Below are 353268 nucleotides of genomic sequence, written 5' to 3' on the forward strand. Positions count from 1 at the left end.
GTAGCGCAATTGCATCAATTTCTGGAAGCCATAGTCTAGGTCAAACCAAAACATGGAATCTTGATGCTTCACAAATAGCTGGTGGTGGTTTCATAACCCTTATGGTAAAACATAGTACAGGTAATGATGTAGCTTTTGCTTCAGATGAAACAAATCTAGCACCAGAACTTATTATTACAACAGTAAGTTCTCAACTAAGGAGATTTAATTTGCTCAGTGTAACACCAAATCCCGCAAGTACTTCGACCACCTTAAGGTTCGAAGAACCAGTGGAATTAAGAATGATTCAAGTTTTTGATGTTATGGGTAGATTAATAACAACCTACGATGGTGTAAATGTATCAAATGGCGGAGCCTATGTGCTAGATATAAACTCGATTTCAGCAGGTACATATTTTATTCGTTCTTATGATAATGACGGCTTTTCATATCAAAAACAGATGGTTATAGAGAAATAGAACTTATGAAAAAAATAAAAGTGCCTTTTGAATTAATTTTTAAAGGGTACTTCCGTTACAAAAGAATCGAGTTTATAGTTGACAAAATACTAAGTCGTAAACCTATTAATCTGCTATGATTATCTCTAATAGACCTATTTGGTAAGGGGTGTTTATGGTAACATCCAAAGGTTTTATCAAATCCATAAATCTCATCTTATCAATACTGCCTACATTGATAAGTATTTGAATGAAGATTATATTGTTTTAGAGGATAATTCTAAGCGACCTGTATCTCGTGTTAGGCGTGCTGCATTTTTAGATAGTTTGAAATGAATGTTGAATTTAAAGGTAATATTATAAATTAAATATAAAATACTGATAATCAAATATTTAAATTTATTTTCCAATACAGAAATTAGAAAAGATATTCCCCAAAAGATCATCTGTAGAAACAGAACCTGTAATCTCGCCCAAATGATAAAGCGCTTCGCGAATATCTATAGCCATAAGGTCACTGGATAATTCTATATCCATCCCTTCTTTCACACGTTGTATTGACTCCAAGGCTTTTAGCAAGGCATCATAATGACGGTTATTGGTTATAATGGTGTCATTTTTCCCTAAGGCTCCCGCACTGGAAAGTGTTAAGAGCGTGTTTTTGAGTTCTTCGATACCTTGCCCTGTTTTGGCTGAAATTAATTGTAGTCTGGAATACCTATTTTGTAGCGTTGCTATGCGTTGCTGATTGACTTCATCTACCTTATTCGCTATCAATAAAATATTCTTGTCCTGATACTTTTCTTGTAGGGTCTTGATTTCGGCTTCTTTGTCGTTTGAGGCCTCGAACAGATAAATAACGAGTTGTGCCTGTTCAATTTTTTCAAAGGCCCTAGCAATTCCTATTTGTTCTACTTTATCGCTGGTTTCTCGCAGACCTGCCGTGTCTATAAATCTAAAATTAACACCTCCGATGGCTATTTGGTCTTCTATTGTATCTCTCGTGGTGCCGGGAATATCGCTCACAATGGCACGTTCTTCATTTAGAATAGCATTTAGTAAAGTGGATTTTCCTACATTGGGTTCGCCTACTATGGCAATAGGAATGCCATTTTTGATTACATTACCAAGAGCAAAGGAATCTATAAGGTCCTTAAGAACTTTAGTGATTTTTTGTAATAGTTGATTGAATTGCGTCCTGTCCGCAAATTCTACATCTTCCCCCGAAAAGTCGAGTTCTAACTCTATCAAAGAAGCAAAATTTAATAATTCTTGCCTAAGTTCATTAATTGTAGAGCTGAACCCACCGCGCATCTGCTGCATAGCTATTTGGTGAGCCGCCTCACTATCGCTTGCGATAAGATCTGCCACGGCTTCGGCCTGACTCAAATCCATTTTACCGTTTAAAAAAGCACGCATCGTAAATTCTCCTGCTGCTGCCATGCGACATCCTTGTCTTAAAAATAATTGAATAATTTGCTGCTGGATATAGGATGAACCGTGACAGGAAATTTCTATAACATCCTCACCGGTGTAGGAACGAGGATTTTTAAAAATGGAGACCAAGACCTCATCCAATAGGGTCTCGCCATCAACAATATGGCCTAAATGTATGGTGTGACTTTTTTGTTCTTTTAGTGTTTTAGTAGTAACGGGTTTAAAATGTTCGGAAACTAAGGTAATAGCCTTAGCTCCTGAAATTCTAATAACGGCAATGGCACCAGCACCTGAAGCTGTGGCCAAAGCAATAATAGTGTCGTTTTGAATCATGTGACAAAAGTAAATAATATTACCTTAGAAATGTCTTTGTTCCTTATGCCTACATCTTGTTATTTATGTACAAAAATTAAATACGATGGTTCGCTTAAATCAGAAAATAAAATAGGCACGAAATAGCTAAAATTGGCATTCGTTGCCTTACGTGTATTTGCAATAGCGACGAGTTTCTATGGTCAAACAACAGCATCTAGTCAAGGTTCTGTTTCTGTTGTGATTATCGAAAAGAAAAAAAAGAAATGAAGGACAAGGGTGATGCAGTAAATAAACAGCTTAAAAAAAAGAAAAAGGAAGCTAAAGGAAAGCTATCAAAGAGAAATTAAAAAGGAATATCGCCATTATGTTTAAAGACATTGCTAAGGATAAAAATCAGATAGAAAAGTTAGCGGCAAAATGGAACAGGCTAAGGGCTAGTTGACTCCTGTGGTCATCGGTAAAACCAATCGTAAACTTGGTAAATTGAATGTAAAGATTGTAAAGAGCCAAGAGAAGTTAGAAGAACTATTACAGGAATAATACGAGCTTTTGAACCATTGGTAGTGTAACATTTCCCTTTTTTTTAGACACATAAGTAGGTATTCATCTAAAAATCAATCGAAAAATGGAAATTATTAATCAAAACAGTGTTCTTAGAGAAGACCAAAGTGTATTGGTCATCGCACATTTAACTCAGTATTTGAATTATATTACAGGTATTGGAGGTTTATTAGTGCCTTTGGCACTTTGGCTTACTATGAAGGATACCGTAATAGGTATGGACGAACACGGTAAGTCTATTATCAATTTTCAGTTAAGTCTTATTTTGTACGTGATTATTGGTATTCCGGCTATCCTTTTATTCGGATTAGGAATTATCCTGCTGGTGTTTACCGGTATCCTCTCCCTAATTATGCCGCTGATAAACGCGGTTAGGGCAAGTAATGGAGAATCACCGAGTTATTTTGGAACGATACGATTTATATCCTAAAAAAAGCTATCAAGGTTAAAGGGAGCAAAACTTTGCTCTCTTTAACTTATATCAATTGGTTGTACTATCCCGTTATCCATTTAACATTACCGGCATAACAAGCATGGTTACGCTCTCTCCTTCATCTAGACCATCGATAGGCGTAAGGATACCTGCTCTATTGGGTAGGCTCATTTCCAGGGAAACTTCATCAGCTCCTAAATTATTAAGCATTTCTGTTAAAAATCGGGAGTTGAATCCTATTTGCATGTCATCACCTTGGTAAGCACAAGTTAAACGCTCTTCCGCTTTGTTTGAATAGTCTATATCCTCTGCAGAAATATTTAGTTCTGCACCTGCTATTTTTAAGCGAATCTGATGGGTTGTTTTATTTGAAAATATAGACACCCGACGCACGGAGCTCAAAAATTGATTTCGAGCTATTGATAGTTTATTAGGATTTTCCTTTGGAATTACTGCTTCGTAATTTGGGTATTTTCCATCGATTAACCTACATATCAATTCGGTATCGTCAAAGGTGAATTTTGCGTTACTCTCGTTATATTCTATAAGAACGTCAGATTCGCTTCCGGCCAATATACCTTTTAATAAGGTGAGCGGCTTTTTTGGCATAATGAACTCTGCAACTTCGGATGCACTAACATCTTCTCTTCTGTACTTCACCAATTTATGTGCGTCCGTTGCGACAAAGGTTAGATGCTCTGGGGAAAACTGAAAGAATACACCACTCATTACAGGCCTTAGGTCATCATTTCCTGCAGCGAAAATTGTCTTGGTGATTGCAGTAGCTAAAATGTCTCCCAAAAGTGAAGTGGAGCTAGGACTTGCCAACTCAACCGCCTTTGGAAATTCTGCACCGTCTGCATATGCCAGGGCATATTTTCCATGATTGCTGCTGATTTCAATCGTATTGTTGTCCGCAACCATAAATGTCAGGGGCTGCTCTGGAAAGGTTTTTAAGGTTTCCAACAATAAGCGAGCAGGAACGGCAATGATTCCTTCATTATCCGAATCTACATTAAGTACAGAACTCATTGTTGTTTCCAGATCAGACGCAGAAACGGTTAATTTATCCTTTTTAAGATCGAAAAGGAAATTATCCAAAATGGGTAGGGTGTTGCTATTATTGATGACTCCACCTAAAATCTGAAGTTGTTTTAACAAATACGTGCTAGATACTATAAATTTCATCTTTGTCTACTTTGAATTATATCTTTAAAATGTCTTCCTTAAAATAGTTTTAAGGTTCCAGTTTTGGGGGAATCCTCTGAAACAAAGATATTTGAATTGTAGTTTTATAGGAAACAAACTTATTAACAGCGATATTAAGCTGTGTTATGCACCCAAGCACCGCAATACCAACTTAATCTGATTTATTATTTCTATACGCCAAGTAGTTATCAACTATTTGATAGGCGATAATCCTATTAAAGTAAGGCAGGTCTATACAGATTTCGAATTTGATATTATTAAACTGCTTAGCGTCAAATGGCACCAGCAACTCAGTGATTAAGCAAAATCAATACTAATGCTGTCTCGGTACTCCAGACCTAACAATGTAGCGGCACCGCCAACCGTATTTAAGTTGCTTTTGTAAATAGCAAGCTCTATATATCCCGAGGAATTAAATAGGGCTAGCAAGTCGCCATCACCTTTGCGTTTGTTTTTTTCTAATTTAAAATCGATGATATCGCTGTAGCTATTATGAATTTGGGTTAGCTTTTGGTTTCGGGCCTGTAATATAAATGGCATTCCTTTTCGATGACCATCAAATAGATTTTTTCGAATATTGGTTACTACGTTACCATAGTTATCGATATAAATAACGCTTCCTATTATTTTTTTTCCATCGTCTGAAACCCTTGGTAAAAACTCTCGTAGGAGCTTTAGATTGGTAAAAGGTTTGCCCACCACCTCTAGAGTACCTCCACGAGCGATATGGCAGGCTACCTGAACAAATACGCTCATCACTGGAAAAGAGCCTTGAATACGGTCCGGAATATTTATCTGCACTACCTTCTCCGGACTTAATTCTGACGTAATCAGGCCTATGACTCCAGTATTAGCACTCACAAAGTAATGTCCGTCTACTAAAACCGCAATATGTTGATTTTCTGGAGTTGCTTCAGAATCTACACCAACAATATGTATGGTGCCACTAGGGAAATTATGATAGGAATTTTGAAGGATATACGCACACTCCTGAATGTTGAAAGGTGCAATACCGTGTGAAATATCAATAATGTTTGCATCTGGAAGCTCGGTATAGATAGAGCCCTTTAGCACCCCAACAAAATGGTCTTTAATTCCGAAATCGGTTGTTAAGGTAATAATCGCCATGCCACAATGTTGATATGTTTTTGCTTTGGCAAACTTAATTTTTACTTAAATTTGAGTAACAAAATTAAACAAAAAAACAGCCAGGCGAAATTAATCTTTGCTTAGTTGACATCTTACTAAAAATGACTATTTGAACGAGCTAATATTAGAACTTACCGAGATAAGTCCACGGGATTTTTTTGGACAGCAAAATGAACACATAGACCTCTTGAAAAAGTATTTTCCAAAGTTGAAAATAGTGGCTAGAGGCAACAAGATAAAGGTTTACGGAGACGAAGTACTTCTGGAAGAATTTGAAAAGCGTTTTGAAATGCTTGTTCAATATTTCGTAAAGTATAACAAGCTAGATGAAAATAGTATTGAGCGTGTTCTCATAGACGATGAAGATACATCAAAGAACCAAGCTTCTGCAAAGAGCGGTGAGACTTTGGTGCATGGAGTCAGTGGCAGACTAATAAAAGCCCAGACCGAAAATCAAAGACGTTTGGTTGATGCCTCAAAAAAGAACGATATGGTTTTTGCTATTGGCCCAGCGGGTACTGGTAAAACGTATACGGGAGTAGCCTTGGCTGTAAAAGCACTTAAAGAAAAGCAAGTGCGTAAAATCATCCTAACACGGCCTGCGGTAGAAGCAGGGGAGAATTTAGGATTTTTACCAGGTGATCTCAAGGAAAAGCTAGATCCTTATATGCAGCCGTTATATGATGCGTTACGGGATATGATTAGTCCTGAAAAACTGACGCATTACATAGAAACAGGGATTATAGAGGTGGCTCCCATGGCGTTTATGCGCGGGAGAACGCTTGACAATGCTTTTGTGATTTTGGACGAAGCTCAAAATACCACCCACGCACAGATGAAAATGTTCCTGACCCGTATGGGCAAGCATGCTAAATTTTTGATCACGGGAGATCCAGGACAGATAGATTTGCCACGCAGAACTATCTCGGGCTTAAAAGAAGCTTTGTTGGTTTTACAAAACGTACCGGGCATAGAAATAATTTACTTGGATGATAAAGATGTTATTAGGCACAAATTGGTGAAAGAAGTAATCGCTGCCTACAAGACTATTGAGCACCATAACTAGGGATTATAATTTTTTTGGGGAATACGCTATTCCTTTTGTTTAAAATGTACAAGGACCAATGAATACTATAATAGACACTAATTTTGATTTCCCTGGGCAGCAAAGTTTGTACAAGGGAAAAGTACGCGAAGTCTATGCGCTAGAAAATGATATTTTGATAATGATAGCTACTGATAGGCTTTCTGCCTTTGATGTAGTTATGCCAAAGGGAATACCGTTTAAAGGGCAAATTTTAAACCAGATTGCGACAAAAATGATGGCGGATACGGCGGATATCGTTCCAAATTGGTTAACAGCAGCTCCCGATCCAAATGTGGCAATAGGCCATGCTTGTGAGCCTTTTAAGGTTGAAATGGTCATTAGAGGGTACATGTCCGGTCATGCGGCACGTGAATATAAGGCTGGAAAAAGAATGCTTTGTGGTGTACCCATGCCAGAAGGAATGAAGGAGAACGATAAGTTTCCGAATCCCATAATCACTCCTGCCACTAAAGCTGAAATGGGGAATCATGACGAAGATATTTCAAAAGCAGATATCCTTAAACGCGGTATTGTTTCCAATGAGGACTATGAAGTGTTGGAAAATTATACCTGTGCACTTTTTAAAAGAGGAAGTGAAATTGCTGCTGTTAGAGGATTGATTTTAGTGGATACCAAATATGAATTTGGTAAAACGAAAGAGGGAAAAATCGTATTGATAGATGAAATACATACTCCAGATTCTTCCCGCTATTTTTATGCCGATGGCTACGAGGAGCGTCAGGAAAAAGGAGTCGTTCAGAAGCAGTTGTCCAAAGAGTTTGTAAGGCAATGGCTAATTAACAACGGTTTTCAAGGATTAGAAGGACAAACTGTTCCAGCAATGACAGATGAATATATAGTTTCCGTTTCCGATAGATATATAGAACTCTACGAGAAGATTACTGGTGAAAAATTTGTAAAAGGGGATACCAAGCATATACAAGAGCGTATTGAAAAAAACGTATTGGAATTCTTGAAGTAATTTAAGCTGAATTTGTTAGTTTTAGGTAATTAAAATTGGTCTTTTATGCCAACCATGTCTAGTCATGGATTATGGATTTTCACCATTATCAGAACTTACAAAGATATTTTGTTTTCCGACCATAACCCCCTTACCAATCAATACTTTTTTAAGGTCTTTGAGACTCGCCTTTAATAAGGCGATTAGATTTACTTTGGACTAAAGTTGTGAAGTACTCTGCATATTCGGAAAACGAATACAAAAGATTAAAGTGTCGTAAAAATCTTTACTAAAATATGCGTTTTAGCTCCTAAACTTAAGTAGGTTTTACTTCATAATTGGAAAAAACTCACGCAACTTATGTATTTAATGGTTATCTAATTAATAAAACTACAGAGCTCATTAAAAATATACGTTTGCCTTTTAGTATTTGGTTTCTTGCTTATATCATGTGATGATGAGGCTATCACTGCCGATAAAGGTGCGCTGAATAGTACTGATTAAAGTTCTGACGGTGCAGATAGTTTTTCTTCGGAATCTGGGAGTTCCACATCTCCAAGTGGTAATGGCGGTGAAGCAGGATTTGTGACGGCTGTAGAATGAAACGATTTGGATAACTGTACTTTTTGGAGGGACTTGTTAAAAACAGAAGAGTTTACAAACAAAGCAGACTACAAGAATTTTTATACTCTGAACAGGATTTCAGTTTTAGTAAAGGGGGGAGACTTGGATACCTATAAACGATACGTCTGTAAGATTGGAGAAGGATGGAGTGGTGGTATGGGAAGCTAAGCCAGATAATTTTGGAACAACATAATTATTTGTTGGAATACGTTAAGCTGTGTTTGCGCTATCCATGGAATAATATACCTTAGTTGTAGATGATAAAATGATGTCTACACCGGTAAAAATGTTCAATTAAGGCATCAACGAATATGTTTTAGGTGCTGTTGGTTCAGCTGGCACGAAAGTAGAATTGGCTTTTATTGTAGCTACAACAGGCTCCATGTTTGCCGCGTTAGAATTCTTAAAGAAAGAGTTGTTGAGTGTGATTTCAAAAGTAGCGCAGCAAGTTCCGAGTCTTGATATCATGACATCTAGCGTATTCCATAGAGATACCGAAGACGATTATATAGTTAAATACTCTGGATTCACAATGAATACGTGAACGACTCTGGAGTTTATAAAAGCGCACAGCGCTGATGGAGGAGGTGATTTTCCAGAAGGGTTCATACCGCTTTGAATATGGTCTTGAGCGAATTGCAATGGTCAAAAACAGCAAAAGGAAGGATAGCCTTCCTTACGTTGGATGTGCCACCGTACAACAATACGTATATTAAAGGGGAGCTACAAGAAGCAATTGTAGCCGCTGCTAAAAGAGATATAAAAATTATCCCGATTACGGCAAGTGGCATCGATATCGAAACAGACTATCTCATGCGCTCTTTTTTTATTATCACCAACGGCACCTTCGTTTTCATTACCAACGACAGTGGTATCGAAAACGAACATTTGGAAGCAAGCGTAGGGGCGTATCAAATAGATAAATTGAATTACCTCTTAGTCCGTTTGATTAGCAAATATTCTGAATAGGTTGTTTTAAGAGTGCACTAGCAATCACTTAAGTATACCCCAACGGCAAGACCACCCTCTGAGGTTTCCTTGTATTTAGAACTCATGTCTTTTGCTGTTTCCCACATGGTCTGTACAACCTTGTCGAAGGGCACTTTAGCTTCTTTTGGATCGGAACCTAAAGCAAGCTCTGCTGCGTGTATTGCCTTTATGGCGCCCATGGAATTCCGTTCTATACAGGGAATCTGAACCAAACCACCTATTGGATCACACGTAAGGCCTAAATGATGTTCCATAGCTATTTCCGCTGCCATCAATACTTGTTCTGGTGTTCCGCCAAGTAGCTCTGTCAAAGCACCTGCCGCCATTGCCGAGGAAACACCTATTTCTGCTTGGCACCCGCCCATAGCGGCTGAAATGGTGGCTCCTTTTTTAAAAAGGCTCCCTATCTCTCCGGCTACCAAAAGAAATTGTTTGATATGCTCCATAGTGCCACCGTGGTTCTCGATTACCATATAATACATCAATACAGATGGTATCACTCCAGCACTTCCATTTGTAGGTGCCGTAACCACACGGCCTAGGGCGGCGTTGACCTCGTTTACACTTAAAGCAAAACAGCTCACCCATTGCAGGATTTGCCGGAACTTTACTTCGGTCTGTCTGATGGTCATCAGCCATTCCTCAGGATTTTCATAGGATAGATTACCCTTTAAACCTTTATGAATGTCATAGGCTCTTCTTTTTACATTGAGTCCGCCTGGTAGCTTTCCTTCTGTGTGGCAGCCGGTATACATGCATTCCAACATGGTATCCCAAATGCGTTTTATTTCTTTGTCTATTTCCGAATCGGTTCTAAGGGAGCGTTCGTTTTCTAGTACTATTTCCGATATTTTTTTTTCTTCTTGTTCGCAAAACGCCAACAACTCCGTTCCTTTTTGAACCGGAAATGGAAAGGCATTAAAGGCGTCCTTTTTTTTCTTTGCATTTTTACGCTCTTCCACCACCACAAATCCGCCACCAATGGAATAGTAGGTCTTTGATTTTTTAATTCCCGATGTCAACTGGGCTTCAAATTTTAAGCCGTTGGCATGAAAAGGAAGAAATTTTCTATGGAAAATGATATTTACATCCGGGTCGAAAATAATTTTTTTCTCATTCCCTAATTTTAGGGTTTGATTATCCTTAACATATTGCACCAACGGATGAATATCCTCAATAGGGGTATATTCAGGGTCTGCTCCAGACAGACCTAGCATAACGGCATAATCCGTGGCATGGCCCTTACCTGTGAGAGATAAAGAACCGTACATGTTTACGGTAACAGATGTTATTTGGTCAAACAGTCCGTTTCGCTTTAATTCGGCCAGCCATCTTTCGGCCGCGCGCCAAGGTCCTAAGGTATGCGAGCTAGAAGGCCCAACCCCTATTTTTAGCATATCAAAAATACTGATACATTCTATTTGTAACATAATGGTTAAAAATTGTTACGCTAATGTACAGAGAAGTTTAATGGTTTATGACTTATATAGTTGGATAATACGAAAATAAACTCGCTTCTAATCGAAGGATTCCAAAGCAAATATTTTACTTGACTTAGTTTAAAGAATACGGTTCGAATTGAAGGTCAAATGTGTTTTTCTTATTGATGTAAAAAGCTACTGTAAATAACTATTTACGCTTGTTCTCTGCTTAATTGTCAAACTCAATGAACAAAGGCTTCAAAACAAATAATCTGTTGCGGCAGGAAAAAGCCCTAAACGTGCTTCCTCCTTTTTGGAAAACAGCTTTAAAACAATGGTGATAGCGATTCTTCCGTCTTGTGCTTTATTTTTTTCTTCTAGGGTACACACGTAAATGAAATCGATGTATTAAATCCTGTGGTTACCTAAAAATAACAAGGGCCTTGGTCTATGCCTGAAGATTCGATGGTGGTAGTTATTTTACGATAGTGTCGAAGGTTTCCCGTTCGCTATTTTAATTGGATTTTAGGTTTTACAACTTAGTATTGTTTTGGGAAATATCATCAGCTGTACAAGAAATAAACAAGAGTAGCCTCTGAAGTAGTGATGTAAATTGCTTCATAGCTGTGTGATGGTTTGAATTAAACGCTTCCCGATGTTATAAAGATTTATTTTTTAAAAATAGTTGCGTCGGGTTTTTATGGAAATCTAATTCCAATTCAGAATGATGTTTTACTAAGCTTACCTGTAATATGTCATAAAAAGTAAGTAAAACCTGCCAATTTTATTGGCTTTATACCCAGGAATTTTAATATGATGGTTTGAGTATGGAAGTAATGGGCTAAAGAGGAATCAAAAATGACATCCTGTCAGGTTGCTATCCCTTGGCATATTGTTTGCCAATTGATTAACGGTTTATAGAAATAAGCACTAATATTAAAAATACATACAATGAGTAAGATTATAGGTATAGATTTGGGTACTACAAACTCCTGTGTTTCAGTAATGGAAGGTAACGAGCCTGTAGTAATCCCTAATTCAGAAGGAAAAAGAACGACACCTTCGGTAATTGCTTTCGTAGAAGGTGGTGAGATAAAGGTAGGAGACCCGGCTAAAAGACAAGCCGTTACTAATCCGGTAAATACTATCTATTCTATTAAGCGATTCATGGGAAACAAGTTTTCTGAGTCTAGCACAGAGGCGAAGCGAGTACCCTACAAAGTAGTTAAAGGAGATAATAATACGCCAAGAGTAGATATCAACGGACGCATGTATTCTCCACAGGAATTATCGGCTATGATTCTTCAAAAAATGAAGAAAACCGCGGAGGACTATTTGGGGCAGGAAGTAACGAGAGCGGTTATTACCGTACCTGCCTATTTTAACGATGCCCAAAGACAAGCTACCAAGGAAGCTGGCGAAATTGCAGGACTCACCGTAGAACGTATTATTAACGAACCAACTGCCGCTTCTTTGGCATATGGAATGGATAAAAAAGATACGGATCAAAAAATTGTTGTTTTTGATTTTGGTGGTGGTACACATGATGTTTCCATTTTGGAATTAGGTGATGGCGTTTTTGAGGTGTTATCTACCGATGGGGATACGCACTTAGGTGGTGATGATGTAGATCAAAAAATTATTGATTGGTTGGCAGATGAGTTCAAAAAGGACGAAAGCATTGACTTACGTGATGATGCTATGGCATTACAGCGTTTGAGAGAAGCTGCTGAAAAGGCGAAGATAGAATTATCCTCTTCTGCTCAGACAGAAATTAATCTTCCTTATGTAACAGCAACATCTTCTGGGCCAAAGCACTTGGTACGCACCTTAACATTGGCTAAGTTTAATCAGCTAATTGACGATTTAGTAAAAAGAACTATAGCACCTTGCCAGACGGCATTGAAAGCTGCCGGATTATCTAAAAGTGATATCGATGAAATTATTCTAGTAGGTGGTTCTACAAGGATCCCAGCAGTACAAGAGGCTGTAGAGAAATTCTTTGGTAAGAAACCTTCAAAAGGCGTGAATCCGGATGAGGTTGTTGCCGTAGGTGCTGCCATACAAGGTGGTGTTTTAACAGGTGACGTTAAGGATGTATTGTTATTGGATGTAACCCCGTTATCTCTAGGGATTGAGACTATGGGAAGTGTGATGACAAAATTAATAGAGTCTAATACTACAATACCTACTAAAAAGTCTCAAGTATTCTCAACGGCTGCAGATAACCAGCCTTCTGTTGAGATTCATGTATTGCAAGGTGAGCGCCCTATGGCAAACGACAATAAGTCTATTGGACGTTTTCATTTAGACGGTATTCCACCATCAAAAAGAGGTACCCCTCAAATTGAAGTAACCTTTGATATTGATGCAAACGGAATCATTAAAGTTTCTGCAACGGACAAAGCAACGAACAAGACCCAAGATATTCGTATCGAAGCTTCTTCAGGATTGACCGAGGAAGAAATTAAGAAAATGAAGGCAGAAGCGGAAGCAAACGCAGAATCTGACAAGAAAGCGAAGGAAACAGCAGATAAGTTAAATGAAGCGGATGGCATGATTTTCCAGACCGAAAAGCAATTGGAAGAGTTTGGTGATAAATTATCGGATGATAAGAAAAAGCCTATCGAAGATGCTTTAACGGAGTTAAAAACGGCATACGAATCTAAAGATTTAGCCCTTATAACGCCAGCATTGGATAAAATTAACGAAGCTTGGAAAGTAGCTTCCGAAGAAATGTACAAAGCACAGGCAGACGCGCAAAAAGATGGTGGTGCTCCGCAAGGAGAACCTACGGCAGATGCAGCAGCTCCTGAGGGTGACACCGTTGAAGACGTAGACTTCGAAGAAGTTAAGTAGTATTCTTCATAATTTAAGTAGAAAAAAGGGCCGGATTTATCTGGCCCTTTTTTAGTTTGGCACATATTTTGTTTTTGATTATTACAATAAAAAGTACCTTTGTTACTATGCTTGACCAATGTTCTCGTTTTCTCCTACTAGTACTTATGAGTAATGCTTGGCACGCACATGCTCAAGAAATTGAATTATTTACATTACAAGATTTTGATTTAAACAATAATGTAAAGACCTGTTTGGTTAGTACCAGTTATGGTAAGGAAGAATTTGATTTTGATACCTTGGGGCGTTTGACCAAGGTAATTACCCGATTTAACGATACGGACTATGATTTGGTTTCCTATGTCTATAAAGACGGCGAGCTTATCGAAAAAAGGTCGGAATCCTATCGAGACAATACGTTTGACCCTAGTACTTCAATAGCACACGTTTACGAATTAGATACACTTGAACATAGGAAAGTAACGGAAAAAATAGTTTCTTATGAGAATGAATTTTTAGAGCAATATAGTTACGAGTACGATGCTAATGGGGATTTAGTTAAAATGACTCGTATCAATGATGAGGGCATAGATGAGACTTTGGTAGAATATATAAAGTATAAAGGGGAATACACTATTACCTATTTAATTAATGACGTTCCGCTAAAATCGATTCGGACATCAACACTCAAAAAAAAGAACGGGACTGTTCAAGAAGTGGTCTTAGTTAAGGAATTTTTACGAGGAGAAGTCAACAAAGCATTTGAAGAGGTTTTTGATACTTCAGGAAAACTAGTTGCAAAACAAGAATTTGAATATAAGGAGGCGGAGAAGACTTTTGCGCCTACAACGCGCACCACGTATAGCTATAACGAAAATGATCTGTTGGTAGAAGAAGTGGCAAAAGGAATAACTACTACGAGGAAAAAGACCTACATATATCAATATGATAATAAAGAAGACGGGAACTGGGTTAAGCAGATTATAGCACCAGAGAATTCTTACGTTACAAGGAAAATCACGTATTACGAGGTAGAAGTTAAAGAGAAGTAAGAGGGTGGTCGTTGGTTGTTATTTTGTTAAAGAGGGCAGTACTGTAGCCTGTATTAACTGTCTAAAAATTTGTCCTTTTAAGTTCTGGCCATTCTTCTCTAAGGATACCATAACAGCAAGAGTTTCTTCTGAATCCATTTTTTACGATATTGTTTTTTTTGAGAATTCCCTCAAGGCTAGCCCCTAGTTTTTCAACGGCCTTTCTTGATGCAATATTTCTTTCATCAATACGAAATTCTACCTTCTCGAACAATATTGTTTCAAAAGCGTACGTGAGCATTAATAATTTCATTTGATGGTTAAAACCTATTCCTCGTACTGTTGGGGAAATCCAGGTCCAACCAATATGTAGTACCTTATTACCGTTATCTATGTTCCCGAATCTGGTGCAGCCTACTACTTCGTTATTTATTTGATTGTAAATAACAAAAGGAATAGATTTTTGAAGAGCAGCCTCCTCTAAAGCCACGTGTATGTAGCTTTTTAATTTTTCAATCGTGGAAACATCACTGGGACCATAGGTGTGTAAATCTAGGTGTTGTGCAATGGGCCAAAGTACCTTCCAGTGAACACCTTGTAATGGTATCAGTTTGACCTTTGTATTTTCTAATATGGTACTCATAGCTATCAAGCTAAGGAGTTAATAATATTTTTTTTCACTTCGTGTCCGCCTTTAAATCGTATTACTTTTGCTGTTCCTTTAAATAGGTGTTTTGCTTTCTCTTCTTCCTCTAGTAAGCGTTCAGGCGTAAGATAAGCATCGTTGGTTCCTATAATTACTGAAACTTCTGTTTTATTCGTGATTAAATACTCAAAATTTTCGGGAGCAAGCTCCTTGGGTAAGCCGCCTGCATAGAGAATAAGTTTGTTGCAGTTTAATCTCTTTTGAGCTAACCATCGGGTCGCTATAGAAACCCCTTGGGAAAATCCAAAAATAATAAGGTTGCAGTGCTTTGGAATTGCTTCTGCATGAAGAACAGCATCAATATATTGAATTACATTTCCAGTTTCTTGACTTGTTTCCTCTTTGGTGAGCCAACTAGCACCCACATGCCGGTAGGTGTCGTTTAAATAATATTTAGATGGGGCTTGTGGTGCAATAATGTAGTTCTCGTCGGTATTCAGTTCGTTAAAATATTTTAAAAAATAGCGACTTAAATACCCAATACCATGAAATACAACCCAAACGTTTATAGTCCTAGAATTTAAGCTATTCAAGGTATTATACGTATTCTGGGTGGTGTAGGTTACTGCTTTTGTTTTGCTCTTCATTCGTGTTTAATTATAGTTGAAATCTAAAACTTAAATATAAGCTGAAGTAATGTTTAAGTTCAAAAATGGTATTCTATCTCTATACTACCTAATACAAATTACCCACCTTAATCCACATATAATTTAGATTCATAAGCATGTTGCTCTACTATTCCTTAATTTTACAAAAAAAAGATGAACGATCATAAAGAAAAGATCCTAAACATTTGTAACGCATCTTCCAAGAACACCTTAATGGAGACCTTAGAGATTGAATATGTGGATGTAGGTGCGGACTTTTTAGTGGGAAGAATGCCTGTTAACCCAAGGGTACATCAACCCGACGGTGTACTACATGGAGGCGCTATGGTAGCTCTTGCAGAAAGTGTAGGGAGTGCTGCTTCCTATATTTTTCTTGATGCTCAGCAATTCATAGTTCGAGGCATTGAGATATCCGCTAATCATGTTAAAAGTATCGTATCTGGTTACGTATTTGCAAAAGCAACCTTTATCCACAAGGGTAGGACTACGCAATTGTGGGATATTAAAATTACCAACGAAGCAGACCAGTTGATATCGGTATGCAAATTAACGACCATTGCATTACCAAGAGAATAATATGAGTGCCGAACTACTCGCCAGAGCCAAAAAGCATTTGGAAAAGGAGCTTCCCTTTGTTTTGTATAGTAAGCCAAGGGAGTTGATTTTAAATGCAATTTTTCAGGCTGATGATACCATACATAAGGTTACGGACTACACGGAACAAGGTTTTGTATTCGCTCCATTTTTAAATGATGAAAAGCCTATTCTCCTTAAAAGTGAAGATGTTTGTCAAGCGACGCTAGAACTGACATCACATAAAACTGCACATGTATATCAGGATACACCAGGCGATACTAATGAAGAAGCTCGTTATAGTGCCTTAGTAGAAAAAGCGATTTTAGAAATACGTGCGGGAAATTATAAAAAAATAGTACTCTCTAGAAATTTTAAAGCTCCGTTTTCGAAACCTATTTTCACTACGTTTCAAGAGCTCTTGAGCGCATATTCCAATGCCTTTTGCTACCTCTGGTATCATCCCAAAGTGGGTATGTGGTTAGGCGCTACGCCAGAAATTCTAATAAAGACAAGCGGCTTAAATTTTACGACTATGTCCTTGGCTGGCACACAGAATCAAACAGTAGGAGAGGCGTTCCCAAAATGGAAAACAAAGGAAATAACGGAGCAACAATTGGTTACAGATTATATTGCTGAGGTCCTTAAAACTAGGGCAAAGGAAGTCGACGTTGGTAATGTAGAAACTATAAAGGCTGGACATCTTTGGCATTTAAGGTCTAAAATAACAGGTAAATTTGCCCAAGGAATGTTAAAGGATTTAGTAACAGCATTACACCCTACACCTGCGGTTTGTGGTTTGCCTTTAGCAGATGTCAAACGTTTTATTCAGGAAAATGAGAAGTACCAACGTGCCTATTATTCAGGATTTTTGGGTGAACTGAACTACAAGGAAGAAAGAACAAGAAATAAGAATCGAAGAAACCAAGAAAATAGTGCATATAGATCGGTTGTGAGGACTTCGGAGCTTTTTGTAAACCTTAGGTGTATGCAAAAGGTAGGCGATTCGGTTATCATTTATATAGGCGGTGGAATTACAGCAGATTCTGACCCCAAAAAAGAATGGCAGGAAACCGAGAGCAAAGCGCAGACAATGTTGCGTTTACTTGCTACTTAAGGAAACAACTATTGGTTAAGTAAGCTGCAGGTTGTATTTTTGTACCGCATGAAATATTCGTCAATTCCATTAGCACAAACCGTAGTAGCCCAATGTAAACTAAACGGTATTACCAATATTATAATTTCTCCAGGTTCTAGAAATGCCCCGTTGACAATTTCCTTTTCGGAGGATTCTTTTTTCACCTGTTATAGTATTGTAGATGAACGTTGCGCTGCCTTTTTTGCCCTTGGTATAGCTCAGAACCTTAGGAAGCCTGTTGCAGTAATTTGCACATCAGGCAGTGCGTTATTGAATTATTATCCGGCGGTAGCTGAAGCGTTTTATAGCGAAATTCCACTAGTTGTTATTTCGGCTGATAGGCCATCTTATAAGATTGATGTTGGCGATGGGCAAACCATTCGCCAGGATAATGTATTTGATAGGCACATAGGGTATGCTGCCAACCTAAGACAAGATGTCTCGCATGCGACGGATAGAATTTTAAGATATACCCCAGATGGGTTCCAAGGTAGAAATGTACACAAACTACAAGAAGAAATTCAAGAATTCAATAATGAAGAACTCAATCGTTCGTTGCAGACAGCTCTGGAGTTTTCACTTCCGATTCATATAAACGTTCCGTTTGAGGAACCTTTGTATGATTTTGTAAAGGAAGCAACAGTGCATTCAAACAGCTCCATTTTCCTTAAAAAAAAAGACAAGGCCATTTCATTGAATAAGTTCAAAGAAATATGGCAAAGTGCCACACGGAAGATGGTGTTGGTTGGTGTGAATGAGCCTGACTGGGTAGAACAAGCCCTACTGGATAACTTAGCAAACGACCCTTCGGTTTTGGTATTAACGGAAACCACCTCAAACCTGCATCATTCTAATTTTTTTAATAGTATTGACACCTTAATTGCACCAATAGAGCTCTCCGAGAATAAAGCCGAGCTTTTTAAGGCCTTACAACCAGACGTGTTGCTTACGTTTGGTGGACTAATTGTTTCTAAGAAAATAAAGGCATTTTTACGTCAGTACGCCCCAAAACACCATTGGCATATTGGCGAGAAAAGAGCGAACGATACTTTTTTTTGTTTGGATACCCATCTGAAAACTTCAATCAATAGCGTTATTAGAGCATTTTATAAACCACATACGGGGTTAGAAAGCACTTATTTCGCCTATTGGAATGCGGTTAAAACAAAATACCTAGAGAAGGAGGTTTCCTATTTAAAACAGATTCCATTTTCAGATTTTTCCGTTTTTAAAACTACGCTTACAAGTATTCCAGAAAAGTATCAATTGCAGTTGGCCAATAGTTCTACAATACGCTATGCACAATTGTTCCATATAAAAGAGTCGGTTCACGTATTTTGTAACAGGGGCACAAGTGGGATAGATGGTAGTACTTCGACAGCTATAGGAGCATCCCAACACGAAAAAAATCCAACACTTTTGATTACTGGCGACCTGAGCTTCTTTTACGACAGTAATGCCCTTTGGAACGATTACATTAGGTCTGATTTTAGGATTATCCTCATCAATAATAACGGAGGAGGAATTTTTAGAATATTACCTGGGAAAGAGGATTCGGAAAATTTCGAGCGTTTTTTTGAAACCAAACATGAGCTAAATGCGTTTGCACTTTGCCAGATGTTTGGATTAGGATATCAAAAGGTTAATGATGCGAGCTCCTTAGAAGAGCAATTGTCTACATTTTACGAGGTATCCGACAAGCCAAAACTACTTGAGATTCAAACCCCTAGATTATTAAATGATAAAATTTTGATGAATTACTTTCATTTTATATCTTAGAGTCATATAATCCATTAATTAAAGACACTAAAGATTATGAGTAAACGTGATGATTTAATCGAAAAGTACGCAGCGGACATTAAGGATAAGTTCGGGGAAAGCGCTGACATGGAATTACTTACCAAAGTTGCTATTGGTTTAGGCCCTTCAATTTACAACTTGGATGCTTCTAAAGTTTCCGGTGGTGATGAAAAAGAATTAGAAACGGTAAAGAATAATTACCTTGTCAAAAAATTAGGTCTGGCTGATTCTCCAGCACTTATGGATGCGGTTAAAAGCGTATTGGATACCTATGGTTCTTCTAACAAGAACAAACATAGAGTGGTAGTTTACTATATGCTATGTAAGCATTTTAAAAAAGCTTCTATATACTAGTACATTATGTTTTAATAGTAAAAAAGCCGTTTCAAAAGAAACGGTTTTTTTTGGTTTAATCGATAGAATTCCCCTGCGTTCTGCTTCGGTGGTCAAGATAAAAATTTGAAAACCTGAGTTTTCATCAAACTAAAAAAAGGTTTTTTTCGCTTGATACCTCCATAGCTCTGCCTCGAGGTAATTCATTTTCTTATGGTTCAGTGTTGTGATACGAAAAGGGTTTAGTAAAGAACTTGAGCCTGAATAAAGTGGTCTTGCGGAATATAAAATGTAATTTTGTAAAATGATTGAGTTAGGTAAAAAAAATAGTTTAGAAATCCTTAGGGATACCAGTGTAGGACTTTTTTTAGGTGACGATGAAGGTAACGATGTTCTTTTGCCTAATAAATATGTTCCGGAAGGTTATGAAATAGGAAAGACTATTGAGGTGTTCTGTTATTTGGATTATGATGAAAGGCCTGTGGCTACAACACTAGAACCCTACATTATGTTAGGTGAATTCAGATTGTTGCAAGTAGCTGAAATAAATGAATTTGGTGCGTTTATGCAATGGGGACTAGAGAAACATCTTTTGGTACCCTTTAGAGAGCAGCGAGATAAAATGAAAGAAGGGCAATGGTATGTGGTGCATTGTTATTTAGACAGCCGCAGCGGAAGACTAGTTGCCTCTAATAAATTAGATAAATTTTTGAGCAACGAGAGTTTGCAGTTTAGGGAATGGGACGAAGTAGACTTGGTAGTCACAAGGCAAACCGATTTAGGTTGGGAGGTAATCGTAAATGAAAAACACAAAGGTTTGGTGTATTTTAATGAGGTATTCAAAACAATTAATATTGGCGATGTTCTGCCAGGTTGTGTAAAAACCATCAGAAAGGATAATAAAATAGACATTTCCTTACAACCTTTAGGGAGCAGGGTTTTGGAACCGGCAGCAAATAAGATTTATAATGTAATTAAGGAGCAAGGTGGCTTTTTAGGGTTACACGATAAATCAGGTCCTGAAGAAATAAGGGATATCATGCAGATGAGCAAGAAAACGTTTAAGAAAGGTTTGGGGACACTTTATAAGGCAAGAAAAATAAAGTTGGAAGATGATGGGATACGTTTAGCAGAAGATTAATATGTTGAATTATAAAATTCTTAATCGCTTGTATTTCAGTTTTATGACTAACAAATCATTCCCTTTTTGTTGGTGTACTACGCTCTTATGTTTATTTTTGCATATATACAGTAGAATTTAAAATATACTTTGAAATTTTACTTACATTTAACAAGTTTAGTTTTTAAATATTTCATAGATGCCGTTTATAGAGGAAAGCGATTTATTAGAACTCCACAAAGACATTGATAAGGCACAAATTATCAACGAACGTTTATTGGACCAGATAAAGTTCAAGAACAAGGAGCTTAAGACAAGTAAAATACAGCGGAATATTTTTGCAGGTATAACTACTTTCTTTTTAATCGGTGGCTTGGCATTTGGTTCTTTGGCAGCAGGTTGGAGTATGTCTAACAGCTATGAAAGGCAAAATAACAATCTATTGGTTTCCATCGATAGTCTGGATGCCATAAAGACTCGGATTGATAATTTAAAGGTTCAGAACGCCGAACTAAGTTTGGTAAAGGAATTTTATTTGGCCAAGGAGTTTTTAGAAAAGGAGAAGATTTATTCTGTACAGGTAAAGTCTTTTGTTGATAACAACATTACTTTGGCTTCCGAAGCCCTAACTAATACCTTGTTTGTAAAAACAAATCCTTTTTATTCCTACTCCTTAGGTAATTTTGAAACATTGGCTGAAGCGCAATCTTTCAGAAAGCAATTGGTCGATTTAGGTTTTGATGATGCATTTGTAGCTTCTTACAAAGAAGGAAAACGAATTCAAATAGAGAATCCTTACTAGTGACAGTCCTAAAAGTTTGGATAAATGCTGCCAGACCAAGAACACTTCCCTTATCCGTTTCAGGAATCCTTGTGGGTACTGCTATTGCAAGTATATATGGGGAAATAAATCATACGATTTTTTTTCTAGCAATCTTGACTACTATTGGTTTTCAAGTAACTTCTAATTTTGCCAATGATTATGGTGACGGTGTTAAGGGTACTGACAATGATAGTAGAATTGGCCCTAAAAGAGCTTTACAGAGCGGTTTATTGACTCGTAAGGCGTTAAAAAATGGCATAGTGCTTTCCTCCTTTATTAGCATGGTTCTTGTGGTTGGCTTATTATACGCTGCGTTCGGTAGCGACAATCTATTTTTATCTCTTTTGTTTTTGTTGTTGGGAGGGATAAGTATTTGGGCAGCAATCAAATACACTGTTGGGGAAACGGCTTATGGATACAGAGGTTTAGGTGATATTTTTGTATTTGTATTCTTTGGTTTGGTAGGTGTTTTAGGAAGTATGTTTCTATACATAAAAAGCATCCCATTGATTTCTTTACTTCCTGCAATAGGTATAGGTTTGTTGAGTGTTGGGGTCCTAAATTTAAATAACCTTAGGGATTTTGAATCAGATAAATTATCAGGTAAGAATACGGTGGTTGTGAAAATAGGTTTTGAAAGGGGTAAAAGGTACCACGCGGTGCTATTGATTTTGTCGTTTCTTTCTGTGTCCGGATTTATTTTTTCTGATTTTGTGAACTATATTCAATTGGTATGTCTTGTAGCTTTTGTTCCAATTTTTATTCATTTAGGATTTGTTATGAAAACTAAGAGTCCACAAGCACTAGATCCGGAACTTAAAAAGTTAGCTTTGAGTACATTTCTATTGGCAATCCTGTTTTACTTTAGTTATATTTATTTTTTGTAATTTTGAGTATAAACCATCTAAACCATAAATAACTTTGGAACAAGCTATTAAAATACTCATAGTTGAGGATAACGTCATTATCGCAGATGACATGCAGTCGATGTTGGAGGAGATTGGTTATGAAATAGTGGATAACGTTATCGTTTACGAACAAGCGGTAGAGGTATTGAAATCAAAGCAAGTAGATTTAGTTTTGATAGACATTATTTTAGCTTCTGATAAAACTGGGATAGATTTAGGTAAGCATATTCGAGAGAATTATGACATACCTTTTATATTTGTTACTTCAAACTCCGACAGGGCTACTGTTGAAAATGCTAAGACCGTAAAGCCTAACGGTTATCTAGTGAAACCTTTTGAACAGCAGGACTTATACACTTCTATAGAAATTGCATTGTCAAATTTTATTTACGGAAAACAAGATCTTAAGGATGCCAATACCGAGAATGGTGAATCGAACGATAATGTAGCAATGTCAAATTCTATTTTAAAGGATTCTATTTTTGTCAAAAAACAGCATCTTTACTACAGAATTCAGTTTGGTGACATTCATTTTATAAAGGCTGATAATGTATATTTAGAGGTAAATACTGCTGATAAGAAATTTTTGGTGAGGTCCCCTTTAAAAGACTATTTAGAAAAGCTACCCAAGAATAAATTCTATAGGGCGCATAAGTCGTATATTGTTAACGTAGATCATATTGATGCGATAAATTCAAAAGATATTATGATCAATAATAACCTTATTCCTATTTCCAAGGACTTTAAGGAATTTATTATATCCGCAATGAATTCTTAAATCCTTTGTAAAACTCTTTTGTCAAATATAAGAGGACGCCGATTCTAAATTATAATGTTGCTTTACTGTTTTAAGCTTCATGAGGTATGATTTACTTCTATAAATGGCTGAAACACGCTGTGTTAAAACAACAATAATGCTTATTTACACAACATTTTAAGAACTCTCGCCGGAGTATGCTATATTTTTATTTTGGCCGTATAACCTAATAGCGACTTGGCTAAATAAAAGGTTTTTAATATGTTTAAAATACTGATTATTAATGTTTTAGTCTTTTTTAGCGGGCGCATTAAAGGTGCTTTAAGTAGACTGTCGTAACAAGTGCTGCTCTTAGCGCATGTTTGAGGTGTTTTAAAAAGCGTAGTTCATTGTTTGTTTAAGGATTTGATCACAACAAAAAACTAGCAAAATCAAGTAATATCCTTATGTTTGAAGCAGGGTAGTACATCATATGAAAACATTTATTTATTTGAGGACAACAGCATTTATATTTGCTCTTATTTTTGTTTGTGCTTTGCACGCTCAAGACATCGTTTCTCAAGAACATGATTTTTTTAAGGAGTTCAAAGAACTACAGGGAGGTAAGGAGCGCTCTAAATTCTTCTTTGAAACCCAAAACAGGTACACTAATAATTCTGCTTATGATTGGCTAGATTCTGTTAATGTATATCTTAATACTTCAAAAAAAACCAACGATTCCATAGCCGTTATTGACTATCAACTTATTCAGTCCCAGATATATTATGATTTAGGGGACTATGAAAAAAGCTTAGCAATCACTAAAAGTTTATATGATGAGCTTAATCTTTTTGAGTTAGAAATTAAAACCATCATTCTAGAATTGATGGATACCAATTATTCCAAACTTGAACTTTATGAAAGACAGTTTGAAATCCGTAGTATGAAACGAGAATTGGGACTTACGGAGAATATCATGTTTTATGATATTTATTCCAATTTAGGACAATATCGTAAAGCTATGAAGGATTATATAGCGGAACAAAAAAGTTTAATTGAAGAGGGTGATTTTTATGCTAAAGCAAACTATAATTACAATGTAGGCAACTACCTTAGATTGGATAAGTCAGTCCCTACCGCCTTATCTTATTTTAAAAAGGCAAACGCTTTCATGGATGTTTACTTCAATGATATTTTATCAGATAGAACGGAACAAGAACTAGTAGCTGCCCACGTATTAAAAGGAAAAATTTTAGGAAATATTGGTAAATGTCATGTGTTAGACAAGGATTATAAAAAAGCCATTTCTTTTTTAGAAGAGAGTGTGGAGACCATAAATAAATACAACAAAGGCAAATTTTCTTCAGATTTAATTGAAAATTCTTTGGAGTTGGCGCAGTGCTACCTACAGTTAAATGATTTTGCAAAGGCTACTGACTATTTAAGTGAAATAGATACACCCAGAAAAGCAGCTAATATTCTAAAAAAAAATAGGCTTTATGCTGCATATTATGATAGAACCGGTGACTATAAGTCATCTTCTACTTACTTAAAATTAAACGTAAGAATAAGAGATTCAATAGAGGATAATGACTCTAAAATTATAAATCAACAACTCACTTCTGTACTGAATCAAAATTTGGAAAATTCCAGAAATATGCTGGAAAAACAGAAGTTGGCCTTGGAGAAATCTAGAATAGATATTATTGAAAAGGATAAGAGTATTAGTCTTGTTTTTATTTCATTGGTATTTACGCTACTTGGTTTTGCAGGCTTGGTATATGCATATCTAAAAAGTATAAAAAACCAAAGGCTTATCGCCGAGCAAAAGCATATTATCGAAAATGCGCTCGTAGAGAAAGATTCCTTACTTAAGGAGATACATCACCGTGTAAAAAATAATTTACAGATGGTCTCTAGTCTATTGAGTTTACAGACTAAAAATACGCGAAGTAAAGCAGCTATAGAGGCTTTGGAGGAAGGAAAGAGTAGGGTTAAGGCAATGGCATTAATTCATCAGAAGCTATACCAGAACGATGATTTGTCGGTTATAGAAATGCAAGGCTATATCGAAAGCCTTATCAATAGTGTGCAATCCGTATATAAAAAGGGGGGGCACAATATCAACATTACTATTGATGCAGAAGGGGTGGAGTTGGATATAGATCGTGCAATTCCGTTTGGATTAATTTTGAACGAGCTGGTTTCGAATTCTTTTAAATATGCATTTCCAAATGATGAGAATAACGGAAAAATATATATCCATATAAGAAAGCCTTCTGGTCAGGAAGGATTCTTTGAGTATACCGATAATGGTGTAGGATTACCGGAGGATACTGAAGAAAGGGCAAATTCTTCCATGGGCATACGTTTAATGAATAGGTTAGCAAATCAGTTGCAGACCAACTTAAATACCGATAGAACGGCCAATGGTGTTCGTTTTTGGTTTAATTTTAAATAAGGTTTATCGAACGACACTTTTTAATACTACGTTATGAAGCACCTTAGGAAAGAAACGTTTTAGGTAAACGGCGAACGTTTCTTTACCCCCTATATATACTTCAAACTTTTTCTTTTCTATTGCACGAATAATCTTTTTTGCACATGCAGCAACGGGCAAGCCTTTGGCTGTTGCCTCATCTTGTTTTTCTTGGGCGCTTCCGTCTGCGGTCAAAGCATTTTTGGCTACATCTGTTTGAATAAATCCCGGGCAGATAAGCGTAACGTCTACACCATCTTTTTCATGCTCCATACGTAACACATCAAAGAAGCCATGTAAGGCATGTTTTGCTCCACAATAACCGGAACGATAAGGTGATCCAAACTTCCCCATTAAACTGGTTATGGTAACAAATTGTCCTTGTTTGTTTTTTATAAAATGTGGAAGTAATGAATTGGTTAACTGAATTGTTCCCAGATAGTTAACATCTATCATCTTCTTAAATACTTGAAATTTTGTTTCAGCGATGAGAGAACGTTGGCTAATGCCTCCGTTATTGATTAAAATATCAATTTTACCGAACTTTGATATTGCTTTTTCGGTGATGTCTGGAAGTGCATCAAAATGGGAGAGATCTAGTGGCAGAACGACTACGTTTTCAGGAATATTACAATTGGATTTTACGCGTTCTAGCGCGTCCTCTCTTCGTGAAGATAATAAGAGTCGGTTTCCGTTTTTGCAAAGTTCGTAGGCCAAGGCCTCACCTATGCCTGAGGAGGCTCCTGTAATCCAAATAACTTTTTCTCCGATACTGCTCATAAATTTCTTTTAAACACTGAAAATATACTTAAATTTATATGTTTCTATGAAAGCAAGGTATAAAAAGTATGATTTAAATTTTAAGCGCCCCAGCGGCACTTCGCGTGGGGTTTTACGAACCAAGGAAACCTGGTTTTTGATTTTAGAGGAAGATGGACGTTTTGGAATTGGGGAGTGTGGACTTTTTAGAGGTCTAAGCCACGATGATGTGTCGGGTTACGAGGAGCAGCTTAACTGGTTGGTAGCCAATATTAACACTGATAAAAAAGCCTTGTTAACTGCTTTAAATCAATATCCGAGTATCCAGTTCGGATTAGAACAAGCAGCACTATCCCTTACATCGGAAAATCCATTTGAGCTTTTCCCTTCAGACTTTACGAAATCAGAACGTCCTACTGAAATAAATGGACTCATTTGGATGGGAGAACCGGGATATATGCACGAACAGATACAGCAAAAAATCGAAGAAGGTTTCCGTTGTATAAAAATGAAGATAGGTGCTATCGATTTTGATGCCGAGGTTAATTTATTAGAGTCTATCCGAAAGAAATTTGATAAAGATAAAATAGAACTCCGGGTAGATGCCAACGGTGCATTTTCACCTGACGCAGCATTAGGTAAACTAAAGCTACTGTCGCAATTGGATTTACATTCCATTGAACAGCCTATTAAACAAGGTCAGCAGGAGTATATGAAAACCTTATGTGAGAATACACCTTTGGCTATTGCTTTAGATGAAGAGCTCATTGGGGTAACTGATTTCACCGAGAAGGAAGAACTATTGAAAAGGATAAACCCACAGTATATTATTTTAAAACCCAGTTTGGTAGGCGGCTTCCAGGGCAGCGAGGAGTGGATAGCTATAGCGAAGAAGTATAATATAGGATGGTGGGTAACTAGTGCCTTGGAAAGTAATGTTGGGCTTAACGCTATTGCGCAATGGACAGCTACTTTGAATAATCCCTTACCCCAAGGTTTGGGAACAGGGGGGTTATTCACGAATAATTTTGATAGTCCGTTAACCGTGTCTAATGGAGGTATTTATTACGATAAGAACGCCTTATGGCAAGAACATTTAATTGAGGATTTATGTATTTAGAACAGGCGTATAAAGGATTGAGTGAAGGTTGGCGCTATTTAGTGGGTATAATTATCGTGTTTTTTGGCTGGCAGATAGTTGGGGCAATACCTCTTGTGACGGCATTGATAGCAAAAACAGGGTCATTGTCTATTTTGTTGACTGCAAATGAGGATATGGGTATACTATCTAGGGCTTTGGGTTCTAGCCTCTTTTTATTTTATATGTTGGTGATGTTTGCGATAGGGTTGCTATTCCTTTTTCTCTTTGTAAAATTTGCACACGAACAAACCATAACATCGCTTACCACCTCCAGAAAAAAAATAGATTGGTCTCGAGTTTTGTTTGCTTTTGTGCTATGGGCAGTTATAACGGTTCTTTTTATCTTTTTAGAAATATATTTATCTCCAGAGGATTACGAGTATAATTTTAATTTGGGTCCCTTTTTGATTCTAGCAGTAGTAGCGATACTTCTGATTCCAATACAGACCAGTATGGAGGAGTATTTTATTAGGGGCTATATGATGCAGGGTTTAGGTGTTACAGTCAAAAATAGATGGTTTCCTTTAGTGTTCACTTCCTTGTTATTCGGCTTAATGCATATTGCCAATCCAGAGGTTGAAAAAATAGGCTACGGAATTTTGATTTATTATATAGGTACAGGATTCTTTTTAGGTATCATTACCCTTATGGACGAAGGTTTGGAGTTGGCATTGGGCTTCCATGCCGCTAACAACCTAACTGCGGCTTTATTGGTCACAGCAGATTGGACTGCCTTCCAGACCAATTCCGTCTATCGGGATATTTCCGATCCTGTCCTAGGGTGGGATGTTTTAATTCCAATTTTTGTGGTCTTCCCCATACTTCTGTTTATTTTTTCTCAAATGTATAGGTGGAAAGATTGGAAAGAAAAACTCACAGGCAAGGTACTATCCAAAGAGGAGTTCAATGCAAAAAAATTAGAATAATTGAAGGAGAGAACCATACATCCGGAATTCCGATTGAACGGAGTCTCTTGCAATGCTGCGACCCTGCAGGAGTACGCGTATTGTTTTATAAAGGAGGGAGCGCCGTATGAAAAGCATATCGGAGATTTTCTTTTGGATTGGTTGTCGACATCACTTACGATAACGGTACAAACATCTGGTTCTACGGGAACACCAAAGCAGCTTGTTATCAAAAAGGAGCATATGGTCAATTCTGCTCTTGCAACAGGGATGTTTTTTGAATTAGAGCAAGGAAACACAGTACTATATTGCCTGTCTACGGAATTTATTGCTGGTAAAATGATGCTTGTTCGTGCCCTAATTTTAGGTTTGGATATAATTTGTGTAGCACCAGTATCAAACCCTTTGGAGGCTACTAACGCAAAATTTGATTTTGCCGCTATGGTACCGCTGCAACTAATAAATTCAATAGATAAAATACACCATATTAAAACGCTACTTGTTGGAGGAGCACCCTTTTTAGATGATTTAAAGGAATTGGTGCAAAATAAACCGACCAACATCTACGAAACCTATGGCATGACGGAGACGATAACCCACATTGCCTTAAAGCGTATAAATCATCTTAAAAATGTAGAAACTGACCAAGAGAGCAATGCCTTCAAAGTGCTACCAGAGGTAAGCATAACGATGGATAACCGCGATTGCTTAGTAATTAGCGCACCCAATATAAGCGATGCCGAAGTGGTAACCAACGACGTGGTACGTATGATTTCTGAAACGGAATTTGAGTGGTTGGGCCGTTATGATAACGTAATCAATTCGGGAGGTATAAAATTATTTCCTGAACGTATCGAAGCTAAATTGACTAAAATGGTAGCGCATCGATTTTTTGTGGCGGGACTACCAGATGAAAAATTAGGGCAAAAGTTAGTGCTCTTTGTTGAAGGAAAATCGGATATCGGAAATAGCTTGGAAACAATATCAGGTGCCACATTCCTCGATAAATTTGAAATTCCTAAGGACGTTATTTTCGTTCCGAATTTTAAGGAGACTAAAAACGGAAAAATCAACCGGAGGACTACCTTGCAAAGTGTTATAGGATAAGGGGGTTGAGTTGCTACAACTACTTTTATCGAGGCACTATGAATCAGATGAATTTTCGATATAGAAATCCGATAGTATCTTATCTAGCGAACACAATATTTTTGTATTTTCATGGCATAAATAAAATCGTCATGAAATACGTTTTACGCTTTTCTCTTATACTGCTGACAATCAGTCTTAATGCTCAACAAATACTACCCGAGCAAGATAGGGCTAGGGTAGTAGATGAAATATTGGGCGACCGTTTCAATAAGCTGTTACCCGAATTAATGGATACCGCCGGAATAGATATGTGGGTTCTTATTTCTAGGGAATACAACGAAGATCCTGTGTTGAAAACGATGTTGCCTGCTACCTGGTTAAGCGCCAGAAGACGGACTATTCTTCTATTCTATAGGGACAAAGCAAAAAATACGATTGAGAAATTAGCCGTGGCGCGTTACAATGTTGGAAATAATATAATTTCAGCATGGGATAAGGAAAAAGAACCAAATCAATGGAAACGCTTAATGCAGCTAATAGAAGAACGTAACCCAAATACCATAGGGCTTAATTTTTCAAAAGACCACAATATAGCAGACGGCTTGGATAAAACTGATTATGATGAGTTTATGGCTAACCTTCCAAAAAAAATGCATTCAAAAGTAGTCTCAGCCGAGCAATTGGCCGTGCGGTGGATAGAGACCCGAACAGAACGCGAAATGGTTATTTTTGATCAGTTAGTAGATATCACCCATGATATTATAGCTGAGGCATTTTCTGAAAAAGTAATTACACCGGGGGTTACTAGAACAACCGATGTGGTGTGGTGGATGCGCCAAAAAGTGACGGATATGGGATTAGAGACTTGGTTTCACCCTACCGTAGATGTGCAACGCACGAGCAATAAAAACGATGCAAATTTTTACTCTTTTGCTAGTAAGCCAGATGAGATGGTAATTATGCCGGGAGATTTATTACACTGCGATTTTGGGATTACGTATCTTAGATTAAATACAGATTGCCAAGAGTTGGCCTATGTTTTAAAGCCCGAGGAGATCAGCGCCCCAGATTTTCTTGTGAACGGATTAAAGGATGGTAATAGGGTGCAAGATTTCTTAACGACGAATATGATAAAGGGACGAACGGGAAATGAAATTTTAGCAAAAGCCTTATCCGAGTCGAAAGCAGCGGGATTAAGACCTTCTATTTATACACATCCATTAGGCGCTTATGGTCACTCTGCAGGTACAACAATTGGGATGTGGGATTCCCAAGAGGGTGTTATGAAAGATGATGGCGAGAACTATCCGTTAAATCCGAATACCGTGTATGCGATTGAATTGAATACTACCATTACAATTCCGGAATGGAAAAAGGACATCCGTATTATGTTAGAAGAGGCCGGATTTTATGGTAAGGAAGGCTTTAGGTACGTAAATGGAAGACAAACAGAATTGTTGTTGGTGCCAAGGGTAAAGGGGCACCAAGGGAATTGATGGTTTTTCAGAATGGAAGCTCCTCATACATCTTGAAATTATATTCCATGTAGGAAGGGAGTTAATGTAAGTCTTTAAGCTTGTAAAAGCACCTCCTTTTGCTAAAGAGAGATGTTTTTACCTGTTCCATGTTTAACTTATGCTCGATATTTAAAATCTACATACCATTTTTAACTACTTCTTGGTACAATATTTGTTACAAGTTTATATTATTATATTACTTTATATCTTCGATTGCAAGAATGAAATAAGTACCTGCTAGTATGCTGCATCTATTTTATTTATTAGATTAAATTTTGAAGTGTTAAACCATCCGATTTACAATCTTAGGACGATACGAAAAGTGTTACGTATCCGTAGAATAGGCTTGTGGATACATCATTAATAGTAAAGCTATTATTATAGCACTATTTATGGTTAATTAAGTGTTAAGAAAAGAAAATTTGTTCATATAATAGTGTATATTTAAGATAAGATGATAACATTAAAACCTTCAGCTATGAAAAAAAATATGTTTCTTTTAGTTTGCGCAATTGTCAGTTCTGTTTTTGTTTGGGGACAGGATGAGCGTATGATTTCTGGTACCGTTTCAGACGGTAATAGTCCTATTTCCAATGTGCAAATCGCTGTTCTAGAAAATGGAGAATCCGTTTTTTCTAATACCGATGGTAAATATACTATAGTCGCAGATACAGGAGATGTATTAACCTACACCTACATGGGCATGAAGACCATAACCATTCGTGTAGAGGATGTGACACGAATCTTGAATCCTATAATGATTCTTGATGTGAACGAATTGGACGAAGTTGTTGTTGAAAGCAGTAAACGACTCTCGCAAAAAAATATAGAGGAGCAATACACCGTTCGAGAAAATATAATCAAAACGGCCTACGGGTATATAGATGCGGAGCGATCATCAGGACGGATAGGGTTTATACAAGAAGACGATATTACTTTTGCAGCAGGAAATATCCTGAATTTAATCGCAACAGGAAGGTTACAGGGTGTACAAATTATAGATGGCGGTGTTTTCATCAGAGGAATTTCCTCCATCGAAAATCGCAGACCGGCTGTTTTTGATGTAGATGGACAAATATTTACACAAATTCCTATGTGGGTAGATTTAGGAAATATCAAGCGCATAGCAGTATTAAATAATTTGGCTATGACTACTCAGTATGGTACAATTGCTTCCGGAGGCGTTATCGTAATCAATACCTTAGCTGGGAATATAGCGAAAAAAGGAATTGTAGACCAAGCCAAACTGCGAAATAATTTCTATAAGGATGATGCCCTAGATAGTGAAGGAAGAAAAAATAATTGGCCCGCTTATAAGAAACAACTCTATGCCAGTACTTCTGTTGAAACTGCTCAAATTACATTTAAAGAACTTGCTGTCACGCACTCCAACTCCCCTTATTTCTTGTTGGACGCCCAAGCTTATTTTACGGAAGAGTGGGACAGGGCAGACCTAGGGGAAGAGATCATTGCAAATCACTTTACACCCTACACGGAAAACTCAGTATTGTTAAAGGCACTTTCCTATCAATACCAAGAACAAGGTCAGTACGAAAAGGCTAACGCTACCTATAAAGAGGTATTCTTGCTTCGCCCAAATTATGCACAGAGCTATCTAGATATGGCCCGGAGCTACCGAGAAATTGGTAGTACCATTAAATCGGCATCATTACATGCCAGGTACGGCTATTTACAGGAGCAAGGCTTTATGGAAATAGATACGGCAGGTCTTGGCTCCATCATGGATCGAGAGTTTAATAACTTACTTGCGCTGGAGAAAGATGCCGTTGTTGAAAAAGGGAAGCGAAATAAGTTGTTCGTGGCTAAGGAAGATTTTGAAGGGACAAGGGTTGTATTTGAATGGAACGACGGTGAGGCTGAATTCGAGTTACAGTTTGTGAATCCTGGAAAGCAGTACCATACTTGGAAACACAGTCTGGCGGATAACGCCGCGCTAATTGCTCGTGAGAAAAATTTTGGCTACAACACCATGGAACAACTAATAGATGGTTCTTTGCCCGGCAATTGGAGGGTAAACGTAACCTATCTTGGCAATAAGAGCTTAACGCCTTCCTATTTAAAAGCTACAGTGTACCATAATTACGGTACCCGTGCACAGCGCAAAGAGGTGAAGGTCTTTAAGATGAGCCTTAAAAATGTAAATCAGGAGCTGTTAACGCTTCGCAGTGCCATGGGCGTAGCCTCCAAGTAGTATACACATGTGTTAATTATTATTTTAAATGAATTTATGAATTAGAAAAAAATAAGGATATGGCAAAGAAAATTCTAACATTGATGCTGAGCTTTTTAGTAATGGGCCTAGCGATGGGGCAGGAGGAACGAACCATTAGCGGAAAGGTCTCCGATGGCAATAGGCCCATGGAGAACGTTACTGTTGAAATTTTGAATACAAATGCGGTGACCACCACGGATAAAGATGGGTTTTATCGTTTAGCCATAGCCACTGATGACGAACTGCAATTTTCCTATATGGGTATGAAGACCATGACCATACGGATAGAAGATGTTACGCGTATTTTAAATCCCGTTATGGTTCCTGAAGTAAACATACTGGACGAGGTTGTGGTGACCAAAAGTAGGCGTAAATCGCAGAAGGATTTAGAATTTGAATATCAAGTAGACCAAAATATTATTAGAACCGCCTTTGGTTACATACACGCCCAAAGTTCTTCCGGTACTGTTCGTGTTTTGAATGAAAGTAATATAATACCCGTTACACCCTGTGTACTAGACCTTTTACGTACACGTTTTCCTGGGCTTGCCGTATCAGGAGACTGTTTCGGCGGAGGTATGGTTACGAATAGGGGTACTTCTACACTTTTTGGCAGGAACTTAGTGGCTTGGGATGTAGATGGCATGATTTTGTCCAACCCTCCTATTTGGCTAGATGTAAATAATATACAGCGAATTGCAGTACTCTCTTCTTTAGTTACAGGAGTTAGATATGGCACATTGGGGTCAGGAGGTATCGTGGTAATCAATACCAAATCTGGAAACTCTTTTCGTGATGAGGTTGTAGACCGTGCTCGGCTGCGCAATAACTTCTACAAGGACGATTCTTTAGAAGATACCGATATTCGAAACAATTGGCCGGCTTATAAAACAGAACTCTATGCCAGCACTTCGCTAGAGAATGCCAACCAGAATTTCGAAAAGCTGGTGGAGAAATACACTAATTCTCCTTATTTCCTTTTGGATACACAGGCTTATTTTACGAAAGAGTGGGAGAGACCTGATCTTGGAGAAGAGATTATTGCAAATTATTTCGGTTTATATGATGAGAATCCTGTATTGCTAAAGGCGCTTGCTTATCAGTACCAAGAGCAAGGTCAATATGAAAAGGCTAACGCCACTTATAAAGAGGTATTCGTGCTCCGCCCAAGTTATGCACAGAGCTATCTAGATATGGCCCGGAGCTACCGAGAAATTGGCAGTACCATTAAATCGGCATCACTACATGCCAGGTACGGCTATTTACAGGAGCAAGGCTTTATGGAACTGGATACGGCAGGTCTTGGCTCCATTATGAATCGAGAGTTTAATAACTTACTTGCGTTGGAGAAAGATGCCGTTGTTGAAAAAGGAAATCGAAACAAGCTTTATGTGGCTAAGGAAGATTTTGAAGGGACAAGGGTCGTATTTGAATGGAACGATGGGGAGGCAGAATTTGAGCTGCAATTTGTAAACCCTGGCAAGCAGTATCATATCTGGAGACACAGTTGGGAGGATAATGCAGATATGATTACTCGCGAGAAGAACTTTGGCTATAACACTATGGAAGAATTCATAGACGGGTCCTTGCCCGGCATTTGGCAGGTAAACGTTACTTATTTAGGCAACAAGAGCATAACCCCTAGCTATCTAAAAGCTACAGTCTACCATAATTACGGTACCCGTGCCCAACGGAAAGAGGTAAAGGTTTTTAAAATGAGCCTTAAAAATGCGAACCAGGAGCTATTTAAAATAGCAAGTACTACTGCAATAGTTTCTAAATAGTTACTATGAATAAATTCCTTACTTGTATATTATTTTTTGGTTGTTATGCCTCGTTTGCGCAAATAGACTATCACGGGCAAATTTTAGATGCCAAAACCCAAGAGCCACTGCCCTATGTGAATATTGGTATCGTAGGTAAAGGCGTAGGTACGGTGACGGATGAAGAAGGGCTCTTTTCTTTAGTAATCGATACCTCTAAGTTTGAAGGGACAGATGTAATTCAAATATCCTCTTTAGGCTACGAAACCGTAGAGATTTCGGTGGGCCAACTTAGTACAAAAGGCGAAGAGTTTCCGAAAATTTTAATGCGTCCCTCAGATATTGTACTTGATGGAGTAGTACTCTCTAGTGATGCTTTAGTTCCCATTTCAGAATTTTTGGGCTATCGTAATTATGGGGAACAAAATTATGGCTATTGGAATAAAAACATAGCCTTGGGCGGAGAACTGTCAACTAAAATTAAAGCACGTCAAGGTCGAAGACAGCTGAATAGCTTAGAATTTGAGGTTTGGGAAAACCCATCTGATAGTGTCTTAATTCGTGTCAATATATATGATACTGGGGGTTCCCTTGGCAGGCCAGGTTTGAATTTAAATTCAAGTCAAAACAATATACTTTACACTTTACCTACGGGTAGAAACATCATTACTGTCGATTTGAATCCTTATGACCTTTATGTAGCAAATGATTTCTTCGTTTCTTTAGAATTACTTAATGTGTATGGTGATGAGAAATTAGGCTTGGTCCTTGCGGCTTCCGGTAGTGAAGGCGCTTCTTTCAGAAAATATGCGAGCCTAAGTGAATGGGAATTTCTGAGTGACCTTCACATGGCCTACTATTTGGAAACATCACCTTACGTTACACAGAAAAAAGCGAATAGATATGAGGCTAAGGTAGAGCGGGTACGTGCTAAGAAAGAAATACTTTCTGGTTTTGCTATTTTCCGTGGTAAAATGATATCCGATGTTACGGTGTATAACGAACGCACCAAAGAGACGGTGCAGACCGATGAAACTGGAAGATACATCATAGAAGCGGAGCGGAGGGACATCCTTTTGTTTTCTAAAAAAGGGTACAAAAAAATGTTTTTAGAAGTCCAAGATGAGAAATTTGCAAATGCTATTATGAGACTGAAAACTTCTGTTAGATAGTATGGGTACTACACTTGTAATACCCCCATATTAAAAGGTTTCTCTATCGGCGCGTGGTCTGCAGCTTCAATACCCATAGCTATCCATTTACGCGTATCCAATGGATCTATGACGCCGTCTGTCCATAACCTAGCAGCTGCATAGTAAGGAGAAACCTGATTGTCGTAACGCTGCTTTATTTTATCAAACAGTTCTTTTTCTTTTTCTTCTGTAATCGTTTCTCCTCGTTTTTTTAAGGAAGCTGTTTCTATTTGGAGTAAAACTTTTGCAGCGGAGTTTCCGCTCATAACTGCGAGTTCTGCGCTTGGCCACGCTACAATCAGTCTAGGGTCATAGGCCTTTCCACACATGGCATAATTACCCGCGCCGTAACTGTTACCAATAATGACGGTAAATTTAGGCACAACGGAGTTGCTTACCGCATTTACCATTTTGGCCCCATCTTTAATAATACCACCATGCTCACTTTTACTGCCCACCATGAATCCGGTCACATCCTGTAGAAACACCAATGGAATTTTTTTCTGATTGCAATTGGCAATAAAACGGGTAGCCTTGTCGGCTGAATCCGAATAAATAACCCCACCGAACTGCATTTCTCCTTTTTTTGTTTTGACTACTTTACGCTGATTTGCTACAATACCCACGGCCCAACCATCTATACGCGCATAACCGGTAAGGATACTTTGTCCGTAACCATCTTTATAGGCTTCAAATTCTGAATTGTCTACAAGTCTATTGATGATTTCCATCATGTCATATTGCGCTGTTCTAGCCCCTGGTAATATGCCGTAAATATCGTCAGGGTTTTGTTTTGGTTTTTCTGGCGTAGCCCGATTATAGCCTGCTTTGGTATAGTCGCCTATCTTATCCATAATGTTTTTGATGGTATCCAAAGCAGCGGCATCATCCTCGGCTTTATAATCGGTTACCCCGCTAATTTCACAGTGTGTGGTAGCACCACCAAGGGTTTCATTATCTATGCTCTCGCCAATCGCTGCTTTTACCAAGTAGCTACCTGCCAGAAAAATACTTCCTGTTTTATCAACAATGAGTGCTTCATCGCTCATGATGGGCAAATACGCACCACCAGCAACGCAACTACCCATAACAGCAGAAATTTGTGTAATGCCCATACTGCTCATCATGGCGTTGTTTCGAAAAATACGCCCAAAATGTTCTTTATCTGGAAATATTTCGTCTTGCATCGGTAAATATACCCCTGCACTATCTACCAAGTAGATAATCGGTAGGCGGTTCTCCATGGCAATTTCCTGTGCTCTCAAGTTCTTTTTGGCAGTGATGGGAAACCAAGCGCCTGCTTTTACCGTAGCATCATTGGCTACGACCAAGCACTGTTTTCCAGAAACATAACCCATTTTTATAACAACACCACCAGCTGGGCATCCGCCGTGTTCGGCATACATGTCATCCCCAACAAACGCGCCAATTTCTATACGTTCCGCTTTTGAATCCAAGAGATAGTCAATGCGTTCTCGTGCGGTCATTTTTCCCTTGGCATGTTGCTTTTCAATCTTAGCTTTTCCACCGCCCAGGGCCACCTTTGCCATCCTTTTACGTAGCTCTGAAAGCATTAATTTATTAGCATCCTCGTTTTGGTTGAACTTGATATCCATTACGTTACTTTCGATTTATCCCCTAAAGATAAGGAGTAAAATTGAGTACATTTGAATAAACCTAAATAGAAACAGGATTATGATTAGATGGGGAATAGTTGGGGCCGGTAATATTGCACACTCCTTTGCAAAGGACCTTGCATTGGTAGCTGATAATCGTTTATGCGCGGTTGCATCACGGAGTTTGAACAAGGCTTCTGAATTTGCTCAAACGTATGGTGCTGAGCATGCTTTTGGGAGCTATGAGGAATTGTTTAAAAGTGATGTGTTAGATGTAGTATATATCGCAACGCCGCACACTTCCCATGCCGATTTAAGCATAAGAGCCATGGATCATAATAAGCATGTACTATGTGAAAAACCTATGGGTATAAATAGTGCTGAGGTAAAATTGATGTTGGATAAAGCAAGTGAGAAAAAGGTCTTTTTAATGGAAGCCTTGTGGACTAGATTCAACCCCACAATAAAAAAAGTAAAGCAACTCATAGCTGATGGAGAGATTGGAACCGTTGCCTATCTAAAGGCCGATTTTGCTTTTTATGGATTGGATAGGGACGAGAGCGGACGTGTGTTGAATCCGCATTTAGCTGGAGGTTCCGTGTTGGATATTGGTATCTATCCTATGTTTCTTTCCTATCTGTTATTGGGAATGCCCAAAAAAATTACCGCACAAGCACAATTTTATAAAACAGGCGTAGAATCTCAAACTGCAATGATTTTTGAATATGAAAATGCCCAAGCCCTTCTTTTTAGCGGATTGGCATCCAATTCAGAAATGAAAGCTGAAATAGCGGGTAGTTCAGGAACTTTATTTATAAATCCAAGATGGCATGAAGCCTCTTCTTATGTGTTGGAAAAAGAGGGTAACTCTGAGCTTTTTACCTTAGAGAAAATAGGAAAAGGGTATACCTATGAAATAACCGAAGTGGCAAATTGTATAAACACAGGGCGGCTGGAGAGTACCTTATGGAGTCATCAAAATACTAGAGATTTATGTACGCTTTTGGATACCGTTCGAGAGAAGGCTGGGATTCGTTTTCCTTTTGAATTATAAAACCTTATAAAATATAGCTGGAATTTTTTATAAATTCCCGATATTTGAAGTTACCTCTAATCAAAACTAGAGAATATGGGAATGAATAAGAATACGGTACTGGCTTGGGCCACATTTATCATGATTTGTGTTGGCTGTGCCCTTATAGCGCTCGGTGCTTTTAGGTATGACGATGTTGCTGGTTGGGGTTTCGCTTCTGTTGGCATCGGTTTTTTTGCTATTGCTTGGGTTTTTAATGCACTTAAAGGGAGGGTGTGAACTATGTTTCAGATTGTTCCAGTATCAAACCTGTAACAATAGAACGTTGAAATCGTTGATTTCTGCTGATTTATTTTCAATAAAAAGTTTAGTACGAATACTATCTTCATTAAACAATTAAAACATGTCCGACGATAAAAAAGTCATTTTCTCCATGTCAGGAGTCACCAAGACATTCAAGACGGCTAATACGCCGGTTCTTAAAAATATATACCTCAGTTTTTTCTATGGTGCCAAAATTGGGATTCTAGGACTTAACGGTTCTGGTAAATCTACCCTGCTAAAGATAATTGCAGGAGTCGATAAAAATTTTCAGGGTGATGTTGTCTTTTCTCCTGGCTATAACGTTGGTTATTTGGAACAAGAGCCCCAATTAGACCCCGATAAAACCGTGTTAGAGGTGGTTAAAGAAGGGGTAGCTGAAACCGTTGCGATTTTAGACGAGTATAATAAAATCAACGATATGTTTGGTCTTCCCGAGGTATACGAGGATGCGGATAAGATGCAAAAGCTAATGGATAAGCAAGCTGTGCTTCAAGATAAGATTGATGCCTCTAACGCTTGGGAATTAGACACGAAACTAGAGATAGCCATGGATGCGCTTCGAACGCCAGAGTCCGATAAAAAAATTGGGATATTATCTGGTGGAGAAAAAAGGAGGGTAGCGCTGTGTAGATTATTGTTGCAAGAGCCAGAGATTTTATTATTGGACGAGCCTACCAACCACTTGGACGCCGAATCGGTGCACTGGTTGGAGCATCATTTAGCACAGTATAAAGGAACGGTGATAGCCGTAACGCATGATAGATATTTCTTGGATAATGTAGCCGGATGGATTTTGGAACTGGACAGGGGAGAAGGTATTCCTTGGAAAGGAAATTACTCCAGTTGGTTAGATCAGAAATCTAAACGTATGGCCCAAGAAAGCAAAACAGCGTCTAAAAGACAAAAAACCTTAGAACGTGAGTTGGATTGGGTGCGTCAAGGCGCTAAGGGCAGGCAGACCAAACAAAAGGCTCGTTTGAAGAACTACGATAAGTTGATGAGCCAAGACCAAAAGCAGCTGGACGAAAAGTTGGAAATATATATTCCTAACGGTCCGCGTTTGGGTACTAATGTTATAGAAGCAAAGGGGGTAAGCAAAGCTTTTGGCGATAAATTACTTTATGAAGATTTGAACTTTACCTTACCACAAGCCGGAATCGTTGGTGTAATTGGACCTAACGGTGCTGGTAAAACAACTATTTTTAGAATGGTAATGGGCGAGGAAGCTCCTGACAAGGGAGAGTTTATTGTTGGTGATACAGCCAAAATCGCTTACGTAGATCAAAGTCATTCCAATATAGATGCTGAAAAAACAATTTGGCAGAATTTCAGCGATGAGCAAGAAATGGTAATGATGGGTGGACGTCAAGTAAACTCTAGAGCCTATTTGAGTCGATTTAACTTCACGGGTAGTGAACAGAATAAAAAGGTGAACATGCTTTCTGGTGGGGAACGAAACCGGTTGCACTTGGCCATGACCTTAAAAGAGGAAGGCAACGTATTACTGCTAGATGAGCCTACCAACGATTTGGATGTAAATACCTTACGTGCATTAGAAGAAGGTTTGGAGAATTTTGCCGGTTGCGGTGTTGTTATTTCCCACGATAGATGGTTCTTAGATAGGGTCTGTACTCATATTTTAGCATTTGAAGGCGATTCGCAAGTCTATTTCTTTGAAGGTTCTTTCTCTGATTATGAAGAGAATAGGAAAAAACGACTTGGGGCTGATATTATGCCAAAACGTATTAAATACAAAAAGTTGATTCGGTAGTCGTTTTAACCCATACAATGCACTGTGATGCTGCCTCGGCGAACGTCTATTTGAGGCCAAGAAAACGTACGAAGTATCTGGGGTAGCGTATTTAATAATGCTGACTACTACCTATCGACTATTGTCGGGGTCGATTGTTTTTTCGGTACTGTTTAATCAATTGTCGCTTAAAGTCTTCTTCCGAACGAAGCAAAAGCAGTGTTTTTTTAGCGGACAGCACTTTTTTTATTTCTTTCAAATAGGAAAGGTTTAGCTTTTCTTCTTCTATTTTAAAATCTGTAAGTTGCTCCAATACCTTTATTGCTTGGGCTTCGGATAACTCCATGGCATCCTGCATTTTACTTCGTATTTGAGAGCGCTCTTTTTGGCGTAGGGACTGTCGCTTTTCCTCAAATTTATTATACACAGGCCAAAATTGCTGTGCTTCTTTGCTGGTCAATGCCAGCTGTTCGGTTATAAAGGCCACTTGTAAGGATTTTATTTTTTCCCTGTTCCCCCTTTGGCCGTAACCAACAGCGGTGCAAAGTATAACGAGTATAATAATCACTTTATTCATTTTCTTCTAAATTTAGTTTTTCAAAATCGTCTGTACGTTCATTGAGGTAGTCCACAATGTCTTCCTCGCTGAGTTCCGAACTTAAAAAATTAGTTATTTTCAAGTCCTCAATTGGCATTACTTCTGCTATTTCTAAAGAGGTGAGTCCAACATCGTTATGGTCAAAATAGTTTTCTATATCCGTATTGGCTATAGCATCCCAAGAAGGAATTTCTTGCCCTGTGTTCCAATTTAGACCTAAAACTAAAAGAACTAATGCAGCAATAGAAGCGGCTACCAAATAATAGGTTTTGTAGGGGTTTAATGGAACCACCTTAGTTTCCTTGTATTCTAATTTTTTCTGAATATTGGAATGCAAGTCTTCAAGGTAGCTTTCCGGCAATATAAAGCCATCTTCCTTGGGGACTTTTAGATTTTCTTCGCCCAGCCGCTTAGATAGGGTATCCGAGAACGTATCGAAATAGCTATCGGGTGTTTTAAAGGGATTATTTTTATCTGATGCTTTCATTCGTATACGCTGATAGTAAATTTTCTAAACTGTTTAATCTTCTTTTAAGTGTGCTTCTATTTTTTTCACTGCGAGATGGTAAGAGGCTTTTAAGCCTCCTACACTAGTTCCTAATATTTCTGATATTTCATCGTACTTTAATTCCTCAAAATATTTCATATTAAAAACTAGTTTCTGTTTTTCTGGTAAGGTGGCAATTGCTTTTTGTAACTGTAATTGAATTTCGTCACCTTCAAAATAAACGTCGGCCTGTAAATTTTTAACCAGTCGTTCTTGGTACTCCATATCGTTCAATCCCAACTTTCTTGACTTTTGTTTTAGAAAACTGAGTGATTCGTTTGTGGCAATGCGGTACATCCAAGAAAATAGTTTGCTCTCGCCTTTAAATCCGTCAATGTTACGGTATACTTTTATGAAGGTATTTTGCAATACATCATCTGTATCATTATGATGCAGTACAATCCTTCGAATATGCCAATACAAGTTCTTTTTGTAGGTGTTTACGAGGACCTCAAACGCTTGTGATTGTTTATCCTTATGCTGTAAATCTGCTATTAGTGCTTTTTCGGAAACCAAATATGCTGCCTTTACGAACTTGGACTACTAAATTACAAAAAGGTTTAATGGGATAAGACTTTTATGTAGTCGCTAGCGCTAAGCGTTCTCGCTTTTAGGGCTAGTGGGCTAATGACTGCATGTCTACCAACCTTTTGTAGCTGCCATTCTTTGCCAAAAGTTCGGTGTGGGAACCTTGTTCCACGATTTCGCCTTTCTGAAGTACGACAATAGTATCTGCGTTTTTAATGGTAGACAAACGGTGCGCTATTACGATAGAGGTTCGGTTTTTCATCATTTTTTCTAATGCATCCTGCACCAAGCGCTCGCTCTCTGTATCCAGAGCGGAAGTGGCCTCGTCTAAAATCATAATTGGCGGATTTTTAAGTACAGCACGCGCAATAGATAAGCGCTGTTTTTGACCTCCACTTAGCTTGTTGCCGCTATCGCCAATATTGGTATCATAGCCTTTGGGAAGTTCCATGATAAAATCATGGGCATTCGCTATTTTGGCCGCTTCGGTAATTTCGGTTAAACTAGCACCTTCTTTTCCTAGGCCGATATTATTCTGTACCGAATCATTGAACAGAATAGAATCTTGTGTTACAAGACCCAACATGCCCCTAAGTGATTTTTTGGATAGTTCTTTTATATTGATGTTATCTATTTTGATGTTTCCCTCGTTTACATCATAAAAACGAGTCACTAAATTGGCAATGGTACTCTTTCCACTACCAGATTGACCTACTAAAGCTACCGTTCCCCCCTTTGGAACAGTAAGGTTAAAATCTTTTAGAATATATTCATCTTCATATTTGAAGGAAATGTTTTCCAAGGTTATGTTATTTTCAAAGGCTAATTTTTTAATCGGATTTCTAATTTCTGCAATTAGATTTTTAGTTTCGAGTATTTCCAATACGCGTTCTGCAGCTGCATTTCCCTTTTTAACGCCGTAGGATGCCTTACTGATGGCTTTTGCCGGAGTTAGTATGTTGTAGGCCAGTCCCATATATGCGATAAAAGAAGAGGGGTCTAAGGTTTCATCGACCAAGACCATTTTCCCACCAAACCATAGTAAAACGCCTATGACCAATATGCCTAAAAATTCTCCTGTTGGAGAGGCAAGGTTTTGGCGATTCAATAAGGTATTGCTAAAATTAAAAAATCGTTTTGTAGAGGCGCTAAAGGTTTGGTAAAATCGCGATTCTGAATTAAAAGCTTTAATGACTCTCAGTCCGCTTAGCGTTTCTTCAATAACTGATAAAAATTCACCCTGTTCGCGCTGTACATCGTCTGATTTCTTTTTTAAGGATTTACCAATTCTAGAAATAATCATTCCCGCAACAGGAATAAAAATAAACACGAATAGGGTCAACTTACCACTGATGCCAAACATAATTAATATAGTGAACAGGATAGTAAGTGGTTCACGTACAATCAGCTCTAAAATAGAAAGGAATGAATGTTGTATCTCTAAAACATCAGATGATATTCTAGCGATAACATCTCCTTTTCTTTTTTCTGAATAGTATGAAATAGGTAGTTCCGTAATCTTACGGTACATACTGTTTCTAATGTCCTTTAATACGCCATTTCGTAAAAACGTAATAAAATACATGGCCAAATAGTTGGACAAGTTCTTTAACAAGAATAAAACTAAAATTAGACCTATAACAAGGACCAGTGCTTTCATTTTGTCTTGGCCCGCGTATTGTGTGACATGAAAACCTAAGTAATCTATAAAGTAATCTTTTACGGTGCTAATTCCTTCAAAAACAGGGACTTTTGTTACGGGTTCAGATTTTTCAAAAAGTACATTAAGCATAGGAATCAGAGCGGCAAAAGACAGCGCACTAAACAGCGCATAAAGCACGTTAAAAAAAATGTTTAGATATCCGTACCGCTTGTAAGGCTTCGCAAATCGAAGAATCTTCTTAAAATAATCCATTTACCCTAAATTAAGCTCGCTAAGGATGCTTTGCACTTTAGTATCTAATGCTGCATTTACTTTTTTGTAATCCGCAGCGGTGTCCAAGTTGGTGTTGGTGCTGATATAAAATTTTACCTTGGGTTCAGTTCCACTAGGTCTAGCTGCTATACGGGTACCGTCTTCGGTTTCGTAAATCAACACATTAGATTTTGGAATATCGATTTCTTTTTCTTCTCCTGTGAGTACATTTTTAGCAGTAGCAGTGTTATAATCTTCTATCCATTTAACCTTTGATCCGGCAACAGATACTACTGGATTTTCCTTGAAATCTTTCAGCATTTGCTTGATTTCTTCCGCACCGCTGATTCCTTTTTTCGTTATAGAAACCAGATGTTCCTTATAAAAACCATAATCCACATAACAGTCGATTAAATCCTTGTAAAACGAACTGCCGTTTGCTTTTGCTTGGGAGGCAATCTCACAAGCAAGTAGGGTGGAGGTCACGGCATCCTTGTCTCGCACAAAATCACCAACCATATACCCAAAACTTTCTTCTCCTCCGCCTATAAAATCGGACTCAGGGAAATCCTTTATCATTTTACCGATCCATTTAAATCCTGTTAGCGCTGTTTTAAATCCGACACCGTAGGCCTTCGCCATGGATTCCATCATTGGCGTAGAGACAATGGTAGTGGCAATAAATTCATTGCCATTAAACCCTTTTTGTTTTCTTTTTTCTAGAAGAAACTTCGTCATCAGTACCATGGCTTGGTTTCCGTTTACGATTTCCATCTTTCCGTCCAAGTTACGCACTGCAATACCTAGTCTGTCACTATCAGGGTCAGTTCCCACGACCATATCAGCTCCAATTTCTTCTGCTTTTTTAACGGCCATGGATAGTGCTTCTGATTCCTCTGGATTAGGTGATTTAACCGTTGGGAAATTTCCGTCTGGTTCCGCCTGTTCTGCGATAACGGTTACATTCTCATATCCTGAGCGTTTCAATACTTCAGGGATGGCTGTTATGGATGTTCCGTGTAAGGAAGTGAATACAATCTTAAAATCATCTTTGCCTTCGGCATTGAAATTTCCATTGGCTACAGAAGCTTCAATAAAAGCTTCATCTACTTCTTTGTCTATAATCTCGATGAGACTTTCATCTGCTTTGAATTTGATATCTTCAAAGGGTAATGCGTTAATTTCAGCAATTATTTTTTCATCTTGCGGTGGTACTATTTGCCCGCCATCTGTCCAATAAACCTTGTAGCCATTGTATTCTGGAGGATTGTGTGAAGCTGTAAGCACAATGCCTGCATGGCAATTTAGATATCGTACGGCAAAGGATAGGGCAGGAGTGGTTCGCAATTCCGAGAAGAGAAATACCTTAATTCCGTTAGCAGAAAATACTTCAGCTACTGTTCTTGCCAGCGTATCGCTGTTATGGCGACAATCAAAAGCGATAACCACCTTTATTTTTTCGCCTACATATACTTTATTCAGGTAATTGCTGAGTCCTTGGGTGCTTTTCCCAAGAGTATATTTATTGATTCTATTAGTTCCAAAACCCATAACGCCACGCATTCCTCCAGTACCAAATTCCATTTGTTTATAAAAACGGTCTTTAAGCTCGTCTGTATCTGTATCAATCAAATGCTGAATCTCTTTTTTTACGGCTGGGTCAAAAAAATCGGTCATCCAGCTTTTGGCGGTATCAAGGAAATTATCCATGTAATTTATGTTTTATTTATATTTTAAATTTACGAAGAAATATAATTTTAGGGGTGTTTAAAGTGCAATCTTGTCTGAAATAACATACCTTTTTTCTGTCTTTTTAGAGCGTATCATTAGTTCTCCTAAAAAGCCTGCCAAAAATAATTGAGTTCCAATGACCATAGATGTCAGTGCGATATAGAACTGCGGTCTATTGGTAATCAACCTTCCAAATGGATTGATAAAAAGTTTGTTTACGCCTAAATACATGGCAAAACTAAAACCGATGATAAACATAAGCACGCCAAGTGCGCCAAACAAGTGCATAGGCCTTTTTCCAAATTTGGTAACAAACCAGATGGTTATTAAATCCAAAAACCCGTTGATAAACCGCTCCATACCAAATTTTGTTCTTCCGTATTTTCTAGACTGGTGTTTTACCACTTTTTCTCCTATCTTATAGAAACCAGCATTTTTAGCCAGAACAGGAATGTAGCGATGCATCTCTCCAGATACTTCTATGGTCTTGATGACCGATTTTTTGTAGGCTTTAAGACCACAATTAAAATCGTGCAGTTGAACTCCAGATGTTTTACGCGCTGCCCAATTGAACAGTTTAGAAGGTAAATTTTTTAAAAGGATGGAGTCGTATCGTTTTTTCTTCCAACCTGAAATAAGGTCGTAGCCTTCTGTGTGAATTAATTCATAGAGTTCTGGTATTTCTTCTGGATTGTCCTGTAAATCGGCATCCATAGTGATGATAACATCGCCCTTAGCAGCTTTGAAACCAGCGTGAAGTGCTTGGGATTTTCCAAAATTTCTTGAAAACTGGATTCCTTTTACATTTGGGTTTTCTTTGGATAGTTTGGTTATTAATTCCCAAGAGGTATCGGTACTACCGTCGTCCACAAATAAAATCTCATAAGAAAAATGCTTGGATTGCATCACAGATACAATCCAAGCATGAAGCTCTTGGAGCGATTCTTCTTCATTAAGTAAAGGAATTACGATGGTTAGTTGCATTGGTAATGTCAATATTTCCCCTCAAAAGTACAAACTTAGTCTAGAACTTCTTGTTTTTTTAAAACCAAAGCAGGAATAAGAGAAAGTAAAAAGCCTAATACCACGCTGATGATAAGACCAAATAGTATCTGCATAGAAGTAGTCTGGAATTTTTTACCCATTTCCATTTGTTTATCGATTTGATCTACTGTCAATGCGGTAGTTTCCATAAGTTGGTCACGCTGGTATACCATTGCCTTGCTCATCATTTCTGGATCAATTACATTCGCCATAATTTGGTTGAAGACAATACCAATAATTCCGCCAATCAGACATACACCCACACCAATTTTAAGGCCTTGACCGAAAGACATAAAACCGTTGTTCTCTTTTTTAAACTGAATCATTGCAAATATCAAAGCTGCCAATGACAGTCCCAAACTAATAAGCATTACAGATGCACCTCCTTGGTAATGCATATCCATAGAATAAAGCATATATGCATAAATAACACTTACTCCCCCTAAAATAAGGCCATAAGTCAGTGCAAATTTTCCTGTTTTTGGTTGATTTTCTTCCATTTTTTGCGTTTTAAAGGTTGATTTAACGTATTAGTAGCGATAGGATGCTAATTGTTACAAGATAGGGTTTAAATTATTTTAATTAAATTTAGTATTAATAAATTGCGGATTTATAGAAAATAACTAAATTTGCCAACTTAAAATAAGTTCCCGTCGGAATGGGGGCGAAAAACGTTTAGTACCATGCAAAAAGGAATACACCCAGAAAATTATAGATTAGTTGCCTTCAAAGATATGTCCAACGAGGAAGTATTTTTAACGAAGTCAACTGCTGACGCTAAGGAAACATTAGAAGTAGATGGGGTTGAGTATCCATTAGTAAAATTGGAAATCTCAAGAACTTCTCACCCGTTCTATACAGGGAAATCTAAATTATTGGATACAGCAGGTCGTATTGATAAGTTTAAGAATAAGTACAAGAAGTTTGCTAAGCCAGCGCCGGAGGCAACGGAAGAGGTAAAAGAAGAAGAAGGAAAGTAAAATTCTTCTTATAAACGATATAGAACGCCCTTGATATTTTAATCATGGGCGTTCTTTGTTTTAACCAAAATTTCACCCCATTGACAAAAAAAATAGAATAGTGTATTTCGATTACTTAATTTTATAAAAATTCAATGTTTTATGAATTATGTCCTCTTCGATGGTCCTGAAAGGGAAAATTTGTTGCCCTTTACCTTTACAAGACCTGTTGGTGAAATTAGATTGGGGATACTCAGTATCCGAGAAAAATGGGAAGCCTATTTAAAAGCTTCTATTTCCTATGCAACACAAGACTATTTATCAGTAAAGTACCCGTTAACGACTGACCTCGAAAACATATTTATTAATGGCTCATTTCTGCCTGACACAGCACTTATTTTTGCGCTTGATTCATTGGAGCTAAATCAAGTACTGGTCTATAAGGAGCGATTGGTTGGGTATAGGTCTAAACATATTCAAAAAGAATCTGTTTTTGATGATTTTGAGCAAATAGTATTAAGCCATAGCCCATTAGAGATAGAATTCACCTGGGATATTTTTTCTAAAAACGGGGAGGCCTTGGAGGCCGATTTTGAATTTTTGACCAAGGGTAGAAAAAGTCAGCCAATATCCAAGACCAACAACCTTATTCATCCAGAACGTATTTTCTTGGAAGAAGGGGCCAAAGTAGAATACAGCATACTTAATGCCACCGACGGCCCAATTTATATTGGTAAAAATGCTGAAATCTGGGAAGGTAGCCTCATCCGTGGCGGACTCGCATTATGTGACTATGCGGTTATAAAAATGGGAGGAAAGCTGTATGGTCCAACGACAATTGGGCCGCATTCCAAAGTATGCGGCGAAGTAAGTAATTCGGTTATTTTTGGATATTCCAGTAAAGGTCATGAAGGTTATTTGGGAAATGCGGTATTAGGTGAGTGGTGTAATATTGGTGCAGACTCTAATAATTCCAATCTTAAGAATAATTATGCAAGGGTGCGCTTGTGGAACTATGCTACTGAAAAATTTGAGCAAACTGGACTTCAGTTTTGTGGACTTATGATGGGTGATCATAGCAAAACAGCCATTAATACGATGTTGAATACGGGTACCGTAGTAGGCGTAAATGTAAATGTATATACCCCAGGTTTTCCAAGAAATTTTATACCAAGTTTTAGTTGGGGTGGGGCTTCAGGTTTTTCTACCTATATGCCAGAAAAAGCTTATGAAGCTGCAGCGGTAATGATGGCAAGAAGAGGGGTGGTGTTTGATGAAGTTGAGGCAAATATTTTGAACCATGTTTTCGAAATAACTAAAAAGTGGCGAAAATATTGATAGCGTGTAATAGTTATAGTTTAGCGCTAATAGTAGCGAGGTTAAGCAAGTATGACATAGTCAAAAATTAAAGAAATAAAGTAAATATATCGTTCTTTAATCCTAAACTTGCCCTGCCAATTTCGTATTTCTAAGGTCTAGAATTGTCTTCGACGTTCATTCAAATATGTATCTTTGCGAGCCTGTATTTAAAACATCATGAGAAAGAAAGTAGCATTTTACACATTGGGCTGCAAGCTCAATTTTTCTGAAACCTCTACCATTGCCAGGGGATTTGTAAACGAAGGTTTTGATCGTGTAGATTTTTCGGAGTCAGCGGACATGTATGTTATTAATACCTGTTCTGTAACGGACAATGCGGATAAGAAATTTAAAACGGTAGTTAAACAAGCGCAAAAGGGTAATCCCCATGCATTTATAGCGGCAGTGGGTTGTTATGCGCAATTAAAGCCAGAAGAATTAGCTGCTGTTAATGGCGTAGATTTAGTTTTGGGTGCGACAGAAAAATTTAAGATTAGGGATTACATAAATGATCTTTCCAAAAATGATTTTGGCGAAGTACATTCCTGTGAAATTGAAGATGCCGACTTCTATGTGGGGAGTTATGCCATAGGCGATAGAACTCGTGCCTTTTTAAAGGTGCAGGACGGTTGCGATTATAAATGCACCTATTGTACGATTCCCTTGGCTAGGGGCATTTCTAGGAGCGATGCGTTGGAAAATGTATTAAAAAATGCTGCTGAAATCTCTGAACAAGGCATAAAAGAAATTGTTCTTACTGGGGTGAATATTGGCGATTATGGTAAAGGAGAGTTTGGAAACAAAAAACACGAGCATACCTTTTTAGATTTAATAAAGGCCTTGGATGCGGTTGCTGGTATTCATAGACTTCGCATATCTTCCATAGAGCCAAACTTGTTAAAAAATGAAACGATAGATTTTGTAGCGCAAAGCAATTCCTTTGTGCCACATTTTCACATTCCGCTCCAAAGTGGCAGCGATGCACTGCTAAAGTTAATGAAAAGGAGGTACATGACGGCTTTATATACAGAGCGGGTAGCACGCATAAGAGCTGTAATGCCTAGCTGTTGTATAGGTGTGGATGTTATTGTTGGATTTCCTGGGGAGACGGAGGAGCACTTTTTGGAAACATATCATTATTTAAATGAGTTAGCTATATCTTACCTGCATGTGTTTACCTATTCCGAACGTGATAATACGGAGGCTGCTGAAATGGGAGGCGCAGTTCCAAAACAGGTGCGAAACAAAAGAAGTAAAATGCTTAGAGGTCTATCTGTTAAAAAACGAAGGGCTTTTTATGAAAGTCAGATTGGAGAAACCTTAAGTGTCCTTTTTGAAGGGGAGAACAAGGAAGGGTACATTCACGGCTTTACAGAAAACTATGTCAAGGTGCGAGCTCCTTGGAACCCAGAGCTTATAAATACCATACATAAGATTACCTTAACCGGTATAGCTGACGATGGTTTGGTTACCATGGATTTTTCTACTGTTTTGAACGCAGAAATAAAGGCATAAAAAAACCTCTCAATTGAGAGGTTTTTTTATTAAATTCTGATACCTACTGGTAGCATTTCTTTGTACTGTCTGTTTCTACGAAGGAAACCCGCAATTTGAGGACTCGTGGGCACCACTCTTAAGTTGTTTTCCTGTAAGTGATGAAGCACAGCTTTAATAAAACTTTCATTAAAGCCTTCTTGAGTTATTTCTTCCGGGACTACAATTTTGGTTAAAAAAACCTTTCTTTCTTGAGAAGAATATTCGATTTTAGCCAAATGGCCATCAAAACTTGTCTCAAACTGGCGCAAGAAAGTATTGTCCTTAATTAGTACATCGTTCATATAGTTGATTTTAGTAGTGGTTCAAGACAAAAAAATTACGATGCTCTCAAATCGTAATCGTTAAAATAAATAGCATGTATTGATGTAAATCCTAAAAATTTGAATTATAATCTAACTCAATGTATAAAATTACTAATAAAATAGCTAATTTCCTAGTTTTTATAGCGTTTCATTACTATGTCTGTATCTAAAATTCATGTTTACTTTATGCCAGGAATGGCGGCCAACAGTTCTATTTTCGAAAACATTAGCTTGCCAATAGACCAGTTTGAAGTCCATTTTTTAGATTGGACTTTACCTACGAAGGATATGGACATAGCTGCATATGCAAAACAGCTCATAGGATTAATTCACCATAAAAATCCAGTTTTACTAGGGGTTTCTTTAGGCGGCATCGTAGTCCAGGAAATAGCGAAAATTATTCCTACACGAAAAGTAATTATTGTTTCGAGCGTTAAAAGCAAAAATGAACTTCCTAAGAGAATGTTATTTGCACGCTATACGAATATCCATAAAGTACTCCCAACTAGTTTGGTGAACAATGTAGAACTTTTGGCTAAATATGCTTTCGGCGAAACGGTTACTAAACGATTAGCACTTTACGAGAAGTACTTGTCCATTAGGGATAAGCATTATATTGATTGGTGTATTCATGAGCTAGTGAATTGGCAGCAAACAGAACCAAGCACGAGTTTGGTTCATATACAAGGGGATAAAGATGCTGTTTTTCCAATTGCGAATATTACCGACTGTATGAAGGTGAAAAATGGCACGCACACTATGATTATCCACAGGGCAAAATGGTTTAACGAACACCTACCTGCAATTATTTTGGATTAAGGCAGTTCTATTAATACCTTTGATTACAACTAATTTAATATGTATGAAAATTCTAAAAAATATTCTTATGCTTTTGGGCGTACTTTTGGTGGCTGGTTCGTTAATTTTTGCTGTAAATTCTGATGGAATTAATGGTACGGTAAATACTGCCATAGCGAACGACAGTATCGAAAAAAATGTAGCGAACGAGTATCATATTTCTTCCATAGATATACCGGAAGACTTAAATTTCGCCGGAGAATCAGTTCCGCAACAAGATCCGGAGATTATGGAGCGTGTAGATAGGGAGTTTTTAGTGAATACCTATTGGCAGTCAAATGCACTGTTGCTTATGAAGAGAGCACATAAATATTTCCCGGTGATAGAACCAATCTTAGCTAAAAATGGAATCCCTGATGATTTTAAATATTTGGCCGTTGCTGAAAGTGGCTTGACTAATGTGGTTTCTCCTGCCGGAGCTACAGGTTTTTGGCAGATTATGCGTGAAACAGGAAGAGAATATGGTCTGGAAGTCAATTCAAATGTAGACGAGCGTTATCACTTGGAAAAATCTACTGAGGTAGCCTGCAAGTATTTAAATAGATGGAAAAAGAAATATGGTACTTGGACGCTGACCGCTGCTGCATACAATGCAGGTCCAGGAGGAATAAACAAATACATGAGAACTCAGCAAGTAGATGATTATTATGACCTTTTGTTGGGGCAGGAGACTGGTAGGTATGTTTTTAGAATCATGGCTATTAAGGAAATCCTTTCCAATCCGGAGAAATATGGTTTCCATTTAGAAAAGGACGATATGTACAATGCAGTTCCTTCTTTTACCGTAGAGGTCGATAAACCGATAGCCAGTTTTGCCAATTTTTCTAAGAAATATGAAATAAACTATAAAATATTAAAAAGGCATAACCCTTGGCTAAGAGAGCCTCATTTAAATAATAATTCTAGAAGAGAATATACTATTGAGATTCCTAACAAAGGATATTACAGGGAGTCTAAATAAGCGCATAATTTTCGTAGCGCTTGGAAAGTAGTTGTTATGCTGTTTCTAAATTGGTAGTTTGAAAATAAAATCCCTTATGCTAAGGTGTTTAACGTAGCCTACGGGATTTTCCTTGCTTGGTATGATGAGCGCTATTCTTACCAATTGAATATTGCTAATTGCTTACAGCTGTTGTGAGTTTGTAGTTTAAAGCTTTTTCATTTGTTGTTGCATCATGCGTATCTGTTCAGTTAGCATGTTGTTCTTGTCTAATTTTTTAGCTTCCTTTAGTAACATGGTAGCTTCTCTTTTACGCCTTTTTTGCATAGCGATACCCGCTAAGCTAAGCTTTGCCATTGCTACATCATAATCCATTGTTAAGCCAAGTTTCAGCGCTTTCTTGAAATATTTTTCAGCTTGGGTCAAGTTTGTCTGTGAAAATATAATCCCGTGAAGATAGTTGTAGTATCCTTGCTGTTTTGGTGTCAAGGCACCTTCGGGGTTTTTGATTTTTCTTAACCAGTTTTGCGTGCCGGCCAGGTCTTGCTTTCGCATCCGTAGAAACGCTAACAAAATAATTTCATTCCTAAAATAAAGAAAGATAAAAATAGAAGAGAGTAGTAGTAAAAATATACCATTCCCTATTTCCCCTTCTACAAACTGATAAACAGCGTAGGCAATGATTGATCCCGCAATAACTAGTTTAATGTTTTTATTGAACATGAATATGTGCTTTGATACTATTGTTTTACTTATATTTTATCTAATTTTAGTGTATGCTGTTTAATAATAACAGAAAAAACATAAAAATTAAAGTAGCGCAAAATTAGGGAAAACCTAGGTTTTGTGTTGTAAAGAATTCTAAAAATATTTTTTTTGATAAGGCTTGTTAAAGAAAAAAGTCTTTGTATCTTTGCGCCCAGTTTACAGGTACTTCTGTAAAATATTAAACAATAGAAAAGGTTTTAAGAGATGCCCGGACAAAAAAGAACATACCAGCCCTCAAAGAGGAAGAGAAAAAATAAACATGGGTTCAGAGAGCGTATGTCTTCTGTTAATGGAAGAAAAGTTATTGCGAGAAGAAGAGCAAAAGGAAGAAAGAAGTTGACTGTTTCCTCAGAGCCAAGACATAAGAAATAAATGATTTTATTTTTTTAAAAATATATAAGGTGTTACTTTTTTAAAAGTAGCACTTTTTTTTTGCCCTTATCGGACTGAAAGTTATAACTTTCAGCAATTTAATTTATTCAAAATAGTAAACAAGAACATGCCGAAAAGAAAAGATTTAAACTCGATTTTAATTATTGGTTCTGGTCCTATTGTTATAGGCCAGGCTTGTGAATTTGATTATGCTGGATCACAGTCTTTGCGGTCTTTACGTGAAGACGGGATAGAAACTATTTTAATCAATAGTAATCCAGCAACGATTATGACCGACCCCTCCATGGCAGATCATATTTACCTAAAGCCGTTAAATACAAAATCGATTATAGAAATTTTAAAGGCACATCCGCAGATTGACGCGGTTTTACCTACTATGGGTGGTCAAACTGCTTTGAACTTATGTATTGAAGCTGATGAAAAAGGGATTTGGAAAGATTTTGATGTAGAGTTGATTGGTGTTGATATTGATGCAATTAATATCACAGAAGATCGTGAGAAGTTTCGTAAATTAATGCTTGAAATTGGCGTAGGCATGGCTCCACAAGCAACGGCTACCTCTTTTTTGAAAGGAAAGGAAATTGCGCAAGAATTTGGGTTTCCACTAGTGATTAGAGCTTCTTACACGCTAGGTGGAGCTGGAGCTTCTATTGTTTATGATCCAAAAGATTTCGATGAACTTTTAAGTATAGGATTAGAAATTTCTCCTATTCATGAAGTCATGATTGATAAGGCCATGATGGGCTGGAAGGAATATGAATTAGAGTTATTACGTGATTGTAATGATAATGTGGTGATTATTTGTGCCATAGAAAATATGGATCCCATGGGAATCCATACCGGGGATTCCATTACCGTAGCACCCGCTATGACTTTGTCTGATAAAACCTATCAGAAAATGCGCAATATGGCGATACATATGATGCGTAGTATTGGGGATTTTGAAGGTGGGTGTAATGTGCAGTTTGCTGTTAGTCCAGATGAAAAAGAAGATATTATTGCCATTGAGATAAACCCAAGGGTTTCTAGGTCCTCAGCATTAGCGTCTAAAGCCACTGGTTATCCTATCGCAAAAATAGCTACAAAATTAGCTATTGGTTATTCTTTGGACGAGTTACAGAACCAGATCACAAAATCTACTTCGGCACTTTTTGAACCTACTTTAGATTATGTTATCGTAAAAATTCCACGATGGAATTTTGATAAGTTTGAAGGTTCTGATAGAACCTTAGGTCTTCAAATGAAATCTGTTGGAGAAGTCATGGGAATAGGCCGTTCTTTTCAGGAAGCCTTACACAAGGCAACACAATCCTTGGAAATTAGCAGAAATGGCTTAGGTGCAGATGGCAAAGGATATAGGGATTATGACCAAATCATTAGTAAATTAACGATTCCAAGCTGGGATAGGGTCTTTGTTATTTATGATGCGATACAAATGGGTATTCCATTGAGTAGAATTCATGAAATTACTAAGATAGATATTTGGTTCTTAAAGCAATATGAAGAGCTATATCAACTTGAAAAAGAGATTTCAAAATACACCATCGCTAGTCTTTCTAAGGAACTATTATTAGAAGCCAAGCAAAAAGGTTTTGCTGATAGGCAAATTGCCCATATGTTAGATTGTTATGAGAGCGAAGTATATAACAAACGTACAGAACTGAATATTAATAGGGTTTACAAATTAGTGGATACCTGTGCGGCTGAGTTTAAGGCAATGACCCCTTATTATTATTCTACTTTTGAAGCAGAAATAGAAAAACCAGATGGTACCCGCTATGTAGAGAACGATAGTATCGTTTCTGATAAGAAAAAGATTGTAGTCTTAGGTTCTGGTCCTAATAGAATAGGGCAGGGGATAGAGTTTGACTATTGCTGTGTACATGGTGTTTTGGCAGCTGCAGAATGTGGTTACGAAACTATAATGATTAATTGCAATCCAGAAACTGTTTCTACAGATTTTGATACCGCTGATAAGTTGTACTTTGAGCCTGTGTTCTGGGAACATATTTATGATATTATCCGTCATGAAAAACCAGAAGGCGTTATTGTACAATTAGGTGGACAGACCGCTTTGAAATTGGCAGAAAAGCTTTCGAAATACGGTATTAAGATTATCGGAACTAGTTTCGAATCTTTGGATTTGGCAGAGGATAGAGGAAATTTTTCAGAACTATTGCTAGAGAATAATATCCCTTTTCCAGAATTTGGCATAGCAGAAACTGCTGAAGAAGCACTAGTACTTTCGGATAAGCTAGATTTTCCGCTATTAGTCCGGCCTTCATATGTATTGGGTGGACAAGGAATGAAAATTGTTATCAATAAGGAAGAGTTGGAGGAGCATGTGGTAGATTTGCTTCATAAAATTCCAAATAATAAACTCTTATTAGATCATTATCTAGATGGAGCAATTGAAGCAGAAGCAGATGCTATTTGTGACGGTAAAGATGTTTATATCATAGGAATTATGGAACATATAGAGCCATGCGGAATTCACTCTGGTGACTCTAATGCTACTTTACCTCCTTTCAATTTGGGCGAGTTTGTAATGCAGCAAATAAAAGATCACACAAAGAAGATTGCACTAGCACTCAATACTGTTGGTCTCATCAATATTCAATTCGCCATAAAGGATGATATGGTATATATTATAGAAGCGAATCCAAGAGCTTCACGTACGGTTCCCTTTATTGCCAAAGCCTATAAAGAACCGTATGTAAACTATGCAACCAAGGTAATGCTAGGGGAGAAGAAAGTGAAGGATTTTAATTTCAATCCGCAGTTAGAAGGTTTTGCCATTAAGCAGCCAGTTTTCTCTTTTAATAAATTTCCAAATGTAAATAAAAATTTAGGTCCAGAGATGAAGAGTACAGGTGAAAGTATACTTTTTATTGATAGCTTAAAGGATGATGACTTTTATAACCTTTATGCCCGTAGGAAGATGTATTTGAGTAAATAAGGTACAGCATAAATATTCGTAAATCCTCAATAGTCTGATGCTAAATCTGTACTATTGAGGATTTAGTATTTTTAACACGGACCTAATTTGATTATTATATTGGATTTTAAAATAAATGTTTACAACCTATTAATTTTAGCCTCCGTATTCATTGGTGTCACCTTTAGTTTGTTGCTGCTGTTTTCAAAACGTATCAACAAAAAAGCAAATCGATTTTTAGGATTGGCAGCTTTGGTTATCGTATTATGGAATATTTGGGTATTGAGCCACGATTTGGACTTTTTTAGATATGCTCCGAGATTTTTTCTAGTTCCTTTAAATTTTTCTCTTGCCTTAGGCCCATTACTATATTTCTATACCAAAAGTATTTCTGATATCAGTTTTACTTTTTCCAAAAACAATTGGTTTCATTTTATTCCAGTTTTATTTGAATGTTTGGTACATGTCATCATTTCTTTTGAAGCACTCGATAGAAGTATATTAGCGACTTCCACTAGTGCTTTTTTTAATTTGATTCCACTTATTCAATTACTAGCAATATGTTCGGTTATTCTGTATAGTAGGTTCGCCTTAAAAGAAATAAAAAAGTATCATATTTGGTTACAGGATAACTATAGTAATAGTTCAGAGTATAGTCTAGGCTGGCTTTATCGGTTACTATTTATTTTTGTGGTATTATGGTTTTTATGGATTCCTTATACCTTGGTCGACTATTTTATGTTCAACTTCCAACTGGGTATTCCTGATTATTATCCCATATACCTTCTCATGTCTGTCATAACTATATGGATTAGTGTCGAAGCCTATTTAAAACCCGAGGTAGTTTTGCTAGAACCAAAAACTCAGCCGGAAATGGACAAACAAGCTCCGACGGAAGATGTTATACAAAAGGCTAGTTGGCTTATAGCGCAAATGGAAAGTAACCAGTATTATTTGAATCCAGAACTAACTTTGGCTTCTTTAGCCATCAGTTTAAATATTCATCCGAATAGATTGTCAAAAATCATAAATGAAGGTATTAGAAAAAGTTTTTCAGATTTTATAAATGAGTATCGTACGAAAGCTATAGTAGCACGCTTGAATAATCCAAAATATGATCATATTACATTTTTGGGTATTTCCTTTGAATGTGGTTTTAACTCGAAAACGACTTTCAATAGGGTATTTAAAGAAGTAATGGGTGTAACGCCATTTGAATATAAAAAATCGCTCTCGTAGTACCCTAATCCACTATTTGACCAAGAAATTAGTGCCATATTATAGTTTGGCACGTTTGGTATCGCTTGCTTATATAGGTTTGTCTAATAATAATTCATCAATCAAAACACACTCCTATGAAAATCAACTTTAAACCTTACCTGGTATTGTTCTTTGTTTTAATTGCTTCTTGCAAAAATGAAGCTAAACTTTGGTCGCAGCAGTCCAATAAAATTGCTGCAATTCAATTTTCGACGCAAAATTTTTTCGATAAAGAAGCAGCGCTTACTTATGTTTCGAATCTGCATATAACGGAAGATGAAAATTTAAATATTCTATTTGATTTGGAAGAACCTCTTTTGAAGAGTCTACAAAATTTAGAACCGGAATGGTCTCAAGAGGAACTTTTAGAAAAAGGGAATTTTCAGTTTGAAATTTATGTAGATGATAATTTGGCTTATACTCAAAATTTGCAGTCAGGAGCGGGGACTGTCGCGTCTAAAACAAAACAATTAAGTTATCGTATTCCATTGATGCATCCAGAACGTATAGATTATTGGGGCTGGTATTTATGGCTTCGATTTATGAAGATGGCAGGCGGACAAGATAAGTTGTTTGCAGGGGAGCATCAATTAAAAATTAAAATAAGACCTTATCTAAAGTCATCCCACCTAAAAGTAGGATCAATTTTGGCAGAAGGTGAGATTCGCGTTTCTGTTTCAGAAATACCAGTACATCAAAATGAAATTGTTGTTCAGCCAATTAAGCCAAATAGTGGCTGGACAGCATCTAAATCAAATTACGACAGCACTAAAATTGAGGATCTAAATAAGAAAATTGCTCAGAGTAGATTTGAGGCAATCACCAGTATCGTAGTAATTAAGGAAGGAGAGTTGCTTTTAGAGGAATATTTTAATGATGCAAATCGTGATTCACTACACAATACACGTTCGGTAGGAAAATCATTTGCCTCTACCATGATGGGGATTGCAATTAATGAGGGCTATATTGAAAATGAAAACCTAAGCTTAACTGATTACTATGATCTTAAATCTTTTGATAATTATTCGGAATCAAAAACTAAAGTAACTTTAAAGTCCCTACTAACTATGAGTTCAGGCTTTGTCGGGGATGATGATGATTATGATTCCCCAGGAAATGAGGAAAACATGTACCCTACAGAAGATTGGGTGAAATTCACTTTAGACCTTCCTATGGATTCTAAAAAGGAAATAGGTAAGGATTATGACTACTTTACCGCGGGAGTAGTAGTTCTTGGGGATGTAATTCACAAATCCGTTCCTAAGGGATTGGTTGCTTATAGCGATGAGAAACTTTTTGCACCTTTAGGGATTGAAAAATACAAGTGGCAGTATACGCCAACAAATGTAGGTAATACCGCTGGTGGATTACAATTACGTTCTTTAGATTATGCCAAATTTGGCCAGCTCTATAAAAACAAGGGTACATGGAAAAACCAACAATTAATTCCTGAAGAATGGGTTGAAAAGAGTCTTTCAAAACTAGTTGCGCAACCTTATAACGAATCAAGTTTTTACGGTTATTTGTTTTGGAATCGAATATATACGGTTAACGGAAAGGATTACGAAGTTTCATTTTGTACGGGCTATGGAGGTAATAAAATTTTTATTTTCAAGGATATCCCTTTTGTAATTGTAATTACTGCCCAAGCATTCGGTTTGCCTTATGCCCATGCGCAAGTAGATACGATGATGGTAGAGTATATTTTACCTGCTATTTTAGAAATGGATTAAATGAAGTTTACAAAAGAGACTGAACTTTAACCCTAACACATACTTTTGTTTTTGGAATACTACTTGTCGTTTCAAAAATAATAGGGCTTTTATTTTGCCCTAAGGATTTTATAGAGGACTGATTTTAAGGACTTAAATAATTTTATTGATGATGTTTACCTTGCTTTGGTAGTAACTAAAAACGCAGAGGATCGAACCAAAGTAGTTTGTTAAAATCTTATTTTTTTAGTTACACAATGGCAGTAAGTAAAACGTTTAATTAAACCAAACAGCATATCGTTTTCGTCTCAACTCTAAAGCGAGTTTCTCTTCCATTTGTAAGGCTTCGGCTCTTGTTGCTAACGGTAAGATATGGTTGTAAAGACTACCACGAAGATAGAGTCCATGTTTTTCCACAATAGTTGCAGAAAGCTTATGCCCCTTTTTGTTAATATATCCTGTTTTATGTTGCTTAAATCGTTCTGCAGGAGTTTTACTGGTCATGCCTACATATAAACATTCCAATACGCCATTAAACTGTGGGTTAGCCTCTCTGAACCTTCTATTTTCGGTATAGACACGTTTGCTAAGTTCTATGACATAAACGTGGTATCGGTTTTTAGGCATGGTTATTTTATTTTTTTTGAGAGCTTAGAGAAGTCAACTGTTTATTAATATAATGGTCGTTCAATCATTTTCGTGTATAGAATACGAACATTGCTAATAGGTTTATCCAAACTATCTGTTTGTGCAGCTGCGATACGATCAACGACATCCATTCCTTTGACCACCTCACCAAAGACGACATAATTTTGATTTAAATGGGGAGCACCGCCATTAGTTTTGTACCTGTTACGATGGGCTTCCGGATAGGTATAGGGTGTTGTATTAGAAGCAATTAATTTCGTGAAGGAGTCTAACTTTGATTTCATCTCTTTAAAGGCAAGTTCCAATACTTTTGCTAGTAGTTTGTCTTCCTCGTTTTCTGAGAAATTAAGACTGTCCTTTTGAAGTACTAAGTCGCTGTATGTTTCAAAGTAGGTTTTATATTTTGGGTTGTTGATTAGGGTATTATATGCTAGCTTATTATTGATTCTTTTTTCTGCTATGACTAAGGAACTGTCAGTATATACTCTTCCTTGAATGATGGTAAATTGAGTGCCGCTAGATTTCTGCTTTGGGTTAGAATCATTGCCCATTCTGGCGGCATTTATGGCGCCGCGTTTATGAAAAAGATTGGCGTCTATTTCAGCAGGTAAGGTGTATGGTGTTTCGGGAACTATTGATGGGGTAGCTCTCGTTTCAGAATTGCCAGTCTGCACAAGAGAATTTTCGATAACCCGATGAAAGGCAATACTATCATAAAAACCTTGCTTCACCAGTTTTATGAAATTATTACGATGCCTTGGGGTTTTGTCTGATAATCGGAACACGATTTCTCCTAGTTCCGTAGTTAGGGAGACATCTTTGGAGAGGTCACTTTTAATGACCCCTTTCTCTACTTCGGTATCACAGGCAGAAAATAGGACTACTATAAAAAAAACGATTCTTGACACGCGTTTTTTCATAGTTGCTTTAAAGGTGTGTATGGGTAATCCCAAAGGGTATCTATTCTATTTCGATATGATAATAAACGTCGATTATCCTAATTATTTAAGCTGAAAAGATAATTAATTCCATTAGCTATTGCAAGTCTTGACTACTTCCGCTAGCTGTCCTAACATTTATATTTCTGAAAACTAGCACTAGATTTTTTGAATTGCTATTTCAAAGGTTCGAAGGCAACCATGTATGTTTTAGTGACTTGGGCAGATAAGAATATAGTTGACGCAGCATACGTTTCTACTAGTGATAAAAGCTTCTTGATAGCTGCTGAAACAGACTTTTTGAATTATAGCTTTAAATCGGAAGCTTTTCAATAAAGGTATGATAGGCTTTACAGCGTCTTTGACCAAGCCACGAAACCTAATGTTATACTATTGTAAATACTAAAAAAAATAATCTCGGTAGATATGAATATAGGGATTGAAGCTGTTAAGAATAGATCCCCAAGTTTATACTGAACTAGGTTTTGTGTAAACTTTGGGGTCTACTCTATAAACTGTTCTAAATATTCTTAGCCAACCAATCGCCAACTTCGCTAGTTTTGTATGCTTTTTCGCCTTCGGAAAGGTCTTCTGTTACAATGTTCTCAGCCAATGATTTATTGACTACATCACGAATAGCTTGCGCTTCTTCGGTCAAATCCATATCCTCAAAAAGCATAGCGGCAGATAATACGGTCGCTAACGGATTCGCAATATCCTTACCAGCAGCTTGCGGGTAAGACCCATGTATTGGTTCGTAGAGCGATACTTTGTTTCCTACGGAGGAGGAAGGCATTAACCCCATAGAGCCAGAAATTACGGAAGCTTCATCCGTTAAAATATCGCCGAATAGGTTTGCAGTTATGATAACGTCGTATCCTTTTGGCCATTGAATTAATCGCATGGCTACCGCATCGATAAATTCATAGGTAACCTCCACGTCTGGATAATCCTTTTCCATGCGTTGGACCGTTTCGCGCCATAATCTGGAAGACTCCAAAACATTAGCTTTATCTACACAGCATAGTTTTTTAGAGCGTTTTAACGCCATTTCAAAACCTTTTTTAGCCAAACGCTCTATTTCAAAACGTTGGTAGGTCATGGTGTCAAAAGCAGTTTCTCCGTCGTCTTTTCTGCCACGTTCGCCAAAATAAACACCGCCAGTAAGTTCGCGTAGAATAATAAGGTCTGTACCTTCTATACGATCTCTTTTTAAGGGTGATTTGTCAATCAAGGATGGAAAGGTAAACGTAGGGCGTACGTTTGCAAAAAGACCAAGCTTCTGTCTCATTTTCAATAAACCCTGTTCGGGTCGTACTTTGGCAGAAGGGTCATTGTCAAATCGCGGATGGCCAATAGCACCAAAAAGGACAGCATCTGCATTGGCACAGATTTCATGGGTTTCGTCTGGGTATGGTTCACCAACAGCATCTATCGCTGCCGCTCCAGTCAAGGCAGGCTGCCAGGTAATAGTGTGGTTGTATTTAGTAGCAACGACATCGCATACTTTAACTGCTTGGGCTATTACTTCCGGGCCAATTCCATCTCCGGCCAAAAGGGCTATGTTTAGTTTCATGAATGTTAGTATTTTATTTTCATTCCCGCCAAAGCAGGAAACTATTTAATTTTAATTTAGTGAGATGCCTCAGGCTTATCGCTTTGGCTTTATTATTTTTTTAGTATTATATTCTTTTTTGTGCAGCGCGTATGGCTTTAAGTGAAACGTACCTCTCGCTTTTTAAATCATATTCAACATTTTCTCAGTAGCCTTTATAGCCGATACGGTCTGGTCGGAATCCAACCCTCTTGAAGTGAACTCTTTTCCGCTGTGTTCCCAAGTAATCACTGTTTCGCAAAGGGCATCTGAGGTACTTCCAGGCGGGATACGGACCGCGTAATCTACTAATTTTGGTAAAGCTATTTTTTTTGTTACATATACCTTTTTTAATGCATTCATAAACGCATCATACTGTCCATCTCCTTGTGCATTGGTCTCAAAGAATTCGCCATCAATTTCCATAGATAGGGTAGTGGAGGGCATCAATCCTTTTGCATGTGTTAATACATAGGACTTCACAAATACTTTTTGATGATGGGTGTCTGAATCTAATACATCAGAAATGATAAACGGTAAGTCGTCCTTGGTTACTCGTTCCTTTTTATCACCTAGTTCAATAATACGTTGTGTTACCTTTTTTAGCTCTTCGTTATTAAGGGTTAAGCCTAATTCCTGTAAATTCTTTTGGATATTTGCTTTTCCTGACATTTTTCCCAGTGCGTACTTGCGCTTTCTATCAAAGCGTTCGGGCATTAAATCACTAAAATATAAGTTATTTTTACTGTCTCCATCCGCATGTATGCCTGCGGTCTGGGTAAATACGTTATCGCCTACAATAGGTTTGTTCGCGGGAATAGTAAGTCCTGTGAATGCTGATACCAATTTGCTGACTTTAAATAATGATGTTTCGTCAACACTGATTTCTACCTCGGGCAGAAAATCTTTAATCACAGCTACGGCGCTTGCCATGGGTGCATTTCCTGCACGTTCTCCCATTCCATTTACCGTAAGATGCAAACCATGACAGCCTGCTTTTACTGCTTCCATAACGTTGGCAACACCTAGGTCATAGTCATTGTGAGCATGGAAATCAAAATGCTGTTCTGGGTAACGCGCTGTAATTTGAGCGATATAGTCGTATGTTTCGGTATGTGTTAGTACACCCAATGTATCTGGTAAGAGAATTCGCTTGATAGGTTGGGTAGCTAAAAAATCCAAGAATTGGAACACGTATTCCTTAGAGTTACGCATGCCGTTACTCCAATCTTCTAAATACACATTTGTAATGATACCTAGTTTTTCGGCCTCTTTAAGCACGGCTGCTATTTCAGAAAAATGTTTTTTGGGCGTTTTTTTAAGCTGATGTTGCAAATGATTCAATGATCCTTTTGTCAACAGGTTTTGGGATTTAGCTCCTGCTTTTTCCATCCATTGTAAAGAAATACCCCCATCTACAAAAGTTAAGACTTCAATCCTGTCCAAATATCCTTTCGCTTTGGCCCACTCGGTAATCTGTTGTGCCGCCTGCAATTCGCCATCCGAAACCCGTGCCGAAGCTACTTCAATACGATCTACTTTCAATTCATCCAACAACAGTTTGGCCAGCGTAAGTTTCTCGGAGGCGGAAAAGGATACACCTGAGGTCTGCTCCCCATCCCTTAGGGTGGTATCCATTATTTCCAGATGTCTTTTTTTCATTTATGCAATCCTAATAATTTGGGAGATTGTTTGTGGCACTGGTTGTTTCGGTAAATCCTAAATATCATATTGAGCATAGTCGAGATAGTTGTAACACGCAACTTTTAAGCAATTCCATTAAATTGAGGGTGATAGGTAATTTAAAAGGGTCTTGTTTTTGCAAACTCTTGAATGTCTTTTTTAATGTTTAATAGGTAATCGATATCATCGAAACCATTAGTCATATTGTTCTTTTTATAGTCGTTGATATCAAAAGATTCGCTTTCGCCGGTGGCTAGTAAAGTAATTTTTTGCTCGGGTAGATTCACTTTTAATTCTATTTTTGGGTCCTTTTCCAAAACATCAAAGATTTTCTGTAGAAAATCTGCACTGACTTGAACGGGTAATACCCCAATATTTAAACAGTTACCTCTAAAAATATCAGCAAAAAAACTGGAGACCACCACGCGAAACCCGTAGTCGTAGACAGCCCAAGCCGCATGTTCACGAGAGGAGCCAGAACCAAAGTTATGACCGCCTACTAGTATCTTCCCGTTATATTTTGAGTCATTTAGTATAAAATCAGCCTTTGGTGTATTGTCTTGATTGTACCGCCAGTCACGAAATAAGTTATCACCAAAGCCCATGCGTTCAGTTGCTTTAAGAAACCGTGCGGGTATAATTTGGTCGGTATCCACGTTTTCTATGGGTAGTGGAACCGCTGTTGATGTAAGTGTGCTGAATTTATCGTATGCCATGAATAGATGTTAGATGTTAGACTTTAGATTGGTATAATTGTAATTTATGCTAAAGTTTATTCTTAGTTCGTAAAGAAAATATTCTTTTTAAAAATCATATTACACTACGCCATTTCCTTTTGCATTAGCTCCCTTGGATCCGTTACTTTCCCAGTAACAGCCGCTGCGGCTGCGACTAAAGGACTAGCTAAAAGTGTTCTGGAACCTGGCCCTTGTCTCCCTTCAAAATTTCTATTTGATGTGCTGACCGCCAGTTTTCCAGGAGGTACTTTATCATCGTTCATGGCTAAACATGCAGAACAACCGGGCTCACGAAGCTCAAAACCAGCTTCGTTAATGATAGCCAAAATTCCTTCTTCCTTAATGGCTTTTTCTACTTTATGTGATCCAGGAACTAACCAAACAGTGACATTATCTGCTTTTTTTCTTCCCTTTACAATAGATGCGAAAGCTCTGAAATCTTCAATTCTACCATTGGTACAGCTTCCCAAGAATACGAAATCAATAGGTTTCCCAATCATGGAATCACCTTCACCGAACTTCATGTATTGTAAGGATTTTTTGTAGGTCGATGCACCACCTTGCACCATATCCGATGTTGGAATATCTTTTGAGATACCCATCCCCATTCCTGGGTTGGTACCGTAGGTAATCATGGGTTCAATTAGTGAGCCATCAAACGTTAATTCTTTATCAAAAATGGCACCTGGTTCCGTATATAAAGTTTGCCAATACTCCATGGCTTTATCCCAAGCTGCTCCTTTAGGTGTGAATTCACGGTCTTTAATGTAATGGAACGTAGTTTCATCTGGCGCAATCATGCCGCCTCTTGCTCCCATTTCTATACTCAAATTACACACGGTCATACGACCTTCCATGGTCATGCTTTTAAACACATCACCTGCGTATTCCACAAAATACCCCGTAGCTCCTGAGGTGGTTAACTGTGAAATTATAAATAAAGCAACATCCTTTGAGGTCACCCCAAATTGTAATTCTCCTGTTACATTAATACGCATGCGCTTTGCCTTGGGTTGCATGATACATTCAGTAGCCAAAACCATCTCCACTTCAGACGTTCCAATACCAAAGGCAATAGCACCAAAGGCACCATGGGTAGAGGTATGCGAATCGCCACAAACAATAGTAGCGCCAGGAACCGTAATGCCATATTCCGGACCTACAACATGTACGATGCCGTTTTTTTCATGACCAAGTCCCCAGTACGAAATACCATGCTCATTAGCATTTTCTTCTAACATTTTTAATTGGTTGGCCGACAATGGATCAGCAACCGGCAGATGCTGATTGGTAGTTGGTGTATTATGATCGGCAGTTGCAAACGTTTTTTCAGGATGCAGTACCCCAATCCCCCTATTTTTTAAACCCAAAAAAGCAACAGGGCTTGTTACTTCGTGTACCATATGTCTGTCTATAAACAGGACATCAGGGCCATTTTCGATTTGATGGACTACATGCGAATCCCAAACTTTATCAAATAGTGTCTTTTTTGCACTCATACGTTTCATTCTATGCAATCAAAGCTAATGAAACTAGGTGTTTTGTAGAAATTGCAGTAGTTGAAATTACGACGTTCAACCAAAAAGTTACCCGTTTAGTTTTAGCTGATGTAGTTCCAAATGTTTTTATATTTTACTAATTGCGCGTAGCTATGCCTAATGACGATATTATTAGGTTTTTCCAAAGATGAATCATCTTTTAGTAGCCGTAACGCATAATAGCGAGCTGTTTTTAGAATATCATTATCCTTTACAATGTCCGCTATTTTTAAGTTGAGAATACCACTTTGTTGTGTGCCCATGATATCTCCAGGACCACGAAGTTTTAAGTCTACCTCCGCAATTTCAAAACCATCGTTAGTACGCACCATAGTTTCTAAACGGGTCTTGGATTCTGTCGATAGCTTATGGCTGGTCATTAATATACAGAAACTTTGATCTGCACCACGTCCTACACGACCTCGCAATTGGTGTAGTTGCGAAAGGCCAAAACGTTCAGCACTTTCAATTATCATTACGGAGGCATTGGGAACGTTCACACCTACTTCAATAACAGTCGTAGCAACCATAATCTGGGTTTCTCCTTTTACAAAACGTTGCATTTCAAAATCCTTATCGGCTGGTTTCATTTGGCCGTGTACTATAGAAATCTGAAATTCTGGTAGTGGAAAATCCCTAGCGATACTTTCATAGCCATCCATAAGGTCTTTATAGTCTAATGCTTCCGATTCTTGTATTAACGGGTATACCACATAGATTTGCCTGCCTTTTTCAATTTCGTCTCGTATGAACCGGAATACTTTGAGCCGGTTAGAATCAAAACGGTGTACTGTTTTTATGGGTTTCCGACCCGGAGGAAGTTCATCAATGACCGATATATCTAAATCACCATAAAGGCTCATAGCCAAAGTTCTAGGAATGGGTGTTGCAGTCATCACCAGAATATGGGGTGGATATTCATTTTTGTGCCACAGTTTGGAACGTTGTGCTACACCAAATCGGTGTTGTTCGTCTATGATGGCCAGGCCTAAATTTTTAAATTTCACTTTATCCTCTAAGAGTGCATGCGTGCCTATTAAAATCTGCAGTTCTCCATTTTCTAACTGTTCATGGATGGGTTTTCGAGCCGACTTTTTAACGGAACCTGTCAATAGCGCGCAAGTTACTCCAGTGCCTTTCAGTAATTCCGAAATACCTTGGTAATGCTGATTGGCAAGGATTTCGGTCGGTGCCATCAAACACGCTTGAAAATCATTGTCTATGGCCAGTAACATGGTCATCACCGCCACAATTGTTTTTCCTGAGCCTACGTCTCCTTGCAATAGGCGGTTCATCTGCGCATTACTACCCAAATCTGAACGTATTTCTTTTGTAACCCGTTTTTGCGCATTGGTGAGTTTAAAAGGGAGTTTGTTCGCGTAGAAATCTTTAAAAAGTTCACCCACTTTATCAAAAGGGAATCCCTTAATTTTTTGTTTGTGAAGCATGTTCTTCGCTATAAGCTGCATTTGTAGGTAAAAAAGTTCCTCGAATTTTAAACGAAACTGCGCCTTTGCTAGTAACTCCTGACTCTTGGGGAAATGGATGTTAAAAAGTGCATCGCTTCTAGAAATAAGCTTTAGCTCATGTAAAAGACTATCAGATAAGGTCTCTGAAAACCTGCCCTTGGTCTCTAAGAACAACTGCTGCATTAATTTACTAATGACTCGATTCGTAATCCCTTTATTGCTCAGTTTTTCTGTAGAAGGGTACACGGGTTGCATATGTACTTTTACCCCTTGCTCGTGTTCCGATAGGAGTTCCATTTCCGGATGCGGCATGGAAAAGGTATTATTGAATACATTGCACTTTCCGAAGATGACATAGGGAATGTTCAATTTTAAATTTTCACGAATCCATTTTTGCCCTCTAAACCAAACGAGCTCCATTTCTCCAGTATCGTCTTGAAAACGAGCCACCAAACGGGTACCCTTTTTCTGCTCAACAGTTTTTATATGAACGAGTTTACCAATAATCTGTACATCTGCATTACTTTTTTGAAGTTGGCCTATCTTATAGTATTGTGTTTTATCAATATACCTATGAGGAAATAGGTTCAGTAAATCTTGGTATGCATGAATACCGAGCTCCGATTGTAGACTATCTGCCCTGTTGGGACCAACGCCTTTAAGGTATGCAATAGGGGTTTGAAGCAATGTGGGATTCATATCACGAATTTAGAACTTAAGACATTGAACTGCAATAAACGAAAAGCCTAAATTTGGTATTAGAATTATATTTCTTGGCACATGCTTAAATATGCTATCGTTTTTTTATTCATTTACTGCGCCGGATTTGCCCAACACCAGGATAAAGTCGACTTCATTAAGGCAAGTGTCCTAATAAAGCCTTTGCCTTTTCAAAAGGCAATCGAAGGGGAGGTTAAATACGACTTTATAGTATTGGCTGAGTTGGATTCTGTCTTTTTGGATGCAAAGAATATGGATTTTAATACCGTAAAACTTAACCATAGAAAAGTAAAGTTCAGTAACGATAATAAGCAGCTAGTCATCCGAAAGAAGTTTAAAAAGGGGGAGGCTTATTCCTTGCGGCTAGGGTATTCCTGTATTCCGAAACAAACCGTCTACTTTATGGGATGGGATGATACAGTTGATGGAAATGAACAAATATGGACGCAAGGCCAAGGGAAGTATACCAGTTATTGGTTGCCGAGCTTTGATGATATGGAGGAGAAAGTGGAGTTTGATTTACACATACAAACGCATAAATCAAACAGGGTAATTGCAAATGGAATGTCGGTTAATAGCACAAATAAAACAGTCTCAAGTCCTATCTTCTCATTTGATATGCAAAAGCCCATGAGTAGTTACCTTTTGGCTTTTGCTATAGGAAAATATAACAAGGAGAAATTAGTTTCTAATAGCGGTATACCCATAGAAAATTATTATTACCCTAAGGATAGTTTAAGAGTAGAACCCACGTATAGATACACCAAGAAAATTTTTGATTTTTTGGAAACTGAAATAGGTTTTCCTTATCCTTGGCAAAATTATAAACAGGTGCCTGTACACGATTTTTTGTATGCTGGAATGGAAAATACAAGTGCAACGATTTTTTCCGATGGATTTATGATAGATTCTACCGCTTTTGTAGATAAGAACTATGTGAATGTAAATGCCCACGAATTGGCGCACCAGTGGTTTGGGAACTTAGTGACAGAAAAGAATGGCAACCATCATTGGTTGCATGAAGGTTTTGCTACCTATTACGCGTATTTGACAGAAAGGAAAATCTTTGGAACAGACCATTTTTATTGGAAACTATACACCACAGCGCAACAACTCCAAGATCTTTCAGATAGCGGAGAAGGGGAGTCTTTGCTTAATCCTAAAGCCAGTAGCCTTACCTTTTATGAAAAGGGAGCATGGGCATTGGTTATGCTTCGAGATTTTGTTGGCGATATCTCATTTAGAAAAGGAATACATCAGTATTTGAAGACCTATCAATTCAAAAATGCTACGGTAGCTCAATTTTTTCAAGAGATTGAAGATGCTAGTGGTGTCGATTTATCAGGATTTAAAACCCAGTGGTTAGAATCTACGGTGTTTCCTATCATAGAAGCAAAAGAACTTTTAAAAAAACAGTCACCTTCTTTAGCCTTATTATTTAAAATGGAAGGCCGTTTTGAAGCCTTGCAAGGCGATGACTTGGAGTATGAAAGGTATTGGAATACCTCAAATTCTATTTATTTTAAACAGCATCTATTAGAGAATTACCACCGTATGTTACCAACAACCCTTATTCAGAAAGCCTTTGCGTCGGAGATCATTCTTATAAGGCAGTCCCTTGCTATGTCCCTGTTGGGTTTGTCAAGTCCGGACACTTTAAATAAAGAAATAAAATATAATTTTGAGTCACTTTTAACCGACAAGAGTTATGTTACCCAAGAAGTAGTTTTAGTCAAATTATGGAGTACTTTTTCAACAGATAGAAATGGTTATCTCGACCAGTTAAAAGGTGTTGAAGGCTTACCCAATAAGAACGTTCGGTTGCTATGGCTGACATTGGCCTTGGTTACTCCAGAGTATAATGTTGGTCAAAAAAATAATTTTTTAAAAGAACTTTCAGATTATACGAACGAACAATACCATCCTGAAATTCGGCAGCGGGCTTTTCAATATCTAACCGATATAAACGCATTGAACGATGATGTACTAAAACAATTGGTGCATGCTACTGATCACCATTCTTGGCAATTTCGAAACTTTGCTAGACGCTTGTTAGACGACTTAGTAAAAGAGGAACCTTTTAAATCACAATTACAACGAATAGCTAAAGAACTAAATTATGATGATTTGCGTTATCTTAACACGAAACTTAATTTAGAATGAGAGCATTGGTCATTTCCGGTGGCGGCAGTAAGGGAGCATTTGCGGGTGGTGTAGCCGAATTTTTGATTCAAAATTCGGGTAAGAAATACGATATGTTCGTAGGTACGTCGACTGGTAGTTTGCTTATTTCCCATTTGGCCTTGGGTAAGTTGGAAAAAATAAAAGAAATTTATTCTAATGTAAATCAGGACACGATTTTTAATAATTGCCCTTTTATAATTAAGAAAAAGTATGGGGTAGATGAGATTTCAATAAATCATTGGAACGTATTAAAAAATTTTATAGCTGGTAAGCAAACCTTTGGGGAGAGTGAAAACCTCCGTAAAATGATTAAAGAAAGTGTTACACTTGAAGAGTTTAATGAACTTAAAAACAGTAAAACTGATGTAGTGGTTACCGTATCTAATTTATCTTTAAATCAAGTAGAATACAAATCTGTTAACGAATGTACGTATGACGAGTTCTGTGATTGGATATGGATTTCGTCCAACTATGTACCGTTTATGAGTTTGGCTCGGGTAAACGGATGTGAATATGCCGATGGAGGTCTTGGAAGCATCGTTCCTATCGAAGAAGCGATAAGAAGAGGCGCTACCGAAGTAGATGTTGTCGTACTACATACCGAAGTGAATTATATGAATCGCATGCCTTCTAGAAATCCGTTTGAGCTTTTGACTACCATGTTGAGCTTTATTCTAGATCGAATAGAAAATCAGAATATTAGGATAGGAAAATTGGTTGCTAATCAAAATGATGCGATAATAAATCTTTACTATACGCCTACCATTTTAACCACAAATTCCTTGATATTCGATAAGGCTAAAATGACACGTTGGTGGCAGCGTGGCTATCTATACGCTAAAAATAAAAATGAGGAAACAAATCCTATTGCGCCTAATGAGCACGAGTAAAAATTAGTGGGGAGGCAGGAAGATGGCAGTTTTTAGAACGTGGGAAAAGGTAAGAACTATGTAACGTTAGAACAATGTATCCTTTTGCTCAAATTCTAAAAAACCAATAAAAGCTAAACCTTCCTATTATTTTTGATATTGAGTTTGTAATTTAACTTGGCACTTAAATATGTCTTCCTACCAAAGAGCTCCAATTTCCTTCTTCACGTAAGACAAAGCAGTAGTGGATGGAGATGTTTTTTCCATAGTTTCCGTCAGAATGTCCTCTCGTAATTTATCTGCTGTTTCTGTTTCACTCATGGCCGCTTTTCGTATCATCTGTATGGTAGCACTTTTGGCTGCTTTTATAATGTTCCAACATTCATCGGTCATATAAATCTGTTGCGAAAGATTATGATCAAACTCGGTCTCTATATTTTTAATAAGTAAATGCTCGTAGTCAGATTTGTTTTCAGATATGGGCCCAACCCGAACAACAAGACTGGGAATTGCAATACGTTCTAAAAAGAGAGCCATACGCTCATATGCTTGCATTCTTGCAGGCATCGCATCTTTTTGGGAATCTTTGTGCAATAGAAACCGACGCCTACCTTCCTCATTTTTGGTGTGAAGCCTAAAGAAATAGAAAGCTATTAAACCAGTTACGATAGATGGGAATGTATAAGCGAAAAGTTGAAAAATTTGGTCTGAGCTCATCTGTTAACTTTTAACGTTGTTAATTATATCAAACATTAGAACGACCAATTTCATCAATTATTATATGGCTTAATCGATGAAATGCAGAAAATATAAGAGCATTTATAATAATAGTTCAGCACTAGAATTCCCTTTGGCTATTTTGTGGGCATAATAGCTAAATAATCAAGCCTCATAAAAGATCTATTAATTCCCAACCGATGGGCAAAACAAATAAGTTTATCACGCCTGATGGCGTTAAAGAACTCTTAGTGCTAATAGCTTAATTGTTTAGCATAGGACGTTATTATGTTCTTGACGCCAACCCTATGGAAGATGGACTGCATCTCTTTTGCTGTGTTCGGGCGTTTATTTTAACGTGCCATTATACGTGTTTTATAACTGTTTTTTTTTGTTGTCTAAAATAACGTATATCACTAAACTAGCTCAAAAAAGTATTTTTGTTTATAGTCTAAAGGGATGAAAATTAATTGGGAAAGGTAATTTAAACAAATACTATGGAGTTATAATTGTACGATAAGCCATTAAATTATATTGAAAAAGCACAAAAACAGGTTATATTTAAATGAACATTTTAAATGTTAAGGTTATGAGGTTGATTTTATTTTTTATTGGTTTGGTATTTGTTTTTGGCTGTAAACAAGAGGTCCAAAAACAACCTTCACAAAATAATTTTGAGGATTTTATTGAAGATTTTAGTGCTTCAGAAATAGGAATAGCAAGAGATAAAAGTTTAAGTAACAAAGCTTTTATGGAAGAATTGGCATATACAAGAAAAACATTGGACGAACTTTTACAAATAGATACTGCACAACTTTCTTTTGAACAAGCTATAGATTGGCGCTTTGCGCGAAGTATTTTAAAAGGTAAAGAATTGAGACAGGCTAACCATCAATCCTGGAAAAAGGATCCAAGAGAATATATGCTGTTTAGAAGTCTCGGTAATATAATTGAAAGACCTGGTAAGGTTGATGAAAAAATAGAGGAGCTTAAAGAACGTTTGCAAATACTTCCCTTACAACTGGAAAATGGTAAAAATCAAATTGAATTCTATATCCCTAGATTTCAAGAGCTTTCCTTGTTCATGGCTCAGAATGCCACTGGCCTTTTCAATACTTCTTTGCCTGAATTTGCAACAACGACTAATGGGGAAGCAGAATTAATCCTTTTGATTAATGATGCGCAAAAGGCACTGGAGGACTTTGTGTTATATCTGACGAAAGAACTTCCTAAGAAGCCTTTAACGGGGTTTGAAATGGGTGAAGAAACGTATAATCAAATGCTAGAACAAGAACTTTTACTTGATTACACTACTGAAACCCTTTGGCAATTTGGCAGGGCTAAATTTGAAGCTACCTTGACTGAGTTGGAAATTTTGGCAAAGGAAATAGATTCTTCGAAGAGTTGGCAGGAACTGGCTCTGGAAATTAAAAATGACTATCCGAAGCCGCATGAGATGATTGAAGCCCACCAATTATGGGTGGACAGTTCCAAAGCGCATATTTTGAACCATAAACTTATTCCCATTCCGTGGGAAGAACGGGTACAAGTGGTTCCAAGAGCGGAATACTTGAGAAAAACTTCTTATTATGGTAATTTTTCTAGGGCAAAAGCAAAAGATGAGCTAGGTATTTTGACAGCACAATGGATGATAAACCCTTATGAAGATTGGTGGGATGAAAAAACGAAACAAGAATATTTGGTAGAGCATGATTGGGGGGTTATCATTGTTACCGCACCTCATGAATCTTATGGTGGGCACCATGTCCAGGGCTTATATCAGATGCATAACCCAAGAAAGATTCGCCGAGAGAACGGGCTTTCTTTGTTCAGTGAAGGTTGGGGACTATATAACGAGCAGCTCATGGCAGAAACTGGTTTTTTTCCTAATAAAAGAATTCATTTGCGACAGTTACAATTACGACTTTGGCGTAATGCAAGGGTCATCTATGATGTAGGAATGCATTCTGGTCGTATGACCTATGAGGAAGCTGTTGCGCTGATGACTGACAAAGTTGGCTTTTTAAGATGGGCCGCTCAATTAGAAATTGATTCTGCGGCAAAAAGTCCAGGTTATTTTATAGGATACTATTTAGGTATGTCCGAAATTTTAAGGATAAGGGACCTTTATAAACAGAAGATGGGAGCGCGGTTTACCCTGGGCGATTTTCATGAAAAACTTCTGAAAACAGGGAATATGCCACCAAGTCTAATGGAAGAGTCACTAATGTCTAATTTAGATACCGGTACTTAAGTATATATGTTTCTAATTCTTTGCATCCTTCTTAGCTTGCTCAAAAAAAGCTTTATAATCTGGATGAATACGGATTTGGATTGCTTCCTTAAAACCGCCATCTTGCCCATGTACGTATATACGACTACCATCCACAGCATAGGTAGCAATTAGTTCGTTTGAAACCATTGCTGCTTGGTTAAGCGCTATATTCAATTCTCCAGTGATGTTCATTCCAATTACCGTAATTGCTGCTTTGGGGTTAGCGTTTAATAGTTCACCTACTTTTTGCAATAGCTCTTTAGACGGCTCCAATAAGGTGGTGCCGAGTCCGTCAGCAAAGAAAAAATCTAACTTTTCAGAAATAACAACTACCCCTTCACTCACTTGTACCTTTGCATTTTCCCCTAATGTTTTTTTCGCGTTCGTTAACACTACAAGTGCCGTAGAATCCGCACTTGCAAAGCCTCCGATAATACTTTTCAACTGAGCCTCCTTACGTCCAATGGTTGCCAGGGTTTTATTGATGTTTTCCGTGTTTTGGCTAGAAAGTGTAGCAAAACTATTTAGGTTTTTCATCAATGTAGCGTTAGCATCCTGTAATTCGGTTACTTGGGTTTGTAATTCATCAGCTCTTAAAAGTCCAATTTTCTCGCCTCGTTTTGCATCCGAAATAACACCCTTCACAGAATCTAATTGAAATTTCAATTCCTGATTCTGTGAAATGAGTTCACTTTTTTTTTGTGCCTGTAGGCTAAAACAGCCTAAAACTATTGCTGCAGAAAGCAATACTAATCTCCTCATAAAATATATGCGTTAATTATTATATCTTGTTGTTTTCCTTCTTTAATTGACTAACCCCTTGGTTTGGTTTCTAATCGTGGAGTTTTGTCGCTATCCAAATAATCTAAGCTCATCTCGGTCAATGCACGCACGCCCAATAATAAATCGCTATCGTCTATTTTAAAGTCGGGCGTGTGATGTGGAAAAGATTCTGTGTTACCTGGGGTCATTCCACCTAAAAAGAAGAAAAAACCTGGAGCTTCGCGCTGGAAATAAGAAAAATCTTCGGCACCGGTAATAGCTTTTTGGGTATTTAAATTGCCTTCTCCGGCAACACGTCTCATTGTGGGGAGCATTTGCTCAACAAGCTCCGGATTGTTGTAGGTAATATCTGTTGCTTCCTTAATTTCACAGGTAGCCTCACCGCCATACGCCTTTGCAATGGTAGTTACCATTTCTATCATTCGCTTGTTCAGCTTATCCTTCATATCATAATCCAAAGTTCTGATGGTCCCGATCATTTCGGCATCCTCTGGTATTATGTTAGAACGTACACCACTTCTTATTTTACCAACGGTTATTACCGCTGCTTCGTTGGTCAGTTCCGTTTCCCGACTTATAATGGTCTGTAGGCCATCAATAATCTTTGCACTGATTAAAATGGGATCTACGCCTGCCCAAGGACGAGAACCGTGACTTTGCTTTCCTTTTACTTTTATAGTAAAGCTCTGTGCAGCTGCCATAGTACCGCCAGACTTATATCGTATAGTTCCTACCGGCGTTTGTGAATTAATGTGTAGGCCAAAAATAGCATCCACTTTAGGGTTTTGCATCACGCCTTCTTTTACCATGAGTAATGCGCCGCCTTCTTCGCCTGGTGGTGGACCTTCTTCCGCAGGTTGAAAAATAAACTTTACTGTTCCTTTTATCTTATTCTTGTTTTTCGACATCACTTCTGCAACACCCATTAAAATCGCAGTATGGGTATCGTGTCCACAGGCATGCATTACACCTACTTTTTCCCCCATATACTCAGAAGTTATGGTTGACTTAAATGGTAAATCATTGCGTTCGGTAACGGGAAGCGCATCTATGTCTGCGCGCAGGGCAACAACTTTACCAGGTAGGTCACCTTTTAGAAGACCTACAACACCTGTATGTGCTACACCGGTCTTAACTTCAATTCCTAAGGATTTAAGGTGTTTTGCAATTTTTTCTGCCGTTTTAAATTCACGGTTACCTAATTCGGGGTTTTGATGAATGTCTCGTCGCCATTCAATTACTTTTTCTTCGATAGCCTTATAATCGCTATCTAAATTTGGTCCTTGAGCGCTTAATATAGTCGCAAAAACTAGTATCCCTAAAAATCCTAAGTGTTTCATAGTATCGTTTTAAAATTTTATCAGCCTGTAATTATCGTCCTGTAATTGTATTAATGCTGTAATGGCAGAAAGTGAAATTTGAACTCCATCCACAAGATCTTCTTTTGGAAATCCCCTAGAGGCGGAAGACTGTCCGCAGAAAATAACTTTTGCTCCTGCTTGTATTAAATCTTCTAATAATTTTTCATTTGGGTTGTTAACACCATATTTAAGGGCATATGCTTTGGAATGTGTCAAATCTTTTGATGCTTTGTTATGAATTACCAAGGCTACCTTCAGCTGTTCTAATGGAACACCGCTCTGTGCGTGCATGTTCAAAAAGCGAGCTGCGGTCTCTATGTTAGCATTTAGTTGCGCTGGGTCTTCTGGAGAACTCATGATGTCAAAAACTGCTTTATAAGTTTTAGTAATATCAGTCTTAAAATCAGGCTGGGTGATATTCCAAACCTCTCCATACGCTGTTATTATAGGTCCGCTCTTCTTCTCCTGTGCTATAATACCGATAGAAAAACTTAGTCCTATTAGCAAGAAAAAGTAATGTCTCAATCTAATTTTCATTATATTCAAATAGAATCAAGAGCTAAATATATTCAAATTGGAAGGAATAATCACGTATTGTTTATAAATCTAAAAAACAAGATTTCTAGTATCCCTATATAATGGCTAAATTTACACTCTAAAACAAAGATTAAATTGAGTACTTTTTTAGATGTATTGAATGAGGCGCAACGGGAGCCAGTGCTTCACAAAGATGGTCCGCTAATGGTGATAGCTGGAGCAGGTTCTGGAAAGACAAGGGTGCTTACGTACCGGATTGCATATTTAATGGAGCAAAACGTGGATGCGTTTAATATTTTAGCACTGACCTTTACCAATAAGGCCGCTCGTGAAATGAAAAAACGTATCTCTGAAATGGTGGGTGCTTCCGAAGCCAAAAATCTATGGATGGGTACTTTCCATTCCGTTTTTGCCAAGCTCCTTCGCTTTGATGGCGATAAACTTGGTTTCCCTAGTAATTTTACAATCTACGATACTCAAGATTCTCAAAGATTGATATCCAGTATAATTAAAGAAATGGGACTGGACAAGGATATTTATAAATACAAGAAAATACAGAATAGAATATCTTCCTTTAAAAATAGTCTAATCACGGTAAAGGCCTATTTTAATAATCCCGAATTGATGGAAGACGATGCTATGGCCAAAAGGCCTAGAGTCGGGGATATTTATCAAAATTATGTAGACCGTTGCTTTAAGGCTGGCGCCATGGATTTTGATGATTTGTTGCTGCGAACCAATGAGTTATTGACACGCTTTCCGGATGTGCTCATGAAGTACCAGGACCGGTTCCGCTATATTTTAGTAGATGAGTACCAAGATACCAACCATTCGCAATATCTCATTGTAAAAGCATTGGCAGATAGGTTCCAAAATATTTGTGTGGTAGGTGATGATGCCCAGAGTATCTATTCCTTCAGGGGTGCTAACATTAGTAATATCCTTAATTTTCAACGCGATTATGAGAATGTTGGTATGTACCGTTTGGAGCAGAATTACCGTTCTACAAAAAACATAGTAAACGCTGCTAATTCGATAATTGCTAAGAACAAGGATCAATTGGAAAAAGTCGTCTGGACAGCCAATGACGATGGAGCTCCTATTAAGATACATCGCAGCATCACAGATGCTGAAGAGGGTAGGTTTGTAGCCCAGTCCATTTGGGACCATAAAATGAACTTACAAATGCATAATGGCGAATTTGCTGTTTTGTACCGCACCAATTCCCAATCGCGGGCCATAGAGGATGGTTTGCGTAAACGTGATATTCCGTACCGCATTTATGGCGGACTCTCTTTTTATCAGCGAAAGGAAATTAAGGACGTGCTATCATATTTGCGACTGGTTATCAATCCAAAGGACGAAGAAGCACTAAAACGTGTGATTAATTTCCCCGCTAGAGGTATTGGTCAAACTACGGTAGATAGATTGGTTGTAGCGGCTAATCATTATGGACGATCCATGTTTGAGGTCATGGACAATATTTCTAAAATAGACCTAAAAATTAATAGTGGTACAAAAAGAAAGTTAGAAGATTTTGTAACGATGATTAAAAGCTTTCAGATAATGAATGAAGGTGCAAACGCTTTTGAACTCTCCGAACATGTTGCAAAAAAGACTGGATTATTACTAGAATTTAAAAAAGATGGCACCCCAGAAGGTATTGCCAAAATGGAAAATATAGAAGGCCTATTAAACGGAATTAAGGATTTTGTGGAAGGGCAGGTAGAAGTTGTAGACGCGACAGGAAGTATTAGTGAATTTTTAGAGGATGTAGCCCTTGCTACGGATTTGGATAATGATACGGGAGATGATGATCGCGTGGCGCTAATGACCATACACTTAGCGAAAGGACTTGAGTTTCCCTACGTTTATATTGTAGGGATGGAGGAGGATTTGTTTCCATCCGGAATGAGTATGAACACCAGAAGTGAACTAGAAGAAGAGCGACGATTATTTTATGTGGCCTTAACGCGTGCAGAAAAGCAGGCCTATCTTACCTACACTCAAAACCGGTACCGATGGGGAAAACTAATTGACGCGGAACCCAGCAGGTTTTTGGAGGAAATAGATGAGAAATATGTGGAGAACTTAACCCCTGTAGATGGTGGTTATCGTTATAAATCGTTGATTGATGCAGATATTTTTGGGGAGGTTGACAAAAGTACCTTACGTCAAAACAAACCGGTAAAAGGAATACCGCCTAGTATAGGCCAACCCAATACCAACCAGCTTAAAAAATTACGTAAAATAAAACCAGAATTGTCGAAGCCTGTTGGTAATACGAATCAGATAGATCCCAATCTAGTAGAAGGTTCGGTAATTAATCATAATCGTTTTGGTAGAGGACAGGTCTTAAAAATCGAAGGCATGGGTAACGATCGAAAGGCAGAAATTAAATTTGATCAAGGGGATGTAAAGAAATTATTACTCCGTTTTGCAAAGTTGGAGGTGGTTTCCTAGGTAGTAAAGTCTGTCGTCTACTACCAAATACGCTTAGCAGTCTTATCTTTAAGGAATAAGGTTTTAGTAACAACGTAGAAAATTCCTTTTTTGTTTAGGATTAAGTTAAACATTTGTTTTTACTATCTTGAATTTGAAAAATATAGAACTTGGCAGAATTCATTAAAATATACGAAGAGAATCCCAACCCTAAAGAAATAAATAAGGTAGTGCAAATATTGCGCAAGGGAGGGCTTATTATTTATCCGACAGATACCGTTTACGGTTTGGGCTGTGACATCACCAATACAAAAGCTTTGGAGAAAATTGCCCGTATAAAAGGAATTAAATTGGCTAAGGCCAATTGGTCCTTTATCTGTCCGGACCTGAGTAATCTTTCTGATTATGTCCGCCAAATAGACACGGCGACGTTTAAAATTTTAAAAAGGGCTTTACCTGGACCCTACACCTTTATTCTGCCCGGTAATAATAATTTACCTAAAGATTTTAAGAAGAAAAAAACTGTTGGTATCCGTGTGCCGGATAATTCCATAGCTAGAGCACTCGTAACCGCTTTGGGAAACCCTATCGTGTCGACTTCTATCCGAGATGACGATGATGTTTTGGAATATACGACCGATCCTGAACTTATATTTGAGAAATGGGAAAATTTGGTTGATGTTGTTATAGATGGTGGCTATGGTGACAATGTTGGGTCTACAATTATCGATTTGTCTGGAGGTTATCCTGAGGTTATTAGAGAAGGAAAGGGTAGTTTAGATATTATCTAGCTAGTAGGCAATTGTTTTTTTATGCTTTAATAGATATTGGATTATGCTCCGCTATTAAACTGATGTATCGGTCATGCAAACAACTGTGTTTAAATTATAAATTTAAAGTTTCAAATGTTCGATTAAGGGCATAAAAAAAGAGTGCTTGATATTTCAAGCACTCTTTTTTACTATTTACTAGAGTCTACTAAGCTTAGGTACTAGTTATTGATTGCAGGATCTTTCATTCCTTCTTCAATCATGCTGTAGAACTGATCTATTTTTGGAAGTACTACAATACGTGTTCTTCTGTTTCTAGATTTTTCTGTAGCAGACACAGGAATAAATTCTGCTCTACCTGCCGCCGTCATACGCTTAGGGTCTACATTAAAGTCGTTTTGTAAAATTCGAACTACAGATGTTGCACGTTTAACGCTCAAATCCCAGTTGTCCAATAACGCACCATTCTTTCTGAAAGGTACATCATCGGTATGACCTTCTACCATAAATTCAAAATCTGGCTTGTTGTTTACAACCTTAGCTACTTTGCCTAATACTTCTTTAGCCCTTTTGGTTATGTTATAACTTCCGCTGCTAAATAATAATTTGTCAGAAATAGAAACGAAAACAACTCCTTTTTCTACGCTGATTTCGATATCCTCATCATCTAAATTACCTAGAACACCTTTTAAGCTCTGTACCAAAGAAAGGTTTACAGAATCTCTGCGGGTGATAGCGTTATTTAACTTACGAATCGTTAAATCCTTTTCTTGTAGGCTCTCTAAAGATTTTTCCAAGTTTTCAGCACCTTTTGTTGTTAAGGTCGTAAGGTTGCCCATGTTGTTAATTAATTCCTGATTGTTAGCTTTCAAGAATGAGTTTTGGTCTTCTAAAGTCTGTAGTCTTGCTGTAGCAGTTGCTTTATCTTCTAAACAGCCGTTTAATTTAACCGTTGCAGAATTTAATAAATCCTGTGTTTCCTGTTGTTTTGCCTCAAGGTTTGCAAATTTCTTCTGCGATACACAGGAAGATAATAAAAGCGTTACACCAAGACATCCTAGAATGATTTTTCTCATAATTGTGATCTATATTAATTGTTTGTTATTTACTGCATTTTCGCAATCAGCGTTATCAAATTTATATAATTTGTAATGTGTTAAATCGTAAGACTAGTTAATCTTTTACTAAAATGTTAAATTCCTTAATACCATTTACGAAGTAAGACCATACTATGGACTTCGTTGTATGATATTTTAGTATAAAATTAGCTTTTTCCCGTTTCTTCAGCATTTTCGGAAATTGTCTATAAAAACTAAGGTGCGCCCTTAAAATAGCGATACAATGTTTAAGGCGGAATTGAAAAATAAATCGCAACGCGGCAATACCATCTAAGAGCAGCCTCGCAAAGATAATGATAACTGCTTTTCTTATGGGAAGATTCTTTATTATTGAAAAGAGGGAGTTTCTAAAGTTTAAATATGTTTTTTTAGGGTTCATATTACTCAGTGTTGAACCGCCTAGGTGATATACTTTAGAAGCTCCTACATAGTATATCTTGTGTCCTTTATTTTTTGCTCGCCAGCAAAAATCTACCTCTTCTTGGTGAGCAAAGTAATCTGTATCAAACCCGCCTAAAGACTCAAAGACAGCACGCTTTACGAACATGCAGGCACCAGTTGCCCAAAATATTTCTTTGGTATCGTTGTATTGACCCGTATCCTTCTCTAAATGTTGAAAAATTCTACCCCTACAAAAAGGATATCCTAATTGATCAATGAAGCCTCCCGCAGCTCCTGCATATTCAAAATGGTCTTGCTTTAATAAATCTAATATTTTAGGTTGTAAAACACTAGCCTCAGGCAGCTTTTCAAAAGCTTCCATAATGGGGTCTAACCAACGTGCTGTAACTTCTACATCTGAATTCAATAAACAAAAAACATCAGCGTCTACATGTCTTAAGGCCTCATTGTACCCTTGTGCAAAGCCGCCGTTAGCGCTATTTTGAATGATCTTTACAGAGGGGTAGTTTTCTTTTAAAAATGTTATAGAGCTGTCTGTAGAAGCATTATCTGCCACATACAATTCAGCATTGGAAGAATTTTCGATAACCGAGGGCAAGAAACGCTTTAAAAGCACTTCTCCGTTCCAGTTGAGTATGACTATGGCTAACTTCAAAACGATGACAAATTAACGGCTAAATTCAGGAATCTCCTGCAAAAACTCATATTTTTCCTGTTTTTTCAGCATCTGGCAATAAAAATGCTGTAATCCGTTGGTGACCATTAGAAAAGTAGCATCCAAGTTCAAGTTATATGTAGCAATCTGGTCAAAGGTGTTTTGCGTAATTTTTACGTCAGGTGCTTTGCACTCTACCAAAACATGAATACTTCCATCGGTATGGAAAATTACTATATCATAGCGTTTTTTTAAGCCATTCAGCTCAATCTGTTTTTCAACATTAATGTGACTTAGTGGATATTTTCTATCAAACACAAGATAGTTTAATACATGCTGTCTTACCCATTCTTCTGGTGTGAGCGAAACGAATTTTTTCCTGACTAGGTCAAAGATAAAGGGCTTATTTTGTTTATTTTTGAGCCTGAAGTTATAGCCGGGAAATTGTAACGATTGCATAAGGTAAATTTCATTATTTTTTTTCGAATGGACGAAGCATTACAAATTGTTAGCGATATACGTAAAGGTATATTAAAACCTATCTATTTTCTATATGGAGAGGAGCCTTATTATATAGATAAGATTTCTGACTATATTGCTAGTAAAGTATTAACGGAAGAGGAAAAGGGTTTTAACCAAATGGTACTCTATGGGAAAGATGTAACGATTGATGATATTGTAGGGAATGCCAAACGCTACCCTATGATGTCTGAAAAACAAGTGGTTATTGTAAAGGAAGCACAGCACCTTTCCAGAACGATAGAAAGTCTTGTATCTTACGCCAAGAATCCTCAAGTGACTACGGTTTTGGTTATTTGTTATAAATACAAGAAGTTAGATAAGCGTAAACCCTTGTATAAAGCGATTAAGAAAGACGGGGTAGTTTTTGAAAGTCCTGTTTTGAGGGATTATAAAATACCCGCGTGGATTCAAAACGCTGGAAAGAATGCAGGGTTCTCTATTCCTCAGAAGTCTGCAATGCTTTTAGCAGAACATTTGGGTACCGATTTGGGGAGAATAGTAAGTGAACTGAACAAACTAAAGTTAATGTTACCTCAGGGTATCGAAATCACCCCATCGCATATAGAGGAACATATAGGTATTAGTAAAGATTATAATAATTTTGAGCTAAAGAAAGCTATTGGAGAGCGGAATGTCTTGAAGGCCACTAAAATAGTCACGTATTTTGCCCAAAATCCTAAGGACAATCCTTTTGTGCTTACAATTACCTTACTGAATATGTTTTTTACGCAGTTACTACAATACCATGGTTTAAAAGACCATACTCCAAAAAATGTTGCTACTACGCTAAGAATCAACCCCTACTTTGTGGACGAAATACAAACGGCTGCTAAAAATTTTCCTATGCGAAAGGTAAGCCAAGTCATATCTCATTTACGTGAAATGGATTTGAAAGGAAAGGGTGTAGGTTCTACTAACATGAATCAAGCAGATTTGTTAAAAGAACTAATAGTAAAGATTTTCTGATTCTATTTCCTGTCTATACTATATTTTCCAGGACCAAGTAATACAATTGTAGCGAACCCAACGAGGTACAACAGGGATTTTTCCTTTGATTCAAAAGCATCTGCTGCATGAACTATAAAAGCCGCTACCAACATGGTTATCACTGTTGGGATACTTGCCAAGCGTGTTTTGTATCCTATAATTATCAGTATAGGGCATATGAACTCACCAATAACGGTTAGAAATAGGGACGGAGCTGTACCCATACCAATAGGGTCAGCAAATTCAAAGTCGCCTGAAATTAGTTTCTGAAATTTTGGAAGTCCGTGCGTAAGCATCATAGCGGACATTGAAATCCTGAAGAAGGCAAGTCCAATTGCTGTTAGGGGGGAAGTTGTCATGTTATGGTTTAGATATTCTGTTTAAAATTATCATTTTTTATTGTGTTATCAAGACTTATTTTAAGTTGATTTAAAAGTTCTGAGCTATTTTCTAGAGTAAAACACAAAGGAGGTTTAATTTTCAGCACATTGTTGTAAGGGCCATCTGTACTTACCAATATAAATTTCTTACGTAAATCATTTTTTATGGTTTGTGCCAATAGTGTATTAGGGCTGCCATCATTTTGGATTAATTCTACACCTAAAAATAGCCCACTTCCTCTTACGTCCCCAATTTCTTTATATTCATGTTGTATCGTAGTAATTCCGTTTTTAAGGAAGGAGCCAACTTCTAAGGCGTGCGCTTGTAACTGATCTGCTTCAATTACGTCTAAAACTGCTTCCCCTATGGCACATGATACGGGGTTGCCTCCAAAAGAGCTGAAGAATTCCATTCCGTTGTCAAAACTTTCCGCTACATCGCTAGTGGTCACTACGGCACCAATTGGGTGACCATTCCCCATAGGTTTGCCAAGAATAACCATATCTGGTACTACATCGTACATTTCATAGCCCCAAAAATGGGAACCTAAGCGCCCGAAACCTACCTGTACTTCGTCACTGATACAAACTCCGCCTTGAGCCCTTATTTTTGGGTAGACATCTTTTAAATAATTGATTGCCAACGGAACCTGACCGCCACAGCCCACAATTGGTTCTGCAATAAAGGCTGCTATATTTCCATATTCTGCTGTAATCTGTTTATTAGTGATATCAGAATAGTGTATACTGGCTTCGGATTCCGATTTAAAACCTGAACCATATACTTTGGGCATAGGGGTTTGTAAAATATGCTCTACTTTCCCATTTCCGCCCTTGTGGTTATATTTGTAATGACTAATATCTATTCCGTTTTGGGTATTGCCATGGTAACCGTGTTCCAGTACCATGACCTTATTTTTCTTAGTATGGGTTTTGGCTATTCTTATGGCCAAGTCACTAGCGGCACTGCCTGAGTTTACAAAAAACACCTTGTTCAGATGTGCTGGGAATTTGGAGAGTAGCTTATCTGAATATGAGAGTAGTTCTTCGTAAACATAGCGGGTATTGGTATTCAGTTTTGCCATAGTCCGTTGTCCGGATTCTACCACATGGGGATGGCAATGGCCTACTTGCATGATATTGTTATAGGCATCTAGTATCGTATTCCCATCCGTGTCGTACATAAACTGGAAGGCTGAGCGGGACATTTGAATGGGATTTGTATAGCTTAAAGACAAGGCACTGCTTATCGTTTTATCTCTTCTTTTTAGCTGATGTTCCAAGGTTTGCTTTTTGCTCTCGGTAAAACCGCAGGCCTTTCTAAAACAATCTTCGGCTAGGATAGGATTTATCCTAAGCCATGTTCTCAACAAATTCCACGCGGGTTGTTCGCTTAGGGTAATATAGTCGGAATCTGGTTTCTGTTTTTTGGTATGTGCCGAGTTACATACGCTTGTACAGAGCCTGGCAGCTACGAGGTAGTATAAAGCGTTAAGTTCCTTTTCTTGTAACGGAAGTATATTATTATAAGCTGCTATTACGGTTTCTGCAACTGCTAGGGGTTGTTCTTCAGCCATCATTACATAGGTAAGCCCTATGGCAAGTTCATTAATTAACCAAGAATTACACATGTCGCCAAAATCTATAATTCCAGTAACTTTCCCATTAGTTGCAAGTATATTCCAATCGTTGGCGTCGTTGTGAATGATACTTTTGCGGAGTTTATGTTGAATAGGGGTTATATGTTCATTAAACTGTAAGAAAAAATAACGCACCAGATTACGGTCCTTCGCATCGGTTATATCATTTAAGAATCTACGATTATCGGTAAAATGCTTCAAATCCCACTGGGTTTCTTTGGCCTTAATTACGGCATCATAATGTCCAAGTAGTATTTTATCAATATTTCCTAAGGCGGTACCGAACGAGACTAGTAAAACTTCGTCTTTTAAAATCTCCGCTAAAAATTCTCCTTCTATAAAAGGTAGGAGTCTATAAATAAAACCATCAACTATGGTAATTGGATGTTCTTCTATATTATGAATACTTTCTGGAAAGTTTAACTGTTCGATTTCGTTTAACTTATGGGCAACCTGGTCTTCAGCCTTCAGTATGGCTATGGTTTCTTCCGAGAAGTTATATTTTTTTAAAACGAAGGTGTCGGAGTCAGCTTTTACCTTAAAATTGATACTCTCATATCCTTCCAATGTTTCAAAGGAGCAATTTGTTAATCCGTAATACTGTTCCAGAATCACATTCATACTATACCAATCGTTTAACACAAAGCTAGTTTAAGAAAATGAAATAGGGCAGTGAATGGTTTACTTTAGAATGAATTATTATGGAGCATTAGATATTGTAGTAGTATTAGTAGTGGATATGTAAGAGAATGCAAACTTGAATATACCCTATAATAAGGAGTACTGTATTACTAAGCAGCTTAGGTGAATGGTCTATACAGCACCCGCTACGAATCTCCAAATGAAGCTCTTTGTACGCTAATTTTTAAAGATCGAAATACGCTATTTACCTTCAATTAATCCAACGATACACTATCTCAATTTTGGATAATCCTGAGGATTTGCCTCGTGAAGTATACTGTAGACTTTTTCAAAAATATCCTCTGCATTTGGTTTAGAAAAGTAGTCACCATCTGTACCGTAAGCCGCTCTGTGCGCTTGAGCCGTCAATGTTTGTGGTGCACTATCCAAATACCTGTACCCTTGTTGCTTTTCTACGATTTCATTTAAGATATAGGCAGAGCATCCTCCAGGAACATCTTCGTCTATAACCAAAAGTCGATTTGTTTTTTGAACACTTTTAACCACATCCTGTTTGATATCAAAAGGGAGCAATGTCTGAGCATCTATAATTTCTGCATCTATTCCAACTTCCAGTAGCTCCTTTGCTACTTGTTCCACTATCCTCAGGGTAGAACCATAAGAAACTAGCGTAATATCCGTACCTTCTTTAATAGTTTCTACAACACCAATTGGAGTGCAAAATTCACCTAAATTCGTAGGTTTGGGTTCCTTTAATCGGTAGCCATTAAGGCTTTCGATAACCAATGCAGGTTCGTCACTTTTCATTAAGGTATTATAAAAACCTGCTGCTTGGGTCATGTTTCTTGGAGCCAATATGTACATACCACGAAGTAGATGTATTAAGCCACCCATTTCAGAACCGGAATGCCATATTCCTTCCAATCTATGCCCACGAGTTCTTACAATCAAAGGTGCTTTTTGCTTTCCTTTGGTACGATATAAAAGCGTAGCTAAATCATCTGTTAGAGAAGACATGGCATAAAAGATATAATCTAGATACTGGATTTCGGCAATAGGCCGTAATCCCCTTAATGCCATTCCGATACCCTGACCTATAATCGTAGTTTCACGAATGCCGGTATCTGCAATTCTAGTACTTCCATACTTTTCCTGTAACCCCTCTAATCCTTGATTTACATCTCCAATAACACCGGTATCTTCTCCAAAAACCAAGGCATTAGGGTACTTATTGAAAAGGTGGTCAAAATTATCCCGTAAAATAACCCTTCCATCAACTTTTTCTGCGCTGCTATCATATCGGGGGGCGATTGGACTGATATTGGTAGCCCTATTCTCATTTGGACTGTATAGGTGTGAACTAAAGTCTGGCTGCGATTTAGTCAAAAAGTTCTGTACCCAGTCTACTAAGGCCTGTCTTTCTGCCGAGGATTCTCCCAAAAGATACCGAAGTGATTTTCTAGATGCGACGGCCAAATCTTTTAGTATAGGTTCTTCAACTGCAATAAGATCGTTCTTTAGCTTCGTTAGAAAATTCTTGTTCGGACTTTTAGACGCAGCTAAATGTATGAGCTGCACAAGGCTCTTTTTGGCCGCAACGTTTTCTTGTAAAAATTCTGACCACGCCTCTTTTTTAGCTTCACGAACGGTTCTCTTTACCTGTTTCTCCATTTCAGCCAGTTCGGAAGTAGTGGCAATACCGGATTCTAAAATCCATTCTTTAAACCGCTTATTACAATCATTATCACGCTCCCATTCCAACCGCTTATCGTCTTTATAGCGTTCGTGAGAACCGGAAGTGGAGTGTCCTTGAGGTTGGGTTAATTCGGTTACATGAATGATTACAGGTACATGTTCCTGTCTGGCGATATCAGAGGCGTTTTCGTAGGCGTGCATCAAGGCTGTATAGTCCCAACCTTGCACTTTAAATATTTCATACCCTTTCTGCTCTTCGTCGCGTTGAAAACCTGATAGTACTTTAGAGATATCTTCTTTTGTAGTGTGGTGTTTTGCATGTACTGAAATTCCGTATTCATCGTCCCAAATACTCACTACCATGGGTACTTGTAATACACCGCCTGCGTTTATAGTCTCCCAGAACATACCTTCGCTGGTACTTGCATTTCCTATGGTTCCCCATGCTACTTCATTTCCGGCATCGGAAAACTTTGAGCTGTCCATTCCTTTTTCCTCCCGATATACTTTCGAGGCTTGTGCCAACCCTAATAACCTAGGCATTTGGCCAGCGGTACAGGATATATCGGAGCTACTATTTTTTTGTTGTGTCAAATCTTTCCATGTGCCGTCTGGGTTTAGGCTGTATGTAAGAAAGTGACCTCCCATTTGACGGCCACCGCTCATAGGCTCTTTCTCCATGTCGGTAGTAGCATATAAGCCATGGAAAAAATCCTTTGGTTTTAATAACCCTAGTGCCATCATAAAGGTTTGGTCTCGATAGTAACCACTTCTAAAATCTCCGTTCTTAAAGGCTCTGGCCATGGCTAATTGCGGAAGTTCTTTACCATCACCAAAAATTCCAAATTTAGCTTTACCGGTAAGCACTTCTTTTCTACCCATAATACTACATGACCTGCTTATAAAAGCTATTTCATAGTCTTGAAGTATTTGCGCCTTAAAATCTTCAAAGGAAATATCATTGCTAGTTTTGGAAGAGACATTCATAGGCTATATCGTATTGTTGCAAAAATACTCAAACAAAAGCGTTTTAGCAATGGTAGAACGGCAATATTCCTTGATATATTACTAGTTTTACCAACAAATAATTATGTATTTGTTAATTATGGATTGATAATAAGGGTTTTTTTTGCGAATTTAGAACCTAAAACCAGGATCTAGTAAATAACCCTGTAAGTGTTCTTGGACTTACCGTAATGATAAAACGGATTTTCTCTCCATAGTTTTGCTGGCTCACTTCCCAGCCATTGTTGGAGTGTAAAGGAAAATAAAGTTCAAAGAAATCGGTTACTAGATTTAAACGAATACCACTATCGTAGACGAATTTTGCTCTGGAACTGTTATTTTTTACCAAACCGGCATCGCCGTAAAGTTCGACCCATCGCCAAAGATTAAAACTTGTGTTAATGGTTGTCATCCAATTATCAGAAAAACGATATTCCTCGTCCAAAAAAGATTTAAAGCCACCTTCTGCAATAATAAGCTGTTGGCTGTAGATTCCCGAATCTTCCGATTGCCCTAAATAACTATAGTCGAAAAGATAATTCGTTGGTCTATCTAAAGCAAAATTAAAGAAATTCGTATCGGTATTGTTACTTAGGAATTTACCTGCAAAAAAGCGTAGGTTAAATTGTCTATTGTTTTCAAAGAGTTTCCGATACTCATATTCAAAGGCTACTTTACTAAAGTTACCGGCCAATTGAAAGTCTACGGACCATGAGTTATAATCAATGATGCCATTATGTCTATTTAGGTATCTGGCATTAAATATACTGTAGTCTGGATTTTCCGAGTCGTTTGCTAAATCTTGAATACTTTCATCAAAATCCCTAAGGATATTTACATACCTAAATGTTAAGAACTCTCGCTTATCAGATCTTAGGTCATCTGGTCTCCAACCAAAACTTAAAGAAGGTGTTACAGAGGTAGCGCGAGAATTTATATTAAAATGTGAGGTAGAGGCCGATAAACTATAATTAGAAACGTACAGTCCCGTTTTATTCAAGTATTTACGATAATTGAACTTTCCATACCCTACAAAAGCTTTCTCCCTAAAAGAATAGGAAGGAGCAAAATCATAAACAAAGGGGCGTTCTAAAAAGGTTTTATTGTAAAGTCGCATTCCTGGGGTCCATCCATCATATATATTAAAATTTAGCACAGGTACATAGAACACTTGATTGTAATTAGGATTCTCGGTGTCCTTAAAAAAAGTAAAATGTAGTTTCTTATTACTGGACAAAAATCCTCCTAAAGATTTCCAGTTGTCCCGTTGATTAAACTCTGGTATTTTTTGGTCGTAGTTAAGTACTAATTTATCTTCATCGTTATTAGGTATGGTAAATGTTTCTAACGTTTTTATATCCTTGAACCAGTAGTTAGAAATAACCGAATCATTTTTTAGCCCGAACATTGAGATTGGTACATTGGTGCCTTCCTTATTTTTAATACTGACTTGTAGAGAATCTCCTAGTTTTTCAACTTTTTTAATTTTGAAATCGATTCGGCTGTCGGTGGCTATATAATCCTTAAAAAACCAATTGATATCCTTGGTTGTTGCTCTTTTTAAAATAGACTCAAAATCAAGAACTTTTACTTTGTTTAGTTGATAATATTTGAAGAATGTTTTGAGGCTTTGATCAACTTTACCTTTCCCTATATAATTTCCAAGGTAGGCTAGCCCTAAGCCTGCTTTATATTTATTGGCTATTTGCTGATTGAATTTGATAAGAGAATCATTACGTATGGTTAAGGCTTGATCTCTATTACTCCGAGCCATAAGGTTATACAGGAAGGCATATTGCTCATTGAATCCCATCTTAGCCAAATTAAAGCTACGCAGTCCCCAAATACGTGATAAATTCCCAAATAATTTTTGCTTAGGATAGAATTCGTCAACATAAGCAATCATCAGATAATTGGCAATGGCACTATTCAACCATTGCTCACTTCTTGGGTCTAAAAACAGTGTTTCTTTGAGCATACTGTTCAAAGTTGTTTTCAAAAACTTCATTTCAAACTGAAACTGCTGCTCGTAAGGCCTTACAAAGGAGGGTAATAGATTTAGCCCATATAAAGGGTCTTTGTTGTAATCTAGTTGGCTAACCAATAATTTTTTATGAGGAAAATCCCCCAAATTCTTGTGGATAAAATCGGCAATTCTATTGATACTTATTCCTTGTTCTATAGGGCTATATTGTGGTGCGGATATATCTGTTTCTATGGTTAAAGAAGGTGTCACGTGTGTCGTAAAGTCGTTTGTTGTCCTTATAATCAGTTCTGCACTTTTTTGTTTTTCGGCAGTCAACTGTACCGATTGCCCATTAGGGAATTTGGATTCTGACTGTTTGTTTATGTTCGAAGTGATATACAGGCTATCTGGATATTTAAAATCGATAGTTGTTTTGGTCATATTGGTATACAAGTCTTCCAAGTCTTTATTGGAGTATAAACGCCATTTACCGTCATATACTGCTGGAGTTAGATACCAATCCTTTAAATAATAATTCCCCTTGTTGTCATACCCGTATGTGGTGAATTCATCTGAAGGTAACTTCACTTGATAGGTGATGAAAATTTTGGTAGTAGTTTCCGGTGTTAAAGGTTCGTTTAATTTGACCTGTATAATATCTTTTACTGAAGCTCGTTCCCATTGCAGACCATTATAATCAGCATCTACAACACTGATAATGGAGGTGAATCCCCGTTCACTATCTTTTGCCAAATGCAGACTTTTCTTAAACTCTTGTGCAAAACGTTTTGCAAGTCCGGTGTTCTTTTTAGAGTAGGCGTTAGCCCAATCGTTAAAGTAGAGTACCCCTAAATTATAACGCGAATCGTTGTAATAGGTAAACTCCTGTTTAATATCTAGTATCTTAGTATACTCGTTTAAACTAACTGAAAGTTTTGTTTCGTATTGTGCAATAACGCATGTGCTTCCAACTAAAAATAGAAGCAAGCAAAGCGTTTTAGTAAAGGAGGGAAACGTTCTCAAAGGATATATTAAAAGTTAGGACTCAAGGTATGCCCTTTATAAAACAAATCAATTATATCTATGACTTCCTCAGGGGTGTCCACAATTTGTATGAGGTTCAAATCATCAGGACTAATGTTCCCTTCTTTCAACATAATGTTCTTGATCCAATCTAAAAGGCCTGTCCAGAAATCACTACCCACAAGAATTATTGGAAATTTTCCAATTTTATTTGTCTGTATTAGCGTAATCGCTTCGAAAAGCTCATCTAGGGTGCCAAAACCACCAGGCATAACCACAAAGCCTTGGGAATACTTCACGAACATGACTTTTCTCACGAAAAAATAATCAAAATCCAAACTTTTATCCGCGTCTATATACGGATTGTCATGCTGTTCGAAGGGTAGGTCTATATTTAGTCCTACGGAGGTGCCACCTGCTAAATTTGCTCCTTTATTACCCGCCTCCATAATTCCGGGTCCACCGCCAGTGATAACTCCGTAACCAGCTTCGGCAATACTTTTAGATATCTCCACGGCTAGTTTATAGTATTTGCCTTCTTCTTTGGTACGTGCTGATCCGAATACGGATATACACGGCCCTATTTTGCTCATCTTTTCAAAACCGTTGACAAACTCGCCCATAATTTTAAAAAGAGCCCATGAATCGTTGGTCTTAATTTCGTTCCAACCTTTATGATGTTTTTCTGATCTCATAGTTTACTACTAATGATTGCACGTTAATTTAAGTATCTTAATTTCTTTTAAGGCTACTTGATATTCATTTCTTTTTTCAAAAAGGCTGCCGTATAACTTTTTTTGTCCTTGCAGATTTCTTCTGGTGTTCCTTTGGCTACCAATTGGCCACCGGAACGGCCACCTTCGTAGCCTATATCGATTACATAATCTGCCAGTTTTATAACATCCAGATTATGTTCAATAACTAAAACTGTATTTCCTTTGTCCGCCAATGTATTCAAAACTTCCATTAACACTCTAATGTCTTCAAAATGAAGTCCCGTTGTTGGCTCATCCAAGATATAGAACGTATTACCCGTATCCCGTTTAGATAGTTCAGTAGCTAGTTTTATACGTTGTGCTTCGCCACCCGATAATGTGGTAGACTGCTGACCCAAAGAAATATAACCCAACCCAACATCTTGTATGGTCTTTAACTTACGATGTATTTTAGGAATAAGTTCAAAAAACGACACTGCTTCGTCAATGGTCATCTCCAAAACGTCTGCAATCGACTTTCCTTTATAGCGAATTTCTAGGGTTTCCCTATTAAAACGTTTTCCGTTGCAGGTTTCGCATTCCACATAAACATCTGGTAGGAAGTTCATTTCTATCACCCGTAAACCGCCTCCTTGGCAGGTTTCACACCGCCCACCATTTACATTAAAACTAAAACGCCCTGGTTTGTAACCACGAATGGCCGCCTCTGGTGTTTTGGTAAATAAGGAACGAACCTCACTAAATAGGCCCGTATAGGTTGCCGGATTGGAACGTGGTGTTCTCCCAATGGGAGACTGGTTAATCTCAATGACTTTATCTATATGTTCTAGCCCGGTAATCTTTTTATAGGGCATTGGTTTTTTAACGCCATTAAAATAATAGGCATTCATGATAGGGTAGAGGGTTTCATTGATCAAGGTAGATTTTCCACTACCGGAAACTCCGGTCACACCAATCATTTTCCCTAACGGAAATTCAACCTTTACGTTCTTTAAATTATTTCCCGTACACCCAGAAAGCACTATTTTCTTTCCATTACCCTTTCTTCGAGTTTGTGGAATCGCTATTTCCTTTACTCCTGTAATATAATCTGCCGTTAAGGTATGGTGGTTTTTAAGTTCCTCTGGTGTACCTTGAGAAATAATCTCTCCGCCATGCTTGCCTGCTTTTGGGCCAATATCTATCACATGATCTGCACACATAATCATATCACGGTCGTGCTCTACTACAATAACGGAATTCCCTAAGTCTCGTAAGGATTCTAGTGATTTGATTAGTCTTGCATTATCTCGTTGGTGTAGGCCAATACTCGGTTCATCTAAAATATAGAGGACGCCTACAAGCTGACTCCCAATCTGTGTTGCCAAACGTATCCGTTGCGCTTCGCCACCAGAGAGCGATTTTGAGCTTCTGTTCAAGGAAAGGTAGTCTAGACCAACATCTAATAGAAATTGAATTCTAGTGCGTATTTCCTTTATAATCTCTCCTGCAATTTTTAATTGATTGCCTTCTAGCTTTTGTTCGAGGGCTGCAAAAAATTCTGCAAGTTCAGAAACATCCAAATGGGCTACTTCTGCAATATTCTTGTCGTCTATTTTAAAATTAAGCGATTCTTTACGCAAACGGGCGCCGTCGCAAGTAGGACACGTAATCTTGTCCATATATTCTTTTGCCCATCTTTTTATGGAGGTAGTTGCAGCGGTCTCAAACTGACTTTTTATGAAATTAGAAATCCCCTCATAATCAATTTTATAGGTGCGTTTTACGCCTAGGCTCTTGGAGTCGACCTCAAAATTTTCATTGCCGCCTCTTAATAGCACCGCAATCGCTTCTTTCGGAATTTTTTCAATGGCATCTGTCAGTTCAAAATTATAACGCTGTGCAATGGTCTCTATTTGCTTAAAGGCCCATGATTTCTTGTATTCTCCCAAAGGTGCAATCCCTCCCGCTTTAATGGAAAGTTTTTTGTTGGGAAATATCTTTAAGTCGTTTACTTCGTATACATGACCTAAGCCACTGCAATAGGGACACATTCCCTTTGGAGAGTTAAAAGAAAAGGTATTAGGTTCCGGAACAGGGTAGGAGATACCTGTGGTTGGGCACATGAGATCCCGACTGAAATATCTAGGTTCTAATGTTCCTTCCTCCAAAATCATCAACACATTATCACCGCTGTACATAGCGGTATTGATAGTCTCTGAAATACGCTTGTGCAGGTCTTCAGTTTCTACAACCTTCAAACGATCAATAACGATTTCTATGTCGTGGATTTTGTAGCGGTCCACTTTCATGCCCTTTACAATATCCTTGACCTCACCATCTACACGAACTTTTACAAAGCCCTGCTTGGCAATTTGCTCAAAAAGCTCTCTATAATGCCCTTTTCTAGATTTTATGATAGGTGCTAGCACATTTATTTTCTTGCCGCGATAAGATGCTATGATCAGTTTTTTTATCTGCTCATCGGTATAGCTTACCATTTTTTCGCCCGTATTGTAGCTGTGCGCGTCTCCGGCACGGGCAAAAAGTAAGCGTAGGAAATCGTAGATTTCGGTGATGGTGCCAACGGTAGATCGTGGCGATTTGGAAGTCGTCTTTTGTTCAATGGCGATTACTGGCGATAAACCATCAATTTTATCCACATCTGGGCGTTCCAAACCTCCTAAAAACTGCCTGGCATAGGCCGAGAAGGTTTCAATATACCGCCGTTGTCCCTCGGCATAGATAGTATCAAACGCCAAAGACGATTTTCCACTACCGGATAAACCAGTAATAACTACCAGTTTTTCCCTAGGGATAGTAACATCAATATTCTTTAGGTTGTGCACGCGAGCGCCCTTTACCTCTATATTTTCTTCGTAAGTAGTCATGTGTTCATAGCAAGGTGCAAAAGTACACTAATGCGACCTAACTACGAACTGTAGGAGCCTTGTGTTTTTGGTTCTCGCTTATATGGGTTAGCGAAATATACTTTTGAGGAACTGGGGTGCTAGCGTAGTAGATTTTTGAGTGATGTTTATGAGTATCGTTATCGGTTTGTGGATAAAACTTAGCGTGTAAAAAAATGCTAGCTATTCGGATTAAGACTTATTTGAATTTTTATAGTATGTTGTTAACTTTTCAATTTCAAAAGCTAAATTTAAAAATTTGGAAATCTTTATAAGCAACATAAACCTACGAAAAAGCCTTTACTAGCTACTTTTTATTACCATTACTTTTATCTGGTATAAAAAACGATTCAAAAGATTTTAATTTGTCTGGTTCTAATATTTTCATGGAGCCTTCTATTGTTCTTATTGCTTTTCGTGCATGATGTTCCATAATAAAATCTTTCTAAGAAATAGGTTTTGTCATATCGATATCAACAACGTTCATTTCTTTAACCCTATGATGTGTTAAATCATTTCTCAAATTAATGAACCATTTTAAATTTTGAAATTCTTCCTTTTCCGATTCTAATTCTTACTTATTGTTTAGCCTAGGGATTAAAGTAAATTTTGAAATAAGACTTAGTTTGTCTAGATGTATTTAAAAAAAACGTCTTGAAGAATTCATAATTCCATATTCATTAATATAGGCTTCGAGAGCCATTGTGCAGAAAACTACAGTAATCATCGCTTCGTTATGGACTGATTCAGCATATTTAATTAATTGATGATGATCAATGTTTTTTTTTAATTCATTATTCCTTTTGGTAACAAACGATTCAACCATACCATAAGCTTTTTTTACAATCTCTACGTAGCGGGAAGTGTTAGAGAATTTTATTTTTTGCGAATCGCTCATTATAATTTCGTAATTTAATTAATGCTACAAAGAGATAGTTAACCTTCGAATTTTAATTATCGGATAATACCAAAATTGGTGAATCCTAATATAAAAATAGATTCCTTAGGACGTGGGTTTTCCATAAGTTCTCAACAAGTACTGTGTATCAAAATAGGCTTTTGTCTTTTAATATGGTATGCGTGTTGTTACCCGCAAAGCTCAAACGCCTGTTTCGCAATTTCTAATTCCTCATTGGTAGGAATAACCAAGACTTTCACCTTAGCAGTCACATCGTTTATTTCCCTCAGCACGGAAGCTCTAAGCTCGTTTTTAGCATGATTTAGTGTAATTCCAAAAAAGTCCATATCTGCACAGACTAATTTTCTAAGGACGCTGGAATTCTCGCCAACGCCTGCGGTAAAGACTACAGCATCCAAACCGTTCATAGCAGCCGTGTACGCACCTATGTATTTTTTAATGCGGTAGGCGTTCATTTCCAAGGCAAGCTGGCAAGCCGTGTCCCCATTTTCTGCGGCTGTTTGAATATCCCTAAGGTCGCTAAAACCAGTGAGTCCTAGCATCCCACTTTTTTTGGTCAGTAGGGTGTTTACATCCTGCAAAGCATACCCTAGTGTATGAACCAAATGAAAAATAACAGCGTGGTCAATATCCCCGCTACGGGAACCCATGATAAGTCCGTTTCCGGGAGCGAAACCCAAACTATGGTCTACACTTTTACCGTTTACGATGGCAGTGATGCTACACCCGTTCCCGAGATGTATGCTTAGTATTTTTGATGCTGGTTTATTGAGATAGGCAATCGCTTTTTCTGAAACGTATTTATGACTGGTGCCATGAAACCCGTAGACCTGTATGCCGTGTTTGTCATACAAGTCATAAGGAATGGCATATTTACGCGCTTTTAACGGCATGGTCTGGTGGAAGGCCGTATCAAACACCGCAATTTGTTTGGCTTCTGGAAAGAGCTGTTCCGCGATGCTAATACCTTCTAAATTATGCGGATTATGCAAGGGAGCCAAGGTGGCGTATTCCTGAATTTCTTTTTTAACCGCTTCCGTAACCAGTACGGTGGCCGAAAACGAATCTCCTCCGTGTACGACGCGGTGGCCTACCACATCAATTTCAGAACTATTTTTCAGGACTCCTTTTTCAGCATCTAATAATACATCAGCTATTTTCTTGAGACCGACTTTATGAGTTTTAATACTACCTTCTTCTTCTATAGTGCCTTTGTCCGACTTGAATTTAAAGACAGCTTCATCTGAACCTATACGTTCTACCAGGCCGGAACAAGTGATGGTTTCCAAGGGCATTCGTATGAGTTGAAATTTGATGGAGGAGCTTCCGGCATTTATGATAAGGATGTTCATATTGGTTATTAGATTACTTTGTTAATGTGTTTTTGTTCTTCCGAGGCAAGCGCAATCCTGGGTACTTATGTCAGTTCGAGTAGTTTATTTTTCGATTTTTTAATGGAAAACAAACGGTATCGAGAACCTTTGGGACTTGAAAGCTTCTCGATACAACTTTTGCTTCTGAAAAGGTAGTAAAACCCATTCGAAGTGACACTTTGTCCACGCAGCAAACTCCATTGTTTCTCAAATTTTAGCAGAACGCTTCTAAATGATACAAATAAAACTGAAGCAATTATAAAGCTAAAGGTGGGAAGAGTTAACATAGCAAGGTCATTTATACGCTATGCTTTACAAGCCTTCCGCCTGTATAGCTGTTATGACCACTGTATTAAATATATCATCTACAGTGCAACCACGACTCAAGTCGTTTACCGGTTTATTAAGTCCCTGTAACATAGGGCCAATCGCCAATGCGCCGGTTTCTCGTTGCACTGCTTTGTAGGTGTTATTTCCGGTATTTAAATCAGGGAAAATAAACACGGTGGCTTTTCCGGCCACTTCGGAATCGGGTAGTTTGCTCATACCCACTTTTATATCTACCGCAGCATCGTACTGTATGGGGCCTTCTATTTTAAGGTCGGGTCGTTTTTGTTTTACAATTTCCGTGGCTTTTCGTACGCGGTCTACATCTTCGCCCATACCAGATGCGCCAGAAGAGTAGGAGAGCATGGCAATCCGTGGTTCTATACCAAAGGCAGAACTGGTATTCGCAGATGAAATAGCGATTTCGGCTAATTGTTCTGCATTTGGATTGGGGTTAATGGCACAATCGCCAAAAACGGTTACCCGATCGGGAAGACACATGAAAAATACAGATGATACCAAGGACACCTCAGGCCTTGTTTTTACAAATTGTAAAGCGGGAAGTATGGTATGCTGTGTCGTATGTATGGCACCTGAAACCATTCCGTCTGCATGACCTTTATAAACCATCATGGTTCCAAAATAGGAGACATCTGTCATTAAATCTTCAGCCATGGTAAGATCTACGTTCTTGTGTTTTCGAAGCTCGAATAGGGTAGTGGCATAGTCTTTAAAATAAGATGATTCTGCTGGGTCTATGATTTGGATTTTTTCTAAATCCAAAGCGATATCCAATGTTGTGAGTTTCCCTACTATTTGTGCCTTGTTCCCCAATAGGGTAAGTTCCACGGCGTTGGCATCGATTAATTGCTTTGCTGCTTTCAAGATGCGTTCGTCTATCCCTTCAGGAAGGACAATATGCTTTTTATTTTTCTTGGCGCGTTTCAATAAATTATACTGGAACATCCTTGGTGTAATACCAGTTGCCTTAAAGGTAATCAAGTGTTCTGCCAAGTTTTCGGTAGGTATATAGGTTTCAAAGTCACTAATTGCGGTCTGAATCTTTTCGGTATTTTCCGCATACATCTGAGATTTTATAGCACCAATACGGTTGGCCATGCCAAAGGTGCCTCCTTCCACAGAAATGATGGGAACAATATCCGTTAGCCCCTCTATAAGTTTACGAATAGATTCTTCTGGCGTAATACCGCCTGTGAGCACAATACCCGAGATGGATGGATAATTGGCCGAAATATTAGCCTGTAAGGCTCCTAAAATAATATCGGCCCGATCGCCTGGAGTAATTACAAGACCGTTTTCCTTTAAATGGTCCAGGTAGTTTCGCAGTTGCATCGCACCCACGCTAAAACCATCTACTCTATTATTGATATAATTGTGGCCAAACAAAATTTTACCGCCCAAGGTTTCCGTAATTTCTTTTACAGAAGGATTTCCCAAGATGGGATTTAAGGGAATAGCCGCGACCATAACATTTTCAGGAAGTTGTTTTTTGAGTTGTTCTGTAATGAGGCTCAAGTTTTCCTGCTGTACCTTGTTGGCTATGGCAGCCAATACCTGTACCCCTTTATCATCAAAGGAGTCATAAGCAATTTGTAGATTTCCTACCAGGCCTTCCAGCGTCTTGTCTACTCCGCTCGCTAAAATAATGGCAGGGATACCTAAGTTTTTTGCGATGATGATATTGATGTCAAATTCGATAATCGCTCCCTCACCAGTAAAATTAGTTCCTTCTACCAGCACAAAATCGGATTGTTCCTCTATAGCCTTATATTTTTCGATGATTTTACTGATGATTTCGTCTTCCTCGTCATCATTTTTCATGCGTATGACCTGACTTCGTGTAAAGGCATAAGCGTCTTCAAAAGGAATATCTAAGTTGAAAAAGTTGGTAATTGTATTGATATGATTATCAATTGTACCAAGTTCAAAATCATCGATAATCGGTTTGAAATAGCCCACTTTTGCGGCTTTGCCCAAAAGTAGGTGCATCAGTCCAAGTGATATGATAGATTTTCCACTATTAGGTTCGGTAGTAGCGATGTAAACAGCTTTGCTCATAGGGTGATTTTGATGCTACAAATTTAGGGGTTAAATCTGTAAAACGGAATGCCATACCTTGTTTATCCGTAGTTCCGAAAACTAGAGTATACTTGGGTAATAGCTAGCAAAAAGTAGAAGACTTATATCCATCTGTTTTTTGAAAAATATTCTCAAAGAATGTACACCACAAAAAACCCTAAATAGCTTCCTAAAGCAGTACCTAAAGTCCCAACTAAAATAGCAGGCAAGATTAGGTCTTTACGGTCAAATGTTTCTGCAAGTGCAATGGCAGTAGCACCGCCGCCAATATTAGCTTGACTTACGATAGCTATCATTTCCCAATCGCGATAGAGTAAACCACCAATAATAATTACGAAAACACCATGAAAGAAAACCGCTACACCTGTAAATAAAAGTAGGGTAACACCGACTTCTTTTAGTTCGGCAACGGCACTTAGTTCACAATATGCACCAATTACGGCTAAAAAAATAAAAACCAAGTACATTCCTAAATTATGGCTCCCTTTTAAGTTTGCAACAAATTTGGTTTGCGCCAGTAAAATCCCAAGGGTTGATAGAATAAGTATGGATGGGATTTGTGGTAGCAGGCTTGAAATACTTTCGGAAACAAAATAGGCGGTAACCCCTAAAAAAAGCAACCATATCAATGAAATGAAATCAATATGTTCATCTTCAATATTCGTCTTGTTCTGTGTATTGGGGGTTGATTTTAAATTCGTTTTATCCTTCCAAAAGCTTCTTAAAAACACGGGTAAGGCCAAAGTAGATAAAATCCATAATGTGGTCACCACATTATCTACTGCAATCGTTCCTGCATATAAAATCCCTTTTTCTTGAAAGCCATATTCCAAAGCCACGGCATTAAAATTGACACTACCGCCTGTATACGTTCCTGTTAGCATACCGGCAATTATTTTTCCATCTTCTCCTAACACTCGCTCTGGGGATACCAAAAACCAGGAAAGGAGTATGCCTAGGGTGGTTGCGAAGGAACCTATTAAAAACAAACCAATCATAGGTAATCCCGCTTGTTTAATAGACCTTAAGTTAACATTTAATAATAAATAAAAAATAGAGATTGGGGCGACATATGTGAAAATCGTACTGTATAGTTCAATACTGTTCGATGCCGAAGGAATTAGTTTTAGGTTCGCTAGAACTGCCGTGAAAAGAATAACCAATAACGCCGCTCCAAATTGTTTCCCGAATTTAGTTTTACCCGCATACACGGCTAAGATGACCATAAGGCATAATAGTGCTAAAACGTAAACTGGGTTGGTGATACCGTCCATTTATTTATAGGCTTTCGACAAACTTTAAAAATACGTTCTTGTGCAACTCAAGGTCCATATTAGGCGAAAGTGATACACGAACAATATAATCTTTGTCCCCTTCTTTTGTAGTTCCCTGTGTAGAGGTTGCGGGTATGGTCCAATAGCAACCCTGTAACTGCCCGTAGCTTACACAGAACTTACTTTCGCTAGGTATTTCGGTAATCATTAGATTGATTAATTTTAGATTTAAGGCTCTCTTGTAGGCCTCTTTTTCTTCGGAAGTATTCCCTTTTGTAGGCAGATCTAATGAAAATACGGAGGGTGTAAACCCGTCGGCTGCTAATGCGGTTGAAACAAAATTAATTTTCGCGGTTGGTAAGCTCTTTTGGATATAGTTTACAAATTCACGAGTATTTGTATAAGCATCGGTAATTCGTTGATTCATTGTAGGCAGTTGGGTTGCCAATATTTCATATTGGAGATCTGTAGCTTCGTTGTCGCAAAGTTTGAGGTGCAATGCTATGTTGCCCATCAACCCTTCCGTTTTTTTATTAGCCACACAGTAGCCAGCAGTGCATAGTCCGCCACTTGGAAATTTTGATCCGCTCGCGTATGAAATGGCCCTAACCGTAGAGAGGATTTCACCTTCACCCAAAAAGTACACGTTAGGACAAAATGTCTGATCTAAAATAAAAACAGGATCAATAGCAATTTCTCCCGTTGGGGTTTTACGTACTTTGTTTAAAGCGGCCTTTAATTTTGCCAAATCTGGTACTTCAACTCTGGGGTTGGTTGGAATTTCGGCGATGATGTACGGTACCGCGTCTTCCCTAGCAATTTTCGTTAACACGGTGTCGATGCTTTGCACCATATCATTATCACCATCTACTGGTAAATCTACCACTTCTACGTTGTCTATGCATGCAGCAACGCGCCGTGCTTGGTCGTTTGTGCCGCCATAGCAATTTGGAGGAACAATAAATTTGACCGCTTTTCCTTTATGATTTTCAAGCGCATGGTGAACGAGACCCATCATAATCGCATATTGAACAGATAGTCCGCTAGAACCGACTATAGGCGTTGTAGTTGTCCCGGTAATGGTAGAAATTGAAGCTAAAACGCTTGTTTTGTTCGCCTTAATAGTGCTTTCTTGATTATGAAAAGAAGATTGCTCTATGACCGACTTTAAGCCAGCAAGGCAATTGGCTGGCGTCATTGCAATCGTCTCTCTTCTTCTTACATGCTGAATTTCTGAGATATAAGATTTATTTTGTTCTCCATTGGCTATTAAAACGCTTCCTAAATGCGCATAAGCATTGATGAAAAAGTCAATATTTGGGTTGAGGTCAATAGTGCCAATTTTATCTTGTTGTGCTATAAAAATGGTGCTACCGTTAAACGGAGAAATGGCTGCTACGTTTTCCACTTTCTTTAGCTCAAATTGATACCCATATATGCTTCTTAAAAGATTTACATCTAACATTTCTGGTAACTCGCCTGTATAGATGATTTGGGTGTTTTTAGTAGCTAAAAGATTTTTTCTTAAGACGGCCAATACAGGAATTGTCTGTGATGAAAAACTGATTATAGTTTCTGGTTTTAACTGATGTGCCTGAGCGATTACCCATTCTAGTATGCAGGATAATGGATGTCCTAAGCGAATATAATCATATGCAGTAGGGAGTTTCTGGAGTGCAGATATAGCTGAATTATTCGTATTAAATAAGCTTTCAAACTCCTTTAAGAAGTCACTTTTAGCTAATGCCTCATCATAAATATCCAGTCGATGGGTAGTTAGGCGTAACCAGTCAGCTGGCATATGTTCTAACACATCTTTACTATAATTCAGTACATTATTTTTTTTATAAATATCTGGTCGATGGGTAGTTAGGCGTAACCAGTCAGCTGGCATATGTTCTAACACATCTTTACTATAATTCAGTACATTATTTTCTTTCATAGGAGGAAACTTTCATAAAAAGGTAAGCTACATTAATTAGATTTATTTTGAAAGTGTTACACGCTGTTTTGTTCGTTTATGGCACACCAAAAACTGTAAGGAGTAGGATACTATTCCTGTATACACTAGTACACAAGCCTATGGTAGCCGTTTATCGCTATAACAAAGAGCGAGTGCTGTTATTGAATACATTTGGTCTTAGATTTATTATTCAATCGTAATGGTACCCAAATGCGTTGGAATAATTACGTTGGTCTCTGGCGAAAGTCGTTTTACATCTTCTGCGAAGGGCCTTAGTTTTTGGTTAACCCCACTTTGTTGGCTAAATCCGTAAGGCAGGCGAAAGTTGTCCCAATGCGTGGGAATAATAATTTTAGGATAATTGGTAACCTTTAAAAGACGTTCGTTGTATTGGTATAGGCCCAGTTGTGAGCGGTTTACCCCAGCCAAAAGTATATCTGGTTCTTGCCCTACCAACTCCCGTTCTACAAAGTTCATCGATGCCATGGTCAAAATAGTGTGATTGGCAAAACGGGCCAAAAACATAAGCGAATTACCTTCGATAAACTCCGATACTTTGAGTGGTGTGTTTGGTGTTTCGGTATAGGTTCTGGAGTCGATATAATGTTTGTCGTTCAAAGCAGAATGTATGGATGGTATTACTTGAACAGAAAAATTTTCGAACTGATAGTCTTCTCCGCCCTGTACTGGATACAATTGTTCCTCAGGGATGCCATAGCCACGGAGTATATTGCGCGTGGTTTCTGTGCCAATGACCTTAGCACCTGTTTTTTTAGCGATATAAGGCACATCTGCCAAATGATCAAAATGGGAATGATGTACTAGGATAAAATCTGCTTTGGTAATCAAACTATCAATAAGCAAGGTATCTGAAACGAAAATATCAGATCGTAAAACCGTTTCTCGGGTATCATCGGAACTTACTCCAGGGCCTGTACCTAATTTTGCTCTAGTAATATAAGGGTCTACTAATACGGTTATATCTCCATCGGTTATTTCCCAACCTGCCGTGCCAAAATATTTCAATTTTACGGGGTTGTTTTGTGCGTTCATTGCTAGGCCAGTTAACATAACGAAAAGGACTACAAAGTTGAAAAGGCCCCTCGTGTTCTGCATTGATTGTTTTGTAAGTGTTTTCATAATAGGTTGGTTTAGCCAGGTTAGTCTTATTTTTATTGTCAATTAAAATAGTAGCGATTGAACTTGTCGGAATTAGCGTCTGGGATATTGGGAAGACCATTTGTTATTTAAATCTACTCTGTTAATCATATCTTTTTTAAAAGATACGTTATCTAATTGATGCTCTAGCCGCGTTGTTTCATTCTCTGTATTTAAATATATAAAATATAAGACTCACAGAATTTTCACATCTTTTCTGTACACAAGGTCTTTTGGAATTTAGGCTCTTTTAATTGAAGGAATCGTTTTTAGATAGTATTTGTACTGTAAAGTGACAATATAAAACAAAGCGCAGCGTAGTTTTACCGCTCCTTATTTTACACTTTTCGATGGGTTTCGAATTGCTATTTCAATCTTTTATTTCTTTTTTAACAGATGAATCTTTTTCAGGCATAACGTTACCCAAAGCATCTAACTCAACAATTTCATAACCCAATTCAATTAATTGAGCTATGTTGCTAGCCTTATCTCCAACAACAAGAATATTCATATTCTGAATTTGAAGGTGTTTATCAGCCAGACTATTTATTTCTTTTTTTGTGATAGAATTGATAATCTGACCTTGTACATCTACAAAGTTTTTGTCCAAATTGTAATGTACAATCCTACCTAGGAAGTTTGCTTTTTGACGCGGAGTTTCATAGCTACGAGCATCACGCTGACCAATTGAATTTCGCATAAACGTCAATTCGTCATCGGTTATTCCACCATTCTTGTAATTGGTGATTTCCTTCATAAATTCTGAAACGGCTCCTGCAGTAGCTTCTCCTTTTACTCCTGCACTAGCAGTATAGGGTCCAGGATTATCATTAGAATTAAAGTATGAACCAGCACCATAGGTCCAGCCCTTGTCTTCTCTTAAATTTAAATTGATTCTACTGTTAAAAGCACCACCTAAAGCATAATTCATCAAATTAGATTTGAAGTAATTTCCCGTAACATCATAGGGCATATCGGTTATATATCCGATACGGATTTCGGATTGTGGGGCACCTGCTTTATCAATTAAATAAATTTTGGTTTTATCCTGTTCACGTACTGCCGGCATACTAGGAATTTTAGCAGCTTTATTCTCCCATAAATTTAAAAAACTTAAAGAAGGCATGATTTCTTTTTTTGAAATATCACCAACGACAACCAATTCTGATAATTCTGGCGCATAGTATTTATCGTAAAACCTTTGAACATCTTCCAGGGTAATACTAATAACTGATTCTTCTATACCACTTGATGGTACAGCATAGATATGGTCGTCACCGTACAATAATCTTTGGTATACATTCGAAGCAATAGCTGAAGGGTCTTTAATTAAAGATTTCAAATTTTCTAATTGTTGCTTTTTTACACGATTAAAATCTTCCTCAGAAAATTTACGACGGTAGAGCTTTTCTTTAACTATTTCCATCGTTCTAGCCAGGCTCTTTTTTAAAGAATTTATACTGATGGTAGTTTTAGTATTATTAGCAGATATATTAATACTGCTCCCAATTTTTCTCAGCTCTTCTTGAATCTGTTCTGAAGTATAATTCTCCGTAGACTCTGTCATCATCGAAGCTGTTAACACTGCTAAACCAGACTTGTCTGGTGTATAGATGTCCATTCTATGGCCTCCGTTTATATTTAATTGTAGAGCTACTACAGGGATTTCATTGGTTTCGGTACCAATAATTTTCATCCCGTTATTCAATTTTTCTGACCAGAATTCTGGCACTTGTACTAAAGGTGATGCTCCTGGTTTCGGTTGAATACTTCGATCAAAAGTATCGCCTATCGGTCGCGTATATGATAATTTACTATAATCAGTAGTTAAGAACGGGTTGTTCCCACTGGTAATTGGTTTAAAGTTGTTTTCTTTGGCAGGCTTTGTTTTATCGTCAGGCAAAATACTTAAAACCACAGAAGGTTTTCCTTTGATGTACTTTGTATAAACTCTTAAAACATCTTCTTTGGTAATATTTTGATAGCGCTCCAAATCAGCACCAACACTGTTAGGGTCACCCAAAAAAGTTTCATAGCTCGCTAATTGCGATACTTTACCACTTACACTGGCAAGACCATTAATAAAATTGGATTCCATGCTGATTTTGAATTTATCAACGTCATCTTGAGTAACACCTGTTTTTTCGAATTCCTCCAATACTTGGTTTATTTCATTTTCAACATCAGCTAAAACTGCACCAGGAAAAGGAAAAATATTTATGGTGAAAGCTCCTGCTAGTTCACTACATGGATTTGAACTTGATGCCTGGACTGCTTTCTTCGTCAATACAAATTTCTTGTATAAGAAGGAGCCTTTGCCTGTTCCTAAAATATCTGCAAGGCAATCCAATGGAGCCTCGTCTGGATGATGACGTCCAATAGTTGGGAAGCTTAAAAATAGCGCAGGAAATCTAACATTCTTATCTACATAAGAAACATACCTATTTTCATCCAAAACAACTGGATCTAAACGCATTGGTTGCACATCTGGCCCCGCTGGGATAACGCCAAAATATTTTTCAGTCAATTTAATAACTTCCTGTGGGTCAACATCACCTCCTATAGTAAGGGTTGCGTTATTAGGCCCATACCATCGCATAAAAAATTTCTTTAGGTCTTCAACTTTAACCCTATCAAGGTCTTTCAGTTTTCCAATTGTCAACCATGAGTACGGATGCCCATACGGATAAAGTGTCTCGGCCATTAACTCACTGCGGGGACCATAAGGGCGGTTGTCATAGTTTTGTCCCTTTTCGTTTTTTACTGTTTCTCTTTGTATTTCAAATTTTTCTTGTGTTACAGAATCTAGAAAAAAGCCCATACGATCTGCCTCCATCCAAAGCATTAACTCTAGTTGATTACTTGGTGCGGTTTCATAATAATTGGTTCTATCGGTACTCGTAGAGCCATTAAGTGTTCCACCTGCATCCGAGATGAGTTTAAAATGCTCCTCGTCGGCTACATTCTCAGAGCCTTGAAACATCATGTGTTCAAAAAAATGTGCAAATCCAGATTTCTGAACTTCTTCTCGTGCAGATCCAACATGATACGTTATATCAACGTGCACCAGAGGATCAGAATGATCTTCATGGATGATTAATTTAAGTCCGTTAGCTAATTGGTATTTTTCGTAGGGAATAATAACTTCGCTATCGGTATTTGTTACTTTTTCAATTAATTTAGTTTGAGACCACCCGAAGGTCGCGATAAACATAATAAAAAGGATGAGAATACTTTTTGATTTCATGAAAGAGTATTTATGTAATATTGAGTTTTAACATTTGTTTTAGTAAACATAAGTCGACAACTTTTTTATGCAAGGCTTAAGATTCACTTTTTTGAATAGTCATAATTATCGCTAAGCGCGCTCCATTGTACCTATTAATAAGTAGTTTGGCGGAGCATTACAAAAGGATAAAATTATGCTACTTATCAAATATAATCAAACTCCTTATCAAAGCACAGGCCTCGTTTTGTTTTTAATTGTTGCTAGCCAACGTTTTTCTTTAGTCCGACCATTCTAATTCTCTTGCAATCGGCATACTATTTCCCTTTAATCAAACATGTTTTCTTTACATTTTTCTGGACTTTGGTTTTCATATTTTTCAACGTTTTTGATATCCATGTTTAAAAGAAAATTTCCGCGAACGTCGAAAGCCAATCCTCGATTCCTGATTGTTCGTTGGGAGGTTCTGTTGACCGGTTATTGTGTTCCGCCGATAAAACTTTAAATGCCAAGGATTCCAACTCGCTAGTATATTCGCCGATGGAAGGTAAATACCATAAATTCAGTTTAGACAACTACATGTATTCACTGTCAAGCAATTCGATTCTCAATTGTTTGAAATAATTTCTCCAATGGCATAGTTCAAATACACTCCTGTATTAACTTCTGAACGTAAATTTTGTCTAATATTTTTAAAGAATATTATCTTTGATCATCATGTTCGTTGAGGCTTTTCATCGGAGGTATTGTTGTTTGCCGTTTTTTCTTCTTCGATTTCAGGTTGCTTTAAAACTTCAAATTGGAAAATATCATTTCTTGAATAATGTCCAATAACATCAAAATCCAACTTACTCGATTTAATTTCTTCTAAATCTATTTCTGTAACTAAGGCACCTGTTTCATCAAATAAAGGTCCAGCTATTAGTTTGCCTAAAGGAGAAACAATGACACTTCCTCCACGGCACATGTTTTCTGGTTCATCTTGCACTAAAGATTGATATTTATCAGGATACATTGATTTTGTAAAAAACTGGTTACAGCCTAAAACAAAACATCGACCTTCCAAAGCAATATGCTGCATCGTAGCAGTCCACTCTTCTCTTGAATCTGCTGTTGGAGCTATATAAATCTCAATTCCTTTTTTGTACATAGCCATTCTCGCTAAAGGCATATAATTTTCCCAACAAATAAGTCCTCCAAGCTTTCCTATTTTAGTTTGATACGTGACTAAAGATTTACCATCAGCTTCACTCCAAATAATTCTTTCCGAACCCGTCGGTTTAATTTTTCTATGTACACCTAATAGACCATCTGTGGGAGAAATATACAGCATGGAACAATATAAACTCCCATGTGTATTTTCCTTTTCAGTAACTCCAATTACCATGTAGACATCTTGTGATTTTGAGAGCTTTTCAAGCCTTTGTAAATCTTCACTTTTTATATCTATGCTGTTTTTGTAATATTCTAAATACAGATTCCTTCCTTCATTTGTCCTGCTTCCAATTGTAGCACCAAAAGAAAACCCTCTTGGATAACCTGGAATAAATGATTCAGGAAAAACAATTAATTTACAATCTTGTTTTGCGTATTTCTTGGTAAGTTGTTCCACTTTATCTATCGTTTTTTCCTTATCGAAGAAAATAGGGCTATCCTGAATTAAGCATACTTTTAATTTCATTTATTTGCTATTTTTTTAAATGGCAGGCAAGGTTTATATGCATGAGCCGCTGCTTTTTTTGGCATGAAACATTAAAGGCACAAAACGTCTCAAGAAATTTAAGTAAAATTTTCCTAAAGAAAACTGACTCTACAATGTATTATGTATGGTATTACCTGACGTTTATTTTATTTCTGAAAATTGAATATTCTGAATTCGATATGTTTGCCAAGTATGATAGTCATAATGCCACCATTCATATTCATAAACTGTAAAACCATTATTCTCCATTTCACTTTTAAGTAAACTTCTAAACTTACGTTGTTCTGCTGTTAAGCCTTTATAATTTATATCAGAGCCGTTCAATCATTTCATCGTATTGTCCTGTCATTTGAACTTCTTTGCCAGATTCAAGTTCATATAAATTAAGTCAATTGCATAACCTTCATTACGCCTTGAGCCTTCTTTTGGGTTGGCCACAAATTTTTTATTTTTGAAGTATAATATATCCCAAAATAATTTAGTAGCACTCCAAGGGCGATTTCCATCAAAAATAAGTAGACCATACATACCCTAAAAGTTTTAACTCTTCATTTACTTTTTCTATAGCTTCGGCTGTGGGTCTTTTCAAAAATGCTCTTGCTTCTTTATAAACTGATTGTTCTAAAATATTGTTGTTTGTCGCATACCTAATATCCAAATGGATGGTTGAATCTAATTTTAACAACTTTACTAAATCCGACGTTTTAAAATCCCCTTTTTCATAAGGTGGTTTTGGTGCACAACTAGTTGGTAGTGAAAGGTATATCAAAAAAAAAGTCGAAAAGAGGCAACTCAATTTTTTGAAATTTAGAAAGTTATTTATTATTTACGTATAAGCTGCGGTAAGTTTTTAGAATAACAAAGCGTAAAATTCTATTTAATATTAAATGCTATTTCCAAGTAATCTATTATTTTTTTAGTACCATTTTTAAGCGAATCAACGCATGGTAACCCAATTTTTTGAGAAAGATTATCAAGGTACTTTTTACGCTCTTCTGGGGTAAGTTGTGCTGTATTCACACTCACTCCTACACATCTAATTTCTTTATTTGTCAGTTTTCCTATCTGTATAGTTCGCTCTATTAGTTCACGTATCGTGGGCAAAGGAAAATTATCCCATCCCATCATATGCTTTCTATTAGCTTCGTGACAAACAACAAAAGCATCAGGTTGCGAACCTACCAATAGCCCCATGCTTACGGCTCCATAACCAGGGTGAAAAATACTCCCTTGACCTTCAATAATATCCCAATGTCCAGGATTATTGTCAGGTGATAAAAGTTCAGCTGCGCCTGAAATAAAATCTGCAACTACAGAATCAATAGGAATTCCTTTTCCAGCTATCATAATCCCTGTTTGACCACTAGCTCTAAAATCAACGTTCATTCCTCTTCCTTTCATATCTTTTTCCAACGCCAATGCTGTGTATTTTTTTCCTGACGAGCAATCAGTCCCTACAGTAAGAAGTCTCCGTCCTGTACGTTTCTTTCCATTGCCAACTGGGATTTGTTCTGGTGGATTGCGCACATCTACTAAACGTGCCCCAGATTGTTCAGCTGCTTCTCTTAGGCGAGGTATCTCTTTTAAACGGGTATGAACGCCTGCAACAATATCAATACCTTTTAGCAATGCTTCAACTAAGGTATCTATCCAGATATCAGGAATACCCCCACCTATGGCAGCAGTACCAATAATTAAAGATTTGACATTAGCCTCAGTTGCTTCTTTAATTGTCATTGGTGGTAAGCCGAGATCAACAGTGCCTCCTTCAACATTCATTTGCCCTTTACAAAGTGAACGACGCCATTCTACTATTCCAAAACCTGTTTTTGCAAAACCATCTATAGTTTCGTCTCCTATAAAAATTAAATAAGGCGCTTTAAGTTCTATTGTTTTCATTTTTTTTCACCCTTAAATTGTCACTTTACTATCTTGTTCTAAGTCACTTTCATTAAAGGCGGCACCATGACCAATAGCATCTGGCAGATGCAGCAGGCCTCCAATCTTTTCATCAAAAGATACCCCACCAATTACAGGGTCATTCTTAAAGTGGTAGCAAGAATCTAAATCAATAAAACTAATATTGGGTCGTGCCATTGCCAAATGTGCAGCAGCTGACAAACCTAACCTGCTTTCTGCAAAACAACCAATCATACATTTCATTCCTGCAGCTTCTGCAATTGCATTAATTTTAAGTCCTATGTAAATACCTCCTGATTTACCAAGCTTGATATTAAGGTAATCGACAGCTCCCATTTTTGCCAGCTTCAATGCATCTCTATGATCAAACACGCTTTCATCGGCGCATATTGGTAAGTTAACTTTTTTCCTTAAACGAGCAAGACCCTCATAATCCCAGACTGCAATAGGTTGCTCTGCATATTGTAAATTTAATTCTTCCATCGCGTTTATATTGGCTACTGCTGTAGGATAATCCCAACCTTGGTTACTATCCATTTTTAGAGCCATATTAGGTCCTATAAGCTCTCGTACCGCCCTTACATGAGGTACATCATCCAAACCTGGGCGTCCTACCTTTAATTTAATGGCATTAAATCCAGCTTCAATTATACTTTTTGCTTGCGCTACCGTTTCTTCAACAGTACCCTTAATACCTATGGTCAAATCTGTTCTAAGCTCCCTTTGTTCTCCTCCAAGAAACTGGTATAAAGGCATATTAGCAGCTTTGGCTGCAATATCATAAAGTGCCATGTCAAAAGCCGAGCGAACCGATGGATCGCCAATTGTCACGCTATTGATCTCTTGCATTCTAGATGCTATAGCGAGTGCATTCTTGCCTTTAATTAATCTCGCAATAGTTTGCGCAGTAACATAGTTAGTGTCTTGACTATCTCCTGTAATCACTGCGCAAGGGCTGGCTTCTCCCCATCCAACAATACCAGTATCAGTAGTAATTTTTATTGCTAAATTATTAGCTGTATCTAAAACCCCGAGTAGTATCCGAATAGGTTGCGTTATTTCAACATTCATTTTAAATATGTCAATTTTAAGGATACTTATTTTCATCATTTATTCAGTTTTTTATTAGAATTAATAAGCGAAATCCAAATTATTAATATGAATTTTACTATTTATCATTACAGGTAGCGTCTAGATTATGGTCAACAGCTCAGACAATGAAACATGCTGTTTTTGTCTGCATACGTGTCCAACGTATCTTGTTTTGTAATTATTTCATTTTTTTAATTGCTAAATCCTACAGACTTTACCACCTCATAAAAATACACAAACCTTTTGTTTAAGCCCGAGACCTTCATTCTTCATAAGTTCTGTTATCTTTTTGTCATTTTTTATTCGATTTCACGCTCCAACAGTTTGATTGTCTTTTGTATTTTATCTTTAAGCGTTTGCCCTTCTAAATTGTAAACTCGAGAAAATGTAAATATGAATGTTACCAGGCTTTCAAGACGTGGGGCATTTAAATATATTAAATATTTATTTCTTTAGTGCTTTTTCCTATAGTCAGGGTTTTATATTTTCTTACTATGTCTAAAAAACCCATTTTAAGCTCTTATGCTTTCCAAAACAAATAGTTTACGTTGCGTATTATTCCAACTTTTTTTATACTAGGAATGAGTTCAGAAATATAGTAGGCATGTTGTATTTACTTAGACTAGCTATAGGCGTTAAAATCCTAAATCTAATGAGAAAGTAACTGCTTTAGGTTATGGTTTCTAATCAATTTGATAGTTTCTAAATTAACCAAATCAGTTTTGATAGGGTCAAAAGTTGGGTTCATTAAAAAGTGGCAAATATCACTGAAAGAGAGGGACTTGACCATTGGATATATCTTTTGAATTAATATCCAAAACGGTAAGACTTTCTGAAATTAATTTACGGCTCATTTTAGTCTTATTTTACAACTGAAGTAGGTTCGCTTTATAGTCCGTTTTTAGTTGTTTAAGTATTACTTGTTCTTCTTTAATACTTTTATTCTCTTCATTACGTTTATTACTGGTTAAAGCGAACAAAACACCTAGGACCATCAGTCCTACTTCTCCAATTGCATACATCAGATATTTGCTAAATTTATTTTCAGTCCGTATTTTTTGACGAACTCTTCTAAAGAATTTTATCATTGCTTAGCGGTTTGTCATGATGTTCATTAAGGCAGCGATTGTTATGATTAGTGCGGGGCGGAAATAAGACGGGTTTTCAGGAGCGCACTTAGCACAATCTTAAAAGCTCTTTTTTAATTGTTTGCTAATAAGCAAAATCCATAAGATTTTGTAGACAACAGAAATATTCACAGAACTTAACTCAAATCCAAAAGCCATATTAATCATAAGCTTAGTTGGCCCATGCCTTTATGCGCCTAGCTTAATTTTAAAATACTTTGTCCGTTTAATTAGATGAAATTGATAGAAGTTGATTTCATAAAACTTTATTTTTCTGTAAAGTCCAGTTGATGATTGCATTATAGGTAGGGTATCCAATAGCATTCTTTGATACTTTAGTTGCTTTCCTACCTCAATGGATTTTTCCAACATTAGTTTTCGAATACAAAATCCGCGTGCCTCCTATTTTAAGTACATTCTTTAATGGACTAATTAACTCTTTTAATTCCCTAATTCCAAAATATCCTTATTCCAAATTTTTATTTTGATGAGCTATAAAAATTGCTCTTGAATACGGACTTTCTATATTTTTAATTTCTTTATTGCTATTTTGAAATTCTAAGGCAACCCTCAATTTGAGATATGTATTCTTTGAATAATTGCATAGCAGCTTTATAGTCTTTTCTGATTTTGCTGCTATCAATTCCACCATAGCAATCAAATATTTTTTATCTGATGCCTACAACGCTCAGTATTAAATGTGTTTAAATATATTTTATATTGTGTTACACTCCGTTTTTATTTCTCAATATCTTCATCACTATTTTTAGCTATATTACTTTTTATTTGTTTTGAGAATCTAAGTAAATTAAAGGGTAAACAAGAACGAATAGTAACGTGATTTTGATTGTTTGATTAATGATTGGTACTACCAACAAAAGTTTAATTTGTTACAATCGAAGTTGTATAGAACGCCTAGTATAACAATAGCCAGGGTTTAAAACTCACTTATTTTTCAGTTTAGCACTGAGACAAATTTATAATTTTCTTTAAACTGTCAAATTGTCAATTTGACGGACTTTGTTAGTGTGCACTAACTTTCGGTTTGACATTTGACCCTTATTATTCTTATACTTCTTTGTTACCTGCTGGTTTTTGAAGCCACTAAGTTAGATGGCGATTTTCTATTTCAATGATGTGTTTTTATCACTTATTGTTTTATTTTTTATAGGATGTCCTCTCTTAAATTTGGAAACAACTGATGCAAAACTATCTGGGGCAAAAAGAGCTATAAAATGTGGTGCATCTGTGACCTTTATAAAAGTTACAAGATTATTTTTTGATAGTTGCTCAAAATTACGAATGGCACCAGAAATATGAGTTTTAGGGTCTAAGGTTCCGTGTATAATTAAAGTTGGCGGCATATTCTCAGGTGTTTTTCCAAAATATATATCTCGTTTATAAGTAGGCATTGAGTTCTCGGCTATTAAATTTGGTAGCGGACTTGCAAATAATAGATTTTCTGATTCTGTGATAACCTCACTCTTTTTCATCTCTGGTCTTAAATTGTTTTCAGAAGATGTAATTACTTGGGTCAGTGGTATAGAGCTCGATGATGATGTGTATTTCGCTCCATAATCACTGTAAAATTCTGTGATTTTTTTGATTGCATCGTTTAGGGGTATATAGTTTTCTATAGATAAAGCCTTTATGATTTCTGGTATTTTGTTACGCACTTTTGGAAAATCCAGCATCATTCCAAAAAGAATAGACAAATCTTGCTTTGGTAAATTTTTAGCAAAATCTGGATTGGTTTTAGATTGCTGAATGATGTTTTGCAATTGAGAAACTAAAGAGACAGCATCATTAGATTCTAATTTGTCAAAACGTGCTAATACAGAATGTCCAATATTATCAGTAACAATTGATCTATGACTTAAATCATAATCATCATCATCTTGTAATGGAACAAGTGAATCTAATATTACACCATCTAGTTTTGTTGAATTTAATTGAAGTAGCCGCAGTACTAATTGTGTTCCATAGGATACACCGTAGATATAACGTTTCCCTTCTCCACTAAAATTATTGATTAACAAATTAAGGTCTTTTGCTGCATTCGTAATAGAGAATGCCTGCACGTAAGTTTGATTACTGTACATTTGATTATAACAAGACCCCCATTCATTATTAGCTAGTGAAATCCCATCTGGAGAGTCCATCGCTTCTTCTTTAGGACATACTTTACTTGAAAGTCCGGTTCCTCTATGATCTGGAACTAAAATATCTAAATGAGGAAATAGTTTTGAAAATTGAGCTATTAAGGGATATAAACTTGCTCCAGATTCTCCTGGACCTCCTGGAATTAACCAAATAGATCCTTGCCTTTCTTTTACAGATGGAAATTTCCTAACGAACAAATCAATAGTTTCATTGTTGTTGGGGTCATAATTTAGCGGTGCTTTTATTATGGAACAAAGTGAGTATTTAAATTCATTAAAATCAGCGCAATCAGTACATTGTGAAAACTGGGCTTTTACAGTTATTGTAAATAATAAAAGTATTACCAGTATTTTAGTTTTGTTTTTTAACATTTTAGATTGGATTTAATAGGTTTATTGATTTTTACATTAAGTTTATTTTTTTACAGCTTGCAGGTAACAAAGGTGTAATGAACATTTGGTCATTATACCTTCTAATAGGATGTTGTTTATATATAAAACTGCAGAAATTACTGTTAGGGCTGTTTTTAGGGATATAATTTTCATATTTATACAACTCGTTATTTAATCCGTTAGCTTTCTCAGTATCCATTCTAAGGGTCCAGAGTTGTAATATTTTTTCCAAATAACTGCAAATACAATACATAGTAAACTAAATACGATTGCATAACCAACTGAAAATTCAATTGAATAATCTCCTATTTTAGAAGGGTTTATTACTTCAATAATTCCCATTCCAACAATAACGTGTGCTACGTAAAAGGTCAATGCTAATTGGCCCATTTTGTTTAAGGCATCAATGATAAAACTACTTTCAAATTTTTTTGCAATTCGTATACATGCTGAAATTAGTGCAAAAGAAATCGAAATACCATTGATCATATACATAGGTAGAGGCGGCATTGGGTTTGTTCCCAAAATCTCAGTTAGTTCCAAAGCAGCCTCTTGGTTTCCTTCTGATAATAGTAAGATGGACACATAGGACACAACTTGAATAGAAATAAAAATGATGGAACTTATCCAGAATATTTTTTTCACGAATTTGTCGTTGTGTAAATCCTGTTTTCCGAACCAATAACCAAAGAGCATAAATGCAGTCCACGGCATTACTGGATGAAAACCATTAAAGAAAAGATTTCTCATAAAACCTTTAAATGTCCAAAAATCTTGATAGTCTAAGGTGTCAAAATCCCAACCGGTCTCGTAATTCAAAAATGTTATTATAATTGGATATGCTATAATTATGGAGATACCTGAAATTAAGATTGTTCTTTCTTTACACGTTAATAGTACCATTATGATTACCATATAAATACCATAAAAATGTAGAATATCTGCTGGCCAAATTGTGATGTATGAAATACCAACAAAGAATAGAAATACGGCTCTTTTCATAATTCTAATCCGAACATTTTTTAATTTGGCTTGATCGTCATTTTTAATGGCAGAATTTGTCATTAAAGCAAGACCAACACCAGCTAAAACTACGAAAGTAGCGGCAGCTTTTCCATCAAAAATACTAGCGAACGATTTTACCCAAGATTGTCCATTTTCGCCAAATATAACTTTGAAATTGACGATAATCATTCCGATAACTGCCAATGCTCGTGCTACATCTATTCCTATTATTCTTTGTTTCATTAGGTTTTTTTAGTTTCAAAAAATAGTAATCTATTATCCCACATTATTCGATTATTCTTTGAAATAATCTGGTCTCCATGATAAATTTCCAAAGATTATCTTAAATCGATCTTTCCACGATTTACACTTTTTTAGATCTTTTCGTATGCTTTTAAATTCTATGAAATTAATTAACATTGGGTTGTTGGTATTTATATCTTTGGTTAACCCATAAATAACTTTTTCCTCTTCCTTTTGATAGGTTCCAAATACTCGATCCCAAATAATCAAAAATCCACCATAATTTTTATCTAGGTATTTTTTATTTGATCCGTGATGTACACGATGTACCGACGGTGTATTAAAAATTTTGTCTAGCCAACCTAGTTTTCCAATACGTTCTGTATGTATCCATGTTTGAAATTGCGCGACTAGGATAAGTCCTACTATAGCTTGAAAAGGACTAAAACCTATGAGTATCATTGGAATTAAAAAAGCCCATTCTATCAAGCCCTCCAAAATGCTCAGTCTAAATGAAATACTTAAATTATAATCTTTAGAAGAATGATGCACACTATGCAAAGCCCATAAAATTCTTTGTTCGTGCTCTATTCTATGCATCCAATAATACGTTAGGTCTGCAGCAAAAAATGCGAGTACCCAAGTCAGTAAGTTTAGAGGTATAGAGAGTGGAGTAAGCAAATGAAATGGCATTAAACAAATAACGCCAATGGAACCGACAACTGTTTTTTCTAGAACCTGATTCATTATAAAAATTAAAAAATTAGCACCTGTATCTTTCCATCTTCTTTTTTTTGCGGTAATTAAATCTGTTACTGTTTCAATCAAAATTAGGCTAATATTGAAAATAAAAAAATAAGTAATGAAGGTCATTATTTGAGATCCTTCAAATAAGGATATTAATCTTGTGAAACTCATTTTATAAATATTTTAATTTTAGTTGTGCAATTATGGCTTGCGCGTTCCGAAATAAAATGCACTTAAAAATTAATTCCTAATTCCAATACAAATCCAATATTTCTATTGATTACTTTAGACGTCTGCCATTGTTGAAAGAGACCAGCTCCAATTACAATTCCAAAATCTTTCCAAGGAATTATTTTCACTCCTTGGTTCGTACGAAGACCTATTAAAAAATTAGTAGATTTTTTGTCTTCTAAATCTCTTAATACTTCCATTCCGATAGGTACATTTAGACCAATATCGAGATAAACACCAGGTGTTATTTTGAGATAGCCATTGAATCCTAAACCTAAGGCATACGAATCAGCAGAACTATACCCACGCTCTTGTACTACATTTGATTTAGCTCTAGATTGACCATACCCTATTACAAAAGGAATAATAAGGTCTTTTTCATTATCTGAAAATCCAGTATAGGAAACGTTCCAACCCTCATTATATTTATCCGTCATTCTTTTAAATGTTAGCATATTGAACCACTTCCCTAAAGGAACATAGGTTTCAAAAGTGGATGCTTCCGTAGTGGAACTCGCATTATCTAGTATTCCATCTTTTGTCAAAATATTGGTAGTATTTGCTTTTTGTGCATTGATGAAGCTCCGTAAGCAATATTCTAATACCGCTCGGATTCTTTGTTCGTGGGTTTCGTAGATTTCCGTTAAATTAGAAACTGGAAAAACCTGATCTTCATAATGAACTACGTTATAAAGTTCTTCTCCGTTTGCTGCATAGAAATACAGTTCAATATAAACCCTTGCTGTTCTCTTATCGATACTTGTTTGTGCTTCTTCAATTTTTAAATTATTAATCCTTAAAGTAATCGGAACTCTGTCACCTGTTTTAGGCAGAGCAGCATCCATAAAGTATTTGATTGTTGTTGCAGTACCATTCTCAAAACGTAGTTTTACTTTCTGATTAGAATTATCTTCTATAACACCAAGGTGTAGCTCTTGACGATCATCTATTACGTTGTCTACATAAAAATTCTGATTCTTAATCTCGAATGGAACTTTTTTTAAATCTATAGTTGTCTGTGAAAAACAGATAGCACAACTAAAAAACACAGCTAAAATATTTATTATTTTTTTCATCATCATTTATTTATTAAATAGGTTTATTGTACTGTACTTCGACGTCACTAATTTCACTAATATCATACTTGAGTATTAAGGATTTCTTTGAAATTGAGATGATATAGGCTTTTATATTTTTACCATTTTTATCGCTCATTACAACATAAGCACCGTTTGTATTTAGGGTGTAAGTTCCTTCTTCTTCTTTACCTTCTGATTTTGAAATAAAAGTCATGTCTTCCTTAAAAAAGATGTAATCTCCTTTTTCATTTTTGTTGGGCGGATACTCCTTACTTTCGATTTTATAGGTATCTAAATACCATGTATCGAATAGCATATTTGTCATGTCTTCCTGTCCAAATATATTGCTACTGACAGCGATTATTAATAGGCTTGTTATGCTTACTGTCTTAATACTATTCTTTAATTCCTTATAATTTTTTATCATTTTCATTGTAACCTGTTTTAGTAATTTTTGATTTGCTTATTAATCCCATTAACATTGATATAGGGCCTTTTGTAAACCTCAGGCTCCATAACATAGAGAAGATTATAGAAACGATACAGAAATCTATGGCATACAGAAAAGCAACCTCTGTACTTAAGTTGTTTTTACCAAAAAGCAGGTATACACCTAATATGCCCACAACAACATGTAGTATGTAGTGCGTAAATACCATTTGACCCGTTTTCGCTAGAATTGATAATCCGTCTCTAGTATTCATTTTTTCAGTAATCCAGACGCATAGTAGGATTATTGTAAAAGACCAGCTTATACCTGAAATCATAAATAGTGGCATCGGTGGGAATGATTCTGTTCCCCAGATAGCCAGTATATCTTCGGCCGGCATATTAGTATAGTGCAGAGCGATGTAACCAAGCCTAAAGGAACTCATCTGAACCAAGAAAAATATGGTTATGGATAATAATAGGATTAGGTTTCTGTTATTTTTATTTGTTATATTTTGTCTTCCGAGCCATATACCTGCTAGTACGAAAGCGACCCAAGGCACCACAGGATAAAAACTATTCACTAGTAAATTCTGGAGAAAACCATTGAAGGTCCAAAAACTATTGTACTGTTTAATGTTCCAATTCCAGCCAGTTCCCAAGTCCACATAACTCAGAATAAGTGGATAAACAGCGATTAAAATAACTACGAGTATCCATAGACTTTTCGAACGTATTGAAATCAATAAGGCACCGATAGAAATAAAAAAACCGTAATAATGTAGAATATCAGTAGGCCATAAAGGCAGGTACATCAATCCCAACACAAATAAAAACGCGCCCTGTTTTAGTACTATTCTTTGTTTTTCCCATAACTTTATTTTATCGTAATAAAATAAATTTGTCTTGACCAACAAGGAAATTCCAACACCAGCCAATACAATAAAAAGAGCGGCTCCTTTGCCTTGCAACTGATCTAACACCTTGGACAATAACCCATCATCATTTAGCCTTGCCAGACCCAAATCAAAGTTGACGATGACCATAATGAATAAGGCCAAAGCACTGGCAACATCATACCCTTGGATTCGTTGTTTACTTTCGAACATATAATACAGGTATTTTGGTGTTAGATTTAAGGAGTGTAATTATCGGCTTAGAGGCCGCTCAAGTATTGCGTTTTGACTTTGTTAGCCTAACTTTTAAAAGTTGTAAGAAAGTGCCAATTGGAAGGTTCTATTTTTAATTTTCCCGGGAGTTTTAGTAATATCTAACACACCATAAGAATAGCGTAACCCTATTTCTACATTGTCGACAAGGCGATACCCCAGACCCAAGACTGCACCAAAATCCATTTTTTGATAATCCAATGTAGATGGGTTATTGTCTTTTTTGCTTAAAAGAAGTCCAACATAAGGACCTGCCTCAATACTTATTTTCTCAACTGGATAAAATTTTACAAGTGCAGGGAGAAGGTTTACATAGTTTAACTTTACCGTTTCAAAGCTTCCTTTTTTCTTAGCTCCCTGAACGGAAAACATAGCTTCCGAACGAATCGATACTTTTTCAGTAAATCTGTATTCCGCAAAAATTCCGGCTAAGGGACTTATTTTACGCTTTCCGTCGGCATTGTTTAGATTCGAGAGATTCACCCCAGCTTTAATCCCGAATTCTAAATTGGAGCTGTCATTTGACTGTGCACTGCTTGTAAAGGTTCCGACCAATATTAATGATAATATCAGAGTAGTAGTTTTTAATGCAATCATAATTTTTCTTTTTTAAATTATTATAAATGATTTATATTTATGGGACAAATGTATTTTGGGATGGGCATTTAAGCGCTCTTCCCTATAATACCAAACAAAAAAAAGTGTCTTCATTTATCGGGAAGACACTTTTTTTAACTGTTATAAATTGGTAATCAGATGTTTACGCTAATCATCAGCGTTGTGAAGTTTTTTAAATTCGGTGGGAGTCATTTGTGTATTTTTTTTGAACGCCGTATAGAAAGCAGCTTTACTGTTAAAGCCTACATCTAAAGAAATTGAATAAATTGTATCGGGCCTAAGTTCAAGAAGCTTCGTTTTCGCAACTTCAATTCTATATTGATTGATATAATCAGGAAAGCTCATTTGGGTATTTTCATTTATGGCTTGTGATATATGATGTACAGAATTATTGAGTTTGTCTGCGAGGGTGTTTAGCTTAATATCGAAATCAAGAAACAGCTGTTCTTTTCTAACGCTTTCTTCAATTTGTTTGAACAGATTAAAAGAGTCAGAAAGGGATGACTTTGCATACTTTTTCTTTGTTGCTTGCGGTAAATCATCAAAAGAACCTGTAAAAGCAAAAACAGGTAAATACATAATCGAATATGCGAAAATAAAGAAGAAAATGGATAACAAAAACGTTTCAATCTTCATATAGAATTCAAGGGCCTCAATACTATCAGTGTTTAGAACCGTATTGAACCCACTTGCGAATTGTAACACAATAAATAACAGTATCAATATTTTGATCCACTGATAATTTAGCTGTTCTGATCTATCTAAAACTAGAAAAAGCGGTGCTCTTTGCAGTTTTATATACCCCAAGACCAATAAAAGAATGTTTATGATAGTGGATACAAGATATTCTAATTCTATCCAAAACCAAACACCATAGTCACCAGCAGATGCAATTATTTCGTTAACAGTGTCATACTCCAATATAGGTAGAAAAAGAGACCAACGGATAAGGGTATATACTATTAATAGTAAAACCCACTTTTTAAGATTAACCGCTGTTTTTGTAAATAATGCAATAAAATAGTAGAATAGGGGACCAATAACATGGTATAATAGGTAAGAACCACCCGAATAAAGACTGTTTATATCAAGTTTGAGCGATAAATAATAATCGAATGACGTATAGGCATATAAAAATACCAATGCACTCAATACCAGCCTTATTTTTTTATCATTGCCCAGGCCTGATTTTCTTGATAGTATGAAAATACCCAAGAGTAGTCCGAGTATTGAACTAAGTATAGGAGAAACATCCAATAAATTCATTGAAACACATTTATTCTGGTGTAAAAATACAGTTGTTTTAGTTACTAATAATAAAAGTGGTTTTAAATGGATAATAATTACAATTTTTTGATAAAAAAGGTGATTCAATCCTTTTAGATGTTTAGCCTGTTGTGAAGATTTGTCAGTCAGTAAACTATCATTTAGTTTAAATAGATGGCCGTGTTAAGAAATCGCTTTTGGATTGGACTTGTAACAAAAAAATGAAAAATTAGACAAGAGTTATGCTGCTACATTTTGATTATACATTTCTAGTTCAAATTCTTTAATAGTTTTATACCCCAAAGTGGAGTGTATTCTTCGTCTCTTATACCATGTTTCGATTCATTGAAAAACAGATAGCTCTGCTTCAGATTTAAGGCTGTAATTGTGTTTATATACCCTTTCTACTTTCAAACTATTAAAGAATGATTTAGCTTCAGTATTATCCCAACAGGTACCTTTTCTGCTCCTACTTTGTTTTACCAATCCATTATCGCTTTTTAGACTATTGGTAAATTTATAACTAGCATATGGAGATGCTCTATCTGAGTTAAAAATAAATTGTTCTGTAATTACATTAGATTTTATAGCCATATGCCATGCAGCAATAATGGTATCCTGTGTTGTTACATTATCGCTCATAGACCAGCCAACGACTTTTCTACTGAACAAATCAATAATAACAGTTAAAAACATCCAACCCTGTTTGGTTTGCATATAGGTGATCTCCGATACCAAGACCTGGTTGTCCCCAAAAACCTTAAAGTCCTGGTTAAGGCTATTGGATGCTATGGGGTAGTTGTGTTTGCTGTTTGTAGTAATCTTGAATTTACGTTTCCTTCTAGAAAACAGATTATTGACCCTCATTATCCTAACTACCCTGGGTCTTGAGACACGAGGACCTCTTTTTAACAATTCCGCTTTAACTCTAGGAGCGCCATAACCTCCAAAGCTACCTTCGAAAATATCACGGATAGCCGTGGTTATGACCTCTTTCGGATGGACCCCGTCCTAACTAATTGTAACACCCACTTTTACTTATCTTGAACATTTTGCACATCTTCTGAAGCTGGAAATTTAAATTTATGGGGTTTTACAAACCTATATTTCTCCAGTCTCCCTAGGAGAAGATGGTTTTTACATTTTTTTGGATGTCGCGCTCTAATTCGGCATTCCTTACCCTTTTCTTCCACTCGGCTATTTTACGTTGCTCATCTGTAAGTTAGGATTCCCCTCGCCAGAAAAACTGTTCTAGTCATATGTTCCCGATTCCCTTCGCCAAAGGCTCAATACGGATGTTGGTGCACCCAGCTCTTTACATATTTCTAGAACTTAACTAGATGCGTAAGCAAGTTCTACATCATTTTACTTAAAAGCTACGGTGTACTTTCTTTTTTCTCTCGATGTTTTATAAATATAATTTAAATAGTCAAGATGCTCTTAACTTTATGTCTGGTTAAATAATAGTACGTCCATTTTTTTACGTAACTATTTCAAGAGACGCTAATAAGACAATACACTATTAATCCATTTGTCGACACTTAAATGCATATCGTATGTAGAAAACCTATTATTCAAAAGACTTAATACTTGATTTTTAAAAAATAAATTAATTTCATATTAACTAAAATAATTTTAGAAATTTTGAAAAAAAAATTAAATATTTTATTGATTGAAGATAATGCTATAGAAGTAATAAAAATGGAAAGAACCATTTTATCATTAAAATTAAATCATAAAATAACCGCAGTTAAATCTGCAGATGAAGCGTTTATAATTTTAGAACAAAAAGAGTATTTTCCAGATATTATTTTATTGGATTTAAACATGCCAAAAATTAGTGGGATAGAATTTTTATCAGCCTTTAAAAGCAACGATGATTTAAGACATATTCCAATAGTCATTTTAACAACATCAGATTTTCAAAAAGATAGAGAAGAATGCTATAGGATTGGTATTGCTGGCTATATTTTAAAGCCTTTAAAATATAAAGATTATGTTAAAAAAATAGATGTAGTTTTATCTTATTGGTGTATAAATGAATTATAAAATATTAAGATTTAAAGGCATAGTATTGAATAAGTTCTTAAATTAAGTTGAATAAAAATAGAGTTTAGAATATAGGTGCCTAGGGCATTTAGCAACAGACAAAGGTTATATTAAAGTAATTGCCTTTATTGTGGGGCAAACGTACCTAGAAGCATATAAATTTATTCTAACACAGAATTACTGACCTTTATTATTGAATAAAAATAGGGGGTTTATTCGTTTTAAATCAATTGGAGCCGTGCATCATTTTGGACTTGGATTAATAAATAAAATGCTTGAGCAGTTTAAAATAACGCAGTAATTATTTTTGAAAAAAAATAAAAAAAGGGGTTCAGTAGTAAAATTCATGATTAAACAACATTAATGAACCAAGATAAAATAGACCTACTACAAAGAAATTTAAAAAGAGAAAAAGCAGCAAGAATAGCGGCTGAAAAAATAGCGGAAAATAAACATAATGATTTATACCTTTCAGAGGAACTTAAAAAAACAAATTTAGCGCTAGAGAATCTTTTAGAGCAAAAATCTTCTCAATTAGAAGGAGTTTTCGAAAATATTAATGATGGTTACATTCTAATAGATATGTTCGGCAATATTGTAAAAATGAATGACATTGCCACTGACTTTTTTGGATATAATATTGAAAAAGAAAAATGTAATGTTTCTAATTTAATATATCCCGAAGATTTAGAATATGGAATTAGGTCATTTAATATTTTAAAGGAAAAAGGTGTATTCACTAATTATAGGACAAGAATATTAAGTAAAGATAAACGAGTAAAGTGGGTTCAAATTAACGGAAACGTAATTGTTGACAAGGAAAATAAGCCCACCGGAGCACAAGGAATTATTAGAGATATCACCTCTGAAAAAAAAGCGGAAGATTTATTGATTGAATCAGAAAACAGGTTGTCATCTGTTATTAAAAATTTAGAAAGTGCCGTATTGCTAGAAGATGAAAATAGAAAAATAATCCTAGTAAATAATAAATTTTGTGAGCTGTTCAATATACCTATTTCGCCAAATTTATTAAAAGGAGAAGACTGTTCTTCTGCTGCAAATGATAGTAAAAGCCTATTCAAACACCCAGAAGAATTTACCTCTAGAGTGACAAGCATCTTAGAAATAAAACAACAAGTTTTAGGAGATGAATTAAGTATGGTCGATGGAAAAATCTTAGAACGAGACTTTATTCCTATTTTAAAAGGAGAGCAATACAAAGGGAATCTCTGGACTTATAAAGATATAACATTAAGAAAAAAATACAGAGAGAGTCTAGAAGTCCAAAAAGAAAATTATAGCAATATTATTGCGAATATGAATCTTGGATTAGTAGAGTTAAATACGTATGATGAGATTTTATTTGTCAATCAAAGTTTTCTTCAAATGTCTGGTTACTCCCAAAAAGAACTTTTAGGTAAAAAAGCTAAAGAAGTATTTGAACCGGTATACGATGCTGATTCTACCAAAACAGAAAAGGATAAACTGAATAAAAGTGAATCTAACTCCTACGAATTTAAAATAAAAAATAAGTCTGGTGCTATTAGAAATTTGTTAGTGAGTGGCGCACCTAACTATAATATTAAAGGAAATTCTATTGGTTTTATTGAAATTTATTTAGATGTTACAGAGGCCAGAAAAAATGCGCAATTAATCCAAGAAAAAAAGGAAGAGTTAGATACTATTGTAAATAATTCTTCAATAGGTATAGCTTTAACTCGGCATGGTCGGATTATAAGAACCAACGCTGCACTTCAATATATGCTTGGATTTTCTGAGACAGAATTAAATACATTTGCAATAAGGGATTTATCCTTTGCCGAAGATTCTCACTCTTTTAAACTATATATAGAACAGATTACTGCAAACGAAATTGATAATTTTACTTTCACAAAAAGGTATAAAAAGAAAGACGGTTCTGTTATTTGGACAAAGACTAATGTGAATGTTGTAAGGGATAAAGATGGAAATATAAAGCACCAAGTAACGTTCATTGAAGATATTACCTCAAATAGAGAAAAAACCCTTATAATCGATTTAATAAATAATCTTACCAAATCAATATTAGGTAAAACAGATATTGTTGAGATTGCCTGGGAAATTGTAAATAATATTGCAGCGTATTTAGACAGTGACGATTGCGTTATTTATTTGGTAGATCACGAAAAAGAAACTACAGAACAGATAGCAGTTTATGGGTCTAAATTAAATGATGACAATACAATTATTAATAAGTTGTTTATTCAAAAAGGAACTGGAATTGTCGGTAGTGTTGCAAAATCGGGGAAATCCGAACTCATAAACGACACGTCTAAAGACGACCGTTACGTAAAGGATGATGAAAGGCGTTTTTCTGAAATAACAGTGCCTATTGTGAGTAACGGTATCGTAATTGGAATTATTGATTCTGAGCATAAGGACAAAAATCATTACACAGAGGAGCATATTAAAACATTAGAGAGTATTGCCAGCTTAGCCGCTATAAAATTAAGAACTGCAATAAGCATAAGGGAACATAAAAAAGTGGAACATCGGAATCAACAGTTACTTGTGAAATTGGAAAAAAGTAATAATGAATTAAATGAATATGCCCATATAGTCTCTCATGATTTAAAATCTCCTTTAAGAAGTATTGATGCATTGGTTTCTTGGATTAAAATGGATAACGAAGGTTTATTTGATGAATCTACGCTTCAGAATTTTGATTTAATTGAAGACACTTTAGAAAAGATGGAACAATTAATTTCAGATATTCTTTTTTATTCTAGTATCGATGGGACTGCTTCAGAAAAACGAGATGTAAATTTAAATATTGTTTTAGAAAACGTACAAAAAATTATTTTTATTCCAGAAAACATAACAGTTCGAGTACTTAATAAATTACCTTCAGTAAGAGGTGATAAAATTAAATTCCAACAACTTTTTCAAAATTTAATTAGTAATGCTATTAAATTTAATGATAAGAAAAAAGGCATTGTTCAAATAGACGTTTTAGAAAATAAATCATTTTATCAATTTTCAGTAAAAGACAATGGAATTGGAATTGAAAAAGTTTATGTGGATAAAATTTTTAAACTTTTCCATTCATTAAAAGCAAATAAAGAATCATCAGGTATTGGGCTTTCCATTGTAAAAAAAATAGTTTATTTATATCAAGGTGAAATTTGGATAGAATCTAAACCAAAAATAGGAACAACTTTTTATTTTACATTAAAAAAATAGTCATGGAAAAGCCTAACTTAGAATATGTAGAAGAGCTGGCAAGCGGAGATGAATCTATAAGGGAAAGGCTTATAAATGTTATAAAAAACGAGTTTATTGAAGAAAAAGAAGAGTATTATAAAAGTTTAAAAAATAAGGACTATAAAAAAATAGCAGAGAATGTTCATTGCCTTAAACATAAAATTAGTATATTAAGCTTAGATAAAAGTTATAAAATAGCTAACGAATTTGAACATAATCTAAGAAAACTTAATTTAGATAAAGTTGAAGATTTTGAAAAAATTTTAGTAGTTATTTCATATTATTTGAAAACTATTTAAATTTTATGAAATGTATTATTGTAGATGATGAACAAATGGCAAGAGTTATTATTAGAACTCTTTGTGATAAAATAAAGTCTATAAAAGTTGTTGATGAATTTTCAAACGCAATGCAAGCAATCAAGTTTTTGAATGCAAACGAGATAGACCTTATTTTTTTGGATATTCATATGCCAGATTTTAATGGATTGGACCTTATTAAAACAATTAAGAATCCACCAAAAATAATTTTAACAACTTCAGATTCAGAATTTGCTTTAGAAGCATTTGAGTATGGTTTTATCATAGATTATTTACTGAAACCTGTTGGTTTTTTAAGATTCCAAAAAGCGATACTAAAAGCCCAAATACATGCAAGTACTTCAAGTGATATTAAATTAGGTTTGGAAATAGAAAATGATTTTTATGTTAATATTGATAGGCGTCTTGTAAAAATAGATTTGGCAGGTATTTACCTCGTAAAAGCAGAACGCGATTATATTGAAATAAAAACTGAAACCGGAAATTATAGGGTTCATTCTACACTAAAAAAAATAGAAGAGAAATTACCAGATTCTTTATTCTTAAAAATCCACAGATCTTTTATCATTAATATTAAAAAAATTATTGATATCGAAGATAATAGCGTCTTGATAAAGAAAGATGTTATTCCTGTAAGTAGATCAAAACGTCCAGAATTAATGAAGCGTTTAGATTTACTTTAACAGTTCGTCTAAACATATCTTACCTTTAGTCTACCGTTAAAGGTGGTAAAGACGAATATTAATAATTTCATTTATTTTACCAAGTATATTTATGATATAAAATTTATATCATGAAAAAACTACTGTTTATTTTTTTATCCACCGCAATGATTTCTTTTCAGGCTGAAAGTTATAAATTTAATTCTACTGTTTATGAATATGAAGAGGATACCTCTGGATTTTTAGTAAATCCGTTTAACTTAAAAAGTAATAGTTCATCATTAATTGATATTGATTTTGGTACCGTAGCTGATTTTATGTTATTTACTGGTGTTGGCGCAGTCGCCAATACAGGGATTTCTACAATTACAGGTAATGTTGGTTCAAATGCTGGAGCAATAGCTGGTTTTGGAGCGCCTTCAGTTTTAAACGGTGTTATAGAGAATTCGAATTCAGTTACTGCACAAGCCTATGCGGATTTAGAAGTTGCTTGTCTTCAACTTCAAAGTTTAACAGCAACAATAACTGATCATAGTGGAATTTTTGGTAGTGTAGATGGGGAGACTATTTACCCTGGCGTTTACGGTATTGCAGCTGCTGTTGCAATTACAGGAACGCTTACTTTAGATGCTCAGGGAGATCCTGACGCTATGTTTATCTTTAAAATTACTGGAGCACTTAATTCAGTTGCTGGAGCTACAGTTCTTCTAGCAAACGAGGCTTCGTCAGCTAATGTTTTTTGGATTGCTGTTGGTGCTGTTGGTTTGGGGGCAAACACAACAATGATTGGTACGGCAATAGCTTATCCAGGGGCAGTTTCATTAGGGGCAGGCGGTGCTATAGAAGGAAGGTTGTACGCAACTGTTGGCGCTATAGCAACAAATTCCTTCGAAGCTACAATTCCAGTAGCTGTGCCAACGTATAATTATTTGGGTGAATATACTTCGAATGGTACTCCGCTTTATTTAGAAGATCCAAAAGATATTGTTTCACAAGTAACTCAAGAAGCTATAAGTAATTCACTTCCAGATAATTATCCTGTTCCAGACTATAACCCACAGTATATTACTTCTGGCTATGATACAGATGTTAAAATTGAAGGAAATACAGACCTATGGGTAACATTTATAAATGAGGGAGTTGAATTTAAAAATGTTTTAGGGTTTTATACCTATGATTTAAATAACCAATCGGCTACAGCGCCAACAAAAGATGAAATAACAATTATTTTCCCAAACGTTTCTGAGTTGGGTAGTGGAGGTGGATTGGAAGTCGGAGACAAAGTTAAAATTGGAACTTTTGAAGCAGGAACAGGAATCGGTTGGGTACTACTTGCAGATGCTTGGAGTTCAGCTGATGGTGCTATTGGTGATGGGTTATGGAATTTGTATTCAAATCCAGATTATAATCCAGAAAGTGATGCGACTTTAAGATATCATAATGTGTTGCTAGAAGATTCAGTCAATGAAAGAATTATTTTAGGTTTTGAAGATATTAAAAGAGACGATATTTCTTGCGATAACGATTTTAATGACGCTATTTTTTATGTAACTGCAAGTGCTTATGAAGGAATAAGCACAAATAATTTTGCAGATATAAGTAATTCTTACGGAATAACATCAGGTAATGAAGCTGGGTTAGAAAGTACTGGTTCTCTAGCCAACCTAATTGCGAAAAGAAATTTTAATAGAAAAAAAGAAGGGAATACGTTTAACACTTTAGAAACACAACAAAAATTTACAAAAAACCTCTCCAAAAAAATAAATCAAATATCCTTAATCAATTATTTGCCAGAAACTGGTATGAATGGAACAGAAATAGCTAAAGTTTCTAGTCCAGATGACTTATTAGAAATAACCAATGCAGATGAAGTTTTTTCAGTTGATTATTATCAGGGATCCACCAGAGTCTCGGCAGTTTTTGCTACTGCTACAACTAATTCAATTTATGACCACTCTAAAGTGATTTGTGATAGATTAAATGGATCTAGCTTAGAAGATGTAAGAACTGTTGTTACAAGAGGTCATCAAATAATTAGTTCAAAAATACTGCGTGCTACAGGTGAAATAGAATATACCTTAACCTTCTCAATAAAATTAAATAATATAGCAAATGAATTATTTAGTTTTTGGAATATAGATCAATATCCTATAGGTAATTATCAAAATTTCCAAATATGGGGAGGTTCTTTTTCGCATGTGTTTTCAATAGCAAACTATATTTTAGATAAGCATACAATAGAAAACAGCCTAAAAAGTACTGCTGTAGAAAATGTTACACCAAATGTGTTTGTGAAGTCAGGGGCATACTCAAATGGATTTATTAATTTAAATATTATTAACAAAACAAAAGAAACTTCTGTAAATTTTTATGGAAGTATAGCAGAAACTGAAGTCTCTAGTCGTCATGCTATTAATAGAACATATCCATTACTGGGTAATTATAATGATGTGCTATCTATAGATACTAGCGTTCTTTTCGATATTGGTTTCTCTTTACAAGCAAATAATAACGCTCAAAAAGATGCATTGTATTTAGCCGATGGACCTTGGGGATTAGATTATCTAGATGATTACGCAACTATTAATTTCTTTGATGTTACCACATCTAATATAAACTATTCAGATGAAAATTATGAGGTAGATAGAAACCCGAGCATTTCTGGAGAAATAAAAAGAAATATCAATTTATTTAGACATATTTTGCCAGGAAATCAGACATTAAGTGTTATAAATTATAGTTTTATCAATTTTTTAATTACCAATACTGAGCCAGTAGAACTTATTATTATGCAGGAAGAAGACAGAATTTGGGAAAATAGAATACGTTATGTGATTCCTGTAAATATGACTGAAAAAGACTTTGATATTTCTTTTGCAGATTTTGTGGATGGACATGGTAATTCTGTTGAGATAACTAACATTAAAACAGTTGTGTTTTCAATCATAGGCGATGACGCTAACGATACCCCTTTTAATATGGCTATCAATAACCTCTCATTTAATACGCAAGGTGTTATGGGCCTTAGCGATGTTTCTGTTGAAAATAAAAGTAGGCTAATAAATTATCCTAATCCATTTGAAAGTACGACTACAATTAGACTAATAGAAACATCAAAAAATATTACTATTCAAGTTTATGACTTATTAGGAAGAGTCGTAGATACCCAAAAAATAAGTACAGATAGGGCATCAAAAAGTGTTTGGTATACTACTCCAAAGGTAACAAGCGGAATATATAAATATCGTTTAAAAGACGCTAATAACAAAGTATTTGAGGGCACCTTCCTGATTAAGTAATCATTATTTTCTAATGGCAGTACCCTATAAAGTGTGTGAGTCAAAAAATAACAAGGGCATGGTTCTACTATTTTTTTTGATTTTAAATATTCGGCCATTATGGAGAAAGAAGATTTTTTTAACCATCAGTTTTTAAATCAATTTTAGGCTTTTGATGAACTATCTGTTTTTTTAAAAAATTCAAAAACGAGGTGTTGAGGAGGTACTTTAAAGATAACTTGATGATTATTAGAAGTACAAAATAGAACAAATAGTAACACTTATAAAACGGTCATTCTGACCTCCTTTCATATTTAGGTACCGGTCATAACTAGAGAACCCGAGTAATTTTCATTCATTTCGATATACTCGTTGGGGGACATGTCCCCCAACGAGCTGTGCGGTTTAAAGTTGTTGTAAGCCTCTCTCTAAATATCGAACTTTTCCTGTACATCTTCCAAAGAGAAGAACCAGTTCGCATTGAGATATTCAACTCTGAACCAATCGTTAAAGCTTTCTATAAACGGATTATCAGTAGGCTTTCCAGGTCTTGCGAAGTCAAGTTCGTCATTGTTCTCATAGGCTCATTTATCCAATACTTTACTGATAAACTCGCTTCCATTATCCACTACAGTTAAGGCCCTGAACCGATTGCCGTTATAGTGCTGGTTACAGACAAAATCCATGCCCCAACACTCATGTAAGCTAGAGGCATTGCCCTCAACAGGTTGCCTATGTGCGGCGGTGGTTACGTTTTCGACCCTTGCGCTGAAGGTTCAGCCCCTCCTCGCAATAGCCCCTGTACATGCGTTTGTGGTTGTCTATAAACCCCTCTCTTTTTAAAAGGATATGGATTACGCCAAAAACCATTGCGCACCCTTACAGAGGTTATCTCGCTCATTCGCATGCGCAACACTTCATCGCTACGCCCCTTGGCCTTGTAATAGAAAACACTCTTATGCAGCAATACGAGCTTGCAGCAACGCCGGATGGAGCTATTGTACTCCATCTTGATGTTATCGACCATCCCATTTTTTCGGGACGGCCTCAGAACTTTTTTTTCAGCACGACCTAAAGGAGCTGCTTGTCAAGGCTAAGGTCGGCGACCAGCTTCTTGAGCTGCGAGTGCTCATCCTCTAGGTTCTTTAACCTGCGTAGTTCAGCGATTCCAAGACCCCCATATTTCTTCTTCCAATTGTAAAAGGTGGCCTCACTAATACCCATCTTCCGGCAGACCTCTTGGATACGGGTGCCGGTCTCTACCTGTTTGAATGCAAATACAATCTGCGATTCCGAATACTTTGATTGTTTTATAAGCAAATAGTTGTTTAACGTTAAACATTTATTCGCCCATAATTCTTTGCTTTTAAACTGTCCGGTTTAATGGGAGGAGTTCATATAGCGCTAGCCCTACATTACAAAAAGAAGACATACCAAAATAGGAAAAGTGCCGCCAAATTAAATTTATAACACGAAAAAAATGTCTTCATAATAAATATCTCTAAACTGTTTTATAGATGGGGCGTAGCATAGATGTCAATGAGATACTGTTGCTTAATTTTAAATTGGTTTTTTATAAAAAAAAGAGTCAGACTGTAAAAAAGGATATCCCCTGTTATTTTTACTTAAATACTTGACTATAAACGTTTTAAATATTTTTTTTGAAGAATGGTTTACGTAAAAGATACCATTTAAAACGTAGACCAATTTCTGTAAAAGTAAAACCTGCAGCAGTGGTAGAAGCTATATTACTTTGTATTCCATAGAGGTTCAGCAAACTTCTTTCAGAGAATTTATATCCTAATTTTGCTTGTATTCGATAAGTGCTCTGCTTTTTTTCTTCTTCAATAAATTGATAACCAGTAGCAACTGTTAAATCATAGAATAATTGTTTGCCTTTAGAAATCGATTCATCCTTTATAATATTAAAGAATATTTCTACAGCATTAAATTTACTTGGACTGAAGTAAATTGTTGGGACTTGATTTTTAAAATATATATTTTGATAATTAATACCGGCTTTTAAGGCCGGTTTTTCTAAAAGAGTGTAATACAAAGAAGTAAATAGTAAGTTCCGTGTATTATTATCACTCTGTCTAGTGTAATAATATTGAGTAAACCAACCTAATTTAAAGTTGGTGTTAAGACTATAATTTAATAAAAAGTTATTCTGAACAATTTCTCTGTTTAACAACTCTGCATTGAAGTTCTCAACTCCTCTCTTATAACCTAATTCTAAATTTTGAAGTTTAAAAGGTTTTAAAAAGATGGAAGCATCAACTAATAACTGATTGAAATTTGTTGTTTCTGCCTTAGAAGATGTAACGCCTAAGCTGCCTTTTAATATAATATTGTTAATTAATTGATAGGAGGCACCCGCTAAAATGTTGTTAGAAGTAGCTTTAATAGCACTAATACTATTAGTCGTAGTTCTATAATTATAACTCCCTAATACTTTAAGTTTTGTAGAAAAAGAGAATTCTGAAGTCGCTGTATAAGAATAGGCTTCATTATTACCATTATCAAAAGATGAGGAAGCTTTAGTGTCTACAAATGGAATAAAATTTTTATTTAAGTTTTTTATAAAATAAACTGCATCTTTTTGGTTTTTGTAAAACTTTAATGTGTTTTCGGCGCACGTATATGCATCTTCATAATACCCTAGTGCTTTTAAGGCATTTGCTTTCCCTAAATTACCATCAAAAGACGCACTATCTTTTTGTAATATTAAATTATAATCTGTGACACTTTTTTCAAACTCGCTTTTATAAATATTTAGAGTTGCTCTTAAGGATAACATCCAATTTTTAGAATCTTTATTGTCAGAAAACAGATTATTTATTTTTTTTTGAGCTATGCTATATTTCTTATTCCAAATTAAGGCCTGTATGTATCTTTCTATAGTTTGATTTTTTATAGTTGAATCAGTTCTCTTACTTAAAAGAATAATTGCTTCTTTACTAGTATTTAAAGCTTCTATATCTTTACCATCTAAATGATAAATTAAAGAGGTGCCATTTAAATACGTTAATTTATTATCAGGATTTTCTCCAATAACCTCATAAGTTTGTTTTGCTTTATCTATCTTATTTGAAACTAAGTATAGGTTAGCTAAATTTATTAAAGTTTCTGTATCATTTTTAAAATCTTCTAAATTTTCTTGTAATATTCTATCTGCTGTAACGTACTCTTGAGCGTTAACCTTTTCATTTGCTAAGCCTAAACGTATATATTTTTTAGAAATTAAGGCATTTTTGTTTCTTGGTATAAGAACCAGCGCTTGATTAACATAAACGATAGCATCATCATATTTTTTTAGATTAGATAACGAATTTGCATAACCTAAGAGAGCAGGAAAACTTTTATCATTTTCTTTTATTAATTTTTGATAATACGCTTCTGCTGGTAGATAATTTTTATTCCAAAGTAAAGCTTCTGCATAATTTAGTTTTACTTCAAAATCTTTAGGGAAATCATTTAAAAGGTTTGTAAATAGGGTTAAAGCTTTATTAGAATCCCCATTTAAACCAATAGCCCTTCCGTAACAAAGTCTTGCAGTTTTATTACTGGGGTATGACTTTAAAACAGTTTTAAAAAAATTTTCTGCTTGTTTGTATTTGCTGGTTTCTAAAAACATAAAACCTTCTTTCATATTTTGAGAATACATAAAAGCAGTGATAAAAAAGAATACTAAAATCGCTAAGTGTTTGATTTTCATACTCTACAATTTAAGTAATAATATTCAATCATTCGACTTCACAAAATGGTCTTTCATCGACAATAGCCTTGTTTTCGAGAGTTATAAGGAGATATTTGTGTCAGTATTAATAATTAAAAACATAAAATTTTCTGCTTAAGAATCTTAAAACAATATGTAATATTTTGTTTAAGTGGAAATATAAACACCACAACACCTGACTCTTTTATTATGTATTTTGAACACATTTTTTAACCATTCAAAAAGTAATAATAGCCATAGAAAATGTAGATGAAATCGATAAAGAGGGTTTGGAAGCAATAATTGTATTTAGGAAAGTTGCTTTATTAAAACATAAAACGTTTTCTGTTATAGGTTCTAGTTGTATATGAATTTGTAATTATTTCTGGTAATCTTTAATAGTTAAATTGGGTATTGATACTATAGCATGATAACGATTTAAAAATGATAAAACATAAAATATCACCAGAACGAATCTTTATGATAAGTGCTTTATTGGTAAACGCAGGAAACTATTTTTACAATGTATTACTAGGTAGAGTTTTAGGGCCAGAGAAGTTTGCAGATGCTGCTATTATGATTACATTTTTACTAGTGCTTTCCTTTATAGCCATGACCTTTCAATTAGTTACAGCAAAATTTTCAGTGATTTTTGAAGACATTCCACAAAAAGCCTTTATTTCTAACACGTATAGAAATGCTTTTATTGTCGGTCTAATTTTAGCAATAACTATTATTTCGTTTTCTTCAGATTTATATTTTTTTTTTAAAACATCATCTTCATCAATGTTTGTTGTTTTTGGTATCGGAATTCCTTTTTATTTTTTAATGAGTGTTAATAGAGGTGTTTTTCAAGGAAAAAAAGAACTTACTTCTTTATCTGTTACCTATCAATTAGAAATGATTAGTCGTTTATTAATTACTTTTGGATTACTATATTTTCTTGAAATTGAATCATCATTAATAATTGCTTTCGGAATTTTCTTTTCTTTTATATTCGGCTTAATTCCGTTTAAAATTAAAAAAATCTCTTTTTCTAATACTTTCAAATTAAAAAAATTACAAACTAAAATGGTTTATAATTTTTTTATAATTACGGCATTCTATGAACTAACTCAAATTATCATAAACAATAGTGATATCTTATTAGTAAAACATTATTTTGAAGCATATGAAGCTGGTCTATATGCTTCTTTAGCTTTAATTGGTAGAGTGGTATATTTTATAGCTTGGATGTTTGTCATGTTATTATTACCTACCGTAGTTCAACTGCATAAAGAAGGAAAACCTACAGTACATATATTGTTAAAATATGTAAGTTATATTTCAATATTATCAGTTGTAATTATCTTTAGTTGTTTTTTTTTTCCAAACACAATTATTGCCTTACTTTTTGGCAATGAATACTTAATGATTTCACCGTTATTATGGAAATATAGTTTAGCTACAGGTCTTTTTGCAGTCTCAAATATATTTGTATACTATTTTTTATCCTTAGATAAATATATCCCAGTCATCTTATCTTGTCTATTTGGAATTCTACAAGTTGTTCTTGTTATACTTTTTCATGAAAGCCTAGACCAAATAGTTCAGATGCAAATTTTCGCAATGATTTCGCTTTTATTAGTTCAAATAAGCTTCTTCTTTTTTAAGAACTCTAAACAACCAGGTCAAAAGAATATCTAAATACTTCTTCCATTTATCGACACATAATTGCGTTTCAACAAGGTTAAGAAATTTAAGGTTTTTATTAGTCTCAAGTTTGGAGTAAAATTTAGATAAAATGAAACTAGCCATCGTAACAGCATATCCGCCAAGTAAAGTAACGTTAAATGAATATGCATACCATTTGGTTAAGAGTTTTAGACAGAAAGAAAAAATTACAGAAATAATTCTATTAACGGATGTAACTACGGAGGGTAAAGACGTACATTTTACAGAAAGTGGATGCAAGATAACCATACATGAATGCTGGAAGTTTAATAGCTATACAAACATTATTACTGTTATCAAAGCAGTTAATGTAGCTCAGCCAGATGCAGTTTTATTTAATCTGCAGTTTATGAAATTTGGTAACAAGAAAATACCAGCTGCCTTAGGATTGAGTTTACCGTTAATTTGTAAACTAAAACAAATTCCAACAATTGTTTTATTACATAATATTTTAGAACAAGTAGATTTAGAAAGTGCAGGTTTCACTTCCAATAAAATAGCACAAAAAATATGTAATTTTTTTGGAACGAGTCTTACTAAATTAATTTTAAAAGCTGATTTAGTAGCAGTAACTATGCAAAAATATGTAACTACGTTGGAAGAGAAATATAAAAAGAATACTATAAAAATGATTCCACACGGTACATTTGAAATTCCAGATAATCCAGTACATAAGTTACCAAATGGACCTATGAAAATAATGGCTTTTGGAAAGTTTGGGACCTATAAAAAAGTAGAGTCTATGATTGAAGCTATAGAAAAAGTTAGAAAATCTTCAGGTTTAGATTTAGAAATTGTGATTGCTGGAACAGATAATCCAAACGTATCTGGTTATTTAGCAAATGTACAAGAAAACTATAAACACGTTCCGCAATTAACTTTTACTGGGTACGTTCAGGAAAATGAAGTTCAAACATTATTTAATGAATGTGCTGTCGTTGTTTTACCATATACTTCAACTACAGGAAGTTCAGGAGTTCTACATCAAGCCGGTAGCTATGGTAAAGCTATTGTGATGCCAAATCTTGGAGATTTATCAAGTTTAATTAAAGATGAAGGGTATAGAGGTGAGTATTTCGAACCAGAAAGCGTAGATAGTTTAGCAAGAGCAATTGAAGCTATTGTGACTAATAAATCTTATAGAATAGAACTTGGACAAGCAAATTACATTGCAGCAACTGCATTTCCTATGGAACGAATTACAGATATATATTTAGAGGAGTTTCAATTAATTATTAACCAAAAAGAAGCAATAGGTATATCATATTCTAAAATTTCTGTTATTTAGCTATAAACTCAAAGGATGGTTTTTTCACTCCCTTTTTAGTAATAAAACCAAATTTCTTTTGAGGAATAAATCGCCAAGGAAGTCTACCAATAACATCTTCTGGTATCTTGTCAAAATCATATAAAGTCCATGACATAAATGGAATTGCATTTTTGGTCAAGACTTTTTGTATTTTTTTATAATATGCTGCTTGTTTTGTTTTAGAACTATTAAAAGGTTTCCAAAAACCACCGTAAGAAGAAATTCCAAATTCGCCTAAAACGATAGTTCGGTTTGGTATTTTCTGCTGTAATAGTTGATACTCTATTTCAAAATCATCAATATCTTCATAATAATGAAAGGACACAAAATCGACTTGATCTTTTAATATTATAGCACTTTTTGTATTAGACCAGCCTATAGTTACTGCATGTTTTTTATCAATAGATTTCACTAAAATAAGGAGATGTTCTAACCAAGCTATTACAGTCGTTTTTCCGCGAGAATCAAAATCTAAATTGGGCTCATTTTTAATGTCCCAAGCAATAATTGCCTCATGGTCTTTAAATGCAGAAACTATTGTTCTAGCATGCTTTTGATTAAGCGTCCAATCCATTACATCATAATTTCCATAAAAATCAAAAAGCGTAACAACTACTTTTATATTGTTTTTTTCAGCGGTGTCCAATATTTGTTTCAATTTATCAATTTTACCTGCTTTAACTGACGCTTTTCCAAAATCTTCATAGGGAACAAAAATTCTAATGGTATTTAAACCAGCACCTTCAATAATCTTAAAATCGGCATCAATTACATTAATATTAAAAGATTCTCCATACATATTCCAAGGTGTTGCTTGTGGATAATAATTAATACCTTTCATTATTCCTATCTTTATAGGAGAGGAGGTTACTACCTTTTTAAGCTCAGAAGTTTTCTCTTTTACCAAATGTCTAATTCTCCAAAAATTATCTTCTAATAATAATATTGCTTTATAACTAGAAACTTCTGTCGTCTCTAGCATAAGAATATCATCTTTAAAGACTTTTTTATATTCAACAACATGGTCATCTTTTAAAGCAATGAGCTGTCCGTCTTCACTAAAGAATTCAATATTTGGATTGTGTTCTAAGGTTGTAGCTTCTATATGAATGTTTTCATTTTTATTTTGTCTAATAAAATTAAAAAGATTCTCTCTTGCATTTTTAGTGTAGTAGTCATCAAGGCCACTTGTAATATTGACTTTGTTAGCAATATGTTTCACGTACCAAGCGTCTAAATAATCATTTTCTACGTCTTGTAAAGTTTGATTGTTTATAAACCTACCTTCATTACCATCATTTTTCCAACTGATTTTTGGAAGGTATAAATCTGATCTTTCAACCTTGGTATGTAATATTTCACTTCTGTCTGCACCTGTATTAAAATAACTAAATAGAGAACTTATTAAGAATAGTATTATGGATGTTATCAATAAATATGATAAAACTAAAGTAGTTCTTAAAATAATTTTATTTGTTTTTACCATAATTTTATAGTTCGAAATGTTTTAGTAATTCCAGCTGTAGTAACTTTTAAAACATAATTACCATTTTCATAAATATTCGAATTTAGATTAAAAACCACAAAACCATCTTTAGAGTTTTCAATAACGTCATTCAATAATTCGCCTTCTTTATAAATAGATAATTTTACTTGCAATCCATCAGGAATCATCTGATTCATAAAGCTTATTAATGGCCCAATTGTAAGGGTTCTATTGTTACTAGAAAAAATAATGTCAAACTTTTCAATTACCTGTTTATAGTTGATTTCTAAACTATTACTTTCAGAAATACCGATTATATATCCTTTTATTATCCAATTTTCTTCCCATTCTGGATGAATCATTTTTGCATATGCAATACCATTTATTGTTGTTCCAGAAGTTTTTAAAATATTTCCTTTTTTATTAGTGATGAAAAAATCAACAAAAGTCCCATCACTAACCACATTACTGTTTTTGTCTTTTATAATAGAGGTATAGAAGGTTGTTATTTGATTTCCATCTGCATATTCATGATTTCTTTTTGAAAAAATATTAAAATTTATTCCAATTGCAGGTAGGATATTCACATCATATTCTTTAGAGTTTAAACCTAAAGAAGCTGAAGAAAGTATCATTCTTCCAATTTTTAACGGAGAAAATATATTTTGATGTGCAATTAAATTATTAGTAAAAACAATTTCTTTTTTTTCCATTGCTAAAAATTGATGTTTTATAACAACTTCAGTATTTTGCTTTAAAGGGTTATCCAAATCATCTGTAGGTATAACCACCAACATTGTGAAATCAGTATTACCAGCTTCTATACTTGGAGGTCCTAAATAGGTTTCTAGGGAAGTAGGACGTTCTTTAGAAATAATTTGAACTTTACCTGAAAAGGGAGGGTCAGTATTTATAACTTTCCATGTTAAGATGCCTTTTTTATTACTAATATGACCTGGGATTTTGAAAATTATTTTGTTATTCTTTATTTCAGAAGTAATCAAAGTACTTCCATAACTATTTGTACAGTACAGTTGATAATCTTTAGTATGGTCAGCTTTAAATTCTAAAAGTATAACACTTCCTGCAACAAATTGTTTTTCTTGAGTTAATAGCGTCAAAGAATGTTGAGCTGTAATTGAATGTATTACGAGCCAACTAAAAAGAAAAAACAGACTATTTTTCGATTTCATTATTTTGGATTTGCTATATAATTATTCATTTCAATTTTTACATACTTATAAAGTGGATGCACTACTTTTTGTAGTTCATTACGTGTATGCCTAAATATTCTATTTGGAATTATTTTGTCAGAAATAGCTGTATTTGATAATCCATTTACATAACAATCTTTCATATCTTCATTAATAATAATTAGTTGCTTGTTTTCTGCGAAATTATATTCAAAGTATTGTTTACGCTGTTGTTTTATTCCGTTTTTCAGAAACATATGATTTACCCAAACTAGTTTTTTATCTTTATTATAATAAGTGATTAATAACTGAGGAATTGTAATTTCCTGCAAACCGCTATTAAATAGTGTTCCCTTTATGGTTTTAGAATTGATTTGAACATCACTTAAAACAACACTTTTATACAAGTCTGAATTTGATACATTTCCTTCTGCTTGTAAATTAAATTTAGTTGGTTGCTCTTCTAATTCAACGGGTGTAAACTCATCAGGATTGAATACTTGAGGAATAGAATCTTGTACTTTAGACCAAGCAATTCCTTCAAAATTAATTCGAAAAGAACTAATTTCTTTTGGCATCAACTTATGCTTTACGTGGTATTTAGCATTGTAGGTAGCTAGTTCTTTACTTTCATCATTATACAAAGTACCTTTTAAAACGATATCTGAAGGAACGTTATCTATGTTCTGTACCTCTCCAATAATGGCGTAGTGATTATTAAACTTCACCAATTTAGCATTGAGAATTTCTAAAACAGGTTGTTTTAAAACATCTTCATGATGCGTTTGTTCCGTAGTGATTCTTCTTCTTCCTTGATTGAAAAATCCAGTTACATTATTAGAGTATAGTTGATTTGGAGGTAGGTCAAAGTCTATTTTTTCTGGTTGCAAATACCATTTTCCTTTCCTATTAACTAAGGTTTTATACTCAGTTTTATTGATTTTTTCAAGCGGAGTAATCCAGTCTGTGTCTACTTTTAAAATTACTAAACTGTCTGTTTTTTTATTAATTTCAGTCTTTAAAGCATCTAGTTTGGCGTATGAACTTAATAGGCCGTCAGAAACTGCAATTTCTAACTTAAATTGAGAAAATGATATATTACTTTTTGGGTCTATCAATTGATGACTTTTCTCAAATTCTTTAAAATCTATCGCGTCATAATAAGCCTTTATAACATTTTCTGGCGTTCTCTGTGAATCATTTTTTAGATAGAATAAATACAAACCAAAACATAAAACCAAACACAATAGAAATGACCAAAGGTGTGTCGTTTTTAAAAGGTTTTTAGAGAAAACAGTATATTTATTTTTAAATTTTAAGTATTCAGGGACTCCCATAATATCTGTTTTTAAACGAGGTATAAAAAGAAATCGAAGGTTTAGTACAAATGCTAAAATAAGTGTTACAAGAGGAATAATTCCCCAAATTATTTTTTGCCAACTAGCAACATCTACTTTAGGCAAAATAGAAGAAAGGGGAGGGACATTTAATTTTTCCCAAACCATAATACCGTTTTCTAATCGCTGTAAACGCTGCCATCCACAGAAATACAAAATAGGATCATAGAATTTATCATTTGAAAATATATATTTTAAACGGTACTTTTCAGGAGTTGTTAAAAACTGTTGTAAAGAACCAATTCCTTCAACTCCTTTAAATTTTGAGTTTTCTAAACGTTCTACGGCTCGCGTTGTTAATTCAGGTAAACGTCTTGCAGAATGATAATTTCCATCTACAGTTAAGGCATTAGTTTGTGTAGATAACCAAGCCATTTGATCTCCAAAACCTAAAGTTAAATACCTCCATTGATCGTGCTGATCTTGGTTTAAGAAATTAGCAATAGGTAGCATCTTAATCTTCTGTACTTGAAAAGGTCTGAAATAGCTTAAATTTATTGTGAAAATGGTCGTAAATAAAAAAAAGCTAGCTAATAACACACCAATTAGGCGGTGATATACTGAACCGAATTTTTGCTTAATTAGCGCTTTTAAATCACCTTCTACAAATCGGTATATAAACTCGCCAAATAAGGGTAAAACCATAATAGAGGCCCAAAAAGTAAATCTGTCTAGGGTTAGAATATTAAATGCATTTTCTCCTAAAATTATTTTCGGAATTGGTGTAGTGCCTCCAATTCCTAAAATTATCAACGCAGTAAAAGAAAGCCCAAAAAATAAATATCGTTTGCTGAAATATCTATAAAAAAAGTACGGTAAAAGGAATAATAAAATACCCCAAGGAATTAAAAAAAACACTAGACCAGAAGATGTAATTTCTAAAAAGTTATCGCGAGAACCATGAGGAATGGGAATTTGTGTAATCGGGTTGTTTTTAGAATTAATCCAATAAGGTAAAAGACAACCAATAATAATACAGAGCGAAAGTAAACCAAAACTTATGTTTCGTTTAAACTGCTTTCCAAAATTTTTAATGAATAGCTTAAAAGTAACTTCTTTATAAGAGTTTACATGTTCACGAGAAATATCTATGATTACCATTCCAATTAAGGGGAAGATAAAAAAGATCATTCCGAAAATTGGTGTAACATGATGAGATGTTACAGTTACAGCGATTAAGGATAGCGATATAAAAAGAAACGCATACTTGCCTGTTTTTAACCAAGTGTATATAGGTGGCATTGCATGCATTAAAACAGAAATCCCTATAATACTTGGTAATTGCCCAAAAACATGGAGAGTTTCTACAAAAGAAGAGGAGAAAACAGCCAATAAGGCTGCATAACCTGCAACAGTTGTATTAGATGTCATTAATAAAGAAAAACGATAAACACCTGTTATAAATAGAATGACACTACTAATTGCAACAGTAAAAAGACCAAATTTTAAACCGCCAATTAAAGATAAAGCTGCAATAGATTGATGCACCAAAGGAGGGTAGCTCATTACACTAAAACCAGTATACCATTTATAATTCCAGGGTTCAAACCAATTATTAGCATAGTGGTCTGCGAAAAATAGATGTACTAAAGCATCATAGGTCATTTCTAATGTAAAAAAGAGAGCGCTTCCATGAAAAGCAAGTCCTAAAAGTATAGCAGAAATTAAAAGTTTATGAGAAGTTGCTTTCATGTGATAAAGGGCTCTTTTCCAATACTATAAATATAAATTTTATAAATGACACTTAAAATGTTATTAGACCTTAGTAAACTTCTATTGGTCTTCACAGAAGTATCTTTAGTGGTTTACCGCCGTTTTTCTTCTAAAGTAAAACTATCTTTTTTAAATGAAAAGACGTTAAACATGAAAATCTTAGCTATCGATGACCAAAAATTAGTTCTAATTCCTTTAGAAAATAGATTAAAAGAATTAGGCTACGAAATTCTTACAGAAACAAACTCACTTAGAGGAATCGAATTATATGAATCGTATCATCCAGATTTAGTGATTATAGATATAAATATGCCTTTAGTTTCTGGAATTGAAGTCGTAAAACATATAAGAAATATTAAAAAATCAGATACAGCAATTATGATTCTATCCGGTAATACGGGTGATGATATGATTACAGAAGGTTTTAATTTAGGTATTAATGATTATCTCAAAAAGCCATTAAGCTTGGTAGAGGTTTGTGCTAGAGTAAAAAGATTAATTGGAGTTCCAGAAACCCCCAATAAAGTAATTTTACCTAAGGATATAATAATTCAACAAAGATGTGTTGGAGTCGTAATACCTTGTTATAATGAAGAGAAAAGATTGCTAAGTAAAAAGTTTACAGATTTTATAGTTAAAAATTCTGGCTATCATTTGTGTTTTGTAAATGATGGCAGTAAAGACAAAACGTTGAGGGTCCTAAAGGATTTAACAAAAGGCAGAAAAGATTTTATTACGGTCTATAATTGCGAAAAAAATGGAGGTAAAGCAGAAGCCGTAAGGCAAGGAATGTTATATATGGCTAAGCAAAAGGGGTTGGATTATATAGGGTTTTTAGATGCTGATTTGTCTACAGACTTAACAGATTTTGATAATTTAGTTTCCACTATAGAGAAATTTAATTATAAAATAGTTAGTGGTTCGAGAATTAATAGAATGGGTGCGAATATCAGTAAAGATGCTGCTAGAAATATAATTAGCTTAACATTTAATTTTTTTATTAGAAAGATTTTAAAGATGAGTTTTAAAGACACTCAATGTGGTGCTAAAGTTTTTAGTAAAGATGTTATTGAAATATCATTTGGTAAAAAATTTATAACGCGATGGGTTTTCGATGTGGAAATTTTTAGAAGAATTACACTTCACTTTGGCTTAAGAAAAGCAAAACAAATACTTTGTGAGCAGCCTTTGAAAAGATGGATTCACGCTAATGGTTCTAAATTATCAATTAAAGATTCTATTAAAATCATGGGAAATTTGGGGAAAATTGCTTGGTTCTATAGAAGACAAAGAAGTAAACCTCCTGTAAAACTAAATTCTCTAAAAACCGGTAATAGTAATATTTTAAAATCGGCGATAAATATTCGTTATTTTTTCTATTAGACAGAATATTAGGATGCTGATATATATATCTTATTTATAATATTTTAGTTTTTGCCCAATTCATTAATCATTTATCTAAGTTTTATATGTCGTGTTTTAAATCTTTTTTAATTGTCTGCATCCTTGTAGTGATAATGTGAAATTGAGAAAATTTCATTGTCTTATAGTCATAGAAAAATTAATTAAATATGTACCTATTATGTTTGTTGTCAACACCAAAAATCAGCAAAAAGAATCCCTTTTAAAGCGGGTAGAAGAATTAGTCCTAGCCAACAAAAAACTTGCATATCAAAATACAGAGAAAGATAAGCGTACAAATGAATTGGCTGCTGTTAAAGTAGAGCTAGAACAACAAAATAGTTGTTTAAATAAAGCAGCTATTGTTTCTGAAACTGATGCTAATTTTAATATTACGTTTGTTAACGACAACTTTTGTGAACTATACGGATACCATAGAGAAGAATTAATAGGCCAAAATCACCGTATATTAAATAGCCAAAAACAACCTGACGTCTTTTTTTCTGATATGATATCAACTATTAGTTCTGGAAAAGTATTTAAAGGTGAAGTATTGAATAAGCAAAAAGGTGGACAACTCTATTGGATGGATATAACCATTATGCCTTTTAAAGATTTAAATGAAAAAATATTCAAATATGTCGCTATTATGTTTGATGTCAACACTCAAACTACACAAAAAGAAGTTCTTTTAAAACAAGCAGACCAATTAGTCTTGGCCAACACCGAACTTGCCTTTCAAAATGAAGAAAAAGAAAAGCGAGCAGACGAATTAGATATTGCCAATAAAGAGCTTGCTTTTCAGAATGAAGAAAAACAAAAGCGTGCAGAAGAGTTAATACTTGCCAATACCGAACTTGCCTTCCAGAACAATGAAAAAGAAAAACGTGCAGAGGAATTAGATATCGCTAATACCGAACTTGCGTTTCAAAATAAAGAGAAAGAAAAACGAGCAGAGGAGTTAGTACTTGCTAATACCGAACTTGCCTTTCAAAACGAAGAAAAAGAAAAGCGCGCAGATGAATTAGATATCGCTAATACCGAACTTGCTTTTCAAAATAAAGAGAAAGAAAAGCGTGCAGATGAATTAGATATTGCCAATACCGAACTTGCGTTTCAAAATAAAGAGAAAGAAAAACGTGCAGATGAATTAGCCATCGCTAATACCGAACTTGCTTTTCAGAACAAAGAGAAAGATAACAGGGCAGATGAGTTAATTTTAGCCAACAAAGAGAAACAAAAACGTGCAAATGAATTAATCCTTGCTAACAAAGAACTTGCCTTTCAAACTGAACTTGATGTTTACCGTTCTGAAATGGAACGTGTAGCGCATGATTTGACATTATTAATTGATACAGCGAATGCGCCTATTTTTGGTATCGATAGTAAAGGACTTGTTAATGAGTGGAACCAGACTTCTGAAAAAATTACTGGATTTACAAAAGACGAAGTATTAGGGAAAGATTTGGTGCAAAACTACATCACCGAAGATTATAGGGAGTCGGTTAAAAAAGTATTGGACGATGCGTTGCTTGGTCAAGAAACTGCCAACTATGAATTCCCGCTATTTGCTAAAGATGGACAGCGTGTAATGGTATTATTAAACTCAAGTACACGTCGTGATGCTAAAGGAAAAATTACGGGTGTATTAGGAGTAGGACAAGATATCACTGAGTTGGATGGTTATCGTAACGAGTTAGAATTAAAGGTAAATGAAAGAACCTTAAAATTAAACCAAGCCTTAGAAAAGCAAAAAGAATTAAACGAATTAAAATCGAGATTCGTTTCAACGGCTTCACATGAATTTAGAACTCCGTTATCATCAATTAATTTTGCTGCAGGCTCTATTAAAAAATACTGGGCTAAAATGGAGCCAATTTTAGTACAAAAAAAACTAGACAAAATAGAAGATCAGGTTTTGCATATGACAAAACTACTAGACGATATTTTAATTGTTGGTAAGGCTGAAGCAGGTAAAATTATACAACATCCCATAGATATAAATCTTGGAGACTTTATGTCTGAAATAATTGACGAAGTTTCTAGCGCCTGTGAAAAATCACACGATATAGAGCTAATTGATGTGGAAGGTCTAAAAACTACTGATATTTTTATTGATGAAAAATCAGGTAGAAACATTTTTATCAACTTAATAGGTAACGCTGTAAAGTATTCTCCAACCACTAAAAATATTACTGTTGTATTGTCCTCCGAAAAGGAGCACACCGTTATTACGATAACAGATTATGGAATAGGAATTTCCAAAGCAGAGCTTAAAACTATTTTTAAGCCTTTTTCTAGAGGAAAGAATGTGGATTTAATCCAGGGATCTGGTCTTGGTTTAACAATTGTAAAAGAAGCAATAGATGCAATAGGAGGAAAGATAATTGTGAATAGTACCCTCGGAAATGGAACATCCTTTATTATAAAGATTTTAAAACAACAACATGTATAAAGTATTAATTGTAGAAGACACCTTAGCGATTAGAGAGGAGATTTATGATATTCTTTTCTTGGAGGGTTATGAGGTTTTTCAGGCTGAAAACGGATTAATCGGTTTTAAATTAGCTCTAAAAGAGCAGCCAGATCTTATTGTTTCAGATATACTTATGCCAGAGCTTAACGGTTTTGAAATGTTTGAAAAACTACAAACAAATAATAAAACGGTGAGTATTCCATTAATATTTCTTTCAGCAAAAGCAGAAAAGGAAGATATTAGAATTGGAATGAATCTAGGGGCTGAAGATTATTTAACCAAACCTACAAATGTAGACGATCTGTTGAATGCTGTTAAAAATAAAATCAAGAAAAAATTAATAATAGATCAAAACATTATTGCTAAAACTGGTGCATTATCTGAGATTCTTCAAAACCAGAGAATTGAACTAGATAATTATTCTCATTTAATTTCACATGAATTAAAATCTTCTTTAAGAAATATTTCAGATCTATTAACTTGGTCTCAAGAGGATTGGGATGAAACTAATAATTTTCAAGATTCTACTATTAACTTTCAACTGATGGAGGACAGAATAGAAAAGATGGATTTATTATTAGCAAAACTAGAACAATATAACAATATCATGTCGGCGACTTTTAAAAATAAATTAGTAAATAGTAATACTATGGTAACGCAGATTATAAATGAAACCCACAAACCATCTGCTGTAACAATCAAAATAAAAAATGAATTGCCTACTTTATTTGTTGATGGAAATATGGTGGAAAAGGTATTTAAAATCCTAATAGGAAATGCTCTAAACCATATTGACAAAAAAACTGGTCTTATCGAAATAGCCTGTGAAATAACCCAGAAAGATTATATTTTTTCAATCGCAGATAATGGGATTGGAATACACGAAAAATACCACAAAAAAATATTCAACATGTTTGAAGCAATAGAATCAACTAAATCTGCAGGAATTGGATTAAGCATGGTTAAAAAAATTATTTTTCATTATAATGGAAAAGTATACGTAAAAAGTATTCCTAATGTAGAAACAATATTTTATTTCAACCTGCCTATTTCAGCAGTATCCCTTAAAAAAAATAGAACTAATTGAATCCATGTGCTTAGTATAATCGTGTTTCAAATTAAATCAGAAAAGAGCTATTTTTCTTATAAGTTCTTTCTGTAAGTTGGTTTTTTATTTGGAGCACAAACAGTGCTTCAGTTATTACCAAATAAATTTTCCATTTTTAAGATTTGAATTCTCATAAATTGATATTTTAAGTATCCTTAACTTTCTATCGTTGAATAATTATTTCAGTTCAATTTCTAATGAACATTTTTTATTCAGTTCTTATATAAAGTCGCTATTGAAATTGAAGCTATTATTTTCTTTAAATTCAAAAACAGATTTCATAAACGGATATTTAGACTGTCTATTTTTTTGTGTTGTTTCGCAGTCATTTCCGTAAAGTTTTCAATGATTTTTTCTACTTTTTAAATGCTAATAAATTATTTTTCTTTAATGTTTGCCTGTAAGTAATTGAACTTAAAAATATTAAAGTAGGTTTTAAGGGTTTCTTGAAAAGTTTGCCTTCAAATGTTGTTGTGGTGATGGAAGCTACGAGGCAGTACCATTAACGTCATGACCAGTTTTGTATAAACATGGGGTAGTGGTATCTGTTGTAAATCTCTTACGAGTAAAGTGTTTTATAGAGATGAAATTGGCCAAGGTAAAAATGGATAAGAGCGATACTAAGGCTATTTGTAAATATACCCAAATTAACAGAGCACCAGTTTATAAAGCTCTTACAGATGTCCATAATGAGTGTTTAGGGCAATTTCAGTTACTTGATAGTTAATTAAAGAAACGCACGGCTATAAAGAAAAAGATGTATGGCGAAGAGACTTTAGAGTCGCCTTGAAAGTTTGTTTATGGTTCTTTAAGACGAAATTCTGAGTATTCAGACCAAGAGATTAGAGGTGATGAAAAGAAGCTCCTATCTTTAGTAAAACAAGACCAACAAGTTCAGTTGACTTTACTTACCAACATCTCTGGTATTAGAATTAGAATAGCTTTTTTTAATTACCGGTTTTAAATTGTCACATATCATAGTTTTTCAATACTTTTTTATTTTAAGAACTAAAAGGCAATTTAGGGAGTCTAAATAGCCTTTTAGTTCTTTATTAATTACTTCTTTTTAAGTTCTAAATAGGTTGTTATTCGTTCTTTCGGTCATCGCCTGGTCTTGGAGACTTGAACACGTCCATTCCTTCTTTTCTATGTTCCACCACTTGTTCACTAATAAATTTACGGAACTCCCTGTTGCTTTGACCGTCCTTTTTCGAGAATTCAGCTACTGTTTTGGTTATTCCTCTTGACTTGGTATTCAAAAATGTTGTACTCATATACTTGTTTTAAACGTTCGCTGACAGTCTAAAGGTTTAATAATGAAACCTTATTAATACTGTCTTAAAATCAAGAGATTCACTTAACAATTGGGAGACACTTTTAAGGTTTTTACTACAAACCCCACTTCTTTAAAAGTAGTAATGGGTAGCAAATGAGATACGTAGGATATTAATGGTGCTGTCATAGATACCGCTAAGACGTACATCTTTTTTTTATTAAGTAGTGGGTTTAGTTTAAGATTGTCTTTGCATCTTATTCTTAGGGTAATCATAAAAGCATGATAGAAATTGTTCTCCAGTATTAAATTTAAGTCACTACCTAAACCTAAAGAAATGAATATGTATAACAGTACTATATTCGGCTTGAATTTTTAGCGTGCATAGTTTGCTGTACAGACCTTTCGATTTAGCCTTAAAGTCCGCATTAGGTTTAGGTTTTGTGGTGTACAGGCATTTCTCAATTTTTCTCCGTTTTCTCGTTCATCCATACGGGTGTTGTGTCCGATTCGTGATTTTGGCCAATTATGTACTTATAAAGTTCTGGTCTTCGAGCATTTTTGTACCTCCAACCTCCCGATAGTTTGATTTTTTCTTTTGTGATTTTTGAAATCGAAATGTCGTTTTCAAAGGATTTTATTTCGGACAATACTTCTCCATATGGATCAATTACCATTGAATTACCGTTTTTTAAATGTTCGCCGTCATAACCTATTGGATTTGTAAACGCATAATAAACTCCATTGTCGTAAGCTCTTGCAGGTAGCCAACGCATTAACCAACGCCTACCTTTTGGTCCGTCAAACTCCAATCGTAATGAAACAGGGTCGTTTTTACGATTCTGCCAATATTTGTCGGCTACATAGTCACGATGCGGCATTGCGGATGGCGTACAGCCCGTAACGTGGGGTGCGAAAATTATTTCTGCTCCCAAGAGACTTGTTGCTCTAACATTTTCTATTACGTTATTGTCATAGCAAATTAAAATTCCACATTTCCAACCGAGTAAATCGAATACGCAATATTCGTCTCCAGCAGACATATATTTGCTGATAAAAGGATGTATTTTTCGATATTTTGCGACTAGTCCATCTCCCGTAACGCAGATATAAGTATTGTATATTTTCCCATCCGATTTTTCAACCAAACCTGCCAAAATCGGAATATTCAATTCTTTGGAAATCGCAATTAATTTCTGAGTACTTTTTCCGTTTGGAACTTCCTCCGCTAAGTCCGTTACCTGTTCTAAACTTAAATCTTTGGTATAGGTGTAAGCTGTTATTGACATTTCGTGAAAACTGATTAAGTCTGCTCCGTTGGATTTTGCTTTTTCCGTAAGTGCTTCCATTACCGATAAGTTGTATGTTTTATCTCCATCTTTCGGTTGAAATTGAGCTACTGAAATGTTCATATATTGAGGTTGTTTAATTCTTTTTTGAGCTTGTGCGTAACAGTTTGTGTATGAAACGTAGCGTTTAAAAAGACGCTAATATTTCAGATAGACACAGAGCCGAATTTTTATATTTTGTTTTTAACATATCAATCTTAAAAGTCAAATTTAAAAATTTGACCGTCTTTGTAAATAAACACAAACCTCTCAAAAGGGCTTTATTAGCTATGCGTTACACACGTCTTAAGTTTGATTCCCTAACTTATAGGATATAAATTAGAAAGAACAAAAGAGAGAATTATGGTTAGTATATACGGTGAAGCGCTAGACTTCGACAACATTGATAATTGGCTCTCTTTTACGAATTAATCCACGTTAAGTTATGTCTGACCTAGATCTCGTTTTCAAGTTTTTGTGTGCCTAAGTAGCTGGTTCTTTCATTCATCAGTACTTATGAATAAATATAAAGAAACTTTTGGAGTTGACATTAGTAAAAATGTCTTTGATGTTTATGCAAGTGAAAGTGGTCACTTACAATTCAAGAAGCTATTGAAACAATTACCGGTTAATAGTCTTATGGTAACGGAAGCTACGGGGTATTATCATTATCGGTTTGCATAGTTTCTTCACAAAATCGGAGTAATCGTATCTGTTGTAAACCCACTATCCATAAAGCGTTTTATCCAGATGAAATTGGCCAAGGTAAAAACCGATAAGAGCTATGCCAAGGCTATTTGTGAATATTCCATACAAAAGCAGGTGCCATTTTATACTGCGCTTACGGAGGTTCAGAGCGAATGCTTACAGCTCTTTAGATTGTTGGGTAGTTACTTAAAAAAACGAACGGCTACCAAGAACAAGATGCATGGTGAAGAGGATTTAGGGTTACCGTCAAAGTTTGTCTACCGTTTTTTAAGACGTTACTGTAAGCATCATCTGGACAAAGAGATAAAAGGTATTGAAGAGAAGCTCCTTTCTTTGGTAAAACAGAACCAACAACTTCAGTTGACCTTACTTACCACCATCCCTGGTATCAGAATCAGGACGGCTTTTTTTTTGTTTGTCTGTACAGATGGTTTTAAGAAGTGTGAAAAGGGATTACAGCTGTGCAGTTAGTAGGTATTACACAAACAACAAGAGAGTCTGGCAGCAGTGTCAGAGGTAGGGCAAGGATGAAGTAAGGTTGGGAACAGAAAACTCCGTAATCTATTGTTTTTAGGATTGTTTCGTTTGTAAGCACAACAAGGCACGACGGTAACTTTATGAGCGAATCGTGAACAAGGGCAAGAGCAAGAAACTTGCTTTGATAGTAGTATCGAAAAAGGTACTCAAACAAAGTTTTGCTATAGCCAAACCTGGCAGACCATATGATGAAACTTACGTTTCTGTATTGCGAGTAAAGTAGTTGAAAATCATAAATGAAAAAGCTCAAAGAATCATTGAAGTGAATCTATGTGCTTAAAACACTAGTGTTCTGAATTAATGAAGAAAAGAGTTGTTTTTTACCTCCTTCTTAATTGTGTGCAGTTGATTAATTTGCTTTTTAAAAATACGAATTTCGAATTCGACCAGTAGATGCTTTACAACTTGTTACCATATTATTTATCTTTAATAAATTTGACTTATCCAAAAAACCTAGCTTCACCGTTAAAAATATCGTCCTTTATTGGATACAAATTGAAGTCACTTAATCTGCTGTGTTTCGCATCGAGGGTATCATCAATAATAGTAAAATAATATGTTGTTGATAACTCTTCGGTATGGTATTCTCCAGAAAAATCTGATAGATTCACAGAAGTCTTGTCCGAGGCTTCTCCCAGTATCACTTCCATTATTTGACCTTCTTGGTGAAGTTTGATACGTTCAATATTTTTTCCGTCATTCGTTATAAACTTAATTTTTGCTTCATCTCCTTCGACCTTATATTCTGCTGTTGATATTGGTGTCAATGAAACCTCTGATTGGCTTGTTACTAGCGCAGCTAATTAACTGTCATTTGCACTAACTGTAATAATAAACCCTAGTTGTAATTTAAAATCACCAACATAGGTCACAGCTATATTTTGATCAAAAGCAATGATTTCTGATGTGCTTTCTTCTTTAACTTCTTCTTATTTATCTTCAGTTTTGAATTTATCTTTTAGATAGACATCTACTACTTTGTGTGCTATTCTACGGGAGTTAAATTCGGCCAAATTACTAAGTATAATTACCGCGAAATTTTGGTAAGGGAAACGCGTTAAATAAGAACGATACCCAGTGTCTGCTCCTCCATGTTGAATTTCGTTCTGACAAAATTCAAAGATTCTTTTCTGATTACCAAAAAAATATTTGATACAAAAAGGCTGTTATTACTTAATACTAGCGTTTTTCGGTGAAACAAACTTTGGAACACTTCTGTTTTTTATAGACCTAGTTTTATCGTACGTCATAAATAAATTAATCCAAATATTTCTTGATAACCTAAGAATTATGGGTAATGTGGCAAACATTACCAGAACGATAATTAAATATGTTTGTATTAGGTTTAAATTGAAAACGAGGTATGAAAGAATAAAAGCAATTCCTGCAAAAATTAATCCAACAGGATAACTCACATACATCGCTCCGTAAAAGAAAGAGGGTTCTATTTTATACTTTGTGCTACAGTGACTGCAACGTTCCTCCATAGTTAGTGTACTTGTTACATCATATGGATTACGTTTGGTATACATTCTTTCATTTTGACACACTGGACAATTACCAGTTAGAATACTGTAAATCTTAGTCCCTTTTAACAATTTCATCATCATTTTTTTTATTATTATTAATAGCCTGTATACCAGAAGATATATTAAATAAACCTCTTTGTCAAAAAGGTGTATTTTTTTTAGCTTACTTATTTTAAATAAGTAAAGACGTACAATTAACTGTTCAAATATAGAGCAGTTAAAGAGATTAGTATTCGTACAATTGTCTCCAGTATTTGTATATTTAGGACATTATTTTATTTATGAAGAATCTACCAGTATTAAATATTGAACAGTTTGAGGAAGAAAAATCCTTAATTAATTTTTATAGTAATGACTTAGGTATACATTTAAAAAAGAATAAGGCAATTGTTCATAAGTCTCATAGTCACAATTTCTTTTTGTGTGTTTTCTTTTCTGAAGGTAACGGAATACATGAAATTGATTTTAATACATATAAAGTAAAAACTGGAAGTGTATTTTTCTTGAGACCAGGACAAACACATAGCTGGAAGTTTGATTCTGCGCCTAAAGGATATATTTTTTTTCATACTCAAGATTTTTATAAGTTTTATTTTTTAAACAAAGAGTTATCACAATTCCCGTTCTACTATTCTTATAAGAATCCTCCAAATCTGCTTCTAATTTCTGAAGAGCGGACTGAAATAGAATTGCGTTTTAAAGAAATAAATAATGAATATCACAAAAAATTATCTTATCAAAATCAAAAATTGGTAAGTCTTATTAATTTAGTTTATATCGATTTATCAAGAATCTATAGCGCTATTGAACCCAGAAAAGAAGTATTATCTTCATCATACCTTCAAACATTTAATAATTTAGAAAAAACTATTGAGCAGTTTTATAAAACCGAAAAATCAGCAAATTTCTATGCGGATAAGTTAAGTATAACAACGAAGCATTTAAATAGAATTACTAAAGCTACTATAAATAAAACAACCACAGAATTTATTACTGAACGTTTATTATTAGAGGCAAAGAGACACATAGTCCATTCTAAAAATTCATTATCCACTACTGCAGAAATTTTAGGTTATGATGATTATGCGTATTTCTCTAGACTATTTAAATTGAAAGAAGGAATTACGCCTATGGATTTTAGGAAAAAGTATAATGCTAATATTTGATTTTTTGAAAGAGATTTAAGTCTTCTAGTTGCCGTTTCACTTTAGTTAATTGATTGAAAGGTCCGTATCCTTTCTAATTATTACGAAAGGTAAATGATATAAGTAGTGGCACGTTGCGTAACACTTTCCAATCAAACCGAGATGATGTTTGAGCGTGCTACAACCTTTGATATTTATTTTTTGGCTGCCATAACTTTTACAACATGTTGTGGTAAGGTGCTACTCCTTATTGTAGATTAAAATTTGTCCTTCTTTAATTAGTTTTAGTTTTATTTCATTGTAATCCAATTCATGTATATCTCTATTTTTTTCTATTGACATTGAAGCAATTATTCCTGAACTTTGGCCAATTATCATAAAAACAGGTTCCATGCGAATAGATCCGTATGCTATATGCGAACTTGAAACCGCAACAGGTACCAGTAAATTTCGACATTCTTCTTTTTTAGGTATGATGGAACCCATGGCAATCTGGTATGGCTGTTCCGGATGTATACCTATATCACCTTCATTTTGAACATAGCCTTCGGGGGTGATATATCGCTGAGTGTTGTGAGAATCCATGGTGTAAGAACCCATTCCAATCGGATTTGAAACCTTTTGTTTTCCCAGTAATTCGTTTTCGGTCATCACAAATTCACCAATTAATCTTCGACTCTCTCTTACGTAAATCTGAAAAGGCCAGTTTCCATTGTCGGTAAACTCATCCTTTGCAAGTCCCCATTTATTCATTTCTATTTGCAAATCAGTGGGTATACGTGAATCGGTTGCATAAAAATAAAGTAGACCTTTCTGGTAAGTCTCATGCTCTTTGGTAATCTCCAATCTTCGCTCATACGTGGCCTCTGGGTAATCATAGTTCATTCCAATGTTATCAAAACTGAATGGTCCGTGATTGTTGACATCTGTCTTATAATTAGGTATAGGATCAAATTTGTCAAAAGTTTCATTCCACCCATCTTCTAATATTCGTACTAATAATTCATATTGGGTTGAATCATAATTTTTTGGTCTTTTAAAAGGCACTCGATTAGCTTCTAATTTTGTTAAACACATTCTGTAACAATAGGATTGAACTTGATTATCGCCATCTCCTTTTTTTCCAGGATTACTGGTCGAAATTCTTGGTAAAACGCCACTGGAAGAATCACCAGGTATAGTGTAAGGGCTTATATTTCTTTTGCCGAAATGATGTCCGTGATGTAAAACACCTACCTGTATGCCATTCCATTCTTCATTATAAACACTGTTTGCCTCTCGTCCAACACGATAATTTACACCAGCTGCGGCCATAAGGTCGCCTTCGTAGGTAGCATCGATAAATATTTTGCCTTTATACGTTTTGCCGTTTAACATCGTAATAGAAGCTATTTTACCATTATTCATTTCTATACCATTTTCTCTATCTAGCCATCGGTCTTTATCTACCCGAATATTATTTTCTTTCACAAAGTCTTCAAATATTTGTTCAGCAACACTGGGCTCAAATATCCACATGGTTCTTTTATCTCCATCAATTGTAGGAGTTCCCTATCCTTTATTACCATATTCTTCTCTGGCCTGCCATTTCCAGGCATCCTCTTTTTGATAATTTTCAAATACTCGTTGATAGAACTCTCTTGTAATCCCTCCGATTACATCTTTATTGCCAGTATCTGTAAATCCAAGTCCACTAGATGTCATTCCTCCCAAGTGTTTGTCGGGGCAAACTATAATAACTGATTTGTTCGATTTAGCGATTTGAACAGCAGCCGTCACAGCAGCTGAGGTGCCTCCATATATAATGACATCTGCCTCTATTGATTTTGTGCTCTGTTGTGGCTTACATCCAAAAACAATTAGTAAAACAAATAAGCCAATTAATCGTAAAATATTATTTTTTATTCTCATTCTATTCACTGTTAACCACAACGTTTGGTATATGATTTGTTGCTTAGGTACTAAGATAACAATAAGGTACTTCGCTAAGGAAATTCGGCAAAATTTCAGAGGTAATGATTAAACACTCTCTAGCTATTCTTTGCACACATCTTAAGTTTGATTCCCTAACTTTTAGGATAAAAATATGAAAGAACAAAAGAGAGAACTAAGGTAAGTATATGAGGTCAAGATCTAGACTTCGACAACATTGATAATTGGCTCTCTTTTACTACTTAAACCACCTTCAGTTCTATGATACTTTAGCTTTTGTTTTTAAGTTGTTCTGAGACTAAGTAGCCAGTTCTATCATAAAATAGCCCTTACGAATAAACATAAAGAAACTTTCGGAGTTGACCTTAGTAAAGATGTCTTTGATTGTTATTTTAGTTTGAAGGGCCATTTACAATTAAGAAGCATGAACAGGGGTGTAAGGAATTCCTAAAAAGTCTATCATCAGCTGTACAGTATGAATGTTTATGGTTGTTTAGAATACTGGATAATTTTATAAAATACGGTTCGGCCATAAAGAATAAAATACACTAAGAAGCGGTTTTAGGTATAGTATCAAAATTCGCATATCGATGGTTAAGAAGAAACAGGAAGCATTATGATGTTAAGATAAAAGCGATTGAAGCAAAGATACTTTCGCCAGTAAAAGAGGACCAGTATCAAGCCCACCTTATTACTTAGCGTACAAGGGATAGGCAAGAAGACTGCTTTGTTCCTGATCATCGTAACGGACGGATTTTTAACTTAAAAACGGTATTACACCAACTGTAGGCTTCCTCATAACTAGGACAGTTAAAAATATTAATTTACTCACTTTAAACTCAAACTATCCTAAAAAAAGAACAGCACCTAAATTAAATTTAGATGCTGTTCTATAATTTCATAGAATAAAAAAATTTATTTAAGTGATTTTATGTCAATTACAAACCTGTATTTAACATCATTACTAGTAACACGCTCGTAAGCTGTATTTATATCTTGCATGTCGATAAGTTCAATATCACTCGTAATATTATGTTCTCCACAAAAATCTAACATCTCTTGTGTTTCTTTAATTCCGCCAATTAGAGAACCTGCAATACGCTTACGTCCCATAATGACACTTCCGCCATGAAAAGGTTTTAAAGGCTCTACTGCGCCAACTAAAACCATTGTTGCATCAATTTTAAGTAATCCTAAATAGGGATCCATTTCATGTCCTACAGGAATGGTATTTAAAATAAAATCAAAACTACCTTGGTGTTTTTTCATGTCGTCTTGATCTTTGGAGACTAAAACCTCATGAGCCCCTAATCGTTTCGCATCTTTTCCTTTTTCTGGAGATGTTGTAATCATGACTACATGTGCTCCTAATGCATTCGCAAATTTAACGCCCATATGTCCTAATCCTCCTAGACCAATGACCCCTACTTTATCTCCTTTTTTAACCTTCCAGTGACGCAATGGTGACCATGTGGTTACTCCTGCGCATAATAAAGGTGCTGTTGCAGCCTCGTCTAAATTTTCTGGGATACGTAGTACAAATTTTTCGTCAACGACGACAGATGTTGAATAGCCTCCATAAGTTTGTGAACCTTCGATATGTTTGTCTTTACTATTATAGGTAAATGTTGCGCCCTTTTCACAAAATTGCTCTAGATTTTGTTCGCATGAAGAACAGGTTTGGCAAGAATCAACCATACAACCCACCCCGACTAAATCGCCTATCTTATGTGAATTAACGTTGTCACCTACTTCGACAACACGACCAATAATCTCATGTCCAGGTACCACTGGATAGGTTGATCCCTTCCAATCGTCTCTTACCGTGTGTATATCACTATGACATACACCACAATAGGAAATATCAATTTTAATATCGTCTGCACCTGCAGCGCGTCTTTGTATGTCTAAAGGTTTTAGAACTTCTGTTGATGCTGTTGCACCATATGCTTTTACTGTTGCGGTTGTCATTATTATGCGTTTTTTAACGTTACTTTTAATTCAATTTCTGTGTGTAGTGCTTTCGATATTGGGCAAACCTCTTTCGCTTTATGTGCTATTTGCTGAAATTGTTCTGCATCAATAGTGGGTACATCACCTTCTAGATTTAAGTTAACTTTTGTAATGGCCCCATCTTCAAAGGTAACCGTGGCCTCTACATCTAAAGCTGTTGCTATAAAATTAGCTTCATTTAATAAGAAGCTTAATTGCATAGCAAAACAACCTGCATGTGCTGCTCCTATTAATTCTTCAGGATTGGTTCCTTTTTCTCCATCTTCAAACCTGGTTTGAAACGAATATTGTGTTTTATCAAGAACTTTACTTCCTGTAGTTAAGTGTCCTTGTCCCTCTTTTCCACTACCTTTCCATTCTGCCTTAGCTTTTCTTGTAAATTTCATAATGTGTGTTTTAAAAGTTAAATTATTTCTTTGGATGCTATTGGATAATCGATATACCCTTTTGCACCAGTTGTGTAGAACGTGTCGTCATCCCATTCTGCTAAATCCAAGTTGTTTTTAAAACGTTCTACTAAATCTGGATTAGAAATGTATGGCTTGCCGTAAGCTACTAAATCTGCATGACCTTCTTCGATTATTTTATTTCCTTTTTCTTGATCAAAAGCAGTGTTAATCATTAACGTTCCGTTGTACAAAGGGCGGAAATGTTTAGCAATTTTTGGAACTGCAAAAGAGAGCTCTGAAACATCTGTAAAAGGTTCAGATAGATGCACGTAAGCTAAATTATAATCGTTTAATTTTTTAATAATATACTCGAATGTTGGGATGGTATTTTTATCCATCGTCATACCAAACAAACCATCTAGTGAAGGATTAAAACGAGCACCAATTTTTTCCTGTGCAATCACTTCTTTTATGGCATCTAAAACTTCAAAAAAGAAACGCGTTTTATTTTCGATACTTCCACCGTAGTTATCCGTTCTTTTATTAGAAGTTCCATTAAAAAACTGATGAAATAGATAGCCATTAGAAGAATGTATTTCTACGCCATCAAAACCTGCTTGAACCGCATTTATAGCTGCATTTTGAAAATCCTTAACGGTCTCTTTGATTTCTTCAATAGTCATTTCTTTAGGCGTCACAGTTTCTTTAAATCCTTCGGGCGTATACGACTTTGAATTCGGGTTTATAGCCGAAGCGGATAAAGGTAATTCTCCATTATGAAAATCGGGGTGAGACATTCGCCCTACATGCCATAACTGAATAAAGATTTTACCCCCCTTGTCATGAACGCGTTGCGTTACTTTTTTCCAGCCCTCTATTTGCTCGTTTGAATAAATACCCGGAGTATGGATGTAACCAGAAGCCTTAGTAGACACTTGAGCCCCTTCTGTAATGATTAATCCTGCCGATGCACGTTGCTCGTAATATAAACCATGAAGTTCATCTGTTGGTGCTAAATGTTTATTATCGGCTCTGCTGCGGGTCATAGGCGCCATAACAACCCTGTTGTTTAGATTAATATTCTTAGTATATGGTGTTAATAAACGTTGTTTGCTCATGTTATAATTTATATGTAATATATTTCAATAAAATTACAGTCTTATAACTACAATAACATTGATCTATATCAATTAGGATATGTTTAACTTACTTTAATTCTACTTAAATTCTCTGGAGTGACTCCTAAATAGTTTGCAATATCATAATTTGTTACTCTGTGTTCTATATTAGGGTACGAGGAACAGAATTCGAGATAGCGCTCCCGTGTATTCTTTTCTTGTGCAGACAATATACGTTTGCCTTGAGCAATGAAGGCATTGGTTGTTAAAATCCTAAAGTACCGCTCAAATATGGGTGCCTCTTTATAAATATGTTGTAAACAATCATAATTAATAGATAGCAATTGAGAGTCCTCAATAGCTTCGATATGTAATTTAGAAGATTCTCTATTATTAAACGCATCAAAATCTCCAATCCACCAATTTTCTACAGCAAATTGGATAATATGTCTTTTTCCTTTATGATCCACGTAATAAGCTTTTAAACAGCCTTTTGTAACAAAATATTCATGTTGTACGTGTGTGCCTGGTTTTAGTAAAAAAACACCTTTACTCACCGTTATTTCATTTAAATCTGAAGTAAATAATTGGAGATCAATAGGGGTAGGACTGACGTAATTTTTTATATGTTTTATAACGGACGAATGCATTGTACAAAGATATAATCATAAGGTATCTTATAATTCTTGAAATCAAGAATAAATACAATACTTCCGTCAACTAATGTAATTCCTAATAAGATAGATAAATCAATTATTATATTTTGAAATATTTGTATTTGAAAAACCATTAGAATGGTGCCAAGAAAAAATATTATCAGATAGAAGAGTTTTCGTTGTTTTTGCGTCATTTTTTTCAACTGTTTGCTAACGGCCTTCGTAAATAAATTCAAAACTTTCAAAAGGCCGTTTTTAGCTATTCTTTACACATGTCTTAAGTTTGATTCCCTAACTTTTAGGATATAAATCAGAAAGAACAAAAGAGAGAATTATGACTAGTATATACGGTGAAGCTCTAGATTTCGACAACATTGATAATGGGCTCTCTTTTACCACGTAAACCACCTTAAGTTCTGTGAGACCAAGATTTCGTTTTCAAGTTGTTGTGTGCCTAAGTAGCTCGTTCTTTTATTCATCAGTACTTATGAATAAATATAAAGAAACTTTCGGAGTCGATATAAGTAAAGATGTTTTTGATTGTTTTCGTAGTAAAAGTAGCCATGTACAAATTAAGAATGATGAAACGGGATTCAAGAAGCTATTGAAACAATTACCTACCAATAGTCTTGTAGTTATGGAAGCTACGGGTTATTATCATTATCGGATTGCACAGTTTCTCTACAAAAACGAAGTTATAGTGTCTGTTGTAAACCCACTATCCGTAAAGCGTTTTTATACAGATGAACTTGGCCAAAGCGAAAACGTACAAGAGCGATGCCAAGGCCATTTGTGAATACGCTATATTAAACGAAGTCCCTATTTACTCAGCTTTTACGGAGGGCCAGAGCGAATGTTTACAGCTTTTCAGATTACTTGATAGTTATCTAAAGAAACGAACGGCAACCAAGAACAAGATGCATGGCGCAGCGGTGCTAGGATTGCCTTCAAAGTTTGTCTTCCGTTCTTTAAGACGTAACCGCAAGCATCTGGACAAAGAGATAAAAGGTATTGAAGAGAAGCTACTTTCTTTGGTAAAACAAAATCAACTTGGTCTTAAAATTATTTGCTTTTTCATAAATATTCTTCATTCGAACCAATTTTTTAGAAATGGGGTTTCTAAATGAAAAATAAACACACCATCTTTTGGTAAGGACACCCTTTGCAGTATATATTTTTGGAGCGGAGAAATTGTTTCTTGTTGACAAATCGTATTTTAAAACGCGTTCACTTTCGTGTTCAATCGTAACTGTTTATAGACATAAAACAATTGTTTTATGTAAACTAAACCGTTGTTTTGCTTGATTGTACTAATGTAGCGAGAAAGGAATCACTATCACCGGCCTCCAGGTCATGAACTTGAAAAAACAATCCGAAATGTATTATTTTTCTGCACTTTTTATTAAAGCCGTATACGGAAACGTAGGTGTTGATTCTACTTCTTACTAATGCTAAAACAGGAATTTTTGGATTAGAAAAGGAAAAAATTTCATTATTATTTTTAAAAGTTAAATTATGGATGAGATTGTTTATAATACTCCCAAAACAATCAATTAACAAAATTTGAAGTATATTTTTTGTTTTAATTATATTTACCGAAGTTAAAAATAACAATATAGTAATGGATATTTTACAAGAAGCATTAGAATTTGAAAAAGCTAAGATGAGTAATATGACTACTAGTGATAGGGTGACGGCCTCAAGAGAGGCCAAACGACTTATTTTAGCTATCAACGAAATTTATAAAAAGACAAAAGATGAAGCCTTAATGGATGCAATGAAACGATTAACTACCAAGAAAAAAAGAATTGATATTCGATTAAAAGGAAGACCTGATTCAGGAATATGATGAACTAATTATTTGTTGCCTAATTAATGGTGGGCTTAGGTATACTAGTTCAACTAATTGTAAATGTGGACTTCCCATAACTAGGACAGTTTATAATTCGAATTTACTAACTTTAAATTCAAACTGTCATCATGAAAAGCAGCAAGTTTAGCGAAAGCCAGATTATCAAGGCTCTAAAGGAAAATGAACAAGGAAGGTCGGTAGGTGGCGTATCGAGATAACCGGGTATCGACAAAAGCACATTCTATTACTGGCGCAAGAAGTACGGCGGTATGGAACAATAACAGTTAAAATTTCTGAAGGAACTTGAAGAAGAGAACCATAAGCTCAAACACATGTATGCCGATGTTAGTCTTGACAATAGGATGCTAAAGGACGTATTGTCAAAAAAGTTCTAAGGCCTTCCTATAAGAGAGTATAGGCGAAGTATCTCATCAAAGAATATTTGGTTCTCATCGTTCGTGCATGTGAGGTCGCAGGCTTAAGTAGGTCTATGTGGTATTACCAGAGCAAAAGAGACGACAGTGAGGTTATCGATAAGCTGACCGAACTGGCCAAAGCTTATCCCACTAGAGGTTTTGATGAGTATTATCACAAGATTCGTCGAGAAGGCTTAAAAAGAAACAGAAAGCGTGTATTGCGAATATATCGGGATATGAAGCTCAGTCTTAGGCGTAAACATAAGAAGCGTTTGATAAAGCGTATAAAACATTCTTTGGAAACCCCATCGGTCCTCAATAAATGCTGGAGTATGGATTTTATGAGCGATGCGCTTATTGATGGAAGAAAGTACGTGTGTTCAATGTCATAGATGATTGTAACCGGGAAGCCATTGCTATCGATATAGGCCTTTCGTACCCGGCCAGAGCGTAAGTGGAAACATTGGAAAACCTCAAAGTAGAAATAGGAACACCTAAATATGTCAGGTGCGACAACGGGCCTGCATTTATATCTAAGGTATTTATGGCGTGGTTTCAAAAGATAAATGTTAACTGGAGGGAGGACTATAATTTCAACCATCCGCATAAATCGCCAAAAGAATACATGTCAGGTTTGATAAAGAATTTAAATTCTTCATCAAACCTGACATAAACAATAATTATTTGTTCAATTTGTAGGTTTCCTAAATCGGGGAAGCCTACAGTTATGGGGAAGCCAACATGGCAACCCAAACAAAGCTTGGTTTGTATAACATTAGGTCATTGGTAGATACTTGTGACAGACCATCTAATGTAAAGTATTTAATTCTGGGTGCCGTATCCTGTCCTTACAAAGAAGTTGCAAACAATACAATTAAAAGAAAAATAAATACCATAATAAACACATTATGAATAGTTTTCATTAATCAGTGTTTTAAGATTCTTTTGCTTTTGATTCTTCCATAACGAACGTTGGGTCATTCCGGGAGGAAATTTTAAGTTTGGTACGCGTTGTTCTAAAAGTCAAAATGTTGTCATTAAAAGTAGACAATTACTTTTAATCGTAAAATTCCAAGAATTAATAAGGAATCATTTGATTTTAAAATACGTATTGGGTCTGTAAATTTGGACTCACCTTTTAAGATGTGTTGTGCATCATCATATAATGGCAAAATGTAATTACAGAAAGCTTCTATATAAAAAATATACCCACCTGTATTTACCTCTAAGAACGGTAGTTTTAATGAACAAGTCTAGAATGTTTGTTACTAAAGCGAGTCCAGTTTTATTTGCCGTTCTTCTTTGTAACTCTGATAATTCACCATTTCCGAAAATAAAATTGTTCATTAAAACGGTGCTCAAAAGTGAACTAATCATATTTTTTAGAAAGTCTAAATATAGCTGGGCTTGTATATACTAGTTTAATTAAGTGGTAATTCGGTTTAATTGAACTTTCGTATCGTTTTCGTCTAACAGTCAGTTACAGTAGAAATACATTTTATTTTTAGAATTTAACACAGACGTTTGTAATTACAAGTGGATTCTAAAGTAATCGAATCCCTTGGAATTACGGTTAAACATTTTTGGTAGAAGTTTGGGTTTTAGTATTTCTACTTAAAAGGAGATAGTCCAAGGAAAAGTAACCTCCTCCGTTTATTAATAAACTGACGTAGGTAATTAAATAAATAAAACTCTTTTCTTGATAAATAAAACCTTTCCCTCCATTAATTACCCAAGTAGCTACAATCATAGTAACAATCAACGGAATACAACTCCACCTTGTAAACAACCCAACTATTAAAAACAACGAACAAAAGAATTCGGCAAACACCACAAGACTTAAACTTGTGACAGAGCCTACTCCTAGGGGGTCAGCAAATTCTGAGCTAATATCAAAGAAATTTACAAGCCTTGGATACCCATGTAGGTAAATCATTGAAAATGTTGCTCCGATTCTTAATACAAGCAAGCTAAAACTGACACTTGTTTCTGAGGTAGTCCAAATCGATTTATTTATAAATGATATTGATTTCATTTCCTCAGCTTTTAAATTTTTCCAGTTTAATATTCCTTGTTCCTCTTAAAACACCGTTCTCATTTTTTGTTAAGGTTATAATATTGGAAAACCCTCCGTTTCTTTTGATGTTCTTTTTGTATTCATTCGTCACTCTAGGATCGTCAGAAAACCATAATCCGGTTAGCCAATATTCAGGATATTCAGGGGCTTCAATATTATAATGGATGTGTGCCGGTTCTCCGTCGTGACTGCGATAAGGAGCGGGGCGAATTGTCTCCAACTCATACCTGCCTTTGGCGTCGGTTTTCATCCATCCCCTCAAGTATCCGTGGTATGTGCCATTCCCTTTTTCATTTCCTCTTTTAGGATAGACCCCTTTATTATTGGTATGATGAACGTACACAATAACATCTTTTGCGGGAGTTTCACCATCTGGGAAATATACAGTTCCAGAAATAATAAGTTTGTCTCCCGGTTCACCTTTTGGAGAGATAATGGTCCTCCAAGAAACGTCTTCCGGAACTTCAAAAGTTCCGCACCAATTACAATCTTTTTGAGTAATATTTTCTGGGGTAATTTCTATTTCTAATTTCGCATCATGGTTTTTAGCCGATTGTGAACAAGCATTGAGGGCAATGAACAAAACAGCAGTCGATAACGCTACGGTATATTTCTTATTAATCATTTTACTAAATTTTAATGAACATCGAAAGTCCAAAAAATTTAATGTTTTGAAAAGATAATTACCCTCAAATAGACTGACTGGAGTGGTTTTAAAGCTTAGTGGTTTAACAATTCATTCCAGTTCTGACGATAATGCCTGCTAAACCTAACAGATTGTCCATTAGTTAGAATTCCATCGTAATCACCGTTTTTTCTTGATTTCAGTTCGGTTATGTGTTTTTTATTGACAATTGCCGAACGGTGAACCCTAAGAAAGATTAGAGTGTCCAATAATTTTTCAAGTTTTTTCAAACTCTCATCGTGTAGGAAATTTTGATTATTAGAATATATCGTTGTATAAGGTCTGTCGGTTTTAATAAATAGGATTGTAGCAATATCAATTTTTATTCTTCGAGTTCCTTTTTTAACTGTAATGGTTCTTTGAGTTGGTAAGTCTTTCTTCAATCGCCTTTTCCTTTTAAGGTATTCATAAACGAAAGGACTAAATAAATATGCAATAATTGTTAAATACAACTGGTTAGAAATAACATTTTTAAGTATTCTAGAAAATCGGTGCGGTTCTAAAAAAATAAGATTGCTTACTAATATAAAAATTGAAGTAAAAAAGAATATATGTAATAGGCTAAACATGAACCCTGTACTTAAAGCGTAAAGTATTTTGTTGGTCAATGATTTGGGTTGAGCTTTAGAATAAAAATAATTGGCAATTTGTATAAATGGAATGAATAAAAGCCAATAAATATTGTAAAGCATCGTCTCATACCAATAAAAGCCTGTTAATTGAACCTTGGAGAAAACATAGTCTTGGAGAATAGCCAAACTATATAGTACAACACAGAACACAACTAATATTCCTAAACTTGAATTTAAGCGTTCACTATTTGTTGCATAAAGTTTCTGTATTTTCATCTTTTTGAGTTGCTGCAAACTATTTTACATAATAAATTTACTCAAAAGATACTCATATACACCCTTTTTAGTTTGCTTATGCTTAATCAATAGTGCACATAAACACTCAAAAGGGTCTTTATGTGCACTATCTTAATTTTTAGGTACGAGTAAAAGCTCCATTAACCGGTAGTTAACAATACACAAAAGGTGTTTCTTACTTTTAGCAGTACATTCTAAATAAAGGTAGGATTAATTATACTAGTTAAAATATTCAAAAAATACGTTTAATTGAACTTCCGAGGTGTCCATACAAATGAAACTTATATTCTGAGCCATAAAAAGGGTCATGCAGTTTTTATTGGTTGTTAATAAGTGTAATTTTCGTATTTATTTCATCTATAAAATTGTGTAAATAGCTTGGTATATTCACTTTTCTTTGATCAATTCTCCAACTTCTTTCGCTACCATTTACCGAGTATTGTATGAATATTCCTCCACCATCAGCGCAATCAGGACATCCTAAAATAGTTTCACTTTCACTCATAAGTTGATTTGGAAAAGAATTTGACAAATCATTAACTTGTTTAAAGAGTCCATTTCCTAATTCTTCAAATTCTAAGTTTTCTCCGAAATAGTCATCATTGATATCTTCAAACAATTTTTCATCGGTTAACTTAAATGTCTCGACACAACGCTCTCCACCACATTCTCCGAAGAAGTGACCAAAAATTAAAAAATTCTCTTCGTTTATTACGATGCTATCATGGTCATTATTATCACATGAAAATAAAATTCCACCTACGGACAAGATAAAAATTAATCTTTTCATATCTTTTTTTTAAGGGTTTATGAATAGGTTTCTCTTTTTTAAATTGGTTTTATACTTTTATGTAACCAGTTTTATTTTAGATTTTAGAGGACTCTACTAAGTTCAAAATATAGTAGCTCCGACTCTCACTCCAAAGCTATCATGATTTCCTTCGCGCCAGCTATTGTAAAAGTCCATACGCCAGAACTTAAAAATTTTATCCATTCCTACACCTAGCTCAACATAATTTCCAGCTGAACCTGTATAAAGGTAATTAATGCCAGCGGTAGGTTGAAATTTAGACTTGCCATTTTCTTTTAATGGTCTAAACTGATGCTCGTAATGCCCCTGAAAATAAAAGTCAGCTGTACTGTAATTATAGTATTCTAATAACTGAAATTGGTTTGGACTATAATCCCCATAAACTGTTTGTTTTCCTTTAAAATGTTTAAAGTCTACAAAGGTTAAGTTATCCTTTGTGATAAAATCTCCTATTCCTATATGCCCTTTTCCATACCCTTTACCAATCTTAAAGCTATCTTCTACTTGAAATGTTATTTTTTGATACGCTATATCAGAACCAAGAAAATCATCTAAAGCATTGGTGTAGTCAACGGTAAGTGCCGGATATTTTCCATTAGATAGCAGTTGACCTCTTTGTTTTTCGTAACGATGCCCAATCTGCCAGCGTAGTTGAGCTTCAAACAGTACTGCTTTATTTTTCGCGAAAGCCGTATTGTCAAGCTCAATATTTTTAGGATTGTTAGGTGTAAAAGCCACATCTTCTTGATATTTAGGCAAATTGTTTAATGAATTTCTCTCGTTCCAACTCAATGTTGTAGTCAAAAGAAAATCTGCTATCGGAGAAAATGTATGCCCTAATGCAACATAAGAACGTTCATAGTTTTTTAGAAAATTTTCTTCAAAAGCAAAAGTATACAATGTGTTATTAAAGGCACTTAAGGTACTTTCCTCATAGATTTGCTCCACAGTTCTCCCACCCGAGAGATGTAATATAGCTTTCTTTTCAGGGTTGTAGAAATAGCTTGTTTTTAATTGTGCTTGGAATCGCTCGTTACCAAAACCATATCTCACGTTTGGTGTAATAGCGTAAAACCGCCCGTCTTCAAAATTTTGTATGAACTTCACCTGTGGATTAACTACAAAACCTTCAACGGTATTTAAAGAGAACAGCTCAAATACGTTAGGTATATACCAAACTTGTCTTTTTTCTAGATTCTGAAGCAATACACCTGAAAATAGAATTTGCGAAACTCCAATAGTGCTAATTATTTTTTCTTGCTTAGCATTTCGATTGTTGGCTTTAATTGCTTCCTTATTTTGTGCGAATACCATTTGTGCCAAAAGAATATGGACTATTGCTATATAAACACTGTTGTGATGAATTTCCTTTGCTTTCACAATAATTCGATTTAATATTGACACCACAAAAGAACTGAGAATTCAAGCCTTAAGAAAGTATATTATGACGAGCGCACATATAATCTTTTAAACTGCAATATGTCATTCACATGTTTATATTGCAACTCACAATAATCTATTCGTAAAAGAAATAGTTATTTTAAATATTTGTCGTTAAATTAAATATCGGTCACGTTTAAGCGTAAACATTTTGAATATTGTGAGAAAAGAATTTTCGTTAGTCCTCATTTTCTATGTCTTTATGGGCATATTGTATTATGCAGCACTGGTCATCGATATCGGTATACGGACCCAGCATTGGGCAGTTCTTTTAAACTACTCACTAAAAGCATTATTGACGATACCAATATGGTGGCTTTTCTTTAAACAGCTAGATCATATTTCTATTTGGAAAAAAGGACTGTTACACTTGGTTGCTATGCCACTATTTACTTACATATGGATAGTCATTTATTATGCCTTATGTGATAGGTTGGGTATCTTTCGTTTTCGTGGTTCTAGGGAGGTTTGGGATTTTTATTTAACCACTTCTTTCTATTGCATTCAGTTCGGGATATTTCATTTATATGTCTATTCCAAACAGTTAAAAGCGCAAGAATTGCTCGCAGCTGAACTTAGTAAACTTAATATGCAAAGCGAACTCTCCGCATTAAAAGCACAGCTCAATCCTCATTTTCTGTATAATGTGTTTAATACCATAAATGCAGCTATTCCTACTACAGCAAAAAATGCACGGAATATGGTAAACGAGCTTTCAGATTTGTTTCGCTATCAACTCAAAGCATCCCGTGAAGAATTAGTTCCGGTAAGGGAAGAAATCGAATTTGTTCGAAAGTACTTAGATTTAGAAAAGGAGCGTTTTTCCGAAAGACTTCATTACGAAATAAACGTAGACTCAGAAACTCAGGAAGAATTGATACCGCCCATTATCATACAACCTATTGTAGAAAACGCCATTAAACACGGACTGTCTTCACTTATTGAAGGGGGTATTATAAAAATTGATGTTCATCGCTATAAAAGCATGTTGCAGTTCTCAATTTGCGATACAGGAAGAGGAATTGGCTCAAAGGGTAAAGGGGAGCTATTGGATAAAGGGGTGGGTCTTTCCAATACTAACGAAAGATTACTCAAAATGTATGGTACGTCTTTAAAGTTGACGAACAATAAACCCCGAGGGCTTTGTGTGAGTTTCTCTATCCCATTACGTAAAGAAATACAAGAGCAATGAAAAAGGTAATAATAGTAGATGACGAAAAACCAGCACGCTCACTTATAAAGGAGTTTTTAGAATCCCATAAAGACTTGGTGATTATAGAAGAATGCAATAATGGCGTTGATGCGGTAAAGGCCATCAACACTTTTAAGCCAGACTTAGTGTTTCTTGATATACAAATGCCTGGATTTACTGGGTTTGAGGTGTTACAGCGATTGGAAGAAATGCCTCAGATTATCTTTTCAACAGCTTACGACCAGTATGCATTTAAAGCGTTTGAGGTACACGCTGTAGACTACCTCTTAAAACCCTTTAAGCAAGAACGGTTTGACGAGGCTATTCAAAAAATAATGACCAGTGATAGCGGTTATCTATCTCAGATAGAAACATTAGTGAAAGGCTTAAATGAACAGGAAACTCACTTGACCAATATTTTAGTATCTGTAAAAAATAAGCTCATCAATATTCCTGTAAATACTATTATCTATATTAAGGCTGATGGTAATTATGCTAAGCTTATTTTAGAGAAAAACTCACATCTTACCAGCTACGGTCTTTCAAAATTGGAACAAAAACTGAACGCACGGCAATTTATCAGAGTGCATCGCTCGACAGTAATCAATATCAATGCAGTACAAGAAGCGTACAGTTACCCTGCTAATTATGAATTAATAATGACTAACGGAGATATGGTAAAAGTAAGCCGTAGTTATCTGGGAAATATTAGAAAACTTATTGTTTAAGTTTTTTTGAGACGAGTTGTCTAGATAAAAGTGGGTTTAAATGTAATAGTCCAATGAAGTGAATATACCTTGATTTAAACCTTTAAGTATTAAATTATTACTTTCTTGGGAAGTGTTAAATATGTAAATGATAGTTCAAAGATTAGAATTATATGTGGGCTTAATTGAGCTTTAGTGATGTGAATCAGAACTTTTCATTGAACATGTTTTTGTATCTCCTATTCGCCTTCTTTATACAAAAAATCTGCTGCAGCTTTGCTCATTCCTTTATAGTCATGCCCAATATTTGGAATAATTTCTAAGCTCCAGTTAAATTCTGAGTTCAATCCCAATGCAATTTTCTCTGATTCTCCATAAAAATATTTTCCTCTTGCAAGTCTATGTAAACCTTGTATATCGACTTCAGGCGAACGTCTTAAATCACCTCTAGTTTCATTTGCATCATCCTTTTCTCCTAAAAAAAGAATCAGGTTAGAAGTGAAATCTATTTCGTTTGCTGAAGTATTACTGCCTTTAAGTCCAACCGGGAAATTATCCAAATCTGTTGGTACGGTATACCATCCAGAATTTGATGCTAAAATTCTATTGGCTTTATGCTGAGACCTGAAAATTGCCAAGCGATGTAAAATTTGACCCCCTGCGGAATGTCCGAATATATCATAATTATCAACATTCAGATTTAGTTCCTGTTTTGCTAAATTAAATATCCGATCGAAATCATTGTAAATCCATTCATCTGTATTTTGACTTATTTTAAAATTGGTCATAGCAGTTCTTTCCTGGTTTATTTCTAGATCTGTGATCATTCCAGCTAAGTTATAGCTCCAAAATTCAGGATAATAATCTTCAGAATAAGCAGGTGCAAGTACTAGAATATTATATTTTTCAGCTTTCTTAATCCAAGCGTCGCGGTAGTCATCTCCATTTCGACCCGCACCGGGTAACACAATTATCATTTGTGATTCAGGTTTTAGATTTTCCGGTTTGTAATAATGAATGGTTATTGCTCTTCTTTTTTGAAAACCTCCTTCAATTAAAAATTTTCCACTTCCGTTCTGAATGTTTATTTCATTTATTAGTAGTTCTTTTTCTGGGATTAGCTCACTTTTTTTTATGAGGTTCATTGCGCAATGAGGGCATATTCCAGCTTTATTGAAAGTCAGTTCGTCACATGATAAATCGCATGGTTTACAAACGTATTCCATTGTTTGGCTTTTGCAAGAAAAGCGTGTGAGGATGATTAAAATAAATAAAATTATGGATTTCATGGTTGACTATTTTGAATGATTCAGGTTGATAAATGCACTCACATATCAAGATTGAGACTATAATTTTTTATATAGAATTGAGTCGGCTTCAGAACTTCGATAACCTGTGATTATATTGTTTTTATTCCTTTGAAAACTTACGTGTTGACCATTTACACCAACAAAAATATCTGGATTTAGATAAAACAGCGGATATTTTTGTCCATCAAGAATAGCGTAGATTGAGTTTTCTCTTTGATTTAACTCAATTTCAACTTGCCCATTGTTCTCGAATTGATACCTGCCAATGTAGTCTTCTAAATTCTTTATTTCCATGTAATGACTATATGGATTATCATTGGTCAATAAAAGCCCTTCTCCCGGTGTCCATTTATCATATTCGATGTTGTAAGCTACTTTTCTGGCATTATTAAAACCTTGAATTTTTGCCACAAGATGCAAAGCACCATCAATGCCTGCGGAAATTCCAGCCGTGGTAATAACCTTTCCATTGTCTACATATCGTACATCTTTTAGCACCTTAGTTTTGGGATATTTTTTTTCAAATTCGTTTAAGGCCGAATGAAAGGTAGTAGCCGTTTTGTTCTGTAGAATGCCAGCCTCGGCGAGAATGAAAGCCCCCGTGCAGACGGAAAAATAGTATTCAATATTTTCTTGTTTTTTTACCCAGTCGATGACTTCTATATCCTGATAGGCTTTAGAAACGTTTCCCCCAAAAAATGCAAGAATATCGGCCTTTGGAGCGTCAGCAATGGCATAATCAGGAATAATATTCAGAACGCCTTGCGATGTTATGGTCTCTTTCGATTTAGAAACGGTAAAAACTTGGAAACCAGCATATGAAAATACTTCCATAGGCCCGGCAAAATCTAAAACCTCTACCCCGTCCTGTAAATAAAAAGCAATTGTTTTGTTCCGACTATTTTTAAATGTCTCCAGCTCTTTTTTATGGATTAAACTCGTGTTACAATGTTCACAGCTTCCAGGGTTCTCAAATGTTAGAGAATCACATACGCTATTACAAGGCGGACATATATAAATTGGACTTGTTGCAAGGTTCGTTTGTGAGAAAGTAAATTGAACAACTACCAAAAAAATCATACAGCGTTTCAATGTCATGAATCGAAGGTTTAATTATGAAAAGCAAACCTACATGAAAAATCAAATTGATGAAAGGACAACCATACTCAGAATAGGGACTAATCTTTTAGAGATTGGATTTCCATAGGCAGTATTCCTCGATGTTTTCTTAGTAAGTAACGTAATTGATTTACACTTTTTAAACCACATTCCTTAGCTACTGCACTTACTTTATGACCATTTGACAAAAGGGCGACTGCTTTCTCTACCCTTAATTTTTGGAGATATTCACCAACAGTAATCCCAGTCGTTTTTTTGAATAATCGAGTAAGGTTTCTTTTACTCATATACACCTGGTCAGCCACATCTTCGTTCGTTGGTGTATCTGCCAAGTTATTCATTAAATAATCCTGCGCATCGTGTATCCGATGGTTTAAGTGGTTTCTAAATTGAAGAAAAATACTTAACTGAGGGTCTGAAGCACTTCTTCTAAAATAAATCACCACCTCTTTAGCAATTTCAAGGGCCATTTTTGTTCCGAAGTACTTTTCGATGATATAAAGTGAGAGGTCGATTCCCGAAGAGACCCCGGCACTAGAATGAATATTGTTCGTGGTCACAAACAACCTATTCTTTTCAAGTTCTACTAAAGGAAATCTTTCAGAAAACTCTTCGTAATACTTCCAATGCGTGGTACAACGATTTTTATTCAAAATTCCTGTTTCCGCTAAAAGAAAGCTTCCGGTACAGACAGAGCATATGTCAGCCCCATTCTTATTTTGGGTATTGACCCATTTTAGAAAGGGTGATATACTTTCCAGAAAGTGAGCATCCGATAGCAATCTATACTCCATTCCTGGGATAAAAATTATGTCATTTTGGCTTAACTCAAATTTATCAAAGTGCTCAAGTCGATTAAAATGAAGACCAGCACTACTTTCTATTTCAATTTGATTGTTGAGCGATACAAAGTGTAATTCCAAAGGAGCCCCAAATTCCTTTGCTTCATAAAAAATATGTGCAGGGCCGTTGATGTCCAAAAGATGTACTTCCGGAGGTATAATAAAGAGGGCTTTCTTGATAAGGATATAATTTACTTTGAAAAGTAATGAAAATATAACGGATGATGTTTCAAAAAGTCTAAATATAGTTGGGTTTAAGTATACTAGTTCAATTAAGTAGTATTTAAGCTTAATTGAATTCTTTGAGTAGTAAATAAGTTATTTTTATGAATAGTGTTAGTGTATAAAACTGCTTGTTCGAAGAGTATAAAAAACATAGAATTAGATGTATCGAGCTTGTTATCGCTTTATTAGTTCTTGAGTTATTATTTTGGCAATTTCACTACAAAAAAATTAAGTGGCGTGCGAGTGGCGCCTCATTTATTAGAATATAATCCCTAATCTTCGTAAAATCGCAACAAAAACTCGTATGCGCACTTTATTTAAAACTGTTTTGCTAATAGTATCCTTATCTCTTTTGTGGGCAATTTTCATTGTCTTTGGAACATTAAGTGGCTGGTGGCATAAACCTATTACGGATTCAAATAACCCAGATGATTTCATAACAGAAGCTAAAAAAGAAATAGACAAATCTTTCGTTGGTAGCTTTGCTATGGCTTTAGTTGAAGATGGAGTGGTTTATGATGAATATTTGTTTTCGTTAGACAATTCAGTAAACAGAAACACAGCTTTCCAAGCAGCCTCTCTTAGCAAGTGGGTAACTGCTTGGGGCGTCATGTCCTTAGTAGATAATGGTAAACTAAACTTGGATGAGCCTATATCCAAATATCTAACAAGATGGCAGCTTCCCAAAGGAGAGTTTAATAATAATGAAGTTACAGTAAGACTCTTGTTAAGCCATACAGCAGGATTAACCGATGGTCTAGGATACGCAGGGTTTTCTCCAGAAACACCTATTCAAAGTCTTGAGGAATCTCTTACTCGAGCCTCAGATGCTTCCCCCGGTGCCAACGGTGAAGTAAAGGTGGGAATCAAGCCTGGTTCAGAATGGATATATTCTGGAGGAGGCTATACTTTGCTTCAGTTACTTGTTGAGGAGGTAAGTGAAACATCTTTTCAAGATTATATGAATGAAACTATATTCAAACCCTTGGGGATGATAAATTCAACATTTGTTTGGGACGATACCCTGAACTCAAACCTAGCCATATTTTATACTCAAGATGCTTCAATTGCAAAACATTATAGATATACTTCGTTGGCGGCAACTTCATTGTATACCTCACTAAATGATATGGAACTTTTTGTTAAAGCTCATTTTGAAGGAGTCCATAAAGAAGTTAAAGGGAGGGGGGTACTAGGTGTAAATACTCTTAATGAAATGATAAAACCACATGCGTATCAAATGGGAGCTGCTATTTGGGGGTTGGGCACGATGTTATACGCAGATAATAACCAAAATGGTTATGTAATTGGTCATGACGGAAAAAATGAGCCGGCAATAAATACGGCAGTTAGATTAAATCCAGCCACAGGGAACGGTATTATCATTCTTGAAATGGGAAATCCGCTATTGGCTACTGAAATTGGAGGCGAATGGATTTTCTGGAAAACAGGAAACATAGATTCATTATCATTTATAATGCTTATCGAACCAATCAAAATTTGGGTAGGTATTGGCTGGTTGGTTATTTTATCATTTGTAATAGCACTTAAAATGTTAAAAAAGAAAACGAATACAGATGTGAAATATAAATAACCTGAACCATCACAAATAAATTACTTTTGATATTGAAAATATCTATAAAATGCATCAGCCCCTACTAGGCGAAAAAATTGTACAATTAAGAAAGGGACTTAACCTTACACAAGATGAACTAGCAAAAAAAAGTAACCTGGGACTACGAACCATTCAAAGAATTGAATCTGGTAGAGTAATGCCTAGAAACTCAACCATCGATTTATTACTTGACTCTTTGGGAAAGGACCGCCAAAGCTTAGGGAGCAACATGATAAAAAAAGTTTCACTTCAAAGCAGGCTTGCTACTTTTTTTCTGGTACCACATTCCACAAATAGCAAGCTACACTCTGTGCTACAAACAGCATGGATAGCTGGTATTTTTTACTTTTTGATTCTGATTGTTGAGGATGGCTTGGAGTATCTTGTTTTCAACGAGACCAAAATTAAAACTATATGGAAAGCGTCCTATATATTAATTAAAATATGGGTACTCGTCTCATTCACTTTATTCATGAGAGGATTTACAGCATTGTCTAAAGTGTTTGAGAATTCTCTTCTCAGAATATCCTCTTACCTGATGATTGGATTAATGATTGGAATAGTTTTTTCTGATATAGTAAAACTGATGATTATTGAAAATGGTGATCTAAAAGTGATTTTGACCATCAGTAAGTCGATTATGGCCGGAATTACTAGTTTATTATTTGGAGTTGTACTTCTTAGATTACAGGATAGCCTTGGGATTCTTTCAAAATATGCAGGTATCATAGAGGTTATACTTGGAAGTTGTTTTATAGTTGTCTATTTATCACCTTTAGCACTAGCTCTATTAGTTCCTGCGACCGTCTTGGAAATTATAATTCTTTACAAAGGGTATGAATTTATCAATTTAGAATCAATGGGAGATTTTCAAAATTCAAAAAATAATGATAATCACTAGTAAGAACCTGTTACTCTTTCTCGATTATGACCTTCTTCTTTCAAAATATTAAAGCTTTCTTAAACGCTCATAAAATTATTTTATCGAGCATTATGTAATTGGGAATGACCCTTAACACTTGTGTAAATTGGATTTTAAACTTGTGTTAATTCCCCCGTAGTAACTCCCCCTTCCATTAATGATTTTATAACAATCAAATAACATCAATTTAGTTACTAATAGTCAAAAAATTAAGAATATTGCGGAGTAAAGTTTACCATAAGTAAACTATCAGCACATGACTTCAAGTAAAACACAATCAAATTCTAAACTTTTATTATTTGGCTCTTTGACTGCCTTTGGTACTTATTTTTGTATGTACGCCTTTAGAAAACCGTTTACAGTAGCCACTTTTGAAAATTTAGTTTTTATGGGTATGGACTATAAAATTATTCTAATTATCACTCAAGTTTTAGGGTATGCTTTTTCAAAATTTATAGGAATAAAGCTCATTTCAGAACTGCCTGCAAACAAACGTTTGGCGTATCTGCTCTCGATGATTGGTCTTGCTGAAGTAAGCCTTGTTCTCTTTGGATGGATTTATGCTCCTTACAACATCATCTTTATGTTTTTTAATGGGTTATCGTTAGGAATGGTCTGGGGCGTTGTGTTCTCGTATCTAGAAGGTCGTAGGTTTACCGACATTTTAGGAGTCGCCCTGTGTTCCAGTTTTATAGTGTCAAGCGGTGCCGTAAAATCAGTAGGCTTGTTGGTAATGAATAGCTGGAAGGTTCCTGAGATATGGATACCAGCGGCCACCGGCGCTTTGTTTCTAATTCCTTTCTTTATTTGTGCCTTTTTTCTGAATCGGATGCCACCGCCGACCGAAGAGGATGAAGTTTTGAAATCGAACCGGAAGGCCATGACTTCTGATGACCGAAAAAAAGTCTTGTTCAGGTTTCGGTTTCCACTGTTGATTTTGATAGTATTCTATGTTACTTTGACTGCCTTACGGGATTTTAGGGATAATTTTTCAAGGGAAATCTGGGATGCTCTGGGTTATCAAGATAATGCAGCTATATACACAATATCTGAGCTTCCAATCGCAATTCTCGTGTTGTTGATTATGGCTTCTATGGTTTTCGTGAAACAGAATGAAAGTGCATTTAAATACTATCACTACCTACTAATTGTAGGAGCTTCCATAGTCGGCCTCAGTAGTTTTTTCTTCCAAATAGGGGTAATATCCCCTTTGATTTGGATGATACTGGTCGGTTTTGGGCTATATCTTTGTTATGTACCCCTTAACGGTTTATTCTTTGACAGAATGATAGCTACTTTTCGTGTCAATGGTAATTCCGGTTTTCTGATTTATGTAGTTGATGCGTTTGGTTATAGCGGCAGTATAGGCGTTTTGCTCTTTAAAAATTTTGGAAAGGGAAATATTTCTTGGCTAGATTTTTTCATTAATGGCACCTACTTAGTCGCTGTATCAGGGGTCGTTTTAACTATGATTTCATTACTGTACTTCAGTAGAATACATAAGGCTATAAACCCACATAGAGCTCATTTTAAAATTGTTGAACAATGAATATTAAATATGATTTGATTGTTGTTGGCGGAGGCGTCTTGGGTACATTTCATGCCTATCATGCCTTAAAAAAAGGGCTAAAGGTCGCGTTACTGGAAAAAGATCAGAAACCCCAAGGGGCAACCGTACGTAATTTCGGACAGGTGGTTCCATCAGGTATGAATACGAAATGGCAGAATTTTGGCAGAGAAAGTCTAAAGATATATCAGGAAATACAATCGGAGTTCGATATTTCTGTTCGGCAAGAGGGAAGTATTTATTTGGCCTCGAACGAAAAAGAGGTGCAGCTGCTAGAGGAATTACATGAAATTAACAACGCTAATAGCTATACCTCGCAACTCTTTACTAAAGATACATGTCTAGAAAGATATCCTAATTTAAGAAAGGATTATATCAAGGCAGGACTATTTTTTCCACAAGAAGTAATTATCGAACCACGTTTGATGATTCATAGATTGCATAAATATCTCATAACCGAAGGATTAGATATTTATTATAGCACAACAGTTTTGGAATGTGATTCACTACACAATGGTGTGCATCTGCATACATCGAGTAAGGACACCATCGTAGCTGAAAAAATACTCATCTGTAACGGAAGTGAATTCAAAGTATTATATCCAAAATTGTTTGAGGAAAGTGAACTTGAAGTATCGAAACTACAGATGATGCAGACCAAACCACAGCTCAATTATCGCCTAAAAGGCTCAATTTTAACAGGACTATCGATTCGCCGCTACGAGGCTTTTGCCGAATGCCCGTCACATCAAGCTATAAAAGCGGAGGAGGCGAAAGATTCTTTGGTCAAAAAATGGGGCGTACATATTCTTTTCAAACAAGCGGCCGATGGTTCTATCATTTTAGGCGATTCCCATGAATATGCCGCTGTTGAAGATATAGATTCCTTAGGTTTTGATAGTTCTAAGGATATTGATAATTTTATCCTTCAAGAATCCAAAAAGATATTTAACTTGCCTACTTATGAAATTCAGAAGCGCTGGCTTGGTTTTTATTCCCAATGTAAAAATTCCGATATTTTTGAACATACCATAGATAAAAACATTCATATCGTTACCGGAATAGGGGGCAAAGGTATGACCGGTAGCGCAGGTTTCTCAAAAGCGAATATTGACAAAATTTTCAATTTACAAAATGCATAATATAGAATTACTTGTATTTGACATGGCTGGCACGGTAGTCAACGAAGAAAACGTTGTGTATAAGACCTTACAAAAAGCTATCAATAAATACGGTTACGAACTCGGCCTCAATTTTGTTTTGGAGCATGGTGCAGGAAAAGAAAAACACCAAGCCATCAAAGATATTTTGTTACAAGCAGATTATGATGAAATAGAGGAACGCTCTGCTGTGATATTCGAAGTGTTTAAAAAATTCTTGAAAGAAGCGTATGATAGCTTAAACGTCACCTCCTTTGAAGGTGTGGAAGACTTATTGTCTCTAATTTGGGATACCGATATAAAGATTGCCTTGAATACAGGCTATAACGAGGTGACTGCCAAAAAACTACTCTGCAAAATGAATTGGAAAAAAGGGACACATTATGATGCCCTCGTAACTGCGGATGATACTAAAAACGGTAGGCCACATCCCGATATGATTTTAATTGCCATGGAAAAACTGGGGGTTGCCGACCCCTCAAAAGTTTTGAAGGCGGGCGACTCCATTATCGATATTGAAGAAGGTAAAAATGCCAAGTGCGGTCTTACAGTGGGTGTTACTACCGGGGCACATAGCAGAAAACAGTTAGAATCTGCAAACCCCGATTATGTGCTTGATTCACTATTTGAATTAACACGTATTATTAAATTTAAATAAAGAAATATAATACCAACATTTTAGCGGAAATTTCACCACGATTGATAGGTACATGCGGCAAACGGCCATCAAAAAAAATAGAATCACCTTCCTTCAACAAAACTTCTTCACCGTCAATATCATAGCCACATTCTCCGGAAAGTATGTATTTGAATTCATAGGCATCAGTAGTTACTTTATCTCGTTTTGATTTTGCGGTAACTTCCAAAAGCACAGCTTCAAAACCAAGGGAATTTAATTGCTTGCCAAAAATATATTGGTATGTAAAACCTTTTGCATCATCCTCTTTTTCTATTAGGCTGTTTTCTTTGGCTCTTGAGATTATGTAATTGGCACCATTTCCATGCGGCATTCCATTAAAAAATTCAGCGACCTCTATATTCAATTCATTAATGATTTTCAATAAAACTGGCAAGGAGGGAATCGTACGTCCGTTCTCGATACGTGAGATAAGTCCACCTGTAACCCCAGCGCCTGCGGCAATATCACTAATAACTCTACCCGACTGTTTTCTAATTTCTTTAATACGTTTCCCAATACCGATGAGATAGTCTTCCATTGTAGATATTTGAGACTAAAAATAGCATTTAAAATGGTAGGGCTGCTTGTATTCTTAGATTAAATGATACACGAAACTCCTGCTAAACCCCTAAAAACGGGAGCTTAATATTTTAATAACAATTTGCATATTTGTAACTAATGTTCTTCTAACGGTTTTATAACATTTTACTACCCATAGCATAATGTAAACAGCATATTTATTTCACTTTTCTATAAGATATTTGCTTCTTAGTAATTAACCAAAGTTTACAAATACGAAAAATGAAAAAAACATTATTTTTAATTTTATTTGCTGTTTTGGCAAATACTTCGGGTTATGCCCAAACGCAATTTACAGGCACGGTACTAGACGAGCTTGACACTCCTTTGGCCGGGGCATCCGTTGTAATTCAGGGTAGCTCCTCAGGAGTCGCAACCGATTTTGATGGAAATTTTGAAATTGATTTGTCCAACGGAAATGAAAATTTAATTATATCCTACATAGGATATGTATCACAAGAATTTAACACCTCCGGTAAATCGACTGCTGTAATCACCCTAGAGCCCGATGCTGAAAACTTAGAAGAGGTTGTAGTGACTGCATTGGGAATAAAAAAGAAAAAAAAGAGATTGGGTTATGCAGTGCAGGAAATACAAAACGAAGATTTGGTCACCGCCCGTGAGACTAATATCACTAACTCATTGGCAGGCCGTGCGGCCGGAGTGCAGATCACAGGTGGTAGTTCAGGCGTAGGTTCTACTTCGCTAATTACCATTCGTGGGGAGGGCTCTTTGATTCCAGGCAACAATTCCCCTCTTTTTGTGGTAGATGGTATACCTATCAGTAATCGTACAACAAGTAATCGCTCCGAAGGCAACTTGGAAATCGATTTTGGAAACGGTGCACAGGACATCAACCCTGACGATGTGGAATCGATATCCATATTAAAAGGGCCGAACGCAACCGCCCTATACGGTTCCCGTGGATTGAACGGTGTTGTTTTAGTTACTACCAAATCTGGTAAAGGGTCTAAAGGATTGGGAATCAGCTTTACGCAAAACATCACTTTTGAAAACGCCCTACGCATTCCAAAGTACCAAAACCAGTATGGTCAAGGTGCAGGCGGTGAGTTTTCTTTTGGTGACGGTTTTGGTGCGGGAACCAATGATAATATTGACGAGAGCTGGGGACCGCGCATGGACGGCCGCTTGATTGCACAGCATAATAGTCCTACCAGTAGTGGTTTAAGGGCAGGTGATTTTGCGTTAAGGCCCCGAAATGCCGATGGCACTTTTGCTGATACGATTGAACCGACTCCTTGGGTTGCCAATCCCAACAATATCGAGGATTTCTTTGAAACCGGCACGACCAACACGACCAACCTTTCGCTGACAGGAGGCAATCAGTTTGGTAATTTTCGATTATCATTGACCAATTTGGATAGTGAAGGTATTCTTCCCAATATGGACTACCAACGAAAGACCTATGCCTTGAGTGGAGCGTACAATTTGAAACCTTGGCTTAAGGTTTCTTCTTCCATCAACTATGTCAATAGCGGAAGTAATAATCGCCCGAACAACTCCTATGGTACGGAAAATATTATGTATCTGTGGGTCTGGTTCGGTCGTCAGATCGATATGAACTCGTTACAAGATTATTGGCAGCCCGGTCTTGAAGGTCGTCAACAGTTTAATTATAATTATAACTGGCATGATAACCCATATTTCACCTTGAACGAGAATACCAACGGATTCAGCAAGGACAGGGTCTTTGGTAATGCGCGTCTCGATATAGATATTACCAAAAATTTGGCCTTGATGTTCAGAACGGGTCTCGATTATTTTGGGGAGTTGCGAACAGGTCGCCGTGCCTACAGTACACAGCGTTTTGCCCGCGGTCAATACCGAGAGGATGATATTTTCTTCAAAGAGCAGAACACAGATTTCTTATTACAGTACAATAAAGATGTGAACGATGATTTTAATATGGGATTATCGTTCGGAGGAAATATCCGCGAAGAAGAAAATCGCTTCAAACGAATTAGCGCAAATTCACTTTCCATTCCTGGAATCTACAATTTTGCAAATTCAGCGGAACCCTTATCAAAAACACAGTTCAATGACATGCGAAAGGTAAATTCGTTGTATGCATTTGCCAATTTCTCCTATAAAGACTATCTCTTTTTAGATGTTACGGGCAGAAACGATTGGTCCAGCACCCTTCCTATAGATAATAATTCGTATTTCTATCCATCGGTTGGTTTAAGTGCCATATTATCAGATATGTTCACCTTGCCAAAGGCGGTTTCGTTCTTTAAGCTACGTGGTGGTTGGGCAAGTGTTGGTAATGATACCGACCCTTACGCTTTACGGAATACGTTTTCGTTCAATGAACCATTTGGAAATTCTCAAAGGGTAAGTGCCTCGGATATATTACGGAACGAGGAATTGTTGCCGGAACAAGCAACCTCCTTAGAAATCGGAGCTGATTTACGTTTGTTCAACAATCGCTTGGGTCTTGACGTTTCTTGGTACGATGCTACTACTAAAAACCAGATTTTAACCTTACCGGTAACTAATACCTCGGGCTTTAGTTCTCGCATCATCAACGCTGGAGAAATTCAAAATACAGGGGTTGAAGTGGTATTGAATGCAACTCCCGTCCAAACGGAAAATTTCCGATGGACGACCACGGCGAACTTTACCCGTGCAAGAGGCAAGGTAAAGTCATTGACAGAAGGTTTGGACACCTATGAAATATCGAATAATTATTTAAGTGTTCAGGCAAAAGTAGGCGGTAGAATGGGAGATGTCTACGGAACGGGTCTGGTAACGGTTGACGACCCCAACAGCGAATTCTTCGGACAAGAGGTACATAATGAGGATGGGTATTCATTACGCGACCCTAATTTGAAGTTGTTGGGGAATTATAATCCCGATTTCACTTTAGGACTTCAAAATACCTTTACCTACAAAGGTTTTAATCTTGGCGTTTTGTTCGATTGGCGCCAAGGAGGAGTCATCATGTCTCGAACTGTATTGATTGGTGGTACTTCAGGTATGATGGACTTTACCGCCGTCGGTCGTGAAGAAGGGATTATATCTGAAGGGGTAATACAAAACGCGGACGAAAGCTACCGGCCTAACGATGTACGTTTGAGCGGTCGTGACTACTACTGGTGGCGCTATAATCGGGGTAATGAAGAAATCGGAATGTTCGACGCTTCCTTTTTAAAACTCCGCGAAGTTAAAATCGGGTATAACATTCCTCAGAAAGCATTAAAAAACACCTTTATACAGTCCATAAGCCTCTCCTTAGTGGGTAGAAACTTAGCGCTATGGACCGAGAATCCACATTTTGACCCAGAGACCATTTCTTTCAACGGTGGTACAATTGTACCCGGAGTCGAAGATATGGCCTTGCCGAGTTCAAGCAGCTACGGCTTCAACCTAAACGTAACCTTCTAATATTTAGAAAAATGAAAAAGTATAGCATAATAATAGGTATCGGCATATTCTTATTTTCTATAGGATGTACCAATGATTTCGAGGAAACAAACGCCAACCCCAACCAACCGGAACAGGTAAGTGGAGATTTACTGCTGTCTACCGTAATTTCTACGGTGGCCAATCAAAGCGCACAATCGGGCTGGAGCAACGGTAATATTGTAGCGCAATTGGCCGCAAAAATTAATTTTACTGGTTTTGATCGCTATGAATGGGGCTCCGAATCTGGATTATGGAATACCTATTACGGTATTCTACCTGAGATCGATTTGATTTTGCTGAGTGCACGTGCCGAGGAATCAAAGAACACCTCATACGAAGGTATGGCGTTAGTCATGCGCTCGTACGTATACGCAAACCTGACCGACAACTGGGGCGATGTGCCTTTTTCAGAAGCGGTCAAGGCTATCAATGACAATTTCACCCCAATCTATGATACGCAAGAGGCCATTTATAATGGTATTCTGACTGATTTGCGGACTGCGGAAGTTCTCTTGGAACAAGGGCAAACCATTTTGGGTGGTGATATCCTTTATGGTGGAAACACAGATAATTGGGTAAAATTCGCAAATTCGCTGCGGTTGCGTTACCTGATGCGTGCTTCTGGCAAATTGGATGTAGGTGCTGAAATCCAAACTATTCTTAATTCCGGAAAGTTCATCGCGACCAATGAAGATAATGCAGTGATGGAATATCCAGCGACCACTCAAATCGATTCATGGCCAATAAGTACCGGCCGTATTGGTGGTTTTGACGAACGTCGTTTGAGCGAGACCAGCGAGGGTGTTTTAAAACAATTCAATGATAATCGCTTGCAACGGTGGTTTCAGCCGACCGATAACCCTAATGACGACCCAACTTTATTTGCAGGCATGACCAATGGATTATCCGAGGATAAAGCATCAAATTTTAATGGAGGGGCTAACAATGTATCACGTATCAATCAAAGTTTTTTCTATGATTCTCCTAGCTTGGTGCAGGCGGCTATAATTCAAACCGCTGAAGTTCATTTTATTTTTACCGAGGCTGCCCAAAGAGGATTGATATCCGCTGATGCGGAAACTCTTTACAATGAGGGTGTTCGCTTGTCTTTTGAATATTGGGAGGTCGAACAGGATGTTAACGCCTATTTAGCGCAAACAGAGGTTGCCTACAACGGGGAATTAGAAACTATTTTGACACAAAAATGGCTAGCTTCCTTTTTAGTGGGTTATGAGGGTTGGTATGATTTCAGAAGAACAGGACTACCATCGGTAATTGTGCCTGGACCTGATAATGTTAATAATGATGCCGTGCCCGTCCGCTTTTTATATCCGGATTCTGAGCAGACCTTAAACGGAGAAAACTACAAAGCCGCAGTCTCAAGAATTGGTGGCGACGATATCAATAGCAAGGGCTGGTGGGAAGAATAAACTAAAAACAAAATGAAAAAAATAACACTCTTTATTTACAGCTTGCTATTCTTGGTAATGGCAAAATGCGTAGCCCAAGAAAATACAAAAGTAGTCTTGATTACTTTGGATGGATTACGTTGGCAAGAACTTTTTTCAGGCGCTGACCCGCTTCTAATTGCTAACAAAGAATACGTTAGCGATACCACAGGGCTGAAAGAACATTTTTGGCATGATTCGGCTAAAGAACGCCGAAAAGCTTTGTTTCCTTTTGTGTGGAAAGAAGTTGCGAAAATCGGGCAAATTCACGGTAACAGGAATTTGGGCAGCAAAGTGGATTTGACGAATAAAATGTGGTTTTCGTATCCGGGATACAATGAAATCTTATCCGGTAAAGCCGATGATGCCAGAATCGATAGTAATGATAAAATTCCCAACCCTAACAAGACGATTTTAGAAATTACCAATACTGATTCTCGTTACAAGGGAAAAGTAGCGGCTTTTGGAAGTTGGGACGTTTTCCCCTATATCGTAAACGAAGAACGTTCTGGTATTCCTGTAAATGCAGGTTTTGAACTAGCAAACGGTTCTGACTTAACGGAACGAGAACAATTTTTGAACGCGTTGCAACCCAGAGTTCCGAGTCCGTGGAGTACGGTACGTTTAGATGCTTTTACACATCACTATGCTTTGGAACATATGAAAACGAAGCATCCTGAATTGGTTTACATCGCTTATGGAGAAACGGATGATTTCGCTCATGACGGTGATTATGAGGCCTATTTAAAATCGGCTAACAATACCGACACCTTGATTCAAGAACTTTGGCATTTCACCCAAAACGACCCATTTTACAAAGACAATACAGTTTTCATAATTTCTACGGATCACGGTAGGGGTGCCGAGGACCTTAACACTTGGACAGGCCATGGAAGCAATGTCAAGGATGCTGGTAGTGTTTGGTTGATTATGTTCGGAAAAGATGTTGCAACCAATGGGGAGGTAAGCAAAAACGAGCAGCTTTATAGCAATCAAATTGCACCTACAATTGCTGATATTTTGGATGTGAAATTGGATGGAAAAGCGCTAAACTAAAAGTGTTTCGTCAGTTGTTTGTTTTAAATAAGCAAACGTTGAAGTTTAGTTAACCTTAAGTATTTATACAAGGTCTATTTTTATAATAATAGTTTGAGTTAGTTTGTTAAAGCCGATATGTCCTTGATATATCGGCTTTTTATTTCAAACATTTGAACTAATTAACGTGAGTTTTGATTATGTATAATAGCAGTTTACTTTAAGGCTGTGACTTGCACCAAAATTCAAAAGGCATTTAAATATTTGGGTTTTTAGAGTGTTTTTTTCTTAATAGATAGCGCTTCTTGATATACAATTATAGAGGTCAGTAGTTAGTTACTTATTAATTTTATCTCCTTGCACCATTTTGACTATTAGATTGTTGAAGATGGTAGCTTTGCTTTGAGACCTATTAATCCTAAAGCAGAACTCGTTGAAATAGCTGTTCAGATTAGCATCCCTCACCCAAGAATAGGTTGTTCTTATCCAAGACTTTACTTGATGAATCATTGTATGAAGTGCCTTAAAATTAAGTCCTTGTTACTTTTAATTTGTGTTATGTCAAATGCTTTCGCAATAGGGCTATATCCCCGCCATTTATCCAGTGTCACTTTAGCTTCTGAGCTAATATGGTTAACAAACATGTATTGTAAAGATGGAGCGGAGAAATTCGCTATTTTCATGGCATACATCCGCTTTACTTTACCGTCCTTGGTCAAATGGACAGCTGTTGCCACCTTCTTTTTCTTACCATCGTAACTTCACCCTATTTTCACTGCTTCTCTACCGCCAAGTACGAATTCATCGACATGGACATCACCATCCATAGGGTTATTTCCACTAGAGGCAATAGCTTCTCTAACTTTCAGCATAAATAATCTAGCGGTCTTTTCTGTCACGCCATAACGTACACCCATATACGTTGCCGATAAACTTTTAGTACCCGTGGCCATTTCAAAGCAAATGAAAAAGACCTTTCTAACATCGAATTTAACTTTATGAAGTATAGTATTTGCCGTATCGGATTCCTTATGTCAACAGATATTGTATTGGCGTGCAAAATCAACCTTTACCTAACAAGCAGTATGATTGCACTTAAGGTATTTATATGTATTTCGTCCCTTTAAACCAGCTAGATATTCTTTACAATCCAAGTCCGTTTTAACCAATCAGAGAACTCTAGAATGTTTTGACCCTTAAATAGGGCCATAATTCAATCTATTAACCCATACTAAAGACAAGCACTTATCTATTGGCCTCTGTACAATTATATCTGATTGTCTTAATCTTTGGGTCTATATTCAAGAGTAATATCCAATAGAGGGTTAATGTTGTTACTATCGAAAATTTGTGAATATTCCAGAACTTTAAAAAAGCTAAACGCTTTTCGGAATGGGAAGGGTTTGCTAAGAATTCTAATTAGAAATCCGAGGTTTCCGCCTCGCGTTCCTCAACCAAGGTCATAATCTCAACAGGAGACAAATAGTATTTTTTGAAACGTTCTTTATAGTCTAGTTCGATGCCTGCATTTTTCAGAATAAAACGTTTTGTTTTCAAGATATAGTCTTCCATACCCGCTGTCACGGCATAGGAATCTGCCGCACGTTCTGCTTCTTTGATATAACTGCCTGAAAAACTATATTTGATTCCGAACCAGATAAGATTTAAACTACTACGATGTTTATAATCTGTAATATGACCCAATTCGTGCCCTAGCCATCCAATCAGGATATCGCTATCAATGTCGATAGTCTTAAATTTTTTTCCAGAAATTTTTATGTCTTCACTAAGCAATACGAGGTAGTTTCTCTTTTGCTTGGATTTGAACAGGCTCCAAAATACGGGTTGCGCCAACATGGTAGACTTGCGAATATTCTTTTTAAATCGAAATTCGATGTGTGTGTTTTCGAGTTCTGGGTAGTGGGACAGTACTATACCTACCTCTTGTTTAATGGTTTCGGGAATAATATGTTGTGCATTCACCTGGTTAATAATCATAAATACTAGAGTTGAAATTAAAAATCTCATCGTTTTTGTTGTTTGCTTGTCCCTTATAATTAAGGACTAAAAAATTTAGCTATACCTTCCAAAAGAGGCTCCCAAACAGGTCGGTCTTTAAAGCTTACGTAATATAGTCATTTGTAATCGGCACAAATTCCATCGAACTCTTTCTGTATTTGTAAAGCAAAGTCTGTCCCGTATAGTACTGTATTCGTCTCAAAATTATGTTCAAACATGCGATAATCAAAATTATCTGAACCAATTTATAAAATTTCTCTGTTGATGACTTTCATTTTACCATGCGAAAAATTAGGGTGAAGGTAAATTTTCACACTGACTTCTAGCAGTTGTTCATACCTAGAGGACATATTTAATTTTGCCATTTTGGAATCCCAAAACTCAGGAACCAATACGCGTATTTTCACCTCGCTCAACGCAGCTACAATCAATACTTGTAATACGGCCCTATCATGAATAAAATAGGAATTTGCAATGCGCACCAAATTTTCAGTACTATTTATTATAGAGATGTTTTGTTGCAAGTTTAGATAGGAGCTGCAGGCATAGTGGATATGATTTTTTAGCGAGTTTTACCACCTGCTTTCATTCTATTTTAAATTCAGTTCTGCCTGATTCCTAGGGGGCATCTTATTCTCAAACCTTTTTACTCAAATAGTATTGTAAGATTTTATTTGAAAGGTGTTTCGGCCTAAATCGAAACTGTATTGATTCTTATGCTTGGAAACTATTAATCGTAAGGAATGTAATAAAACAGAGTGGTAGTAGCTGAATTAATTTTAGCCTAAAGTTCAAAAGATAGTACGTAGCATCAAAATTATAAATGAAGGGAACATCTTTTATACTTTTCTATAGTCTATTTCAAATAATAAATGTTCCTGGTTTAACTTGGGCTCTAGCCCATTCCATTTGGGTTTTAAGGATTAGGCGACTGACTAAGATAAAATGCAAAATGTTTTACCTATGTTGTACCTAAATAAAAAAGACAGTTACAATAAAATATAACTGTACAAATATCAAGTATCGAGAGGGGGCACGATTCCTCGACCTCCGGGTTATGAATACACCTCTCAAATCAAAAAATGCCTATAAATGGCCTTTTCGGGATGCTATTTTATAAAATCGTGTTCCAAAACGTGTTCCAAAACGTGTTCCGTTTCGTGTTCACTATTGTAAGTAATAAATTTAATTTCAATTTACAATAAGTTTTGATTTACATGAAAGAAATACGGCCTCTTAATACCTAGACATTCTCTTAGTTAACAGGCTATTTTTATTAATAATTATATAGCCTTTATTCAGGACGGGTCATAATAAAGGCTAACGTTGTTGTACAAGATTAGTTGCGTATTTTAAGCACTAAAATTAATAAATCACAAATAGAAAGTCCGTTTTTACTTTCCTAAATAAGCCAGAACCAAAGCAATTAATTTTGTAGGGTGTTACCTTTTTTGTTGTTTTTAATGAATCACTTTGGTAAATGTAAGTCCATTCCAAGTAGCTTTTTCTACCATACTTTCGTTTACTCCAAATTGGACAACTGAACCATTTCCTCCCATTTCAACTCTAAAGGCATTAGTTCTATGTGGGGTTGCTATATCAGATTTAAGATTTCCAATGGTAACTATCAATTTACTTTCTTTAACTTCTTCTACTAGTAAGGTGCCGAATAAATCGCTTCTATAGGTTCCAACATAGGAAGAAAAAGGGAGTTCAAGCTGCCAAGTTCTTTTTGCGATTTTAACCCTATATTCAATATCGGATTTTATTTTTTTATCGTATACTTCATGATATTCTTTTAGTTTTCTTCTATAGTGTGTATCGAGGTCTTCTCGTTTTGAGAAATAATCAAATACATACGCACTGAGCAGCATATTAAGGTCATAGCTAATTCCTCCTTCATTCGCCATTATGACAACACCTACTCCGGTTTTACGCACGAAAGAGAATTGAGGATGCATACCAGTAAAACTGCCAAAATGATGCACTAGTGTATCTCCTAATGGAGTAGTCGCTATGTTCCAACCGTAACCATAACCGAATCGTTTAAGATCAGAATACATTCTATCTTGGTCAGCATGTTTTAACTGACTTTTCTTAACTAAACTTGAGTCAATTATTTGTTTTCCATCAATTTTGCCATTGTTTAATTCTACAATCATCAATCTTGACATATCTTGAGCGGTTGATAGTATACCGCCAGCGGCGTGCATTGTATTGTCTTTTTTTTCTAAAGAAAGACGGGTTAATTGATTTTCATCATTATTTTGGGTGTGTGGTTTTGCAATTTCCCAGCCTTGTTTTATAGCTGTAGACATATGGGTAGTCGTATGATTCATTTTTAGAGGTTCTAGCACCTCTTGCTGAACTAACGATTTCCAATCAGCACCCAACTCTCTTTCCATAATCATTCCTAAGATATTATATCCTAGATTGGTGTATTCAAATTCACCAAAGGAAGCATTGGTATTTACTACCGTGAATTGCGCGAGTTCAGCAAGTAGTTTTTTCCTGTCGTGAAAACCAGTATAGGCGGATACAGTTACTATCGGGTTATTTTCTATTCCAGAGGTATGTGCCATTAAATGTGGAATGGTGATGCTGTCCGCTTTAAGTTTTGGGTCAAAGACAATCTCTGGAAAGAATTCAGCAAGGGACTTGTCAAAGTCAAGTTTTCCTTTAGCTTCAAGAATTAAGGCAGCCATTGCTGTAAACGGTTTGGTCGTTGAAGCAATATAAAAAAGGGTGTTTTTGCTAACCTTTATGTTTTTATCCACATCGGCTAATCCAAGGTATTTCTCAAATATGATGCGGTCATCTTTAACGATCGATATAGCCATTCCATATTGGGCTCCATATTCGTTTGTAGCTAATTCTATGAAATTAGTGAAGGCTTTATTGAACTCAGAATAGTTGGGTTTCTCTGTTTTTGTACAAGAAGAGAATAAGATTATGGATAAGAGCAGTATTCTTGTTATTTTCATAAGTGTTAGATTCCTTAAATGTTTTAATTGGAGCCCAAATTTATGTGATGTTAAGTTTAAAAACTTGAACAAATTAAACATTCAATAAAGTGATTATTTTTTTGGGAGAAAAATCGGTGGATTTTTTAAACTCTCTAGAAAAATGACTCTGGTCAGCATAGCCAGTAGCATAGGCGATTTGAGTGAGGTTATTATTTTGTGCAACCATTTCGGAAACTGCAAAATGTGTTCGTAGTTGTTGCTGATAAGCTTTAATATCAATTTTGTAATACGCTTTAAATGTTCTACCCAAATGTACAGGGTGCATATGTACTTCTTTTGCCAGTTGTGTGATTTGTATGGGCTCTGAAAAATGGGTGTCAATTAATGTTCGGATGTGTTTAATTTTATCGGGGACGGTTTTTTTGATATCTGTTTTATTTGTTATTAACGCTATATCGGTTTTAAGTTGGTTGAGGCTTTCTTTTTTATTTTTGCTTGTTACAATTTTTAAAAAATTCTTTAACAATATGTTTTGTTGAATGATTTCCCAATTTTTAAAGTCGAATCTATAATAATCCCAATCATATATTTTTAAAGATAAAAGTGTGCAGTTTTCCGTAAAAATATCTCCATGAATTAGTCCAGAAGGTTTGATTAAAACACTTCCTGCTTTTATAATTTCGGTTCCAATAGAGGTGTGCTCTATAAGACTTCCAGTAAGTAATAAGCTAACTGTTAAATAGTCATGGTCATGTGGAAGCATATCGCTTTGCTTTTTTTTATAATTTTGACGATTGACTTTTATAGAGTTGTCTTCATAATAGGTCATGTCTGGATAGGCTAATTTCATAAAACATAATAATAAAATATATTCTTTACTGCATTTGATGTTACAGTATAATAAATTGATTTGTTTTACGTGATTGAATACAGGCATTTTTCTTCACAATGAAAGGTAACCTGTTTGTGTATTTAAGTTGCGATTTTTGTGAACGAGGAATTTCCGCTGAAAATTCAGTAGTTTGTGAAAATCGCAACAAACTTTTAGTTTAGCTAAATACAGCAATTTTTTATACACGCTGTTGCCATTTTGTTATTTTTCAGAGTTCAAAATATTCCTGTTAATTCTGATTGAATTAGCAATTCTATACGTACTAAATTCCTCCTTCAGTTCAATTTTTATTTATAATTCAGATAATATTTATCGGAAATTTAATATTTTTCCATCTTAAAATTAAATACTTTATACCCTGCGTAAATTTTTAAAATCATTGAAACAAAAGTTTATTGAATTTTATCAATACAATAGATAGTTTACTTGGTCTATTGCACAGCTTGTGAGTAAAAGCATAGTAATAGACATAATAAAAATGAATCTATTCATAATTTTGGTTTTTCTAATTGTTGCCTACGGCCAAAGCTCGTATGTTTGGTTCTTAGTTTGAAGATAGGATATTTATGAAAACAATATAGAATATAAAGAAGAGAGATTTAGAGACTGGGCTATATACAGTGTCATTGATATCGTTGCATAAATTAACTATTCTTCTATGCGTAGTGAGGGCCGGAAACCTGTTTGTTTTTCAGCTACGCGCTAAGCAAAATCTTTTATTTTTCTTTTTTCTTTTTTCTTTTTTTTCGAAAGCAAAATCAATAAGATTTTGCGGACATCATAAGTATACATAGACCCTGGCGCAAAATCCAAAGACATATTTATCATAGGCTTTGTTAGCAAATGTTTTTTCCGGTCAGTTAGTTTCAATTCCGATATCCGAGAACATTTTTTTTAATTCTGTTATATCCGATTGCGTATTAAATTTTGTCAAATCACGTAATTTTCCATTCTGTAATTCCAAACTGAATCTTTTTCTTCCCAGAATTTGTTTTTCTTTTAATCGCTTTATTTGGTTCAATGGAATTTTTTCGAGTGTTGTCTTTTGTAGTAATACGAAAATGAGAACCGCAATTGATAGAACACCTACAAAAATCCAGGTATACCCAGTCATGTCCAATTGACCATCATTGATATTATATAAATTAAGCCCCGCATTGAATATATTTAAGAGCATTAAAATCCCCAAAATTAAATATGAAGTTTTTAGTCCGTCATTTATTTCTATTGACTTTTCCTGTTCGTTGTATTTAACTTTCATATGTCTTTTTAAATATTTACCAACGGTTTGTGCATGAGGTAGTGGTGATAAAGTAGCACCCACTTTTTGGCTGAATTTAAAAATACAAAAAAGTACAAACTTTCGAGTTTGTACTTTCTTAGCCATTGCTTATGCATTTTGTCAGCAACTGTTATGTTTCTTTCTGCTCTACAATTACGAAAAGGAACGCTATGTTATTTCTTTCCTTCAAGTAAGTAAACCCTTCTAGATTTTTATGAGGCCAATTTAAATAATCTTAATTCGTTTTTAATTCACCAACAGATTCAAAAAGGTCGGTGCTTATATGTTTTTGATGGCTTGGAGCAACAGCTCTAAAATAGCCCAGCAAATCCTCGGTAGTTGGATATCGCTTTGTTTTCATTTTTAGTTTACCATCTATGGTATTCCAATCACTTATAAATCGTTTTAAAGCGAGATTTACATTTGCTTCACCAATCTGTTTCTGAAACTCATACATATTTATCGCGCCTTTTGCATAATAGATATAGTCTTGGTTTTCAACTAATGCCAATGATGGTTCTTGATCCCCTTCGTTGCGTTGCCCTTCTATATATTTATCTTTCTGAAGCTCCAAAAATTGCTGCACTTTTTCTTCAGAATAGTGTTGCTTCAATACCATGGTTGCAGCATATTGCGATAAAGTTTCCAACAGCATAAGTTGTCCTTGAACATTAGCAGCTTCTATTTGCATTCCAAACCATTGATGTGCCAATTCGTGTGCAGTGACATAAAATGCCATATCCACATCTTTATCATCATTAATATTTAAAATGAAACCGATAGCCTCAGAAAAGGGAACGGTTCCAGGGAATGATTGTGCAAATTCTGCATAACGCGGGAACTCAAGAATGCGCATTTGTTCATATTGATAGGGACTAAAATTAGTACTGAAGTAGTCAAACGAAGCCTTCATCGATTCCATCATTCTGTCTAGATTATAATCGTGTTCTTTATGATAATAAATCTCTAAATCTACAGGTTTATTAATCGTACCTGATGTTGGAAGCCAAGTATCCTTTTTAACTTCATACTCCGCTGAAACTATGGAATAAAAGTTAATCATTTGAGTATCCATTTTATAATGGAAATAATTACGATTATTTTCTTTCCAACTCTTCAATAGATTTCCAGGAGCGATAGCGGTCTGGTTTTTATCTGTTCCTATCACAATTTCAAAACGGATGCCATCTGAATCACCTCCAGACCTAGCGTTAACTAACTCTTTGGAATCTTCTCTTTTAGCTTTATTTGATCTAGTTGATAAATTGTTTTCCACGCGATCATTTTTATCTTGAAGTTCATATTTTTTAGTATACCCTAATGTAGGAAAGTCATTATTGTTAAAAAATATACCATTATTTACAATTTTGCTAGAACGACCTTGCTCAAAGCCCTGGGTTGTAAAGAGCTGTTTAAAGCTCATTTTTATGGAATCTCCAGATTGTAAAGGTTGTTTTAATTTATAATTATAATAAAAGAATTCTGAATATCTATTATCAGTAGTTGCTCCACCTTCAAAAGTAACCCCCTCAAGTGCTACCTTTGATTCTAAAAGTTTTTGAATATGAATTTCCTCAATAGCGGTATCGGTTGTGTTTTTTAGTACGTAAACCCCTTCGGCAATATAGTCTCTAGATTTTGGATATAACGCTAGCTTTAAGTTAACAGCTACTATTTTAGGTTGTGGTAGATATTCAAACTGCTTTAATGTTTTCTCATAGCCAACTCTAAATGCTGTCTTTTCAGCATTTGTCCAATGTTCATTTAAGATATTTGTGTTGTAAAATATATAGCTACCAAGCAGTATAAAAGCTACCACTGCAACTAGTCCTAGTTTCAGGACTGATTTACTAATTCGATGTTTGCTTGCTCTTATTCGTTTTATTAAATTAGATTCTGTTCCTCTAACGGAAACAACCGATGCTATAATTAGTAGTAGTATCCCAAATAAAAACCAATAAATCTTGATAATTAGGTATGGCTTCATAAAATGACCATAGCCATTCATATCTGAATACGTACCTATAGAACTACCTCCAAAGAAGTATAAATCATGGTCAAACCCGAAGAGAGCCAAAGTCATATTTAAGATAAAAAACAGTATGGTAACCATGATACCAGCAAATTTATTATTGACTACGACTTGAGCAATGAAGGCAACAAGGGTAAATAAGGCTAGAAACGGTAAGATTTCTAAAAAAAAGCCATAAAAGTACACTTGAAAATTATAGTTGTAATATCCGTTAATGGTTTGAAAAAGGATTCCTGAAATAATCAAAGAGACAATAAGTACAACATAGATGAGTATAAGCCCAAGATATTTACCTGCTATATTTATAAAGTCCGACATTGGACTTGAATCATAAATCAAGTTTAGTTTTACAGATCTTTCCTTCCAAATGAGTTCTCCTGAGTAAAAAATAAGGATAACAAAAAAGAAGTATAAAGACATTTCTCGTAGTTCTTCTACAATAAAATAGGTTGCAGGATAGCTATCAACGCCATACACAGTGCCGAGACTCACTGAATTGATTAAAATGATAATCATCCCACAAATCACAATGGCCCAAAAAGAGGTTTGCTTACAAATACTCACAAAGTAAAACCAAGAGAAATGCATAAGCTGAGACCACTTAGATTTAATGCCATGTTCAAGGCTGAATTCTGGAATTTTGATATCATATTGATGATTAATTTCAGACTCAAGTACTTGTGACTTTTTCTTTTTAGTACGTTTACTTCGAACTACATTGAATTCGAATTTCTTATAACCAAAGCCTAAAATAAGTGCACCCAATGCAACCCAAAATAGCTTATTGTAAAGTAGCACTCCGCTAAAAGGAATTGCCTGTACACTTATTTCTGCTCCTGTCCAAGATTTTGTAAGAGAGGTGAGTGTTGTTAGTGAAAATGGATCTAAAATTGCTTTTAAAGAGTCATTGGTTATTGCCTTAGTCAACATAAAAATAACAAATATGAAAACACCTTGTGTATACACAACCATCAATTTTCTAGTTAATGCGCCAGTTATAAAAAACAGGCAAGCCCCAAAAAACAAAATTGGTAATAGTATCATTACAAATGGCTTCAGGTATGTAAATAAATTGAATGGCAACAAATGATTTGGTTGATGCCAAGGCATGTATTCTCCTAAAATCATTCCGAAGAAAACGCCACTAAACACAAAAAATAGTACTGTAAAAGACCCTAGAAATCGACCTAATAAATAATCTCGCTTTTTTATAGGATTTGAAAATAGGAGGGACTCTATATTATATTCAAAGTCGCGTAAAACGGAGACTCCCATAATCATAGAGGCAATTATCATACAAAACCCGGTAACGGCTCCCATGGTTTTTGCAACAATTAAAGGCGAGTTTTTTTTAACCAAGCTAAAATCCATTCCTTGATACACAAAATCGACGCTAACAATAGAAAATAGTAAAAGGAAAACAAAGAAGATGTAAGTATCTGCTCGCTTTACCCTGTATTTTAATTCGAACTTAAATATGTCGTACCACATCATTATAAAATTGATTTCAGGTTCGTGTTGCTTCCAAATATTTGTGAAAAATAGACATCCTCTAAATCGGCTTTAATGGGAGTAAAGTCAGCACCAGGATTAGTATCGCTAAGTATATGAATGATTGGCTTTCCTAAAAATAGGGTTGAACTTATCACTTGGTAGTTTTGCTTATAGGTTTCTAGTTCAGACTTAACGATTGTTCGCTGATACACTTTGCCTTCTAGCTCTTCAATTATTTTTAGAGGATTCCCTTTCAGCAGCACCTGACCTTGGTTAATTACTGCCATATTGGTGCATAATTCTTTTACATCTTCCACAATATGTGTCGACAGAATTACAACAGTATGCTCTCCGAGTTCACTTAATATATTATAGAAGCGATTTCTTTCTACAGGATCCAATCCTGCTGTAGGTTCATCTACAATAAGGAGTTTCGGGTTGCTAAGTAGGGCTTGTGCAATCCCAAAACGCTGTTTCATTCCGCCGGAAAAACCTCCAAGATTTTGTTTTTTTACCTTATATAGATTCGTCTTGTGTAGCAACGCGTTTACAACATCTTTACGCTCCCCTTTATTAGTAATGCCCTTGAGAACTGCAAAATGATTTAATAATACTTCTGCAGATATTGTAGGATACAAACCGAATTGCTGGGGTAAATATCCTAGAACCTGCCGCACCTCATTTTTCTGTGTAAAAACATCTAAATCACCTAGTGAAATCGTCCCTTCATCCGCTTCCTGCAACGTCGCAATAGTGCGCATTAAGGTGGATTTACCTGCGCCATTTGGACCTAATAGTCCGAACATTCCTTTAGGGATTTCTAGAGAAATATTCTGAAGGGCTTGTACGCCATTTGAATAGGTTTTTGATACATTGTCAATTATGAGTTTCATGCTGTACGTTTTTTGATTTTAGTTCTTGTAATTAATTCTAAGTTCAATTCTGAAGTCGATTATTTTTCAGTCTCACTGGTTTTTAATGCTAATTCCTCCCCTAAAAGATTCCCGCGAGAAAAGACCCCATTTTGCCATAAAAGTATTTCGCCCATGGTGCCACTTTTCATATTGGCATCTATTACTATAACCTTCCCGTCATAGTGCATTTCAATTTCCTTATGTGTGGTATGACCAACGACAATAGTTGAAATCTTGAAATGCTTTAACAATGCATCGATTTGACCGTTGGTGGCTAGTTCCCCTTGAAAATAACCTCTGTAGTATATGGGGCCGTTGGCTCTATGAAGAAAGCCTCCAAGTTCATTGCGGTTTTCATCTAATTCACTTGCTACTAATTGTTGTTTGAATTCACTGTTAATTTCTTCTATAGACAAGCCTTTCTCTACTAAATCGGGATGCAATCCACCATGAGTAAATAGGATGTTATTTATTTTCACTAAGACTGGACGTGTGCGCAACCAATCTCCTAAAACAGTCCTTTTATTAAAAAGCGTGTTAAAAGGTGTTTTCAATATCTTTGCGACTTCCGTGTATTTTGGATGTACGGAACGCAGATTTCCATTAAGTACCATAACATCGTGGTTTCCTAGTAGCACATGTAACTTTCCGCCTTTTTCTTCTGCTTGCTTTTCTAAATCATATAAAAACCATAAGACTTCAGTAACCTGTGGGCCTCTATCAAACATATCTCCTGCAACCACAAAGTGTCCATTTCCAAAGCTCCATTTTCCCTGGTTATCAATAACACTATTATTTTTAAGCAGTTTTATAAATGTATCATACTGACCGTGAATATCACTTACAGCTGCAATTTTGACATTTCCATTATACGCTAGTTGTTTAACTTCTTCGGGAGTATTTCCCCATAGTTTGGCTTTTACACCCTTATATTCAATTATTTTAGAATCTTGAGTACTGATCTTTTGCCTATGCGTTTCACTTTTATTTACCCAATATGCAATGCGTCCTGTTTCAGATTGTATTACATAGGGGCCATCACTAACGCCTTCGTAGGGCATGTTAAGAACCTCCAGAATCTCCTTTATGTTCTCTTTTTTTGCCAAGTCTATGGCAGAATAATCCCCTTTAAGTTTTAGGCTAGGATTTGCACCATTATCCACTAATAACTGTAACGCTTCTGGGTCCCTTCCTTTAATAGCAAATACAATTGCTGATTGCTTCTCCGCACTGATAAAATTCACATCAGCCTTATACGCAATAAGTTCTTTAACCATTGTATGATTTTGATACGCAACGGCATACATTAATGGCGTTAAAGCATCCGTTACTACATTAGGATTAGCACCATTTTCAAGTAAATAGGTAGCTACTTTATGTGTTCTATCCTTTTTTATGGCCGTAAAAAGCAAGGTTGTTCCTTTTCCATAAAGGGAGTCTATAGCATTTCCTTTTGATAAAAAGGTTTTAACCGCTTCCACATTTCCAAGGGCAATCTCTTGTTGAATATCTAGTGTATCGCCATTCGATACTTTGGTGTAACGCTTGCTTAACTGTTCTTCCGTTAATTCTCTGGCCATATAAAGTACCAATTGCTTGCCGCTTTGTGAACTCCAAGTTCCCTTTATTCCCGTTTCTGAGATTACACCTGAAAAGCTACCCTCTGAGTGAACAGAAAAACGGAGAGTCGTTTTATTAACTATAAGTTCTTGCATAGGAATTGTTGCAACTCCTTTTGAAGCTGGCCCCATAAAGCCAATACGTTGACCTTCATTAGAGGTCTTGAAGTTCCATAGGATTCCTACGGAGGTATTCTCATTAACAACTAAATTTCCTTCCCATTTCCCTTTAATAGATGTACTGATTTTTTCGTTTAGAGGTAGCTCTTGTGCTGAGGTAGGGGAGTTAAAAACAAATAGTAGTATAAGGGAACACATAAAATTAATTAGCTGTGGCATCTTCATAGGTTTTAATTGGTTATTGAATTTTAAACTGTACATTTTTTGATTGATGATTGTTGGCAAACATATGTAGGATGTACTTTGTAAGAAAATAAAAGTGATGTACCTCCTTTAAGGAGTGACACATATACTGCTGCAAGTAATGAAGGAACTTTATCCCTATTTAGAAGTGTTTTAACCTGCTGATGCTATTGTTTATCAACTAATTTGTAAGAGGCGTTTGGTTTAAGTATCATTGAGCATGAAATGGAGTGTAAATAATTTTTTTAGACGTATTCCTAAATGGCTATTTTGGTCATTTTTGATAGTAAATGCTTTTATTATTCTGATCTTTAATGATTTTTTTGGGGATAGTGAAATCTTCGGGATACTTGCTTTTTTTTATTTTCTTCTACTGATTTTTTTATTGAGCAGATGGATCTTTAAACAGATAAGATCTTTAATAAATCTTAAAAATGAAAAAGCTAAAACGGAGTTACTTCATTTGAAAAGTCAAGTAAATCCACATTTTTTCTTTAATACACTCAATAATTTATATGGTCTTGTTGGTACAGACACTAAAAAAGCGCAAGAGTTAATCCTTAAGCTTTCAGATATGATGCGGTACAGTATTTATGAAGGTGAAAAAGAGGTGGTAACACTTAAAGCAGAAGTTGATTATTTATACAATTATATTGCCCTTCATAAAATGCGTTATCACAAACAAATTGATGTTACGTTTAAAGCTGAAATTGAAGATAATTACAAAGTGATGCCTTTACTTTTTATTATTCTATTAGAAAATGCTTTTAAACATGGGGTAGAGAACTTAAGTAAAGATGCTTATGTTTATATTGATATAAATACAAAGGACAAAAAGGTGTTTTTTGAAATTGAAAATAATTTTGACCAAACACTCCCAAAAGAAGATAAGGGAATTGGATTGAAAAATTTAAAACGACGATTAGAATTGGTGTATCCTAAAAAACATGCTTTATCTTTTTCTACAACAGAAAATGTGTACAAAGCAAAATTAACACTGCAGTTATGATTAAATATCTAATTATTGACGATGAATATATAGCTCATGATATTATAAAAGGCTACTGTGACTTATTGCCAAATATGCAGTTAATGAAAAACTGTTACGATGCTTTAGAAGCCAATGAATATTTGAATAATAACACCGTTGATTTAATTTTTCTAGATTTAAATATGCCAAAACTAAAAGGCTTTGAATTTTTAAAAACACTGAGTTCACAACCAAAAGTAATTGTAACCACAGCTTATAAAGAATTTGCGCTTGAAGGGTACGAACTTAATATTTCAGATTATTTATTAAAGCCATTCGGTTTCGAACGTTTTTTAAAAGCAATCAATAAAACAGTCAACACAACCAACAAAATAACGCAATCTATTGTCGGTAACAATGCTGCAGTTTCAAAAAGTATTTTTCTTCGAAGTAATAATAAGTACAATCAAGTAATAATTGATGCCATTCAATACATTGAAGCTGCCGGAAATTATACCAAGGTGATTACCGTTAATGAAACTATTACGATTAGGGAAAAGATTTCAGATGTTTTAGAGTTATTAAATGATATCGATTTTATCCAAGTCCACAAATCGTTTGCGGTATCAAAAAAGCACATAAAGAGTATTGAGGGTAATCGCATTTTTATTTCTGAAAACAGTATTCCTATTGGAAAAACTTACAAAACAAATATTATTCAATTATTGAAGTAGCTTGTTTCTAATAGTTGCTAACGGCAAACTATATGTAATGTGCTTTAGCTAGTTCAACGTTTAAAATTACGGCACTAACTGCCCAAGTTTCACAAAACTAAAATGCTCGCCGCAAGGCATATTATATATAGATTGTTGGGGTTAGTTTTTGATTATTTTGTTTAAGAATAAGTTGAAAGCTATAAAAGTTTATAAATAGCATTGCGATGAGTAGACCATTCAGAAATTAGGTTATTGTAAGTATCAGAGTCTTTAACTGTAGCTGATTTGTAAATTTTTTCAATGTAGATGGTATAATCATTTACTTTATCAGCAATTTCTGGTTTATTAAGAATAGGTGATAAGCCCCTAGCTTGATATGCTTCATGTTCGGCATTGACTAGAAGTTCAAGGTTTGCTTCACCCTTGTCGTATGTTATAGTTTATCTATTCACCAAAGTTTCTGAGTTTTCAATGTAGGCAACTATTTCTTTCACGGTAGACCTTAATTCTGCATTTCCAACTTTTATAAGTTCATGATTATGTTTCTGTCCGTTAATAAAATAAGCACTAATACCAGTTATTAACGCTCCTAAACCAATTTTTACAGCAGTGTCGATTATTTTAATTAATTCTTTTTCCATTTTAGATGTGTATTAACCCCAACGTTTATGTATAAGGTTAGTTGCGTGGTTAAGCACCTAATGTAGCAAATGAAAACCGAATAGAAAATCCGCGTGGATTTTCGTAAGTAGGCTAGAGCCAAGCAATTAATTATACACGTCTTAAGTCTGATTCCTTAACTTTTAGGATATACATCAGAAAGAACAAAAGAGAGCATTAAGGGTACTATATACGGTGAAGCTTTAGACTTCGACAACATGGATAATCCCCGCTCTTTTACTACTTAGACCATGTTCAGTTCTGTGAGACTTTAGATCTCGTTTTCAAGTTGTTGTGAGCAGAAGTAGCTGGTTCTTTCATACAATAGTACGTAAGAATACATATAACGAAACTTTCGGAGTCGACATCAGTAAAGATGTCTTTGATGTATATGGTAGTACCGTAGGACACGACCAGTATAAAAATGATGAATCCGGGTTTCGGAAGTTCCTTAAAGCGTTACCGGATACTTCATTGGTTGTTATGGAAGCAACTGGGTATTACCATTATCGTCTTGCACAGTTTCTTTACAAAAATGGGATTACGGTACCGGTTGTGAACCCCTTATCCGTAGAGCGTTTTATACAAATGAAATTGGCCAAGGTGAAAACGGATAAGAGCGATGCCAAGGCCATTTGTGAATACGCCTTAATCAATGAAGTTCCTCTTTACAATGCTTTGACGGATATCCAGAGTGAATGCTTACAATTGTTCAGATTATTGGATGCTTATTTAAAACAACGTACCACAACTAAGAACAAAATACATGGAGAAGTTGTTTTGGGCGTTCCATCAAAGTTTGTTTATCGTTCCTTGATACGGAACAAGAAGCAGCTTAATAAAGAGGCGACAGCTATCGAATCAATGATTCTATCATTGGTAAAAGTGGATCAACAAGAACAATTGACCTTGTTGACGTCAATACATGGAATAGGGCAAAAGACAGCGTTGTTTTTAATAGTTGTTACTGATGGTTTTAGCAAGTTCGAAACAGCATCACAGCTTTGTAGTTATGTTGGTATAACCCCAACGATACGTGAGTCGGGAAGCAGCGTTAGAGGTCGTGCACGAATAAGTAAGGTCGGCAACAGAAAGCCTCGAAATGTATTGTTTCTATGTTCCTTCAATGCTTGTAAACACAACAAGGCATGCAAAGAGGTATATGAGAGAATCGTAAACAAGGGGAAGCGTAAGAAGTTAGCATTGATAGCGGTCGCTAACAAACTGCTTAAACAGTCTTTTGCTATCGCAAAATCTGGAAGGCCTTACGATGAAACTTACGTTTCTGTGCTGCGAGTAAAGTAGTTTAAAAACATCAATAATAAAGCTCAAAGAATCATTAAAGAGAAGCTGTGGGCCTAAAGTATTAGTGTCTTGAATTAATGAAGAAAAGAGTTGTTTTTTACCTCAGTTCTTTGCTAGCGGTAGTTTATCTTTCAATTATCAAATTTTCTAGATATCTAACAGCAGAGGCAATTAAGTTATTACGATTCCTTGCCTTTTCTTCAAATGAATCGAGGGTCTCTTTATTTAATTTTCTCCCCTTTATAAATACATCTGTAGGATTTTGTAATGCAGACAAGTTTAATAAAGGATTATCATCTATTAACATAAGGTTTGCAATTTTGCCAACTTCAATTGTGCCCATTTCATTCATAATAGAATGAGTCTTTGATGCATTCACTGTGGCTGTTTTTAGCACTTCATAATTGGAAAGACCAGCCTCTTTGTAAAAAGCAAGTTCTTGATGAATAGAAAACCCCGGAATAGTTACGCCTATTCCGGCATCAGTTCCACAGATGAAAGTAACACCAGCTTCATGGAGTTTGTTGATGATTTTTAAATGAAAATCATGTTGCTTTTTTATTGTTTGCACAATGGAAGAATCTCTTAACTTAGTAGTATACCATCGTTCAAATTGAGCTTTACTATCAACTTTTTTAATAAGAGGATTCATGAATTTCAGTTGCTCTGATTCTAAAATATCATCATCAATAAGCATTTGATAAATATTATTGTAAACTGTCAAAGTGGGACTAAAAGAACTATGTTTTGATTTCCTGAAATCATTAATCACTTCTTTTAATTTTAATGTGTCTGATAAATTATAATTTAATGGTTGCTGAATAATCTCCTCTGCGTGTTCTATTGACTTTATTTGTGGATTAAAATGATAAGCGTAAGGTACTTTCTGTGAAGGATGTGCAATGATATCCATATTAGATACTATTGCTTGTTCAATAACAGCACCGAATAAATCTTCTGTTATACCATAATAGGTTTTAATAAAATCATATCCCCTGTCCTTATATGAAATCACTTTTTCTTTAGCTTCACTAGGGCTTTCTATATTTAAATTATCATCTCCGATAAATTCTGGACCTGTAAGTTTAGGTCCCGAAGTAAAAAACAGGGGTGAAATGATTTCGTCATTATTTACATCTTCCTTAAGTCTTAAGTGCATTGGCATACCCCATAAATTCCTTACTGCTGTGACACCATTTGATAAATATAAACCAAGTTCATATCTGTCCCATATATGAACATGCATATCTATAAGACCAGGGGTTAGGTATTTATCTTTTGCATCTATAATTTCAACATCTTTAATTTTAATCTCCTCTGTAATGTTTTGAATTATACCACCTTTGATATACACCATTTTGTCAACTAAAATAGTGTCTTGATTCATTGGAATTACATTTACATTGGTTATAAGAAAGGAATTATTATTAGTAGAGTTATTATTTTCAACTTTTAAGTAATTAGTACTTTGTTTATCTACTAAAAGTATTGTGACAATGGATAGTAGCAAAACTCCAATAATTATTACAATGAATTTAAGAATTCGTTTTACTATTTTCATATTTAGGTCAATTACTGCCGACGTTTAGTATACGGCAAGCGACAAAAAAGGGAAAGCCCCGAAGATTATCTTACTTTTTGCCACATAGTACCGTTAACGGTTATTTATAAGAAACGTAGGGTTATAAATAAGCACTTTCGTTTCGGTTTATTACTTCGCTAAATATAAATATTTTTTCTTCTATAATAGCCAAATTTTATATTCAGCGAACTTTTTTAATAGTCACAGACCTTTGAATTTAGCACAAACGCCCTATTTTTTTATACAGTGTTACCTGCTGGTTTTTTTCGTGATTCTATTTATTCTACACTATATTTTTTGAGTTGGCAAATCGAATAAATTCTGAGAGTAAATTCAGTGACTTCCTCCCATATTTAGATGCCGATCATAACAAGAGAACCCGAGCTATTTTCATTCATTTCGATATACGCGTTCGGGGCCATGTCCCCCAACGAGTTGTGCGGTCTAAAGCCGTTATAACCTTCTCTCCAAATATCGAATTTTTCTTGTGTATCCGCCAGCAAGAAGAACCAGTTTGCATTGAGGCATTCATCCCTGAACGAATCGTTAAAGCTTTCTATAAACGGATTATCGGTAGGCTTTCCAGGTCTTGCGAAGTCAAGTTCGACATTGTTCTCATAGGCCCATTTATCCAATACTTTACTGATAAACTCGCTTCCATTATCCACCTTTATACGTTTGGGAAATACTTCTTTACCAAAGGTAATCGATTCCATGACTTGCACAACGTCATTTCCTTTAAGCGACTTTCCCGTATAAATCGCAAAGCACCTTCTACTATAATTATCCACTACAGTTAAGGCCCTGAACCGATTGCCGTTATAGCGCTGGTTACAGACAAAATCCATGCCCCAACACTCATGTAAGCTAGAGGCATTGCCCTCAATTGGTTGCCTATGTGCGGCGGAACGGTTACGTTTTGGACCCTTGCTCCAAAGGTTCAGCTCCTCCTCGCAATAGCTCCTGTACATGCGTTTTTGGTTGTCTATAAACCCCTCTCTTTTTAAAAGGATATGGATACGCCAAAAACCATTGCGCACTCTTACAGAGGCTATCTCGTTCATTCGCATGCGCAATACGTCATCGCTACGCCCCTTGGCCTTGTAATAGAAAACACTCTTATGCAGCAATACGAGCTTGCAGCAACGCTGGATGGAGCAATTATACTCCATCCTGATGTTATCGACCATCCCATGTTTTCGGGACGGCCTCAGAACTTTTTTTTCAGTACGTCTTGAAGGAGCTGCTTGTCAAGGCTAAGTTCGGCGACCAGCTTCTTGAGCTGCGAGTGCTCATCCTTCAGGTTCTTTAACCTGCGTAATTCAGAGACCCCAAGACCCCCATATTCCTTTTTCCAATTGTAAAAGGTGGCCTCACTAATACCCCAAGATTTTTTTCATCTTTCATACCAGCTTCTTGAGGGTAGGCCGACCAATTTAAACTCGGCATAATGTTTGAAAATGTATCCGTCGGAAACATAGAATACAAACTGACCAAATCTCTAGTCTTTTCCTTTTCTAAGTGTTTTTCTGCAATTGCTGTTTCAATTGACATGATTGTCGCAGAAGCCTTTTCAGCATCTGGTAAACCTGCCAAATCAAACATTTTCGAAATATGTTCAACATATGGTGCTCTAATTTGCTTAGACCGTTCGTCATCTTTTAGATAGTAATCACGGTCTGGCAATCCTAAACCTTCCTGCCAGGTGTATAATGTATAAACAGTTGGGTTTTTAAAATCTTGGTATACAAACAGAGATAAGGGTACGCATACATCATATTTATTTACATAAGCAAAATATGAAGCCAAATCATCATAAGTTTTTATGGCGTCAACTTTATCAAATTCAGGTTGCAAAGCAGAAGTACCAAGTTTATTTATTGTTTCAAGATCTATATATGATTTGTAAAGATTTCCTACCTTTTCTTCACTGTACCATTTTCAAATTCTCCGGATGCCGATGCTTCTATAATTTCCTTAACATTACCTTCTGATTCTTCATGCAGTATGTATGCAATACCATAAGAAGATTTATCGGATTGGATTTCAGTATCTTTCATTCAGGTACCATTCACCAAAGCAGTAAAATCATCTCCAGGCTTCACAGAAATATCCATATATTCCGTTAAAATTCCAGAGGTATGTACTATCTCTTTTTTATCTTCTTTAATATCACTTTTACAGCTCATGCATGCAAGCAATACAAAAAGCGATAAAATTTTGATTACAAATTTTGATGCTACATGATTAGTTTTAGTTTATGTTTTATTTGCTTATAACGGTTATTATAAAATTAGTAAGGAATTAAAATGCACTTACTTTTTGGATTTTCACTTAGCTAAATTCACAATTTTCGTTTTACTTTTCTTCTTTAAATCGTCAAATTGGCGGATTTTATTGATGTACACTAACTTTATGTTTTTCGCATAACCCTTATTGTTTTTATACTGTTGTACTGCGGTACTAATATTACTTTAGCTGTATAGGCCATTTCCAAGCAACATAAACAATTAGTAAAGTTATGGCAATTTCAATACTACTAAGAAATACAAAAAAATACATGATTGGTGGGTAAGAAAAGAGTGCCAAAACTAAAATTACAGCTATACTGTAAAGTCCACCGACTATAATATTTATGAGTCTACTTATTTTGGCATTTAACATTATAGAAAGTAGAATCATTAAAGATGGAATTGTTATGAAAATAGAAGCTGCGACTAAACTCATTGGTGTTGTTTTTCCATCGTCTGTTTCTCCTTTCAACAAGCCTTTTAAATGTTCTGGCTCCCAAGTATAAAATAAGTCACCATAGATATAAAATATTAACAAAGTAATCCATAAAATGGATAATTGGAGTTTTACATTAATAGAATATTCTTGAAAAATATTTTTTCTTCTGTTTTTACTCATAATTTTTATTTTAAATTCTTTTCTATGAAGACTTAAATACAAGAAAATTGTTACCGAGATGTTTTAATGCTTTTTCAGTTTTTATATTAGAAAATTTCTCTACTATTGACTCGTTGTTTATGAAGTACAACGGAAGTTTGCGCAGCAACTCTATTTGGATTAAAAAAAAATGAATCGATTGGGATTTAGGGCGTAGCTAAAGTACTTTTCTACGTTTTATCTGAATGGGGATTTAATGTCTGAAATAGAAGGAAGTCTGTCCTAGGGACCGATATTTTATCTAACAGGGCAAAAAATATGGGGACAAGCCTTTTTAGCCTGTTTTTCAACACTTTTGGGTCAAAAATGGACACAAGTCTTTTGAGATTGTAGCATATCATGATCAGGTTCACCTCCCAGAGCACGTTCTGTTTTCCTTTCATTAAGGTATGGGTGAATCCCCATTACCTTTTTAGGATACCGAACTGATGCGCTGTTCTTTGTTGCCTGAGCCTATAGTATTCCGTCTTCTCCTCCAATACCTCCTGATAAATGGAGCGGTCTATGAACCGTCCGTTTTATTTGCGGTACATAGATGTCTTACGGTGCATGTCTTGCAGGCGGGTCAGTTCTTGTAATGCTTTACCTTACTTACACGATTAAAGAACACCTTACATTTATCAGTAAAAAAATAAAAAGTGACCTAGTAGAACTAGGTCACTTAATTATTTTTAAAATGGATAAAATAGCAAGTGAAACTTATTTTTTAGATTGAAAATAGTTCGTCATTTCAAAAAAGATTCGCTGGATAAACATATTAATTGTTTCTATGTTTCTCAAATATTACTTCGAATTTTGAATTACAAACGCACTAATATCACTTAAGACATCGTTGACAAACGCTCGCTTTCCAAATAATTCTAATTTAACTAAAAAGCCAATCCCTGGATGCATAGCACTAAAGTGTTTACTTTTTAATAAACCGTGTTCTGCTTCTGGATATATTTTTAATTGGTAATTATCAGTATTATTTGTTGAAAAAATACGCTCATAAGTTTGATGAGATTCTTCAAAGTCAACATTCAAATCCTCTGATCCAAATACGCCAAAAATGGGGCATTGAATATTTTTTAAGTCTTGCTCTGCATCACTTAAAATATTTTTTTTAACAAAATAAAATCGATTTTCGCTCATAAAGTCGCAACCCTCTTCTTGTCCATTTTTACATTTTTCTTTCTGGTATGCTACATAGTCGGAATACGTACTCGTAGCATTGAAAATAATAAAATCAATTTCATTTTGTCTTACCCCTGCTTCAATTGCCTCTTTATTAGCACCTTCCAACTCCATTCTTGTTCGAGTTAAATAGTTGCTTTGTCGTTTCCAGTTAATCGCACCGGAGACGCTAATGATGAAATCTGGATAATCTGATAAAGTCGCTACTTTTGGCATTACCCATCCTGCTTGACTAAAGCCTATTAATCCAATAGAAGAAAAATCAAAACGAGGATCTGCTTTCATAAAGTCAATAGCGGCAATCACTTCATTTGCTCGATCTTCCATAGATTGATTGAGCCATTTTCCGGTACTTTCGCCTATGCCTTTTTTATCCCAAGACATGCTTGCAATGCCTTTTTTTGCTAATTCATTCCATATATGTTTGTAATAGCCGTAAGCATCTCGTGGTAGTGCTCCGTCACCATGAACAAAGATGACCAAAGGCGTTTTCTCTCCAAGGCTATACTTTTTATTGGGTAAATTTACAACTCCTTCAATGGTGTCTGATTGAAATTGAAAATGGATAACTTGACTTTGGTAATTTGTTTTTCCCCACAAAAAAATAGTGGAAACTAGGAGTAAAATTATAAGGATAATTATTTTTGATATTTTATTCATTGTATAAGTTTAAGTAATAAATGCCGCTTTTTAGGAGCACTCATTTAACGTACTTTTTTTTGCTTTTGGCTTAAGCTTGGTTTAGTTCTGAATGCGTATTTTGCGAACATTTAAATAAGGATATTAATCTTGTGAAACTCATTTTATGAATGTTTTAATTTTAGTTATGTACTTATTGCGTTTGCGTTCTGAAATAAATTCAATCAAAAATTAAATCCTAATTCTAACTGAAATCCAAAATTTTTATTGATTACTTTCGACGTTTGCCAGCGTTGAAAAATTCCTGCTCCAATTACAATTCCAAAATCTTTCCATGGAATTATTTTCACTCCTTGACTTGCACCAAGACCTATTAAAAAGTTGTGGGACTTTTTTTCTTTTAAATCTCTTAAGACTTCCATTCCGATCGGTACATTTACACCGATATCTAAATAAAAACCAGGAGCTATTTTGAGAAAGCCATTGAACCCGAAACCAAAGGCATACGAATCAACCGAACTATAGCCGCGCTCTTGTAGTATATTTGACTTCGCCCTAGATTGACCGTAGCTTAGTACAAAAGGAATAATTAAGTCTTTTTCGTGGTCTGAAAACCCTGTGTAGGCAACATTCCAACCTTCATTATATCTATCCGTTAACCTTTTATATGTCAACAGATTAAACCACTTACCTAGTGGGGAATAGGCTTCATAAGTAGCAACATCAGGGGTAAGATTAACGTTACCCGTGTTTATGTCTGTATTCGCTTTTTGTGCAGTAATGAAGCTCCGTAAGCAAGATTCTAATGCTGCTCGGATTCTTTTTTCGTGGGTTTCGTAGATTTCTGTTACATTAGATTCTGGAAAAACCTGATCCTCATAATGAGCTACTTTATAAAGTGCTTTTCCACTCTCTGTATAAAAATGAAGCTCAACATAAACCCTCGCTGTTCTCTGATCAATACTTGTTTGTACCTGTTCAATTTTTAAATTGTTAATCCTTATGTTTATGGGAGTTTTATCACTTGCTGCAAGTAGTGTAACATCCATAAATTTTTTAATTGTAAGTTCAGTTCCATCTAAAAAACGTAAGGTCTCTTTATTTCCAAAATCATCTTCTATCACCCCAAGGTGCATTTCTTGACGATTATCAACAACGTTTTCTATATAAAAATTCTGATTCTTAATTTCGAATGGAGTCTTTTTTAAAGAAATCGTTGTTTGCGAAAAACAGAAAGAAACACTAAAAAAAACTACTAAAATATTTATTATTATTTTCATCAATTAAGGATTAAATAGGGTTATTGTAATGTACTTCTACATCACTAATTTCATTAATATCGTACTTTAGTACTAAAGCTCTTTTTGATATTGATATGATGTAAGCTTTTATCTTTTCACCATTTTGATCAATCATTAGCACATAAGCACCATTTACATTTAGGATAAAAGTTCCTTTTTCTTCTTTGCCTTCTGATTTTGAAGTATACGTCATGTCTTCTTTAAAAAGAATATAATCGTCTTTTTCCCTTTTGTTGGGCGGGTAATCCTTACTATCCATTTTATAGGTATCTAAGAACCAGGTATTGAATAGCATATTTGTTTCACTCTGTTGAATGGATGTTTTGTCCACTATAGACAGTATTAAAAAGTTAGTAATGATAAGCGTCCAGATATAAATTTTCATTGGTATTGTTTTTATTTGTTTATCAATTATGGGGCAAAGATATTTTGCAATAAAGAATAAAGTGATTCTCCCTATAATGTGAGACAAAAAAAAGTGTCTTCCTTTATCGGGAACACACATTTAATACTATTAAAATATTTGTATACAAGTAGTTAAGTAAGTAAAAAAAAAGCCTATTTAATATACCTGAAAAACAATTAATCATGCATACCCGTGTTCTTTATACCATCCGAAATTATCGTGATAACTGTTTTTCTTGTAAAAAGTTAGGAGGTAAAACGTAACAAAAGAATGCTACATATTTCAAATTTATAGTTTCTGATATTTTAATAGATGAAACAAACCTGCTCAAAATTTAGCATCTAAAGGAATCATTAATGGTGAATAGCGTTTGACCATTGAAAAATAAGGAATAAAGCCACCTGAAAAAAACCTCATTATACGCTCGGAACAAAATGAGTTTTATAGGTTCAGCCACTTAGTATCAAGCAAAATACGAACACAACAACGGAAGATGAGCACGTGCACTTTTTCAGGTCGAAAAAAAAGCGTTAGCAGTTTGCATTGGATTTCATCCTGTAATTTTTCGCATGATATTCTCCAGAGGGCCTTTTTTAAATTTCATACACCATATATGAGAAAAAAATATAATTATAACGCTAAAAAAAATAGCATAAACTACGGTAAATTCAATAGAAAATGCCCCCTCTAACTTATTAAAAAACAATTTAATAGCAAGCATTCCGATGATAATGTGAAAGAAGTAATTACTTAATGAAAGCTGTCCTGTGCTTACCATCTGCTTTATAAAAAGAGTATGCGATAATTTAGTACTAATGTATATAGAAATTGAAATAATAAAAACAGCTAAACTAGAAGCTGTAATCATATAAAAAAACGATGGTGGCATTGGTGTTGTCCCTAAAAGATATGTAACGTCTGACACCTCATTTGGCGATAATTGACTTAGGGTGCCAATTAAAAATATTGAAATACTTTTAAAAACAACAAAAAGTATTAGAGAAAATAGGGTTACGCGATGTCTTATCTTCGCATCATTAAAATTTATCCTTCCAATCCAAATTCCTGTTAGAAGAAAAGCAATCCAAGGGAAAACCGGATGAAAGCCGTTCAGAAAAGAATTGCGGAAAAATCCGTTTACGGTAAAGAAATCTGCGTATTCTAAAGTATTCCAATCCCAACCTGCATCATAATTAAAGAATAACATAGAAACCGAATAAGCTATTATTAACAAAAAACTTAATGATAGTAGCCATTTGCGGGAGACGGACAAAAACAAAACTCCTATTGGTAAATACAGACCATAATAATGTAAAATATCAGCAGGCCAAATAGAATAATAGCTCAAACCTACAACGAAAAGGAATGCAGCTCTTTTTAGTAGGATTATTTTTACTTTTTTTATTTCGCCCACACCGTTTTTAGCTTTTGCTTTTCGATACATTAAAGTCATACCAACACCCGCAAGAACCACGAAAAGAGCCGCTGCTTTACCCGATACTAATTCTACCAACTGGTACAAATATGCATCAGTTTCTGCGACCATTACGGTCTTGAAATTCACGAATATCATTCCAATGATAGCAAGACCTCTTGCAAAATCATAGCCTAAAATGCGATGCGTTTCTCCTGTCATTATTTTATTGTTGTATAATGAATGTCCACGCCGTCCATTTCTTTAATGTCAATATTCAAGACCATCTTACTAATTGATAGCGTATCAATAGTAATTTTTATGCCATCTCTTTTATTGTTAAACAAAGTAAAATGGTTTTTCTCAGTATTGAAAGTCCATTTTCCTGATGTTTTTATCCCCTCATCCACACTCACATAAGTCATATCGCTTTTTAGCAAAAGATAATCGTTCTGTTCTTTTTCATCAGGTTCGTAAGCCACCCACATAACTTCATATTTTTCCAGATACCACTTTTTACAAAGTGTTTCTTTGTTTACAGTTTGTGAAAACCCACTGATATTTAAAAAGATAAGGAGTACAGGTGTTAATAGTATTTTCTTCATGGTATACGATTTATAAAAGATTTGAATGGATTACCTCAATACGTCTATTTCTTAATTAGAACGGTAAATAAAACAGGGATGACCACCAATGTTAAAATTGTTGCTACAATTAGACCAAACATAAGTGCTACTGCTAAAGGAACAAACATTTCGTTGCCCGATAACGAAAGTGGAATAAGCGCCATTACAGTAGTTGCTGTTGTGACCATAATTGGAATAAATCGTTGATTGGATGAATCTCTACTCGCTTCAATAATACTCATTCCTTGATCCTTGGCTCTGTTAATAAATGTAATGAGCAATATGGCATCGTTTACAACAATACCTATTAAACTAGCAATTCCTAAAATTGCGGTAAACGAAAATGGCTGACCAGTAACAAGCAAACCTGCAATTGAACCAATAAATGCCAATGGCAAAGTGAGTAGTATGACAAAAGGTTGTGCAAATGAATTAAATTCAATCATTAAAATAATATAGACAAGGAATATTGCAGCAAGTGCAGCAAAGCCCATATTTCCAGAATCTTTTTTCGATGCTTCCCGCTCTCCATTGAAGGTAATATCCGTTCCGGTTGTATCTAGTTTTGGTAATATTTCAAACTCAATTTTATCAGCAATTTCGCTAGGACTATAGCCCTCTTTTGCATCGCAAAACACGCTTATGTTTCGTTCCTTATTATGATGCCTAATTACAGGATATTTCTTCTCAATTTTGATATCTGCTATTTGTTTTAATAAGATTTTTTGTTGCGTTTGTGACGAGACAATTCCCAAATTCTCAAGCTCGGAAATAGAAGATATATTACCCGAGATGTTGACAGGGAATTCGTTTCCATTTTTCCTGTATTTTGTTAGCTCGCTCCCCATAAGCGCCAAATTAATCTGCTTTTGAATATCGTATTGGTTTAAACCTAACGACGCTGCTAAATTGAAATCAATATCGGCTACATATTCATATTTTGCATTACTTATGCTCGTCCCAATTTTATAGGCTCCTTCAAGATTTCGAAGTGTGTCTCTTATCATTTTTGCAACTTCAATATTTCTAGCAATATTATCGCTCGAGATATCGAGTAGCACCGCGCCACCACCCGAACCCGACAAGCTTAATAAGCGGGTTTGAACAGAAGCTCCTATAATTTTTTCGTTAAATTGATTTTGTAAATATGCTGCCAGTTCTTTTTTATTGCTAAAATTTTCGCTCTTATCCATATCAAAATCAACCTTAATTTGTGCATATTCCAACGATTGCACATTTACTTCCATCAGTTGATAAAAACGTGGTAATGGTTTACCAATAGATGACGTAAATGATTTTGTTTCGGGTTGTTGTTGTAAAATATGCTCTATTTTTTCAACAATATTTTCTGTGTTTTCAAGACTGAAACTTTCGCCAGAAATATCAATATAAAGCGTTTGCTTATCTGCTGGCGGGAAATATTCCTCATTAAGAAACCGTACGGATATAAAAGCGAGTATTAATACGACAAAACTAATAGTAAGTGTCGCCTTTTTATAGGTCAAAGCTTTGTCCAAGAAATTAATAAAGAACATTCGTAAATAATTTTTTCTTGCTTTTTTCTCTTTTGACTTTCGTGCAAATAATACGGTTAAGGCTGGTATTACCAGCATAGACACAAAATAGGATGCAATTAAGGAAATAATTACAATTTTTGGTATGGCACCCAACAAATCGCCAGCAGCACCAGGTAAAAATAATAAGGGCGAAAAAGCTGCAATAGTCGTTAATGTTGCCGAAAGTATTGGTTTTGCAGTTTCTTCTGCACCCAGATATGCAGCTTGTAATTTATCTTTTCCTTTATTGAGGTGTTCTTGTACTGCTTCTACCACAACAATGGCGTTATCTACAAGCAAACCCAAAGCAATAATTAAAGCCGTTGTAGATATTTGATGAACCTTTAAATCGAAAACCCACATGGCGACAAAACTGATAAGTATTGAAAGCGGAATAGCCACCGAAACAATAATTGCATTTCTCAAACCCAAAGCAATAAAAACCACAATCATTACAAAAGCAATACCTTGCAAAAGATTCATCATAAAATCAGAAATTGATTTATCGATGCTTTCTGGCTCAAAAGATATTTCATCAATAATTAAATCATCAGGGAAATCTTGTTTTGTGCTTTCAATTCGTTGTCGCACATCCTTACCTATAGGAATAATATTCTTTCCAGATTTAAAGAAACCTGCCAGCAACACTGCATTTTTTCCATTTTGTTTCGTTTTATATTTTACATCTTTACTTTCTAATATTTGTACAGTAGCTAGGTCTTTAAGTCTGAGAGAACTGCCGTTTTCTGTAGACGTATAGAGTATTGTATTTTCAATATCCTTTACAATTCCGAATGGGCTAGTAATATTCACGTTTATCTGGCCATTTTCGGCTTTAATTGCTCCAGCTGGAAAGGTGACATTCTGAGCTTTTATTATATCTGCTACATTTTCAATCGAAATTGGATATTTCTGAAGTTGAGCAATATCAATCTTAATTTCAATTTCTTGTGGAATTTTCCCAATCAGTTCAAAACGGGTAACGCCATCAACTTTGGAAAGTTGCTTCTGAAAAACTTCAGCATAGGCCGATAATTGTTCATAATTGTAGTTTTCGCCGGAAAAACTGATTATCATTCCAGCAGTTTCAATCAGTTTTGTGTCTATGTACGGCTTATATGCATCTTTCGGAATACTATTATCAATATCATTAATAACTCTTCTGAGTTCTTGCCATGATTTTTCTACCTCAGCGTCATTTGTTAAGGATACAACAACAATAGAAGCACTATTAAACGAATAACTCTCTACTTTATCAAAACCTGAAATCTCATTAACAGCATTTTCAATTGGATTCGTAATAAGTTGCTCAATATCTGTTAGTGATGCACCAGGATAAATGGTAGTAATCATTGCAACAGGCACAGCAATATCTGGGTTTTCTTGTTTTGGTAAAAGGTTGTAAAAATAGAAGCCAACAATGGCAACAGCAATTGCGATAAACAAGGTAATCTTGCTCTGTTTTATTGGAGCTGATAGAAACGATGTTTTTAAATTTTGATTTATTTTATTCATGATTTCTATTTAACAATTTTTACTTTATAACCCTCTTTAATACTTGCCGCACCCTTAGTAATTAACGTATCGTTTTCTTTAAGGCCAGAAACCCGAACTTCTTCGCCCGAAAAATCAATAATTCGAACTACTTTTTTTCTTAATCTGTTGTTCTCTGACAGATTAACAAAGTCTTGCCCATTGTTTGAAATATATTTTATTGGTATCCAAATTCCTTGAAGCGTGTCGGTTTCAAAATATATTTTTGTGGTAAGCCCTATACTTGCTTTTATGGAACTATTATTTGAGAAATCAATTTTAACAGTATGTCTGAAAGTCTGAAAATCGGGAAGTGTAGCTATATAATTTACCTGGCCATTTACTTTTTTATTTTTAATTTCAACGATCGCTTTTGTGCCTTTTTTAACTATCTCCAAGTCTTTTTGCGACAATGCCGTTTCTGCAAATAATCCTTTGCCTTGAATAATTATTGTTTCTGCTCCTGCATCAATAAGTTCTCCAACTTTTGGTAAAATATCAGAAACAATTCCGTTGGATTGAGCAATAAGTGTAGCTTGTTTAAAATCTTCATTTTTTGCATCGCTGTTGATTTTACTTTGTTCCCAATCTTTATATTTTAGATCACGATCCAATTTTTCTTTTTCTATATCTGTTCCCGATACCCCTCCTAATTTAAATACTTTATCAAGGTTTTGACAATATTTTTCTGCTTCTAAATAGGCACTTTCGGCTTGTTTTTCTTGGTTCTTAGCTACATTTAATGCTAAACCGAAACCTTTTGTTTCTAATTGCATCAATTTAGTGCCTTTTTTTACAAACTGATTTTTACTAACAAAAATTGATTTTACTCTCCCGGGTGTCAGAAAGCTGTAGTTAATTATTTTAGAGCTTACTAATCCAAAATATTCAATCTGACGAACTCTTTCTTTGGTTTTTAGAATTTCAATTTCAACAGGAAATTCTAGTTCTGCTATCTGTTCTTCTTTTACATCACTGCAAGAAGATATTATAAAAATCGCCAGTAAAAATACTGCGGAATTAGAGGTTTTTAAACTAAATATTTTCATCTTTTATTTTTTAGTAGTTTGCAATTGCGTTGTTAAAATCAATCTGTGTACACTTAAAATTATAAATGCTGTTGTATAAATTTATTTCAGCTCTGTTATAATCGTCACTTATATTTCTTAAATCGATTTGTGATATTAAACCGTTTTTTGCCGTTTCAACAGCAATTTCATAAGCTTTCTTTGCTGTTTCTCCTGTAGATGTAGCCACCTGTATCGTTTTGTATTCCTCTGATAATTTCAATTCTAGATTTTGAATTTCAATTGTCATACTCAATTTGGCTTCTTGTTTTTCAAGTGAAGTAATATTAGATAATATCTTTGCCTTACTTAATTGAGATTTTCTAAAACCACCCGAAAAGATTGGAACAGTCAATGTTACAGCTGTATATATAATTTTATTCTGATTATCTTGAAAGGACAATTCATCTGAACTACTAAAATAACTGTAACCTGCTCTAAAGTCTAATGTTGGATAATACGCTGCTCGCTTATTTTTTATATCTAATTCTTGCAAATAATTATTGGCTTCGAATAATTGGTAGTCAATCCTATTGCTAATTACATCATCTGAATTTACTGTAGCATCTTTTAATTCATATGCTGCTAAATCGTAGTCTATTACAATGCTATCTGTTGGATTTATTCCTGCAATTAATTTTAAATTCCCTAAAAGCATTAAATAATTTCTTTTTGCTTTTAGAGAATTTGGTAATTCTTCTTCCCAGCGTATTTTTGCCTGCAACAAATCTAATTCAGATAATAATTTATTATCAAATTTATTTTTAGACGCTACATAGTTTTCTTTTGCATGTAACTCCGATACCTGACTAACTTGATATACATTTTTAATTAAAACAGTTTGTAAGAATGCTTTTTCAGCTTCAGCAATTATCTTAATTATCTGGTCTTCGTTTTGCAATTTTCCAATGTTAGAAAACTGTCGTGCTGATTTTAAATTATAAATATTTGTAAGGCTAAATAAGTTTTGTTCTAACAAAATATTAGCTTGAAACTCGTTATCAAAATTTATTTTGAATCTTTGCATTATTTGAGGAACTTCACCCGTAACAGGGTCAATCTTTCCAAAGTCCGGAGCCTCAAAAAAGGTGAATTGGTCGTTTAAATTACGTTTTACTTCAGTTTGTCCATTTATTTGTGGCAATAATGCCGACATAGCTTCCTTAATTGTTAGGTCTGCTATTCGACTCTCATTTTTAGAGATTTTTATTTGCAGATTATTTTCACGAACTGTATTCACAAATGTTTCCAAATTGTAAATAGTTACATTGCTTTGCGAAAAAGAAAACTGTGAAATAAAACTTATCGTCATAATTAATAAGCTTTTAATAAGGGTTTTTTGAATACTAAATAATTTCATTTGCTCACATTGTTAAGTTTAAAACAATGCAAAGGTGCGATGCAAAAAAGCGTAATAAAATTTAAAGGGTCTAAGGCTAAAATACAGGGGTAAGAAAGTAATCTTTGGGGTATTTAGTTATTCACCCCATTACTTGGGATAAAAAGCCACTTATACCATTAATTGATATTCAGGTAGTTACGGTTTTGTGGTAACTTTATTAAATTCAGAAATGTAGCTTTTTGATATAGGAATTGTTAGTTCCGAAACCTGATTTAGTTTTAAATTAAAACCCGATGATGTCCTTTTTGCAAGTTCAATATTGCTGGTATTTACAATGAATGAACGATGACAGCGAATAATAGGAGTATTCATAAAAGTAGGTTCCAATTTTTTTATAGAGTTTCTTAATAAAGACTTTGATAGTACACCATTTTCTAAAAAATTAACTTCTACATAATTATCGGCAGCTTGTATAAAAAGTAGATTTTCTGTTTTTAAAACTAATTTTACAATCTCGTTTTCGTCTTTAAGGGTAATATCTGGTAAAATTTTTTCCACCGATTTATTTGTAATATTTTCATTTTCTAAATTCTTGATCACATCTTTAATGTGAATGTAACTAACATATAAGAAATAAGGTGGAAACATAATTAACACATAAGCCAAAAGGTTGTCAAACCAAACAGTTATAAGATTTCCTATAAAATCCTTATCTAAAACTTCAAAGACAAACCAAATTGACGCAACAAAGACTGCTTCTAAAAGAAACCAGAAAAATAAGGAAATAACAGTAAACCTATTTATATTAAATAAAACCCTGATAACAAATTGAGATAATAGCAACACAACAAAAGCTAAAGTCATTGCTATAAATAATTCAATAAATACGTCTTCTTTGGTAATCGATCCTTCGTAATATAAACCAAAAGGTTCAAAAAAGTTGAGAAATACAAAAGCTGTAAAAACAGTAAATGCAACAAGATAAAATTTTCTATTTGTAGAATTTAGGTCAATATCAGATTGTATGTATTTTCTAATTCGTTTCAAGTCAAGTTTTATTAATTGCTTTTTAGTTGCGTAAATGTATTATTATTTCTTAAGGTGTGGAAATTTTGCTGTTTTGCAAATTTAGGATGTGAAGTGAATAATATTAAACTTATCTTGATTTTTCTATTCGGTAAAAAGCTTTTAAAGTTCGTTTACGTCATTTCTCCAGAGCCCATTATAGGTTTCCCTTTTAGCATCCCGAAGGATGCTATGCACTGAACACATCTTAATTTTGATTCCCTATCTTTTAGGATATACATCAGAAAGAACAAAAGAGAGTATTACGATTATCGTCTGGTGCAGTTTCTTTACAAAAACGGAGTTGTAGTGTCTGTTGTAAACCCACTATCGGTATAGCGTTTTATACAGATGAAATTGGCCAAGGTGAAAACGGACAAGAGCGATGTCAAGGCCATTTGTGAATACGCCATAATAAATGAAGTTCCTCTTTATACAGCTCTTACCGATATTCAAAGTAAATGTTTACAGCTTTTTAGAGTACTTGATAGTTATCTAAAGAAACGAATACCAACCAAGAACAAGATGCATGGCGCAGCGGTACTAGGATTGCCTTCAAAGATTGTCTACCGTTCTTTAAGACGAAACCGCAAGGATCTGGACAAAGTGATAGAGGGTATTGATGAGAAGCTCCTTTCTTTGGTAAAACAAGACCAACAACATCCCTTGACCTCGCTTACCAGTATCCCTAGTACTGGAATCAGGACCGCTCTTTTTTTTATTGTTTGCACTGATGGTTTTAAGAAGTTCCAAACGGCATCTCAGCTATGCAGTTATGTTGGCATCACACCTACGATAAGGAAATCGGGCAGTAGGGTCAGAGGTGGTAGTCGAATAAGTAAAGTTGGAAATAGAAAGCTGAGGAAGCTACTATTCTTGTGTTTATTTAATGCCTGTAAGCACAACAAGGCCTGCAAAGATGTATATGAGGGTATCGTGAATAAGGGCAAGAGTAAAAAGTAGGCCTTGATTGCCGTTTCAAACAAACTGTTCAAACAAAGCTTTGTTATAGCCAGATCGGGTGGGCCTTACGATGAAACCTACGTTTCTGTTTTAAGGAAAAAGTAATTGAAAATCATCAATAAAAAAGCCCAAAGAATCATTAAAGAGAATCTGTGGGCCTATAGTACTAGTGTCTTGAATCAATGAAAAAAAGAGTTGTTTTCTACCTCAGTTCTTTGTTGCCCAATGGTTATCTTTTATAAACGGAAAGACCTTCTTTGATAGTTTCTAAGACAACGATATCTTTAATGTCTTCTTCTGCAACTTTTAAAGGGTTTTTATCTAGAATAACTAAATCTGCTAATTTCCCATTTTCTATAGTTCCTTTGTTATTTTCTTCAAAATGTTGATACGCTGACCAGTCTGTAATTCCCTTTAAGGCTTCATAAGGAGTTAATTTTTCTCCTGCCCCAATCAATTTACCGGATCTAGATTTACGTTCAACTGAAATACCAACCATTCTCATTAAGTTGGGTAAAGCAACAGGGGCATCTGTATGAATTGTTAATCTTAATCCTTTATTTAATGCAGTTCTGGTAGGGCTTATTTTATTTCCGAGCTCCTCTCCAATTATTTCCTTATGCCAGTCTCCCCAATAAAATGTATGTAAAGGAAATAAAGACACAATAATATCTAATTCTTTATATGAATCTAGTTGGTCTTCTCTAACATATTGTCCATGAATCAAAACATTCCTTCTATCTTTCTGATCAAACTCACTTGATACCTTGCGTATTGTTCTAATCATTTGATCCATAGCCGCATCACCGTTTGCATGGGTTTGCACTTGCCAATTATTTGCAAAAGCTTTTCTATATAATGATTCAAGACGACTATCTTGAGGTATTGCAGGATAGCCTAAATAACCTTTTTTAGCACCATCTGGGGGTAATATGTATGGCTGCGTCCTCCATGCGGTTCTTCCTTGTGGCGAACCGTCTAAAGTTAGTTTCATACCACCAATACGATATTTTTTATTATACGTTTTAGAATTCCATTTTGTATTCATAAGAGTATCTACAAACATATAATCTACATAACTTACGACGTCAATTTTTAGTTTGTTTTCTTCTGCTTTAACAGCTAAGAATGCATGATTCTCGAGCATTGCCCTTCCTTCTTGTGCTGTTGTATACCCAAAAGATAAAGCCATATCTTGTCCAGATTCGAAAAATGTTTCTGAGGCCTCTTTAGTTTGTGGCGTTAAAGCTTTTGCATAATATGGGATTGCAGCAAGTTCTTCTAAAACACCATTAGGTTCATTTCCGTTTTCTCTTCTAATAATACCTCCTTCAGGATTTTTTGTTTCAGAAGTAATATTTAAAAGCTCTAAACCTTTAGAATTTACAACTGCAAAATGTCCCGAAATATGTATAATCATTATTGGGAATTCAGTCGTTACTTCATCAAGATCATACTTAGTTGGAAAACGTTTTTCTTCAAGCACACTATCATCAAATCCGGCACCAAAAATCCATCCTGTTAAGGCACGATTTTCGGGTGTATTCCACTTTTTTAATATTTTAATAATCGCAGCGATATTATTAGCACCAGCATCTGGTGGTGGTAATATTTGTGCTCCAATAGCTTGTGATGAGAAGTTTGAAAAATGCGCATGAGCATCTATAAAACCTGGTAACATTGTTTTTCCCTTCAAATCTTTCAAATTATGATTTTCCCCAGCAAAAAGCAAAGCTTCATTTTTAGTACCTACAAATTTAATTTTCCCATTGTTAATCACAATGGCTTCAGCATAAGTAGGAGAGTCACCTGCCATAGTAATAATATCTCCGCCACTGTAAACGGTTGCAGAATTTAATTGGTCTGCTCTTTTATTCTGCTTGCATGAAAAAACTACAAGAATTCCAATAAGTAAAGTTAAATTTTGAACAATCTTCATTTTCTATATCTTAATTGTGACTACCGTATTCGTGTATGATTTCATTTTAATTTAGAACTAAGATAATAAATAATAGGTTCTCTTTAGGATTTCCAAAAAAATCCTCGAGAGACTCTTAAACGACTCAGCAAAATGAATTAAACGCGTTGTTGGCCGTAGTTATTTCCGTTCGAGTGTTTCCATCAATCCGAAACATAGTTTGTCGATATTCCCCATATTTAGGCTGAATGCCGAAACGTTCGATAGTAAAATAATTTCGTTTTTATTGGTCGTGTCAATTGATAAAGATGAAGTGTAACCTCCAGTCACTCCATTGTGCCAAACCCAATTTTCTCCCGATTGCTTTTTGATTATGAGCCAACCAAGTCCAATATCCATATGCTCGTTTACGGTCGATGTTTTTGCTCTAGTCAATAGGAGTTCCTTGTTTTCATTATTATATTGTGCAATGGCGAATTTTGAAACAGCTTCTGCAGACGATAAAATTACACCTGCACCTGCTAAAATCCCTAAATCCCAGTACGGCACAATTATGCCTTCGGGATTTTGACCTGTTACGAGGAATGGTTTTATTTGGTTTTTTTCCGTTGTTGTTTTGGTCATTATGAATGTAGTAAATATATTTTCTTGTAACAGTTCTTGATAGGTTTTATTGGCTGTCTGTGATAATGTGTATCCTAAAAGACCTGCTCCTAAATTTGAATAATCATATTTATTGTCCGTCTTTTTCGAAAGTTCGAGTTCTTCGGTCAAGTATTTTTTAACTCCTTTTAGTCATATTTTTCAGGGGGTTGTCTGGATTGACCAAAATTTAAATTCAGATTTGTCGGCAACCTTAGAAGTCCTGAAGTATGATTTGCTAACTCCCTACATTTGATTTCTTGATTACCTTTGAATTGAAATTTTAGATATTGGTTACTATTTTCATCAAGTCCGAGTTCGTTTTCTATGACAAAACCTGCAAGTAGGGTTGAAGTGAAAACTTTTGAAATTGAACCAATTTTAAAGTTTTTGTTTTCAATATTCCTAATCGAATCATTCATCCTTTTTATTCCATAAAATCGAGCAACTCCATTTTCAATAATCGCAATTGAGATTTGGGTGTTATTTGGAAATACCTTTTCATTTGCAAATATCAAGTCCAATTATTCTTTTGTGATTTTACTCTTTTCAAAATCCTGATTGTCCGTTGCAACACTTATTTGCCCGTTTCCACAACTTGTGAGTAAAATCGAAATAATCAATAGAATAATTTTTTCATAGAATGATTGATGTTTGTCTTAATTACTTGCAACGGCAACTTATATGGCAAGTAGGGCAGTTCAAAATGGATAACCTTTCGGGTTTACAATTAGCCAAATCAATGTTTTTGCGGTCTCCGCTAATAGCACTCAACTTTCGTAAACCACCGAACGTTCTATTTGCTATATACAGTGTTACAACTAGCTTTTAATCACAATCTGCATTACAGAATTTGTAGTTAAAACTGTTTAAGTCACCAATATAAGATCCTATAATTCGGTTATTTTCTACGGTTTCAATTATATAATTTAATTTTAATACCACTTGGCCAAGTAATAATTCTATTTGAGCATTATCAATTCTAATTTCACTATTTGATGAATATGAATTAGCTACACTGTTTAAAGACGTCAAATTATTATTACGATCAAAAATCATTTGATTACTTATTGAGATTACAAAATCATTGTCTTCTACATTTCTGTTGTAGGTATATATTCCTGAACGTAACTCACTTTTACTTTTTGCAAAAGAAATCTGTACTTCGGTTGTAGGATTAATTACGTAATCCCAAGGCGAACCACAGCAGGATTGCGTTAATTCATTTCCAATCTCAGAATCAGTGAGAATAACATTAAATTCAGAAATATTTTCTGGCTCAAAAGCATTAGATGTTCCAAATCCCACTCCTGTGCTTTCAATTCTGTAACTATTATTGAGTTTGAATTCAAAAATATTTTCATTTTCATTGTCCTCTTTACCACAGGACATAAATGCCACTAAAATTGCTACTCCTAAAAGGTACTTTATTATTTTTATATACATTATTCTCGACTAGTTTTTATTTCTGGAATAGTTTTAAAACACCTTCCATATTTGCCTTTAATTCGGACATAATATTAGCGATTTCTTCATTTTCAGTACTTTTTGATAATTCAGATATAGGACTGTGTTGTACTATTTTTCCGTTTCTCAAGAAAATAATTTCGTCTGCTATATCGATTGCATCTGAGAGGTCATGAGTGATAAATATCATCGAGGTATTAAGTGTGTTTACAATACCTTTTATTTCTTTGCGTAATTCAGATCTTAAACCGATATCTAGACTACTAAATGGCTCGTCAAGTAAAAGTAATTTGGGCTCAATGGCCAGTGTCCTGGCTAAAGCGACTCTCTGCTCTTGACCACCACTTAATTGCGAAGGATAGGACTTGTTATAGCCTTCCATTTTTACCAACTTAAGCAAGTTGTTTATCATTTTACTTTTATTATCTTTAATACCATAGGCTATGTTTTGTTCAACGGTAAGGTGGGGGAATAATGCAAAGTCTTGAAAAACGAAGCCTATATTTCGCAATTGAGGCTTTACTATTTTGATGTTATCACTGACTATAGATTGTGCTATTTTTATTTCGCCTTCTTCTGGTCTTTCTAGACCTGCGATAAGTCTAAGTAAGGTAGATTTCCCACTTCCACTTTCACCTACAATTGCACATATTTTGCCGCACTCCATGTTGTAGTTAAAATCAGACAAGACCTTTACCTTTCCATCATAAGACTTAGAAAGCTTACTAATTTCTAAAATAGAATTCATGACCATAAAATATCGATATTTATCTTTTTATTTGATCTCTTTTTATTTGATCTCTTTTTTGCAAATAGCTAACGAATGCCATGGATATTGTAATCGTAAAGATCAACATTAATGCTGGTATGGCTGCTTCTGCAACACGTTCGTCATTAGCATACTCATAGGCTTTTACGGCCAATGTTTGTACATTATAGGGTTTCAGGATTAGCGTTAATGGCAGCTCTTTTAGTACGTCAATAAAAACCAATATTCCTGATGTTAGTAAAGCAGTTCTCAATAAAGGCAATTCGATATTGAATAGTGTTTTTATCTTGCCCGCATGTAGTAGGTAAGAAGCTTCAGAGATGTTTTTTCCCACCTTTAAAGAGTTAGCCTCTAATGGATGAAATACCACTGCTAAAAATCGAAAAACATAAGCATATATTAAGACAACACTACTGCTGTAAAATATAAATCCGATTTCCATGCTGAATACATCATCAAAAAAAGTGATAAAAGACTGGCTGCTTCTTATGACTCCTATTCCTATAATAGCTCCTGGTATCACATAGCCAATAGTTGCGATTTTCTTAAAAAAATGGAGACTCTTTAAATGATTCCATCTTGAAAAATAGATCAAAGCCAGTGAGGTAAGGATTATAATACCCGTAGTAACCAATGCGATAGCAAAGCTTTGACCCGCTATCTGTAGCAATTCAATGTTCAATGTTTTTTGATACGTGAGTGTAGCCCAGTAAAAAAGCTGTCCTAAGGGTAATAAGAGACCAAATAGAATAGGAATACCAACTATCATCCAGACTAAAAGCCGCTTACTGCCTTTTAGATCAATTCTATCCGTCGACTTTAGCTGGTCAGTACTACCTTTTACCGCATAAGATTTATTTCCTCTTTGCCACTTTAACAGCCCATTGATAATGACAACCATTACGATCAATAATGCGGATAGATACACCGCTGATTGAAGGTCTTCAAGCATCGTCCATGTTCTAAATATTCCCGTTGTAAAGGTATTGATTCCGTAATATTTAGCGGCTCCATAATCATTTAGTACTTCCATAAATACTAAAAATAATCCACTAATAATTGCGGGTGATGCTAAAGGAAAAGCCACTGACTTTAGATAGCGCCAGTTTGATGCTCCTAACAGGTCACTGGACTCACGAATACTGCGTGGAATAGATGAAAACATAGCCAAACTACTAGCATATACATAAGGGAAAAGAGAAAAGCTCAATACCCATATCAATCCATAGATGTTCATCAACTCTATTTTTTGAATAGAAAACCCAATGGTTTGTAAACACCCGATTAGCGTACCACCGTTGCCTAGTAAGCCAACATACGCATAGGCTACTATATAGGATGGAATTGCCATTGGCAGAAAGAGTAACCATTTAAATACTGATCTGAGAGGAAAATTATAATTGGATATAACCCAGGCTGAAGAAGTGCCAACTAGCGTCGTTAGTATGCCAGTACCTATCAAGAGTACAATAGAATTTTGGATATACTGTAATAGAAAATAGTTCACAATATGTTCCCACATATTACCAACTCCATCAAACAAATAAACAGTGATGGTTAAAATAGGTATCGCAACAAAAAAGCCAATGGCCGCTGTAAACAACGACCATTGGTTAAAATCTCTTCGTATTCTATTTAATTTATTGAGCATTTGGCCCTTTATCCCATGCTACTTCATCAAAAGTTATTACTGCAGCCTTATTCAATTCTCCCAGTTTGGTTAAGGACAGGTGATCTTCCTTAAAATCACCCCAAGACCTTAATAATTCTGACGTACTGGCTGAAGCGTTTACGGGATACTCATAATTAGTTTTTGCAAATATTTCTTGCACTTCTTTGCTTACTAAGTACTCCATAAATTTAATGGCATTGGCTTTATTAGGTGCATGTTTAGTAACACCAATTCCGCTTATGTTAATATGTGTACCTCTGTCGTTTTGGTTAGGGAAAAAGAGTCCGACTGCGTTCGCAGCATTTACCTCAACGGGATCTTTTGAATTAAGTAGTTTACCGATGTAGTAGGTGTTCACAACGGCAAGGTCACCTTCTCCTGCTAATATAGCTTTGATTTGATCTCGGTCATTCCCTTTGGGCACTCGAGCAAAATTTGTAACCAGACCTTCCGCCCACGTTTTTGCCTCTGCCTTGCCATTATTAGCAATGATAGAAGCAAGTAATGACTGATTGTAGATGTTGCTAGAGGCACGAATTAATATCTTGTTTTCCCACTTAGATTCAGTTAATGCTTCATAAGTAGTTAATTCTTCAGGTTTTACTCTTTCTTTTGAATACGCTATGATACGTGCACGCTTGGTCAATCCGAACCATTTATTTTCTTGATCTTTTAAGTAACTAGGTATAGTAGAATCAAGTACTTTTGAATCTACGGATTGTAATAATCCTTTGTTTTTAGCTCTCACGAGTCTTCCCGCATCTACCGTAAGTAATAAGTCTGCAGGGGTTTGTTCACCTTCACTTTCTAGTTTCTGTATAAGTTCGTCAGCACTTGCTTTTACAACATTAATTTTTATCCCAGTCTCTTGTTCAAACTTTTCGAAAATGACTTTGTCGCTGTCATAATGTCTATGCGTATAAAGTGTGATTTCTTGTTTTTGGACTTGTTCTGTTTTCTCCTTGCTATTCTTACAAGAGAACATTAGAGATACTGTGAATAAAAGTAGAATTGAATATTTTAACATTTTATTTTTTTAAATTTATATCTTATTAGAGCAGCAAAAATAGGTTATTTATATTGATTATAAATAGTTTAACTAGATAATTTTGCTTGTTGAGAAGGGTCTTGTGTATGAAACGTAGCGTAGAAAAAGACCCTAACTTTTCAGTTTAACACAGAGCCGAATTTTTATATTTTGTTTTTAACTTATTCATTTTAAAAGCCAAATTAAAAATTTGGCGGTCTTTGTAAATAAGCTCGAACCTTTCGGTTTATCACTTACTCGCTATTTTTTTAATACGTTGTTGGCAATAGTTTCAAATATTTCTATTTTTTTTCAACTTCTTTTTATTGCTCTTTGCAAGTAACTTTGATGCCTATTGGTTTTAACGCTTGTTATAATCAGTTTCGGAAATTGTAGTGTAAACCAGCTTCTGAAAATCAGTTCTCCAATCACGATTTAGTTTAGTAGTATTAGCGCATGCAATAATAACTATATCTTTTTCTGGAAACGCGTAAAACATTGACTGAAATCCCAAAACTCCGCCAGTATGAAAAATCATATTTATCGTATCGTTTTTAACAATATCCAAACCATAGCCGTACTTAACGTCCATTCCCATGTCAATATCTGTGGTAAAGGGTGTCATCATTTTACCCAAAGTCTCTTCTGTTAGTAATAAATTCGATGAAAAGGCCTTGTCTAGTTAATAAAAATTCTCAACTGTTGCGTACATGTTTCCTGCACCTTTTTTTATGAGCATATCATCAAAATCAACATTCTCTACCTTTCCATCAGCATTAACTTCATATCCCTCCGCTCTCTGCATTAATATTTGATTAGGGTAATCTCCGCCAGAATTGACCATTTCCAATTTTTCAAAAACGGCTTCTTGAACAAAAGAATCAAATGGCATATTGCTAACTTTTTCTATGCGTATTGAAAGAACGAAATATTCTACATTACTGTAGTTCATAGCGGTCTCAGATTCTTGAACCAATGGAAAGTTTTGATACATTTAAAATGTTTCTTTAATTGCAAGAATATGCTTTGTCTTATTAAGATCAGGTTGATGTGCAAGACCTGATGTATGAGTCAATAGTTGATGTATAGTAATATATTTCCACGATACTGGAATATCAGAGATGTAAGTGGATAGATGTTCGTTTATATCGATAAGTCCTTTCTCCACAAGAATCATGACTGCAATGGCAGTAATAGGTTTGGAAATAGACCCTATTCGAAATTTTGTGTCTATTGTGTTTTTTACGAGTAGCTCTCTGCTTGCATATCCAAAAGATTTGGAATAAATGCTCTTCTCATTGATAGCAACTAACGCATTACCGCTAAAATTTTCTATATTTTAAAAAAAATAATCAAATTCTTGGTTATCTACATTTAAAGGCTTCTGGTTATTATTATTCACAACGTCACAAAAACAGGCTATTGTGATGCTTAGTGAGAAGCATAAGAGTTTATGAAAATTCATTAAAGCGTGTTGTAAGTTGCTGATTTTTATACGTTTTATGTGAATTATTACCAACGATTTGTATAAGAATAGTAGCCGATTTCAGAAGTAAATTTTTTCAACTTACTACTAATATTTTGCAGACTACAATGTTCCCATGTACTACACGTCCGGCTATTATTTTTATACGGCTTGTGCGCTCGTTCTTAATCTTCTTGTGTAACCATAGGGCCCAAGGTTTTACCACCAAGCAAGTGCATGTGTAAATGAAATACAGATTGTCCTGCGTCTTCATTAATATTCATGGAAAGTCGGTAGCCTGTTTCAGAAATGCCTTGTTCTTTAGCTAGTTTTTTCGCTACTAAAAATAGTTTACCAAGTAATAGAGTATCTTCTTCGGAAATGTCATTAATGGTGTGAACTTCCTTTTTAGGAACAATCAACAAATGGACAGGTGCTTGAAGTCTCAGAGGAACAAAGGCAATAATATCTTCATCCTCATACACAATGGTAGCTTTTAACTCTCCATTAATTATTTGAGTAAACACAGAACTCTTTTCGATTTTACTTGCCTTCTTTTGTTGATATTCTAGGCTCTGACTCCAACAGATTTTAGTGGTTAAGAATAAGAGCATAATTAAAAAGGTGGTATTTTTCATCGTATTATTTAATTTTCAAGTTTTACATCTCTAAATATTTTGGTTAGTATCAACAAATTTTGTTCTTGAGAGAATAATATAAAAGATGAGCCTAAACAATGGTATATAGTTCTTATTTGTTCTTTTCTGTTTTAGTTGGATTAGTTCTGAAAACATATGCAAATAGTATCGCAAAAACTACATACACTGCAGTGAGTGCAATAACAATTTCTTTATGTGTTAGAATCTTAAAAATAACTTTAATCAATGCAATTGCACCAACTCCAAAATGCATTAGATTTCCAAGGGCAATTGGTCTATTATAAATCCCTCCAATTAGCGTACCCTTTGCCATCCAATTTAACATTGCGAACCCTAGGTACATTGCCCCCATCAGTTGGAAAAATAAGGTTGTCATCTGGCTTGGTCTAATCGCCATACTGGAAATAACTTCATTAGGCAGAAATGTTAAAATAGCTCCTGACATGCCTAAAAATATGGTGCTTGAAATCATTATTATTTTAGTGTTGTTCATTTTTTTTAAATTTATTCAGTTAAGTGAGTATTTTTTTAGTCATTTTGTGTCCTTTGTTTTTTAATTTATTTACAAAGAATATTAAAACGTTTCAAATTATATTTTTAGTTAAAGCTATTGTTATTTGTTCGCTTTTACGCATATACGGCCTTGTAACCCATAAGCCTACCGATTGGCGCTAAGAGCGTAAAGACTCCTTTTTGGAGCTTCCAATTTGGCTGTGCTAGTCTTATTTCCTTTTCAAAATTGAGCAATATCAATGCCGTTCTAAGGATATTTGGAGTTCCACCTTTATTCAATTTACCGTCTCTTGCCAGCACAAAGAATGTTTCAAATAAACTGTCAATTTTTAGTGCAGGAAAAAACTCCTGAATATAATGCGCATCTACATCACCAGAGTTGTAAAATGAGTGCGGTGTATTTTTAGGAATGGAAATAGTTTCTCCAACTTCAGCAAACTGTTCCTTCCCGTTTATTGTAAAGTGAAGATTCCCTTCCAGAATAGTAAACCGGTTCTCTTGATATGGATGAAAATGTGATTTTTCTCTTTCGGAGGTAACCGGACTAACACAATCAATTTTTAATTGTGTGCCGTTCGTCTCTGCCCAAGTTTTTAAAAATGTCATTTTCTGCCCTGTGCGAATGTTGACAATTGTGTCGCCTTTCTTTATCATAATTATAGATTTAATCTAATTTATATTTCCCGACGTAGGAAAGCACATCACCACCAATATATAAATGGCCATTAAATTCTTTCACAGCACCTGCTTCTGGGAGCACTGTTCCATTGGTGTCAAAAAGGGATGCTATAATTTCACCTTCTTCTGAAACGTTTATAATCATTCCGAAAGTCTCCGCTTTTGGTTGCATAAATTCTGGTAAACTATAGACAAGTTTTTTCATTCCTTTTTTAGCATGTATGTTATCTAAGGCCTCATTTCTCTTTGTAGAAAACCCTAACCAATAACTACCGTCTTCTCTAATCGAAATCCCATTAGGAAAACCTTGAAGATTATCAATGAATATTTCAGTTTGCCCTGCTTTTGTTCCTGATAACCAATATTTAATAACTCTGTATTTGGTTGTTTCAACCATTAGTAGATAGTCTTGGTCTTTAGAAATGACAACACCATTACCGAAATAGGTACCTTCAATAAGTGTTTTTACTTCTTCGGTTTCTGGATTATAGCTATATAAACCACCTAGAGGTCTCATTTCCATAATAATTTTTCTACCGTATTTTACGGTGTACGATGAGATTTCAGAAGTATTGCTGAAATAGATCATTCCATTATCAGCTATATCAAGTCCATTTGGAATGAGGAACGGCTTCCTATTTTCATCCTTTGTCGCCAAAACTTTGACCTCCTTCAATGGGCTTATACTTATTAAACCTTGTTTGTGACTTAAAGCGATTAGGTTTTGTTCTTTATCGAAATGCAATCCTGCAACCCAGGAACCTGAATTATAAAATTCTTCAACATTTCCTGATGGATCTATTTTTAAAATTCTACCATCACTAAAATCTGCATTATGTACACCTGTATAAAGATTACCCGCATCATCAAACAAGATATCTTCGGGTCCGAACCAACCCTCTAATTGAATTTTTTCACTACGTACTAACTTATCATTGAGTTGTGTCGTGCCTTTAAAGGCTGGTATTGTTTCAGGCTGATAAGCCATAGGTTTAAGCGCACAAGAATTAAGTATTACCATAGATATGGTTGATGCTACAATAATCATTTTTACTTTTTTCATTACTTTGTTTTTAATTGTTACAGTGCAAAGCAACGACGATAAAAAGGGAGAACTCTTTACCTATGTAAAGAAATGAATTATGACTTTTTAGAAGCGAATTGTTTTCTGATTCTACTCAATTGTGTGGCAGATATACCTAAATAGGAAGCAATATGAAATTGAGTAATCAACTGTTCGAGTGTTGGGAATTCTTTTTTGAAAAGAACATATCTTTGAGATGCATCAAGTAAAACTATTTCAATTTCTTTTTTCTCTTTTTCTAAAAAATAATATTCTGCTATTTTTCTTGCAAACCTTTCTAAATCTGGACACTCTTCATAAAGTTGTGTCAAGGCTGCATAATCACAAGTATAAATAACACAGTCCGTCAGAGCCTGTTGAGCAATTAAGTTTGTCTTTCCTGTCAGCAATGAGGAATACGCACCGATAATACTTTGTCCAACAAAAAATTGTTTATTGTAATCTTTACCTTCCTTATTTATGAAATATGCCCTTACAACCCCTGTTTTCAGAAAAGCAATTTGATGAGCAGTTTTATTCTCTTTTGCAAAGTATTCGTTTTTTTGTAGTCTATCTTCCTTAAAATAAGGAACTATTCTATCCCATGTTGCTTCATTGAGTTTTGAAATAGCATTGAAATAATGTTTTAGTTCGTTCATAAATGATGAGATTCTTTAATTTGGAGTATGACGCACAACGCCAAAGCTATAGGTAGTGCGGGAGCAGAGCAGTACTCATTTTCCTTATTTTACACTTAGCTAAAGCAGTTTTTTTGTGTTTATTTTTGTTTTAAATCCCAAATCAAACTGTTTTGGTGGACCTCCTAAAAATACGCAAACCTTATGATATTGACCAAGCCTCGCATTACGTATAGGTCTTGTTAGTGGTTTTATGTAACCCGAACCAAACTCTAAAAGACAGGCTATTCCTATATTACCCGTATATTTTGCCGCTTTTAACATACAGCGATACACCTACGCAGACATAAAAAAAACGAAGAGGTATAGAACTTTTATAAATACGGGCAAGCCACAAGACCGTCTGTATATCGATTACGCAACCGTTGCGTTGAGGCGGCAAAAGGAAAACCCTAAAGGCTGCTCTATTTTTAAAGGCTAGGCCACACTTAAATGGTAAACCAATGCAACTGGTACCGTATATTTTTTGTTGCTCTGATAAACGTTCTGCTTGCGAAATGAGTAGGTCTTTTATAGGGTAAGCCGCAAAAAAGCAAAGACCTTTAGAGTAAGCTAAAATAGCAATTTTTTTAATACGGGGTTACCAAACGTTTATTCTCTTTAAGACTTTAATATTCTAGAAATTAATGTCTTATATTCTTGAACATCCTTTTTAAATTTGTTCTGAACGGTAATCCATAATACAATTCCTACTACCAATAATATTCCTCCAGTTATGTACATAAAAGCATTACTGTCTATTTTTGATATTATCGCAATTAGAAACCCAAAGCCCAAAAAAATATGTGTAAATATTATCAGTTTCCACAAAAAGTATTGCGTAAAAGAAATTTCTATATTAGTCTCATTTTCAGTCTCTGTTTTTAAAATATTTCCATTTACAATGACCTTATTAATGAACATAAGATAAAAAGCATACAGACCTCGTTTACGCACTTTAAATGTCACTGAATCATTTTTACCATTATCTATATTAAACACAAATCCGTTAACCGATCCAAGTGTAGCGTCTAGTTTCTTAATAATTTCTTGAACATTACTTTTTACTTTAAAATTCCATTTTTTCATATTATTGTGTTTTTTAATGTTTAGTAACGCCACAGCTATAGGTAGTGCGGGAGCAGAGCAGTACTTATTTTCCTTATTTTACACTTAGCTAAAGTAGTTTTTTGGTGCTTATTTTTTTGTTTTAAATGCCAAATCAAACTGTTTTAGCGGACCTCCTAAAAATACGCAAACCTTATGATATTGACCAAGCCTCGCATTACGTATAGGTCTTGTTAGCGGTTTTATGTAACCCGAACCAAACTCTAAAAACATGCTATTCCAGTATTGCCCGTATATTTTGCCGCTTTTAACATGCTGCGATACACCTAAGCAGACATAAAAAAAACGAAGAGGTATAGAACTTTTACAAATACGGGCAAGCCACAAGTTCGTTTGCGTATCGATTGCGCAACCGTTGCGTTGTGGTGGCAAAAGGGAAGACCCCGAAAGCTGCTCTACTTTTAAACGCTAAACCACACTTAAAAGATAAACCAATGCAACTGGTACCGTAGATTTTTTGTTGCTCTTATAAACGTTCTGCCTGCGAAATGAGCAGGTCTTTTATAGGGTAAGCCCCAAAAAAGAGAAAGCCCCGAACATTATGTTACTTCTTATCGCATATTACCGCAACGTAATTTATTTCTTTTCAACGTTCTTTCTGTAAATTCTTTGGTCTGTATTTATTGTAAAACCATATCAGTTGTTAAACATTATTACTAGGATGTGCCGACATATTTACGTTCTTTATTATTCCACACAATAAAAGCTAGCTTTTAAAACGTCTTTTCATTTTTTTTTAAATTTTTCTACTTATTTTATTCTGAGCTTCTCGCATGGATTGCGCATTCCATTTCCCCCTTTTTATAAAAATATTTTTTGATATCAGAGCGGAATAATATTCGTGTGGATATTTCACGTAATACCAGAGGCCTTGATTAAATGTACCTTTTTCCCAACTCCTAAGCCTCCCTTTGAACGGATTGAATACATAGTGAATGGAAATCTTTGAACTTGATTCCATAGACCCGTTTTTTGAAAAGAAAATTTATTAAATTTTTCAAGATTCTATTGATTGGAAAAAGACATCGTTTTGATTAGGCCTTAGGGTGCTTTTATCATAGGGTCTGCAATGGAAAAGGCTGGAATAATATTTAGAGCATTGCAAGCCATATTCCTGATCAGTAACTCCTCCGTAATCTTCGCCATCAAGTATCTAGATTTTATCTTTTGACAGCAGTTCAAAGAGACTGTGAGGAGTTTCGCAGAGGTAATCAGATTCACTTTAGATGAATCAATCATATTTATTATCTAAATTCTCTTTAAGCAATTTAGCTTTGGTGAGCCATCTGAAGAAGAGTAGAATACCTGCAGACCCTTTTTGAGCTTGCTTCCCTTTAATACCACCTAGCCATTGGTCTTTCACGCATTTTAGAATGCTCCAATCATTTTCTACTTTTTCATGTTCTGACGCATAGCCAAACGCATCTCCCCAGTCATCAGGTTCTTGATATTGCCAAATATACTTTGCAGCTATATAGAAAGGATTGTTTTGATTTTCTCTACGGTTAATAGCAACGCATATAGCCAAATCTGCATTTAATTCACCTAGAACATAATGTTTAAAGCGATCAAAAGTTAGTTGATATTCTCCCGTCTCTGCGGCTATAATTATGAGGGTTTTTTCCTTTTTCCTTTTTTTAAAGACGTATCGCTTATTTCTTGTTTACTCTATTCATATGTTTTGACCATACCTTTTTTAAGTGGGTAGTTGGGTTTCTATTTTAGTTTGTTTTCTATTAAAGTATTGTATGACTTGCGCCCTCTAATTCCCACTCCACGGAATGGAATGTTTTTTATCGAAAAATCTTTATTAGGTGTTTTTATAATCATTTCTATAAATTCATTCATATTAATCATCTCTTCAGAACCAATGTTTATTGGACCTTTAAAATCTGATTTCATAAATCTAATGACACCTTCAATACATTCATCAATGTATAAAAATGATACTGTTTGTTTACCGTCTCTAAATACTTCAACAGCATCACCATCTTTGGCCATAACTACTTTTCTACAAAATGTAGCAGGCGCTTTTTCTTTTCCACCAACCTAGGTGCCATTAGGACCATATATTATGAAACCTAGCTATTCTTACATCTAGGTTTGGGAAGTCTTTGTTAAAAGCTAAATATAATCTTTCACTAAATAATTTTTCCCAACCATATTCACTGTCTGGTTCAGTAGGAAAAGTGTAGTTTTCACTACATTTAGGATTGTCAGAATCTAATTGGTTGTATTCGGGGTATACGCAGACTAAAGAGGAATAAAATATTTTTTTAATATTTTTAATAGAGCATACTTTCAAAACATTAAGATTAATTATACATGAGTTATGCATAACATCTGAATCATGTTCACCCGTATTAATATAGGTAGACCCACCCATATCAGCCGCTAAATGATATACGGCATCTATGGTTTCATCTATTACAAAGGCTACACGTTGGTATTGACGTAAATCTGCTATAATAAATTCATCAGCATCTGATTTTCTGAATTCATGATGTTTTATATCTACACCTTTTACCCAAAACCCCATTGCTTTTAGTCTGCTAATCAGGTGTCCTTCAATAAATCCACCTCCGCCTAAAATAACTATTTTTTATATAAAATTATTTTAATATTAATATTTGCGAACGGTTTTGTGTATGAAACGTAGCGTGCAAAAAGATGTTAACTTTTCGAATTAACACTCACCCGATTTTTTTATTAAACTTCTCAAAAAGCTAAATATAAAAATTTGACGTTCTTAGTAAATAAGAGAGAACTTAAGGTTTAGCAATTATTAACTATGTTTTATAAACGTTGTTGCCACCAGTTTTTATTTTTTCATACAGAGATGCAAGTGTTATAGCAATCATTCCTGCACTTATTACACTAACAATTACATTTCCGTATTCAATCATTTTTAAACCGAAAGCAATTCTAATTCCCAAAATACTTATTGCAAAAAATCCAATATTAATCCAGTATTTAATGTTCGGTTTAGTATATTCTATTTTGTTTTTTTTTAGTTTTAGAAAATACCATAAGATTATTATTCCGCCAATTAAAGTACTTAAATGCTGGAGAAGTTTAAAGATTGAAATTTCAGTATTAAATACCTTTGCATTAAGTCCAAAATAGTTGGTGAAAAAAGCATTTGAATGAGTGAAAGAATCCCAGAATATATGTGAATATGCTCCAATTAAGATTGATAAACATACTATAATCCAATTATCCTTAAAATATTTTTTCCAGTTTAAATTTTTCAATTCTGTGACTCTGTATTGAATAAAGTTCGGAGAGTTTTCTATTAACGGTTTTTTGATAATGGTTTGAAATAAAAAACATAGTAATATCCCTAATGGAAGATTAAACCATAATGTTCCAATTATTGTATGGCCATAGTGACCTTGAATTTTCATTCTTAAAAAATATTCAAAGTCAGGAGTTAAAGTTCCAATGATAAGACCAGTTAGAGAAACCCATTTCCCGAATATATTTTTCAATGGTAAAATTAGTGCCGGATGTGAAAAAGTAAAAGGCATTTTTGTTATTTTATAAATGGCATATAACGTCTCGGTTATAGTTAGTATAGGATTTAAAAGCGATTAATTTTTGATTAAGCACTTAGCCAAAACTTTTTATTTGCGTTCGCTATAATGTCTTTGTCATCTTCAAAAAGTTTTAATACCCAATTAGGTGCTTTTGTTTTTTCAGTAGCGCCAACTTCTTCCATACTATTTGAAAGAGCAGTTGGAATACTCTTTTTCCAAACTAGTGTGCGCACAACTCCTAAAGCCTTAATTTCTTTTTCTTGTTTAAAATAATGCATATGGTAAACCCATTTATCATCCATTTCAGCAAACTCTAATATAACGTCAAATTTTGACCAAACCTTTAGAGGTTTGCGATAAATCAATTTTTGAGAACCTAATGATGGCGCTAACTTTCTTTTAACTATAGCCCTATATAATTTAAATCTTGCGATTAATTTGCAACGAATGAAGTCCATATATACTGGGTACTTTGCAGCTGTCATAACTCTTAATCCGTCACAGTCAAATGGCCCTACTCTTAAGGTCCTTTTTATTGTTTGATTATAATTCACTTCACTTTGAAAATCTTTCATAATCAATATTTTCACAATCGTAAACCAGTAATACATCATATTTTTTTAGATTAATTTTAATTTGAATAATCAAATTATAGCTAATAATAGATGTATGGTTAGTGGCCCTTCTTCATATCCCATATTTGGGCCATTGATTATACATCGTGTTAGCCTCTGTATTTCCAAATTCAAGAATTAGATTATGTTTATGGTGTTTAAGTCTATATTTCTTTTCTTCCCTCTAAGCTCAATACTTCCCAAAGGGATTAGTTTATATCTACCAGTATCAGAAATAAGATTAAAAGTCTCCTTAGAAATCAAGATGTCTACGTTGTATTGATTGCATTGTTCCTGAATTCGTGCAGTGGTATTGAGTACATCTCCAGAATAGATGATATCTTTTTTGATAACACCAACTTCACCTGCCATGACAGGGCCATAATGAAGCCCTGCCTTGAATTCTGGCATAACCTTATATTTCTTTTCGTAAATAGGCCTTAAATCAACAAGTTTTTCTTGAATCTGTGAGAAACAATTAAGACAATTTGCCTTGCGTATACCCTTTTTCATCGACCAAGAGATTACAATTTCATCTCCAACATATTGGTATATCTCCCCATCATTGTTAAGAATTGTATCTGTGATATCAGAAAATAGATCATTCAATAAATTGAAGTATTTCTCATTGCCTATTTTCTCTGCAATTGAAGTTGAAGAACGCATGTCCATGAACATAAAAATTCTTTCCTCTTTTTTTGGTTGGTGGTAATTTCCTGCGAGGAATTTTAATAATACACCAGGGCCAAATTTATCATTGACTTGTAATAGGAATAGGGTTAAAAGTGTAATAGCACCCCACAAAATAAAAGTTGTAATTAAGGTCGGATTAAGAATGAATCTCGAAGCTGTTTTTAGTGCGTCAAATGAAACTCCAGAGAATCCGTGTTCTGCTAATGCAGTTGTAAATGTGGTAACCACGTTAACTAGAACAAAGATCAAGACATAAGCCGTGAGCGTTGTGAGCATGGCAAACTTGAAAGATCTTCTCCTGAACAATTGGCTATTTACAGAAACAAGTATGAACCCTCCAAGTACTCCGGCAATTAGCCCGACTAATATGTTTGCTAGAAAATAACTTTTAAAATTGAATAGTGATGAAGGACCGAGGGAAACTGGGGAATTGATTAATGTATAATTGAAAAAAAAGATGAATATATTTATTAAAATGTAGCCAACTGTGATTACGGCTACTTTGTTGAGATTCATCTTTAGTTGTCGGGATAATTTCATCTAATGTAGGCTAACGTGATGTGTATGGTTAGTTGCGTGGTTAAGCAACTAATTTAGCAAATAAATCACAGATAGAATATTCCGAAGGAATGTTCGTAAGTCGGTAGTACCCTAGCAATTAATTATACACGTCTTAAGTTTGATTCCCTAACTTTTAGGATATACATCAGAAAGAACAAAAGAGAGCATTAAGGGTATTATATACGGTGAAGCTTTAGACTTCGACAACATGGATAATCCCCGCTCTTTTACTACTTAAACCACGTTCAGTTCTGTGAGACCTAAATCTCGTTTTCAAGTTGTTGAGAGCAGAAGTAGCTGGTTCTTTCATAAATCAATACGTATGAATAGATATAACGAAACTTTCGAAGTCGACATCAGTAAATATGTCTTTGATGTACATGGTAGTACCGTAGGACACGGCCAGTATAGAAATGATGAATCTGGGTTTCGGAAGTTCCTTAAAGCGTTACCGGATACTTCATTGGTTGTTATGGAAGCTACGGGGTATTACCATTATCGTCTTGCACAGTTTCTTTACAAAAATGGGATTACGGTATCGGTTGGGAATCCCTTATCCGTAAAGCGTTTTATACAGATGAAATTGGCCAAGGTAAAGACCGACAAGAGCGATGCCAAGGCCATTTGTGAATACGCCTTAATCAATGAAGTCCCGCTTTACACAGTGCTTACCGATTTTCAGAGTGGATGTTTACAGCTATTCAGATTATTGGATACTTATTTAAAGAAACGAACGGCAACCAAGAACAAGAGGCATGGCGAGGAGGTGCTAGGGTTACTATCGAAATTTGTCTACCGTTCTTTAAGACGTAATCGAAAGCATTTGGACAAAGAGATAAAAGGTATTGAAGAGAAGCTTCTTTCTTTCTTTGGTAAAACAAGACCAGCAGCATCAGCTGACGGTACTAACTAGTATTCCTAATATCGGAATCAGAACGGCTCTTTTTTTGATTGTTTGCACGGATGGTTTTAAGAAGTTCGAAACGGCATCTCAGCTATGTAGTTATGTTGGTATTATCCCAACGATACGGGAATCTGGTAGTCGTGTTCGAGGCCGTAGTAGAATAAGTAAAGTTGGTAATAGAAAGCTGAGGAATCTACTATTCTTATGTTCATTTAATGCCTGTAAGTATAACAAAGCCTGTAAGGAGGTATATGAGCGAATCGTAAACAAGGGCAAGAGCAAAAAGCTGGCCTTGATAGCCGTATCGAACAAACTGCTCAAACAAAGTTTTGCTATCGCAAAATCGGGTAGGCCTTACGATGAAACCTACGTTTCTGTATTGCGAGTAAAGTAGTTGAAAATCATCTATAATAAAGCTCAAAGAATCATTAAAGAGAAGCTGTGGGCCTAAAAGAATAGTGTCTTGAATTAATGAAGAAAAGAGTTGTTTTTTACCTCAGTTCTTTATGGTAGTGCGTTTTTAATATTCATATAAAATGATTTCGTCTAAATTTATAATGTTTAATTGAACTCGGTTTCCATCAACTTTTAAGTTTGAAATGTCAAATGTCAATTCTTTTGTAATATATGCTTCGCATAATTCTTCATTTTTTAATGATAGTCTTAAATTCCTTTGAGGTGGATTTGATTCTAAAATTTCTTCTGAATCAATTAATTTTAATTCCCAAGTATCTCCACTACATCCTTCAGAACTAAAATTAATTTTCAAACAGTAATCGTTTATAGCTAAACTATTAATTTCTAATTGGTCATTAGGTGCATTTGCATATTGTTGCGCACTTATTATAGTTTCAAAATCACAGTTGTTTTGTTTTCCGTTATCGTCATCATTTGAACAGCTCGAAAATGCTATTCCGATTAATATTAAGATTAGTGTCTTTTTCACATTAATATAGTTTGTTTTTCTATAGATACAATAATTTCGAAATAGTTGCGTCAAATGCACCACAAAGGTTAGTATATGTATTGGAAGAAGCGATAGTGAGTCTAATCTTATATGCGATGTTATACCTTCGTTTTTACATCATTCTTTAGTATCGTTATAGGACTCTAAATCATCTATTAAATTATTCATTCCGTTTGCTGAACTTTCTAATGCTCCGTTTAAAAGATTACACGTATTTATAAATAATTTGGAGTAAGAAATAAATTCTTCATCCACATTTTTGATTCTTTCTCGAATTTCTTTAGCACTTTGGTTCAAATCAATCAAATTATTTGGTAGTAGGAAATTTAATTTACAGTGAGTTCCATATTCAGTAGCCTTATCTATTATAATTTTTACACCCATTATTTTCAATCGGTATAAATTGTCGATTTGTTTCGTTAAACTATCGGGTAATTTATTTAAGAGATTTGAGTTTGAAAGACTGTTGTAAAGAGGCGAATTTTCATTTAGAAAATAAGAATCCCCACCTAGTCTTTTTAAGTGCCACTTTAGATTTACTGTATCAATTTCGTTTTTATTTTCCCAAGAATCTATTCTGCTTTGAAATGATTTAATTATGTTTTTACTATCCTGTAAATCTGAAAGATGTTCTTTTTTTTTTCCTTTTAAATCTGAAATTAGCAAATTAATTAATTGACCCTCCAAACGCTGCACCTTTCGAGACTCATTCCAATTGTTTATCTGAAGCGCCATTAAAATCCCAATAACCACAAGAACAACCTCTCCAATCGCATAGAGAAGATACTTGCTGTATTTATTTTCAGACAACATTTTTATTCTAATTTTTCTAAAGAATTTTATCATTGGTTAGCGGTTTCTGGTAATGAAACACAACGCCAAAGCTATACGTAATGCGGAAGAAAAGAAGTACTTATCTTCCCTATACTACACTTAGCTAAAGTAGTTTTTTGTGTTTATTTTTTTGTTTCAAAGCCCAAATCAAACTGTTTTGGCGGACCTCCTAAAAATACGCAAACCTTTTGATATTGACCAAGCCTCGCATTACGTATAGGTCTTGTTAGCGGTTTTATGTAACCCGAACCAAACTCTAAAAGATAATCCATTCCTGTATTTCCTGTAGATTTTACCGCTTTTAACATGCAGCAATACACCTAAGCAGACATAAAAAAAATAAGAGGTATAGAACTTTTATAAATACGGTTAAGCCACAAGACCGTCCGTATATTTATTACGCAACAGTTGCGTTGTGACGGCAAAAGGGAAAACCCCCAAAAGCTACTCTATTTTTAAAGGCTAGGCCAAACTTAAAAAGATAAACCAATGAAACTGCTAGCGTAGATTTTTTGTTGCTCTGATAAACGTTCTGCTTGCGAAAGGAGTAGGTCTTTAATAGGGTAAGCAGCAAAAAAGATAAAGCGGTGTAAAGGTAAGTGTTTCAACAATGGTACTGTCAACCCATTTAGTAGGTGACTTCTTCATATTGACTGTTGTTATAATGTATATACTCTCTTTTTCTTTCTGAATTACAGTTTGCACATTTCCTATTTGAATTTTAAGAGAATCTTTAAGCATAAACCAATTCATTTCTGAAGTTTCAGCATTAACAAAACTTTTGACAGTCGTATTATTTAATGGACTTAAAAGTCTTTCTTGGCTAAAAAACTGAAGAGAGGTTCCAAAAGTAACTGGTAAAATATAAAGTATTTTTTTCATTTTTTTTCATCTACTAGTTGTCAAATCTAAACTTTTGTCACATTTTTTAGTATTATCTACAACGTTTAGTATAAGAAACGTAGTGCAGTTAGTAAGTACTTTCGGTTCGGTTTATTACTTGGCTAAGTATAAATATGTTGCTTTTACCTTTTCTTTTATAAACGCCATATTTTATATTTAGTGGGTTTTATTAATACACAAGAACCTTTGGGTTTTGCACAACCAACCTATGTTTTTTATACAGCGTTGTAGCTAGTGTTTATTTTCCATACTTGTTATTTCTAATTTAAAATAATTTGCAAGTCTTTTATTTCCATAAGTATTTGCAATATTATCTTCTGCCATTAATGTCAAAAAAAACTCTATCGGTCCATAGGTTTTTGAAGATGTAAAAGTTTTTAATAACCGAATGGTAAATCTTCTTATCCAATCTGGTAAGTGTGTAATTTTAATAGGTTTTCCCCAAGCTTTTAATGCCATTTCAGCTAATTCATTTTGGCTTAAAACATCAATTCCTCCAACAGATGCTTCTTTTACACCATCTATCATCATGTCTACGCAAACTTTTGCCAAATCTTCTCCATGGATTGGATTTAATTTGAATTTACCATGACCAAATAAATAGACTCTACCACCTTTTGCCATATTAAGAAAATCTTTCATATCAGAAAAGAAACCATTCGGACGTATAACACAATGATTAATTTTAGAACCTTTCAATTCGTCAACAAATTTTTCTTTCGCTTCAAATATTTTAAGATGTCTAAGTTTATCTCCGTTTATTGCTGAAATATATTGAAATGATTTTACTTCATCTTTTAGAGATTCTTTTAATAAGTTAGAATTTCCCTGATAATCAACATCCATATAAGTCATCCCATCTTTTTGGCGAGTAATACCAATTGTGGTGAAAACCAAATCTATATTTTTGGTTATACCGTGTAAACTTTCTGGGTCAGTTATCTGTCCAATAAAGAAGTCATCAACAGAGTTAAAATTATCCTTTTGCTGTTTATTTCTGATTAACACCCTCACCCAAAAACCTCTTTTTTTGAGTTCCTTTACTAAATACTGACCTAAATATCCAGTTGCTCCTGCTACTAAAACCTTTTGTTTGCTCATATTTTATTTTATTACAAAGCTAGGTATGAGTTCACAACATCTCCTTGACGTTCGTCAAGAACAACTTTTTTTATACACACGCCTTTTTATTCTACTTAATGTTTCGGGTGATACTCCTAAAAATGATGCAATGTACTGTTGCGGAACACGTTGAAATAATTCTCCTTGAGTATTTAGTAAATCGGTATAGCGTTCTTCTGCAGATTTAGTTACAAATGATGCAATTACCTTTTGACAGGTGATTAATTCATTTTCAGTCGCAATTCTGGCAATTATTTCAAGCTTTGGTGCTTTACTTAATAATTCTTCAGATTTCTTTTTTGTGAAAACAAATATTTCGGTTTGTTCAATTACCTGATAATTTTCAATTGCAGGTATATTATAGGTGTAACTTTCACCTGCACAAATGAACTGACCTTCTGTATAAAAAAAAGCAGTCTTATCATTACCCTCTACATTATAAAAAAGCCTAACGCATCCTTTTTCTACAAAATAGATTTCATTAGATATTTTACCTTCGGTAAAAATTACATCATTCTTCTTATAAGTTCTCTTCTCTACCGCATTTTGGAGCAATAACAATTCACTCTCATTCAATGAGATATAAGTATTTATGCTTTCGATTAATTTATCCATTATTTTTATGTTTTCAAAACACTTTTTTTACATTAGTTACAACGACCAAGCTATGCTTAGTATGGAAGCTGTGAAGCAATTCCCATTCCGCCATAACGCTAAGCGAAATCTTTTGGTTTTATTTTATTTTTTCTTGTCCAAAGCGAAATCCTAAAGATTTCACGACCACATAAATATACGTAAACCATTCTTTTTTTAGAACCTTAGCCCGCATTACGTATGGGTTTTGTTACCACATGTTTCTCTGCGTTCGAGTGTGGTATTTTCGTTGCGTTTTCTTTATTCTTTTATTCTGCCAGAGTAGGAAATCCGTTCGTAACAGTTGCGATTGATTGAAGTCTATTTGCGTTCAGATTGGAAATATTTATCAAAATTTTTAAGATTTCAAAATTCTCAAGGTTCCTTCTTAAAAAACGTTAAATAGTCAAATCCAATTATTTTTTGAAACTATTAAAACAGCCATTATAACACCTGCTAAAATAGATGTGACTACCGTTCTAATCCAATCGATTTCTCCATGCACAAAGTAATCATAGATAATACATCCTGTTGCGAATCCGAATCATATTAAGGTCTATGCTAAATTAGTATATTGCTTAACCAGACGGCAGTGATTATTTTTATAAACTTAGTCTTCTAATAAAGCACCAAAATTAGTCATTCAAAGAATTATTGAATAAAGTTAGGCTATCAAAATATATTGGATTTCAGCTTGTTAGTTTTTAATTGCTTATAATGATTAGTATAAGAAACGTAGGGTAATAAACAAGAACTTTCATTTCGGTTTATTGCTTAGCTAAATATAAATATTTTGCTTTTATTATTAAATGCTATATTTTATATTTAGCGGACGTTAAAAATACTCACAGAACTTCCGGTTTAGCAACAATGCCCTATGTGTTTTTATACATTGTTACCACCCGTTATTTATCTATAAGCTGTATCAGCATTCCTAGTATTGCAACTGTCAAACACAGAGGCGAAAAAAACATTGAGTCGGCTTTTGCAAAATTGGTATTCTTTATTTTCTTAAAAATTCCGACATATTTAAAATCTCCAATTGCTCTTAAAATAAAAATAGAGGGAAGTATCCAATATCCATAATTTGTTACCCAATTTGGAACTTCAAGATTTGTAAGTCCAGATTTTACAAGATAAATCAGACCAAAAAAAACGAATATAAGTCCTACAATTAGAGTTGCAAATTTAGGAATTGAGAGCGTATTCAGTTGATTGTCTTTTGTTGGAATTACCTTTTCTAAACCCCATTTACCACCAAAAAGCCAGTAAAAATGTATAAAACCTAATGAGGTAAAAATGACCAATAAGATAGTAGATAACATTGTTGTTGTCATATTTCTGCCAATTGGAAAATTTGTTCATTCTGTTTTCTATTAACTGAAGAAGGCGTTAATCTTAACATTTGATTACGCAAACCAATTAATATTGGATTTTTAAGATGTGCCACTTTTCCAAGAAGCCAACTTGCGTTAACTATTTGATGTGCTTTTGGTAATCTTAATTTTTGATATTCAGAAAAGGCTTTAGTGATTCCGTATTTGTCTATACATTCTGAAAGCACAAAAGCATCTTCGATTGCCTGACAAGCACCTTGCCCCATATTTGGTGTTGTTGCGTGTGCAGAATCTCCGATTAAACAAACATTTTCTTTATACCAAATGTTTGTTGGTTTTAAATCTGAAATTTCGGCAGTATTTATTTGTTCTTTTTTAGTCGTTTTTAGGACCTCTTTAATTACTGAATTGTACATGCTAAAATAGTGCTCCAAATCGTTGATAGAAAATTCATTTTTACTTTTTTTGAAGGATTTTAAAGCATACCAATAAACTTTATTTTTTGCAATTTGAACAAAACCAAAACGTTCTGTTTTTCCCCAAGCCTCGTTCAATTCGTTCCTGAATTTTATAGGTAATTTGTATTCCGTAATTCCTCTCCAGCATATTTGATTTGTATTTCTAATACTATTATTTGGGAATAAATGCTGTCTAACAATCGAATTTAGTCCATCAGCTCCTAAAACGGTTGAGGATTGGATTTGTTCCCCATTATCAAATTTTAAATAATAACCATTTGTGTTTTCAGCTATTGAAGTAAGTTTATGGTTAAGATTAATTGGTGTGGATTTTAATTCTTTAATTAATATTTGTTGCAATGTTCCTCTATGAATTGCAATGTTTTTAGTCTTATGTTTTTGTTCAAAATAGGATAAGTCAATTTTAGTAAGAGGTTTTAGGTTGGATTTGGTGATATTCATTGAAGAGATAGGATTTCCATTTTGCTCAATTATTTTTCGTAAACCTAACTTTTCATACACTTGCATTGCATTGTTGGCTAAAATAATTCCTGCTCCAACTGGTCTTATTTGCTCAGTTTGTTCAAAAATTCTTGTTTTAATTCCTTTTTGTTCAAGTGCAATTGCAGTTGTTAACCCTCCAATTCCTGCTCCAATAATATCCACAATCATAAGCATTCTAATTAGTTTAGTACAAACGTACTAAAAATATACTTAATTAGTACAATTGTACTAAAAATTATATCTTTGTTATAATGAATAAAACAAAACATAAGATTTTAAAAAAATCTTTAAAGCTTTTTAATACTACTGGAATCTCAAATGTATCGTTAAGAACTATTGCTGACGAAGTTGGAATTAGTGTGGGTAATTTGCAATACCATTTTAAAAAGAGAGAGGATATAATTGAAGCGCTCTATTTTCAGTTAGTTGAGAAAATTGATAAAATTTTTGTTATAGCAACCGATGATTTATTGAAATCATTTTTAAATATATCGATAGAAATTTTTAAAGTACTTTACGAGTACAATTTTTTCTTTTTAGATTTTGTTACTATTACAAGAAAAAATCAGAAGATAAAAAGTCATTATTCTGAACTTTCAAAACGAAGAGAGATAGAATCTTTGAAAGTCATTGACGTTCTTATTATAAATGGATTATTTCGTGAAGAATTACTCAAAAATGAATATCGTAGTTTATTTAAGAGAATAGAGGTAATCAGTAATTTTTGGTTTTCTTCTATTTTAATTCAAGCTGATGTTTTATCGAAAGAGTCCATTCAGGAATATTCAATACTTATTAGCCAAAGTATTTATCCATATTTAACTGATGAAGCAAAAAATCAGTATACCAATATTTTTCCGTCTCAGTTGGTCTAGATTGTGCCTAAGGTATTCTTATATAGTTAGTTGCGTTGGCTAACAACTAAATTAGTAAAAGAAAACGAACCAGAGGAAATTCCGGTGGAATTTTCCAAGTAGGCGATAAGCAAGCAATTAATTATACATGTTGTTGGCAATAGTTATTTTTCTAGTCCTCAATTAATTCGGTTAGCTTTTTTTGTGAATCTTTGTATCCTAATTCAATTGCTTTTCGATAACTTTTTATTGCATCCTCTTTTAAATTATTGGCCTTATATCCATCACCTAAAGAGTCCCAAAGATTACCATCTTCAGGGTATAGTTGAACATTCATTTTAAATAATTCTATTATCCATTTCAAATTTTCATTTGATCTTAATAATAGATTTCCAATTGTATTTATAGGCGATGAATTTGTGAAATCATCAGTGTACTTTCCTTGAAGTAAAGTAAGTAAATCATTCGATTTATCTGTTGAATGTTGTTTTATATAATTCATTATGAATGCGTAAATATTATTCTTTATAGGTTTTGGAGAATAGCTTTCATCCAAAACTATTTCTGCAACAACATAAGCAATGCCTTCTACTTTCGAGCTATTTGCATTGGTAGCATACACAATATATATATCCTCCTTAGGATACCAAATGATAGTATGTGTAAATGTTCCGTTAGAGCCATTATGCGTTATTCTCTTGCTATTGTTTTCTAATTTTTTAACTCCCCAGCCATAGCCATAACTAGAAGTGCTATTAAGAGAGGAAGTATAGGGATAGGGTGTTGTTAATTTTTCAAATGATTCTGGTATTAATATTATATTTGTTTTTAAAGCTTTGTACCAAAGTAGCATATCATTTTGAGTCGAGTTAATTCCTCCATTCCCTTTTAAGTTCCAATTGATACCTCCAGCTTCTATATAATATGTAATTGTTGACTCCGTTTCCATTATATTTCTATTGTAACCATGAGCCATCTGTTTTGTATCCCATTTTGGTAAAAGATATCCTGTTTGTAACATTCCTGCTGGTGTAAAAAGATTCTCGTTTAAGAAAGTTTCGTAGGGTTGACCAGAAGCTAATTCTATGATTCGTCCTAATATGCTAAACCCAGTATTAGAATAAGAATATTTTTCTCCAGGCTCAGATAATAATTTACTTCCGAAAAGCTTTTTAAAAAAGTCCTTTTGTGAAATTTCTGATAGCTTTCCAAATGCCGAATAGTCACGTCCTATAGACTCTGACAAACCAGCAGTATGTGTTAATAATTGATGTATTGTGATGCTTTGTTTTTTTATTGGTAAATTTTCGAAAAAGGTACTTAAAGAATCGGTTAATTTTAGTTTTCCTAATTCAGCTAGTTTTAAAATTGCTGTTGCTGTGAATTGTTTGGTGTTAGAGCCAATGTCAAAAATAGTGTTTGGATTGTTAAGCGTTTTAGTATTCTTGTTGGCCTCTCCATACCCTTTATTAATAATAATTTCTCCAGTTTTCACAACAGAAATGGCTCCAGAAAAGCCATTTTTAGAACCAGCGGTTAAGTAGGAGTCTATTTTAGAATATAGAGCTGCTGACTGTGTTTTTTGTTGAGCACTTAAAGTGAATGTTCCTAATTGTATTATTGCAATTACTAAAAATAAAAAGATTGTTTTTTTCATGATTGATTTCCAAGTTTTATGGTAAGACGAATAGAAATCAAAATAGGTTACACTTTTCAAAATTAGGTACAACATCATGGCTATAGTTAGTACAGGATTTAAAAGCGATCAATTTTTGATTAAGCACTTAACCAAAACTTTTTATTTTGTTTTATCTTTTGTCTTAAAAGGTCAAATCAAAAGTTTTGGCGGACATGGTTTAAAAGCTCTAAACTTTTGGTTAAGCATTAATCCCCTTATTAATTATAGCCATTGTTATAAACAGTTGATTCCAGTTTTTTTAATAATTCAGGATTAGATGGTCTTATTTCTACAGGACTAATAACTCTGCCTTCTTTATCTAAAAATATAAATCTAGGTAGAGCTCCAATATCATAAAATTTTACAAAATCTGAATTTGCACCAGAATAAAGTTGTGTTCCTTTAATTGAATTTTTAGTAATATACTTCTCCCATTTATCAAATTCTCGATCAGTGCTGATAGAGATAATTTGAAGTTCATCATTATTAGAAAAGTGTTCCTCCAGTTCTTTTAGAAAAACATATTCTATTTTACAGGGTTTACACCAAGTAGCCCAAACATCAATATAAAGGTATTTACCTTGAAAATCTTTTAAAGATATATTATTGTTATTCATATCTGTGAAAGAAAAGTTGTTCCCTATTTCATTTACTAAAGATGTTTTATATAAGTATTTTGTATTCTTCTGTTTAAGAATATCAGAGAATTCACTAAATTTTGCTTTCGCATAAGTACTTAAGCTATCAACTATGTTTAGTGAAATCCCTTTTTTATTAATTAAGTCACCTTTTTCATGGATGAGTATTTTAAGCTCCTTTTGTTCAATACCATTTCGAACTATTTGAGACAATTGGTTTTGGTGTTTTTTAGAATAGGCCAAGAAATTATTAGACAACTTAAAGTTACCAGTATAATTTATAGATTCGTAAAGTTCGTTCTCATCTATAGATAGAGATATTTGGCTGTTTGGGGAAATTAATAGTTCTCCCAGTTCTCCCTGTTTACCATTTGAAAATGAATAAATTTGATAAAGTTTATTTTCTAGAATATTCATAGTGTCTATTCCACTATTTGACTCCTTAAATCTTAGAATTGACTTGATCTCCCATGACATTTCTTTGTCATAAATAATTAAGCTGTCCAGTAATTGGTGATTAGTGACATTAACTTCGATTACAGAAAAAGGATTTTTTATTTTTTCCTTGCAACCGAAAATTATAATAGTTAGCAGAAATATAATTATTGATGGCTTGATCATGTTAGTTAGCATTGTTTACAACGTGTTTGTGTATAGCACGTTGTTTTGGTTTAGTAACTAAATTGGCAATAGAAAACGAACCAGAGGAAAACCCCAAGGATTTTCCGAGTACACACAAAGTAAACAATGGGTTATACACGGTGTTAGCCTTTCGTTATTCATTTAAAACTCGTAATCAATCACCAATTTCGTTGTTAACTGAATCTATTAGATTCTGAACTTCAGTTTTCAAGTTGGATTGCATTCGTATAAAATTTCTACATATATCAATTGTAAAGTTGAGAGTTTGCTTGTATTCAGAGTTCTTAATAAATTGATTATAATTTTTAGGATGTGCAGATGAGGAAAATTCAAAGGAAACAAATTCAGAAATCAACATAGGTTTAATATGATTAATATAATGATTCACAAAATATGTGTTTTCGAATGTTTGATAAGATGTAAATCTATTTGAATAAATATTAGATATTGAACTTCTCAAGGAGTCATTAGAAATTAATTCCATTCCGCCTTGTTTGAGAGTTTCATAAGTCGTTTGATTAATTGTGAATGTAATAAATGGATATATCATTGAAAAGTGATAATCTAGAGAATCATTATACACTATGTTGTTTTCAATATGGTGCATAATAATTTCATTCGAATTTTTAGAAGTTTGAAGGTTAGAAATATTACCATTAATATCACTTAAGTTTTGAACTAAATCCTTGCGCAATTCAGTAAGATATTTAATTTCTTTAGTCTTAATTTTTTTCTTTTCATTCCAATTATTAATCTGTAACGCAATCAAAATTCCAATAACTACCAATACAATCTCACCAAAAGCATATTTTAAATACTTTCCCGTCTTATTTTTTTCCATAAGGTCGTAGCGTATTTTTCTAAAGAATTTTATCATTGGTTATTGGTTGGTCATAATGAAGGCTAACGGTTTGTGTATGGTTAGTTGCGTGGTTAAGCAACTAATTTAGCAAATAAATCACAGATAGAATATTCCGCAGGAATGTTCGTAAGTCGGTAGTACCCTAGCAATTAATTATATACGTCTTAAGTTTGATTCCTTAACTTTTAGGATATACATCAGAAAGAACAAAAGAGAGCATTAAGGTTATAATATACGGTGAAGCTTTAGACTTCGACAACATTGATAATCCCCTCTCTTTTACTCCTTAAACCACGTTCAGTTCTGTGAGACTTTAGATTTCGTTTTCAAGTTGTTGTGAGCAGAAGTAGCTGGTTCTTACATAAAATAGTACTTATGAATACATATAACGAAACTTTCGGAGTCGACATCAGTAAAGATGTCTTTGATGTACATGGCAGTACCGTAGGACACGACCAGTATAAAAATGATGAATCCGGGTTTTGGAAGTTCCTTAAAGCGTTACCGGATACTTCATTGGTTGTTATGGAAGCTACGGGGTATTACCATTATCGTCTTGCACAGTTTCTTTAAAAAAATAGGATTACGGTATCGGTTGTAAACCCTTTGTCTGTAAAACGTTTTATACAGATGAAATTGGCCAAGGTAAGGACTGCCAAGAGCGATGCCAAGGCCATATGTGAATATGCTGTAAAAAATGAAGTTCCTCTTTATACAGCGCTTACCGATGTTCAGCGTGAATGTTTACAGGTATTTAGAGTGTTGGATAGTTACTTAAAGAATCGAACGGCAACCAAGAACAAGAGGCATGGCGCAGCGGTGCTAGGATTGCCTTCAAAGTTTGTTTACCGTTCTTTAAGACGTAATCGAAAGCATTTGGACAAAGAGATAAAAGGTATTGAAGAGAAGCTTCTTTCTTTGGTAAAACAAGACCAGCAACAGCAGCTGACCTTACTTACCAGCATCCTTGGTATCGCAATCAGAACGGCTCTTTTTTTGATTGTTTGCACGGATGGTTTAAAGAAGTTCGAAACGGCATCGCAACTATGCAGTTATGTTGGTATTACCCCAACGATACGGGAATCTGGTAGTCGTGTTCGAGGCCGTAGTAGAATTAGCAAGATTGGTAATAGAAAGCTGAGGAATCTATTGTTCTTATGTTCGTTCAATGCCTGTAAACATAATAAGGCTTGCAAAGGGGTATACGAGCGAATCGTAAACAAGGGCAAGAGTAAAAAGCTGGCCTTGATAGCCGTATCGAACAAACTGCTCAAACAAAGCTTTGCTATCGCAAAATCGGGTAGGCCTTACGATGAAACTTACGTTTCTGTATTGCGTGTAAAGTAGCAAAAAAATCACCTATAATAAAGCCCAAAGAATCATTAAAGAGAAGCTGTGGGCCTAAGACACTAGTGTCTTGAATTAATGAAGAAAAGAGTTATTTTTTACCTCAGTTCTTTGTGGTACTTAGTATTTTTCTGCACGTAACTTCAATTCCTCGTTCATTTGTTCAAATCCCATTTTTATATCCTTGTCTAAACTCTTTGAAAAAAATTTAACCAAAATTCCGCTAAAATATTCACTTTGCTCAAAATCGGTTGTTCCGTTTTGGTTGGCTGTTAGGTAGAATTTATGTTCTCCGTCAAATAGTCCTTTAAACCAAAGATGACCAAGCCACTTCAATTCTCTATTTTCTTTTAAAGTCAATACAATTGGCTTAAAAGTCATTCCTTGTAATTTTATTTGAATTCGGTTTCCAACTTTTACTTCTCCAGAAACCGACTTAATAAAAGAATTCCATTTGTGATAACTCTCAAAGTCCGTAAGGATTTTCCATATTCTTTCTTTACTTGCCTTAATTGTAATATATGTTTTAATCTGCTTTGCCATAATATTTAATTTATTTGACAAAGTTTGGTTTAAATCAAGTTTTTTCGCTTGACAAAAATCAAGAAATATTTTTTTTCCTTATTCGACTTAACGTTTCAGGTGACATTCCCAGCATTGATGCGATATATTGTAATGGAACTTGATTAAATAGTTCTTTGTTATCCTCAAAAAGCTTGTGATAACGTTCTTCTGCACTAAGCGATAAATGGCTAAAAACTCTATCTTCTAATTGAATGAAACAACCTGCAATAAATTGTTTTTCCATTTCAGCCCAATTTGGAACTAAACTATTTAAAAGTGCGTAATTCTCTTTATTGATTGTGTAAAGTTCGCAATCCGTTAATGCTTGAATGTTCCATCTTGCTCTTTGTTTGAAATTAAAACTGTACAAATCAGTTATGAAATAACCTTTGGTAGAAATCCATTGTGTAATCTCTTTGTCATTGGCGTTTGCGAAAACTCGAATAAAACCACTCCGTACAAAACTCAGCCTTTCACAATATTGACCAGATTTTGTAAAATATTCTCCTTTTTTAAGTTTAGATTCTGTGAACAAAGACGTTATTTTGTCCATATTCTGGTTTGTAATTCCAAAGTAAGAGGTAATATACTTCTGTAACTCTGTCAATTTCCTGAGTTTTTTTTTACATTAAGCACAACGTTTTATGTATGTTGTCGTGCGAGGTAGTCACCGACTGGATTTCATAAAAGGAAATCCGCTAGTAAATACACACTTACGTTTGGATTTATAGCTAAACAAAAGCATGCAATATACATCGTGTTGTGCGTAGTTTTTTAATCTGATTTAATTCAATTTAGTATTTGTAATTGATAGTACCCAAACATTATAGTTTGGGCTTTCAATTCCATAACCGGCTGAAGTGTCAAGTGTCCATAATTCATCTAAAATTGGTTCTTGCTCATAAGTTAAAAACCTATTTCCATTACTATCTTCACGGTAGAGCGTAATTTTACTAAAAACAACGTTTTCTGAAGGCTGTTTAAGCGAATATGAATCTGAAACTTGTACAATATTATGTTCTGAATTAGATTCTGCAGGCTTTTCAATAATCACTTCTTCTTCATCAGTGATTAGAATTAAATCGTAACTAGAATTATTTTGAATTTTATAGATATTTTCATAGATGGGGTCTTTTTCACATTGAAAAGCCATTAATGAAGTAGCTACAAGTAAAAGAAATATTTTTTTCATAATTATTTTTATTTGTCAGAGCTAAATTGATGAAATTATTGATATTATATGTTAAATTATGCACAACGTTTTGTGTATGAAACGTAGCGTGTAAAAAGACATTAAATTTTCGGATTAATACACACGCGAATTTTTATATTTTGTTTTTAACTTATCATTCTTAGAGGTCAAATTTAAAAATTTAGCGGTCTTCGTAAATGAGCAAAAACCTCTCAAAAAGCATTTATTAGCTATGTTTTATACACGTCTTAAGTTTGATTCCCTAATTTTTAGGATATACATCAGAAAGAACAAAAGAGAGCATTAAGGGTACTATACACGGTGAAGCTTTAGACTTCGACAACATGGATAATCCCCTCTCTTTTACTCCTTAAACCACGTTCAGTTCTGTGAGACTTTAGATCTCGTTTTCAAGTTGTTGTGAGCAGAAGTAGCTGGTTCTTTCATAAATCAATACGTATGAATAAATATAAGGAAACTTTCGGAGTCGACATCAGTAAAGATGTCTTTGATGTACCTGGTAGTACCGTAGGAAACGACCAGTATAAAAATGATGAATCCGGGTTTCGGAAGTTCCTTAAAGCGTTGCTAGATAACTCATTGGTTGTTATGGAAGCAACTGGTTATTACTATTATCGTCTTGCACAGTTTTTTTATAAAAATGGGATTACGGTATCGGTTGTCAACCCTTTGTCTGTAAAACGTTTTATACAGATGAAATGGGCCAAGGTAAAGACCGACAAGAGCGATGCCAAGGCCATATGTGAATATGCTGTAAAAAATGAAGTTCCCCTTTATACAGCGCTTACCGATGTTCAGAATGAATGTTTACAGCTATTTAGAGTGTTGGATAGTTACTTAAAGAAACGAACGGCAACCAAGAACAAGAGGCATGGCGAGGAGGTGCTAGGGTTGCCATCGAAATTTGTCTACCGTTCTTTAAGACGTAATCGAAAGCATTTGGACAAAGAGATAAAAGGTATTGAAAAGAAGCTTCTTTCTTTGGTAAAACAAGACCAGCAACATCAGTTGACGGTACTAACTAGTATCCCTGGTATCGGAATTAGAACGGCTCTTTTTTTGATTGTCTGTACGGATGGTTTTAAGAAGTTCGAAACGGCATCTCAGCTATGCAGTTATGTTGGTATTATCCCAACGATACGGGAATCCGGCAGTAGTGTTCGAGGCCGTAGTCGAATAAGTAAAGTTGGTAATAGAAAGCTGAGGAATCTATTGTTCTTATGTTCGTTCAATGCCTCTAAACATAATAAGGCTTGTAAAGGGGTATATGAGCGAATCGTGAACAAGGGCAAGAGCAAGAAACTTACCTTGATAGCGGTCGCTAACAAACTGCTCAAACAAAGCTTTGCTATAGCCAAATCAGGCAGGCCTTACGATGAAACCTACGTTTCTGTATTGCGAGTAAAGTAGTTGAAAATCATCAATGAAAAAGCTCAAAGAATCATTAAAGTGAATCTATGGGCCTAAAGTATTAGTGTCTTGAATTAATGAAGAAAAGAGTTGTTTTTTACTTCAGCATCTTTGTTATGTGCTGAATTAATCGCTATTATTTTATTAATGGTTTCGGATTTTTAATATAGACGGTCTTTCTAACTTCTTTACCCTTATTAGTCCATTCACCCAGTGCATTTTTTTCTTTTTCTGCAAATTCGCTTATTTGACTTACAATTTCAGGGTATTTATCAGCAACATTGATTTTTTCTGCTGGGTCTTTGCGCAAATTAAATAGTTCAATATGGTCCAATGTCGGAGTACTGCCATAACAAGCTTTTTTTATATTCTCACGTGCTTCTTTTGAGTAAGTACCTTGTAAATTTAATTTCCAGTCACCATACCTTACTGCTTGAAGATATCCAACATGCCAGTAGAAATATGGTCTTGGTTTCTGTTTGATTTCGGGATTAAAAAAGGAACTTGAAATATCAGTTCCATCTCTTTTAACATTATCACTAAGCTGAATATTTGCTATTTTAGTGAATGTGGCAAAGAAGTCAATAACTGATCCTGGAGAATTACATGTAGTTCCAGGTTTTATTTTACCTGGCCACCAAGCAATACAAGGTACACGAACACCACCTTCATGTATTTGTCCTTTTCGTCCTTTCAGAATACCATTACTTGCCCCAAAATTCGGCGCACCACCATTATCGGAAGTAAAAATCACCAGAGTATTATTAGCAAGACCTTCATTTCTGATATAATTTAGAATTTCACCTGTTGACCAACTAATTTCAGCAACAGAGGCACCAAATCCCGATTTTGGATTGCTAGTTTGTGCATAAAATTGTTGGCGTGCGGCTACAGGGTTATGTGGCATTGTATGTGCTAAATATAGAAAAAATGGTTTCTTCTTATTTTCCCCAATCCATTTAATCGCTTCATCAGTATAGCGTTTTGTAAGAGTTGTCTGGTCGAAAGCATTATGTTCATTCAGTTGCTCAATAACTGTTCCGTTCCGTAAGAGGGGTAAGGGTGGATCTTTTCTTTGTTGATTCTCCATATCGTTTGAATATGGCAGACCGAACCAATAATCAAATCCATGTCTAACAGGAAGAAATTCCGGCTGATCTCCTAAATGCCATTTGCCAATAATTGCAGTGGAATAACCTCCCATTTTTAGAGCCTCTGGCAAAGTAGTTTCTTGCGGATTTAGCCCTTTTGAAGCCGTAGGAAAAAGTACCCAACGATTTCTGGCATCCAAATCCATATCAACACGTCGGGCATAACATCCTGTCATCAAACCAGCGCGGGATGGGGTACATACTGGAGCACCGGCGTAAAAGTCGGTAAACCTAACTCCCTCTGTGGCCATCTGATCAATTTCCGGAGTTCGATTCCACAACGAACCATAACTTGATAAATCTGCATAACCAAGATCATCACAAAATATTACGATGATATTAGGAGGAGTAGATTTATTTTCTGCATGTAAATTACTTGAGAGACCAACTAACATTAGAAATAGTAAGAAATAATAATTCATTTTGTCCAGTTTTAATATCGTTTTAAAATCCGCAGCGGAATCTATATGCCTTCACATTAAAAAGACAAATGCTTCCTATTTTCAATTTTGCACATAACGGTGTTGTACAAGATTAGTTGCTGTATTTAAGGATTAAATTTAATAAATAATTCACAGATAGAAAGTCCGCGAGGACTTTCCTAAATAAGCTAAAACCAAAGCAATTAATTTTGCACGGTGTTGGAAGTAGTTTTTTAGTCCGTTGATTGGATAATTGTTATTCCGTCAAAATAATTTCCTGCTTGAAGTCCAACAGTAAGTATTCTTTCAGAACCAGTAGTGTTTTCGTATAATTTGATAGATAGTTCTTTTCCGTTTTTTCTTTCCAAAGTAAATGCTGATTCGGTAATCGTAAAATTATTAGCGGTGGTATCAACATTGCGTAAATCGAACGTTTGACCGTCTTTGAAGAATATTCCTGAAATCCACCACGAATCTCCTTCCGTCGTAATAACTGCCAAGTTTTCAAGTGAATCAAACCGTAATTCTTTTTGTGATAGTTTTATATTGTCGTCCCAATCTCCGTCACTACTGTCCGAACAAGACATATTGAATATTACTATTAGAATTAAAATGATGTTCTTCTTCATTGTTGTTAATTTAAGATTACATTTTATACATTTAAGATTTACGAAAAGATTGCGTCAAATTGCGGCCAACGTGTTTGTGTATGATTAGTTGCGTGGTTAAGCACGTAATTTAGCAAATGAAAACCGAATAGAAAATCCGCGTGGATTTTCGTAAGTAGGCTAGAGCCAAGCAATTAATCATACACGTCTTAAGTTTGATTCTTTATAAATTGATAATATAATCAGAAAGAACAAAAGAGAGCATTAAGGGTACTATTTACGGTAAAGCTCTAGACTTCGACAACATTGATAATTGGCTCTCTTTTACTACGCAGACCACGTTCAGTTCTGTGAGACTTTAGATCTCGTTTTCAAGTTGTTGTGAGCAGAAGTAGCTGGTTCTTTCATACAATAGTACTTAAGTATAAATATAACGAAACTTTCGGAGTCGACATCAGTAAAGATGTCTTTGATGTACATGGTACTACCGTAGGACACGACCAGTATAAAAACGATGAATTGGGTTTTCGGAAGTTCCTTAAAGCGTTGCTAGATAACTCATTGGTTGTTATGGAAGCTACGGGGTATTACGATTATCGTCTTGCACAGTTTCTTTACAAAAATGGGGTTATGGTATCGGAATTAGGACGGCTCTTTTTTTGATTGTTTGCACTGATGGTTTTAAGAAGTTCGAAACGGCATCTCAATTATGTAGTTACGTTGGCATTACTTCAACGATACGGGAATCCGGCAGTAGTGTTCGAGGTCGTAATAGAATTAGCAAGATTGGTAATAGAAAGCTGAGGAATCTATTGTTCTTAGGTTCGTGCAATGCCTGTAAATATAACAAGGCTTGTAAAGGCGTATATGAGCGAATTGTAAACAAGGGCATGAGTAAAAAGCTGGCCTTGATTGCCGTTTCGAACAAGTTGCTCAAGCAACGTTTTACTATCGCAAAATTAGGCAGGCCATAGGATGAAACTTACGTTTCTGTATTGCGAGTAAAGTAGTTGAAAATCAGCAATAAAAAAGCTCAAAGAATCATTGAAGTGAATCTGTGAGCCTAAAACACTAGTGTCTTGAATTAATGAAGAAAAGCGTTGTTTTTTACTTCAGTTCTTCGCTGTTCCACGTTATTGTTTTATTCGATTGTATTTTTTCAACGTTTCAATAAGTAAATCATGAGGTAAAGCATAAGCTTTATTTCCATTAACTCCTTCCATAGTTTCTGCAGCTACCATTGCATTAATAATCGCTTCCTCCACAGCCTGAACAGTTGCCTCAAAAACTGGCATCAGTTGGTCATTTGGCATTGATTCTACTATTGTCGTTTCATCACGGTTAAATGCTTGTTCATTAGCGGTTGAGAAGGCTAAAAAAATATCTCCAGAGCCATTGCTTCCTCGTCCGCCTACTATACCAATTCCTAATGGAATTCTTTGAGCAATTCTTTTTAATTGATGTGGTAAGAGAGGTGCATCTGTTGCTATAATAACTATTATTGAACCATCTCCTTCTTGTCTCCTTGATTTTGGTGGTGCATTAAATTTATAATTTAAAGTGTCTTTTAATTCAATTCCAACAGGTACACCTGCAATTGATAAGTTTCTCTTGGCTCCAAAATTTGATTGGACGATTGCTCCAACAGTATAAGTTGAATCCTTGACTTTAAAAACTCTTGAAGAAGTTCCAGTTCCACCTTTAAAACCCAAACACATCATTCCAGTTCCACCCCCAACATTTCCCTCAGCAATCTTTCCGCTTGATGTATTTTCAATAGCTTCCAGTACATGTTTTTCTTTAACGTGAAATCCATATATGTCATTAAGGAATCCATCGTAAGTTTCGGCAACTACTGGATAAGTGTACCACCAATCTTCTCCGCTATACCAATCCATATCTACATACCATTTCAATACTGCATCTCTAACAACACCAACACTATTTGTGTTAGTAATCATAATTGGTGTTTCCAAAAAGCCTGATTCAGTTACCCAAGTTGTACCTGTCATTTCACCATTACCATTAAGACTATACCAGTTGGCATAAACTGGGCTAAATTTTTTGGCTTTTCCTCTTGGAAATATCGCAGTAACTCCAGTTCTTATGGGTCCTTTACCTACAATGTTTTCTCCTTCTCCAGCAATAATAGTGCTATATCCTACTTCAACTCCGTTAACATCTGTAATAGCATTGAATTCTCCTGTTGTACCAACAAATGGAACTCCTAAATCTCTTGCTCTTGGTTTTTGTCCGTAAGATTGGAAACAAATGAATATTACTATAAAAGCTGTAAATATTTTTTTCATATTGGTTGGTTTTTAATATGCCACAACAGTCTTGTATAAGAATAGTAGGGCAGAAAATGAGCGAAAACCATTCGGTTGAACACAAGCCGAATTTTTAAATTTTCTTATACCCTATTTTTATTCAATAAGGCAAATTTAAAAATTTGTCGACTTTGCAAATGAGCTTTGTCCATTGGGTTAATCACTCATTTCCCTATTATTTTTTATACGTTGTTATCTGCCATATTTTTTAGATATTACTTCATAACTATGAATAAATATAATCAATTATCGACATAAGATCGTTTAAATAGAAAATATGCAATACCTAAATTAATTAGTGAAGGTAGCCAAGCAGAAAGTTGATAAATGGGAATAAACGGAACTTCTGTTAAAAGGGGAATGAGTAATAGGGTTCTTTGGGTAATGGCAGCAAAGGTCAATCCATAACTTAAAAACATCCATTTTTTATGTTTTAATACATCTCCAACTCTTATGGATGTTATAGCTTTTACGATAGTATAAATCCACATTAAGGATAGTATAGAAAAACCGACTGTAGTTATCCAACCACCCATAGCGAACTGGGCTATAATGAGACCAGATAAAGCACTTAAAAACACACTTATTGTATAGATGTATCCGATAATCCGATGGGTAGTTTTGTAATTGCACCTTATTTTTTTTATAAACTGAAAAGGACCAATACTAATAGCTACTATTCCTAAAAAAATGTGTGTTCTGAAAGTCAATAGGTACCAAAAGGTTTGGGCAATTTCTTTTCGTTTAAGTATACCTGCACTATCTGATTGAAAGTAATGTAGTGACATTATTACCATACTAATTGCACCAATAAATAAAAATACTGTGAATGCTGTTTTTCTCATACTTCAAATGTAATAGAGTGTTCTATTCCAAAATGTCGTATGTGCTGAATGTCAAAGTAATGGTTTGTATGTCAAACTAATCATCACTTAGTTTAACTATTAGGCTAGCCTAAGTATTTTATAATTACGGATTCTTTAAAAAAGATTGCTTAACAATAGGAATATACTTTCTAGATACAGGTACTATTTCTGATTGGTTTTTAAGCTCAAGCTTTAAACCTTGCGCATTTCCGGTTATACTTTCTACCTTTTTAAGGTTTACTAAATACGAGCGATGGCATCTTATTAAGCTAGAAGTTTTATCTAGTTGCTTTTCAAATGAAGAAAGTGTAATTCTATAAGTTACTTTTTTCAATGTGTTTTCAACTAAAACATACATATCAATATAGTTGCCGACTGCTATTGCATAATTAAAATCATTCTCGTTAAAAGAGATAGTTTCATTTTTTAAATCTGTTAAAATTTGGTGTCTAGTCTCTTCTGAATCCTTTAGAAATTCTTTTTTATTACTAAGAAGAATGTTAGATGCCTTATTCGTATTAAGTTTTACTTTTCGTTGATAATCAAGAAGTGTTATAAACGCTATAGGTATTCCGCCAAGCACAAATGTTCGACTTATAATCCACCAATAGTTATACCAGCTAAAAGATAATGAGTTTATATAATTTGTGTAAACTCCATTAAGGGTGGCTATTACAAATAAGATTACTAAATAAAATATCACTTGATGTCTTACTTTCCAATGCTTATCGGAAAATACTTTTGGAAGCAATAAAGGGAAAATGTATAAAAATAATACTAAAACAATGGTCGTAATACAGCCGAAGAAAAGCAATTTAAACACCTTATTCCTATTGGTAGACAAATTGATGTCAAAAGGCTCGAAAAACAACAAAAATAATCCTATAAATAACCCGAACAATATTGCAATAATCAAATTTCTTGAAACTGGGCTTGGTGCAGGATATTTCTGGATAAGTATTCTTAACATTGGATTTTTTAGTTTGCAGGTAACGTGTTGTGTATGGTAAGTTGCGTTGACTAGCAACTAAATTAGTATAAGAAAACGAACCAGAGGAAAATCCATAGGGTTTTCCGAGTAGACAGAGAGCTAGCAATTAATTATACACGGTGTTCTATGCCGTTTTTTTTATTTTCCAGTCCTTTTCTAGATAGTCCAAAGCATCTATTAATGCCTCTTTAGAAGGTTTCGGATTGAATCCTAATTCTTCCTTTGATTTTGTGATATCATAATCTTGTTTTAAGCCATAAAACATATCTAAGTAATGTCTTTGCAATTGTGGTTCTTTTCCTGATATTTTACTTGTAAATTCCATTAAACCTGCTACAGAGTATAATAAACATTTAGGGACTTTTTTGGGTGTCTTTAATTTTAATTCAGGGTATAATTCAGATGCTATTTTTACACTTTCTTGTAAAGTGGTATGCTGTTTGTTTGATAAAATGTAACGCTCTCCATTTTTACCTTTCAACATTGCTTTGTATGCTCCAAAAGCTACATCCTTTACATCTACCCAATTTAATGTGACATTTGTGTCTACTGGAATTTCTCCATTTAAAATTTGATAAACAAGGTTATTGCTATAACTTAATTTATAAGCTTCACTACCAATCATTGCAGAGGGTAAAATTAAAACAGTTCTGATTCCATATGTTTTTCCTAATTCAATTGCAAGTTTGTCAGAATCATTTTTAGAATTATAATACCAGTTTCTCCTGTCTTTATTATAGCCATTATCAACATTTGCAGGTAATTTTGTAAAGTCCAAAGATGCTACTGAACTTACGTATACAATATTTTTAATACCACATTCTTTTGCTATATCAAATACATTTTGAGTTCCATTTACGTTATTATCATAAATTTCAACTTTAGGGTTTTTAGCCCACATACTGAAATTTGCACCCACAGCATATAAGTTTGTTATTCCGTTAAAGGCTTTTTTTAGGGATTCTCTATCGGTATTATCTGCTTGTACTATTTCACAATCTAATCCTTTAAAAGGTTCTTTATTATTTATGTTTCTTGCAGTTGCTCTTACTTTTTGATTTTCAGAAAGCAATAATCTAACCAAGTTATTGCCTAAATGTCCATTTGCACCTGTTACTAATGAAATTTCGTTGCTCATATTTACGTTTTTTTGTTTGAGCAAATTTCAACAGTTTTTAGGGTATTAAAAATAACATTTGTTAGAAAGTGATTTGTTTTCGAATACGACTTAAAGATTGAGGTTTCATACCTAAGAAAGAAGCGATGTTATCTACAGAAACATTTAAAGCTAATTTTGGATGTTGATTTAGAAACTTTAGATAACGCTCTTTAGCTGTTAAAATTTGAAAATCTTTAACACGTTCTAATTTACAACTTAAGTGTTCATTGGTAACTGATTTCACAACATCACTCCAAAAGCTCGTCATTTCTTGCAACAGTTCAAAGTCAGGCTTAGAGATTTTTAACAATTTACAATCGGTAATCGTTTCGTAATAATCTAAGGCAGGTGTTTCGCTCATAAAACTATCTAATGACGTAAAAAAATCTTGTTCAGGCACTAGATGCTGAATTACTAATTTACCATCTATATTTTGATAACCTTTTACAATTCCGGTACTTAAAAAATAAACATAACGTTCAATTTTTCCTGCTTCTAAAAGTTTCGTTTGTGCTGGAACATTTACTGTAATAAAACATTTTTCAAGTAAACTAATATCATCATTAGTTATAGGAAAGCGTGATTCAATATAGTTTATTAGATTTTTCATTGGTGTGTATTGAAATGGTATAGAACGGTGTGTGTATGGCACGTGTCCCGCAGGACATGTTCTATACACGATATTGTAAGCCTTTTTTATTCTATCTAAATTATTTTAGTTTCAAATTATTACTTGCATTTTTTACGATTTCTAAAATCCTCTTTTGTCTTGTTTTTTTACTTTTTACAGTAACTACCCAATGCAATAAAATCTTTTTAACAGACTAACCTAGATAATCAAAGGATTCTATTGAGGCCTGAATACATCACAACTTTTTAGTAGCCTTTCGAATTTTTCTTCGTGATTTTTAATACTGAAAGTGATAATTTTTTGTCAAATATCCATTACATAAACGACTCAAAACATGAAATCACATCAGTTCTGTTTGTTTTTTAATTTACACTTTTTTGTTCTTTATAATTATTTTTTATTGGTCATTTAATTCAAACACGGCCATTACCGGGTAATGATCAGATAAGAGAGCAGCTTCTTCCTCATTATACACTAAAGAGTTCCTACATTTTTTTGCCAATTCGCGACTTACCATTATAAAATCAATTCGTCGTCTGTCCTTCTCTAACTCCGCATACGACTTGTACGCTTCTATTTTTGCCTTCGCTGGAAAAGTAAATCGGTCTTCTGACTTAACAAATCGTTGTGTTACATCAATTAAAGGGTTCGCTATAAAAGATGCCATTACACTGTAGTCAAATTCATTATCAAGTAAGTTAGTATAATCTTTATTCTTCAAATCACTCGCCCTTTTGTTTTTTAAGGCATCTGGATAGTCCAAATCTGTATCGCCATCAAAAGGAGATTGGGAATTGAAATCTCCCAAAACCATGAAATAATTATTGTTTATTGAAGCGATTTTTGAAAGAATTATTTTACTTTCCTTCGTTCTAAAATCACGATCTTTTGGACTCAAGTGCACAACAAAAAAATCGATACCAAAAGTTTCACAATGCAACATCCCATGCCAAAGATTTTCTGTTACTCTTTCTTTTAGAACAATTGGATTAACAGAAGTCAAACCTACTGAATGGCATTTGTCTTTAAGAATAATCGCATAGTTATGTCCCCATTTTTGCGCATCTTCAAGCAAGCTTTCTTTGGTATAACCACAAAGTTCTTGCAGTGCAACGACATCCGGTTTTTGGTCAACAAACCAGTCAATCACATTATTTTTACGTTCTACATCTTTTCTAAAATCAAACCCATTCCAAATATTATATGATATTACTTTTAAAGTTTTAGTTTGCGCGTGCAAGCCTGTACTCAAACAGCAAAGAGCTATTATCAAAATCTTTTTCATAATTATTTAAATTTCCAAATTTGTTTTTTTATTAGTGTTCAATTTGAGTCATTTTCTCCAATCTTCTTTGCCATAAGGTCAATAATTTTTAACACCTTTCAAACTCTATCTTGGAATTTTTACTAATGGCTTACAACGGTTAGTATAAGGCGCGTTTTAATGCGCTTTATACATTGCTGTGTGCAGTTTTTAATTTACTTTTTCAAAATATAGGTTTCGAACTCGACCATTAGATACTTTATAACCTGTTATCATATTGTTTTTATCTCTAATAAACACGACTTGTCCAAAAAACCAAGCTTCACCGTTAAACGTATCGTCCTTTATTGGATTCAAATTGAAGTCACTTAATCTGCTGTGTTTTGCAACTAAGCTATCATTGACAATCGTAAAACTGTATGTTGTAGATAATTCTTCACTATAGTATTCTCCAGAAAAATCTGATAGATTCACTGAAGTTTTGTCGAATGCATCAACGCGTGGCGCTTCCATTATTTGACCTCCTTGGTGAAGTTTGATGCGTTCAATATTCTTTCCAGCATTAGGAATAAATTCAATTTTTGCTTCCACTCCTTCGACCTTAAATTCTGTAGTTGATATTTGCGTCAATAAAACCTCTGATTGTCCTGTTGCTAATGCAGATAATTGACCTTTATTTAGGCTAATACTAATAATAAATCCAGGCTGTAATTCAAAATTACCAACATAGGTACTTAATACGTTTTCATCTATAGTTGCTGCTTCAGAGTTGCTTTCTACCTTAGCTTCTTCCTTTTTAAGTTCAATTTTAATTCTATCTTTTAGATAGATATCTACCACTTTATGCGCCATTCTACCTGAGTTGAATTCGGCTGAATTACTAAATACAACAACGGTAAGATTTTCGTCAGGAAAACGAGTTAGATAAGAGCGATAACCTGCATCTGCTCCTCCATGTTGTATTTCGTTCAACCCTTTGTATTTTCCTACAAATTGACCAAGTGCTCCTCCAAAAGTTTTTCCGTTATTTAGAATTGCAAGTGTATTCATATTATTAATTATAGTTGAATCTCCTACCGTCACATTTGAAAAATTCATTGACCAAAGGCTTAAATCTTCTACTGTGGTAAAAAGGCTAGTAGCTCCTACATTTGCATAATTTAAGACACTTTTTTTATATCCATTAGAACCAGAACTGTAAGAGTAAGCTCGATTCTTTACGATTTTCTCATGATCATCATAAAAAAGGGTGTTGTTCATTTTTAGTGGTTCAAAAATGTTTGCTTTGGTAAATTCGGCAAAAGACATATCAGAAATTCTAGCAACCACTTCAGCCAAAAGTGTAAACCCAGTATTACAATATGCATATTCATCGCCAGGATTAAAGTTTAGTTCCTTTTGCTTACTCACAAGTTTTAAAACGTGCTCTTTAGTAATGACGTCATCCATTCGCCAACCAGCCATCGATAATAAATTCCATTGATCTCTTAGTCCACTAGTATGAGAAGCTAAATGTTTTAATGTGATTGTTTTTCCAAAGTCAGGTACTTCGGGAATATATTTTCTAATATCATCATCTAAACTTAGCTTGCCTTGTTTTTCTAATAATAAAAGAGAGAAAACAGTAAATTGTTTCGATATTGAGGCAATATGAAATATTGAAGTAGGAGTTATAGGGATGTCGTATTCTAAATTAGCAATACCATAGCCTTTTTTATATATAATGACCCCATCTTTTACGATTGCAACCGCTGCTCCCGGAGTATTATTAGTATCCCATACAGTAAAAAGTTCGTCAACCTGTTCGTTTTGTTTGACTGCCTTTGGTTTTATGCTTTGTACAAACAATTCGTATTCGCCTGCATGATTATTATCGTCGATAGATTCAACTTCAATCAAGTACTCACCTTTTTTATCTGAAGCTATAGTGAATAATTCATACCCATTTCTATAATTGGGACTATCAAACTCTTCTAATTTTTCATTTAGAGTGTTATAGGTTGTGACCTTTAAATCAATACCATATTGCATTAACTTAAAAAATACAAATTGGTTTTTCTTTAAATTAATTGTGTATTGATGCTTTTCACTAGTATCGAATTTTGACGAAATCGGTTTGTCTCTAACTAGTGCACCTTTCTCAATTTGAGCTTGGATGGCACTTATTGGAGTAAATAGTAATAGTAGCAGTAATAATCTACTTAATGTCTGATTCATAGTTAGTAATTTTTAATTGCACACAACGGTTAGTATATGAAAAGGGGGCGGTTCGAAGCTCCGAAATTTCGGTTAAGCACAAAGTTTGATACAAGTCAAAAGCCTTGATTCTACTGTTATTCTGCCTAATTTTTATATACGTCTTAAGTTTGGTTCCTTAACTTTTAGGATATACATCAGAAAGAACCAAAGAGAGCATTAAGGGTACTATATACGGTGAAGCTTTAGACTTCGACAACATGGATAATTGGCTCTCTTTTACTACTTAGACCACGTTCAGTTCTGTGAGACTTTAGATCTCGTTTTCAAGTTGTTGTGAGCAGAAGTAGCTGGTTCTTTCATAAATCAATACGTATGAATAAATATAAGGAAACTTTCGGAGTCGACATCAGTAAAGGTGTCTTTGATGTACATGGTACTAACGTAGGACACGACCAGTATAAAAATGATGAATCTGGGTTTCGGAAGTTCCTTTAAGCGTTACCGGATACTTCATTGGTTGTTATGGAAGCTACGGGGTATTACCATTATCGTCTTGCACAGTTTCTTTACAAAAATGGGATTACGGTACCGGTTGTGAAACCCTTATCCGTAGAGCGTTTTATACAAATAGAAGTTGGCCAAGGTGAAAACGGACAAGAGCGATGCCAAGGACATTTGTGAATACGCCATAATAAACGAAGTAGCTCTTTATACCGCGCTTACTGAAGTTCAGCGTGAATATTTGCAGCTTTTTAGAGTACTTGATAGTTACTTAAAGAAACGAACGGCAACCAAGAACAAGAGGCATGGCGAGGAGGTGCTAGGGTTACCATCGAAATTTGTGTATCGCTCTTTAAAACGTAATCGAAAGCAGCTGGATAAAGGGCATTGAAGAGAAGCTTCTTTCTTTGGTAAAACAAGACCAGCAACATCAGCTGACCTTGCTAACTAGTATCCCTGGTATCGGAATCAGAACGGCTCTTTTTTTGATTGTTTGCACTGATGGTTTTAAGAAGTTCGAAACGGCATCTCAGCTATGCAGTTATGTTGGTATTACCCCAACGATACGGGAATCAGGTAGTAGAGTCAGAGGCCGTAGTAGAATTAGCAAGATTGGTAATAGAAAGCTGAGGAATCTATTGTTCTTATGTTCATTTAATGCCTATAAGCATAACAAAGCTTGCAAAGAGGTATATGAGCGAATCGTGAACAAGGGCAAGAGTAAGAAACTTGCCTTGAAACCGTATCGAACAAGTTGCTCAAGCAACGTTTTGCTATCGCAAAATCGGGTAGGCCTAACGATGAAACCTACGTTTCTGTATTACGAGTAAAGTAGTTAAAAACCATCAATGAAAAAGCTCAAAGAATCATTAAAGTGAATCTATGGGTCTAAAGTACTAGTGTCTAGAATTAATGAAGAAAAGAGTTGTTTTTTACCTCAGTTCTTTGTTTTGCGTTCGTTATTCTCGCAATTGTTCATCAATTTTAAGGATAATGTCTTCTGCTCTTTGTTTTGTTTTAGTTAAAATATTGTCTAAAAATCTTTTTCGATACAAACTCATTTTTATAGAATTTCTCATTTGAGGTTTATTTAATTGTTCTATAAAAACAGTTTTTCTATTTTCTTCGGTCTGCGCAAACCTTACGTCATTCTCCGTGTAAGTGAAATTTGTATAAATATCAATTTCAAAACCCATTGATAACCAAAGTGAACCATCTGTTGTGGTATCATCATCATCCCATTTTATAATTTTATGGTATGCATTAGCATCCAGAGTATAATAAGTATTGATGTCATTATATAGTTCGTTGAAATTATAAAAATCTGTTATTCCTACATTTATGACTTTTTCGTAGTTCTTATTGTTTATAACATAATAGAATGAATAATAGGGAAGGTTATTAAATAATTCATTTGCAGACAAAGTATCTAACTCGGTACTATTAAGCAATAATGTTGCATTTGCTATGACTTCTGGAATATCTTTAATGTTTTTAGAAAATTGCAACGTATCTGCCTGCATATCCAAACGGATGTTATGTAACAGGTTTCTAATAATCAATTTTTCTTTTCGTTCTTCGTTCCAATTGTTGATACTTAACGCGAGTAGAATTCCAATAACAACAAGAACTATTTCTCCAATGGCATATTTAAGATACTTTCCAGTTTTTCCTTGGGAAAGTAAATTCTGTCTAATTTTTCTGAAGAATTTTATCATTGGTTAGCGGTTTGTCATAATGAAGCACAACGTCTAGGCTCGTATGTTTGGTTATAAGTTTGAAGATAAGATATTTAGAATAATAAAAGAGTAGATAAATAAGAGTGATTTCGAGGTTCGGCTAGATGCTTGAGAAAGATATCGCTTCATAGTTTTAATGCTCTTTCCAAGCTAATGTTTTAAACATTAGCTTGGATAATTAACAATAAGCTTAGATAGAAGGGATAGCGAGTTTTCAGCTAGATACACATACAGCGTGATATCGTTTCATAGAATCCACGGCCTTCTATAATTTTCTTGGAATCCGGATAGGACCTAAATCCTGATTACAGACATCGAATCAAACGCGAGCAAGGATGATAAAGAAAATTACAGCTTTTAAAAACCATGATATGGAAAGCATTTAAAACAAAGTTTAGGTATTGATGTTTCAAAGTCGAGTTTATCATTGTGCCTAGGCTTTCTAACAGAAAGGCTAGATAAGGAATTCCTTGCACATTCAAATCTGATCAATGATTACTCAGGTTACGAAGCGCTTTTGAAATGGTTAAAGAAATCGGTAGATAGTAGTATTGACTTTTGGTGGTTATGGAAGCTACGGGAGTCTATCATCAAGTCATCGCCCATTATCTGTATTCACAGGGTTATGCCGTTTGTGTAATGCAATCAGGTCGTGTAACACGCTATGCCCAGAGTTTGGACCAAACTTCGAAGACAGACGCTTTGGAAAGTAAAATACTCAGCATGCTCGGTCTTGAACGGACCATTCGTCTTTGACGGCCACCAAGTAAAGAGTTACAAGAATTAAAAGGATTGAATAGGGGGCGTAGTTCTTTATTGAAAGATAGGACTACGGAGACCAGTCGTCAAGGAGCTATTGACTCAAGTGTTTATAGCAATACAAAAGCCTTGAAACGACATAAGAATAGATTGAGACTTCTTACAGCTCAGATAGCAATTATAGAAGAAGAGATGCAAGAACTGATATCTGAAAATGCGGACTTAGAAAGAAAGATTGGGTTTATGATGAGTATCCCTGGTATATCTTTTATCTCAGCGGCTACGGTAATAGGAGGGACCTTAGGGTTTGAATCTATAGTGAACACAAAACAACTGGCTAGTTATGCAGGTTACGATATTGTACTAAGAATGTCCGGTAATTTTAAAGGCAAAACCAGAATTAGCAAAAGGGGGAACATTCACATCAGCGCAGTTTTACATATGCCCTCTATGATCTGTGTGCGCTGTAATCCAACATTAAAGTAATTCTATAATAGACTTAAGCCAAATAAAGCAAAGCCCTTAGTGGCCTTAATCGCAGTTCAAAGAAAGTTTTGATATTGATGTACACACTGTGGAAGAATGAAGAAGTTTATGACGCAAAGTTTGAAAAAAAAAAGCATCAAAATCATGAAGCCTTTGCTGCGCGGGTTAACAACTTGATAAATCAACTTGCTTCCTAAATTTTTTAAAGAAAAAGCTCGCTTTTTAACACAGTACCTATGGTTAGTACGGGAATGTAGAGCACTGAACTTCCGAACTGGCTCTTAGCCAAAACTTTTTATTTTGTTTATCTTTTATTTTTGAAGCCAAATCAAAAGATTTTGTGGGCTTCATAAAAATATGCAGACCTTTCGATTTAGCCTGAAGTCCGTATTGTTTTTGGGTTTTGTTGTGCTTAGTTATTTTTCCTTTCTGCTATCTTATCTTTCAATTCATCTTGTTTTTTTGAAGAGTTCTTTGTTTTGAAAAACTTCTTCACCAGTATAACACTTTATTTCTTTTCCGTCTTTTCCAATCCTATTTATAAACTTCTTCCACACTCCTAGGTTCAATATTCAAAAAATGATATTCTATAAATTTCATATATTGTTCCCAATCATATAATTCAAGTCCATGCACACCTGAGCGAACGTGGAATCCAATCGTGCTTTTAATAATTGGTTGGTTAATCGCAGGTTGTTTCTCAGATGTAAATGCCACATCTTTTTTGTAAAGCTGATACGAAGGGGCTGCATTGTACGTTCCAATCCATTGTCCTTTCTGGTCGGCCCATAAATCGTGTTGCGCATTACTAACATAAAAGGGACGTGGTGCCATTGTAGCTAATAATGAATGCTGGTCGACAGGCAAAGCGTGTACATCTTTGGCGTATTTATTTGCATTTCTGCAAATCCAGGTTGGCAGGTAATCGCACATGTTTTGTAAGGTTTCGCCATATTCACGGCGCCATATTGCATCAGCTCCGTGCCCTGCTGCTGCCAGAAGTGTCATTCCAAAACGTTTGTCTGTTACTGCGGCCCAGAGAGCGACTTTCCCACTAATGGAGCAGCCGAGTGTTGCTACCTGGCTTTCCTGTACATCTTTATCTGTTTCCAAATAATCCATTCCGGCGCTTAAAGCATAAGCCCAGATTGCAATCATTCCCCACTCATTTTCTTTTGTAAATTCCTGTCCATTTTTAAAATAAAGATTTGAAATTCCGCCATTTACTTTTCCTTCCTTATTTTCATTGTCGATTCCAAATGCCCGGTAATCAACAGTTGCAACACCAATTCCGCGGCTCATTAACTGATGTAAAGGAATTCCATTTCCGGTTTTACCGTAACTCTGCGGACTGTTTAATTTTAGGTTTTTTCGTTTGATGTCATCGCCATTTGCCAGTAGAATTACCGGAACTTTGTCTTTGGAATTGGTCGGAACAAAAAGTACAAGAGGTAGGGTAATTTTTCCAATTTCATTTTCAAAAGTTATTAGCACATCTTTTCTGGTGCATAAACCATTAAAAATGGTTTGGTCCTCAGAAATTAGTTTAAACGATTTTTTAATGGGGCTTGAAGGTGTGGGTACTTCACCAAACATATTTTGGGTAAAAAAATCAACGATTTCCGGTCTTCTAAATTTTTCCCAATCTTCAACCGTTTTTATACTTTTCCCTTCAAACGAGGAAAGCACATTGGGTAGGTCGTACTCCGGTACTTTGGATTCGTCATAATTCGCTTTGAGGTATTTTCCTTCGTAAGTTTGGGCAGCAACATTGCATGAAACAAATGCAACTAAAGCAAGTATTAAAAGTTTATTCATCATGTATTTCATTATTAAATTCTCCGCTTTTGAGTCGTTTTCGAAGAGTTGTATCTTCTTCACCTCGAGATTTTATAATTTAATTTCCATTGCAATAGTCATTCGAAAGCCTTTCATAGTTTTTTGAATATTCTTCCTTTTCCACCCTAAATATTTTCTTGATAAATTTCATTCTTTGCAATGAAGCGCAACGCCAAAGCTATAGGTAGTGCGGGAGCAGAGTAGTACCCATTTTCCTCACTTAACACTTAGCTAAAGCAGTTTTTTTGTATTTATTTTTGTTTTAAATGCCAAATCAAACTGTTTTGGCCGACCTCCTAAAAATACGCAAACCTTTTGATATTGCCCAACCCCCGCATTACGTATAGGTTTTATTAGCGGTTTTATGTAACCCGAACCAAACGCTAAAAGACAAGCCATTCCTGTATTGCCCGTAGATTTTACCGCTTATAACATGCAGCGATACACCTAAGTAGACATAAAAAAAATTAAGAACCATAGTACTTTTACAAATGCCGGCAAGCCATAAGTCCGTCCGCATATCGATTGCGCAACAGTTGCGTTGTGACGGCAAAAGGGAAGACCTCGAAAGTTGCTCTATTTTTAAACGCTAAGCCACACTTAAAAGAGAAACCAATGAAACTGGTACCGTAGATTTTATGTTGCTCTGATAAACGTTCTGTTTGCAAAATGAGTAGGTCCTTTATAGGGTAAGCAGCAAAAAAGGGAAAGCCCCGAAGATTATCTTACTTCTTACCACATATTACCGCTAACGTAATGTGTATGGTTAGTTGCGTGTCATCTAATAAAAGGAATCCGAACGTTAGGGAAATCCGTATAATTTTCTGCGTACACACAGACCAAGCAATTGATTATACACGTTGTTAGCTTTACGTGCTTAATTTTTTAAGAATAGTAATATTTTTACTAAATCGTTAAAAAATCAAACTGAAATAAAGGTATGGCTAAGAAAATTAGGTGGCATTCTGAAAGAATACTAAGTCTATCGGCGATGACTATCAGCTTCTTCACCCTAATAATGTTTACCTATCAAACCAATTTGATGAGCCAGCAGAATTATTTGGCCATCCTGCCGTATGTATCAATTTCAACCGCTAACAATCCGGTTGATAACACATTTAGTCTTTCAATTGATAATTTTGGTGTTGGTCCTGCAATTATTGAAAGTATTATGGCTAAGCATAAAGGGGAATCCTTCGATTTATCCGATTTTAATGACGAAGTGTTGAAATTTCTTAAAACCAGAGGACCTGAATTAGATAGTTTAAAGGTTATATCTAATTCAACACTAGACAAAGGCTTGGCGATTCCTGTTAACGCTTCATATAATATTATGGAGGTCAAGAATTCTCAAAAGGACTATCAGTTGCTTACAAATAGTTTAAATAAATTGTTGGAAGATGGATTTTATTTTGAGATCATTTATAAATCCATTCAAAACGAGCGCTGGATGATTACCAACAATACTCAAGGACCTAAAAATTAGAATAAAAACCAAATACTTATTAGAATTAGCTGCATTAAAGGTTACGTCTCAGTACCTATGGTTAGTACGGGAATTAAAAGTAATGAGCTTTCGATGAAGCGCTTTGTCAAAACTTTTTGTTTTGTTTTATCTTTTTTATTCATAAACCTAAATCAAAATGATTTGGCGGACTTGGTTTAAAACTCTAATCTTTGCGATAACCGTCAAAACCCCTATTAATTATAGCTATTGTTGTAACCAGTTATTTTAATCCAAAATGGTTGATAGGACCATTTCCTTTACCTAAAATTTTCATTTCTCCTTGCGTTATGGCTCGATTTATATAATGACATCCTTTTTTTACTGCGTCTTCTAAATTATATCCCAAACTCAAAAAAGCAGCGATACTTGATGATAAGCTACAGCCAGTTCCATGTGTGTTTTTAGTATTTACCCAAGGGTTTTTTATTGTTATTATCTCATCATTTTCATACACGTATAGTGTGTCGGTAATTTGGTTTTCGTGGGAACCTATATGTCCTCCTTTTAACAAAACAGATGTATGGTATAGTCGCCCAATTTCACTTGCTGAATTTTTTAGGTTCTTTAATTCTATTGGATGTCCAATTAACAGCTCTGCTTCGGGAATGTTCGGCGTTATTAAACGCGCCTTGGGCAGAAAATCTTTTAAAGAAGAAATAGCATCGCTTACGATAAGATTATCTCCTGAGGTAGCTACCATTACAGGATCTAGTACAATGTTATTGATGCTGTATTGCGCCAATTTATTGGCAACAGTCTCAATCACTTCAGAGGAATGTAGCATTCCAATTTTTATGGCACCAAACGCTATATCGCTTAATACGGCATCCAATTGTTTTTCTAGATGAACAATAGGAATCGGATGTATATCAAAGATCCCTTGTGTGTTTTGTGCTGTAGTAGCGGTAATTACAGAGGCAGCGAAAACACCACAGGCACTAATACTTTTTATATCCGCTTGAATCCCGGCACAACCGCCAGAATCACTTCCAGCAATAGTTAATACAGCGCAATAGCGAGTTTTTAAATTTTCCATGTTTCTTTGTTATACGCGCTATCCCAAAATAGCCATTCTAATTTTGATGTTTTTATAAAGGCTACATCCATTTTCTTCAATACTTCCTCTGGTACTTTTTCAGCATGCCTATTCGTAATTTCTATTGCACTGCTTACAGCATTTGCAAACTCTTCACTTGCATAGGTTTGTATCCAGTTTTGGTAAGGATTATTGTCTTTGTTTGTTTGATTGGCTAGTATGTAATCTCCTATTTCTTTGTAAATGGTAAAACAAGGTAGTATCACGGCCAATCCTTCTTCTAGACTATGATTGTTTACAATACGTGACATATAACCGGTATAGAGCTCGCAACTTGGTGAAGGTTCGGTATTGAAATCTTTTTTATCAAGAAAAATTTGATGCAATTCGTCTTCAACATCGATAATCCCAGAAGCAGCATCCAGAAAAAAGCGAGTATCTTTTGCTTCTGCGCATTTAATACTTAATTGCGCTAGTGTTTTTTTGTATTCTGAAAGGTACAAAGAGTCTTGATTGACATAAAACTGAAATACTTCTTTAGAGAGTGTTCCATCCATTAATTTAATGATAAAGGGATGTTCTTTTATTTTTGCAAGTATCGGTTCTGTTTTTATTGTTACTGTATGAAACCAGTTTGACATATTATTTCTTTTAAATTTTTAGTTTCTTTTTCAGGATATTTGGCTTTAGAAATAGCAGATATTACCGCTACCCCATTAGCTCCATTTTTTATAATATCTGCAGCATTCTTTTGATGTATTCCTCCGATACAGACAATAGGTTTCGAAAACAATGGCCTAATCATTTTAAGTCCTTTAATACCTAAAGAAGGAGCTAAATCCGATTTTTTGGTAGATGTATTAAAAATAGGAGAGATACCGATATAATCTACTTTCAAGTTCTCGGCCTCAATTGCTTGTTCCCTTTTACTTACCGATAGTCCTATTATTTTGGTAGCACCTAATAATTCTCTGGCTTTACTGTAAGGCATATCTGTTTGTCCAATATGCACACCATCCGCTTCTACAGCTAGGGCAATGTCTATTCGGTCATTAATAATTAACGGAACACGATAAGCATAGCAAAGTGCTTTAGCTTTTAATGCACGGTTGTAAAAAGAAATCGTATTGCAAGATTTTTCTCTAAGTTGAATAATAGACGCACCACCTTTTAGCGCATCTTCCAGAATCTTGAAAAATGCAGTATCGTCTGTGATACTATCGTCAGTCACATATACCAAAGAGTAATCTACCCTATACATTTAGTTTTATTTTATCCTTAATGATATCGCCAGTTACTAAATACAAGCTATCTAAAAAATTAACTTGGAAACTACCAGGGCCTTTTGATAATTCGGCAGCCATATCTCCAGCTATTCCCATAATTGCCATAGCAGTGGTGCAAGCCAAATGAACATCAGATTCAATCGCAATACAAGCTCCAATAATAGAAGTTGCGGAGCATCCCATTCCTGTTACTTTTGGCATTAAAGTACTCCCATTAGAGATTGTGCTAATTTTATCTCCAGTAATAATGTGATCTACTGCACCACTTACAACAACCGTAGTGTTTAGTTTTTTTGAGAATTCGATAGCTCCCGAAACAGCATCTTCAGCTAGCATGGTGCTATCCACACCTTTTGTACTACTTGCTTGCTGTGCCAATACCATAATTTCTGAAGCATTTCCTCTGATTACATTTGGAGTAGCTGTTGCTATAATTTTTAGAGCAGTTGCTGTTCTGTATTTTGATGCGCCTACACCTACAGGATCAAAAACAAAAGGAGTATTTATCTCTTTTGCTTTCTTTACGGCTAAGAGCATGCTATCTACCCATTTTTCACTCAATGTTCCCATGTTAATTACCAAAGAAGAAGAAATGGTAACAATGTCTTCAATCTCTTCTGTGGCATGTGCCATAACAGGTGAAGCGCCTATTGCTAACAAAGCATTTGCTGTAGAATTCATTACAACATAGTTGGTAATGTTATGTACGAGTGGGCTTTTAATTCTGATATTATTTAATGTTTTCGCTATATCGTTCATTTTTCTTGTAATTGGTTACAACGTTTAGTCTATGAAGCATAGTAGCCCTCAGGGTGCTATGATTTCATATACAGTGCTATGCACTTCTTTTATTCATATTCAAATTTCGTGTATTTATATTGGATTTTCTCAAAATCACTAGGTATTTGGTCGAACTTATTATTCTTTTTATCACTCCCAAAACGACAAAAGACTCTCTTAACGCTATTGTTCTTCAAAACTGGCAGTAGATTCTTCGGTTGTTGATTCTGAGCTAAAACATAAATGAATTCCTTAAGATTAGGCGTAAATTCTAAAGAGTCCAAGTTTGCAAGTCCCTTTAAATTTTCAAAATAAATTCGCCTCAAGCTTTTGAGTCTTGAAGTATCAGGTGTTTTTGTCACTTGTTTTACAGATTGAATAAATAGATGTTGGAGTGACTCTAAGTTTGTTATAAATGACAAGTCACTTAATCCTCTAATTTGCCAAAGCTCAAGATACTTTAATGTTGGTAAAGTCTTTAGGGCATCAAATTTCTTAATTCCTCCGAGTTTGATATCAACAGACCATAAATCTTTTTACCTGAAAGAACTTCTAGACTGGATGTTGTAATTGATCTTAAAACTATCTGCTTAAGGCATTTTAAACTCGAAATAGATTCTATTCCCTTTTGTTGTCCTTCGAGAGACAAGTATTCAAGGCCTTTAAATCGACTTATTATGTCAATCTTTGGTTTTTTCGATTTGGTTGAATGTAGAAGGAGTTCCTTCAAATGAGGTGTTACTTTGTTAAGGAATTCGAAATTATCAAGATGAAAAATTTCTACTCCTAACATTTCTAGGTTGCTAAGTTTAGTCACTACTTCAACACCTGTAGCAGTTTGTAGACAGTCAACGGACAACCTCTTAAGTGAAGGTATTTGCTCTAAGAATGTCAAATCGCATTCGGACGAATAATGACCACAAACTGTAAGAGAAATATACAATCTTTCAGAGAAAACAATTTTTTCAAGTCTATCAATTTCTCTTTGGGATAAAGGGCTTGAGAATTGTATATGCTTAGCAGTTTTAATTGCAACGAACCTCCTTAAGTCTCTTTTATAAATCCTGAAGAGATTTCATATTAGCCTGTAGGTTCACTTACTGCTTTTATTCCCATTGGTTTTAGTTGTGCATAACGGTTTTGTGTATGAAGCCGTAGCGTGTAAAAAGACACTAACTTTTTTGGATAAACACAGAGCCGAATTTTTATATTTTGTTTTTAACTTATCAATTTTAAAAGCCAAATTTAAAATTTGACGGTCTTTACAAATAAGTACAAACCTCTCGATTTGGCACTTATGAGCTATGTTTTATACGTCGTGTTGGCGGTAGTTTATTTTATTTTAATGACTACTTTCCCCTTTGCGCGACCAGATTTTTGATAATGTAAAGCCTCTATTGATTTATCAAAAGGAAATGTTTTATCTATAATTGGCTTGATTAATTCCGACTCCGCCAGCTGTTTTATTTCTTCTAATTGAGTTCTATCTGGTTTCATTAGTATTAGTTTATAGTAGGCGGTCTTTTCTTTTGATTTTTTTGTTATTTCTCTTCTTTTAAGAGAGAGAATCAAACGAATAATAGCACTTAAGTTTAATTCTTTTGCGGTCTCTTTATCGACTTCACCTACAAGACTAACTACCTTTCCTCCCTGCTTTATTACATCAAATGCTTCAAGAGTATAATTCCCTCCGAGGGTATCATAAACTATATCTAGGTCTTTTACAATATCAAGGTAGCTTTCCGTTTTGTAATCAATTACTCTGTCTGCACCTAATTCTTTAACCCAATCAACATTTTTGGTGCTTGTGGTTGTATAAACCAAAGCTCCCTTGCTTTTTGCGTATTGAATAGCAAAAACGCCTATGCCACCAGAACCGGCATGAATTAAAACTTTATCTCCAGATTTTAAAGTTGCCTTATCAAAGGACTGAATAGTTGTTAAACCTACCAAAGGAAGCGAAGATGCCTCATCGAAATCAAGATTTTTAGGTTTTAAACTTACTACGTCAGCATTAACAGCAATATATTCTGCAAAAGTACCTGGAGATTCTGAAGGCACTCTTGAATATACTTCATCGCCTACATTTAGATGATTCACATGAGCACCTTTTTCAACAACAATTCCAGAAACGTCAAAGCCAATTGGAGCAGGAAAAATCAACTTACGGACTTTTTTCAATGCTCCTTCCACGATTTTATAGTCTATGGGATTTACCCCTGCACTATGCACCTCTATAAGAACTTGATTATCGCTAATTATTGGTTTTTCAACTTCTGTAAATTTTAAATTACTTTCAATTTTACCATATCCAGTTATTTGTAATTGTCTCATTATATATCAAACTTAATCTTGGATTGAACGTTGTAACGCAACAAAACGTTTTTGTTGTAACTAAACTATAAATTTTAGTTCATTTTCCATCATTTCTTACGGAGTTTTATATCCTATAATTTTCCTTGGTCTATTGTTCAATTTTTCTTGAATAGTTTGTAGTTTTTTCAGGTCAATTTCATTGAAGTTAGTTCCCTTAGGAAGATATCTTCTTATGAATCCATTTGTATTTTCGTTGGTTCCTCTTTCCCAAGAAGAATAAGGGTGAGCAAAGTATATTTTGATTCTGTATTTTTAGTAATTATTTCGTGTCTTGCCATTTCAATTCCGTTGTCTTATGTTATTAATTTTTTATAAATAGGATTCAATTTATTTACTAGTATACTAAACTGGTTTGCTATCTCCATCGCTTTTTTAGATTTTAATTTAATGATTAAAATGAATCTTGTTTGACGTTCGACAATTGTTCCAATCGTGCTTTTATGGTCTTTGACAAGGACTAAATCACCTTCCCAATGACCAACTTTATTTCTAAGTTCAATATGCTTGGGTTTGTTATCAATACTGACTTGGTTTATAATTTCACTTCCGCTACCACGTTTTTTTTTATCAGGGCTACGTCTTGTTTTTTTCGTATCAGAAGTTTGATTAACTTTTTATTTAAACTTACTTGTGATCTTGTATAAATGTGTCTATAAATGGCTTGGTGTGAAATAGTTATTATTGGATTATTCGGATACAATTCTTTCAGCCTTCCCGAGATTTGTTTTGGAGTCTAATTAGATAAAAGACTTCTATAGACAAAAAATTTAAGCAGGGAATAGGTACTGATTTTATCAAGATTTCTTTTGTTTAAAAAATCTGCATAGCATTCCAATGTGCCAAATCGGCATCGTAAATATCTTCTTTATTTCGCACTCATTTATTCACTTCTCTAGTACTTGTAGAACGCGCTCTTTTTAGTGTTTTAGCAATGCATGTTCTTGACTTTTTTTCATTTAAAAAAGTCTCAATTTGTACTCTTTCTTTACGGGTAAGTCGTCTATGTTTTTTTACTTCCATTTTACAAATCTATAATTTTAGATTTGTTGCGTTAAGTTATTGAATTCAGGAATTATCTTGTTTATTATCGCCAACGGTTTGTGTATGAAACGTAGCGTGTAAAAAGACGCTGACTTTTCGGATTAACACAGAGCCGAATTTTTATATTTTTTTTTAACGTAGCAATCTTAAAAGCTAAATTTAAAAATTTGAAAGTCCTCGTAAATGAGCAAAAACTTCTCGAAAAGCATTTATTAGCTATGTTTTATGCACTTTGTTGTGCTTTCGTTATTTATTTATTTCAGATGTTAAAAGTTCAATTATTTCTTTATTTAATTTAAGACACCTTTCTTGTCTTTCGAGTAAAACAACACTATTAGCGACTTGGTTTTCAATTAAATTTTCGAATTCAACGGATTTGAGCATATTCTCATTATCATTTTCAAAACCAGATTTTGGAAATCCAGTACCTACTATTAATTCATCTGTCGCCATTTCATCCGCTTGCAACCAATTTCCATTTACGTTGATATATCTGATAAGGTCTTTACAAAATTCAAGCGCAAACTGTTCTCTGTCGTTTAGTGTTTCCAAAGTAGGTAACCAAGAAGAAAGTTTATTTCGTAGCAAATCATTACTGATGATACCGAGGTTTCCAGAATTCACGAGTTCCAAAAGAAATCCATTTTGGGGAAAGTATTGAGGAATCCACACTATTCTTTCAATCAAACCATTAATTTCAAAGTCATCTGAAAATTTGTTTCCTGTATGATTTATAGTTTCTAAACTGGCATTTGTGTTCTCCTTAAGTATATTGATGTTTTTTTCCATTTCGGAAAGATTGAATTCAAAATCCAATTTGAGATTATTAATAATTTTTAGCTCTTGTTTTTTTTGTTTTAGGCCATCACTATAATTATTCAATTGTAGTGCAATCAATATTCCTATGACGACCAATATTATTTCGCCAACGGCATAAAGTAGATATTTACTGAATTTGTTTTCAGTCAGCATTTTTTGTCGAATTTTTCTTAAGAATTTTATCATTGGTTAGTGGTTTCTGATAATAAAGCACAACGCCTGAGCTAAAATTAGTTGCGTTGTAAAATTCGATAGGATTCCCCATCGCGCACCTAAAATAGTAAAATCGCCTAGATTTTCGATCGGAAAATCCTGAGTAATTGATTTTAGGTTTTGTTAGAAAAAGTAGTAATAGGTTTGAGTAAGCAAAGGCTCTTTACTCAAAAAATATAAGGATTCGCGTTCTATTCCGCAACGATTTTTAAGATTGACGTCTTCTAAAACCGGATTGAGTAAAGCCTTTTTGTGCAACGATTGAGTAGGAGTGGAGTCCATTTAAGCAAACTTGCTAAAAAATCATTCAGTGCAACGATTTAGCAGGAGCAAGGTCCATCTGCACAAAGTTACTCAGCAATTCGTTTTAACCTCAAAAAAATGAGGACTTACGTCCTTAAGTTGACTAAATATTGGAGTTAGAAAGTTCGATTTGGAGATTTAATTTAGCGTATAAAATTTATATTTTAAGCTATTTTTGCTAATGACAAGGCTACGATTAGTATCCTTTTTCAGACTAATATGTTTTTTAGGACATTGATTATAGGACCTGTTGTAAGTTGTTTTTATTTTAACTTAATCACGATTTAAAGCCAAATTTTAAATTTGGCGGTGTTGCTAAAAGTGATGACCTTTCTATAACCGAGAAGCCCTATTTGCTATATACCATGTTGTAGCCAGTGCTGACTATTTGCGGAGTATTTTGAACCAATTTTTTTTATTCCTTTGGTAGTTTAGGTGAGCAATTTCATTTTGTAGTTCATGATAAAATCCCTTACTCTCTGGATGGAGCATCTGCCAAATTTTATCCCAACCAAGAAAACCGCCTACGTTGCGATCATCTATAAATATATCTGCGTTTATTTTCCTGCTATAATTCCCTTCTTCAGTTTCAGCAGGATAGTTTTTGTTAACCGCGAAAAATTCAACTCCGTTAGCAGAACAGAATTTTACTGCATCTTCCAAACGCTTACCTTCACGGTAAGTCCACAAAATTAAACGGTGACCTTTCTTCTGTAGTTCTTTCATTGTGGCGAAAGCAAAGAGCATTTCCCTACCGATTTTGGGGTAGATGTGCTCTACAATTGTGCCGTCAAAGTCGATTGCTATAATTTTACCTGTTTTTTGAATCAAATGGTGGAAGTAGATTTAACATGTTCTTGAATATTGGCAAATACCGTTTGCTGATCCTGAGGTTCTATCGCATTTTTGTCTGCAAAATGCTTGTATGTTAAGAGGGCTATTTTTAGTTCGTTTTGAATAACAGAATCATCTGCGTGACCTTTAGATAACGATATAAAATAATAGATGACCCTTTTAAGCATCTTTTCACCTTTTTCTATTTCACCCATTTCTTCATAAGTAAAAGCAATATTTTTACATGATATGGAAAATACTTGCATAAATGGTATGCCTTTCTCTATGGCATCAAGTTGATGATTATTCAAGACCTCAGCTCGACATAAAGCTTCTTCATAGCCCATAAGAGCTTCTTTAAGCTTCCGTTCATTGAAAAGTTGATTGGCTGAATTTGTTTTTTCTTTCCAAACAGATTCTATATGCTGCACACACGGCTCACTCATGATAATTTTTTTTTGATTGAATTTTCATAATAACTTTTCCTTCGATCATGTTGAGGTTTACTAAACCGATAGATTGGCTGGTTGTACTTTTGGGATAACTGCCTTGAACGTAGTATCCATTTTCGTTCTTCTGGCATATTTCCTTTATCAAAGAGCCGTAAGCGGGATGTTTAAAAATGATGACATCTCCCTTCCGAAGTTTGACCAGCTTTGGAGTCACAGATACAACATAGTCGCCTTCCAAGTAAGAAGGTGACATGCTATATCCTTTTATTTTTGACAGTTTCAGCATTAAAGTTGGGGATAGACTACCTCTAATGAAGGAGGGTAAGGACAAACGGCTTTTTTGGTAGATACACCTTTGATTTCCCAGAATATTTCGGCAAACCTGTTTACTTTTTCTAGTAATTGTAACGCTGCATCCTTGTTCACTTCCTGTCTTGTCTTAGAACCAAGAAGCATAATGCTGTGAGTTAGCTCATGCAACTCAGGGTACTTTTCAAATTGTGGTGCTTTGAAAAAATCACCCCAGATGATGCGTATTTCATGCTTGACAATGGCCGCGTGACGCTCTTTTTCGGCAATGTATCTATTTACTTCATTGTGCCAATCTACAGAATGCTTTACTTCTTTATGATCGTTGATTAAATCCGTCATACGAACCACAGTTAAACATGCTACAAGTACTTGCCCAGGATCATAGATTCCACAAGGTATATCACAGTGTGCCTGTACTTCTTTTATAGGTATGATTCTTTGTAAAATATTAATTGTTTTATTAAGCATGGTTTCTGTTCTTTTTGAGTTGTTTTTTGATTAGAAATAACGCAGCAACAGTAAGTACTGTGGCCAAGACAGTAATAATTTCAATACTCAAAGAGTCAGTCACGTGAATATGAGGTGTGGATTGATGGCTAGGGTGAGCCATAACAGAACTTACCCCAATTAGAGATAAGCATAATGTACTGTTGATTTTTTTCATAATTATTTGTTTTTAGATTTCAAATTGTTAATTGCTTTTTAGATGTTACTTATTTAGTAAGGTTCCTTCGAAGCTTTACTCATATCTTTTTGCATCAAGTTCTCATTCTTTATTCTCTTTTCGAATTCTCTTTTATGGATTTCGAGATACCTTATTGAATAATCCATTAAATAATAATGTTTACTGCAAATATAGATAAATTTAGTCTAATCTAAATTATTATTTAGTTTAGTCTAAATTATTAATTAGCTAAGTATAAAAAATATAATTAGATGTGTATTATTTCCTGTATAGAAAAAGGAAGTGGTTGAATTTAATACATAAATCTATTATTTGATGAGTTGTAAAACCCTACTGGAACCTTGAATTATCAGAATGAAAACGATTGTACCGATAATCAAATCGGGTCTGTATTTATTGAGGTAATCGCGCAAAATTCCTGCTACAATGACTTGTAAATTGATATAGACTACCTAAAAAAGTAAAAATTGAATGGATTTAATCTCGCATTGGCTACAACGTTTGGTATATGGTTTGTTGCGTGGTTAAGCACCTAATGTAGCAAATGAAAACCGAATAGAAAATCCGCGTGGATTTTCGTAAGTAGGCTAGAGCCAAGCAATTAATTATATACGTCTTAAGTTTGATTCCCTAACTTTTAGGATATACATCAGAAAGAACAAAAGAGAGCATTAATGTTACTGTACACGGTGAAACACTAGACTTCGACAACATGGATAATCCCCTCTCTTTTACTACTTAAACCACGTTCAGTTCTGTGAGACCTAAATCTCGTTTTCAAGTTGTTGAGAGCAGAAGTAGCTGGTTCTTTCATAAATCAATACGTATGAATAGATATAACGAAACTTTCGAAGTCGACATCAGTAAAGATGTCTTTGATGTACATGGTAGTACCGTAGGACACGACCAGTATAAAAATGATGAATCCGGGTTTCGGAAGTTGCTTAAAGCGTTACCGGATACTTCATCGGTGGTTATGGAAGCAACGGGCTATTACCATTATCGTCTTGCACAGTTTCTTTACAAAAATGGGATTACGGTATCGGTTGTGAATCCCTTATCCGTAAAGCGTTTTATACAGATGAAATTGGCCAAGGTGAAAACGGATAAGAGCGATACCAGGGCCATATATGAATATGCTGTACTAAATAAAGTTCCCCTTTACACAGCGCTTACCGATGTTCAGCGTGAATGTTTACAGCTATTAAGATTGTTGGATAGTTACTTAAAGAAACGAACGGCAACCAAGAACAAGAGGCATGGCGAGGAAGTGCTAGGGTTACCATCGAAATTTGTGTATCGCTCTTTAAAACGTAATCGAAAGCAGCTGGATAAAGGGCATTGAAGAGAAGCTCCTATATTTAGTAAAAAAGGACCAACAACAGCAGCTGACCTTGCTTACCAGCATCCTTGGTATCGGAATCAGAACGGCTCTTTTTTTGATTGTTTGCACTGATGGTTTAAAGAAGTTCGAAACGGCATCTCAACTATGCAGTTATGTTGGTATTATCCCAACGATACGGGAATCTGGCAGTCGTGTTCGAGGCCGTAGTAGAATTAGCAAGATTGGTAATAGAAAGCTGAGGAATCTATTGTTCTTATGTTCGTTCAATGCCTGTAAACATAATAAGGCTTGCAAAGAGGTATACGAGCGAATCGTGAACAAGGGCAAGAGTAAAAAGCTGGCCTTGATTGCCGTTTCGAACAAGTTGCTCAAACAAAGCTTTGCTATAGCCAAATCGGGTAGGCCTTACGATGAAACTTACGTTTCTGTATTGCGAGTAAAGTAGTTGAAAATCATCTATAATAAAGCTCAAAAGAATCATTAAAGAGAAGCTGTGGGCCTAAAATAACAGTGTCTTGAATTAATGAAGAAAAGAGTTGTTTTTTACCTCAGTTCTTTGTTGGCTGTTCGTTATATTTTCCGAGGGATTATGATGGATTAAAGCAAAAAAAGTGGGAATTTTATAACTCCCACTTTCATTAAAATAAACTTTATTTTTTATGGTGTTTTTTTAATTCCGTTACGACTTCTTTAGTAGTGAAAAGGTAGCTAGCAATCATTCTGAAATTAACCAGCGCTGCTTCATAACCGTTTAGTCCTGGCAAAATTGCTGCTGCGGTTGCATCTTTTACAACAGAAACATCAAAACCAGATTCTACTAAATCTCTCATATGTGATTCTGTGCAAAGATTAGCCGACATTTCAGCTAAAACTACTTTGCTAAATCCGTGTTTACGTAATTGCAAGGCTAAATCGTTAGACTCTGGACCATACACTTTATGAGGGCTTGTAACAATTAGATTATCTCCATCAATGTATTTCTTATATTTATTTAACCAATCTGCACCAGACCCTTCGAAACCTTCTGTTGCTAAAGGACCTTTTCTATCAAACATTCCAATCTTTTGCCTTAATACTTCTAAAGCAGCTTCAATTTGCCAAGCATGGTCGTGTTTATACTAATAATGTGGTTATACAAATACGGTAATACCTTTTTCTTTAGCTACTTTAAATGGGCTTCAATATTATCTACTGTATTGTTGTCTGTTACACTTTGCCCAACAACTCCCCAAGTTGCTCCATCTGGACTTAAAAAATTATTTTGAGGGTCGGTGATTACAATTACAGTATTTTCATCTACAATAAATCCTAAATCTGGTAATTGGGCAAACATACTTGCTACTAATACAACTACTACTACTACTAATGTTACTGATGTTTTTTCGTTTTATTATAATTTTAAATATTTAGTTGTGATGTATTTAAATACACCATCATTTTTTATGCTTCTATTGTTTCTAATTTTTCAGCCGCTGGAAAATCAATAGCGACTTGAGTTAAGTTATGTAGATAGTTCATTACAACTTTATCTCCTATTGCTAAAGTAACATCAACTAAAGTTCCTTTTGAATAGCCAACGTTAAAAAAGGTTTCAAGTGTTGTGTCATCAACTTTTCCTTTGTTTAAGACAATTACTTTTGTTAATTTAACGAGTGCATCAAATTTTTTATCAGTTGAAAAATAACCTTGCCTTAGTTCTAAGATTTGCTCATCTGTAAAACCATTTATTTTACCAATTGCGGTATGTGCAGATAGGCAATAGTTACACCCGTTTACTTGACTAACCGCTAAGCTTACAATTTCCTTTTCTTTTTTAGAAAGAGATGTTTTAGCATTTTGAAATTGTAAATAATTTCCTAAAGCAGTATCAGAATAAGCAATTGTCGCATAAAGATTGGGTACAAAACCTACCGCCTTTTTTAAGTCATCAAAAATTTCTCTGTTATTTGTAGATACCTCTTCTCTTGTTGGCACATTAAAATTTGTCATAATATTCTGTTTTTAAATTTGTTTATCATTATTGATAGTGCAAAGATGCGAACAGAGTACAATGTTTTATTAGGTAGGTTTTCCCTTAATGTTGGCAATTTATCCCAAAAGAGATTTTTCTCGATATTTTGAAGGAGAAAGACCTTCTTGTTTCTTGAAAAATCGACTAAATGACTGAATGTCATCATAGCCAATTTTAAAAGCGATTTCTTGAATTTGTATGTCAGAATAAAATAGTAAGCGTTTTGCTTCAAGCATTTTACGGTCTTGGATATAACTTAATGGTGTTTTTGTTCCTGTTTTTGAGAAAATATTGGAAATCGTTTTAGGGGCTTTATACAATAAATCTGCATATTCGGCCACAGTATGCTTTGTGTTAAAATGCTGCTCTACCAGAAAATTAAATTCTCTAATAATATCGCTTTCCTTTTTAATTTCCGAAAATTGGTGTTGTTCCTTATATAATCGTGTACTTAATATCAGGTATCGTTTTAACATCATTTGCAACATACCTATTTGTAAGTTGTCTTTAGATTGCATTTCTATTGAAAACATTTTCCAGAGAATTTGAAAATGTTCTATTCCTTCATTTGGAATAGTAATAATTGGTACTTGGGATGCACCAAAAAATAAAATTCCTTTACAACTTACTTCAATATCGTGATCTATGATGCAAAAAAAAGGTCTGTTAAATCTTAAAAACTTAATCTCACCCTTTTTAATCACTTTGATTTTATGAAATTCAGTAAGAAAAATAATTTGATTTTTAGTAAAGTGATAGTTTTCCCCATCAATTACAAACTCATTGTTATCTGTTTGAAACCATAGCACGGTTAAACTACTTGCTTCTGGATTATCGAAAATACCACAATCCAGAATTCCAAGTTCTTTCAGTTCTATAAAATCGTCCGTTTTTCCTTTTATTTTCATTTTATTTAATGACAGCCAACGTTGTTGTGTATGATTAGTTGCGTGTTTTAAGCACTAAAGCTAGTAAACAAATCACAGATAGAAAGTCCGCGATTACTTTCGTAAGTTGGCTAAAACCAGCAATTGATTTTACCCGATGTTGTATGCAGTTTTTTTATTCCTTCCTTTTCTTAAAATCAAATCAAATGAAGTTATTGCATACCAACCAAATACAATTCCGAATATTAATCTATGTGTTATAGGCGTTGACCAAAGTTCAAGTGCAGAAACGATAATTGAAAGTATAAGAACTGTAGTAGTAAAATTAGCTCTTTTTCTAATTCCTTCCCTTAATTGTCGATTATATGCAAGTCTTGATAGTCCTAAAAGCCAAAATGCTAATCCAAGGCAAGTCGAAACAATATGTGCTTTAGACATAGGTGTTCTTGATAATTCCATATCAATTGGTATTGCAATAAAGGCAAATCCTAATCCAGATAATGACAATAGAATTGACAATAATTTGTCATTTAGTAGGTTTCCATAAGTCACACCAAATACAAAAAGTAATATTCCAACAGTAATAAATCCAAACAGATTAAACCATAAAGCATTCGGTTCTCCTTTTGCTCCAAGTTTGCTTACAAAGTCATTTACAAAACTAAAATCAGAATTTGAGAAACCAAAAATCAATAAAGAAGCTATAAATGTTGAAATAGATAAAAGTCCTAATATCCCAATCTCTGTTTCTTTTATTTTCATTCTATATTTTTCAGTTCTTAAATTGCATACAACGCCAAAGCTATGATTAGTGCGGTAGCAGAGAATCAATTTCCATTGCGCCAGAGTTCTTAGCTAAAGCTTTTTATTTTGATTTATTTTTCTCGTTTTAAGCAAAACCTCAAAGATTTTGCGACTTCATAAATTTACACAAACCATTCGTTTTAGCACTTGACCCGCATTAATCATAGGTCTTGTTAGCAAAAGTAGCGATACGTTTGAGTAATCACATTTTGCTTTCGCAGATTGCGCAACGATTAGATATCGATTGAAGTACGATTCCATTTCGATTCGGCAGATTGGTACGTTCTGAATCTTATTTGCGTAAACAGAAGTTTTGAAATTAATAGTCAATTTACTTTATAAGTTATTTCTGCTAACAATAGTATGTAGTAACAAGATACTCTATTTCTTTAAAAGGGGGAAGGTTTATCATACTTCAAAAATCAATGCACCTGCCTTTGTCCAGAATTTTAATACATTATAAATAAGCGAATTGTGGTTATTGGAAAGCTTAAGAAAACATGAGTTTAATTATACAAAGTTCAATGGGGTAAAAATAGTTTTAAATCATCTTTCACGAAGTGCCAATTCTGCTCTCAAATTCAATCCGATGGACTACATTGTTATAACTGCTTTTTCAAAATAGAATAGGGTAGCAAACCTTTCTTTAAAATGTTTCTATGGAACTCTTTAATATTAAAGCCTTCTTCTTTTTGAAGATTGAATTTCCATTGAAGAATCTTATCCGAGCCATATTTATAGGTGATAACCTGTGCAGGCCATCTCTTCATCCTATTAATTTCTCTGTGAGCGATATCATCCTGCCCTTTAATATGCTGTTGCCAAAATGTCAAAGCTTTTTCATCACTCCAACCGTAATAGTTTAAACCAATATCAAGCGTTACCCTTACAGACCGTATGATATCCCATTCCCATTTCCCTAATTCATCATACATGTTTTTATATGCTCCTAATTCGCTTCCCAATTCCTCTATATAAGCTGCCCAACCTTCTCCAACGCCTCTATAACTAAATAATTTTTGAATATTAGTGCGAGATAATGATGCCTGAACTTTTGTTTGATAATGGTGTCCTGGCATTGCTTCATGAATATATAACCAACCTACCTGTCTTTTATTGAATGAATTATGGAAGTAATTATAGTACATTGTGTTATCTCTATAGAAACCTGGCACTTGGGCTAATTTCTTATGAGTGCCTCTTTTTATTTTGACTTCGGGAACCTTATCTAAAAATGGAAACATTTCGGGCAATCTTTTAGATACGGTTTCTTTGATTTGCAAAAAACTATTGTCTACTGCTTCAACTTTTGTATAAAAAAATATAGAATCGTTTATGTGACGGCTGAAAGAAATACTATCCATTCCCGATTTAACTTGTATGGCTTTTATTCTCGATTTAACTTTTTTAATTTCACGTATCCCCAAAGTATATATTTCATCGGGTGTAGTCTCGATATCTACCCATTTTTTTAAAAAATAGATGTACCATTCTTTCCCATTTGGCACATCAAATATTTTACTACTTGAGATATTAGTATCTCTATTTGAGTTTAACCATTCCTTTTCAAGTGAAATCCTTTCTTTGTTCAGTTGAAATTCATACAGCATCAACTCATATTCCAGTACATGTTCTTCCGATAGTTGATTCTTATTGAATTTTAATAAATTTTCTTCTAATGATTCGAATAGTTCTTCTTGAACAAGGACAGAATCTATGGTTTTGATTAATCTAATATTATCAATAAAGGAAAGTTGAATTTGAGGAAGTCTCAATTTTTTATAATCTTTCTCAAATTGCTCAGTGAATGCTTCCCATTCTGTAGATTGCCCTTTTGCTTCGTATTCACATCCAAACAAAAAAGATAAAAACAGGATTAGTATAGTTTGTCTAAAAAAATTATGTCCCTCTATAAGATTGACCATATCCTTCAATTTATAATTAGTTCAATCACAAGAATACGGTAATTACTATTCAATGATTTGTACAATCTTGCTAATTTGTGAATTGTGAAGGGGGTATGGTATAATATTGTTTGAATCTTTTAGAAAAGGAAGCTAAATCTGAATAACCAAGTTGATACGCTATCGAGGTCAAAGAAATACAATCATTTTTTAAGAGTTTTATGGCTTTTTCCATTCGCAGTTGGTTCTGCATTTCCCATGGGGTTGTCTTAAAACAATTTTTGAAGATTCTGGCAAAGTAGTATTTTGATATTCGGGATATACAAGCCAATTTGTCTAACGGTATATCATTAGCATAATTAATATGGATATACTCTTTGGCTATCAGCAGTCTAGAGATTAAAAATTTTTGTGTGTCTGCTTTTTTGGTGGTATGCTTTAGAGCATCTTTAATCGTCAATATTTCTTTCTGGAAATTGATAAGGTGTGTCGAAAAGGAATTGATAACGTTTATCGGATTACCAATGTTATAATCGATTGGGGTATTGAAGGTGTTGTATAAAGATTTACCCAACGCTAACGACATTGCTCCTGAAAATGGTTGGTTATAAATTAAATCATCTTTTAAAAAACAAGTTCCCAATAATTCTGGATTGATGTCCAAACAAAAACCATCGGTTGAAATATTTTCAGTGAACAGCTTATAATTTACTTCTTCTTTTAATAGTATAAATTGACCCTTACTTAAACAAAATTGATTCCCGTTAATTTCATAACATTCTCTTCCCTCAATAACATACTTCAAGGCAATGCCACTAGTCCTTCCTTCATAAGTCAACGAAGAATTAATATGGGAAATATTCATTCTCCCGTAATCGCTATGCATATATTTAGTTCTGTTTATTAACATCTATAAACAAAGATACCCATTTGTACATGATAGCATTAATACCTTTCTATTCAAAAAAACTGACATAATTCAATTATTGCTTGATTATTAATAGTGTCATATGCTACTTGTGTGGTTTATATTTTGATTGCAAAAATTGGCGTGTTTTGAAATCCATCCGTAATAATTGTGTTTGAGCAAAGTTTAGTTGGAATCTGATTTGCCATTAATTTTTGTATTTTGAGAATGAAAAATAGGATGTCGAATTTATTTGATGAGTTATTTTTGCTAACGGTTAGGCTATGATTTCGTTGTAGACAAATCCAATAGGATTATCCGCTATAGAAATCGGTAGTGTTAAATATACTAAACTTTGGTGTGGTTCAAAACCACAATGAATTAAAGCCATTGTTGTGTGCTGGCTTATTTCAATTCATTTGTTATTTTTTTAATAACCTTGGTTTATTACTTTTAATTGCTGTAAAAAACACCCAAACAATAAAGAATACTTGAAGAGGGATTCTAAACCATAAATAGTCGAGACCATTCCCATCCAACTCTCCAGTTTGGTAGTTGATATTCTCCATTGAAGCTTTAATGTTAGCTGGTAGAATTGCAATAAAAAACAGTATTTATATCCAGCCCGATTTAAGTTTTAGTTTCGGAATTAGTAGTCCAAGTCCTAACGTTATCTCAAGTATTCCAGTCAGATAAACCAATTCTCCTTTTAAAGGAATAAAATCAGGAATCATGGCCGTTATGCCTTCTATAAAAACAAAATGTCCAATAGCGGTAAAGGATAACATAATGGCCATAGCGATTCGGCCAGCTAAGTACCATTTAAATTTTTTATTCAATAACTTTATCAAAATCAATCCAATTAAGAATGAAGTGAAAAGAATAATTAGTGGTTTCATTTTTATTTATTTTTTTGCGCGCATACAACGTTTTGTGTATGATTAGTGGCGTGTTTAAGACCTAATTTTACAAATAAAAACTGAATTGAAAATCCGCGAGTATTTTAGTAAGTAGTTGATAACTAGCCATTAATTATACACGTTGTTGCCAGACGTTAAATGTTGGTAACTTACTCAAATATCTATTCTCACTTACTTTTTTGTAATTTCTTAAGCATTTCCGTGGCATTGTTATTTGCAGGATTCAGGCTTAAAGACTTCTTGTAATTTTTTATTGCCAGTTCAGTTTCTCCCATTTTCATGCAAACTTCTGCATAACTATCATATACATTGAAACTATTAGGGTAAAGCATCGAATTCACTTTTAAAACATCATGAGCAATCTTCATATTCGCATCGTTAAAGAAACCATATCCTAAACTATTTAAAGTGTCTTCATTAATGGTTGGATCTTTCGGGTTTTCTTTCATTAATGCTTGATAGGCCTCGAGAGATTCGTTAAAATCACCATCAACGAGCCATTCAATCGGTATTTTTTTATCATCATCGATTCTGGATAATGTAGTAATTAATGCTCCGTCACTTGCGTTAAGTAATACAATATTCATCGTATTAGTTTCTGTATTTGGCTTGAATTGAAAGAGAGCTTCATTTTCTCGTCTAACATAGGTAGTATCTGAAATTTTGACTAGCTCTTTTGGCTCTTGTCCAAGTTCGTTACTGATGAGTTGTTTGTTACTTTGAGACACTTCTATTATTCTATTACCATTTATAAGATATCTGCCACTAATTTCAGCAATTATAGCTGGCTCATTTTCCATTTTAGTGTATACTGGTACATAAGCTTCCCATTGATAAGTAAGAGCAACCGAACGAATAAGCTCCGAAATAAAGTCTGGTTGATTGGCATTCGTTAAAACAACTACGCCATACCCCTTGTCTTTATGTGCAATCATCTGACTTGAAAATCCTTCATTCCAACCCCCATGTTCAAAGTATATTTCGTCATTCTTTTTTTCTATGAATATTCCTAACCCAATAAATTCTTCTACAAATGGCGTGAGCATTTTTGTAGTCATCTCTTTTGACAGTCCTATATCGCTTTCACTCTTTAGGGTCTTTTGTATGTCCACAGCAAACTTTGCTAAGTCTTCTGCAGTGGTCCATAAGCCTGCGGGAGCCATTTCTGGATAGGTATGTCTTTTTCCTTTTACCATAGCGCCATCAGGTAAATAACCCGTTGCTGCCATTTTCAATTGTTCTTTCGTAAGCGGTTGATTGTAGCTGCTATGATTCATTTCTAAAGGATGTAGCACCAATTCATTCATAATGGTAGGAAAGGTTTTACCTTCAACATCTATCATCATTTGCTGTATTATATTATACCCTCCGCCAGAATATCGAAAACTTTCTTCGGGTGTTTTATTTACAAAACTGGGGCCTGAATTGGCGGGAGGTGTGCCATTTAATACTTCAACTAGTGTTGGTACGGGTAAATCTGGACTGTACCCTAAAAAACCATGAACTGTTATTCCTGCCGAATGATTAAGTAGATTTTTTAAAGTAACTTTTTTGTCTCTGGTAAATTCATTGTCTGGTAATTTCCAAGATTTCAAATAAGTGTTAATGTCTTCCTCTAACGCTACCCTTTTTTGTTCTACTAGGGTTAATGCGCCATAAGCAGTTACAGGTTTACTAATAGAAGCTGCTTGAAAAAGTGTGTTTTTGGTAACAGGAGAATCACTTCCTTTTTCCATGACACCATAGGTATTCAACCATTCGATTTCCCCATTATATATTACGGCAATACTCACACCTGGCACTCCATAATACTCCATACGTTCTTGTATAGACCACGTGGAGTCTCTTACAATGTATATTGGCGTTGTAAGACCAGTTTCTACCTTTTTAATCATATCAATAGAAGTATCAGAAGTAGGTGTCTCTTGACACGATTGAAGAAGAATTAGAGCAAATAGAACAAAAAGATTTATTTTCATAATTGTCAATTGTTTATTTAAATGATTGCTATTTGAAGTTTTTCGAATTCACGGTTATTTTGTTATTAATGACAGGCAACGTTTGGTATAAGAAACGTAGTGCAATAAATAAGCACTTTCGTTTCGGTTTATTACTTAGCTGCATATAAATGTTTTGCTTTTCTCTTAAACGCCAAATTTTATATTTAGCGGACTTTATTAATACTCACAGACCTTAAAGTTTAGCACAAACGCACTATGTTTTTTATACAGTGTTACCTGCTGGCTTTTTTTTGCGATTCTATTCATTATACACTATATTTTTTGAGTTGGTAAATCGAATAAATTCCGAGAATAAATTCAACTATTATTCCAAAAATATAACCTCCTGTCGGAAACCCGTCCATTACCATACTCAACGCACGTCCAATTGCAAGAGTCAGCATAAATAATATATTCAGTTCGGCGCACGTTTCCAATATTCTTTTTTCCAAATCTCTGAAATCCATATGATTGAAATTCCAATATATAGGCACATTATAGCTTTCAGCATATTTGAAAGGTCAATTGTGTTGACTTGAATGTTTAATTGCTGAGAGAGAATTGATGGAAAGCCGTAAATTATTCCTGTTGGTAATACAATTGATAAAGAAATCAGAGGATGTAAGTTCTTAAAAGTCCAATTCATTTTACTCGAATTTTTTATATGACTTATATTCTACAGTACCAATTATTCCCATAACCATTAATTCAAGTATAAAATAAATGCATCCCAGTTCGGTAAGTTTTTCAGAGTGCTTAATTATCAGTACGAGGGAAACCAATAAATAAACAAGATTATAAATTATCAATATCCGCAGGAATGTTCGTAATTCGGCAGTGACCAAGCAATTAATTATACCCCGTGTTGTAAGTCGTAGTTTTTTAGTTTCATAATTCAATCCGCAAACTTGCTCAATTTCCGTAATAGTATTTATTTCAGGTTTGAGTGAGCAACTCCTGCGTATTTTTCTAACTCCAATTGCGCAAACGGGCTAAAAAATCTGATATATTTTTATTCAGAGTTTGGGTGAGTTTCAGCGCAATTCATTTAGTAATTTATACGAGACTATTTATGTTTGTTGTTATACGATTCGAAATCAAATTAAGTTCCTCGTGTAAGTCACCAGTATCAAATAAGACAAACGTATCATATTTCAATGAAACTACGGTTTCATTATTTTTGAAAAGCATAGATAATTCCTTTGGGGATTTTTCTCCAGAAGTAGTAAACTCTGTACCGACTTTTCTCAATATTAAGGTTTTACCATCTTCAATGTGTATAAAGTAACCATAACGAATAAAAAAGTTGATACACTTCTCTTTGTTTAGTGATTGATTGAATGTGGTAGTTTTTGATTTCATATTTTAATTAAAGTTTTTATTTTTTGACTAAGTTCTGCCATTACTTACAACGGTTAGTATAAGAAGCGCAGTCACCCCTCAGGGTGGCTATGATTTTTATACTTTGTTGTGGTACGTTTTTTCTCCGTTCAATTGTTTTCTTAAATTATTAGGTTTTATAATCATTCTAAAAGATTGGTCTTTGTAAATATAATATCCTATCCAATTATATAAAGTCCTTATTTTATTTTTAAAATTGACAAGTCCCATTATATGAACGAAAATCCAGATTAACCAAGCAATAAATCCGCTCAGAGAATATTTTTGCTTTGGAAAATCTAATACCGCTTTATTCCTTCCAATAATAGCTAAAGAACCTTTGTCTTTATATACAAAAGGTTTCCATTCTTCTTGACTTTTTAATAAATTATCGGCCAAGTTTTTTGCTTGTTGTATTGCAGGTTGAGCTACCTGTGGATGACCATTAGGATAATTTTTATCACCATCCATTATAGCACAATCTCCCAAAGCATAAATATTCTCAAACAGATGAACCTGATTAAATTGATTTGTTTTTAATCTTTTATTATTTCCAAAACTATTTTTTGGGAAACCTTTAAATACTTTGGCAACAACCCCAGCAGCCCATATTAGATTTTTTGAATTAATTTTATTTCCGTTGGATAATTGGACGGTTTCACCATCAAAATCTTCAACAAAAGTGTCCATTACAAGATTAACACCATATTTAGATAACTTTTTAGAAGCATATTTCTGGGCATTAAGCGACATTGATGACAATACAGTTTTTTGACCATCGATTAAATAAATTTCCCCTGTGTCTTTTTCTTTTAATTCTGGATAATCTTTTATTATTACTGAGGTACTCATTTCTGCTATAATTCCAGAAAGCTCAACACCTGTAGGACCTGCACCTGCAATAACGAAAGTTAGGTATTTTTTTCTTTCTTCTGAGTTCTCAATTCTTGTAGCTAAGTCTAATCGTGTTAAAATGGTATTTCGCAATGATAATGCATCACTTATTGTTTTCATTGGCAAACATTTTTCTTCGATATTTTTATTACCAAAGTAATTTGTTTCTGTACCTGTTGCCATAATTAAAATGTCATATTTTAATTCGCCATTATTTAAAATTATTTTATTCTCATCAGGAACTAATTGTTCAAGTGAACCAAGTCTAAAACGAACATTTTTTAAATTACGTAGAATTTTACGGAAAGGATAACTAATTGATGAAGGTTCCATAAAACCACTAGAAACTTGATATATTAAAGGTGGGAAAAAATTATAGTTATTACTGTCCACTAAAACGATATCGTGTTTTTTTGAATTTCCGAGGCGTTTTATTAACTCTAATCCGGCAAATCCTCCGCCAATAACAATAATTTTTTTGTTCAAATCCATGTTCTTTAGAAAATAGTTTCTTTAATGCACTATAACGCCATAACTTTAGGTAGTGGGGGAGCAGAGCAGTACCCGTCTTCCTCACTTAACACTTAGCTAAAGCAGTTTTTTTGTGTTTATTTTTGTTTTAAATGCCAAATCAAACTTTTTTGGCTAACCTTCTAAAAATACGCAAACCTTTTGATATTGCCCAAACCTCGCATTACGTATAGGTCTTGTTAGCGGCTTTATGTAATCCGAACCAAACGCTAAAAGACAAGCCATCCCTGTATTGCTCGTAGATTTTACCGCTTTTAACATGCAGCGATACACCTAAGCAGACATAAAAAAATTGAGAGGTATAGAACGTTTACATATAATGGCAAGCTACAAGTCCGTCTGGATATTTATTACGCAACAGTTGCGTTGTGGCGGCAAAAGGGGAAACCCCAAAAGCTACTCTATTTCTAAAGGCTAAGCCACACTTAAAAGATAAACCAATGAAATTGGTACCGTAGATTTTTTGTTATTCTGACAAACGTTCTGCTTGCGAAATGGGCAGATCTTTTATAGGGTAGGCAGCAAAAAAGGGAAAGCCCCGAAGATTATCTTACTTCTTACCACATATTACCGCTAACGTGATGTGTATGTTTAGTTGCGTGGTTTAAGCAACTCATCTAATAAAAGGAAACCGAACGTTATGGAAATCCGTATAATTTTCCGCGTACACACAGACCAAGCAATTGATTATAAACGTTGTTGGCAGACGTATTTTTATTCTGTTCTACATATTGAGCAATTCGACTCACCTATTAACTTACCATTTTTATCAGACTCATATTTACAACATTCGTTGAATTTTTTCTTTAAAATATCTTTTGCCCTTTTAATTCTTGCTTTTACGTTTTCAAGACTTATTTCTAATTCTTTTGCGACATCTTTTTGTTTTAGTCCTTTTATATAAATCAGTTCAATTACTAGTCTGTAAATTTCGGGTAAATCATTTATAAATTTATCAAAGCAACATATATCTTCATACTTTTGAAAAGGAATCTCTTTATTTGTATCTAATTTTTCCACATAAATAGATTCTTTTTTAAAGTGATTAAATATCTCGTTACGAGCAATTTGAAAAATCCACGCTCTCGTTTTTTCTTCTTTTTTGAGGTTGGATAAATTTTTATGAATTTTCAAGAATGTATTTTGGAAAATATCGTTTGTAACGTCTTTGTTTTTTACTTTTCTAAGAATGAAGAAATATAGTTCATCATTGAAATTGTTCCATATTTTTTGAGTTTCCATATTCGAAAATAAATAAAAGGTTAGTTTTTAAACCAACCATTATTAAATTTAGCAACAAGTGCATTTATCACATTCGCATTTAGAACAAGGACAATTTTTTTCTAAACAATTTCCGCAATTACATTTAGTACAATCGCAATTAGTGCATTTACAATTATTCATAACTTTAAAATTTTATGGTTCATTAAGTAGACTAATAAGCCTCATAAAAGATACATTATATTTCATTTTTTATAGGACTGCCGGTGGTTTGTATATCAAAAGTAGGCGGTTTTGAAGCGTCAAACTTTCGATTAAACACAAAGTTTGATGCGACCCAAAAGCCTTGAACTGAGCACTAATTCGCCTATTTTTTATATACATTGTTACAAACTGCCTTTTTTACGACCATAATCTAAAAGGTATTAAATTCCAGTAGATTAAGATAATTGTCCATTGGAGGATAAGTAAAATTCCAATTGCATCTATTGTCAGCGTTTTGTTTCTCCATATTTTTCTAATATTAATGATCATAGCCAAAGGCAAAAAACCAGTTACGATAGCTAATAAAACATTTGCAAAGGTTAAATCTCCTAAGTTTAAGAAAGATTGATTTATAAGAAAAGGAATAGGGATTAAAAATCCTAAAATGGATAAGAATGGTAAAGTTATTATCTGATTACGATTAAAAAGTTTCTTTTGAAAAAACAGATAACACCCTCGGAATAAAACAATAACCAAACCCGACAGTCCAAGAATAAGACTTAGCCACATAATGTATAAATAGAGCGGGTTAATTTTTTCGTAAGTTACAAGACCATCGCTCACAGCTGTTATATTTTCGTTCTTGAACAAAACATGAGAGGGATTCACTCTATCTACTTTTCTGAATAGATTGCCCCCAACAGGTAAAAGAGTGTAAGTTTCGTTTTGAATGGATTGTACGATCAACTTATTATTCTCTTGATTCAATTTTATTGAATTAAAAAGTAAATCTAAATATGCAAACATTTCGAATCGAACAGGATTCATTTTATAATAGCCATTAAATTCATCGATATTTGAGGGTAAGTTATTTTTTACTTTTAGCTTTTGAGGTTTATCGATTCCTAAATGATTAATAAAAATCGAATTAAACTTTTCGTAATTTGCAGTTTCGCTATCGGTATTAAAACTAATAAAAAATCCTTTTTTTTGCTCAGGAAATAGATAGAATGTTGCTCTGTAACCAATCGTATTTCCACGATGAAACTTCCCTACAACACCATATCTGTCTCTGTAGCTAAGTCCAAATTGATATCCTGAAGTCAACCCATTTTTATAGGATTCTGTTGATATAGGATGTCCCATTTGATTTAAAAGTTCTTTACGAATAAAAGATTTTTTATTAATAACACCATCGCTTATTAAGAATTTTGCGAGTAATGCCATATCCTTTGCAGTTGTTGTAAACTGCCCAGCTGGACGTAAAAACATAGGAATGTTTTCTTGCGTTGTCCCAGTATCAAAATGCCCCATTGCCAAGTGTTGGTCAACATTCTCTCCTTTTTGAGTCGTAAATTGAAAAGTACTGCTGTTCATACCTAAAGGAACAAGAAGATTTTTGTCCAAATAGTTTTCGTAAGGTTCTTGAGTTATTTTTTCAATAATTAAACCTAAAAAGGAATACCCCATATTTGAATACGAAAATCGAGTTCCAGGGATGGTTCTCACTTTCAATACAGAGAGGTTTTTAGAAAAAATATATTCTAATGGTGTAGTAGAAGTAGGTTTAGTACTAAATACTTGCCAAAATCTGGCATCTTCAATTCCAGATGTGTGATTTAATAAATCTCTTATAGTAACTGGATTAATTTCTCTCCAAGGGTTGTCAAAAGGTATATTGGGTAAAATTTTGTAAACAGGAGAATCAATGTCCAACTTTCCTTGGCTTGTTAAACGAAGAATTCCTGTCGCAATCAGCGTCTTTGTCACTGAGCCAATTAATACCCTATCGTCATTTTTTAAAATTTCTTTTGTATTGGTATTCTTTAGACCTGTCTCGCCAGTTGTAACTATATCATCACTAATGGTTGACCATACAGCACCAGTCAAATTTTCGCTTTCAATGGCTTTTTCTAATAATTTTTCCAAGGCAACATTATCTTGTGCTACTATGATATTAGATAATAGTATGGCCAGAAATAATATAAACGGTTTTATCATTTAGGATGGTTTACTCTTAAGACGATTCATTACTCCGTTTGTAACTTTTTTAGAGGTTGTTCGTAACGTTTCGCATATGAAAAGTAGGCGATTACGAAGCACAAAACTTTCGGTTAAGCATAAAGTTTGAAACGAGGCAAAAGGCTTGATTTTACTAATGTTTTGCCTATTTTTTATTTACATTTTTAGGGGTTGGTTATTTTGTTCTTTTTAGGGCAATAGTTAATTGAATGATTGATAAGCTACTTTCCACTCTGCTTTTTTATTCTTCCGTAAGATGACGAGGGCCGAACGAGAAATATCTTGGCTTTCATTGGTCTTAATTGTTGTTACAGTTCCATGAAAATGGTAAGCAACATAAGCTAAGTCACAGGATGCATCCACATAGTCAATTATTATTTCATCGTAGTTTATCTTAATACTTTTAAATGCTTCGCGAATAGGTTTGAAGTCCACCTTGCCCATTTGAATAGGGGGCTTGCCTTCTGACTCCATATATAAAAAGTCGCTAGTAAAAAAATCAGTCCATTTATTAAATGTTAGGCTGTCCGATAGGTCTCTGGTCATAACGGCATCATGCATAGAAAGTACAACTTGTTTTATATTAACAGAATCAATTTTAGTCGAATTTTTAGTTATACTTTTTGTTTCCTTGTCTTTTTCAGGGTTGGTATTACAAGAAAAAAGTACGGTCGCCAAGATCAATATGGTACATAGCTTTTTCATTTTCTTTTATTGTTTTTGTCGATATATGTGGTTGCTAAACTTACTGCTAACGGCTAAGATATAAGTAGTGCAGGAGCAGAGCAGTACGCACCTTCCTTATTTTACACTTAGTTAAAGCAGTTTTTTTGTGTTTATTTTTTGTTATAAATCGCAAATCAAACTGTTTTAGCAGACCTTCTAAAAATACGCAAACCTTTTGATATTGACCAAGCTCCGCATTACGTATAGGTCTTGTTAGCGGTTTTATGTAACCCGAACCAAACGCTAAAAGACAAGCCATTCCTGTAATTCCTGTAGATTTTTCCACTTTTAACCTGCAGCGATACACCTAAGCAGACATAAAAAAATTAGGAGGTATAGAAGGTTTACAAATACCGGCAAGCCACAAGTTCGTTCGCCTATCGATTGCGCAACAGCTGCGTTGTGGCGGCAAAAGGGAAAACCCCGAAAGCTGCCCTATTTTTAAAGCCTAAGCCACACTTAAAAGATAAACCAATGAAACTAGTAACGCAGATTTTTTGTTGCTCTGATAAACGTTCTGCTTGCGAAATGAGTAGGTCTTTTATCGGGTAAGCAGCAAACAAGGGAAAGCCCCGAAGATTATCTTACTTCTTACCACATATTACTAATAACGGTCTGTTTATGAGTAGTTTCGGTTAAACTTACCCTTACTTTCTAATTTACCAAATAACTTTTTGACTTGCACTAACTTCGGAATAGCTGGGAACCACAATTAATTATAACCGTTGTTGGTATTTTGTTATTTCTTTTTATTCCGTCGTTCTTTTTCAAATTCTTCAGTTCTTTTTATTTGCTCCTCAAGATTCCACTCAAAGTTGAATCTGTTTTTTAAATGTTCAGCTAATGGTCCAAGTCCAATTTTTGCTCTTCTTTTATCAATGTTAACGGGGTCGTATATAGGCCATACATTAAAAGTTTTAGTATCTGGATAGTACTTCATTTGTCCTCCATAAATTTGCAAATCACCTCTCTCTGTAGCAATTCTATCTTCTGCTCTCACTAAAAATCTAGGGTTCAGCTGTTTCTCATCTACAGCTTTCCTCATTAAAGGGAGGTACTTAATTCTGATGTCATTGTCTGAATGTTGAATTACGGCACAAATAGTAATATTTCCTTGTTCGCCTATAATGTCTATGTCCGGCCATCCGTAATTATCAAGAATTTCTTTTATTTTTTTTTCATTGACAGGGTGATTTCGTTCGTATATTTCCTGATATTTATTTGCTTGTTCAGAATCTACCCCATATTTTCCCATCATAGCATCTCGTAAGCGTATAGGCTCTTGCTCAGCTCTGTATACCGTATCTAGAATAGCAATAAGGTGTTCACTATCAAGCAAAAATTCTTTTTCTGGTTGTTGTTCTTGGCTTGTCTTTTTCTCTTGGGCGCAAGATGTTGTTGCCAAAACAATTAGTAGGAATGAAAAATTTAATGTTTTCATTAGGGATAAATTAGTTGTTATCAAGAGTTTTCATTAATTCAAAACTTAAATCGTTGATTATACGACTTTTATTGCTGTAAGTAGATACATTAGAGAGTATAATTATTCCGTTTTTATTAGTGCTATCAATAATTAGTGAGGATGAATATCCTCCAGTTCCACCGTTATGCTTATACCAAATATCACCAGATTTTCTATTGATAATTTCCCAACCTAACCCATAGTCAGAAATGGTATTGATAGTGAACGTTTTTGTTCTTGTAAGTTTTAGTTCTTTATTTGTATTATCAAATTGAGCCAATGCAAATTTAGACAGATCTTCTACTGTTGATAGCATAGCTCCGGACCCTGCTAAAACACTCAAATCCCAATTGGGCACTTTGTTTCCAGATTCGTCAAGTCCTTTTATTATTAATCCCTCTACGTTTTCTCGTTTGGTAGTTGAATTAGTCATATTGTATTTTGATAATATATATTTATATAATATGTTTTCATAGCTTGAGTTTTCTATATTACACAGCACATAGCCTAATAGTCCACAACCTAAATTTGAATACTCATAATGTTCACCAGAGATGTTTACTAACTCTAACTGGTTAGACAGGTATGATTCTAATTTTTCACGAGTGTATTTTTGATATGGATTTTTGAGGTTTGCTAATGCAAGGTTTAAATTTGAAGGTAGTCTGGGAAGTCCAGAAGTATGGTTTGCTAGTTGTTTAAATGATAGTTCTGTGCCATTATTAAGTTTTACATGTATATAACTATTAATTTTATCATCTAAGTTAAGTTTTTTGTCTAATGCAAAATTAGCAAGTAGTGTAGCAGTGAAAACTTTAGTTATTGAGCCTATTTCAAAAACAGATTTATAATTATCGACATTAAAAATAGACTCATTCTCTAGTTTAACTCCATCATAATTTACAGCCCCATTTTTTATAATCCCAATTGAAAGCTCAGTTTGGTTCGGGAAGTCTTTGGCTTTTTTAAGGATTAGGTCAGTTTGTTTTTTAGCTAAACTATTCGATAGTGTGTTTTCTTGACTATTACCACAAGCACATAGTAAGAATAGAAAAAGAATATATTGATATTTGCGCATAGTTCATTATAAATGCTAACGCCAAAGCTATAGGTAGTGCGGGAGCAGAGCAGTACGTATCTTCCTTACTTTACACTTAGCTGAAGCATTTTTTTTGTGTTTATTTTTTGTTTTAAATGCCAAATCAAACTGTTTTGGCAGACCTCCTAAAAATACGCAAACCTTTTGATATTGACCAAGTCCCGCATTACGTATAGGTCTTGTTAGCGGTTTTATGTAACCCGAACCAAACGCTAAAAGACAAGCTATTCCTATAATACCCCCGTAGATTTTGCCGCTTTTAACATGCAGCGATACACCTTAACAGACATAAAAAAAATTAAGAGGTATAGAAGGTTTATAAATACGGGCAAGCCACAAGTCTGTCTGGATATTTATGACGCAACAGTTGCGTTGTGGCGGCAAAAGGGAAGACCCCGAAAGTTGCGCTATTTCTAAAGGCTAAGCCACACTTAAAAGATAAACCAATGCAATTGGTGCCGTAGATTTTTTTTTGCTCTGACAAACGTTCTGCTTGCGAAATGAGTAGGTCTCTTATAGGGTAAGCAGCAAAAAAGGGAAAGCTTCGAAGATTATCTTACTTCTTACCATATATTACCGCTAACGTGATGTGTATGGTTAGTTGCGTGTTTCAGCAACTAAACTAGTAAACAAATGCCTACTAGAGGCAATTCCGAAGGAATTCTCTAGTAGGCAATAACCTAGCAATTGATTATACACGGTGTTACCAAACGTTTTTATGTATTATTTAAGATGTGCTAAAACCCAGTTTGATATTTCTTTCAATACTATTGGAGAAATTGTTTGTTCTATTAATTCATATTCATCCATTTCACCTGTTTTACTTTCTTGAAAAAGATGATTTAAACCTTGTAATTTTAGAATTTTATAGTCCTTATTCTTTCCTTTACTTAAGGCATCTTTGATTCCTTTTTGATTTATTTCTGCCAATACTTGTGTATCATTAGTTCCATTTAAGGATAAGACAGGAATACTTAATTTTTCAATTTCATTGGCAGGATTGTAGTTATAAAAATAACGAATCCAAGGGGTGGTTCTTGTTTCAATTAAACCTTTTATAATTTCAGAAACTTTAGCATCATTTCCAACCAAAGGTTTTAGGATTGGCGCAATGGTAGCATTGTAATGTGTGGTAAGTTCACTTTTAATAGCTGATATTTCTTTATCTGATCCTGCAATTTTAATAGCTTTTCTAATGGCTTTTTCATACGCATCTTCATCAGGCACAGGAAAAGGTCTCAGAGTTTTCGATTGTATCAGTGATAATTCACTTCCAAGAATCCCCGTAGAAGCAAGCAATACTATAAAAGAAACATCATTGGTTTGGTTTGCAGCTAGTGGAGCAATAATACCACCTTCACTATGACCTATTAGACCGATATTATTTAAATCAATGTCTGCTCTTGATTTTAAGTAATTTACTGCACTAATTACATCTGTAGAAAAATCTTTAGTTGTTGCATTGCTGAAATTCCCTGTAGATTTACCAAAACCACGATCATCATATCGTAATACAGCAATTCCTTTTCGGGTTAAATAATCAGCAAGTATCCAAAAAGGTTTATGATTAGAAAAAGTTTCATCTCTATCTTGTGGTCCGCTACCGCTGATTAAAATAACCACAGGAAATTTTCCATTTGTACGAGGTAAAGTCAATGTCCCAGAAAGTGACACATTTGCTTCTTCATTTTTAAAAACGACTTCTTCTTCGTTATATGGGTATGGCTTCACAGGCTCTTGAGGCCTTTTAGTAGTTTTTTCTAATTTGATTTTACCTCTTTTTAAAATCAAAGGAAGCGCAGTAGGACCTTCGCTAAAAGTTCCTTCAAATTGTTGTGTATTTTCATTAAAATTTCCTTCGTATTTTATTCCCAAGTTGGCTCCATCAATAAATAATGCTCCATTTTTAAAAGATGTTTTTTGAGGTTTTAACCCAGACATTCTTTGGGTTGGAATTTCTATAGTGGTTACATATTTATTTTCAGTGTCTTCTATGTTAAAAATAAAACTGATTTCTTTGCCTTCTCCTAGTTCTGCTGTTCCATACCATTTTCCGATAATGTCTTGAGAAAAACTCAAAACTGAGTATAAAAGTATGGCGATTGTTATGTGTATTTTTTTCATTTTTTGATATTTAAATTTGTCAATATTTGAACGTATTTCTCCTACCCGAACAAAATTCAGAACAGAAAACAATACACTAATTATTTATGATTATTTGATTAGAAAAGAATTAGAGTTCTAGTTCCTTCAATATGTTATTTGCTGAAGTTGTTGCCTTCTTGTACTTTTTAAGTACCCATTGCGTAAATATGTATAAGACTCCAATTCCTGAAGGCACTAACCAATTCAGTTTTTCTGTCACTGTAAAAACATCAATACCTTTCATGATTTTACTAAATGCAATAACGGATAATATAAGCACTAAAAAACTAACATAAAAGCTAATTTTTTGTAGTAGCATAAATCTTGTTTCTCCTTTAGCATACTTAGTTAGAGATTCTTTGTACGTATTTTTTGAAATATTAATAGCTTTCATTTGTTGAATAGATTTTAATGAAAGAATAGGTAATATTAAACAAGAAATAATTGTTATAGCTCCTGAAAGTTGTAGATACCAAACATCCAATAATCCAAAATTACTAATGAGATATATTACCACAGCAAAACAAATTAGTGCAGCTATCGTTTCTGGGATTGAAATGTGACGTAATTTATTTTCATAACGTTCCTGTGTCAGATCAATGATTAATTTATCTGTTAATACTTTTTGTTGGTCAACTTTCTGACTCATATCATTCCAAAGGGATTTCATTTCTTCTAGTTCCATTATTTTTTAATTTGAGTTTTTAATTTTTGTTTAATTCTGGCTAAACGTGTGCCAATATTAGTAGTTGTAAATCCAGTAATTGTAGCTATTTCATCATAATTTTTACCTTCCAAATGAAGAAGGATGATTCCTCTTTCAACTATACTGAGTTCTTTTATATGCGCATACAAAAGCGTAATTCGTTCTACCATTACAGTATCTACTTCATTCATTTGATTTAAAAGAAGGTTGTCTATTGATACTTGAGACCCTCTTCTTTTTTCTTTTTTCAAATTACTGATAGCAGTATTTAATGCAATGCGATACATCCAAGTACTAATTTTAGAATTTCCTTTAAAAGAATTGTAAGATTTCCATAACTGATACACAATTTCTTGGTATAAGTCATTTTGATCTTCGGTATTATTCGAATAAATCCTTGTGACTTTATAAATAATGCCTTCGTTTTCTTTTATATCCTGAATAAACTCTTTTTTTGTATGCATTTTAAGTTTAGTGACACTCTATTAGTATAAGAAGTATTTAAAAAATCACAAAAAAATGTGTTTTTATTTTATTAATTTTTTAATCTACTAAAAATGAGAATCGTAAATTCTATGTGTGGTAACGGTTCGGCTAAACTGCATTGAAATGCAGTTTAGGTTTTGTTAGCTACTTTTTAATATTTGTCGTTGTTGCCATCTTTGTCCTGTTGCTTTAAAGAAACTCTTAATTAAGCACGAATAGCTGTCCCAAAAGCTATCTATAGTTTCAGGCAATCAGTTACAGTTCCATGGTACAATACTTATTTCTATTTATTCATAATTACAGATGCTATTATTGAATTGTCTTTTTTATTTTGAACATGTTTCGAGTTACTCAATAATACTGTATGTTTAAGAGTTGGGAAAATTTTCTTAGCGCGTTTTATCATTTTACCACCAGGGAAAATGATGTCATTTTCTGCACCAATCAATGTTATTGGTGTTTGGATTTTTGAGGCTTCACTTGTTTTTATTACTGGAACAGGAGTAAAGTCCATAATGAAATGTGAAAATACTGCCCCTAAGTATTGCTGTGCAAAGTCATCCTTTTCAGTAAATGCTGAATCTAGAAACCGTTCGAGATATTTCGTTTTTTTCGTTTTCATAAAACGCTTCATTGGGATAAAGAACTTGAATAAGACTTTTAGAGGATTGCCGTTAACAACATAAGCAGGAGCGGATAGGTATACTTCCTTTATTTTATGTTCATTGTTAATTAATGTTTTTAGTATAACTAGTCCTCCAAAAGAGAATCCTGCCATAGTAACATCCTCCAACTCTAATTTATCAATGACCTCATTCATCCATTGACCATAGGAATCATCTTTCATGCTCAGTCTTGTTTCAGCACTTTTATTTGGTTGAGCAAGAACATCTACTGAATAAATCGAAAAGGAGTCAATTAAATCTACATAGGTTTCCAGTGCAATAGGTGAGCAACCGTTTGATCCATGAATTAGAATAATTGGTGGTTTTGATAGATTCCCTGCTATAATAACATTGGTTTTACCGAAACTAGTTTCGAGTACTCGGGTAGTGTGTGGAATGTCTAACTCTGCCAATTTTGCATCATATAGTGATAGAATTTTATGTTTACCATTTTCAGTTTTGTAAAGCGACTCCATAATTTTACTTAATTTTAGGATGAATTTACTAAAAAATAGTTATTAGGACAAGTTTACTAATGAGTACTACAAAACAAAAAATATTAGACGTATCAAAGGAACTTTTTAATGAACATGGTTATGGTCAAGTAACCATACGAATGATTGCACTGAAGCTAGATATGAGTTCAGGGAATCTAAACTATCATTTCAAAAAACGTGAAGAGATTTTGGAATATTTATATTTTGAGATGGTTTTTGATTTTGATCAAAGAATTGAAACTTTATCAGAGATTGAAATATCATTTACTCAGATACGGAATGACATTCAAGATAGTATGGAAAGAATGTTGAATTACAAATTCATATGGACTGACTTGTTCAATATATTGCAGTCAAATGATAAGATTAGAGCACATTTTAATAAAGTAAACCCAAAAAGAATTTCGGGAAATGTGTTTTTATTTGATCAACTTCAGAAAATGCAATTTATGCGCATAGCAAATTTTCAAAATGAATATGAAATGCTTGCAGAACGGATGGTGAATTTTGGAGATACATGGATCTATACTTCTGAGGTTTACAAGAGGAGTAGTTCGAAGAAATATTTGGAAAGCCAAGTCAACGCAATGCTCACCATGATTTATCCATATCTAACAAAAAAGGGAATTCAAGAATTTGAAAAATCTTTTCCAAAATGGTTTAATTAATCTCTTCTGCGGATTGTAGCTAACGTTTAGTATAAACAGTCGTTTTAATGCTGTTTATACATTTTAATGCTGTTTATACATTGTAACCTGCTGGTATTTTGTTTTTTATCGCAATAGCACAAGTTATTATCCAAATAATGAACAGTGTCTCAATAGTTCGCTGATATAGGCCAATATATTCAGGATTGAAACCAGAGAACAACAAATAGATAAATAGTATGCTTATTATTCCATAAGTGATTGCTTGTATTGATAATCTATTATAATTCGGTAGTTGTTTTAAGCCAATACCAATGAGGATAATGCTAATAGGAACGAATATATATGTCAATAACCCTGTTAGATTATGAATTACCTGGGAAATACTTGGGTCAACAAATTCTTTGTTACAACCACTGTCACATGGGAAGAATCCAACAATTACTGTGGCCAAACCGTAAAATATACCTAGGCCACAAAATCCTATTTTGGTCAGTTTAGATGGCTGAAAATATTTAAATCCCAGAAAACAAAAAATAGTAAGAAGAATTCCACTTGGGATAAATCCAAAGGTTCTTAAAATTATTCCATACTCAGTGTCAATTGCATAGGTTTCACTTATAAACTGACTTGTTAAGCTATAGTTTTCAATTAGAATTCCACCTATGATTGAAGAAACAACAAAGAGACCAACTCCAAGTATTCCGATAAAAAATGTAATTTTATTATTCATCTGTGTATTCGTTTAATTCTTAATTTTTTCCACTTGCTGGTAACGCCAAAGCTATAGGTAGTGCAGGAGCAGAGAAGTACGCATCTTCCTTATTGTACACTTAGCTAAAGCAGTTTTTTTGTGTTTATTTTTGTTTTAAATGTCAAATCAAACTATTTTGGCGGACCTTCTAAAAATAAGCAAACCCTTTGATATTGCCCAAGCGCCAGATTACGTATAGGCTTTGTTAGCGGTTTTATGTAACCCGAACCAAACGCTAAAAGACAAGCCATTCCTGTATTTCCTGTAGATTTTGCCGCTTATAACATGCTGCGATACACCTAAGCGGACATAAAAAAATAAGAGGTATAGCACTTTTACAAATACAGGCAAGCCACAAGTCCGTCTGGATATTGATTGCGCAACAGTTGCGTTGTGGCGGCAAAAGGGAAGACCTCAAAAGCTGCGCTATTTTTAAACGCTAAGCCATACTTAAAAGATAAACCAATGCAACTGGTAACGTAGATTTTATGTTGCTCTGATAAACGTTCTGCTTGCGAAATGAGTAGGTCTTTTATAGGGTAAGCAGCAAAAAAAAAGGCAAGCCCCGAAGATTATCTTACTTCTTACCACATATTACCGCTAACGAGATGTGTATGGTTAGTTGCGTGATTAAGTAACTAATTTAGCAAATACAAAACCAACTAGAAAATCCGCGAGGATTTTCGTGGATAGGCTTGTACTAGCAATTAAATTTATACGGTGTTAGCAGCTGCCTGTTTTATTCAAATAACTCTATTGTATAGTCAAATAATTCTGTTCCGCCCCATTTTCCGTGTCCCGGAATTATAATTTTTGCTTTTGGATATTTTAATTTGATTTTGCGAACAGTCTCCGACCATTTGGCCGTGCTTGCATCTCCCAAATACCCCTTGCTTGCTCCAACCTTTTTAATCAAACATCCACCAAAGACGGCATTGTCTTCTGGGAAATATCCTATGATATTATCTTTAGTATGACCTTCACCAAAGTATTCTAAATAAATCTTTTTGTTTCCAATATTTAACGTGCGATTATTATCAAATTCTTTAATTGGTTTAGTAAATATTTGACCATTATTTTTTAATAACGCTATAGTTTGGTTTGTAGCGTATGTTGGAATATTATATTCTTCAAATACCTTTATTCCTCCAATACAATCTTTATGAAAATGAGTTGGGATAATAGCGATTATCTCACTTTTGAGTTTATTAGTAACAAATTTTATTAATTCTAAGGAACTTTTGTTGTCCGTTGGTGTGTCAAATATTACTCCTTTATTTTCATTTATGGCTAACATTCCATTACAGGCTACTTTTCCGAAATCGTCTGTGTTTAAGAAGGAAATATGTTCATAAATATGATTTGATAGCTTTTTAATTATCAAATTTTCGGTTTGATAAATAGTTAAACCATTAACTAAATCTGTCTTAGATTTCTCATTATTTGTTTCTTGTTTTGTCTGATTTTGTTTAGTTGAAGATTCTTTACAGGAAATAAAGGTGAACCCTGTAAGAAGAAAGGTTGCTAGTAATAGTTTTCTCATAAATTTTGATTCCTATTTCGGTTTTTGGTTGCTGCCAACGGATGGTGGTAAGAAATCGTAGCGCACTTAAATACGATTCAGCATCAAGCCGCTAAGCCGTTTGTTAAATGTTATATTGTTCAAATTTCGCACCATCTGCCCAATGTTTTTTACCGTGTGTTGTGTGTAGTTTTTAATGGTTTTATATTTTTTAATATTTGATAGTCATCATTGAACATGTTTAAAATATTTATTGATGGATTCATTTCTGCTTGATGCAATCCGCTATCGTAAATTATTTTACGCATGTCTTGTGCTTTTTTGTTTTTCCAAAATGCAATCTTTGTAAAACCAATTGCACGGATTTCACCGTTTTGCTCAAATGTATGTCTGTGATATACCCATTTATCATCCCACCCTTCTAAAATTAGAGTAACTCTAAATTTTGTCCATCTTTTTAAAGGTTTTTTGTATACGAACTTTTGAGAACCTAATACAGGGAATACTCCTTTCCTAAATGTATTGTCGTATAACTTAGTCCTGAAAATTATTTCAAATCGTATGAAATCCATATAATAAAAGTATTTAGAATTTGCCATGTATCGCATAGCATCACAGTCAAGAATACTTACCGTTCTCTCCCGAGAAAGATTTGTTACTAAGTCAACTTTATTCCAAAAGAATTTAGCACCAATATATATGTAAAGTATGTGTACCCAATAATAAATCATAGTTCGAGTATTAGTTTTGAAAGTTATTGTATCATGTTAGAATATACATTACACACAACGGCTAAGCTATAGGTAGTTCCGGAGCAGCGCAGCACTCATTTTCCTTATTTTACACGTAGCTAAAGCAGTTTTTTTATGTTAATTTTTTGTTTTAAATACAAAATCAAACTGTTTTGGCGAACCTTCTAAAAATACGCAAACCTTTTGATATTGACCAAGCCCCGCAGTACGTATAGGTCTTGAAACGGTTTTATGTAACCCGAACCAAACGCTAAAAGACAAGCTATTCCTGTATTTCGTGTAGATTTTGCCGCTTTTAACATGCAGCGATACACCTAAGCAGACATAAAAAAATTAAGAGGTATAGCACTTTTATAAATACGGGCAAGCCACAAGTCCGTCTGGATATCTATTGCGCAACAGTTGCGTTGTGGCGGTAAAAGGGAAAACCCCAAAAGCTGGGTTATTTTTAAAGGCTAAGCCACACTTAAAAGATAAACCAATGAAACTGGTACCGTAGATTTTTTGTTGCTCTGATAAACGTTCTGCTTGAGAACTGAGTGGGTCTTTTATAGGGTAAGTAGCAAAAAAGGGAAAGCCTCGAAGATTATCTTACTTTTTACCACATATTACCGCTAACGGTTAGTATATGGCAAGTAGGGCAATAGAAAGAGACCAACTTTCAAGTTTACTTTGAGCTAAATTTTATATTTGGCGGACTTTGTAAGTGACTCAGGACTTCCGTAAACTACTGAACACCATATTTTCTATATACCGTGTTAGCAGTTTTTTGTTACAATAGCTTCTCTTTTCTTAATGTGAAACTTAACTTTTTATTATCCCTTAGTATGGAAATTTTAAGCACTTCTTTTTCCTTGGTAAGCCCATTTTCAAGTATTTCGCACCATTGCTCTGGTAATAACTTATTATAGTTGGTTTTACCTACTTGCAATATTTGATCACCTATTTTTAAGTCTTCCATATTTTTATAGATATTACTAACTATTAAATGGTTTTCTTGGTTGGAACATGAGAAACCGAAAGTCGCTAAAGTTGAGTTATCATATTCTGTTTTATTTATCAATAGAATTTCTTTGGTAAACCAATTTAGGACAAAATCATAGTTTTTAAAGAACTGGTTTCCAATTGTTGATGCTGCTTCATCGGCAAAACTAACGATAGTGTTTTCAAGTGAGACATCTCCAAATGAAACAGAGGGTGCTTTGATGTGATAAGTACTATCTGCTTTACCTAAGCCATAAAGTCCTGAACCTGAAATTCCAAAACTGGATGTTTGTGGAATCGAAGGATTGTTTTTCATCAAAGCATTATAAGTTTTCTTCGATAATGAAATACCACCATTTGAGCCTAAATCGACGATGACGTTTTTCTGGGTCACATCATTTAATCTAAAATCTATAATAGGCGTTCCAGTAAGCATTGTAAAAAAAGGTATTTTACTAGTTACTTTTGGAATACTTAAAGATTCAATTGAGTTGGTGATGGTAATTATTTGATTTTGGTAATCAAATTTCCAAATAGCTTTTCTCATTAAATTTGAACCGATAAAACCATCAATTCGTAAACAGCCTACTTCTTTAGATTGCTTTAAATCAGCAACTGCAGCGCCCATATTTAAAAAATCAATACCTCCTAAGCCTAGCTTTTTTATTAAAACAAAACCTAACTTAGATTCTTCACTTTGACTATCAACAACTTTCTGTTTAAAGATGTTACTTAGCTCTAATTTTTTAGCTAATTCCTTTGAAATAGCATTTGGAGCCCCTGTATCAAGAATAAAATCATACTCTTCTCCAGAAATATTCACTTTCAAAATAATAAGACCTAAGCGATATTCAAAAGGAATTTTAACATTGAACTCTTCTTGTTCAACTTCTCCACTTTTCATTAATTTAATTGTCTTAAGAGTACTGCAACTTGTTAGAAGAAGAAGCATTACGAAAGTCGATAGTAATAATTTTTTTATTGTTTTCAATTGTATTTTTCAGTTAGGCGATTGTATATATCATTTGTTACAGCTTCTGCAAATTACTGCTAACGTCTCGTATAGGAAACATAGCGTATAAATAAACGCTAACTTTTCAGATTATACACGAGCCGAATTTTTCTTTTTCTCTTTATTTTATTAAAAGCCAAATTTAAAAATTTGGCGGTCTATGTAAATACACATGAATCTTTGGTATTGCCTATATTAGCTATGTTTTATATAAATTGTTGTACACAGTGTTTTTTGCACTATTCTACTAATTCCATTAACATTTTTCTCCCACCAAAATCAATTTCTTGTTTAAGTATTTTTCTTGTTGATGTGTCTATGTAATATGTACTTATAGCAGCGTTGTTTGAAATATCATCTGTAACTTCAACTTTCCAAACTTGTTTCGTTTTTCCATTGAAGTCGATAGACGTCTGTTCTGTATCTTTAATTGTTGCGGTAATTACTCCTGTTTTAGATGTGGGATTATAGTCAAAAATAGAAATAGTGTTTGAATAATTATTTTTTAAAGGAAGAAATCTTATTAATTGAGGGTAGAAATTACTATCAAAAAAAGGCTTGTCAACTTCTTCAGAAATTTGTGTTTTAGTCGCTGTTTGCTTATCTAAATAATAGCCAGTAATTTTTTCTTCAAAATTCAACACCATATCTCTTTGTTGATTGAATGAAGAATGATATACCGGTTTAAAATTCAGTGTTTCAACAATGGTACTGTCAACCCATTTGGTAGGCGACTGTTTCATATTGACTGTTGTAATAATGTATATGCTCTCTTTTTCTTTTTGAATTTCAGTTAGCACATTTCCTATTTGAATTTTAAGAGAATCTTTAAGCATAAACCAAGTCATTTCAGAAGTTTCGGCTTTGATAAAACTTTTGTCAGCCGGATTATTTAATGGACTTAATGGTGTTTCTTGACTAAAAACCTGAAGAGAGGTTCCAAAAGTAACTAGTAAAATGTAAAGTATTTTTTTCATTTGTTTAAGTTTTTTATATCTCTTAGTAGTCAAATCTGAATTTTTGTTACACTTTTTTAGTATTATGTTCAACGGTTAGGCTAAGCGTAGTGCGGAGGCAAGGAAACTTTTGGTTTCCGTCTGCGCACGAAGCTAAAGCTTATTGTTTTGCTTTATTTTTTTCTTATCCAATGTTAAATCCATAAGATTTAGCGGCCTTCTAAATATACATAGACCTTTCGATTTAGCTCTAAAGTCCGCATTACGTTTAGGTTTTGTCAGGCGGCGTATATTTTATTCCACTCTTTGTAATTCATATCCATTCTCTTTCAACAAATTTAGAATTCCATTTTCACCTCCTAAATGTGCCATTCCAACAGCGATAAATGTCCTGTCTTTTTCAATCAGGTATTCTATGTCCTCTATCCAATTTTTGTTTCGTTTGTCCAACAGTATTTTTATAATTTCTTCTCCCATTTGGACTGTCATACTTTTATATAAATTGCTTACTTCTTGCCTTTTGTATTGGTTTAAGGTTTCTTTATAGTTTACCAGTATTTGTTCTTTGATACGTGTATTTTCAGGTATTTTTCATCGCTAATATTTTTCAGTAAGTTTAGAACTTCGTCGGTAGATTCCAGTCCCGTTACGTCCATTATCGATTCTAACGCTTTTATGATTAGTTCACTTTCCATATTTATAAGTTCGTCTCCGTATTCTGCAATGACAACCCTATACCTTTCCAGTAAAAAAGTTGGCACTTTAAAGTCTGCAAACTTTTCCTGTTCCGATTGATTTGACATATCTCTTTCTAATGCAAGTATGTCACATTCTTGAAGTTTGGAAATAACCTTTTAGGAAAGCTCCAATTCAGTTCGTGGATATAGATGTATTGTTCCGAAAATAAAGGATTCGATTCCACTTTTGGATTCGATTCTCCATAAAATCTCCGATTCAAGTGCCGACTTTTTTTTTCTGCCACAGGATGACAAAAAAAACAGAATTGTGATGTAAAGTAGAAGATTTTTAACACGACGCCTAACGTATTCGTGTATGATTTGTGCGACTTAGAATCCGCAGGATTTTCAGTTATAGTAAACCGTATGTTTAAAGATATAATTTTTATTTGAAGTTCATGTGATAGCATGAAATATACACGTTGTTGTAAAACGTTTCTATCCCATTTTGTTGAATTATTAGTTTTCATAGAGGTAAATGGCCGCTGCTTTTGCCATTTTTCGTTGATTGTGTCCCACTCCAGCAATGATTTTTAGTTTCCAGTTGAATTTAGTTTTCAGCATTTTTGCTATTGCTATACTGTTATTGTAAAAATAAGTCCCTCTTGCTAACCTATGTGTTCCTTGTTTGTCTGTTGTCTTTGACCTTAGGATTTTGCCTCCTTTTTCATCTGCATTATCCAATTCGCCAAGAAAAATAACTAAATGCTTCTTGAAAGACCTTTTTAGATTTTTGTTGTTAATCCCCGTGTTTTTTAAACCAAAAGGTATAGTTGTATTTGTGTTTGGAAGTGTGTAAGAACCGGCATTTGAAGCCAGTATTCGATTTGCTTTTGAATTAGGATAAATTAACGCAAAGCGATGTAGAATTTGCCCACCAGCAGAATGCCCAAACATATCATATTTTTGTTGCTTAGATTTCACTGCTCTTTTGGCGATTATAAAAATTCGATCGAAATCATGATAAATCCATTGACTAGTATCTGTATTTGGTTTAAATTCCACGATGTCTTCATCTATAAAAACTTGATTGGAATTCTTTTCAAAAGTAACTCCTTTTCTGATGTCCAATTCTTTAATCAAACCACCTAAGTGATAATCGGCGTAGGAATAATCTTTTTCGGCATAAGAAGGAGAAAGTATCAATACATTATGCTTTTCTGAGGCTTCAATCCAAGAATCTCGATAATCGTCTCCGTTTCTTCCAGCTCCTGGAATAACCATCAAAACCTTCGATTTTGTAGTCAAGTTTTTTGGTTTGTGATAATACACTGTAATTGAATCATTCTCATGTCCAATACCTCCTTTAATGTAGAAAAAACCAGAACCTTCATTAATTTTAATGATTTCCAGTGTATCTTTTTGTGCAAACGAATAATTGATAAATCCAATACAAGCTACTGTAATAAAGGCTAATAATTTAATGTTCATTATTTTTAATTTTAATTTTAAGTGAATCTCTTTTAATAAGACAAAGAACTTCATTAAAATAGTGTTGATTATAGTATGTCGACGACTAAGTCATTGTTAACTATAGAGCGTTGATATTATAGGATGTTTTTAATTCGTCAGTAACAAATGATTATTAAGGGTAAATAGAGAACAACGCATCGATATTTTGATCCTGACTCTAGTTATTGTGTATTTTTCAAATTATGATTAAATCATTAACTCTGTTTAGCACTAGTATTCTTCAAAAACGTTGGTTGAGTCATGTGATATTTTGGATACTTTTATTATTGTGTTATACCTTAGCAATGAAAGATGGTTATGGTTCAATATCTGAATCTTTTAACCGGAATGTTATTTTATTACTTCCTCAAATAATAGCTTCTTATTGTCTTATTTATTTTTTAAATCCAACGTTCTTATACAAGAAGAAATATGTGCTCTTCGGGTTTCTTTTTTTAATCAGTACATATGTGTTTTCTATTCTAGCTCGTGTATTGGTAATTTATGTTGTAGAAGAATTGTACAGAGAACAACCATTTAGACAAGAATCACTTTTAGAAATTGCATCTGACGTAAAAAGACTGTATCAAGATTTTTTTCATAGAGTCTATTTACCAGTATTTCTTTTTGCAAGCGTTATGCTTATAAGAGAACGTTTTGAAGAAAAAAGAAGAGCAGAATTTTTGAAAAAAGAAAAGGTAATTGCAGAATTAAATTTTATGAAAGCTCAGATTCACCCACATTTTTTATTTAACACATTAAATAATTTATATGTGCTAACGCTTCAAAATTCTGACAAAGCCTCTGATACTGTTTTAAAACTATCAGAAATGTTAGATTACATGTTGTATAAATGTAATGAAAATACAGTTTCAATTTCAGAAGAAACTCAGCTGATACAAAACTATATAGATTTAGAACAGTTGCGTTATGGAAATAGGTTAGAACTTGTTTTTAATAAGAATATTGATGATTCTCAAACTCAAATAGCTCCATTAATTTTAGTTTCGCTTGTTGAAAATGCCTTTAAACATGGAGCGAGTGGAACAGTTACCATTCCTAAAATAAGAATAGAAATTGGTGTTAAAAATAAACAGTTATTATTTTCTATATGTAATACAAAACCAGCACACGTTCAAAAAGATGTTACAAATTTTAAAAGGGGAATTGGACTTGTAAATACGAATAGTCAATTGCAATTAATTTATCCCAACAAACATTCAATGGAGGTTGTAGAGGATAAAATCTCATATAATGTAGAGCTTCAAATAAATTTAAATACCTAAAACGGTAAAACTTGAAATTAAATAAGTGAAGATAAAATGTATTATTATAGATGATGAGCCTCTTGCAATAGCATTGATTGAAGCACATGTTGCTAAATTTCCTAATTTGGAAGTAATAGCGACTTGTAACAATGCATTGGAAGGTTTTGAAGTGTTGAAATCGAAGCCTGTAGATTTGATATTTTTAGATATTCAAATGCCGCTGTTAACTGGGATTGATTTTTTAAAATCTCTGAGTAATCCGCCTAAAGTTATTTTTATAACAGCTTATAGAGAATATGCAATAGAAAGTTATGAATTAGAAGTGGTAGATTATTTATTAAAACCCATTTCTTTTGATCGGTTTTTTAAAGCGATTAATAAGTACTTTAAAACAGTTGAAAGCAATTATAAAAACGAAGTTGATGTTTCTAAAAAAGATAAAAATTCAGGTTTTATATATGTCAATGTAAATAAGAAAAATGTTAAAATTTTATTTTCAGAAATTGTTTATGTGGAAAGTTTAAAGGACTATATACAAATACATACCAAGGAAACGACAATTGTTACCAAAGATAAAATCAGTGATTTTGAACAAAAGTTACCAGAAAATTTTCTTCGAACGCATAGATCATATATTGTTAACACAGATAAAATCACTGCCTATACGGCCCATGATGTTGAAGTTGGTACATTGGAAATTCCAATAGGAGTGAGTTATAAAAAGGAACTACATAAAGTTCTAAAAATACCTTAATACATGCTTTACAACGGTTTGTGTATGGTTTCGTTGCGTTTGGTAATAAGGTATCAAAAAGGGAAGAACGTGTAGGAAATTCGCGAGGTCTTCTCGACAGACACCTAAATGGCTGCGCAATGAACTATAAACGTTGTTAGCAATTGTTATTTTTCTTTATGTTTAAAAATCTCATTTGATTTAACCCAATACACTGCACCTTTCGTCACTCCTTTCCACCCACTATTTGCAGGAGAACTATATCTTTTCGAGAAGAAAAAATAATTATTGTCAGGCGACATATAGGGACAGTAATAATTCCAATCTTCATTTATATTCTCTCCAAGGTTAAAAAAAGTTGGTCTTTGCCATTTGCCATTTTTTTTGAAAGATACCGCAAACCCCTTTTCATTAGAATATGTATTGGCAGTTATTAAGAAACTTTCATCAGGTGAAACATAAGTACTTCTTTCTCCTTTTTCAGAATTTACTTCAGGACCAATATTTATCGGAGAGTCAAACTTCCCATCTCCTAAATACTGAGCACGATAAATATCTCTTTTACCTAAGCTACCAGGCCTGTCAGATGTGAAGTACAAACTTCCGTCTGCAACTACAACAGGGTATGATTCTGCATATTCTTGTGTTGATATAGGGTGTTCAACTTTTGTCGCTAATTGCCATTTACCATTATTTTTTTGGCTTTTGTAAATGTCAGGCTTAGACTTTTTTAAATGGTCTTCTGGATTAATACCAAGAAAATACATTGTATTCCCGTCTTGGCTAATTGAAGGGTCAATCGCAACTGACTCCTTTTCTTGGTCGATAAACATTTGTATAGGTTCTGGCAAATTCCAATTACCTTCAATTAATTCAGAATGATGAATAACAAATTTTTCATTAATAATTCTGGTAAAAAACATTTCGGTAAAAGAAGAGTTAAACACCGTATTAATTTCAATGCTGTCCGTGTTAACAATTAACGGAGCAAATAATTTTGGAATTGTAGTGGGTGGAGCTTGATTTAAATACGGTTGATTAGAATTTGTTTGTTTACAGCGTAGTAACACAAAATTTAGTCCAATTATTGATAATAGAAAGAGTTTTTTATTCATTTGCTTATTTTATTTTTATGAATACCATAAATAAGTACCGTTTTCTTCTTTCCCTTTAATTCTATATTGCCAATTTTCTCAAATATGAAACCTATATCATCTATTACGTCTTTTAAGTTTTCGGAAATTAATAATTGTTGATTGAGTTCATTACATTTTCCTTGAATCCTTGCAGCAGTATTGATGGTGTCTCCATGATACGCTATTTCTTTTTTATACTTCCCTATCTCAGTCACTGTAACTATACCTGAATTTAGTCCAGCTTTAAAAAAGGGCTTACAATTATACGCTGCCTCATAATAGTCTTCCTTTTTATCTAATTGCTCTTGAAATTTAAAATATGCCATAAGGCAATTCTGATTTCTTAATCCTATTTCAAGCTGCCAAGACAGGACTACTTCATCTCCAACATATTGATATATTTCTGATTCGTAATCACTTACAATTCCTAAATCATTAAAACAGTCTTGAATCATTTTACTGTATTTGATATGGCCGAGTCTTTCTGCGTGCGTTGTTGAAGACTGAAGATCTAGAAACATAAATATTCGTTCTTCTTCTCTCGGAGAATAAAATCTACCGCTAAAAAGCTTCCAAAGATTATTGCCTCCGAGAAACAAATTAATCTGCCTTAAAGCAAACATGAAAATGTCAACACATATTATATATAGATAAAACGCAAAACTGCCAGGTTCGAAAGCAAATTCGATAAACGTTATGTTTTTTCCAAAAATGACATATGATATAGAAATAATAAATATTAGGAATAGTATAGCATATAGTACTCTTAAAACTAATAGTTTTTGTATTGATATTCGTTTAAACATTTTTTTTTCAGCTACTATTTGAGCATATCCAGAAATACTTCCTAAAAGTAATCCGCCAATAATAGAAGCGAATATGGATTGCCAAAACTCAAATTGAACGGAACCTAATTCTTGAGATCCTTCACCTCGAACAACACTTAAAAAAAGAAATGAAATTGTCCAACCAATAATGTATTGTTTAAGGATTTGCCTTCTACGTTTGTATTTAAATTTCATTAAGTTGTCTTTTTGTTCTAAATATATCTACTCTGCATTTGAGTTTCATAAACGAGGTCTTATTTTAACTTGTCGCTAACGTCAAAGCTATACGTAGTGCAGGAGCAGAGCAGTACTCATCTTTTTTATTTTACACTTAGCTAAAGCAGTTTTTTTGTGTTTATTTTTTTATTTTAAATCCCAAATCAAACTGTTTTGGCAGACCTTCTAAAAATACGCAAACCTTATGATATTGACCAAGCGCCGCATTACGTATAGGTCTTGTTAGCGGTTTTATGTAACCCGAACCCAGCTCCAAAAAACAAGCTCATACTGCTATTCCCGTGGATTTTGCCACGGCTTACATCCTGTGATAATCCTAAGTAGACATAAAAAAAACTTGAATACTTATAGAACTTTTATAAATACGGGCAAGCCATAAGTCCGTCCGCGTATCGATTGCGCAACAGTTGCGTTGTGGCGGCAAAAGGGAAAACCCCGAAAGTTGCTCTATTTTTAAAGCCTAGGCCGCACTTAAAAGGATAAACCAATGAATTGGTACCGTAGATTTTTTGTTGCTCTGATAAACGTTCTGCTTGCGAAATGAGCAGATCTTTTATAGGGTAAGCAGCAAAAAAAGGAAAGCCTCGAAGGTTATGTTACTTCTTACCACATATTACCGCTAACGTTTAGTATATGAAAAGTAGGCGATTTCAAAGCACCTAAATTTCAGTTAAGTACAAAGTTTGATACGAGTCAAAAGCCTAGATTTTACTTCTTTCGCCTATTTTTTATATACATGGTTGTGCTTAGTTTTGGTTTATCGTGTGCAAATTAATTTTTTCATTTCTACCTCTTAATTCTGTTGCTCTTAATGCTGCTGAATTAAACCTTGAATTATGGCCTATAGTTTCAAGATAATCTTCGGATACTAGTAAATCGACTTTCAGATTATCATTTCGTTTTTTTAAAGATAATTTTTCTTGAAAAGGTGGTTCAGTCTTTTTCCAATAATAATCATCAACATCCAGATGCTTAAAATCTGTCTTTTTTTTCAATTTCCTTTCCTAAAGTTGTAGTTCCAGAACCTGACGCACCAAAGATCAAAATTTTCATTATAATTATCTATATTTCTCGGTTTAGTCTAATTACTGGCAACGATTTGTATGTGATTTGTTGCGTGTTTAAGCACTTAATTTATTAAATAAATCACAGATAGAAAATTTCAGCTGAATTTTTGTGAGTGGGCGATGACTAGCACTAAATTAGATACTGTGTTGCCCGTAGTTTTTTAAGTTATTCCTTTATAATCTCTCGTCTATAATTCAATAACTTATTTCTTATTTCATCCATAGCATTTTCGGTTACCGCATCAACGTCCCTATTCATTAAAATGATTACTGCATCCTGCTTTTCTAAGTCAAAATAGGCATTAGTGAATACACCAAGGTCAGAACCAGAATGGCCTGTTAAACCGTCTTTATTGTCTCTCCAGAAAAAACGTTGTCGAGTACTTAATGAATCTGGGAGCTGAAGTTTAAACATCTCATTAAAAGAATCTTCTGATAGTAAATTATAATCACCATTTTTTCCTCTATTAAAGAATGTTTTTATCAAAATTGTTAGGTCATTAATACTAGAATTTAGGCCTCCATCTGGGTATTGAGGATTTCCATAGTGAGGATATTCGATAAAGCTTTTATTCTCAAAAGGAGGATTGAAAATTTTGGAAATCAAATAATTAGTTATAGGTGTACTTGTATCGGCACATAAATTAAAAAACGGAACACATTGTTTTACATTATAGCGTGTAGCTAATTTATCCATTTCAAATTCCGCTAGTGACCATCCAGTATTTTTCATTTTTAAAGGATGAAAAATTTCTCTCGAAGAAAATTGGGCAAGACTTTCTTTCGTGATAGATTCTAAAACTAAACCAGCAACTCCTGCTCCAAGATTACTATAATTTCTTTCAGTTCCGGTAGGGGTATTCTTGAAGAATTCTCCCTGATTATATAAAGTGCCACTAGGTGTTAGTAGTTTTTTGATATGTTTAGAAAGTGAAATTTCAGCATCTTTATTAATCTCATAACTATCAATATCATAATAATCATTTATACTTGAGGTATGCGTAGCCAAATGATGCACAGTGATTGTTTTTACATCATTTTTTGGGTTATCGATTCTGAAAGGCAAATAGGAATTAATATCTTGATTTAAATCCAGTCTTTTTTGGTCGACCAATTTTAATAGAGCAATACCTAAAATAGGTTTGCTTATTGAAGCAATATTGAAAGGCGTATGTATGTCAACTTTTTTTTGACTACTAACGTTCGCATATCCATAGCCCTTCAATAAAATAACTTCTCCATCTCTTATTACAGAAACAGCCATTCCAGGAATAGCTGTTTCTTCCATTTTTGCTATAATATATTCATCACTATTTTTAGCTGTAGTACTTTTTATTTGTTGTTTTGGTAAAAACAAATAAATTAAAGTTAAAACAAGGATGAATAGTAAAGTAATTTTGGTTTTTTTCATTTTTATAAGTTAAAAATTTAGGTCTCAATTATAAAGACGCTGAAATAATAGAAATGGTTGTATGTGTGTGTGTTTTAATTAATGGCAACGTGTTTGTGTATGATTTGTTTGCGTTGATTATACGATTAATTTAGTAAATACAAACCGAATAGAAAATCCGCGAGGATTTTCGTAAGTAACGTAGAACCAGCAATTAATTATACACGGTGTTGTGTGTAGTTTTCTATTCTTGTTCAACTCCACCTACAAAACTCAAAACTTTACTAGCAGCAATTGAACCTTCTTTTAATGATTTTTCTATGTCTTTAGTTTTCAGCCATTCAATACTAAAAGCTGCTTGAAAAGCGTCTCCACAACCTGTTGTGTCAATAATTTTATCAACTTCAATCGCTTTTTGGTAATATCTCTTATTTTGAAAAAGGGCTACACTACCTTTTGCTCCTAAAGTCGACACTATTAGTTTTCTCTTTTGGGAAGAAAGTTCTTGCAGTTCATCTAGCATTTCTTCTTTACCACTCAGAAAAACAATGTCGATATTGTCTATATGTTCTTTGATAAAGTCACTTCCCAAGTAGTCTAAAAAGTCAATGACTATTAATTGACTTTCATTTCGTCTCTTTAAAAGTTCTTTCAAGTTTGAGGCGCCAGCTGGCATTGCAACAATTTTACTGTCAGCTAATGAATTCCAATCACTTTCTGATAATCTAAACTTATCAAATGCGCCTCCATTCCAGCTATCGTCTTTAAAATATCTGTCTCCTTTTTCATTAATAAAAATTTTATTTGATGCAGTCGGTTCGTTAATCTGGTATAACCTAGAACGATTTATATTTAATTTATCTAATTGGTTTTCTATTAGTTTTCCAAATCTATCTTTTCCAATTGCCCCAATTACTGAGGTGTTTTCATATCCTAAAAGTTTGCATTGAGTAGCAAAGTTCAATGAATTTCCTCCGACGTAAATTTTATCCAATTCAGGAAATAAATCGACACAAAAAGATGTTAATGCTGTTATTTTCATTTCTGTTTGTTCAAATTACACACAACGTCTCGGCTATGATTAGTACTGGAATTAAAAGTAATTAATTTCCGATTAAGCACTTAGCCAAAGCTTTTTTATTTTGTTTTATCTTGTTTGTTCTAAAGCCAAATCAAAAAGATTTGGCGGACCTGGCTCAAAGCACGGAACTTTTGGTTAAGCACCAAAACCCGTATTAACTGCAGTCATTGTTGGCATTAGTTTTCTATTTGTTGAATCATTTCTTTTGCAACTATTGCCGAAGAGGGTAGAAACATGGTGGACACAATTCTCTTGTCAATTACTATATCATGTTTATCATTCAAATCACTTTTGGATTGAAATATTCCGCCATTTGCTCTCAATTGATTTTCCAACATTACAGGTAATAAAGTTCCTTCTTTAGCCCAGTTTTTAGTAATCTCAGTTGAATTTGGAAAGCCAGTCACTTTCTTCCCTTTAACCATATAATCACCATTATTAAGTTTGACATTTGCAAAAGCACCAGGTCCGTGTCCACAACCTCCTACTATTCCACCATTTTCATAAATATTGGCTATAATTGATAATAAATTTTCGTTGTTGGCGACATCAAATAATGGTCCATATCCACCACCTATAAAAACGGCTTTATATTTTTTATAATTTACTAGGTCAGGCGTAAGTGAATTTTCAACATTACCATTAAAATTCTCATACTTTATAGTATAACTACTAATTCCAAGAGGATCCATCGAGAAAGGGACTTTTCCACCAGTTGGTGAAACAAAATCAACTTCATATCCATGAGAAACAAAAACATGGTATGGAGGAGCTACTTCCCAGAGATTGTTACCCGCAAAGTGTTTTTCTGGGTCTCCCATGTCTTCTGTATTTGATACTATAAATAATATTCTTCCTTTTTCAGTTTTACAGGAAACAAATATTAGTAACATCAGTAATGCTAAAAGTGTTTTTTTCATTTGATTGATTGAGTTTTATATAAGATAATAAATATAGAAGGATGTTACAGTCTTTCTCAATTAATGCCAACGTTTAGCTAAAATTTCGTGCAACGGTTAGGTTGATTGGGCATGAATTTTAGCTCTTGTTGTAGGTAGTTATTTTAATATTTCATTTATAATATTTTTGAACATATCAATTCCGGTTTCAATTATTTCTTCAGGAAAATCATAGTCACTATGATGAAGCGAAGGATGATTAATACCAGCTCCTAAGCCGAACATTGCTGCTTTATAATTTTTTGAAAACCAACCAAAATCCTCGCCAAACCGCAACGGCATCTTTATTTCTTTTATATTGAAACTGTTAGTTAGAGCTACTTTTTTGATAAGGTTATAACTTTCAACATCGTTTTTTGTTGCTGGAAAATATTCGAACCATTTGATTTCAAATTTTAAGTTATGTCTATTACAGGCAAAGGTTACGTATTCGGATAAACTTTTTTCTAAAGCCTTCATTTTACACTCGCTCCAGGTTCTTAAAGTGTAATGGATTTCCGCATTTTCAGGAGAAATACCATAAGTTTTTTCGCCAATATTTACATGAATAGGTGTGATGACTGAAAAATCATCGCTTTCTAAATTATGATTGGCAAATTTCGAAAAAGAACTCACGATTTCAGATGCAGCAACTGTAGGGTTAATTCCATTCTCTGGTTCTGAGGCATGTGCCTTTTTCCCTTTTAATGTAATTATCATACTTTGTACAGTAGCCGTAAAATAGTCGGCTTTTAATACGATAGAATTAGTTGGAAATCCAGGTAGGTTATGTAAAGAAAAAATGTAATCTGGTTTAATGCCTATAAAATTTTCATCTTTCAAAACTTTAAATGCTCCTTCCCCAGTTTCTTCGGCAGGTTGAAAAAGAAGAACTATTTTTCCTGATTTAAATGTTTGTTCCTTTATCCAAAATATTAGTCCTGCCACAATTGCCATATGCCCATCGTGGCCACATTTGTGTGATATTCCTTTATTTATTGATTTATATTCAAAGTTGTTTTTTTCCTCAATAGGAAGAGCATCAAGTTCACATCTAATTACAATAACTGGACCTTCTTCGTCAAATTCGTAAATTGCGGCAAGTCCAGAGCCTCCTATGTTTTTTATGATTTTGGTTGGATTGTTAGATTCAATGAACTCAATTATTCTATTCGAAGTATTGCCCTCGCAACCTGACAATTCAGGGTTTTGATGAAGTTTTTTTCTTAGAGTTAATATTTCTTGATTCATTATTTTGTGTAATTACTTACAACGTTTTTGTACAAGATTAGTTGCTGTGGTTAAGCAATAAAGTTAATAAATAAACATAGATAAAGTCTGCGAGGATTTTCGTAAGTATGCTAAAACAAAGCAATTAATTTTGTACGGTGTTGGCGACTGGCTTTTCACTTTCCAATGCAAAATTTATCATATCTTCTACGTGAATTTTAGTTGTATCGAAGACAGTAAAATTAAAGTCCTTTTGTTCAATTAGCATAGGTATTTCTGTGCAACCTAAAACAATTCCTTCAGCTCCTCTTTCGATCAACTTATTAGCATAATTAATAAATTTTTCCTTTGATTCTTTAGTTACAATTCCTTTTCCAAGCTCATTTTTGACAATATTTTGTATTATTTCAATATCTTTTTTATCTGTCGGGATAATTGTTTCTATGTCGTATTCTTTCAGTTTATCATGGTAAAAATCCATTTCCATTGTGAATTTAGTCCCTAATAATCCAACCTTGCTCAATTTTTTCCTATTAATTTCTTTTGCAGTAGCAGATGCAATATGAATAATTGGAATTTCAATTTTTTTTTGAATTTCGTCTGTAAATAGATGCGCTGTGTTTGCACACAAGACTATGGCATCCACATTGCTTAAGACTAAACTTTTGCATGCATCAAAAATAAGGTCAAAAGAATTTGTCCAACCTTTATTTTGAACGTCTGAAAAATTTAATGAATATATAATACATTCCGCAGAATTTAATCCACCCAATTTTGCATTAATACCTTGATTAAAAAATTTATAATAATCCAAAGTTGAAGTCCAACTAATTCCTCCTACAAGTCCAATTTTTTTCATTTTATATTCTTTTTGTTCTATGTTCTGTTTTAGCTTGTTGCCAACGTTGTTGTATAAGTTTAGTTGCGTGTTTTAAGCAATAACGTTAGTAAATAAAACCCGTACCAAGAAAGTCCGTTTGGACTTTCGTAAGTAAGCTAAAACTAGCAATTAATTTTATACGGTGTTGTAGGTAGTTTTTATCCGTGGAATTTAAGGCCATTCAGAGCTTTGTTCACTTTCCTATTGTCCCCATAAATTATAATTCCTACCAAAATCTGATTTTCGTCTGTTAACTTGCCTATTTCAATGTGGTTTTCATCTTCGTTTTTTGTTGAAAAAAGAGAGTCTGTATAAATCCCAATATGTAGTTCTCTTTGTTTTGCTCTTGAAAATGCTCTATCCATTTGAGCTTGGTCATCGGCTTGATAAATAATAATTGGTTGCTTGATAAAAGGTAGATATTCCGATTTTGAAGCATTTACAAATGATTTTCCGTGCGTTTCAGGAAATTTTATTGCTACCGAACTTGCTAAAAATGAAGCAACATTGAGCTTTTGCCAATTTAATAGTTCGTCCTTGATGATAATAGCTATTTTATTTTCAAATTTCATTTTTGATTATTTCAGTTTAAGTTCCATTTGAATATTACATCTTTCATATGGTGTGTAATGACCAACTATTTTTTTAAATCCTAGTTTTTCATATAATGAGATTGCTGGTTTTAAAATTGTGTTACTTTCAAGATATATGTTAGAGGCGTTTAATTTTTTTGCTGTTTCAATAATAGATTTTCCTAATAAATACCCAATGCCTTTCCCTTGTGCTTTTGGAGAAACTGCCATTTTTGCCAGTTCATAATCATACTTATCATTTTGCATTTTCAGTAAGGCACAAACCCCTAAAATAGTCTTACCTTGAACACCCACTAAAATTTTCCCTCCTCTGTCCAAAATATAGCTTTTAGGGTTGTCTAATGCTTTTCTATCGGCATCTTCTAATTTGAAATATTTGGTAATCCACTCTTCATTGAGTTCTTGAAAAGCTGTGTGGTGTTCTGGTGAGTAATTCAAAACTTCAATTGTTGAAGATTCTCTTATTTTCTTCTCTTCAATAACTCTTGTTAAAAGTGACCTTTCTTTTAACAAGTACTCAAACTCTTGAATAGCTAACCAAATATTGTGTGTGGTTAGTTTTAGTGTATTTTTCATTGCACTTCCAACGTCTATATATTGTTCTTGTATTTTTGCAGATATACCTTTCCCTTTTTGAGTTAAGAGTATATTATTTATCCGTCCATCAGATTTATCTTTTTGTTCTAAAACCAATCCTTTTTTTGACATTTCTCGAACAATTTTAATGACAGATGGATGTGAATGTCCAATTTCGTCAGCTATTGAAGTGATAGATTTTCCTTTATCATGATTAGATAAAAAGTAGAAAACTGGAAACCATTTTGGTTTTAGTTCTATATCATAAACTCCATATATTTGTTCAGCATTTTCTGTAACCTTATCGCTTAATGCTCTTAATCTGCTGCCTAATGCCATTTCTCCAATTTCATCAAAATCCATTTTCTGTGTTATTAAATACGTAACTGGTTACGAATATATAAAAAATACTTTTCTAATTATATTTTATTGGTATTATGCGGTTTTTTTAAATTACCTACAACGGTCTTGTATATGGCTCGTATCATGTAAATTAATGATATTTTTCGCTTAAGCACGAGCCAAATTTTATAATTTTCTTATTACTTTTTTTTCAATAGGCCAAACTAAAAAATTTGGCAGACTTCTTAAATATGCCAAAACTTCGATTATGCAACTGCCCAGCTATGAGCTATATACCGTGTTGTTCTTTCCTTATTTTCAGTTAGCTGTTTCTATTTTTTCTAATAATGTAGTTGCTGACTCTTTATAATATCTTAACAGAGGCAAAAAGTTTTCAATCGCTATTAGTCTATATGTCACAACCTTATTTTTAAAAATTTTACTCTTTGCAAAAAAAGCTATCGTTTTAGGATTGTATTTCATAGTCATATGGTGTGAATACCAAGAGAATTGCTCAATATATTTTATATTATTAAATGACTCTTCCTTTAATTTATCAAGTACCAAATTTAAAGATTCATCAATATTATAGAACTGAATAATTTCATTTGTAAGGTCTTTATTTCCGCTAGTGTTAAAGTCATTATAGGTTTTAAGTAATCCAATACCTTTATCTTGAATATCAAAGGCTATAAAACTATTTATATCCATTGGGATGGTAGTAAAATCTAAATAATTAGTTACGTTAATTGAATCTAAAGGAATATTTGAATATCCTTCTGTAATGAATTTTTCAAGTCTCAATTCTAATTGTTCATAACGTTTTATAACGTCATCTATATTTGACAGGTCGGACTTTAAGTTTTGTTCAACTTCATTGTAAATGGTGTTAAGTTGATTTTCACTTTTCCTGTTTTCATTCCAATTATTAATTGACAATGCAATCAGAATTCCAATAACAACGAGGATAATTTCTCCGATTGCATAAGTCAGATATTTTCCAAACTTATTTTCGGTCAGAGTTTTTTGTCTAATTTTTCTAAAGAATTTTATCATTTGTAACGGTTTCTGATAATGAAGCACAACGTTTAGTATATGGAAAGTAGGGCAATTGGTAAACAGTTACTTTCGGTTTTGCACTTAGCCATATTTTTCATTTTATTTTTAACTTTCCTCTAAAATGCAAATTAAAAATATGGCGGATTTTGTAAATAAGCACAAGCCTTTGTTTAAGTACTTTTTGCCCTAATTTTTATATACATTGTTATATGCTGCCTTTTAGTCATTCATTTGATTATTCAATTTTTCAAATTCAACTAATAGCTTATTAAGTTTTGCGTTCTGTTTCGTAATTGTTTTAGGTCTTAAATAAAACCAATTTATTGCAAACCAAAGTATGGTTATAGCATAGGTGATTATTCCCCAAGTAATTGTCATCTTAGAAACATATTCAAACATATATAGGCCAATTCCTAAAGAAAGAATTATAAAATAGATACTTAACATTGTAGTCTGTTGGTATACTTGTATTTCTTTTAATTTTATAAGTTGTTGAAGGTATTCCTTACTATTAGGTTCTGTTTTATTCTTAGTTAGTAAAGAAAATTGTTTGTTAAAAGGTAATAAAAAAATAATCACAGCTAAAATAGTTAGTATAATACCAATCTTAGTAGTTACTAATTCAGGCTGATAATAATACCAAATAAAACAAATAAAAGTAATGGTTAGTAAAAGTGTAATGTTGACTAATATTAGCTTTAAAAAACTTCTGCTTTTTAGTTTATTTGCTTTAGTATAAAGAATTTCCACATTTGGAGTTTCTATCTTTTGTGTATTCCATATTTTTTTTAAATCTATATTAGTTTCCATTTTTCTTGAATTTTTGTGCTAATTTTTCTTTTATTCTGTGAATCTTAACTCGAACGTTACCTTCAGATAGACCAATAATTTCAGCTATTTCTTTTTGATTCATATCTTCTAGTTCTAATGAGATGATGATTCGTTCTACTTCTTGTAGTTCTGAAATGTATTGATATAATAACTGTATATCTTCCTCTATGTTTGTGTCTAAAATGTCATCCTTAATCTCCAATGGTAATTCAGACTTAGGCATCTTCTTATCTTTTTGAATTTGACGCAAACAGGTATTGGACGCAATTCTAAATATCCAAGTTCCAATAGAAGATTCGTTTCTAAACTTGGGTAATTGTTTCCATACTTTAATAAATGTTTCTTGAGTTAAATCTCTCGCTGCATCTGTATCATTTGCGTACCCCATACATAGCCTAAAAACCTTTTGCCAATATGTTTTATAAATAGTTTCAAAATTCATTATTCAATCCATTTTTTTAACGCGTCAATAAATTTAATTTGCTGGTCTATAAAGAGGTTATGAGAACAGTTGAATAGATATTCCAAATTATTTTCCCCAATTAAATTTTCAATATTTCTTACTTGACTTTCTGAAAATAGACCATCATCTTTACCATATAAACCGAAAACAGGTATACCATTCTTTACTACTCGTTTTAGATTTTCATTTAAATCTAGCGTAGTATATTTTTCGTTTTGCCAAAATCCTCTTGGTGCTTCATAAGTCATTTTTGAACTATATTTTATAAGCAGACTATCTGTTTTAAACGTTGAATAAATATTTGCAGCTTCTTTTGTTAGCTCTTTTGGATAATAAAATCCATTTTGCATAGCGTGACTAAAAGAATATGAACTAAACTCCATAGAGTTTTTATCCATTTTTTCTAACATATTTATATAGTTAAGATTAACTGAATCTTTATTGCTAATGTAAATTGATTTTGATGATTTTAATATGGTGGAAAGTGTTTCTTGCATTGAAAGGGGTGCTGAGACAAGAATAATAGATTTAGTTTTAGTTGGATGTTTTTCTGCATATAAGGTTGCAATTACACCACCGAAGCTATGTCCTATTAGTGTTGCTGATGTTAAATTGAATTTATCATAAATTAAATTTATATCATCAAAAGTTTCATTAAAAGTGAATTTTGCATTTTCATCTAGTGACCTTCCTTCACCACGTCTGTCATAAGAAATGACATAAAAACCATTTTCCGAAAGTTTTTGAGCTGTTGTTGATTCAAAACCTACAGAATTATATCCAGGTCCACCGTGAAGGTAGATTAGCGGTTTATCATTTGGATTGCCAAATGCTTTTGAATAAATTGTTTGCGAGTTAACTACAAGTGTAGATACTATAAATACGAATACTGTTAGTGTTTTTTTCATTTTGTTCCCTTTTAGTTTTCATTTGGATGCAAGGAATGTCAAAATGTTACAAATTATTTTTTTTAGGTTTCATATAATGGTTTGTGTGTGAAACGTAGCGTGTAAAAAGACACGAATTTTTCGGATAAACACAGAGCCGGATTTTTATGTTTTGTTTTTAATTTTTCTATTTTAAAAGCCAAATTTAAAAATTTGGCGGTCTTTGTAAATAAGCACAAACCTTGCGATTTAGCACTTATTAGCTATGTTTTATACACGTTGTTACCACACGTTATTTTTCATTTTCATATAATACACATTCTTCCAACTCTGTGAATTCAGAAAGTAGAGGGTGATTAAAATTTTTAGTCTTTTTCATTCCTATTTTTTTCATCACTTTTTCCGATTTATCATTTGTCTCAGGACAGATTGATTTAATATTTTTCAGTCCTATTTCATCAAATGCATATTCAAGGCATTTCCTCGCGCCTTCTGTAGCAAAACCTTTTCCCCATTCTGTTTGAGCTAATCTCCAACCAATATCTACGCAAGGTGTGAAATCAGATTCAAAGGTCTGTTTGGCAATTCCAATAAAACCTATAAATTCAGTATTTTCAAGTTTGTCAACCGCAAAATAACAGAATCCATTTTCAGAAAATTGAGTTTTCATTCGGTCAATGAATTCATCAGTCTGTTTTTGTGTTGGAATAGTTGGGAAATGTTCCATCATTTTTGGGTCAGAGTTAATTAGTCCCATTTTAATTTTATCTTGCTCTGTCCAATTTCTAAACCCTAATCTTTCAGATTTAAATGTGTAATTCTCCATTTAGTTTTTCTAATGTGTGGTAACGGTCTTGTATATGAAAAGTAGCGTTTCGAATAGAACCAACTTTTCGGGCAGCATAAATGTATTAAAAAAGCATAAGCCTTAATGACTTGCGTCTATGGCTATTTTTTATATACATTGTTGGCAGTAGTTAATATGCATCAAGTCAATCCAGTTAATTTGATAAAAACATCTCTAAACTTTCACTAATTTGCTCAAAAATTTCATCAAGATATTCTTCATTTACCAGATCTGTAGAGTCAAAATTACTTAATATAAAAGCTCCTTGATTTAGAGTTCCACTAAAAGAGAGTGTTGTTCCAAGACCAGGGTCACTTCCAGTATGCCCAAAAGTGTTTTCACCTAAAACATCCCAAAATATAGCGTAGGTTTCAGTAGTATTTGTAAATAGTAGATTGTAAAAAGCGCTATCAAAAAGTAAAGTAGTTTCGCCTCGTTGCCCCGCCATCATATTTAATAAGTATTTCATAAGATCTTCATTAGAAGTTTTCAAAGATCCATCTGGAAATGACTCTAAATTGTATAATGGAAATGGTGTGCTTTTATCAAAGTAAAGCGAGGCATAATTATCATTCGGCAAGTTATACTCGAATGAGGTATTGTTCATCCCTAGCGGTTTGAAAATATGCGTCTTAAGAAAATCTTGATAACTCATGCTAGAGGCTATTTCTATCAATAGAGCCATTAAAGAAGATCCTGTGTCGGAATAGCTTTCTATTTCTCCTAGCGTATTGTTTGTGAAATTATCCAAGCTATAATAGTCTCCTCCTTCATAAAAATATGCATCTATAAATTGAGCAAGAGTTTTTGGGTTTCGTTGTGTAATCCCATAATTTTGGAGTATTTGTGCTCCATCAGAAGCTGTGTTTTCCCCCATTAATATATAGTAAGATAGTGCATAGGTGCTAACTGGGTTTATTAACCCAGAAGTATGATTCACTAAGTGCCTAATACGGATCTCTGCCAAGGGATTTTTGGGGTTTATGAGAGGCTCTGTTAGAATATCATTTATTGGTGTTTCTAGATTGAAATAGCCCAATTCAATTGCCTTTACAACGGCAACACCAATAAAGGTCTTACTAATTGAGCCAATTGGTTGTAATGTTTGATTCGAGTATTCAATATTGTTTTCAATATCCTGAAAACCAAAACTATTTTGATAAACAGCGTTTCCATTATTAACAAGGCCAACTGTAAATCCGGGCAAATCAGATTGCTCAAAAATTTGTTGCAAACGTTGTGTTAAACTTTCTTCGCTTGTTACATTTATTGAATTGTCGTTGTCTTTCGAGCAACTAGATATTATTAGAATCAGTATAGAATATTTTATTGTTTTCATAGTATTTTTTTACTTATTTATGTTAGTAATTAATTTGCATTAATAATTTCACCACCATCCGAGGTCGTTGCATTTATTACGGGACTTCCTTTGTAGCGAAGTATTGAGTCATCACTTACACTACCGTTTAATTCACTATTACAGGTAATACTTAATTCAGAATCATCTTGAACATTAGCACCCAAAGATGTAGTAGCAAACAAAAAACCATCTATTCTACTATCGTCTCCAAGGTTTATATTTAGGGATTCAGAGGAACCTATTAACTCCAGCTGTGCTGAGTCGTTTATTTTTACATCAAGTTGATCAAGGACAAAATCTATTTTTCCTTGAGTATTATCATTCATTTGAAACTCCTGTAAAAAGGGCATCTGGATATTTAGTTCGAACGTTGTATTTTTATAAGAACCATTTCTAAGAGAAACAAATAAAGTATTGTTGTCAACATTAGTTATTATAACATCCTGAAGATTGGCATTTACATTTATTGCAACTTCTTGTGTGGAATCTTGCTGGATATTTATTGTCAAATCACCTTCAATATGAATTTTATTAAAAGCAGGTAATTCTCTCGATATTGTTACTATATTATTTGAACCAGTAATTGATCCTAGAATAGAATTGTCAGAACTACAACTCGTAAGGGTTTGATATAAAATGACAGTAATAAGAAAGAGTGATTTTGAAATTGATTTTTTCATTTTTTATGTTTTTTGATTTACTGCTGCAAAAGTATGAGCATCAAAAAAGATAAAAGGTGATTTTAGGATTGTACAAGTCCTGAAACAATAGAAATATACGAATTAGGACGTTTTTTGAAGCTTTCTGCAGGCTCCTGGAGATATTCCTGTATTGGTATTGAAAGTGCTATAGAATGCACTTTTAGATTTAAAACCAGCTTCCATACCAATGGCTTCAACAGAATATTTATTAAATACGGGATCATTCAATAGTTCTTTAGCAGCCTCAATTCGATATTCATTTACAAACTGAATTACACTTTTATTGATTTCCTGATTTATAACTTGAGACAAATATCCTTCACTAGTTCCTAACCGAGTTGCTAAATCTAATCTGTTTAAAAGAGGGTTTTTGTATAACTTCTCCTCATCCATTAATACATATAACTCGGTAATCATCTTAGAAATAGTGGCTTTGTTTATTTTCTTTTTTATCTGAGTTCTATTTGTCCTTATTGAGGTTAAGTATTGGTGTATTTCGTCTTTTTGAACGACTATCTGTAATTTGAATACTCCGTAATATAATATCCACCATGATAAAAAGGAAAGTACTATCCGTAGAAAATTTGTAGTATATTCTGAATCGAATAAATCATCTTCTAAATTAGACAAAAGCCAAATCGCAATGATGCATATAAGAAACAGGTTTAACCTTAACAACCAACGTCTTTTTGCTTTTGAAATATCATTAGAACGATTTATTAAATTTCTTCCCCAAAAGATTAAAACAACATTATATAAAAATGATAAGCCATCCTCAAGACTATAAAATAACTGAACAGCATACCCGTCCTCTTCAAAGGAAGAATTATAAAGGTTAAAATTAAAATCTAAATGAAGAAAAACCTCAATAATAAAAGTGCTAAAAAAAGGGAAGTAAAGCCATTTATACCAACTTCTTTTAAGGTGTTTATGCTGAATTTGAACTAGAAAATATGTAAATAAAGTAGCTGCAACCAGAAATTCCCACATGATACTTTGCAAGAGCTCAAAAATTCCCTCTTCAGGATCATACCATTCTAAAAGGGTCATGCTGGTAAGCAAGAATAATGAAAGGGATAGGTAGTTATTTGCACGATTCTTATAAAAAGAAGTAGTGATTAAAGATATACTTATAAAATATCCTATAACTCCACTGGCTACAATTACAAAATCTAATATTATTTTATTCAACTTTTTTCGAAATTAATTGTGTTCAGATTACTGCCAACGGTTAGGCTATGCTTAGTTGCGACAATTAAGCACTTAATTTTCTAAGTATAAACTGAACTTGGAAAAATCGAAGACTTTTCCAAAGTAGCAAAGACCTAAGTAATTAAGTATAGCGATTGTTAGCTGTTTTTCTTATAGATTAACTAGAAGTCCTATACTTATAAACAAATCGTTTATCCCTCCATTTCTATCAGTAAGACTCGCATTGCTAATATGTCTAATTCCGTATCTGAAATCTAAATAAGCATTTTTATATATTTTAATGTTTGAACCTACAAACAAATTATCAGAAAAAATAAATCCTTTTGACTGTCTTTGAGGAACTCCCGATATATAATGAGGTCCTACTGAAAGACACATGTAAAAACTTAAAAAATCATTGAATATATTTTTACGTATTAAAAGACCAAAGTTTACACCAAATTCATATCCTTTTATTTCTTTTGAATCTGTATTTAGAAACCTATATTTTGTTTGATTAAATTGTGGTTGAACAAGAAGATCTAGCCCCCAAGTTTTTTTACGTAAAAACCCGTAATAGTATTGTGCTTGAAAGTAGCTAACTTCATACTTGTATTTAAGATTTAAACCTACTCTTACATATTCTACTCCACCCTCCGTGTCAGTAATAGGAAATACACGCTTTTGAAATCCAAAACCCGTATTAAAACCTATTCGATGTTTTGAGTCGTTAAATAAATTAGATTCTTGGGCTAAAAGGTTATTTGTACTTAAAAATAATACTGTTACTATAATCAAATAAATTTTGTTTGTTTTCATATTGTTTCTGAATTATTTGAATACAAAGGTTAGGAAAAAAACAAATAAAACAGTGAACCCAAGTTAAGTAATACGTTTTCTTATTCTGCTCAATGCTTGTGGTGTAACTCCAATATATGATGCAATATATTTTAATGGAATTTGTTGTAATAATTTTGGACGGTCAATGAATAAGTTCAAATATCGTTCTTCTGCTGTTCTACTTAATAAGGAAATCTCTCTTTTTGATTTTATTAAAAACATATTTTCAGCCATTTTTCGACCAATAATATTTCCATTGTTTGTTCTTTCATAGACTTCTTCTAAGTCTTTTTTTGAAATTCGCCACAAAATGCTTTCTGTTAATGTTTCAATTTGGTATTCGGAAGGCATTTGTGATAAAAAGGAATCATAACCTGTAACAAATTCATTTTCAAATAAAAATCCAAAAGTTAAATCAGATTCTACTTTTGGAATATAAAGTCGGATTATTCCTTTGGAAATAAAAGATAAATAATTTTCAACCTTACCTGTTTTTAATAAAGTAGTATTTTTCTCCAGTTTTACTTCTTGTAATTTTGAAGAGAAAAGCTGCCAATCAGAATTGTTCATTGGAGAAATCTTGTCAATAAATTTTCTGATTTCGTGCATTTACGTATTTTTATTGCTTGTGGCTAACGGTTGGTATAAGAGTAGTAGCGGATTAAAACGCACTAACTTTCGGATTGCAATATACTTAATTAAACAAAAAAACGGTTTGAGTATACACCCAAACCACTATTGCTTTTATACATTGTTGTATTCCGTTTTTCATTTCCTTAGCCAATTGAAAAACCGTTTATTTATATAAGGAATATAGACCCATACCATTAAAGGAACTAGTATAAAACTCAAAATAAAGTTTTGTAAAAGACTCGGAAAATCTATCATTAATGGCATTAGGCTTTTAGAAAGCACTGTAAAAACAGGATAAATAAAGAGCCAAATAAGAAATGCAAACTTGTATTTTTTTGTTGTGTATTATTTTCCATTTACGAGCTAACTTGCGAATAATGATGTATCACATTCTTGTTAAATAGTAAATAGATTACCACTAATTGAATACAAAAGAACAAGCCAATTGCTCCAAAAATCATTTCTGGTGGATTAGATACTTGCGGGCTAAGGTATTCTGTCAAAAGTCCATTGGCATAGTCAAATGCACCAATACAGTTATAAGCAATTAATGCTCCCCAAAGCTTTAATCCTGTCTTCTTATAAGCTAAATATGCCATTAGTGGTGCTAATAATCCTAAAGTGGTATCTGTTGCCCAAGGACCGAGCCACTCGTTCGGGTCTGGACCTCCGAGCATCTCTAAACCCGGGAAATAAGTAACTACGGAAAAACGACTTGTTGTTAGTAATATTAGTATGGCTAACCATTTTACTTGTTTCGGTCGAATTGTTGTGTTTACCATTGTTTTTAAATTTTAGTGTTTTTAAATTGAAAGTCCTGATAAAGATGGTTTTCTAAGAAATGTTCCTGCATATAAAAACGATGACACCACAATACCAATTATTGGAATGTCACCCGCTACGACTTCGGCTACAATAATCCCACCACTAAAAGAAGCCAATAAGAAAAATCCGATATTCATTGTTTTTGGTATCCAATAAAGTGCTAATGCTCCTAATTCTATTAAGCCTATCAGTAGCATTTTATCACCCCAATTGGTGATTTTATTCATGTTTTCAAGCATTCCTTCGTTGCCGATTACTTTTAGAATACCAGCCATTAGTATCATTAATGAAGGAATAATAGAAAGTGTATAACCTGCTATTCTTCTTGTTTTGCTAATTTGTGTTTCGTGTAATGTGTTCATTTTGTCATTGATTTTGATTGATATAGTTAAGATGAATAGCTATTTATACTTTCTTTTTTTTGAAATAGGCATAAAAACTTAATATGATTGCTGTTGCTGATACATAGGTCATTAAACCTCCTGGTAAAAATTTGGCAAAACCACCTAAGTCAATGAATAGAAAATATGCCATATCGACTAAACCACCAACCATTGCCGTTACAAAAATTGCAGTAGTATTTTTACGCCAAATGAAGACTGCTCCGATAAGTGTTACTACTCCTGCCCAACCAATATTGAAACCCAATTGTTTAACGATTGCTCCTATAGCATCTGGGTAATTCATTTTAAGACTTGCTGGATCAATCGCATCTGCGATTCCTTGAACACCAGCTACTGTATCTGAACTTATAATAAATATGCCGGCTCCAATATGCACAATGGCCCAAATTACCCATAGTACAGAAGATGCTTTTAATAATAATTCTGTGTTTTTCATTTTTTGAATACTTTTTTAATGATTTAATGATGCAAAGGTGCTTTCATTTAAAAAGTTGTGCATTGATGTAGATCAAGAAATGAAATAGTAATTATTTTTCCAGAGAAATTTCTTTTCGAACTCTGCTTAAAGCTTCAGGAGTAATCCCTAAGTAAGAGGCTATCATTCTTTGAGGAACTCTTTGGGTAATGGCAGGGTAGGTTTCTAAAAATTTTTTATACCGTTCAATAGATGGGGAACTCATCAACCCGAGAATACGGTCTTGTAAAGCGGCCAACCTGTTCACTAATGACTTGACCTTAGCGTTGCGGATTTCTTCTTCTTTTTCTGAGATTAAAAGGACAGAATCTTCTAGTGCATCTATAAACAAATTGCAAGGAGTGCTCGTTTCACAGTTGTCTGCAATAATCCAATTTTCAGGAGCAAACATATAAATATGTTCCTTTCCTTTATCGTCTATAGAATAGCTTCGTAATAAACCTGATTTCACCTTATAAACTCTGGTGTTTATATCACCTTTATGTTGTAAAATTTGTCCTTTTTTTACCTTAATTTCTCTCAATTCGTTATTTTTTAAAATGGTATACAACGATCTTGTGTATGAAACGTAGCGTGGAAAAAGGCACTATCGTTTCAGATTATACACGAGCCGAATTTTTAAATTTTTCTTATTATCTTTCTTTTTTCAAATAGCCAAATTTAAAAATTTGGCGGACTCGCAAATATGCCTTAACCTCGATTAAACAACTACCTAGCTATGTGTTATATACGTTGTTGTAGCACGTTTTTATAGCTCTACCTTATTTCCCAAGCCGTTAACTCTATATTCAATACCATTTTCTATCAAAAGACCTTGTGTTTTTGCGCTGTTCTTTTTCTTTCCGTGCTTAACATCAATTTTAATTACTTTTCCGTTATAGTCGGTCGAAACTTCATCTACTACAGAATGACCTATTACTATTTTTTTTGCGTTATAAAAATCTAAAATCTTTTCTAATTCTGATTCTGTGGTTTTTTCTAAAGAGGCTCCATTTAGAAAAAATACTGTCTTGTACATTATATCGGTAGCTAAACTTCTGTCCCAATATGGACTGCTTTGAGATTGAACTATTAATTTTTCTTTTAAATTTTTAGTTTTCCCGTCAAATTTCTTACCATAATAGTCTTTTGCAATTTTATTAATTTGAACAATGTCTAAATCTTCATCAATGATTTTTTTATTCAAACCTCCGTGAACAAAAATGTAATTTCCTATTTTTTCAACTACGTTTTTTGTTCTTAACCACTTACCCAATTCAGATTTTTCAGAATAGATGAATTTTGATGCCTCATCCCAATGCTCTTTGTTACTGATTTGCTTTGCTACTTCTATGTAACGATGGGCAGAATAAGATATATCTCCATATAAATTCATTATTTCGTGATTGCCATTTATGAAATGAACTTTGCCATTGTTTTCTTTTGCTTTATTCTCTAATGAATATATTAACCACAAAACTTGAGTTACGTTTTCTCCTCTGTCGAAAAAATCTCCATTCAAAACCAAATGTCCATTTCCAAAAATCCAATTGTTATTTTTATCAATGACTTTATTATTAATGAGAAAACTATGTAGGGCATTGAAATTACCTTCGATATCTGATATTGCAATTAGCTTTGTCGGCAAATCATAATATTCGCTTTCTTGCTGGTAGAAACTTTTAAGAGTAATTTCAAATTTATCTTTCGTTTTGTTATTAACGTAAATTTCAATTGGTTTTGTTCTATCTGTTTTTTCATTTTCTAGTTTACTTTTTTCATTGACCCAAAACTTTGTATCGTTAAAAATATATGGACCATCAACTCCTTGTAGGTTTGTTTTATACGGTTCATCTATAAAAAAACCAAATTGTTGGTCGGAAAACAAAGCATCAAGACCTGACCATCCGAAGTTTTGAATTCCGGTCTCCGAGTTTAAATCTGTATGCCCAAGAATCAAGGTGGATAAAAACCAATATCCAAAAATACCTATAGCACTCCACTTTATAATTTTTAAGATTTTTTTTTTGTATTTTTTCATAGTTCAATAAATGGTCTTTCGATAGGTAATGTTGCTTGTCGTAAATGTGCTACAACGTCTAGGCTATGGTTAGTACGGAATTTCGAAGGACTTATCTTTCGATTAAGTACTTAGCCAAATTTTGTTTTTTTCTTTATTTCAATAGACACGCAAAATTGAAAATTTTGCAGACTTTGTTCAAGGCACTTCACTTTGGGTTAAGCACCAAAACCCGTATTAATTATAGCCGTTGTTGCCATTAGTTATTTTTCACGCTTGGTTCTTGTTGTGTCGAGCAATGTATTCCTCCACCATTATAATTTATAGTCATCACATCTAAAAGAATCAATTCTCTATTTGGAAAAACTTCTTTCATAATTTTCTTTGCTTTTTCTTCTTTTTCAAATGATGAACCTTGGTCGGTATAAGTAGACATTAAAACTAAATCATTAGTAACAAGATAATTTAGGTAACTTGATGCAGCCACCCAATTTATAGAATCTCCAACTTTCAATTGGTTTTTATTTGGTCCCCAATTTTTTCCTACCGTCCAATTTTTAAAGACTACACTTGAATTATTATCAGATTCAGTTACATTAGTTTTTAAATAGATTGGGTCTGGTAATGGAAATTTTATGATTTTAAATGGTTTTCCATCTTGGTCTTTAGCGTTTTCTAAAATTTTTAGATTTGCTGACATTCTTTCATAATTCCATTTGTTTATGGGATTCAAATCTTGCTCTGATTCATCTACCCAAGCTAATAGAATTGTAGAATCGTTTACAAAACGAACAAATTCGTCGGTGTGTCCTGATACTCCCCAACCATAGTAATTATCATATATTTTGTTCCACCAAAAACCGTCCTCTACTAGTCCGCTTTTGAGCCAAATTATATTCGAAACGCCGAGTACACGTTTTAATTCGGATTCGAGATACTCTCTAGATTTGCCTGGGTTTCTTTGAAAAGTTACAGACTCTGATTGTATTAAAGTTCCTTTTCCATTTACTTCTATAGATCCACCTTCCATATTTACATCAGTCTTTATGGATTTTAAATTCTCAACTGCTCCCATAATAGAATCAACCATTCCAGTTTTTACCAAGGCTTGTCTATAATAAATATCAACACTATCTTTATTTCCTTTATAATAGTTTTCTAACCATTCCTTGTTACCGTAAAGTGTCCAACCAAAATCTACTACCTTCTTTTCTCCTTTTTCGTTGATAACATAAGTTGCTCCGTGGTCTCGCATCCAATATCTATTATCTGGAATAATACTAAATTGAAATTTGGCTATATCTAAATTGAGTGAGGTCAATGTGTCTTTTAATCTTTCTAAAGAAGCTTGATTATTTGAAATAACCTTTATTGGTATTTTTGGATATAAGGCTTTAGTAATATCTAAAAATGTTTTTTGATATGGGGGATAATCAGACCAACCTAACCAGACTGCATCTTGTTTTTCATATTCTGCTGGCATATAAAATTTATCAGAAGGTAAATTTTTGTCTTCAGACTTTTCATTTTTGCAACTAATTAGAAGAAAAATTAATAGTGTTAAGGATATGTACTTCATTTTTTTCATAATTAATGGCAACGATTTGTGTAAGAATAGTAAGGGATTTCGAAGGACTGAACTTTCAATTTACCACTTAGCTAAATTTATAATTTTTTCTTTATTTCATAGACACGCAAAATTGTAGATTTTGCGGACTTTGTAAAATGCACTAAACTTAGGTTTAAGTACTAAAACCCTTATTGTTTTTACACTTTGTTATGCATTGGCTTTCTCATTTTCGTCTAACTCAAAGAAGTCATTAACTGGTTTTTTAAATAAGTTCGAAAGTCTTAATGAAAGAACTGTTGAAGGTACATATCTGTTTTTTTCAATTGAACTTATCGTTTGACGCGATACTCCAATTTTATTAGCAAGTTCTTCTTGTGTTAAGTCTAATATTGCTCTTTCAATCTTTAGTCGATTTTTCATTTGTTCATTCGCTTTAAGAATTCAAAATAAAAAACTTGAATGCTCAACAAAATCCATAAAATTTCCCAATCTCCAACACCTTCAAAATTTCCTTGCTGTTTTTCAGAAATTAAATTTGCTATATAGTTAAATATTGGATTTGTGAATAGAGTAATTATAACACCTGCAATAAATGCAAAAGTATAAGATTGCATTCTCAAAGATTTTATTAGTTCATCTTCTATTTTTTCTTTTGAAATAGAAATGAGTAATAATCCAATTAATATTCCATATTTGGATGTTAGTTTTAAGTCAATATTTTCAATGGATAATTTATTCACGATAAATGCTACTACCGATATTATAATTATTCCTATTCCAATTTTCTTAAATTTGTTGGATAACTGATACCTTTTCATCTTTTCAAGGCTTTTTCTCTCACGTTCCATAAATGATTTTACATTCATAATTTTAATTTTAGATTATTAATAAACAATAAGTATATTTTCCATAATGACAAATATACTTTACATTTTGGAGTAAAAAAATATTTACGTAACTTTTTTTATTTCAATCAATCTATTTTGGAAGATAATTTTGAATTCAGGGGTGACTTTTTTGCTTATGCATAACACCAAAGCTATTGGTAGTGCGGGAGCAGCGCAGTACTCATCTTCCTCACTTTACACTTAGCTAAAGCAGTTTTTTGTATTTATTTTTTGTTTTAAATGCCAAATCAAACTGTTTTGGCGTACCTCCTAAAAATACGCAAACCTTTTGATATTGACCAAGCCCCGCATTACGTATAGGTCTTGTTAGCGGTTTTATGTAACCCGAACCCAGCTCCAAAAGACGAGCCTATACTGCTATTCCCGTAGATTTTACCGCTTTTTACATCCTGCGACAATCCTAAGTAGACATAAAAAAAATTAAGAGGTATAGAAGGTTTATAAATACGGGCAAGCCACAAGTCCGTCTGGATAGTGATTGCGCAACAGTTGCGTTTTGGCGGCAAAAGGGAAGACACCGAAAGTTGCTCTATTTTTAAAGCTTAGGCCACTCTTAAAAGACAAACTAATGCAACGGGTAGCGTAGATTTTTTGTTGCTCTGATAAACGTTCTACTTGCGAAATGGGCAGGTCTTTTATAGGGTAAGCAGTAAAAAAGGGAAAGCCCCGAAGCTTATCTTACTTTTTACCACATATTACCGTTAACGTTTAGTATATGGTTTGTTGCGTTGTTTAAGCAACTAATTTAGTAAACAAATCACAGATAGAAAATTCCAGCGGAATTTTCGTAAGTAGGCAGAAACTAGCAATAAATTATATACTGTGTTAGCTGCTGTATTTAATCTATGAATTTATAAACACTAAAAAATGTTTTTATATATTTTTCTCTCCCATAACACATTGAATCAGCACTTTTAATCATTTTCGCATTTATTTCCCAAGCGAAATTGCAATTTTTATCTATTCTTTTTATTCCATTATAAAACACTTTCCCATCTATACTAATTCCGTTTTTATCAGTTGCATTTTTTAAAATACAGCAATGCTTATGGTCAAGAGGAATTAATATAACATTATCCTTGTTAAACTGTTCTTTGAATTTGTGATTAATCAACTCACCATCGGGATTAAGTATTAAAACAGGGTTGTCACTTGTAATAAATTCAGAACTGTCATTTATTTTGACAATTGTTATGGCCTTATATTCGTGTGTTTGAATAAAGTTGATGAGTGTATTTCCAATATGACTTGTTTTATAATCTTCTTTTATTAAATCGATTCTGTCTTGAAAATTTTCAGGAACTGATTTAAAGAAATAATTGAATTGTTTTGGTGTTCGACAATGAAGAGATAATAGACACATTAAAATTCTTAATCTATCGTCAAGAGATTCTAATTTAGAAATTTTTGGATTGATTAATAATTCATAATATTTAGGATAGTAGTTTTCTATTTCTCTAGAGTAAAATATTGACTCAATTACCATTGGTTCAGTTCCTCTATCAACTGTATAGAAATGCTCTTTTGTGGTTGCTTTTTTTAGTGATGTAGGTTTTCTTAATTCAATATTTGTTAAACCTTCTTTAGTTACTTTTTTAAATTTCCGAAATATATTGCTGCCATCCTCAGAGAAGTTCTTTAAATAGCATTTTGGGACTGTATGTTGGTCTTTTACTTGTTGCATTCAGATATTGCAGCTAACGGTTAGTATATGAAAAGTAGGCGATTACAAAGCACGAAACTTTCGTTTAAGCACAAAGTTTGATACGAACCAAAACCTTTGATTTTAGTACTAATTCGCCTATTTTTTATATACATTGTTGTAGGCCGTGTATTTATTTTGTGTTAGTTGAATCCTCGGCAACAGGAGTAATAGTTGCAAATTCATTAGAGTATGTTACTTTCCACGAATCATCAATCTTTTTAAAAACTAATGTTGCTGCAAATGGATCTATTTTGAACTGCTGCTTGTCTTTAAATGTTGCATGTCCTGTTCCAATATAAGTCATAATGACATTCTTTTTGTCAATATATGTAAATAGAATGTTGGTTTCATTGTACTTTTGATGGGCCACTGCACCAAAATATTCTTTATTTGATTTTATATAACCAGTATAATCAGCAACTACTCCATTGCTAATGGCAATAAATTCAGGACTGTTTAAGTAAGGTTCGGTTGCCTTTTCAAAATTTCCAGCTTCACTATTCTCAATAATTTGATTAATTACTACTTCAACCTCCGTTTTAATAGTTGCTTTATCTTGGTCACTTAACACTTCTATTTTTTTTGTATCACACGATGCAAGTAATAAAGTTGCTAGAGTCAGGATTGTCAGAGTTAATTTTTTCATTATTGTGAATTTTTATGGTTAATATAAATGGTTTTAAATGGCCTACAACG

Annotated in this window: 297 protein-coding genes and 15 pseudogenes; 85 read left to right on the plus strand and 227 right to left on the minus strand. The window is 34.5% G+C overall.

The genetic code is table 11. From position 1 onward, the window contains the following. On the plus strand, nt 1-458 hold a 458-nt coding region (locus Q360_RS22345; RefSeq protein ID WP_036195199.1), incomplete at its 5' end, for a T9SS type A sorting domain-containing protein. A gap of 138 nt (nt 459-596) precedes the next feature. Next, nucleotides 597-773 carry a LytTR family transcriptional regulator DNA-binding domain-containing protein gene (locus tag Q360_RS27345; RefSeq protein WP_084273365.1) on the plus strand — a complete coding sequence of 59 codons (177 nt, stop codon included), beginning with the start codon at nt 597-599 and terminating at the stop codon, nt 771-773. Between the two features lie 63 nt (nt 774-836). Here Q360_RS27345 and mnmE read toward each other — a convergent pair whose 3' ends face one another. Then, on the minus strand, nt 837-2207 hold the full coding sequence (gene mnmE / locus Q360_RS0105180) for a tRNA uridine-5-carboxymethylaminomethyl(34) synthesis GTPase MnmE (protein ID WP_027076147.1): 1371 nt from the start codon (nt 2205-2207) through the stop codon (nt 837-839). Nucleotides 2208-2814: 607 nt separating this feature from the next. Between mnmE and Q360_RS0105190 the strand changes: the two genes are divergently transcribed. After that, complete coding sequence (locus Q360_RS0105190) at nt 2815-3180, plus strand: DUF4870 domain-containing protein (RefSeq protein WP_027076148.1); 366 nt, start codon at nt 2815-2817, stop codon at nt 3178-3180. Nucleotides 3181-3252: 72 nt separating this feature from the next. Here the strand turns inward: Q360_RS0105190 and dnaN are convergent, their stop codons facing one another. Further along, nucleotides 3253-4371, minus strand: coding sequence for a DNA polymerase III subunit beta (dnaN, locus tag Q360_RS0105195; RefSeq protein ID WP_027076149.1), 1119 nt, complete (start codon nt 4369-4371; stop codon nt 3253-3255). Nucleotides 4372-4689: 318 nt separating this feature from the next. Continuing rightward, nucleotides 4690-5520 carry an SAM hydrolase/SAM-dependent halogenase family protein gene (locus Q360_RS0105200; RefSeq protein ID WP_027076150.1) on the minus strand — a complete coding sequence of 277 codons (831 nt, stop codon included), beginning with the start codon at nt 5518-5520 and terminating at the stop codon, nt 4690-4692. Nucleotides 5521-5650: 130 nt separating this feature from the next. Between Q360_RS0105200 and Q360_RS0105205 the strand changes: the two genes are divergently transcribed. The 5 genes from Q360_RS0105205 to Q360_RS24460 all read left to right on the plus strand — a co-directional run bounded on the left by Q360_RS0105205 (nt 5651) and on the right by Q360_RS24460 (nt 9182). After that, a complete protein-coding gene (locus tag Q360_RS0105205) occupies nt 5651-6607 on the plus strand; it encodes a PhoH family protein (protein ID WP_027076151.1) in 957 nt (318 codons plus the stop codon). 58 nt (nt 6608-6665) lie between these two features. Then, nucleotides 6666-7610, plus strand: coding sequence for a phosphoribosylaminoimidazolesuccinocarboxamide synthase (locus Q360_RS0105210; protein WP_027076152.1), 945 nt, complete (start codon nt 6666-6668; stop codon nt 7608-7610). Nucleotides 7611-8198: 588 nt separating this feature from the next. Then, nucleotides 8199-8381: a hypothetical protein gene (locus Q360_RS25640; protein ID WP_156950013.1), complete on the plus strand. Its 183-nt coding sequence runs from the start codon at nt 8199-8201 to the stop codon at nt 8379-8381. Between the two features lie 214 nt (nt 8382-8595). Next, complete coding sequence (locus Q360_RS25645) at nt 8596-8757, plus strand: hypothetical protein (RefSeq protein WP_156950014.1); 162 nt, start codon at nt 8596-8598, stop codon at nt 8755-8757. An 83-nt stretch (nt 8758-8840) separates the two neighbouring features. Then, nucleotides 8841-9182 (plus strand): hypothetical protein, encoded by a 342-nt coding sequence (locus tag Q360_RS24460; protein WP_156950015.1) that lies wholly within the window; start codon nt 8841-8843, stop codon nt 9180-9182. A gap of 17 nt (nt 9183-9199) precedes the next feature. On the opposite strand, the gene Q360_RS0105235 is transcribed toward Q360_RS24460, so the two are convergent. Then, complete coding sequence (locus tag Q360_RS0105235) at nt 9200-10624, minus strand: L-serine ammonia-lyase (RefSeq protein ID WP_027076154.1); 1425 nt, start codon at nt 10622-10624, stop codon at nt 9200-9202. Nucleotides 10625-11575: 951 nt separating this feature from the next. Here Q360_RS0105235 and dnaK point away from each other — a divergent pair. After that, the gene (gene dnaK, locus Q360_RS0105245; protein WP_027076155.1) at nt 11576-13483 is read left to right on the plus strand and encodes a molecular chaperone DnaK; all 1908 of its coding nucleotides are present in this window, start codon (nt 11576-11578) and stop codon (nt 13481-13483) included. A 146-nt stretch (nt 13484-13629) separates the two neighbouring features. Continuing rightward, nucleotides 13630-14514, plus strand: a complete 885-nt coding sequence (locus Q360_RS0105250; protein WP_211251574.1) for a hypothetical protein — start codon at nt 13630-13632, stop codon at nt 14512-14514. Between the two features lie 61 nt (nt 14515-14575). Here Q360_RS0105250 and Q360_RS0105255 read toward each other — a convergent pair whose 3' ends face one another. Together Q360_RS0105255 and Q360_RS0105260 are read right to left on the minus strand one after the other, a co-directional pair. Then, nucleotides 14576-15136, minus strand: coding sequence for a GNAT family N-acetyltransferase (locus Q360_RS0105255; RefSeq protein WP_036195202.1), 561 nt, complete (start codon nt 15134-15136; stop codon nt 14576-14578). A gap of 5 nt (nt 15137-15141) precedes the next feature. Further along, nucleotides 15142-15786, minus strand: coding sequence for an alpha/beta hydrolase (locus Q360_RS0105260; protein WP_027076158.1), 645 nt, complete (start codon nt 15784-15786; stop codon nt 15142-15144). A 174-nt stretch (nt 15787-15960) separates the two neighbouring features. Here Q360_RS0105260 and Q360_RS0105265 point away from each other — a divergent pair, with 174 nt between their 5' ends. From Q360_RS0105265 to Q360_RS0105305, 9 genes are all read left to right on the plus strand, one after another. Further along, on the plus strand, nt 15961-16383 hold the full coding sequence (locus Q360_RS0105265) for a PaaI family thioesterase (protein ID WP_027076159.1): 423 nt from the start codon (nt 15961-15963) through the stop codon (nt 16381-16383). 1 nt (nt 16384) lies between these two features. Continuing rightward, nucleotides 16385-17497: a chorismate-binding protein gene (locus Q360_RS0105270; RefSeq protein ID WP_027076160.1), complete on the plus strand. Its 1113-nt coding sequence runs from the start codon at nt 16385-16387 to the stop codon at nt 17495-17497. Between the two features lie 48 nt (nt 17498-17545). After that, a complete protein-coding gene (menD, locus tag Q360_RS0105275; RefSeq protein WP_027076161.1) occupies nt 17546-19297 on the plus strand; it encodes a 2-succinyl-5-enolpyruvyl-6-hydroxy-3-cyclohexene-1-carboxylic-acid synthase in 1752 nt (583 codons plus the stop codon). 36 nt (nt 19298-19333) lie between these two features. After that, nucleotides 19334-19672 carry a DUF2853 family protein gene (locus Q360_RS0105280; RefSeq protein WP_027076162.1) on the plus strand — a complete coding sequence of 113 codons (339 nt, stop codon included), beginning with the start codon at nt 19334-19336 and terminating at the stop codon, nt 19670-19672. A gap of 283 nt (nt 19673-19955) precedes the next feature. Further along, nucleotides 19956-20792, plus strand: a complete 837-nt coding sequence (locus Q360_RS0105285) for a CvfB family protein (RefSeq protein WP_027076163.1) — start codon at nt 19956-19958, stop codon at nt 20790-20792. Between the two features lie 178 nt (nt 20793-20970). Then, on the plus strand, nt 20971-21573 hold the full coding sequence (locus tag Q360_RS0105290) for an SPOR domain-containing protein (protein ID WP_027076164.1): 603 nt from the start codon (nt 20971-20973) through the stop codon (nt 21571-21573). After that, entirely contained in the window at nt 21573-22481 is a 909-nt protein-coding gene (gene menA / locus Q360_RS0105295; protein ID WP_027076165.1) for a 1,4-dihydroxy-2-naphthoate octaprenyltransferase, read from the plus strand. Before Q360_RS0105290 ends, menA begins: the two co-directional genes overlap by 1 nt. Nucleotides 22482-22515: 34 nt before the next feature. Continuing rightward, on the plus strand, nt 22516-23280 hold the full coding sequence (locus Q360_RS0105300; RefSeq protein WP_027076166.1) for a LytR/AlgR family response regulator transcription factor: 765 nt from the start codon (nt 22516-22518) through the stop codon (nt 23278-23280). 451 nt (nt 23281-23731) lie between these two features. After that, nucleotides 23732-25699 carry a histidine kinase dimerization/phosphoacceptor domain -containing protein gene (locus tag Q360_RS0105305; RefSeq protein ID WP_027076167.1) on the plus strand — a complete coding sequence of 656 codons (1968 nt, stop codon included), beginning with the start codon at nt 23732-23734 and terminating at the stop codon, nt 25697-25699. Nucleotides 25700-25702: 3 nt separating this feature from the next. On the opposite strand, the gene Q360_RS0105310 is transcribed toward Q360_RS0105305, so the two are convergent. Next, nucleotides 25703-26497: an SDR family oxidoreductase gene (locus Q360_RS0105310; protein ID WP_027076168.1), complete on the minus strand. Its 795-nt coding sequence runs from the start codon at nt 26495-26497 to the stop codon at nt 25703-25705. A gap of 46 nt (nt 26498-26543) precedes the next feature. Here Q360_RS0105310 and menC point away from each other — a divergent pair, with 46 nt between their 5' ends. From menC to Q360_RS0105345, 7 genes are all read left to right on the plus strand, one after another. Further along, on the plus strand, nt 26544-27596 hold the full coding sequence (gene menC / locus Q360_RS0105315; RefSeq protein ID WP_027076169.1) for an o-succinylbenzoate synthase: 1053 nt from the start codon (nt 26544-26546) through the stop codon (nt 27594-27596). Continuing rightward, complete coding sequence (locus tag Q360_RS0105320; RefSeq protein ID WP_027076170.1) at nt 27587-28543, plus strand: CPBP family intramembrane glutamic endopeptidase; 957 nt, start codon at nt 27587-27589, stop codon at nt 28541-28543. The genes menC and Q360_RS0105320 overlap by 10 nt, the downstream gene beginning before the upstream one ends. Continuing rightward, nucleotides 28544-29629: an AMP-binding protein gene (locus tag Q360_RS0105325; protein WP_027076171.1), complete on the plus strand. Its 1086-nt coding sequence runs from the start codon at nt 28544-28546 to the stop codon at nt 29627-29629. A 131-nt stretch (nt 29630-29760) separates the two neighbouring features. Then, the gene (locus Q360_RS0105330) at nt 29761-31107 is read left to right on the plus strand and encodes a M24 family metallopeptidase (RefSeq protein ID WP_036195206.1); all 1347 of its coding nucleotides are present in this window, start codon (nt 29761-29763) and stop codon (nt 31105-31107) included. 499 nt (nt 31108-31606) lie between these two features. Next, the gene (locus Q360_RS0105335) at nt 31607-33340 is read left to right on the plus strand and encodes a carboxypeptidase-like regulatory domain-containing protein (protein WP_169734629.1); all 1734 of its coding nucleotides are present in this window, start codon (nt 31607-31609) and stop codon (nt 33338-33340) included. 59 nt (nt 33341-33399) lie between these two features. Then, nucleotides 33400-35145, plus strand: a complete 1746-nt coding sequence (locus tag Q360_RS0105340; protein ID WP_027076174.1) for a tetratricopeptide repeat protein — start codon at nt 33400-33402, stop codon at nt 35143-35145. 5 nt (nt 35146-35150) lie between these two features. Beyond that, nucleotides 35151-36296: a carboxypeptidase-like regulatory domain-containing protein gene (locus Q360_RS0105345; protein ID WP_027076175.1), complete on the plus strand. Its 1146-nt coding sequence runs from the start codon at nt 35151-35153 to the stop codon at nt 36294-36296. A gap of 8 nt (nt 36297-36304) precedes the next feature. Here Q360_RS0105345 and Q360_RS0105350 read toward each other — a convergent pair whose 3' ends face one another. Beyond that, nucleotides 36305-37933 (minus strand): acyl-CoA carboxylase subunit beta, encoded by a 1629-nt coding sequence (locus Q360_RS0105350; protein WP_027076176.1) that lies wholly within the window; start codon nt 37931-37933, stop codon nt 36305-36307. Nucleotides 37934-38012: 79 nt separating this feature from the next. Here Q360_RS0105350 and Q360_RS0105355 point away from each other — a divergent pair, with 79 nt between their 5' ends. The 3 genes from Q360_RS0105355 to ettA all read left to right on the plus strand — a co-directional run bounded on the left by Q360_RS0105355 (nt 38013) and on the right by ettA (nt 41061). After that, nucleotides 38013-38987 carry a Gfo/Idh/MocA family protein gene (locus tag Q360_RS0105355; RefSeq protein ID WP_036195209.1) on the plus strand — a complete coding sequence of 325 codons (975 nt, stop codon included), beginning with the start codon at nt 38013-38015 and terminating at the stop codon, nt 38985-38987. A 75-nt stretch (nt 38988-39062) separates the two neighbouring features. Continuing rightward, nucleotides 39063-39245, plus strand: coding sequence for a CAL67264 family membrane protein (locus Q360_RS0105360; protein WP_027076178.1), 183 nt, complete (start codon nt 39063-39065; stop codon nt 39243-39245). A gap of 124 nt (nt 39246-39369) precedes the next feature. Beyond that, complete coding sequence (gene ettA, locus Q360_RS0105365; protein WP_027076179.1) at nt 39370-41061, plus strand: energy-dependent translational throttle protein EttA; 1692 nt, start codon at nt 39370-39372, stop codon at nt 41059-41061. Nucleotides 41062-41179: 118 nt separating this feature from the next. Here the strand turns inward: ettA and Q360_RS0105370 are convergent, their stop codons facing one another. From Q360_RS0105370 to Q360_RS0105400, 7 genes are all read right to left on the minus strand, one after another. After that, entirely contained in the window at nt 41180-41617 is a 438-nt protein-coding gene (locus tag Q360_RS0105370) for a hypothetical protein (protein ID WP_027076180.1), read from the minus strand. Continuing rightward, nucleotides 41610-42125, minus strand: a complete 516-nt coding sequence (locus Q360_RS0105375) for a hypothetical protein (RefSeq protein WP_027076181.1) — start codon at nt 42123-42125, stop codon at nt 41610-41612. The genes Q360_RS0105370 and Q360_RS0105375 overlap by 8 nt, the downstream gene beginning before the upstream one ends. A 33-nt stretch (nt 42126-42158) precedes the next feature. Continuing rightward, the gene (locus Q360_RS0105380) at nt 42159-42701 is read right to left on the minus strand and encodes an RNA polymerase sigma factor (protein WP_027076182.1); all 543 of its coding nucleotides are present in this window, start codon (nt 42699-42701) and stop codon (nt 42159-42161) included. Between the two features lie 100 nt (nt 42702-42801). Further along, nucleotides 42802-44628, minus strand: coding sequence for an ABC transporter ATP-binding protein (locus tag Q360_RS0105385; RefSeq protein WP_027076183.1), 1827 nt, complete (start codon nt 44626-44628; stop codon nt 42802-42804). Then, a complete protein-coding gene (locus Q360_RS0105390; protein WP_027076184.1) occupies nt 44629-46338 on the minus strand; it encodes a phospho-sugar mutase in 1710 nt (569 codons plus the stop codon). A gap of 57 nt (nt 46339-46395) precedes the next feature. Beyond that, nucleotides 46396-47343, minus strand: coding sequence for a glycosyltransferase family 2 protein (locus Q360_RS0105395; protein WP_027076185.1), 948 nt, complete (start codon nt 47341-47343; stop codon nt 46396-46398). A 35-nt stretch (nt 47344-47378) separates the two neighbouring features. Next, a complete protein-coding gene (locus Q360_RS0105400; RefSeq protein ID WP_027076186.1) occupies nt 47379-47903 on the minus strand; it encodes a DUF4199 domain-containing protein in 525 nt (174 codons plus the stop codon). 183 nt (nt 47904-48086) lie between these two features. Here Q360_RS0105400 and Q360_RS0105405 point away from each other — a divergent pair, with 183 nt between their 5' ends. From Q360_RS0105405 to mtaB, 3 genes are all read left to right on the plus strand, one after another. Beyond that, nucleotides 48087-48383, plus strand: coding sequence for a type B 50S ribosomal protein L31 (locus Q360_RS0105405; protein WP_027076187.1), 297 nt, complete (start codon nt 48087-48089; stop codon nt 48381-48383). Nucleotides 48384-48524: 141 nt separating this feature from the next. Further along, complete coding sequence (locus Q360_RS0105410; RefSeq protein WP_027076188.1) at nt 48525-49700, plus strand: GlmU family protein; 1176 nt, start codon at nt 48525-48527, stop codon at nt 49698-49700. Between the two features lie 198 nt (nt 49701-49898). After that, nucleotides 49899-51236 (plus strand): tRNA (N(6)-L-threonylcarbamoyladenosine(37)-C(2))-methylthiotransferase MtaB, encoded by a 1338-nt coding sequence (gene mtaB, locus Q360_RS0105415; protein WP_036195213.1) that lies wholly within the window; start codon nt 49899-49901, stop codon nt 51234-51236. A gap of 29 nt (nt 51237-51265) precedes the next feature. Here the strand turns inward: mtaB and Q360_RS0105420 are convergent, their stop codons facing one another. Beyond that, nucleotides 51266-51559, minus strand: a complete 294-nt coding sequence (locus Q360_RS0105420; RefSeq protein ID WP_027076190.1) for a GNAT family N-acetyltransferase — start codon at nt 51557-51559, stop codon at nt 51266-51268. Between the two features lie 177 nt (nt 51560-51736). Between Q360_RS0105420 and Q360_RS0105425 the strand changes: the two genes are divergently transcribed. Together Q360_RS0105425 and Q360_RS0105430 are read left to right on the plus strand one after the other, a co-directional pair. Further along, nucleotides 51737-52399 carry an alpha/beta hydrolase gene (locus Q360_RS0105425; RefSeq protein WP_027076191.1) on the plus strand — a complete coding sequence of 221 codons (663 nt, stop codon included), beginning with the start codon at nt 51737-51739 and terminating at the stop codon, nt 52397-52399. Nucleotides 52400-52442: 43 nt separating this feature from the next. Beyond that, nucleotides 52443-53399 (plus strand): lytic transglycosylase domain-containing protein, encoded by a 957-nt coding sequence (locus Q360_RS0105430; RefSeq protein WP_027076192.1) that lies wholly within the window; start codon nt 52443-52445, stop codon nt 53397-53399. Between the two features lie 186 nt (nt 53400-53585). Here Q360_RS0105430 and Q360_RS0105435 read toward each other — a convergent pair whose 3' ends face one another. Continuing rightward, complete coding sequence (locus Q360_RS0105435; protein ID WP_027076193.1) at nt 53586-54101, minus strand: hypothetical protein; 516 nt, start codon at nt 54099-54101, stop codon at nt 53586-53588. Between the two features lie 249 nt (nt 54102-54350). Here Q360_RS0105435 and rpmH point away from each other — a divergent pair, with 249 nt between their 5' ends. From rpmH to Q360_RS0105450, 4 genes are all read left to right on the plus strand, one after another. Next, the gene (gene rpmH, locus Q360_RS25090) at nt 54351-54518 is read left to right on the plus strand and encodes a 50S ribosomal protein L34 (protein WP_084273366.1); all 168 of its coding nucleotides are present in this window, start codon (nt 54351-54353) and stop codon (nt 54516-54518) included. A 127-nt stretch (nt 54519-54645) separates the two neighbouring features. Continuing rightward, nucleotides 54646-57498 (plus strand): carbamoyl-phosphate synthase large subunit, encoded by a 2853-nt coding sequence (carB, locus tag Q360_RS0105440; protein ID WP_027076194.1) that lies wholly within the window; start codon nt 54646-54648, stop codon nt 57496-57498. Between the two features lie 87 nt (nt 57499-57585). Beyond that, on the plus strand, nt 57586-58716 hold the full coding sequence (locus tag Q360_RS0105445) for a helix-turn-helix domain-containing protein (RefSeq protein ID WP_245603195.1): 1131 nt from the start codon (nt 57586-57588) through the stop codon (nt 58714-58716). Between the two features lie 116 nt (nt 58717-58832). Then, nucleotides 58833-60470: a serine hydrolase domain-containing protein gene (locus Q360_RS0105450; protein ID WP_027076196.1), complete on the plus strand. Its 1638-nt coding sequence runs from the start codon at nt 58833-58835 to the stop codon at nt 60468-60470. A gap of 255 nt (nt 60471-60725) precedes the next feature. On the opposite strand, the gene Q360_RS0105455 is transcribed toward Q360_RS0105450, so the two are convergent. The 7 genes from Q360_RS0105455 to recG all read right to left on the minus strand — a co-directional run bounded on the left by Q360_RS0105455 (nt 60726) and on the right by recG (nt 69755). Further along, nucleotides 60726-61076, minus strand: a complete 351-nt coding sequence (locus Q360_RS0105455) for a hypothetical protein (protein ID WP_027076197.1) — start codon at nt 61074-61076, stop codon at nt 60726-60728. A 44-nt stretch (nt 61077-61120) separates the two neighbouring features. Further along, entirely contained in the window at nt 61121-62017 is an 897-nt protein-coding gene (locus Q360_RS0105460; protein ID WP_027076198.1) for a peptidylprolyl isomerase, read from the minus strand. A 538-nt stretch (nt 62018-62555) separates the two neighbouring features. Further along, on the minus strand, nt 62556-63611 hold the full coding sequence (leuB, locus tag Q360_RS0105470) for a 3-isopropylmalate dehydrogenase (RefSeq protein WP_027076199.1): 1056 nt from the start codon (nt 63609-63611) through the stop codon (nt 62556-62558). 162 nt (nt 63612-63773) lie between these two features. Then, nucleotides 63774-65291, minus strand: a complete 1518-nt coding sequence (locus Q360_RS0105475; RefSeq protein ID WP_027076200.1) for an alpha-isopropylmalate synthase regulatory domain-containing protein — start codon at nt 65289-65291, stop codon at nt 63774-63776. A gap of 140 nt (nt 65292-65431) precedes the next feature. Further along, nucleotides 65432-66028, minus strand: a complete 597-nt coding sequence (leuD, locus tag Q360_RS0105480) for a 3-isopropylmalate dehydratase small subunit (RefSeq protein ID WP_027076201.1) — start codon at nt 66026-66028, stop codon at nt 65432-65434. 104 nt (nt 66029-66132) lie between these two features. Then, complete coding sequence (leuC, locus tag Q360_RS0105485) at nt 66133-67548, minus strand: 3-isopropylmalate dehydratase large subunit (protein ID WP_027076202.1); 1416 nt, start codon at nt 67546-67548, stop codon at nt 66133-66135. A gap of 101 nt (nt 67549-67649) precedes the next feature. After that, nucleotides 67650-69755 (minus strand): ATP-dependent DNA helicase RecG, encoded by a 2106-nt coding sequence (gene recG, locus Q360_RS0105490; protein ID WP_027076203.1) that lies wholly within the window; start codon nt 69753-69755, stop codon nt 67650-67652. A gap of 81 nt (nt 69756-69836) precedes the next feature. On the opposite strand from recG, the gene Q360_RS0105495 reads away from it, so the two are divergent. Together Q360_RS0105495 and Q360_RS0105500 are read left to right on the plus strand one after the other, a co-directional pair. After that, nucleotides 69837-71939, plus strand: a complete 2103-nt coding sequence (locus tag Q360_RS0105495; RefSeq protein ID WP_027076204.1) for a M1 family metallopeptidase — start codon at nt 69837-69839, stop codon at nt 71937-71939. Continuing rightward, nucleotides 71936-72850: a patatin-like phospholipase family protein gene (locus tag Q360_RS0105500; protein WP_027076205.1), complete on the plus strand. Its 915-nt coding sequence runs from the start codon at nt 71936-71938 to the stop codon at nt 72848-72850. The genes Q360_RS0105495 and Q360_RS0105500 overlap by 4 nt, the downstream gene beginning before the upstream one ends. A gap of 177 nt (nt 72851-73027) precedes the next feature. Here Q360_RS0105500 and Q360_RS0105505 read toward each other — a convergent pair whose 3' ends face one another. Continuing rightward, the gene (locus Q360_RS0105505; protein WP_027076206.1) at nt 73028-73546 is read right to left on the minus strand and encodes a DUF7935 family protein; all 519 of its coding nucleotides are present in this window, start codon (nt 73544-73546) and stop codon (nt 73028-73030) included. Between the two features lie 589 nt (nt 73547-74135). On the opposite strand from Q360_RS0105505, the gene Q360_RS0105510 reads away from it, so the two are divergent. Next, on the plus strand, nt 74136-75800 hold the full coding sequence (locus Q360_RS0105510) for a DUF885 domain-containing protein (protein ID WP_169734630.1): 1665 nt from the start codon (nt 74136-74138) through the stop codon (nt 75798-75800). Between the two features lie 12 nt (nt 75801-75812). Here the strand turns inward: Q360_RS0105510 and Q360_RS0105515 are convergent, their stop codons facing one another. The 3 genes from Q360_RS0105515 to Q360_RS0105525 are packed head-to-tail and all read right to left on the minus strand — an operon-like array spanning nt 75813 to nt 78502. After that, nucleotides 75813-76583, minus strand: a complete 771-nt coding sequence (locus Q360_RS0105515) for an OmpA family protein (RefSeq protein WP_156950016.1) — start codon at nt 76581-76583, stop codon at nt 75813-75815. Nucleotides 76584-76633: 50 nt separating this feature from the next. Further along, entirely contained in the window at nt 76634-77944 is a 1311-nt protein-coding gene (locus tag Q360_RS0105520; RefSeq protein WP_027076209.1) for an amidohydrolase, read from the minus strand. Between the two features lie 9 nt (nt 77945-77953). Continuing rightward, nucleotides 77954-78502: a DsrE family protein gene (locus tag Q360_RS0105525; RefSeq protein WP_027076210.1), complete on the minus strand. Its 549-nt coding sequence runs from the start codon at nt 78500-78502 to the stop codon at nt 77954-77956. A gap of 204 nt (nt 78503-78706) precedes the next feature. Here Q360_RS0105525 and Q360_RS0105530 point away from each other — a divergent pair, with 204 nt between their 5' ends. Beyond that, the gene (locus Q360_RS0105530; protein ID WP_394331937.1) at nt 78707-80965 is read left to right on the plus strand and encodes an ATP-dependent helicase; all 2259 of its coding nucleotides are present in this window, start codon (nt 78707-78709) and stop codon (nt 80963-80965) included. A gap of 149 nt (nt 80966-81114) precedes the next feature. Then, nucleotides 81115-81735: an L-threonylcarbamoyladenylate synthase gene (locus Q360_RS0105535; protein ID WP_027076212.1), complete on the plus strand. Its 621-nt coding sequence runs from the start codon at nt 81115-81117 to the stop codon at nt 81733-81735. 200 nt (nt 81736-81935) lie between these two features. Here Q360_RS0105535 and Q360_RS0105540 read toward each other — a convergent pair whose 3' ends face one another. The 3 genes from Q360_RS0105540 to Q360_RS0105550 all read right to left on the minus strand — a co-directional run bounded on the left by Q360_RS0105540 (nt 81936) and on the right by Q360_RS0105550 (nt 84348). Further along, complete coding sequence (locus Q360_RS0105540) at nt 81936-82790, minus strand: OmpA/MotB family protein (protein WP_027076213.1); 855 nt, start codon at nt 82788-82790, stop codon at nt 81936-81938. Between the two features lie 97 nt (nt 82791-82887). After that, on the minus strand, nt 82888-83889 hold the full coding sequence (locus Q360_RS0105545; protein WP_027076214.1) for a glycosyltransferase family 2 protein: 1002 nt from the start codon (nt 83887-83889) through the stop codon (nt 82888-82890). A gap of 12 nt (nt 83890-83901) precedes the next feature. Then, entirely contained in the window at nt 83902-84348 is a 447-nt protein-coding gene (locus Q360_RS0105550; RefSeq protein ID WP_027076215.1) for a type I restriction enzyme HsdR N-terminal domain-containing protein, read from the minus strand. A 27-nt stretch (nt 84349-84375) separates the two neighbouring features. Here Q360_RS0105550 and holA point away from each other — a divergent pair, with 27 nt between their 5' ends. Then, entirely contained in the window at nt 84376-85377 is a 1002-nt protein-coding gene (gene holA, locus Q360_RS0105555; protein WP_027076216.1) for a DNA polymerase III subunit delta, read from the plus strand. A 2-nt stretch (nt 85378-85379) separates the two neighbouring features. Here holA and Q360_RS0105560 read toward each other — a convergent pair whose 3' ends face one another. The 28 genes and pseudogenes from Q360_RS0105560 to Q360_RS25095 all read right to left on the minus strand — a co-directional run bounded on the left by Q360_RS0105560 (nt 85380) and on the right by Q360_RS25095 (nt 126292). Continuing rightward, entirely contained in the window at nt 85380-85757 is a 378-nt protein-coding gene (locus tag Q360_RS0105560; RefSeq protein ID WP_027076217.1) for a DoxX family protein, read from the minus strand. An 8-nt stretch (nt 85758-85765) separates the two neighbouring features. After that, the gene (locus tag Q360_RS0105565) at nt 85766-88060 is read right to left on the minus strand and encodes an aminotransferase class III-fold pyridoxal phosphate-dependent enzyme (protein ID WP_245603196.1); all 2295 of its coding nucleotides are present in this window, start codon (nt 88058-88060) and stop codon (nt 85766-85768) included. Nucleotides 88061-88330: 270 nt separating this feature from the next. Then, entirely contained in the window at nt 88331-90742 is a 2412-nt protein-coding gene (locus Q360_RS0105570) for an alpha-ketoacid dehydrogenase subunit alpha/beta (RefSeq protein WP_027076219.1), read from the minus strand. A 157-nt stretch (nt 90743-90899) separates the two neighbouring features. Then, nucleotides 90900-93713, minus strand: a complete 2814-nt coding sequence (locus Q360_RS0105575; RefSeq protein ID WP_156950017.1) for a gluzincin family metallopeptidase — start codon at nt 93711-93713, stop codon at nt 90900-90902. 44 nt (nt 93714-93757) lie between these two features. Further along, nucleotides 93758-94444, minus strand: a complete 687-nt coding sequence (locus tag Q360_RS0105580) for an LOG family protein (protein ID WP_027076221.1) — start codon at nt 94442-94444, stop codon at nt 93758-93760. Nucleotides 94445-94497: 53 nt separating this feature from the next. Beyond that, entirely contained in the window at nt 94498-97335 is a 2838-nt protein-coding gene (gene uvrA, locus Q360_RS0105585) for an excinuclease ABC subunit UvrA (protein WP_027076222.1), read from the minus strand. A 658-nt stretch (nt 97336-97993) separates the two neighbouring features. Further along, nucleotides 97994-98251, minus strand: coding sequence for a hypothetical protein (locus Q360_RS0105595; RefSeq protein ID WP_027076223.1), 258 nt, complete (start codon nt 98249-98251; stop codon nt 97994-97996). Between the two features lie 188 nt (nt 98252-98439). Beyond that, nucleotides 98440-99624, minus strand: a complete 1185-nt coding sequence (locus Q360_RS0105600) for an acetate/propionate family kinase (protein ID WP_027076224.1) — start codon at nt 99622-99624, stop codon at nt 98440-98442. 333 nt (nt 99625-99957) lie between these two features. Continuing rightward, on the minus strand, nt 99958-102051 hold the full coding sequence (gene pta, locus Q360_RS0105605; RefSeq protein WP_027076225.1) for a phosphate acetyltransferase: 2094 nt from the start codon (nt 102049-102051) through the stop codon (nt 99958-99960). Between the two features lie 152 nt (nt 102052-102203). Further along, nucleotides 102204-103346 (minus strand): DUF819 family protein, encoded by a 1143-nt coding sequence (locus tag Q360_RS0105610; RefSeq protein WP_027076226.1) that lies wholly within the window; start codon nt 103344-103346, stop codon nt 102204-102206. 4 nt (nt 103347-103350) lie between these two features. Further along, a complete protein-coding gene (locus tag Q360_RS0105615) occupies nt 103351-105147 on the minus strand; it encodes a PLP-dependent aminotransferase family protein (protein WP_394331938.1) in 1797 nt (598 codons plus the stop codon). A gap of 348 nt (nt 105148-105495) precedes the next feature. Next, a complete protein-coding gene (locus tag Q360_RS0105620) occupies nt 105496-106449 on the minus strand; it encodes an MBL fold metallo-hydrolase (protein ID WP_156950018.1) in 954 nt (317 codons plus the stop codon). Between the two features lie 388 nt (nt 106450-106837). Beyond that, nucleotides 106838-109714, minus strand: coding sequence for a M16 family metallopeptidase (locus Q360_RS0105625; RefSeq protein WP_027076229.1), 2877 nt, complete (start codon nt 109712-109714; stop codon nt 106838-106840). A gap of 694 nt (nt 109715-110408) precedes the next feature. Continuing rightward, on the minus strand, nt 110409-111374 hold the full coding sequence (locus Q360_RS22355; RefSeq protein ID WP_051554579.1) for a carbon-nitrogen hydrolase family protein: 966 nt from the start codon (nt 111372-111374) through the stop codon (nt 110409-110411). 162 nt (nt 111375-111536) lie between these two features. Beyond that, entirely contained in the window at nt 111537-111719 is a 183-nt protein-coding gene (locus tag Q360_RS26290; protein ID WP_211251575.1) for a M15 family metallopeptidase, read from the minus strand. A gap of 21 nt (nt 111720-111740) precedes the next feature. Continuing rightward, nucleotides 111741-111923 carry a M15 family metallopeptidase domain-containing protein gene (locus tag Q360_RS26295; RefSeq protein WP_211251576.1) on the minus strand — a complete coding sequence of 61 codons (183 nt, stop codon included), beginning with the start codon at nt 111921-111923 and terminating at the stop codon, nt 111741-111743. A gap of 345 nt (nt 111924-112268) precedes the next feature. Continuing rightward, nucleotides 112269-113294: a DUF1611 domain-containing protein gene (locus Q360_RS0105640; RefSeq protein WP_036195219.1), complete on the minus strand. Its 1026-nt coding sequence runs from the start codon at nt 113292-113294 to the stop codon at nt 112269-112271. Between the two features lie 12 nt (nt 113295-113306). Continuing rightward, nucleotides 113307-114425 carry a mandelate racemase/muconate lactonizing enzyme family protein gene (locus Q360_RS0105645; RefSeq protein ID WP_051554580.1) on the minus strand — a complete coding sequence of 373 codons (1119 nt, stop codon included), beginning with the start codon at nt 114423-114425 and terminating at the stop codon, nt 113307-113309. A gap of 848 nt (nt 114426-115273) precedes the next feature. Next, nucleotides 115274-115495 carry a DUF6090 family protein gene (locus Q360_RS0105650; protein WP_027076232.1) on the minus strand — a complete coding sequence of 74 codons (222 nt, stop codon included), beginning with the start codon at nt 115493-115495 and terminating at the stop codon, nt 115274-115276. A 1163-nt stretch (nt 115496-116658) separates the two neighbouring features. Beyond that, nucleotides 116659-118068 (minus strand): alpha/beta fold hydrolase, encoded by a 1410-nt coding sequence (locus Q360_RS22370; protein WP_051554581.1) that lies wholly within the window; start codon nt 118066-118068, stop codon nt 116659-116661. 192 nt (nt 118069-118260) lie between these two features. Next, nucleotides 118261-119337 (minus strand): DUF418 domain-containing protein, encoded by a 1077-nt coding sequence (locus tag Q360_RS0105670; protein WP_027076235.1) that lies wholly within the window; start codon nt 119335-119337, stop codon nt 118261-118263. Nucleotides 119338-119388: 51 nt separating this feature from the next. Continuing rightward, entirely contained in the window at nt 119389-120165 is a 777-nt protein-coding gene (locus tag Q360_RS22375) for a sterol desaturase family protein (RefSeq protein WP_211251577.1), read from the minus strand. Between the two features lie 152 nt (nt 120166-120317). After that, complete coding sequence (locus Q360_RS24465) at nt 120318-121391, minus strand: hypothetical protein (protein ID WP_027076236.1); 1074 nt, start codon at nt 121389-121391, stop codon at nt 120318-120320. 13 nt (nt 121392-121404) lie between these two features. Further along, nucleotides 121405-121821: a lipocalin-like domain-containing protein gene (locus tag Q360_RS0105685; RefSeq protein WP_036195259.1), complete on the minus strand. Its 417-nt coding sequence runs from the start codon at nt 121819-121821 to the stop codon at nt 121405-121407. Beyond that, on the minus strand, nt 121805-122932 hold the full coding sequence (locus Q360_RS0105690; RefSeq protein ID WP_027076238.1) for a DUF418 domain-containing protein: 1128 nt from the start codon (nt 122930-122932) through the stop codon (nt 121805-121807). The genes Q360_RS0105685 and Q360_RS0105690 overlap by 17 nt, the downstream gene beginning before the upstream one ends. Nucleotides 122933-123025: 93 nt before the next feature. Next, complete coding sequence (locus Q360_RS22385; protein ID WP_051554582.1) at nt 123026-123589, minus strand: porin family protein; 564 nt, start codon at nt 123587-123589, stop codon at nt 123026-123028. A gap of 168 nt (nt 123590-123757) precedes the next feature. Further along, on the minus strand, nt 123758-124876 hold the full coding sequence (locus tag Q360_RS0105705) for a helix-turn-helix domain-containing protein (RefSeq protein ID WP_027076239.1): 1119 nt from the start codon (nt 124874-124876) through the stop codon (nt 123758-123760). A gap of 240 nt (nt 124877-125116) precedes the next feature. Further along, nucleotides 125117-126292 (minus strand): annotated as a pseudogene (locus tag Q360_RS25095) (IS3 family transposase). Nucleotides 126293-126520: 228 nt separating this feature from the next. Here Q360_RS25095 and Q360_RS0105715 point away from each other — a divergent pair. The 5 genes from Q360_RS0105715 to Q360_RS22395 all read left to right on the plus strand — a co-directional run bounded on the left by Q360_RS0105715 (nt 126521) and on the right by Q360_RS22395 (nt 134449). Continuing rightward, a complete protein-coding gene (locus Q360_RS0105715) occupies nt 126521-126925 on the plus strand; it encodes a response regulator (RefSeq protein WP_027076240.1) in 405 nt (134 codons plus the stop codon). 363 nt (nt 126926-127288) lie between these two features. Then, on the plus strand, nt 127289-130147 hold the full coding sequence (locus tag Q360_RS0105720; RefSeq protein WP_027076241.1) for a PAS domain S-box protein: 2859 nt from the start codon (nt 127289-127291) through the stop codon (nt 130145-130147). A gap of 2 nt (nt 130148-130149) precedes the next feature. Beyond that, on the plus strand, nt 130150-130467 hold the full coding sequence (locus Q360_RS0105725; protein WP_027076242.1) for a hypothetical protein: 318 nt from the start codon (nt 130150-130152) through the stop codon (nt 130465-130467). A gap of 5 nt (nt 130468-130472) precedes the next feature. Beyond that, nucleotides 130473-131171 (plus strand): LytR/AlgR family response regulator transcription factor, encoded by a 699-nt coding sequence (locus Q360_RS0105730; protein WP_027076243.1) that lies wholly within the window; start codon nt 130473-130475, stop codon nt 131169-131171. A 110-nt stretch (nt 131172-131281) separates the two neighbouring features. Continuing rightward, nucleotides 131282-134449: an ice-binding family protein gene (locus tag Q360_RS22395; protein WP_027076244.1), complete on the plus strand. Its 3168-nt coding sequence runs from the start codon at nt 131282-131284 to the stop codon at nt 134447-134449. A 293-nt stretch (nt 134450-134742) separates the two neighbouring features. Here the strand turns inward: Q360_RS22395 and Q360_RS25650 are convergent. Continuing rightward, nucleotides 134743-135742 (minus strand): annotated as a pseudogene (locus tag Q360_RS25650) (transposase). 334 nt (nt 135743-136076) lie between these two features. Continuing rightward, nucleotides 136077-138146: a tetratricopeptide repeat protein gene (locus Q360_RS0105750; RefSeq protein ID WP_027076247.1), complete on the minus strand. Its 2070-nt coding sequence runs from the start codon at nt 138144-138146 to the stop codon at nt 136077-136079. Between the two features lie 444 nt (nt 138147-138590). Here Q360_RS0105750 and Q360_RS0105755 point away from each other — a divergent pair, with 444 nt between their 5' ends. Continuing rightward, nucleotides 138591-139832, plus strand: a complete 1242-nt coding sequence (locus Q360_RS0105755) for an oligosaccharide flippase family protein (RefSeq protein WP_027076248.1) — start codon at nt 138591-138593, stop codon at nt 139830-139832. 97 nt (nt 139833-139929) lie between these two features. After that, nucleotides 139930-141147: a glycosyltransferase gene (locus tag Q360_RS0105760; RefSeq protein WP_027076249.1), complete on the plus strand. Its 1218-nt coding sequence runs from the start codon at nt 139930-139932 to the stop codon at nt 141145-141147. On the opposite strand, the gene Q360_RS0105765 is transcribed toward Q360_RS0105760, so the two are convergent. Genes Q360_RS0105765 through Q360_RS0105775 form a run of 3 tightly spaced genes read right to left on the minus strand, consistent with a single transcriptional unit; the run spans nt 141140 to nt 146936 of the window. After that, nucleotides 141140-142654 carry a glycoside hydrolase 5 family protein gene (locus Q360_RS0105765; RefSeq protein WP_027076250.1) on the minus strand — a complete coding sequence of 505 codons (1515 nt, stop codon included), beginning with the start codon at nt 142652-142654 and terminating at the stop codon, nt 141140-141142. The two genes, Q360_RS0105760 and Q360_RS0105765, sit on opposite strands and share 8 nt — an antisense overlap. Then, nucleotides 142648-143847: a hypothetical protein gene (locus tag Q360_RS0105770; RefSeq protein ID WP_027076251.1), complete on the minus strand. Its 1200-nt coding sequence runs from the start codon at nt 143845-143847 to the stop codon at nt 142648-142650. Before Q360_RS0105770 ends, Q360_RS0105765 begins: the two co-directional genes overlap by 7 nt. Further along, nucleotides 143847-146936, minus strand: a complete 3090-nt coding sequence (locus tag Q360_RS0105775; RefSeq protein ID WP_027076252.1) for a membrane protein — start codon at nt 146934-146936, stop codon at nt 143847-143849. Before Q360_RS0105775 ends, Q360_RS0105770 begins: the two co-directional genes overlap by 1 nt. A 171-nt stretch (nt 146937-147107) precedes the next feature. On the opposite strand from Q360_RS0105775, the gene Q360_RS22400 reads away from it, so the two are divergent. The 3 genes from Q360_RS22400 to Q360_RS0105790 all read left to right on the plus strand — a co-directional run bounded on the left by Q360_RS22400 (nt 147108) and on the right by Q360_RS0105790 (nt 151921). After that, nucleotides 147108-148340: a response regulator gene (locus tag Q360_RS22400; RefSeq protein WP_051554612.1), complete on the plus strand. Its 1233-nt coding sequence runs from the start codon at nt 147108-147110 to the stop codon at nt 148338-148340. Nucleotides 148341-148539: 199 nt separating this feature from the next. After that, on the plus strand, nt 148540-150813 hold the full coding sequence (locus Q360_RS22405) for a PAS domain-containing sensor histidine kinase (RefSeq protein WP_084273368.1): 2274 nt from the start codon (nt 148540-148542) through the stop codon (nt 150811-150813). Continuing rightward, nucleotides 150806-151921, plus strand: coding sequence for a sensor histidine kinase (locus tag Q360_RS0105790; protein ID WP_027076253.1), 1116 nt, complete (start codon nt 150806-150808; stop codon nt 151919-151921). The genes Q360_RS22405 and Q360_RS0105790 overlap by 8 nt, the downstream gene beginning before the upstream one ends. 1106 nt (nt 151922-153027) lie before the next feature. Here Q360_RS0105790 and Q360_RS0105800 read toward each other — a convergent pair. Beyond that, nucleotides 153028-153216, minus strand: coding sequence for a hypothetical protein (locus Q360_RS0105800; RefSeq protein ID WP_027076254.1), 189 nt, complete (start codon nt 153214-153216; stop codon nt 153028-153030). A 460-nt stretch (nt 153217-153676) separates the two neighbouring features. Next, complete coding sequence (locus Q360_RS0105805; protein ID WP_027076255.1) at nt 153677-154627, minus strand: nitrilase family protein; 951 nt, start codon at nt 154625-154627, stop codon at nt 153677-153679. A 432-nt stretch (nt 154628-155059) separates the two neighbouring features. Between Q360_RS0105805 and Q360_RS27570 the strand changes: the two are divergent. Then, a pseudogene (locus Q360_RS27570) lies at nt 155060-156011 on the plus strand (IS110 family transposase). Nucleotides 156012-156228: 217 nt separating this feature from the next. Here the strand turns inward: Q360_RS27570 and Q360_RS0105815 are convergent. Together Q360_RS0105815 and Q360_RS22420 are read right to left on the minus strand one after the other, a co-directional pair. Then, nucleotides 156229-156555 (minus strand): hypothetical protein, encoded by a 327-nt coding sequence (locus tag Q360_RS0105815; protein ID WP_027076256.1) that lies wholly within the window; start codon nt 156553-156555, stop codon nt 156229-156231. 402 nt (nt 156556-156957) lie between these two features. Then, entirely contained in the window at nt 156958-157398 is a 441-nt protein-coding gene (locus Q360_RS22420; RefSeq protein ID WP_316931500.1) for a DUF983 domain-containing protein, read from the minus strand. Between the two features lie 200 nt (nt 157399-157598). Here Q360_RS22420 and Q360_RS0105825 point away from each other — a divergent pair, with 200 nt between their 5' ends. Then, nucleotides 157599-158483: an AraC family transcriptional regulator gene (locus Q360_RS0105825; protein WP_027076257.1), complete on the plus strand. Its 885-nt coding sequence runs from the start codon at nt 157599-157601 to the stop codon at nt 158481-158483. A gap of 219 nt (nt 158484-158702) precedes the next feature. Here Q360_RS0105825 and Q360_RS22425 read toward each other — a convergent pair. The 5 genes and pseudogenes from Q360_RS22425 to Q360_RS0105850 form a co-directional block, all read right to left on the minus strand. Next, nucleotides 158703-160373: pseudogene (locus Q360_RS22425) on the minus strand (FAD-dependent oxidoreductase). Between the two features lie 936 nt (nt 160374-161309). Further along, the gene (locus Q360_RS0105835; RefSeq protein ID WP_027076258.1) at nt 161310-162365 is read right to left on the minus strand and encodes an NAD(P)-dependent alcohol dehydrogenase; all 1056 of its coding nucleotides are present in this window, start codon (nt 162363-162365) and stop codon (nt 161310-161312) included. Nucleotides 162366-162367: 2 nt separating this feature from the next. Beyond that, a complete protein-coding gene (locus Q360_RS0105840; protein ID WP_027076259.1) occupies nt 162368-162793 on the minus strand; it encodes an OsmC family protein in 426 nt (141 codons plus the stop codon). Nucleotides 162794-162810: 17 nt separating this feature from the next. After that, a complete protein-coding gene (locus Q360_RS0105845) occupies nt 162811-163914 on the minus strand; it encodes an alkene reductase (RefSeq protein WP_027076260.1) in 1104 nt (367 codons plus the stop codon). Nucleotides 163915-163997: 83 nt separating this feature from the next. Next, nucleotides 163998-164564, minus strand: coding sequence for a Crp/Fnr family transcriptional regulator (locus Q360_RS0105850; protein WP_027076261.1), 567 nt, complete (start codon nt 164562-164564; stop codon nt 163998-164000). A 493-nt stretch (nt 164565-165057) separates the two neighbouring features. Here Q360_RS0105850 and Q360_RS27575 point away from each other — a divergent pair. Then, nucleotides 165058-165619: pseudogene (locus tag Q360_RS27575) on the plus strand (IS110 family transposase); the annotation flags it as partial. A 572-nt stretch (nt 165620-166191) separates the two neighbouring features. Further along, a complete protein-coding gene (locus tag Q360_RS0105875) occupies nt 166192-166419 on the plus strand; it encodes a hypothetical protein (protein WP_027076266.1) in 228 nt (75 codons plus the stop codon). Nucleotides 166420-168411: 1992 nt separating this feature from the next. Here Q360_RS0105875 and Q360_RS0105890 read toward each other — a convergent pair. The 5 genes from Q360_RS0105890 to Q360_RS0105910 all read right to left on the minus strand — a co-directional run bounded on the left by Q360_RS0105890 (nt 168412) and on the right by Q360_RS0105910 (nt 172660). After that, a complete protein-coding gene (locus Q360_RS0105890; RefSeq protein WP_027076268.1) occupies nt 168412-168873 on the minus strand; it encodes a DoxX family protein in 462 nt (153 codons plus the stop codon). 4 nt (nt 168874-168877) lie between these two features. Continuing rightward, the gene (locus Q360_RS22440; RefSeq protein ID WP_051554584.1) at nt 168878-169540 is read right to left on the minus strand and encodes a dioxygenase family protein; all 663 of its coding nucleotides are present in this window, start codon (nt 169538-169540) and stop codon (nt 168878-168880) included. A gap of 95 nt (nt 169541-169635) precedes the next feature. Further along, the gene (locus Q360_RS24470; protein ID WP_156950019.1) at nt 169636-170448 is read right to left on the minus strand and encodes a LytR/AlgR family response regulator transcription factor; all 813 of its coding nucleotides are present in this window, start codon (nt 170446-170448) and stop codon (nt 169636-169638) included. 337 nt (nt 170449-170785) lie between these two features. Further along, complete coding sequence (locus tag Q360_RS0105905) at nt 170786-171259, minus strand: hypothetical protein (RefSeq protein ID WP_027076270.1); 474 nt, start codon at nt 171257-171259, stop codon at nt 170786-170788. A gap of 102 nt (nt 171260-171361) precedes the next feature. After that, complete coding sequence (locus tag Q360_RS0105910; protein ID WP_027076271.1) at nt 171362-172660, minus strand: DUF5686 family protein; 1299 nt, start codon at nt 172658-172660, stop codon at nt 171362-171364. A 220-nt stretch (nt 172661-172880) separates the two neighbouring features. Between Q360_RS0105910 and Q360_RS0105915 the strand changes: the two genes are divergently transcribed. Beyond that, nucleotides 172881-173912: a sensor histidine kinase gene (locus Q360_RS0105915; RefSeq protein WP_156950020.1), complete on the plus strand. Its 1032-nt coding sequence runs from the start codon at nt 172881-172883 to the stop codon at nt 173910-173912. Beyond that, nucleotides 173909-174640, plus strand: a complete 732-nt coding sequence (locus Q360_RS0105920; protein WP_027076273.1) for a LytR/AlgR family response regulator transcription factor — start codon at nt 173909-173911, stop codon at nt 174638-174640. The genes Q360_RS0105915 and Q360_RS0105920 overlap by 4 nt, the downstream gene beginning before the upstream one ends. Before the next feature lie 218 nt (nt 174641-174858). Here the strand turns inward: Q360_RS0105920 and Q360_RS0105925 are convergent, their stop codons facing one another. From Q360_RS0105925 to Q360_RS22455, 3 genes are all read right to left on the minus strand, one after another. Beyond that, nucleotides 174859-175764 carry a hypothetical protein gene (locus tag Q360_RS0105925; protein ID WP_027076274.1) on the minus strand — a complete coding sequence of 302 codons (906 nt, stop codon included), beginning with the start codon at nt 175762-175764 and terminating at the stop codon, nt 174859-174861. 201 nt (nt 175765-175965) lie between these two features. Beyond that, nucleotides 175966-177027: a DJ-1/PfpI family protein gene (locus tag Q360_RS24475; protein ID WP_051554587.1), complete on the minus strand. Its 1062-nt coding sequence runs from the start codon at nt 177025-177027 to the stop codon at nt 175966-175968. Nucleotides 177028-177107: 80 nt separating this feature from the next. Beyond that, nucleotides 177108-178205 (minus strand): GlxA family transcriptional regulator, encoded by a 1098-nt coding sequence (locus Q360_RS22455; RefSeq protein ID WP_316931503.1) that lies wholly within the window; start codon nt 178203-178205, stop codon nt 177108-177110. Nucleotides 178206-178419: 214 nt separating this feature from the next. Here Q360_RS22455 and Q360_RS0105940 point away from each other — a divergent pair, with 214 nt between their 5' ends. The 5 genes from Q360_RS0105940 to Q360_RS0105960 all read left to right on the plus strand — a co-directional run bounded on the left by Q360_RS0105940 (nt 178420) and on the right by Q360_RS0105960 (nt 184037). Beyond that, nucleotides 178420-179709, plus strand: coding sequence for a serine hydrolase domain-containing protein (locus Q360_RS0105940; protein WP_027076275.1), 1290 nt, complete (start codon nt 178420-178422; stop codon nt 179707-179709). A 49-nt stretch (nt 179710-179758) separates the two neighbouring features. Continuing rightward, complete coding sequence (locus Q360_RS0105945; RefSeq protein WP_027076276.1) at nt 179759-180631, plus strand: helix-turn-helix domain-containing protein; 873 nt, start codon at nt 179759-179761, stop codon at nt 180629-180631. 277 nt (nt 180632-180908) lie between these two features. Then, nucleotides 180909-182201 (plus strand): DUF5690 family protein, encoded by a 1293-nt coding sequence (locus Q360_RS0105950; RefSeq protein ID WP_156950021.1) that lies wholly within the window; start codon nt 180909-180911, stop codon nt 182199-182201. Beyond that, on the plus strand, nt 182198-183361 hold the full coding sequence (locus Q360_RS0105955; RefSeq protein WP_027076278.1) for a TIGR03364 family FAD-dependent oxidoreductase: 1164 nt from the start codon (nt 182198-182200) through the stop codon (nt 183359-183361). The genes Q360_RS0105950 and Q360_RS0105955 overlap by 4 nt, the downstream gene beginning before the upstream one ends. Then, nucleotides 183354-184037, plus strand: a complete 684-nt coding sequence (locus tag Q360_RS0105960; protein WP_027076279.1) for an HAD hydrolase-like protein — start codon at nt 183354-183356, stop codon at nt 184035-184037. The genes Q360_RS0105955 and Q360_RS0105960 overlap by 8 nt, the downstream gene beginning before the upstream one ends. Here the strand turns inward: Q360_RS0105960 and Q360_RS0105965 are convergent. After that, the gene (locus Q360_RS0105965) at nt 184030-184596 is read right to left on the minus strand and encodes a helix-turn-helix domain-containing protein (RefSeq protein ID WP_027076280.1); all 567 of its coding nucleotides are present in this window, start codon (nt 184594-184596) and stop codon (nt 184030-184032) included. The genes Q360_RS0105960 and Q360_RS0105965 overlap by 8 nt on opposite strands. A 263-nt stretch (nt 184597-184859) precedes the next feature. Here Q360_RS0105965 and Q360_RS0105970 point away from each other — a divergent pair, with 263 nt between their 5' ends. Genes Q360_RS0105970 through Q360_RS0105980 form a run of 3 tightly spaced genes read left to right on the plus strand, consistent with a single transcriptional unit; the run spans nt 184860 to nt 190570 of the window. Further along, nucleotides 184860-188045, plus strand: a complete 3186-nt coding sequence (locus Q360_RS0105970; protein ID WP_036195225.1) for a SusC/RagA family TonB-linked outer membrane protein — start codon at nt 184860-184862, stop codon at nt 188043-188045. Between the two features lie 11 nt (nt 188046-188056). After that, on the plus strand, nt 188057-189496 hold the full coding sequence (locus tag Q360_RS0105975; RefSeq protein ID WP_027076282.1) for a SusD/RagB family nutrient-binding outer membrane lipoprotein: 1440 nt from the start codon (nt 188057-188059) through the stop codon (nt 189494-189496). Nucleotides 189497-189508: 12 nt separating this feature from the next. Continuing rightward, nucleotides 189509-190570, plus strand: coding sequence for a hypothetical protein (locus Q360_RS0105980; protein ID WP_027076283.1), 1062 nt, complete (start codon nt 189509-189511; stop codon nt 190568-190570). A gap of 315 nt (nt 190571-190885) precedes the next feature. Here the strand turns inward: Q360_RS0105980 and Q360_RS22460 are convergent. From Q360_RS22460 to Q360_RS24485, 9 genes and pseudogenes are all read right to left on the minus strand, one after another. After that, a pseudogene (locus tag Q360_RS22460) lies at nt 190886-191759 on the minus strand (IS1595 family transposase). A gap of 209 nt (nt 191760-191968) precedes the next feature. Further along, entirely contained in the window at nt 191969-192547 is a 579-nt protein-coding gene (locus Q360_RS0106000; RefSeq protein ID WP_245603198.1) for a hypothetical protein, read from the minus strand. Between the two features lie 137 nt (nt 192548-192684). Next, nucleotides 192685-193092 (minus strand): annotated as a pseudogene (locus Q360_RS0106005) (phospholipase D-like domain-containing protein). Between the two features lie 936 nt (nt 193093-194028). Next, complete coding sequence (locus tag Q360_RS0106010; RefSeq protein ID WP_027076288.1) at nt 194029-195552, minus strand: serine hydrolase; 1524 nt, start codon at nt 195550-195552, stop codon at nt 194029-194031. Nucleotides 195553-195625: 73 nt separating this feature from the next. Continuing rightward, entirely contained in the window at nt 195626-196384 is a 759-nt protein-coding gene (locus tag Q360_RS24480) for a helix-turn-helix transcriptional regulator (protein WP_051554589.1), read from the minus strand. A gap of 898 nt (nt 196385-197282) precedes the next feature. Next, nucleotides 197283-197813 carry a hypothetical protein gene (locus tag Q360_RS0106025; RefSeq protein WP_027076290.1) on the minus strand — a complete coding sequence of 177 codons (531 nt, stop codon included), beginning with the start codon at nt 197811-197813 and terminating at the stop codon, nt 197283-197285. 130 nt (nt 197814-197943) lie between these two features. Beyond that, complete coding sequence (locus Q360_RS22465; RefSeq protein WP_051554590.1) at nt 197944-201234, minus strand: ABC transporter permease/M1 family aminopeptidase; 3291 nt, start codon at nt 201232-201234, stop codon at nt 197944-197946. Beyond that, nucleotides 201234-202127: an ABC transporter ATP-binding protein gene (locus tag Q360_RS0106035; protein ID WP_027076292.1), complete on the minus strand. Its 894-nt coding sequence runs from the start codon at nt 202125-202127 to the stop codon at nt 201234-201236. Before Q360_RS0106035 ends, Q360_RS22465 begins: the two co-directional genes overlap by 1 nt. 59 nt (nt 202128-202186) lie before the next feature. After that, entirely contained in the window at nt 202187-204106 is a 1920-nt protein-coding gene (locus Q360_RS24485) for an ankyrin repeat domain-containing protein (RefSeq protein WP_169734631.1), read from the minus strand. Between the two features lie 244 nt (nt 204107-204350). Here Q360_RS24485 and Q360_RS0106045 point away from each other — a divergent pair, with 244 nt between their 5' ends. Continuing rightward, the gene (locus tag Q360_RS0106045) at nt 204351-205139 is read left to right on the plus strand and encodes a sensor histidine kinase (RefSeq protein WP_027076293.1); all 789 of its coding nucleotides are present in this window, start codon (nt 204351-204353) and stop codon (nt 205137-205139) included. Next, complete coding sequence (locus Q360_RS0106050) at nt 205136-205834, plus strand: LytR/AlgR family response regulator transcription factor (protein ID WP_027076294.1); 699 nt, start codon at nt 205136-205138, stop codon at nt 205832-205834. The genes Q360_RS0106045 and Q360_RS0106050 overlap by 4 nt, the downstream gene beginning before the upstream one ends. A gap of 422 nt (nt 205835-206256) precedes the next feature. On the opposite strand, the gene Q360_RS0106055 is transcribed toward Q360_RS0106050, so the two are convergent. Then, complete coding sequence (locus Q360_RS0106055) at nt 206257-206457, minus strand: hypothetical protein (protein WP_027076295.1); 201 nt, start codon at nt 206455-206457, stop codon at nt 206257-206259. Between the two features lie 343 nt (nt 206458-206800). Between Q360_RS0106055 and Q360_RS0106060 the strand changes: the two genes are divergently transcribed. Next, entirely contained in the window at nt 206801-207781 is a 981-nt protein-coding gene (locus Q360_RS0106060) for an IS110 family RNA-guided transposase (protein ID WP_211251582.1), read from the plus strand. Between the two features lie 124 nt (nt 207782-207905). Here the strand turns inward: Q360_RS0106060 and Q360_RS0106065 are convergent, their stop codons facing one another. The 16 genes from Q360_RS0106065 to Q360_RS0106140 all read right to left on the minus strand — a co-directional run bounded on the left by Q360_RS0106065 (nt 207906) and on the right by Q360_RS0106140 (nt 224419). Then, nucleotides 207906-209342: an amidohydrolase family protein gene (locus Q360_RS0106065; RefSeq protein ID WP_027076297.1), complete on the minus strand. Its 1437-nt coding sequence runs from the start codon at nt 209340-209342 to the stop codon at nt 207906-207908. A 374-nt stretch (nt 209343-209716) separates the two neighbouring features. Next, complete coding sequence (locus Q360_RS0106070; RefSeq protein WP_262493208.1) at nt 209717-210577, minus strand: IS3 family transposase; 861 nt, start codon at nt 210575-210577, stop codon at nt 209717-209719. Further along, nucleotides 210574-210744, minus strand: coding sequence for a transposase (locus Q360_RS27355; protein WP_156950033.1), 171 nt, complete (start codon nt 210742-210744; stop codon nt 210574-210576). The genes Q360_RS0106070 and Q360_RS27355 overlap by 4 nt, the downstream gene beginning before the upstream one ends. Beyond that, nucleotides 210672-211259: a M13 family metallopeptidase gene (locus Q360_RS24490; protein ID WP_084273372.1), complete on the minus strand. Its 588-nt coding sequence runs from the start codon at nt 211257-211259 to the stop codon at nt 210672-210674. Before Q360_RS24490 ends, Q360_RS27355 begins: the two co-directional genes overlap by 73 nt. Nucleotides 211260-211279: 20 nt before the next feature. Then, complete coding sequence (locus tag Q360_RS25655) at nt 211280-211423, minus strand: hypothetical protein (protein WP_156950022.1); 144 nt, start codon at nt 211421-211423, stop codon at nt 211280-211282. Continuing rightward, entirely contained in the window at nt 211424-211552 is a 129-nt protein-coding gene (locus Q360_RS26940) for a hypothetical protein (protein WP_262493205.1), read from the minus strand. A gap of 280 nt (nt 211553-211832) precedes the next feature. Further along, on the minus strand, nt 211833-212273 hold the full coding sequence (locus Q360_RS0106090; RefSeq protein WP_036195230.1) for a DUF6326 family protein: 441 nt from the start codon (nt 212271-212273) through the stop codon (nt 211833-211835). Between the two features lie 822 nt (nt 212274-213095). Continuing rightward, on the minus strand, nt 213096-214148 hold the full coding sequence (locus Q360_RS0106100; RefSeq protein WP_027076302.1) for an alpha/beta hydrolase family protein: 1053 nt from the start codon (nt 214146-214148) through the stop codon (nt 213096-213098). 203 nt (nt 214149-214351) lie between these two features. Further along, nucleotides 214352-215407 (minus strand): hypothetical protein, encoded by a 1056-nt coding sequence (locus tag Q360_RS24495; protein WP_027076303.1) that lies wholly within the window; start codon nt 215405-215407, stop codon nt 214352-214354. 10 nt (nt 215408-215417) lie between these two features. Then, nucleotides 215418-215813: a lipocalin family protein gene (locus Q360_RS0106110; RefSeq protein ID WP_027076304.1), complete on the minus strand. Its 396-nt coding sequence runs from the start codon at nt 215811-215813 to the stop codon at nt 215418-215420. A 571-nt stretch (nt 215814-216384) separates the two neighbouring features. Next, nucleotides 216385-217470, minus strand: coding sequence for a DUF418 domain-containing protein (locus tag Q360_RS0106115; RefSeq protein WP_027076305.1), 1086 nt, complete (start codon nt 217468-217470; stop codon nt 216385-216387). Next, on the minus strand, nt 217470-217853 hold the full coding sequence (locus tag Q360_RS0106120; RefSeq protein ID WP_027076306.1) for a hypothetical protein: 384 nt from the start codon (nt 217851-217853) through the stop codon (nt 217470-217472). The genes Q360_RS0106115 and Q360_RS0106120 overlap by 1 nt, the downstream gene beginning before the upstream one ends. Nucleotides 217854-217897: 44 nt before the next feature. Beyond that, nucleotides 217898-220945, minus strand: a complete 3048-nt coding sequence (locus Q360_RS0106125; protein ID WP_027076307.1) for an efflux RND transporter permease subunit — start codon at nt 220943-220945, stop codon at nt 217898-217900. Nucleotides 220946-220950: 5 nt separating this feature from the next. Beyond that, nucleotides 220951-222012, minus strand: coding sequence for an efflux RND transporter periplasmic adaptor subunit (locus Q360_RS0106130; protein WP_027076308.1), 1062 nt, complete (start codon nt 222010-222012; stop codon nt 220951-220953). Between the two features lie 10 nt (nt 222013-222022). Next, a complete protein-coding gene (locus Q360_RS0106135) occupies nt 222023-223390 on the minus strand; it encodes a TolC family protein (RefSeq protein WP_027076309.1) in 1368 nt (455 codons plus the stop codon). A 177-nt stretch (nt 223391-223567) separates the two neighbouring features. Beyond that, nucleotides 223568-224419, minus strand: a complete 852-nt coding sequence (locus Q360_RS0106140) for a LytR/AlgR family response regulator transcription factor (protein WP_027076310.1) — start codon at nt 224417-224419, stop codon at nt 223568-223570. Nucleotides 224420-224698: 279 nt separating this feature from the next. Between Q360_RS0106140 and Q360_RS22485 the strand changes: the two are divergent. Beyond that, nucleotides 224699-225505, plus strand: a pseudogene (locus tag Q360_RS22485) (IS110 family transposase); the annotation flags it as partial. Nucleotides 225506-225629: 124 nt separating this feature from the next. Here the strand turns inward: Q360_RS22485 and Q360_RS0106150 are convergent. The 21 genes and pseudogenes from Q360_RS0106150 to Q360_RS0106270 form a co-directional block, all read right to left on the minus strand. Beyond that, the gene (locus Q360_RS0106150; protein WP_027076311.1) at nt 225630-227339 is read right to left on the minus strand and encodes an amidohydrolase; all 1710 of its coding nucleotides are present in this window, start codon (nt 227337-227339) and stop codon (nt 225630-225632) included. Between the two features lie 159 nt (nt 227340-227498). After that, entirely contained in the window at nt 227499-228092 is a 594-nt protein-coding gene (locus tag Q360_RS24500; protein WP_051554592.1) for a serine hydrolase, read from the minus strand. A gap of 17 nt (nt 228093-228109) precedes the next feature. Further along, nucleotides 228110-228484, minus strand: coding sequence for a serine hydrolase domain-containing protein (locus Q360_RS26945; RefSeq protein WP_051554593.1), 375 nt, complete (start codon nt 228482-228484; stop codon nt 228110-228112). Nucleotides 228485-228788: 304 nt separating this feature from the next. Further along, on the minus strand, nt 228789-229406 hold the full coding sequence (locus Q360_RS0106165; RefSeq protein WP_027076313.1) for a hypothetical protein: 618 nt from the start codon (nt 229404-229406) through the stop codon (nt 228789-228791). A 16-nt stretch (nt 229407-229422) separates the two neighbouring features. Then, the gene (locus tag Q360_RS22495) at nt 229423-230175 is read right to left on the minus strand and encodes an ABC transporter ATP-binding protein (protein WP_156950023.1); all 753 of its coding nucleotides are present in this window, start codon (nt 230173-230175) and stop codon (nt 229423-229425) included. Between the two features lie 19 nt (nt 230176-230194). Then, nucleotides 230195-231847: an ABC transporter permease gene (locus Q360_RS0106175; protein WP_036195232.1), complete on the minus strand. Its 1653-nt coding sequence runs from the start codon at nt 231845-231847 to the stop codon at nt 230195-230197. After that, nucleotides 231837-232895 carry a Fe(3+) ABC transporter substrate-binding protein gene (locus Q360_RS0106180; RefSeq protein ID WP_027076315.1) on the minus strand — a complete coding sequence of 353 codons (1059 nt, stop codon included), beginning with the start codon at nt 232893-232895 and terminating at the stop codon, nt 231837-231839. The genes Q360_RS0106175 and Q360_RS0106180 overlap by 11 nt, the downstream gene beginning before the upstream one ends. Nucleotides 232896-233256: 361 nt before the next feature. Continuing rightward, nucleotides 233257-234231: pseudogene (locus tag Q360_RS26520) on the minus strand (serine hydrolase domain-containing protein). Nucleotides 234232-234545: 314 nt separating this feature from the next. Beyond that, the gene (locus tag Q360_RS0106205) at nt 234546-234998 is read right to left on the minus strand and encodes a histidine triad nucleotide-binding protein (RefSeq protein WP_211251580.1); all 453 of its coding nucleotides are present in this window, start codon (nt 234996-234998) and stop codon (nt 234546-234548) included. A 112-nt stretch (nt 234999-235110) separates the two neighbouring features. Further along, on the minus strand, nt 235111-235512 hold the full coding sequence (locus tag Q360_RS0106210) for a hypothetical protein (RefSeq protein ID WP_036195234.1): 402 nt from the start codon (nt 235510-235512) through the stop codon (nt 235111-235113). 134 nt (nt 235513-235646) lie between these two features. Beyond that, nucleotides 235647-236186, minus strand: coding sequence for a cupin domain-containing protein (locus Q360_RS0106215; protein WP_027076321.1), 540 nt, complete (start codon nt 236184-236186; stop codon nt 235647-235649). Between the two features lie 10 nt (nt 236187-236196). After that, a complete protein-coding gene (locus Q360_RS0106220) occupies nt 236197-237273 on the minus strand; it encodes an SMP-30/gluconolactonase/LRE family protein (RefSeq protein WP_027076322.1) in 1077 nt (358 codons plus the stop codon). A gap of 77 nt (nt 237274-237350) precedes the next feature. Further along, nucleotides 237351-237932 carry a Crp/Fnr family transcriptional regulator gene (locus Q360_RS0106225; RefSeq protein ID WP_027076323.1) on the minus strand — a complete coding sequence of 194 codons (582 nt, stop codon included), beginning with the start codon at nt 237930-237932 and terminating at the stop codon, nt 237351-237353. A 639-nt stretch (nt 237933-238571) separates the two neighbouring features. Further along, a complete protein-coding gene (locus tag Q360_RS0106235; protein WP_027076325.1) occupies nt 238572-239039 on the minus strand; it encodes a hypothetical protein in 468 nt (155 codons plus the stop codon). Nucleotides 239040-239814: 775 nt separating this feature from the next. Continuing rightward, nucleotides 239815-240039 carry a hypothetical protein gene (locus Q360_RS0106240; RefSeq protein ID WP_027076326.1) on the minus strand — a complete coding sequence of 75 codons (225 nt, stop codon included), beginning with the start codon at nt 240037-240039 and terminating at the stop codon, nt 239815-239817. A gap of 270 nt (nt 240040-240309) precedes the next feature. Then, a complete protein-coding gene (locus tag Q360_RS0106250; RefSeq protein WP_027076327.1) occupies nt 240310-240606 on the minus strand; it encodes a hypothetical protein in 297 nt (98 codons plus the stop codon). A 188-nt stretch (nt 240607-240794) separates the two neighbouring features. Beyond that, nucleotides 240795-241079 carry a Rossmann-fold NAD(P)-binding domain-containing protein gene (locus Q360_RS26305; RefSeq protein WP_211251581.1) on the minus strand — a complete coding sequence of 95 codons (285 nt, stop codon included), beginning with the start codon at nt 241077-241079 and terminating at the stop codon, nt 240795-240797. 58 nt (nt 241080-241137) lie between these two features. Then, a complete protein-coding gene (locus Q360_RS26310) occupies nt 241138-241617 on the minus strand; it encodes an NAD-dependent epimerase/dehydratase family protein (RefSeq protein ID WP_245603200.1) in 480 nt (159 codons plus the stop codon). 250 nt (nt 241618-241867) lie between these two features. After that, a complete protein-coding gene (locus tag Q360_RS0106260; protein WP_027076328.1) occupies nt 241868-242608 on the minus strand; it encodes a DUF4184 family protein in 741 nt (246 codons plus the stop codon). Nucleotides 242609-242682: 74 nt separating this feature from the next. Then, complete coding sequence (locus Q360_RS0106265) at nt 242683-243192, minus strand: thioesterase family protein (protein ID WP_245603201.1); 510 nt, start codon at nt 243190-243192, stop codon at nt 242683-242685. 177 nt (nt 243193-243369) lie between these two features. Beyond that, nucleotides 243370-244464, minus strand: coding sequence for an adenylate/guanylate cyclase domain-containing protein (locus Q360_RS0106270; RefSeq protein ID WP_027076330.1), 1095 nt, complete (start codon nt 244462-244464; stop codon nt 243370-243372). Between the two features lie 343 nt (nt 244465-244807). Between Q360_RS0106270 and Q360_RS22510 the strand changes: the two are divergent. Next, nucleotides 244808-245783, plus strand: a pseudogene (locus tag Q360_RS22510) (IS110 family transposase). A 126-nt stretch (nt 245784-245909) separates the two neighbouring features. Here Q360_RS22510 and Q360_RS0106280 read toward each other — a convergent pair. From Q360_RS0106280 to Q360_RS0106315, 8 genes are all read right to left on the minus strand, one after another. Next, nucleotides 245910-246335 (minus strand): hypothetical protein, encoded by a 426-nt coding sequence (locus Q360_RS0106280; RefSeq protein ID WP_156950025.1) that lies wholly within the window; start codon nt 246333-246335, stop codon nt 245910-245912. A gap of 138 nt (nt 246336-246473) precedes the next feature. Then, a complete protein-coding gene (locus Q360_RS24515) occupies nt 246474-247202 on the minus strand; it encodes a DUF6090 family protein (protein WP_027076332.1) in 729 nt (242 codons plus the stop codon). A 110-nt stretch (nt 247203-247312) separates the two neighbouring features. After that, nucleotides 247313-247498 carry a hypothetical protein gene (locus Q360_RS0106290; protein WP_027076333.1) on the minus strand — a complete coding sequence of 62 codons (186 nt, stop codon included), beginning with the start codon at nt 247496-247498 and terminating at the stop codon, nt 247313-247315. Nucleotides 247499-247745: 247 nt separating this feature from the next. Continuing rightward, a complete protein-coding gene (locus tag Q360_RS22520; protein ID WP_051554594.1) occupies nt 247746-248072 on the minus strand; it encodes a hypothetical protein in 327 nt (108 codons plus the stop codon). A gap of 252 nt (nt 248073-248324) precedes the next feature. Then, on the minus strand, nt 248325-249194 hold the full coding sequence (locus Q360_RS0106300) for an SDR family oxidoreductase (RefSeq protein WP_027076334.1): 870 nt from the start codon (nt 249192-249194) through the stop codon (nt 248325-248327). 54 nt (nt 249195-249248) lie between these two features. Then, nucleotides 249249-249830: a Crp/Fnr family transcriptional regulator gene (locus tag Q360_RS0106305; RefSeq protein WP_156950026.1), complete on the minus strand. Its 582-nt coding sequence runs from the start codon at nt 249828-249830 to the stop codon at nt 249249-249251. A gap of 923 nt (nt 249831-250753) precedes the next feature. Further along, nucleotides 250754-251185 (minus strand): DUF3995 domain-containing protein, encoded by a 432-nt coding sequence (locus Q360_RS0106310; protein WP_027076336.1) that lies wholly within the window; start codon nt 251183-251185, stop codon nt 250754-250756. Beyond that, on the minus strand, nt 251182-252315 hold the full coding sequence (locus Q360_RS0106315; protein ID WP_027076337.1) for an FAD-dependent monooxygenase: 1134 nt from the start codon (nt 252313-252315) through the stop codon (nt 251182-251184). The genes Q360_RS0106310 and Q360_RS0106315 overlap by 4 nt, the downstream gene beginning before the upstream one ends. Before the next feature lie 83 nt (nt 252316-252398). Between Q360_RS0106315 and Q360_RS24520 the strand changes: the two genes are divergently transcribed. Continuing rightward, a complete protein-coding gene (locus Q360_RS24520; protein ID WP_051554596.1) occupies nt 252399-253022 on the plus strand; it encodes a TetR/AcrR family transcriptional regulator in 624 nt (207 codons plus the stop codon). Nucleotides 253023-253173: 151 nt separating this feature from the next. Here the strand turns inward: Q360_RS24520 and Q360_RS0106325 are convergent, their stop codons facing one another. The 3 genes from Q360_RS0106325 to Q360_RS24530 all read right to left on the minus strand — a co-directional run bounded on the left by Q360_RS0106325 (nt 253174) and on the right by Q360_RS24530 (nt 256800). Further along, a complete protein-coding gene (locus Q360_RS0106325; protein ID WP_036195302.1) occupies nt 253174-254658 on the minus strand; it encodes a serine hydrolase domain-containing protein in 1485 nt (494 codons plus the stop codon). Between the two features lie 239 nt (nt 254659-254897). Further along, the gene (locus Q360_RS24525) at nt 254898-255938 is read right to left on the minus strand and encodes a TlpA family protein disulfide reductase (RefSeq protein WP_027076339.1); all 1041 of its coding nucleotides are present in this window, start codon (nt 255936-255938) and stop codon (nt 254898-254900) included. Nucleotides 255939-256113: 175 nt separating this feature from the next. Continuing rightward, the gene (locus tag Q360_RS24530) at nt 256114-256800 is read right to left on the minus strand and encodes a DUF6090 family protein (RefSeq protein ID WP_156950027.1); all 687 of its coding nucleotides are present in this window, start codon (nt 256798-256800) and stop codon (nt 256114-256116) included. A gap of 396 nt (nt 256801-257196) precedes the next feature. Here Q360_RS24530 and Q360_RS22540 point away from each other — a divergent pair. Further along, nucleotides 257197-258168, plus strand: a pseudogene (locus tag Q360_RS22540) (IS110 family transposase). Between the two features lie 120 nt (nt 258169-258288). Here Q360_RS22540 and Q360_RS0106345 read toward each other — a convergent pair. From Q360_RS0106345 to Q360_RS0106355, 3 genes are all read right to left on the minus strand, one after another. Further along, the gene (locus Q360_RS0106345) at nt 258289-258711 is read right to left on the minus strand and encodes an SRPBCC domain-containing protein (RefSeq protein WP_036195237.1); all 423 of its coding nucleotides are present in this window, start codon (nt 258709-258711) and stop codon (nt 258289-258291) included. Nucleotides 258712-258769: 58 nt separating this feature from the next. Beyond that, a complete protein-coding gene (locus Q360_RS22545) occupies nt 258770-259339 on the minus strand; it encodes a Crp/Fnr family transcriptional regulator (protein WP_027076341.1) in 570 nt (189 codons plus the stop codon). A 177-nt stretch (nt 259340-259516) separates the two neighbouring features. Beyond that, the gene (locus tag Q360_RS0106355; RefSeq protein ID WP_027076342.1) at nt 259517-259924 is read right to left on the minus strand and encodes a hypothetical protein; all 408 of its coding nucleotides are present in this window, start codon (nt 259922-259924) and stop codon (nt 259517-259519) included. Between the two features lie 459 nt (nt 259925-260383). On the opposite strand from Q360_RS0106355, the gene Q360_RS0106360 reads away from it, so the two are divergent. Continuing rightward, nucleotides 260384-261355, plus strand: a complete 972-nt coding sequence (locus tag Q360_RS0106360) for an IS110 family RNA-guided transposase (protein ID WP_027076343.1) — start codon at nt 260384-260386, stop codon at nt 261353-261355. A 136-nt stretch (nt 261356-261491) separates the two neighbouring features. Here Q360_RS0106360 and Q360_RS0106365 read toward each other — a convergent pair whose 3' ends face one another. Continuing rightward, nucleotides 261492-262928 carry a sulfatase family protein gene (locus Q360_RS0106365; protein ID WP_027076344.1) on the minus strand — a complete coding sequence of 479 codons (1437 nt, stop codon included), beginning with the start codon at nt 262926-262928 and terminating at the stop codon, nt 261492-261494. Nucleotides 262929-263161: 233 nt separating this feature from the next. Continuing rightward, nucleotides 263162-263557, minus strand: a complete 396-nt coding sequence (locus tag Q360_RS0106370) for a hypothetical protein (protein WP_156950028.1) — start codon at nt 263555-263557, stop codon at nt 263162-263164. A 390-nt stretch (nt 263558-263947) separates the two neighbouring features. Between Q360_RS0106370 and Q360_RS22550 the strand changes: the two are divergent. After that, nucleotides 263948-264510: pseudogene (locus Q360_RS22550) on the plus strand (transposase). A gap of 159 nt (nt 264511-264669) precedes the next feature. Here Q360_RS22550 and Q360_RS0106385 read toward each other — a convergent pair. The 8 genes from Q360_RS0106385 to Q360_RS22565 all read right to left on the minus strand — a co-directional run bounded on the left by Q360_RS0106385 (nt 264670) and on the right by Q360_RS22565 (nt 272994). Then, complete coding sequence (locus Q360_RS0106385) at nt 264670-265845, minus strand: DmpA family aminopeptidase (protein WP_027076348.1); 1176 nt, start codon at nt 265843-265845, stop codon at nt 264670-264672. A 263-nt stretch (nt 265846-266108) separates the two neighbouring features. After that, nucleotides 266109-266711 carry a DUF2306 domain-containing protein gene (locus Q360_RS22555; RefSeq protein ID WP_051554598.1) on the minus strand — a complete coding sequence of 201 codons (603 nt, stop codon included), beginning with the start codon at nt 266709-266711 and terminating at the stop codon, nt 266109-266111. A gap of 124 nt (nt 266712-266835) precedes the next feature. Further along, nucleotides 266836-267483, minus strand: a complete 648-nt coding sequence (locus Q360_RS24535; RefSeq protein ID WP_169734632.1) for a LytR/AlgR family response regulator transcription factor — start codon at nt 267481-267483, stop codon at nt 266836-266838. A 364-nt stretch (nt 267484-267847) separates the two neighbouring features. Next, on the minus strand, nt 267848-268861 hold the full coding sequence (locus Q360_RS0106400) for an NAD-dependent epimerase/dehydratase family protein (protein ID WP_027076350.1): 1014 nt from the start codon (nt 268859-268861) through the stop codon (nt 267848-267850). A 61-nt stretch (nt 268862-268922) separates the two neighbouring features. Further along, entirely contained in the window at nt 268923-269492 is a 570-nt protein-coding gene (locus tag Q360_RS0106405) for a Crp/Fnr family transcriptional regulator (protein ID WP_027076351.1), read from the minus strand. A 100-nt stretch (nt 269493-269592) separates the two neighbouring features. Further along, the gene (locus Q360_RS27360) at nt 269593-269694 is read right to left on the minus strand and encodes a YdeI/OmpD-associated family protein (RefSeq protein ID WP_084273377.1); all 102 of its coding nucleotides are present in this window, start codon (nt 269692-269694) and stop codon (nt 269593-269595) included. Nucleotides 269695-269910: 216 nt separating this feature from the next. After that, nucleotides 269911-270798 (minus strand): endonuclease/exonuclease/phosphatase family protein, encoded by an 888-nt coding sequence (locus Q360_RS0106410; RefSeq protein WP_027076352.1) that lies wholly within the window; start codon nt 270796-270798, stop codon nt 269911-269913. A 189-nt stretch (nt 270799-270987) separates the two neighbouring features. Further along, complete coding sequence (locus Q360_RS22565; protein ID WP_051554599.1) at nt 270988-272994, minus strand: serine hydrolase; 2007 nt, start codon at nt 272992-272994, stop codon at nt 270988-270990. A gap of 354 nt (nt 272995-273348) precedes the next feature. On the opposite strand from Q360_RS22565, the pseudogene Q360_RS22570 reads away from it, so the two are divergent. Next, nucleotides 273349-274312, plus strand: a pseudogene (locus Q360_RS22570) (IS110 family transposase). Between the two features lie 124 nt (nt 274313-274436). On the opposite strand, the gene Q360_RS24540 reads toward Q360_RS22570, so the two are convergent. Next, nucleotides 274437-275195 (minus strand): DUF6090 family protein, encoded by a 759-nt coding sequence (locus tag Q360_RS24540; RefSeq protein ID WP_027076354.1) that lies wholly within the window; start codon nt 275193-275195, stop codon nt 274437-274439. Between the two features lie 588 nt (nt 275196-275783). Here Q360_RS24540 and Q360_RS27365 point away from each other — a divergent pair. Further along, nucleotides 275784-275972, plus strand: a complete 189-nt coding sequence (locus Q360_RS27365) for an IS110 family transposase (protein WP_027076355.1) — start codon at nt 275784-275786, stop codon at nt 275970-275972. 36 nt (nt 275973-276008) lie between these two features. After that, a complete protein-coding gene (locus tag Q360_RS0106435; RefSeq protein WP_156950029.1) occupies nt 276009-276461 on the plus strand; it encodes a transposase in 453 nt (150 codons plus the stop codon). 534 nt (nt 276462-276995) lie between these two features. On the opposite strand, the gene Q360_RS0106445 is transcribed toward Q360_RS0106435, so the two are convergent. After that, on the minus strand, nt 276996-278342 hold the full coding sequence (locus Q360_RS0106445; protein ID WP_156950030.1) for a glucuronyl esterase domain-containing protein: 1347 nt from the start codon (nt 278340-278342) through the stop codon (nt 276996-276998). An 898-nt stretch (nt 278343-279240) separates the two neighbouring features. On the opposite strand from Q360_RS0106445, the gene Q360_RS0106455 reads away from it, so the two are divergent. Beyond that, entirely contained in the window at nt 279241-279786 is a 546-nt protein-coding gene (locus Q360_RS0106455) for a hypothetical protein (protein ID WP_027076358.1), read from the plus strand. 241 nt (nt 279787-280027) lie between these two features. Here Q360_RS0106455 and thiD read toward each other — a convergent pair whose 3' ends face one another. The 12 genes and pseudogenes from thiD to Q360_RS0106520 form a co-directional block, all read right to left on the minus strand. After that, nucleotides 280028-280843 carry a bifunctional hydroxymethylpyrimidine kinase/phosphomethylpyrimidine kinase gene (gene thiD, locus Q360_RS0106460; RefSeq protein WP_027076359.1) on the minus strand — a complete coding sequence of 272 codons (816 nt, stop codon included), beginning with the start codon at nt 280841-280843 and terminating at the stop codon, nt 280028-280030. Then, on the minus strand, nt 280831-281484 hold the full coding sequence (gene tenA, locus Q360_RS0106465; RefSeq protein WP_027076360.1) for a thiaminase II: 654 nt from the start codon (nt 281482-281484) through the stop codon (nt 280831-280833). The genes thiD and tenA overlap by 13 nt, the downstream gene beginning before the upstream one ends. Continuing rightward, a complete protein-coding gene (gene thiE, locus Q360_RS0106470; protein ID WP_027076361.1) occupies nt 281460-282104 on the minus strand; it encodes a thiamine phosphate synthase in 645 nt (214 codons plus the stop codon). Before thiE ends, tenA begins: the two co-directional genes overlap by 25 nt. Then, nucleotides 282097-282888 carry a hydroxyethylthiazole kinase gene (gene thiM / locus Q360_RS0106475; protein ID WP_027076362.1) on the minus strand — a complete coding sequence of 264 codons (792 nt, stop codon included), beginning with the start codon at nt 282886-282888 and terminating at the stop codon, nt 282097-282099. The genes thiE and thiM overlap by 8 nt, the downstream gene beginning before the upstream one ends. A gap of 1353 nt (nt 282889-284241) precedes the next feature. Further along, nucleotides 284242-285243: an NADP-dependent oxidoreductase gene (locus tag Q360_RS0106490; RefSeq protein WP_027076364.1), complete on the minus strand. Its 1002-nt coding sequence runs from the start codon at nt 285241-285243 to the stop codon at nt 284242-284244. A 96-nt stretch (nt 285244-285339) separates the two neighbouring features. Then, nucleotides 285340-286305, minus strand: a pseudogene (locus Q360_RS27580) (IS30 family transposase). A gap of 267 nt (nt 286306-286572) precedes the next feature. Further along, complete coding sequence (locus Q360_RS24555) at nt 286573-287331, minus strand: DUF6090 family protein (RefSeq protein ID WP_027076365.1); 759 nt, start codon at nt 287329-287331, stop codon at nt 286573-286575. Between the two features lie 714 nt (nt 287332-288045). Next, complete coding sequence (locus tag Q360_RS0106500; RefSeq protein WP_027076366.1) at nt 288046-288492, minus strand: BT0820 family HAD-type phosphatase; 447 nt, start codon at nt 288490-288492, stop codon at nt 288046-288048. Continuing rightward, nucleotides 288489-288941: a hypothetical protein gene (locus Q360_RS0106505; RefSeq protein ID WP_027076367.1), complete on the minus strand. Its 453-nt coding sequence runs from the start codon at nt 288939-288941 to the stop codon at nt 288489-288491. The genes Q360_RS0106500 and Q360_RS0106505 overlap by 4 nt, the downstream gene beginning before the upstream one ends. After that, nucleotides 288934-289233 (minus strand): S26 family signal peptidase, encoded by a 300-nt coding sequence (locus Q360_RS0106510; RefSeq protein WP_027076368.1) that lies wholly within the window; start codon nt 289231-289233, stop codon nt 288934-288936. The genes Q360_RS0106505 and Q360_RS0106510 overlap by 8 nt, the downstream gene beginning before the upstream one ends. After that, nucleotides 289233-289727, minus strand: a complete 495-nt coding sequence (gene sodN, locus Q360_RS0106515) for a superoxide dismutase, Ni (RefSeq protein WP_027076369.1) — start codon at nt 289725-289727, stop codon at nt 289233-289235. The genes Q360_RS0106510 and sodN overlap by 1 nt, the downstream gene beginning before the upstream one ends. After that, entirely contained in the window at nt 289720-289923 is a 204-nt protein-coding gene (locus tag Q360_RS0106520) for a hypothetical protein (protein WP_027076370.1), read from the minus strand. The genes sodN and Q360_RS0106520 overlap by 8 nt, the downstream gene beginning before the upstream one ends. Nucleotides 289924-290770: 847 nt before the next feature. Here Q360_RS0106520 and Q360_RS22590 point away from each other — a divergent pair. Continuing rightward, nucleotides 290771-291734 (plus strand): annotated as a pseudogene (locus Q360_RS22590) (IS110 family transposase). Between the two features lie 205 nt (nt 291735-291939). Here the strand turns inward: Q360_RS22590 and Q360_RS26525 are convergent. The 22 genes from Q360_RS26525 to Q360_RS0106635 form a co-directional block, all read right to left on the minus strand. After that, the gene (locus Q360_RS26525; RefSeq protein WP_245603202.1) at nt 291940-292344 is read right to left on the minus strand and encodes an isochorismatase family protein; all 405 of its coding nucleotides are present in this window, start codon (nt 292342-292344) and stop codon (nt 291940-291942) included. Between the two features lie 107 nt (nt 292345-292451). Next, nucleotides 292452-292622: a hypothetical protein gene (locus tag Q360_RS26530; protein WP_245603203.1), complete on the minus strand. Its 171-nt coding sequence runs from the start codon at nt 292620-292622 to the stop codon at nt 292452-292454. A 107-nt stretch (nt 292623-292729) separates the two neighbouring features. Beyond that, entirely contained in the window at nt 292730-293278 is a 549-nt protein-coding gene (locus Q360_RS0106540) for a carboxymuconolactone decarboxylase family protein (RefSeq protein ID WP_027076371.1), read from the minus strand. A 99-nt stretch (nt 293279-293377) separates the two neighbouring features. Next, nucleotides 293378-294208 carry a helix-turn-helix transcriptional regulator gene (locus tag Q360_RS0106545; protein ID WP_027076372.1) on the minus strand — a complete coding sequence of 277 codons (831 nt, stop codon included), beginning with the start codon at nt 294206-294208 and terminating at the stop codon, nt 293378-293380. A gap of 129 nt (nt 294209-294337) precedes the next feature. After that, nucleotides 294338-294949: a DUF998 domain-containing protein gene (locus tag Q360_RS22600; protein WP_051554601.1), complete on the minus strand. Its 612-nt coding sequence runs from the start codon at nt 294947-294949 to the stop codon at nt 294338-294340. 644 nt (nt 294950-295593) lie between these two features. Continuing rightward, entirely contained in the window at nt 295594-296916 is a 1323-nt protein-coding gene (locus Q360_RS0106555; protein WP_027076373.1) for a DUF885 domain-containing protein, read from the minus strand. 70 nt (nt 296917-296986) lie between these two features. Further along, entirely contained in the window at nt 296987-297781 is a 795-nt protein-coding gene (locus Q360_RS24560) for a helix-turn-helix domain-containing protein (RefSeq protein ID WP_027076374.1), read from the minus strand. A 635-nt stretch (nt 297782-298416) separates the two neighbouring features. Next, nucleotides 298417-298701, minus strand: a complete 285-nt coding sequence (locus Q360_RS26535; RefSeq protein WP_245603204.1) for a DoxX family protein — start codon at nt 298699-298701, stop codon at nt 298417-298419. A 188-nt stretch (nt 298702-298889) separates the two neighbouring features. Then, nucleotides 298890-300701: a serine hydrolase gene (locus tag Q360_RS24565; protein WP_051554602.1), complete on the minus strand. Its 1812-nt coding sequence runs from the start codon at nt 300699-300701 to the stop codon at nt 298890-298892. A gap of 287 nt (nt 300702-300988) precedes the next feature. Continuing rightward, the gene (locus tag Q360_RS27385; protein ID WP_027076375.1) at nt 300989-301189 is read right to left on the minus strand and encodes a DUF4345 family protein; all 201 of its coding nucleotides are present in this window, start codon (nt 301187-301189) and stop codon (nt 300989-300991) included. Nucleotides 301190-301778: 589 nt separating this feature from the next. After that, on the minus strand, nt 301779-301973 hold the full coding sequence (locus Q360_RS25675) for a hypothetical protein (RefSeq protein WP_156950031.1): 195 nt from the start codon (nt 301971-301973) through the stop codon (nt 301779-301781). Nucleotides 301974-302180: 207 nt separating this feature from the next. Beyond that, complete coding sequence (locus Q360_RS0106585; protein WP_027076377.1) at nt 302181-303488, minus strand: NAD(P)/FAD-dependent oxidoreductase; 1308 nt, start codon at nt 303486-303488, stop codon at nt 302181-302183. Nucleotides 303489-304241: 753 nt separating this feature from the next. Beyond that, a complete protein-coding gene (locus Q360_RS0106590; protein ID WP_027076378.1) occupies nt 304242-304769 on the minus strand; it encodes a sigma-70 family RNA polymerase sigma factor in 528 nt (175 codons plus the stop codon). Between the two features lie 381 nt (nt 304770-305150). Continuing rightward, on the minus strand, nt 305151-306953 hold the full coding sequence (locus Q360_RS22625) for a serine hydrolase domain-containing protein (RefSeq protein WP_051554603.1): 1803 nt from the start codon (nt 306951-306953) through the stop codon (nt 305151-305153). A gap of 222 nt (nt 306954-307175) precedes the next feature. After that, entirely contained in the window at nt 307176-307679 is a 504-nt protein-coding gene (locus Q360_RS0106600) for a Cif family virulence factor (RefSeq protein ID WP_027076379.1), read from the minus strand. Nucleotides 307680-307725: 46 nt separating this feature from the next. After that, nucleotides 307726-307986: a hypothetical protein gene (locus Q360_RS0106605; protein WP_027076380.1), complete on the minus strand. Its 261-nt coding sequence runs from the start codon at nt 307984-307986 to the stop codon at nt 307726-307728. A 453-nt stretch (nt 307987-308439) separates the two neighbouring features. Then, entirely contained in the window at nt 308440-309141 is a 702-nt protein-coding gene (locus Q360_RS0106610) for a DUF6624 domain-containing protein (RefSeq protein WP_027076381.1), read from the minus strand. 10 nt (nt 309142-309151) lie between these two features. Continuing rightward, nucleotides 309152-310240, minus strand: coding sequence for a serine hydrolase domain-containing protein (locus tag Q360_RS22630; RefSeq protein WP_036195241.1), 1089 nt, complete (start codon nt 310238-310240; stop codon nt 309152-309154). Between the two features lie 744 nt (nt 310241-310984). After that, a complete protein-coding gene (locus tag Q360_RS0106620; protein WP_027076382.1) occupies nt 310985-312385 on the minus strand; it encodes an alpha/beta hydrolase family protein in 1401 nt (466 codons plus the stop codon). A gap of 109 nt (nt 312386-312494) precedes the next feature. Further along, nucleotides 312495-313091 carry a hypothetical protein gene (locus Q360_RS0106625; RefSeq protein ID WP_027076383.1) on the minus strand — a complete coding sequence of 199 codons (597 nt, stop codon included), beginning with the start codon at nt 313089-313091 and terminating at the stop codon, nt 312495-312497. Then, nucleotides 313091-313576, minus strand: a complete 486-nt coding sequence (locus Q360_RS0106630; protein WP_027076384.1) for an RNA polymerase sigma factor — start codon at nt 313574-313576, stop codon at nt 313091-313093. The genes Q360_RS0106625 and Q360_RS0106630 overlap by 1 nt, the downstream gene beginning before the upstream one ends. A 305-nt stretch (nt 313577-313881) precedes the next feature. After that, on the minus strand, nt 313882-314739 hold the full coding sequence (locus Q360_RS0106635) for an alpha/beta hydrolase (protein ID WP_027076385.1): 858 nt from the start codon (nt 314737-314739) through the stop codon (nt 313882-313884). 59 nt (nt 314740-314798) lie between these two features. On the opposite strand from Q360_RS0106635, the gene Q360_RS0106640 reads away from it, so the two are divergent. Continuing rightward, nucleotides 314799-315428, plus strand: a complete 630-nt coding sequence (locus tag Q360_RS0106640; protein WP_027076386.1) for a TetR/AcrR family transcriptional regulator — start codon at nt 314799-314801, stop codon at nt 315426-315428. A 73-nt stretch (nt 315429-315501) separates the two neighbouring features. Here Q360_RS0106640 and Q360_RS0106645 read toward each other — a convergent pair whose 3' ends face one another. The 8 genes from Q360_RS0106645 to Q360_RS0106685 all read right to left on the minus strand — a co-directional run bounded on the left by Q360_RS0106645 (nt 315502) and on the right by Q360_RS0106685 (nt 323555). Continuing rightward, the gene (locus tag Q360_RS0106645) at nt 315502-316140 is read right to left on the minus strand and encodes a DUF998 domain-containing protein (RefSeq protein WP_027076387.1); all 639 of its coding nucleotides are present in this window, start codon (nt 316138-316140) and stop codon (nt 315502-315504) included. A 760-nt stretch (nt 316141-316900) separates the two neighbouring features. Further along, complete coding sequence (bla, locus tag Q360_RS0106650; protein ID WP_027076388.1) at nt 316901-317704, minus strand: subclass B1 metallo-beta-lactamase; 804 nt, start codon at nt 317702-317704, stop codon at nt 316901-316903. 149 nt (nt 317705-317853) lie between these two features. Continuing rightward, nucleotides 317854-318414: an acyl-CoA thioesterase gene (locus Q360_RS0106655; protein ID WP_027076389.1), complete on the minus strand. Its 561-nt coding sequence runs from the start codon at nt 318412-318414 to the stop codon at nt 317854-317856. A gap of 793 nt (nt 318415-319207) precedes the next feature. Then, a complete protein-coding gene (locus Q360_RS0106660) occupies nt 319208-320323 on the minus strand; it encodes a retropepsin-like aspartic protease (protein WP_027076390.1) in 1116 nt (371 codons plus the stop codon). Nucleotides 320324-320670: 347 nt separating this feature from the next. Further along, nucleotides 320671-321408: a DUF3108 domain-containing protein gene (locus Q360_RS0106665; RefSeq protein ID WP_027076391.1), complete on the minus strand. Its 738-nt coding sequence runs from the start codon at nt 321406-321408 to the stop codon at nt 320671-320673. A gap of 273 nt (nt 321409-321681) precedes the next feature. After that, entirely contained in the window at nt 321682-321975 is a 294-nt protein-coding gene (locus tag Q360_RS25135; RefSeq protein ID WP_084273380.1) for a TraB/GumN family protein, read from the minus strand. Then, on the minus strand, nt 321936-322190 hold the full coding sequence (locus Q360_RS0106675; protein WP_027076393.1) for a hypothetical protein: 255 nt from the start codon (nt 322188-322190) through the stop codon (nt 321936-321938). Before Q360_RS0106675 ends, Q360_RS25135 begins: the two co-directional genes overlap by 40 nt. A 393-nt stretch (nt 322191-322583) precedes the next feature. Further along, nucleotides 322584-323555 (minus strand): hypothetical protein, encoded by a 972-nt coding sequence (locus tag Q360_RS0106685; RefSeq protein WP_027076395.1) that lies wholly within the window; start codon nt 323553-323555, stop codon nt 322584-322586. Nucleotides 323556-323779: 224 nt separating this feature from the next. Here Q360_RS0106685 and Q360_RS0106690 point away from each other — a divergent pair, with 224 nt between their 5' ends. Together Q360_RS0106690 and Q360_RS0106695 are read left to right on the plus strand one after the other, a co-directional pair. Then, nucleotides 323780-324862: a sensor histidine kinase gene (locus Q360_RS0106690; protein WP_084273381.1), complete on the plus strand. Its 1083-nt coding sequence runs from the start codon at nt 323780-323782 to the stop codon at nt 324860-324862. A 25-nt stretch (nt 324863-324887) separates the two neighbouring features. After that, entirely contained in the window at nt 324888-325598 is a 711-nt protein-coding gene (locus tag Q360_RS0106695; protein ID WP_027076397.1) for a LytR/AlgR family response regulator transcription factor, read from the plus strand. Nucleotides 325599-325744: 146 nt separating this feature from the next. Here Q360_RS0106695 and Q360_RS0106700 read toward each other — a convergent pair whose 3' ends face one another. The 30 genes from Q360_RS0106700 to Q360_RS0106845 all read right to left on the minus strand — a co-directional run bounded on the left by Q360_RS0106700 (nt 325745) and on the right by Q360_RS0106845 (nt 353218). Further along, complete coding sequence (locus Q360_RS0106700; RefSeq protein ID WP_027076398.1) at nt 325745-326692, minus strand: TolB-like translocation protein; 948 nt, start codon at nt 326690-326692, stop codon at nt 325745-325747. Beyond that, on the minus strand, nt 326689-327735 hold the full coding sequence (locus Q360_RS24575) for an adenylate/guanylate cyclase domain-containing protein (protein ID WP_051554606.1): 1047 nt from the start codon (nt 327733-327735) through the stop codon (nt 326689-326691). Before Q360_RS24575 ends, Q360_RS0106700 begins: the two co-directional genes overlap by 4 nt. 788 nt (nt 327736-328523) lie before the next feature. Beyond that, the gene (locus Q360_RS26105; protein WP_027076399.1) at nt 328524-328772 is read right to left on the minus strand and encodes a P-loop NTPase family protein; all 249 of its coding nucleotides are present in this window, start codon (nt 328770-328772) and stop codon (nt 328524-328526) included. 238 nt (nt 328773-329010) lie between these two features. Further along, nucleotides 329011-330255 (minus strand): serine hydrolase domain-containing protein, encoded by a 1245-nt coding sequence (locus tag Q360_RS0106715; protein WP_027076400.1) that lies wholly within the window; start codon nt 330253-330255, stop codon nt 329011-329013. 223 nt (nt 330256-330478) lie between these two features. Further along, the gene (locus Q360_RS0106720) at nt 330479-331276 is read right to left on the minus strand and encodes a carbohydrate kinase family protein (protein ID WP_027076401.1); all 798 of its coding nucleotides are present in this window, start codon (nt 331274-331276) and stop codon (nt 330479-330481) included. Nucleotides 331277-331491: 215 nt separating this feature from the next. Further along, the gene (locus Q360_RS0106725; RefSeq protein ID WP_027076402.1) at nt 331492-332235 is read right to left on the minus strand and encodes a type 1 glutamine amidotransferase domain-containing protein; all 744 of its coding nucleotides are present in this window, start codon (nt 332233-332235) and stop codon (nt 331492-331494) included. Nucleotides 332236-332373: 138 nt separating this feature from the next. After that, nucleotides 332374-333504: an amidohydrolase gene (locus Q360_RS0106730; RefSeq protein ID WP_027076403.1), complete on the minus strand. Its 1131-nt coding sequence runs from the start codon at nt 333502-333504 to the stop codon at nt 332374-332376. Between the two features lie 124 nt (nt 333505-333628). Then, a complete protein-coding gene (locus tag Q360_RS22640) occupies nt 333629-334342 on the minus strand; it encodes an aspartate/glutamate racemase family protein (protein WP_036195244.1) in 714 nt (237 codons plus the stop codon). 179 nt (nt 334343-334521) lie between these two features. Then, a complete protein-coding gene (locus Q360_RS0106740; protein ID WP_027076404.1) occupies nt 334522-334935 on the minus strand; it encodes a DUF2000 domain-containing protein in 414 nt (137 codons plus the stop codon). A gap of 6 nt (nt 334936-334941) precedes the next feature. Continuing rightward, on the minus strand, nt 334942-335895 hold the full coding sequence (locus Q360_RS0106745; protein ID WP_027076405.1) for a bifunctional helix-turn-helix transcriptional regulator/GNAT family N-acetyltransferase: 954 nt from the start codon (nt 335893-335895) through the stop codon (nt 334942-334944). 297 nt (nt 335896-336192) lie between these two features. After that, nucleotides 336193-336930 (minus strand): DUF6090 family protein, encoded by a 738-nt coding sequence (locus tag Q360_RS24580; protein ID WP_027076406.1) that lies wholly within the window; start codon nt 336928-336930, stop codon nt 336193-336195. 222 nt (nt 336931-337152) lie between these two features. Next, nucleotides 337153-337743, minus strand: coding sequence for a hypothetical protein (locus Q360_RS0106755; RefSeq protein ID WP_027076407.1), 591 nt, complete (start codon nt 337741-337743; stop codon nt 337153-337155). Further along, nucleotides 337733-338206 (minus strand): RNA polymerase sigma factor, encoded by a 474-nt coding sequence (locus Q360_RS0106760; RefSeq protein ID WP_027076408.1) that lies wholly within the window; start codon nt 338204-338206, stop codon nt 337733-337735. Before Q360_RS0106760 ends, Q360_RS0106755 begins: the two co-directional genes overlap by 11 nt. After that, entirely contained in the window at nt 338206-339135 is a 930-nt protein-coding gene (locus Q360_RS0106765) for an alpha/beta hydrolase (protein WP_027076409.1), read from the minus strand. The genes Q360_RS0106760 and Q360_RS0106765 overlap by 1 nt, the downstream gene beginning before the upstream one ends. A gap of 271 nt (nt 339136-339406) precedes the next feature. Then, nucleotides 339407-339940, minus strand: a complete 534-nt coding sequence (locus Q360_RS0106770; RefSeq protein WP_027076410.1) for a GNAT family N-acetyltransferase — start codon at nt 339938-339940, stop codon at nt 339407-339409. A gap of 175 nt (nt 339941-340115) precedes the next feature. Next, a complete protein-coding gene (locus Q360_RS0106775) occupies nt 340116-341300 on the minus strand; it encodes a serine hydrolase domain-containing protein (protein WP_027076411.1) in 1185 nt (394 codons plus the stop codon). Between the two features lie 29 nt (nt 341301-341329). Beyond that, the gene (locus tag Q360_RS0106780) at nt 341330-342001 is read right to left on the minus strand and encodes a GIN domain-containing protein (RefSeq protein WP_027076412.1); all 672 of its coding nucleotides are present in this window, start codon (nt 341999-342001) and stop codon (nt 341330-341332) included. 102 nt (nt 342002-342103) lie between these two features. Continuing rightward, nucleotides 342104-343213 (minus strand): helix-turn-helix domain-containing protein, encoded by a 1110-nt coding sequence (locus tag Q360_RS0106785; RefSeq protein WP_027076413.1) that lies wholly within the window; start codon nt 343211-343213, stop codon nt 342104-342106. Between the two features lie 171 nt (nt 343214-343384). Continuing rightward, nucleotides 343385-344032, minus strand: coding sequence for an acyloxyacyl hydrolase (locus Q360_RS0106790; protein WP_027076414.1), 648 nt, complete (start codon nt 344030-344032; stop codon nt 343385-343387). Between the two features lie 63 nt (nt 344033-344095). Then, on the minus strand, nt 344096-344662 hold the full coding sequence (locus tag Q360_RS0106795; RefSeq protein WP_027076415.1) for a Crp/Fnr family transcriptional regulator: 567 nt from the start codon (nt 344660-344662) through the stop codon (nt 344096-344098). A 380-nt stretch (nt 344663-345042) separates the two neighbouring features. Continuing rightward, nucleotides 345043-345468: a hypothetical protein gene (locus tag Q360_RS0106800; protein ID WP_027076416.1), complete on the minus strand. Its 426-nt coding sequence runs from the start codon at nt 345466-345468 to the stop codon at nt 345043-345045. 21 nt (nt 345469-345489) lie between these two features. Beyond that, nucleotides 345490-345873: a DoxX family protein gene (locus Q360_RS0106805; protein ID WP_027076417.1), complete on the minus strand. Its 384-nt coding sequence runs from the start codon at nt 345871-345873 to the stop codon at nt 345490-345492. 43 nt (nt 345874-345916) lie between these two features. Further along, nucleotides 345917-346351, minus strand: a complete 435-nt coding sequence (locus Q360_RS0106810) for a hypothetical protein (protein WP_027076418.1) — start codon at nt 346349-346351, stop codon at nt 345917-345919. 91 nt (nt 346352-346442) lie between these two features. Then, nucleotides 346443-346913 carry a Crp/Fnr family transcriptional regulator gene (locus Q360_RS0106815; protein WP_036195357.1) on the minus strand — a complete coding sequence of 157 codons (471 nt, stop codon included), beginning with the start codon at nt 346911-346913 and terminating at the stop codon, nt 346443-346445. 225 nt (nt 346914-347138) lie between these two features. Further along, on the minus strand, nt 347139-348410 hold the full coding sequence (locus tag Q360_RS0106820; protein WP_027076420.1) for a metallophosphoesterase: 1272 nt from the start codon (nt 348408-348410) through the stop codon (nt 347139-347141). A 238-nt stretch (nt 348411-348648) separates the two neighbouring features. Then, a complete protein-coding gene (locus tag Q360_RS0106825; protein ID WP_169734635.1) occupies nt 348649-349968 on the minus strand; it encodes an agmatine deiminase family protein in 1320 nt (439 codons plus the stop codon). Nucleotides 349969-350166: 198 nt separating this feature from the next. Further along, on the minus strand, nt 350167-350379 hold the full coding sequence (locus Q360_RS0106830; RefSeq protein ID WP_027076422.1) for a helix-turn-helix transcriptional regulator: 213 nt from the start codon (nt 350377-350379) through the stop codon (nt 350167-350169). Continuing rightward, nucleotides 350376-350825 (minus strand): hypothetical protein, encoded by a 450-nt coding sequence (locus Q360_RS0106835; protein ID WP_051554608.1) that lies wholly within the window; start codon nt 350823-350825, stop codon nt 350376-350378. The genes Q360_RS0106830 and Q360_RS0106835 overlap by 4 nt, the downstream gene beginning before the upstream one ends. A gap of 880 nt (nt 350826-351705) precedes the next feature. Beyond that, on the minus strand, nt 351706-352551 hold the full coding sequence (locus Q360_RS0106840) for a DUF4238 domain-containing protein (protein ID WP_027076424.1): 846 nt from the start codon (nt 352549-352551) through the stop codon (nt 351706-351708). A 151-nt stretch (nt 352552-352702) separates the two neighbouring features. Continuing rightward, nucleotides 352703-353218: a nuclear transport factor 2 family protein gene (locus Q360_RS0106845; protein WP_027076425.1), complete on the minus strand. Its 516-nt coding sequence runs from the start codon at nt 353216-353218 to the stop codon at nt 352703-352705. Nucleotides 353219-353268: the final 50 nt, after the last annotated feature.

It is taken from the genome of Maribacter antarcticus DSM 21422, assembly GCF_000621125.1.
GTDB lineage: Bacteria > Bacteroidota > Bacteroidia > Flavobacteriales > Flavobacteriaceae > Maribacter > Maribacter antarcticus.

Bases quoted from the DNA above. Each gene is read 5' to 3' on its own strand.
- mnmE (WP_027076147.1), bottom strand. From the start codon at position 2,207: ATGATTCAAAACGACACTATTATTGCTTTGGCCACAGCTTCAGGTGCT.
- Q360_RS0105190 (WP_027076148.1), top strand. From the start codon at position 2,815: ATGGAAATTATTAATCAAAACAGTGTTCTTAGAGAAGACCAAAGTGTA.
- dnaN (WP_027076149.1), bottom strand. From the start codon at position 4,371: ATGAAATTTATAGTATCTAGCACGTATTTGTTAAAACAACTTCAGATT.
- Q360_RS0105200 (WP_027076150.1), bottom strand. From the start codon at position 5,520: ATGGCGATTATTACCTTAACAACCGATTTCGGAATTAAAGACCATTTT.
- Q360_RS0105210 (WP_027076152.1), top strand. From the start codon at position 6,666: ATGAATACTATAATAGACACTAATTTTGATTTCCCTGGGCAGCAAAGT.
- Q360_RS25645 (WP_156950014.1), top strand. From the start codon at position 8,596: ATGTTTGCCGCGTTAGAATTCTTAAAGAAAGAGTTGTTGAGTGTGATT.
- dnaK (WP_027076155.1), top strand. From the start codon at position 11,576: ATGAGTAAGATTATAGGTATAGATTTGGGTACTACAAACTCCTGTGTT.
- Q360_RS0105250 (WP_211251574.1), top strand. From the start codon at position 13,630: ATGAGTAATGCTTGGCACGCACATGCTCAAGAAATTGAATTATTTACA.
- Q360_RS0105255 (WP_036195202.1), bottom strand. From the start codon at position 15,136: ATGAGTACCATATTAGAAAATACAAAGGTCAAACTGATACCATTACAA.
- Q360_RS0105260 (WP_027076158.1), bottom strand. From the start codon at position 15,786: ATGAAGAGCAAAACAAAAGCAGTAACCTACACCACCCAGAATACGTAT.
- Q360_RS0105265 (WP_027076159.1), top strand. From the start codon at position 15,961: ATGAACGATCATAAAGAAAAGATCCTAAACATTTGTAACGCATCTTCC.
- Q360_RS0105270 (WP_027076160.1), top strand. From the start codon at position 16,385: ATGAGTGCCGAACTACTCGCCAGAGCCAAAAAGCATTTGGAAAAGGAG.
- menD (WP_027076161.1), top strand. From the start codon at position 17,546: ATGAAATATTCGTCAATTCCATTAGCACAAACCGTAGTAGCCCAATGT.
- Q360_RS0105280 (WP_027076162.1), top strand. From the start codon at position 19,334: ATGAGTAAACGTGATGATTTAATCGAAAAGTACGCAGCGGACATTAAG.
- Q360_RS0105285 (WP_027076163.1), top strand. From the start codon at position 19,956: ATGATTGAGTTAGGTAAAAAAAATAGTTTAGAAATCCTTAGGGATACC.
- Q360_RS0105290 (WP_027076164.1), top strand. From the start codon at position 20,971: ATGCCGTTTATAGAGGAAAGCGATTTATTAGAACTCCACAAAGACATT.
- Q360_RS0105305 (WP_027076167.1), top strand. From the start codon at position 23,732: ATGAAAACATTTATTTATTTGAGGACAACAGCATTTATATTTGCTCTT.
- Q360_RS0105310 (WP_027076168.1), bottom strand. From the start codon at position 26,497: ATGAGCAGTATCGGAGAAAAAGTTATTTGGATTACAGGAGCCTCCTCA.
- menC (WP_027076169.1), top strand. From the start codon at position 26,544: ATGAAAGCAAGGTATAAAAAGTATGATTTAAATTTTAAGCGCCCCAGC.
- Q360_RS0105320 (WP_027076170.1), top strand. From the start codon at position 27,587: ATGTATTTAGAACAGGCGTATAAAGGATTGAGTGAAGGTTGGCGCTAT.
- Q360_RS0105330 (WP_036195206.1), top strand. From the start codon at position 29,761: ATGAAATACGTTTTACGCTTTTCTCTTATACTGCTGACAATCAGTCTT.
- Q360_RS0105335 (WP_169734629.1), top strand. From the start codon at position 31,607: ATGAAAAAAAATATGTTTCTTTTAGTTTGCGCAATTGTCAGTTCTGTT.
- Q360_RS0105340 (WP_027076174.1), top strand. From the start codon at position 33,400: ATGGCAAAGAAAATTCTAACATTGATGCTGAGCTTTTTAGTAATGGGC.
- Q360_RS0105345 (WP_027076175.1), top strand. From the start codon at position 35,151: ATGAATAAATTCCTTACTTGTATATTATTTTTTGGTTGTTATGCCTCG.
- Q360_RS0105350 (WP_027076176.1), bottom strand. From the start codon at position 37,933: ATGGATATCAAGTTCAACCAAAACGAGGATGCTAATAAATTAATGCTT.
- Q360_RS0105355 (WP_036195209.1), top strand. From the start codon at position 38,013: ATGATTAGATGGGGAATAGTTGGGGCCGGTAATATTGCACACTCCTTT.
- Q360_RS0105360 (WP_027076178.1), top strand. From the start codon at position 39,063: ATGGGAATGAATAAGAATACGGTACTGGCTTGGGCCACATTTATCATG.
- ettA (WP_027076179.1), top strand. From the start codon at position 39,370: ATGTCCGACGATAAAAAAGTCATTTTCTCCATGTCAGGAGTCACCAAG.
- Q360_RS0105370 (WP_027076180.1), bottom strand. From the start codon at position 41,617: ATGAATAAAGTGATTATTATACTCGTTATACTTTGCACCGCTGTTGGT.
- Q360_RS0105375 (WP_027076181.1), bottom strand. From the start codon at position 42,125: ATGAAAGCATCAGATAAAAATAATCCCTTTAAAACACCCGATAGCTAT.
- Q360_RS0105385 (WP_027076183.1), bottom strand. From the start codon at position 44,628: ATGGATTATTTTAAGAAGATTCTTCGATTTGCGAAGCCTTACAAGCGG.
- Q360_RS0105390 (WP_027076184.1), bottom strand. From the start codon at position 46,338: ATGGATAATTTCCTTGATACCGCCAAAAGCTGGATGACCGATTTTTTT.
- Q360_RS0105395 (WP_027076185.1), bottom strand. From the start codon at position 47,343: ATGCAACTAACCATCGTAATTCCTTTACTTAATGAAGAAGAATCGCTC.
- Q360_RS0105400 (WP_027076186.1), bottom strand. From the start codon at position 47,903: ATGGAAGAAAATCAACCAAAAACAGGAAAATTTGCACTGACTTATGGC.
- Q360_RS0105405 (WP_027076187.1), top strand. From the start codon at position 48,087: ATGCAAAAAGGAATACACCCAGAAAATTATAGATTAGTTGCCTTCAAA.
- Q360_RS0105410 (WP_027076188.1), top strand. From the start codon at position 48,525: ATGAATTATGTCCTCTTCGATGGTCCTGAAAGGGAAAATTTGTTGCCC.
- mtaB (WP_036195213.1), top strand. From the start codon at position 49,899: ATGAGAAAGAAAGTAGCATTTTACACATTGGGCTGCAAGCTCAATTTT.
- Q360_RS0105420 (WP_027076190.1), bottom strand. From the start codon at position 51,559: ATGAACGATGTACTAATTAAGGACAATACTTTCTTGCGCCAGTTTGAG.
- Q360_RS0105425 (WP_027076191.1), top strand. From the start codon at position 51,737: ATGTCTGTATCTAAAATTCATGTTTACTTTATGCCAGGAATGGCGGCC.
- Q360_RS0105430 (WP_027076192.1), top strand. From the start codon at position 52,443: ATGAAAATTCTAAAAAATATTCTTATGCTTTTGGGCGTACTTTTGGTG.
- Q360_RS0105435 (WP_027076193.1), bottom strand. From the start codon at position 54,101: ATGTTCAATAAAAACATTAAACTAGTTATTGCGGGATCAATCATTGCC.
- rpmH (WP_084273366.1), top strand. From the start codon at position 54,351: ATGCCCGGACAAAAAAGAACATACCAGCCCTCAAAGAGGAAGAGAAAA.
- carB (WP_027076194.1), top strand. From the start codon at position 54,646: ATGCCGAAAAGAAAAGATTTAAACTCGATTTTAATTATTGGTTCTGGT.
- Q360_RS0105450 (WP_027076196.1), top strand. From the start codon at position 58,833: ATGAAAATCAACTTTAAACCTTACCTGGTATTGTTCTTTGTTTTAATT.
- Q360_RS0105455 (WP_027076197.1), bottom strand. From the start codon at position 61,076: ATGCCTAAAAACCGATACCACGTTTATGTCATAGAACTTAGCAAACGT.
- Q360_RS0105460 (WP_027076198.1), bottom strand. From the start codon at position 62,017: ATGAAAAAACGCGTGTCAAGAATCGTTTTTTTTATAGTAGTCCTATTT.
- leuB (WP_027076199.1), bottom strand. From the start codon at position 63,611: ATGAAACTAAACATAGCCCTTTTGGCCGGAGATGGAATTGGCCCGGAA.
- Q360_RS0105475 (WP_027076200.1), bottom strand. From the start codon at position 65,291: ATGAAAAAAAGACATCTGGAAATAATGGATACCACCCTAAGGGATGGG.
- leuD (WP_027076201.1), bottom strand. From the start codon at position 66,028: ATGGCATACGATAAATTCAGCACACTTACATCAACAGCGGTTCCACTA.
- leuC (WP_027076202.1), bottom strand. From the start codon at position 67,548: ATGAGTGCAAAAAAGACACTATTTGATAAAGTTTGGGATTCGCATGTA.
- recG (WP_027076203.1), bottom strand. From the start codon at position 69,755: ATGAATCCCACATTGCTTCAAACCCCTATTGCATACCTTAAAGGCGTT.
- Q360_RS0105495 (WP_027076204.1), top strand. From the start codon at position 69,837: ATGCTTAAATATGCTATCGTTTTTTTATTCATTTACTGCGCCGGATTT.
- Q360_RS0105500 (WP_027076205.1), top strand. From the start codon at position 71,936: ATGAGAGCATTGGTCATTTCCGGTGGCGGCAGTAAGGGAGCATTTGCG.
- Q360_RS0105505 (WP_027076206.1), bottom strand. From the start codon at position 73,546: ATGAGCTCAGACCAAATTTTTCAACTTTTCGCTTATACATTCCCATCT.
- Q360_RS0105510 (WP_169734630.1), top strand. From the start codon at position 74,136: ATGAGGTTGATTTTATTTTTTATTGGTTTGGTATTTGTTTTTGGCTGT.
- Q360_RS0105515 (WP_156950016.1), bottom strand. From the start codon at position 76,583: ATGAGGAGATTAGTATTGCTTTCTGCAGCAATAGTTTTAGGCTGTTTT.
- Q360_RS0105520 (WP_027076209.1), bottom strand. From the start codon at position 77,944: ATGAAACACTTAGGATTTTTAGGGATACTAGTTTTTGCGACTATATTA.
- Q360_RS0105525 (WP_027076210.1), bottom strand. From the start codon at position 78,502: ATGAAAATTAGATTGAGACATTACTTTTTCTTGCTAATAGGACTAAGT.
- Q360_RS0105530 (WP_394331937.1), top strand. From the start codon at position 78,707: ATGGTGATAGCTGGAGCAGGTTCTGGAAAGACAAGGGTGCTTACGTAC.
- Q360_RS0105540 (WP_027076213.1), bottom strand. From the start codon at position 82,790: ATGAGAAAAATCATTCTAGGATGTCTTGGTGTAACGCTTTTATTATCT.
- Q360_RS0105550 (WP_027076215.1), bottom strand. From the start codon at position 84,348: ATGCAATCGTTACAATTTCCCGGCTATAACTTCAGGCTCAAAAATAAA.
- holA (WP_027076216.1), top strand. From the start codon at position 84,376: ATGGACGAAGCATTACAAATTGTTAGCGATATACGTAAAGGTATATTA.
- Q360_RS0105560 (WP_027076217.1), bottom strand. From the start codon at position 85,757: ATGACAACTTCCCCCCTAACAGCAATTGGACTTGCCTTCTTCAGGATT.
- Q360_RS0105570 (WP_027076219.1), bottom strand. From the start codon at position 90,742: ATGAATGTCTCTTCCAAAACTAGCAATGATATTTCCTTTGAAGATTTT.
- Q360_RS0105580 (WP_027076221.1), bottom strand. From the start codon at position 94,444: ATGAGATCAGAAAAACATCATAAAGGTTGGAACGAAATTAAGACCAAC.
- uvrA (WP_027076222.1), bottom strand. From the start codon at position 97,335: ATGACTACTTACGAAGAAAATATAGAGGTAAAGGGCGCTCGCGTGCAC.
- Q360_RS0105595 (WP_027076223.1), bottom strand. From the start codon at position 98,251: ATGAGCGATTCGCAAAAAATAAAATTCTCTAACACTTCCCGCTACGTA.
- Q360_RS0105600 (WP_027076224.1), bottom strand. From the start codon at position 99,624: ATGAACATCCTTATCATAAATGCCGGAAGCTCCTCCATCAAATTTCAA.
- pta (WP_027076225.1), bottom strand. From the start codon at position 102,051: ATGAGCAAAGCTGTTTACATCGCTACTACCGAACCTAATAGTGGAAAA.
- Q360_RS0105610 (WP_027076226.1), bottom strand. From the start codon at position 103,346: ATGGACGGTATCACCAACCCAGTTTACGTTTTAGCACTATTATGCCTT.
- Q360_RS0105615 (WP_394331938.1), bottom strand. From the start codon at position 105,147: ATGCCAGCTGACTGGTTACGCCTAACTACCCATCGACTGGATATTTAT.
- Q360_RS0105620 (WP_156950018.1), bottom strand. From the start codon at position 106,449: ATGAAAACACTTACAAAACAATCAATGCAGAACACGAGGGGCCTTTTC.
- Q360_RS0105625 (WP_027076229.1), bottom strand. From the start codon at position 109,714: ATGAAATCAAAAAGTATTCTCATCCTTTTTATTATGTTTATCGCGACC.
- Q360_RS22355 (WP_051554579.1), bottom strand. From the start codon at position 111,374: ATGAAATTAAAAGTATGCTTAATTCAGGATAGCCCTATTTTCTTCGAT.
- Q360_RS26295 (WP_211251576.1), bottom strand. From the start codon at position 111,923: ATGTATGGTCTACTTATTTTTGATGGAAATCGCCCTTGGAGTGCTACT.
- Q360_RS0105640 (WP_036195219.1), bottom strand. From the start codon at position 113,294: ATGAAAACAATAGAACTTAAAGCGCCTTATTTAATTTTTATAGGAGAC.
- Q360_RS0105645 (WP_051554580.1), bottom strand. From the start codon at position 114,425: ATGATGAAAATAAGTATCCTTAAAATTGACATATTTAAAATGAATGTT.
- Q360_RS0105650 (WP_027076232.1), bottom strand. From the start codon at position 115,495: ATGATAAAATTCTTTAGAAGAGTTCGTCAAAAAATACGGACTGAAAAT.
- Q360_RS22370 (WP_051554581.1), bottom strand. From the start codon at position 118,068: ATGTTAAAAAACAAAACTAAAATACTGGTAATACTTTTATTATTTACA.
- Q360_RS0105670 (WP_027076235.1), bottom strand. From the start codon at position 119,337: ATGAAACAAAGAATAATAGGAATAGATGTAGCACGAGCATTGGCAGTT.
- Q360_RS24465 (WP_027076236.1), bottom strand. From the start codon at position 121,391: ATGAAAAAAATAATAAATATTTTAGCTGTGTTTTTTAGTTGTGCTATC.
- Q360_RS0105685 (WP_036195259.1), bottom strand. From the start codon at position 121,821: ATGATAAAAAATTATAAGGAATTAAAGAATAGTATTAAGACAGTAAGC.
- Q360_RS0105690 (WP_027076238.1), bottom strand. From the start codon at position 122,932: ATGTTCGAAAGTAAACAACGAATCCAAGGGTATGATGTTGCCAGTGCT.
- Q360_RS22385 (WP_051554582.1), bottom strand. From the start codon at position 123,589: ATGATTGCATTAAAAACTACTACTCTGATATTATCATTAATATTGGTC.
- Q360_RS0105705 (WP_027076239.1), bottom strand. From the start codon at position 124,876: ATGAATTTATTGGATGTTTCTCCTATACTTAGTTCAATACTCGGACTA.
- Q360_RS0105720 (WP_027076241.1), top strand. From the start codon at position 127,289: ATGAACCAAGATAAAATAGACCTACTACAAAGAAATTTAAAAAGAGAA.
- Q360_RS0105725 (WP_027076242.1), top strand. From the start codon at position 130,150: ATGGAAAAGCCTAACTTAGAATATGTAGAAGAGCTGGCAAGCGGAGAT.
- Q360_RS0105730 (WP_027076243.1), top strand. From the start codon at position 130,473: ATGAAATGTATTATTGTAGATGATGAACAAATGGCAAGAGTTATTATT.
- Q360_RS22395 (WP_027076244.1), top strand. From the start codon at position 131,282: ATGAAAAAACTACTGTTTATTTTTTTATCCACCGCAATGATTTCTTTT.
- Q360_RS0105750 (WP_027076247.1), bottom strand. From the start codon at position 138,146: ATGAAAATCAAACACTTAGCGATTTTAGTATTCTTTTTTATCACTGCT.
- Q360_RS0105755 (WP_027076248.1), top strand. From the start codon at position 138,591: ATGATAAAACATAAAATATCACCAGAACGAATCTTTATGATAAGTGCT.
- Q360_RS0105760 (WP_027076249.1), top strand. From the start codon at position 139,930: ATGAAACTAGCCATCGTAACAGCATATCCGCCAAGTAAAGTAACGTTA.
- Q360_RS0105765 (WP_027076250.1), bottom strand. From the start codon at position 142,654: ATGGTAAAAACAAATAAAATTATTTTAAGAACTACTTTAGTTTTATCA.
- Q360_RS0105770 (WP_027076251.1), bottom strand. From the start codon at position 143,847: ATGAAATCGAAAAATAGTCTGTTTTTTCTTTTTAGTTGGCTCGTAATA.
- Q360_RS0105775 (WP_027076252.1), bottom strand. From the start codon at position 146,936: ATGAAAGCAACTTCTCATAAACTTTTAATTTCTGCTATACTTTTAGGA.
- Q360_RS22400 (WP_051554612.1), top strand. From the start codon at position 147,108: ATGAAAATCTTAGCTATCGATGACCAAAAATTAGTTCTAATTCCTTTA.
- Q360_RS22405 (WP_084273368.1), top strand. From the start codon at position 148,540: ATGTTTGTTGTCAACACCAAAAATCAGCAAAAAGAATCCCTTTTAAAG.
- Q360_RS0105790 (WP_027076253.1), top strand. From the start codon at position 150,806: ATGTATAAAGTATTAATTGTAGAAGACACCTTAGCGATTAGAGAGGAG.
- Q360_RS0105800 (WP_027076254.1), bottom strand. From the start codon at position 153,216: ATGAGTACAACATTTTTGAATACCAAGTCAAGAGGAATAACCAAAACA.
- Q360_RS0105805 (WP_027076255.1), bottom strand. From the start codon at position 154,627: ATGAACATTTCAGTAGCTCAATTTCAACCGAAAGATGGAGATAAAACA.
- Q360_RS22420 (WP_316931500.1), bottom strand. From the start codon at position 157,398: ATGATGATGAAATTGTTAAAAGGGACTAAGATTTACAGTATTCTAACT.
- Q360_RS0105825 (WP_027076257.1), top strand. From the start codon at position 157,599: ATGAAGAATCTACCAGTATTAAATATTGAACAGTTTGAGGAAGAAAAA.
- Q360_RS0105835 (WP_027076258.1), bottom strand. From the start codon at position 162,365: ATGACAACCGCAACAGTAAAAGCATATGGTGCAACAGCATCAACAGAA.
- Q360_RS0105840 (WP_027076259.1), bottom strand. From the start codon at position 162,793: ATGAAATTTACAAGAAAAGCTAAGGCAGAATGGAAAGGTAGTGGAAAA.
- Q360_RS0105845 (WP_027076260.1), bottom strand. From the start codon at position 163,914: ATGAGCAAACAACGTTTATTAACACCATATACTAAGAATATTAATCTA.
- Q360_RS0105850 (WP_027076261.1), bottom strand. From the start codon at position 164,564: ATGCATTCGTCCGTTATAAAACATATAAAAAATTACGTCAGTCCTACC.
- Q360_RS0105875 (WP_027076266.1), top strand. From the start codon at position 166,192: ATGGATATTTTACAAGAAGCATTAGAATTTGAAAAAGCTAAGATGAGT.
- Q360_RS0105890 (WP_027076268.1), bottom strand. From the start codon at position 168,873: ATGAAATCAATATCATTTATAAATAAATCGATTTGGACTACCTCAGAA.
- Q360_RS22440 (WP_051554584.1), bottom strand. From the start codon at position 169,540: ATGATTAATAAGAAATATACCGTAGCGTTATCGACTGCTGTTTTGTTC.
- Q360_RS24470 (WP_156950019.1), bottom strand. From the start codon at position 170,448: ATGAAAATACAGAAACTTTATGCAACAAATAGTGAACGCTTAAATTCA.
- Q360_RS0105905 (WP_027076270.1), bottom strand. From the start codon at position 171,259: ATGAAAAGATTAATTTTTATCTTGTCCGTAGGTGGAATTTTATTTTCA.
- Q360_RS0105920 (WP_027076273.1), top strand. From the start codon at position 173,909: ATGAAAAAGGTAATAATAGTAGATGACGAAAAACCAGCACGCTCACTT.
- Q360_RS0105925 (WP_027076274.1), bottom strand. From the start codon at position 175,764: ATGAACCTCATAAAAAAAAGTGAGCTAATCCCAGAAAAAGAACTACTA.
- Q360_RS24475 (WP_051554587.1), bottom strand. From the start codon at position 177,027: ATGACATTGAAACGCTGTATGATTTTTTTGGTAGTTGTTCAATTTACT.
- Q360_RS0105940 (WP_027076275.1), top strand. From the start codon at position 178,420: ATGCGCACTTTATTTAAAACTGTTTTGCTAATAGTATCCTTATCTCTT.
- Q360_RS0105945 (WP_027076276.1), top strand. From the start codon at position 179,759: ATGCATCAGCCCCTACTAGGCGAAAAAATTGTACAATTAAGAAAGGGA.
- Q360_RS0105950 (WP_156950021.1), top strand. From the start codon at position 180,909: ATGACTTCAAGTAAAACACAATCAAATTCTAAACTTTTATTATTTGGC.
- Q360_RS0105955 (WP_027076278.1), top strand. From the start codon at position 182,198: ATGAATATTAAATATGATTTGATTGTTGTTGGCGGAGGCGTCTTGGGT.
- Q360_RS0105960 (WP_027076279.1), top strand. From the start codon at position 183,354: ATGCATAATATAGAATTACTTGTATTTGACATGGCTGGCACGGTAGTC.
- Q360_RS0105965 (WP_027076280.1), bottom strand. From the start codon at position 184,596: ATGGAAGACTATCTCATCGGTATTGGGAAACGTATTAAAGAAATTAGA.
- Q360_RS0105970 (WP_036195225.1), top strand. From the start codon at position 184,860: ATGAAAAAAACATTATTTTTAATTTTATTTGCTGTTTTGGCAAATACT.
- Q360_RS0105975 (WP_027076282.1), top strand. From the start codon at position 188,057: ATGAAAAAGTATAGCATAATAATAGGTATCGGCATATTCTTATTTTCT.
- Q360_RS0105980 (WP_027076283.1), top strand. From the start codon at position 189,509: ATGAAAAAAATAACACTCTTTATTTACAGCTTGCTATTCTTGGTAATG.
- Q360_RS0106000 (WP_245603198.1), bottom strand. From the start codon at position 192,547: ATGATTATTAACCAGGTGAATGCACAACATATTATTCCCGAAACCATT.
- Q360_RS0106010 (WP_027076288.1), bottom strand. From the start codon at position 195,552: ATGAAAATAACAAGAATACTGCTCTTATCCATAATCTTATTCTCTTCT.
- Q360_RS24480 (WP_051554589.1), bottom strand. From the start codon at position 196,384: ATGAAATTAGCCTATCCAGACATGACCTATTATGAAGACAACTCTATA.
- Q360_RS0106025 (WP_027076290.1), bottom strand. From the start codon at position 197,813: ATGGCTAAGAAAGTACAAACTCGAAAGTTTGTACTTTTTTGTATTTTT.
- Q360_RS22465 (WP_051554590.1), bottom strand. From the start codon at position 201,234: ATGATGTGGTACGACATATTTAAGTTCGAATTAAAATACAGGGTAAAG.
- Q360_RS0106035 (WP_027076292.1), bottom strand. From the start codon at position 202,127: ATGAAACTCATAATTGACAATGTATCAAAAACCTATTCAAATGGCGTA.
- Q360_RS24485 (WP_169734631.1), bottom strand. From the start codon at position 204,106: ATGCCACAGCTAATTAATTTTATGTGTTCCCTTATACTACTATTTGTT.
- Q360_RS0106045 (WP_027076293.1), top strand. From the start codon at position 204,351: ATGAAATGGAGTGTAAATAATTTTTTTAGACGTATTCCTAAATGGCTA.
- Q360_RS0106050 (WP_027076294.1), top strand. From the start codon at position 205,136: ATGATTAAATATCTAATTATTGACGATGAATATATAGCTCATGATATT.
- Q360_RS0106055 (WP_027076295.1), bottom strand. From the start codon at position 206,457: ATGGAAAAAGAATTAATTAAAATAATCGACACTGCTGTAAAAATTGGT.
- Q360_RS0106065 (WP_027076297.1), bottom strand. From the start codon at position 209,342: ATGAAAATAGTAAAACGAATTCTTAAATTCATTGTAATAATTATTGGA.
- Q360_RS25655 (WP_156950022.1), bottom strand. From the start codon at position 211,423: ATGAAAGATACTGAAATCCAATCCGATAAATCTTCTTATGGTATTGCA.
- Q360_RS26940 (WP_262493205.1), bottom strand. From the start codon at position 211,552: ATGAGCTGTAAAAGTGATATTAAAGAAGATAAAAAAGAGATAGTACAT.
- Q360_RS0106090 (WP_036195230.1), bottom strand. From the start codon at position 212,273: ATGAGTAAAAACAGAAGAAAAAATATTTTTCAAGAATATTCTATTAAT.
- Q360_RS0106100 (WP_027076302.1), bottom strand. From the start codon at position 214,148: ATGAATAAAATATCAAAAATAATTATCCTTATAATTTTACTCCTAGTT.
- Q360_RS24495 (WP_027076303.1), bottom strand. From the start codon at position 215,407: ATGAAAATAATAATAAATATTTTAGTAGTTTTTTTTAGTGTTTCTTTC.
- Q360_RS0106110 (WP_027076304.1), bottom strand. From the start codon at position 215,813: ATGAAAATTTATATCTGGACGCTTATCATTACTAACTTTTTAATACTG.
- Q360_RS0106115 (WP_027076305.1), bottom strand. From the start codon at position 217,470: ATGACAGGAGAAACGCATCGCATTTTAGGCTATGATTTTGCAAGAGGT.
- Q360_RS0106120 (WP_027076306.1), bottom strand. From the start codon at position 217,853: ATGAAGAAAATACTATTAACACCTGTACTCCTTATCTTTTTAAATATC.
- Q360_RS0106125 (WP_027076307.1), bottom strand. From the start codon at position 220,945: ATGAATAAAATAAATCAAAATTTAAAAACATCGTTTCTATCAGCTCCA.
- Q360_RS0106130 (WP_027076308.1), bottom strand. From the start codon at position 222,012: ATGAAAATATTTAGTTTAAAAACCTCTAATTCCGCAGTATTTTTACTG.
- Q360_RS0106135 (WP_027076309.1), bottom strand. From the start codon at position 223,390: ATGAAATTATTTAGTATTCAAAAAACCCTTATTAAAAGCTTATTAATT.
- Q360_RS0106150 (WP_027076311.1), bottom strand. From the start codon at position 227,339: ATGAAGATTGTTCAAAATTTAACTTTACTTATTGGAATTCTTGTAGTT.
- Q360_RS0106165 (WP_027076313.1), bottom strand. From the start codon at position 229,406: ATGTATATAAAAATAATAAAGTACCTTTTAGGAGTAGCAATTTTAGTG.
- Q360_RS22495 (WP_156950023.1), bottom strand. From the start codon at position 230,175: ATGAATTCTATTTTAGAAATTAGTAAGCTTTCTAAGTCTTATGATGGA.
- Q360_RS0106175 (WP_036195232.1), bottom strand. From the start codon at position 231,847: ATGCTCAATAAATTAAATAGAATACGAAGAGATTTTAACCAATGGTCG.
- Q360_RS0106180 (WP_027076315.1), bottom strand. From the start codon at position 232,895: ATGTTAAAATATTCAATTCTACTTTTATTCACAGTATCTCTAATGTTC.
- Q360_RS0106205 (WP_211251580.1), bottom strand. From the start codon at position 234,998: ATGAAAAATACCACCTTTTTAATTATGCTCTTATTCTTAACCACTAAA.
- Q360_RS0106210 (WP_036195234.1), bottom strand. From the start codon at position 235,512: ATGAACAACACTAAAATAATAATGATTTCAAGCACCATATTTTTAGGC.
- Q360_RS0106215 (WP_027076321.1), bottom strand. From the start codon at position 236,186: ATGATAAAGAAAGGCGACACAATTGTCAACATTCGCACAGGGCAGAAA.
- Q360_RS0106220 (WP_027076322.1), bottom strand. From the start codon at position 237,273: ATGAAAAAAGTAAAAATGATTATTGTAGCATCAACCATATCTATGGTA.
- Q360_RS0106225 (WP_027076323.1), bottom strand. From the start codon at position 237,932: ATGAACGAACTAAAACATTATTTCAATGCTATTTCAAAACTCAATGAA.
- Q360_RS0106235 (WP_027076325.1), bottom strand. From the start codon at position 239,039: ATGAAAAAATGGAATTTTAAAGTAAAAAGTAATGTTCAAGAAATTATT.
- Q360_RS0106240 (WP_027076326.1), bottom strand. From the start codon at position 240,039: ATGGAATCAAGTTCAAAGATTTCCATTCACTATGTATTCAATCCGTTC.
- Q360_RS26305 (WP_211251581.1), bottom strand. From the start codon at position 241,079: ATGGCCAAAGATGGTGATGCTGTTGAAGTATTTAGAGACGGTAAACAA.
- Q360_RS26310 (WP_245603200.1), bottom strand. From the start codon at position 241,617: ATGGGGTTTTGGGTAAAAGGTGTAGATATAAAACATCATGAATTCAGA.
- Q360_RS0106260 (WP_027076328.1), bottom strand. From the start codon at position 242,608: ATGCCTTTTACTTTTTCACATCCGGCACTAATTTTACCATTGAAAAAT.
- Q360_RS0106265 (WP_245603201.1), bottom strand. From the start codon at position 243,192: ATGAAAGATTTTCAAAGTGAAGTGAATTATAATCAAACAATAAAAAGG.
- Q360_RS0106270 (WP_027076330.1), bottom strand. From the start codon at position 244,464: ATGAAATTATCCCGACAACTAAAGATGAATCTCAACAAAGTAGCCGTA.
- Q360_RS24515 (WP_027076332.1), bottom strand. From the start codon at position 247,202: ATGATAAAATTCTTTAGAAAAATTAGAATAAAAATGTTGTCTGAAAAT.
- Q360_RS0106290 (WP_027076333.1), bottom strand. From the start codon at position 247,498: ATGTTAAAAGCGGTAAAATCTACAGGAAATACAGGAATGGATTATCTT.
- Q360_RS22520 (WP_051554594.1), bottom strand. From the start codon at position 248,072: ATGAAAAAAATACTTTATATTTTACCAGTTACTTTTGGAACCTCTCTT.
- Q360_RS0106300 (WP_027076334.1), bottom strand. From the start codon at position 249,194: ATGAGCAAACAAAAGGTTTTAGTAGCAGGAGCAACTGGATATTTAGGT.
- Q360_RS0106305 (WP_156950026.1), bottom strand. From the start codon at position 249,830: ATGGATAAATTAATCGAAAGCATAAATACTTATATCTCATTGAATGAG.
- Q360_RS0106310 (WP_027076336.1), bottom strand. From the start codon at position 251,185: ATGACAACAACAATGTTATCTACTATCTTATTGGTCATTTTTACCTCA.
- Q360_RS0106315 (WP_027076337.1), bottom strand. From the start codon at position 252,315: ATGATTGTGGATATTATTGGAGCAGGAATTGGAGGGTTAACAACTGCA.
- Q360_RS24520 (WP_051554596.1), top strand. From the start codon at position 252,399: ATGAATAAAACAAAACATAAGATTTTAAAAAAATCTTTAAAGCTTTTT.
- Q360_RS0106325 (WP_036195302.1), bottom strand. From the start codon at position 254,658: ATGAAAAAAACAATCTTTTTATTTTTAGTAATTGCAATAATACAATTA.
- Q360_RS24525 (WP_027076339.1), bottom strand. From the start codon at position 255,938: ATGATCAAGCCATCAATAATTATATTTCTGCTAACTATTATAATTTTC.
- Q360_RS24530 (WP_156950027.1), bottom strand. From the start codon at position 256,800: ATGGAAAAAAATAAGACGGGAAAGTATTTAAAATATGCTTTTGGTGAG.
- Q360_RS0106345 (WP_036195237.1), bottom strand. From the start codon at position 258,711: ATGGCAAAGCAGATTAAAACATATATTACAATTAAGGCAAGTAAAGAA.
- Q360_RS0106355 (WP_027076342.1), bottom strand. From the start codon at position 259,924: ATGAAAAAAATATTTCTTTTACTTGTAGCTACTTCATTAATGGCTTTT.
- Q360_RS0106360 (WP_027076343.1), top strand. From the start codon at position 260,384: ATGAATAAATATAAGGAAACTTTCGGAGTCGACATCAGTAAAGATGTC.
- Q360_RS0106365 (WP_027076344.1), bottom strand. From the start codon at position 262,928: ATGAATTATTATTTCTTACTATTTCTAATGTTAGTTGGTCTCTCAAGT.
- Q360_RS0106370 (WP_156950028.1), bottom strand. From the start codon at position 263,557: ATGAAGAAGAACATCATTTTAATTCTAATAGTAATATTCAATATGTCT.
- Q360_RS0106385 (WP_027076348.1), bottom strand. From the start codon at position 265,845: ATGAAAAAAATATTTACAGCTTTTATAGTAATATTCATTTGTTTCCAA.
- Q360_RS22555 (WP_051554598.1), bottom strand. From the start codon at position 266,711: ATGAGAAAAACAGCATTCACAGTATTTTTATTTATTGGTGCAATTAGT.
- Q360_RS0106400 (WP_027076350.1), bottom strand. From the start codon at position 268,861: ATGAGCAACGAAATTTCATTAGTAACAGGTGCAAATGGACATTTAGGC.
- Q360_RS0106405 (WP_027076351.1), bottom strand. From the start codon at position 269,492: ATGAAAAATCTAATAAACTATATTGAATCACGCTTTCCTATAACTAAT.
- Q360_RS0106410 (WP_027076352.1), bottom strand. From the start codon at position 270,798: ATGAAAAAGATTTTGATAATAGCTCTTTGCTGTTTGAGTACAGGCTTG.
- Q360_RS22565 (WP_051554599.1), bottom strand. From the start codon at position 272,994: ATGAATCAGACATTAAGTAGATTATTACTGCTACTATTACTATTTACT.
- Q360_RS24540 (WP_027076354.1), bottom strand. From the start codon at position 275,195: ATGATAAAATTCTTCAGAAAAATTAGACAGAATTTACTTTCCCAAGGA.
- Q360_RS27365 (WP_027076355.1), top strand. From the start codon at position 275,784: ATGGAAGCTACGGGAGTCTATCATCAAGTCATCGCCCATTATCTGTAT.
- Q360_RS0106455 (WP_027076358.1), top strand. From the start codon at position 279,241: ATGGCTAAGAAAATTAGGTGGCATTCTGAAAGAATACTAAGTCTATCG.
- thiD (WP_027076359.1), bottom strand. From the start codon at position 280,843: ATGGAAAATTTAAAAACTCGCTATTGCGCTGTATTAACTATTGCTGGA.
- tenA (WP_027076360.1), bottom strand. From the start codon at position 281,484: ATGTCAAACTGGTTTCATACAGTAACAATAAAAACAGAACCGATACTT.
- thiE (WP_027076361.1), bottom strand. From the start codon at position 282,104: ATGTATAGGGTAGATTACTCTTTGGTATATGTGACTGACGATAGTATC.
- thiM (WP_027076362.1), bottom strand. From the start codon at position 282,888: ATGAACGATATAGCGAAAACATTAAATAATATCAGAATTAAAAGCCCA.
- Q360_RS0106490 (WP_027076364.1), bottom strand. From the start codon at position 285,243: ATGAGACAATTACAAATAACTGGATATGGTAAAATTGAAAGTAATTTA.
- Q360_RS24555 (WP_027076365.1), bottom strand. From the start codon at position 287,331: ATGATAAAATTCTTAAGAAAAATTCGACAAAAAATGCTGACTGAAAAC.
- Q360_RS0106505 (WP_027076367.1), bottom strand. From the start codon at position 288,941: ATGAGTGAGCCGTGTGTGCAGCATATAGAATCTGTTTGGAAAGAAAAA.
- Q360_RS0106510 (WP_027076368.1), bottom strand. From the start codon at position 289,233: ATGCTGAAACTGTCAAAAATAAAAGGATATAGCATGTCACCTTCTTAC.
- sodN (WP_027076369.1), bottom strand. From the start codon at position 289,727: ATGCTTAATAAAACAATTAATATTTTACAAAGAATCATACCTATAAAA.
- Q360_RS0106520 (WP_027076370.1), bottom strand. From the start codon at position 289,923: ATGAAAAAAATCAACAGTACATTATGCTTATCTCTAATTGGGGTAAGT.
- Q360_RS26525 (WP_245603202.1), bottom strand. From the start codon at position 292,344: ATGTTTGATAGAAAAGGTCCTTTAGCAACAGAAGGTTTCGAAGGGTCT.
- Q360_RS26530 (WP_245603203.1), bottom strand. From the start codon at position 292,622: ATGTTTGCCCAATTACCAGATTTAGGATTTATTGTAGATGAAAATACT.
- Q360_RS0106540 (WP_027076371.1), bottom strand. From the start codon at position 293,278: ATGACAAATTTTAATGTGCCAACAAGAGAAGAGGTATCTACAAATAAC.
- Q360_RS0106545 (WP_027076372.1), bottom strand. From the start codon at position 294,208: ATGAAAATAAAAGGAAAAACGGACGATTTTATAGAACTGAAAGAACTT.
- Q360_RS22600 (WP_051554601.1), bottom strand. From the start codon at position 294,949: ATGAAAATAAAAGAAACAGAGATTGGGATATTAGGACTTTTATCTATT.
- Q360_RS0106555 (WP_027076373.1), bottom strand. From the start codon at position 296,916: ATGGTCAATCTTATAGAGGGACATAATTTTTTTAGACAAACTATACTA.
- Q360_RS24560 (WP_027076374.1), bottom strand. From the start codon at position 297,781: ATGCATAGCGATTACGGGAGAATGAATATTTCCCATATTAATTCTTCG.
- Q360_RS26535 (WP_245603204.1), bottom strand. From the start codon at position 298,701: ATGAAACCACTAATTATTCTTTTCACTTCATTCTTAATTGGATTGATT.
- Q360_RS24565 (WP_051554602.1), bottom strand. From the start codon at position 300,701: ATGAAAATAAATCTTTTTGTTCTATTTGCTCTAATTCTTCTTCAATCG.
- Q360_RS27385 (WP_027076375.1), bottom strand. From the start codon at position 301,189: ATGGATTTCAGAGATTTGGAAAAAAGAATATTGGAAACGTGCGCCGAA.
- Q360_RS0106585 (WP_027076377.1), bottom strand. From the start codon at position 303,488: ATGGATTTGAACAAAAAAATTATTGTTATTGGCGGAGGATTTGCCGGA.
- Q360_RS0106590 (WP_027076378.1), bottom strand. From the start codon at position 304,769: ATGGAAACTCAAAAAATATGGAACAATTTCAATGATGAACTATATTTC.
- Q360_RS22625 (WP_051554603.1), bottom strand. From the start codon at position 306,953: ATGATAAAACCGTTTATATTATTTCTGGCCATACTATTATCTAATATC.
- Q360_RS0106600 (WP_027076379.1), bottom strand. From the start codon at position 307,679: ATGAAAAAGCTATGTACCATATTGATCTTGGCGACCGTACTTTTTTCT.
- Q360_RS0106610 (WP_027076381.1), bottom strand. From the start codon at position 309,141: ATGAAAACATTAAATTTTTCATTCCTACTAATTGTTTTGGCAACAACA.
- Q360_RS22630 (WP_036195241.1), bottom strand. From the start codon at position 310,240: ATGCGCAAATATCAATATATTCTTTTTCTATTCTTACTATGTGCTTGT.
- Q360_RS0106620 (WP_027076382.1), bottom strand. From the start codon at position 312,385: ATGAAAAAAATACACATAACAATCGCCATACTTTTATACTCAGTTTTG.
- Q360_RS0106625 (WP_027076383.1), bottom strand. From the start codon at position 313,091: ATGGAACTAGAAGAAATGAAATCCCTTTGGAATGATATGAGTCAGAAA.
- Q360_RS0106630 (WP_027076384.1), bottom strand. From the start codon at position 313,576: ATGCATACAAAAAAAGAGTTTATTCAGGATATAAAAGAAAACGAAGGC.
- Q360_RS0106635 (WP_027076385.1), bottom strand. From the start codon at position 314,739: ATGGAGTCGCTTTACAAAACTGAAAATGGTAAACATAAAATTCTATCA.
- Q360_RS0106640 (WP_027076386.1), top strand. From the start codon at position 314,799: ATGAGTACTACAAAACAAAAAATATTAGACGTATCAAAGGAACTTTTT.
- Q360_RS0106645 (WP_027076387.1), bottom strand. From the start codon at position 316,140: ATGAATAATAAAATTACATTTTTTATCGGAATACTTGGAGTTGGTCTC.
- bla (WP_027076388.1), bottom strand. From the start codon at position 317,704: ATGAGAAAACTATTACTAGCAACCTTTCTTCTTACAGGGTTCACCTTT.
- Q360_RS0106655 (WP_027076389.1), bottom strand. From the start codon at position 318,414: ATGATTTATTATTGGGTACACATACTTTACATATATATTGGTGCTAAA.
- Q360_RS0106660 (WP_027076390.1), bottom strand. From the start codon at position 320,323: ATGAAAAGTGGAGAAGTTGAACAAGAAGAGTTCAATGTTAAAATTCCT.
- Q360_RS0106665 (WP_027076391.1), bottom strand. From the start codon at position 321,408: ATGAAAAAAATACTTTACATTTTACTAGTTACTTTTGGAACCTCTCTT.
- Q360_RS0106675 (WP_027076393.1), bottom strand. From the start codon at position 322,190: ATGTCAAATCAATCGGAACAGGAAAAGTTTGCAGACTTTAAAGTGCCA.
- Q360_RS0106685 (WP_027076395.1), bottom strand. From the start codon at position 323,555: ATGAACATTAAATTATTAGCCTTTATTACAGTAGCTTGTATTGGATTT.
- Q360_RS0106690 (WP_084273381.1), top strand. From the start codon at position 323,780: ATGATTAAATCATTAACTCTGTTTAGCACTAGTATTCTTCAAAAACGT.
- Q360_RS0106700 (WP_027076398.1), bottom strand. From the start codon at position 326,692: ATGAATAAAAAACTCTTTCTATTATCAATAATTGGACTAAATTTTGTG.
- Q360_RS24575 (WP_051554606.1), bottom strand. From the start codon at position 327,735: ATGAAATTTAAATACAAACGTAGAAGGCAAATCCTTAAACAATACATT.
- Q360_RS0106715 (WP_027076400.1), bottom strand. From the start codon at position 330,255: ATGAAAAAAACCAAAATTACTTTACTATTCATCCTTGTTTTAACTTTA.
- Q360_RS0106720 (WP_027076401.1), bottom strand. From the start codon at position 331,276: ATGAAAATAACAGCATTAACATCTTTTTGTGTCGATTTATTTCCTGAA.
- Q360_RS0106725 (WP_027076402.1), bottom strand. From the start codon at position 332,235: ATGAAAAAAACACTTTTAGCATTACTGATGTTACTAATATTTGTTTCC.
- Q360_RS0106730 (WP_027076403.1), bottom strand. From the start codon at position 333,504: ATGAATCAAGAAATATTAACTCTAAGAAAAAAACTTCATCAAAACCCT.
- Q360_RS22640 (WP_036195244.1), bottom strand. From the start codon at position 334,342: ATGAAAAAAATTGGACTTGTAGGAGGAATTAGTTGGACTTCAACTTTG.
- Q360_RS0106740 (WP_027076404.1), bottom strand. From the start codon at position 334,935: ATGAAATTTGAAAATAAAATAGCTATTATCATCAAGGACGAACTATTA.
- Q360_RS0106745 (WP_027076405.1), bottom strand. From the start codon at position 335,895: ATGGATTTTGATGAAATTGGAGAAATGGCATTAGGCAGCAGATTAAGA.
- Q360_RS24580 (WP_027076406.1), bottom strand. From the start codon at position 336,930: ATGATAAAATTCTTTAGAAAAATTAGACAAAAAACTCTGACCGAAAAT.
- Q360_RS0106755 (WP_027076407.1), bottom strand. From the start codon at position 337,743: ATGGAAACTAATATAGATTTAAAAAAAATATGGAATACACAAAAGATA.
- Q360_RS0106760 (WP_027076408.1), bottom strand. From the start codon at position 338,206: ATGAATTTTGAAACTATTTATAAAACATATTGGCAAAAGGTTTTTAGG.
- Q360_RS0106765 (WP_027076409.1), bottom strand. From the start codon at position 339,135: ATGAAAAAAACACTAACAGTATTCGTATTTATAGTATCTACACTTGTA.
- Q360_RS0106770 (WP_027076410.1), bottom strand. From the start codon at position 339,940: ATGGAGAATTACACATTTAAATCTGAAAGATTAGGGTTTAGAAATTGG.
- Q360_RS0106775 (WP_027076411.1), bottom strand. From the start codon at position 341,300: ATGAAAACAATAAAATATTCTATACTGATTCTAATAATATCTAGTTGC.
- Q360_RS0106780 (WP_027076412.1), bottom strand. From the start codon at position 342,001: ATGAAAAAATCAATTTCAAAATCACTCTTTCTTATTACTGTCATTTTA.
- Q360_RS0106790 (WP_027076414.1), bottom strand. From the start codon at position 344,032: ATGAAAACAAACAAAATTTATTTGATTATAGTAACAGTATTATTTTTA.
- Q360_RS0106795 (WP_027076415.1), bottom strand. From the start codon at position 344,662: ATGCACGAAATCAGAAAATTTATTGACAAGATTTCTCCAATGAACAAT.
- Q360_RS0106800 (WP_027076416.1), bottom strand. From the start codon at position 345,468: ATGGTAAACACAACAATTCGACCGAAACAAGTAAAATGGTTAGCCATA.
- Q360_RS0106805 (WP_027076417.1), bottom strand. From the start codon at position 345,873: ATGAACACATTACACGAAACACAAATTAGCAAAACAAGAAGAATAGCA.
- Q360_RS0106810 (WP_027076418.1), bottom strand. From the start codon at position 346,351: ATGAAAAACACAGAATTATTATTAAAAGCATCTTCTGTACTATGGGTA.
- Q360_RS0106820 (WP_027076420.1), bottom strand. From the start codon at position 348,410: ATGAAAAAATACAAAAAAAAAATCTTAAAAATTATAAAGTGGAGTGCT.
- Q360_RS0106825 (WP_169734635.1), bottom strand. From the start codon at position 349,968: ATGAAGTACATATCCTTAACACTATTAATTTTTCTTCTAATTAGTTGC.
- Q360_RS0106830 (WP_027076422.1), bottom strand. From the start codon at position 350,379: ATGAAAAATCGACTAAAGATTGAAAGAGCAATATTAGACTTAACACAA.
- Q360_RS0106835 (WP_051554608.1), bottom strand. From the start codon at position 350,825: ATGAATGTAAAATCATTTATGGAACGTGAGAGAAAAAGCCTTGAAAAG.
- Q360_RS0106840 (WP_027076424.1), bottom strand. From the start codon at position 352,551: ATGCAACAAGTAAAAGACCAACATACAGTCCCAAAATGCTATTTAAAG.
- Q360_RS0106845 (WP_027076425.1), bottom strand. From the start codon at position 353,218: ATGAAAAAATTAACTCTGACAATCCTGACTCTAGCAACTTTATTACTT.